This window comes from Streptomyces sp. Je 1-369 (genome assembly GCF_026810505.1).
Classification (GTDB): domain Bacteria; phylum Actinomycetota; class Actinomycetes; order Streptomycetales; family Streptomycetaceae; genus Streptomyces.
In genome coordinates this window covers 6,685,687-7,147,059 of sequence record NZ_CP101750.1, presented here as the reverse complement: position 1 = coordinate 7,147,059, position 461,373 = coordinate 6,685,687, and the positions used below count along the sequence as shown (strand labels likewise).

The 461,373-nt window shown below is 71.7% G+C and carries 357 protein-coding genes, 10 pseudogenes and 1 riboswitch (2 of these 368 cut by a window edge); of the genes and pseudogenes, 182 read left to right on the top strand and 185 right to left on the bottom strand.

Annotation, left to right across the window (positions count from 1 at the left end):
* From NOO62_RS31955 to NOO62_RS31930, 6 genes are all read right to left on the bottom strand, one after another.
* Positions 1 to 1,427, bottom strand: partial view of a nucleobase:cation symporter-2 family protein gene (locus NOO62_RS31955; RefSeq protein WP_268774265.1) — the 5' portion only. The gene continues 1 nt to the left of window position 1, outside the view; only the first 1,427 of its 1,428 coding nucleotides appear in the window; the start codon lies at positions 1,425 to 1,427; its stop codon straddles the left edge of the window (only 2 of its three bases are visible, at positions 1 to 2).
* 68 nt (positions 1,428 to 1,495) lie between these two features.
* Positions 1,496 to 2,428 carry a factor-independent urate hydroxylase gene (gene pucL / locus NOO62_RS31950; RefSeq protein WP_268774264.1) on the bottom strand — a complete coding sequence of 311 codons (933 nt, stop codon included), beginning with the start codon at positions 2,426 to 2,428 and terminating at the stop codon, positions 1,496 to 1,498.
* 5 nt (positions 2,429 to 2,433) lie between these two features.
* Positions 2,434 to 2,841 (bottom strand): hydroxyisourate hydrolase, encoded by a 408-nt coding sequence (uraH, locus tag NOO62_RS31945; RefSeq protein ID WP_268774263.1) that lies wholly within the window; start codon positions 2,839 to 2,841, stop codon positions 2,434 to 2,436.
* 46 nt (positions 2,842 to 2,887) lie between these two features.
* Positions 2,888 to 3,394 (bottom strand): 2-oxo-4-hydroxy-4-carboxy-5-ureidoimidazoline decarboxylase, encoded by a 507-nt coding sequence (uraD, locus tag NOO62_RS31940; RefSeq protein ID WP_268774261.1) that lies wholly within the window; start codon positions 3,392 to 3,394, stop codon positions 2,888 to 2,890.
* Between the two features lie 180 nt (positions 3,395 to 3,574).
* A complete protein-coding gene (locus NOO62_RS31935) occupies positions 3,575 to 3,952 on the bottom strand; it encodes a helix-turn-helix domain-containing protein (RefSeq protein WP_268774260.1) in 378 nt (125 codons plus the stop codon).
* Positions 3,949 to 4,218: a hypothetical protein gene (locus NOO62_RS31930; RefSeq protein WP_268774259.1), complete on the bottom strand. Its 270-nt coding sequence runs from the start codon at positions 4,216 to 4,218 to the stop codon at positions 3,949 to 3,951. The genes NOO62_RS31935 and NOO62_RS31930 overlap by 4 nt, the downstream gene beginning before the upstream one ends.
* A gap of 126 nt (positions 4,219 to 4,344) precedes the next feature.
* Between NOO62_RS31930 and NOO62_RS31925 the strand changes: the two genes are divergently transcribed.
* The 3 genes from NOO62_RS31925 (at position 4,345) to NOO62_RS31915 (ending at position 7,756) form a co-directional block, all read left to right on the top strand.
* Complete coding sequence (locus NOO62_RS31925) at positions 4,345 to 5,172, top strand: TIM barrel protein (RefSeq protein ID WP_268774258.1); 828 nt, start codon at positions 4,345 to 4,347, stop codon at positions 5,170 to 5,172.
* A gap of 51 nt (positions 5,173 to 5,223) precedes the next feature.
* Entirely contained in the window at positions 5,224 to 6,114 is an 891-nt protein-coding gene (locus tag NOO62_RS31920) for a 2-hydroxy-3-oxopropionate reductase (RefSeq protein ID WP_268774257.1), read from the top strand.
* A gap of 184 nt (positions 6,115 to 6,298) precedes the next feature.
* The gene (locus NOO62_RS31915; RefSeq protein ID WP_268774255.1) at positions 6,299 to 7,756 is read left to right on the top strand and encodes a catalase; all 1,458 of its coding nucleotides are present in this window, start codon (positions 6,299 to 6,301) and stop codon (positions 7,754 to 7,756) included.
* Positions 7,757 to 8,096: 340 nt separating this feature from the next.
* Here NOO62_RS31915 and NOO62_RS31910 read toward each other — a convergent pair whose 3' ends face one another.
* Positions 8,097 to 9,356, bottom strand: coding sequence for a Shedu anti-phage system protein SduA domain-containing protein (locus NOO62_RS31910; protein ID WP_268774254.1), 1,260 nt, complete (start codon positions 9,354 to 9,356; stop codon positions 8,097 to 8,099).
* A 101-nt stretch (positions 9,357 to 9,457) separates the two neighbouring features.
* A complete protein-coding gene (gene gcl / locus NOO62_RS31905; RefSeq protein WP_268775877.1) occupies positions 9,458 to 11,245 on the bottom strand; it encodes a glyoxylate carboligase in 1,788 nt (595 codons plus the stop codon).
* A 390-nt stretch (positions 11,246 to 11,635) separates the two neighbouring features.
* On the opposite strand from gcl, the gene NOO62_RS39150 reads away from it, so the two are divergent.
* Complete coding sequence (locus tag NOO62_RS39150) at positions 11,636 to 12,628, top strand: hypothetical protein (RefSeq protein WP_321170629.1); 993 nt, start codon at positions 11,636 to 11,638, stop codon at positions 12,626 to 12,628.
* On the opposite strand, the gene NOO62_RS31895 is transcribed toward NOO62_RS39150, so the two are convergent.
* Positions 12,615 to 13,805 carry an MFS transporter gene (locus NOO62_RS31895; RefSeq protein WP_268775876.1) on the bottom strand — a complete coding sequence of 397 codons (1,191 nt, stop codon included), beginning with the start codon at positions 13,803 to 13,805 and terminating at the stop codon, positions 12,615 to 12,617. The two genes, NOO62_RS39150 and NOO62_RS31895, sit on opposite strands and share 14 nt — an antisense overlap.
* Positions 13,806 to 14,082: 277 nt before the next feature.
* Here NOO62_RS31895 and NOO62_RS31890 point away from each other — a divergent pair, with 277 nt between their 5' ends.
* A complete protein-coding gene (locus NOO62_RS31890; protein WP_268774253.1) occupies positions 14,083 to 14,628 on the top strand; it encodes a GNAT family N-acetyltransferase in 546 nt (181 codons plus the stop codon).
* Here NOO62_RS31890 and NOO62_RS31885 read toward each other — a convergent pair.
* A complete protein-coding gene (locus NOO62_RS31885; RefSeq protein WP_268774252.1) occupies positions 14,606 to 16,228 on the bottom strand; it encodes an AMP-binding protein in 1,623 nt (540 codons plus the stop codon). The two genes, NOO62_RS31890 and NOO62_RS31885, sit on opposite strands and share 23 nt — an antisense overlap.
* Positions 16,225 to 17,952, bottom strand: coding sequence for an AMP-binding protein (locus tag NOO62_RS31880; RefSeq protein WP_268774251.1), 1,728 nt, complete (start codon positions 17,950 to 17,952; stop codon positions 16,225 to 16,227). Before NOO62_RS31880 ends, NOO62_RS31885 begins: the two co-directional genes overlap by 4 nt.
* A 172-nt stretch (positions 17,953 to 18,124) precedes the next feature.
* On the opposite strand from NOO62_RS31880, the gene NOO62_RS31875 reads away from it, so the two are divergent.
* Positions 18,125 to 18,982: a helix-turn-helix transcriptional regulator gene (locus NOO62_RS31875; protein WP_268775875.1), complete on the top strand. Its 858-nt coding sequence runs from the start codon at positions 18,125 to 18,127 to the stop codon at positions 18,980 to 18,982.
* A 157-nt stretch (positions 18,983 to 19,139) separates the two neighbouring features.
* On the opposite strand, the gene NOO62_RS31870 is transcribed toward NOO62_RS31875, so the two are convergent.
* Together NOO62_RS31870 and NOO62_RS31865 are read right to left on the bottom strand one after the other, a co-directional pair.
* Positions 19,140 to 21,767: an FtsX-like permease family protein gene (locus NOO62_RS31870; RefSeq protein WP_268774250.1), complete on the bottom strand. Its 2,628-nt coding sequence runs from the start codon at positions 21,765 to 21,767 to the stop codon at positions 19,140 to 19,142.
* A 281-nt stretch (positions 21,768 to 22,048) separates the two neighbouring features.
* Positions 22,049 to 22,735 (bottom strand): annotated as a pseudogene (locus tag NOO62_RS31865) (ABC transporter ATP-binding protein); the annotation flags it as partial.
* Between the two features lie 259 nt (positions 22,736 to 22,994).
* Between NOO62_RS31865 and NOO62_RS31860 the strand changes: the two are divergent.
* Together NOO62_RS31860 and NOO62_RS31855 are read left to right on the top strand one after the other, a co-directional pair.
* A complete protein-coding gene (locus NOO62_RS31860) occupies positions 22,995 to 24,293 on the top strand; it encodes a sensor histidine kinase (protein WP_268774249.1) in 1,299 nt (432 codons plus the stop codon).
* Complete coding sequence (locus tag NOO62_RS31855; RefSeq protein ID WP_268774248.1) at positions 24,257 to 24,925, top strand: response regulator; 669 nt, start codon at positions 24,257 to 24,259, stop codon at positions 24,923 to 24,925. Before NOO62_RS31860 ends, NOO62_RS31855 begins: the two co-directional genes overlap by 37 nt.
* Before the next feature lie 155 nt (positions 24,926 to 25,080).
* Here NOO62_RS31855 and NOO62_RS31850 read toward each other — a convergent pair whose 3' ends face one another.
* Positions 25,081 to 26,346 (bottom strand): winged helix DNA-binding domain-containing protein, encoded by a 1,266-nt coding sequence (locus tag NOO62_RS31850; protein ID WP_268774247.1) that lies wholly within the window; start codon positions 26,344 to 26,346, stop codon positions 25,081 to 25,083.
* Between the two features lie 152 nt (positions 26,347 to 26,498).
* Between NOO62_RS31850 and NOO62_RS31845 the strand changes: the two genes are divergently transcribed.
* Positions 26,499 to 27,668: a magnesium and cobalt transport protein CorA gene (locus tag NOO62_RS31845; protein WP_268774246.1), complete on the top strand. Its 1,170-nt coding sequence runs from the start codon at positions 26,499 to 26,501 to the stop codon at positions 27,666 to 27,668.
* Between the two features lie 202 nt (positions 27,669 to 27,870).
* On the opposite strand, the gene NOO62_RS31840 is transcribed toward NOO62_RS31845, so the two are convergent.
* The 7 genes from NOO62_RS31840 to NOO62_RS31810 all read right to left on the bottom strand — a co-directional run bounded on the left by NOO62_RS31840 (position 27,871) and on the right by NOO62_RS31810 (position 36,526).
* On the bottom strand, positions 27,871 to 29,007 hold the full coding sequence (locus NOO62_RS31840) for a hypothetical protein (protein WP_268774245.1): 1,137 nt from the start codon (positions 29,005 to 29,007) through the stop codon (positions 27,871 to 27,873).
* Positions 29,004 to 29,312 carry a helix-turn-helix domain-containing protein gene (locus tag NOO62_RS31835; RefSeq protein WP_268774244.1) on the bottom strand — a complete coding sequence of 103 codons (309 nt, stop codon included), beginning with the start codon at positions 29,310 to 29,312 and terminating at the stop codon, positions 29,004 to 29,006. The genes NOO62_RS31840 and NOO62_RS31835 overlap by 4 nt, the downstream gene beginning before the upstream one ends.
* On the bottom strand, positions 29,309 to 29,821 hold the full coding sequence (locus NOO62_RS31830) for a hypothetical protein (protein WP_268774242.1): 513 nt from the start codon (positions 29,819 to 29,821) through the stop codon (positions 29,309 to 29,311). Before NOO62_RS31830 ends, NOO62_RS31835 begins: the two co-directional genes overlap by 4 nt.
* 239 nt (positions 29,822 to 30,060) lie before the next feature.
* Positions 30,061 to 30,351 carry a hypothetical protein gene (locus tag NOO62_RS31825; protein ID WP_268774241.1) on the bottom strand — a complete coding sequence of 97 codons (291 nt, stop codon included), beginning with the start codon at positions 30,349 to 30,351 and terminating at the stop codon, positions 30,061 to 30,063.
* Complete coding sequence (locus NOO62_RS31820; protein WP_268774240.1) at positions 30,348 to 31,070, bottom strand: hypothetical protein; 723 nt, start codon at positions 31,068 to 31,070, stop codon at positions 30,348 to 30,350. The genes NOO62_RS31825 and NOO62_RS31820 overlap by 4 nt, the downstream gene beginning before the upstream one ends.
* 182 nt (positions 31,071 to 31,252) lie before the next feature.
* Positions 31,253 to 31,954, bottom strand: a complete 702-nt coding sequence (locus NOO62_RS31815; RefSeq protein WP_268774239.1) for a Crp/Fnr family transcriptional regulator — start codon at positions 31,952 to 31,954, stop codon at positions 31,253 to 31,255.
* A gap of 129 nt (positions 31,955 to 32,083) precedes the next feature.
* Complete coding sequence (locus tag NOO62_RS31810) at positions 32,084 to 36,526, bottom strand: hypothetical protein (protein WP_268774238.1); 4,443 nt, start codon at positions 36,524 to 36,526, stop codon at positions 32,084 to 32,086.
* 597 nt (positions 36,527 to 37,123) lie between these two features.
* Between NOO62_RS31810 and NOO62_RS31805 the strand changes: the two genes are divergently transcribed.
* The 4 genes and pseudogenes from NOO62_RS31805 to NOO62_RS31790 all read left to right on the top strand — a co-directional run bounded on the left by NOO62_RS31805 (position 37,124) and on the right by NOO62_RS31790 (position 40,345).
* Entirely contained in the window at positions 37,124 to 37,813 is a 690-nt protein-coding gene (locus NOO62_RS31805) for a hypothetical protein (protein ID WP_268774237.1), read from the top strand.
* 914 nt (positions 37,814 to 38,727) lie between these two features.
* A pseudogene (locus NOO62_RS31800) lies at positions 38,728 to 38,915 on the top strand (CorA family divalent cation transporter); the annotation flags it as partial.
* Between the two features lie 160 nt (positions 38,916 to 39,075).
* On the top strand, positions 39,076 to 39,603 hold the full coding sequence (locus tag NOO62_RS31795; protein ID WP_268774236.1) for a Pycsar system effector family protein: 528 nt from the start codon (positions 39,076 to 39,078) through the stop codon (positions 39,601 to 39,603).
* A gap of 25 nt (positions 39,604 to 39,628) precedes the next feature.
* A complete protein-coding gene (locus NOO62_RS31790) occupies positions 39,629 to 40,345 on the top strand; it encodes a Crp/Fnr family transcriptional regulator (RefSeq protein WP_268774235.1) in 717 nt (238 codons plus the stop codon).
* A 176-nt stretch (positions 40,346 to 40,521) separates the two neighbouring features.
* Here the strand turns inward: NOO62_RS31790 and NOO62_RS31785 are convergent, their stop codons facing one another.
* The 11 genes from NOO62_RS31785 to NOO62_RS31735 all read right to left on the bottom strand — a co-directional run bounded on the left by NOO62_RS31785 (position 40,522) and on the right by NOO62_RS31735 (position 60,428).
* A complete protein-coding gene (locus NOO62_RS31785) occupies positions 40,522 to 42,210 on the bottom strand; it encodes a hypothetical protein (RefSeq protein WP_268774234.1) in 1,689 nt (562 codons plus the stop codon).
* A complete protein-coding gene (locus NOO62_RS31780) occupies positions 42,207 to 43,577 on the bottom strand; it encodes a protein phosphatase 2C domain-containing protein (RefSeq protein WP_268774233.1) in 1,371 nt (456 codons plus the stop codon). The genes NOO62_RS31785 and NOO62_RS31780 overlap by 4 nt, the downstream gene beginning before the upstream one ends.
* 14 nt (positions 43,578 to 43,591) lie before the next feature.
* Complete coding sequence (locus tag NOO62_RS31775) at positions 43,592 to 44,272, bottom strand: vWA domain-containing protein (protein ID WP_268774232.1); 681 nt, start codon at positions 44,270 to 44,272, stop codon at positions 43,592 to 43,594.
* A 31-nt stretch (positions 44,273 to 44,303) separates the two neighbouring features.
* Positions 44,304 to 46,058 carry a hypothetical protein gene (locus NOO62_RS31770; protein WP_268774231.1) on the bottom strand — a complete coding sequence of 585 codons (1,755 nt, stop codon included), beginning with the start codon at positions 46,056 to 46,058 and terminating at the stop codon, positions 44,304 to 44,306.
* A 2-nt stretch (positions 46,059 to 46,060) separates the two neighbouring features.
* On the bottom strand, positions 46,061 to 48,325 hold the full coding sequence (locus tag NOO62_RS31765) for a hypothetical protein (protein WP_268774230.1): 2,265 nt from the start codon (positions 48,323 to 48,325) through the stop codon (positions 46,061 to 46,063).
* A complete protein-coding gene (locus NOO62_RS31760; protein ID WP_268774229.1) occupies positions 48,322 to 49,092 on the bottom strand; it encodes a hypothetical protein in 771 nt (256 codons plus the stop codon). The genes NOO62_RS31765 and NOO62_RS31760 overlap by 4 nt, the downstream gene beginning before the upstream one ends.
* 144 nt (positions 49,093 to 49,236) lie before the next feature.
* Positions 49,237 to 49,824 (bottom strand): 1,2-dihydroxy-3-keto-5-methylthiopentene dioxygenase, encoded by a 588-nt coding sequence (locus NOO62_RS31755; protein ID WP_268774228.1) that lies wholly within the window; start codon positions 49,822 to 49,824, stop codon positions 49,237 to 49,239.
* Entirely contained in the window at positions 49,821 to 50,873 is a 1,053-nt protein-coding gene (locus NOO62_RS31750; protein ID WP_268774227.1) for an HAD-IIIC family phosphatase, read from the bottom strand. Before NOO62_RS31750 ends, NOO62_RS31755 begins: the two co-directional genes overlap by 4 nt.
* Before the next feature lies 1 nt (position 50,874).
* Complete coding sequence (locus NOO62_RS31745) at positions 50,875 to 52,044, bottom strand: acyl-CoA dehydrogenase family protein (protein WP_268774226.1); 1,170 nt, start codon at positions 52,042 to 52,044, stop codon at positions 50,875 to 50,877.
* On the bottom strand, positions 52,041 to 52,295 hold the full coding sequence (locus NOO62_RS31740) for an acyl carrier protein (RefSeq protein ID WP_055565149.1): 255 nt from the start codon (positions 52,293 to 52,295) through the stop codon (positions 52,041 to 52,043). Before NOO62_RS31740 ends, NOO62_RS31745 begins: the two co-directional genes overlap by 4 nt.
* A 60-nt stretch (positions 52,296 to 52,355) precedes the next feature.
* Positions 52,356 to 60,428: a non-ribosomal peptide synthetase gene (locus NOO62_RS31735; protein WP_268774225.1), complete on the bottom strand. Its 8,073-nt coding sequence runs from the start codon at positions 60,426 to 60,428 to the stop codon at positions 52,356 to 52,358.
* A gap of 575 nt (positions 60,429 to 61,003) precedes the next feature.
* On the opposite strand from NOO62_RS31735, the gene NOO62_RS31730 reads away from it, so the two are divergent.
* From NOO62_RS31730 to NOO62_RS31700, 7 genes are all read left to right on the top strand, one after another.
* Complete coding sequence (locus tag NOO62_RS31730) at positions 61,004 to 70,765, top strand: non-ribosomal peptide synthetase (RefSeq protein WP_268774224.1); 9,762 nt, start codon at positions 61,004 to 61,006, stop codon at positions 70,763 to 70,765.
* 65 nt (positions 70,766 to 70,830) lie between these two features.
* Positions 70,831 to 71,772 (top strand): TauD/TfdA family dioxygenase, encoded by a 942-nt coding sequence (locus NOO62_RS31725; RefSeq protein ID WP_268774223.1) that lies wholly within the window; start codon positions 70,831 to 70,833, stop codon positions 71,770 to 71,772.
* Positions 71,773 to 71,867: 95 nt separating this feature from the next.
* The gene (locus NOO62_RS31720) at positions 71,868 to 83,885 is read left to right on the top strand and encodes an amino acid adenylation domain-containing protein (protein WP_268774222.1); all 12,018 of its coding nucleotides are present in this window, start codon (positions 71,868 to 71,870) and stop codon (positions 83,883 to 83,885) included.
* A 29-nt stretch (positions 83,886 to 83,914) separates the two neighbouring features.
* The gene (locus tag NOO62_RS31715; protein ID WP_268774221.1) at positions 83,915 to 84,127 is read left to right on the top strand and encodes an MbtH family protein; all 213 of its coding nucleotides are present in this window, start codon (positions 83,915 to 83,917) and stop codon (positions 84,125 to 84,127) included.
* An 86-nt stretch (positions 84,128 to 84,213) separates the two neighbouring features.
* A complete protein-coding gene (locus NOO62_RS31710; protein ID WP_268774219.1) occupies positions 84,214 to 87,504 on the top strand; it encodes an amino acid adenylation domain-containing protein in 3,291 nt (1,096 codons plus the stop codon).
* Positions 87,501 to 88,331: an alpha/beta fold hydrolase gene (locus tag NOO62_RS31705; RefSeq protein WP_268774218.1), complete on the top strand. Its 831-nt coding sequence runs from the start codon at positions 87,501 to 87,503 to the stop codon at positions 88,329 to 88,331. The genes NOO62_RS31710 and NOO62_RS31705 overlap by 4 nt, the downstream gene beginning before the upstream one ends.
* The gene (locus NOO62_RS31700; protein WP_268774217.1) at positions 88,331 to 89,320 is read left to right on the top strand and encodes a methyltransferase; all 990 of its coding nucleotides are present in this window, start codon (positions 88,331 to 88,333) and stop codon (positions 89,318 to 89,320) included. The genes NOO62_RS31705 and NOO62_RS31700 overlap by 1 nt, the downstream gene beginning before the upstream one ends.
* On the opposite strand, the gene NOO62_RS31695 is transcribed toward NOO62_RS31700, so the two are convergent.
* From NOO62_RS31695 to NOO62_RS31680, 4 genes and pseudogenes are all read right to left on the bottom strand, one after another.
* On the bottom strand, positions 89,301 to 90,599 hold the full coding sequence (locus tag NOO62_RS31695) for a sulfate adenylyltransferase subunit 1 (protein WP_268774216.1): 1,299 nt from the start codon (positions 90,597 to 90,599) through the stop codon (positions 89,301 to 89,303). The genes NOO62_RS31700 and NOO62_RS31695 overlap by 20 nt on opposite strands.
* On the bottom strand, positions 90,599 to 91,540 hold the full coding sequence (gene cysD / locus NOO62_RS31690; protein ID WP_268774215.1) for a sulfate adenylyltransferase subunit CysD: 942 nt from the start codon (positions 91,538 to 91,540) through the stop codon (positions 90,599 to 90,601). Before cysD (NOO62_RS31690) ends, NOO62_RS31695 begins: the two co-directional genes overlap by 1 nt.
* Positions 91,537 to 92,103: an adenylyl-sulfate kinase gene (gene cysC / locus NOO62_RS31685; protein ID WP_268775874.1), complete on the bottom strand. Its 567-nt coding sequence runs from the start codon at positions 92,101 to 92,103 to the stop codon at positions 91,537 to 91,539. The genes cysD (NOO62_RS31690) and cysC (NOO62_RS31685) overlap by 4 nt, the downstream gene beginning before the upstream one ends.
* A 735-nt stretch (positions 92,104 to 92,838) precedes the next feature.
* A pseudogene (locus NOO62_RS31680) lies at positions 92,839 to 93,519 on the bottom strand (FAD/NAD(P)-binding protein); the annotation flags it as partial.
* Positions 93,520 to 93,674: 155 nt separating this feature from the next.
* Here NOO62_RS31680 and NOO62_RS31675 point away from each other — a divergent pair.
* On the top strand, positions 93,675 to 94,139 hold the full coding sequence (locus NOO62_RS31675) for an RrF2 family transcriptional regulator (protein WP_268774214.1): 465 nt from the start codon (positions 93,675 to 93,677) through the stop codon (positions 94,137 to 94,139).
* A gap of 11 nt (positions 94,140 to 94,150) precedes the next feature.
* Here the strand turns inward: NOO62_RS31675 and NOO62_RS31670 are convergent, their stop codons facing one another.
* A complete protein-coding gene (locus NOO62_RS31670) occupies positions 94,151 to 94,354 on the bottom strand; it encodes a hypothetical protein (protein ID WP_268774213.1) in 204 nt (67 codons plus the stop codon).
* Positions 94,355 to 94,632: 278 nt separating this feature from the next.
* Between NOO62_RS31670 and NOO62_RS31665 the strand changes: the two genes are divergently transcribed.
* Both NOO62_RS31665 and NOO62_RS31660 read left to right on the top strand, forming a co-directional pair.
* The gene (locus NOO62_RS31665; protein WP_268774212.1) at positions 94,633 to 94,986 is read left to right on the top strand and encodes a PRC-barrel domain-containing protein; all 354 of its coding nucleotides are present in this window, start codon (positions 94,633 to 94,635) and stop codon (positions 94,984 to 94,986) included.
* 70 nt (positions 94,987 to 95,056) lie between these two features.
* Positions 95,057 to 96,430 (top strand): phosphatase PAP2 family protein, encoded by a 1,374-nt coding sequence (locus NOO62_RS31660; RefSeq protein ID WP_268775873.1) that lies wholly within the window; start codon positions 95,057 to 95,059, stop codon positions 96,428 to 96,430.
* A gap of 1 nt (position 96,431) precedes the next feature.
* On the opposite strand, the gene NOO62_RS31655 is transcribed toward NOO62_RS31660, so the two are convergent.
* The 5 genes and pseudogenes from NOO62_RS31655 to NOO62_RS31635 all read right to left on the bottom strand — a co-directional run bounded on the left by NOO62_RS31655 (position 96,432) and on the right by NOO62_RS31635 (position 103,072).
* Positions 96,432 to 97,499: an LCP family protein gene (locus NOO62_RS31655; RefSeq protein ID WP_268774211.1), complete on the bottom strand. Its 1,068-nt coding sequence runs from the start codon at positions 97,497 to 97,499 to the stop codon at positions 96,432 to 96,434.
* Positions 97,496 to 99,622, bottom strand: a complete 2,127-nt coding sequence (locus NOO62_RS31650) for a bifunctional polysaccharide deacetylase/glycosyltransferase family 2 protein (protein WP_268774210.1) — start codon at positions 99,620 to 99,622, stop codon at positions 97,496 to 97,498. Before NOO62_RS31650 ends, NOO62_RS31655 begins: the two co-directional genes overlap by 4 nt.
* Positions 99,619 to 100,035: a hypothetical protein gene (locus NOO62_RS31645; protein WP_268774209.1), complete on the bottom strand. Its 417-nt coding sequence runs from the start codon at positions 100,033 to 100,035 to the stop codon at positions 99,619 to 99,621. Before NOO62_RS31645 ends, NOO62_RS31650 begins: the two co-directional genes overlap by 4 nt.
* 153 nt (positions 100,036 to 100,188) lie before the next feature.
* Positions 100,189 to 102,030 carry an APC family permease gene (locus NOO62_RS31640; protein WP_268774208.1) on the bottom strand — a complete coding sequence of 614 codons (1,842 nt, stop codon included), beginning with the start codon at positions 102,028 to 102,030 and terminating at the stop codon, positions 100,189 to 100,191.
* Between the two features lie 107 nt (positions 102,031 to 102,137).
* Positions 102,138 to 103,072, bottom strand: a pseudogene (locus tag NOO62_RS31635) (anti-sigma factor RsbA family regulatory protein).
* A gap of 214 nt (positions 103,073 to 103,286) precedes the next feature.
* On the opposite strand from NOO62_RS31635, the gene NOO62_RS31630 reads away from it, so the two are divergent.
* Both NOO62_RS31630 and ligD read left to right on the top strand, forming a co-directional pair.
* Positions 103,287 to 103,997, top strand: coding sequence for a DNA polymerase ligase N-terminal domain-containing protein (locus tag NOO62_RS31630; RefSeq protein ID WP_268774207.1), 711 nt, complete (start codon positions 103,287 to 103,289; stop codon positions 103,995 to 103,997).
* A 5-nt stretch (positions 103,998 to 104,002) separates the two neighbouring features.
* A complete protein-coding gene (gene ligD, locus NOO62_RS31625) occupies positions 104,003 to 105,025 on the top strand; it encodes a non-homologous end-joining DNA ligase (protein WP_398972132.1) in 1,023 nt (340 codons plus the stop codon).
* Here ligD and NOO62_RS31620 read toward each other — a convergent pair.
* The 5 genes from NOO62_RS31620 to NOO62_RS31600 are packed head-to-tail and all read right to left on the bottom strand — an operon-like array spanning position 105,003 to position 109,183.
* Positions 105,003 to 105,854, bottom strand: a complete 852-nt coding sequence (locus NOO62_RS31620) for a glycosyltransferase family 2 protein (RefSeq protein ID WP_268774206.1) — start codon at positions 105,852 to 105,854, stop codon at positions 105,003 to 105,005. The two genes, ligD and NOO62_RS31620, sit on opposite strands and share 23 nt — an antisense overlap.
* Entirely contained in the window at positions 105,839 to 105,988 is a 150-nt protein-coding gene (locus NOO62_RS31615; RefSeq protein ID WP_268774205.1) for a hypothetical protein, read from the bottom strand. Before NOO62_RS31615 ends, NOO62_RS31620 begins: the two co-directional genes overlap by 16 nt.
* Positions 105,973 to 107,028 (bottom strand): glycosyltransferase, encoded by a 1,056-nt coding sequence (locus NOO62_RS31610; protein WP_268774204.1) that lies wholly within the window; start codon positions 107,026 to 107,028, stop codon positions 105,973 to 105,975. Before NOO62_RS31610 ends, NOO62_RS31615 begins: the two co-directional genes overlap by 16 nt.
* On the bottom strand, positions 107,025 to 108,092 hold the full coding sequence (locus NOO62_RS31605; protein ID WP_268774203.1) for a glycosyltransferase: 1,068 nt from the start codon (positions 108,090 to 108,092) through the stop codon (positions 107,025 to 107,027). Before NOO62_RS31605 ends, NOO62_RS31610 begins: the two co-directional genes overlap by 4 nt.
* Complete coding sequence (locus NOO62_RS31600; RefSeq protein ID WP_268774202.1) at positions 108,089 to 109,183, bottom strand: glycosyltransferase; 1,095 nt, start codon at positions 109,181 to 109,183, stop codon at positions 108,089 to 108,091. Before NOO62_RS31600 ends, NOO62_RS31605 begins: the two co-directional genes overlap by 4 nt.
* Before the next feature lie 184 nt (positions 109,184 to 109,367).
* Here NOO62_RS31600 and NOO62_RS31595 point away from each other — a divergent pair, with 184 nt between their 5' ends.
* The 4 genes from NOO62_RS31595 (at position 109,368) to NOO62_RS31580 (ending at position 112,449) form a co-directional block, all read left to right on the top strand.
* Entirely contained in the window at positions 109,368 to 110,258 is an 891-nt protein-coding gene (locus tag NOO62_RS31595) for a DUF72 domain-containing protein (RefSeq protein ID WP_268774201.1), read from the top strand.
* A gap of 281 nt (positions 110,259 to 110,539) precedes the next feature.
* Positions 110,540 to 111,424, top strand: a complete 885-nt coding sequence (locus NOO62_RS31590; RefSeq protein WP_268774200.1) for a YihY/virulence factor BrkB family protein — start codon at positions 110,540 to 110,542, stop codon at positions 111,422 to 111,424.
* A 52-nt stretch (positions 111,425 to 111,476) separates the two neighbouring features.
* Entirely contained in the window at positions 111,477 to 111,869 is a 393-nt protein-coding gene (locus tag NOO62_RS31585) for a DUF2267 domain-containing protein (RefSeq protein WP_268774196.1), read from the top strand.
* A gap of 46 nt (positions 111,870 to 111,915) precedes the next feature.
* A complete protein-coding gene (locus tag NOO62_RS31580) occupies positions 111,916 to 112,449 on the top strand; it encodes a VanZ family protein (RefSeq protein ID WP_321170628.1) in 534 nt (177 codons plus the stop codon).
* A 20-nt stretch (positions 112,450 to 112,469) separates the two neighbouring features.
* Here NOO62_RS31580 and NOO62_RS31575 read toward each other — a convergent pair whose 3' ends face one another.
* Positions 112,470 to 112,946 carry an STAS domain-containing protein gene (locus tag NOO62_RS31575; RefSeq protein WP_268774194.1) on the bottom strand — a complete coding sequence of 159 codons (477 nt, stop codon included), beginning with the start codon at positions 112,944 to 112,946 and terminating at the stop codon, positions 112,470 to 112,472.
* Positions 112,947 to 113,070: 124 nt separating this feature from the next.
* Between NOO62_RS31575 and NOO62_RS31570 the strand changes: the two are divergent.
* A pseudogene (locus tag NOO62_RS31570) lies at positions 113,071 to 114,075 on the top strand (agmatine deiminase family protein); the annotation flags it as partial.
* Positions 114,076 to 114,084: 9 nt separating this feature from the next.
* Here NOO62_RS31570 and NOO62_RS31565 read toward each other — a convergent pair.
* Genes NOO62_RS31565 through NOO62_RS31535 form a run of 7 tightly spaced genes read right to left on the bottom strand, consistent with a single transcriptional unit; the run spans position 114,085 to position 123,182 of the window.
* The gene (locus tag NOO62_RS31565; RefSeq protein WP_268774191.1) at positions 114,085 to 115,572 is read right to left on the bottom strand and encodes a SulP family inorganic anion transporter; all 1,488 of its coding nucleotides are present in this window, start codon (positions 115,570 to 115,572) and stop codon (positions 114,085 to 114,087) included.
* 60 nt (positions 115,573 to 115,632) lie between these two features.
* The gene (locus tag NOO62_RS31560; RefSeq protein WP_268774190.1) at positions 115,633 to 117,705 is read right to left on the bottom strand and encodes an iron ABC transporter permease; all 2,073 of its coding nucleotides are present in this window, start codon (positions 117,703 to 117,705) and stop codon (positions 115,633 to 115,635) included.
* Positions 117,706 to 117,709: 4 nt separating this feature from the next.
* Positions 117,710 to 118,690: an iron-siderophore ABC transporter substrate-binding protein gene (locus NOO62_RS31555; RefSeq protein WP_268774189.1), complete on the bottom strand. Its 981-nt coding sequence runs from the start codon at positions 118,688 to 118,690 to the stop codon at positions 117,710 to 117,712.
* Entirely contained in the window at positions 118,687 to 119,547 is an 861-nt protein-coding gene (locus tag NOO62_RS31550) for an ABC transporter ATP-binding protein (RefSeq protein ID WP_268774188.1), read from the bottom strand. The genes NOO62_RS31555 and NOO62_RS31550 overlap by 4 nt, the downstream gene beginning before the upstream one ends.
* A gap of 48 nt (positions 119,548 to 119,595) precedes the next feature.
* Positions 119,596 to 121,482, bottom strand: a complete 1,887-nt coding sequence (locus tag NOO62_RS31545) for a DUF2264 domain-containing protein (protein WP_268774187.1) — start codon at positions 121,480 to 121,482, stop codon at positions 119,596 to 119,598.
* Between the two features lie 50 nt (positions 121,483 to 121,532).
* Positions 121,533 to 122,549, bottom strand: a complete 1,017-nt coding sequence (locus NOO62_RS31540; protein ID WP_268774186.1) for a hydroxyacid dehydrogenase — start codon at positions 122,547 to 122,549, stop codon at positions 121,533 to 121,535.
* 21 nt (positions 122,550 to 122,570) lie between these two features.
* Positions 122,571 to 123,182: a substrate-binding domain-containing protein gene (locus NOO62_RS31535; RefSeq protein ID WP_321170627.1), complete on the bottom strand. Its 612-nt coding sequence runs from the start codon at positions 123,180 to 123,182 to the stop codon at positions 122,571 to 122,573.
* Positions 123,183 to 123,222: 40 nt separating this feature from the next.
* Between NOO62_RS31535 and NOO62_RS31530 the strand changes: the two are divergent.
* The 11 genes and pseudogenes from NOO62_RS31530 to NOO62_RS31480 form a co-directional block, all read left to right on the top strand.
* Positions 123,223 to 123,480: pseudogene (locus NOO62_RS31530) on the top strand (beta-galactosidase); the annotation flags it as partial.
* Positions 123,481 to 123,793: 313 nt separating this feature from the next.
* Positions 123,794 to 127,663, top strand: a complete 3,870-nt coding sequence (locus NOO62_RS31525) for a hypothetical protein (protein WP_268774185.1) — start codon at positions 123,794 to 123,796, stop codon at positions 127,661 to 127,663.
* Between the two features lie 194 nt (positions 127,664 to 127,857).
* A complete protein-coding gene (locus NOO62_RS31520; RefSeq protein ID WP_268774184.1) occupies positions 127,858 to 130,110 on the top strand; it encodes an ArnT family glycosyltransferase in 2,253 nt (750 codons plus the stop codon).
* Positions 130,111 to 130,879: 769 nt separating this feature from the next.
* The gene (locus NOO62_RS31515; RefSeq protein WP_268774183.1) at positions 130,880 to 132,385 is read left to right on the top strand and encodes a pyridoxal phosphate-dependent decarboxylase family protein; all 1,506 of its coding nucleotides are present in this window, start codon (positions 130,880 to 130,882) and stop codon (positions 132,383 to 132,385) included.
* A gap of 12 nt (positions 132,386 to 132,397) precedes the next feature.
* Positions 132,398 to 133,993, top strand: a complete 1,596-nt coding sequence (locus NOO62_RS31510; protein ID WP_268774182.1) for a hypothetical protein — start codon at positions 132,398 to 132,400, stop codon at positions 133,991 to 133,993.
* A gap of 23 nt (positions 133,994 to 134,016) precedes the next feature.
* Positions 134,017 to 134,490: a hypothetical protein gene (locus NOO62_RS31505; RefSeq protein WP_268774181.1), complete on the top strand. Its 474-nt coding sequence runs from the start codon at positions 134,017 to 134,019 to the stop codon at positions 134,488 to 134,490.
* Positions 134,491 to 134,539: 49 nt separating this feature from the next.
* The gene (locus tag NOO62_RS31500) at positions 134,540 to 135,355 is read left to right on the top strand and encodes a hypothetical protein (protein ID WP_268774180.1); all 816 of its coding nucleotides are present in this window, start codon (positions 134,540 to 134,542) and stop codon (positions 135,353 to 135,355) included.
* A 25-nt stretch (positions 135,356 to 135,380) separates the two neighbouring features.
* Positions 135,381 to 135,806, top strand: a complete 426-nt coding sequence (locus tag NOO62_RS31495) for a hypothetical protein (protein WP_268774179.1) — start codon at positions 135,381 to 135,383, stop codon at positions 135,804 to 135,806.
* A 39-nt stretch (positions 135,807 to 135,845) separates the two neighbouring features.
* On the top strand, positions 135,846 to 136,397 hold the full coding sequence (locus NOO62_RS31490; protein ID WP_157869104.1) for a hypothetical protein: 552 nt from the start codon (positions 135,846 to 135,848) through the stop codon (positions 136,395 to 136,397).
* An 86-nt stretch (positions 136,398 to 136,483) separates the two neighbouring features.
* The gene (locus NOO62_RS31485) at positions 136,484 to 137,293 is read left to right on the top strand and encodes a polysaccharide deacetylase family protein (RefSeq protein ID WP_414930917.1); all 810 of its coding nucleotides are present in this window, start codon (positions 136,484 to 136,486) and stop codon (positions 137,291 to 137,293) included.
* A gap of 29 nt (positions 137,294 to 137,322) precedes the next feature.
* On the top strand, positions 137,323 to 137,769 hold the full coding sequence (locus NOO62_RS31480; RefSeq protein ID WP_268774178.1) for an SRPBCC family protein: 447 nt from the start codon (positions 137,323 to 137,325) through the stop codon (positions 137,767 to 137,769).
* Between the two features lie 19 nt (positions 137,770 to 137,788).
* Here the strand turns inward: NOO62_RS31480 and NOO62_RS31475 are convergent, their stop codons facing one another.
* The 5 genes from NOO62_RS31475 to NOO62_RS31455 all read right to left on the bottom strand — a co-directional run bounded on the left by NOO62_RS31475 (position 137,789) and on the right by NOO62_RS31455 (position 144,585).
* Complete coding sequence (locus NOO62_RS31475; protein ID WP_268774177.1) at positions 137,789 to 138,949, bottom strand: XdhC family protein; 1,161 nt, start codon at positions 138,947 to 138,949, stop codon at positions 137,789 to 137,791.
* 46 nt (positions 138,950 to 138,995) lie between these two features.
* Complete coding sequence (locus NOO62_RS31470) at positions 138,996 to 140,453, bottom strand: NCS2 family permease (protein ID WP_268774175.1); 1,458 nt, start codon at positions 140,451 to 140,453, stop codon at positions 138,996 to 138,998.
* A 261-nt stretch (positions 140,454 to 140,714) separates the two neighbouring features.
* A complete protein-coding gene (locus NOO62_RS31465) occupies positions 140,715 to 143,099 on the bottom strand; it encodes a xanthine dehydrogenase family protein molybdopterin-binding subunit (protein WP_268774174.1) in 2,385 nt (794 codons plus the stop codon).
* Positions 143,100 to 143,101: 2 nt separating this feature from the next.
* Complete coding sequence (locus NOO62_RS31460) at positions 143,102 to 143,695, bottom strand: (2Fe-2S)-binding protein (RefSeq protein WP_268774173.1); 594 nt, start codon at positions 143,693 to 143,695, stop codon at positions 143,102 to 143,104.
* The gene (locus tag NOO62_RS31455; RefSeq protein ID WP_150215476.1) at positions 143,695 to 144,585 is read right to left on the bottom strand and encodes an FAD binding domain-containing protein; all 891 of its coding nucleotides are present in this window, start codon (positions 144,583 to 144,585) and stop codon (positions 143,695 to 143,697) included. The genes NOO62_RS31460 and NOO62_RS31455 overlap by 1 nt, the downstream gene beginning before the upstream one ends.
* 341 nt (positions 144,586 to 144,926) lie before the next feature.
* On the opposite strand from NOO62_RS31455, the gene NOO62_RS31450 reads away from it, so the two are divergent.
* Positions 144,927 to 146,603, top strand: a complete 1,677-nt coding sequence (locus tag NOO62_RS31450) for a PucR family transcriptional regulator (RefSeq protein WP_268774172.1) — start codon at positions 144,927 to 144,929, stop codon at positions 146,601 to 146,603.
* A gap of 186 nt (positions 146,604 to 146,789) precedes the next feature.
* Complete coding sequence (locus NOO62_RS31445; RefSeq protein ID WP_268774171.1) at positions 146,790 to 147,551, top strand: hypothetical protein; 762 nt, start codon at positions 146,790 to 146,792, stop codon at positions 147,549 to 147,551.
* Between the two features lie 23 nt (positions 147,552 to 147,574).
* On the opposite strand, the gene NOO62_RS31440 is transcribed toward NOO62_RS31445, so the two are convergent.
* Positions 147,575 to 148,285: a GntR family transcriptional regulator gene (locus tag NOO62_RS31440; protein ID WP_414930916.1), complete on the bottom strand. Its 711-nt coding sequence runs from the start codon at positions 148,283 to 148,285 to the stop codon at positions 147,575 to 147,577.
* A gap of 139 nt (positions 148,286 to 148,424) precedes the next feature.
* Between NOO62_RS31440 and NOO62_RS31435 the strand changes: the two genes are divergently transcribed.
* Positions 148,425 to 149,297: a (2Fe-2S)-binding protein gene (locus NOO62_RS31435; protein WP_268774170.1), complete on the top strand. Its 873-nt coding sequence runs from the start codon at positions 148,425 to 148,427 to the stop codon at positions 149,295 to 149,297.
* Between the two features lie 200 nt (positions 149,298 to 149,497).
* Positions 149,498 to 150,574, top strand: coding sequence for a DUF2637 domain-containing protein (locus tag NOO62_RS31430; protein ID WP_268774169.1), 1,077 nt, complete (start codon positions 149,498 to 149,500; stop codon positions 150,572 to 150,574).
* Between the two features lie 26 nt (positions 150,575 to 150,600).
* Here the strand turns inward: NOO62_RS31430 and NOO62_RS31425 are convergent, their stop codons facing one another.
* Positions 150,601 to 151,083, bottom strand: a complete 483-nt coding sequence (locus NOO62_RS31425) for an ATP-binding protein (RefSeq protein ID WP_268774168.1) — start codon at positions 151,081 to 151,083, stop codon at positions 150,601 to 150,603.
* A 176-nt stretch (positions 151,084 to 151,259) separates the two neighbouring features.
* On the opposite strand from NOO62_RS31425, the gene NOO62_RS31420 reads away from it, so the two are divergent.
* On the top strand, positions 151,260 to 154,304 hold the full coding sequence (locus tag NOO62_RS31420) for an alpha-mannosidase (RefSeq protein WP_268774167.1): 3,045 nt from the start codon (positions 151,260 to 151,262) through the stop codon (positions 154,302 to 154,304).
* A 24-nt stretch (positions 154,305 to 154,328) separates the two neighbouring features.
* On the opposite strand, the gene NOO62_RS31415 is transcribed toward NOO62_RS31420, so the two are convergent.
* The 3 genes from NOO62_RS31415 to NOO62_RS31405 form a co-directional block, all read right to left on the bottom strand.
* A complete protein-coding gene (locus NOO62_RS31415; RefSeq protein ID WP_268774166.1) occupies positions 154,329 to 156,071 on the bottom strand; it encodes a pyruvate dehydrogenase in 1,743 nt (580 codons plus the stop codon).
* Positions 156,072 to 156,199: 128 nt separating this feature from the next.
* Entirely contained in the window at positions 156,200 to 157,513 is a 1,314-nt protein-coding gene (locus NOO62_RS31410) for a protein phosphatase 2C domain-containing protein (protein WP_268774165.1), read from the bottom strand.
* A 131-nt stretch (positions 157,514 to 157,644) separates the two neighbouring features.
* On the bottom strand, positions 157,645 to 161,415 hold the full coding sequence (locus NOO62_RS31405) for a S8 family peptidase (RefSeq protein WP_268774164.1): 3,771 nt from the start codon (positions 161,413 to 161,415) through the stop codon (positions 157,645 to 157,647).
* A 228-nt stretch (positions 161,416 to 161,643) separates the two neighbouring features.
* On the opposite strand from NOO62_RS31405, the gene NOO62_RS31400 reads away from it, so the two are divergent.
* Entirely contained in the window at positions 161,644 to 162,696 is a 1,053-nt protein-coding gene (locus NOO62_RS31400) for a helix-turn-helix transcriptional regulator (protein WP_268774163.1), read from the top strand.
* A gap of 41 nt (positions 162,697 to 162,737) precedes the next feature.
* Positions 162,738 to 163,220: a DUF456 domain-containing protein gene (locus NOO62_RS31395; RefSeq protein ID WP_268774162.1), complete on the top strand. Its 483-nt coding sequence runs from the start codon at positions 162,738 to 162,740 to the stop codon at positions 163,218 to 163,220.
* A gap of 17 nt (positions 163,221 to 163,237) precedes the next feature.
* On the opposite strand, the gene NOO62_RS31390 is transcribed toward NOO62_RS31395, so the two are convergent.
* Positions 163,238 to 164,653: a DNA-3-methyladenine glycosylase 2 family protein gene (locus NOO62_RS31390; protein ID WP_268775868.1), complete on the bottom strand. Its 1,416-nt coding sequence runs from the start codon at positions 164,651 to 164,653 to the stop codon at positions 163,238 to 163,240.
* A gap of 354 nt (positions 164,654 to 165,007) precedes the next feature.
* Positions 165,008 to 166,105, bottom strand: coding sequence for a ribosome small subunit-dependent GTPase A (gene rsgA, locus NOO62_RS31385; protein WP_268775867.1), 1,098 nt, complete (start codon positions 166,103 to 166,105; stop codon positions 165,008 to 165,010).
* 707 nt (positions 166,106 to 166,812) lie between these two features.
* Here rsgA and NOO62_RS31380 point away from each other — a divergent pair.
* From NOO62_RS31380 to NOO62_RS31370, 3 genes are all read left to right on the top strand, one after another.
* The gene (locus NOO62_RS31380) at positions 166,813 to 168,300 is read left to right on the top strand and encodes a hypothetical protein (protein ID WP_268774161.1); all 1,488 of its coding nucleotides are present in this window, start codon (positions 166,813 to 166,815) and stop codon (positions 168,298 to 168,300) included.
* Positions 168,301 to 168,364: 64 nt separating this feature from the next.
* On the top strand, positions 168,365 to 169,288 hold the full coding sequence (locus NOO62_RS31375; RefSeq protein ID WP_268774160.1) for a hypothetical protein: 924 nt from the start codon (positions 168,365 to 168,367) through the stop codon (positions 169,286 to 169,288).
* A 16-nt stretch (positions 169,289 to 169,304) separates the two neighbouring features.
* Positions 169,305 to 169,850 carry a hypothetical protein gene (locus NOO62_RS31370; protein WP_268774159.1) on the top strand — a complete coding sequence of 182 codons (546 nt, stop codon included), beginning with the start codon at positions 169,305 to 169,307 and terminating at the stop codon, positions 169,848 to 169,850.
* Here the strand turns inward: NOO62_RS31370 and NOO62_RS31365 are convergent.
* Positions 169,826 to 170,390, bottom strand: a pseudogene (locus tag NOO62_RS31365) (GNAT family N-acetyltransferase). The gene NOO62_RS31370 and the pseudogene NOO62_RS31365 overlap by 25 nt on opposite strands.
* Positions 170,391 to 170,728: 338 nt before the next feature.
* Here NOO62_RS31365 and NOO62_RS31360 point away from each other — a divergent pair.
* Complete coding sequence (locus NOO62_RS31360; protein ID WP_268774158.1) at positions 170,729 to 171,946, top strand: cytochrome P450; 1,218 nt, start codon at positions 170,729 to 170,731, stop codon at positions 171,944 to 171,946.
* A 26-nt stretch (positions 171,947 to 171,972) separates the two neighbouring features.
* Entirely contained in the window at positions 171,973 to 172,167 is a 195-nt protein-coding gene (locus NOO62_RS31355) for a ferredoxin (RefSeq protein ID WP_268774156.1), read from the top strand.
* Between the two features lie 33 nt (positions 172,168 to 172,200).
* Here the strand turns inward: NOO62_RS31355 and NOO62_RS31350 are convergent, their stop codons facing one another.
* The gene (locus NOO62_RS31350; RefSeq protein WP_268774155.1) at positions 172,201 to 174,753 is read right to left on the bottom strand and encodes a polysaccharide lyase family 8 super-sandwich domain-containing protein; all 2,553 of its coding nucleotides are present in this window, start codon (positions 174,751 to 174,753) and stop codon (positions 172,201 to 172,203) included.
* A 192-nt stretch (positions 174,754 to 174,945) separates the two neighbouring features.
* Here NOO62_RS31350 and NOO62_RS31345 point away from each other — a divergent pair, with 192 nt between their 5' ends.
* Positions 174,946 to 176,208, top strand: a complete 1,263-nt coding sequence (locus NOO62_RS31345) for a hypothetical protein (protein WP_268774154.1) — start codon at positions 174,946 to 174,948, stop codon at positions 176,206 to 176,208.
* Positions 176,190 to 177,482 (top strand): hypothetical protein, encoded by a 1,293-nt coding sequence (locus NOO62_RS31340; RefSeq protein ID WP_268774153.1) that lies wholly within the window; start codon positions 176,190 to 176,192, stop codon positions 177,480 to 177,482. The genes NOO62_RS31345 and NOO62_RS31340 overlap by 19 nt, the downstream gene beginning before the upstream one ends.
* Positions 177,483 to 177,501: 19 nt before the next feature.
* Here NOO62_RS31340 and NOO62_RS31335 read toward each other — a convergent pair whose 3' ends face one another.
* On the bottom strand, positions 177,502 to 178,230 hold the full coding sequence (locus tag NOO62_RS31335) for a pyridoxamine 5'-phosphate oxidase family protein (RefSeq protein WP_268774152.1): 729 nt from the start codon (positions 178,228 to 178,230) through the stop codon (positions 177,502 to 177,504).
* A 185-nt stretch (positions 178,231 to 178,415) separates the two neighbouring features.
* Here NOO62_RS31335 and NOO62_RS31330 point away from each other — a divergent pair, with 185 nt between their 5' ends.
* Positions 178,416 to 181,286 carry a glycoside hydrolase family 2 TIM barrel-domain containing protein gene (locus tag NOO62_RS31330; RefSeq protein WP_268774151.1) on the top strand — a complete coding sequence of 957 codons (2,871 nt, stop codon included), beginning with the start codon at positions 178,416 to 178,418 and terminating at the stop codon, positions 181,284 to 181,286.
* A 122-nt stretch (positions 181,287 to 181,408) separates the two neighbouring features.
* On the top strand, positions 181,409 to 181,849 hold the full coding sequence (locus NOO62_RS31325) for a VOC family protein (protein WP_268774150.1): 441 nt from the start codon (positions 181,409 to 181,411) through the stop codon (positions 181,847 to 181,849).
* Here the strand turns inward: NOO62_RS31325 and NOO62_RS31320 are convergent.
* The gene (locus tag NOO62_RS31320) at positions 181,829 to 182,557 is read right to left on the bottom strand and encodes a DUF6597 domain-containing transcriptional factor (RefSeq protein ID WP_268774149.1); all 729 of its coding nucleotides are present in this window, start codon (positions 182,555 to 182,557) and stop codon (positions 181,829 to 181,831) included. The two genes, NOO62_RS31325 and NOO62_RS31320, sit on opposite strands and share 21 nt — an antisense overlap.
* Before the next feature lie 10 nt (positions 182,558 to 182,567).
* Positions 182,568 to 183,506 carry an AraC family transcriptional regulator gene (locus tag NOO62_RS31315; RefSeq protein ID WP_268774148.1) on the bottom strand — a complete coding sequence of 313 codons (939 nt, stop codon included), beginning with the start codon at positions 183,504 to 183,506 and terminating at the stop codon, positions 182,568 to 182,570.
* Positions 183,507 to 183,587: 81 nt separating this feature from the next.
* On the opposite strand from NOO62_RS31315, the gene NOO62_RS31310 reads away from it, so the two are divergent.
* Complete coding sequence (locus tag NOO62_RS31310; protein WP_414930915.1) at positions 183,588 to 184,469, top strand: NAD(P)H-binding protein; 882 nt, start codon at positions 183,588 to 183,590, stop codon at positions 184,467 to 184,469.
* A 52-nt stretch (positions 184,470 to 184,521) separates the two neighbouring features.
* Here NOO62_RS31310 and NOO62_RS31305 read toward each other — a convergent pair whose 3' ends face one another.
* Positions 184,522 to 185,700 carry a YihY/virulence factor BrkB family protein gene (locus tag NOO62_RS31305; protein ID WP_268774147.1) on the bottom strand — a complete coding sequence of 393 codons (1,179 nt, stop codon included), beginning with the start codon at positions 185,698 to 185,700 and terminating at the stop codon, positions 184,522 to 184,524.
* Positions 185,701 to 185,717: 17 nt separating this feature from the next.
* Here NOO62_RS31305 and NOO62_RS31300 point away from each other — a divergent pair, with 17 nt between their 5' ends.
* The 16 genes from NOO62_RS31300 to NOO62_RS31230 all read left to right on the top strand — a co-directional run bounded on the left by NOO62_RS31300 (position 185,718) and on the right by NOO62_RS31230 (position 200,848).
* The gene (locus tag NOO62_RS31300; protein WP_268774146.1) at positions 185,718 to 187,352 is read left to right on the top strand and encodes an acyl-CoA dehydrogenase family protein; all 1,635 of its coding nucleotides are present in this window, start codon (positions 185,718 to 185,720) and stop codon (positions 187,350 to 187,352) included.
* 298 nt (positions 187,353 to 187,650) lie between these two features.
* Positions 187,651 to 188,949 carry a GAF domain-containing protein gene (locus NOO62_RS31295; RefSeq protein ID WP_268774145.1) on the top strand — a complete coding sequence of 433 codons (1,299 nt, stop codon included), beginning with the start codon at positions 187,651 to 187,653 and terminating at the stop codon, positions 188,947 to 188,949.
* Positions 188,950 to 188,994: 45 nt separating this feature from the next.
* The gene (locus tag NOO62_RS31290) at positions 188,995 to 189,582 is read left to right on the top strand and encodes a GNAT family N-acetyltransferase (protein WP_268774144.1); all 588 of its coding nucleotides are present in this window, start codon (positions 188,995 to 188,997) and stop codon (positions 189,580 to 189,582) included.
* 113 nt (positions 189,583 to 189,695) lie between these two features.
* Complete coding sequence (locus NOO62_RS39145; RefSeq protein WP_317850486.1) at positions 189,696 to 189,779, top strand: putative leader peptide; 84 nt, start codon at positions 189,696 to 189,698, stop codon at positions 189,777 to 189,779.
* Positions 189,780 to 189,982: 203 nt separating this feature from the next.
* Positions 189,983 to 191,680, top strand: a complete 1,698-nt coding sequence (locus tag NOO62_RS31285; protein ID WP_268774143.1) for a nitrite/sulfite reductase — start codon at positions 189,983 to 189,985, stop codon at positions 191,678 to 191,680.
* Positions 191,677 to 191,856: a hypothetical protein gene (locus NOO62_RS31280; protein ID WP_150186830.1), complete on the top strand. Its 180-nt coding sequence runs from the start codon at positions 191,677 to 191,679 to the stop codon at positions 191,854 to 191,856. Before NOO62_RS31285 ends, NOO62_RS31280 begins: the two co-directional genes overlap by 4 nt.
* Positions 191,853 to 192,566: a phosphoadenylyl-sulfate reductase gene (locus NOO62_RS31275; RefSeq protein WP_268774142.1), complete on the top strand. Its 714-nt coding sequence runs from the start codon at positions 191,853 to 191,855 to the stop codon at positions 192,564 to 192,566. Before NOO62_RS31280 ends, NOO62_RS31275 begins: the two co-directional genes overlap by 4 nt.
* Positions 192,566 to 193,189 (top strand): adenylyl-sulfate kinase, encoded by a 624-nt coding sequence (cysC, locus tag NOO62_RS31270; RefSeq protein WP_268774141.1) that lies wholly within the window; start codon positions 192,566 to 192,568, stop codon positions 193,187 to 193,189. The genes NOO62_RS31275 and cysC (NOO62_RS31270) overlap by 1 nt, the downstream gene beginning before the upstream one ends.
* On the top strand, positions 193,186 to 194,124 hold the full coding sequence (gene cysD, locus NOO62_RS31265; protein WP_268774140.1) for a sulfate adenylyltransferase subunit CysD: 939 nt from the start codon (positions 193,186 to 193,188) through the stop codon (positions 194,122 to 194,124). The genes cysC (NOO62_RS31270) and cysD (NOO62_RS31265) overlap by 4 nt, the downstream gene beginning before the upstream one ends.
* A gap of 2 nt (positions 194,125 to 194,126) precedes the next feature.
* On the top strand, positions 194,127 to 195,497 hold the full coding sequence (locus NOO62_RS31260) for a sulfate adenylyltransferase subunit 1 (protein WP_268774139.1): 1,371 nt from the start codon (positions 194,127 to 194,129) through the stop codon (positions 195,495 to 195,497).
* Between the two features lie 279 nt (positions 195,498 to 195,776).
* The gene (locus tag NOO62_RS31255) at positions 195,777 to 196,880 is read left to right on the top strand and encodes an aliphatic sulfonate ABC transporter substrate-binding protein (protein WP_268774138.1); all 1,104 of its coding nucleotides are present in this window, start codon (positions 195,777 to 195,779) and stop codon (positions 196,878 to 196,880) included.
* Between the two features lie 40 nt (positions 196,881 to 196,920).
* Positions 196,921 to 197,712, top strand: a complete 792-nt coding sequence (locus tag NOO62_RS31250; protein ID WP_268774137.1) for an ABC transporter ATP-binding protein — start codon at positions 196,921 to 196,923, stop codon at positions 197,710 to 197,712.
* The gene (locus NOO62_RS31245) at positions 197,699 to 198,610 is read left to right on the top strand and encodes an ABC transporter permease (protein ID WP_268774136.1); all 912 of its coding nucleotides are present in this window, start codon (positions 197,699 to 197,701) and stop codon (positions 198,608 to 198,610) included. Before NOO62_RS31250 ends, NOO62_RS31245 begins: the two co-directional genes overlap by 14 nt.
* A gap of 6 nt (positions 198,611 to 198,616) precedes the next feature.
* Entirely contained in the window at positions 198,617 to 199,381 is a 765-nt protein-coding gene (locus NOO62_RS31240) for a sirohydrochlorin chelatase (protein WP_268774135.1), read from the top strand.
* A gap of 11 nt (positions 199,382 to 199,392) precedes the next feature.
* Positions 199,393 to 200,250 (top strand): SCO6745 family protein, encoded by an 858-nt coding sequence (locus tag NOO62_RS31235; RefSeq protein WP_268774134.1) that lies wholly within the window; start codon positions 199,393 to 199,395, stop codon positions 200,248 to 200,250.
* Between the two features lie 88 nt (positions 200,251 to 200,338).
* Entirely contained in the window at positions 200,339 to 200,848 is a 510-nt protein-coding gene (locus tag NOO62_RS31230; protein ID WP_268774133.1) for a GNAT family N-acetyltransferase, read from the top strand.
* Between the two features lie 15 nt (positions 200,849 to 200,863).
* On the opposite strand, the gene NOO62_RS31225 is transcribed toward NOO62_RS31230, so the two are convergent.
* The 7 genes from NOO62_RS31225 to NOO62_RS31195 form a co-directional block, all read right to left on the bottom strand.
* Positions 200,864 to 201,484 (bottom strand): DsbA family protein, encoded by a 621-nt coding sequence (locus NOO62_RS31225; RefSeq protein WP_268774132.1) that lies wholly within the window; start codon positions 201,482 to 201,484, stop codon positions 200,864 to 200,866.
* A gap of 66 nt (positions 201,485 to 201,550) precedes the next feature.
* Positions 201,551 to 201,928, bottom strand: coding sequence for a DUF4440 domain-containing protein (locus NOO62_RS31220; RefSeq protein WP_414930914.1), 378 nt, complete (start codon positions 201,926 to 201,928; stop codon positions 201,551 to 201,553).
* Entirely contained in the window at positions 201,921 to 202,472 is a 552-nt protein-coding gene (locus NOO62_RS31215) for a DUF1697 domain-containing protein (RefSeq protein WP_268774131.1), read from the bottom strand. The genes NOO62_RS31220 and NOO62_RS31215 overlap by 8 nt, the downstream gene beginning before the upstream one ends.
* A gap of 92 nt (positions 202,473 to 202,564) precedes the next feature.
* A complete protein-coding gene (locus NOO62_RS31210) occupies positions 202,565 to 203,773 on the bottom strand; it encodes a S8 family peptidase (protein ID WP_268774130.1) in 1,209 nt (402 codons plus the stop codon).
* Positions 203,774 to 204,135: 362 nt separating this feature from the next.
* Positions 204,136 to 205,149 carry a CDP-alcohol phosphatidyltransferase family protein gene (locus NOO62_RS31205; RefSeq protein ID WP_268774129.1) on the bottom strand — a complete coding sequence of 338 codons (1,014 nt, stop codon included), beginning with the start codon at positions 205,147 to 205,149 and terminating at the stop codon, positions 204,136 to 204,138.
* A gap of 257 nt (positions 205,150 to 205,406) precedes the next feature.
* Entirely contained in the window at positions 205,407 to 206,618 is a 1,212-nt protein-coding gene (mgt, locus tag NOO62_RS31200) for a macrolide-inactivating glycosyltransferase (RefSeq protein ID WP_268774128.1), read from the bottom strand.
* 95 nt (positions 206,619 to 206,713) lie between these two features.
* On the bottom strand, positions 206,714 to 207,100 hold the full coding sequence (locus NOO62_RS31195; protein WP_268775864.1) for a MarR family winged helix-turn-helix transcriptional regulator: 387 nt from the start codon (positions 207,098 to 207,100) through the stop codon (positions 206,714 to 206,716).
* Positions 207,101 to 207,269: 169 nt separating this feature from the next.
* Here NOO62_RS31195 and NOO62_RS31190 point away from each other — a divergent pair, with 169 nt between their 5' ends.
* A complete protein-coding gene (locus NOO62_RS31190; protein WP_268774127.1) occupies positions 207,270 to 208,331 on the top strand; it encodes a hypothetical protein in 1,062 nt (353 codons plus the stop codon).
* Between the two features lie 181 nt (positions 208,332 to 208,512).
* Here NOO62_RS31190 and NOO62_RS31185 read toward each other — a convergent pair whose 3' ends face one another.
* A complete protein-coding gene (locus tag NOO62_RS31185; RefSeq protein WP_321170624.1) occupies positions 208,513 to 210,714 on the bottom strand; it encodes an MMPL family transporter in 2,202 nt (733 codons plus the stop codon).
* Positions 210,715 to 211,077: 363 nt separating this feature from the next.
* Here NOO62_RS31185 and NOO62_RS31180 point away from each other — a divergent pair, with 363 nt between their 5' ends.
* Positions 211,078 to 212,319, top strand: coding sequence for a sensor histidine kinase (locus NOO62_RS31180; protein ID WP_268774125.1), 1,242 nt, complete (start codon positions 211,078 to 211,080; stop codon positions 212,317 to 212,319).
* The gene (locus tag NOO62_RS31175; RefSeq protein ID WP_268774124.1) at positions 212,316 to 213,119 is read left to right on the top strand and encodes a response regulator; all 804 of its coding nucleotides are present in this window, start codon (positions 212,316 to 212,318) and stop codon (positions 213,117 to 213,119) included. The genes NOO62_RS31180 and NOO62_RS31175 overlap by 4 nt, the downstream gene beginning before the upstream one ends.
* Positions 213,120 to 213,166: 47 nt before the next feature.
* Here NOO62_RS31175 and NOO62_RS31170 read toward each other — a convergent pair whose 3' ends face one another.
* Genes NOO62_RS31170 through NOO62_RS31160 form a run of 3 tightly spaced genes read right to left on the bottom strand, consistent with a single transcriptional unit; the run spans position 213,167 to position 216,263 of the window.
* Complete coding sequence (locus tag NOO62_RS31170) at positions 213,167 to 214,507, bottom strand: ABC transporter substrate-binding protein (protein ID WP_268774123.1); 1,341 nt, start codon at positions 214,505 to 214,507, stop codon at positions 213,167 to 213,169.
* Entirely contained in the window at positions 214,507 to 215,343 is an 837-nt protein-coding gene (locus NOO62_RS31165) for a carbohydrate ABC transporter permease (RefSeq protein WP_398972309.1), read from the bottom strand. The genes NOO62_RS31170 and NOO62_RS31165 overlap by 1 nt, the downstream gene beginning before the upstream one ends.
* Positions 215,340 to 216,263, bottom strand: a complete 924-nt coding sequence (locus NOO62_RS31160) for a carbohydrate ABC transporter permease (RefSeq protein ID WP_414930913.1) — start codon at positions 216,261 to 216,263, stop codon at positions 215,340 to 215,342. Before NOO62_RS31160 ends, NOO62_RS31165 begins: the two co-directional genes overlap by 4 nt.
* 170 nt (positions 216,264 to 216,433) lie before the next feature.
* On the opposite strand from NOO62_RS31160, the gene NOO62_RS31155 reads away from it, so the two are divergent.
* Positions 216,434 to 217,297: a phosphotransferase enzyme family protein gene (locus NOO62_RS31155; RefSeq protein WP_268774122.1), complete on the top strand. Its 864-nt coding sequence runs from the start codon at positions 216,434 to 216,436 to the stop codon at positions 217,295 to 217,297.
* Positions 217,298 to 217,316: 19 nt separating this feature from the next.
* On the opposite strand, the gene NOO62_RS31150 is transcribed toward NOO62_RS31155, so the two are convergent.
* The 4 genes from NOO62_RS31150 to NOO62_RS31135 all read right to left on the bottom strand — a co-directional run bounded on the left by NOO62_RS31150 (position 217,317) and on the right by NOO62_RS31135 (position 221,581).
* Positions 217,317 to 218,027 carry a 3'-5' exonuclease gene (locus NOO62_RS31150; RefSeq protein ID WP_268774121.1) on the bottom strand — a complete coding sequence of 237 codons (711 nt, stop codon included), beginning with the start codon at positions 218,025 to 218,027 and terminating at the stop codon, positions 217,317 to 217,319.
* A gap of 78 nt (positions 218,028 to 218,105) precedes the next feature.
* Entirely contained in the window at positions 218,106 to 219,347 is a 1,242-nt protein-coding gene (locus NOO62_RS31145; protein WP_268774120.1) for an SAV2148 family HEPN domain-containing protein, read from the bottom strand.
* A gap of 103 nt (positions 219,348 to 219,450) precedes the next feature.
* Positions 219,451 to 220,767, bottom strand: a complete 1,317-nt coding sequence (locus NOO62_RS31140) for a copper amine oxidase (RefSeq protein ID WP_268774119.1) — start codon at positions 220,765 to 220,767, stop codon at positions 219,451 to 219,453.
* A gap of 64 nt (positions 220,768 to 220,831) precedes the next feature.
* Positions 220,832 to 221,581 (bottom strand): Tat pathway signal sequence domain protein, encoded by a 750-nt coding sequence (locus tag NOO62_RS31135; protein WP_268774118.1) that lies wholly within the window; start codon positions 221,579 to 221,581, stop codon positions 220,832 to 220,834.
* Positions 221,582 to 221,774: 193 nt separating this feature from the next.
* Between NOO62_RS31135 and glgX the strand changes: the two genes are divergently transcribed.
* Entirely contained in the window at positions 221,775 to 223,883 is a 2,109-nt protein-coding gene (glgX, locus tag NOO62_RS31130) for a glycogen debranching protein GlgX (RefSeq protein ID WP_268774117.1), read from the top strand.
* Here glgX and NOO62_RS31125 read toward each other — a convergent pair.
* The gene (locus NOO62_RS31125; protein ID WP_268774116.1) at positions 223,858 to 225,141 is read right to left on the bottom strand and encodes an MFS transporter; all 1,284 of its coding nucleotides are present in this window, start codon (positions 225,139 to 225,141) and stop codon (positions 223,858 to 223,860) included. The genes glgX and NOO62_RS31125 overlap by 26 nt on opposite strands.
* A gap of 90 nt (positions 225,142 to 225,231) precedes the next feature.
* Here NOO62_RS31125 and treY point away from each other — a divergent pair, with 90 nt between their 5' ends.
* The gene (treY, locus tag NOO62_RS31120; protein ID WP_268775861.1) at positions 225,232 to 227,751 is read left to right on the top strand and encodes a malto-oligosyltrehalose synthase; all 2,520 of its coding nucleotides are present in this window, start codon (positions 225,232 to 225,234) and stop codon (positions 227,749 to 227,751) included.
* Here treY and NOO62_RS31115 read toward each other — a convergent pair.
* A complete protein-coding gene (locus NOO62_RS31115) occupies positions 227,687 to 228,769 on the bottom strand; it encodes a cytochrome P450 (RefSeq protein WP_268774115.1) in 1,083 nt (360 codons plus the stop codon). The two genes, treY and NOO62_RS31115, sit on opposite strands and share 65 nt — an antisense overlap.
* Before the next feature lie 356 nt (positions 228,770 to 229,125).
* On the opposite strand from NOO62_RS31115, the gene NOO62_RS31110 reads away from it, so the two are divergent.
* Positions 229,126 to 230,433, top strand: coding sequence for a M14 family zinc carboxypeptidase (locus NOO62_RS31110; RefSeq protein ID WP_268774114.1), 1,308 nt, complete (start codon positions 229,126 to 229,128; stop codon positions 230,431 to 230,433).
* Positions 230,434 to 230,456: 23 nt separating this feature from the next.
* Here the strand turns inward: NOO62_RS31110 and NOO62_RS31105 are convergent, their stop codons facing one another.
* Complete coding sequence (locus NOO62_RS31105) at positions 230,457 to 231,008, bottom strand: DUF1707 and FHA domain-containing protein (protein WP_268774113.1); 552 nt, start codon at positions 231,006 to 231,008, stop codon at positions 230,457 to 230,459.
* A gap of 155 nt (positions 231,009 to 231,163) precedes the next feature.
* On the opposite strand from NOO62_RS31105, the gene treZ reads away from it, so the two are divergent.
* Positions 231,164 to 232,909: a malto-oligosyltrehalose trehalohydrolase gene (treZ, locus tag NOO62_RS31100; protein ID WP_268774112.1), complete on the top strand. Its 1,746-nt coding sequence runs from the start codon at positions 231,164 to 231,166 to the stop codon at positions 232,907 to 232,909.
* A 52-nt stretch (positions 232,910 to 232,961) separates the two neighbouring features.
* Here treZ and NOO62_RS31095 read toward each other — a convergent pair whose 3' ends face one another.
* From NOO62_RS31095 to NOO62_RS31085, 3 genes are all read right to left on the bottom strand, one after another.
* Complete coding sequence (locus tag NOO62_RS31095; RefSeq protein ID WP_268774111.1) at positions 232,962 to 234,086, bottom strand: aminopeptidase P family protein; 1,125 nt, start codon at positions 234,084 to 234,086, stop codon at positions 232,962 to 232,964.
* Between the two features lie 63 nt (positions 234,087 to 234,149).
* Entirely contained in the window at positions 234,150 to 234,659 is a 510-nt protein-coding gene (locus tag NOO62_RS31090) for a PDZ domain-containing protein (RefSeq protein ID WP_268774110.1), read from the bottom strand.
* 1,087 nt (positions 234,660 to 235,746) lie between these two features.
* Positions 235,747 to 236,613 carry a LysR family transcriptional regulator gene (locus tag NOO62_RS31085; RefSeq protein ID WP_268775860.1) on the bottom strand — a complete coding sequence of 289 codons (867 nt, stop codon included), beginning with the start codon at positions 236,611 to 236,613 and terminating at the stop codon, positions 235,747 to 235,749.
* Between the two features lie 185 nt (positions 236,614 to 236,798).
* Between NOO62_RS31085 and NOO62_RS31080 the strand changes: the two genes are divergently transcribed.
* Complete coding sequence (locus NOO62_RS31080; protein ID WP_268774109.1) at positions 236,799 to 237,551, top strand: glutamine amidotransferase-related protein; 753 nt, start codon at positions 236,799 to 236,801, stop codon at positions 237,549 to 237,551.
* Between the two features lie 28 nt (positions 237,552 to 237,579).
* On the opposite strand, the gene phsA is transcribed toward NOO62_RS31080, so the two are convergent.
* Both phsA and cyc2 read right to left on the bottom strand, forming a co-directional pair.
* Positions 237,580 to 239,463 (bottom strand): O-aminophenol oxidase PhsA, encoded by a 1,884-nt coding sequence (gene phsA / locus NOO62_RS31075; RefSeq protein ID WP_414931027.1) that lies wholly within the window; start codon positions 239,461 to 239,463, stop codon positions 237,580 to 237,582.
* Positions 239,464 to 239,588: 125 nt separating this feature from the next.
* On the bottom strand, positions 239,589 to 241,856 hold the full coding sequence (cyc2, locus tag NOO62_RS31070; protein ID WP_268774107.1) for a germacradienol/geosmin synthase Cyc2: 2,268 nt from the start codon (positions 241,854 to 241,856) through the stop codon (positions 239,589 to 239,591).
* Between the two features lie 231 nt (positions 241,857 to 242,087).
* On the opposite strand from cyc2, the gene NOO62_RS31065 reads away from it, so the two are divergent.
* Genes NOO62_RS31065 through NOO62_RS31020 form a run of 10 tightly spaced genes read left to right on the top strand, consistent with a single transcriptional unit; the run spans position 242,088 to position 260,455 of the window.
* On the top strand, positions 242,088 to 242,612 hold the full coding sequence (locus tag NOO62_RS31065; RefSeq protein WP_268774106.1) for a hypothetical protein: 525 nt from the start codon (positions 242,088 to 242,090) through the stop codon (positions 242,610 to 242,612).
* A gap of 34 nt (positions 242,613 to 242,646) precedes the next feature.
* Complete coding sequence (locus NOO62_RS31060; RefSeq protein WP_268774105.1) at positions 242,647 to 245,307, top strand: tetratricopeptide repeat protein; 2,661 nt, start codon at positions 242,647 to 242,649, stop codon at positions 245,305 to 245,307.
* Positions 245,280 to 251,276 carry a CHAT domain-containing protein gene (locus tag NOO62_RS31055; protein WP_268774104.1) on the top strand — a complete coding sequence of 1,999 codons (5,997 nt, stop codon included), beginning with the start codon at positions 245,280 to 245,282 and terminating at the stop codon, positions 251,274 to 251,276. The genes NOO62_RS31060 and NOO62_RS31055 overlap by 28 nt, the downstream gene beginning before the upstream one ends.
* On the top strand, positions 251,273 to 251,665 hold the full coding sequence (locus NOO62_RS31050; RefSeq protein WP_268774103.1) for a hypothetical protein: 393 nt from the start codon (positions 251,273 to 251,275) through the stop codon (positions 251,663 to 251,665). Before NOO62_RS31055 ends, NOO62_RS31050 begins: the two co-directional genes overlap by 4 nt.
* Positions 251,658 to 252,089: a nucleotide exchange factor GrpE gene (locus tag NOO62_RS31045; protein ID WP_268774102.1), complete on the top strand. Its 432-nt coding sequence runs from the start codon at positions 251,658 to 251,660 to the stop codon at positions 252,087 to 252,089. Before NOO62_RS31050 ends, NOO62_RS31045 begins: the two co-directional genes overlap by 8 nt.
* Positions 252,086 to 254,224 carry an Hsp70 family protein gene (locus NOO62_RS31040; RefSeq protein ID WP_268774101.1) on the top strand — a complete coding sequence of 713 codons (2,139 nt, stop codon included), beginning with the start codon at positions 252,086 to 252,088 and terminating at the stop codon, positions 254,222 to 254,224. The genes NOO62_RS31045 and NOO62_RS31040 overlap by 4 nt, the downstream gene beginning before the upstream one ends.
* A complete protein-coding gene (locus tag NOO62_RS31035; protein WP_268774100.1) occupies positions 254,224 to 256,458 on the top strand; it encodes an Hsp70 family protein in 2,235 nt (744 codons plus the stop codon). The genes NOO62_RS31040 and NOO62_RS31035 overlap by 1 nt, the downstream gene beginning before the upstream one ends.
* A gap of 29 nt (positions 256,459 to 256,487) precedes the next feature.
* Complete coding sequence (locus tag NOO62_RS31030) at positions 256,488 to 257,834, top strand: hypothetical protein (RefSeq protein WP_268774099.1); 1,347 nt, start codon at positions 256,488 to 256,490, stop codon at positions 257,832 to 257,834.
* Positions 257,831 to 258,328, top strand: coding sequence for a hypothetical protein (locus NOO62_RS31025; protein WP_268774098.1), 498 nt, complete (start codon positions 257,831 to 257,833; stop codon positions 258,326 to 258,328). The genes NOO62_RS31030 and NOO62_RS31025 overlap by 4 nt, the downstream gene beginning before the upstream one ends.
* A gap of 3 nt (positions 258,329 to 258,331) precedes the next feature.
* The gene (locus NOO62_RS31020; protein WP_268774097.1) at positions 258,332 to 260,455 is read left to right on the top strand and encodes a hypothetical protein; all 2,124 of its coding nucleotides are present in this window, start codon (positions 258,332 to 258,334) and stop codon (positions 260,453 to 260,455) included.
* Positions 260,456 to 260,498: 43 nt separating this feature from the next.
* Here the strand turns inward: NOO62_RS31020 and NOO62_RS31015 are convergent, their stop codons facing one another.
* The 4 genes from NOO62_RS31015 to NOO62_RS31000 all read right to left on the bottom strand — a co-directional run bounded on the left by NOO62_RS31015 (position 260,499) and on the right by NOO62_RS31000 (position 266,048).
* Complete coding sequence (locus NOO62_RS31015) at positions 260,499 to 261,845, bottom strand: serine/threonine-protein kinase (RefSeq protein ID WP_268775859.1); 1,347 nt, start codon at positions 261,843 to 261,845, stop codon at positions 260,499 to 260,501.
* Positions 261,846 to 261,877: 32 nt separating this feature from the next.
* Positions 261,878 to 262,768 (bottom strand): protein phosphatase 2C domain-containing protein, encoded by an 891-nt coding sequence (locus tag NOO62_RS31010; RefSeq protein ID WP_268774096.1) that lies wholly within the window; start codon positions 262,766 to 262,768, stop codon positions 261,878 to 261,880.
* Positions 262,765 to 263,424, bottom strand: a complete 660-nt coding sequence (locus tag NOO62_RS31005) for a vWA domain-containing protein (protein WP_268775858.1) — start codon at positions 263,422 to 263,424, stop codon at positions 262,765 to 262,767. The genes NOO62_RS31010 and NOO62_RS31005 overlap by 4 nt, the downstream gene beginning before the upstream one ends.
* Positions 263,425 to 263,516: 92 nt before the next feature.
* Positions 263,517 to 266,048 (bottom strand): GTPase-associated protein 1-related protein, encoded by a 2,532-nt coding sequence (locus NOO62_RS31000; RefSeq protein WP_268774095.1) that lies wholly within the window; start codon positions 266,046 to 266,048, stop codon positions 263,517 to 263,519.
* A 203-nt stretch (positions 266,049 to 266,251) separates the two neighbouring features.
* Between NOO62_RS31000 and NOO62_RS30995 the strand changes: the two are divergent.
* The 9 genes and pseudogenes from NOO62_RS30995 to NOO62_RS30955 all read left to right on the top strand — a co-directional run.
* Positions 266,252 to 267,034, top strand: a pseudogene (locus NOO62_RS30995) (alpha/beta fold hydrolase); the annotation flags it as partial.
* Between the two features lie 251 nt (positions 267,035 to 267,285).
* Entirely contained in the window at positions 267,286 to 268,632 is a 1,347-nt protein-coding gene (locus NOO62_RS30990; RefSeq protein ID WP_268774094.1) for a cytochrome P450, read from the top strand.
* Between the two features lie 51 nt (positions 268,633 to 268,683).
* Positions 268,684 to 269,982 carry a DUF1266 domain-containing protein gene (locus NOO62_RS30985; protein WP_268774093.1) on the top strand — a complete coding sequence of 433 codons (1,299 nt, stop codon included), beginning with the start codon at positions 268,684 to 268,686 and terminating at the stop codon, positions 269,980 to 269,982.
* 194 nt (positions 269,983 to 270,176) lie between these two features.
* On the top strand, positions 270,177 to 271,247 hold the full coding sequence (locus tag NOO62_RS30980) for a LacI family DNA-binding transcriptional regulator (protein WP_268774092.1): 1,071 nt from the start codon (positions 270,177 to 270,179) through the stop codon (positions 271,245 to 271,247).
* Positions 271,244 to 272,860, top strand: a complete 1,617-nt coding sequence (locus NOO62_RS30975) for a sugar ABC transporter ATP-binding protein (protein ID WP_268774091.1) — start codon at positions 271,244 to 271,246, stop codon at positions 272,858 to 272,860. The genes NOO62_RS30980 and NOO62_RS30975 overlap by 4 nt, the downstream gene beginning before the upstream one ends.
* Positions 272,850 to 274,796: a substrate-binding domain-containing protein gene (locus NOO62_RS30970; RefSeq protein ID WP_268774090.1), complete on the top strand. Its 1,947-nt coding sequence runs from the start codon at positions 272,850 to 272,852 to the stop codon at positions 274,794 to 274,796. Before NOO62_RS30975 ends, NOO62_RS30970 begins: the two co-directional genes overlap by 11 nt.
* Before the next feature lie 84 nt (positions 274,797 to 274,880).
* Positions 274,881 to 275,816, top strand: coding sequence for a ribokinase (locus NOO62_RS30965; RefSeq protein WP_268774089.1), 936 nt, complete (start codon positions 274,881 to 274,883; stop codon positions 275,814 to 275,816).
* Positions 275,813 to 276,202, top strand: a complete 390-nt coding sequence (gene rbsD / locus NOO62_RS30960) for a D-ribose pyranase (protein ID WP_268774088.1) — start codon at positions 275,813 to 275,815, stop codon at positions 276,200 to 276,202. Before NOO62_RS30965 ends, rbsD begins: the two co-directional genes overlap by 4 nt.
* A gap of 227 nt (positions 276,203 to 276,429) precedes the next feature.
* Positions 276,430 to 277,731: a M28 family metallopeptidase gene (locus NOO62_RS30955; protein WP_268774087.1), complete on the top strand. Its 1,302-nt coding sequence runs from the start codon at positions 276,430 to 276,432 to the stop codon at positions 277,729 to 277,731.
* A gap of 69 nt (positions 277,732 to 277,800) precedes the next feature.
* Here the strand turns inward: NOO62_RS30955 and msrB are convergent, their stop codons facing one another.
* From msrB to NOO62_RS30935, 4 genes are all read right to left on the bottom strand, one after another.
* Positions 277,801 to 278,208 (bottom strand): peptide-methionine (R)-S-oxide reductase MsrB, encoded by a 408-nt coding sequence (gene msrB, locus NOO62_RS30950; protein WP_268774086.1) that lies wholly within the window; start codon positions 278,206 to 278,208, stop codon positions 277,801 to 277,803.
* A 24-nt stretch (positions 278,209 to 278,232) separates the two neighbouring features.
* Positions 278,233 to 279,636: a UDP-N-acetylmuramate--L-alanine ligase gene (gene murC, locus NOO62_RS30945; protein WP_268774085.1), complete on the bottom strand. Its 1,404-nt coding sequence runs from the start codon at positions 279,634 to 279,636 to the stop codon at positions 278,233 to 278,235.
* Positions 279,637 to 279,738: 102 nt separating this feature from the next.
* Entirely contained in the window at positions 279,739 to 280,221 is a 483-nt protein-coding gene (locus NOO62_RS30940; RefSeq protein WP_268774084.1) for an indole-3-glycerol phosphate synthase, read from the bottom strand.
* A 134-nt stretch (positions 280,222 to 280,355) separates the two neighbouring features.
* Entirely contained in the window at positions 280,356 to 281,225 is an 870-nt protein-coding gene (locus NOO62_RS30935; RefSeq protein ID WP_268774083.1) for a pyrimidine reductase family protein, read from the bottom strand.
* Between the two features lie 36 nt (positions 281,226 to 281,261).
* Between NOO62_RS30935 and zapE the strand changes: the two genes are divergently transcribed.
* Positions 281,262 to 282,353, top strand: a complete 1,092-nt coding sequence (zapE, locus tag NOO62_RS30930) for a cell division protein ZapE (RefSeq protein ID WP_268774082.1) — start codon at positions 281,262 to 281,264, stop codon at positions 282,351 to 282,353.
* Positions 282,354 to 282,507: 154 nt separating this feature from the next.
* Entirely contained in the window at positions 282,508 to 283,881 is a 1,374-nt protein-coding gene (locus tag NOO62_RS30925; RefSeq protein WP_268774081.1) for a PhoX family protein, read from the top strand.
* A gap of 128 nt (positions 283,882 to 284,009) precedes the next feature.
* Here the strand turns inward: NOO62_RS30925 and NOO62_RS30920 are convergent, their stop codons facing one another.
* From NOO62_RS30920 to NOO62_RS30895, 7 genes are all read right to left on the bottom strand, one after another.
* A complete protein-coding gene (locus tag NOO62_RS30920; protein ID WP_268774080.1) occupies positions 284,010 to 284,651 on the bottom strand; it encodes a hypothetical protein in 642 nt (213 codons plus the stop codon).
* A gap of 201 nt (positions 284,652 to 284,852) precedes the next feature.
* The gene (gene sph, locus NOO62_RS30915; protein WP_268774079.1) at positions 284,853 to 285,839 is read right to left on the bottom strand and encodes a sphingomyelin phosphodiesterase; all 987 of its coding nucleotides are present in this window, start codon (positions 285,837 to 285,839) and stop codon (positions 284,853 to 284,855) included.
* A 123-nt stretch (positions 285,840 to 285,962) separates the two neighbouring features.
* Complete coding sequence (locus NOO62_RS30910) at positions 285,963 to 286,142, bottom strand: hypothetical protein (protein WP_268774078.1); 180 nt, start codon at positions 286,140 to 286,142, stop codon at positions 285,963 to 285,965.
* A 303-nt stretch (positions 286,143 to 286,445) separates the two neighbouring features.
* Positions 286,446 to 287,501, bottom strand: coding sequence for a cytochrome P450 (locus NOO62_RS30905; RefSeq protein ID WP_268774077.1), 1,056 nt, complete (start codon positions 287,499 to 287,501; stop codon positions 286,446 to 286,448).
* 107 nt (positions 287,502 to 287,608) lie between these two features.
* Positions 287,609 to 287,689 carry a tryptorubin family RiPP precursor gene (locus tag NOO62_RS39330; RefSeq protein WP_223828759.1) on the bottom strand — a complete coding sequence of 27 codons (81 nt, stop codon included), beginning with the start codon at positions 287,687 to 287,689 and terminating at the stop codon, positions 287,609 to 287,611.
* Between the two features lie 146 nt (positions 287,690 to 287,835).
* Positions 287,836 to 288,414: a TetR/AcrR family transcriptional regulator gene (locus NOO62_RS30900; RefSeq protein WP_268774076.1), complete on the bottom strand. Its 579-nt coding sequence runs from the start codon at positions 288,412 to 288,414 to the stop codon at positions 287,836 to 287,838.
* 4 nt (positions 288,415 to 288,418) lie between these two features.
* The gene (locus NOO62_RS30895; protein ID WP_268774075.1) at positions 288,419 to 289,669 is read right to left on the bottom strand and encodes a Cmx/CmrA family chloramphenicol efflux MFS transporter; all 1,251 of its coding nucleotides are present in this window, start codon (positions 289,667 to 289,669) and stop codon (positions 288,419 to 288,421) included.
* Between the two features lie 192 nt (positions 289,670 to 289,861).
* On the opposite strand from NOO62_RS30895, the gene NOO62_RS30890 reads away from it, so the two are divergent.
* From NOO62_RS30890 to NOO62_RS30880, 3 genes are all read left to right on the top strand, one after another.
* A complete protein-coding gene (locus NOO62_RS30890) occupies positions 289,862 to 290,554 on the top strand; it encodes an alpha/beta fold hydrolase (protein ID WP_268774074.1) in 693 nt (230 codons plus the stop codon).
* A gap of 133 nt (positions 290,555 to 290,687) precedes the next feature.
* Positions 290,688 to 291,566 (top strand): polysaccharide deacetylase family protein, encoded by an 879-nt coding sequence (locus NOO62_RS30885; protein ID WP_268774073.1) that lies wholly within the window; start codon positions 290,688 to 290,690, stop codon positions 291,564 to 291,566.
* 9 nt (positions 291,567 to 291,575) lie between these two features.
* Complete coding sequence (locus NOO62_RS30880) at positions 291,576 to 291,809, top strand: hypothetical protein (RefSeq protein ID WP_268774072.1); 234 nt, start codon at positions 291,576 to 291,578, stop codon at positions 291,807 to 291,809.
* A gap of 15 nt (positions 291,810 to 291,824) precedes the next feature.
* Here NOO62_RS30880 and NOO62_RS30875 read toward each other — a convergent pair whose 3' ends face one another.
* Together NOO62_RS30875 and NOO62_RS30870 are read right to left on the bottom strand one after the other, a co-directional pair.
* Positions 291,825 to 292,493: an ABC transporter gene (locus NOO62_RS30875; RefSeq protein WP_268775857.1), complete on the bottom strand. Its 669-nt coding sequence runs from the start codon at positions 292,491 to 292,493 to the stop codon at positions 291,825 to 291,827.
* Positions 292,494 to 292,564: 71 nt separating this feature from the next.
* Positions 292,565 to 293,497 (bottom strand): ATP-binding cassette domain-containing protein, encoded by a 933-nt coding sequence (locus NOO62_RS30870; RefSeq protein ID WP_268774071.1) that lies wholly within the window; start codon positions 293,495 to 293,497, stop codon positions 292,565 to 292,567.
* Positions 293,498 to 293,548: 51 nt separating this feature from the next.
* Here NOO62_RS30870 and NOO62_RS30865 point away from each other — a divergent pair, with 51 nt between their 5' ends.
* The 7 genes from NOO62_RS30865 to NOO62_RS30835 all read left to right on the top strand — a co-directional run bounded on the left by NOO62_RS30865 (position 293,549) and on the right by NOO62_RS30835 (position 301,074).
* Positions 293,549 to 294,265: a peptidyl-tRNA hydrolase gene (locus NOO62_RS30865; protein WP_268774070.1), complete on the top strand. Its 717-nt coding sequence runs from the start codon at positions 293,549 to 293,551 to the stop codon at positions 294,263 to 294,265.
* Positions 294,266 to 294,352: 87 nt separating this feature from the next.
* A complete protein-coding gene (locus NOO62_RS30860) occupies positions 294,353 to 295,120 on the top strand; it encodes a DUF4142 domain-containing protein (RefSeq protein ID WP_268774069.1) in 768 nt (255 codons plus the stop codon).
* An 81-nt stretch (positions 295,121 to 295,201) separates the two neighbouring features.
* Positions 295,202 to 296,506, top strand: coding sequence for a DUF692 domain-containing protein (locus NOO62_RS30855; protein ID WP_268774068.1), 1,305 nt, complete (start codon positions 295,202 to 295,204; stop codon positions 296,504 to 296,506).
* Between the two features lie 4 nt (positions 296,507 to 296,510).
* Positions 296,511 to 297,560, top strand: a complete 1,050-nt coding sequence (locus NOO62_RS30850; RefSeq protein ID WP_268774067.1) for a TIGR04222 domain-containing membrane protein — start codon at positions 296,511 to 296,513, stop codon at positions 297,558 to 297,560.
* Positions 297,561 to 297,757: 197 nt separating this feature from the next.
* Positions 297,758 to 298,513, top strand: a complete 756-nt coding sequence (locus tag NOO62_RS30845) for a DUF4142 domain-containing protein (RefSeq protein ID WP_268774066.1) — start codon at positions 297,758 to 297,760, stop codon at positions 298,511 to 298,513.
* A gap of 93 nt (positions 298,514 to 298,606) precedes the next feature.
* The gene (locus NOO62_RS30840; protein ID WP_268774065.1) at positions 298,607 to 299,383 is read left to right on the top strand and encodes a TIGR04222 domain-containing membrane protein; all 777 of its coding nucleotides are present in this window, start codon (positions 298,607 to 298,609) and stop codon (positions 299,381 to 299,383) included.
* Positions 299,384 to 299,469: 86 nt separating this feature from the next.
* Complete coding sequence (locus NOO62_RS30835) at positions 299,470 to 301,074, top strand: alpha/beta hydrolase (RefSeq protein ID WP_268774064.1); 1,605 nt, start codon at positions 299,470 to 299,472, stop codon at positions 301,072 to 301,074.
* 16 nt (positions 301,075 to 301,090) lie between these two features.
* On the opposite strand, the gene NOO62_RS30830 is transcribed toward NOO62_RS30835, so the two are convergent.
* From NOO62_RS30830 to hemG, 3 genes are all read right to left on the bottom strand, one after another.
* Positions 301,091 to 301,465: an RNHCP domain-containing protein gene (locus NOO62_RS30830; RefSeq protein ID WP_268774063.1), complete on the bottom strand. Its 375-nt coding sequence runs from the start codon at positions 301,463 to 301,465 to the stop codon at positions 301,091 to 301,093.
* 143 nt (positions 301,466 to 301,608) lie between these two features.
* On the bottom strand, positions 301,609 to 302,328 hold the full coding sequence (gene hemQ / locus NOO62_RS30825) for a hydrogen peroxide-dependent heme synthase (protein WP_268774062.1): 720 nt from the start codon (positions 302,326 to 302,328) through the stop codon (positions 301,609 to 301,611).
* A gap of 4 nt (positions 302,329 to 302,332) precedes the next feature.
* Positions 302,333 to 303,796: a protoporphyrinogen oxidase gene (gene hemG / locus NOO62_RS30820; protein WP_268774061.1), complete on the bottom strand. Its 1,464-nt coding sequence runs from the start codon at positions 303,794 to 303,796 to the stop codon at positions 302,333 to 302,335.
* 137 nt (positions 303,797 to 303,933) lie between these two features.
* Here hemG and NOO62_RS30815 point away from each other — a divergent pair, with 137 nt between their 5' ends.
* Both NOO62_RS30815 and NOO62_RS30810 read left to right on the top strand, forming a co-directional pair.
* Positions 303,934 to 304,845 (top strand): DUF4349 domain-containing protein, encoded by a 912-nt coding sequence (locus tag NOO62_RS30815; protein ID WP_268774059.1) that lies wholly within the window; start codon positions 303,934 to 303,936, stop codon positions 304,843 to 304,845.
* A 31-nt stretch (positions 304,846 to 304,876) separates the two neighbouring features.
* Positions 304,877 to 306,268, top strand: a complete 1,392-nt coding sequence (locus tag NOO62_RS30810; protein ID WP_268774058.1) for an FAD-dependent oxidoreductase — start codon at positions 304,877 to 304,879, stop codon at positions 306,266 to 306,268.
* Positions 306,269 to 306,345: 77 nt separating this feature from the next.
* Here NOO62_RS30810 and hemE read toward each other — a convergent pair whose 3' ends face one another.
* Positions 306,346 to 307,419 (bottom strand): uroporphyrinogen decarboxylase, encoded by a 1,074-nt coding sequence (hemE, locus tag NOO62_RS30805; protein WP_268774057.1) that lies wholly within the window; start codon positions 307,417 to 307,419, stop codon positions 306,346 to 306,348.
* Between the two features lie 85 nt (positions 307,420 to 307,504).
* Between hemE and NOO62_RS30800 the strand changes: the two genes are divergently transcribed.
* The 5 genes from NOO62_RS30800 to NOO62_RS30780 all read left to right on the top strand — a co-directional run bounded on the left by NOO62_RS30800 (position 307,505) and on the right by NOO62_RS30780 (position 314,085).
* A complete protein-coding gene (locus NOO62_RS30800; RefSeq protein WP_268774056.1) occupies positions 307,505 to 308,218 on the top strand; it encodes a DUF3000 domain-containing protein in 714 nt (237 codons plus the stop codon).
* 299 nt (positions 308,219 to 308,517) lie between these two features.
* Positions 308,518 to 309,180: a response regulator transcription factor gene (locus tag NOO62_RS30795; protein ID WP_016643199.1), complete on the top strand. Its 663-nt coding sequence runs from the start codon at positions 308,518 to 308,520 to the stop codon at positions 309,178 to 309,180.
* Between the two features lie 78 nt (positions 309,181 to 309,258).
* A complete protein-coding gene (locus tag NOO62_RS30790) occupies positions 309,259 to 310,524 on the top strand; it encodes a ribonuclease D (protein ID WP_268774055.1) in 1,266 nt (421 codons plus the stop codon).
* Positions 310,525 to 310,729: 205 nt separating this feature from the next.
* Complete coding sequence (locus tag NOO62_RS30785; RefSeq protein WP_268774054.1) at positions 310,730 to 311,956, top strand: thiolase family protein; 1,227 nt, start codon at positions 310,730 to 310,732, stop codon at positions 311,954 to 311,956.
* On the top strand, positions 311,953 to 314,085 hold the full coding sequence (locus tag NOO62_RS30780; RefSeq protein ID WP_268774053.1) for a 3-hydroxyacyl-CoA dehydrogenase NAD-binding domain-containing protein: 2,133 nt from the start codon (positions 311,953 to 311,955) through the stop codon (positions 314,083 to 314,085). The genes NOO62_RS30785 and NOO62_RS30780 overlap by 4 nt, the downstream gene beginning before the upstream one ends.
* A gap of 75 nt (positions 314,086 to 314,160) precedes the next feature.
* On the opposite strand, the gene NOO62_RS30775 is transcribed toward NOO62_RS30780, so the two are convergent.
* On the bottom strand, positions 314,161 to 315,231 hold the full coding sequence (locus NOO62_RS30775) for a hypothetical protein (RefSeq protein WP_268774052.1): 1,071 nt from the start codon (positions 315,229 to 315,231) through the stop codon (positions 314,161 to 314,163).
* Between the two features lie 67 nt (positions 315,232 to 315,298).
* Between NOO62_RS30775 and NOO62_RS30770 the strand changes: the two genes are divergently transcribed.
* Positions 315,299 to 315,667 (top strand): NTP pyrophosphohydrolase, encoded by a 369-nt coding sequence (locus NOO62_RS30770; protein ID WP_268774051.1) that lies wholly within the window; start codon positions 315,299 to 315,301, stop codon positions 315,665 to 315,667.
* A 14-nt stretch (positions 315,668 to 315,681) separates the two neighbouring features.
* On the opposite strand, the gene NOO62_RS30765 is transcribed toward NOO62_RS30770, so the two are convergent.
* The 13 genes from NOO62_RS30765 to ngcE all read right to left on the bottom strand — a co-directional run bounded on the left by NOO62_RS30765 (position 315,682) and on the right by ngcE (position 332,777).
* Positions 315,682 to 317,181, bottom strand: a complete 1,500-nt coding sequence (locus NOO62_RS30765) for an ArnT family glycosyltransferase (protein WP_268774050.1) — start codon at positions 317,179 to 317,181, stop codon at positions 315,682 to 315,684.
* A 9-nt stretch (positions 317,182 to 317,190) separates the two neighbouring features.
* Positions 317,191 to 318,717 carry an amino acid permease gene (locus tag NOO62_RS30760; protein WP_321170622.1) on the bottom strand — a complete coding sequence of 509 codons (1,527 nt, stop codon included), beginning with the start codon at positions 318,715 to 318,717 and terminating at the stop codon, positions 317,191 to 317,193.
* A 115-nt stretch (positions 318,718 to 318,832) separates the two neighbouring features.
* The gene (gene dxs / locus NOO62_RS30755; protein WP_268774048.1) at positions 318,833 to 320,773 is read right to left on the bottom strand and encodes a 1-deoxy-D-xylulose-5-phosphate synthase; all 1,941 of its coding nucleotides are present in this window, start codon (positions 320,771 to 320,773) and stop codon (positions 318,833 to 318,835) included.
* A gap of 168 nt (positions 320,774 to 320,941) precedes the next feature.
* Positions 320,942 to 322,243 carry a sugar ABC transporter permease gene (locus tag NOO62_RS30750; RefSeq protein WP_268774047.1) on the bottom strand — a complete coding sequence of 434 codons (1,302 nt, stop codon included), beginning with the start codon at positions 322,241 to 322,243 and terminating at the stop codon, positions 320,942 to 320,944.
* Complete coding sequence (locus NOO62_RS30745; protein WP_268774046.1) at positions 322,240 to 323,040, bottom strand: ATP-binding cassette domain-containing protein; 801 nt, start codon at positions 323,038 to 323,040, stop codon at positions 322,240 to 322,242. The genes NOO62_RS30750 and NOO62_RS30745 overlap by 4 nt, the downstream gene beginning before the upstream one ends.
* Before the next feature lie 194 nt (positions 323,041 to 323,234).
* Positions 323,235 to 324,329: a substrate-binding domain-containing protein gene (locus NOO62_RS30740; protein WP_398972485.1), complete on the bottom strand. Its 1,095-nt coding sequence runs from the start codon at positions 324,327 to 324,329 to the stop codon at positions 323,235 to 323,237.
* A gap of 122 nt (positions 324,330 to 324,451) precedes the next feature.
* The gene (locus NOO62_RS30735; protein ID WP_268774045.1) at positions 324,452 to 325,651 is read right to left on the bottom strand and encodes an ROK family transcriptional regulator; all 1,200 of its coding nucleotides are present in this window, start codon (positions 325,649 to 325,651) and stop codon (positions 324,452 to 324,454) included.
* Between the two features lie 319 nt (positions 325,652 to 325,970).
* On the bottom strand, positions 325,971 to 326,852 hold the full coding sequence (locus tag NOO62_RS30730) for a carbohydrate ABC transporter permease (RefSeq protein ID WP_268774044.1): 882 nt from the start codon (positions 326,850 to 326,852) through the stop codon (positions 325,971 to 325,973).
* A complete protein-coding gene (locus NOO62_RS30725) occupies positions 326,852 to 327,799 on the bottom strand; it encodes a carbohydrate ABC transporter permease (protein ID WP_268774043.1) in 948 nt (315 codons plus the stop codon). The genes NOO62_RS30730 and NOO62_RS30725 overlap by 1 nt, the downstream gene beginning before the upstream one ends.
* Positions 327,800 to 327,826: 27 nt before the next feature.
* The gene (locus tag NOO62_RS30720; protein ID WP_268774042.1) at positions 327,827 to 329,089 is read right to left on the bottom strand and encodes an extracellular solute-binding protein; all 1,263 of its coding nucleotides are present in this window, start codon (positions 329,087 to 329,089) and stop codon (positions 327,827 to 327,829) included.
* 150 nt (positions 329,090 to 329,239) lie between these two features.
* Complete coding sequence (locus NOO62_RS30715; RefSeq protein ID WP_268774041.1) at positions 329,240 to 330,145, bottom strand: carbohydrate ABC transporter permease; 906 nt, start codon at positions 330,143 to 330,145, stop codon at positions 329,240 to 329,242.
* Between the two features lie 33 nt (positions 330,146 to 330,178).
* Positions 330,179 to 331,120, bottom strand: a complete 942-nt coding sequence (locus NOO62_RS30710) for a carbohydrate ABC transporter permease (RefSeq protein WP_268775855.1) — start codon at positions 331,118 to 331,120, stop codon at positions 330,179 to 330,181.
* A gap of 223 nt (positions 331,121 to 331,343) precedes the next feature.
* A complete protein-coding gene (ngcE, locus tag NOO62_RS30705) occupies positions 331,344 to 332,777 on the bottom strand; it encodes an N-acetylglucosamine/diacetylchitobiose ABC transporter substrate-binding protein (protein ID WP_268774040.1) in 1,434 nt (477 codons plus the stop codon).
* A gap of 605 nt (positions 332,778 to 333,382) precedes the next feature.
* Between ngcE and NOO62_RS30700 the strand changes: the two genes are divergently transcribed.
* The 4 genes from NOO62_RS30700 (at position 333,383) to NOO62_RS30685 (ending at position 335,071) form a co-directional block, all read left to right on the top strand.
* Positions 333,383 to 333,643: a hypothetical protein gene (locus tag NOO62_RS30700; RefSeq protein WP_268774039.1), complete on the top strand. Its 261-nt coding sequence runs from the start codon at positions 333,383 to 333,385 to the stop codon at positions 333,641 to 333,643.
* Between the two features lie 10 nt (positions 333,644 to 333,653).
* Positions 333,654 to 334,127, top strand: a complete 474-nt coding sequence (locus NOO62_RS30695; protein ID WP_268774038.1) for a pyridoxamine 5'-phosphate oxidase family protein — start codon at positions 333,654 to 333,656, stop codon at positions 334,125 to 334,127.
* A gap of 33 nt (positions 334,128 to 334,160) precedes the next feature.
* Positions 334,161 to 334,793 (top strand): hypothetical protein, encoded by a 633-nt coding sequence (locus NOO62_RS30690; protein ID WP_268774037.1) that lies wholly within the window; start codon positions 334,161 to 334,163, stop codon positions 334,791 to 334,793.
* A gap of 86 nt (positions 334,794 to 334,879) precedes the next feature.
* Positions 334,880 to 335,071 carry a hypothetical protein gene (locus NOO62_RS30685; protein WP_268774036.1) on the top strand — a complete coding sequence of 64 codons (192 nt, stop codon included), beginning with the start codon at positions 334,880 to 334,882 and terminating at the stop codon, positions 335,069 to 335,071.
* Here the strand turns inward: NOO62_RS30685 and NOO62_RS30680 are convergent.
* Complete coding sequence (locus NOO62_RS30680; protein ID WP_268774035.1) at positions 335,022 to 336,161, bottom strand: hypothetical protein; 1,140 nt, start codon at positions 336,159 to 336,161, stop codon at positions 335,022 to 335,024. The genes NOO62_RS30685 and NOO62_RS30680 overlap by 50 nt on opposite strands.
* 243 nt (positions 336,162 to 336,404) lie before the next feature.
* Between NOO62_RS30680 and NOO62_RS30675 the strand changes: the two genes are divergently transcribed.
* The 4 genes from NOO62_RS30675 (at position 336,405) to NOO62_RS30660 (ending at position 343,482) form a co-directional block, all read left to right on the top strand.
* Positions 336,405 to 340,250 (top strand): GH92 family glycosyl hydrolase, encoded by a 3,846-nt coding sequence (locus tag NOO62_RS30675; RefSeq protein ID WP_268774034.1) that lies wholly within the window; start codon positions 336,405 to 336,407, stop codon positions 340,248 to 340,250.
* A 215-nt stretch (positions 340,251 to 340,465) separates the two neighbouring features.
* On the top strand, positions 340,466 to 341,029 hold the full coding sequence (locus NOO62_RS30670; protein ID WP_268774033.1) for a DUF3291 domain-containing protein: 564 nt from the start codon (positions 340,466 to 340,468) through the stop codon (positions 341,027 to 341,029).
* A gap of 54 nt (positions 341,030 to 341,083) precedes the next feature.
* Entirely contained in the window at positions 341,084 to 342,352 is a 1,269-nt protein-coding gene (locus NOO62_RS30665) for an ATP-binding protein (RefSeq protein WP_268774032.1), read from the top strand.
* Positions 342,349 to 343,482, top strand: a complete 1,134-nt coding sequence (locus NOO62_RS30660) for a tetratricopeptide repeat protein (protein ID WP_268774031.1) — start codon at positions 342,349 to 342,351, stop codon at positions 343,480 to 343,482. Before NOO62_RS30665 ends, NOO62_RS30660 begins: the two co-directional genes overlap by 4 nt.
* Positions 343,483 to 343,488: 6 nt before the next feature.
* Here NOO62_RS30660 and NOO62_RS30655 read toward each other — a convergent pair.
* Positions 343,489 to 343,914: pseudogene (locus tag NOO62_RS30655) on the bottom strand (ATP-binding protein); the annotation flags it as partial.
* A 1-nt stretch (position 343,915) separates the two neighbouring features.
* Here NOO62_RS30655 and NOO62_RS30650 point away from each other — a divergent pair.
* Genes NOO62_RS30650 through NOO62_RS30635 form a run of 4 tightly spaced genes read left to right on the top strand, consistent with a single transcriptional unit; the run spans position 343,916 to position 347,635 of the window.
* A complete protein-coding gene (locus tag NOO62_RS30650; RefSeq protein WP_398973066.1) occupies positions 343,916 to 344,800 on the top strand; it encodes a Scr1 family TA system antitoxin-like transcriptional regulator in 885 nt (294 codons plus the stop codon).
* Positions 344,797 to 345,036, top strand: coding sequence for a DUF397 domain-containing protein (locus NOO62_RS30645; protein ID WP_268774029.1), 240 nt, complete (start codon positions 344,797 to 344,799; stop codon positions 345,034 to 345,036). The genes NOO62_RS30650 and NOO62_RS30645 overlap by 4 nt, the downstream gene beginning before the upstream one ends.
* Positions 345,037 to 345,042: 6 nt before the next feature.
* Positions 345,043 to 345,717: a DUF7019 family protein gene (locus NOO62_RS30640; RefSeq protein ID WP_268774028.1), complete on the top strand. Its 675-nt coding sequence runs from the start codon at positions 345,043 to 345,045 to the stop codon at positions 345,715 to 345,717.
* Position 345,718: 1 nt separating this feature from the next.
* On the top strand, positions 345,719 to 347,635 hold the full coding sequence (locus NOO62_RS30635; RefSeq protein WP_268774027.1) for a HEAT repeat domain-containing protein: 1,917 nt from the start codon (positions 345,719 to 345,721) through the stop codon (positions 347,633 to 347,635).
* A gap of 12 nt (positions 347,636 to 347,647) precedes the next feature.
* Here the strand turns inward: NOO62_RS30635 and NOO62_RS30630 are convergent, their stop codons facing one another.
* Both NOO62_RS30630 and NOO62_RS30625 read right to left on the bottom strand, forming a co-directional pair.
* Entirely contained in the window at positions 347,648 to 348,022 is a 375-nt protein-coding gene (locus NOO62_RS30630) for a hypothetical protein (RefSeq protein WP_268774026.1), read from the bottom strand.
* A complete protein-coding gene (locus tag NOO62_RS30625) occupies positions 348,019 to 352,005 on the bottom strand; it encodes a CHAT domain-containing protein (protein WP_268774025.1) in 3,987 nt (1,328 codons plus the stop codon). Before NOO62_RS30625 ends, NOO62_RS30630 begins: the two co-directional genes overlap by 4 nt.
* Positions 352,006 to 352,415: 410 nt before the next feature.
* Between NOO62_RS30625 and NOO62_RS30620 the strand changes: the two genes are divergently transcribed.
* A complete protein-coding gene (locus NOO62_RS30620; RefSeq protein WP_268774024.1) occupies positions 352,416 to 354,002 on the top strand; it encodes an FAD-dependent oxidoreductase in 1,587 nt (528 codons plus the stop codon).
* Positions 354,003 to 354,050: 48 nt separating this feature from the next.
* Here NOO62_RS30620 and NOO62_RS30615 read toward each other — a convergent pair whose 3' ends face one another.
* Positions 354,051 to 355,202 carry a S1 family peptidase gene (locus tag NOO62_RS30615; RefSeq protein ID WP_268774023.1) on the bottom strand — a complete coding sequence of 384 codons (1,152 nt, stop codon included), beginning with the start codon at positions 355,200 to 355,202 and terminating at the stop codon, positions 354,051 to 354,053.
* A gap of 146 nt (positions 355,203 to 355,348) precedes the next feature.
* Positions 355,349 to 356,143 carry a MerR family transcriptional regulator gene (locus tag NOO62_RS30610; protein WP_414930912.1) on the bottom strand — a complete coding sequence of 265 codons (795 nt, stop codon included), beginning with the start codon at positions 356,141 to 356,143 and terminating at the stop codon, positions 355,349 to 355,351.
* Positions 356,144 to 356,147: 4 nt separating this feature from the next.
* Between NOO62_RS30610 and NOO62_RS30605 the strand changes: the two genes are divergently transcribed.
* From NOO62_RS30605 to NOO62_RS30595, 3 genes are all read left to right on the top strand, one after another.
* Complete coding sequence (locus NOO62_RS30605) at positions 356,148 to 356,615, top strand: DUF6194 family protein (protein WP_268775854.1); 468 nt, start codon at positions 356,148 to 356,150, stop codon at positions 356,613 to 356,615.
* 94 nt (positions 356,616 to 356,709) lie between these two features.
* Positions 356,710 to 357,102, top strand: a complete 393-nt coding sequence (locus NOO62_RS30600; protein WP_268774021.1) for a VOC family protein — start codon at positions 356,710 to 356,712, stop codon at positions 357,100 to 357,102.
* A gap of 129 nt (positions 357,103 to 357,231) precedes the next feature.
* Positions 357,232 to 358,014 carry a hypothetical protein gene (locus tag NOO62_RS30595; RefSeq protein ID WP_268774020.1) on the top strand — a complete coding sequence of 261 codons (783 nt, stop codon included), beginning with the start codon at positions 357,232 to 357,234 and terminating at the stop codon, positions 358,012 to 358,014.
* A 4-nt stretch (positions 358,015 to 358,018) separates the two neighbouring features.
* On the opposite strand, the gene NOO62_RS30590 is transcribed toward NOO62_RS30595, so the two are convergent.
* A complete protein-coding gene (locus NOO62_RS30590; RefSeq protein WP_268774019.1) occupies positions 358,019 to 358,663 on the bottom strand; it encodes a MerR family transcriptional regulator in 645 nt (214 codons plus the stop codon).
* A gap of 78 nt (positions 358,664 to 358,741) precedes the next feature.
* On the opposite strand from NOO62_RS30590, the gene NOO62_RS30585 reads away from it, so the two are divergent.
* Positions 358,742 to 360,043, top strand: coding sequence for a flavin-containing monooxygenase (locus tag NOO62_RS30585; RefSeq protein WP_268774018.1), 1,302 nt, complete (start codon positions 358,742 to 358,744; stop codon positions 360,041 to 360,043).
* 83 nt (positions 360,044 to 360,126) lie between these two features.
* On the opposite strand, the gene acnA is transcribed toward NOO62_RS30585, so the two are convergent.
* Complete coding sequence (gene acnA / locus NOO62_RS30580) at positions 360,127 to 362,841, bottom strand: aconitate hydratase AcnA (RefSeq protein WP_268774017.1); 2,715 nt, start codon at positions 362,839 to 362,841, stop codon at positions 360,127 to 360,129.
* 197 nt (positions 362,842 to 363,038) lie between these two features.
* Positions 363,039 to 363,857 carry a class I SAM-dependent methyltransferase gene (locus NOO62_RS30575; protein ID WP_268774016.1) on the bottom strand — a complete coding sequence of 273 codons (819 nt, stop codon included), beginning with the start codon at positions 363,855 to 363,857 and terminating at the stop codon, positions 363,039 to 363,041.
* A gap of 75 nt (positions 363,858 to 363,932) precedes the next feature.
* Between NOO62_RS30575 and NOO62_RS30570 the strand changes: the two genes are divergently transcribed.
* Positions 363,933 to 364,529, top strand: a complete 597-nt coding sequence (locus NOO62_RS30570; RefSeq protein ID WP_268774015.1) for a TetR/AcrR family transcriptional regulator — start codon at positions 363,933 to 363,935, stop codon at positions 364,527 to 364,529.
* Here NOO62_RS30570 and NOO62_RS30565 read toward each other — a convergent pair.
* Entirely contained in the window at positions 364,517 to 365,521 is a 1,005-nt protein-coding gene (locus tag NOO62_RS30565) for a LacI family DNA-binding transcriptional regulator (RefSeq protein ID WP_268774014.1), read from the bottom strand. The genes NOO62_RS30570 and NOO62_RS30565 overlap by 13 nt on opposite strands.
* 106 nt (positions 365,522 to 365,627) lie before the next feature.
* Between NOO62_RS30565 and NOO62_RS30560 the strand changes: the two genes are divergently transcribed.
* Positions 365,628 to 367,568 carry an amidohydrolase gene (locus tag NOO62_RS30560; protein WP_268774013.1) on the top strand — a complete coding sequence of 647 codons (1,941 nt, stop codon included), beginning with the start codon at positions 365,628 to 365,630 and terminating at the stop codon, positions 367,566 to 367,568.
* 107 nt (positions 367,569 to 367,675) lie between these two features.
* Positions 367,676 to 369,205 (top strand): helix-turn-helix domain-containing protein, encoded by a 1,530-nt coding sequence (locus tag NOO62_RS30555; RefSeq protein ID WP_268774012.1) that lies wholly within the window; start codon positions 367,676 to 367,678, stop codon positions 369,203 to 369,205.
* Between the two features lie 145 nt (positions 369,206 to 369,350).
* Here the strand turns inward: NOO62_RS30555 and NOO62_RS30550 are convergent, their stop codons facing one another.
* Complete coding sequence (locus NOO62_RS30550) at positions 369,351 to 370,097, bottom strand: hypothetical protein (protein WP_268774011.1); 747 nt, start codon at positions 370,095 to 370,097, stop codon at positions 369,351 to 369,353.
* A 230-nt stretch (positions 370,098 to 370,327) separates the two neighbouring features.
* On the opposite strand from NOO62_RS30550, the gene NOO62_RS30545 reads away from it, so the two are divergent.
* Complete coding sequence (locus tag NOO62_RS30545; protein WP_268774010.1) at positions 370,328 to 370,636, top strand: DUF5133 domain-containing protein; 309 nt, start codon at positions 370,328 to 370,330, stop codon at positions 370,634 to 370,636.
* On the opposite strand, the gene NOO62_RS30540 is transcribed toward NOO62_RS30545, so the two are convergent.
* A complete protein-coding gene (locus NOO62_RS30540; RefSeq protein WP_268774009.1) occupies positions 370,549 to 370,956 on the bottom strand; it encodes a RidA family protein in 408 nt (135 codons plus the stop codon). The two genes, NOO62_RS30545 and NOO62_RS30540, sit on opposite strands and share 88 nt — an antisense overlap.
* Positions 370,953 to 372,173, bottom strand: coding sequence for an acyl-CoA dehydrogenase family protein (locus NOO62_RS30535; protein ID WP_268774008.1), 1,221 nt, complete (start codon positions 372,171 to 372,173; stop codon positions 370,953 to 370,955). The genes NOO62_RS30540 and NOO62_RS30535 overlap by 4 nt, the downstream gene beginning before the upstream one ends.
* 109 nt (positions 372,174 to 372,282) lie before the next feature.
* On the opposite strand from NOO62_RS30535, the gene NOO62_RS30530 reads away from it, so the two are divergent.
* The 3 genes from NOO62_RS30530 to NOO62_RS30520 are packed head-to-tail and all read left to right on the top strand — an operon-like array spanning position 372,283 to position 375,340.
* Positions 372,283 to 373,947 carry an AMP-binding protein gene (locus NOO62_RS30530; RefSeq protein ID WP_321170619.1) on the top strand — a complete coding sequence of 555 codons (1,665 nt, stop codon included), beginning with the start codon at positions 372,283 to 372,285 and terminating at the stop codon, positions 373,945 to 373,947.
* A 4-nt stretch (positions 373,948 to 373,951) separates the two neighbouring features.
* Positions 373,952 to 374,761 carry a PaaX family transcriptional regulator C-terminal domain-containing protein gene (locus NOO62_RS30525; RefSeq protein WP_268774007.1) on the top strand — a complete coding sequence of 270 codons (810 nt, stop codon included), beginning with the start codon at positions 373,952 to 373,954 and terminating at the stop codon, positions 374,759 to 374,761.
* A gap of 9 nt (positions 374,762 to 374,770) precedes the next feature.
* The gene (locus NOO62_RS30520) at positions 374,771 to 375,340 is read left to right on the top strand and encodes a HutD family protein (RefSeq protein WP_268774006.1); all 570 of its coding nucleotides are present in this window, start codon (positions 374,771 to 374,773) and stop codon (positions 375,338 to 375,340) included.
* 39 nt (positions 375,341 to 375,379) lie between these two features.
* Here NOO62_RS30520 and NOO62_RS30515 read toward each other — a convergent pair whose 3' ends face one another.
* Both NOO62_RS30515 and NOO62_RS30510 read right to left on the bottom strand, forming a co-directional pair.
* Positions 375,380 to 377,695 carry a bifunctional salicylyl-CoA 5-hydroxylase/oxidoreductase gene (locus NOO62_RS30515; RefSeq protein WP_268774005.1) on the bottom strand — a complete coding sequence of 772 codons (2,316 nt, stop codon included), beginning with the start codon at positions 377,693 to 377,695 and terminating at the stop codon, positions 375,380 to 375,382.
* A gap of 2 nt (positions 377,696 to 377,697) precedes the next feature.
* Positions 377,698 to 378,525: an enoyl-CoA hydratase family protein gene (locus tag NOO62_RS30510; protein WP_268774004.1), complete on the bottom strand. Its 828-nt coding sequence runs from the start codon at positions 378,523 to 378,525 to the stop codon at positions 377,698 to 377,700.
* A gap of 220 nt (positions 378,526 to 378,745) precedes the next feature.
* Here NOO62_RS30510 and NOO62_RS30505 point away from each other — a divergent pair, with 220 nt between their 5' ends.
* Entirely contained in the window at positions 378,746 to 379,192 is a 447-nt protein-coding gene (locus NOO62_RS30505) for an ATP-binding protein (protein ID WP_268775852.1), read from the top strand.
* Here NOO62_RS30505 and NOO62_RS30500 read toward each other — a convergent pair.
* The 5 genes from NOO62_RS30500 to NOO62_RS30480 form a co-directional block, all read right to left on the bottom strand.
* Positions 379,167 to 380,615, bottom strand: coding sequence for an amino acid permease (locus tag NOO62_RS30500; protein WP_268774003.1), 1,449 nt, complete (start codon positions 380,613 to 380,615; stop codon positions 379,167 to 379,169). The two genes, NOO62_RS30505 and NOO62_RS30500, sit on opposite strands and share 26 nt — an antisense overlap.
* A gap of 64 nt (positions 380,616 to 380,679) precedes the next feature.
* Entirely contained in the window at positions 380,680 to 381,678 is a 999-nt protein-coding gene (gene argF / locus NOO62_RS30495; RefSeq protein ID WP_268774002.1) for an ornithine carbamoyltransferase, read from the bottom strand.
* A 136-nt stretch (positions 381,679 to 381,814) separates the two neighbouring features.
* Positions 381,815 to 383,047 (bottom strand): arginine deiminase, encoded by a 1,233-nt coding sequence (locus NOO62_RS30490; protein ID WP_268774001.1) that lies wholly within the window; start codon positions 383,045 to 383,047, stop codon positions 381,815 to 381,817.
* 82 nt (positions 383,048 to 383,129) lie between these two features.
* A complete protein-coding gene (locus NOO62_RS30485) occupies positions 383,130 to 385,715 on the bottom strand; it encodes a polynucleotide kinase-phosphatase (protein WP_268774000.1) in 2,586 nt (861 codons plus the stop codon).
* Positions 385,712 to 387,196 (bottom strand): 3' terminal RNA ribose 2'-O-methyltransferase Hen1, encoded by a 1,485-nt coding sequence (locus NOO62_RS30480; RefSeq protein WP_268773999.1) that lies wholly within the window; start codon positions 387,194 to 387,196, stop codon positions 385,712 to 385,714. Before NOO62_RS30480 ends, NOO62_RS30485 begins: the two co-directional genes overlap by 4 nt.
* 340 nt (positions 387,197 to 387,536) lie before the next feature.
* Here NOO62_RS30480 and NOO62_RS30475 point away from each other — a divergent pair, with 340 nt between their 5' ends.
* The 3 genes from NOO62_RS30475 (at position 387,537) to NOO62_RS30465 (ending at position 391,077) form a co-directional block, all read left to right on the top strand.
* A complete protein-coding gene (locus NOO62_RS30475) occupies positions 387,537 to 388,235 on the top strand; it encodes a helix-turn-helix transcriptional regulator (protein ID WP_268773998.1) in 699 nt (232 codons plus the stop codon).
* A 92-nt stretch (positions 388,236 to 388,327) separates the two neighbouring features.
* Positions 388,328 to 388,972 (top strand): DUF4255 domain-containing protein, encoded by a 645-nt coding sequence (locus NOO62_RS30470; RefSeq protein WP_268773997.1) that lies wholly within the window; start codon positions 388,328 to 388,330, stop codon positions 388,970 to 388,972.
* Positions 388,973 to 388,986: 14 nt separating this feature from the next.
* Positions 388,987 to 391,077 (top strand): AAA family ATPase, encoded by a 2,091-nt coding sequence (locus NOO62_RS30465; protein ID WP_268775851.1) that lies wholly within the window; start codon positions 388,987 to 388,989, stop codon positions 391,075 to 391,077.
* Between the two features lie 59 nt (positions 391,078 to 391,136).
* Here the strand turns inward: NOO62_RS30465 and NOO62_RS30460 are convergent, their stop codons facing one another.
* The 3 genes from NOO62_RS30460 to NOO62_RS30450 form a co-directional block, all read right to left on the bottom strand.
* A complete protein-coding gene (locus NOO62_RS30460) occupies positions 391,137 to 392,513 on the bottom strand; it encodes a hydrogenase expression protein (RefSeq protein WP_268773996.1) in 1,377 nt (458 codons plus the stop codon).
* A gap of 5 nt (positions 392,514 to 392,518) precedes the next feature.
* Complete coding sequence (locus NOO62_RS30455) at positions 392,519 to 394,150, bottom strand: peptidoglycan-binding domain-containing protein (RefSeq protein WP_268773995.1); 1,632 nt, start codon at positions 394,148 to 394,150, stop codon at positions 392,519 to 392,521.
* A gap of 105 nt (positions 394,151 to 394,255) precedes the next feature.
* Positions 394,256 to 398,416: a BTAD domain-containing putative transcriptional regulator gene (locus NOO62_RS30450; protein WP_268773994.1), complete on the bottom strand. Its 4,161-nt coding sequence runs from the start codon at positions 398,414 to 398,416 to the stop codon at positions 394,256 to 394,258.
* A 575-nt stretch (positions 398,417 to 398,991) separates the two neighbouring features.
* Between NOO62_RS30450 and NOO62_RS30445 the strand changes: the two genes are divergently transcribed.
* From NOO62_RS30445 to NOO62_RS30430, 4 genes are all read left to right on the top strand, one after another.
* Positions 398,992 to 400,590, top strand: coding sequence for a phage tail sheath family protein (locus NOO62_RS30445; protein ID WP_268773993.1), 1,599 nt, complete (start codon positions 398,992 to 398,994; stop codon positions 400,588 to 400,590).
* A gap of 86 nt (positions 400,591 to 400,676) precedes the next feature.
* Positions 400,677 to 401,120, top strand: a complete 444-nt coding sequence (locus tag NOO62_RS30440; protein WP_125515614.1) for a phage tail protein — start codon at positions 400,677 to 400,679, stop codon at positions 401,118 to 401,120.
* A complete protein-coding gene (locus tag NOO62_RS30435) occupies positions 401,120 to 401,566 on the top strand; it encodes a hypothetical protein (protein WP_150173269.1) in 447 nt (148 codons plus the stop codon). Before NOO62_RS30440 ends, NOO62_RS30435 begins: the two co-directional genes overlap by 1 nt.
* Entirely contained in the window at positions 401,563 to 401,730 is a 168-nt protein-coding gene (locus NOO62_RS30430; RefSeq protein WP_167355695.1) for a DUF6760 family protein, read from the top strand. The genes NOO62_RS30435 and NOO62_RS30430 overlap by 4 nt, the downstream gene beginning before the upstream one ends.
* A 1,041-nt stretch (positions 401,731 to 402,771) precedes the next feature.
* Here NOO62_RS30430 and NOO62_RS30425 read toward each other — a convergent pair.
* Positions 402,772 to 403,023, bottom strand: a complete 252-nt coding sequence (locus NOO62_RS30425; protein WP_268773992.1) for a hypothetical protein — start codon at positions 403,021 to 403,023, stop codon at positions 402,772 to 402,774.
* Positions 403,024 to 403,107: 84 nt separating this feature from the next.
* Complete coding sequence (locus NOO62_RS30420; protein ID WP_268773991.1) at positions 403,108 to 403,635, bottom strand: hypothetical protein; 528 nt, start codon at positions 403,633 to 403,635, stop codon at positions 403,108 to 403,110.
* A gap of 937 nt (positions 403,636 to 404,572) precedes the next feature.
* On the opposite strand from NOO62_RS30420, the gene NOO62_RS30415 reads away from it, so the two are divergent.
* From NOO62_RS30415 to NOO62_RS30380, 8 genes are all read left to right on the top strand, one after another.
* Positions 404,573 to 405,298 (top strand): hypothetical protein, encoded by a 726-nt coding sequence (locus tag NOO62_RS30415; protein WP_268773990.1) that lies wholly within the window; start codon positions 404,573 to 404,575, stop codon positions 405,296 to 405,298.
* Between the two features lie 86 nt (positions 405,299 to 405,384).
* The gene (locus NOO62_RS30410) at positions 405,385 to 405,822 is read left to right on the top strand and encodes a phage tail protein (RefSeq protein ID WP_150186695.1); all 438 of its coding nucleotides are present in this window, start codon (positions 405,385 to 405,387) and stop codon (positions 405,820 to 405,822) included.
* Position 405,823: 1 nt separating this feature from the next.
* The gene (locus tag NOO62_RS30405) at positions 405,824 to 406,582 is read left to right on the top strand and encodes a LysM peptidoglycan-binding domain-containing protein (RefSeq protein WP_268773989.1); all 759 of its coding nucleotides are present in this window, start codon (positions 405,824 to 405,826) and stop codon (positions 406,580 to 406,582) included.
* A complete protein-coding gene (locus NOO62_RS30400) occupies positions 406,582 to 408,501 on the top strand; it encodes a VgrG-related protein (RefSeq protein ID WP_268773988.1) in 1,920 nt (639 codons plus the stop codon). The genes NOO62_RS30405 and NOO62_RS30400 overlap by 1 nt, the downstream gene beginning before the upstream one ends.
* Before the next feature lie 32 nt (positions 408,502 to 408,533).
* Entirely contained in the window at positions 408,534 to 408,947 is a 414-nt protein-coding gene (locus tag NOO62_RS30395; RefSeq protein WP_268773987.1) for a GPW/gp25 family protein, read from the top strand.
* Between the two features lie 6 nt (positions 408,948 to 408,953).
* Positions 408,954 to 410,915 carry a putative baseplate assembly protein gene (locus tag NOO62_RS30390; protein ID WP_268773986.1) on the top strand — a complete coding sequence of 654 codons (1,962 nt, stop codon included), beginning with the start codon at positions 408,954 to 408,956 and terminating at the stop codon, positions 410,913 to 410,915.
* Between the two features lie 428 nt (positions 410,916 to 411,343).
* Complete coding sequence (locus NOO62_RS30385; RefSeq protein ID WP_268775850.1) at positions 411,344 to 411,889, top strand: phage tail protein; 546 nt, start codon at positions 411,344 to 411,346, stop codon at positions 411,887 to 411,889.
* A 2-nt stretch (positions 411,890 to 411,891) separates the two neighbouring features.
* Complete coding sequence (locus NOO62_RS30380) at positions 411,892 to 413,118, top strand: discoidin domain-containing protein (RefSeq protein WP_268773985.1); 1,227 nt, start codon at positions 411,892 to 411,894, stop codon at positions 413,116 to 413,118.
* Between the two features lie 54 nt (positions 413,119 to 413,172).
* Here NOO62_RS30380 and NOO62_RS30375 read toward each other — a convergent pair whose 3' ends face one another.
* The 4 genes from NOO62_RS30375 to NOO62_RS30360 form a co-directional block, all read right to left on the bottom strand.
* Positions 413,173 to 414,051: a geranyl diphosphate 2-C-methyltransferase gene (locus NOO62_RS30375; protein WP_268773984.1), complete on the bottom strand. Its 879-nt coding sequence runs from the start codon at positions 414,049 to 414,051 to the stop codon at positions 413,173 to 413,175.
* Positions 414,052 to 414,068: 17 nt separating this feature from the next.
* Positions 414,069 to 415,304, bottom strand: coding sequence for a family 2 encapsulin nanocompartment cargo protein terpene cyclase (locus NOO62_RS30370; RefSeq protein ID WP_414930911.1), 1,236 nt, complete (start codon positions 415,302 to 415,304; stop codon positions 414,069 to 414,071).
* Between the two features lie 75 nt (positions 415,305 to 415,379).
* Positions 415,380 to 416,792 carry a family 2B encapsulin nanocompartment shell protein gene (locus NOO62_RS30365; RefSeq protein ID WP_268773982.1) on the bottom strand — a complete coding sequence of 471 codons (1,413 nt, stop codon included), beginning with the start codon at positions 416,790 to 416,792 and terminating at the stop codon, positions 415,380 to 415,382.
* Between the two features lie 317 nt (positions 416,793 to 417,109).
* Positions 417,110 to 418,033 carry an LLM class F420-dependent oxidoreductase gene (locus tag NOO62_RS30360; RefSeq protein WP_268773981.1) on the bottom strand — a complete coding sequence of 308 codons (924 nt, stop codon included), beginning with the start codon at positions 418,031 to 418,033 and terminating at the stop codon, positions 417,110 to 417,112.
* 248 nt (positions 418,034 to 418,281) lie between these two features.
* Here NOO62_RS30360 and NOO62_RS30355 point away from each other — a divergent pair.
* Positions 418,282 to 418,494 (top strand): annotated as a pseudogene (locus NOO62_RS30355) (hypothetical protein); the annotation flags it as partial.
* Between the two features lie 218 nt (positions 418,495 to 418,712).
* Here NOO62_RS30355 and NOO62_RS30350 read toward each other — a convergent pair.
* From NOO62_RS30350 to fes, 5 genes are all read right to left on the bottom strand, one after another.
* Positions 418,713 to 419,195 carry a DUF6099 family protein gene (locus tag NOO62_RS30350; protein WP_268773980.1) on the bottom strand — a complete coding sequence of 161 codons (483 nt, stop codon included), beginning with the start codon at positions 419,193 to 419,195 and terminating at the stop codon, positions 418,713 to 418,715.
* Between the two features lie 202 nt (positions 419,196 to 419,397).
* Entirely contained in the window at positions 419,398 to 419,733 is a 336-nt protein-coding gene (locus NOO62_RS30345; RefSeq protein ID WP_268773979.1) for a nucleotide pyrophosphohydrolase, read from the bottom strand.
* On the bottom strand, positions 419,730 to 420,893 hold the full coding sequence (locus NOO62_RS30340) for an AAA family ATPase (RefSeq protein WP_268773978.1): 1,164 nt from the start codon (positions 420,891 to 420,893) through the stop codon (positions 419,730 to 419,732). Before NOO62_RS30340 ends, NOO62_RS30345 begins: the two co-directional genes overlap by 4 nt.
* Before the next feature lie 171 nt (positions 420,894 to 421,064).
* Complete coding sequence (locus NOO62_RS30335; protein WP_150186684.1) at positions 421,065 to 421,457, bottom strand: cell division protein SepF; 393 nt, start codon at positions 421,455 to 421,457, stop codon at positions 421,065 to 421,067.
* A gap of 116 nt (positions 421,458 to 421,573) precedes the next feature.
* Complete coding sequence (fes, locus tag NOO62_RS30330; RefSeq protein WP_268773977.1) at positions 421,574 to 422,971, bottom strand: enterochelin esterase; 1,398 nt, start codon at positions 422,969 to 422,971, stop codon at positions 421,574 to 421,576.
* Positions 422,972 to 423,116: 145 nt separating this feature from the next.
* Between fes and cbiE the strand changes: the two genes are divergently transcribed.
* Both cbiE and cobM read left to right on the top strand, forming a co-directional pair.
* Entirely contained in the window at positions 423,117 to 424,403 is a 1,287-nt protein-coding gene (gene cbiE, locus NOO62_RS30325) for a precorrin-6y C5,15-methyltransferase (decarboxylating) subunit CbiE (protein ID WP_268773976.1), read from the top strand.
* A gap of 6 nt (positions 424,404 to 424,409) precedes the next feature.
* A complete protein-coding gene (gene cobM, locus NOO62_RS30320) occupies positions 424,410 to 425,159 on the top strand; it encodes a precorrin-4 C(11)-methyltransferase (protein ID WP_268773975.1) in 750 nt (249 codons plus the stop codon).
* A gap of 33 nt (positions 425,160 to 425,192) precedes the next feature.
* Here cobM and NOO62_RS30315 read toward each other — a convergent pair whose 3' ends face one another.
* Positions 425,193 to 426,317: a cobalt-precorrin-5B (C(1))-methyltransferase gene (locus NOO62_RS30315; RefSeq protein ID WP_268773974.1), complete on the bottom strand. Its 1,125-nt coding sequence runs from the start codon at positions 426,315 to 426,317 to the stop codon at positions 425,193 to 425,195.
* Positions 426,318 to 426,334: 17 nt separating this feature from the next.
* Here NOO62_RS30315 and NOO62_RS30310 point away from each other — a divergent pair, with 17 nt between their 5' ends.
* Positions 426,335 to 427,081: a cobalt-precorrin-6A reductase gene (locus NOO62_RS30310; RefSeq protein WP_268773973.1), complete on the top strand. Its 747-nt coding sequence runs from the start codon at positions 426,335 to 426,337 to the stop codon at positions 427,079 to 427,081.
* Positions 427,082 to 427,180: 99 nt separating this feature from the next.
* On the opposite strand, the gene NOO62_RS30305 is transcribed toward NOO62_RS30310, so the two are convergent.
* From NOO62_RS30305 to NOO62_RS30295, 3 genes are read right to left on the bottom strand one after another with little or no spacing between them, the layout of a single operon-like run.
* Positions 427,181 to 428,749, bottom strand: coding sequence for a precorrin-2 C(20)-methyltransferase (locus NOO62_RS30305; RefSeq protein WP_268773972.1), 1,569 nt, complete (start codon positions 428,747 to 428,749; stop codon positions 427,181 to 427,183).
* The gene (locus NOO62_RS30300; RefSeq protein ID WP_268773971.1) at positions 428,746 to 429,387 is read right to left on the bottom strand and encodes a precorrin-8X methylmutase; all 642 of its coding nucleotides are present in this window, start codon (positions 429,385 to 429,387) and stop codon (positions 428,746 to 428,748) included. The genes NOO62_RS30305 and NOO62_RS30300 overlap by 4 nt, the downstream gene beginning before the upstream one ends.
* Positions 429,384 to 430,712, bottom strand: coding sequence for a cobalamin biosynthesis protein CobG (locus NOO62_RS30295; RefSeq protein WP_268775849.1), 1,329 nt, complete (start codon positions 430,710 to 430,712; stop codon positions 429,384 to 429,386). Before NOO62_RS30295 ends, NOO62_RS30300 begins: the two co-directional genes overlap by 4 nt.
* A gap of 105 nt (positions 430,713 to 430,817) precedes the next feature.
* Positions 430,818 to 430,954, top strand: a riboswitch (cobalamin riboswitch).
* A 33-nt stretch (positions 430,955 to 430,987) separates the two neighbouring features.
* Here NOO62_RS30295 and cobN point away from each other — a divergent pair.
* Positions 430,988 to 434,617: a cobaltochelatase subunit CobN gene (gene cobN, locus NOO62_RS30290; RefSeq protein ID WP_268773970.1), complete on the top strand. Its 3,630-nt coding sequence runs from the start codon at positions 430,988 to 430,990 to the stop codon at positions 434,615 to 434,617.
* Between the two features lie 28 nt (positions 434,618 to 434,645).
* Here cobN and NOO62_RS30285 read toward each other — a convergent pair whose 3' ends face one another.
* A complete protein-coding gene (locus NOO62_RS30285) occupies positions 434,646 to 435,902 on the bottom strand; it encodes an amidohydrolase (RefSeq protein ID WP_268773969.1) in 1,257 nt (418 codons plus the stop codon).
* Between the two features lie 104 nt (positions 435,903 to 436,006).
* Between NOO62_RS30285 and NOO62_RS30280 the strand changes: the two genes are divergently transcribed.
* Positions 436,007 to 436,648, top strand: coding sequence for a histidine phosphatase family protein (locus NOO62_RS30280; RefSeq protein WP_268773968.1), 642 nt, complete (start codon positions 436,007 to 436,009; stop codon positions 436,646 to 436,648).
* Positions 436,649 to 436,657: 9 nt separating this feature from the next.
* Here NOO62_RS30280 and NOO62_RS30275 read toward each other — a convergent pair whose 3' ends face one another.
* Positions 436,658 to 436,855 (bottom strand): hypothetical protein, encoded by a 198-nt coding sequence (locus NOO62_RS30275; protein ID WP_268773967.1) that lies wholly within the window; start codon positions 436,853 to 436,855, stop codon positions 436,658 to 436,660.
* 192 nt (positions 436,856 to 437,047) lie between these two features.
* Between NOO62_RS30275 and NOO62_RS30270 the strand changes: the two genes are divergently transcribed.
* A complete protein-coding gene (locus tag NOO62_RS30270) occupies positions 437,048 to 437,251 on the top strand; it encodes a hypothetical protein (RefSeq protein ID WP_268775848.1) in 204 nt (67 codons plus the stop codon).
* Between the two features lie 105 nt (positions 437,252 to 437,356).
* On the opposite strand, the gene NOO62_RS30265 is transcribed toward NOO62_RS30270, so the two are convergent.
* From NOO62_RS30265 to NOO62_RS30245, 5 genes are all read right to left on the bottom strand, one after another.
* Entirely contained in the window at positions 437,357 to 437,554 is a 198-nt protein-coding gene (locus NOO62_RS30265) for a hypothetical protein (RefSeq protein WP_268773966.1), read from the bottom strand.
* Between the two features lie 152 nt (positions 437,555 to 437,706).
* Positions 437,707 to 438,891: a spore photoproduct lyase family protein gene (locus NOO62_RS30260; protein WP_268773964.1), complete on the bottom strand. Its 1,185-nt coding sequence runs from the start codon at positions 438,889 to 438,891 to the stop codon at positions 437,707 to 437,709.
* 51 nt (positions 438,892 to 438,942) lie between these two features.
* On the bottom strand, positions 438,943 to 439,290 hold the full coding sequence (locus tag NOO62_RS30255) for a DUF3140 domain-containing protein (protein ID WP_268773962.1): 348 nt from the start codon (positions 439,288 to 439,290) through the stop codon (positions 438,943 to 438,945).
* Entirely contained in the window at positions 439,287 to 439,514 is a 228-nt protein-coding gene (locus tag NOO62_RS30250) for a DUF2945 domain-containing protein (protein WP_268773961.1), read from the bottom strand. The genes NOO62_RS30255 and NOO62_RS30250 overlap by 4 nt, the downstream gene beginning before the upstream one ends.
* Before the next feature lie 105 nt (positions 439,515 to 439,619).
* Positions 439,620 to 440,624 carry a LacI family DNA-binding transcriptional regulator gene (locus NOO62_RS30245; protein ID WP_268773960.1) on the bottom strand — a complete coding sequence of 335 codons (1,005 nt, stop codon included), beginning with the start codon at positions 440,622 to 440,624 and terminating at the stop codon, positions 439,620 to 439,622.
* Between the two features lie 156 nt (positions 440,625 to 440,780).
* On the opposite strand from NOO62_RS30245, the gene NOO62_RS30240 reads away from it, so the two are divergent.
* Positions 440,781 to 441,725 carry a carbon-nitrogen hydrolase gene (locus NOO62_RS30240; RefSeq protein WP_268773959.1) on the top strand — a complete coding sequence of 315 codons (945 nt, stop codon included), beginning with the start codon at positions 440,781 to 440,783 and terminating at the stop codon, positions 441,723 to 441,725.
* A 19-nt stretch (positions 441,726 to 441,744) separates the two neighbouring features.
* On the opposite strand, the gene NOO62_RS30235 is transcribed toward NOO62_RS30240, so the two are convergent.
* The 3 genes from NOO62_RS30235 to NOO62_RS30225 form a co-directional block, all read right to left on the bottom strand.
* Positions 441,745 to 442,329, bottom strand: a complete 585-nt coding sequence (locus tag NOO62_RS30235) for a GNAT family N-acetyltransferase (RefSeq protein ID WP_268773958.1) — start codon at positions 442,327 to 442,329, stop codon at positions 441,745 to 441,747.
* Complete coding sequence (gene tsaD, locus NOO62_RS30230) at positions 442,329 to 443,399, bottom strand: tRNA (adenosine(37)-N6)-threonylcarbamoyltransferase complex transferase subunit TsaD (RefSeq protein ID WP_268773957.1); 1,071 nt, start codon at positions 443,397 to 443,399, stop codon at positions 442,329 to 442,331. The genes NOO62_RS30235 and tsaD overlap by 1 nt, the downstream gene beginning before the upstream one ends.
* Positions 443,400 to 443,463: 64 nt before the next feature.
* Positions 443,464 to 444,375, bottom strand: coding sequence for an alpha/beta fold hydrolase (locus NOO62_RS30225; protein WP_268773956.1), 912 nt, complete (start codon positions 444,373 to 444,375; stop codon positions 443,464 to 443,466).
* Between the two features lie 253 nt (positions 444,376 to 444,628).
* Between NOO62_RS30225 and NOO62_RS30220 the strand changes: the two genes are divergently transcribed.
* Positions 444,629 to 446,917 carry a PIG-L family deacetylase gene (locus NOO62_RS30220; RefSeq protein WP_268773955.1) on the top strand — a complete coding sequence of 763 codons (2,289 nt, stop codon included), beginning with the start codon at positions 444,629 to 444,631 and terminating at the stop codon, positions 446,915 to 446,917.
* Positions 446,872 to 447,984 (top strand): acyltransferase family protein, encoded by a 1,113-nt coding sequence (locus NOO62_RS30215; RefSeq protein WP_268773954.1) that lies wholly within the window; start codon positions 446,872 to 446,874, stop codon positions 447,982 to 447,984. Before NOO62_RS30220 ends, NOO62_RS30215 begins: the two co-directional genes overlap by 46 nt.
* Here the strand turns inward: NOO62_RS30215 and NOO62_RS30210 are convergent.
* Complete coding sequence (locus NOO62_RS30210) at positions 447,866 to 448,378, bottom strand: DUF5994 family protein (RefSeq protein WP_268773953.1); 513 nt, start codon at positions 448,376 to 448,378, stop codon at positions 447,866 to 447,868. The genes NOO62_RS30215 and NOO62_RS30210 overlap by 119 nt on opposite strands.
* A gap of 624 nt (positions 448,379 to 449,002) precedes the next feature.
* Between NOO62_RS30210 and NOO62_RS30205 the strand changes: the two genes are divergently transcribed.
* Positions 449,003 to 449,188, top strand: a complete 186-nt coding sequence (locus NOO62_RS30205) for a hypothetical protein (RefSeq protein WP_268773952.1) — start codon at positions 449,003 to 449,005, stop codon at positions 449,186 to 449,188.
* A 32-nt stretch (positions 449,189 to 449,220) separates the two neighbouring features.
* Here the strand turns inward: NOO62_RS30205 and NOO62_RS30200 are convergent, their stop codons facing one another.
* The 3 genes from NOO62_RS30200 to NOO62_RS30190 all read right to left on the bottom strand — a co-directional run bounded on the left by NOO62_RS30200 (position 449,221) and on the right by NOO62_RS30190 (position 451,897).
* Positions 449,221 to 449,646 carry a DUF5994 family protein gene (locus NOO62_RS30200; protein WP_268773951.1) on the bottom strand — a complete coding sequence of 142 codons (426 nt, stop codon included), beginning with the start codon at positions 449,644 to 449,646 and terminating at the stop codon, positions 449,221 to 449,223.
* A 104-nt stretch (positions 449,647 to 449,750) separates the two neighbouring features.
* Positions 449,751 to 450,791: a fatty acid desaturase family protein gene (locus NOO62_RS30195; RefSeq protein WP_268773950.1), complete on the bottom strand. Its 1,041-nt coding sequence runs from the start codon at positions 450,789 to 450,791 to the stop codon at positions 449,751 to 449,753.
* A gap of 17 nt (positions 450,792 to 450,808) precedes the next feature.
* Entirely contained in the window at positions 450,809 to 451,897 is a 1,089-nt protein-coding gene (locus NOO62_RS30190) for a ferredoxin reductase (RefSeq protein ID WP_268773949.1), read from the bottom strand.
* Between the two features lie 324 nt (positions 451,898 to 452,221).
* On the opposite strand from NOO62_RS30190, the gene NOO62_RS30185 reads away from it, so the two are divergent.
* The 4 genes from NOO62_RS30185 (at position 452,222) to NOO62_RS30170 (ending at position 454,811) form a co-directional block, all read left to right on the top strand.
* On the top strand, positions 452,222 to 452,902 hold the full coding sequence (locus NOO62_RS30185; protein ID WP_268773948.1) for a DUF5994 family protein: 681 nt from the start codon (positions 452,222 to 452,224) through the stop codon (positions 452,900 to 452,902).
* Between the two features lie 69 nt (positions 452,903 to 452,971).
* Positions 452,972 to 453,547, top strand: a complete 576-nt coding sequence (locus tag NOO62_RS30180) for a DUF6328 family protein (protein ID WP_268773947.1) — start codon at positions 452,972 to 452,974, stop codon at positions 453,545 to 453,547.
* A 25-nt stretch (positions 453,548 to 453,572) separates the two neighbouring features.
* On the top strand, positions 453,573 to 453,710 hold the full coding sequence (locus tag NOO62_RS30175; protein WP_268773946.1) for a hypothetical protein: 138 nt from the start codon (positions 453,573 to 453,575) through the stop codon (positions 453,708 to 453,710).
* A gap of 120 nt (positions 453,711 to 453,830) precedes the next feature.
* Entirely contained in the window at positions 453,831 to 454,811 is a 981-nt protein-coding gene (locus tag NOO62_RS30170) for a TIGR03557 family F420-dependent LLM class oxidoreductase (protein ID WP_268775847.1), read from the top strand.
* A gap of 106 nt (positions 454,812 to 454,917) precedes the next feature.
* On the opposite strand, the gene NOO62_RS30165 is transcribed toward NOO62_RS30170, so the two are convergent.
* A complete protein-coding gene (locus tag NOO62_RS30165) occupies positions 454,918 to 455,331 on the bottom strand; it encodes an SRPBCC family protein (RefSeq protein WP_268773945.1) in 414 nt (137 codons plus the stop codon).
* A gap of 119 nt (positions 455,332 to 455,450) precedes the next feature.
* Here NOO62_RS30165 and NOO62_RS30160 point away from each other — a divergent pair, with 119 nt between their 5' ends.
* The 4 genes from NOO62_RS30160 to NOO62_RS39325 all read left to right on the top strand — a co-directional run bounded on the left by NOO62_RS30160 (position 455,451) and on the right by NOO62_RS39325 (position 459,282).
* Positions 455,451 to 456,569, top strand: a complete 1,119-nt coding sequence (locus NOO62_RS30160; RefSeq protein ID WP_268773944.1) for an acetate/propionate family kinase — start codon at positions 455,451 to 455,453, stop codon at positions 456,567 to 456,569.
* 468 nt (positions 456,570 to 457,037) lie between these two features.
* Positions 457,038 to 457,448 (top strand): four-helix bundle copper-binding protein, encoded by a 411-nt coding sequence (locus NOO62_RS30155; protein ID WP_268773943.1) that lies wholly within the window; start codon positions 457,038 to 457,040, stop codon positions 457,446 to 457,448.
* 534 nt (positions 457,449 to 457,982) lie between these two features.
* Entirely contained in the window at positions 457,983 to 458,198 is a 216-nt protein-coding gene (locus NOO62_RS30150) for a glycoside hydrolase family 15 protein (protein ID WP_268773942.1), read from the top strand.
* Positions 458,199 to 458,337: 139 nt separating this feature from the next.
* Positions 458,338 to 459,282: a glycoside hydrolase family 15 protein gene (locus NOO62_RS39325; RefSeq protein WP_414930910.1), complete on the top strand. Its 945-nt coding sequence runs from the start codon at positions 458,338 to 458,340 to the stop codon at positions 459,280 to 459,282.
* A 34-nt stretch (positions 459,283 to 459,316) separates the two neighbouring features.
* Here the strand turns inward: NOO62_RS39325 and NOO62_RS30140 are convergent, their stop codons facing one another.
* Positions 459,317 to 460,240 carry a hypothetical protein gene (locus NOO62_RS30140; protein WP_268773940.1) on the bottom strand — a complete coding sequence of 308 codons (924 nt, stop codon included), beginning with the start codon at positions 460,238 to 460,240 and terminating at the stop codon, positions 459,317 to 459,319.
* A gap of 1,031 nt (positions 460,241 to 461,271) precedes the next feature.
* Between NOO62_RS30140 and NOO62_RS30135 the strand changes: the two genes are divergently transcribed.
* Positions 461,272 to 461,373 carry the beginning of a protein kinase domain-containing protein gene (locus tag NOO62_RS30135; RefSeq protein ID WP_268773939.1) on the top strand. It continues 6,201 nt past the right edge of the window, so only the first 102 of its 6,303 coding nucleotides appear in the window; its start codon is at positions 461,272 to 461,274; the stop codon falls past the right edge of the window.

The following is a 461,373-nucleotide window of genomic DNA, read 5'->3' as shown; positions in this document are numbered from 1 at the left end:
TAGGAAGATTTGAGTGCCGCGGCCGTGGAGCCACGGGTGCCGAGATGGTGAAAGAACAGGTTGAGCGTGACCGCGACGAGCGCGCCCGCGCTGATGCCGGAGCCGAGTACGGTCTGCGCCCAGGCGGGGAACTCCGCGTAGAAGGTGGGGGCGGCGAGCGGGATGATGCCCGCCCCGAGCGCCACGGCCACCAGAATGATGTTGGAGCTGTCGTCGAGGCCCGCCTCGGAGAGCGTGCGGATGCCGCTGACCGCGATGGAGCCGAAGAGGACGATGCCCGCACCGCCGAGGACCGGCATGGGGACGACGTTCACGACGGCGCCGAGCACCGGGAAGGCGCCGAGCACGATGAGCGCGCCGCCCGCGACCGCGACGACGTAGCGGCTGCGTACGCGGGTCAGTGAGACCACGCCGACGTTCTGCGCGAAGGCCGAGGTGGGGAAGCCGCCGAAGACGGGACCCACCAGGGTGGCGATGCCGTCGGTGCGCAGGCCGCGGGTGATGGTCCTCCCGTCGGTCTTGCGCTCGCAGATCTCGCCGAGGGCGAGCATGCCGGCCGCGGACTCGGTCATCAGGACCAGCATCACGATGCAGAGCGAGAGGATCGCGGCGGGCTGAAAGATGGGGGCGCCGGCGGCGAACGGCGTGGGCAGGGCGGCGAGCGGGGCCGTCTGCACCGATGTGAAGTCGGCCATGCCGAACGGGATCGCGGCGAGCGTTCCGATGAACATGCCCGCGAGCAGGGCGACTTGCTTGAGGAAGCCGCGTCCGAATCGCTGGAAGAGCAGGATCACGACGAGCGTGAAGGCGGCGAGCGCCAGGTACTTCATGTCGCCGAAGGTCGGGTCGGTGTCGTCGCCGCCCTGCGCCCACTTCACGGGCACGGGCATCAGCGTGACGCCGATGAGGGTGATGACGACGCCGGTGACGAGCGGCGGGAAGAAGCGGAGCAGCTTGCCGAAGAAGGGTCCGACGGCGAGGCAGAAGACGCCCGCGACCATCACCGCGCCGTATATCGCGGGGAGTTGGTCGCCCTTGGCGTTGGTCTCGGCGATGGCGAGGATGGGCGCGATGCCCGCCGAGGACGCGGCGTTCACGAACGGCAGGCGGTTGCCGACGAAGCCCTTGACGCCGAGGGTCTGCAGGATGGTGGCGAGACCGGCGATCAGCAGTCCGGCGGCGATGAGCCGGGTCTGGGCCACGGTGTCCAGGCCGCAGGCCTGGCCGATGATGAGCGGAGGGGTGACCACACCCGCGTACATGGCGGCGATGTGCTGGAGTGCGGCGGGGACGAGCCGCGAGGGGTGGAGCTTCTCATCCACCGGATGACAGTCGGCAGTTGACTGCTCGTCAGCTGTTTCGGCTGTGTCCGATGGGGCGGAACCCGGGCCTTCGGCTGCTGCCGGCCCCGTTGCAGGCTGTGCCATTGCGGATGTTCCCTCCGGTGTGGCGCGCCCCCGCCCACTGCGGGCGGGACGGGGGCGCGCATCCCGCGTCAGAGGTTGGTCATGTCGACCGGGATCTTCGGCTCGACGCCGTCCCGCAGAATCGTGGCCTCGATCAGGCCGTACGGGCGGTCGGCGGCGTAGTAGACGGCTCCGTCCTTGGCTTCGTTGTCGAGGCCGAAGGGCGAGAGGTCCTGACGGAAGTGGTGCTTGTTGGGCGCGGAGAAGCGGATCTCGTCGATCTCGCTGCGGTTGTTGATGACCCGCGAGCCCATCTGGTAGAGCGTCTGCTGCAGGGAGAGGGAGTAGGTCTCCACGAAGGCGTGCAGGATGTGCTTCTTCGCCTGCTCGTACGACCGCTCCCAACTCGGCATGCGCTGCTCGTCGTTGGTCCAGTTGTGCCGCCACCAGGTGGACAGGGAGGTGGCGAGGATGCGGTCGTAGTCTTCCTTGAGGGTCGTGTACTTGTCCTTGATGAAGCCCCAGAACTCGGAGTTCGTGGAGTTCATCACGGTCAGGTCCTTCAGACCCGAGAGGACCTCGAAGTTCTGGCCGTCGTACGTGATCTGGGCGAGCCGCGTCTCCTGGCCCTTGCGGACGAAGGAGTGGTTGACCTCGTCGGCGCCGATGAACTTGGCGTTGCTGTCGGAGCCGCCGATGCGCTCCCAGGAGTACTCCTCGATCCGGATCCGCGCGCGGTGGATCGAGGGCTGGCTGTCCACGAAGTGCCGGGCGAGGTGGATGCCGTACTGCTCGGCGGACTCGATGCCGTACTCCTTGGCGAACGCGAAGCAGGTGTTCTTCGTCGTGTCCGTCGGCAGGCAGTTGGCGTTCGAGCCGTTGTAGTGGACGTCGTCCAGGTCGCCGGAGAGGGCGACGGAGACGTTCAGGTCCTTGATGTGGTGGGTGTCGCCGTCCCGCGTGATCTTTACGACCCGGTTCTCAGCCTTGCCGTACTGGTTCTGTCCCAGAATGGTGGGCATGTCTGCTAGCTCCCTCGGTAAACGGAGTAGCCGAACGGGTTGAGCAGCAGCGGTACGTGGTAGTGCTCGCCCGGCTTGACGGCGAATGTGATCGCCACCTCCGGGAAGAACGCTCCGGTCGCATCGCTGTCCCGATTCGCGGGGGCGTCCTGCTGCGCCTCGGCTTGCTGATTGTTCTTGGTCAGGAAGTACGCCTCGGTCTCGAAGTCGAGGCGTACGTGCGAGGTGCCTTCCGGCAGGGCCGGCAGGTCCTTGCAGCGCCCGTCCGCGTCGGTCGCGCTGCCGCCGAGCGCCTTCCACTCCTCACCTGCACCACTGCGGGCGGACAGGGAGATGGTGACGCCCTCGGCGGGGCGGCCGATGCTGGTGTCCAGGATGTGCGTGGACACCGAAGCGGTCGTTTCCGTGCTCATGCGTCGTTTCCTTCTTCTACGGGCTTCAACGAGCTTCTACGAGCTGCTACGAAGCTTCCACGAGGCGGGTCAGGCGGATGCGGTTGATCTTGCCCAGTTCGCTGCGGACGATCTCGCGCTCTCCCTCCGCCTCGTTCTCGATCCGGATCTTGAGCTGGCCGAGCATGAACTCGGCGGTCGCGCCGGTCGCGCAGATCAGGAAGACGTGACCGAACTTCTCCTGGTAGGCCAGGTTCAGTTCGAGCAGTTCGGCCTTGAGCTCCTCGGAGGCCCCGGCCATGCCGCGCTGTTCGCGGGCGGAGGTCGGGTCCCCCGGCTTCGGGCGGCCGATCGGCGGGTGCCCCGCCATCGCCTCGGCCAGATCCTCGGCGGTGAGCTCGGCCATGGCGGCGTCGCTCGCGACGAAGAGGGCTTCGACGGTGGGGTAGGGGCGCTGGGCAAGCAGTTTGCTTCCCCAAGCCGAAGAGGCGCAGGCCTCGTGGAGGGCGGCGGTGGCCGCGGCCTCCTCCAAAGCGTTGAACCGGGTGAGACCCGGTGTCGGACTCGAAGTCACGGGGAGCCTCCGTGGCCTTGTGCTGGACGGGCTGCGGAACAGCTAAGACCTTCAACAACAGCGCGTCAACAGTTTGTTGAAATAACTTGAACAAAGAAGCCGCCACCCGGCAATTCGGGTGACGGCTCGGCCGCACAGCGTGACCACGGGCGTGGGCCAAGGGGTGGCCCACGGGGTGAATTACTCGCTCTTGGCGGCGTTCTCCCTGTTCAGGTAGTTGTAAACGGTGAAGCGGCTGACGCCGAGCGCGCCCGCCACCGTCTCGACGCCATGCCGGACGGAGAACGCGCCGCGCGCCTCCAGTATCCGCACGACCTCCTGTTTCGCCTTGCGGTCCAGCTCGGACAGGGGTCGGCCCTGCTTCCGCTCCAGGGCGAGCAGAATGTGGTCCAGCGAGTCGGCGAGCTGCGGCAGGCGTACGGCCACCACGTCCTCGCCCTCCCAGGCGAGCACGACGTCGTCGACCCCCGCCTGATCGGGCGGCACCATCTCGCCGCCCATGGCGTACACCAGCGGTTTCACCGCGGTGACGAAGGGGTCGTCCCCGAAGCTGGTCACTTATCCGCCTCCCCCGGGTCCACCGGCTCGCCGATCACGTTGACCTGGAGCGAGACGCGGGTCGCGCCCGCCCCCAGGGACCGACGCAGCATCGCATCGACGGCAGTCAGCACCGCGTCGACGTCGCCCTCGGCCGTATTGCCGAACGGACCTACGTCCACGGTGTCCAGCGGGGCCCCCTGAATGACCTCACGAGCCACCACCGCATGCGCGGGGGCCTCGTCGAGATCGAAGGGTTCGGTCGTGAACTCCACTCTCAATCGCACGCTCAACAACCTAATGCCGCCGTCGGAATTTTCGGCAGCTCCCTCTTGACAGCTTCCGCAGATCGGAGGCAGTCTTCCACCAGACAGAAATGAACTTCCGCAATACGGAAGGAGCGCGGAAGCCCCATGGGATACTCCGACCAGCGCTTCAATGTGAACCTGTCGATCCTCTTCACCGAGCTCCCGCTCCTTGAGCGCCCCGCGGCCGCCGCGAAGGCGGGCTTCGGCGCGGTCGAGCTGTGGTGGCCCTGGGTCGACGCCCCCACCCCCGAGCAGTCCGAGCTCGACGCCCTGAAGAAGGCGATCGAGGACGCGGGCGTGCAGCTGGTGGGCCTGAACTTCTACGCCGGTCAGCTGCCGGGCCCGGACCGCGGCGCCCTGTCGATCCCGGGCGAGGAGAGCGCGAAGTTCCGCGCCAACCTCGCGGTGGCGGCGGACTTCGCGAAGTCGCTCGGCTGCACGGCGCTGAACGCGCTGTACGGCAACCGCGTCGACGGCGTGGACCCGGCCGTCCAGGACGAACTCGCCCTGGAGAACCTGGTGCTAGCGGCCCGCGAGGCCGACCGCGTCGGCGCGATCCTGCTGATCGAGGCGCTGAACAAGCCCGAGTCGCCGCTCTGCCCGATCGTGAGCGCCCCCAAGGCGATTGAGATCGTGGACAAGGTGAACGCGGCCACGGGGCTCGGCAACGCCAAGTTCCTCATGGACCTGTACCACCTGTCCATGAACGGCGAGGACCTCCCGTCGGTCATCGAGCAGTACGTGGCCAAGACCGGCCACGTGCAGATCGCGGACAACCCCGGGCGCGGCGCCCCCGGCACCGGCTCGCTCCCCCTCGAAGGCCTTCTCGACCAGCTCAAGAAGGCGGGTTACGAGGGCTGGGTCGGCCTGGAGTACAAGCCGGGCGACGCCCCGAGCGCCGAGGCCTTCGGCTGGCTGCCCGCCGAGCGCTGAGCGCCCACTCATCGACGTACGACACGCTTGAGCAGTAGGAGAGACACCCTCATGAGCAACCTTCCCAAGATCGCGTGGATCGGCCTCGGCATCATGGGCTCGCCCATGTCCGAGAACCTGATCAAGGCGGGTTACTCCGTCACCGGCTTCACCCTCGAGCAGGACAAGCTGGACCGGCTGGCCGCGGCCGGCGGCACGGTCGCCGAGTCCATCGCCGAGGCCGTCAAGGACGCCGACGTCGTCGTGACGATGGTGCCCGCCTCCCCGCAGGTCGAGGCCATCGCGTACGGTCCTGACGGCATCCTGGAGAACGCGAAGTCCGGTGCGCTGATCGTCGACATGTCGTCGATCACCCCGCAGACCTCCGTGGACCTGGCCAAGGCCGCCAAGGAGAAGGGGCTGCGCGTCCTGGACGCCCCCGTCTCCGGTGGCGAGGCCGGCGCGATCGAGGCCGTGCTCTCCATCATGGTCGGCGGCGAGCAGGCCGACTTCGACGAGGCCAAGCCGCTCCTCGACGCTCTGGGCAAGACCATCGTGCTGTGCGGTCCGCACGGCTCGGGCCAGACCGTGAAGGCCGCCAACCAGCTCATCGTCGCCGTCAACATCCAGGCGTGCGCCGAGGCCGTGGTCTTCCTGGAGAAGTCCGGTGTGGACCTGAAGGCCGCGCTCGACGTCCTGAACGGGGGGCTTGCGGGCTCGACCGTGCTGACCCGCAAGAAGGACAACTTCCTGAACCGGGACTTCAAGCCCGGCTTCCGGATCGACCTGCACCACAAGGACATGGGCATCGTCACCGACGCCGCCCGCAACGTCGGTGCGGCCCTGCCCGTCGGCGCGGTCGTCGCCCAGCTCGTCGCCTCGCTGCGCACGCAGGGTGACGGCGGCCTCGACCACTCCGCCCTGCTGCGCTCCGTCGAGCGCCTCTCGGGCGCCGAGCTCTAAGCCGCACCTGCGGCAAGAGCTCCTCTCGAACTTCCGGGCCGTGGCGGCGCTGACACCTGTCCTGTCGCGCCCAGGCGTCGCCGCGGCCCGGAACTCCATCATCAACTTCAACAAACTGTTGACGTAGCAGTTCAGGGGTCCTTACGCTCCGAACACCTCAGCAGTCACAGCACGGAAGGTCACGATGTCGAAGCGCGTGCTTACGACCGAGTCCGGCGCCCCCGTCGCCGACAACCAGAACTCCGCCACCGCCGGCGTCGGTGGCCCGATCCTCCTCCAGGACCAGCACCTGCTGGAGAAGCTCGCCCGCTTCAACCGTGAGCGCATCCCGGAGCGGGTCGTGCACGCACGCGGCTCCGGTGCGTACGGCTACTTCGAGGTGACCGACGACGTCACCGGTTTCACCCACGCCGACTTCCTCAGCGAGCTCGGCAAGCGCACCGAGGTCTTCCTGCGCTTCTCGACCGTGGCCGACAACCTCGGTGGCGCGGACGCCGTCCGTGACCCCCGTGGCTTCGCGCTGAAGTTCTACACCGAAGAGGGCAACTACGACCTCGTCGGCAACAACACGCCGGTCTTCTTCATCAAGGACCCGCTGAAGTTCCCCGACTTCATCCACTCCCAGAAGCGCGACCCGTTCACGGGCAAGCAGGAGCCGGACAACGTCTGGGACTTCTGGGCGCACGCCCCCGAGGCGACGCACCAGATCACCTGGCTCATGGGCGACCGCGGCATCCCCGCCTCGTACCGCCACATGAACGGCTACGGCTCGCACACCTACCAGTGGACGAACGCCAAGGGCGAGGCCTTCTTCGTCAAGTACCACTTCAAGACCAACCAGGGCATCCGCAGCCTCTCCGCCGAGCAGGGCGCCGAGACCGCGGGCAAGGACCCCAACTCGCACCAGACGGACCTGCTCCAGGCCATCGAGCGCGGCGTGAACCCGTCCTGGACGCTGCACGTGCAGATCATGCCTGCGGCGGAGGCGGCCGACTACCGCTTCAACCCGTTCGACCTCACCAAGGTGTGGCCGCACAAGGACTACCCTCTGCAGCGTGTGGGCCGCCTGGTCCTGGACCGCAACCCGGACAACGTGTTCGCCGAGGTGGAGCAGGCAGCCTTCTCCCCGAACAACTTCGTTCCCGGCATCGGTCCGTCCCCCGACAAGATGCTCCAGGGCCGCCTGTTCGCCTACGCGGACGCGCACCGCTACCGCCTGGGCGTCAACCACACGCAGCTCGCGGTGAACGCGCCCAAGGCGACGAAGGCCGACAACTACGGCCGCGACGGCCTGATGGCGTCCAACGCGTACGGCCGTGACCGCAAGAACTACGAGCCCAACTCGTACGACGGCCCCGTCGAGACGGGTCAGCCGCTGGCGGCGCCGCTCGCGATCGCGGGCTACACCGGCACGCACGAGGCCGCGACCCACACCAAGGACGACGACTTCTTCCAGGCCGGTGAGCTCTACCGCCTGATGTCCGAGGACGAGAAGTCCCGTCTGGTGGCGAACATCGCCGGTGGCCTCTCGCAGGTCTCCCGCGACGACGTCATCGAGAAGAACCTGGCCCACTTCCACGCCGCCGACGCCGATTACGGCAAGCGCGTCGAGGAAGCGGTCCGCGCGCTGCGCGAGGACTAGTTCCGCAGCAACTCCGAGGCTGCGCCGGTGGGTTGACGGGAGGTCGACCCACCGGTGCTGAGCCCGCACCGCCACGGACCCGGATGAGGGGTGGTCCCGTGCGCACCGCGGGCAGTCCGCTCCGGCGGACAGGCACGGGTCCGCGGCGGCTCTGCGAGCCAGTGCGGTGGTAAAGGTCCGACGGGCTCCCTTCTCGACCTGAGGGAGGGGAACCCCCGGTCCATCGCAACCGCCGCGGTCCCCGCCGACGCCCCCTCGCAGGGGGCCCACAGACTCCGTCCGGCAGCGCGTATGCATGTTCCGCCAGTCGCGCGCGGTCGGACGGCTACAACTCCACGTCTCAAGGCCAGAGAGCCGAGCACGGACGGTCCCGTGCTCGGCTCTCTTCCGCTTGCGCGGGGTCGGCGAGGGAACGGTGCGCGTTGTCGACGAGCTCTTTGTAGGTGAGCACCTCGACACGGCTGACATACGAATTGAAGGTCCGCAGCGCTTCATTGATCTCCTCTTCCGGCACGCCCGGCTGTACGTCCGGGTGTCCTATGAGAACCAGCGCGCTCGCCCTGCGCGTCTCCATGCCGAACTCCTCGCGGATACGGGCACGGTGCTCGTCGAGGCCGACGAGGTAGTTGACGGATTGGCCAACCGCCTCGTGCACCTGCGCCGCAGGCACCCAGGCCGCCCGGTGCCGCTTCACCAGCGGCCCCTGCAGCGCCATCGACCGCTTCAACTCCACGATGTGCAGCGCTCCGTCCCCTCGCACCAGCGGGATGTCCAGCTCGCCGCCCGGCACAAGCCTGCGGTGGGCCGCCTCGCCGACGAATCGGCCGCCGAAGATCCAGTGCTGGCCCTCCAAAGCGCGCTGAAGGTCCCGTTCGAGGGCGGTAGGGCACTTGATGACCTTGCGTAGCACTTCCAGGCCCGCCGCCCTACGCTGCAACTCGGCTGCCTGCAGCAGTAGCTGACCCTTGTCGTCGGCCGCCAGCAACGCCAGCGCCTGAGGCGAGGCCGCGACCTTCCGTGCGGCCTCGGTGGGATCCTCGATGTCGATGCGGCCGTCACGCAGGACGCGCTCCAGCCAAACCGAGATCTCAGCCCGCCCGCGCGGGATGACGTAACGCCCAGGACGGTCGTCGGGGGCCTCGAGGCACAGGGCATCCTCGCCCTGTGCCCGGAAATGCTCCACCAGCTCCGCCGCGGTGACCTCGGGGCGGTCCTTCATGAACTCCCGGGCGGCGGAGACCATCCAGTGGTGCGTCGCCCACATGGTCCGTCCGAGGAAGTCCCGGCTCGACTCGTCACGTACCCCGTCCTGGAACAGCCGGTAGCGCTCTTCGAAGTCCTGCCGGAGGATGCGCCCTTCCGCATAGGCGAGAGAGTCATGGAGCTGCCGTACGGCCTCCCACTCCCCCGCACGGGCAGCCGTCTCGCGCGCCAGGGCGAGCAGGCGCACGAGCTCCCTGCCTCCCCGGCGCTTGCGGCTGCTGCCGCCGTGCATGTGCGCTACGACGGCGGCGATCGCCGTGCGCACCTCTTCGTCGGACGTCTGCCCGCTCATCTCGTGGAGCTGCCACTCCAGCGACATGTCGACTCGGATCTGCATGCGGCCCATTGTTCCGCGCGCCACTGACAACGCCCCGCGCACGCCGAAGGGGCGGCCCACCCCCCACGGGTGGACCGCCCCAGTCAGTGGGTCGTCCGGTGTCAGACCTTCAGCGGGCGGATGGCCGTGGGCGCGTGGCCCGGCTCCGTCGCGATCTCCTCGAACTCCTTGACCGCGCTGATGTCGGCCGTGGGGCTCATCGAGATGTTGGTGATGCGCTCCAGGATCGCCTCGACGACGACCGGGACCCGGTACTCCTGGGCCAGCTTCTTCGCCTGCTCCAGCGCCGTGCCCAGCTCGTTGGGGTCGGTCACGCGGATCGCCTTGCAGCCGAGGCCCTCGGCGACCTTCACGTGGTCGACTCCGTAGACGCCGAGCTCGGGGCTGTTCTGGTTCTCGAACTCCAGGTTGACCTGGAAGTTGATGTCCAGACCGATCTGCGCCTGACGGATCAGGCCCAGGTACGCGTTGTTCACGAGCACGTGGACGTACGGGATGCGGTGCTGCGCGCCGACCGCCAGCTCCTCGATCATGAACTGGAAGTCGTAGTCACCGGAGAGGGCCACGACCTGCGTGTCCGGGTCCGCCTTCGCGACGCCGAGCGCGGCCGGGATGGTCCAGCCCAGCGGGCCCGCCTGGCCGCAGTTGATCCAGTGGCGCGGCTTGTAGACGTGCAGCATCTGGGCGCCGGCGATCTGCGAGAGACCGATCGTCGTGACGTACCGCGTGTCCTTGCCGAACGCCTTGTTCATCTCCTCGTAGACGCGCTGCGGCTTCATGGGGATGTTGTCGAAGTGCGTACGGCGCTGGAGGGTCTCCTTGCGCTCCAGGTGGGACGCGACCCACGCGGAGCGGTCCGGCAGCTTGCCCGCGGCCTTGAGCTCCTTCGCCACCTCGACGAACAGCTCCAGGGCGGCCTTGGCGTCCGACGCGATGCCGTAGTCCGGGGCGAAGATCTTGCCCAGCTGCGTCGGCTCGATGTCGACGTGCACGAACTTGCGGTCCTTGGTGTACACGTCGAGGTTGTAGCCGGTGTGACGGTTGGCCCAGCGGTTGCCGATGCCGAGGACGAAGTCCGACTCCAGGAACGTCGCGTTGCCGTAGCGGTGGCCGGTCTGCTGGCCGACCATGCCCGCGTTCAGGTCGTGGTCGTCGGGGATCGTGCCCCAGCCCATCAGCGTCGGCACGACCGGCGTGTTGGTGATCTCGGCGAACTCGACCAGGAGGTCGGAGGCGTCGGCGTTGATGATGCCGCCGCCCGCGATGATCAGCGGACGCTCGGACTCGACCAGGAAGGTGATCGCCTTCTCGATCTGGGCGCGGGTCGCGGACGGCTTGTAGACCGGCAGCGGCTCGTACGTCTCCGGGTCGAACTCGATCTCCGTCATCTGGACGTCGATCGGCAGGTCGATGAGGACCGGGCCCGGACGGCCGGAGCGCATCAGGTGGAACGCCTGCTGGAAGATGCCGGGGACCTGCGCGGCCTCCAGGACGGTGACGGCCATCTTCGTGACCGGCTTGGCGATCGTCGCGATGTCGACGGCCTGGAAGTCCTCCTTGTGGAGCAGGTGCGTCGGCGCCTGGCCCGTGATGCAGAGGATCGGGATCGAGTCGCCGGTCGCGGAGTACAGGCCGGTGATCATGTCGGTGCCTGCCGGTCCTGACGTACCGATGCAGACACCGATGTTGCCCGGGTTGGTCCGGGTGTAGCCCTCGGCCATGTGCGAGGCGCCCTCGACGTGGCGGGCGAGGGTGTGGTCGATGCCACCGCCCTCCTTGAGCGCCTTGTAGAAGGGGTTGATCGCGGCGCCCGGCACACCGAACGCGTTGACGACGCCTTCGCACTTGAGGATCTCAACTGCCGCGCGGGCAGCGGTCATACGAGCCATGGGGTTCTCCTGCTTCGACAGCTTCGACAGCTTTTCGGCTGCCGGATTCGGCTGGCGGATCCGGCTCCCGTCGCGCCCCGCGGTGAGCTCCTGTTTCCGCATTGTGGAAATTTAGTTCTGCTATATGGAAGCAATGTAAGCGGGTGCGTCGGACAGCGTCAAGAGAGATCGGGCAACTGACAGCCGCCGGGCATCGCTTGGGTGGAGGATGGGGAGCGACCGGGGGTGGTGACGGTTGCGGCGACGGAGAGTGGCGTGTCGATGATCCCGACAGTGCCGATACGGTGCCCGGAGTGCGGGCGCGAACATCTGTACGCCCCGCCGTCCTACCCCTGCGCGTGCGGCGCCCCCGTGACCCCGCGGGTGTCACGGGACGCGGCGGCGGAGCCCGTGACGGACCGGACTTGGGCGGCGGAGTGGATCACGGCACGCTGCGAGGCGTGCGGTGAAGGAGGCCACTGGCCGCAGCCGGAGCTGGACTGCCCGTGCGGGGCGGTGCTGAGGGTTCCGGTCGCTGGGGCGGAATCGGGGGCGGAGGCCGGGGCGGGGACAGAGGTGGGGATAGAGGTGGCGCCCGGTGAGCGGCTCGGCGGCACGGAAGCGGCGCCCGGTGAACGGCCCGGCGGCGCGGAAACGGCTCCCGGCTCCGGCGAGGTGCCGACACCGCCGCCCGGTGAACGGCCCGGCGGCACGGAAACGGCTCCCGGTGAACGGCCCGGCGGCACGGAGACGACGGCCGGTGAACGGCCCGGCGGCGCGGAAACGGCTCCCGGCTCCGGCGAGGTGCCGACACCGCCGCCCGGTGAACGGCCCGGCGGCACGGAAACGGCTCCCGGTGAACGGCCCGGCGGCACGGAGACGACGCCCGGTGAGCGGCCCGGCGGCGCGGAAACGGCTCCCGGCTCCGGCGAGGCGCCGACACCGCCGCCCGGTCACCCCCACCCCTCCCATCCCTCCCACATCCCCCTGCCGCGCACCGCCCCGCGCCCCCGCCCCGCCTTCCGCCCCGTCACGATCCGCGACGCGCGCGATGCCGTGACCGTGGCCGCGCTCTACCTGCGCTGGCTCGGCTATCTGAACACCCGCAGCGCCGCCCGGCGCCCGCCCTCCGGGTCCCGGATCGCCGCGCGCGGCATGCTGGCGCAGGTCGAGCCCGCCCTGCGGCCCACCACCCTGCGGGACATCGAGTGCCTGTGGCTGACCGCGATGACGGAGGCGGTCGACACCCCCGTGGCGTGCGCGTTCTTCTCGCTGGCCGGGTACACGTCCGGGGCCCGCACGCGCGCGGACTCCCTGGGCGTCCCCCTCTTCACGATGGACGCGACGGGCACGCCGCAGCCGGTGAACGGAGCGGCGGACGAGCTGGTGGCTACGGGCGCGTAACGAACTTCGCCGCGTCGCCGGAGCGTGCGGCTCCGCGCAGGTGGGCGACATGGCGGAGCAGGGCGAGCGTCGTCATCAGGGCCACCAGAGCGCACACGCCCGACCAGCCGAAGGCCCCGTACGCGTGCACCGAAAGCCAAGAGCCGACGCTTCCGCCCAGGTACGCGCAGGTCATGTACGCCGTGTTGAGGCGCCCCCGCGCCTCGTCGCTGAGTCCGAATATCCGTACCTGATTGGCGACCGTGCCGGACTGCATCGCGACGTCGAGCAGCAGCGACCCCACCGCGAGGGCCGCGAGCCCCGCCGCCCCGCCGAGGCCGCCCGCGAACAGGACGGCGGCGGCCACCAGGACCCCGACCATGCAGACCAGGTTGACCGCGTCGGACCCCCGGCGGTCCACCTGCCGCCCCGCGACCGGCGTACAGAGCATGGTCGCCGCGTTGACCAGCGCGAGCACGCCGACCGCCGACGCGCCGAGTCCGTACTCGGGCCCCGTCAGGAGCAGCGCCACGCCGGTCCACAGAGCGGAGAAGCCGCCGAAGACCATCGCCTGGTAGAAGCCGGAGCGGCGCAGGTCGGGCTCGGTGCGCAGGAGGCGGAGGGAGTGGGCGAGGAGGGCGGGGTACCGCTGCCGGGAGGGCGCCGTCGACCGCGGCAGCGCGCGTGCCAGTACGCATGCGATGACCAGCGCGATCACCGACGTCATCAGATACGGCGCACGCCAGCCCAGCCACTCCCCCACCGTGCCGCCGAAGACCCTGGACAGCAGCATCCCGCCGATCGACCCGCTCAGGAGCGTGCCCGCGACGGCGCCGCGCCGTTCCTCGGGGACGAGCCCCGCCGCCGTCGGCGCGATGACCTGCGCCACGACCGTGGTGACGCCGACGAGGACGCTCGCGGCGATCAGCGGCGAGATCCCCGGCGCGGCGGACGCGCCGAGCAGGCCGAGCCCGGCGAGGGAGAGGAGCGTGACGATGAGCGTCCGGTACGGGACGCGGTCGGCGAGCGGTACGAGGAGGAAGATGCCGCCCGCGTACCCGAACTGCGTGGCGGTGACGACGAGCGCCGCGGTGTCGGCCGAGACGTTCAGCCCGTCGGCGACCAGCGGACTGACGGCCTGCGGGAAGTACACGTTCCCGACGGCCACGCCACAGGTGACGGCGAGCAGCAGCACCATGCCCCGACTCAGACCGGCCGCCCGCACCTCGGCAGCCCCACCCGCAACGGTCCCGACCTCCTCGGGATCACCGGCCTTGGACAGACGCACGCACACACCCCATGGGTTCGACGGAAAGGAAAAGGACCAAGAACCAAGAACCAAGAACCAAGGAGCAAGGAGCAAGGAGCAAGGATCGGAAGGATCAGCGGACCCGAAGCGTCTCCGCCGGACCGGCCCACGATCCCCGCTCCACCCACCGCCGCACAACACATTTTGACCGGGCCATACTCACCCCATGCTCATCCGACCCGTCGCCGCCGCCGAACTGCCCACGCTCCAGGACATCGAGCGCGCCGCGGGCGAACCGTTCCGTTCCCTCGGCATGGCTGAGATCGCGGACGACGAACCACCCACGGTCGAGGAGCTGGACCGCTACCGGCGGGCCGGCCACGCCTGGGTAGCGGTCGACGACAAGGACTCCCCCATCGCGTACCTCATCGCCGACCCCCTGCCCGACGCCCACGCGCTCCACATCGAGCAGGTCACCGTGCACCCGCGCGCCGCCCGCCGCGGCGTCGGGCGCGCGCTGATCGCGTACGCCGCGGACCGCGCCCGCGAGGAGGGTGCGACCGCGCTGACCCTGACGACGTTCGCCGACGTCCCGTGGAACGCCCCGTACTACGCCCGCATCGGCTTCCGCCCGCTCGCGGACGCCGAACTCACCCCGGCCCTGCGGGACATCCGCGCGCACGAGGCGGAGCTCGACCTCGACCGCTGGCCCCGCCTGTGCATGCGCCGCGATCTCACCGGGGCCGCCGTCACTCCCCGTACCGCTCCCTGAGCTCGATCTTGCGCACCTTTCCGGAGACCGTCATGGGGAACGCCTCCAGGATGCGCAGGGCGGCCGGGATCTTGTAGTGGGCCAGCTGCCCCTTGCAGTAGTCCTGGAGTTCGTCCAGCGTGAGGACGTCGTCGGGGTCCCGCACGATCACGCAGGCCAGCGGCACCTCCCCGTACCGCTCGTCGGGTACGCCCACCACCTGTACGTCCGCGATCTTCGGGTGGGCGTACAGGAACTCCTCGATCTCCCGGGGGTAGATGTTCTCGCCGCCCTTGATGATCATGTCCTTGATGCGGCCGACGATCTGGACGTACCCGTCCTCACGCATGACCGCGAGGTCACCCGTGTGCATCCAGCGCCCGGAGTCGATGACTTCGGAGGTCCGCTCGGGCTCGTCCCAGTAGCCGAGCATGACGCTGTACCCGCGCGTGCACAGCTCGCCGGAGGCGCCGCGCGGCAGCGTCACGCCGGTCGCGGGGTCGACGACCTTGACCTCGATGTGGGGCAGGACCCGGCCGACCGTGCCGGTGCGGCGCTCCAGGTCGTCGTCGCGGCGCGTCTGTGTGGAGACGGGCGAGGTCTCGGTCATGCCGTAGCAGATGGAGACCTCCTCCATGTGCATCTCGGCGACGACGCGCTTCATCACCTCGACCGGGCAGGGCGACCCCGCCATGATGCCGGTGCGCAGTGAACTCAGGTCGTACGTGGCGAAGTCGGCGAGGTTCAGCTCGGCGATGAACATCGTCGGTACGCCGTACAGCGAGGTGCAGCGCTCCCGCTCGACGGCGTGCAGCGTGGCGACCGGGTCGAAGGACGGGGCGGGGATGACGATGCACGCGCCGTGCGAGGTGGCCCCGAGGTTGCCCATCACCATGCCGAAGCAGTGGTAGAAGGGCACGGGCAGACAGACCCGGTCCTGCTCGGTGTAGCCGACCGTACGGCCCACCCAGTAGCCGTTGTTGAGGATGTTGTGGTGGGAGAGCGTGGCTCCCTTGGCGAAGCCGGTGGTGCCGGAGGTGTACTGGATGTTGACGGGGTCGTCGCAGCTCAACTCGGCTTCGCGGGCGGCCGGTTCGCCGTCGCGCACCGTACCGGCCGCGTCCAGCAGCGCGCCCCACGACCGCTCGTCCCCGATGTAGTGGACGGCGCGCAGGTCGGGGCAGCGGGGGCGTACCTCGTCGACGAGCGCGCGGTAGTCGCTGCTCTTGTGGGCCTGCGTGGCGATCAGGACGGAGACGCCGGACTGGTTGAGCACGTACTCCAACTCGTGCGCCCGGTACGCCGGGTTGATGTTGACCATGATGGCGCCGATGCGGGCGGTGGCGTACTGCACGAGGACCCACTCGGCACAGTTCACCGCCCAGATCCCGACGCGGTCGCCCTTGGCCACCCCGGCCCCGAGGAACCCGCGCGCCAGCCGCTCGACCGCCGACCCGAATTCGGCGTACGTCCAGCGGGTGCCGGCGGCGACGTCCACGAGCGCGTCCCGGTCGGGCCAGGCCGCGACGGCCCGGTCGAGGTTCTGCCCGATGGTGTCGCCGAGGAGCGGCGTGCCGCTCGTGCCGTGGGCGTAGGAAAGTGTGCTGGACCGCTCACTCACCGGAAGTCCTCCTCGCGGTACTCCGCGTCCGAACCCGCGGCCGTCGCCTCGCGCAGCTCGATGCGGCGGATCTTGCCCGACACGGTCTTGGGGAGGGCGCCGAACTCGATGCGGCGCAGGCGCTTGTACGGGGCGAGCACCGCGCGCGAGTGCTCGAACAGCAGCTTCGCCGTGTCCGGGCCCGGTTCGAACCCTTCGGCGAGCACGACGTACGCCTTCGGCACGGCGAGCCGCACCGCGTCCGGCGCGGGCACGACCGCGGCCTCGGCGACCGCCTCGTGCTCCAGGAGTGCGCTCTCCAGCTCGAACGGGGAGATCTTGTAGTCGGAGGCCTTGAAGACGTCGTCGGCGCGTCCGACGTAGGTGATGTAGCCGTCGGCGTCGCGTGAGCCGATGTCGCCGGTGCGGTAGTAGCCGCCGGCCATCGCCTGTGCCGTGCGCTCGGGGTCGCCGTGGTAGCCGGCCATCAGGCCCACCGGGTCCGAACCCAGGTCGAGGGAGATCTCGCCCTCCGCGGCGCCGGGCGCGCCGGTCACCGGGTCGAGGAGCTCGACGGTGAAGCCGGGGGTGGGGCGGCCCATCGAGCCGGGCTTCAGCTGCTGTCCCGGCGAGTTGGCGACCTGCACGGCCGTCTCGGTCTGCCCGAAGCCGTCGCGGATGGTGACGCCCCAGTCGCGCCGCACCTGCTCGATGACCTCGGGGTTGAGCGGCTCCCCGGCCGCGACGACCTCGCGGGGCGGGGTGCGCAGCTGGGTCAGGTCGGCCTGGATGAGCATGCGCCATACGGTGGGCGGCGCGCAGAACGACGTGACGCCCGCCCGGTCCATCTCCGCCATGAGCCGTCCGGCGTCGAAGCGCGCGTAATTGTGGATGAAGACCGTCGCCTCGGCGTTCCACGGGGCGAAGAGGTTCGACCAGGCGTGCTTGGCCCAGCCGGGCGAGGAGATGTTCAGGTGGACGTCGCCGGGCTTGAGGCCGATCCAGTACATCGTGGCGAGGTGGCCCACGGGGTACGAGACGTGGGTGTGCTCGACGAGCTTGGGCTGGGCGGTGGTGCCCGAGGTGAAGTAGAGCATCAGGGGGTCGTCGGCGAGGGTGATGCCGTCGGGCTCGAAGAGGTCAGGGGTGACGGTGGTGTGGGAGGTGACGGTGGCGTGGGGGGTGGCGGTGGCGTCGTCGACTCCCTCGTAGGAGACCCACCCGTCGCGTGCGCCCCCTACGGTGATCCGTGTGTAGTCGCCGGGTACGTCGTCGAACTTCCCGGTGTCCTCGGGGCGTACGACCACGTGCCGGGCGCGGCCGCGGTCGATGCGGTCGCGCAGGTCGACGGGGCCGAGGAGCGGCGTCGCCGGGATGACGACGGCGCGCAGCTTCATCGCGGCGAGCGCGATCTCCCAGAGCTCGGCCTGGTTGCCGAGCATGACGACGATGCGGTCTCCGGCGCGGACGCCCCGCGCGCGCAGCCAGTTGGCGACGCGGTTCGAGCGGGCGGACAGGTGCGCGAAGGAGAACCGTGACTCCGTGCCGTCCTCCTCGACGATGTGCAGGGCCGTGCGGTCGTTGTTCTCCGCGATGACGTCGAACCAGTCGAGCGCCCAGTTGAACCGTTCGGGCCGCGGCCAGGCGAAGCCTTCGTACGCGGCGGCGTAGTCCTCTCGATGCCGCAGGAGGAAGTCCCGTGCGGTACGGAACTGGTCCGTGGCGCTCGTGCCGTCAGTCGTCATGTGCACCCCTAGTCGCCGCGCTCGCGGCGTATCACTCTGCTGCTGCCGTACTCATTGCCGGACGCTACGGAACATCGTGTAATTCGTGAGGCGGATCCCACTACCCCCGGACGGGGGTGTCGCGAGGCGAAAGGGCGGGCGCGTGTCGGCTGACGGCGGCGAGACGGTGGAGATGCGGGCCGCTCTGCTGCGGCTGCGCCGCGGCACGGGGCTCCCGGTGGCCTACGGCGGTCTGCTCGACGGGCCGCGTCAGGTCCGCATCGGCGAACTGGTCGGCACGGGTACGCGTGCGCTGCACGGCCTCGCCATCTCGTCCGGGAACGGCCTCGGCGGCAAGGCCGTCGCCCTGTCGCGGCCCTGCGCGGTCACCGACTACCACGTGTCGCGGCACATCAGCCACGAGTACGACGCGGCGGTCGCGGCGGAGGGCCTGCGGTCGGTGCTCGCGGTGCCCGTGGTGGTACGTCGCCGGGTGCGCGGAGTCCTGTACGGCGCGCTGCGCGCGGCCCAGCCGCTCGGCGACCGGACGCTGTCGGCGGCGGTGGCCGCGGCGCGCGACGTGGAACAGGCGCTGGTCGTACGGGACGAGGTGCGGTCGCTGCTGGCGGCGGTGGCGGAGTCGGGCGGGGGCGGTGACAGTGCGGGCGCGGGTGCGGGTGCGGGATCGGCCCCGGGCCCGGGGCCGGGGGCGTGGGAGCAGGTCCGTGAGGCGCACGGCGCGCTGCGGGCGCTGGCTCCGCGCGTCACCGACGCGTCCCTGCGGGCCGAACTCCTCGCGGTGTGCGGCCGCCTGGCATCGGCGACGCTGGTCCCGGACCACCCACGGGACCGCCCGGTCGCCCTGGCCCCCCGCGAGGTCGACGTGCTGTCCTGCGTGGCGGGCGGCGTGACGAACGCGGCGGCCGCCGAACGGCTCGGCCTGCGCCCCGAGACCGTGAAGGGCTATCTCCGCTCGGCCATGCGGAAACTGGGGGCGCACACGCGCTTGGAGGCGGTGGTGGCGGCGCGCCGGGCGGGCCTGCTTCCGTAGCGACAGGGGGCGACCGGTGGCGACAGGGGGCGACAGGTGGCCACTCGTAGCGACTGGTAGCGACTGGTAGCGACCGCGACCGGCGGGGGGCTTTGATTACGGCGCCCAGTGCGGCAGTTGAGCGCATGCCCCCCCCGCGCCCACCCACGACGTCGCCTCACTCCCGTACGCCCGCCACCGACATCCCCCCACGTCGCAGCGCGAGACCGGCCGGTGCGACCGCCGAGATCACGGCCAGCACCGCGCAGGCGCCCAGGACCGCCCCGAGCGTCGCCCACGGGATCTCGATGGACGTCCACACCGAGAGCAGGCCCAGCGCGCTCCACATCCCCACCAGGTTGAGCGCGGCGACCAGTGCTCCCAGCAGACCGCCGACCATGACCACCATCAGGGCCTCCGCGCCCACCAGCCGCAGCACCTGCGGCCCGGTGGCTCCTGCCAGCCGCAGGACCGCCAGTTCACGGACCCGGTCGGAGGTCGCCATGACCATCGTGTTGGCCACGGAGATGCCCGTGTAGAGGAGGGCGATCCCGAGGACCATGAAGAGGCCCGTCCGGGTCGTCCGGTTGGTCTCGGGTGACATCGCCCGCACCCAGGCGTCCCGGGTGAGCACCTCGCCGCCCGACGCCCGCACCGCCGCACGCAGACCCGAGGCCACGGTGGCCGGGTCGGCACCCGGCGCGAGGCGTACGTCGACCCGGTCGACGGGAGCCGTGGGTGCGTTGCGCGGGGTGACGTAGACGCCGTTGTTGCCGGTGCCCGTGGTCATGACGGCGGCGACCTCCAGGGACTTCCGCGTGCCGTCGCCGAGCCACACGTCCACCCGCTCGCCCACGGTGTGCCGCGCCCACTCCTCGTTGACGATGATCGAGTCGTCGTCCAGGTCCCGCACCTTCCCCGCGGTCAGCGGGAGACGCGCCGTCGCCGCGAACGGTCCCGGTTCGACGGCTCTGGCATCTGACTTGATGAGCGCCACGCCGTCCTCCAGGACGTACACGGCGCTCGACGAGCTCGCCGCGGCCGCGGTGCCGCCGGGCACGGCACGGAGCCGTTTCAGCGTCGCCGCGTCGAAGCCCGCGTCGCCCGCCGGAGTGACCACGAAATCCGCGGCCGTCCGCTCCCGTATCTCCGTCGCCTTCGCCCCGCCGAGCGTCGCCGTGGCGCCCAGCAGCGATCCCGCCAGTGCGACCGTGACCAGCACGGGGGCCGCGACGGCGGCGGTACGGCGTACTCCGGCGGCGGCGTTCTCCCGTACGAGCATCCCACCGGCGCCCGGCAGCCGCGCGGGCAGCCAGGCCAGCAGCCGGGCCAGGGGCCGCACGAGTACCGGCGCCAGCAGCGCGACCGCGGTGATCAGCAGCATGGGCCTGCTGATGTAGGTCTTGCGCTGCAACAGGTCACCCGGACTCGTCACCAGGGCCAGGACCAGGGTCACGGCGGCCGTGGCCAGGAGCACCGAGCCGACCAGCCAACGGCCCCACGTCATCGCCCGGGCGTCCACGGACGCCTCGCGCAACGCTTCGGTGGGCCCTGTGCGACCCGCACGCCATGACGCGGCCACCGCACCGCACAGGGCGACGAACAGGCCGGTCCAGAACGCCAAGTGGTAGGGCCAGGTGTAGTCGCCGATGGTGAACCAGCGCGGCGCGAGGCTCTCGTGGACCGCCCACGCGGCGAGCTTCGGCGCGCCGTAGGAGCCGAGCGCGCAGCCCGCGGCCGAGGCGAGCACGCCGACCACGAGCGCCTCGGTGGCGACCATGCGGCGGATCTGCCCCGGGGTGGCGCCCGCGGTGCGCAGCAGCCCGAACTCGCGGCGCCGCTGGGCCACGGCGAACGCGAAGGTGGACGCCACGACGAACACCGACACGAAGCCGGTGACGCCGCCCGCCGTGCCGAACATGGCGTTCATCGCGGTGAGCGCCTCGCTGTCCCGGTCGGGGTCGGCGTCGGCGTACCGGCGCGCGTCACCGGTGAGGACCTGGGCTCCGTTACCGGGGAGGACTGCGGCTCCCTTACGGGTGAGGACTGCGGCCCCCTTACCGGTGAGGGCTGTGGCTCCCTTACCGGTGAGGACTTGGGCTTCCTTACCGGTGAGGACTTGGGCTCCCTTACCGGTGAGGACTTGACCTCCGTCACCATCGTCGCCGCTGCCGCGTACCGCCTCCCGCACGGCCGACGCGTCGGCGTCGACCACGAGTTGGAGGCTGCGCGGCGACAGCTGGGCGGCGCGGGCGTCGGTGTAGAACACGGCGCTCTCGAAGCCGAGTCCCGCCACGGTGCCGACGACACGCACCGTCCCGTCGCCGGTCCGCAGCCGGGTGCCGGGACGGGCCCAGTCCCCGCTGACGACGACCTCGTCCGCGGCGCGGGGCGCGCGTCCCGCGTCGAGCTCGTACGGTGCGAAGGCCGCGGTGGACCAGGGGTGGCCGACCAGGTCGGCGGGGCCGCGCTCGGCCCGGACGGTGAACGACCGGTCCTGGACGACGGTTCCGAGGCGGCGCAGCTTCGCGACGACGCCGTCCGGGACGGGGCGCGGCTGCGCGAGCTTCTGCGTGCGGTCGTCGAGCGAGGTGGGCACCGTGAGGGTGTCCTGTCCCTTGACGACGACCGGCGCGACGGCGAACCGCTCCGGGCCGCGGGGCGGTGCGTCCTGCGAGGAGGCCAGGGCCAGTCCCATGACGGCGATCAGGGCGACGCCCAGGGAGAGGGCGACGAAGCTGCCGACGAAGGTGGGCCAGCGGTGGCGGAGGGTCTGGAGGGTGGTGTTCAACGTGGCGCTCAGCACGGTGCCGCCTCCAGGTTGGTCATGCGTGCGGCGATGTCCTCGGCGAAGGCGGCGCGACGCGACGGTTCGTAGGCACCTGGCAGTCGCCCGTCGGCACCGCGCAACGATCCGTCGCCGCCACCCAACCGTTCATCGGCACCTCGCGATCGCCCATCGGCACCGCGCAACGATCCGTCGCCGCCACCCAACCGTTCATCGGCACCTCGCGATCGTCCATCAGCACCGCACAGCGGCCCGTCGCCGCCACCCAACCGTTCATCGGCACCGCTGCACCGTCCGTCGGCACCGCTCAACTCGCCGTTGACCCGCCCGTCGACGAGGAAGACGACGCGGTCCGCGTGGGCCGCGGCGACGGGGTCGTGCGTGACCATGACGACCGTCTGGCCGTCCCGGTCGACCATGCCCCGGAGCAGGGCCAGCACCTCGCGGCCGGTCCGCGAGTCGAGCGCGCCGGTCGGCTCGTCGCCGAACAGCACGTCGGGGCGGGTGATCAGCGCGCGGGCGAGGGCGACCCGCTGCTGCTGGCCGCCGGACATCTCCGTCGGCCGGTGCCGCGCCCGGTCGCCGAGCCCGACCTGCGCGAGCGCCTCGCGCACCTGCGCCTTCTTCGGGCGGCGCCCGGCCAGCCGCAGGGGCAGTGCCACGTTCTGCTCGGCGGTCAGCGAGGGCAGCAGGTTGAACGCCTGGAAGACGAAGCCGATGCGTCGGCGCCGCAGCAGGGTCAACCCGGTCTCGCTCAGCCCGGTCAGCTCCGTGCCGCCCACGGTGACCGAGCCGGACGTGGGCCGGTCCAGGCCCGCGGCGCACTGCAGCAGGGTCGACTTGCCGGACCCGGACGGCCCCATGACGGCGGTGAACGTCCCCTTGGGGAACGCGAGCGACACGTCGTCGAGGGCGGTGACGGACGTACCGCCCGACCCGAACCGCCGCGACACGCCCCGCAGTTGAATCGCGTCGACGTCAACCATGGTTCTCTCCACCAGCATTCGCTCCTCGTCATCTGGGCCCGTCGGCTCATCGACTCATCGGCCGGTCGCCCGGTCGGCCCATCGGCGGGTCGACCCATCGGCGGGTCGGCACGTCAACTCTTGATGCCTCAACGAAACCGTGGGAGCCCCTCTTGGCGCAGTACGGCGGGACCGAGACCTGGGGTAGGGCCAGGCATACCCCGGATACGGACTCCGCCCCGATGGCACAGGCCCACCGACGCCGCTTACGGTCATGCGCATGCATCCTCGGAACGTGTGGCAGGCCATGTCCCGGCCCGGCTTCCTCCTGTCGGCCTGGCCCTGGCGCTCCGCCGCGTATCTGCTCACCGGCGCGGTGAGCGGCGCCGCCACCCTGGTGGTGGTCGTGGTGGTGGCGGCGGTGTGCGGCGCGCTCACCCTCGTCCTGGTGGGACTGCCGCTGCTCGTCGTGGCCGCTCTCGGCGGGATTCCGGTGGCCGGGATGGAGCGGCGCAGGCTCCGCCTGATCGACCGCGCCCCCGCCCCCGGCCGCCACCAGGTGCCACCCGATCCGGGGCTCCGCCCCTGGCTGCTCACGCGGCTGCGCGAACCCATGACATGGCGGGAGCTCGGGTACGCCCTGCTGTTCGCAGGGCTCCTCTGGCCGGTCGACGCCGTGGCGATCATCGTCGCCCTGTTCCTGCCGCTGTCGGTGGTCGCCACGCCTCTGCTGATGGCCACGGTCGGCGACGGCGACGAGGCGAAGGTGCTCAAGCAGTGGACGGTCACCACGTGGCCGACCGCGTTCGGCGTCGCGGTCCTGGGCCTGCTCCTGCTGGCCCTCGGCGTGTACGTGCTCGGCACCACGGCGGGCGCCCGCGCCGGCCTGACCCGGCTCCTGATCTCCCCGCCGGAGGGGGAGCTCGGCGCCAAGGTCGTCGAACTGGCGCGCTCCCGCGCCCGGTTGGTGGATGCCTTCGAGTCCGAGCGGCGCCGTATCGAGCGCGATCTGCACGACGGAGCCCAACAGCGCCTCGTAGCCCTGTCGATGGCGCTGGGACTGGCCCGGCTCGACGCCCCGCCGGGCCCGCTCGCCGATCAGCTGACGAAGGCGCACGGGGAGGCGGGCGCGGCGCTGGCGGAGCTGCGCGAGCTCATCCACGGCATCTACCCGAAGGTCCTCACGGACTACGGCCTCGAGGAGGCGGTAGCCGATGCCGCCGACCGCAGCGCGATCCCCGTAGACGTAGAACTCCAACTGCCGGGCAGGGCACCGCAGGCAGTCGAATCAGCGGCGTACTTCGTGGTCTGTGAGGCGCTCGCCAACATCACGAAACACAGCGGGGCGCGGCGCGCGCGGATAACGAGCGGGCACCGCGGCGGACGCCTGTACCTGGAGCTGCGCGACGACGGCTGCGGCGGCGCGGATCCGGCGGCGGGGAGCGGCATCCTGGGGCTCGCGGACCGGGTGTCGGTGCTGGATGGCAGACTGGCTCTGACCAGTCCGCCGGGTGGGCCGACCCTGTTGCGTGTGGAGTTTCCTTGCGAGTTGACGAGGGCGGCAGACCGCTCCGCGTAGTACTGGCCGAGGACAGTGTGCTGTTGCGGGAGGGGCTCATCGGCCTGCTCGCCCGCTGCGGCCACGAGGTGGTGTCGGCCGTCGGGGACGCGCGGGCACTGGTCGCCGCGGTCGAGGAGCACGCCCCCGACATCGTGGTCACGGACGTACGCATGCCGCCCGACTTCCAGGACGAGGGCCTGCACGCGGCGGTACGGCTGCGCGAGAAGCGCCCCGCACTCCCGGTCCTGGTCCTCAGTCAGTACGTGCAGCGGTCGTACGCAGCCGAACTCCTGGACTCCGGCGACGGATCGGGCGTCGGCTACCTCCTCAAGGACCGGGTCGGACAGGTCGAGGAGTTCGTGGAGGCGCTGCGCAAGGTGGCGGACGGCGGGACGGTGGTCGACCCCGAGGTGGTACGCCAGCTGCTGCGCCGCCGCCGCGACCCCCTGGACCAGCTCACCCCGCGCGAACGCGAGGTGCTCGCACTGATCGCCGAGGGCAAGTCGAACGGGGCGATAGCCAGGGAGCTGGTGGTGTCCGACGCGGCGGTCGGCAAGCACATCGGCAACATCCTGACGAAGCTGGACCTGCCGCAGACGGACGAGACACACCGAAGAGTCCTGGCGGTGCTGACGTACTTGCGGACATGACGTACGCGCGCGGCCCAGCCGTACATGAGTGCCCCCGCCAGACATGATTACCCCCGCCGCACACGCGCGGCCCCGCCGCACACGCGCGCCCCTGACATTCACGCCAGCACGCAGCACACAGCGCTCACCACACAGCCCTACCACTGACCACCCGGTCAGCCGTCGACGACGCTCCCGAAACGAATGTCGTACGACGATGACGTCTCCGCGACACGCGTCAGCATCCACTCCGCCTCCCGCACCAACTCTTCCCGCTGCGCCCGGCCGGGCCGCCGCCCGAACGGCTCGATGGTGAGCACGGCGGCCCCGCTCTTCACGTCCTCCGCCAACCGCCACACTCCAGCGAGGAACCCGTCGAGCAGGAAGACGCAGTACGACACGTTCCCCTTCCACGTACGCCCCTTGTAGTCGGCGGGGACGACGCGGGTCCGGTCGGCGTGCGAGAGGAGGAGGTTGTCGTACTCGGGAAGGAAGCGGGGCGGGGCCGGGGTGTCGGGGTCGGGACGCGGCGCGTCGGGCAGGTCGAAGAGCTCGACACCGTTCTCGTCCCGGAACGTACGCAGCCGGGGCCGAAGCCGCTCGAACACCACGCGGAGCCGGGTGAGACGGGCCCAGGTCTGCATGTCCTTGACGGAGGCGGGACCGAAGGCGGCGAGGTAGCGCAGAACGGCATCGTCGAGGGAGCGAACACGGGACACCCCAGCGGAACCGTCGAGAGACGCGACACCGGAACCCCCACCGGAATCGTCGAGAGACGCGACACCGGAATCCCCACCGGAGTCACCACGGGACACAGCACCGGACGCCCCCACGGAACCGTCGTCGTCACCGACCCACTGCCCGACCGTGGTGAGCGCGACCTGACCGCTGCGCCGCCACAGCCCGCGCGGGGTGACCTGGACGAGCGGCAGCAGGCAGCGTGCGGCGACGGCGAGGGACTGCGGGTCGGCGTCGGGCCACCGCACGAGCAGCACCTCGCGCAGCTGCTTCATCGTGCGGGGTTCCGCCTCGACGGCCGCACGCGCGATGTCCGCGAGCTCGACCAGATCGACACCGACCAGCCCTTTCCCGAACCCCGCCAGCTCCCCGTCACGCGCACTCTGGACGAGCGGCCGCAGGCTGCGCGCGTCGGCGGCGGTATGCAGATGGATGGTGGAGCGCAGAGTCACGATACGCACGAGCTCGCGCGCGTCGAGGAGCGCGGACAGCTCGGCGGGATCGAAGTCCGCGAGGCGCGCGGCGAGAGCGTAGTAGGGCGGCTTGACGTTCTGCGCCTGGAGGCCGACGAGATGGGTCACGGCATCCTTGACCGACAGATCAGAGGACCGGCGCAGGAGGAGCTGCCGGTCGAGGGTGGCGCGATTGAGAGCACGGGCTCCCAGGACGGGGCTCGTCCGGCCCGAGGCCGACGTGTTCTTCATGAACGGAACGCTAGCGGGCCTTGCGGACACATACGGTCCTGAATTCCGCACCCACTGGGGCGCCGCCGCTCCCACTCCCCACCCCACCGGCCGCATATCCTGCCGGGGTCCGCGGAACGCGGGACCGCGCCGATCGAAGGTGGCCGCCCGCCATGCCGGAACGCCGAGCCCGCCCGGAGCCGACCGCGAACGGCAAGAAGCACACATGGCGCCGAGGAACGCGCCCCGCGGACCCCCCGCCCATCAAGACCACCTCGCGTCCCGTGGTGGACGCGCCCCCAACCGCAGCACACTCCCCCGCGGCCGGAATCGTCGAGGCGGCCCTGTACCGCGACGGGGTCCGCGTGGCGACGCCCACCTCCCTGGCGGACACGTTCCGCGAACTGCGAGAGCAGCCGGACGGCATGGCGTGGATCGGTCTCGCCCGCCCGACGGAGGCGGAGCTCCTCACCCTGGCCGCCGAGTTCGACCTCCACGAGCTGGCCCTGGAGGACGCGATGGAGGCCCACCAGCGCCCGAAGCTGGAGCGCTACGGCGACACGCTCTTCGTCGTCCTCCGCGCGGCCCGCTACCTCGACGCCCCCGAAGAGGTCGACTTCGGCGAACTGCACGTATTCGTGGGCCCAGACTTCGTCATCACGGTCCGCCACAGCGCAGCCCCCGACCTGTCCGGAGTCCGCCGCCGCATGGAGGAGAGCCCCGACCTCCTCAAGCTGGGCCCGGAGGCGGTGCTCTACGCGATCCTCGACGCGGTGGTGGACGGCTACGTCCCGGTCGTCGCGGGCGTCCAGAACGACATCGACGAGATCGAGACGGAGGTCTTCCGCGGCGAGCCGGAGGTCTCCCGCCGCATCTACGAACTCTCCCGCGAAATGGTCGAGTTCCAACGCGCGACACGCCCCCTGGTCGGCATGCTGCACTCCTTGATGGCAGGCTTCGCGAAGTACGGCACGGACGAGGAACTCCAGCGCTACCTACGGGACGTAGCCGACCACGTCACTCACACCAGCGAACGCGCCGACGGCTTCCGCCAGGCCCTGGCCGACATCCTCACGGTCAACGCGACGCTGGTGACCCAGCAGCAGAACGCAGAGATGCGAGCGCTGGCGGAGGCAGGCTTCGAACAGAATGAGGAGATCAAGAAGATCTCGTCGTGGGCGGCGATCCTGTTCGCGCCGACGCTGGTCGGCACGATCTACGGGATGAACTTCGAGACCATGCCGGAGCTGAAGTGGGCGGCGGGGTATCCGTTCGCGATTCTGCTGATGGCGGTGGTGTGCGTGAGTCTGTACTTCATTTTCAAGCGGCGGGATTGGCTCTAGGTCTGTCGACGGCACTCAAGCAGTGTCGGTCGTTTGCTCTTGCATCTCCCAACGAAAGGGGCCATGGCGAGCCATGGCCAGTCCGGGGGAGTCTTCACTCTCGCATCAATCACGGCCAGTGTCCGTGGTGACGCGCGGCCAGACAGCGCCGTAGCATCACAGAACCCGGACCTCAGAGGTCCGGGTTCCCGCCGGGGCAGCTTCACTCGGTGGTGCCCTGCGCCAGAGCGCGGGCTTTGCCCGCCCACTCCCCCATGCACGTGATGGCGGACGTCAACCGCTTCACCGCGGCAGAGATGTCCTTCACCGGATTGCGGAGGTACCGACTCACACGGACCATGCCGCTCGCGGACGTACCCAAGAAGGCGACCTGCGACAGCCCGGCTTGAGCGGACTCGTCCAAGGACATGAGTTGCTCCAGGAAATCCTCCGTTCCCTCGCCACGCTCGTCGGGCGGAGTTACCTCGATGAGACCGAGAGCGGCCCTCACCCCGCTGTCCAAGGTCGCCATCCGCTCTGAAAAGGCCGCAGTGACAGTGTTCAGCTCCCCAGCCGGCACACTGAGCGACTCCGCGTACCGGGTCACAGCCGCGAGCCGTGCGCTCGCGGGCGCCTTCGCCTGAGTGAGATCGAGCATCTCAATGTTGCTCTGTTCGGTCAGCGCTCCGATGGTCTCCATCGTCTTCGTGATCGCCGCCATGTCCGCGGTCATCTCGCCCAGCCCGTCTTCGATCGCGACGAAGTCATCGAGCAGCCCGGGCGCATTGTCGTCGTCCGCGTCCCCCTCGTTCGCGCTCTGCGCGGTGGACGAGGTTCCGTCGACGGTCTGGAGTCCACGCAGCACCCGCGCCGGGGTGAGGAGCTCGAAGCCGTCCTGGAGCCCGGCTTCCAGGGCGCATTCGATCTCCCTGCGCGCGCCGGCCAGGTGGCTGCGCGCGCGCTGATACCGGATCGTCCTAATCGAGGCGATGTCGAAGGGCAGCTGGCCGACCTCCCCGATATGGATCGTCGGCTTGCCCGTGATGTGGCGCAATCCCAGCTCATACATCACGTTGGAATTGCCGCCGCTGACGTCCGCGATGACCAGATCGGACTCGATGACATGCCGACAGATCTGCTCGTTGATATCACCGGCGTGCGCAATACCGTCCGCGCGCACAGCGGTGATCTCGTACTTCTCACAGGCAGGGGCGATCACCTGCTCGAAGATGCCGAGGTGGTGCTCGTACGCCTCACGCTCGGGGCTGCTGTGCGTAGCGTACGGATCGCCGATGGGACCGACGACGAAACACGTGCGGGGCCGGTCGGGGTCCTGCCGAAGAGTCTGTGACGCAATCATGCCGGGTGCTCCGTTTCACGAGGGTGGGTGTCGTCGAGCCGGGCGGCGTGTGTGGCCCCGGCTTCCAAGTCGAGGGCGTACAGCGGCTTCTCCTCAATACCGAGGGAGCGCAACAGGTGCGCGGTCGGGATGCGGTAGCGCCCGCCGATACGCAGCACAGGGCACGGGAAGGTGTCTAGGCGGACCAGTTTGTACGCCGTACCAGGACAGACTCCGAAAGCACGGGCAGCCGTGCGCAGGTCGACACTCAAAGGCAGGTCGAAGGCCTCCGCGAAGCCCAGGGGCGGCCCGGAACGCGCGCTCACCGCCGGGGTCCCGTAGGGCGCAGAACCAGGGTGCCGATGAGCTCGGCCTCCTCGTGACGGCGGGCTCGGAACACCAGATCAGGTAAGCCCGCGCACTGCGCGAGTGCTCCGATCCGTTCCCCTTCTTGCTGGGTCCGCGAGTCGGCGAAGCGCAGCGTCGCGGCCAGCCCGTCGCGGCCAGGCGGGGGCGTGAGGTGCACCTCCCACCCGTCGGTCGGTCGCGATCGTTCTTCCAGCGTATCCGTGGCGTTGCGTGCATCGGCGAAGGCAGCGATGTCCACTACGGGAACCTCTCGTGTGACGCGGTTCGCGTAGGCCCACATCCGGTTCACCGCCTCCTTGATCATGCGGCCCCCCGTCTCCGGGCCGTCCGGATCCGCCGCGTCAAGGGCGGCGAGTACTGCGAGGACGGCTTCCGACTCAAGGTCGGACCGCTCAACCCTCAACTGGCGCAGGATCCGGTGCAGATTCCGGTACGCGCCGGGAATCGCCAGCCAGACGGCGGTCATCCGTCCCTTACCGTCGCCACCTCGAGGCTCCCGCTGTGCCTCCGTGACCGCCTGCCGCCAGATCGCAGTCCGCAGCGCCTCGTCACGTAGTGGCCCGTAGAGGGCGTTCCTGCACTCCTCCAGGGAAAGCCGTACCGGGTGGTGGTCCACAGTCACCGTGAGGGACCGCTGTACACCGCCGGGCACCGCACGAAGGCGATTGCCGATCAGGGCGAACGCGCCCGCGGGGTCAGTCCACGTCATTGCTTCTCCTTTCCGGTCATGTCCGGCCGACTGACGACGGCGAGCGCCTCAGCAGTTCGCTCGCAGGCACGCACCAGGGCGATCAGCCCCGATCGCGCGGCCGCGTGGCGCGTCGCCGAGATCGCGCTCGCCACCTGGGGTCGGAACCGGGACGGCCCGTCCGCAGGAAGAGCGGGTGGGTGGATGTGAATATCGCCGTACATGGCGTGACCGACGTTCACCCCGTAGTCCGCCCACTGGGCGTTGTCCCCTTCGAGGCGCGTCTCGACCTTGTGCGGGGCTGTCACCAGGCACACCCGGGACCGGCCGCCGGAGGGACCACGGGCAGGCCGACGTTGAGGCCACCGCCGACGTCCCGGCCGACAGCGACGCCCTGGCGGACGTGCTGAAACAGCGTTGTCTGGCCCGCACCGGGCGCGTCCGGCGACGGCTGCGGTTCATGTGCGTCCTCCACCGACGGCCGCACGTCGTCGGGCCCGTGCCCCGGCACGCGGATCCAGCCGTAACCAACAAACTCCTTCACCCGCACGTGGGCCCGGACGTATTGCGCCGGGTCGAGGCCGGGGTGCCCGGACCGCACAACGTCCTGGTACAACCGGTCTGACACGATGACGGCGAGGTCCGCCGAAGTAAGTGCAGCCAGCACACCCTTCAGCTGGGGCGCGTTCACATAGCGGGCCACAGCGACCGGCGCAGGTCCGGCGTGACCGAGAGCGGCGTTCGCAGCGACACCGGTGTCGACGGCCAGCCGTAGCCTGACACGCGGGGCGGCCGGACGGGCATTGAGGGCGCCGAGGCAAGTCGCCAAGTGACGCACGAACGGCCCCAGCACGGCGGCTTCCGGTGTGGTCTCGGGGAGAACGGCGAACTCCTGGTCGCCCTGCGGCTGACGAGCCCAGGCGGTTCGGTCCAGTCCGATGTGCGTCGCCGCCTCATCCAATAGCCGGACCAGGTTGGCCTGGGCAGCCGACTGGGTCTGGGTATCGAGGCGGCTGTACTGGTCCATATCCGCCGCCAGACACAGCCGACGGTCCGGGATGGCGTTCGGAGACCGAGGAGAGAAGGGTTCTGTCACGACAACTCGCCACCTTCCAGGTGTAGTTGGGTGCGCTGAACGCCAACTCTGCAGGGAAGGACGCAAGGCGTCGAACTATCCGCATTAATGCGGCTCTCTTGACAGCCGCGACCCTAGACGCTCGGCGCGCTCAGCTGGGCTACCTCCCGCAGACGATCCAAGTCCCTCACATAGGTGTACTTTTCACCGGTTCTGACAAGTCCTCCCCTTCCCAGTTGGGCGAGCATCTTTTGCACGGTGTTCCTTTTGGACCCGGTGAGCGCGGCCAACTCGGACTGGGACAGGCTCACGTTGATGCGCACCCCACCCCATTCCGGCCGCCCGTACGACACCGCAAGTTCGACCAACACGCGAGCCAGCCGGACCAGAACCGGGTAGCCGCGGAACTCCAGACGCCAGCGCACAGCTCTGCGCAACCGACCGCAGAGCACGGTGTCGAGGGCTGACCACACCTCGGGATTGCCGATGAGGAAGGGCTTGAGTTCACGCTCCGGAATGACGGTGGCGATGACTTCACCGCAGGCGACCACCGTGGCCGATCTCGATCCACGACTCATCGCCGCCATCTCGCCCACGACATCCCCGGCTATTCCAATGTCCACCAGTGATTCGTTGCCGCCGTCCAGGCGGGCGATGACCTTGACGAGCCCTTCGTGAAGCAACACCAGGTCATGTACACAGTCACCCTCACTGATCAATATGTCCCCTACGGCATAGCTACGCCGATAGCCGAGCAGTTCGAGGTCTGCGCGCACCCCCTCGGGCAGGGTGTCGAGAAACGGCACGCGATCGTTTACGTTCGAGCCGTGCATCATGTGCACAGCAGAGCACTTCACCCACGCGACGGTGCGCGATTCCGCTCGGCCTCTTGGTGCGCCGAACGCACTCCAGGGCGCACAGCGGCGCACAGCTGGAGCACCCCGCCGTTCTCCAGGCTGAGGAACTCAGCTCCGGTCGACACCTCTGATCGCCTCGGCCACGCCATAAGCTCCCAGAAGCAACAGTTGGTCCAATAGGTCGAGGCTCTCGGACCGGCATTCCGCCGAAGCGGCCTGGGCATTGGCACGGACCAGCAGCTCACCGATGTGGTGGGCGTCAGCCGCAGCGCCGGTCGCCAAGTCGGCCGAGGCTGCGCCGAACACCGTGAGGAATCGCCGCACACACGTCAGTACCAGCTCGTCGATACGGTCAGGGGCGTGCTCAAGAGTGATCAGCAATTGGGGCAGGGCGGGCTCGAAGGCGCGAGATTCCATCAGCGCGATCACAGTCCGGCGGACGGGCCCCAGGCGCTGGCCCCTCAACGAGACGGCGACAGCGGCGGCGGCCTTCCGCACGTCCTCCGCCGGGTCGTGTAAGAACCGGACCAGTGCGTGATGGGCCAGGGCCGCGTCCCCGGTGTTCACGAGGCGCTGGGCACACACGTGTGCGGCGCCCTGCCGCTGTGCTCCGTCGTCCCCGGCGAGCACCTGCGCCAGCAGATCCGTCATCTCCCACTCCATCGCCGCCAACGCGGCGACCTGCCCACCGACTCGACGGAGCTCTGCCACCGAGGAGCGCAGCATCCGTTCCATCATCGGTCTGCCCGCACCCGGGTCCCCGTGACACAGCGCCACAAACAGACGGGCCACATGCCGTGAGGCCAGGATTTGGTCGGGGGCCTCGGTGAGCACCGTGAAGGCACTGACCACCGCAGGGCGGTCGTGACGCATGGCGGCATGCAGCAAGTGCGCCACACACGCCCGGACCGGCAAGGAAGGAGCGGCGGCCAGTCGGCACAGGTGAGGTACGACCAGAGCGGCCCGGGAGCCGTCCGCGTCGTGGGTGAGCAGGTCACCCAGGCTTTCGGCCGCGCTGCCGCGCACAGTGTTGATTCCGGCGGCGAACAGGCTGCGGTCTGCTTCTCCTATGTCCTCAACGAGGCCGTCACCATCGACGTCGGAGGCGAGAGCGTGGTTCAAGAGCGTCCCCACCAGGTCGAGAGGCACATGGCTGAGGTACTTCCGCAGCGACCATCCGAGCCAGCGATCGTGCTCCGACCTGCCTTGGCTCGCGAAATGGCGAACCGCCGCGAAAACGGTTTCCGGTTCGGTGTACGGCTCCGCTTCACCAAGACCCTGGAGCAGCAAGGCTCCGTAGGCGGCATGCATGCTTGCTTCCATCCGCAAGGCGAGCCGCGCGAACCGGCCAGGGTCCGCCGCAGTCATGCCCTTCAGCACCTGGGACAATTCCCGGGCTCCGCCTGTGAAGGTCTCCCAGTCGGTGCGGTCCTGGCAGTGCCTCCTCATGGCGCCCAGCCACTGGTCGTCACTCATGTGCTGGGCCGATTCCGATGAGATCGGCGACCCGATGAACCCAGCCGTCATCCCTTGCGGCTCATCCGGCTCCCGCATGTCGCCGTGACGCCTGCGCAGTTCACCGAGTCGACGCGTTGCCCGCGTGGAAAGACGGCCCTCGGGGAACGCCGTCAGAAGCGTGAACTCGTGCCAGGGTGAGAGCCCTTCGTCCGGGGGAAGCCGCAAATAAAGGAGCACGTCCTCCAGTCGCACAAGAGTGTCATCGGGGAGAGCGTCACCGACAGCGCAGATCACCTGGCGGGCACCCCACACGACATTGGCCCCGTAGCCGGACAAGAGACGGTGTCTGCCCTCCAGCAGGATTTCGGCAGACCAAGGAGCCAGGTCGGGGCCCGCCCCGGCGAGTGCCTGGTAGAGGAGCCACTGTGCGGCCTCATACGGAACGTTTGCGAACCCTTCCACAAGCTCTCGCACGCGAGCGGCGTCCCTGCCCGCCACGATCTGCAGGGCCTTTTCCGCGCCCTGGAACAAGGCGCTGCCCAGATCACTGGGGTCGTCGTCAGGGTAGCGAAACGCAAAGTGCTTGTCGTAAGTCGGGCCGCCCGATCGTGGTGGATAGGACGTCGCCGTCATGACGTCCAGAAGCACGGGCAGAAGCCGGACGCAGAACTCCTCGGGAGCGCCCAGCGCGGCGGCCGCCACCACACGGAGTGCCCAGTGGTCCCTGGTCAGCAGGACGGCGACCCTGCCGTCATCGTCCAGTCGGAGGGAATCGGGACGACCTGCCACCAGCGCGCCGATCAACTCAACTGCCCAGGCGGGCTGTTCGTTGGCCAGGTCACCCGCCGCGGCCCAGAGGGCATGCTCATGGCCGGAGGAGATGCCTGCTCGTACGCCGTCAAGCAGGAGGTCGAAGAGCTTCCGGCTGCCCGCGAGGCGAGCGAAGCGAACGATCCAGGTCCACCACGAACCGTATCTAGGATCCGAGGTGTGCGGTTCCAGGAGGCGAGCCACCCGGTCGGGGAAGGTGCCCGCGGCTGCGGCCATCATCCGCACCGCCCAGTCGCGCTCCCTTTCATCAGCGCTGGTCAGCCAGTCATCGAGCAGTGCTTCGTCATCCGCGCGACAGAACCATGACTCATTGCAGACCGCGTTAACGAGCTGGGCGTGGAACGGAGGGCGGGTGCGCAACACGCGCGCCACAACGCCCCACTCACCGGTGGTTGGGGCTTCCAGGCCGCGCAACACGGCCAGAGTGACGTCTTTGAGGTGGTAACGAATCTCCGGACTGGTCAGCAGCGCCTCAACCTCTTCGACGAACCGCTCCGGGTCCTGATCGCGTAGGTGATCGAGGACCTGCCGCACCTGTCCCCGGCGGAAGAGTTCCTGCTCCCCACCTGTGAGGAACGTGACCAGGCTCTCGTCACGCCGGAGCCATTCGCGTGCGAAGGCGTAGTCGAAGAAGCTTTCGTGGAAGAAAGCCAGTTGCCTACCGTCGCGCACACAGACGTGCTCCGACACCAGCACATCCCTGCTCACGGAGAGATGGTCCGTATCGAGCACGCTCAGGGGCACGGACAGCCGTTGCCGCGCGCTCATGGCTGTCACGACTGCCGATACCGCCTCGTGGAAGCGAACGGAGGGCCGGCCACGCATGCACTCCTTCCGCTTGGTTTCCCAAAAGGCGTCGAAAAGCTGCCTGTTGGTATGGAAGGAGAGCGCATCCTCCTGCTCAGCAACCTCGGCGAGAAGGACGAGATGCACCGGTGACGTCAGCAGCGCACGCTGCTGCGAGGCCAGGCGGGAGGGGTCCAGGTCCATGTGGGTGACTGCGGCATCGATCTGGGCGTCGGACAGTGGCCCGACCGTGACGCGTGCGCAGTGGTCCGATGCGGTGAGGTGGCGGATGCGAGGGTCGACCTGGGCGTCGAAAGCTCGGCACACGAGGACGACGCGCATGGCCGGGTGCGCCACCGCCTCGCCTATCAAGTCGGCCACCGCGTCGAAGGTGTCCGGAATGCGTCCCGATGCCAGGCTGACCGCATCGAGCTGGTCCACGAGTAGTACACAGGGACGCCCATCCGCTACGGCTCCGAGGGCGCTCACCGGCGACATGGTCAGGTCGATACGCCGGCCCAGCTCATGGGTCGAGGTGAAGGGATCCAGCCGGTCGAGACGGAATGCGAGCACCGGAGTGGCACGCTCCTTGAGGACGGTGAAGGCCTGGTGCAGCACCGCGCTCTTGCCGCCGCCCGCGGCACCGGTCAGGAGGGTGAGCTGTCGGGCCCCTCCCATGACCTGCTCCACCAGTTGGTCGGCCTCTTCTCGGGGAATCATCGGCCGGAGCAACGCACGTCGGATGCTCGCCTCCCACCGACGCGTCGCCTGACTCACCGCGCCGGTCACCTCCACGCCGTCCACTCGGCTGACCTGCCGCAGGCCGTACTGTCCCAGCCGGGCCACGATGGCAGGGGCGTCGAGCGTGGTTCCCAGACTGTTCAGCAGGAGGTCACCGAGCCCGAGAGCCGCAAGGCGGCCTGGGGCCCCGGCAAGGACCTGCTCGGCCAGGACCGCGTTGGTGTTCACGATGTCACGCTCGTTGTGCCACTCCACCCACAGCCCTCTCAGCATGCGCCAGGCCGTCGCGGCTGAGCCGTAGACGTCAGCCGCGGCGAGAGCGTCGAAGGGGCCTTGGAGTTCGTCCGTCAGCCACTCGGTTTCGAAGGTGGCGACGTCGTCGGAACGGCGGGCACGGTCGGCGAGCTCGTCGAGCGCGCGGGCGGGGATCAGGGAGACGAAGTGGAACGCGCGGCCCGCGTCGACGTGGGAACGCAGGTTCCTCCAGATGTCCTTGTCACCAAGGGAGGCTACGTTCCAACTGTTCGCGTTCCGGTTCTGCCGCTTGACCTGGTGCACCTGCGTCCCACCGTCATGGCGGTAGACGAACTCGACGCCGTCACCCAAGGCGGCACCCGGCTCCAAGGCGATCGACGTCCCCATGCCCAGCAGCACGTACAGCGCATGTCTGATCGTCCAGGCCCCCTCGTAGCGGTTGCCGAACTTGTCCGTCTCGCCTCCCGGTCGCGGTGCCACAGATCCCCCTAGCGTCGGTCAGACGGACTCGTCAGCCGCCCAGGTGCGCGGACGCTACCGCACAGGCCAGGCGTACTCTCGCGCAATCCCGCTTTGACGCCTCGAAAGCGGTCCAGACAGGGCGGATCCTGAGTGGTGCCCCCGAGGAGGACCGGACCTAATCTCGTAGGTACGGATGGTCTCGTTCCCCAAATTCAGCCTGATCCATGGACACTCAAAGCGAATTGCGCGACCGAGGTGGGGCACATGAGTGGCTCAGACCGCAGCAACAAGTACGCGAAACCGTGCGCCCGATGTGGCGAAACCGTGGCCGCCGAGACCGGTGTACTGCTCCAGAGCCGATCGAGGAACTGGGTGGTCTACCACCCAGACCACGAACCACCTTCTGCACCCGGCGGAATCACCTCTGACATCTCCGCGTTACTACCGAACCGACAGGATGGCCAGTGCGTCACCTGTGGCTTGCTGGTCCCGGCTGGGCTCGGGTCCCTACTCTTCCCCGAGTATGGAGGCTGGGAGGTATGCCACCCAGAACACGTCCCGGCCCTCACCCCACCGTCCCGTGGCGGTCACCCAGGCTGGCACCGTAAGCCCCTCATGGCCGTGGACATCGCAACCACAGGCAACCGGTACACCATCGACCGAATCCTGGGCGCCGCCGTGCACACCAACGCCGGAACGAGCCAGGACTGGCTGATTGCCCCTGGACCCGCGCCACTGTCCGTGGCCCCGAACAAGCACCACGGCATCACGTTGAAACGGGCTCGAGCCGACGGAACGGATGCAGCACGGGCCCTGGACGAACTGGCAACCATCCTCGCCTCCCATATGGCCACTCCGGCCCCGCTTGTTGCATGGCACGCCCCCTACGTGCTGACAACCTTGGAGACAGAACTACTGCGGCACGAGCTCAGGCCCCTCTCTGATCGGGTACCCAACGGCTTGAAGCCGATCTGCGACCCTCTCGTCCTTGACCGGCAAGCCGCCCCCTTCCGCTTCGGCCGACGTTCGCTAGAAGCCGTTGCCAAGTGGTACGGCGTGACGCACGATTGCCCCGGTCATCCGAGCCACGACGCCAAAGCCTCGCTCATCGTGGCGTACATCATCGGGGCTTGTTACGCGTCTATCGGACGACTCTCCTCGTTTTCCCTGCACCAAAAGCAAGTTCATTGGCACGAGGAGCAGATGCAGGAAGCCAAGATTCGCTATCCGAGTGGGGACTGGAACCACCAGTGGCCGACCACGGCCGTCCAGGTGCAGTCATGGCAGGGCCACCTGGCCGAGTGACGTGCACTCGACCTTGATTAGCACCGATGATGTGCGGCCCAGGAGCAGCAATCACCCGCCTCATGTACGGCAGCTGCGGGGAATGGAGTCGCCTGGATCGCCGTCCCCGGCTAGGAGAAGCTGTACCGAGTCGGATGGCACCGGGAAAACGTCACCCGATACCAGGTCCCACAAAGTCACCTCGCCGTCGACGACTCCGAACCTGCCATACGCCTGCTGAACTGTCACCGGAGACAGCCCAAGGGAAGCAACCGCGCTCTCAGCGGTTTTGGTCACGGCCAGGAGCTTCGCCGCGTGCTCATCGCGCGGCTCGCCCCCGGCACGTAGCTTGCCACCTAGAGCCTCTGCAGCAGACGCCCAGTTCTTGGCGTCGACGACAAAGACCCGCCGGGCCCACCAGCAGCATGTCCACATTGGCGGAACGCGATCCCGGCCACCGACGTTCCACGAGCAGTTGCCAGCCACGTTCAGTGAGCACCAACAGCTGGGCAGCAAAACGGTGTTCGCTCTCAGTCGCGGCTTCCCACTGACGCGCCTGTCGGCGGGCAGCCTGCCACTGTCACGCAGCTGCCGTTCCTGCCGTCATGCCTCCTGCGCCCGTCGCGACGCCGACCCGCCTGCGGCCATGCCCAGCCCCCTCATACGCGGAGTAGCGATCTAAGGACGGTCCGCGACTTGAGCGGCAGGGCACGCAATCGCCAAGCCGGAGTTCGCCGTCCCTCAACGACACGTAGGCAACTGTTCAGGGTGTGACACCGCGACAAACCAGGACCACTGGACACCACCCTCTTCTACTGCACGGGCCCCCAATGCTGGGGAGTTCCCGGGGAGAACGGAGCACCGTTGGGGAGGCCGTCACCACAGGTCAAAGCAGATCACCCATAACTTCCGCAGGTCAGCACCATGTGGAGAACAACTCCAAGAAGATCTCCTCATCGGCAGCCATACTGTTGCGCCCACGGTGGTGGGAACGATCTGCGGCATGAACTTCGAACCACATGCCGGAGCTGGGTGCCGGTTTCGGGTGTTCCCAATTGCGGTCGGCTTGATGGGGGTTGTCTGCGTCGGCTTGTGCGTGATTCTTATGCGGCGTGACTGGCTTCAAGGGCGCCGGTGGCCGCCTTCAGGGGCACTCGCCCTAGCGGGCGCACCCACCGCGTTCCGGCGTCGTCAGGCCGGAGGTTGCGTGTGGGGGTGGGCGGGTAGCGTCCTCGTGTGCCGGTTCGGTGCAGATGTCCGCCGATCGCGAGGGGGTGCGCCCCGTGTCCGACGGTGTCCCCGGTGTGCCGGTCACCCGTGAGGAAGCGACCAGAACCGCCTGGCAGGTGCACTGCGTGCTGGCCGAGTGGACCCGGACCGTGGACGGCAAGGCTTCCTTCGCGTTGGCGATGGAGTCCGCGGCTCTCGCGGGCGCGGCCGCTCTGTCCGGCTCCGGGCACCGGCTCGGCAGCGTCTCGGGGGTGCCGATGAGGACGGTCCTGTGGACGGGGCTGGCCCTGCTCGCTCTCTCCGCCGTGCTCGCGATACTCGCCGTTCTGCCTCGCCACAACCGTGCGGGCCGCGTACGCTCGGAGCACGCCGACGACTTCATCTTCTACGGCCACCTGCGGCACTGGAGCCCGGACGAACTCGCCGACCGCCTCGGTCGGCACGCCCCGCTGCCCGCGCTGACCCGGCAGTTGGTCGAGATGAGCCGCATCGTGTGGATCAAGCAACGGCTCGTACGGCAGTCGCTGCTCACCGCGGTGGGCGGCTGCGCGCTGATAACGGTCGCGGGGCTGTTCGGCTGAGGGGAGGGAGGCGGGAAGGGTGGGGATGACCACGGACTTCCGGGAGAGCGGTTCGCTCGGACACCGGCCCGGACGCACTCCGTTCTGGAACCAGCTGGACGCCATGGCCCGGCGGACACTCCGCGAGGCGGGCCGGGTGGCCGAGTTCACGCCCCGCGAACACCTGCTGCGGCAGGACGAGTTGAGCGACCATCTCCTCGTCCTGGGCCGCGGCTGCGTCAAGGTCACCACCATTGCCGCCGCCGGCTATCAGGCGGTCCTGGCCCTGCGCGGCCCCGGCGACCTCCTCGGCGAGCAGGCCTGGCTGGACGGAGGACCGCGATCGGCCACGCTCACCGCTCTCATAGCGGTCCAGGCCCTGGTCGTACCCGGCGAGGCGTTCCGGGCGGCGGCCCTCGACCATCCCGCCATCACCGGCGCCGTCCATCAGGTGCTCTCCGCGCGGTTGCGGGACGCCGACCGGCAGCGCACCTCCGTCGGCGCCGATCCCCTCGCCACGCGTCTGGCCGCCCTGCTGCTCGACCTCGCCGCGGGCCACGGCCGCCGCAACGCCTCCGGAGCCGTGGACATCGGTCTGCCGCTGTCCCAGGACGACTTCGCCGGCCTGGTGCTCGGCTCCCGCAGAACCGTCAGCCGCGTGCTGGAGCAATGGCGGGCAGAGGGATGGGTGACAACCGGGCGCACCCATGTGACCGTCCACAACGCGGACGCGTTGAAACGGGTGCGGGAGGGCGTCCACTGAGGGGCCGGGTGGGTTGGCGGTTCACAGGCCGAGCAGCGGTTCACGGGTCGGGCGGTTGTTCGCAGGTCCGGCCGTGGTTCACGGGTCGGGCGGCTGCTCGTAAGTCCGGCGGTGGTTCACGGGGCGGGCGGCTGTTCGCAGGTCCGGCGGTGGTTCATGGGTCGGACCAGGTGTGGTCACAGGTCGGACCAGGCGAACGTGTCCAGACCGTACTCCCGCGCGACCGGGTTCCACGCGGCGACGACGTCCTTCTTCGCCGCCGTCGCGTCGTTGTTCGCCGATGCCGCGTCCCGCCAGGCACGCGATCCGGTCACGGCGGGGGTCGAGCAGTTGCCCGACACCGTGTCGACCACCCGGACGTAGGCCCGGTCGGCGTCCTCCGAGCTCTGCCAGGCCTTCCGCAGGTCCGACGCCAGGCCGTCGGCGAGTCGGCCGAGGGAGAGGGCATCCACTTTGCCCACCAGGTCGGCCCGTGCGTCGGCCGCTCTCTCGAAGACTCGCCGGTTCTCCTGGAGGCCCCGGCAGTTCATCGTCGACTGCACGGCGTCGGCGACCCCGCTGCGGCGTCCGGCGTTCTGCGCCAGGACCGTGTGCAGCGCTGTCGCCTGCTCCTCGCGCGTGTCCATGGCCTCGCTTCCGCCGCTCCCGAGGTCCATGCGCGTCGCCACCTGCCAGACGGCCAGCACGATGATGCCGATCATGACGGCCCAGCCCATCACGGATCCCGTCCCGCCCGACGAGGATGAGCCTCCGGGAGAGGTGTAGGGCGCGGCGGGGGGCTGGGGCGCCGTGCCGCCGACCGTGGTCCTTCGTGCACCGGCGGGAGCGCTGGGCTGTCGTGGAGCGGTGGTGGGACGTGCGGTTGTGGGGCGTGCGGCTGCGGGGCGTGTGCTGCCGGTGGCCGTACCGGCGGGGGCCGGGCCCGCTGTCGGCGCGCCCGGCGTCGGCATGGTCACCGTCGGCATCGTCGCCGTCCGCGGACCTGCCTGCGCGGCGGTCGGCCAGGTCAGGGGGGCGCTGTCGAAGGCGCGGCGCAGAGGGTCGAGCCAGGCGGCGAGGGCGGGCCGGTCGGTGGGCCGTCGGCTCAGGCCGCGCTCGGCCAGGTCGGCCACGGCGCCGTCCATCCGGCGCAGCGCGGCGGAGTCCTTCCCGTGCTGCTCGTGCAGGAAGAGCCGCACCGCGAGCAGCGCGAACTTGTAGCGGTCGCCCTCCGGTGTCTCCGGGGCCTCGCCGTCGGGCAGCTGCCAGCCGGGCGTCTGTACGGGCTTGAGCACCCAGTCGCCGCTCAGCCCCATGGCGTCGCAGTCGATGAGGAAGCAGTCGGGCCGCGGGCCGGAGAGCGAGAACAGCAGGTTCTTCGGGGAGAGGTCGCCGGCCACGACGCCGAGGCGGTGCAGCCGTTCCAGGGTGTCGGCGAAGGAGAGCAGCAGACCGAAGACCTGGCGGGGCGTCACGTGGCCCACCATTCTGTTGACGTAGGTCAGCGAGTTGAGCAGGAACTCGAAACCCGCCGTCTTCCTGCCGCCCGTCGGCATGGTGAGGAAGAACTCGTCCGGGATCTGTCGCATCAGGAAGCCGCTGACCTGTGGCCCGTCGGACACCAGAACGGCGGGCCAGGCCGTGTGCCCGGCCAGCCACTGCCCGACGGCGGGCGGCTGGCCGGGCAGGAAGGCGACCATCCGCTCCAGCGCGTCGACCCGCAACTGCCCCTGGACATCCGGCTTGTACTCCTTGTAGACCACCGGCCAGCTCTTGTTGACCATCCGCTTCTCGACGGCGCGGACCTTGCCCTGTCCGCCGCCGCCCAGCTCCGCGCCGAGCACCAGGTCCGAAAGGGCGATCCGCGCCGCCCCGGCCCCGGTCACGTGACACCGCCGGGGAGCTGGTGCCGGGGCCAGACGGCGAGCAGCGTGCGGTCGTCGTCGAAGGTCTCCCGGGAGAAGTCCAGCAGATGGGCCAGGCCGCGCGGCTCGGGCGGGCGCACCGCCAGCTCCGCGAACAGTTCGCCGACCAGGCCGGAGCCGTCGCCGAGCGGATCGCCGAAACCGTCGGTGCCGACCAGCAGGACGCTGTCCGCGGGCAGGACGTACGACAGCGCGTGGGCGCGGCTCGACAGACGCGGCAGCGCGGCCACCGCGTTGCTGGTGATGTCACCGGGCCCGCTGTTCTTGTCACTCAGCAGCGGGGCGAACGCTCCCTCGTGCAGACACCATGCCGAGGAGTCCCCGGCGTGCACCAGCGTGACGTGCATGCCGCCGTTCTCGGCCAGTGCGACCGTGCCCACCACCAGGGTCGTCGCCAGGGTGCGGATGGCCTCCGCCAGGTCTTCGTCGTCCGGTTCGCGGCCGCGGCCGCGGGCCACCCGCATGAGCAGCTGGTACCGGGCCGCTTGCAGCACCCGGGTCCAGTCGGGGTCCGTCCTTTCCTCGCCCAGCTGCACCAGCAGGTCGTTGACCGCCGTACGACAGACCAGCGCGGCGCCCACGTGCGACTGCTCGGCCGCGGAGACACCGTCGGCCACGGCGAAGACGATCGTGGCCGACCCTTCGTGCCAGGCGACGACGACGTCGTCCTGCCGTGGCCGCCCGTCGAAACGGTGCTGGTCCCCTCGTACGGATGCCAGCCGTACGGTCAGTTCCGGGCTCGACCACCCGTCGGCGAGGGTGTCGGGACGGTAGGGATCGCCGGGCGGCGGCTTGGGCTCCACGTGCGCGGCGGGCGTCCCCAGCACGACCCGCTCCGTCGCCGTGGGGGACGAAGGCGCCGCGTGCCGCGGTGCTGAGCCGTGCCGCGGCGCCGACGGGTGCCGGGACGGCGGCTGGGCGTGACGGGGTGGCGGGGCGTGCTGGAGTGGCGGGGCGTGTTGGGGCGGTGGGGCATGCCTCGGGGGCGGGGCCGATGGCTGTGCGGGGTCCAGGGACGGTCCGGGGTCGCGTGACGGTCCCGAGTCGAGTGACGGTCCCGAGTCGAGGGGCCTCGGGGGGTCCATGGGCGGGACTTCGTAGTCGGGTACGTCGTAGCCCTCGACCGGGTAGTCGGGCACCACGTACGCGTCGACGTGACCGGCGGGCGGTGACGTACTGTCGTCCTCACGCGGCGCGGGCGTGTCCGGGTCCCCGGCCCGGCGCGGGTCGGGGGGCGGCCGGTCGGTGGCGCCCGCCGTGTCGGCGTCCGGGGCTTCGGGCTCGGCCCGTCGCTCGTCTTCCCGGCTCTTGTTCCGCCGGCGGGGCATCCACCTGTCCACCATCAGACCTCGTCGATCGCGAGCCGGAAGCCTTCGGGTTTCTCCACCGCGAGTTCGGCCTGCTGGCCGGCGGCAAGGGCGTTGGCCGACTCGACCACGCTCCTGGTGAGCGCGGTGAAGAACTTGGCGATCGCGTCGCCGAGTTGGGCACCGGGGATCGAGATGAACGCGAACTTCGGCTCGGTCGCCACGGCCAGGATCGTCTCGGCCTGGGCCCCGCCGATCCCGAAGGCGATGACGTTGGGCGCCGCTCCGGTCACCGCGCGGTCGACGAGCCGGCCGTGCGTCCGGCGCCACTCCTCTCCGCAGTTCGGCTGGCCGTCGCTGAGGAAGAAGACCGCGGGGCGCAGCACCTTGTACCCCTGCGACTTGAGCGTCTGCACGTCCTGCGGGATGCGCTGCTGCAGTGCCGCGAACGCCGCGTCGTAGTTCGTGCCGCCGCCCGCCGACAGCCGGGGCAGTTCGTTCTCGCTTCTCAGGTCGGCGAGCACCAGGTGTTCCACGACGCCGCTCGCGAAGCCGAGGACGGTGAAGCGTACTTTCGCGGCGGCCATCGGCTCCCCCAGGAGCGCGACGTGCAGCGACTTCATTCCTTCGTTGAGGTCACCGACGTAGCTCGCCATGGAGCCCGATTCGTCGGCGAGGACGTACACCGGCAGCAAATGTCCGAGCGTCTCAGCCATCCCAGTTCTCCCCTCTTACTGTGCAACCGCACTACTGCTCCCGCGTGACGGGCCGGAGGCCCTGCGGGCAGTCGAGCCTCAACTCCATGCCGCCCGCGATCGCGCTCCGGCCGAGGTGCAGCAGCGTCTGTTGCAGCAGGACGGAGAACTGCACCGCCGACTGCGCGAGAGCCGCGCCCTCGACGGCAACGACACCCAGCTCGGGCCGGGAGGCGAGGCGTCGTACGACCCGGTCCCTGTCGGCTCCGATGCCGCATGCCACGATGTGCGGGAAGTACTTGTGCGCCATCAACTCGTCGTGTGCCGCGGGCCATTCCTGGTCGTCCTCGGGCTGGCCCACGGTCAGGAAGAAGACGACCGGGCGCAGCACCCTGGGCACCTGTTCCTTCAGCCGTTCCGTCTCCAGCGGCACCAGGTCGAGCAGCCGCCGCAGCACCGGCCGGTACCGGCAGCCCGGTGCCGTGTTCAGTCCCGGGACGCCGGTGCGCCAGGAGACCTCGGTGAGCGGCAGGACCACGTCGGCGCCGTCGGCGTAGGTGATCACCGAGAGCCGGACGGCGGCGGCCACGTCGGGGCTGTTGGCCAGCAACGACTGGACGGAGCGCAGCGCGTTGCCCAGGTCGGCGACGCAGCCCGCCGCGGCCTGCGAGGTGTCCAGGACGACGTACACGGGGACGAGACCGCTCGGCGGCGCCGCGGCGGGCGTCGGAGTGCTGCCGCCCCACTGCACCGAGCCGCCCTGCACCGAGCCGCCCTGCACCGGCCCGCCCTGTACCGCGGCCGGAGCGGACGCCGAGTAGTCCGGGCTGCCCGGGGTCGCACCGGAGGTGAAGGAGGCGGGGCGCCCGGCGTCGGGCCGCTCGAGCACGCCCGCGACTCCGGTGCCCGACGTACTCGAACCGAGCACTCCCTGACGCAGGCCGGGCAGGTCGACCTCGCGTACGACGCCCTGGTCGATGAGGTACTTGACCATCTCGGCATGCCGCTGATCGCGTATCTCGTGCTGGGTGGCCTCGGCCTCCCGGACCCGCGCCAGCAGTTCGAGGGCGTGCGTGGTCTCCTCGGGGTGGCGGACCAGGTGCTCGCGGATCAGGTTGTCGAAGTCGAGTCGTGTGCTCGCCAGCACGGCCCGCTCCTCCGCCTGCCTGCGCCTGCGGCCGGCCGCCCTGATGTCCTCGATGTCCTCGTCGGAGTAGGCCTCCGAGCGCCGGGCCTCGTGAACGTGCGCGCCGAGTTTCGCCCGGCGCCGCGACTCCTCCAGCTCCTGGACGTACCGGGCCGCGGCCTCGTCGGGCTCCATCTGGACCTTGCAGTGGTAGATGGTGATGCCCTCGGGCAGCGGGATCTCCCGGTCCAGCTCCTGGTTGACGGCCAGCTGCGCGGCCCTGGCCTGGGTGATCTCGAACTGCGCGACCTGCAGCAGGATGCGGTGGGTGAGGTATCCGTAGACCACCGGCAGCGCGTCCCGTACGTTTCTGCGCACCACTGACGCCGGGTCGTGCACCCGGAAGCCGATGTCGATCGTGGCCCTGAAGCGATGTCCGCCGTCCTTGCAGGTCAGCGGGGTTTTGGTGATGGCCGCCTGGCGTCGGTGGTCACTGAGGTCGACGACGTAGCAGGACCGGTTCTTGCCGAACCAGCGCTGCCCGAAGGTGCGGACGGTCTCGACCTCGAAGGGGCCGCCCTCCACCGGGTAGACGATCGCCACCGCGGGCGGCAGGTCGGGCAGCTCGCCCACCCGGTTGCGGGAGATCATCTGTTCGTTGAGAAGCAGGGAGACGGTCATCGTCACGCCCCTTCCAAGTCGAGTTGCGCGTGCACCATGGCCGCCGTGCGGGGCAGCGTGACGATCCGGTCCGGGTGTGCCCAGTCGTCGGCGCAGGAGCGCAGGATCCGGCCCGAGCGCTGGTCGCCGTGGGCGATGGCGCCGATCAGCAGCCGTAACATCTCGCGGAGTTCGGAGTCCCGTTCGGCCAGCTTCGCCCAGTCGCCGACGACCTGTTCCGCCTCGTCGTGGAAGAAGGACTCGTTCAGCGCGGCACGCCACAACCACACGAAGGCGTCGCGCAGTTCGGGCCGCCGGTGCGCGAGGAACAGCAGCGTCGGCCACTCGGGCACCGCGGCTCCCGGCTCGACGTCCTTCGTTTCGACGACCACCTGTGCCGCGACGATCAGGAAGGCGAGCACCGCCGCCCGGCCCGAGCGGTGGTCGCCGGTCCTGTCGCGCAGCATGGGCAGCACCTGGCCCGCCGCGTCGGGATCGTCGGCGACCAGGTCGGCCAGCGCGCACCCCACGGCCACGGCCACCGTCACGCTGTCCACGACGAACAGCCGGGCGAGTTCCTCCACGGGACGCCCCCGCACCGCGCCGAGCCCGTGCACGCGGGCCGCGGCCGCCCGCACCTGGACCCGCTCGTCGGCGTACCAGCCGCCCACCAGAGTGGTCGCCTGCTCCCGCACCCAGGGGTTCTGGCAGGCCACGGAGAGCGCGTAGGCGACGGCGGTGCGGCGCAGCGCGCTGTCGCTGCGCGCCCAGGGCCCGAGGACACGGCGCTCGATGTGGCGGTAGGCCTCGGCGGCCAGCACGCCGAGCCCGGAGGCCGCCGCGTAGACGCGCACCTGCTCCGCCGGGTGGACCACCAACTCGCTGAGCCAGTCGAGGAGTTCACCCTGGATCTCGTACTGGGTCCAGGCGTGCAGGATCATCCGGCGCGCGTATCCGGGGTCCTTGTATTCGAGGGTTGTTCCGGGCTCGCCGCCCGGCTTGGGCTGCTCGTGGGCGCGCAGGTGTTGCAGCTGCCGCCGCCGTGGCGTGTCGAAGAGGTCCTTGGACCGGACGGGGCGCCCGTCGGGACCGGGCGCGCGGAGGTAGGGTCCGTCGTCCTCGAGTCGCTCGCGCAGCGAACGGGCGGCCTGGGCGACGTCCTCCTGCGGCAGCCCGTTGAGCACCGCGAGGGCGAGCGCGAAGCTGCGCGCGCCGGCGTCCGGCAGGCTCTCGGCCCAGATCTCGAAGTCCTCCGCCTCCAGCCGGGCCCGGTGTTCCCGCAGCTTCTTCACGTCGACGCCGCCGAGCAGGTCGTACTGCTCGATCATGGCGGCGGCGAGGTCCCCCGCCTGCCGGCAGGCGGGCAGCCCGCCCACCAGCTCGGTGATCACTTCGTGCAGTTCCTCGCGCGCCAGCAGCCGGTCGGCGTCGCGCTCCCCAAGCCGCCAGCGCAGATGCGAGCGTACGACTTCCATGGGCTGCGGAGCGTCCGTCAGATCCCGCACGCCGGACAGGAGTTCACCGTCGGCCAGCTCACCGGCCGCCACTGTGACGACCATCCACGCGTCCGCCTGTGACAGTGCGCCCTGCACCTTCTCGTACGTCTCACGGCCCAGCTTTCCGATGTCCTCGGGCCGCTCCAGGAGGAAGCCGACGCCGCGCTCGATCGTCCCGCTGTCGTTCTCCAACTGCTCGGCCAGCGAGGCGAAGTCGACGCCGCTGTCCAGGTGGTAGACCGCGCCTCGGCACGCGCCGAGCAGTAGCCGTACGGCCATCGCGGACTTGCCGTAACCGGCCGCCGAGCGCAGGATGAGCAGCCGCTGCCGGGTCAGCGCGTCGCGGGCGTCGGGCAGGTCGGCGGGTGTGCAGTAGGCGAACCGGATCCGTTCCGCGACGAGTGGGGACAGTTTCCGCAGTCTGCGTCTCTGGCCGCCGAGCACCAGCACGTACTTGTCGCCGCCGACCATGTCGCCCTCGACGTTGGCGACGGCGTTCTGGAGCAGTCCGCGGCGTTGCGAACCCTGGCCCAGCTGACCGGTCGCCTCGTACGACTCCGCGCCCGGGCCGGACTGCGGAGGCGGCGGAGTCTCGGCTCCGCCCTCGCCCGCCTCGGCGGTCCGGGCCTGGGGCGAGCCGTCCTGCCCGTCCTTCTTCGGCTCCTGCCCCGCTCCCGGGGCGGGCGGCTTGGGCGCTCCGCCCGCCCCGGGTCCCCCGGCCCCGGCCGCCGGTTGGCTCCCCCCTGGATCACCGGCGGCCGGGGGTCCTCCTCCCGCCGCTGCCGCCGTCACAGCCGTACCTTCCCCGTGGTGTGGACGGTGACGTGCTTGGGTCCTGCGACCTGGTCGCCCCGCACGGTCTGTGCGTTCTGCACGACGGCGGGCTGCCTGGCGGCGGAGCCGGGCTGTCCGCCCGCGGTGGCGGGCGGCTCCTGGTCAACGGGGGGCTCGGCGGCCGGCCGGGGAAGTCCCGGTGGCGCCGCGTAGCCGGGGACGGTGGCCCAGGTGCTGATCGTCTCCCCGTGCTTGGTGGTGAGGTCGAACGGCAGGTAGGCCGCGGGGTCGATGCCCCGGTGGCCGTGCCGGATCACCGCTCGGTGGACCTCGTCCGACACGGCGAACGCCATCCGTGCCGACGGGGCGGCGGCGAGGACGTCGCGCAGCGGCTGGGCGTCGACGATCCGGCAGGTCGTGTTGACGGCGTCGCCCGACCAGCCGCGCTCGTCGCGCGTGGCCATGCCTTGGTGCAGTGCCATCCGGAGCCGGACGGCGTGGTCCTCGTTGGCCTCCTGCGCGTACTCACCGAGCCCTTCGTCGAGCTCGCGCACGAACGGTCCGGCGATCATCACGGGTGACACGGACGACCGGATCAACATGAGCACGCCGTCGCCGCGGTCCTCGGAGACGGCGTCCGCCGCCGCGATTCCCGCACGCTCCATCGCGCCGTCGAGAACCCGGTACATCGCGGCCCGAACTCGTCGCTGCACAGGGTCCCGGCGCGGACTGAAATTCTCGACGTCCAGCGTGATGATCCAGTGATGCTGGGTTTCCTCAGGCATGTGCGGACCTCCCCCGTGCTCCCCGCCCAGGTGCTGCCGACCAATCGGCTCAACCAGTAGACGGCATCGCGAGAGAGCAGGTCCACGCCATGTGACGTACTCGTGAGATTGGCCGTAAACGCTTTGCGACAGGAGTTCGGAGAATCATTTATCCTTGCGTGCCGCCACCATTCCGTCGAAGTCGGGGAACTTCGAGGCGATGTCGCTGCCGGTGAAGTTGCCGATCCACCCGTCCTCGTCGTGGAAGAAGCGAATGACGGTGTACGACGGTGTCGCCCCCATGTCGAACCAGTGCCTGGTCCCCCGCGGCACCCCCAACAGGTCCCCCGCCTCGCACAGCACGCCATGCACCGCACCGTCGACGTGCAGGTAGAAGGCTCCGGCGCCCGCGACGAAGAAGCGCACCTCATCGTCGTCGTCGTGGGTGTGCTCGCTGAGGAACTTCTTCCGCTCGGCCTTGGCGGTCAGCCGCCACCCCAGTTCCTTCCGCGGACGCAGCCCCACGACGTCGATGGTGGTGAAGCCCTCGGCGGCGGCAAGGCCGTCCACGTCGTCCCGGTAGGCACTCAGGACCGTTTCGGGGTCCGGGTCCTCGGGGAGGCCGGCGCGGAGTGCCCACTGTTCGTAGCGCACGCCCGCGGGTGCCAGTGCGGCGGCGATCTCGGCGGGGTCGACGATTCGGTGTACGACGGTGTCGGGGCCGGAATCCGGCCACGTGATCAGCAGGGTCACGGCGCACTCCTCAACGCGTTCTCATCGGGCAGTGACAGGGCGAGGTAGTCGGGGTAGGTGTGCGGAAGGCCGGGGGCCATCTCCAGCACCCGCACGGGGCTGTCGACGGCGGTCTTCTTGAAGCCCGCCAGGCGGTAGACCGTGTACATCGCCTTGTTGACGTCCGTGGGCCTGAAGTCCGCCGTCAGGCGCACCTGTTCGGCTTCCGCCGTCTGTGCCAGGTAGCGCAGGATGGCGCCCCCGACGTTGCGGCCCATCACGCGGCAGGACATCAGGAACAGGCGGATCCGCCACTCCTCCGCGGTCCTGCCGACGAGGGTGAGACCGATGGTGCCGTACGTGCCGAAGCGGTCCGTGAGCCGCGCGACCAGGAGCGTCTGGTCGGGCCGCGCCATCAGTTCGCGCAGCTCCGCCTTGGAGAAGGTCAGGCCGGTCGTGTTGAGCTGGTGGGTGCGCTCGGTGAGTTCGGCGGCGCGTTCCAGGTCCTCGGGGGTGGCCACCGCGACGGTGAGCCGCATGTCCAGCGACCTGAGGAACTCGACCTGCGGTCCCGCGAACGACTGCTCGTAGGCGGTGCGCTCCTCCGCCTGCAGATACAGCGTGCGGCGGGCGCGCCCGTCCTCGGTCACGGGCCGGGTCAGCTCCGGGCGGTCGAGCAGGTCCGGGGTGTCCACGGAGTCCACGCACCGCACCTGCGGGTGTACGAACTCGACCTCCGCCCGCTCGAAGGCGGAGTCGTCCACGAACATCAGGGTGTCGACGCCGATGTTGAGCCGCTCCGCGATGCTCTGGACGAGCGCCGACTTCGGCTGCCACGAGACGTGCGGGACGAGGAAGTACTGGCGGATGCCCAGCCGTTCGAGTTCGTCGAGTGCGGCCTTCTCGTCGTTCTTGCTGGCGATCGACTGCAGGATGCCGCGCTCGTCGAGCGTCTCGATCAGTTCACGGACACCGGGGCGCAGCTTCACCCCGGGGCCTTCGGAGAGTATGCCCTCCCACACGGTGTCATCGAGGTCCCAGACGACACACTTGACCAGCTCACTCGGCATGTCAGCTCCTGCTTGCTTCGAACGGATGGTGCGGGTGGCGCCTGCGTACCCGGAAGCGTTGCAGGCTCTCCTCGGCGAGTAGGTCTTGCAGCAGCTGCGTGCTGCCTTCGATGATCTGCATCACGCGCGCGTCCCGCACCCAGCGGTCCACGGGGCCGCCCTCCACCATGCCCGCGGCGCCGTGCAGTTGGGCGGCGGCGGCCGACGCCCGGTCCGCGGCGCGGGACGCCGCGAGTTTGGCGGTGAGCACGTGCTGGATCAGCCAGTCGTCCTGGGTGTCCATGGCCCGTGCCGCCTGCTCGCACAGGAGCCGTGCCGCCTCGGTGTCGAGGACGGCGTCGCTGATCAGGCCGCGGACGAGCTGCAGGTCGATCAGCCGCCCGCCGAACTGCTTGCGGCTGCTGGTGTGGGCGAGGATCGCGTCGCAGCACGCCTCGGCGAGGCCGAGTGAGCCGTACGCGACACAGAGCCGCCCCAACGACAGGGCGCTGCCCGCCACTTGGGACACGCCGAAGCCGGGGCGGCCCACCATGCGGTCGGCGGGGACGCGGCAGCCCTCCAGGTGCAGGTCGGCGAGCATGGCGCTGCGGAAGCCGCTGGTGGGCCGGCTGGGGACCACCGTGACGCCCGGGTCGTCCCGCTGGACGAGGAAGGCCACGCTGCGGTCGCCGTGCTTGGCGAAGACGAGGAAGCAGTGGGCGAGCTGTCCGAAGGACAGCCAGCGCTTCGTGCCGTCGAGACGCCACATGGTTTCCGCGGCACCGGCCTCCTCCGGTGTCGCCGTCGTCCCGACCGCCTGCGCGTCGCTGCCCGCGCCGTCCTCCGTGAGGCCGAACGCGCCGATCAGTTCGCCGGAGGCGAGGCGCGGCAGCAGCCGCTGCCTGACGGTCTCCGACCCCCAGCGGCTCAGGCTCGCGCACACCATTCCGTGCACGGTGAGCAGGCTCTGCAGCGACGCCGACGTGTGGGCCACCGCCCGGTTCAGCTCGCCGTACTCAAGGTGGCCGACCGGGCGTCCCCCGTACTCCGCGGGCACCATCGCGGCCAGCGCGCCGGACCGGGCGATCGCCTCGACGACGTGCGCGGGCACCGTCTTCGCCGCCTCGATCTCGTCGGCCAGCGGCAGCAGCAGGCGCCCCAGCTCGCCCGCGGCCGTCGGCGGCCCGCTCATGCCTGTTTCCCCTGCACGAACCGCACGATGCTGTCCAGTGTGTCGAAGTTCTCGATCTCCAGGTCGTCGTCATCGATGCCGATGCCGAACTCCTTCTCGAGGTGGCTGACGAGCGCGACGGTCGCCAGCGAGCTGAGCACTCCGCCGGTGATCAGCTGGATGCCCTCCAGTTCGGCGGGGTCGTCCACGTACCGCGACAGGAAGTCGAGCACACGGGATCGGACGGCTGCGTCCTCGTAGACGGCAGTCACTGCAACATCACACTCCAACTCACATGGTCGAACGGGGCGGTGGCGTCGACGCGCGCGGCGTCACCGCCTGCCGCGCCACTTCTTCTCAAGGCGGCTGATCTGGCTCTGGCTGAGGTTGACGAGGGAGAGGTCCGAGGGCGTACGGCCGACCGCGTCGGGCCCTTCGGCGTGCGCGGCCAGCGCCTTGAGATGCGCGACCCAGGCCTCGCCGAGCCGTTCCACGTCCCCGCGCGTCAGCACGTCGCGCGGCCACGACCACGTCGCGGACAGCTCCGGCCCGGACGGGCCGTCCGTTGCCGCCGCGTTCACCATCAGTGCGTGCGTCAGACGCATCCGGGGGTCGAGGCCGCCCGTGGGGGTGCTGCCTCCCACTTGCTGCCAGTCGCCGTCGGGGTGGGAACGGCCCGGACCGACCCGCCCGAAGTAGTTGAACGCCACCTGCGCTCCTGGGAGCGCGGCGAGTCCAGGGGCGGTCTCGGGGTTGAGGTAGCGCAGCAGGCCGTACGCGATCCGCTGCTCCGACGCCGCACGAAGCTGTTCCTTGACGCGCTGCAGGACCCGCCCGGCGGCCGGTCCGCCGCGCCGGACCTCGCCCCAGGACACCCGGCCCGGATCGAGCCGCACCGGTGCCACCGCCGTGAACCAGCCCACCGTCCGCGAGGTGTCGGCGCCCGGGAACAGGTCCTCCCGCCCGTGCCCTTCGACATCGACCAGCAGGGACGTCGCGCCGAAGGCGCCACCGGAGGCCGGGGGTGTGCCGGTCGCCCCGGACGCGCCCCCGGGAGGACCGGATGTGCCCCCGAGAGGACCGGATGCGCCTCCGGGGCCGAAGAATGCCTCGCCCGGCGCATCGCGTGTGGCACGCCACTGGTTGACCGCCAGCACGAACGCCGTCACGAGTACGTCCTCGACACCTGCGTGCAGGGTGCTCGGCACCCGCGTGAGCAGCGCCTCCGACAACTCCACCGGAACCGTCACGCGCAGCGTTTCGAGCCGCGCCGCCGTGTCGTCGTCCGGACTCGGCCGACGACGGCCGATGACGGGTTCGGCGCCGGACAGGGCCTCGGTCCAGTACCGCAGGGCGCCCGTGGTCCGCGGTTCGCCCGCCAGCGCGTGCAGCCGCTCCGCCCAGCGCTTGAAGGAGGTGGGGACGGCGGCCGGCTCCGGCGTACGGCCGTCGAGTACGGCCGCTCCCGCCGCGGCGAGATCGGGCAGCAGGATGCGCCAGGAGACACCGTCGACGACCAGGTGGTGGACCGTCAGGAGCAGGCGGCCCGATTCCTGCGGGCCCTGGTCGAACCAGACGGCCTGGAGCATCACACCGTCGCGTGGCGCCAGGCGGCCCTGCGCGAGCGTGGCGTGTTCGGCGAGCAGCTGTTCACGCTCGGCCGCCGTCGCGCCGGTGCAGTCCACCCGGGTCAGGGCCGCGTCGGCCGTGAGCGCCTCCGGGCTCCGCGCCGGAGGGACGGCCAGCGACCAGTCGCCCTGGGCGCCCTCCCGTGTCAGACGGGCCCGCAGGAGGTCGTGCCGGTCGATGAGGGATTGCAGAACATCGACCATCCCCTCGCGCCCCACACCTGCCGGGACCCGGACGAGCCGCGCCTGGAAGAACGCCTCATAGGCGTGCTCGGGTTCGACGAGCCACCGCATGATGGGCGTCAGCGGTACGGAGCCGGTCCCGTCGTCGGTGTCCGGCGCGCCTCCGCCGCCCTCCAACTTGGCTGTCGTATGGGCGAGTTGTCGTGCCGTTTGGTGCCGGAAGACGTCACGCGGCGACAGGTCGAGGCCGTGTTCGCGGGCGCGGCTGACCAGCACGATGGAGCTGATGCTGTCGCCGCCGATGGCGAAGAAGCTGTCGTCGACGCCGACCCGGTCGGCGTCGAGGCCGAGGACGTCGGCGAAGAGGCCGGTGAGGGCTTTCTCCTGCGGGGTGCTGGGGGCTCGGGTGCGGGTGGTGGGCGCGTAGTCGGGGGCGGGCAGGGCCTTGCGGTCCACCTTGCCGCTCGGTGCGAGGGGCAGCTCGTCGATGGTGATGACGGCTGCGGGGACCATGTGGTCGGGCAGCCGCGCGGCGACGGTCTTCTTCACCTGGTCGACGTCGATAACGGTATCGACGGTGCCCGCGGTGTCGTCGGCGACGACGTAGCCGACGAGGCGCCGGTCACCGGGGCGGTCCTCCCGGATGACGGCCGCAGCGGCCCGGACACCGGGGGAAGCCGCCAACGCCGCCTCCACCTCGCCGAGCTCGATACGGAAACCACGCAGTTTGACCTGGTCATCGGTGCGCCCCAGGAAGCGCAAAGTGCCATCGGTGTCCCAGGACGCCAGGTCACCCGTGCGGTACATACGCGACCCGACGGGCCCGTAGGGGTCGGCGACGAACCGCCCCGCGGTCAGCCCCGGACGATTCAGATAGCCACGCGCGACACCCGCCCCGGCCACGTACAACTCCCCCGGCACCCCGGGCGGCACCGGCGACAACCCCGCATCCAGCACGTACGTCCGTACGTTCGCGATCGGACCACCGATCGACGGCACCACCACCCCCGACAACGGCGCACTCACCGTCGCACACACCGTCGCCTCCGACGGCCCGTACGCGTTGAACATCCGCCGCCCGACAGACCAACGCCCCACCGTCCCCGGATCACAGGCCTCACCCGCCACAACCAGCGTCATCCCCGCCGGCACCCGCCCCGCATCCAAAACGCTTAGCGCGGACGGCGGCAGAGTGCAGTGGGTGACGCCCGCCCCCACCAGCACGGACGTCAACGCCTCCCCCGGCATGAGCCGATCCGCATCGGCCACCACCAGCGCACCACCCGTCAACAGAGCCGTGAAAACCTCCGACGCGGCAGCATCGAAACTCGGCGACGCGAACTGCAACACACGACTACCCGCACCGATCCCCCACCGATCGCTCTGAGCGAGGGCGAGGTTCACCAGCCCCGCGTGCTGGACCACCACACCCTTAGGGGTGCCGGTCGAACCCGACGTATAGACGACATACGCGGGGTGAGCGGGGTCCAGTGGCGTCAGGCGGTCGGCGTCGGTCGGGTCGGTGCCCGGCCGGGTGGCCAGCCTGTTCCGGAGGGTGGGGTCGTCGAGGAGGACCGTACGGGTGTCCTCGGGCCGGAGCGCGCTGGTTGTGGTGCGGGTCAGGACGAGGGTGGGACGGGAGTCCTCCAGCATGAAACGGATGCGGTCGGCCGGGTAGGCCGTGTCGACGGGCAGGTAGGCGGCGCCTGTCTTCAGGACCGCGAGCATGGCCGTGATCAGGTCCGGCGAGCGGGGCAGGGCGAGGGCGACGATGTGTTCGGGGCCGACGCCCTGCTCGATCAGGTGGTGCGCCAGCCGGTTGGCGCGGGTGTTGAGTTCGCCGTACGTGAGGTCGGGGCCGTCGGGCGAGCCGCTGGGGCCGCAGGCGATCAGGGCGGTCGCGTCCGGTGTGGCCCGCGCCCTGGCCTGGACGAGCTCCGGCACGGTGGTGCGGGGAACCGGCACCACCGTGTCGTTCCGCTCCTCCAGGATGCGGTGCCGCTCGTCGCCGGACAGCACCTCGATCGAGCCGACGCGCCGCTCCGCGTCGGTGGCGACGCTGTGCAGTACGCGGACGAGCCGCGCGGCCATCGCGGTGGCCGTGCCGTGGTCGAACAGGTCGGTGCGGTACGAGATGACGCCGCTGATCCCGTCGGCCGCACCCTCGGCGTCGTGCTGCTCGGCGAGGCTGACGGAGAGGTCCATCCGTGCGGCCTGGACGCGCACGGTCCGGGACGTGGCCTTCACCCCGGCGAAGTCCGGCGTGGTGCGCGGCACGTTGTTGAAGGCCAGCATCACCTGGAAGAGGGGGTGGTGGGCCAGGGAGCGGGTCGGGTTGAGCGCCTCGACCAGGCTCTCGAAAGGGATGTCCTGGTGGGAGTAGGCGCTCAGGTTCCTCGTGCGGACCCGGTCGAGGAGTTCGGCGAAGGTGGGGTCGCCGGAGAGGTCGGTGCGGAGCACGAGGGTGTTGACGAAGAAGCCGACCAGATCGTCGAGTTCCTCCTCGCCCCGGCCCGCGACCGGCGTGCCCAGGGGAATGTCCGTGCCCGCGCCGAGCCGGTGCAGCAGCACGGCCAGGGCGGACTGCAGCACCATGAACACGGTCGTCTGCCGTGACCGCGCGAGCTCGACGAGGGCCCGGTGCACCTCGGCGTCCACGGACACCGGCACGGTCGCACCCTCGTATCCGGCCTGCTCCGGATACGGATGGTCGGTCGGCAGTTCCAGGCGTTCCGGCAGCCCGGCCAGCGCCTGCTTCCAGTAGTCCAGCTGGGTGGTCAGCACACTGCCCGGGTCGTTCTCGTCCCCAAGGACCTGGCGCTGCCACAGGGTGTAGTCGGCGTACTGCACCGGCAGCGGCGTCCACGCCGGTGCCCGTCCCGCGCACCGGGCGGCGTAGGCCGCACCGAGGTCAGCGGCGAGGGGGCCCATCGACCAGCCGTCGCCCGCGATGTGGTGCAGCACCAGAACCAGTACGTGCTCGTCGGCGGTGTCCGTGAGGTGGAACAGGGTTGCGCGCACCGGGAGTTCCGTTGCCAGGTCGAACGCGTACCGCACCGCGCGGTCCACCGCGCCGGTCAGTTCCGCCTCGGTGGCCTTCTCGACGTCCACCACCGGTCGTGCCTCGGCGGCCGGGCGAATGTCCTGGTACGGCTGACCGTCCACGTCGGGGAAGACCGTGCGCAGCGCCTCGTGCCGCGCCACGACATCGTGCAGCGCGGCACGCAGCGCGTCGGCGTCCAGAGCGCCGGAGAGTCGCAGCACCACCGGAACGTTGTACGTCGCGCTGGGCCCCTCCATCCGGTACAGGAACCACAGCCTGCGCTGCGCGGACGACAACGGCATGCGGTCGGGGCGCGTGGCGGGCGCCAGGGCCGGGCGGTCGACCTGGTGCGTCGCCGCCTCGACGGTGCGGGCCAGGGCGGCGATCGTCGGGGCCGCGAACAAATCACGGATGCCGAGGTCCACACCCATGACGGCGCGCACGCGGCCGATCAGGCGCATGGCCAGCAGGGAGTGTCCGCCGAGGTCGAAGAAGTTGTCCTCGACGCCGACTTGGTCGACACCGAGGACGTCCGCGAAGAGCGGGACCAGGATCTCCTCGCGCGCGTCGCGGGGAGCCCGCGACGACGTCGCCGTACCGCTGTAGTCGGGGGCGGGCAGCGCCTTGCGGTCCACCTTGCCGCTCGGTGTGAGGGGGAGTTCGTCGATGGTGACGACGGCTGCGGGGACCATGTGGTCGGGCAGCCGCGCGGCGACGGTCTTCTTGACCAGGTCGACGTCCATAGCGGTATCGACGGTGTCGTCGGTGACGACGTAGCCGACGAGGCGCCGGTCACCGGGGCGGTCCTCCCGGATGACGGCCGCAGCGGCCCGGACACCGGGGGAAGCCGCCAACGCCGCCTCCACCTCGCCGAGTTCGATACGGAAACCGCGCAGTTTGACCTGGTCATCGGTGCGCCCCAGGAAGCGCAAAGTGCCATCGGTGTCCCAGGACGCCAGGTCACCGGTGCGGTACATACGCGACCCGGCGGGCCCGTAGGGGTCGGCGACGAACCGCCCCGCGGTCAGCCCCGGACGGTTCAGATAGCCGCGCGCGACACCCGCCCCGGCCACGTACAACTCACCCGGCACCCCGGGCGGCACCGGCGACAACCCCGCATCCAGCACGTACGTCCGTACGTTCGCGATCGGACCACCGATCGACGGCACCACCACCCCCGACAACGGCGCACTCACCGTCGCGCACACCGTCGCCTCCGACGGCCCGTACGCGTTGAACATCCGCCGCCCGACAGACCAGCGCCCCACCGTCCCCGGATCACAGGCCTCACCCGCCACAACCAGCGTCATCCCCGCCGGCACCCGCCCCGCATCCAAAACGCTTAGCGCGGACGGCGGCAGAGTGCAGTGGGTGACGCCCGCCCCCACCAGCACGGACGTCAACGCCTCCCCCGGCATGAGCCGATCCGCATCGGCCACCACCAGCGCACCACCCGTCAACAGAGCCGTGAAAACCTCCGACGCGGCAGCATCGAAACTCGGCGACGCGAACTGCAACACACGACTACCCGCACCGATCCCCCACCGATCGCTCTGAGCCAGAGCAAGATTCACCAACCCCGCATGCTGGACCACCACACCCTTAGGGGTGCCGGTCGAACCCGACGTATAGACGACATACGCGGGATGCTCCGCCGCTGTCACGCCCAGCCGTTCCGCGTGGCCCGCGTGGCCCGCGTGGTCCCCGTGGTCCGCGTCCGTCAGGTCCGCAGCCGACAGGCCGGCCAGGCGGTCCGCGACGGCCGGGTCGCTCAACGAAACGACGGAGCAGCCACCCGTCAACCCCGCAGGGAAGGCCGCGGAGTCCACCAGCAGCACGCTCGGGCGGGCGTCCTCGACCATGAAGCGAAGCCGCTCCACCGGATACTCGACGTCCAGCGGCAGGTAGGCCGCGCCCGCCTTGAGCACAGCCAGCGCGGCCACGATCAGTTCCGGTGACCGCGGCAGCGCGAGCGCCACCAACTGCTCAGGTCCCACGCCGTGTTGCGTCAGCAGTCGCGCCACACGGTTCGCCCGGGCGTTCAGCTCGGCGTACGAGTACACGGTGCTGCCGTCCGCCGCCACCAGTGCCGCGGCATCCGGAGTCCGCGCGACCTGTGCCTCGAACGCGGCCGGCGCCGTCACCTCCGGCACCTCCACCGTCGGACCGCTGCCCCACACGTCCAGGAGACGTTCGCGCTCATCGGCGCCGAGCAGGCCGACCGAGCCGACGGGCCGGTCCGGGGGCGTTTCCGCCATGCGTTCCAGGAAGAGCAGGAATCGCTCGACGTGGGCGTCCATTTCCGCCCGGCTGTACATACGGTCGTTCGCGTCGAAGTACAGCTCGATGCGGCCGCCGTCTTCACCTCCGTGCTCGCCCTCGCCGCCTGCATGGAAGGCGCCTTCGCCTTCATAGAACGCGAAGGAGAAGTCTTCGGTGTGACGCTGCGAGAGGCTGCTCGCTTTTGCCGGGTGACCGTCGAAGCGTATGTCGTAGTCGAAAGCCATGACATTGACCACGGGTCCGTAGGGGAGCTCTCCCCCGGTCATGCGCATACGTTCGCCGCGCAGATCCTCCATACGGAAACGACTGTGCCGCGAAGCGCGAGTCGTCTGCGCCCAGACTTTTCTGGCAAGCTTTTTCAGAGGCATTTCCGGGCGCACCGCGATGTGCAACGGGACGACATTGACCGTCATTCCCGGGGTATTGCGTTCGGCCTCGTCCAGGCGCCCCGAGAGGGGAAGTCCGACGGATATGACACTCTCTCCGGTGACACCACTGACATAAGCGGCGGTCGCCGTCACGGCCCATACCGAAAGGCTGACGCCGAGCCCGGCGGCGGCGGAACGCAATTGTTGCGACAGGCCTGCGCCGAGCGTGGTCCGCCTGCGGAGAATGTCCTGGGGCGCGCGGTAGGGGCGGCCGGAGAGCGTGACCGGGCCGGGTGCGTCATGCAGCCGTTTCAGCCAATAGCGGCGGTCGTCCTCGCCCTCTTCCGAGCCGCGATAGGACGCCTCACGTTCCACCAGATCACGGAACGGGGAGAGCGGGATGCCGCTGTCGGGGCGATCCGCCACCCTGTCCGAGTAGAGCTGGGCGGTACGCCGGGTGATCAGCGCGGAACTCCAGGCATCCATGATGACGTGGTGATAACGGCTGTACAGGATATGGAAGTTCGGCCCGACCGTGAGCAGAGCCGGCGCGTACAACGGGCCCCGTTCGAGATCGAAGGCGGAGTGCACGTCCGCCGCCATCCACGCTTCGGCCGCCGCGACCGGATCCTCGCGACCGGCGAATTCGAGCCGCCGCACGGCCACCGGATCGGCACGGTCGAATATCTGAACCGGCCCTTCCGGACCCTCCAGCACGGCGAGCCGCAGTGCATCGGCCTCCGCGAGCGCCGCCTCGTACGCCGCACCGAGAATTTCCGTATCGATCGGCCCGTGGATTTCTACGCGCTCACCGACGTTGTAGACCGAGGAATCGGGCCCGAGGGAAGCGGAAAACCACACCCCTGACTGGGCTGCCGTTAAGGGCCATTGCTCATCCATCGGACCAGTCATCCAAGTCCCCCGCAGTGACGTGCATGCACCCCGGCACTCGCCGGGCGGTCCACATAATCACACATCACGTCGACCGGCCCCGGTTGCATTGATTACACTGCGACCGGGCTCCGACCTGCTTCGGACGCTCTTGTGACGGGGGTCACATGTACAGCCCGCAGTGCCGGTTGTAGTGTCCCTTCAACTCATGGCTCCGATACGGGGGGAGCACTATGAACGGAGGCGGGGGCTGTGCAGACATTCCTCAGTGGGGCGCGGCAGGCACATCTGGCCCATCGGCGGGTCATTCCCTGGCGAATCGGGTGACCAAGCCGAGCTGACGTCCTTTCCCAACTCTTGGGCCATCTTGACGACACGCACTGTTTCCTATCCGTGCGCCATTGCCCAGGACATTCTTGACCGGTGTGTGCGGCACGCCCACGCCCTGTTTCCCCTCGCCCCTGGACCCGGCGCGGGCGTCAACGGGCGGACGGTCGCATTCCGGTTCCGGTGAAGTGGTCGCGCGCACTGTCAATGGGCTTCCTCGGCACGTTGCAGCGCCTGGTACGGAGAGTGGATCAACCTTGTCGCATGAGCTCGAGGACATCTGGCCGCTGTCGCCGCTCCAGGAGGGGCTGGTCTACCACGCCCTCGCCGACCGCGAGGGGCCGGATGCCTATGTCGTGCAGCTGATCCTGGACTTCGAGGGTGTCCTGGACGCCGGCTCCATGCGCGCGGCCGGACAGGCCCTGCTCGACCGGCACGCGAACCTGCGGGCCGCGTTCTGGGTGGACGACCTCGACGAGCCCGTCCAAGTGGTCGCCGCCGACGTCGAGTTGCCGTGGGCCGAGGTCGACCTCAGTCAGCTGTCGCCCGCGGAGACCGAGGCCGAACTGCGCACGTTCGCGGACACCGAGCGGGCCCGCCGGTTCGAGCTCGACCGTCCGCCGCTGATGCGCATGGCGCTCATCAGGCACAGGCACTCCGACGGATCCAATCCCGCTGCTGCTGACCGCAGTCGACTCGTCCTCACCCAGCATCACGTGCTCGTCGACGGCTGGTCGTCGTCCCTGATGGTGCGCGAACTGCTCGCCCTGTACGACTCCAAGGGCGACGACAGCGTCCTGCCTCCTGTCACGCCCTACCGCGAGTACCTGGTCTGGCTCTCCGAGCAGGACCGCGAGGGCGCGCGCGAGGCGTGGACGCGTGCGCTGGCCGGTGCGGAGCCGACGCTGCTCGCCACGCCCGTAGCCGGAACGGCGACTGACGGGACGACAACCTCCTTCCCCGAGAGCTTCGTCGCGCATCTCCCCCAAGAGATCACCGCGTCGCTTCAGGCCCAGGCGCGCCGTCTCGGAGTCACGCTGAGCACGCTCGTCCAGTCCGTGTGGGGTGTGCTCCTCGGCCGGATGACCGGGCAGGACGACGTGGTCTTCGGCGCCGTGGTGTCGGGGCGGTCGCCGGAGATCCCGGGCGTCGAGAGCATGATCGGCCTGTTCATCAACACGGTGCCGGTCCGCGTGCGGCTGGACTCCGATGACACCTGGGCCGACCTGGCCGTGCGCGTGCAGGGCGAGCAGGCCGCGCTGCTGCCGCACCAGCACCTGTCCCTGACGGACGTTCAGGGGGCGGCCGGCCTCGGGGACGCCTTCGACACGGTCATGGTCGTGGAGAACTTCCCCGCCGACCGGAACGGTTCCGCTGCCCGGAACACCTCTGCCGACCGCGACACTCCTGCTGGTCACCGGGCGCGCCTCACGGCCACGGCCACGCAAGGCCGTGACGCCACCCACTACCCGTTGAGCCTCGCCGTGTCACCGGGTGAAGTGCTCAAGCTGCGGCTGGACTTCCGTACCGACCGGTTCGACCGCGCGACGGTCGCCGTCATCGCCGAGCGCCTGATGCGGCTGCTGAGTTCCGTGGCCGGGGACGCGGGGCAGCGGGTCGGGGCGGTGGAGCTGCTGTCCGCCGGTGAGCGTGAGCGCGTGGTGGGCGCGTGGGGTTCCGGTCCGGTGGTGGAGGTGCCGGAGGGGACGGCACCGGCCGCGTTCGCGGCGCGGGTCGCCGAGACGCCGGATGCTGCGGCGCTGGTGGCGGCGGACGGCGGTACGGTCTGCTCGTACGCCGAGTTGGATGCCCGCGCCGACCGGGTCGCACGGCTGCTGGTGCGGCGTGGCGTGGGGCCTGAGCAGGTGGTGGCGCTCGCGCTGCCTCGGTCCCTGGAGCTCGTGGTCGCGGTTCTCGCGGTGTGGAAGGCGGGGGCGGCGTATCTGCCGATCGACACCGCGTATCCGCTGGACCGGATCCGCTTCATGGTCGAGGACGCCCGCCCCACGCTCGTACTGACGGACACGGCGTCCAAGGGACTGTGGGCACAGGGCACGCCGGTCGTGCACCTCGACGACCCCGCTGTGCAGGACGAGTTGGCGTCCCGCGCCCCGGCCGTCCTCGCCGCACCCGAGCCCGCGCACCCCGCCTACGTCATCTACACCTCCGGCTCGACCGGCACTCCCAAGGGAGTCGTCGTCACGCACGAGGGACTGGTGAGCCTGGTCGCGTCGTCCGGACCCCACCTCGGCCTCGGCCCCGGCAGCCGCGTGCTCCAGTTCGCCTCACCCAGCTTCGACGCCGCGACCTGGGACTGGAGCCTGGCCCTGCTGTCGGGCGCGGCCCTCGTCGTCGCCGACGCTCAGCAGATCGCCCCCGGCGACGCACTCGCACGTGTCGTGTCCCAGGCAGGCGTCACGTACTGCATGGTGCCGCCCTCGGCCCTCGGCGTACTGGACGTGGCGCAGGTACCGGAGACGATGACCGTCGTCGTAGGCGGCGAAGCCTGCGGACCCGACACCGTCGAACGCTGGTCCCCCGGCAGGCGCATGGTCAACGCCTACGGACCTACCGAAACCACCGTGTGCGCGACACTGAGCGACCCGCTGTCGGGGGCCGCGGTACCGCCGATCGGACGGCCCATCGGCAACGTACGGACATACGTCCTGGACGATAGCCTGCGTCCGGTGGCGCCCGGGATGCCCGGCGAGCTGTACGTCGCCGGGGCCGGTGTCGCACGCGGCTACCTGAACCGGCCGGGGCTGACCGCGGAACGGTTCGTCGCCGACCCCTACGGGCCCCCCGGTTCCCGCATGTACCGCACCGGCGACCTCGCGTCCTGGAACAACGACGGCACCCTGCGCTACCTCGGACGCACCGACGACCAGGTCAAGCTGCGCGGCTACCGCATCGAACTCGGGGAAGTCGAGGCCGCGTTGGCCGCCTGCCCCGGCATCGCGAGCGCCACTGCCGTCCTCCGCGAGGACCGCCCCGGCGACCGACGCCTCGTCGGCTACGTCGTCGCCGATGATTCCGCCGACAGCGTCGACATCGACCAGGTGAAGAAGACCGTCGCCGCGCGGCTGCCCGACCACATGGTCCCTTCAGCCGTCGTCACCGTCGACGGACTCCCCCTCCTGCCGAACGGCAAGCTCGACCGCAAGGCGCTGCCCGCACCCGACTACAGCGGCACGGCCGCGTCGTCCCGCGCCCCGCGCGACGCACGCGAGGAGATCCTCGCCGGACTCTTCACCGAAGTACTCGGCCTCGACCGCATCGGCGTCGACGACAACTTCTTCGACCTCGGCGGCCACTCCCTCCTCGCCATGCGCCTGATCGGCCGCGTACGCGCCGTCATGGGCGTGGACCTCGTCATCCGCGACCTGTTCGCGGCGCCGACGATCGCCGGTCTCGCCCGCACGGTGGAAGCGACGACGAACCCCGCCGACCGCCCGGCCCTGGCGCCCGCCACGCGCCCCGACCGTTTGCCGTTGTCGTTCGCGCAGCGCAGGCTGTGGTTCCTGTACCGGATGGAGGGGCCCAGCGCGACGTACAACGTGCCGGTCGTGCTGCGACTCTCCGGCGAGCTGGACACGAAGGCTTTACTGGTCGCCCTGAACGACGTGGTCGGGCGGCACGAGGCGCTGCGCACCGTGTTCCCGGACGTCGACGGCCAGCCGTACCAGGACATCCGCCCGGCCGCCGACGCGCGACCGGTGGTGGACGTCGGGACGGTCACCGAGGCGGAACTGCCCGGTGCCGTGGACATCGCCGTCCGCCACCCCTTCGACCTCGCCCACGAACTCCCCCTCCGTGGCGCCCTGTTCACGGTGCGGGACGCCGCGCAGGACACGGCTCAGCACACCGTGCAGGACACCTCCGACGAGCACGTCCTCGTCCTCGTCATCCACCACATCGCAGGCGACGGCTGGTCCATGGGACCCCTCGCCCGCGACCTGAGCACCGCCTACGCCGCACGATGCGCGGGGAACCCGCCCACGTGGGAGCCGCTGCCGGTCCAGTACGCCGACTACACCCTGTGGCAGCACGAACTCCTCGGCGACGCCGACGACCCCGACAGCCTGCTCGCCCGCCAACTCGACCACTGGAAGGGCGCGCTGGCAGAGCTCCCCGACCGCATCGACCTTCCCACCGACCTCGCCGAGCGGACGTCGGACGACCGGCGGGGCGAGGTGGCGGAACTGTCCTTGCCCGCCGATCTGCACGAGGACCTCGTCCGCGTCGCGAAGGGGCAGCGCAGCACCGTCTTCATGGTGCTGCAGTCCGCCCTTGCCGTGCTCCTGCACCGCCTCGGCGCCGGGACGGACATCCCCATCGGCACGCCGACGGCGGGCCGGGCCCAGCAGGAGCTCGACACCCTCGTCGGCAACTTCGTCAACACCCTCGTCCTGCGCACCGACCTGTCCGGCGACCCCACCTTCACCGAACTCCTCGACCGCGTCCGCGAGAGCGACCTCAACGCCTACGCCCACCAGGACCTGCCCTTCGAAAGCCTGGTGGAAGCCCTCAACCCGACCCGTTCCACGGACCACCAGCCGCTGTACCAGGTGATGCTCACGCTGCAGAACCACGAGGCGCAGCAGCTCGACATCCCCGGCCTGAGCCTCACGGCGTCCTCCTGGAACACACGGGCCGCGCGCCGGGACCTGACGCTGACCCTGCGGGAGCGGTTCGGCCCGGACGGTGCGCCGCAGGGGATCGACGGTGCCCTGCAGTTCGACGCGGGCCGGTTCTCCCGGGAGCGCGTCGAGGCCATCGGCCGCTGGTTCCGGCAGGCCCTCGCGAGCCTCGTCGACGATCCCGAGCAGCGCGTCGGGTCGGTGGACCTGCTGTCGGCCGCGGAGCGGCACGAGATGCTGCGGGCGTGGAACGACACCGCCGTGCCCGCCCCGCCCGGTACGCTCCCCGAGCTGTTCCAGGCGCAGGCCGCCGCCACTCCTGACGCGGTCGCGCTCGTCGCCGACGGTACGCACCTCACGTACGGCGAGCTCAACGCCCGCGCCAACCGGCTGGCCCGGGTCCTGACCGAGCGCGGTGCGGGCTCCGAGCAGATCGTCGCCCTCGCTCTGCCCAGGTCCCCGGAGATGGTCACCGCCCTCCTCGCGGTGCTGAAGGCGGGGGCGGCCTACCTGCCCATCGACACGACCTACCCGGCGGAACGCATCCGCTACATGGTCCGGGACGCCCGCCCCACCCTCGTCCTGACCGACACCGGCACCACCGGTCTCTGGTCCGACGACACCCCGACCGTCCTCCTCGACGACCCCGCCCTCCAGAGCCGGGCCTCGGCCCTCGACACCGCCGACCCCACCACCGCGCCCGACCCCTCCCACCCCGCCTACGTCATCTACACCTCCGGCTCCACCGGCGCCCCCAAGGGCGTCGTCGTGCCGCACGCGGCGGTGGCCGACTACCTGCGGGACACGAGCCGGCGCTATGCGGGGGCCAAGGGCGTGGCGCTGCTGCACACGTCCCTCTCCTTCGACCTCTCGATCACCGCGCTCTTCACGCCCCTCGTCTCGGGCGGCCGTGTGGTCCTGGCGGAGCTGCACGAGAGCGTCGCGGACGATGCGGGCGGCGCGGAGACACGTGCGCTCGGCTGCGACTTCCTCAAGGCCACGCCCAGCCATCTGGCGCTGCTCGAAGGCCTCCCCGAGGAGGTGTCCCCGCGCAAGGAGCTGCTGCTCGGCGGTGAGGCGCTGCTCGGCGAGGCGCTGCGCAAGTGGCGCGACGGGCACCCGGACGTGACCGTCATGAACGTGTACGGGCCGACCGAGGCCTCGGTGAACTGCACCGAGTTCCGGATCGAGCCCGGCGACGAACTGCCTGACGGGCCGGTGCCGATCGGCCGCCCGATGGCCAACACGCAGGTGTACGTGCTGGACGCGGGCCTGCGTCCGGTGCCGCCCGGCGTGCCCGGCGAGCTGTACGTGGCGGGCGCGGGCCTCGCGCGGGGCTACCTGCGGCGGCCCGGCCTGACCGGACAGCGCTTCGTCGCCGATCCGTACGGGCCCGCGGGGTCCCGCATGTACCGCACAGGCGACCTGGCGCGATGGAACAACGACGGCACTCTCGTCTTCCTCGGCCGCGCGGACGACCAGGTCAAGCTGCGCGGTTACCGCATCGAACTCGGCGAGATCGAGGCCGAGTTGACGCGTTGCGACGGAGTCGCGCGGGCGGCCGTGGTGGTGCGTGAGGAGCAGGAGGGCGACCGGCGCCTGGTCGGCTACGTCGTCCCGGCCGCCGTCGGGAGCGTCGACCCCGCCGAGGTGCGGGAGCGGCTCGCGGCGCGGCTGCCGGAGTACATGGTGCCGGCCGCGGTCGTCGTCCTCGACGCCCTGCCCCTGACCGCGCACGGGAAGCTGGACCGCAAGGCGCTGCCCGACCCCGACTACACCGCCGAGCTGGACAGTGACGGCGGTGGCGGCTCCGAAGGGCGGCCGGAGAGGCAGCCGCGCAGCCCGCACGAGGAGATCCTCACGGCCCTGTTCGCGGAGGTACTCGGCATCGATCCCGAGCGGGTCGGCGTCGACGACAGCTTCTTCGACCTGGGCGGGCACTCGCTGCTGGCCGCACGCGTGATCGGACGGATCCGCCGTGCCATGGGCGCGCAACTCGGCATCAAGGCGTTCTTCGACTCCCCGACGGTGGCGGGCCTGACCCGGCAGCTCAGTGGCAGCCCCGAGGCGCGGCCGCCGATCGTGCCGGTGGCGCGTCCGGAGCGCATGCCGCTGTCGTACGCGCAGCGCCGGTTGTGGTTCCTGTACCGGATGGAGGGTCCCAGCGCGACGTACAACGGCGCGGCGGTGCTCCGGATCTCCGGTGCGATGGACGCGGCGGCGCTGCGGGCGGCGCTGGGTGACGTGGTGGCGCGGCACGAGGCGCTGCGGACCGTTTTCCCGGACGTCGACGGTCAGCCGTACCAGGACGTACGTCCGGTCGCCGAGGCGCGGCCTGTGCTTGACGTCGCGTCGGTGCCCGAGGCGGAGCTGACGGGTGCGGTGGAGCGTGCGGTGCGGCACGCTTTCGACCTCGCGACGGAACTTCCCTTCCGGGCCGCTCTGTTCACCGTCGACGGCAGCGTCGACGACGCCGTCGCCGACACTGTGGACGATGCTGAGGACGAGCACGTGCTCGTCCTCGTGATCCATCACATCGCCGGGGACGGCTGGTCGGTGGGTCCGCTCTCCCGCGACCTGAGCACGGCATACGCGGCTCGGCGCTCCGGCCGCGCCCCGGCATGGACGCCGCTGCCGGTGCAGTACGCGGACTACACCCTGTGGCAGCGCGATCTCCTCGGCGACGAGAACGACCCGGAGAGCCTGCTCGCCGCGCAGGTCGGCCACTGGCGTGACGCGCTGGCAGGGCTGCCGGAGCGCATCGCCCTGCCGACGGACCACCCGTATCCGGAGCAGGCGGGGTCCGAGGGCGGTGTCGTTCCGGTGCGGATCGACGCCGAACTGCACCGGGCGCTCGTCGAGCTCGCGCGGTCGCGGCAGACGACCGTGTTCATGGTGCTCCAGGCCGCCCTCGGCGTGCTCCTGCACCGCCACGGCGCGGGCACGGACATCCCCATCGGGACACCCGTCGCGGGCCGTGGCGAGGAGGAACTGGACGACCTGGTCGGCTTCTTCGTCAATACCCTCGTCCTGCGCACCGACCTGACCGGCGACCCCACCTTCACCGAACTCCTCGACCGCGTCCGCGAGGCCGACCTCAACGCCTACGCCCACCAGGACCTGCCCTTCGAAGGCCTCGTGGAGGCGCTGAACCCGACCCGGTCCCTCGCCCACCACCCGCTCTTCCAGGTCATGCTCGGGCTCAACAGCAACCCGCGGGGCGAGCTCACCTTCGCCGGGGCGCTGGCGACCCCGCAGGAGGCGCGTACACGGGCCGCGCGGATGGACCTGACGGTGCATCTGGCCGAGCGCCAGGGTGGCGGTGAGGAGGCTCAGGGCGGGATCGACGGGTCGGTCTCGTACCGTACGGATCTCTTCGAGCACGCCACGGTGACCGCCCTGGTGGAACGGCTGCTGCGGGTGCTGCGCGCCGTCGCGGACGACCCCGGTCAGCGCGTCGGCACCGTCGACGTCCTGTCCGAGGACGAGCGGCACCGGGTGCTGGAAGAGTGGAATGACACGGCCGCACCCCTGCCCTCGGGCACGGTTCCCGAGCTGTTCCGGGCGCAGGCCGCGGCCACGCCGGACGCGATCGCCGTGATCGCCGACGCCAACGCCGACGCCAACACCAACGGCACCCGTCTCACGTACGGCGAACTCGACGCTCGCGCCGACGCGCTGGCGCGGCTCCTGACCGAGCGGGGCGTGGGCCCCGAACACATCGTCGCCATCGCCCTGCCCCGGTCACCGGAGCTGGTCACCGCCCTGCTCGCGGTGCTGAAGGCGGGCGCCGCGTATCTGCCCCTCGACACGTCCTACCCGGCGGAACGCATCCGCTACATGGTCGAGGACGCCCGCCCCACCCTCGTCCTCACCCACACCGGCACGTCCGGCCTCTGGGCGGAGGGCACCCCGACCGTCCTCCTCGATGACCCCGCCGCCCTCCGGAGCAGGACGGCAACACCGGACACCGCCACCCCGGCCCCCGACCCCTCCCACCCCGCCTACGTCATCTACACCTCCGGCTCCACCGGCGCCCCCAAGGGCGTCGCCGTGCAGCACTCCGGAGTGGTGAACCGGCTGGCGTGGATGCAGTCGGAGTACGGGCTCACGGCCGACGACCGGGTGCTGCAGAAGACTCCGGCCGGGTTCGACGTGTCGGTGTGGGAGTTCTTCTGGCCGCTGCTGCACGGCGCGTCCATGGTCCTGGCGAAGCCCGACGGGCAGAACGACGCCAAGTACCTGGCCGGACTCGTGGAGCGCGAGGGCGTCACCACGGTGCACTTCGTGCCGTCGATGCTCGACGCGTTCCTGAACGAGCCGTCGGCCGTGCGCTGCGGGTCGCTGCGGCGGGTGTTCAGCAGCGGCGAGGCGCTGCACGCCGGTACGGTGACGCGCTGCCGCGCCGTACTGCCCGCCGCGCGGCTCCACAACCTGTACGGGCCGACGGAGGCGACGGTCGACGTCACGTACCACCCGTGCGCCGCGGACGGCGATCCCCGGGTCGCGCCGCCGATCGGCCGTCCGATCTCCAACACGCGGGTGTACGTCCTGGACGCCGCCCTGCGCCCGGTCGCCCCTGGTGTCGCGGGCGAGCTGTACCTCGCGGGGGCGGGACTCGCACGGGGCTACCTGAACCGGCCCGGACTCACCGCGGAGCGCTTCGTCGCCGATCCGCACGGGCCCGCCGGAACGCGCATGTACCGCACCGGCGACCTCGCGGCCTGGAACGACGACGGCACCCTCCGCTATCTCGGACGCACCGACGACCAGGTCAAGCTGCGCGGCTTCCGGATCGAACTCGGCGAGATCGCGGCCGTGTTGTCCGACTGTCCCTCGGTGGCTGCCACCGCCGTGGTGATCCGGGAGGACCGGCCCGCCGACCACCGCCTGGTGGGTTACGTCGTGGCGGAGGACGGGACGCCGCTGGACCAGCACGACCTTCAGGACCGGTTGCGGCGTGCCCTCCCCGAGCACATGGTCCCCACCGCCCTGGTCCCCCTCGACGCCCTCCCCCTGACCCCCAACGGAAAGCTGGACCGCAAGGCACTCCCGGCGCCCGACTACACAGGCGCCACCGCCCCCGCCCGGCCTCCGCGCAACAGCCGGGAGGAGACGCTCGCCGGGCTCTTCGCCGAAGTCCTCGGCCTGGAGAAGCCGGTCGGCATCGACGACAACTTCTTCGGCCTCGGCGGGCACTCCCTGCTCGCCACACGCCTCATCGGCCGCATCCGCACCGTCCTCGGCGCCGAGGTCGACCTGCGGACGGTCTTCACCAAGCCGACGGTGGCGGAACTGGCCGAGAACCTGGGCGGTCCGGGCACACCCGCCGCCAGGCCGAGGCCCAAGCTGCGGCCGCGGTCACGCGGGACGACGTGAGTCCGGCCCACCGAAGAAGAGCGACCGAGCACAGAAGCCGTCAGAGGGATCAGAGGAGAAGTGACGTGAGCAAGTCGAGCGACTGGACGCCCCACGTGGTGACGCCGGAGACGGCTGGGGTGCCCGCGAACCACGAGGGCCTGCTGGCGGCGATCAGCGACACGGCGAGGACGGCCGACCTGCTCCTCGCGGAGAAGGCCCTGGTGTTCCGCGGCTTCGGCACGTCCAAGGAGCAGGTCGACTCGGCGCTCGACCTGCTCCTGCCCAACCGCCTCGCCTACGTGCACGGCAACTCGCCCCGCACCAAGGTCGGCAGCAACGTCTACACCTCGACCGAGTACCCGTCCGAGTTCACCATCTCCATGCACAACGAGCTGTCCTACGCCCGCAAGTGGCCGTCCCGGCTCGCCTTCTACTGCGAGCGCCGACCGGTGACCGGGGGCGCGACCCCCGTGGTCGACGGCACGTTGTGGCTCAGCTCGCTCGACGACGACGTCAGGGCCGCCTTCGGCAAGGGCATCCGTTACACGCAGAACCTGCAGAGCGGGGCCGGCTTCGGCAAGAGCTGGCAGGACACGTTCGAGACCTCCGACAAGGACGAGGTGGAGGCGCACCTCGCGGACGCCGACGTCTCGTGGGAGTGGAGGGCGGACGACGGGCTCCGTGTCACGCAGGTCCGCCCGGCCACCGTGCGGCATCCGGTGACCGGCGACGAGGTCTGGTTCAACCAGTTCGACCAGTGGCACCTCGCCGGTCTCGACGCCGACACCGCGATGATGCTCTCCGAGCTGATGCCGGAGGACGAGCTGCCGCAGTCGGTGACGTTCGCCGACGGCAGCCCCATTCCCGACGAGTACGTGGCGCACGTGCGCGACCACGGTCTCGACGCGGCCGTGGACGTGGACTGGTACGAGGGCGATCTGCTGCTGATCGACAACGTGGCCGTGGCGCACGGTCGCCGCCCGTACACCGGACCGCGCCGCGTCCTGGTGGCCATGTCCGGGTGACCTGAACCCCTGGACCTTCCCGGTCCGGGTGCACATCGCGCGGGACGAACCGGCGCTCGAGCTGCCGCTATGACACGAGGGGAACGCAAGAACACATGGTGCCGTTGTCGTATGCGCAGCGTCGGTTGTGGTTCCTGTACCGGTACGAGGGTCCGAGTGCGACCTACAACGTGCCGGTGGTGCTGCGCCTGTCCGGCGCCCTGGACACCGACGCGCTGCGTGCCGCGCTGCACGATGTCGTGGCGCGGCACGAGGCGCTGCGGACCGTGTTCCCGGACGTCGACGGCCAGCCGTACCAGGACGTACGCCCGGCCGCCGAGGCACGTCCGGTGGTGGACGTGGAGACGGTCACCGAGGCGGAGCTGACCGGCGCGGTGGACCGTGTGATGCGGTACGCGTTCGACCTCGCCACTGAATTGCCGCTCCGAGCGGCGTTGTTGGCCATCGACGACGCCGTGGACGAGCACGTGCTCGCCCTCGTGATCCACCACATCGCAGGGGATGGCTGGTCCATGGGACCGCTGATCCGCGACCTGAGCACCGCCTACGCCGCACGATGCGCGGGGAGCCCGCCGTCGTGGGAGCCGCTGCCGGTCCAGTACGCCGACTACACCCTGTGGCAGCACGAACTCCTCGGCGACGCCGACGACCCCGACAGCCTCCTGTCCGCCCAACTCGACCACTGGACATCCGCGTTGGCCGGGCTGCCCGACCGCATCGAGCTGCCCACCGACCACCCCTACCCGGACCAGGCAGGGACCGAGGGCGGTGCGGTCCCGGTACGCATCGACGCCGAACTGCACCAGGCCCTGGCGGACCTCGCGCGGTCGCACCAGACCACCATGTTCATGGTGCTTCAGGCCGCTCTCGGCGTGCTCCTGCACCGCCACGGCGCGGGCACGGACATCCCCATCGGGACACCCGTCGCGGGCCGCGGCGAGGAGGAACTCGACGACCTGGTCGGCTTCTTCGTCAACACCCTCGTCCTGCGCACCGACCTGTCCGACGACCCCACCTTCACCGAACTCCTCGACCGCGTCCGCGAAAGCGACCTCAACGCCTACGCCCACCAGGACCTGCCCTTCGAAAGCCTGGTGGAAGCCCTCAACCCGACCCGGTCCCTCGCCCACCACCCGCTCTTCCAGGTCATGCTGGCCTTCAACAACACCCCGCGCGCGGCCGTGGAGTTCGGCGGGCTCGCGGCGTCCCCGCAGGCCGTCCGTCTCCAGTCCGCCCGGATGGAGTTGTCCTTCAGCTTCGCCGAGCAGCACGACGGCGACGGCGCCGCCGACGGGCTCGGCGGCGTCATCTCGTACCGCACCGACCTGTTCGACCTCGATACGGTCACCGCCCTCGCCGAGCGGCTCGTCCGCGTGCTGGAGTGCGGCGTCGCCGCCCCGGAGCGGCGCGTGTCGTCGTACGACGTGCTGTCGGACGACGAGCGGCGCCGCGTCCTCGACGAATGGAACGACACAGCCACGCCGGAACTCGCAGGTACCGCCGCCGAACTGTTCCAGGAGCGTGCGCTCGCCGTGCCCGAGGTGAGCGCGCTCCTCGCCGACGGCGTCCCCGTCCCGTACGCGGACCTCAACGCCCGCGCCAACCGTGTGGCCCGGCTCCTGGTCGAGCGGGGGGTCGGCCCCGAGGACATCGTGGCGCTGGCGATCCCCCGCTCCCCCGAGCTGATCACGGCCCTGCTCGCGGTGCTGAAGGCGGGCGCCGCCTATCTGCCGCTGGACACCACCTACCCGGTCGACCGCATCCGCTTCATGCTGCGGGACGCCCGCCCGGGTCTCGTCCTGGCCCACGCCGGTGCCGGTGACCTCCTGGCGGAGCAGGACGGCACCGACGTCGTCGTCCTCGACGATCCCGCGGTCCAGGAGCATCTGGCGGGCCTGGACGCGTCCGACCTCACCGACGCCGACCGGGTCACCGCCCTGGACGCGGCGCACCCGGCGTACGTCATCTACACCTCGGGCTCGTCCGGCACGCCCAAGGGCGTCACCGTGCCGCACCGGGGCCTCGCCAACTTCGCGCTCGCGCAGGCCGAGCAGTGGGGCATCGGTGTCGGCTCCCGTGTGCTGCAGTTCCTGTCGCCGAGCTTCGACGCCGCCGCGTCCGAGTTCTTCACGGCGCTGCTGACGGGCGGCACGCTGGTGCTCGCCGACGCGGACCGGCTCACGCCAGGACCCGACCTCATCGAACTGCTCCGTACCGAGGAGATCACGCACTGCACGCTGGTGCCCTCGGTGCTGCGGGTGCTGTCCGAGGAGACGCTGCCGGGCACGCTGACGCTGATCGTCGGCGGTGAGGCCTGCGGCCCGGAGATCGTGGAGCGCTGGTCCGCGGGCCGGAAGATGTTCAACGCGTACGGGCCGACGGAGATCACGGTCTGCGCGACGCTGAGCGAGGCGCTGTCGGGTGCGGTGGTGCCGCCGATCGGGCGGCCCATCGCCAACGTGCGGACGTACGTCCTGGACGGGGGCCTCTCCCCCGTACCGCCCGGTGTGCCCGGTGAGTTGTACGTGGCCGGGGCCGGTGTCGCACGCGGCTACCTGGACCGGCCGGGGATGACCGCGGAACGGTTCGTCGCCGATCCGTACGGGCCCGCCGGGTCGCGCATGTACCGCACCGGGGACCTGGTGCGGTGGAACCGTGACGGCACGCTGCAGTTCCTGGGCCGCGCGGACGACCAGGTGAAACTGCGCGGCTTCCGCATCGAACTGGGCGAGGTCGACGCGGCGTTGACCGCCTGTCCCGGTGTCCGGGCCGCCGCTGCCGTCATACGTGAGGACCGGCCGGGCGACCGCCGTCTGGTCGGCTACCTGGTGGCCGACGACGTGGCGGGTGCCGCCGTCGACGTCGATATCGAGCAGGTGAGGAAGGCGGTGGGCGCGCGGCTGCCGGAGTACATGGTGCCGACGGCCCTGGTGCTCCTGGACACGCTGCCCCTGAGCGCGCACGGGAAGCTGGACCACCGGGCGCTCCCCGTGCCCGACTACACCCGCGCCACCACCCCCACCCGGGCCCCCGGCACCCCGCGGGAGCGGATCGTCGCCGGGCTCTTCGCCGACGTCCTCGGCCTCGACCCGGACCATGTCGGCGTCGACGACGGCTTCTTCGCCCTCGGCGGGGACAGCATCAGCTCCATCGTCCTGGTCACCCGCGCCCGTGAGCGCGGCCTCGACCTGTCACCCCGTGACGTCTTCAAGGACCAGACGCCTGGCGCGCTGGCCCGCAGGGCGCGGCCGGTCGAGGGGAACGGCGGGTCCGGTGCCGGTACCGGACCCGGCACCGGCACCGGCACCGATCGCGTGGGGGTGGGCGAGGTGCCGCTGACGCCCGTCATGCACTGGCTCCTCGAACCCGGCCATCCCTTCGACGAGTTCAATCAGTCCGTGTTCGTACAGGTGCCCGGCGGCATCGACCGCGGGCAGCTCGGCGACGTACTGCGGGCGCTCGTCGATCACCACGACGTGCTGCGGGCGCGGCTCGTGCGGCGGGACGGGACGTACGCCGACGCAGAGGCCGACTCCGGCGCCGACTCCGGCGCCGACTGGGTGCTCGACGTCCCGCCGGCCGGTACGGTGCCGGTCGAGCCGCGTCTCGTCCAGGTGGTGACCGCCGGTCTCGACGACGAGCGGCGGCGTGAACTCCTCGTACGCCACGCGGAAGAGGCGCGCGCACGGCTCGCCCCGCACGACGGCGTGATGGTGCAGGCCGTCTGGTTCGACAACGGGTCCGATGAACCGGGTCGACTGCTCCTGACGCTTCATCACCTGGTGGTGGACGGCGTCTCGTGGCGGATCCTGCTGCCCGACCTCGCCGTCGCGGGCGCCGCCGTACTGGCAGGCCGTACCCCTGAGCTGGCGCCGGTCGGCACGTCGTTCCGGCAGTGGGCGCACCGGCTCACGGAGCTGGCCCGCGAGCCTCGGACCACCGTGACGCTGCCGCGGTGGACGGAGATGCTGTCCCGGCCCGAACCACGCCTCGGAGCGGACGCGAACACCTACGAGGACGATGCGGACGGCGGGGACACGGGAAGCAGGCGCAGGGACGCGGGCCGTTCCACGCACGGCACCGCCGACACGCTGGCCTCACTGCGCGTGCGCGTACCGGCCGAGCTGACCGACGCGCTCCTGACCAGCGCGCCCGCCACCCTCCACGCCACCACCAACGAAGTGCTCCTCACCGGGCTCGCGGTCGCCCTCGCCGCCTGGCGCGACGACCCCCGGCACACCGGCACGCTCATCGACCTGGAGGGACACGGCCGCCAGGACGACCTCGCCGGGGCCGACACCACCCGCACCGTCGGCTGGTTCACGAGCATGGCGCCGGTACGGCTCGACCCGGGTGCCGTACCGGCCGCCGAGCTGCACACCGGCGGGCCGACGGTCGGCCGTGCGCTGCAACTCGTCAAGGAGCAACTGCGCGCCGTCCCCGACCACGGATTCGCGTACGGACTGCTGCGCCACCTCAACCCCGAGACGGCCCCCGCCCTCGCCCGCCTCTCCGGCCCGCAGGTCTCCTTCAACTATCTCGGCAGGTTCGCGGTACCGTCCCCCGGCGCCGACACCACAGCCGCGGACTGGCAGCAGGTCCCCGGCAGCCCGTCGCTGGGCGGCCTGGACCCCCGAATGCGGGCCCCGCACCCGCTGATGATCAACGCGGTCACCGTGGACTCCGCCGACGGCTCCGAGCTGAGCGCGACGTTCAAGTGGCCCGAGGCGTTGTTCCCCCGCCACCGTGTCCAGGAGCTCGCCGACACCTGGCTGACCTCGCTCGCCGCGCTCGGCGCCCACGCCGAAGGAACCGCGCCCGCGGGCCGCACCCCCAGCGACCTCGACCTCGTCGACCTCACCCACCAGCAGATCGCCCGACTTGAGGAGCGGTACCCGGAGCTGGCCGACGTCTGGCCGCTTTCCCCGCTCCAGGAGGGCATGCTGTTCCACGCCCTGGCCGACGGTGCGGAACCCGACGCCCGCGACGTCTACACGGTCCAGATGGCGCTCCGTCTCGACGGCGTCGTGGACGCCAAGGCCCTGCGCGCGGCGGCACAACGCATGCTGGAACGCCACCCGAACCTGCGCGCGGCCTTCCACCACGAGGGCCTGGACCGACCGGTGCAGATCATCGAGGACGGCACGCAACTCCCGTGGTACGACATGGACTTGTGTGGCCGTACGGACGCCGAAGCGGCCCTGGACGCGTTCCTGGGCGAGGAGCGGGCGCGGCGCTTCGATCCGGCACGGCCGCCGCTGATGCGGTTCGCGCTGGTCCGCCTGGGCGAGGACCGGCACTGCCTGGTCATCACCCAGCACCACATCCTCACCGACGGCTGGTCGTCGAGCCTCCACATCAATGAACTCCTCGCCCTGTACCGGCAGTACGCGGTTGGTGGCGACGACTCCGCCCTGCCCAGGACGACGCCCTACCGCGACTACCTGACGTGGCTCGTGGAGCGCGACAGGACCGCGGCGCACGACGCCTGGGCAGAAGCGCTGGCGGGGGCCGAACCAACGTACGCGGCGGCGTCCGCGCCCTCGGCCACCCCGGGATCCGCGTCCCTGCCCGAGCGGCTGGTGTCCCACCTGGACGCGGCCACCACGACGGCACTCGAAGCCCGGGCACGCCGCGCCGGCGTGACCCTCAACACCCTGGTGCAGTGCGCGTGGGCTGTGCTCCTCGGCCGGATGACCGGGCAGGACGACGTGGTCTTCGGCGCCGTGGTGTCGGGGCGGTCGCCGGAGATCCCGGGGATCGAGAACATGATCGGCCTGTTCATCAACACGGTGCCGGTGCGGGTGCGCCTGGAGTCCACGGACACGTGGGCCGATCTGGCGGGGCGCGTACAGGCCGAGCAGGGCGCGCTGCTGCCGCACCAGCACGTGTCTCTCACGGAGATCCAACGGGTGGCCGGTGCGGGTGGGCTCTTCGACACCGTCGTCGCCTTCGAGAACTACCTGGCACCCCGCACCGCGCACTCCACCGACGAGGACGGCGGCCTGCGCGTCACCGGAGCCACGGGTTACGACGGCGCCCATTACCCCCTGAACCTCGTCGTCGTCCCCGGCCCCGAACTGCGGCTGCGCCTCGACCACCGCACCGACAGCTACGCCACCCACGACGCGGACGCGCTCCTCGGCCGACTCGTACGGATCCTGACGGCGGTGGCCGAGGACGCGGAGCAGCGGGTCGGGGCGGTGGAGCTGCTGTCCGCCGACGAGCGTGAGCGCGTGGTGGGCGCGTGGGGTTCCGGCCCGGTGGTGGAGGTGCCGGAGGCGACGGCACCGGCCATGTTCGCGGCACGGGTCTCCGAGACGCCGGATGCTCCGGCCCTGGTGGCGGCGGACGGCGGTACGGTCTGTTCGTACGCCGAGTTGGACGCCCGCGCCGACCGGGTCGCGCGGCTGTTGACGGAACGCGGCGTGGGTCCGGAGCAGGTGGTGGCGCTCGCGCTGCCTCGGTCCCCGGAGCTCGTGGTCGCGGTTCTCGCGGTGTGGAAGGCGGGGGCGGCCTATCTGCCGATCGACACCGCGTATCCGCTGGACCGGATCCGCTTCATGATCGAGGACGCCCGTCCCGCACTCGTACTGACGGACACGGCGTCCAAGGGACTGTGGGCACAGGGCACCCCGGTCTTGCACCTCGACGATGCGGCCGTCGAGGCGGAGTTGGCTGAGTTGGCCGCTCCGGACACCGTCGGCCTGGCCGCGACCGCACCGGTGCCCGCGCACCCTGCCTACGTCATCTACACCTCCGGCTCGACGGGCACTCCCAAGGGTGTCGTCGTCACACACGAGGGCCTGGTGAGCCTGGTCGCGTCGTCCGGACCCCACCTCGGCCTCGGTCCCGGCAGCCGCGTACTCCAGTTCGCCTCACCCAGCTTCGACGCGGCGACCTGGGACTGGAGCCTGGCCCTGCTGTCGGGCGCGGCCCTCGTCGTCGCCGACGCTCAGCAGATCACCCCCGGCGACGCGCTCGCACGTGTCGTGTCCCAGGCAGGCGTCACGTACTGCATGCTGCCGCCCTCGGCCCTCGGCGTACTGGACGTGGCGCAGGTCCCGAAGACGATGACCGTCGTGGTGGGCGGCGAGGCCTGCGGCCCCGACACCGTCGAACACTGGTCCCCCGGCAGACGCATGATCAACGCCTACGGACCCACCGAAACCACCGTATGCGCGACACTGAGCGACCCGCTCTCAGGTGCCGCGGTGCCGCCGATCGGACGGCCCATCGGCAACGTACGGACATACGTCCTGGACGAGGGCATGCGTCCGGTGCCGCCCGGGATGCCCGGCGAGCTGTACGTCGCCGGGGCCGGACTCGCACGCGGCTACCTGAACCGGCCAGGGCTGACCGCGGAACGGTTCGTCGCCGACCCCTACGGGCCCCCCGGATCACGCATGTACCGCACGGGTGACCTCGCGGCCTGGAACAACGACGGTACCCTCCGCTACCTCGGACGCACCGACGACCAGGTGAAACTGCGCGGCTTCCGCATCGAACTCGGAGAAGTCGAGGCCGCGTTGGCCGCCTGCCCCGGCATCGCGAGTGCCACTGCCGTCCTCCGCGAGGACCGCCCCGGCGACCGACGCCTCATCGGCTACGTCGTGAGGGGCGGTGACAGCGGCGGTGGGAGTGCCGGTGGAAGTGACCGTGGGAGTGTCCCCGTACCGGCCGCCGTGCGCGCCCAGGTGGCCGACCGTCTGCCTGAGCACATGGTGCCGTCCGCCGTCATGGTCCTGGACGCCCTGCCGCTGATGCCGAACGGCAAGCTCGACCGCAAGGCGCTGCCCGCCCCCGACTACAGCGGCACGGCCACGTCGTCCCGCGCCCCGCGCGACGCACGCGAGGAGATCCTCGCCGGACTCTTCACCGAAGTACTCGGCCTCGACCGCGTCGGCGTCGACGACAACTTCTTCGACCTGGGCGGGCACTCCCTCCTGGCCATGCGCCTCGTCGGCCGCGTACGCGCCGTGATGGGCGTGGAGTTGGCGATCCGGGACCTGTTCGCGGCGCCGACGGTCGCCACTCTCGCCCGCACGGTGGAGGTGCCGACGAGCTCGGCCGCGCGCCCCGCGCTGGAGCCCACCACGCGCCCGGAGCGGACACCGCTGTCGTTCGCACAGCGCAGGCTGTGGTTCCTGTACCGGCTGGACGGGCCCAGTCCGACGTACAACGTGCCGGTGGTGCTGCGCCTGTCCGGCGCCCTGGACACCGACGCGCTGCGTACCGCGCTGCACGATGTCGTGGCGCGGCACGAGGCGCTGCGGACCGTGTTCCCGGACGTCGACGGCCAGCCGTACCAGGACGTACGCCCGGCCGCCGACGCGCGACCGGTGGTGGACGTCGGGACGGTCACCGAGGCGGAGCTGCCCGGTGCCGTGGACGACGCCGTCCGCCACTCCTTCGACCTGGCCACCGAACAGCCGCTGCGCGCGGCGCTGTTCACCGTTCGGGACGCCGTGGACGAGCACGTGCTCGCCCTCGTGATCCACCACATCGCAGGGGATGGCTGGTCCATGGGACCGCTGATCCGCGACCTGAGCACCGCCTACGCCGCACGATGCGCGGGGAGCCCGCCGTCGTGGGAGCCGCTGCCGGTCCAGTACGCCGACTACACCCTGTGGCAGCACGAACTCCTCGGCGACGCCGACGACCCCGACAGCCTCCTGTCCGCCCAACTCGACCACTGGACAACCGCGTTGGCCGGGCTGCCCGACCGCATCGAGCTGCCCACCGACCACCCCTACCCGGACCAGGCAGGGACCGAGGGCGGTGCGGTCCCGGTACGCATCGACGCCGGGCTGCACCAGGCCCTGGCGGACCTCGCGCGGTCGCACCAGACCACCATGTTCATGGTGCTCCAGGCCGCCCTCGGCGTGCTCCTGCACCGCCACGGCGCGGGCACGGACATCCCCATCGGGACACCCGTCGCGGGCCGCGGCGAGGAGGAACTCGACGACCTGGTCGGCTTCTTCGTCAACACCCTCGTCCTGCGCACCGACCTGTCCGACGACCCCACCTTCACCGAACTCCTCGACCGCGTCCGCGAGAGCGACCTCAACGCCTACGCCCACCAGGACCTGCCCTTCGAAGGCCTCGTGGAGGCGCTGAACCCGACCCGGTCCCTCGCCCACCACCCGCTCTTCCAGGTCATGCTGGCGTTCAACAACACCCCGCGCGCCGAGTTGAAGTTCGGCGGGCTCGACGCCTCGGTGCGGCCCGCGGGCTTCCACGCGGCACGCACCGATCTGGCCCTGAGCCTCGCCGAACGGCACGGCGATGACGGTTCCCCCGACGGGATCCTCGGCTCCCTCACCTACCGCGTCGACCTCTTCGAGCAGCGCACGACGACCGCGCTGGTGGAGCGGCTGCTGCGCGTGCTGCGTACGGTCGCCGCCGATCCCGGCCGGAGCATCGCCTCCGTCGATGTCCTGTCCGAGGGCGAACGGCACCGGGTGCTCGACGAGTGGAACGACACGGTCACGGCGGTGCCCGACGCCACCGTGCCCGAGCTGTTCCAGGCACAGGCCGCCGCCACGCCCGACGCCATCGCGCTCGTCGCCGACGGCACGCAGCTCACGTACGACGAGCTCAACGCCCGCGCCAACCGCCTCGCGCACCTCCTCACCGAGCACGGCGTCGGCCCCGAGCACATCGTCGGCCTCGCCCTGCCCCGGTCGCCGGAACTCGTCACCGCCCTGCTCGCGGTACTCAAGGCGGGCGCCGCCTACCTGCCCATCGACACGGCCTACCCCGCCGAACGCATCCGCCACATGGTCCAGGACGCCCGCCCCACCCTCGTCCTCACCGACAGCACCACCACCGGCCTGTGGCCCGAGGACACCCCGACCGTCCTCCTCGACGACCCCACCCCCCTCCAGAGCCGCACCACCACCCTCAACACCAACCCCACCATCACACCCGACCCCTCCCACCCCGCCTACGTCATCTACACCTCCGGCTCCACCGGCACCCCCAAGGGCGTCGTCGTCCCCCACCGCGGCCTCGCCAACTTCCTGGCCGACATGAGGGGCCGGGTCGGTGTCCGGGAGGGCGACCGGTTCCTGTCGGTGACGACGGTCGCGTTCGACATCGCCGGTCTTGAGGTCTACCTGCCGCTCCTGTGCGGTGCCGGGGTCGTACTGCCCGGCGCCACGGTGGCGAACGATCCGGCGGCCATGGTCCGGCTGATCGCCGACGCCGGGGTCACCGTCGTACAGGCGACGCCGTCGCTGTGGCGGGAGCTGGCGGCAACGCCAGGCGCCTCGGACCTCGGTCTGCGCCGTGTGCTGGTGGGCGGCGAGGCGGTCTCCGCGGCGCTGGCGGAGACTCTCCGCGGGCTCGGCCGGGCGGTGACGAACGTGTACGGGCCCACCGAGACGACCATCTGGTCGACGGCCGCCGAGCTGAGCCGTGGCGACGGTGGGGCCGCTCCGTCCATCGGCCGTCCGATCTCCAACACGCGGGTGTACGTCCTGGACGCCGCCCTGCGCCCGGTCCCGACCGGCGTCGCGGGCGAGCTGTACATCGCGGGGACCGGGCTCGCACGGGGCTATCTGAACCGGCCGGGGCTGACCGCGGGGCGGTTCGTCGCCGACCCCCACGGGCCCGCCGGGTCGCGCATGTACCGCACCGGCGACCTCGCCTCCTGGAACGACGACGGCACCCTCCGCTACCTCGGGCGCACCGACGACCAGGTCAAACTGCGCGGCCACCGCGTCGAACTCGGAGAAGTCGAGGCCGCGTTGACCGGCTGCCCCGCGGTCGCTGCCGCCACCGCAGTGATCCGGGAGGACCGGCCCGGCGACCACCGCCTCGTGGGATACGTCGTACCCGAGGACGGCGCACCGCTCGACCGGCAGGACCTCGACGACCGGCTCCGCCGCGCCCTCCCCGCGTACATGGTCCCCACCGCCCTGGTCCCCCTCGACGCCCTCCCTCTGACCCCCAACGGAAAACTGGACCGCAAAGCACTCCCCGTCCCCGACTACACAGGCGCCACCGCCACCTCCGCCGCCACAACCACCTCCACCCGCGCTCCCGGCACTCCGCACGAACGGATCATCGCCGGGCTCTTCGCCGAGGTGCTGGGCGTGGATGTCGACCGGGTCGGCGGCGACGCGAGCTTCTTCGCCCTCGGCGGGCACTCCCTGCTCGCCATGCGCCTCATCGGGCGGATCCGTGCCGCCCTCGGCGCGCAGCTGCGGCCCAGGGACTTCTTCGAGGCGCCCACCGTCACCGGGCTCGCCGAACGGGTGCACGGGGCGGAGAAGGCGCAGGGCGACGTCCTGCTGCCGCTGCACGTGGAAGGGGATCGCGCGCCGGTCTTCTGCGTCCACCCCGCGGGCGGGCACAGCTGGGGCTACTACCACCTCAAGGACCACCTGCCGCCCGGCCACCCGCTGTACGGCCTCCAGGCCCGCACGCTGCTGCAAGGCGCCGAACCTCCGGCCTCGCTCCCGGCCATGGCCGCGGACTATGTGGAGCAGCTGCGTTCGGTTCAGCCCAGTGGGCCGTACCACCTCGTCGGCTGGTCGTTCGGCGGTCTCGTCGCCTTCGAGATGGCCGCGCAACTCCAGGCGCGGGGCGAGGAGATCGCGCTGCTCGCGCTCCTGGACGCCTTCCCCGCGGCGGCGGAGGACGGTGTCGAGCCGGTGCCCGCGGACGAGGACAGCATGCTGCGCATGATCGCCGCGAACGCCGGATACGACCCGGCCGCCATCACCACCGTCGGTCCCGACGAGCCGCTGACACCGGCCGCTTTGAGCGCGTTCTTCCAGCAGGTCGGCGCGGTGATGGCCAACCTGACGGCGGAGGATCTGCGTACCTTCGCGCACACGCTGCGGCACAACGCCGGCATCGGTGCGGCGTTCACCCCCGGCGTGTTCCGCGGCGACCTGCTCGTACTGACCGCGGGGAGGGGTCGGGACGGCTCCCCGACCGCCCCCGGCAAGGGACGGGACGCCTGGGCGGCGTACGTCACCGGACGGGTCGACGAGCACCAAGTCCCGTGCAGTCACGACGGCATGTTGCTGCCGGACGTCCTGAAGCCCGTCGGCGAGATCCTCTCCCGCACCCTCCACAGCCAGCACCCCACTCCCTGACACACCCCGACCAAACCCCAGGAGCTGACATGACGAACCCCTTCGAGAACCCGGACGGCACGTACGTGGTGCTCGTCAACGACGAGAACCAGCACTCGCTCTGGCCGGTCACCGTGGACGTGCCCGCGGGCTGGACCACCGCGCACCCGAGCGACACGCGGGAGGCCTGCCTGCGCTTCATCGAGGAGAACTGGACCGACATGCGCCCGCGCAGCCTCGCGCAGCGCATGGCCGAGAAGTAGCCGAGAGCAGCGACAAGCAGCCACGGGCAGCCACTGGCTGCGACAGGCAACGCCAAGCAACACCTAGCAAGGAGAGAGGGAAGCGCGTGGGGTCCCCGACCGCCCGTCCCGCCGCCGGCCACGACCGTGCGCGTGCCGGTTACGACCGTGCGCGGCACGGCATCCACAATCTGCGCCGTGCCGAGGTCATAGCCGACCCCGGGCTCTACTGGAGGGCGATATCCGAGCTCCCGCCCGTCTTCTACGACGAGGTGGGAGGCGTCTGGGTCTGTGCCGGGTACGCCGAGTCGGTAGAGATCCTCGCCAACCACCGGGCGTTCTCGTCCGCGCGCCACCACTCCCCCGACGACCTGGCGGCGCGCGGCATGAGCGGCATCGTGCCGACCGCCGAGATGCTGTCCGCGCAGTTCCTGTTCAACGATCCGCCGGACCACACCCGGATCAGGAACGCCCTGCGCGCCGAGTTCTCGCCCGCCGGTCTGCAACGGCACGACCCGGACCTGCGGGCCATCGCCGACCGGGCCCTGGACGCGCTGCCCGACGCCGGGACCATCGACCTGGTGCGGGACTTCGCGGAGCGGCTGCCCGAGCACCTGATGACCCATCTGCTCGGCATGAGGGGGCGCGGCGCGGAGCTCACCGAGTGGGCCGACGCCTACGAGCGTCTGCTCAGCAGCGTCTCCACCTTCCCCAGCCGGGCCGACCTGGAGACGGTCCCGCTGCTCGACAAGGCGCTCGCCGGGCTGCGCGAGCTGGCCGCCGAACGCCTCGCCGCGCCCGGTGACGACCTCGTCTCCGTCCTGGCGACGGCGTTGCGGGACGACTTCGCCGCCGATCCCGCGAAGGGTCCTGAGGAAGGATCGGAGGAGGGTTCGGGGGAGCGATCGGGGGAGCCCTGTGAGCCGTCCGCCGAGCTGCTCCAGCTCGTCGCCGCCAACGCGCTGGTCCTGGTCGCCGGTGGCTATCAGACCCTGACGCATCTCGTCTCCAGCGGGCTGCTGCTGCTCGCCGAGCACCCGGAGCAGCTGCGGCGGCTGCGGGACGACCCTTCGCTCGCCGATTCCGCCGTGGCGGAGGTGCTGCGGATCGACGGGTCGAGCCAGTACGTGGGGCGGCACGCCGTGCGGGACATCGAGGTCGGCGGGGCGCGGATGAAGGCCGGGGACGGAGTCCTCGTCCTGCTCGCCGCGGCCAACCTCGACCCGCGCAAGTTCACCGACCCCACCGCCTTCGACATCACCCGCAGCGAGGGCCGCCACCTCGGCTTCGGCTCCGGTCCGCACTACTGCCTGGGCGCGCCGTTCGCCGAACGTCTGGCGCGCTGGGCGATCCTCGGCTTCGTCGAGCGCTACCGGCGGTTCGGGCTCTCGCCGGTGGAGGCGGACCCGGTGGAGTGGGGGCCGCACTGCAACACCCGCTCACGGCGCCGGGCGGCGCTGCTCGTGGGCCGTACGGCCGAGACCGCGCCCCGGGAGCCGCACCAGCCCGATGCGGTGCCCGCGGCGAAGACGGTCACCGACCTCGAACGGCACCAGATCGTCGCCGAGTGGAACGACACCGGCGCCGACGACGGTGCCGCGCAGATCTGCTGGCAGCTGCTCTTCGAGGAGCGGGCGCGCCTGGCGCCGGACAGCACGGCGGTCGAGGACGAGGGCGTCGTGTACTCGTACGCGGACATCGACGCGCTGGCCAACGGCGCCGCGCACCGGCTGCGCGAGCTGGGCGTCGAGCCCGAGACGGTCGTCGCGATCAGCATGGAACGCTCCGTGCGGCTGGTGGTCGCCATCCTCGCCGTCGCCAAGGCCGGGGGCGCCTTCCTGCTCGCCGCCTCCGACTGCCCCGGCGAGCGGCTGCGGACCATGCTGGAGCAGACGTCCGCGCGGCTCGTCGTCGCCGACGACGCCACCGGGGACCGGATCGCGGCGCTGGGCCTCCCGGCCGACGTCGTACGGCTCGATCCGGCCGCACGCGCCGCCGCCCCGCCGATCACCGGTGTCGCGCCGGGCAACACCGCCTACGTCGTGTTCACCAGTGGCACCACGGGACGGCCGAAAGCCATCGCCAACAGCCACGAGTCGCTGACGAACCTGCACCTCGCGCAGCGCGCGGTGTTCCGGATCCGGCCGCAGGACCGGGTGCTGCAGTTCCTGTCGCTGAACTTCGACGGCTTCATCTCCGAGGCCGTGCTCGCGCTGCTGTGCGGGGCGACGCTCGTCGTCGCGCGGACCGCGCAGCTGACCCCCGGCCCGCCGCTGTCGCGGCTGCTGCGCGAGCGGCGGGTGAGCGTCGCCATCATGACGCCGTCGGTGTGGTCGGTGCTCGCGCACGATCCGCTGCCCAACCTGCGCATCGCGGCGTTCGCGGGCGAGCGGCTGCCCGGTGCGCTCGTCCGCCGCTGGACGGCGCCGGGCCGCAGGCTCCTCAACCTCTACGGTCCCGCCGAGGCTGCGGTCTGGTCGACCTGGCACGAGTGCGCCGGTGAGGACGACCCGCCGATCGGGCGCCCGGTCGCGGGCAAACGGGTCTACGTCCTGGACGAGGAGCGGCAGTTGCTGCCCGCGGGAACTCAGGGCGAGCTGTACATCGCGGGGATCGGTGTGGGCCGCTATCTGGGGCGCCCCGACCTCATGGCCGAGTCGTTCATGCCGGACCCCTTCGCGGGGCGGCCGGGGCGGTTGATGTACCGGAGCGGTGACCTGTGCGTCTGGCGGGAGGACGGCTCCCTGGAGTACGTCGGCCGCCGCGACCGGCAGGTCAAGATCCGGGGTCAGCGCGTCGAACTGTACGAGGTCGAGCGCGTGTTGGAGAAGGCGCCCGGGGTGTCCTCCTGCCACGCGGTCGAGCGCGACGGCCGGCTGCACGCGTTCGTCGTGCCCGAGGGGCCGGGGTCCTGGGACGAGACGGCGGTACGTCGCCATCTCGCCGAGCGGCTGCACGGAGGCATGATCCCGGCGGCGTTCACCGTCACGGAACAGCTGCCGCTGACCTCGAACGGGAAGGTGGGACAGCGGGAGGAGACGGCGGGGACCGACACCGGCACCGTCGCTTCCGAGCCCGCGCCGATCGCGACAGCGCCCGCTCCGGTTCCAGTGGCACCCGCTCCGGCCCCCGCGGCACCCGCCCCCGTCACCGCGGGGTCCACCCGCGTCACATGGGAGCTGGCCCGGCTGTTCTCGTCGTGTCTGCGCGTGCCGCAGGTCCAGGTGAAGCTGGACACCGACTTCTTCTCCGCGGGCGGTGACTCGCTGGCCATGGCGGAGTTCATGGCGGCCGCCGAGGACCGCTTCGGCATGGAGATCGACATACAGCGACTGCTCGACGAGCCGACCCTGGCCGGACTGGTGCAGCTGGTGAGCGAGGGGCGTACGGCTCAGTGAACGACGGAACTATACAGACCGCCACGGAGCGGGCGCGGCCGGTAATCCATGAGTGGGGGGACGGGACGGACACGGCTGCCCGGCCCGTCGTGATCGTGCACGGCTCGGTGGACCGGAGTGACACCTTCCGCCGCGTGGTCGACGATCTGCCGGGCCGCCCGGTGCTCGGCTACGACCGGCGCGGCTGGGGCGCGTCCCGCCCGCTCGGGGACGCGGACGTCGACTTCGCGGTGCACGTGCGCGACCTTCGTACGGTCCTGGCGGAGCAGCCCGTGCCGCCGGTCGTGCTCGGCCACAGTTACGGCGCCCTCGTGGCGCTTGCCGCCGCGGCCGCGGACCCGTCGCGTGTCGCCGGGATCGTCGCCGTCGAACCGCCGGTGCGCTGGCTGCCGTGGTGGCCCGTCGACGACCCTTGGGAGCGGACCGTGCGCGGCGCGGCCGCCGAGGGAGGGCCGGAGCAGGCGACGCGGGCGATGCTGGCCGAACTGCTCGGCCCCGCGAGCCGGTTGCACCTGGCGCGCGCCCGGCCGTCCGACCTCGCGGCGGACGGGGCGGCCCTGATCTCCGAGATGACGGACCCGACGGTCGACGTGCCGTCCTTCGACCCGCTGACGTTTCCTCTCCCCACCGCGGTGGCGGCCGGATCGCGGTCGGCGCCGCATCACGCGGAAGTGGCACGGCGGCTCGCCGAGCTGCTGCCGCACGGCCGGTTCGCGGAGATCTCCGGCGCCGGGCACGCCGCGCACGTCAGCCACCCGCAGGAACTCGCCCGACTGGTACACGAGATCGACACGGTCATCGACACGTCCGAGGAGCAACACCGATGATGCCCAACGCACTTGAGAACGCCGTCTACGGACTGCTCTCCACTCCGGTGCTCCACACCGCCCTGGAACACGGGGTGTTCACCTCCCTCATCGAGGGCGGGCCGGGCACCGTCGCGCACCTCGCCGCGCGGCTCGACGTCGACGAGGACACGTTGGAGCGCATGCTGCTCGTCCTGACGTCCCTCGGTGTCGTGACCCGCGCGACGGGCGGCGAGTACGCGCTGGCCGCCGACGCCGAGCCGTTCCTCGACCCGGGCAACAGCCGCTACCTGGGCGGCTTCATCAAGCACCTCACGGAGGAGACCCAGGGCCGCCTCGGCCGCCTCGACACCTACCTCGCCGAGGGGAAGCCGACCACGGAGGCGTCACCGTTCGACGACGTGTACCGGGACGCCGAGTCGCTGCGGGCGTTCATGCGCGCCATGTGGGACCTGAGCTTCGGCGTCTCGCGTGAGCTGGCGCCCCTCGCCGGGATGGCGGGGACGAAGCACCTCGTGGACGTCGGCGGGGCCACCGGACCGTTCGCCGTGGCGGCGCTGCTCACCGACCCCGCGCTGCGCGCCACCGTCTTCGACATGCCCGCGGTCGGCCCGCTGGTCGGCGAGGACGCCGAGGCACGGCCGGTCGCCGACCGTCTGGACTTCATCGGCGGTGACTTCTTCGCGGACGAACTCCCGCAGGGCGACTGCCTCGCCTTCGGCTACATCCTCTCCGACTGGGACGACCACACCAGCGTCAAGCTCCTGGAGAAGGCCTACCGGGCGTGCCAGGCACCCGGCCGGGTCCTCATCATGGACCGCCTCTTCGAGGACGACCGCACCGGCCCGCTGGCCACCGCCGCGATGAACCTCGTGATGCACATCGAGATGGCCGGAAGGCACCGCACGGCTGCCGAGTTCATCGCCCTGCTGGAGCGGGCCGGGTTCGAGGACTGCGAGGTGCGGCGGTCCGGCGGCGAGAAGCACGTGGTCATCGGGCACAAGCGGTAGCCGCGGGCTCGGAGCCGTCCACCATGCCCGCGGTCAGCGTGGTGCCGTCGCGCGGGTCGATGAGGATGAACGAACCGGTGCGGCGCGAGTCGGCGTAGGCGTCGAGGGGCAGCGGCTCGGCGGTACGCAGTCGCACCCGGCCGATGTCGTTGGCGGCGAGTCGGCCGGGGTGCGGGTGCTGGGAGAGGTCGTCGAGGGTGAGCCGGGACGGGATGTCCTTGACGATCGCCTTGACCGTGCGGGTGCCGTGTTTGAGCAGTACCCGGTGCCCGACGGTCAGCGGCGTGTCGGCCACGTGGCAGACGGTCGCCGTCACGTCCTGCGTGAGGGTCGGCGCGGCCGCGCTCGGCACGATCAGGTCGCCGCGCGAGACGTCGACGTCGTCCTGGAGCAGGACCGTCACCGACTGCGTCGTCCATGCCGTGCCGACCGGTTCGCCCAGCACGTCGATGCCGGAGATCTTCGTGGTCCGGCCGGACGGCAGGACGGTGACCTGCTCGCCGACGCGGAACGTACCGGCGACGATCCTGCCCGCGTAGCCGCGGTAGTCGGGGTGTTCGGCGGTCCGCGGGCGGATCACGTACTGCACGGGCAGCCGGGCGGCGCAGGGCTCCGGGTCGTGGCCGACGGGCACGGTCTCCAGGTGTTCCAGGACGGTCGGGCCGCCGTACCAGTCCATGTGCGCGGACGGCTCCACCACGTTGTCCCCGGCGAGCGCCGAGATCGGGACGGCGGTGACCTCGGGGACGCCGAGCCCGGTCGCGTACGCCGTGAACTCCTCGGCGATCGCGGCGAACACGGACTCCTCGTACCCGACGAGGTCCATCTTGTTGACCGCGAGGACGACGTGCGGGACGCGCAACAGGGCCGCGATGGCGGTGTGGCGGCGGGTCTGCTCGACGACGCCGTTGCGGGCGTCGACCAGGATGATCGTCAGCTCCGCCGTGGAGGCGCCGGTGACCATGTTGCGGGTGTACTGCACGTGGCCGGGGGTGTCGGCGAGGATGAACCGGCGCCGGGCCGTCGCGAAGTAGCGGTAGGCGACGTCGATGGTGATGCCCTGCTCGCGTTCGGCGCGCAGGCCGTCGGTGAGCAGCGCCAGGTCGGGGGCGTCGGCGCCGCGGCTGGCCGAGGCGCGCTCGACGGCCTCCAGCTGGTCGGTGAGGACCGACTTGGAGTCGTGCAACAGCCGTCCCACGAGCGTGGACTTGCCGTCGTCGACGGAGCCCGCGGTGGCGAAGTTCAGCGTGTCGACGGTCGTACCGGCCAGAACACCCATCAGAAGTACCCCTCGCGCTTGCGGTCTTCCATCGCGGCCTCGGACATCTTGTCGTCGGCGCGGGTCGCGCCGCGCTCGGTGAGGCGGGACCCGGCGATCTCGGTGATGACGGCGTCCAGCGTGGTCGCGTCGGAGTCGACGGCGCCGGTGCAGGACATGTCGCCGACCGTGCGGTACCGCACGAGCCGCTTCTCGACCGTCTCGCCCTCCTTCGGACCGCCCCACTCGCCCGCGGTCAGCCACATCCCCGCCCGCTGGAACACCTCACGCTCGTGCGCGAAGTAGATCCCGGGCAGTTCGATGTCCTCGCGGGCGATGTACTGCCACACGTCCAGCTCGGTCCAGTTGGACAGCGGGAACACCCGGACGTGCTCGCCCGGCGCGTGGCGGCCGTTGTACAGGTTCCACAGCTCGGGGCGCTGGCGGCGCGGATCCCACTGCGAGAACTCGTCCCGCAGGGAGAACACGCGCTCCTTCGCCCGCGCCTTCTCCTCGTCGCGGCGCCCGCCGCCGAAGACCGCGTCGAACCGTTCCTGAGCGATCTTCTCCGTCAGCGGCACCGTCTGGAGCGGGTTGCGGGTGCCGTCAGGACGCTCCTTCAGCACACCGCGGTCGATGTAGTCCTGCACCGAGGCGACGTGCAGGCGCAGGCCGTGCTCCGCCACGACACGGTCGCGGAAGGCAAGCACCTCGGGGAAGTTGTGGCCGGTGTCCACGTGCAGCAGCGCGAAGGGCACCGGCGCCGGGGTGAACGCCTTCAGCGCCAGGTGCAGCATGACGATGGAGTCCTTGCCACCGGAGAAAAGCACCACCGGGTTCTCGAACTCGCCCGCCACCTCGCGCAGGATGTGCACCGCCTCCGACTCCAGCACGTCCAGGTGCGAGAGGTGGGGTGCGCCGCCGGTCGGCAGCCCCGCGGCGGATGACGCGACCGTGGTCATATCAGTCCCCGTTCGGTGAGCATGAGGTGGACGCCGTCCGCCGAGACCGAGACCGGCTCGCGGTGCGTGTGCAGGCGCAGGTCCGGGCGCTCGGGCGCCTCGTACGGGTCGTCCACCCCGGTCACGCCCTGGATCGCGCCGGCGGCCTGCTTCGCGTACAGGCCCTTGACGTCCCGCACCGAGCACACCTCCACGGGCGCCGCGACATGGATCTCCAGATACGGGATGCGCGCGAGGTCGTGGCGGAGCCGGACGCTCTCGCGGTTGGCGCGGTAGGGCGCGATGACCGGGACCAGGACGATGACGCCGTTGCGGGCGAGCACCTCGGCGACCATGCCGATCCGCCGTACGTGGGTGTCGCGGTCCTCGCGGGAGAAGCCGAGTCCCGCCGAGAGGTTCCCGCGGATCTCGTCCCCGTCGAGGACCTCCACCCGGTGTCCCTCCGCGCGCAGCCGGGTGGCCAGTTCCTGGGCGACGCTGCTCTTTCCGGCGCTGGGCAGGCCGGTGAGCCAGACCGTGCAGCCGGTGCGGTGGCGGACCCGGGACGACGGAGGGGAGGCCACGACGACCGGCGTCTCCTCCGCCACCCGCGGGTCGCCGCCGGTCCGTACGGCGCCGAGGATCGACCGTGCGAGACGCGCGGCCTGCTGCCGGATCTCCGGGACCGCGGTGGTCTCCCACAGTTCGCCGCGCCGGTGCGCGCCGAGCGTCCACAGCGAGCGGTATCCGTCGCGGGACCGCAGCTGTCCCACGGGGGTGCCCGCGAGTCCGATGCCCAGCGGCCCGGGCTCGGCGAGCCCGGACGACAGCAGGCACGACAGCAGGGGGTCGGCGGATTCGGCCGGGCGGAGGCCCGGCCCGGAACAGTCCACCACCCAGCCGACCCGCACGGGCGCCGAGCCCGTCGGTGTGACGGTCAGCGCGTCCGGGTCCATCCGGGTCCCGGCGGCCTCTCCCACGTGCAGGCGCAGCCGCCGGGCGGTCCTGAGCCGGGTGACCGCCTCCGCCGTCTCCGGGGCCATCCGGTGCCGGAGCACGTTCCAGCGGGGCCGGTCGGTGCGCAGGAACTCCGCTCGCTGCTCGTCGTCCAGGGCGCTCCACAGGCCGGCGGTCAGCGGCCGCAGGCCGTCGACGGCCGGACGCCAGTCGCCGTGTGCGCGCGTCACCTGCCGGACGTGCCGCAGGACCGCGGCACGCAGCGGGCGCAGCGGCAGGCCCTCCAGGGGTTCTGCCGGTGCCACGGGCGGCAGCGGCGCGACGGCGTGGGCCTCGGGCAGCAGGCCGTGGCGGGACAGGACGTGAACGGTGCGGCCGGGGCGGGCGAGTGTCAGAGCGACGTCCACGGCGGTGAGTCCGCTGCCGACGAGGAGTACGTCCGCGTCGTCGGCGAGCGGTCCCGCGAGCGCGTCGGGGGCCCAGGGGTCGGCCACGAACCGCTTGGACGCGCGGAGTTCGGGTGACGCCCACGGGGAGCGGCCTGCCAGCGGGCCGGTCGCGAGCACCACGCTGTCGGCGGTGACGCGGGTGCCGTCGGCGAGGGTCACCCGGGCGCGGTCGCCGCGCCAGGCGCAGGCCGTCGCGCGGGTGTGCAGGCGCCGGTAGGTGACCAGGCCGCCCGCCCGTTCGACGGAGGCCGCCGAGGTGGCGGCGAGGTAGTCGCCGTAGTGGCGCCGGGAGACGAAGGAGCGGGCGGTCGCGGCGGGTTCGCGGTGCCGCACGAGCCAGTCGACGAAGTGGCCGGGCCGGTCCGGGAGGCAACTCATGCCCCCGGCGGGGACGTTGAGGAGGTGCCGTGGGTCGTCCGTGGCGAAGGCGACGCCCGCGCCGGTCCGCGGGCTCGGGTCGACCAGCGTGATCTCCACGGGTGTGCGGCGCCGGACCGCCTCGTCGGCGACGTGGATGACGACCGTGGTTCCGGCGGCTCCGGCGCCCACCACCACGATTCTGTGCGGGACATGTGCGCGTGTGCCGGGGAGCATCTGCACCTCCGCTGGGATTGTCCACCAATTCGATAGGTTATATGTCAGGGGGTGGACCCAGCGCTCCCAACGGTTCGTCAAATGTCGGGAAGCAGCGGCAGGTTGACCGAAAGTGACCTGGCGTGGCCCCGACCGACCCACGGAGGCTGATGCGTATGCGGATCACGGCCCGGACGGACTACGCGATACGGGCGATGGCCGAACTCGCGCGCAGTCCGCAGTCACCGCAGAAGGCCGAGCAACTGTCCGACTCGCAGGGCATACCGGTGCGTTTCCTGCTCTCGATCCTGCGCGAGCTGCGCCAGCACCGTCTCGTGCTCAGCAGCCGCGGGCCCGACGGGGGGTACCGGCTCGCCAGGCCGCCGGAGGAGATCTCCATCGCCGACATCATCCGGGCCATCGACGGTTCGCTGGCGAACTTCCGCGATCTCAAGCTCAGCGACCTCAGCTACCCGGGTCCGGCGGCCGCACTGCCGGACGTGTGGCGTGCGGTGCGGGTGAGCCTGCGCCAGGTCCTGGAACGGGTGACGCTCGCCGACCTGGCGGTCGGCGAGCTGCCACCCTCGGTCCGACAGCAGGCGCGGGAGTACCGGGAGGACGTCCGGTACCCGCCCTCCTGACCCACGCCCTCTCAGGCCGCCTCGTCCTCGCGGCGTGCCCCCGCCACCGCCTCCCGGCGTCCCCCGCGGTGCTGGCCGGACGGTCCGGACTGCCGGGCGCGTCCGGCGTGCCCGGGGATCAGGCGCAGGTGGCGTCGGTGGCGGCCGGAGGGTGGTGGGGTCTCTGCTTCCATACGGCTCTCGATCCGGTCCATACCGACCAGCAGCAGTCCCATGACCGGCAACAACAAGAGAGCGACAATTAACATCTGCGGCAACCTCCCCGCGGCGTCCCTTCCCGGTTGCCCCTCGCGGGCGCCTTCACCGGTCCCGAGATGTGAAGGTCCCGCAACGCCGCCCGGGCGGCCCCACCCGACGGGGGTGAGGGCGCGGGAACCACGTTTCATCCGCGCCGACGCGAGCATGCGGCTACCACGCGTTACACAGAGCAGTTGCACACAGCAGTTGCGCAGCACTGACACCGATGCCGCTTGCGGCGGAGAGGAACCGCGCGATGACCGACAGAGTCCCGGCTCCCGGGAACCCGAACAGCCACATCTCCGTCGCCCGCCTCCTGGACTGCGCGGTGGAGGGCAGCGACGGATCGATCGGCAAGGTGGACCCGGCCTCGGAGGAGGTGGCGCCCGACCATGTCGTCGTCGACACCGGCGGGACGCTCCTGAGCAGGAAGGTCCTGCTGCCCCTCTGGGTCGTCTCGCACGTCGACGAGGCGACCCGCACCGTCCACGTGCCCCACACGAAGGACCACGTCAGGGACGCCCCGCGCTTCGACAGGGACCTGCGGGTCACCGACCCCGGTTACCGGGCGCGGATAGACGCGCACTACGCCGGGTCTCCCGGGAGCTGACTCCCCCGCCGCACCGGGACGTCCGAAGGAAACCTATAGTTTCCGGGTGTATTCGCGAATAGACCGCAGCATGGAGCGCGCCGCGTGGCGTCGGCCACGGGTGCTCCTGTGGGCCGGGGCGGGTGTGGTGGCCCTCGGGATGCTCGTCGCCCTGGAGGTCGCGGCCCGGCACTACGGCGGCGTGCCGGGACCCCTCACCAACCAGGCGCGCGAAGTGCTGTTCCCGCCCAAACCGGGGCCGCTCTACGGCGGCCTCGCGTTGATGATGGTGGTGCTCACCTGGCGGCAGAGATGCATCGCCGCCGGTGCCGCGATCGGCATCGACGCCGTCTTCGTGCTGGTGCGGTGGCTGGTCGACGCCGACGTGCCCGAGGGGCAGTTCTTCGGCAACGGCGCCCTCTGGGCCATGCTGGGCTGCGCGGTCTTCGCGATCACCCGCCGCACCGGCGAGCAGCGCGTCCTGCTCCTGAAAGGCGTCGGTCTCGGTCTGCTCCTCGTGGCGGGCCGCAAGACCGGTGACACATGGCTGCTCATCACGGCCAAGACCCACCCCACCGTCCTCGACCCGTACGTGGCCGTCGCCGACCACGCCCTGGGCAACCCGTCGTGGCTCGCGGGCCGCCTCCTCGATGCCGGCGGCCCGGTCGTGACGCACGTGACGGACCTCGTGTACGCGCAGCTGGCGGTCGCCGCGGTCGTCGTCGCCCTCTACCAGCTGCGCAACGTGGCCGCCGATGGCCGCTTCCCGCGCCACCACCTGGTGCGCACCTTCCTGCTGATCGGCGTCCTCGGGCCCGCCTTCTACATGATCTTCCCGGTGGTCGGCCCGATCTTCGCCTACGGCCCCGGCACCTCCGGCACCGGCGGTCTCCAGTGGGCGGTGGCCGACCTGTGGCCGCACACCCCGCCGCCGATCACGGCCCCGCACCCGGTGCCGTACGACGGGATCACCCCGCGCAACTGCATGCCCAGCCTGCACACCGCGTGGGCCACCGCGATCTTCATCCACTCCCGGAAGGGACCGCGCTGGCTCCGGTACGCGGGCACCTTCTGGCTCGCCGCGACCCTCACCGCGACGCTGGGCTTCGGCTACCACTACGGCGTGGACCTCCTCGCGGGCGTGGTGTTCTCGCTCACCGTCGAGGCGGGTCTCCGCACGTTCGACCGCGGCTGGGACCGGTCGGGGGTCCGCCTCGTCGCCTACGGCACCGCCGTGTTCGCCGCGCTCCTCGCCTCGTACCGCTTCCTGCCGGTGGAGATGGCCGAACACCCGTGGATGTCCGGCCCGCTCATCGTGCTCGCGATGCTCTCGGTGATCTACGTGTACGTGCGGACGACCCGCGCGTGGGACGCGCGGCCCGAGCCGGTGCGGCTGCCCCGGCAGGCGGACGCGGACCCCGTGCCGGAGACCCGGAAGCAGCCGCCCGCGCCCGAGCTCGTGTGAGTCATGCGGCGGGCGGCCTGTCGTGCCGCAGGTCGGCGAAGAGCCGGGGCGCCTTCTCCGGGTCCCACTTCAGTACGTTGCCCTTGGACGTGGGGATGCCGATGCCGGACACGGGCACGTTGAGCCGCCTGCCGTGGCCGCCCGAGACGCTCCGCACGGCGCGGAACATCCGGCTGAGATCGGGCAGGCTCATGTCCTCGTCGACGATGAGCGTGTCGAGCCCGGCCCGCGCGGCCGGGCCGATCTCCGTGGGGTCGAAGAGCGTGTCGGGGCGGGCGGCCTGGTGGGCGAGGGTCGACAGGAGCTTCTGCTGGTTCTTCGACCGGCCCAGGTCGCCCTCGCGCTCCTGGTGGCGCTGGCGTACGTAGGCGAGCGCCTGTTTGCCGTTCAGGGTGTGGCAGCCCTTGCGCAGGTCGGCGCCCGACTTCTCGTCCTTGATGTCCCGGTCCAGGCACATCCGTACGCCGCCGATCGCGTCGACGATGTTCACGAACCCGGCGAAGCCGATCTCCGCGTAGTGGTCGATGCGCAGGCCGGTGTTCCGCTCGACGGTGTGCGCGAGGAGCTCGGGGCCGCCGTAGGAGAAGGCTGCGTTCAGTTTGTCTCCTTCCGGGCGTTTCGTCTTGCCCGTCGTCGTGTCGAGGCGGCCGGGCAGGGTGACCCATGAGTCGCGCGGCAGGCTGACCATCGTGGCGCCGTTGGCCCCGGTGTGCAGCAGCATCATCGAGTCCGTGCGCCGCCCGCCGCCCCCGCCCGCGTGCAGGTCCTTCACGTCGCCCTCGGAGAGCCCGTCGCGGCTGTCCGAGCCCACGATGAGGTAGTTGGTGCCCTCGCCGGGCGGCGGGCGGTCCCCGTACGCGCCGAGGTCGACGTCGCGTCGCAGCCGGGTCTCCGCCCAGCCGTACGTGCCGCCCGCCGCGACGACCGCCGCGGCGAGCAGGACGAGCACCGTCCGCCGCAGCCTCCTGCGCTTCTTCGGCCGGCGGGCGTGGGCGCGCCGTGGCCCGTAGCGGGAGCTGGGACGCTCGGCGAACCGTTCGCGCGTGACCGTGGGGTCCGTCTCTGTCATGTCCGGCTCCCTTGCAGGCTCGGCCGCTCCTCCTCGGGCGGCGACGGGGATGGCGACGGGGACGGTGCCTCGACCAGATAGGGGTCGGCCGTGCCCGCCCGTTTCATGCTGTGCCACTTCAGGCGGGTGCCGAGCAGTGCCGTGATCACGGAGTGGATGACCACCAGGTACATCAGCTGCCGGTAGATGAGCTGCTGCAGCGGCAGCGCCCACAGGACCCGCAGCCGTTCGCGGTCGAGCCGCAGCGCGTACGCGGCGGTGACCAGCTGCACGGAGAGGAACCCGAACCAGACGAGGGCGGCCTCCACGGGGTCGCGGAACACCGCGCCGAACAGGGCGAACAGGTCGACGACCGGCGCGCACAGCGGCAGCACGATCTGGAACAGCGTGACGTAGACCGCCACGCGGCGGCCGAAGCGTCCGGCGGGTCCGAGCTCCGTCACCGCGCGGCGGTGCTTCCACATCGACTGGAGGGTGCCGTAGCACCAGCGGTAGCGCTGGCGCCACAGCTGCCGGATCGTGGTCGGCACCTCGGTCCAGGCGACCGCCGACTCCTCGTACACGACGCGCCAGCCGGCCCGCCAGAGCGCCATCGTGAGGTCGGTGTCCTCGGCGAGCGTCTCGTCGCTGACACCGCCGACGCCCATCAGCGCGTCCCTGCGGAAGGCGCCGATCGCCCCCGGCACGGTCGGCATGCACTCCAGGACCTCGAACATCCGCCGGTCCAGATTGAAGCCGAGTACGTACTCCAGGTGCTGCCACTTGCCGAGGAGGCGGCGCCGGTTGCCGACCTTGGTGTTGCCGCTGACCGCGCCGACCGCCGGGTGGGCGAGCGGCTGGACGAGGCGGGCCAGCGCCTCGGGCTCGAAGATGGTGTCCGCGTCGACCATCACGACGATGTCGTGCCTGGCGTACGCCAGGCCGGTGTTGAGGGCGCTGGGCTTGCCGCCGTTGGGCTGCCGGATCACCGTCACGCGCGGGTCGGCGTCGGCGATGGACTCGGCGATGTCGGCGGTGGCGTCCGTCGAGCCGTCGTCGATGACGATGATCTGGAAGTGCGGGTAGGTCGAGGCGAGCAGCGAGTACACGGTGGAGGCGATGCCCGCCTCCTCGTTGTACGCGGGCACCAGGACCGTCACCGGCTCCCGCACCTCGCGCAGCCTGGGCGCCCCCGGCCGGAACCGGCGCAGCCTGCGCACGTGCAGGCGGGCGAACACGGCGAACAGGAGCATCCGCAGGACGCCCAGCACGCCGGTGAGGGTCAGCGCCCACACCATGACGGTGAGGAAGGCGTGCCCGAGCTGCTGCGTCCGGACCAGGCCCTCGCCCTTGATCTCCTGTGCCACCGGGACCTCGTCGGTGAAGGAGGGCCTGCCCAGGCCGCCGCTGATGGTGGTGAACCGCTTCACGCGGTGGTCCCGCAGCAGGTCCTGGGCCTCGTGGTAGCCGAGGTCGGTCTGGCTGTGCTGCGTCACCACGCCCCGCCACGGCTTGCGGTCCTTGTGGTCGGAGGCGACCACCAGGTACCCCTGGTCCGCGGCCCGCTTCGCGGCGGGCCACTGCGGGCCGCAGAGGGTGTCCGCGGCCGTGGTGTGCGGCAGCCGCAGCAGGGTGGTGTTGATGCCCGCCGTGCCCGCGAGAGCGCTCTGCGTGAGGGACAGTTCGAGACGGGCGCGCAGCGGCGACGCGACACCGAGGTCACCGCCGCTGTACGTGTACGAGCCGATCTCGTGGCCCTCGTACAGGATCCGCCGCATCAGCTCCGGATGCTCGGCGGCGTCCTTTCCGTACACGAAGAACGTCGCCTGGGCGTGGTGTCGGCGCAGCAGGTCGAGCAGGCGCGGCGTCCACACCGGGTCGGGTCCGCCGTCGAAGGTGAGCGCGGCGGTGCCGGGCGGCATGGCGGCGGTGGTGACTCCCTTCGGGCCGAACCGCAGGAGCGGCTTTCCGTCGTCGTCGCCGCGCGGGATGGGGCGGGTGCACGGCGGTTTGGCGCGCGCGGCGTCGACCTGGTGGGTCGTCCAGCCCTCGAAGAGGAGGGCGACGGCGACCACGAGGAGGACGAGCAGGAGCACGAGCCAGTGTCCGCGTGGGGGGCGGCGGACAGCGGCGCGCCGGCTCACTGCTCCGCGCCTCCGGCCGGCGGCCTGCCGGATCTGCCGGTGGGCGGGCGGTGGCGGTCGCCGCCGTCACCGTCACTGCCGTGTGCGCTGGTACGCGTAGTCGTGTCCGTACCCGTACCCGTACCCGTACCCATACCCGTATTCGTACCCGTGGTCGTGCTGGTTCCGTTCGTGCTCGGTGGGTGTGTGCCGACGGGGTCACGCAGGCCGCTCGCCAGCGCGCCGACGAACAGCAGGTAGCCGAGGCAGGCGCAGCCGACGAGCAGCGCCATGCCTTGCAGCGCGCGTCTGCGCCAGCCCGACTCGTCGATGAAGACGGGGAGTTGTGGCGCGGCGGCGGCTTCGGGACGTCGCGTCACCGGCGCCGCGCGCGCCGTGTGCGGTGTGCCGGCTATGTGGGGGGTGCCTCGCACTGGTGCTCCTGATCTGCGGCCGCGCGACGCGCGACTCTTTGTATGTGGGGGTCCCCGACCCTACTCGGGCACCCACGGCCCGGGGCAACAGGCCTTTCCGGGAGGCCAGTCGGGGCGAAAAGGCGCAGATCGGCCCAGACAGGTCCGGTCAGATCAGGTCAGACGGAACCGGAGGCGACAGATCGCCGCGTCCGTGTTTCTGCGCACAGCGCGGGCGACGACCGCCCCGCGCCGGTTCTGCAGGATCCGCTGCCACAGGCGCGCCGGTTCGGTCTCGGGGATCAGGACCGTGACCCGCGTGCCCGGGTGGGTCTCGTGGACCTTCGTGACATACGCCGCCACGGGGCCGCCGACCGTGCGGTGCGCGGAGGGGAGTTCGACGAGGTCGACGCCCGGGTTCCACAGCTCCCAGTCTCGGCGCAGCGCGGCCGCGCTCTCGCGGTCCGCGGGTTCGTCGTACGTCACGGTCACCGCGCGCACCTCGTCGCCGAGCGAGACCGCCGTGTTCAGCGCCTCGCAGGTCAGCTTCGACAGGCCGACGACCGGGACGACCACCAACGAGCGTGCGCGGCAAGGGGGTTCGGGCACGCGGCCGATGCCGAGCCGTTCACCGATGCGCGTGTAGGCGCGGTGGACGGTCTCGAAGGCGAGCACGAGCAGCGGCAGCGCGATCACGATCAGCCAGGCGCCGTCGTGGAACTTGGTGGCGGTCACGACGACCGCGCCGACGCCGGTGAGCAGCGCGCCCGCGCCGTTCAGGAGTGCTTTGCCGCGCCGGTTCGCGCCGCGCTCGCGCCGCCAGTGCAGCACCATGCCGGTCTGGGCGACGGTGAAGCCGACGAAGACGCCGATCGCGAACAGCGGCACGAGGGTGTTGGTGTCGCCGCCGGAGAACAGCAGCAGCGCGGCCGAGACGGCGGCGAGCGCGAGCACACCGTGCCGGTGCACCTGGCGGTCGGCCTTCAGGGCGAAGACGTGCGGTACGAAGTTGTCGCGGGCGAGCAGTTCGAGCAGGACGGGCAGGCCGCCGAAGGAGGTGTTGGCGGAGAGCGCGAGCAGCACCATCGTCGCGAACTGGACGACGTAGAAAGCCCAGTTGTGGCCGAGGGAGGCGTCCGCGAGCTGGGCGAGGACGGTGACGCCGTCGGCGGGCCGCAGCTCGAAGCGGGAGATGAGCACGGCGAGCCCGATCAGCATCGCGCCGAGCAGCCCGCCGAGGACGACCTCCGCGTGCTGGGCGCGCCTGGCCCTCGGCTCACGGAACGACGGCACCGCGTTCGCGATGGCCTCGACGCCGGTCAGCGCCGAGCAGCCGGACGCGAAGGCCTTGAGCAGGAGCAGGGCGCCGACCGTCGTGGCGTTGTCGGCGACGACGGAGGCGTGCCCGTCGGCGGCCGCGGTCGAGACCGGGCCGTTCCGGAACAGACCGACGGCGATGAGGGTGAAGATCGCGACGACGAACACGGCGGTGGGGGCGATGAACACCTTCGCGGACTCGACGATGCCGCGCAGGTTCACGGCTGTGATCAGGGCGAGCACCGCCAGGCAGATCGGCAGCCGGTCGCCGTACAGCTCCGGGAAGGCGGAGGTCAGCGCGGCGACACCGGCGGTAACGGCGACGGCGACGTTCAGCACGTAGTCGAGGACGAGGGAGGCCGCGGCGACCAGGCTCGTGCGGCGCCCCAGGTGCCGCTTGGCCACGGCGTAGGAGCCGCCGCCGTCCGGGAACGCGGCGATCACCTGGCGGTACGAGGCGACGAGGACGGCGAGCAGGCCCGCGATGGCGAGGGTGACGGGGAGGGTGAACCCGAGGCCGTGGCCGCCGGCCGCGGCGAGCACGAGGACGATCGCCTCCGGCCCGTACGCCACGGACGCCATCGCGTCGAGGGAGAGCGCGGCGAGCCCGGTCAGGGCGGTGAGCCGGTGCTTGTCGCCGGGGTCCGGGCCCGCCGCCGCGCTCTCGGCGGGGGCGGACCGTGCAGTCAGGATGGACATGCGCTCAGGTTCCGTCCACCGGCGGCGCCCGAAGTACGTCCCTTACGGACCCTTCATGCCGCGGGGACGATTCCTGACGGGGTTCTGACGGTCAGGAGCACTGTCGGTCAGGAGCTCTGGAAGTAGCAGTGGGTGGTCGTGCCCAGGGCGGGGTCCGTGTGGACGCGGACGAGGTCGGTGAGCACGTGCACCATGAGGAGGCCCCGCCCCCGTACTGGTCCTTGGCCGGAGAGTGGCGGCCGGCGAGCGGATCGGTGAGGACGCCCGCGTCACGGACCTCGCAGACGATGTGACCGTCCTCGGCCCAGACCCGCAGCGCGCCCGTGCCCCCGCCGTGCACCACGCTGTTGGTCGTCAGCTCGGAGACGACCAGGGCGAAGTCCTGCAAGCGCGCCTCGGGCATGCCGAGTTCGGTCGCCCGGAGGATGGCGAGATGCCGCACGTCGGACAGCGACTGTTTCGCGTACGCCGCCTGCGGCACGTCGTCGGGGGCCATCAGGGGCTGGTTGTAGCGGGAGACCACCGCTTCGGGCGCGTAGGCGGCGCTCAGCTCCGTCCGGCCCGCGCGGATGACCGTGGGGTGGGTGGCGTGCGCGTCCGCCAGGACCGTTTCTGCCAGGCCCGCCTCGTCGTAGGGGCAGAGAATCGTTGCTTCGCGTCCTTCGAACGCCAGGTTGATCAGGGCCTCGTGCTGCGCGCAGGCCGGGTACTCCGTCGGGGTGCGCCCGGCCCAGATGGGTTCGCCGATGATGCGCGCCCGTCGGCCGGGGTGGGCGTCGGCGAAGGCCCGCAGCACGCGCGGGATGATCCGGCCGGGGTTGCGTCCGGCCTGCGACATGTCGAGCAGCCGCACCTGTCCGGCCCGCTCGCCCAGCGCGTCCCTGATGAGTTCCAGGTTGGCCGCGGGCACCGCCACGGCCACCGCCTCACCCGCGTCGAGCCCCTCGCGTACGAACGGCACGGTTCCCGCCACGTACTCCTCCGTACCCCGGTAGAACAACGCCGGGTGGACGAAGGGCTCGGTCTGGGTCGGCGCGCTCATTTGACGGACACCTCGATTGCCGGCGGATCGGGCCGGAGCGGCTCCGGCGGGCGGGTGGCCCATTATCCCCCACGTGGCTCGAAGCGACGGTGAGTTGAAGTGGAACAAGTTCACCCGTGGCCTCGTCACAGCGGCGGGCGCCTGCCGTGCGGGCGGAGGCGGACGTGCATAACCTGGCCGAAACCGAGCACAGAGGGCGCGGAAGGGAGTCGAGGTGAGCGAGAAGAGCGAGCGGAACGGGAACGGGAAGAGCGGGAACGGGAAGAGCGGGAAGGACGCTCTGCGGACCTACCGCGGCAAGCGGCACTTCGGCAGGACCGCCGAGCCCAGCGGTGAGCACGCGGCCCTGGACGGAGACGAGCGCGCGGCCCGGGACGGAGCAGGAGAGGCCGCCGACGACGAGCCCTCGTTCGTCGTGCAGATCCATGACGCGAGCACGATGCACTTCGACTTCCGCCTCGAGGTCGACGGCGTGCTCAAGTCGTGGTCGGTCCCCAAGGGCCCCTCCACCGACCCGCAGGACAAGCGGCTCGCCATCCCCACCGAGGACCACCCCCTGGACTACCGGGACTACGAGGGCGTGATCCCCGAGGGTGAGTACGGCGGCGGGACCGTCATGGTCTGGGACCGCGGCACGTACCGGCCCACGAGCCACGACAAGCAGCACCGTCCCGTGCCGTTCGCGCAGGCCCTGGAGAAGGGCCATGCCACGTTCGACCTGCACGGCGAGAAGCTGCGCGGACAGTACGCGCTGACCCGCTTCCACGGCCGCGAGGAGCAGGACGCCTCGTCCGGCGGGAGCGCGAAGCCGACCTGGCTGCTCGTACGGACCGGGCACCACTCGGGCGGCGGCACCCCGGATCCCCGGCGCGCCCGCTCGGCCCGCAGCGGCCGTACGCTGCGCCAGATCGCCGAGCAGGGCTGATCGCCTTGCCCCGGAGCGCGCTGGAGACGCTGCCGCCCGACCTGTCGAGCCGTACCCGCGAGGCGTCGCCGGGCGTCGAGCTCGCGGCGTCGCCGATGCTTGCGACGCTCAGCGACCGGCGTGAGTTCCCGCGGGGCTGGGTCTTCGAGAGGAAGCTGGACGGCATCCGCGTCCTCGCCGTCCGCGAGAACGGGCGGGTGACGCTCCGGTCCCGGTCCGGGCGGCGGCTCGACGCCACGTACCCGGAGATCGTCGACGCGCTCGCCGCGCAGGAGTGCGCGGACTTCACCGTCGACGGTGAGATCGTCGCCTACGCGCACGGCCGCACCGACTTCGCGCGGCTCCAGCAGCGCATGGGCCTCACCCGGCCCGCGGACGTCGCGGCCAGCAAGGTCGCCGTGACCTACTACGTCTTCGACCTGCTGCGCCTGGACGGCACGGACGTGCGGCGGCTGCCGCTGCGCACCCGCAAGTCCCTGCTGCGCCGCTCGGTCACCTTCGCCGCGCCGCTGCGCTTCAGCGCCCACCGCAACGCGGGCGGCCCCGAACTCCTCGCGGAGGCGTGCCGGCGCGGCTGGGAGGGACTGATCGCCAAGCGGGCCGACAGCACGTATCAGGGGCGCCGCTCGGACGACTGGCTCAAGCTGAAGTGCTCCCGCGGGCAGGAGTTCGTGGTGGGCGGCTTCACGGAGCCCGCGGGCAGCCGGGTCGGCATCGGCGCGCTGCTGCTCGGCCACTACGACGAGGCCGCCGCCGGGCGGCTGCGGTACGCGGGCAAGGTCGGCACGGGCTTCGACCACAAGACGCTGCTCGCCCTGCGCCGCGAACTCGACGGGCTGCGGGTGGACGCGTCGCCGTTCGACGGGCCGGTCGCGGAACGGTCCGCCCGGTGGGTGCGGCCGCGGCTCGTGGCGCAGATCGCCTTCTCGGAGTGGACACGCGACGGCATGCTCCGCCATCCCCGCTTTCAGGGGCTCCGCGACGACAAGGACCCCGCCGACGTCGTCAGGGAGCGTACGGAGCCCTGAGCAGCGGTTCCGGCTCGGTCTTGCGCCACGCGTCGGCCGCGTGGTCGTACACGGCGAGGCCCCGCGCCTCGAACGCGCGCAGCCAGCCCTCCATCGGCCAGCTGCCCCAACGGCGCTTGTAGGTCGCCCCGTTGCGCAGGATGTCGTCGATGTGCTGGACGGGAGGCTGCTGGGTCGGGTGGTGCTGGTGGTAGGCGGGGGCGCCGCCCACCCACCACAGGTCGACGCCCCGGTGGGCCGCGGTGGCGGCGAAGTCGGTGTCCTCGCCGCCGTATCCGGTGTAGGCCTCGCAGAAGCCGCCGATGTGTTTCCAGGTGCGGGCGGTCAGGGCGAACGACAGGGACCAGAACAGGTGCGGGTCTCCCCCGCGCAGCACTTGGCCGTGGGCCGGGACGGGCCGTGCGGGGTGGGGTTCGGCCAGGTGGTGCAGCTCGTCGAGCGGGTAGCCGCCGCGCGGCGGGGGCGGCAGGTAGGCGACGGTTCCGCACAGCAGCGCCCAGTCGTGGGCGGCGTTGACGTAGCTGTCCAGGAGGGTCGGCCCCGGCACGCAGTCCACGTCGAGGAACACCAGCAAGTCCGCGCCGAGCGCCATGGCCCGGGCCGCGCCCTCGTTGCGTGCGGCGGCGAGCGGCAGCCGTCCGTCGGCCAGCGGCAGCGTGACCACTTCGGCGGCGGGTTCCCTGCCGGTGGCGAGGGGCGCGATGGCCGGGTCGTCCATGGAGACGACCACGTAATGGTCGGGTCCGCGCTCACCATGGGCAAGACCGTCCTGCTGAAGCAACAGGTGCCGGTGGCGACCCGCCGCGAGGGTGATCACCGCGGTACGCATACGACTCCCTCGCTCGACAGGACCGCCGCCTCGACCGGCAGCGCGGGCCGCACCCGGGGACCGGACCGGCCCTCCCCCACCGCCCGCGGCGCCCGGGCCGCGGCGCGCGCGAGAGTGCTCACTGGGATACGCATACGGTCCTCCTCATCGGCCGGGCCGCCAGGTCGCCGAGAAGCCGCGCGGCGCGCCCGGCACCGTCGCCGGGGGACCACTGCTCCCACCGGTCCGGCAGGGCGGCCGCCTCGGCCAGCAGGTCGGGCCACTCCTCGGGGTCGGGCCAGCTCTCCCGGACGGTCGCGAGGCCGGCCGACCGCAGGGCCCGCGCGGTGGCATGCTGCTCGCCGTGGGGACGTTCCTCGGGGATGACCACGGTGGGTACGCGGGCGGCGGCACACTCGGCGACGGCGTTCTGGCCACCGTGCGTGACCACGACCCGGGCCCGGCAGAGCACGGGCCAGGGGTCTTCGAGCCAGGTTGAGGGGTGGCCGTCGTCGGGAATGGGACCACCCTCGCTCCCTGCCGGGCTTCCCAGGACCGTCCACGACCATCCGGGCGTGGCCCGCCGCGCCTCCCGCAGGCGCTCCGCGGTGAGTGCCGTGCCGCCGGCGCCGAGCATCACGACGACCTCGTCGCTCTCCGGGGCGGCGCCGTCGGAGGCGGGCCGGGGTCGTCCGTCGTAGCGGGAGATGCTGCCCGTGTGGACCGTCTTGGCGTGCCAGTGCGCGGGCCAGCCCGGTTCCGGGACGGTGTGCGGCCAGGGGGCGATGAGCGCGTCCGCGAGGTCGTAGCCGAGGCGGTGGGCGGGGTCCTTGCGGTCACCGCGCATGGCCATGACCACGACGGGGACGCCCATGAGCCGGGCCAGCGCCGCCGCCTCCACGGACACGTCGCTCACGAACAGGGACGGGCTTGCCCGGCGTATCCACTGGGCGATGATCCCCATGCGTTCGCGGTGTCCCGCGTGGTGCAGCGGCACCCAGTGCAGGCGTCCGCCGGCCGTGGGGTCGAGCGGGTCGTCGGCGGTGTCCGTCGGCAGGGAGATCCACGGGCCCGCCCATGCGGCGGGGCGGGGAAGGGAGGAGAGGAGGGTGACGCGGTCCGTCGTGCGGGACGCGACGCACATCGCGCGGTGCAGGTGTCCCCGCCCCTGGTGGTGGACGTAGTAGCCGATCACCGCGCCACCTCCTCGTACAGGCGCGTGTACGCGTCGGCGGTGCGGCCCAGCGAGCAGAACCGTTCCGCGCGGCGCCGCGCCTCCCCCCGGTCGAGTTCCATGACGCGCGGTATGAGTGCGGCGAGCGCCGCCACGTCCCCGGGTGGCGCGAGCAGCCCGCAGGCCGGGGTGAGGATCTCCGCGAGGGCGCCGCGGTCGAAGCCGCAGACCGGCGTGCCGCAGGCCAGCGCCTCCGCCACGACCAGGCCGTACGGTTCGTCCCAGCTGGGGGTGACCAGCGCGGCGGCCGACGTGGCGAGGAGCGCGGCGAGCCCCTGCCGGTCGAGGTGGCCGACGTACTCCGCGCCGTCGCCGAGCAGCGGCGCGACCTCCTCCTCGTAGTACCGCTCGTCGGATATCGGCCCCGCGAGCTTCAACGGCACTCCGGCCGCGCGGGCGGCCCGGATCGCCAAATGGGGGCCCTTCTCCGGGACGATCCGGCCCGACCAGGCCACATCGGTGCCGCCGGGGCCCGGTTGCCAGAAGTCGGTATCGATGCCGTTGCGGACGACGCGCGCCGCGGGGACGACGGAGTGCCAGGCCGACGCCGTGTACTGGCTGACGGCGGTGAAGACCACCGGGCACACGTCGTGACTCTGGATGGCGGACTCGAGCCAGGGGGTCGGGGGCGTGTGGAGCGTGGTGATGACCGGGACCCGCAGGGCCGAGGCCATCGCGACGGGCAGGTAGTGCAGGCTGTTGTTGTGCACGACGTCGAACCGGCGCTCGCCGTCCCGCGCCAGGTCGAGCATCAGGCTCAGATACGCGTGGTGCTCCTCTATCCATGCGGTGCTCGGCATGGAGGCGTCGGAGCGGGCCGCCGCGCTCAGCACGACGTGCCGCACGGGGAGTTCGCACGCTCCGAGCGCCGGATCGGAGCCGGGCGCGGCGAACAGGTCCACCTCGTGTCCGCGCCGGGTCAGCGCATGGGCCAGGCCCCACGTGTGCGCTTCGAGGCCGCCCGCGAACGGTTCGGTGATGGGGTGGCGCGCGGACGCGATGAGCGCCACTCGCACGCCGCTCATCGGAGTACGTCGGTGTAGAGGGCGTGGTGTGCCGCCGCGATGTCGGCGCGCTCCCGCGTCCTGTGCCGGACCGCGGCCCGTGGGGCGGGCCTCTGCGCGTGGGCGGCGAGCACCGCCTTGTGCAGGGACTCCTCGTCGAGGCCGTCGTCCTGGGTGTGGCCGTAGGAGTGGCAGGGACGCTGTTGGGCGTAGAAGCCGCAGTCCGGCGCGGCGACGGCGGTGCCCAGGTCGTGGCACGCCTCCAGCCATCCGGAGTGCGTGCCGAACCGGTAGGGCAGCACGGAGAGGTCGAGCGAGGTGAGGTAGTCCCAGAGCTGTTCGTCGTCGAAGTAGTCGTGGACGACGAGCGTGAGGCGGTCCCGTTCGGCGAGGTCGTGGAGCTCGCGCAGAAGCTGCGGGGAGTGGGCCGGGGAGGCCGGGTCCGTCACCTCGCGGTGGAGGTTGACCTGGAGCTCCGCGTCGGGGAGCCCTGCGACGGTGTCGGCGAGGACGCGTACGACGGGCAGCACGTCCATGTTCGGCCGCAGGCTCTTGGCGTGTACGCCCACTCGGAACCGGTCGCGGGACGGTCTGGCCCGGTCCAGGAGCGGCAGGTCCACCACGTGGGGGTGGGGCAGCACGGTCGCCGCCCGGCCCCAGCGCCTGTGGATGGTGCCGGCCGCGCCGTGGGTGAGGGTGATGAGGCGGTCGGCGGCCGGGATGACGACGTTCAGGGCCGCGTCGTGGGCGGAGGGGCCGGGCTGGTGGGGGTTGCGCAGGTCGTGGACGGTATAGACCAGTGGCTTCCGGTGCTCGCGCAGGGCGTCCACGAGGGCCGTCAGCTGGGCGGGGCTCTGCGCGTCGAACCCGAAGTGCAGGTGGAAGACGTCGAAGTCCCGGTGGTGGGCGTCGACCCACTCCGGTTGCAGCATCACCGGCGGCCACCAGCGCGCGGAGGTGCTGGGCGCGCCGTTGGGGCGGGGATCGGCGAGGCGCCGGACGCCGTCCGGTTCCGCTGAGGAGCAGTGCCGTACGTAGACGTGGCCCGCGGGCACCGATGCGACCCGGATCTCACAGGCGGGCGTGGGCGGCGGCGACGTTTTTTCGAGCACGGCGACTCCTCAGTGCGAGGGCTGGGCACTTCCCTCCAGTTTGTAGAGGGCCGCCGCATCGCGCATTCGGAGCGCGACGGAGCGTAAGGACGCAAGCATGTAAAGGCTGTCCCGGTGTACGCGGCTGTCACAGTGATCACGGCCGCGGACTTGTCACCGCGCGGGATCCGGGTACCGGGCCCCCATGGGCGACATCCTGGTGGGCACGTGTTCGTGGACCGATCCGGCGCTGGTCCGCAGCGGCTGGTACCCGCGCGGGCGGCGGGACGCGGCGGGGCGGCTGCGGTACTACGCCGAGCGGTTCCCGGTCGTGGAGGTGGACTCGTCGTATTACGCGCTGCCCGGCGAGCGCAACAGCCGGCTCTGGGTGGAGCGGACGCCGGACCGCTTCACGTTCGACGTGAAGGCGTTCTCGATGCTCACCGGGCACCCCACACGCCCCGCCGCGCTCCCCGCCGACCTGCGCGACAAGCTGCGTGACGGCCCCCGGGACGCGGCCGCCCTGGACGAGGTGTGGACACGGTTCACCGCCGGGATCGCGCCGCTGCGTGACGCAGGACGGCTCGGGAGCGTGCTGTTCCAGTTCCCGCCGTGGCTACGGCCCGGCGAGCGCGCCGCCGAGCTGCTCGCGCACACCGCGCGGCGCACCCGGGGCTGGCCCGTCGCGGTGGAGTTCCGCCACCCCGACTGGTGGCGCGACGGGAACGCCGAGGCCACGCGCGCACTCCTCGCCGGTCACGGCATGACGGCGGTCGCCGTCGACATGAACCAGTCGGTGCCGTCCGCGATGCCGCCGGTCGCGCCGGTCACCGTGCCGGGGCTCTCCGTCGTACGGTTCCACGGCCGCAGCACGTCGTGGGGGCGGGGAAGCAAGGAGGACCGTTTCCGGTACGCGTACGACGAGGACGAACTCCGCTCCTGGCTGCCCCGGTTGCACGCCCTCGCCGAACGGACCGAGGAGGTGCACGTCCTGTTCAACAACTGCTGTGCGGACGCGGCCGTCCGGGCCGCCGAGGCGATGACGCGTCTGCTCGACCGTGCCGCCGCCCGGGACGGTACGGAGCACCTCCGCTGATGGGATAAGATCAATATCGCCTCCTCAAGCCGGACTTCCGGTCGGGGGACAGGCGTTGGTCGTCCAAGGAAAGACGCCCCGCTTCCTGCGGGGAAATGCAGGTGCAAGGCCTGCCCAGCGCTCAAAACGAAGCCCTGGACTCCGCATGTCGGAGTCCAGGGCTTCTGTCGTCTCCGGGCACGAAACCGCTCAGGCAGGGCAACAGAACAAGGAAACACCTGGCGGCACCCGCGCTGCGTCGTGCGTAACGCCTCATGCCTCATGCAGGAAAGAGCAGCCCTATGGACAGTTCACCGTCCGCCGTCCACGGAACGTGGGCCCTGCGCCGCACCGCCCTGCGCCGCACCCCCGTGTCGATGTGGGACGACGACGTGTCGGACTGGGCGGCGGCCCTGACGTACTACGCCATCCTCGCCCTGCTCCCCGCGCTGCTCGTCACCGTCAGCCTCATCAGCCTCGTCAGCCCCGCCACGACCCAGGCGCTCATCGCCGAGGTCACGGACTGGGCTCCCGCCGAATCGGGGCGCTCCCTGCACCAGGCCCTCAGCGACATGGCGGACGCGCGCTCCGCCGCGCTCACCGTGGTGATCGCCGGCGCCGTCAGCGCGGTGTGGTCCGCGTCGAGCTACGCGGCCGTGTTCCGGCGTGCGCTGCACGCGATGCACGGGGTCAAGGACTGCCGTCCCCTGTGGCGGAAGGGCCACCGCGTGGTGATGACCGCGGTCACGCTGCTCGGCCTGCTGGTCGCCAGCGCCCTGCTTCTCGTGCTGAGCGGTTCGGTCGCCGAGAGCATCGGGCACCGCGTCGGCTTCGGCGACGCGGGCCAGAACGCCTGGGCCGTCCTGAAGTGGCCGGCGCTGGTCTGCCTGGTGGCGCTGCTCGTCCTCGTCCTCTTCCGCAACGCGCCGCCCGAGGCCCGCGGCTGGCGCCACATCCTGCCCGGCGGACTGCTGTCCGCGCTGCTCTGGCTGCTCTCCTCGGGCCTGTTCACGCTGTACGCGACGGTGTTCGGCACCTACGGCAAGCTGTACGGCTCCCTCGCGGGCATCGTCGTCTTCCTGATGTGGCTGTGGGTGTCCAACCTGGCGCTGCTCGCGGGGGCGCAGTTCACGGTCGAGGTGGAGAAGGCCCGGGGCATCACATCGCCATCTCCGGGTACCGGATGAAGAGTTGATGCCACCAGAGGGACTGCCACAACAGGGACTCGGGGACTCCAGCATGGACACATCCTTGGAAACGCTTCTCGACCGGGTGCGGCAGCGGGGAAGTTACGCCGGGCGCCAGCAGGCGGCGGGCGCCCTCGAGAAGGTGCTCGACGTCCTTGGCGCGCATCTGGTGGGCGACGACCGCACCGACCTGGCCCGGCTGCTGCCCGCCGGGTGCGGGGCCCTGCTGACCGACGCGGAACCCGCCGCCGAACCCCTGTCCGCCGCGGAGTTCGTCGACGCGGTGGCCGCGCGGACGGGCGAGGACACGGCCGGGGCCCGCCGTGCCGTCACCTCAGTGCTCGGCACGCTCGCGGACGTGGCGGACGACGCGCTGCTTCGCCGCATCCTCACCCAGCTCCCACCGGGGCACGCGGGACTGTTCGGCCGCACCGAACCGGCTTGAGGCTCGAAGGACCTGGAAGGGACCTGAGAGGGACCAGGAGGCGCTGATGGCACGGACAGGACGTTACGAGGAAGGCCGCCGCGCGGCGCCCATGTCGACGCCGGCCCGGGCGGTGATCATGCTGGTGGCCTTCGCCTTCATGGTCGGCTTCGCCGTGGTGCTTGCCCGTCTGACGCTGGAGCCGTCCGCGAGCTCGGAGGCGCTGACGCACAGCAACTTCACGCCGGGCGACTCCATCGACGCGTATCTCGCGCAGCCCGCCTTCCGCGACACCGTCAAGCAGCTCGGCGGGAACATCCTGCTGGGCGTGCCGTTCGGTGTGCTGTTGCCCGTGGTGCTCCCCCGCACGCGCGGGTTCGTGCGGGTCGGGCTCGCCACGGCGGTGACGATGGTGCTCGTCGAGCTGGCGCAGGGCGCGTTCGTGACGGGCCGCACCTTCGACATCGACGACGTCATCCTCAACACGGCGGGCGCACTGCTCGGCTACCTCGTACTGGGGCGGCGCCTCGGCCGGGCCATCCATCCGCGCCGACGGCACTGGTGGCACCGTTTCACGCGGCGGAACGCGGTCGACGCCTGATCGTCCCGCGCCCCACCCGCCTACTCGGCCAGTCGGCCCATGCCCAGGCAGTGCAGCGTGGCGGCGGACCGGGGGCAGGCGCCCCGCACGGCGAGGGTGCCGCCCACGGCTCTGAGGGCCCGCAGCGTGCCGAAGAAGACGCCGGCGCCTTCCCGTGCGAGGTAGGTGACCTCGGACAGGTCGACGATCAGATGGCGGCAGCCGTCCTGGACCAGGCCGCGCAGCTGCGCGGCGAGCGATTCGGCCTCGCGGGCGGTGATCTCGCCGCGCAGGCTCACGCGGACCAGACAGCCGGTGACGAGCACCCGGGCGATGCCCGCGCGGCGCAGCCTGCGGGCCGTGCCCGGGCTGGGCAGCCACGGCGTCTTGTGCGTCTGGTCGGGAAGAGGCTTGTGCGTGTGGTCAGGAAGAGGAACGGGATCAGAAGCTTGCACGGTACGGACCTTCCGGCGGTGCGCCGCCTGTCGGCCGAGACGGGCCGAAAGGTACTTCTTCATACTTCTTCCATACGTCTATACCATGAGCCCCAGGCTTCCCGCCAGAGGTCTAGTCCACTACTGAAGACCGGAGTCCGCCGTGCCCCCTCCCCCACCCGCCCGACGCCCCGCGACGCGGGCACCGCGCATGAGTGCCGAGTGGGAGAGCCACGCGCGGACCTTCATGGCGTGGCCCGCGCTGGATTCCGTGTGGGGCGAGGACCTCCCTTACGTGCGCGAGGACATCGCCCGGGTCGCGCGGGCGGTCGCCGCGTACGAGTACGTCGTCATGCTGGCCCGGCCCGACCAGTACGCGGCCGCCCAGAAGGCGTGCGGGAGCGACGTGGAGGTCGTGCCGCTGGCGGTCGACGACCTGTGGGCGCGCGACACGGTGCCGGTGTTCGTGGAGGACGCGGGCACGGTCACCGGCGTCGACCTCAACTTCAACGGCTGGGGCGACAAGCAGGTCCACACCCATGACGCCCGGGTGGGCCGCGCCCTGCTGTCCGAGTACCGCGTCCCCCGCAGGGAGGCGCCCCTCGTCGCGGAGGGCGGGTCCCTGGAGACCGACGGCGAGGGCACGCTCCTCGTCACCGAGAGCTCGGTCGTCAACGACAACCGCAACCCCGGGAAGAGCCGGGACGACATCGAGGCCGAACTCGCACGGACGCTGGGCGTCGAGAGGGTCGTGTGGCTCGCCGGTGTGCGCGGTCAGGACATCACCGACGCGCACGTGGACAGCCTCGTACGGTTCACCGGGCCGGGCGTCGTGCTCCTCGACCGGCCGCACCCGGACACCCCCGCCGACGTCTGGTCACGCGCCGCCGACCAGGCGAGGGCCGTGCTGAGCAGGGCCGAGGACGCCAAGGGGCGCCGCTTCGAGATCGTCGACCTGCCGCAGCCCGATCTGTCGAGGATCACGGGCGAGGGCGACGACTTCGTGGCGACGTACGCGAACTTCTACGTCGCCAACGGCTCCGTCTTCATGCCCCGGTTCGGGGACCGGAAGGCCGACAGCCGGGCGCGGAGCATTCTGCGGGAGCACTTCCCCGGGCGCGATGTCGTCCAGGTCCGGATCGACACCATCGCGTCCGGCGGCGGTGGCATCCACTGCGCCACGCACGACCAGCCGGGCGAGCCGGTCGGCTGAGCCCGCCCGTCAGCCGTTCGAGGTGAGTTCGCCGCTGAGCCTCTCGTACCTCTCGGCGCTCGGCCGGTTGAGGCCGATGATCTCGACGGTCTTGCCGCGCTGCTCGTACTTGGTGGTGATGGCGTCGAGCGCGGCGACCGTGGAGGCGTCCCAGATGTGCGCGGCCGACAGGTCGATGACGACCCGGTCCGGGTCCCCGGCGTAGTCGAACTGCGTGACCAGGTCGTTCGACGAGGCGAAGAACAGCTCGCCGGTCACGGAGTGCACCACGCTGCCGCCGTCGGGGGCGGTGAGGGAGGTGACGTCGGTGAAATGGGCGACGCGCTGCGCGAAGATGACCATCGCCGTGATCGTGCCGACGACGACACCGATGGCGAGGTTGTGCGTGGCGACCACGCAGACCACGGTGACGACCATGACGACGATCTCGCCTGCGGGCATCCGCTTGAGCGTCTTCGGGGCGATGGAGTGCCAGTCGAACGTCGCGAAGCACACCATCACCATCACGGCGACGAGCGCCGCCATCGGGATGTCGGAGACCACGGGTCCGAAGACGACGCACAGCACCAGTAGGAACGCGCCCGCGAGGAACGTCGAGAGGCGGGTGCGGGCCCCCGACACCCGTACGTTGATCATCGTCTGGCCGATCATGGCGCAGCCGCCCATGCCGCCGAAGAACCCGGTGACGATGTTGGCGATGCCCTGGCCCACGGACTCGCGGGTCTTGGAGGAGTGCGTGTCGGTGATCTCGTCGACGAGCTTGGCCGTCATCAGGGACTCCATCAGGCCGACCAGCGCCATGGCGAGCGCGTAGGGGGCGATGGTGGTCAGGGTGGCCCACGTGAACGGCACGTCGGGCAGGCCCGGCACCGGCAGGGACGAGGGCAGCTCGCCCTTGTCGCCGACGGTCGGCACGGCGATGCCCGCGGCGACCGTGATCGTGGTCAGGACGACGATGGAGACGAGCGGCGCCGGGACCACCTTGGTGACCTTCGGGAAGAACACCATGAGCGCGAGCCCGCCGACGATGAGCGGGTAGACCGCCCACGGCACGTCGTGCATCTCCGGCACCTGCGCCATGAAGACGAGGATGGCGAGGGCGTTGACGAACCCGACCATCACGCTGCGCGGCACGAACCGCATCAGCTTCGCGACACCCAGCACGCCGAGGACGATCTGGAAGACACCGGCGAGGACGACGGCGGCCACCAGGTAGCCGAAGCCGTGTTCGCGGTTGAGCGGGGCGATCACCAGGGCCACGGCGCCGGTCGCCGCGGAGATCATCGCGCGGCGGCCGCCGACGACGGAGATCGTGACGGCCATGGTGAACGACGCGAACAGGCCGATCGCGGGGTCCACCCCGGCGATGATCGAGAACGAGATCGCCTCGGGGATCAGGGCGAGTCCGACGACGAGACCGGCGAGGATCTCGGTGCGCCAGACCTTCGGATCGGACAGCCAGTCGGGGCGCAGTGCGGAGAATGTGGGCGTGGGCAAGTAGGGCTACCTGAGGAGTGTGGGAGAGAACCGCCCACTCTATAGGGCGACACACAGGCCCTAGTTCCTGTGTCGGCTGCGTACCAGTAGATACAGGAAGTACGGCGTGCCGATCACCGCGGTCATCAGCCCCGCGCCGAGCTGCGCCGGTGCGATCACCGTCCGCCCCACCAGGTCCGCGGCGCACACCAGGATGGCGCCGAGGAGCACGGCGACCGGCACCACGCGCACGTGCTGCTTGCCGACGAGTGCCCGGGCCGCGTGCGGGGCGACGAGTCCGACGAAGCCGATCGTGCCCGCGGCGGCCACGGCGGTGGCGCTCAGGAGCACGCTGAGGACGAGGAAGCCGAGGCGGCCGCGGCCCAGGTTCAGACCGAGCAGCCGTGGGGTGTCCTCGTCGAGGGAGACGAGGTCGAGTTCGGTGCGGCGTACGACCGCGACGGTCAGGCCCACGGCGAGGACGAGCGCGAGGGGCACCACGTCGGGCAGGGTCCGGCCGTAGGTGGAGCCGCCGAGCCAGGTGAGCGCCTTCGTCGCGTTGAACGGGTCGGTGAGGATGATCAGCATGCTGATGACGGCCGTCGCGCCGGTGGCGACGCCGAAGCCGACGAGGACGAGCCGGTTCTGCCGGAACCCGCCCTTCGCCGCGAGGCCGAAGACGATGACGGCGCTGACCGCGGCGCCCGCGAACGCGCCGCCCGCGATGGTCCACGATCCGGCGGCGGGCACCGTCGTCACGAGCAGCACGGCGCCCAGCGCGGCGCCGTTCGTGACGCCGAGGACGCCCGGTTCGGCGAGGGGGTTGCGCGTGACGGCCTGTACGAGGGTGCCTGCCAGAGCGAGCGCCGCCCCCGCGAACAGCGCGGCGAGGACGCGCGGCACCCGGGTGTCGAGGACGAAGGAGACGGTCTGGCCCGCCCTGCCCTGCGCCCAGTTGACGACGTCGCCCAACAGCAGCTTGCTGTCGCCGATGAGGACCGCGGCGACGACCAGGCCGACGAGGGCGGCCACGAGGACGACGGTCGTACCGATGAAGACGCCGCGGCTGCGGATGCGCAGCCGGTCGGGCGGGGCGGCGCCCGCCGTGTCCCGCACCCGTGCGGCCATGACGACCAGGAAGAGGGCGCCGACCAGGCTGGTGACGACGCCCGTCGGCACGGCGACCGCCACGTCGGACGGCACGACGGCGCGGAGCAGCACGTCGGAGCCGAGGACGAGGGCCGCGCCGGTGAGCCCGGCGGCCGGGAGGCTCGCGCGGGAGCGGGTGAACGCGCGGAGTTTGCGGGCGAGGGGGCGTACGAGGGCGGGGGCGCACAGGCCGACGAACCCGATGGGGCCCGCGAGGGTGACGGCGGAGGTGGAGAGGAGCGCGGCGAGGACGACGGCGGTGAGGCGGGTGGAGCGGACGGGTACGCCGACACCGCGCGCCGCGTCGTCGCCGAGGGCCAGGGCGTCGACCTTGCGGGCGAGCAGCAGCAGTCCGACGAGGCCGACGGCGGCGACGGGTGCCATCTGCAGCACGCCGTCGAAGCCGTTCTGCGCCACGCTGCCCTGGTTCCACTTGTAGAGGCCCTCGGTCTCCTGCGGGAACAGCTGGAGCAGCCCTTCGGTGACGGCGGTGAGGCCGAGGGTGAGGGCGCTGCCCGCGAGGACGAGCCGGACCGTGCCCGCGCCGAGGCCGGAGAGGCCGAGGACGACGGCGGCGGCCAGGAGCCCGCCCGCGAACGCGATGCCGGAGGAGGCGAGGAAGGGCAGGGAGATGCCGGTGGCCGCGGCGAGGCCGAGCGCCATGTAGGAGCCGGCGTTGACGGCGAGGGTGTCGGGTGAGGCGAGGACGTTGCGGCTGACGGCCTGGAGGGCGGCGCCCGCCATGCCGAGCACGGAGCCGACGAGGAGCGCGGCGGTCATGCGGGGCAGCCGGGAGGCGATGACGACGGAGCTGTCGGTCGTGTCGGCGCGGCCGGTGAGGGCCTTCCACACCTCGGGGGCTCCGACGGCGGCGGTGCCCTGGGTGACGTCGACGACGGCGAGCGCGGCGACGAGGAGGAGCAGTGCGGCCGTCACCGCGACCGCGCCGGTCCGGGACGCGGCCGCCGACGGACGGGTGGCGGGGGCGGTTGCGGTGACGGCCATGGTGTTACTTCTTCAGCGCCTCGACGACGGAGTCGACGTACTGGTTCATCGACTCGGTGCCGCCGAACATCCAGATGCCGTCGGGCAGCCGGTGCACGTTGCCCTTCTTGACGAACGGCAGGGACGTCCACACCTTGTCCTTCTTCAGGACGCCGGTGAACGGGTTGCTGCCCTTGTCGTCGTCGTTGCCGATGTAGGCGAAGTGCACGTCCTCGTCGAGCTCGGTGAGGCCCTCGACGTCGGTGGCGCCCAGGCCGTACGCCTTGTCGCCCTTGACCTTCCAGTCGTTCTTCAGGCCGAGCTTCTTGTTGACGGCGCCGATGAGCGAGCCGTCGGTGTACGGCCGGATGGAGGTCTGGTTGCCGGTGACGTAGCCGTCGGCGAAGGCGTACTTCGCGCCGTCCTCGCCGGCGGCCGCGAGCGCCTTCCTGCCCTCGGCGAGCTTCGCCTCGAAGTCCTTCTTGAGCTTCGTGGCCTGCTCGGTGGTGCCGGTGGCCTCGGCGAGGAGGTCGAGGTTCTCGGTCATCTGCCCGATGGGGTCCGCGGCGTCGGCGGGGCGCAGGTTGAGGACCGGGGCGATCTTCCGCAGCTGCTTGACGGCGGCGGCAGGCAGGTCGGTGGTCGCGATGATGAGGTCGGGCTTCAGGGAGGCGATGGTGTCCATGCTCGGCTCGCCGCGCGTGCCGATGTCCTTCGCGTCGTTCTTCAGCGGTACGGCGCTGTCCCAGGCCTTGTAGCCCTTGACGTCGGCGACGCCGGTCGGGGCGACGCCCAGCGATATCAGGCTCTCGACGGCGTTCCACTCGGTGCCGACGACCTTCTTGGCGGGGCCGTTCTTCAGCGTCACCTTGGCGCCGGTGCCGTCGGTGAGGGTGATGGAGTCGGCGCTCTTCGCGTCGTCGGCGGCGGGCTCGGTGGTGCCGCAGGACGACAGGGCGAGGGCCGCGGCGGTGGCGGCCGCCGCGGTGATCAGGTGGCGTCTCATGAGGTGGTGCTGAGCCTTTCGCTTCGCGAGTGGTGGCGGCCGATGGCGCGGGTGCGCAGGCGGCCGGTGAGGGGGTCGGAGTCGACTTCGATGCGGATGCCGTACGTGTCGCTGAGGCGTTCCGGTGTCAGTACGTCCGCGGGGTCGCCGTCCGCGACGACCCGCCCCTCGTCGAGCAGGAGGATCCGGTCGGCGATGGCCGCCGCCTGATCGAGGTCGTGCAGGACGGCGCCGACGGCGATGCCGTGGTCGTCCGCCAGGTCCCGCATGAGGTCGAGGAGTTCGACCTGGTAGCGGAGGTCGAGGTGGTTCGTGGGCTCGTCGAGCAGGAGCACGCCGGTCTCCTGGGCGAGGCAGCCGGCGAGCCAGACGCGCTGGAGCTGGCCGCCGGACAGGTGCTCGGCGCCGCGCTCGGCGAGGTCGGTCACGCCGGTCATGGCGAGCGCGCGGTCCACCGCGGCACGTCCGCCGGGGTCGGCCTTGCCCCAGCGGCCCCGGTGCGGATAGCGGCCGAACTCGACGACGTCGCGCACGGTCAGGCCACTGGGTGTGGGGCGGCCCTGGGTGAGCAGGGCGACGTGGCGGGAGAACGCGCGGGGGCTCAGGGCGAGCCCGTCGGTGTCGCCGTCGATGACGAGCTTCGCGGTGCGCGGGCGCTGGAGCCGCGCGAGGGTGCGCAGCAGGGTCGACTTGCCGCTGCCGTTCGGGCCGATCAGGACGGTCACTCGGCCGGGCAGCAGCGTCATCGAGGCGTCGTGGACGACGTCGACGCCTTCGTACGCCACGGTGACGCCCGTGGCGATGAGTTCATGACCTGGGGGGCGCGGGGCCGCGGCGGTCTCTTCACCTACATGCACGCCGCAGAGGTTAGCCTAACCTAAGCAGGGATAGAAACAGGCCCCCAATCAGTGGACGCAAGCGGGTATTCGGCCAGACCTGGGCGGTCGGCCGAGCTGTTCGACGGTCAGCGGGGCGAATCCGATGCGCGTGCCGGTGCCGTCGGACCAGCGGACCTCGATGCGGGTGTCGTCCGCCGCCACGACTTCCGCCGCCTCCGCGAGCGGCGTCGGGTCCGGTTCCGGGACCGGTTCCGCGCTGAGAACAGCCAGGCAGGCATGGAGTGTCGTGCCCGAAATCTCCGACGACAGGCGGGGGATGCGGGCCGCGCGGGTGTAGGCCGTGCCCTGCGGGGCGCGGATCTCGTCCTGGTGTGTCCAGCCGTGCAGGGGGTGGAGGGCGCTGTACGGCGGGGCGTCGAGCGGTGTCGCCCAGCCGGTCTGGGTGGCGCGGGCTCCTCCGGGGGCGCCTGTGATGCGGTGGACCCGTAGTTCGTGGCGGCCTTTCGCCACCGACACGCTCTCCACGCGGAGGCCCGGGATCATCGGCGGGCCCCCGGTGAAGACCGGGCGGTGCCAGGACGCCGCCCAGTCGGGACCGCTGCCCAGGGGGTGGATGCGGCGACGGACGCTGGGGACGCCTGCGACCTCGACGGCGAGGTGGTTGTCCGGGGGGTTGCCGGGGGCCGTGGGGCCCGTGTGCGTCGAGTACGCCTGGTGGCCGTAGAGCGGGTCCTGTTGCGCCGCCGACTCCCCCTCGTGCGGGCGGACGTCGTCGCTGCCGTGGTTGTGGAGGCGGACTATTCCGTCGGCGCGCGTCGACTGCACGAGCAGGCCGGGTTCGGGGAGCGCCAGGACGTGGTCCGCGGTCTCGACGGGCGCGTGCTCCTCGGTGGCCGTCCAGAGTGCGTGGTCGGCGGGGGCGAGCAGGGCGACGAACGCCTTCGACGCCCAGTACGGCGACGCCGGGCCGGAGTAGCTCTGCACGGTCGCCCCGTGCGGGCCGTGCCAGCCGCGGGTCAGCAGGCCGTCGCCGTCGACCGCGCCCCGGTCCAGGAAGTGCCGCAGGGCGCCGCTGATCAGGCGCCGCGAGACACCCGGGCGCAGGGGCGTGTGGCCGGTGAGGGCGCCGAGGGCCACGCTCGCCCCGGCCGCGAAGCGGTACGTCAGGGAGCGGCCGAAGTGGATCGGGGCGCCGTCGGCGCCGAAGAGGTGGCTGTGACCCTCCAAGTGCGCGGCGAGTCGGGGCCCGAGGCGGTCCAACAGGGGTGCGTCGCGGGCCAGGTGTGCTTCCAGGACCGGATACAGGTGCAGGGCCCAGCCGTTGTAGTGGTCGAAGGCGCGGCCGTCGCCGTCCGTGTACCAGCCGCCGCCGACGTACCAGCTCTCCAGGAGCTCAAGGGCCCGCTGCCGGGCGCGGCGCGTCTCGTCGTCGCCGCGGCCGACCGCTTCCAGGAACGCGGCGACGGTATAGGGGAACAGGTACCAGTTGTTGGGTGCGGGTACGTGGCGCAGGGCGCCGCGCAGCCAGGACTCCGCCCTGTCCTGGACCTCGTCGTCCAGGGTGTCCCACAGCCACGGCCGGGTGAGGCGCAGGCCGAGCGCCACCGACGCGGACTCCACCATGGGCTGGCCCTGGACGTGGTGGTCGAGGACGAGCGGCCAGGACTCGGCGTCGGCGCGGCCCGGGGTGCGGGTGCCCGAGGCGAGGCCCTGCGCGTACCGGGGCAGCCAGCCGTGCGGGTCCTCGCCGCCGGCGCCCGCCACGCGGAACGCGGCCGCCAGGAACGTACGGGCGTACCCTTCGAGACCGTCGGAACGCACGCCCGATACGGAGGGCCTGCCCGGGAGGTCGAGCAGGGCGCGCCCCGGCGTGGCCCACTTCCAGGCCGCGTGGAGCAGGGCGTCGGCGGCGGCCTCCCAGTGAACGCGGGTGTAGCCGGTACGTGGGCTCAAGTCGTGTTTGTAGGGCGGAAGTTGCCACGCCGGTCGACTCGTCCTCGCCTTCACGCCAGGTACGCCAGCCTGTCGAAGGGCACGGGGTGCGCGAAGCCGTCCCCCGCTGCCCAGCGGCGCACCTCGTCGACGGCGGCGCACGCGAGCCGCCGCCACTCGTTGCCCTGGGAGCCCGCGAGGTGCGGGGTGAGCAGGGCGTTGTCCGCGGACCACAACGGGTGGTCCGGGGGCAGGACTTCGGGGTCGGTCACGTCGAGCACGGCGCGGATGCGGCCGGAGGTGACGGCATCGGTGAGCGCGTCCTGGTCGACGACGGCGCCGCGTGCGGTGTTGATGAGTACGGCGTCGGGGCGCATGGCGTCGATGAGCCGCCGGTCGACGAGTCCGCGGGTGGCGGGCAGCAGCGGGGTGTGGACGCTCACCGTGTCGCTCTGCGCGAAGAGTTGGTGCAGCGGCACCGGCTCCGTACCGAGTGCGGTGGCCTCGTCCGCCGACACGTACGGGTCGTACAGCAGCACCCGCAGGTCGTGGGGGCGCAGCAGCTCGATGACGCGGCGGCCGATGAGGGAGGCGGAGAGGATGCCCACCGTGCGGCGGTAGTTGCCGGTGCCGCGCGGCGTGCGCAGCCAGTCCACCTCCGCGCGTGCGGCACGGAAGTCGCGGGCGCCCTCCAGGACGCGTTTGCCGGTGAGCAGGATCATCGCGACCGTGTACTCGGCGACGGGCAGCGCGTTGGCCGCGGCGGCCGATGACACCTCGATGCCGCGCTCCCAGCACGCGTCGGTGATGTGCGCGCGGATGGACCCCGCCGTGTGGACGACGGCACGCAACCGCGGGGCGATCGCGAGGACTTCGGGGGTGAGCGGCGGGCAGCCCCATCCCGTGACGAGCAGTTCGGCTTCGGACAGTACGGTTCGTGCGCGGCCGGTGGTGAAGTCGTCAAGTACGGGCGGCGGTTCCAGGGTCACGGCGTCGGCGAGGGCTTCGAGGGTCGGCGGTTCCAGTATGGCCTGGGCCGCCTTCCGCGACATGGCGAGGGCGGCCGTGGGCCGGGGGGACAGTGACATGTTCCTCCTCGTAGGAGCCACTCAGCGACGGGACGTGGGTGCGGAGGTAGACGCGGGGGCAGAAGCGGGGTCGGACGTGCGTGCGGTCGCAGGTGCAGACGCGGGCGCGGGCCCGGTGCTTCTGCGCACCACGAGTCGCGTCGGCACCAGATCCGTCCCGGGGGTCGCGGGCGTACGCTCCCGGATCTGGCGCAGCGCCTCCACCGCGCTCCTGCGGCCCACCTCCGTGAAGTCCTGGTGGACCGTGGTCAGGGGCGGGATGAAGTGCGCGGAGTCGGGAACGTCGACGAAGCCGACCACGCTGACGTCCTCCGGAACGGAGTCGTTGGTCGCGAACACAGCGGTGCAGTCCGGGAGTTCGGCCAGGGCGAGGCCCGCGGCGTAGCCCGAGTCGGCGGACCAGTCGCCCCGCACCGGTTCGGGGACGTGGCGTCCCGCCTCCTCCAGAGTGGCGCGCCAGGCCTGTGTGCGGCGCTCGCCGACGAACGACTCCTCGGGCCCCGTCACGTGCCAGACCGTCTCGTGGCCGAGGTCGAGGAGGTGTTGCACGGCGAGGCGGGCGCCGCCCACCTGGTCGGTGTCGACCACGCGGTAGCGGTCGCCGGTGTCGGTGTCCACGATCAGCACGCGCACACGCCTGCCCTCACCAGGTGATGTTTACGTAACCACGCGCCGAGCCTACTCCCCCGTCGTCACCTCCTACGACTACGACGCCCCGCTCTCCGAGTCCGGCGACCCGGGCCCGAAGTACCACGCCTTCCGCGAGGTCATCGCCCGCCACGCGCCGGTACCGGACCAGCCGTCGCCGCCCCCGGCCCCCAAACTCCGGCGCACCGAGGCCGAGTTCACACGTCGCACCCCGCTCCTCCCCTACGCGCACGCCCTGTCGGGGATCGTGCGGACGGAGCTGCCCGCGACGATGGACGAGCTCGACGTCGCCGACGAGTCCAAGGCCGACGGCGCCACCGTGGTCCAGTACCGCTGCGGCGCCAAGGCCCACCAGCAGTGGCGGTTCCCTGACCGCGAAGAGCGGCTACGTCTCCGGCGGGTCCGGAGAAGCGGGACCCCGTCCAGGTCGCGGACGGCCGGGCCACGTTCACGGTCCCGGCGCAGTCGGTCACCAGCTTCGTGGTCGACGGCGTGTCCTGACGCGCCGACACCCACGCTGATCCGGTGGATTGTCCGGTTCCGGCGGCCCGGCGACGGGTCGCCGGGCCGGACAATGGGCGGCGGGGGTGATTGCGGTGCCACGGGGTGAGCGGCCGCTGGAGGACGACGGTGGCGAGCTCACCGAATTCGCCGCCGAGTTACGGCGGTTGAGGGAGAAGGCGGGCAGTCCGCCGTACCGTCGGCTGGCCCGCGACGCCCATTACTCCTCGACGACGCTGGCCGACGCGGCCGCCGGCCGCAGGCTCCCGAGCCTGCCGGTCACGCTCGCCTACGTGCGGGCCTGCGGTGGGGACACGGCGGCGTGGGAGGCGAGGTGGCGTGCGCTGGGTGCCCGGCTCGCGGCGGCGGACGCCCGGACGGATACGGCGCCCGACCCGGGGGGCGGTCCGGACCAGCGGGGGCCGTACGTGGGTCTCGCCGCGTTCCAGCCCGAGGACGCCGACTGGTACTTCGGCCGGGAGCACCTCACCGAGGACCTGGTCGCACGGGTGCGCTCCCGCCGCTTCCTCGCCGTCTTCGGCGCCTCCGGCTCGGGCAAGTCCTCACTGCTGCGGGCGGGACTGCTGCCCCGGGTAGGGGGAGGGGACGCGCTCGGGTGGCGCGTCGTTCTGCTCGCGCCCGGCGCCCACCCCCTGGAAGAGTGCGCCGCACAACTCGCCCGCGTCACCGGGGACTCCGCGACCACCCTGCGCACGGACCTCGCCACGGACCCGCGCGCCCTGCACCTGACCGCGCTCAAGGCGCTGGCCGACCGTCCCGACGACGTCGAACTCCTCGTGATCGTCGACCAGTTCGAGGAGGTCTTCACCCTCTGCTCCGATCACCGGGAGCGTACGCGGTTCATCGCCGCCTTGCTCACCGCGGCCCGAGCGCCCAACAGCCGCACGCGCGTCGTCCTGGGTGTGCGCGCCGACTTCTACGCCCGCTGCGCACGGCACCCCGAGCTCGTCGAAGCCCTGCGCGACGCCCAGTTGCTCGTGGGCCCGATGAACACCGACGAGCTGCGCCGGGCGATCAGCAGGCCCGCCGCACGCGCCGGATGCACCGTCGAGGGGGCGCTGCTCGCCCGGGTGATCGCCGATGCCACCGGCCGCGCCACCGTGCTGCCGCTGGTCTCCCACGCCCTGCGCGAAACGTGGCGGCGACGCCGCGGCAACACGCTCACCCTCTCCGGTTACGAGGCCGCGGGCGGCATCCGGCACGCCCTCGGCCAGACCGCGGAGACCGTGCACGCCGGTTTCGACGACCGTCAGCGCCAGCTGGCCCGCGCGCTTCTGCTGCGCCTCGTCGCCGTCGGCGAGGGCACCGACGCCACGCGGCGCCGCCCGGCCCGCGCCGACCTCGACTCCCTCGGCGGGCCCGGCACCGGTCCCGGCGACGTACGGACGGTCCTCGACGCGCTGGCCGGGGCCCGCCTGATCACCCTCGACACGGACACGGTCGAGCTCACCCACGAGGCCCTGCTCCAGGCCTGGCCGCGGCTTCGGCACTGGATCGACGAGGACCGGGCCGGACTCCTGCTCCGTCAGCGGCTGAGCGACGCGGCGACCGCGTGGGACCGCGAGCACCGCGACCCGGGGGCGCTGTACCGCGGCACGCGCCTCGACGCGGCGGAGGACACCTTCCCCGCCCAAGGGCCGCCCTCCGCGGGAAGCGCCGTGGGCAGCTCCGCGGGAAGCGCCGTGGGAAGCTCCGTGGGCAGTGAACTCACCGAGCTGGAGCGCGACTTCCTCGCGGCCAGCACCGCCGCCCGCGAGCGCGAGCGGCTCGCCGAGGCGCGCACCACGCGACGGCTGCGCCGCTTCACGCTCGCCCTGTCCGTCCTGCTGCTGCTCGCACTGCTCTCGGGCCTGCTCGCCTGGGACCAGTACAGGACCAGCGAGGGCCATCGACGCGAGGCCGTCGCCGAGCAGCGCAGCGCCCTGTCCCGGCAGCTCGCCGCCCAGTCGGCGGCCCTCCTCACCGCCGACTCCGACCTCGCCTCGCTCCTCGCCGTGTACGCGTACCGCATCCACCCCACCCCCGAGGCGACCGCCGGTCTCTTCGCGGCGGCCTCGGGCCCCCTGCAACAGCGTCTGACCGGACACCGGGGCGAGGTGCGGGCGGTGGCCTTCAGCCCCGACGCCCGGACCGTCGTCAGCGGCGGCAAGGACGGAACCGTACGCCTGTGGAACACCGCGAACGGTCGGCAGGAGCGGCCTCTGACGGAACATCACGGGCCGGTCCACTCCGTCGCTTTCAGTCCTGACGGGCACACCGTGGCCGCGGGCGGGGACGACGGAACCGTACGGCTGTGGAACACGGCCACCGGGTCCTCGCGGGCCATGAAGACCCGCCTCCGGGGCGACGTGCGGGCGGTGGCGTTCAGTCCGGACGGGAACACCGTGGCCGGTGGGGGCCGTGACGGCGCCGTGCGCCTGTGGGACGCGGCGACGGGCAAGGCGCGGCGGGCGCTGCGGGGGCAGCAGGGAGCCGTCCGCTCGCTGGCGTTCAGCCCCGACGGGCGCTCGGCGGCCGGCGGTGGCGTCGACGGAACGGTACGGCTGTGGGATGTGGCGACTGGCGGTGCGCGTGTCCTGCGGGCCGGGCGGAGCAGCGCCGTGGCCTCGGTGGCGTTCAGTCCCGACGGCCGTGCGGTGACCGGCGGCGCCCTCGACGGCACGGTACGGGTGTGGGACGTCGCCACCGGCAAGGAGCGCGGCGCGCTCGCCGAGCGCCGCAGGGACGCGGAGTCGGTGGCCTTCAGCCCGGACCGCCGTACGGTGCTCAGCGGCCAGCACGACGGCACCGTACGCCTCTGGGACGCGGCGACCGGGACGCTGCGCGCCGTGCTCGCCGGGCACCGGGGCTCGGTGCCCGCCGCGGCCTTCAGCCCGGACGGGAGCACGGTGGCCAGCGGCGGGCGTGACGGCACGGTACGGCTGTGGGCCGTGTCGACCGGCAAGGAGCGTGTCACGGTGCCCGGGCGGCAGGGCGCCGTGCGTTCGGTGGCGTTCAGCCCGGACGGGCGCACGGTGGCCGGGGGCGCCCGCGACGGGACCGTACGGCTGTGGGACGCGGCCGACGGCAGGACACGACGGGTGTTGACGGGGCATCAGGGCGGTCTGTACTCCGTGGCGTTCAGACCGGATGGACGTACGGTCGCGGGCGGGGGTGATGACGGGAAGGTAAGGCTGTGGGACGTGGCGACGGGTAGGGCGCGCGAAGTGCTGACCGGGTTGCGGGGAGCCGTACGTTCCGTCGCGTTCAGCCGTGACGGGCGCACCGTCGCGGCCGGCGGTGGTACCGACGTACGGCTGTGGAACGCGGAGACCGGTGCGCCGCGAGGGGTGTCGGGACGGCAGCGCGAGGGCGTCCGGTCCGTGACGTTCGGGGCCGACGGCCACACCCTCGCCGTCGGCGGTGACGGAGGGACCCTGCGCCTGTGGGACGCCGCCACCGGGAAGTCCCGCGACGTGCGTACCGGCACCAAGTCGCCCGTGCGGACCGTGGCGTTCAGTCCGGACGGCCGTACGCTCGCCGGGGGCGCGGACGACGGCACGCTGCGGCTCTGGGACACGGCGACGGGTGCGGCCCGCGTCACGCTGGCCGGCACCCGCCGCGACGCTCAGTCGGTGGCGTTCAGCCCGGACGGCCGGACGGTGGCCGGTGGGGACCGGGACGGGACCGTCCGGCTGTGGGACGCCACCACCGGGCTCCAGCACTCCGTCCTGGCCGGGTACGAGGGGGCCGTGTGGTCCGTGGCGTTCAGTCCGGACGGCCGTACCGTCGCCAGCGGCGGCGAGGACGGCACGCTGCGGCTCTGGGGCGTGCTCCGCGGCACCGGTGAGGCGGTCGACCGGATCTGCCGCTCGCTGCGCAGGGATCTCAGCGCGGAGGAACGCGCCCGGTACCTGAACGTGCCGGACGAGGGCGAGTGGCCCCGGCGGGCCTGCGTGCGCTGAGAGAGGGCGGAGCTGCCTCCGCCCGGCACCCGACGCTTGCTGTCCGACGCCCGGTCGTCCGGCGCTCGTTGCCCCGCGCTCGTTGTCCGGCGCTTGTTGTCCGGCGCTCGTTGCCCCGCGCTCATTGTCCGGCGCTTGTTGTCCGGTACGTCGCGTCCGACCCCGGACAACCCCGTACCGGTAGAAGCAAGGGCATGACGTCCCTGACCAGCGCGCAGCCCGCGAGCCGGACCTCGCCGGACCGGACGCCCCGGAGCCGGCTGCGGTTCTGGCGCTCCCCCGCCGGCCAGCCCCGGTGGGCCAGGCCCGCGCTCCTCGGCATCGCCGCCCTCGCCGCCCTGCTCTACACGTGGAACATCACGAGCAGCGGCTACGCCCCCTACTACTCCGTGGCCGCGCGCAGTATGTCGGTGAGCTGGGAGGCGTTCCTCTTCACCAGCCTCGATCCGTCCGCCACCCTCACCCTGGACAAGATCGGCGGCTTCCTGTGGCCGCAGGCGCTGTCGGCGCGGATCTTCGGCTTCCACGACTGGGCACTGACCCTGCCCCAGTGCGTCATGGGCGTGATCTCCGTACTGGTGATGTACCGGCTGGTGCGCCGCTGGCAGGGGCCTGCCGCCGGGCTGCTCGCCGCGGGGCTGCTCACGGTGACGCCCGTGGCGGCCTCCATGTTCGGCCACGCGATGCTCGACGGCTCGGTCACCATGTGCCTCGTACTCGCGGCCGACCAGTATCAGAGGGCGGTGCGGAGCGCCCGGCTGCGGTCGCTGCTGCTCTGCGCGCTGTGGATCGGGCTCGGCTTCCAGGCGAAGATGATGGAGGCGTGGGTCATCGTGCCCGCGCTGTTCGTCGGCTATCTCGTGGCGGCGCCGGTCCGGCTGCGGCGTCGGCTCGGCCAACTGGCCCTGGCGGGCGCGTTGATGTTCACCGTGTCGCTGTCGTGGGTGGCGCTGATGACGTTCACCCCGGAGCGCGACCGCCCGTACGTGGACGGCTCCACCGACAACAGCGCGGCGGCGATGGTCTTCGGCTACAACGGCTTCAACCGGCTGCACGCGGGGCTGATCGACGGGGCGGCGCTGGCCGCGGGCGCGGCGAGGACGTCCCCGGGCCCGGACAGCGGCCGGGACCAGGCTCCTCCGAAGGACCGCGGCACGGCGAACGACCAGGACGGGCGCGCCCGCGGCACCGGCTCCCCCGGGCCGGACGGCACCGGCGCACCCGGCCCCGGCCCCGACGGCGCACCCGGACCCGACGGCGCACCCGAACCCGACGGCACCGGCGGCACGACCGGCAAGCAGCCCCGACCCGACGCCGACTCCACCAGCGCGCTCAAGCTCTTCGAGAGCTCCCGCTACGCGCCGCAGATCGGCTGGCTGTACCCGCTGGCGCTGTGCTCCCTGGTCTACGGTCTGCTGCGGCACCGCAAGGCCCCCCGCACCGACCGGGCCCGCGCCGGGTACCTGATGTGGGGCGTCTGGCTGATCGGGACCGGCGCGCTGCTCAGCTCGTTCGACTTCCCCCACACCGCCTACCTGGCGCCGCTCGCCCCGCCCCTCGCCGCGCTGGCCGCCGCCGGAACCGTCGCCCTCCGGCGCGCGCACGGCAAGGCCGAGAGCGGGGTACGGGTATGGGTGCTGCCCGCCGTCATCGTCGCCGAGACCGCCTGGACCGTCCGTCTCGCCTCCGACTACACCGACTTCGCGCCGTGGCTGATCCCCCTGACCGTCGCGGCCGCGCTCGGCGCCGTCCTCGCGCTGACGCTCCGTCGGACCACCGCACGCCGCCGCTTCGCCGCCGCGGGGTTGCTGGCCGGCTGCGTGGCCATGTTCGCCGCGCCCGCCGCCTGGTCGCTCTCGGTGCTGAACGAGCGGCACGCGGGCTCGGCGTTCGACGCCGCGGCGGGCCCGCTGCCCGCCGGGCTGCCGACGGGGAAGCCCTCCATCAGCCACCGGCCCGGCGCGGGCGGCGGACCCGGCGGTCCCGCCGGCGGAGGCGCCGGCCCGACGGGTGGCGTGGGCGCCGTCGGCCGGGACCTGCGCACCTCCCTGACGCCCGCCCAGAGCAAGCTTCTCGGCTACGTCCAGCAGCACGACGGGGATACCGAGTACACCTTCTCCGCGGAGAACTGGGAGGCCGCGGCGCCGTACATCTACGCCGAGGGCACACCCGTCCTGCCGCTCGCCGGGATGCACTCGACATCCGTGACCCTCACCGAGTACCGGCACCTCGTCGCCTCGGGAGACCTCCGCTTCGCCCTGGTCACCGACGCGGGCTCGAAGGCCTCGGAAATCGGCTCCTGGGTCGCGTCCGCCTGCGCCGAGGTCGACCCGCGGGCGTACGGAGGAGCGACCGCCGACGCCGAGCCGGCACCCGCGAACGACGCCCCCGAGGCGCCCGCGCCATCCCTGTACCGCTGCGAGCCGTCCGACGCCACCAGCCACTGAACCGGCGCGGACCGGCGCGCCCACCGACCGGGGGAGGAGCGGTGGCCGTCCCGACGACATCTGTCGGCACGGTCACCGCACCCGCGGTCACACCCCTCCGCCCTGTTCGAACATCCCGCCGTCAGCTCGTTCGCGTGGCCGGATCGTCGTGACGGAGCGGGAGATATCCGCCTCGATCACGGCGCCGGGCAGGGCCAGTACGAAGCCCTCCGCAACCGACGCCCGGATTGGCAGAAAACGCCTTGCGCCGCCCCGTGCCCGTCCCCGGTCCTGCCGCTTTGCCTATCCGCCGCGCACATGCCGACGGCATGGTGTCCGAAAAGCGGGGAGCCGCCCTGAAGCTCCGGAACGCTCCGGTTGCGGGTGTGGCAACTGTTGAGTGACGAACCATCAGGTGGTCCGCGCTCCCTTTCGGACAGAACTCGGAGTTTCGATTTCTCGTTTTATCGACGACGCCTACGGTGGTCGCTGTGGGGCAGGCACTGACCATGCCGGGAGATGACAGCTGCGCAGAACTCTTCGAGGGGGGAGTCCGTGCGGCCTGCGCTGAAACGCGCGCCGTCGGAAAAGGATGCGCCGTCCGGTTTGATCAGCCGGACGGCAAGCCTTTGCCGCGACGCCGGTGGAAAAGCCTGCCGCCGCCCGGTCGTGCGCACCGGAACAACCATGTCGGGTACACGGGGGCTTTCCAAGGGGGACCCTAGTGAAGGAATCTCGCTCGAGTGATCCCGGATCGGAACGGAGTGACTTAACATCGGATCGGAGCGGATTGCTGCTGGAGGCCTTTGATCCGCAGCAGTTCAGGGAGAACTCGGAAACAGCTCTCGCCAAGCTGGAGAAACACCTGTCGGACATCTCGATCAGGGGTCTCGAACTGATCGAACCGGCCAGGCTCTCCCAGGCCGCGAGAGAGCTCATGACGACCGAGCACGACAAGATCGCCGCGTTCGACGAGGAGCGTCTGGCGGGCATCATCGACCTGTACGTCCGTACGGGAATCCAGGTCCACTCCCCCGGTTACATGGGGCGGCAGTTCTCCGGAGTCGTGCCGCTCGCCGGCGTCATCGACTTCGTCAGCTCCGTGGTCAACCAGCCGTCCTCGTTCTACGAGGCGGGCCAGTTGCCCAACGCCGTGGAGCGGATCATGGCCGACGAGCTGAACCGCTTCATCGGGTGGGACCCGGAGCGCTTCACCATGCTCACCACGTCGGGCGGCTCGCTCGCCAACCTGACCGCGCTGCTCGCGGCCAGGAACGAGAAGCTGCCGGGGTACTGGTCACAGGGCGGTTCGGCGGTCCGCGGCCAGCCGAGGCCCGCCATCGCGGTCGGCGCGGACGTGCACTACAGCGTGGCGCGGGCGGCCGGCGTGCTCGGCATCGGCGACGCGCAGCTCGTCCGGCTGCCGCTCAACCGGCAGCAGCAGATCTGCCCCGGCGAGGTGCGCGCCACCCTGGAGGCGGCCGAGCGGCAGAACCTCAAGGTGTTCTGCATGGTCGCCTCGGCCGGCAGCACCTCGGTGGGTGCCTTCGACCCGATCGACGAACTCGCCGAGGTGGCCCGCGAGAAGGACATCTGGCTGCACATCGACGGCGCGCACGGCGCGAGCCTGCTGGTGTCGGACGCGCTCCGCGCCAAGCTGCGGGGCATCGAGAAGGCTGACTCCCTGACCTGGGACGCGCACAAGATGATGTTCGTGCCCGCGCCCTGCACGATGCTCTTCTACCGGAACAAGGAGACCGCGCTCTCGGCATTCCGGCAGAAGGCGAGCTACGTCTTCGACGAGGAGCAGGACGTCTATACCGCCTACGACAGCGGCGGAAAGAACTTCGAGTGCACGAAGCGTCCGATGATCATGACGCTGTGGGCACTGTGGGCCATTTACGGGCGGGCCCTCTTCGCGGAGAAAATCGAGTATCTCTGTCAGTTGACGGAGGAAGCCTATGGCGTCGTACGGGCCGATCCGGACTTCGAGACCCTGCACCGTCCGGAAGCGAACATTCTGTGCTTCCGCTACCATCCGGCCGACCTCGAAAACAAACTCGGCAGGCGACTCGAGAAGAAAGACGTGCACCATTTGCAGATCGCCCTCAGGAACCGCATCAAATTCGAGGGGAACTTCTTCATCTCGAAGGTGAACATCGACGGGGTGGCGGCACTGCGCGTGGTCATGATGAACCACCAGATCACCGGCGAGCACTTCCGGATGCTGCTGTCCGAAATCAAGAGGACGGCTCAGGACCTGCTCGGCGGAGAAGAGGGAACAGGAAAAGCGTAGAGGGGACGGATGTTGAGTACATCTCACGCTCCACAGGCACCTCATGTTCCACCGCAGACACCGCACATTCCATCGCCCGCACCGGCTCCCGGCGGCGCCCTCGAACTGGCCAACTGGCTCATCCCCGACTGGGAGCTGCAGCCGGAATCCGTCGAAGCCGTCACCGTGCTCCCCTCGTTCGCGAGCAAGATGCGCGAGTGCGAGCGGGTCTGCCAGACGCTGTACAGCGAGATCCCCCACGAGATCCAGGACGCGGTCGTGCTCCGCCGCCTCCAGCAGTTGGTGAACACCGTGCTGCTCAACCCGCTGTGGCGCGAACGGCTGCGCGGCGCCGGCATCGGGCACGCCCCGGCGACGTACGAGGAGTGGCAGCGCATTCCGCTGTCGGACAAGGACGTCCAGCGCGACTTCTTCATGGACACCCGGCCCGGCATGGTGGTGCCCCTCACCCGCGGCGAATTCGAGATCGTCGCGAGCGGCGGCACCAGCGGCGGCCGTCCGCTCGAAGTCGTTTACTCCTTGCGGGAGTTGAAGGACACCTATGAGATCGCGGGCCGCTTCATGGGGGCCTATCAGCTGGCCGGTCACCTCGCGGGCAGCGACCCGAAGTGGCTGTTCACCACGTTGGCCGACTACCAGATGTGGAGCAGCGGCACCATGGTCGGCGGCGTGCTGCAACACGTGCCCGGCGTCAACTACGTCGGCGCGGGACCCGTCACGGCCCCCGTGCTCGAGCACATGTTCTCCTACCGGGGCCCCAAGGCCCTGATGGGGATCTCGGCGGGCATCGCGATCCTCGCGGACCTCGGCGCGGGCATGCGCCAGGAGTACCGCGACAGTTTCCGTGTCGCCCTGTACGGCAGCGGGGTACTGCCGCAGCGCAAGCGGGTGGAGCTCCAGGCGCTGTATCCGAACCTGTCGATCCTCAGCTACTTCGCCGCCACCCAGGCGGAGACGATCGGCCTGCAGCTGGACGCCGCGTCGCCCTATCTGTCGGCGGTGCCGGGCCTGCACTTCATCGAGATCGTCGACGAGGAGGGGCGCCAGGTCCCGGAGGGCGAGGAGGGTGAGCTGGTCGTCACGCGGCTGCACGCGCACGAGACGCCGCTGCTGCGCCTGAAGCTGGGCGACCGGATGATCCACCGGCCCCATACGGACGGCCCCGGTCTGAAGACCCGGCAGTTCGAGTTCGCGGGCCGCACCGGGGACGTGCTGCACATCAACGACAGCCAGTACTCGGGGGCGCGGGCCTACGCGGCGCTGCGCGACGAGCTGAAGGCGGCGGAGGTGGTGGACCTGGACGCGGTGGCGCACGACGTCCAGTTCGTCAACCACCGCGAAGGCAAGACGATCACGCTGTACGCGGCGGTCGACGACGTGATGGGGCTGAGCTACCGCGCCGACACCGTACTCGGCCCGTGCGGGCTCCAGCAGGTGTTCGTGAACGCGCTGCCGCGCGCGCTCTCGCTGTTCAACCACGGCGAGGCCAACGCCGCGTCCATCGAGAGGACCGGATACACCCTCCAGCTCAAATTCGTGCCCAGGCTGTCCGCGGAGATCGAGCGGACAGCCGTCGGAAAGGTCCCGCTGGTCCGGGACCGCGGCTAGGGAGTGGAATGAACAGGAGCGGTATGAAAACGCAGGTGAACATCATCGCCGTCGTCGACGTCATCGGTGCGCTGTCCGTCAAGACGCTGCTCGACGGCAACCTCTGCATGGTCGACGACAGTGCGTTCGACAGCACCCACCAGGGCACGGCGGACCTCGTGACCGTGGTCAAGCCCGGCCAGGTCGTGTCCTGGACCGCGCTCGCCCTCGACCTGCAGACGCCGGTCGAGATCAAGAACATCTCGTTCGCGCCGTCCAACGGGCACAACGGCGCGACCGCGTCGGGGCCCGCCACGAGCCGGCCCGGCACCACGAACGGCGAGGCCCGCGGTCAGGACGAGTCCGATGGCGACAAGCTCGACCTCGACGTGTGGACCGGCGTGGTGCCGCACTGGATGACGCCGGGCGTGCCGTACCAGTACCGCCTCGAACTCCAGATGTACGAGGGTTCCAACAGCGTCATGTCCATCGAGTCACCCGCGTTGATGTGTCAGTAACGGCCCCCACGACGACGGCAAAGCCGGGAACGACGACGAAGGCGGAATCATGCCCCAACAGTTGGCGATCATCGTGCTCGTGGACGTGGGCAACGCGCTCGCGTCCAGCACGCTCGAAGGCAACACCTATCTGTTCGACAACATGAAGCTGCACGGCTCCGAGAACCAGGGGACCGCCGAGCTGGTGACCGCGATCAACGGCTCCTACTGGCGTGACGGCTCCCAGGCCAGCGAGCAGGTGCTCAACTGGCTGCCGTACAGCCTCGGTTCCATCCCGCCGACCGTGCCCCGCGGCTACGAGGTCGAGCGGGCCCGGCAGACCGACGAGCAGGCACTCGCCGAACTGCAGGAGCTCGCGGCCAAGTCGACGGTGCCGAGCGCCGACGCGGAGGTCGAACTCAACCGCATCCGGCGGAGTGTGGGCACCCGGGTCAAGACGACGCGGCGCACCCGGGGCCGGATGTCCGGACAGAAGATCGTGGACGTCATGGGTCAGGTCGTCACCGAGGACGCGACGGCCGCGGCGAGCTACCCGGCGCCGGTGATCACCGACATCTACGGCGAGGCCGTGGACTCGAAGATCATGTATCCGGCGGAGTACGGCTCGCCGGACATGGTCACCGACGGCTGGTACTGGTCGGCGACGGTCGACACGTCCCGTCCCGGGACGTACTCGTACATGATGCGCGTCCAGCTGCACAAGCTGGTGCAGACGAACGGCGAACTCCGGTGGGACCCGGTGAACCTGACGTGCGCGTCGGCGCTGAAGATCACCAACGAGCCGCGGCGCAACGCCTTCACCAAGGCGGGCATCGGCCAGCTGCCCATCCCGTCGTCGACCGCACGCCCCGGCCAGGGCGCCTGATCCACCCCCGGACGAGGAGGAACGGATGACCACCAAACCGAGGCGGGAAGCCGCCGTGAAGCGGCCGATCTCCATCACCGCCGTCGTGGACGCCGTCGGCGCGCTCGCGGCCGGCAACATGCACGGCCACCTGTACATGTACGACACGAACAAGGCGGGCGGCTCCACCGGGTTCGGCACCGAGGAGCTGCAGACGAAGGCGCGGCGCGGGGACCAGATCCTGTGGAACTGTCTCGCGCTGGAGTGCGAGGCGTTCGTCGCGATCGACGACATCGTCATCGACAGCGACATCTGCGAGCCGGTGCGCAAGGTGTATCCCGGCACCGACGTCGCGTACTGGACGGGGACGGTGAAGAAGGACGCCGGTCCGATCACGTACCAGATCAAGTTCAGGCTCGGCACGCGGGACGAACCGATCACCACCACCCTGTCGTCGTCCCTCGTCGGCTAGGGACCGGGCAGTCATGACGGTGTACGCGAAGGAGGCACGGTGAGCACCACTACGCGCAGCGGCGTGGAGAAGCAGAACCCCGGTCAGCTGAACTCGGTCCAGCTCAACATCGTGACGCTCATCAACATGGAGCGGGCGACGGCGACGGGTTCGCTGAGCGACGCGATGTACATGATGGACAACAGCATCGGCGGCAAGGGGCAGGGCACGTCGTCGCTGGAGACGGTGTGCAAGCAGGGTCAGGTCATCAACTGGATCGTGCGCCCGATCGACATGGAGAAGCGCCTGGACGGCACCTGGCCGCCCATGCCGAAGATCAACAACATCGTCTTCCTCGACACCGAGCTGGGTGACGAGGAGGACGTGGCGGAGCGGCGGATCTTCAACGAGCTGAAGATCTACGGGATGCCCGACCGGATGCGGGACAAGTACACGCCCGTCTACTACTACTGGGCGGGCACGGTGATGAGCACGGCGAAGCCCGGCCTGTACCGGTACCGGCTCGTGATGGAGCTGGAGCAGGAGAACAAGAAGGAGCGGCTGTACCTGAACACGGCCATCCACCCTTCGATCCGCGTGATCCCGGTCTGATCCTGTCCGACCTGCGCTTTTCCGGCAGTATCTGACATCGGAAGGCAGTATGAACGCGGTGTATACGCCCTGTGTATAGTGGGCGCATGCCCCCCATGAACAAGCCATCTGCCTGCAAGACGACGCACTCGGCCAAGAGGTTGCGTCGCACCGCCCCCGTCCTCGCGGCGGGGGCGGCCCTCGCCCTCGCGCTGACCGGCTGCACCAAGCTCGACACCACCTCGCCGAGCACCGTGCGCAAGGCGGGCGCGGAGGCGAAGGCCGCGGAGCAGGGGAAGTTCGGCACCGTCGACTGCCGCAAGGCCAAGTGCGTGGCCCTGACGTTCGACGCGGGGCCCAGCGAGAACACGCCCGGACTCCTGAAGATCCTCAAGGAGGAGAAGGTCCCGGCCACGTTCTTCACGCTCGGCAAGAACCACATGGAGAAGTACCCCGAGCTCGTGAAGCAGATGGACGCCGAGGGCCACGAGGTCGCGAGCCACACCTGGTCGCACAAGATCCTGACGAAGATCGACGCGGACGAGGCGCGCCGCGAGCTGGAGCGCCCCAACAAGGCGATAGAGAAGCTCATAGGCAAGAAGCCGACGCTGATGCGCCCGCCGCAGGGCCGCACCAACGACGACGTCAACAAGCTCTCCAAGGAGCTCGGGCTCTCGGAGGTCCTGTGGACCGTCACCGCCAAGGACTACACGACCAATGACTCCAAGCTGATCCAGAAGCGCGTCCTCGACCAGACGGAGCGGGACGGCATCATCCTGCTGCACGACATCTACAAGGGCACCGTGCCGGCCGTCCCCGGAGTCATCGACGGACTGAAGAAGCGCGGCTACGTCTTCGTGACCGTGCCCCAGCTCCTCGCCCCCGGCAAGGCCGAACCCGGCAAGGTGTACCGCTAGCCGCGAATCCCTCTGGCAGGCTCGGAGACGTGGCCATCTTCCAGATCACCCGCGACACCCCCCTGCCCGCCGCCGAGGCGTGGCGCCGGCTCACCACGTGGGAGCGGCACGGCGACGTCGCCCCGCTCACCCGCATCACCGTCGGCACTCCCGCGCCCACCCAGGTGGGCACCGTCTTCGTCGCCCGCAGCGCGCTGGGTCCCGTCGGCTTCGACGACGTGATGGAGGTCGTCGAGTGGTGTCCGCCGGACGGCTCCGCGCCGGGGCGGTGCCGACTGGAGAAGCGCGGGTCGTTCGTGACGGGCTGGGCGGAGATCGAGGTCTATCCCACCGCGGGCGCGGGCTCCGCGGTCGTGTGGCGTGAGGATCTGCGCGTACGGGGGCTGCCCGCGCTCTGCGACGGGATGCTGTCGTCCGTGGCGCGGCGGATGTTCAGGCGTGCCGCGGACCGGCTGCTGGCGGCCGGACCGGTATGAGTCCGGTGCCGTAGGGCCGTCAGGCGACCGACCCGATCCGCCCCGACGGTGCGTGCGAGCCGTCGTGGTGGATGGGGGTGTGCGCTCCGGTGAGGGAGACCCCGCTGCCGCCCCTGCGGTGGGCGACGATCTCCGCGGCGATCGACAGGGCGGTCTCCTCGGGCGTACGGGCCCCCAGGTCGAGGCCGATGGGCGAGCGCAGGCGCGCGAGCTCGAGCTCGGTGACGCCGACCTCGCGCAGGCGCTCGTTGCGGTCCACGTGTGTGCGGCGCGAGCCCATCGCGCCGACGTAGGCGACGGGGAGCCGCAGTGCCAGCTCGAGGAGCGGTACGTCGAACTTGGCGTCGTGGGTGAGGACGCAGAGCACAGTGCGGCCGTCGGTCTCCGTGCGCTCCAGGTAGCGGTGCGGCCAGTCGACGACGATGTCGTCGGCGTCGGGGAAGCGGGTGGGGGTGGCGAAGACGGGCCTGGCGTCGCACACGGTGACGTGGTAGCCGAGGAACTTGCCCATGCGGACCAGGGCCGACGCGAAGTCGATGGCGCCGAACACGATCATGCGGGGCGGCGGGACGCTGGACTCGACGAGGATCACCAGCGGCTGACCGCACCGCGAGCCGTCCGCGCCGATCTCCACGGTCGCGGTGCGTCCCGCGTCGAGCAGGGCGCGGGCCTCCCCCGCCACCGTGCGGTCCAGCTCGGGGTGTCCGCCGAGGCCGCCCTCGTACGCGCCTGCCCCGTCCGACGTACGGACGAGGAGGGCACGGCCGAGGAGTTCGGCGGGCCCGGACGTGACCCGGGCGACGGCGGCCGCCTCCCCCGCGGAGGCCGCGGCGAGGGCCGCGGCGAACACCGGCCTGGACGCGGAACCGGCGCGGACCGGGGTCACGAGGATGTCGATGATGCCGCCGCAGGTCAGACCCACGGCGAAGGCGTCGTCGTCGCTGTAGCCGAACCGTTCGAGGACGCTCTCGCCGTCCTCCAGGGACTGCCGGCACAGTTCGTAGACAGCGCCCTCCACACATCCGCCGGAGACCGAGCCGATCGCCGTGCCCTCGCTGTCGACGGCGAGCGCGGCACCGGGCTGCCGGGGCGCGCTCCCGCCGACCGCCACCACGGTGGCGACGGCGAAGTCACGTCCCTGCTCGACCCACCGGCTCAGCTCGTCGGCGATGTCCAGCATGTCGGCCTCCTCAAGGCTTCTACGGGTGTGCGGAGGGCTCAGCGCCTCAGTGGACGCCCAGCCATCCTTCGATGGGGTTGAGGGCGAAGTAGACGATGAAGATCACCGTCAGGCCCCACATGAAGGCCCCGATCTCACGGGCCTTGCCCTGGGCGATCTTGATGGCGACCCAGGAGACGACGCCCGCCGCGACACCGGTGGTGATGGTGTACGTGAAGGGCATGAGCACCACGGTCAGGAAGACCGGGATGGCGGTGGCGCGGTCGGCCCAGTCGACGTGCCGGGCGTTCATCATCATCATCGCGCCGATGACGACGAGCGCGGCGGAGGCGACCTCCTGCGGCACGATCGCGGTGAGCGGCGTGAAGAAGAGGCAGCCCGCGAAGAACAGGCCGGTGACGACGGAGGCGAGACCCGTGCGGGCACCCTCGCCGACTCCGGTGGCGGACTCGACGAAGACGGTCTGTCCCGAGCCGCCCGCCACGCCGCCGATGGCGCCGCCTGCGCCGTCGATGAAAAGCGCCTTGGAGAGGCCCGGCATGCGGCCCTTCTCGTCGGCGAGGTTGGCCTCGGTGCCGACGCCGATGATGGTGGCCATCGCGTCGAAGAACCCGGCGAGCACGAGGGTGAAGACGATCATGCCGACGGTCATCGCGCCGACCTCGCCCCAGCCGCCGAACTCGACCTCGCCGATGAGCGAGAAGTCGGGTGACGAGACCGCGCTGCCGTGCAGTTCGGGGGCGCCGTTCGCCCACTGCTTGGGGTTGATCACGTCGAGGGCGTTGAGGATGACGGCCACGACGGTGCCGGTGACGATGCCGATCAGGATCGCGCCGGGGGTGTTGCGCGCCTGGAGCATGAAGATCAGGAGCAGGGTGCACGCGAAGAGCAGGACGGGCCAGCCGGAGAGCTCACCGGCGGGGCCGAGGGAGAGCGGGGTGGCCTTGCCGGGGTGCACGAAGCCGCCCTTGACCAGGCCGATGATGGCGATGAACAGGCCGATGCCCATGGTGATGCCGTGCTTGAGGGCGAGCGGGATCGCGTTCATGATCATCTCGCGGAGCCCGGTGACCACCAGGAGCATGATCACCACGCCGTACATCACGCACATGCCCATGGCCTGCGGCCAGGTCATCTCGGGCGCGACCTGCGAGGAGATCACACCGGACACGGAGAGTCCGGCGGCCAGGGCCAGCGGCACCTTGCCGACGAAGCCCATGAGGAGCGTGGTGACCGCCGCGGCGAGCGCCGTCGCGGTGATCAGGGCCTTCTGGCCCATGGTGTCCCCCGCCGCGTCCTTGCCGGACAGGATCAGGGGGTTGAGCAGGACGATGTACGCCATCGCCATGAACGTGGTGATACCGCCGCGCACCTCACGCGCGACCGTGGATCCCCGCCGGGATATGTGAAAGTACCGATCGAGCCAAGACCTGCCGGCCGGGACGCGCGAGCCGGAGCCCGCGTCCTCTGCGGTGGTCTTCGGCTCCACTGACGACTGGGTCATGGTGCCTACTCCCAAGGTTCACAGGGGCACCCGCGGAGTCGCGGGATTTGGGATGGTGCATTGGCTGCACGACCCGGGGGACGGCCCGAGACGAACGACATCTCCCTCGAAGGAGAGGGGAGTTGAGATCCGAGCGGTGCGGGCGGCGGAAGTGTGACGTTCCTGGCAGCCGCGCACCGCTCGGAGAACCTTGCTGATCCCCGAGCGGGGGGATCATTTCCCTCACTGAGGAGCCCTCGACGAGGGACCCTCAGTGAGGGCTCACGTGCCGGTGAGGTGTTCGGGACGCACCGGCGTCTTGTTGAGTTCGAGCCCCGTCGCGCTCCTGATGGCCGCGAGGACCGCCGGGGTGGACGACAGGGTCGGTGCCTCGCCGATGCCACGCACGCCGTACGGCGCGTTCGGGTCGGCCAGTTCGAGGTAGTCGACCGGGATGGTCGGCGTGTCGAGGATGGTCGGGAGCAGGTAGTCCGTGAAGGAGGGGTTGCGCACCTTCGCGGTCTTCGGGTCGACGATGATCTCTTCCATCACCGCGACGCCGAGGCCCTGCGTGGTGCCGCCCTGGATCTGCCCGATGACGGAGAGCGGGTTGACCGCCTTGCCGACGTCCTGGGCGCAGGCCAGCTCGATCACCTTGACGAGGCCGAGCTCGGTGTCGACCTCGACCACCGCGCGGTGCGCGGCGAAGGCGTACTGGACGTGGCCGTTGCCCTGTCCCGTGCGCAGGTCGAAGGCCTCGGTGGGGCGGTGCCTGAACTCCTCCTCCACCTCCACCGCCTCGTCCTCGAGGACCTCCACGAGGGTGGTGAGGACCTCGCCGCCGTCGGTGACGACCTTGCCGCCCTCCAGGAGGAGTTCGGCGTTGGCCCACGCCGGGTGGTAGGAGCCGAACTTGCGCCGGCCGATCTCCAGGACCTTCTCGCGGACGATCTCGCAGGAGTTCTTGATGGCGCCGCCGGTCATATACGTCTGGCGGCCCGCGGAGGTCGATCCCGCCGAGCCCACCTGCGTGTCGGCGGGGGCGATGGTGACCTGCTGGACACCGAGCTCGGTGCGGGCGATCTGCGCGTGGATGGTCACGCCGCCCTGGCCGACCTCGGCCGCGGCGGTGTGGACGGTGGCCACGGCCTCGCCGTTGATGACCTCGATGCGGATCTTCGCGGTCGAGTAGTCGTCGAAGCCCTCGGAGAAGCCGACGTTCTTGATGCCGACCGCGTAGCCGACGCCGCGGACGACGCCCTCGCCGTGCGTGGTGTTCGACAGACCGCCGGGCAGCGCGCGGACGTCGGCGCCCTCGCTGGACTCCCACTGGCGCACGGGCGGCAGCGGGCGGGCCTTGACGCGGCGCAGCAGCTCGGCGACGGGGGCGGGCGAGTCGACCGGCTGCCCGGTCGGCATGACCGTGCCCTGTTCCATCGCGTTCTTCTGCCGGAACGCCACCGGGTCCATGCCCAGCTTGGCGGCGACCTTGTCCATCTGCGCCTCGTAGGCGAAGCACGCCTGGACCGCGCCGAAGCCACGCATGGCGCCGCAGGGCGGGTTGTTGGTGTAGAGGCCGATCGCCTCGATCTCCACGTCGTCGATGACGTACGGGCCGACCGAGAGGGACGAGGCGTTGCCGACGACCGAGGGCGTCGACGACATGTAGGCGCCGCCGTCCAGGACGATCTTGCACTTCATGTGCGTGATCTTGCCGTCCTTGGTGGCGCCGTGCTCGTAGTAGAGCTTCGCCGGGTGCCGGTGGACGTGGCCGAAGAACGACTCGTACCGGTTGTAGACCATCTTGACGGGCTTGGAGGTGCGCAGGGCGAGGACCGAGGCGAGGATCTGCATCGAGATGTCCTCGCGGCCGCCGAACGCGCCGCCGATGCCCGCCATCGTCATGCGGACCTTCTCCTCGGGCAGGCCGAGGCAGGGGGCGATCTGCTTGAGGTCCGAGTGCAGCCACTGAGTGGCCACGTACAGGTCGACGCCACCGTCCTCGGAGGGCACGGCGAGGCCGGACTCCGGGCCGAGGAAGGCCTGGTCCTGCATGCCGAAGGTGTACTCGCCCTTGACGATCACGTCGGCCTTCTTGGCGGCCTCGGCGGCGTTGCCGCGGATGATCGGCTGGCGGTGCACGATGTTCGGGTGCGGGACGTGCCCGGCGTGGTGGTCGCCGCGGTTCTCGTGGACCAGGATCGCGTCGGGAGCGGTCGCGGACGCCTCGTCCGTGATGACCGGCAGTTCCCGGTACTCGATCTTGATCTTGGCGGCGGCGCGGCGCGCGGTCTCCGGGTGGTCGGCGGCCACGAGGGCGACCGGCTCGCCGTGGTGGCGGACCTTGCCGTACGCGAGGACGGGGGTGTCCTGGTACTCCATGCCGTAGTTCTTCGCGGCGGGCAGGTCGTCGGCCGTCAGGACGGCGTAGACGCCCGACAGGGCCACGGCCTCGGAGGTGTCGATGGAGACGATCTCGGCGTGCGCGACCGTGGAGCGCAGGACCTGTCCCCAGATCATCTCCTCGTGCCACATGTCCGAGGAGTAGGCGAACTCGCCGGTGACCTTCAGGGTGCCGTCGGGGCGCAGCATCGACTCGCCGACGCCGCCCTTCGTCCGCGCACCCTGGGTGACGTTGGCGGGGATACCGGTAGTGGTACCAGCCATGATCAGACCACCTCTCCCTGGCGGGCCGCGGCGAGGCGGACCGCGTCGAGGATCTTCTCGTAACCGGTGCAACGGCAGAGGTTGCCGGAGAGCGCCTCGCGGATGTCCGCGTCGGACGGCATGTCGTTGCGCTCCAGGAGCTCGTCGGCGGCGACGAGCAGACCGGGGGTGCAGAAGCCGCACTGGACGGCGCCCGCGTCGATGAACGCCTGCTGGATGGGGGAGAGTTCGGCGCCCTCGCCCGTCTGGGAGTCCTGTCCCTTGGCCTTCCACTGCTGGGCGTCCTGGAGGGACGTGCCGCAGGCGCCGGTGGCGCAGCCGCCGCCCGGGTGGGCGTCCTGACGGTGCTTGGCGTAGTCGGCGAGGCCCTCGACGGTGGTGACCTCGCGGCCCTCCACCTGTCCGGCCGCGACCAGACACGAACAGACCGGTACGCCGTCGAGACGGACGGTGCAGGAGCCGCACTCGCCCTGCTCGCAGGCGTTCTTGGAGCCCGGGAGCCCCATGCGCTCACGCAGCACGTACAGGAGGGACTCGCCCTCCCACACGTCGTCGGCTTCCTGCTTTCGGCCGTTGACCGTGAAGTTCACGCGCATTATGCGACTCCCTCAGTGCTGCGGCCCTCGCCGCGGTACGACTCCCAGGTCCAGCCGAGCGTGCGGCGGGCCATGATCCCGACGGCGTGCCGGCGGTAGTTCGCCGTTCCGCGCACGTCGTCGATCGGGTTGGCGGCTCCGGAGGCGAGCTCCGCGAACTGCTTGGCGATCGAGGGGGTGATGATCTTCTTGCTGTCCCAGAAGCCGCCCTCTTCGAGCGCCGCGTTCAGGAACTCCTCGGCCGCCTTCGCCCGGATGGGCGTGGGGGCGGCGGAGCCGATGCCGGTCCGCACGGTCCGGGTCTCGGGGTGCAGCGCGATGCCGAAGGCGCACACGGCGATGACCATCGCGTTGCGGGTGCCGACCTTCGAGTACTGCTGCGGGCCGTCCGCCTTCTTGATGTGGACGGTCTTGATGAGCTCGTCCGGGGCGAGTGCGTTGCGCTTCACGCCGGTGTAGAACTCGTCGATCGGGATGAGGCGGGAGCCCCGCACAGACTCCACCTCGACCTCGCAGTCGGCGGCCAGCAGGGCCGGGTGGGCGTCACCGGCCGGGGAGGCGGTGCCCAGGTTGCCGCCGACGCCGCCGCGGTTGCGGATCTGCGGGGAGGCGACCGTGTGCGAGGCGAGCGCCAGACCGGGCAGCTCCGTGCGGAGCTCCTCCATGATCTGGGTGTACGGGACGGAGGCACCGAGCCGGACGGTCTCCTCGCCCACCTCCCACTCGCGCAGGTCGCCGACGCGGTTGAGGTCAAGCAGGTACTCGGGACGGCGGTGGTCGAAGTTGATCTCGACCATCACGTCGGTGCCACCCGCAATCGGCACAGCCGTGGGGTGCTCGGCCTTGGCGGCGAGCGCCTCCTCCCAGCTGGCGGGGCGAAGGAAGTCCATGAGGCTCTCTTCTTGTTCGTATCGAGGGTCTTTCGCTTCGAGGGACGGGAGCATTCCGTTCCGGCCACTCGGGCCGTTGGTCCCTCGACTGCTCGTTCATGTGCTGTTAACGCGGAGTGGGCCAAGTACACCGCTCGCTCGTCCGATGGGGTCAGTCACCGAAACCATGAAGGAGTTGGCTGGCCAAGCCGTGCGTCTTGTAGATTCGTATGAAGAACGGGCCCCAGTAACCTCGCGGGATCCCCCCGGAAACCCCGGACTCACGGCGGCACAGGGCCCCGGCGCTACAGAGCGCACATGTTTGTACACACCATTCGAGACAGATCGGCGGCGACGACACCATGCGGCTGCGCGCACTCCTTGACACCGACGCGCTGGGCCTGCGGCTGCTCGGCGGCGAGGACGAGCTGGACCGCACCGTGCGCGGTGTGATGACCACGGACCTGCGGGACCCCAGCCGCTATCTGGCGGGCGGCGAGCTGGTCCTGACCGGCCTCGCCTGGCGCCGCGACGCCTCCGACACGGAACCCTTCGTGCGGATCCTGGCGAGCGCCGGTGTCGCCGCCCTGGCGGCCGGTGAGGCCGAACTGGGCGACATCCCTGACGACATCGTGCAGGCCTGCGCCCGGCACCGGCTGCCGCTCTTCGCCGTCAACGAGTCCGTGGCGTTCGCGACGATCACCGAGCACGTCGTGCGCCAGGTCTCCGGCGAGCGTGCCGGGGACCTGGCCGCCGTCGTCGACCGGCACCGCCGCCTGATGACCTCGGGTCCCGCGGGCGGCGGCCCCGACGTCGTACTCGACCTGCTCGGCACCGACCTGGACCTGCGGGCCTGGGTCCTGTCGCCCGCGGGGCGCGTCATCGCCGGGTCGGGCGCGGCCGGGAACACCCTGCCCGCGCCGCTGTGCGCGCGGCTCGCCGGGGAGCACCTGGCGGCCGTCAGGACGGGGCGGCGCGGCCCGCACCGCGTCACGGTGGACTCGGTCACGTACTCGCTGTTCCCCATTCGGACCAGTGGGCGCGGAACGGCCGGCGCCTCGCGTGACGTGCGCGAGTCCGTGCTCTCCGACTGGGTGCTCGCGGTGGAGGCCGACGCGGGCGACTGGCCCGAGGAGCGGCTCGACCTGCTCCAGGGCGTCACCCAGCTGATCGCGGTGGAGCGCGACCGGCGCGACGCGGCCCGCACGGTGCGCCGCAGGCTGGCCCAGGAGGTCCTGGAACTGGTGCAGACGGGCGCCGCCCCCGCGGAGATCGCGGCCCGGTTGCGCGTCGCCGCCCCGGTGCTGCTGCCCGGTCTCGGCACGGCTCCGCACTGGCAGGTCGTGGTGGCCCGGGTGGAGTGGGAGGGCGGGGAGATCGACGGCGGTTCCGTCGCCCAGTCGCTCCTGGAGGAGATCCTCGTCGACCCGGCGGCGTCGGGCCCCGAGCCGTCCGACCGGATCGCCGTCGCGCACACCGGCGACGAGGCGATCGCCCTCGTGCCGCTGCCCGCGGTCTCCGGCGAGCACGAGGGCCCGGAGACGGGTCTGCTCGCGGACGCGCTCCTCGCCTCCGTCCACGACCCGCTGTCGGCGGGCCTGGACGGCGACGGCCGCCTCACGCTCGGCGTCAGCGCGTCCGTGCACTCGGCGGAGGGGCTGCGCGGCGCCCTGGAGGAGGCGCGGCACGCCCGCCGGGTCGCCGCGGCGCGCCCCGGCCGGGTGTGCGCGGCCGGGCACCAGGAGCTGGCCTCGCACGTGCTGCTGCTGCCGTTCGTGCCGGACGACGTGCGTCGGGCGTTCACGGCACGGCTCCTCGACCCGCTGCGCGAGTACGACAAGCGCCACCGCGCGGAGCTCATCCCGACGCTTGAGGCGTTCCTGGACTGCGACGGTTCGTGGACGCGGTGCGCGGCGCGGCTGCACCTCCACGTCAACACGTTGCGCTACCGGGTGGGCCGTATCGAGCAGTTGACGGGCCGTGACCTGTCGCGCCTGGAGGACAAGCTCGATTTCTTCCTCGCGCTGCGCATGAGCTGAGGTCATCCGGTACGGGCCCGGTCCGCGGCGACGAGCCGCCGGCCGGGCCCGAGCCGTTTCCCGGCTCGCAGTTTGTGAAATCTTTCACCCAGCCCCTTGGCCCGGTGCCGCGATCCATGCTGAGATTCGCCCACGACTCAACAGCTCAATGGTGTGCTCGGGGAGGGCAACGTGGCGCATACCGCCATGTCTGGTACCGGAACGACTGCAGAGCACGATCCACTCCAGACCGCGGTATGGCGGCTGCGCTCACGCGGCTGCTGGACCGACGCTGCGGCGCTGCTCGCCTCACGGGCGGGGGCCGCGGCGGCACTCCAGAGGACGGCGCTCCTCGTCGAGCGGTGCCTGTTCACCGGGGAAGGCTGGGGCGAGGCGGAGGACGGGCTGCGGACCGCGGAGGCGCTCGCCGAGGATGACGACGACCGGGGCGCGGCGGCCTGCGAGCGGGGTCAACTGGCGTATGCGTCCACCGTCTTGAACGTCCGCGACCGGGCCGACGAAGCGCGTACGGCGCTCGGCAGGGCGGCCGCGCTGCTCGCCCCGAACGCACCGGGACGCCCGCTGCTCGACTTCCGGCGCGGTCTGATCGCGGAGCACATCGCGGACTCGCCGCAGTCGGCGAAGGCGGCGTACCGCAGGGCGCACGCGGGCGCCACCGCGCACTCGGACCCCCTGCTCCTCTCCTTCACCTGGCGCCATCTGGCCGGACTCGCCCTGCGCGACGGGGAGTTGGCGGAGGCGCGGCACGGTTTCGCGGAGTCCCTGCGCATCCGCGAGGAGCTCGGCTACCTGGTCGGCACGGCGCCGGCGCTCGCCGCGCTCGCGGACGCGGAACCGGAACCGGAGGCCACCCGCCTGCGCGCCGAGGCCACCCGCCTCTTCCGCCTGCTCGGCGGCGTACCGTCCTGGCTGGCCCAGCACCTGCAGCCCCCGGCGGCGGCGGTCTGACACGACCTTCACGGGCGCACCGCTCAGCCCGACGCGCCCGTGAAGTGTTCGCGGACCAGGGACGAGACCACCGGGAGGTCCTGCGCGGCCAGGGCGTCGAGCAGGGCCATGTGTTCGGCCGCGTCGGCCACCAGGTCGGCGCGGCGGCCCGCGACGGGGCCGCTCGCCAGGGGCCACTGCGAGCGGCGGTGCAGGTCCTCCGCGACCTGGACCAGCTGCTGGTTGCCGGAGAGGGAGAGCACCGCGCCGTGGAAGGCGCGGTCGGACTCGGCATAGTGGGCCAGGTCGCCGCCCGCCGCCGCCGTCGCGGTCGCCTCGGCCAGCGGCCGCAGCTCGGCCCAGCGCACCGCGGGCACCGTACGGGCCAGGCGCAGCATCACCGGGACCTCGATCAGCGCCCGCACCTCGGCGAGCTCCGCGAGTTCACGGGCGCCGCGCTCGACGACCCGGAAGCCGCGGTTGGGGACGACCTCGACGGCGCCCTCGGTGGCCAGCTGCTGCATGGCCTCACGGACAGGTGTCGCGGAGACGCCGAAGCGTTCGGCGAGGGCGGGCGCCGAGTAGACCTCGCCGGGCGAGAGCTCGCCGCCGACGAGGGCGGCCCGCAGTGCGGCCAGGATCTGTCCGCGTACGGAGCTGCGCCGGACCGCATGACGCCTCCCGGCCTGTTCGGGCACCCGGACGCGCGGCGCCCCGGTGAGGGGACCCCCCTCGCGTGCTCCGGCCTGCTCCACTACGTGACCCCGCCCTGCCTCTGATCGCTGTGAAAGGTACGAGAGGCACCATAGGCGGACACGACCGGAGTTGAAACCTCGATCATGTCGGGTAAGGTAAGGCTAACCTGCTATCGATCGCGATTCGGTGGTCCCCCGCATGTCCGTCCCCACCTTGGCCGCACCCGCCCAGGGCGCCCCCAGTGCCGTAGCGGACTCCTACGCCCGCCTGGGCGAGGTGTACTCCGGACTGCGCATCACCGAACTCGGTCACGAGGAACAGGCCCCACAGGGCGGCGGCTGGGTCACCGCCGCCCGGCTCGCGGAGGGCGGGGCCGACCTCGACGCGTTCCTGGCATGGGACAACGCACAGGTCCTCAAGGACTACGGCACCCAGGCCCGCCCCGACGTGGTGGCGAGCTTCGGCCTGCACCGCTACGCCTGGCCGGCCACCCTGCTCATCACGGTCCCCTGGTTCCTGCAGCGCCGCGTCCCCCGCTTCCCGGTCGCCGACGTCTCCTTCCATCGCACGCTGGGCCGGATGGCCGTACGGTCGGCCGGTTTCGCCTGTCTGCCGGACGACCCGGCGGCGGCGCGGCCCGACGCCCACGTCGTACCGGACGAGGAGGCCCTGCGCGCGGAGGTGCGGGCCTCGGTCGCCGACCATCTGGGACCGCTCCTTGACGGCTTCGGACCGCGGATGCGGCGCCGCTCGCGCGCCTTGTGGAGCCTCGCCACGGACGAGATCGTCGAGGGTCTCTGGTACGTGGCGCACCTCTTCGGCGAGGAGCAGCGGGCGATGACGGAGTTGGAGCGGCTGCTGCCCGGCGCCACCAAGCCGTACGTCGGCACGGCGGGCTTCCGGGAGCTGACGGGCCCGAACGGCGAGTCGCTGCCGACCCGCGACCGGGCGAGCTGCTGCATGTTCTACACGCTGCGCCCCGACGACGCCTGCGTCACCTGCCCGCGCACCTGCGACGCGGAGCGCATCGCGCGGCTGAGCGCGGACGCCCAGGCCACCGCTTCCGCCTGAACCTCTCCCTGAACCACCGTCTTGCGCGCGTTTATTCGAACGCAACTTCCGGCACTGAGCCGCGAGTTCGAGCGAAAGTACGCCCTGTGTGCTCCCTTGCACCCCCATGGCGTCCTCTTGCCCCGAAACCCCATGGGGTCCCTTCGGGTTGGGTCAATATGGCGCCCGATACGCCCTACCGCAATGCAAGGGACCCCCAGATGAGACTGACCGACATATCGCTGGACTGGCTGCTCCCGGGTGGCGTCCTGCTCCTGGGCCTGCTGGTGGCGGTTGCGGTGCTCACGCGCGGCAAGCGAGGCCACGCCAAAGCAGCCAAGGGAAGCGCGAACGACGAGTCGTGGGAGCGCAGCGAGGAACGCCGCAGACGCAAGGAAGCCATCTACGGAACCGCGTCCTACGTGCTCCTGTTCTGCTGCGCGGCCGTCGCCGCGGCGCTCTCCTTCCACGGCCTGGTCGGCTTCGGCCGGCAGAACCTCAGCCTCTCCGGCGGCTGGGAGTATCTGGTGCCGTTCGGCCTCGACGGCGCGGCGATGTTCTGTTCCGTCCTCGCCGTGCGCGAGGCGAGCCACGGCGACGCGGCCCTCGGTTCGCGCCTGCTCGTGTGGACGTTCGCGGGCGCCGCCGCCTGGTTCAACTGGGTCCACGCGCCACGGGGCATGGGACATGCGGGCGCTCCGCAGTTCTTCTCGGGAATGTCGCTCTCGGCGGCGGTCCTCTTCGACCGCGCGCTGAAGCAGACCCGCAGAGCCGCGCTGCGCGAGCAGGGGCTGGTGCCGCGGCCGCTGCCGCAGATCCGCATCGTGCGGTGGCTGCGGGCACCCCGCGAGACCTTCGCCGCCTGGTCGCTGATGCTCCTCGAAGGCGTACGCACCCTGGACGAGGCGGTCGAGGAGGTCCGGGAGGACCGCCGCGAGAAGGAACAGACCCGGCTGCGCAGGCGCGATCAGGAGAAGCTGGAGCGCGCACAGCTCAAGGCGCTCAGCCGGGGCCACCGGAACTGGCAGGGCCGTGGCGGCGGCCGTCAGGTGGACGTACAGGCCGTCGGACCGGCCGCGGGGTCCGCGCAGATCAGCGCGGACCCTGCCATAGCGGCGCAGGAACAGCTGCCGGTACGCTCCCGTCCCTCCCTCCAGGCCGTCAGGAACGGCCCTGACGGTGCCGCTCCCGTCCCTCCTGTCACCGTCGACCTCACGGCCGAGGACGACACGCAGGCCCTGCCCCGGCTCGACTCGCTGGAGCGGAAACTGAAGGACCTGGAGCAGCAGTTCGGCTGACCGGGCCGTTCGGCGGCGGTGCAGGCTCAGGCCCCGCCGCCGTCCAGCTCGAACCAGACCGCCTTCCCCACGCCGTGCGCCCGTACTCCCCAGGCGTCGGCGAGGGACTGCACCAGGATCAGGCCCCTGCCGCTCGTACCGTCGTCGGCGATCGGTACCCGCGGTTCGGGCCGGTGACCCACGAAGTCCCGCACCTCCACGCGCAGGCCGTGCGGGCCCACGGTCGCCGTGACGACCGCCTCGTGATCGGTGTGCACCAGTGCGTTCGTGACCAGTTCACTGGTGAGAAGTTCGGCTATCTCGCTCTTTCCCGGTTTTCCCCAGTGCCGCAGAAGCTCCCTCAGGGACTTCCTGACCTCGGACACCGCGCGCAGATCCGCTCTCCCCAGCCGCCACGTGAGCTGACCCCGGTCGGGCCCGCCCCGCGTTTCACCGGTCCTCTCGTCCTCTGTATCCGATGAAGAGGTCCCGAGATTGCCGGGACCGCCCCCTCGTGAGTGCCTCGTCATGACCCCCGCCCACAAAGCGATGTCTCTGCCTCCCTTTCGAACAGCCTCACGGGATGCATGCCCCGGGCCGGTCACGGCACGCTTGTCGAATCATCAACCAATAGCGGGGGGTGCATCCCCGGGTTGGGGGGAAGTGAAGCGGTGGACCCCACCGTCGAGCGTCCCGAGGAGCACGAGTGCACGACGACAGACTGCTGGTGGAAGGCCGCCTGGAGCGGGCGCTGCGCCAGTTCATCCGGCCCGCCCAGTACACACGGCGCACGCCGCTGACCCTCTCCGTGTGGCACGCGCCGGGCGAACCGGTGCCCGTCGGGGCCGCACTCGAAGCGGAGTACGAGCCCTTCGAGACCGGCACGGAGTGGGGAAATCCCTGGTCGACCAGTTGGTTCCGGATTCAAGGGCAGGTGCCTGACGAGTGGCGGGGGCGCCGCGTCGAGGTCGTGATCGACCCCGGGTTCACCGGCGAGGGACCCGGCTTCCAGGCGGAGGGGCTCGTCTACGACGCGACGGGCGTCCCCCTCAAGGGCGTTCACCCGCGCAATCGGCATATTCCGGTGGCCTCCCCTGCTCAGGGCGGCGAACCGGTGCACCTACTTCTCGAAGCGGCGGCCAATCCGGCTGTTCTGCACGACTTCGTGCCGACACCCCTGGGCGACGTACTGACCGCAGGCAATACCCCGATCTACCGATTCACGTCTGCCGACCTCGCCGTACTGAACGAGGACGTATGGCAGCTGATCCTCGACATCGAGGTCCTCTCCGAGCTCATGCGGGAACTGGACGCCGACCGTCCGCGTCGGCACGAGACCCTGCGCGCCCTGGAGGACATGCTCGACGCCCTCGATCTGCACGACGTACCGGGCACGGCGGCCGCCGCGCGGGCGGAACTCGCCGATGTCCTCGCGCGGCCCGCGCACGCCAGCGCCCACCGCGTATCGGCAACCGGGCACGCGCATATCGACTCGGCGTGGCTGTGGCCCCTGCGCGAGACGGTGCGCAAGGCCTCGCGGACCTTTGCCAACGTGACGGCGCTGGCCGAGGAGTACCCGGAGCTGGTCTTCGCCTGCTCGCAGGCCCAGCAGTACGCGTGGGTCAAGGAGCACCAGCCGCACATCTGGGAGCGCATCAAGAAGGCGGTCGCGGACGGCACCTGGGCACCGGTGGGTTCGATGTGGGTCGAGTCGGACGCCAACATGCCGGGCGGCGAGGCGCTCGCCCGGCAGATCACGCACGGCATGCGGTTCTTCCGCGAGGAGCTCGGCGTCGAGACGGAGGAGATCTGGCTGCCGGACTCCTTCGGCTACACGGCCGCCTTCCCGCAGCTGGCGAAGCTCGCGGGCGTCCGCTGGTTCCTCACGCAGAAGCTGAGCTGGAACCAGTCCAACAAGATGCCGCACCACACCTTCTGGTGGGAGGGCATCGACGGGACCCGCGTCTTCACCCACTTCCCGCCCGTGGACACCTACAACTCGCAGTTCCACGGAGCCGAACTCGCGCACGCCGAGCGGAACTTCGCCGACAAGGGGCGCGCCTCCCGTTCGCTGGTGCCCTTCGGCTGGGGCGACGGCGGGGGCGGGCCCACCCGCGAGATGATGGAGCGGGCACGGCGCCTGCGCTCCCTGGAGGGCTCGCCGCGCGTCGAGATCGAGAAGCCGTCGGCGTTCTTCGCGGCGGCCCAGGAGGAGTACGGCGCACAGGCCCCCGTCTGGTCCGGTGAGCTGTACCTGGAGCTGCACCGCGCCACGTACACCACGCAGGCCGCCACCAAGCGCGGCAACCGGCGCAGCGAACACGCCCTGCGCGAGGCCGAGTTGTGGTGCACGGCGGCCGCGGTGCGCGATCCCGCGTACGTCTATCCGTACGACACGCTCGACCGGCTGTGGAAGACGGTGCTGCTGCACCAGTTCCACGACATCCTGCCCGGCTCGTCGATCGCCTGGGTGCACCGGGAGGCCCGCGACACCTACGAACGGGTCCTGGCCGAGCTGGACGGGATCACGGCGTCGGCCGTGCGCTCCCTGGGCGCGGGCGGGCCCGCGGTGCTCAACGCCTCGCCGTACGCCCGCAGTGAGGTCGTCGACCCCGGTGACGGCATGCTGGTGCGGATCGACGTGCCCGCGCACGGCACGCAGAGCGTCGACGCGGCACGGGACGCCGGGGCGGGCGCGGTGGCGCACACGACCGGTGACACGATCCTGCTCACCAACGAGCACCTGAGCGTCACCGTCGACGCCGCCGGGCTGCTCGCCTCCGTCAAGGACCTGGACGCGGGCCGCGAGGTGCTCGCCGCCCCCGGCAACCTCCTCCAGCTGCACCCCGACCACCCCACGCACTACGACGCGTGGGACCTCGACAAGCACTACCGGCGCCGGCACACCGACCTCACCGACGCCGACTCCGTCGAGCTCGTCGAGGACGGGCCGCTGCGGGTCGCGGTGCGGGTCGTGCGGACCTTCGGGGCGTCGCGGATCACGCAGGAGATCCGGCTCGCGGCGGGCAGCAGGCGCCTGGACGTCGTCACGGACGTCGACTGGCGCGAGTCGGAGAAGGTCCTCAAGGCCGCGTTCCCCCTCGACGTGCACGCCGAACGATCTGCCGCCGAGATCCAGTTCGGCCATGTGCACCGGCCCACGCACGCCAACACGGGCTGGGACGCGGCGCGTTACGAGATCTGTGCGCACCGCTGGCTGCGGGTGGCGGAGGAGGGGTACGGCGTCGCGGTGCTCAACGACGCGACGTACGGCCACGACGTGACGCGCACCGAGCACGCCGACGCGCTCGGCACCACGGTCCGGCTCACGCTCCTTCGGGCCCCGCACAGCCCGGACCCGGAGACGGACCAGGGCAGGCACCGCTTCACGTACGCGCTGCTGCCCGGGGCCGCGACCGGCGACGCGGTGGCGGAGGGCCTCGCGCTCAACCTGCCCCTGCGAGTGGCGGACTCCCCCGTCCTGCCGTCCCTGGTGGACGTCGACCACCCGGCGGTCACGGTCGAGTCGGTGAAACTCGCCGACGACCGCAGCGGCGACGTGATCGTACGTCTCTACGAGTCGCGCGGCGGCCGGGCTGCGGCCACGCTCCGCACCTCCTTCCCGGTGGCCCGGGCGGAGGTGACGGACCTGCTGGAACGTCCGCTGCACGAGGCGGGCACGGGCGAGGCGGGCCTCGCGCTCGCGCTGCGTCCGTTCCAGATCGTCACGCTGCGGCTGCGACCCGCCTGACGGGTTCCGGTGCCGGGGCCGCGGTCACGGCCTCGGCACGTTCCGCAGATTGGAGCGGGCCATCTGCAGCATGCGGCCCACGCCGCCGTCCAGGACGATCTTGCTGGCGGAGAGGGCGAAGCCGGTCACCATGTCCGAGCTGATCTTGGGCGGGATGGAGAGGGCGTTCGGGTCGGTCACGATGTCGACCAGGGCGGGGCCCTTGTGCGCGAAGGCGTCCTTGAGGGCGCCGGCGAGCTGCTTGGGCTTCTCCACCCGTACGCCGTAGGCACCCGCGGCGCGGGCGACGGCGGCGAAGTCCGGGTTGTGGTTGGCCGTGCCGTAGTTCGGCAGTCCGGCCACCAGCATCTCCAGCTCCACCATGCCCAGCGAGGAGTTGTTGAACAGCACGACCTTCACGGGCAGGTCGTGCTGGACGAGGGTGAGGAAATCACCCATCAGCATCGAGAAACCGCCGTCGCCCGACATGGACACGACCTGCCGCTTCCGGTCGACGAACTGGGCGCCGATCGCCTGCGGCAGGGCGTTCGCCATCGAGCCGTGGCTGAAGGAGCCGATGATGCGGCGCCTGCCGTTCGGGGTGAGATAGCGGGCCGCCCACACGTTGCACATGCCGGTGTCGACGGTGAACACCGCGTCGTCGGCGGCGAGGTCGTCGAGGACCGATGCGACGTACTCGGGATGGATCGGGACGTGCTTCTCGACCTTGCGCGTGTACGCCTTCACCACGCCTTCCAACGCGTCGGCGTGCTTCTTGAGCATCTTGTCGAGGAACTTGCGGTTCGACTTCGGCGAGATGCGCGGGGTCAGACAGCGCAGCGTCTCGCGCACGTCGCCCCAGACGGCGAGATCCAGCTTCGAGCGGCGCCCGAGGCGCTCGGGACGGACATCGACCTGGACGATCTTGACATCGTCCGGCAGGAAGGCGTTGTACGGGAAGTCCGTGCCGAGCAGGATCAGCAGGTCGCACTCGTGCGTGGCCTCGTAGGCGGCGCCGTAGCCCAGCAGGCCGCTCATGCCCACGTCGTACGGGTTGTCGTACTGGATCCACTCCTTGCCGCGCAGGGCGTGGCCCACGGGGGACTTCACCTTCTCGGCGAACTCCATCACCTCGGCGTGCGCGCCCGCGGTGCCGCTGCCGCAGAACAGGGTGATCTTGTCGGCTTCGTCGATCATCGCGGCGAGCTGCTCGATCTCGGTGTCACCGGGCCGCACGGTGGGACGCGACGTGACCAGCGCGGTCTCGGCGCCCTGCTCCGGCGCGGGCTCGGCCGCGATGTCCCCGGGCAGGGACACCACACTCACACCACCTTGCCCGACGGCGTTCTGGATGGCGGTCTGCAGCAGCCGCGGCATCTGCTTCGGCGTCGAGATCAGCTCGCTGTAGTGACTGCATTCGCGGAACAGCTGGTCCGGATGGGTCTCCTGGAAGTACCCGAGCCCGATCTCGCTCGACGGGATCTGCGCGGCGAGCGCGAGGACCGGCGCCATGGAGCGGTGCGCGTCGTACAGGCCGTTGATCAGGTGGAGGTTGCCGGGGCCGCAGGAGCCCGCGCAGGCGGCGAGGTTCCCGGTGATCTGGGCCTCGGCACCGGCCGCGAAGGCGGCGGTCTCCTCGTGCCGCACCTGGACCCAGTCGATGTCCTTGGTGCGTCGGATGGCGTCCACGACCGGGTTGAGGCTGTCGCCGACGACTCCGTACAGGCGCTTGACGCCCGCCCGGACGAGGATGTCGACGAACTGCTCGGCGACGTTCTGCTTGGCCATGCTGTACGCACCTTCCGACGCTGGTGAACCGTGCTTCACCCGTGTGACCCGTGGACCGGGACTTCACTCGTACGACGCGCGACCATTCCTCTGATCGCCTCTGGTCCATGAATTCACAGGTGCGGCGGTCATGCCTCCCAGACCGCGGCGGCCGTGCGGTCGTCGGCGTACCCCTTGACCCTGACCTGGATGTCGGCCAGGAACGCGGCGAGCCCCGGTGGGCCGCCCTTCTCCCATCTGCGGGTGAGGTGTTCGGCGAGCTCGGGTTCGCCGCGCAGCGGCTCGGCGAGGCCTTCGCTGCACAGGACGAGCGTGTCACCCGGGCGGGCGATGGAGGCGCGGAAACGGAAGGGGTCGCGGGGCGGCTCGGGGGCGGGTTCGTACGGGCTGGGGGGCGTGGTGATCCCCAGGGCCATGGTGAGCCGATCGCTCTCCTGCGTCGCGTCCGGCGGGGGCGAGGGCGGGGGCGGCGATCCGAAGCCGACGACGGCCTCGCCGGTGGCGTCGGCGACCCTCGGTTCGATGTCCTGCCACGCGCCGTCGCGCAGCCGGAAGAGACCGCCCGCGCCGACGCCGAAGAACACGCGCGTACGGCATTGGGGGTCGGCGGGCAGGAGGAGGCACCGCAGGGACGCGGCGTACTCGTCGGGCTCCAGCCCCAGGTCGACGGCGTGCGCGCGGAGCTTGCCGAGGCTACGGTCCGTGAGGCGGTGCAGCCCCGACTTCAGGTCACCGCGCCGGGCGGCTCGAATGTCCTCCGCGAGCCGCGAATGACTGCGCCCGACGGCCCGCCCGATCCAGTCGCACGCCTCGGCGGCGGCACGGTGCGCGCCGGGGGTGGCGCGGGCGCCGGTGGCCATGGCGACAAGGACGAGAGCGTCCTCCCCGCTGCCGAAGCGAGCGGTGAGCAGCGCGTCGCGGCGCGGCTCGCCCCGGTACCGGGCGGAGTCCCCGCGCACGGAGGCGGCACGCACCGTACTGACCCCGTACCGGGCACCCTCCAGCACGGTGTCGGCGACGAGGTCCCCGAGGTCGTCGGGATCCGCGACGGGCAGCACGGTGGGCTCCGCCTCATAGGTGGGCGGCCCGTCCCCGACGTAAGGGGGCCCGTCCCCCACGCCGTAGCCCCTGCGCGGGGCCTCCCCGCCCGGGAACGTCACGGGCCCATGGGGGGTGGTGGGCGGGGCCCAGGGAGCGGGGGCGGTGAAGGTGGGAGGGGTACGGGGGGCACGGGGCCCCGCAGCCCCGGGGTCGGCCCCGGAGAGGTCCGCGGGAGCACGCGGGGGCGGCAGAGGGTTCTGGAGTGCGTTCGATGCCGAGGCGTATCTGTCGTCCAGGGTGTCCGGCGCGGGAGCGGGGCCCGTGTCCGGCGCGGCGTCGTCGTACAGCTGTCCCCACCAGTCGTCGTCGCGACCGCTGGGCCTGTCCCCCTGCTGGCTCATGCCCCTAATTTTCCACCGCGGAGGCCGTACGAAAACGGTGCTTCCGGAAATTCCGGCCATCTCGGCGACAACAAGGGACCGCCGGGCGGGCCCACCCCCCACAGGAGGACCGCCCGGCGGAACCGGTGTGACTAGCGCACGTCGTAGGCGCGAGCCACGGTTTGTGAGACGGAGTTGCCATGGGCGTCCGTCAGTTGCGTACTGAGCCGGACCGGCTTGCCGGAAGCGCCCGCGTGGTTCACGGTCGCGCTCCACTTTCCGCCGTGTCGGGCGGTCGTCGCCGCCGTCCACGTCCGGCCCTCGTCGTACGAGTACGACAGCCGCGCTGTGGTGAGCGCGCCGGGCTCGTAGCCCGCGTGCCCCGTCACGCCGAGTTCAATCCGCTGTCCGTCCTTCGCGGGGAGAGTTTTGAGTCCGTCCTCGGCGATCCCGTACCGCGGGAAGAGCATCGGGATGCCCTGCGAGGCCGCGTTCTCGTCGAGGTGCGAGCGGAACGACCAGGTCGTCTCCGTCGACGTCGACCGGTGCCACACCCGCGAGCCCATCTTCATGGTGGTGAGGGTGAGTTCGTACGCGGAGTCCTCCGCCGGGACGGTGAACACCCCGGACGGCCAGCCGGACTCCCCCACGACCTCGCCGTCCCGCTTGAGCCGTACGGACCCGATGTCACCGAAGCTGCCCTGGATCCCGCCGTGCTCCGCGTCGGCCCAGAAGCCCGGGGCCACACCGATCAGATTTCCCTGACGCTCACCGGCGAGTGCGGGCCTGCCCGCGGCGTCGCGGGGCGCGCCGGGCGTGAGGACACCGTCGTACCAGGTCTCCCTGCGCCGCTCCCCCTTCTCGTACGTGCGCACCGGGTCGATCATGAACTCGCCGTACGGGAAGCTGCTGGACACCTGGTGGCCCCAGCCGGTCGTGCCCGCCGAGTAGTACTCGGTGCGCTTGCCGGGGGCGGGGACCGACGCGAGGTTGCCGAAGTAGATCTCCAGGCCGGTGGGGCGGACCGCGGAGGGCAGGTCCACGTAGTCCGTGGCCTGGCCCATCGCACGGTACGTCGCCTCGTTCGCGGCGAGATCCTTGTCCCGTACGCGGTAGGTGCGGTCGTCGCGGATCTGCCCGGTCTCGGGGAACGCGAGGTTGTAGATGTACGGGCTGCTCGCCGTGGCCTTCCACGTCAACTCGGCGGTGCCCGCGCCCAGTCGGGACAGTACGTACGCCGCCTCGGCCGGCTCGATGCCGAGCACCGGCAGCGGGGAGCCGGTGAACCCGGCGGACGGGTACCAGCGGCCGGGTGCCGCGCGGTGGGCGAGGACGGCGACCGCGCCGGCCTTCTTCGCCTCGGCGGCCACGGTCACCACGTCACCGCTGTCGGGCGCCTCGACCAGCGCGATCCTGCCCTTGACTCCCGCGGCTTCGAGCTCCTGCGCGGTGCCGGACTTCGCGTCGACGACTGAGGCCCTGCCCGTGCCGTCGAGGTTGGCGGAGCCGAGGGAGGCGGTCAGGGGGTGCAGCTTCCTGCCGCCCACGACGGCGAGTTCGGAGATCTGGGGTGCCGCGGTGCGCCAGTAGCTGCCGGACTCGAAGGTGCCGTCGGCCGGCTTGCCCTCGACGGACTGGTAGTAGGAGCGGATGGTGCGCGGTCCCGCGGCGGTGCCCGCGTGCAGCCAGTTGTCCTTGCCCCAGGTGCGGGCGAACGCGAGGGTGGCGCCGCGCACTTCGGACGCCTTGTCCGTCCGGACGGTGAGGCGGTGCGCCTTGCGGGCGTCGAGCGTGATCGTGGTGTCCTTCTTCACCTCGACCTGGGGGCGGGCGAGATGGGTGAGGGAGTCGGTGAGTCCTGCGTTGCCGTCGGCGGCGTCCCGGGTGTCGATGAACCCCGTCAGGAAGTAGGCACCGGGGCGGACTTGGTACGTCTGGTCGTTCGCGCCCTCGTTGAAGCGCCGCTCACCGGAGGCGGTGTCGGTGCCGATGAGGTCCACGGACGACGTGCCGGCGGCGGGCTTGCCGTGGCGGTCGATCAGCTTCACGCGGAGGCTGACGGTCTCCGGCTGGACGTGGAGGGAGAAGGGCGTGGAGACGCGGATGCCGCCGTTCGCGGTGGCGAGGACGCGTCCCGTGACGTCGCCGTACTGGGCGCGCTTCAGGTCCGCGTCGGGGGTGATCTTCAACGGCACCTGCGCGGTGGCCCCGGCCGGGACGGTCACGGAGCGCTTGCCGAGCCGGGCGACGCCGGAGCGGACGGAGGAGCCGTCGTTGCCGGTGACCCGGGCCACCGACAGCGTCAACTCGACTGCTTTGTCCGTGGTGTTGGTGTAGGGCACGTCGACCGTGGTGCGGTCGGAGGAGTCCTGCGGCCAGCCGAAGCTGCCGCCCTGCACGGCGGGCGAGCCGAGCACCTTCTGGTCGATGGCGGCCTTGGCGTCGAGCCGTCCACCGCCGGTCTCGCGCGCGTCACCGGGCACCCGGCTGTCGGCGGACGCCACGAGGGCCGCCTTGACCTCCTGGGCGCTCCAGTCGGGGTGGCGCTGCTTGACCAGGGCGGCGGCGCCCGCGACGTGCGGGGTCGCCATCGACGTACCGCTCATGGACTGGTACGCGTGGACGCCCCTGCCGCCCGCGGCCGCCGCGGAGATGCCGACGCCCGGCGCGGCGATCTCCGGCTTGAGGGTGTGCGAGCCGTACGCGGGCCCGCGGCTGGAGAAGGGCGCGGTGGTGTCGTCGCGGTCGACGGCGCCGACAGTCAGGACGCCGGGCACGCAGCCGGGCGAGGAGACGGAGTTGAGGGACGGCCCGGTGTTGCCCGCGGCGATGACGAAGAGGGTGTCCTTCGCGGACCCCGCGAGCTCCTCGGTCGCCGTGCTCATCGGGTCGGTGCAGTCGGTCCGCGCCGGGTTGCCGAGGCTCATCGAGACGACGTCGGCCTTCTGGTCGACGGCCCACTGCATGCCCTCGATGATCCAGGACGTGGCGCCGGACCCGCTGTCGTTGAGGACCTTGCCGTGCAGCAGCTCGGTGCCGGGCGCGACGCCCTTCTTCTTGCCGCCGCTCGCCGCGCCGGAGCCGCCGACGGTGGAGGTGGTGTGGGTGCCGTGGCCCTGCCGGTCCTCGTTGTCCGGGGAGTCGGTGAAGTTCTTCGTCGCGCCGATGCGGCCCTTGAGGTCAGGGTGCTCGGCGTCGGCGCCGGTGTCGAGGACGGCGACCTTGGTGCCCTTGCCGTCGTATCCGGCGGCCCAGGCCTCGGGGGCGTGCACCTGCTTGGTGGACCGTTCCAGAGTGGCTTCGACCTTGGCGTCGAGCCACAGCTTCTTCAGATCGCCCGCGGCACGGGACTTGGAGTTGGTGATCTCCGCCCAGAAGGCACCGGCCTTCTTCTTGTCGGCCTTCAGGGCGACGCCGTCGACGGGTTCGAGGACGGCGCCGCGCTCGGCGCCGCGCGGGGTGGCGGGCACCGTGCGGGCGACGTCGACGGACTTGTCGTACACGGCGATGAGCGGCAGCTTCTTGGAGTGCGCGTCGTCGTAGCCCTGACGGACGAGCCCGGTGACGTTGAAGAGCTCCTCGTCGACGAGGCCGTCGGCGATGGCGTGGACGGCGCCTTCGGGATAGACGTACAGGTCCTTGCCGGACTGCCGGGTCTGGATCAGCGGCGCCGTGCCGTCCTCACCGTCCTTGCCGGGCAGCGCGGTCGCCCCCGCTCTCCCCTTGCCGTCGGACGTCACCAGGATCCGGTCGCCGGTGACGAGGGTGACGACGGAGCCGCCGTCGCGCTGGGGGGCGCTGCCCACCAGTGGCCTCTTGTCCGCCGTGTCCGCGCGTGGCTCGGCCACGGACGGGACGGCCGCGGTGACGGCGAGGGCGACGGCGGACGCCGCCCCCAAGGCCGTACGCGATATCGGGCGCATCGCTCTCCCCAAGGTTGGTGGGCATACAGGCGGACATGCGGGCGGACGTGCAGGACCAAGACCGAAGCGGCCCAAAGGCCGCAAACACGGCTGCTGTTGGTGCTGCGGTGGCGTCACCTTGTCATCGGGGCGGGCGGTGCGGGGATGATGTCCTCGGGCGGGTTTACGCCGTGGCTGTTTCCCGCCACGACGCCGCCGGTACGGAGCACTGGGGAGGGACGTCGCCGCATGCTGGCTGCGATAGGTCTGGACGAGACGCACGAGTCGGCGTACCGCGCGCTGGTGTCGGTGGGCGCCGCCGACGTGGCGGACCTCGCGCGCAGGCTCACTCTCGGCGAGCCGGAGACCGAGCGGACGCTGCGCCGCCTGGAGCGGCACGGTCTCGCCGCGCAGGCGTCCGGCAGGGCGGGCCGCTGGGTGGCCGCGCCGCCCGGCGTGGCGCTCGGCGCGCTCCTCACCCAGCAGCGGCACGAACTGGAGAAGGCCGAGCTCGCGGCGACGCTGCTCGCCGAGGAGTACCGCGCGCAGGCCACCGAGACCACCGTCCACGACCTGGTCGAGGTGGTGACTGGCGCGGCAGCCGTCTCCCAGCGCTTCCTCCAGCTCCAGCTCGGCGCGAGCGACGAGGTGTGCGCCCTGGTCACCGGCAGCCCCGTCGCCATCACCGGCACGGAGAACAGCGCCGAGGAGCAGGCGACGGGCCGGGGGGTGCGCTACCGCGTCGTGGTCGAGCGCGCGGTCCTCGACCTCCCCACGGGCCTCGTGGAACTGTCGACGGCGATCGGCCGCGACGAGCAGGTGCGGGTGGTGGACCGCGTCCCCACCAAGCTGGTGATCGCCGACGGCACGCTCGCGATGGTGCCGCTGACCTCGCGCACGGCGGAGCCCGCCGCGCTCGTCGTGCACGCCAGCGGCCTGCTGGAGTCGCTGACGGGCCTCTTCGAGGCGGTGTGGCGGGAGGCGCTGCCGCTGCGCATCGGCGAGGACAGCGGCACGCTCACCGAGGACGCGCCGGAGGCTCCCGACGGCACGGACCTGGAGATCCTCTCCCTCCTCCTCGCCGGCCTGACGGACGCGAGCGTCGCGAAACAGCTGGACCTGGGCCTGCGCACCGTCCAGCGCCGGGTAAAGCGTCTGATGGAGCTCACGGGCGTGACGACGCGACTCCAGCTGGGCTGGCACGCGTACGAACGGAACTGGGTGGCACGCCATGCGCGGCCCCGCGCCACCGCACGGCAGGACAGCCCGCACCACCCGGCGGGCAGCCCGCACCAGGACTAACCTGACCTGCGGTTTCACCCGATCTGCGGCACTCTGGGCAGATGGGAGCGTGGGAACTCCTGCTGGTCGGCGTGGTCATGCTGCTCGGCCTGTGCGGAGTCTTGGTGCCCGGCGTGCCGGGGGCGTGGCTGGTGTGGGCCGCGGTCCTCTGGTGGACGCTGCAGGACCCGAACGGCCTCGCCTGGGGCATCCTCGTCGGCGCGACGGTCGTACTTCTCGCGGCACAGGCCGTGCGCTGGCAGCTGCCGCCGCGACGGCTGCGGGCGAGCGGAGCGACGCGCCGGATGGCGGTCTTCGCCGGGGCGGGCGCGCTGCTCGGCTTCTGCGTCCTGCCGGTGATCGGGGCGATCCCGGGCTTCGTCGCCGGCATCTACACCGGGGAACGCCTGCGACTCGGCGGCCACGGCGAGGCGGTGACGGCGACACGGACGGCCATGCGGATGGGCGGAAGCAGCGTGCTGACGGAACTGTTCGCTTGCCTGCTGGTTCTGGGGGCGTGGGTGGGAGCGCTGATGTGGGGGTGAGGCGGTGGTAGGGGCCATCAGGCGCCGGTGAGGGCGAGGTCGAGGTGGTGCTGGGCGTAGGACCGCCAGGGGCGCCACGCGTCGAGGACCGGCTCCGGCCCGCCGGGCAGCGCCACGTCCGGGTCGCCGAGCGCCCGCATCCGGATGACCGCGGCCGTCCGCGCGTCGACCCCGGGCAGGGCCGTCAGCGCCACCTCCGCGTCGTCCCGGTCCGCGCCCGCGTCCAGGCGCAGGGTGCCGTCGGCGAGCGCCGTGGCCAGCGCGCCGAGTGTGCCCGGTGCGGCGGCGAGCGCGGCCGGGGCGGGAAAGGTGTGGGTGAGCCCGCCGCACGCGGCGTCGAGCACGGCGCCGTACTCCCGCACGAGGCGTCCCGCCCCCTCCCGCCCCACCAGTGCACGCACCGCGAACTCCTCGGGGTCGGCGGTGCCGGGCGACCGCAGCCCGGGCCTGGCGGCGACGAGCGGGGCGAGCCGGGGGTCGGCGCCGAGCCGCTCGTCCACGGCGTACGGGTCGGCGTCCAGGTCGAAGAGGCGGCGCAGGCGCTGCACGGCGGTGGTGAGGTCGCGCAGGTCCGTGAGGTGCAGCCGGGCATCGAGCCACCCGCCGCGGTGCACGGCCTCACTGGCGGACCCCGTGCCGGTGCCGTGGCCGCTCGTGGCGCCGTGGTGGGTCTCCTCGACGGCGACGATGCCCGTGCCGTGGGGCAGCCGGAGCGTACGCCGATAGGTACGGGCACCTCGTTCGCCGATGACCTCCTCGATGCCGGTGACGGTCTCCTCGGCGAGCAGGTCGAAGACGGTGTCGGCGTGATAGGGCCCGCGGTGGGCGAGGCGGAGCGGGATGCCTGCGGCGGGGGTGGCCCGGGCGGCGCCCGTACGGGGGGCCGCGGCGCGCAGGGCGGTCGGCGTCAGCGCGTATACGGTCCTGATCGTGTCGTTGAACTGCCGCACGCTGGCGAACCCTGCGGCGAAGGCGATCTCGGTGACGGGCAGGTCCGTGGTCTGCAGCAGCACGCGGGCGGTGTGCGCGCGCTGCGCCCGCGCGAGGGCGACGGGGCCTGCGCCCAGCTCGGCGGTGAGCTGCCGCTGCACCTGCCGGGCGCTGTACCCCAGCCGCACGGCGAGCCCCGGTACGCCTTCCCGGTCGACGACCCCGTCACCGATCATGCGCATGGCCCGCCCTACGACGTCCGCACGCACGTTCCAGTCGGCGGACCCGGGAACAGCATCCGGCCTGCACCGCCGACAGGCACGGAAGCCGGAGGTCTGGGCGGCGGCAGCGGTGGTGTAGAAGCGGACGTTCTGACGCTTAGGGGTGACGGCGGGGCAGCTGGGCCGACAGTAGATGCCGGTGGTCCGAACGGCGAAGAAGAACGCACCGTCAAACCGAGCATCCCGGCTCCGCACGGCCTCATACCTGGTCTCTTCATCGATCACACCTCCATTGTGGGCCGGAGGGGAGGGTGGCGACTGGCGGGATTCGGACGTGGAGGTGGGGGTGGGGGTGGGGGTGGGGGGTGTACGGATCCCCGGAGGCGGGGGGCGGCCGGGGGCGAGGGGCGCAGCCCCAGAGGCGCGGGGGGGGCGAGGGGCGGAGCCCCAGGGGCGCGGGGAACTGCGCGCTCAGCCACGAATAACCCGCAGCCGCCCGCGAACCCAGAGGCGCATCCCCAGAGGCGCAGGGGGCGAGGGGCGGAGCCCCAGGGGCGCGGGGAACTGCGCGCTCAGCCACGAACAACCCGCAGCGACCCCCAAACCCCAGCCCCCACACACACCCACCGCCCAAGCTCAGCGCAAGCGCCCCCGCTTGACGTCGAGCGCCGCACGGCCCTCCGCCCCCCGCAACCGCCACTGCCGCCGCATCTCCGCGCGGGCCCGCGCGTCCGTCTTGGCGACGATGCGCTGGTTCTCGCGGATCAGCTTGCGGTAGCTGTCGAGGCGGCGCTGGGGAAGGCCACCGGAGTCGACCGCGTCGAGCACGGCGCACCCCGGCTCCGCATCGTGGGCGCAGTCGTGGAACCGGCACCGCGTCGCCAGTTCCTCGATCTCGGAGAACACCTGCCCGACGCCGCTCTCGGCGTCCCACAGCCCCACGCCACGCAGTCCGGGCGTGTCGATGAGGACCCCGCCGCCGGGCAGCGGAATGAGGTTGCGCGTGGTCGTCGTGTGCCGCCCCTTGCCGTCGACGTCACGGATCGCCTGGACCTCCATGACGTCGGCCCCGGCCAACGCGTTGGCGAGCGTCGACTTGCCCGCGCCGGACTGCCCGAGCAGCACCGACGTACCGCCGGAGACGACCGCGGCGAGGACGTCGACGCCGTCTCCGGACGTGGCGCTGACGGCGAGCACCTGCACGCCGGGCGCGGCGGTCTCCACGTCCTCGACGAGGTGCCCGAGCGTCGCGGCGTCCGGCACGAGGTCGGCCTTGCTGAGCACGACGACGGGCTGCCCGCCGGACTCCCAGCCGAGCGCGAGGAACCGCTCGATCCGCGCGAGGTCGAGCTCCGCGGCGAGTGACACCGCGATGATCGAGTGGTCGACGTTGGCCGCGAGGATCTGCCCCTCGGACCGCTTGGACGAGGTGGACCGCACGAAGGAGGTGCGCCGCGGCAGATACGTCTGTACGTAGCGGGGGTCGGCGCCGTCCGCGTCCACGGCGACCCAGTCGCCGGTGCACACGACCTTCAGCGGGTCGCGCGGGGTGACGAACTCGGTGTCGGCGCGCACGCTGCCGTCGGCGGTGATGACGTCGCACTGCCCGCGGTCCACCCGGACGACGCGCCCGGGTACGAGACCTTGCGCCGCGTAGGGCGCGAACTCGGCTTCCCAGCCCGCGTCCCAGCCGTACGGGGCAAGGGGATGCGACGAGGTACCCGAGGAGAACAGAGAAGAGAAAGACGACGAAGAAGAGGGAGAAGACGTCGAGGAAGACGAGGAAGACAAGGGAAACCCTTCACAGGGGAGGCCCCGGCACCCGCACCCGCGCACGCCGGTCGGCGCGCGGCACAGCGAGATCTCGGATCAGCCGGTGACCACGGAGGTGGACTTGATGAACTTCCGGATGCGGGCAGCGCCCATCTCAACGACAGCCATCGGTCAACACCTCCAGATCTCGATCCTGCTCAGCGACCCGTTCGGCGATCCTGCTCAGCCGAACCTGACGGCCGAACGACCGCCTGGGAACACCCAGAGCCTAGCCACACCCTCACCGAACCACCACCAATTAATTCCCCCGCCCCCGCACGCCCCCGCTCCCGCACCCCGCACCCCATATCGAGCCAAGATCACCCACCGGCACAGACCCACCCCACCGAACCCACCAACCCGAACCGGCGCACCCGCGCCCGGCCCGAACCCGCCCGAACCCGCCCGCACCACACGGCCCGCCGCCGAGGCCCCCCACACCGACAGCCCGCTCCCCCGTACGACGCCCATTCGTCCGGCAATGAGCTGTCGCCGCGAAAACGCCGTCGCTACGCTCCCTGCCACGTTCCCGGCCGGGGGCTCAGCGGGGGCACAATGGGGGAAAGATGGCCATACCCGAGACGCCCGTGGGGGCATTGGGTAAGCAGGACCGAGCCGCTACGCGGCGCATGTGCGCAGGCGTGTACCTGGACGCCCCGTACCGCACCGCCGTCATCCAGCAGGTCTACAACGCGCGCAAACGCCGCGTCGCACCCTCCTACGGCTACGACCTCGTCCCCGTCCTCGCGCACGCCTGGCGCGCCTGGTGGCTTGCCGCGATCGCGGACGCGCTGATCCTCGCGGTCCTCTGCGCGGCGTACGTCGCCCGGCCCGCCGCCGCGTTCTTCGCCACGGCGGTGCTCGTCGACCTCACGCTCCTCGTCTCGTTCGCCGCGCGCTCCTCCGGACGGGCCGGTGTCCCGCCGTCAACAGGTGAGAAACACACACTCGTTGCCGCGGCGCTTGCCACCGTCGTGGCCCTCGCTGTCCTGGTCGCGAACGACGGGTCGCGGGGTTTCGCGGCGGCCGCCGTGATCGCCGTGACCCCCTGTCTCATCCTCGCGACGGCGTCGGTCCTGCGCCAGCTCGCCCTGAACGGGTTGCGGGCGGGGCTGGAGGCGGACCGGCCCCTGCGGACGAACCGGCGGCTCTCCGTCATCGACGGTCAGCAGCGGCATCCGATAGTCGTCTACACCGCGAAGGAGCCGTTCATCGGCAGCGGTCGGCGTCTGGGGACCTGGTCCTTCGCCCAGCGGCTCGTCGAGACGAAGGGGATCGGCGGCGAGAAGGACGTGGAGTTCACGAAGAAGCCGTTCCCCACCTGGGATCTCGTGGAGGAACTGCGCCGGGCCATCACCGCGTTGGGCACGGAGGACGATCCCGAGACGAGACTGCCGGGGCTCATGGTGGCCGACTCCCTCTTCGTGGAGGGCCGTTACGCGATGGGCTACGCACACGAGTTGGCAGGAGCTCCGGGTGCCGACCTGGTGCGGCACATGCTCGACAGTCCCTCCGAGACCGCCCGCCACTATCTGACCTGCCGGGTCGAGTCGTGGGGCGGCGACCTGGTGACGTCCATATTCGTCCACGTATCGCTCCAAGGGCGCACCCTCTACATCGAGTTCACCACGTGCGGGCTCGCGCCGACGCGGCTGGAGTACCACGCGGTCGACGTCGTCGGCAGGACGGGGCGCATGGCGGTGGTCCGGGCCGCCTTCGTCGGCCTGCTGCACCTTCCCGTGGCCGCCCGCGCCCCCTTACGGCTGCTGGGCGACGTCTCGCTGCTCCTCGGCTCCCTGGGTGCGGCGCCCGACGCGACGGCGGCGAGCCTCAAGCGCGGCAACAACATCGGGGCCCTGATCAGCGCACGCGAGCTGGCGTCCATCGAGGCCGACGAGAGCTACTTCCAGACCTTCGACGTCGCCAAGCACTCGAAGGTCATCGAACGTCGACTGCTCGCCACGGTCGGGGAGTTCCTCAAGGAACACGGCGTCGACACCACGGAGTTCCTGCAGCGGGCCACCGCCATCCTCAACAACGGGGTCATCAACACCGGCTCCGGCAATGTCGAGTTGGGGGACACGGCGATGGGCGAGAACACGAGCGTATCCAAGTGACACCGGGGGGTTCCCGATGAGCAACAAAACGGGCAGGAGCACGGGCACGAGCACGAGTCCGAGCATGAGCAATTACGGGATCGAGAACAGCGGCAGCGGGAACGTCACCGTCAACGGCGCGGTCGCCATGGGCAAGGGCACGAGAGTGACGCAGCACGGCGTCACAGCCTCGCCCGCACCTGCGCCCACCCCCGCGACCGCCACCCCGCAGGACACCTCGCAAGCCGCACCCGCCTGGGACGTGGGCATCGTCACCGTGCTCAGCGTGGAGACCCGCGCCGTACTCGACGAGCTCTCGAAGTGGGGCTCTCACGCCGAGGCCCGCACCCGACAGGGCACCGTCTTCCACGAGTTCACCCGCGAGCACCCCGGGCCGACAGTGCGCGTAGCGGTCACCCAGTCCCTGCTCCCCGGCCAGCACTCCGCCGGCAGCACGGTCGACGAGCTGCGCAGGGAGTACGCCCCACGCCTGACCGCCCTCGTGGGCATCGCCGGTTCCATCCACCCGGACGCGCGCCTGGGCGATGTCGTCGTCGCGCAGGAGGTCATCCACTACGAGCCGCGCAAGGTGACCCAGGACGGCGTGCTGCGCAGGGGCCGCGGCCACACCGTGACGGCGGGCGTCCAGCACGCCGTCAACGGTTTCTTCACGGCCCACGGCGAGCCCTGGCCGCTGCCCCACTCCCCCGGCCACCGTGCGCTGCGCGGTCCGATCGGGTCCGGGGAGGCCGTCCTCGCGGACGTACGGGCCGACGAGCGACGCTATCTGCGCGAGTACAACGAGAAGATCCTCGCCGTGGAGACGGAGGGCGCGGGCCTCGCGACGGCCGTCCACGCGTCCCTCGGCGGTTCCGGCGCCGCGCAGGCGTGGCTCGTCGTCCGCGGGATCTCCGACGCGGCGGACTCGTACAAGGACGACAGCCATCACGAGATCGCCGCCAGGAACGCCGCGGTCGTGTTCGTCTCCCTGCTCCCCCACCTCACGTAAAGCACGGGGGGGAGGGATGACGGAAGAGCCGGAAGAAGTGACGCTGGGGCGCGTGCTGCTCGTGGAGTACGAGCAGCTGAAGGCCGAGCAGAAGAGCCGCATCACCCTCCGGGACAACCTCATCTACGCCATGCTCGCCGCCACCGCCGCGGTGATCGCCGCGACGATCCCGGCCACCGGCCGTACGGCACTGCTCCTGCTCCTGCCGCCCCTCTCCGTCCTGCTCGGCTGGACCTACCTGGTCAACGACGAGAAGATCTCCGCCATCGGGCAGTACATCCGGACCGAGCTGACCCCCGGCCTCGCCGCCGTGGTGGAGGGTGCCGGCGTGTTCGGCTGGGAGGCGGCGCACCGTCGGGACCAGCGGCGCGGCACCCGCAAAAGACTCCAGCTCGCCGTGGACCTGTTGGCCTTCTGCGTCAGCCCCGCGGCCGCCCTGACCGTCTTCTGGATCCACGGCCATCTGACGTGGCCGCTGCTCACGCTCTCCGTCGTCGAGAGCGCCGCGCTCGTCGGTCTCGGCATCCAGATAGCGCTCTACGCCGACATGGGCCGCGGCTGAACACCGCGCCACTCCGACGCCGGCACCGACCAGATCTCGGTGTCCTGCCGTACGCCCCGGTAGGGGTCGTCCTCGCGCAGGCGGCCTTCGCGGCTCATGCCGAGGCGCTTGGCGACGTTGATGCTCGGCGTGTTCTCCGGGGCCACCCGCCACTCCACGCGGTGCATGCCGCGCACCTCGATCGCCCAGTCGACGACGACGCGTACCGCACGTGTCACCAGACCCTGACCGGAGGCGTCCGGTTCCAGCCAGCAGCCCGCCTCGCACGTGCCCGACGCCGCGTCGAAGGCCCGCAGGAGAACGCCGCCGACGAGTCGTCCTTCGAGCCGGATGCCGTACAGCCGGCCGGTGTCCGCGGCGGCCTTGTCGGCGAAGACCTGGAGCCAGGCGCGCGGAGGGCAGGTCGGCGGTGATGTCGGGGAGTCCGACGTAGCGTCCGATGTAGTCGCGGCCGCGGTCCATGTGCGCGAGGAACTCCTCGGCCTGCCACGGTTCCAGCGGGCGCAGTTCGGCGCCGTCTCCCAGGGGTATCGCGAACATCCTCGTCCTCCACAGTGGCCGCGCGGTCGCTCCGGATCCTCGCACGGCGGTACGCGTACTCGGCCGGAATTCTTCCTTCAGCGGCCACCCGAGGGCACCCGCGGGGTGACCGTCGACCCGCCGCACCGCGCCGCGCACTCGTGCGGCCGCCGCCGAGCACCGCGAAGCCGCCGCCGAGCCGCCACGCATCCACAGACGCAGGCAGGTTGAGCGGAGGGTGCTGTTCCGGACAACTCCCCGACCCCGGCGATCTGGCCGGTCTTGTCGTGGACGAATTAGTTGCCTCAGCCATCCAATGGGAGTGGATCAGGGACGAACTGCGCTTGTGAGGTACTTCCATGACGGAGACAACGAACCCCACCGATTCCATCGCCTTCCCGCAGGACCGCACGTGTCCGTACCACCCGCCCACCGCGTACGCACCGCTGCGCGAGGACCCGCCCTTCTCCCGCGTCAGACTGTTCGACGGCCGCTCCGTGTGGCTGGTCACCGGGCGGGCGGCGGCGCGTGAGCTGCTCGTCGACCCGCGCCTCTCCGCCGACCGCGAGAACGAGGCCTTCCCCGTCCCCACCGAACGGTTCGCCCGGCTCCGTGACCGCCGCATCGCCCTGCTCGGCGTCGACGACCCGGAGCACAAAGCACAGCGCCGCATGCTGATCCCCAGCTTCTCCGTCAAGCGCATCGCGGCCCTGCGCCCGCAGATCCAGGCGACGGTCGACCTGCTCCTGGACGCCATGGCCGAGCAGGGGCCGCCCGCCGAGCTGGTGAGCGCCTTCGCGCTGCCCGTGCCCTCGATGGTGATCTGTGCCCTGCTGGGCGTGCCCTACGGCGACCACGAGTTCTTCGAGGAGCAGTCGAGGCGGCTGCTGCGCGGCCCCACCGCCGCGGACACGCAGGCGGCGCGGGACTCGATGGACGCCTATTTCTACGAGCTGATCGACAAGAAGCGCAAGGAGCCGGGCGACGGCCTGCTCGACGAGCTGATCGCGGAGCAGCTCGCGTCGGGCGCGGTGGACCCGGAGGAGCTCGTCAGGCTGGCCAGCATCCTGCTGATCGCCGGGCACGAGACCACCGCGAACATGATCTCGCTCGGTACGTTCACGCTCCTCCAGCACCCCGGCCGGCTGGCCGAACTGCGGGCGGGGCTGCGCGCGGACCCGCCGCTGCTGCCGGGCGCCGTCGAGGAGCTGCTGCGCTTCCTGTCCATCGCGGACGGGCTGCTGCGGGTGGCGACGGAGGAGATCGACACCCCGGCGGGCACCATCCGCGTCGACGACGGCGTCGTCTTCGCCACGTCCCTCATCAACCGCGACGGCACGGTCTTCGAAGGCCCCGAGGACCTGGACTGGCACCGCCAGGACCGTCACCACCTGGCCTTCGGCTTCGGCATCCACCAGTGCCTGGGCCAGAACCTGGCACGCGCCGAGCTGGAGATCGCGCTCGGCACCCTCTTCGAGCGCCTGCCGGGGCTGCGGCTCGCGGCGCCCCCGCAGGACATCCCGTTCAAGCCGGGCGACACGATCCAGGGGATGCTCGAACTCCCCGTCACCTGGTGAGGAGCGGAGAAGCGCGAGTGGAACACATGGCGATCCATGTCGAGAAGGACAGGTGCGTGGGCGCGGGGATGTGCGCGCTCACCGCGCCGGGCGTCTTCACCCAGGACGACGACGGCCTCAGCGAAGTGCTGCCCGGCCGTTCGGACGGCGGCGGCGACCCCCTGGTGCGGGAGGCCGCGCGGGCGTGCCCGGTGCAGGCGATCAGCGTGGAACAGAGCTGATGATCATTCGGTTGCTCCACTGCGTGAGGGGGTTCACTCGCTCGGCGTCAACGTGACCGTGAAGCTCCTGCCGTACGCGTGGTACGTGTCGACCTCGATGCGGGTGCCACCGGGCGCCCTGCTCACCCGCACCTCCGGGTCCCCGCCGGTCCTTCGCAGGGGTCGGCCGCGGAGCAGGAGCGTCACGGTGTCCCGGTCCATCGTCGGGTCGGACACCGCGACGCGGACGGCGCGGCGACGGCGGTCCCCGCGCTGGACGAGGACCGAGGCCGGGCCGTGCAGGCGCAGGCCACCGGTCTCGTGCCGCCCTTCGGTGAAGGCGTTGGCGGACGTCAGGCCGAGCCCCGCGTGCGTGACGGCTTGCAGGTGGCGGGTGTTGGCGAGGACCTTGAGCGGCCCGTGGCGGTGGGCGCGCAGGCGGGCCTCGCCGGCGTTCGGCACCAGCGCGTAGGCGAGGCGGGCGGGCCGGGCGCCCGCCGTCCCGTCGACGGTGACGCCGAGGACCGAACGGGTCACCTGAGTGTCGGGGTTGGCGGTGCGGACGACGCGGCGGCTGCGGGTGACCTCGTCCAGGGTGACGCGCACCTTCGGCGTGTCGAGGAAGACATAGCCGACGGCGGTGCCCTCCGTGGTGTTGGCGTAGCGCAGCCAGTGCAGGTCGGCGGTGCCGGGGCCGGTCCAGGGGCGGCCGTCGCGGAGCACACCGGTGAGGGAGATCCGGTCGTCGGCTGCGGCGGTGCGGGCGTCGACGGTCGTGGTGACGGCGCGCCCGGCCGCGTCGCCGACGTCGGCTGCCAGCACCACGATCTCGTCGTCGAGCAGGAACCACGACTTGGTGGCCGTCGGCGCCCGGTACACCACGAAGTCGTCGGGCAGCAGCGCACGGTCGCGGTACGCCACGTCGCCGGACTGCACCATCCCCGCCGCGCCGTACTGCCCCAGGACGGCGCCGCCCGAGAAGCGGTTGGTGCCGCGCGGGAAGTAGACGTACTTGTTCTGCGACTCGGAGGACGACGTGAAGCGGAGGGGGTGGCCGGGGTTGTCGTAGTACGGCTTGCCGTACGACTCCGGTACGGTGCGCCGCTGTTCGACCGGTGCGGTGACGCCCGCGAGGCCGTACGGCGGGACCGTCGTGAAGTAGTCGACCCCGTACGCCCGGCTCTGGTCCTGTCCCGACAGGTAGAGGTAGTACGCGCCGTCGCCCTGGAACCACGGCATGAGGTTCTCGCCGCTCATGTACTCGTACTTGCTGATGCGCTCGGAGCTCCGCGCGAGCGCGAAGGCGTAGCCCGGCCTGCGGTGCACCGTCTTGTCCATGGCGTTGAACGCGACGCTCCGCGCGGCGGGGTTGAGGTCGGCGGGTGGCACGGAGGCGTCGTCGAGGATGTCGGCGTACCGCACGACGCTGACGGGCGACACGAAGCGGGCCGGGTCGAGGGGGGCGCGCGAGGTGGCCCTGACGTGTTTGACGTAGCTCTTCAGGGCGGTGGCCACGGCGCCGGACGCGAGGGAGGAGAGGTCGACGACGGCTTCGACGACCACGGCCACGTCGGTGTAGCCGGAGTCGGGGCGCGAGACGGCGCGGCCCTTGACGATCTCCATCATCCAGCCCTCGAATATCAGCGGGGCGAAACCATTCCGCACCCACCCGTACACGGTCGGCACGAGCTCCTCGCCGTGGGCGAAGCCCGTGCCGTCGAGGATCTTGAGGGTCTGTACGACGCGGGTGAGCAGGCCCTTGCCGTACGAGCCGGTGTAGGCGACGGACGAGTGCTGGATGAAGGAGCCGTCGGCGTAATGCCCGTCCGTGACCTGGTGGTTGAGGTGGTACGGGTCGATGGTGGCGAAGACCGTGAGCTGGTCGGTGAGCGCCTTGCGGATCCGCGCCTCGCCCGCCTCGCCCAGGAGGGCGCCCTGGAGGATCCGGTTGGTGGTGATGTCGGCGAGGTTGGCGCCGGTGTGGAAGCGCGAGTCGAGGTCGACGTCGCCGCCGGTGCCGTTGCGCAGGTAGGCGTCCATGGAGGCGACGTAGGCGGGCAGCAGGTCGGGGCGGTGGGCGGGGAGGGCGTCGGCGAGCAGGACGAGGGTCTTGCTGACGTGCTGGGAGATCCCGATCTCCCAGTGGAACCAGTTGCCGTAGTACCCCTTGGACTGGTCGCCGTAGTAGCGCTCGTGCAGCCGGGCGAGGCCGTCGAGCACCCGGTGCTGCACAGGCGTACTGCCGTACAGGTCGGCGGGGAGGCCCGGGGTGCGGGTGGCGAGGGCGATCTCGTACAGCTTGCGGTAGGCGGTGTTGAGGTTGGCCTCGTCGGTGCCGAGCACGAGCCCGGCGAAGAGCTCGCCCTCCCGCGCGTCGTCCATCGCCTTCAGGTCGGCCCGCGCGGTCCTCTCCATGGCGGCGAGCTTCGCGGCGTTCTCCGGGCGTGCGTTGGCCTCGGCGGTTCCGGCGAACACCGCGACGGTATTGGCGAGGAGCCGGGCACGCCCTGCCGCGGCCGCGGCGGCGGTCGCCGGGCCCGTGGGGATCACCGCCATCAGGCCGGCGGCCGACAGGACGGACAACGCGCGTCTACGGGTGATCTCCATGGCAGCCTCCAACAGTGGCGCGTGCAGGCGTGCGTTCGGGGGCGTGCGGAGTCAAGCAGACGGTCCGACCGGCGACAAGGGTCCCCGCCCCCCGCGTGTCCCGCCCGCGAGGGTCCCCGCCCCCTGCGTGTCCCGGCCGGTTGATAGCGTCCCTCTCGATCTTGGTGCCGTGTACGGGGGAGGGGGAGCGCCATGCCCGAGAAGGGCGCGCCGCGTATCCGACGGCGCACCTGGCTGGTGGCCGCGCTGGCGGCGACGCTGCTGACCGCGTCGTCGGTGACCTGGTTCGCCGTGGCGCGGGCCGAGGAGCGGGAGGACCGGCTCGACGCCAACCGCGAGCTGGTGACGCGCGGCTGCGCGGGCCTGCTCCGCGAGGAGATGTACGCCTCCGTGCCGGACGACACGCGGGGCGTCCTCGACGCGTACGGGACGCTGCTGCGGCCCGGGCAGGAGAGCCGTGCCCTGCTGAACTGCACGCTGGCCTGGGGCGACGGCGGCGGAGCCACGGAAGCGGACGTACGCGCACGGGTGCGGGCCGAGGCGGTCCCCGACCGCACGTCCCCCGCCTCCGTGACGGGCGACTTCGGCCTGCCCCTGCCGCCGGGCGCGACGGGCGGTGTGGGCACCGCGGAACGGTTCGGCGGCGCGGTGGCGGAGGCGGCGCTGCTCCTCGACTGCCCGAAGGGACTGCGCGGGCGGGGCCGCGCGGCGCGGGACCTGCTCGTGTCGGTGGACCTGCCGTCCGACACGGAGGGGGCGGACGTGAACGGCGTCCCGGAGGCCGAGCGGCTCGCCGTCGCCCGGACGGCCGCGAAGGTCGGCAACTGGGTGGCGCGCAAGGAGGGCTGCGGCAGCGAGCCGTTGCGCACCGAGCCCGGCGCCGCCCCGGCGAAGGCGCCCGAGCTCTGCGCCTGGCTCTCCCCGAAGGGGCTCGGGTCGACCCCGGGCGGCTGGACCTTCGACGGGAACGACAAGGTGTACAACCGGCGGGTCGGCGCGTGCGGCGGCCGGTGGGACGACACGGCGGGCTCCCCGAGCCACCTCACGGTCAAGGCGGCGGGCGCGGAGAGCTGGTCGGGCGTGCTCGCGGCCGGCGCGTACGAGGACTACGCCGATGAACTCCAGGTGCCCGACCCCAAGGCCCCGGCGGCGCACGACAAGCCCCTCACGGTCGAACAGTTGGGCGATGACCCGCAACTCGCCCTGTGGGCCCGCTCCGAGTGCGTGGCGGGACCGACGTACCACCGCGTGTCGGTGACTCCCGCGTTCGACTTCGACTACGGCGTCGAGGACGGGAAGGTCGTCCTCGAACCGAAGGACCAGCGGCGCCTCTCGCGGCACGTGCGCACGGTCCTCGACCGCTACCTGTCGGCGCCCGACGGCTGGCCCAAGCGTTCGCACTGCCGCGGGACGAAGATCGTGGGAGAGGTGGCGGAGTGGCGCGAGCGCGACTGACGTGGCGTACGAGGACGGGGCGCGCCGTCCTGTCGTCCTGCGGGGCGCTCGTCGCCCTGGCCCTGATCGCGGGGGGCTACTACTGGTGGGGCGGCCCGCGCGAGCACCGCGCCGCACAGCAAGTCCTGGACGAGGCGTGCGACGGCGTACTGCCCTCGCGCGAGGTGCGGGACGTGCTCGGGGACGGGCCGTTCGAGAAGGGGCCCGGCCGGGTGGACGTGCTGCTGGCCGCGGAGGACTCGGACCGTGCCCGCGACGAGGGCCGCACGGTCACCTGCACCGTGACCGGCGACGGCGTGCCCGTCGCGGGCGACAACACGAACGAGGCCGAGGTCCAGGTCACCGTGCAGAGCGTGCCGCGACGGCGCGACGCCGACTTCGGAGTGGACCGCGCCTCCGTACGCGAGGGCGGCAGGGACCGGCGGTATCCGCGCCCCGCGGCCGAGCTTCCGCCCGCCGGGCTCGGCGGTGGCTGGCGCGGCTTGTTCACGACCGCCGAGTCCGAGGGCGACACGGACCGGTCCGACCGCCACGGCGCCACCGTGGTGACGCTCCTGGAGTGCGCCCGCGACCGCGGCGGTCTCCTCGTCACCGTCGACGCGAAGGACGAGGACGTCACGCTGGACGACCCGCGCCGCCGCGCCGCCTTCGCGCGGGTTGCCACGGGGACGGCGGCGAAGGCGTCCGGGAAGTGGGGCTGCGACGCCCGGCTGGGCGAGCCCCCGCGCACGGTCGCGCTCCCGGTGAACGCCGACGAAAGCGTGCGGCTCGCCGACGCGTCCGGGACGTGCCGAGGCGTCCCCGGCCGGGGCGGGCAGCTCTCGCGGGCCTGGGAGAGCGCGAGCTCCGGCAGCCCCGTCGAGGTGTGCGTCGTAGCGGGCGAGCGGCCGGAACTGCCGGGCCCCCGGTCGTCGGACGAGGCGCCCCGCTACCACCTCGTCGCGTCCTACGGCCCGTACGCGGACTCCGAACGCCTCGACTACGAGCGACGCCACGGGGAGTACTCGGAGAAGCCCGGCCCCGGGGACGCTGCGGCCGGACGGCTGGTGGGCGGCGGGCGCTGGGCGAGCGCGGTCTGCCGGGACGGGAGCGGCCCGGCGCTGTTCACGGTCCGGGACGAGGGGGCGTGGCGCGAGGACAGGTCGCCTACGTACGACAAGCACCGCGCGAAGCCGTCGGCGGCCGACCTGGCGTACGAACGCACGGCGCTGGAGGAGTTCGCCCGGCGCTCGGCACGGGCCCACGGCTGCGAGGCGCCGAAGCTGCGTCCGTAGCGCCGGGGCGGGGCGGGACTCACCCCAGCCGCGTCCCGCCCCGCTCCGCGATGTGCCGCGGCGCTTCGATGCCCGCGGGCAGCAGCGGGTCCGGCACCGGCGCTCCCCACGTCGCCGTCAGCGGCAGGTTGCCCGCCCAGATGCCGAGCTCCGCGTCGGGACCCGTGCCGTCGTCCGGCGGGCCCGCCGCGGCCTTGACCGAGGCCTCCGCCAGGGAGAGGGCCAGCAGTGTCGTCGCGGCGAGCTCCTTGCGGCTCGGGCGGCGTGCGTACTCCCACTGGCCCGGTGTCGCGTGCTCGGTGAGCAGGCGCAGGCCGCGCAGCTTCTCCTCCGGGTCGGTCACCACGCGCGGGACGCCGTGGATCATCGCGCTGCGGTAGCTGACCCCGTGCTCGAACACCGAGCGGGCGAGGATCAGCCCGTCGATGTGGGTGACGGTGACGCAGACCGGCGCCTCGGGGTCGGCGGCGAGGCTGCGGCTGGCGACGGAGCCGTGCAGGTAGAGGTGGGTGTCGTCGCGGCCGTAGACGGTGGGCACGACCATCGGGTGGCCGTCGACGACGACGCCCAGGTGGCAGACGAAGCCCGCGTCGAGGACCGCTTCCAGATCGGCGCGGTCCAGGCTGCCCTGCTCGCGCAGGCGGCGGTGGCGGGTGCGGTCGGTGACGGGCAGGGTCGCGGGGAGTACCGCGGACGGGGCAGGCGGGACGGGAGGGGCGTCCCCGTGCTGCTCAGGATGATTGTTCATGCCGTGAGAAGTTACCGATATCGCGCACAGGTGACCACACTTTGACGATATCCGTTGTTCCAAGTCCCTCTTCCGACGATATACGCAATGCCCGCACCACCCGTCCAAGCCCGCCCCCAAGAATCCAACGACTCCCACCCCTGGAGGATGGCGGGCCCCCGCCCCCGCACGGTCTGATGGAACCCATGGAGCTTCCCCACCACGAGGACGTGTCCCCCGGCAACGGCTGTCTGCCGCCCCGCGCGTGGTACGCGACGTCGGACGCCACCGCCCTCTCCCTCAACGGCCCCTGGCGCTTCCGCCTCTCCCCCACCGCTCACACCGAGGACGACACCTTCGCCACCGACGGGTACGACAGTGCGGCCTGGGACGAGATCGCGGTGCCCGGCCATTGGGTGCTGCAGGGCCACGGCGCGCCCCGCTACACCAACATGCTCTACCCGTTCCCGCTCGACCCGCCGCGCGTCCCCACCGAGAACCCCACCGGCGACCACCTGCGCACCTTCGACCTGCCCGACGGCTGGCCGACGGACGGCACCGCCGTCCTCCGCTTCGACGGCGTGGAGTCCTGCGTCCGGGTCTGGCTGAACGGCACGGAGCTCGGCGACTTCAAGGGCTCCCGGCTCCCCCACGAGTTTGCCGTCGGCGAGCTGCTGCGCCGGGCGGGCAACGTCCTCGCGGTCCGCGTCCACCAGTGGTCCGCCGGTTCGTACCTGGAGGACCAGGACCAGTGGTGGCTGCCGGGCATCTTCCGCGACGTGACGCTCCTGCACCGGCCCGAGGGCTGCGCCCGCGACTTCTTCGTCCACGCCGCGTACGACCACAGCACGGGCACCGGCACGCTGCGGGTCGACTCGGACGTCCAAGGGCGCGTCACCGTACCCGAGTTGGGCATCGACGCGGCGACCGGCGAGGAGGTCGCCGCCGCCGTGGAGCCGTGGACGGCCGAGACGCCACGCCTGTACGACGCGACGCTGGCCACACCCGGCGAAAGCATCCCGCTGCGCGTCGGCTTCCGCACGGTCACCGTCGAGGACGGCACCATCAGGGTCAACGGCAGCCCCGTCCTCTTCCGGGGCGTGAACCGTCACGAGTTCCACCCGGAGACGGGCCGGACCGTCGACCTCGAAACGATGCGCGCCGACGTGCTCCTGATGAAGCGTCACAACATCAACGCCGTCCGAACCAGCCACTATCCGCCCCACCCCGCCTTCCTCGACCTCTGCGACGAGCTCGGCCTGTGGGTCGTCGACGAGTGCGACCTGGAGACCCACGGCTTCGGCGCCGTCGGCTGGCGCGCCAACCCGGCCGACGACGACCGGTGGACGCCCGCGCTCCTGGACCGCGCGGCCCGCATGGTCGAGCGCGACAAGAACCACCCCTCGGTCGTCCTGTGGTCGCTCGGCAACGAGTGCGGCACCGGACGCGGCCTGACCGCGATGGCCGACTGGATCCGCTCGCGCGACGACAGCCGCCTCCTCCACTACGAGGGCGACCGGTCCTGCGCGGACACGGACGTCTACTCACGGATGTACGCCGACCACGCCGAGGTCGAACGCATCGGCCGGGGCGAGGACGAGGGCCCCGAGCGGCGCCGACGCCTCCCCTTCATCCTCTGCGAGTACGCGCACGCCATGGGCAACGGCCCCGGCGGACTCAGCGAGTACCAGCAGCTGTTCGAGACGTACGACCGGCTGCAGGGCGGCTTCGTCTGGGAGTGGATCGACCACGGCATCGCGCACCCCGCGTACGAGTACGCGTACGGCGGCGACTTCGGCGAGGAGCTGCACGACGGGAACTTCGTCTGCGACGGCCTCGTCTTCCCCGACCGTACGCCGTCCCCCGGACTCGTCGAGTACAAGAAGGTGATCGAACCGGTCCGCATCGAGGGCGACGGCCCCTCCGGCACGGTCACCGTCACCAACCTCCACGACTTCGCCGACCTCTCCCACCTCGCCTTCACCTGGTCGTACGAGAAGGACGGCACGACCGTCGCCGAAGGCACCCTGGCGGTCCCGCAGGCCGGTCCGGGCGAGCGCACCGAGGTCGCGCTGCCGCCCCCGCCGCGCCGGGACCCCGACGCCGAGACGCAGTGGACGGTACGCGCCTCGCTTGCCGAGGACACGGCGTGGGCGGCGAAGGGGCATGTGGTGGCATGGGGCCAACTGCCCGTCGAGTACGGCATGATCCTGCCCGTGCCCGGCGGCGCGACGCCCACCGCGGACGCGGACGGACGGCACATCACGCTCGGCGCCGCCACCTTCGACGCCCGCACCGGCACGCTCCTCGCCTTCCACGACCGGGAGATCACCGGCCCGCGCCTCGACGTGTGGCGGGCCCCCACCGACAACGACAACGGCATGCCCTGGCTCCCCGAACCGTCCCTCGCCGACCGCTGGCGCACGCTGGGCCTGCACCGCGTGCAACACCGCGTCGACGCGGTCGAGTCGACCGGCCAGGGCCTCACCGTGCGCACCCGGGTGGCGCCGGCGGCGGGCGACCTGGCGCTGCGCACGGAGTACCACTGGGCGTCGAACGGCCCCAAGCTGCTGCTGCGGATGTCGGTGACGCCGGAGGGCGAGTGGCCCGTGCCGCTGCCGCGCCTCGGCATCCGCTTCGGGCTGCCGGAGGCGTGGGCGGCGGGCCGGGTGCGGTGGTTCGGCGGCGGGCCCGGCGAGGCCTACCCCGACACCGCGGCCGCCTCGCTGATCGGCGTCTGGGATTCGGACGTCGACGCCCTGCAGACGCCGTACGTGCGCCCGCAGGAGAACGGGGCACGTCCGGCCGTCCGCTGGGCCGAGGTCGGCGGCCTCCGCGTGGAGAGCGACGGCGCGCCCGCGTTCACCGCCCGCCGCTGGACCACCGAACAGCTCGACGCCGCCCGCCACCGCACCGACCTCGTCCCCGGGGACACGGTCTGGGTCAACCTCGACATCGACCGGCACGGCATCGGCACACAGTCGTGCGGGCCGGGCGTCCTGCCGCAGTACGAGCTCCGCGCCACACCTCGGCCGTCGTCCCTGAGCTGCGTGTTCTCGGCGGTGGTGGACGGCTGAGGTGGACGGCTGAGGTGAACGGCTGGCTGCGTACGCACGCCCCTCGGCAGTGACCGCGGAAGGGCAGCACCGTGTCCGTTTCCTTCAAGACCCCTCGCCCGGCCCCTGCCTACGCTGCGGACATGACCAGCACACCGAAGTCACCCACTGCGACAGCACCCACGCCCCGCTTCGACCTGATCGGCCTCGTCGTCTCCGACCTGGCCGCCTCGCTCGCCTTCTACCGCCGTCTCGGCCTGGAGTTCCCCGCTGGAGCCGAGAGCCTGCCGCACGTGGAGGCGGCGCTCCCCGGTGGGCTGCGCGTCGCCTTCGACACGGAGGCGACGGTGCGGTCCTTCCACCCGGACTGGCAGCCGCCCGCGGGCGCGGGCCGGATCGGCCTCGCGTTCCACTGCGGGACGCCGGACGGGGTCGACGCGGTGTACGAGGGCATGACGGGCGCCGGGTACGGGAGCGAGCTCAAGCCGTTCGACGCGCCCTGGGGCCAGCGGTACGCCGTCGTGCTCGACCCGGACGGCAACGGTGTCGACCTGTTCGCGCCGCTAGGGTCCGCCGCGGAGTAGCGTACCGAGCGGCTTCCCCGTCAACTCCCGCACATCACGCGCCAGATGGGCCTGGTCGGCGAACCCGGCCACGGCCGCGGTGTCCGCGTACGCCATACCGTCGCGGGCCAGCGCGAGCGCCCGTTGCAGCCGAAGCACCCGGGCCAGCGTCTTGGGTCCGTAGCCGAAGGCGGGCAGGGAACGTCGGTGCAGCTGGCGGGCGTTGACGCCCGCGTCCGCCGCGGTGCGCGCGACCGAGTGGCCCGCGTCCAGGGAGGCGACGATGTGGGCGAGCAGTGGATCGGGCGGTTCGGCGCGGGCGGCACGCTCCATGGCGACGGCCTCCAGGGCGGCCGTCGGATCCGCCGCGTCGTCCACCCGCTCGGTGAGCCGTCGCGCCGCACCGGCGCCCCACAGCCCCGCCAACTCCTCCCGCTGGTCCCGCAGTTCGTGGGCGGGTACGCCGAAGAAGGCGGGCGCGGTCCCGGGACGGAAGCGAATGCCGACGAACCGCCGACCGGCTTCCAGGACCTGTGGGACGTACGCCCGGGTGTCGGGCCCGGCGACGAACAGCCTGCCCTCGGTCCACAGCAGGTCCATGCACCCGTCGGGCAGCACGGGCCGGGCGTCACCGGCCCCGCCCGAGGCGACCCGGGTCCAGACGACCGCACCGGCCAGCCGGGACGGTCGCTCCCGGTAGTCGCGGGACGCCACGTTTACTGGGGCCACGGGACCCAGATTACGCCGCGCTCCCCCGGTGCTCCTGCGGACTGACCCCGTACACCCGCTTGAACGCGCCGGACAGGGCGAACGCGCTGCCGTAGCCGATGCGGCGGGCTATGGAGCCGATCGTCAGCTCCGTGTCGCGCAGCAGGTCCGCGGCGAGCGCGAGGCGCCAGTTCGTCAGGTACGTCATCGGGGGCTCGCCCACGAGCTCCGCGAACCGCCGGGCCAGCGCGGCCCGTGAGACGCCCGTCTTCGCCGCGAGATCCGCGATCGTCCAGGGGTGGGCCGGGTCGTCCTGGAGCAGGCGCAGGGCCCGGCCGACGACCGGGTCGCCCATCGCGCGGTACCAGGCGGGCGCCGCAGCCTCCGGGCGGGAGAACCAGGCACGCAGGGCGGCGATCAGGAGCAGGTCGAGGAGCCGGTCGAGGACGACCGCCTGGCCCGGCTCGTCCTTGCCGATCTCGTCCGCGACGAGCGGGGTGAGCGGGCACTCCCACACCTCGCCGGGCAGCACGAGCAGCGGCGGCAGCGCGTCGAGGAGCCGGCCGGTGATCTCGCCCCGCATCTGGTAGGTGCCGATCAGCATCTCCACGGAGCCGTCGCGGCGCTCGCCCCAGGCGCGCGGGCCGAGGTCGCGGTAGCGGGCTACGGGGGCGCCGTCGAGGGGTACGCAGCGCTGTCCCGGCTGGATCTCGGCGAACGGCGCGGTGGCGGGCTCCCCGGCGCACGTGTAGTAGTCGGGGCCGCGGGCGATCGCGAGGTCGCCGGGGCGGATGAGCTGTGCGGGCGAGCCGTCCGCGGGGGTGATCCAGGCGTCGCCGCGCACCATGACCATGACGGACAGGGGCGCCTCGTCCGCGATGCGGACGGACCAGGGCGGGTCGAAGAGCGCGCGGATCATGAAGGCCCCTCGGGCGCGCGGTCCTTCGAGCAGTCCGGCGAGTACGTCCATGCCGGAAGCGTAGACGTACGCGTATGGCCGTGAGCTCCTCGGCGATGGTTCCCCCGCAGGCCCGGCGGTTGACTGATGCGCATGACGACGAACACGACGAACACGACGAACGCAATGAACACGACGGACACGACGGACACGGGCATGACGGTTCTGGTGACCGGGGCCACCGGGCGCGTGGGGCGCCGGGTCGTGGAGTCCGCCGAAGCCGCCGGGCTCACCGTGCGGGCCGCCTCGCGGTCCGGCGCGGTGCGGTTCGACTGGACGGACCGGTCGACGTGGGCGGACGCCCTGCGCGGCGCGGACGCCGCGCACCTCGCGTACCTGCCGGACGTGGGCGCGCCCGGCGCCGCCGAGACGGTCGGCGCGTTCGCCCGCGAGGCGGTGGCGGCGGGCGTACGGCGGCTGACGCTGCTGTCGGCGCGGGGCGAGGACCAGGCGCACGCGACCGAGCGGGCGGTACGGGACTCGGGGGCCGAGTGGACCGTCGTACGGGCCAGTTGGTTCGCGCAGAACCTCAGCGAGGGCCCGCTGCTCGACGGGCTGCGGGGCGGCGAGCTGGTGTTCCCCGCCGGTGAGGTGCTCGAACCGTTCATCGACGCACGGGACATCGGGGACGTGGTGGTGGCCGCGCTGACCGGCGGCGACCGGTTCACGGGCCGCATCCTCGACCTCACCGGGCCCCGGCTCCTGTCGTTCCGGCAGGCGGTGGCGGAGGTCGCGGCGGCGGCCGGGCGCGAGCTGACGTACGTACCGGTGTCCGCCCGCGAGTACGGGGCGGCGCTCGCCGGGTTCGGGGTGCCCGCCGAGGAAGTGGAGTTCCTGGTCGAGCTGTTCGAGACGAACCTCGACGGGCGCAACGCGAGGCTCTCCGAGGGGGTGCGGGAGGTGCTGGACCGGGACCCGAGGGATTTCGCCGACTTCGCCAGGGAGCAGGCGGAGGCGGGCACCTGGAAGTGCTGACCTCACGTCCTCCGGGGCGGGAGTCCCGGGGCGCTGCCCCGGGCCCCGCTCCTCAATCGCCGGAGGGGCTGTTGTCCTCGGACCCGGTCCCGTTCCGTTTCGCGTGCTTCGGCTGCTTCGCGGGCGTCCGCAGCCGCGACGACACGTCGTCCGGCGGCAGGAAACGCGACCAGCGCTCGGGGAACTCGGACGGCATCTCGGGGTCGTCCGGGTCGTCGGGGTCCGTCATCGCCTCCCGCGCCGCGGCCGCCCGCGCCACGACCTCGGCGGCCTGCGCCTCCCTTATGCGGTCGTTGGCGGCGCGTGCCGCGGCCGTGGCGACGGACGGCCAGACCCGGTCGATCGCCGCGTTGACCGCGGCGCCGACCAGGACCGCGAACGCCGAGACGCCGATCCACAGCAGCACGGCGACGGGCGCGGCGAGGGAGCCGTAGATGGTGGGGCCCTCCACCGTGCTGGTGAGGTAGATGCGGAGCAGGAAGCTGCCGAGGACCCACATGGCGAGGGCGATCAGCGCGCCCGGCATGTCCTCCACCCACGGCGAACGCACCGGCACTGACACGTGATACAGCGTCGTGAGGAAGACGACGGAGAGGATGACGACGACCGGCCAGTAGAGGATCTGGACGACCGTCGTCGAGCCCGGCAACAGTTTCACCACCGCGTCCGGGCCCGCCACCATCAGCGGCAGCGCCACCGACCCGATGAGCAACGCCACGATGAACAGGCCGAACGCGAGCATCCGGGTCTTGACGATGCCGCGCGCACCGTCGAGGCCGTACATCACCGTGATCGTGTCGATGAAGACGTTCACGGCGCGCGATCCCGACCACAGGGCGAAGAGGAAGCCGATGGAGATGACGTCGGGGCGGCTGACCCGCATCACGTCGTCCAGTATCGGTTCCGCGATCTGGTGGACGCCCCGGTCGGAGAGGACCGTGCGGGACGCCTCCAGGATGTTGTTCTGCACGCTGGCGATCGTGTCCGCGCCGGTCCACCGGTCCACGTACGCGAGCAGGCCGATGAGGCTCAGCAGCAGCGGCGGGACGGAGAGCAGCGTGAAGAAGGCCGCCTCGGCCGCGAGCCCCAGGATGCGGTACTCGATGCACGAGTTGACGGTGTCCTTGAGCAGCAGCCAGGCGGTCCTGCGCATGGAGACGTTCCGGTAGAGAGCGCGGGCCCGGTTCCAGCGGCCCGACGGCCGCCCGGGTGTTTCTTTTGCCTGGTGCACCTCCTTACCGTAGCGGCATGGCAGCCAGCACCCACACAGTGACCAACCAGGCTCCGCCCCTGGTCGGATATGACCTGTTCACGTCCGACCGGGCCCTCGTGGAGGGCGTCGAGCGGCACCTCGATCCGGCGCTCCTCGATTCCGTCCGCGACGAGCTCTCGTTGCTCGGCCGGGCCGCGGGTTCCGCCCAGGCACAGAAGTGGGGAGACCAGGCGAACGCGAATCCTCCGGTTCTGCACACCCATGACCGGTACGGCCACCGGGTCGACGAGGTGGAGTTCCATCCGGCGTGGCACCGGCTGCTCGGCAAGGCGGTCTCCTCGGGCCTGACCGCGGCCTGGACGCGGCCGGGCGGGCATCTGCGCCGGGCCGCCGGGTTCCTGGTGTGGACGCAGGTCGAGGGGGGCCACGGCTGCCCGGTCTCGATGACGCACGCCGCGGTGCCCGCGCTCCGCGCCGACCCGGCGCTGGCCGCCGAGTGGGAGCCGCGGCTCACCTCGACCGTGTACGACCACGGGCTGCGTCCGGCGTCCCAGAAGGCCGGTGCGATCTTCGGGATGGGGATGACGGAGAAGCAGGGCGGCAGCGACGTACGGGCCAACACGACGCGCGCGCAGGCCCTCGCCGAGGACGGGACGTACACGCTCACGGGGCACAAATGGTTCTGCTCGGCGCCCATGTCGGACGGGTTCCTGGTGCTCGCGCAGGCCGAGCAGGGACTGACGTGCTTCCTGGTGCCACGGGTCCTCGAGGACGGCGCACGGAACGTTTTCGCCATCCAGCGGCTCAAGGACAAGCTGGGCAACAAGTCCAACGCGTCGAGCGAGGTCGAGTTCGACGGGACGTGGGCGCGGCGGGTCGGGGACGAGGGGCGCGGGGTGCGCACCATCATCGAGATGGTGGCGGCGACGCGCCTCGACTGTGTGATCGGCTCCGCGGCGCTGATGCGGCAGGCCGTCGCGCAGGCGGTGCACCACGCCACGTACCGGGAGGCGTTCGGCGGCAAGCTCGTCGACAAGCCGCTCATGCGCAACGTACTGGCCGATCTGGCGCTGGAGTCGGAGGCGGCCACGACGCTGGCCATGCGGCTCGCGGCGGCCTACGACGACGGGAGCGAGCAGGAGCAGGCGTTCCTGCGGCTCGCGGTGCCGGCGGCGAAGTACTGGGTGACCAAGCGCTGCACGCCGCTGGCGGGCGAGGCCCTCGAATGCCTGGGCGGCAACGGCTACGTGGAGGAGTCCGGCATGCCGCGGCTGCTGCGCGAGGCGCCGCTCAACTCCATCTGGGAGGGGTCGGGGAACGTCCAGGCGCTGGACGTGCTGCGGGCGCTGCAGCGCGAGCCGCTGGCCCTCAACGCGTTCCTCCAGGAGGTCGGCACGGCGCGCGGCGCGGACCACCGTCTGGACGCCGCCATCAAGGATCTGCTGACCGAGCTGGCCGATCTGGAGGGCATCGAGGGGCGCGGGCGACGGCTCGTGGAGCGGATGGCGCTGGTGCTCCAGGGATCGCTGCTGGTGCGGTACGCGCCGCCCGAGGTCGCCGACGCGTTCTGCGCCTCGCGGCTCGGCGGGGACTGGGGCGCGGCGTTCGGCACGCTGCCGCACAGTCTCGATCTGGCGGCGGTGGTGGAGCGGGCCGCTCCCGGCGTCTAGGAGGTCACTCCCGGCATCTGGAGAGCCGGAAGTCCTCAGCTGGTACGGGGGTGGTGCTGCGCCGACACGGCACCACCCCCGTCACTCAGGCCCCTTGAGGAGCATGAACACCGCACGGGCGGCGTTGTTGTCCAGATTCGGGCCCCGTCCGGCCGTTGGCCAGGGTTGCAGGAGGTTGCAACTCGACGAGTCGCCCTCCCGGTTCATCGACGATGCGGCACCCGGGGAGGCCGCGCAGGGGGCACGATAAAGGGATGCTTCCGCATGCACTGGTCTGGCCGGAAAGGACCCAGTGGTCATGAAAGCCCCGTCGACGATCGACCTCGCGCACATCTCCGCCATGGACCTCGCGCACGCCGCGCACGTTCTGAAGGGGGTCCGGGACGCCACGCTGTCCGGGCAGCGGCCGAGGATTCTGCCGCGTCCGGTGATCGGCGACTCCTGGGGGCGGATGCTGCTCGGCGGGGTCGACCCGGACCGCGACGTCCGGGCCCGGCTGCTGAGCGAGGAGGAGCTCGAGGAGCGCCGCCGCGCCTCGCCGCTCCTGGAGATCCTGCCCGTGCTGCGCGACGCGCTGGTCTCCGTGGCGGACGCGGCGCAGCACATCATGGTCGTGAGCGACGCGGACGGGCGCGTGCTGTGGCGCGAGGGCAGCGCGGCGGTGCTGCGCAAGGCGGACTCGCTCGGGTTCGAGCCGGGGGCGGACTGGGGCGAGAGCGTCGTGGGCACGAACGGCATCGGGACGCCGCTGGTGGTGCGCCGCCCCGTGCAGGTGTTCTCCGCCGAGCACTTCGTGCGGACCCACCACCCGTGGACGTGTACGGGCGCCCCGCTGACCGATCCGCGCGACGGCAGGCTCCTCGGTGTGGTCGACGTCAGCGGCCCGTTGCAGACCCTCCATCCGGCGACGCTCGCCCTGGTCGAGGCGGTCGCCAAGCTCGGCGAGGCGCGGCTGCGGGACCGGCACGTGACGTCGCTGGACCGGCTGCGCGCGGTGGCGGCGCCGGTGCTCGCGCGGCTCGAAGGGCGGGCGGTCGCGGTGGACGTGCACGGCTGGACGGCCGCGGTGACGGGCATGCCCCCGGCGGACCGCCTCACGCTCCCCAAGTCCTTCGGCGCGGGCCGCGCCTGGCTGCCGTCGCTGGGCTCGTGTCTGGTGGAGCCGCTGCCCGGCGGGTGGCTGCTGCGGGTGGAGAACCCGGGTGACGTGCCGCGGCCGGTCGCCGCGACCCGCCTCGTCCTGGACGTGAGCAGTCCGCGCCGCTGGACGCTTTCGGTGCTGGGCGGCGCCCACGACTGGACGCACGACCTGAGCCCGCGCCACGCCGAGCTCCTCTTCCTCCTCTGTACGTACCGCACGGGACGCACCGCCTCGGGGCTCGCCGAGGACATGTTCGGCGATCCGGCGCGCACGGTGACGGTGCGCGCCGAGCTCTCCCGGGTGCGGCGCTATCTGGGCGGGCTGCTCGCCCACCGCCCGTACCGCTTCCACGAGGACGTGGACGTCGACGTGATCATGCCGGAGCGTCCCGCGGACCTCCTGCCGTACTCGATGGCGCCCGCGGTCCGGGCGGCGCGGCGGCTCACGGAGCCCTGAGGCCGACGTGGACCCTCGGACGCGGCACATGATTCTCTGAGCCCCATGAGCATCACTGTCACCACCTGGTCCCTCGAACAGACGTCGCCGGCCGACCTGCGCCCGGCCGCCGCGCCCGACGGGGACGTCCGGATCGTGCGCGCCGAGGTTCCCTCGCCCGAGTTCAGCCGGTTCCTGTACGCGTCCGTCGGCGGGGACATCCGCTGGTCCGACCGGCTCTCCCTCACGTACGCGGAGTGGCAGAAGCTCCTTGACCGGCCGGGTGTGGAGACGTGGGTCGCGTACGAGAAGGGGACGCCGGCCGGGTACGTGGAGCTGGCGGCGCGCGGCGAGAACGGGGACGCGGCGGAGGGCGTCGTCGAGATCGTCTACTTCGGGCTGATCCCCGCCTTCCGGGGGCGCCGCATCGGCGGCCACCTCCTGTCGTACGCCGTCGCGCGCGCCTGGGACCTGGCCGAGCGGTGGCCGGGGCTCGCGCCGACCGAGCGGGTCTGGCTGCACACGTGCTCCAAGGACGGGGAGCACGCCATGGACAACTACCGGCGGCGCGGGTTCCGGCTCTTCGACACGAAGATCGAGGACGAGGCGGACGTGCCGACGCCGGGGCCGTGGCCGGGGGCCGACCGCGACTGAATCCAGCGCGGGCCGCTGTGACCGACGACACCCTTGTCCACGATACGGGACAAGGGTGTCCGCATTTTGGATAATGCTGGACTGGGCCGAAAGTCCCGTGACACGCTTCCGGCATGGATCGCACTGGAAACGCCTTGGTGAGTCGACGTCACGTCGACCTCGGCCGCATGTCCAGCGCCATGTGTCCGGCTTGCTGATCGCCTCAGCACAGCCGCTCCCCATCCACTGAACCCCCTCCCTGCGCAGCGCCGCGCGCACGTCCCCGCATGTGCCCCAACATCTGCGGACGTGTGCCATACCCGCAGGTCAGAGCCTCCCTCCCGTCACCCGACCGCCACCCCTCAACGACGGCGCTACGCGCCGACCCCTTCTGAATCGCCGCCCCGAAGGACGTACCGCCATGGCCGCCACGCCAGAGAAGCCTGCCCCAGCAACGCCCCGCCGCAAGGTGAGCCGTCACCGCGGCGAGGGTCAGTGGGCCGTCGGTCACTTCACGCCGCTCAACGGGAACGAGCAGTTCAAGAAGGACGACGACGGTCTCAATGTGCGGACACGTATTGAGACGATCTACTCGAAGCGTGGCTTCGACTCCATCGACCCGAACGACCTCCGCGGCCGTATGCGCTGGTGGGGCCTTTACACCCAGCGCAAGCCCGGGATCGACGGCGGCAAGACCGCGGTCCTTGCGCCGGAGGAGCTGGACGACGAGTACTTCATGCTCCGCGTCCGCGTCGACGGCGGGCGGCTGACCACCGAGCAGCTGCGCGTGATCGGCGAGGTGTCCCAGGAGTTCGCCCGCGGCACCGCCGACCTCACCGACCGCCAGAACATCCAGTACCACTGGATCCGCATCGAGGACGTGCCCGAGATCTGGCGCAGGCTCGAAGCCGTCGGCCTCTCGACCACCGAGGCGTGCGGTGACACGCCCCGCGTCATCCTCGGCTCCCCCGTGGCGGGCGTCGCCGAGAACGAGATCATCGACGGCTCCCCCGCCATCGACGAGATCCAGCGCCGCTTCATCGGCAACCCCGAGTTCTCGAACCTGCCGCGAAAGTTCAAGACGGCGATCTCCGGATCGCCGCAGCTCGACGTCGCCCACGAGATCAACGACGTCGCCTTCGTCGGCGTGCACCACCCCGAGCACGGCCCCGGCTTCGACCTCTGGGTCGGCGGCGGCCTCTCCACCAACCCCAAGCTCGGCGTGCGCCTGGGCGCCTGGGTCCCGCTCGACGACGTGCCGGACGTGTTCGGCGGCGTCATCGGCATCTTCCGCGACTACGGCTACCGGCGTCTGCGCAACCGCGCCCGCCTGAAGTTCCTCGTCGCCGACTGGGGCCCGGAGAAGTTCCGGCAGGTCCTGGAGGACGAGTACCTGCGGCGGAAGCTGGCCGACGGGCCCGCCCCCGAGCAGCCCGCCGGAACCTGGCGCGACCACCTCGGCGTCCACCGCCAGCAGGACGGACGCTTCTACGTCGGCTTCGCCCCGCGCGTCGGCCGCGTCGACGGCACCACCCTCACGAAGATCGCCGAGGTCGCCGAGGCGCACGGTTCGGGCCGGCTGCGCACCACCGCCGAGCAGAAGATGATCGTGCTCGACGTCGAGCAGGACCAGGTCGACTCGCTCGTCTCCGCACTCGAAGCGCTCGACCTGCGGGTCAACGCCTCGCCGTTCCGGCGCGGCACGATGGCCTGCACCGGCATCGAGTTCTGCAAGCTCGCCATCGTCGAGACCAAGGCGCGCGGCGCCTCGCTCATCGACGAACTGGAGCGCCGCATCCCGGAGTTCGACGAGCCGATCACCATCAACATCAACGGCTGCCCCAACGCCTGCGCCCGCATCCAGGTCGCCGACATCGGCCTCAAGGGCCAGCTCATGCTCGACGACGCGGGCAACCAGGTCGAGGGCTACCAGGTGCACCTGGGCGGCGCCCTCGGGCTCGACGCCGGCTTCGGCCGCAAGGTCCGCGGCCTGAAGGTCACCGCCACCGAGCTCCCCGACTACATCGAGCGGGTCCTCAAGCGCTTCCAGGAGCAGCGCGAGGACGGCGAGCGCTTCGCCACGTGGACCACCCGCGCCCCCGAGGAGGCCCTCAAGTGAGCGAGCGTGCCGCCCCGTTCCACTGCCCCTACTGCGGCGACGAGGACCTGCGCCCCCACGAGGCCGGACACGGCGCGTGGGAATGCGGAGCCTGCAACCGGGCCTTTCAGCTGAAGTTCCTCGGGCTGCTCGCCCGGGGCGTTCAGCACACCAGCAGTGGAGAGAACCAGATATGACGACTGCTCAGGACCAGAAGGCGCGTACGGACGACGAGTTGAAGGCACTCGCCGAGCAGGCCGGGCGCGACCTGGAGGACGCCTCCGCCCTGGAGATCCTCCAGTGGGCCGCCGACACCTTCGGGGCACGCTTCTGCGTGACCTCCTCGATGGAGGACGCGGTCGTCGCCCACCTCGCCTCGCGCGCCAGGCCCGGCGTCGACGTGGTGTTCCTGGACACCGGCTACCACTTCCCGGAGACCATCGGCACCCGCGACGCCGTCGAGGCCGTCATGGACGTCAACGTCATTACCTTGACGCCCCGTCAGTCCGTGGCCGAACAGGACTCGGTGTACGGCGCGAAGCTCCACGACCGCAACCCCGACCTGTGCTGCAAGCTGCGCAAGGTGCAGCCCCTGGAGGAGGGCCTCGCCGGGTACGTCGCGTGGGCCACCGGGCTGCGCCGCGACGACGCGCCGAACCGCGCGAACACCCCGGTCGTCGGCTGGGACGAGAAGCGCGGCAAGGTCAAGATCTCGCCGATCGCCCGCTGGACCCAGGACGACGTCGACGCGTACGTCACCGAGCACGGCGTCCTCACCAACCCGCTCCTGATGGACGGCTACGGCTCGGTGGGCTGCGCCCCCTGCACCCGCCGCCTCCTGGAGGGCGAGGACGCCCGCGCAGGCCGCTGGGCGGGCAACGCCAAGACCGAGTGCGGGATCCACTGATGACCGCGCCGCAGACGCAGCAGCGGACGCGGACGCGGACACAGTCGCAGACGCAGACGCAGACGCAACAGACCCGGGAGAACCACGTGACGACCGGAGCCACCGTCTGGCTCACCGGCCTGCCCAGCGCCGGAAAGACCACCATCGCGTACGAACTGGCGGGCCGGCTGCGCGCCGACGGCCGCCGCGTGGAGGTCCTCGACGGCGACGAGATCCGCGAGTTCCTCTCGGCGGGCCTCGGCTTCAGCCGCGAGGACCGGCACACCAACGTGCAGCGCATCGGCTTCGTCGCCGAACTCCTCGCCCGCAACGGCGTGCTGGCCCTGGTGCCGGTGATCGCGCCGTTCGCCGACAGCCGCGAGGCCGTGCGCAAGCGCCACCAGGCCGGGGGCACCGCGTACCTGGAGGTGCACGTCGCCACGCCGGTCGAGGTCTGCTCCGTACGCGATGTGAAGGGCCTGTACGCGAAGCAGGCCGCGGGCGAGATCTCCGGGCTCACCGGGGTCGACGACCCCTACGAGGCGCCGGAGTCGCCCGATCTGCGCATCGAGTCGCAGGACCAGACCGTGCAGGAGTCAGCGGCGGCGGTTCACGCGCTGCTCAGCGAAAGGGGTCTCGCATGACGACCGTCGCCACAGTGACCGACGAGGGCACCGACAGCCCGTACGCGCTCAGCCACCTGGACGCCCTGGAGTCCGAGGCCGTCCACATCTTCCGCGAGGTGGCGGGCGAGTTCGAGAACCCGGTGATCCTGTTCTCCGGCGGCAAGGACTCCATCCTGATGCTGCACCTGGCGCTGAAGGCGTTCGCCCCCGCGGCGATCCCCTTCTCGCTGCTGCACGTCGACACCGGGCACAATTTCCCGGAGGTCCTCGAGTACCGCGACCGCGTCGTCGCCGAGCACGGCCTGCGCCTGCACGTCGCCTCGGTGCAGGACTACATCGACCGCGGTGTGCTGAAGGAGCGTCCTGACGGGACGCGTAACCCGCTCCAGACGGTCCCGCTGACGGAGAAGATCGCTCAGGAACGGTTCGACGCGGTCTTCGGCGGCGGGCGCCGCGACGAGGAGAAGGCGCGGGCGAAGGAGCGCGTGTTCTCCCTGCGGGACGAGTTCTCGCAGTGGGACCCGCGCCGCCAGCGCCCCGAGCTGTGGCAGCTCTACAACGGCCGCCACGCGCCGGGCGAGCACGTCCGGGTGTTCCCGCTCTCCAACTGGACCGAGCTGGACGTGTGGCAGTACATCGCCCGCGAGCACATCGAACTGCCCGGGATCTACTTCGCGCACGAGCGTGAGGTGTTCCAGCGGGCGGGGATGTGGCTGACCGCGGGCGAGTGGGGCGGCCCCAAGGAGAGCGAGACGGTCGAGAAGCGGCTCGTGCGGTACCGCACGGTCGGCGACATGTCCTGCACCGGCGCCGTCGACTCCGACGCGACCACGCTGGACGCCGTCATCACCGAGATCGCCGCGTCCCGCCTCACCGAGCGCGGCGCGACCCGCGCCGACGACAAGATGTCCGAGGCCGCGATGGAAGACCGCAAGCGCGAGGGGTACTTCTAACCATGAGCAACAGCACCACCGAGCCGGTCAAGCCGCTCTCCACCGAGCAGTTGTCGGCCACCACCCTGCTGCGGTTCGCCACCGCCGGTTCCGTCGACGACGGCAAGTCCACCCTGGTGGGCCGCCTCCTCCACGACTCCAAGTCGGTCCTCACCGACCAGCTGGAGGCCGTCGAGCGCGCCTCGGCCAGCCGCGGCGCCGACGCCCCCGACCTGGCGCTGCTCACCGACGGCCTGCGCGCCGAACGCGAGCAGGGCATCACCATCGACGTCGCCTACCGCTACTTCGCGACGGCCCGGCGCCGGTTCATCCTCGCCGACACCCCCGGCCACGTGCAGTACACCCGCAACATGGTCACCGGCGCCTCCACGGCCGACCTCGCCGTGGTCCTCGTCGACGCCCGCAACGGCGTCATCGAGCAGACCCGCAGGCACGCCGCGGTGGCCGCGCTGCTCCGCGTGCCGCACGTCGTCCTCGCCGTGAACAAGATGGACCTCGTCGCGTACGAGGAGACGGTCTTCGCGAAGATCGCCGAGGAGTTCACCGCGTACGCCGGCGAACTGGGCGTACCGGAGATCACCGCCATCCCGATCTCGGCGCTCGCCGGGGACAACGTCGTGGAACCGTCCTCCAACATGGACTGGTACGGCGGCCCCACCGTCCTGGAGCACCTGGAGACGGTCCCGGTCAGCCACGACCTCGCCACCTGCCACGCGCGGCTGCCCGTGCAGTACGTGATCCGTCCGCAGACCGCCGAGCACCCCGACTACCGCGGCTACGCGGGCCAGATCGCGGCCGGTGCCTTCCGGGTCGGCGAGTCCGTGACGGTGCTGCCGTCCGGGCGGACCTCGAAGGTCACCGGGATCGACCTGCTGGGGCAGCCGGTGGACGTGGCGTGGACGCCGCAGTCCGTCACGCTGCTCCTCGAGGACGACATCGACATCTCGCGCGGCGATCTGATCGTGCCGAGCGGCGACGCCCCCGCGACCACGCAGGACGTCGAGGCGACCGTCTGCCACGTCGCGGACGCCGCGCTCTCGGTCGGCCAGCGGGTGCTGCTCAAGCACACCACCCGCACGGTCAAGGCGATCGTCAAGGAGATCCCGTCGCGGCTCACCCTCGACGACCTCTCCCAGCACCCGGAGCCCGGCCGCCTCGTCGCCAACGACATCGGCCGGGTCAAGATCCGCACGGCTGAGCCGCTCGCGCTCGACTCGTACGCGGACTCGCGCCGCACCGGGTCCTTCCTCCTCATCGACCCGTCGGACGGCACGACGCTCGCGGCGGGCATGGCGGGCGACGCGTTCGCCACGCCCGCCGACGAGGCCGCGCAGGCCGGTGCCGCCGCGGACGAAGAGGGCTGGGACTTCTGACATGACCTACGTCGACGTATACGCGACGTTCGCGAAGGAGGGCGGCCGCATCGGCAGCGGCGCCCTCGGCAGCGGGCAGGGCGGAGTCGCGCGATGTGCGGCGTGACGCCTCCGGCGGGCACGGGGCGCGCGCACCGCGTGTGCGCCCCCGTCCTCCCCGTATCCGCAGCACCCGCAACACCCGCGCTCCGTGCGCGGCCACCCCACAGACGAAGACCTGCCGATCTCCCGGCCACGACCTGACGGCGTGCGCCCGGGCCGACGAGGGGAACACCTCCCGTGCCTGCTCCACGTACCCGACTCGCCGCCCTCGCGGCGCTGCCCCTCCTCGCCCTGGCGCTCGGCGCCTGCGGCTACGGCTCCGAGGCCTCCGACGAGAGCGGCGAGTCGAAGGTCGCCGAGGGTGCGAAGAAGATCGATGACCTGGACAGCGTGAAGATCGGGTACTTCCCGAACCTCACCCACGCCACCGCCCTGGTCGGCAACCAGGAGGGCCTGTTCCAGAAGGAGCTCGGCGGCACCGAGGCCAAGTACGCGCAGTTCAACGCGGGCCCCTCGGAGATCGAGGCGCTGAACGCGGGCTCGATCGACATCGGCTGGATCGGCCCGTCTCCCGCCATCAACGGCTACACCAAGTCGCAGGGCAAGAACCTGCGCATCATCGGCGGCTCGGCGTCCGGCGGCGTGAAGCTCGTCGTGAACCCGAAGAAGATCAAGTCCCTGGACGACGTCAAGGGCAAGAAGATCGCGACGCCGCAGCTCGGCAACACCCAGGACGTGGCCTTCCTCAACTGGATCGCCGAGCAGGGCTGGAAGGTCGACGCGCAGAGCGGCAAGGGCGACGTTTCGGTGGTCCGCAGTGACAACAAGGTCACCCCGGACGCCTACAAGTCCGGCTCCCTGGACGGCGCGTGGGTACCGGAGCCGACCGCGTCCAAGCTGGTCGCCGAGGGCGGCAAGGTGCTGCTCGACGAGTCCGACCTGTGGCCGGACAAGAAGTTCGTGATCACCAACATCATCGTGCGGCAGGAGTTCCTCAAGGAGCACCCGAAGGTCGTCGAGGCCGTGCTGCGCGGTGCCGTGAAGACCAACGCGTGGATCGCGAAGAACCCGGAGAAGGCCAAGGCCGCCGCGAACGCGCGGCTCAAGGCGGACGCCGGGAAGCCGCTGCCCGCCGAGGTGCTCGACCCGGCGTGGAAGTCGATCCGGACGACCGACGACCCGCTGGCCGCGACCCTCGAAGCCGAGGCGGACCACGCGGTCAAGGCCGGTCTCCTGGAGAAGCCCGACCTCAAGGGCATCTACGACCTCCGCCCGCTGAACAAGGTCCTCAAGGCCGCGGGCGAGTCCCCGGTCGACGACGCCGGGCTCGGCGTCAAGTAACCCGGCAGACGACGTTCCCAGTTCCCAGGAGGTGACGATCATGGCCACGACCCTCGCCAAGGCCGCGGAGGACACCCGCACCACGGCCGAGCACGCCGCACGGATCGAGCACGTCTCGAAGTCGTTCGGCGGCCCCGCCGGACCCCAGCTGGTCCTGGACGACATCACGCTCGATGTCGCGCCGGGCGAGTTCGTCACTCTCCTGGGAGCCTCGGGCTGCGGCAAGTCGACGCTGCTCAACCTGGTCGCCGGGCTCGACGAGCCGTCCGCGGGCACCATCGCGACGGACGGCCGCCCCGCCCTGATGTTCCAGGAGCACGCGCTGTTCCCGTGGCTGACCGCGGGCAAGAACATCGAACTCGCCCTGAAGCTGCGCGGCGTGCCGAAGGCGGACCGCCGCCCGAAGGCGGAGGAGCTCCTCGGGCTCGTCCGGCTGCAGGGCGCGTACGGCAAGCGGGTGCACGAGCTGTCCGGCGGCATGCGCCAGCGCGTCGCGCTGGCCCGCGCGCTCGCCCAGGACAGCAGGCTCCTGCTGATGGACGAGCCGTTCGCGGCGCTCGACGCGATCACTCGGGACGTCCTGCACGACGAGCTGACCCGCATCTGGCGCGAGACGAACGTCTCCGTCCTCTTCGTCACGCACAACGTGCGCGAGGCCGTGCGCCTCGCCCAGCGTGTCGTGCTCCTCTCGTCGCGCCCCGGCCGGGTGGCGCACGAGTGGCGGGTCGACATCCCGCACCCGCGCCGCATCGAGGACACCGCCGTGGCGGAACTGTCCGTCGAGATCACCGAACAACTGCGTGGGGAGATCCGCCGCCATGGCCAGCACTGACACTTCGACCGGCCCGGTCAAGGAGTCCGGCGACAGCCAGGACCTCGCCGGTCTGGAGGCGGGCCTCGACGCGCTGGAGTCGCACGCGGGCCCCACCCGCACGCCCGTGCGCCAGGTCCTGGTGCAGAAGGTGGTGCCGCCGCTCACCGCGGTGCTGCTGGTGCTGCTCGTGTGGCAGGCGCTCGTCTCCTTCGACATCGTCGACGACCCCACCAAGCTGCCCCCGCCGTCCGCGGTGTGGGACGAGGTGCGCGAGGCGTGGCTCCAGGGCACCCTGCTCGACTACATCTGGACGTCCGTCTCGCGCGGTCTGCTCGGCTTCCTGTTCGCCCTGGTCATCGGCACACCGCTGGGCCTGATCGTGGCGCGGGTCCGGTTCATCCGGGCGGCGATCGGCCCGATCCTGTCCGGCCTGCAGTCGCTGCCCTCGGTGGCGTGGGTGCCGCCGGCGGTGATCTGGCTGGGCCTCGACAACTCGATGATGTACGCGGTGATCCTGCTCGGCGCCGTGCCGTCCATCGCCAACGGGCTCGTGTCGGGCGTCGACCAGGTGCCGCCGCTGTTCCTGCGCGCGGGCCGCACCCTCGGCGCGACGGGCCTGCGGCACACCTGGCACATCGTGCTCCCCGCGGCCCTTCCCGGCTATCTCGCGGGCCTCAAGCAGGGCTGGGCGTTCTCCTGGCGGTCGCTGATGGCCGCCGAGATCATCGCGTCCTCGCCCGACCTCGGCGTCGGCCTCGGCGTCCTCCTGGAGAACGGCCGCAACGCCAGCTCCATGTCCATGGTCTTCCTCGCCATCTTCCTCATCCTCGTCGTCGGCATCGCCATCGACCTGCTGATCTTCAGCCCGCTGGAGCGGCGCGTCCTGCGCAGCCGCGGCCTTCTCGCGAGGAGCTGAACCACCGTGCACCGTCCCGTCCTTCTCGTCGTCGCCCACGGCAGCCGTGACCCGCGGCACGCCGCGACCGTGCGCGCGCTGATGCGCCGGGTACGGTCGCTGCGCCCGGGGCTGCGGGTGGAAACAGGCTTTCTCGACTTCGACACCCCGACCGTCTCCGGCGTCCTGGAGCGGCTCGCGGCGGAGGGCGTGCGGGACGTGGTGGCCCAGCCACTGCTCCTGACCCGCGCGTTCCACGCGAAGACGGACATCCCGGCGGTGCTGCGGGAGGCGCCCGCCGCGCTGCGCATCCGGCAGGCGGCGGTTCTCGGCCCTTCGCCGCTGCTCGTCTCGGCTCTGGAGCGGCGGCTGTACGAGGCGGGGCTCGACCCCGCCGACAAGTCCTCGACCGGGGTCGTGCTGGCCTCGGCGGGGTCGTCCGACCCGGAGGCGATCGCAGTGATCGCTGAAATCGCGCGGGAGTGGCGGCGTACCGGTTGGTGCGCCGTGCGGCCTGCGTTCGCCTCCGCCTCCCTGCCGCGCACGGAGGACGCCGTGCGCGCGCTGCGGGACGTGGCGGGGGTGCGGCGGGTCGCCGTCGCGCCCTACGTCCTGGCGCCCGGCTTCCTGCCGGACCGGATCGCGCGGGGCGCCGCCGACGCCGACGTGCTGGCCGACGTCCTCGGTCCGGCTCCGGAAGTGGCGCGTCTGCTGGTGCGGCGCTACGACGAGGCGTATGCGCCCGGCACGTGCCCTGTTGCTCCCCTGGCGCGGATTCCCGCTCTGGCCTAGCTTGTGGGTTCATGACCCCGAGCCGATCCCACACGCTGTGGCTGCGCACCGAACCCCTGCACGCGGTGGTCTACTTCGAGGAACGCTGCCGCGGCCTCGGCAGGGCCGTGGGCCTCAAGGGCTTCTGGATGGGGTACTTCGCGGCCCGTACCGCGCCGATGGGGCGGGTCGGCCCCGGGGTGGCCACGGCGGCACTCGGTGTCTTCGCGCCGAACATGGTGGCGCGGGCCCTGCCGTCGGCGTGGGAGTACGCGTCGCCGGACCGGGTCGTCGAGGAGCGCGCCCGCGTCACGGCCGCCGCGCTGCGCCAACTGGTGCCGACCATCGAGGCCTTGGCCGCCAAGGTCAACGAGCCGCTGATGGCGATGGTGGAGGACGCGCCGTCGCTGGCCCGCCCATTGTTCGCCGCCAACCGTGACCTGGCGCACCGCTCGGATCCGGTCGAGCGACTCTGGCAACTGGCCACCTGCGTACGCGAGTTCCGGGGCGACGCACACGTCGCGGTCCTCGCCGACCACGGCCTCGACGCCCGCGAGAGCCTGGTCCTCGCGGCGGCGACGGACCGGGTGGAGACGGCCGGCATCCGGCAGGACCGGGGCTGGACGGAGGAGGAGTGGGCGGTCTCGGTGGACCGGATGCGAGTTCTGGGCCTGCTCGACACGACCGGCCGCGCCACCGAACACGGGGTGACGAAACGGGAGTTGATAGAGGAGGACACGGACCGCCTCGCGTCCCGTCTGCTCCGCCCCCTGGCGAGGGGCGAGGCGGACGCACTCCTCGCCGCACTGGAACCGGCATCCCGCCGCATCCTGGACTCGGACGTCCTGCCGTTCCCGAACCCGATCGGACTGCCACGGGTGGCGGGCTGAGGCCCCACCGGGCCGCCGCGGGCGGCTGGTGGCGGGCCGGGCCCGAATTCGCTTGCCGCGTCGGACCGGCGCCCATAACCTCACGCGGATGACGCCCGAACTGCGCTCCGAACGGCTCTCCCTCTCCCCCTACGTCGCCACCGACGAGGCGGACTTCGTCGCGCTCTTTCAGGACGAGGCCGTGGGGCGCTGGTTCGGGGACGGTGTGCAGAGCGCGGCGGAGGACCACGCCCTGTTCGGCCGGATCCTGACCCTCATCTACGCGGAGGACCGTTTCCCCGTCTGGGCGGTCCGGTACGAAGGGCGTTACGTCGGCCACGCCGAGGTCAAGCCGTCGCCGGAGACCTGGCTCGACGGCACCGAGATCGTCTACGGCCTGGCCAGGGACGCCTGGGGCGACGGACTCGGCACGGAACTGGCCCGGCTCCTCACCTCGTACGGGCACGAGACGCTGGGCCTGGCCGAGGTCCACGCGACGGTCGACGCCGGAAACGCCCCCTCCCTCTCCGTCCTCGCCCGCCTCGGCTACGTACAGGCCCGCGAGATCCCCGAGGAGGACGGCCGGGTCACCCTGCACCTCGTCTCCCGGCGCGGCTGAGGCTTCCGACGACCCTCAGGAGAAGTCGAGGCCCCCGGTGCGGGTGCGCTTCAGTTCGAACAGGTCCGGGTGGCCCGCGAGGACGCGGAAGCTGTCGAAGAGCCGCGCGGCCTCCTCACCGCGCGGAATCGCGCGCAGCACGGGCCCGAACCAGACCGTGCCGTCGACGTGGATCGTCGGCGTACCGACGTAGCCGTCGGCCTCCGGGTCCTTGCCGGCGTCGTGGCTGCGGCGCAGCACCGCGTCGTACGAGGCGTCGCGCGCCGCGTCCGCGAGGGCGGCCGGGAGCCCAAGCTCGGCGAGGGCCTGCCCGGCGACCTCGTCGAAGTCCTCGTTCTTCTCCTGGTGGACCCGGGTGCCGAAGGCGGTGTAGAGGTCGCGGAGGACCTCCTCGCCGTGCTGTTCGGCGGCGGCCGCGGCGATCCGGGTGAGGGTGAGGGAGCGGTCGACCAGGTCGCGGTACCAGTCGGGGAGTTCGTTGCCCTCGTTGTGGAAGTAGAGGCTCATCACGTGGAAGCGGACGTCGAGGTCGCGGTGGCGTTCGACCTCCAGGATCCAGCGTGAGGTGATCCAGGCGAACGGGCAGGCAGGGTCGAAGTAGAAGTCGACGCGGTTCGGGGCGTGGGGCTTCGTCATGTCCCGACACTATCCAGCCAGTGGCCCCCGCTCGTGGGCCATTCGCGTGCCGCCCGGGCGGGCCATTCAGTCGCTGAACGGGGTGGCCTGGTGGAACCAGAGCTGCCAGCCGCTGTCCGTGCGCCGCCACAGGGAGCTGCGGTGGGCCCGGCGGCCGCCGCTGTTCGTGTCGAAGGTCAGGTGCACGAGGTCGTCGGCGAGCTGGACGCCCCGCATGCGGGAGGTCGTGACGGCTGCGGCGCCGGGATCCTTGGCCACCGTGAGGACCCGGACGATCGACGTACGGTCCCAGCGCGTGCCCGAGGCGCCGAACTCGGTGAACTCCGGGTGCAGCAGCGCCCCGAAGAGCTCGGGCGAGACGCGCACATCGGGGTCGAGGAGCCGCAGTTCGCCCTCGATGGCGGCCTCGACGGCGGGGGTGCGGCCGGACACGGAGTCAGGCACGGGTCATCTCCTCCAGGCGGGTGACCGTGTTCCAGTTGCGGGAGGTGGCGATGAGGCCCTTGGTCAGGCGGGGCCGCGAAAGCACCTCTCCGAGCTTGGAGCGGCCGAGGCCGTCGGGGGCGTAGAGATAAAGGGCGCGGTCGCCGAGCCTGAACTCCTCCGGCAGGTACGCCGGTTGATCGAGGGAAGCGAAACGGTCCGGGTCCACCGGGCCGGAGAAGTACGTGACGTGCAGCTGCTTCGCTTCGAGGTCGGCCGCGGGGAACGGACAGGCGTCCACCACCGCCTTCAGGTAGGCGTGGTCGCGGACGAGGACGTCGACGGCGAAGCCGAAGTGCTCCTCGATCGCGGCGCGCAGGGCGGCGGCCAGTGACTCCTCGTCGCCGTGTTCCGCCGTGAAGACCGCGTTGCCGCTCTGCAGGTGTGTCCGTACGCCGCCGTGTCCGAGCCCTGCGAGGAGCGTGCGGAGTTCGGCCATCGGCACCTTCTTGTGGCCGCTCACGTTGATGCCGCGCAGCAGCGCCGCGTAGGTCCTGGTCGCCATGCGCACACGATATGCCGAACGTGCACGGTGAAGCGGCCGCCGTGCCCCGTGGGGGTGGGCACGACGGCCGCGGCTCAGCGGGGCGGCGAGATCTACTCGACGACCTTCAGGAGCTTGTTGGGCGTGCCCTCGCTCGGGTTGGAGATCTTGTCCGGGGTGGCGCCGTCGGTCAGTGCCTTGGCGACGTCCGCGGGCTTGGCGTCCGGGTGGGCGGCGACGTAGACGGCGGCGGCGCCGACGACGTGCGGGGTGGCCATGGACGTACCGGAGATCGTGTTGGTGGCGTCGTCACCGGTGTTCCAGGCGGACGTGATGTCCGAGCCCGGGGCGTAGATGTCCACGACGGAGCCGTAGTTGGAGAAGTCCGACTGCTCGTCGTCCTTGGTGGAGGAGGCCACTGTGATGGCGTCCTTCACGCGGGACGGGGAGCCCTGCGAGGCGTCGGTCGACTCGTTGCCGGCGGCTACCGCGAACGTGACACCGGCGTCGATCGCCTTCTGGACGGCCGCGTCGAGCGCTTCATCCGCGCCGCCGCCGAGGCTCATGTTGGCGACCGAGGGCCCCTTGTGGTTCTTGGTGACCCAGTCGATGCCGGCGACGACCTGCTCGGTGGTGCCGGAGCCCTGGTCGTCCAGGACGCGGACGGCGACGATCTTCGCCTTCTTGGCGACGCCGTGGGCGTCACCGGCGATGGTGCCGGCGACGTGCGTGCCGTGGCCGTTGCCGTCGTCGGCGTTGTCGTCGTTGTCGATGGCGTCGAAGCCGGAGGTGGCACGGCCGCCGAAGTCCTTGTGGCTGACGCGGACGCCGGTGTCGATGACGTACGCGGTCGCGCCCTCACCTGCGGCGTCGGGGTAGGTGTACTTCTTGTCCGCGGCGGTGTCCGCCTGGTCGATGCGGTCCAGGCCCCACGACGGCGGGTTGTCCTGGGTGGCGTCGATGGTGAACTTCTTCGACTGGACGACCTTGCCGACGGTCGGGTCGGCGGCGAGGCGCTTGGCCTCGGTCTCGGTCAGGCCCTTGGCGGAGAAGCCGTTGATCGCGGAGGAGTAGTTGCGCTTCAGCTCGCCGCCGTACTCCTCGGCGAGGTCGGACTTGGCGCCCTTGTCGGCCTTCTCGTCGAGCATCACGATGTAGCTGCCGGCGACGGCGCCCTTGGCGTCGAGGCCGTACACCTTGCCCTCGGCGGGGGTGGCCGCGCCGGCGAAGGAGGTCGCGAAGACGGTGACACCGACCGCGGTGGCGGCGGTGGCTATCGCGGCGGTGAGCTTCATCGTGCGGGCACGCTTGTGAGTTGCCATGAAGAGGCGTCTCCTCAGTGCTGTGTGGGGGGATGTGGGGGGTTTTATTCAGCTGTCGCCCAAGGCACTGCCGTGACAACAAGTTCGTTGCGACAGCCCTTGCGGCCCGGAAGATCTCCGGGTGTTGGGACGAAACACTGTCCGATTGACGCGCGCAGATCAATACCTTCATACAGCTGTGACTTGTTCAACAAGGTTCTGTAATAACAAACCGGCTTTGTAGCGGCGGAACGGACATCCCGGTCCACAATGCCCCCAACTCGCGGTAACAGAAGGCACTTTGCGCCACATGAGCAACGCCGGGCGGGCTGGAGAGTCCAGCCCGCCCGGCGTCGGTTGTCGCGCTGTCGCGCTGTCGAGAATTAAGCCGCGGTGACGACTTTCTGCTCCTCGAACGAGTCGATGGTCCGCGTGAAGTCACGCGTCGACAGGAGCAGCTTGTAGATGATGGCGAGTTCGAAGACCAGCAGCAGCGCGCCGGAGACGATCGTCACCGGCATCACCGCGTCGAAGAGCGGGCCGATCATGAAGACGCCCATCTGGAATTCGATTCCGCTCACCAGGTGCGCGCGAATCCGGTGGCGCAACAGGAAGGAGCGCACCCGCAGATAGGCGGGGAACTTCTGCCGGAACTCCTGGTGCAGGTCGATCACCTGGGCCTTGGGCTTCGGCGTCGCCTCCGCGTCCGCGTCCGCGTCCACCTCGGCACCAGTGGTCCCGTCCGACGGCTGCGGCGCGTAGCCCACCGCCTCGCCCGCGGCCCGCTGTAGGTCCTGCTCGATGTCCGCCGAGGGGTTCTCCCGCAGCAGGTCCTCCATGAAGGCGAGCTCCGCCTCGTTCTGCGCGCGCCGCGCGGCCCGCACGCGCGCCTTGATCTGCTTGCGCATGGTGTGCCGGATCTTGAAGATCTCCAGCGAGTTGATGTAGCGCAGGGTGTCGAGGGCGACGACGGCGAGGGCGAGCCAGATGTAGAAGGTGTCGCCGGTGCGGTCGTACTGGCCCCACATGAGCGCCACACCGCAGACCATCACGCGGATGCGGTCGAAGACGAAGTCCAGCCAGGCGCCGAAGACGGAGCCCTGCCCGGTGAGCCGGGCGAGCTTGCCGTCCATGCAGTCGAAGATGAAGCTGAAGTGGTAGATGACCGCGCCGAGAGCGAGCCACTTCCAGTCGCCGAACGCGAAGCACGCCGCCGACCCGAGGCCGAGGATGAACGCCCCCCAGGTGATCTGGTTGGGCGTGACGCGCGTCCGCATCGCGGTGAACCGCACGAGCGGCGTGGCGACCGGATCGACCAGCATCACGGTCCACCACGCGTCGCGCTTCTTCTCGGTGATGCGGCGCACCTCGGCGAGGGGCGGTATGTCTCGACGCATGGGGGTTCAACTTCCTGGCGTTCGGCGAAAGTTCATCTCACGCTAGGAAGTGGTTCGGGTAAGAGACAAGATCTGACGTGTACAACCTTTGGCCGGGGGTAACGGTCAACCTTTCAGGGTGAGTCAATGGCCCTTCCAGCATGGTGGCGCGTTACCTGAGCGTTACCCAATGACCGCTCTGTTACCCAATCGCGTCACGGAGCGTTACGTATGCCCTCGTGGACAGCCCCTTCACTGCCCGAAGAGGCAACTCACGGCTACGACCGGAGGCTCTTCGGCAGTTCCGCCTCGATGAGGTCCGCCGCCTGCTTCGTACCGCCCTCGGCGGCCATCCCGCCCTGGATCTCCCCGAGCCTACGGGCCACCTCGGGGTCCTCCACCAGCGCGAGGACGGCCTCGCGCAGCGCCTCGGCGGTGGCCTCCTCCATCGGGAGGTGCCGGGCGACGCCGAGCCCCTGGAGCATGTCGGCGTTGCCGAACTGGTCGACGGCCTGCGGCACGGCCACCATCGGCGTCGCGGTGGCGAGGCCTTCCTGGCTGCCGCCCGCCCCGGCGTGCGTGATGAAAGCGTCGGCCTTCTTGAGGATCGCGAGCTGCGGCACCCACGCGTGCACCTCCACGTTCCCGGGCAGCTCACCGAGCTCGCCCGGGTCGACGTGCCGGCCGACCTGGAGCACCACGTGCCACCCGGGCAGGTCCCCGAAGGCCTCGACGCACGCGCGGTAGAAGCCGGGCTGCTTGGTGAAGGCCGAGCCGAGCGAGACGAGCAGCACCTTCTCGGCGCCGTCGGGCCGCTCCCACTCCCCCTGCGCCGCCCGGTCGCCCTGGCAGGCGCCGACGAACGTGTGCACGCTCTCGTCGACCCGGTCGGCGTGCGGCTGGAGCGCCTTCGGGATCAGTACGAGTGAGCGCGGCGGGCGTCCGACGAAGGGGTCGGGGTCCTGGGCGATGCCGTTCTCCGCCAGCCAGGCATGGAAGCGCTCGTAGTACGCCTTGCCCCGCGCGGTCTCCTTCAGTTCCGCGTACATCGGCTCGGCGACCTCCTCCTCGTAACCGTCCCAGGCGACGAGGTTCGGCGAGAGCGAGATCTCGGGGACGCCCCAGCGGCGGGCGAGGACGCGAGCCGGATAGGAGGTGATGTCGTACAGGACGAGGTCGGGCTCGTCGCCCTCATAGGCGCGGGCCAGCTCGGGCAGGACGGTGATCGCGTCGGCGAGGAACGGTTCGATGTTGTCGATGAGCTCGGTGCCCCATGCCTCGGGGTCGGCGTCCGGGGAGGGCAGCGTCGAGGTGTAGGGCCGGGGCTCGGCGCCGGTCTCGGCGACCTTCTCCGCGAAGGCGTGCGGAATGGCATACGTGACGCGGTGGCCGCGCGCGACCAGCTCACGGATCACTTCGAGGCTCGGGTTGACGTGCCCGTGGGCGGCGATCGAGAACATGGCGATGTGGGCGGGCCGGGATGAGGTCATGCCGGAACATTAAACGAGACGAGACGTCTCGTGCAACCTTTCGCCGGGGACTTCCTCGTCATTCGGGGTCTCCCTCGCGGTTCGGGGCCCCCTCGTCACTCAGGGTCTTCCTCGTTGTAACGGAGCAGATAGTCGGCGAACCGCGCCAGATCCGCCCCGCTCCACCCCGCGAGCCGCCCCCGGAAGGCGACCCGCCGCGCCTCACCGACCTGCGCGAGCACCTCGTCGCCCTGCTCGGTGAGGTGCAGCACGTGCACCCGCTGGTCGGCCGGATCGGGCCGCCGCTCGACGAGTCCGGCCTTCTCCAGCGCCCCCACCTGCCTGCTGATGGTCGACTTGTCGAGCGTGTAGTACGCGGCGAGGTCCGTGGCTCGGCAGCCGCCCTGGTGCTCCAGGTGGCTCAGCAACGTGAAGGACACGAGCGAGAGTTCGGGGTGCATGCGTGCGGCGGTGGCGCGCGCCCGCCGGGCGAACGCGGTCATCTCCCGCTGGATGACCTCGATGGACGCGTCCCGGACTCCGGGCTCGTCCCCGTCTCGATCGCTCACGATTTCTCCCTCTCCACGAATGGTTGTAGAGTACAACATCGTAGAGAGTTGTATATACCAACTAACTCGGCGCCAGCTGCCCAACTACCCCCGGAGCCCTCCCATGTCCGCCACCGCGGAACCCGCCCCCCGACTGCGCGACGCCCTGCGCCACGTCCTCCTCCACCTGGTCACGCCCCTGTTGATGTGCCTCGGCATGGGCCTGGCGTACATGGGCGCGTTCGTGACGCCCGAGCCGAACGACATGCCGGTCGCCGTCGTCGGCTCCGGCCAGCAGACGCAGGCCCTCGCGCGGCACATCGGGGACAAGGCGGGCGACGCCCTGGACGTACGCACGTTCGCCGACCGCGAGCAGGCGGTCGACGCGCTCAAGTCCCTCGACATCGCAGGCGCCTACGTTCCCGACGCGAAGTCGCCCGAGCTGATCGTGGCCACCGCCGGATCCGACATGAGCGCCACGGCGGCCCAGAAGCTCTTCACGCCCGTCGCCGCGCAGCAGGGTCTGCCGCTGAAGGTCACCGACGTGGCACCGCCCGTCGAGGACGACCCCACGGGCCAGGGCCTCTTCTTCCTGCTCGTCGCCGTGAGCATCGGCTCGTACGCGTCGGTCGCCGTTCTCGGCGCGGCGGGCGCGGGCCTGCGGATGCGGGCCCGCGCGGGGCTCGTCGTGGGTGTCTCCTTCGCCGTCAGTCTGATCGGCGCGGCGCTCGCGGGCCCGATCTTCCACCTGGTGCACCAGGGCCTGTGGGGCGTGTGGGCCATGGCCTGGCTGTACGCGGCGGGCATCCTCTTCATCGGCATCGGCCTGCACACGTTCCTGAAGCGCTGGACGACGCTGGCGATGATGGTGCTCTTCGTGATGCTCAACTTCACGACGTCCGGCGGGCTCTTCAGGCCCGAGCTGCAGAACGGCTTCTTCGGCTCCCTGCACGCGTTCTGGAACGGCGCGGGCTTCGTCGAGGGCATCCGCAGCCACCTCTACTTCGGCGGCCACGGCCTTGGTCAACACGTGTGGACGCTGGCCGGATGGCTCGTGCTCGGCCTGCTGACCGTCGGCGTCGCCGCCCTGTGGGAGCGAAGCCGACGGCCGGCGGCGACCCCTGCCGCCGCCGAGGCCCGGGAAGAGGAGCAGGAAGAGGAGATGGAGGAGTCGGTCGCGGTCTGACTCAACGGCGGCCCTGCCGCTGACCGCGCGGGCAGGTGTAGTCCTCGGGCGGCAGCTCGCCGGTCAGCAGGCGTTGGAGATCCTGGTGCTCGGCTCGCTCGGCTTCGCCTTCCACCAGCCGCACGGTCCAGTCCGTTGAGGGTGGCGGCGACGGCGGACAGGGCGGCGCGGGGTGCGGCGTTCATATGCGTCTTTGCTGGGCTTGCTGGGCTTGCTGGGCGAAACGCGTCGGGGCGGCCGCGTACTGCTGCTGGTTTACGTAGGGGTGGTGGTGCTGCGGCTGGTGCGCGTGTTCCGGCGTCCGGCGCGACCTGCGGGGCCACCACAGTCCGCGGCCGAGGACCGCGGCGAGCGCGGGCACCAGGACGAGGGAGAGCACGAGCGAGGAGAGGATGATGCCGAGGCCCGTGGCGAAGCCGATCTCCTGCGTGGCGGGGCTCGCGGCGAGGCTGGCGAAGGACCCGGCGAGCACGATTCCGGCCGTGGCGATGGCGGGCGCGGTGTGCCGCACCGCCTCCGCCACCGCGTGCCGGGCCGGAACCGGCTTCTCCATTTCCTCCCTGATCCGGTCGGTGATCAGGATGTTGTAGTCGGTGCCGAGGGCGACGACGAAGAGGAACAGCACGAGGGGCAGGGTGAACGAGACCCCGGGCCGGTCGAGTCCGTGCTGGAAGAGCAGCGTGCTGGCGCCGAGCGTCGCCACGAAGCCGAGTCCCACGGCGATCATCAGGACGACCGGCGCGAGCAGGGAGCGCAGCAGCAGGAAGAGGATGACGGCGATCAGCAGGGCCGCGACCGGGAACACCAGGCGCAGGTCCTTCTCCACGGCCGTCGCGATGTCGGAGAAGACGGCCGCCGTCCCCGTGACGTACGCCTCGGTGCCCTCGGGAGCCGTACGCGCCGCCGTCTCCCTGACCGGCCCGGAGACCAGGTCGCGGGCCTTCTGCGTGTCGGACTCGACGCTGAGGAACAGGTCGACCCGCGCGGCCGTGCGGTCCTTGTTCAGGACCGGCTCGCCGACCTCGCCGACGCCCTCCGCCTTGGCGAGGGAGCGGGTCATGCCGGTGAGTGAACGCGCCTCGATGGCGGTGCCGTTCGTGCTGCGTACGTAGACGCTGTGCGGGTCGGAGACTCCGGCGGGGAGGCTGCGGGAGATCTGTTCGGCGGTCCGCACGGCTGCGGTCTCGTGCAGTCCCTGCTGGTCGTAGCTCATCTTGATGCCGACCGCCCCGGCACCGAGCACGCCGAGCAGCACCAGGCTGCCGAGGGCGTACCGCAGCGGGCGGCTGCTCACGGCGATGCCGAGGCGGGCGGCGATCCCGCCGGTGCGCTCCTTCTTCCAGGCGCGTGCGGGCCAGAACATGCGGCGCCCGAACAGGGCGAGGAGGGCGGGCATGAGGGTGAGGCTCGCGAGGAGCATCACGAGTACGGAGATCGCGATCGCGGGCCCGAGGACCCGGAACTGGCCGAAGCTCGCGAGGCCCAGCGTCGCGAAGGCCGCCACGATCGTCAGGGCCGCGGACGTGATCGCGCCGCCCACCCGCCCGGTCGTCTCGGCCGCGGCCTCCCGGGCGTCCTGGCCGGGCCGGTTCCGCAGCTGCTCCCGGAACCGGAACAGCAGGAAGAGGAAGTAGTCGATGCCGATTCCGAGGAGTACGACACCGATCAGGGAGGGAGTGGACGCGTCGAGGTCGATGCCGAAGAGCTTCGCCGCGCCGACGACGGCACCCGAGGCGACACCACCGATCAGCGCCACCGCGATCAGCGGCACGATCGCGGCCGCCACACTGCGGAACACCAGCACGTTCAGGAGGACGATGAGGCCCATCGTCAGACCGGAGACGACTTTCCCGGTGGTTTCCTCGGCGTCCGTGTTGTCCACCGTCGAGGCGATTCCGCCGGTGAATCCGACGCGCAGGTCCGCCTTCGCGAAAGCGTTCTCCGCGTGGTCGCGGAATTCCTTGTAGACGGACTGCAGCCCGGGATCATTCGGATTCCCGTCGAGGGACACCGTGAGGAGCCGGAAACTCCTGTCCGGTGCCATGGCGCCCGGCGACACGCGCGGTGTCTGGGAGTGGTCCTTCATCAGCGGCTCGGGCTTCGGCCCGACGACCCGCTCCCGCCCCAGATCGGCCGCCGTGCCGACGATCCGCCGCTGGTCGGCGGGGGTGAGCTTCCCGGCGTCGTCCCTTGCGACCAGCACGGTCAGCGCGTTGGGGTCGGGCTTGGTGCCGAAATCCTCCTCCGCGATGCGCAGCGCCACCGCCGAGTCGTACTTCTTGGGCAGGAAGTCCCCGGCCTGCGAGTCGGTGACGTCGTACATCATCGCGCCGCCCACGAACGAGAGCGCCGTCCCGAGAACGGTCCATAGGACGACCGTCATCCATCGATGTCGGGTGGAGAAAGAGGTCAGCTTCCGGATCATGCCAAAAGGTCATCACGCGGGGCCACTTGAAGACGTCGGCCGCCGGAAGGGTACGCACCCGGGACCCGGGTCCGGCGTCCCGTCCCACCCAGTACTCCGGTACTGGGTGCAAGAACCGACCCCGCCCCGATTCACCGCCCGGCGGGCCGGGATGTAATGGAGCGGAAAAGAGATGCCCCGGACCGGCCGTTTCGGTCGGCTCAAGGCGGCTCGGCTCGGTTCATTCGGTTCATTCGGTTCGTTCGGTTCGTTCGGTTCGTTCGGTTCGTTCGGTTCGTTCGGTTCGTTCGGTTCGACGAGTTCATCAGTGGAGGCGCCCGGATGGGACGCGACTTCTTCCCTCCGGTACCGCCCGCGGAGAGCGCGCGCCCGGCCGTGGGCGACGTGGTCGTCGCCGTCCTCGCGGTGACGCTCGACGTACTGGCCTACCTGGCCCCCGGCGAGGAGGGGACCGGCGCGCGCGTCACCGTCGTGGGCGTCCTGCTGATCTGCGTCTCCGTGGTCCCGCTGCTCTTCCGGCGCCATCACCCCGTGCCCGTGCTCGGCGCGGTCCTCGCCGTGCAGCTGGCCGTCAACCTGGGCCTCGTCGTGGACTTCGGCGAGGCGATGTCGAACAGCTACGGCGCCGCCGTGGCGGTGGCCCTCTACACCGTGGCCCGATACAGCGACCGGCGCGCCGTGGCGCTCTCCGTCGTCGCCGCCGCGCCCGTGCAGATCATGCGGTACGTCAACAACGACCAGGCCTTCCTGGGGGTGGGCATCGTCGACGTACTGGTCACGCCCTGCCTCCTCGTCGCCATAGGCCTGGCCGTGCGGCAGTGGAAGCAGCAGCTGGACATCAACCGCCGGCTGCTCGCCGACCGTGCGGTGACCGAGGAACGGCGCCGCATCGCGCGGGAGCTCCACGACATCGTCGCCCACCACATCACCACCATGTACCTGATGTCCGGCGGGGCCAGGTCGACCCTGGACCGCGATCCGGAGACGGCGCGCGAGGCGCTGGTCACCCTGGAGGAGTCGGGCCGCACGGCCCTGCACGAGATGCGGCAGCTCCTCGGCGTCCTGCGCAGCACCGAGACCCCGGAGGAGACGCCGTCGGAACCGCAGCCCGGGGTGAACGACATCGAGCGGCTGGTCGCCGACTCGGTCGGGGCGGGCCTGCCGACCGAACTCCACGTCACCGGACGGCCGAGGCCCCTGCCGATGACCGTCGGCCTCACGCTCTACCGCATCGTCCAGGAGGCGTTGACCAACGCCCGCAAACACGCGGGGCCCGCCCGCGCGACGGTGCGGCTCGGCTACCGCCCGGACCGGGTCACGGTCGAGGTGACCGACGACGGCGCCGGAGGCGGGGACCCGGGCACGAGCCGCACCGGCGGCGGATACGGTCTGCTCGGCATGCGGGAACGCATCGCCCTGCACGACGGTTCCCTGCACGTGGGCAACCGCGCGGAAGGCGGGTTCGCGGTGACCGCGGAAGTGCCGCTGCCCGCCGACACGTACGACATGAACTCGAAAGACGAGAAAGACGAGAAAGACGAGAAGGACGGGACGCCCCGATGACCTCTGCCACCCCGCCCGAGCCCACGCCCGAGCCCACGCCCACGCCCGAGCCCGAGCCCGAGCCCACGCCCGAGCCCACGCCCACGCCCGAGCCCGAGCCCACGCCCGAGCCCGAGCCCGCGCCCGCGCGGATCACCGTACTCATCGCGGACGACCAGCCCCTCGTACGCCGCGGTCTGTCCCTGATTCTGCGCTCCGACCCCGCCATCGAGGTCATCGGCGAGGTGGACGACGGCGAGCAGGCCGTCGCGGCGGCCCACGAACTCCGCCCGGACGTCGTCCTGATGGACATCCGCATGCCGGTGCTCGACGGGGTGCGGGCCACCGAGCGCCTGAGCGCCGAGCTGCCCCGCTGCCGGGTCCTCGCGCTCAGCACGTTCGACATGGACGAGCACGTGGTCGGCGCCCTGCGGGCGGGCGCGTCGGGGTTCCTGCCCAAGGACGTCTCCCCCGAGGAGCTCGTGGCCGCGCTGCGCACCGTCCACCGCGGCGAGGCCGTCGTCGCCCCGCGGCTCCTGACCCGGCTGCTCGCCACGTTCGTCGCCCCGGCCCCGGTGCCTGCCCCGCCCGGCGCCGACATCTCCGGGCTCACGCCGCGCGAGGTGGAGGTGCTGCGGCTGATCGCCGCGGGGCTCGACAACGCCGAGATCGCGCAGCAGATGGCCATCGGCGTGCAGACCGTGAAGAACCACGCCACCGGCATCTTCGCCAAGCTCGGCGTCCGCGACCGCGCGCAGGCGGTCATCGCGGCGTACGAGTCGGGCCTCGTACGGGCAGGGCAGCCGGGCGCGGGGCGCTAGGCCTGTGTCGCACGTCCCGCCTGCCCCGGCGCGCGCCCTCGCGTCCGCTAGCGCTGGTACCGCGCCAGCACCAGGTTCCCGTCCTTCACCAGCCGCTTCTCCAGTTCGTCGAGGTCGATCGCCCCGCTGTAGTACTCCTGGAGCGCCGGGGTCGCGACCTTGTCCTTCCACTCGGGGTAGCCGCGCACGGACTGGGCGGGCGCCGGGCGCAACTCCTTGGAAAGGGCCGTGCCCGAGGACCAGCCGTTCTTCTCCGTGCGCAGGGCCGGGTCCTTCAGCGCTTCCTCGCCGGTCGGCAGCATCCAGTCGCCGCGCGCGAGCTTCACCATGTTGTCGGGCTGGAGGAAGAAGTCGATGAATTCGGCCGCCTCCTTCTTGTGCGCGCTGTCCTCGGAGACGGACAGGGTCTGCGGACTGACGCCCTGCGCGAGCCCTCCCTCGCCCGCCGGGGCGGGCAGCACCTGCCATTCGAAGCCCTTCGGGGCCTGCTGGACGATCTGCTGCCGGTACGAGAAGCCGAGCGGGACCATCGCGTACTTGCCGCCGAAGAAGCCGGGCAGGGTGTCGGAGCCGCCCATGCCGAGGGTCGTACCGGACGCGCTCTTGTCGACGTTGACCTGGTCGTGGACCGTGCGGGGCATGACCTGGTCGGGCGCGTCGAAGCGGACGTCGACCTTGCCGTCCGCGCCCCGGTGGAACATCTGTCCGCCGGTCGACAGGGAAAGGTTGAGCGTGGCGGAGACCGGCTCCTTCAGCGGCCAGGCGACGCCGTACTTCCCGTCGGTGCCGTCGCCGAGCTCCTTGGTGATCTTCCGGAACTCCGGCCAGCTCCACGGCTTCTCGGGCGTCGGGATGCGCACGCCGGACTTCTTCAGCCACTTCGCGTTGGCGATCAGGACGCGCGGCTCCTGGAGGAACGGCACTCCGTAGACCTTCCCGTCGAAGGTCGCCGTCTCCCAGCTGCGCTGCGGGATGTCCGCCTTGAGGCGCTCGGGCAGGAGGTCGCCGATGTCGGCGAGATACCCGCCGTACGCGAAGTCGGCGAGGTCGTCCGACGCGTCGTGGATGATGTCCGGCGCCTCACCGCCTTCGAAGGACGTGAGCAGCTGGTCGTGGACGCTGTCCCAACTGCCCTGGATGTACTCGACCTTGACGTCGGGGTGGGTGGCGTTCCACTCCTCGACGAGCGCCTTGTTGGCGTCGACGGACTCCTTCTGCCAGGCGAGGGACTGGAACTGGAGGGTGATCTTCCCGTCGTCGTCCCCGGAGTCGCCGCTGCATCCTGCGAGCAGCAGCGTGAGGGCGGCGACGGCGGCGGCCAGGCGGGGTGCCGTGCGGAACGCCGTACGTGGTGCCGTGCGGAACGCCGTACGCGGTGCCTTGCGCATCAGGCCTTCACCGCCCCCGCCAGCATGCCGCCCGTGATCCGCTTCTGGATGATCGCGAAGATGACGAGCGAGGGGATGGTCGCGAGGAACGCCGCCGCCGCGAGCGGGCCGAGGTCGGCGACGCCCTCCGTGCCGATGAAGCGGTTGAGGATGACCGGCAACGTCTGCTTCTCCGGGGTCTTGAGCAGGACGAGCGCGAAGAAGAACTCGTTCCATGCGGTGATGAAGGCGAACATCGCGGTGGCGACGATGCCGGGCGCGAGCAGCGGCGCGACGACCGAGACGAAGGTGCGCACCTTGCTCGCGCCGTCCACGGCGGCGGCCTCCTCCAGCTCGGTGGGGACCGCGCGGACGTACCCGACGAGCATCCACAGCGCGAACGGCAGCGACCACACCACGTAGACCATGATCAGGCCGAGGAGCGAGTTGATCAGGTGCAGGTTCTTCAGGATCAGGAAGAGCGGGATGATGATCAGGACGAACGGGAACGCCTGGCTGATCACCACCCAGCCGGTGGCCGCCTTCGCGACACGGTTGCGGTGCCTGGCCATGACGTACGCCATCGGTGTCGCGATGACGACCGCGATCAGGGCCGCGCTGAGCGCCGCGATGAGGGAGTTGCCCGCGGCCCTGAGCAGCGGCTGCTCGTCGAAAGCCTGCCGGAAGTTGTCGAGCGTCGGGTCCTTGGGGATCCAGGTGGGGTGCAGGCTGCCCAGTTCCTGTGCGGGCTTGAAGGCCGTGGAGATCAGCCAGAGGAACGGGAAGGCGAGGAAGACCAGGTAGGCGGCGAGTGCCACGTACTGTGCGGCGCGCGCCGACTTGTTCGTACGCATCATGCTTCGTCGCCTCCCTTCAGACGACCCACGAGGTAGACGGCGAGGATGACGGAGATCACCGCGACCATCACGCATCCCATGGCCGCCGCGTAGCCGAACTGGCCGTAGCGGAAGGCTTCTTCGTAGGCGAAGAGCATGGGGAGGCGGGTGCGGCCGCCGGGGCCGCCCTGCGTGAGGACGTAGACCAGGGCGAACGAGTTGAAGTTCCAGATGAAGTTCAGCGCGGTGATGGCGAGGGCGATCGGTTTGATCGCCGGCCAGGTGACCGTGCGGAAGCGGCGCCAGGCGCCCGCGCCGTCCATCGCGGCGGCCTCGTGCAGTTCGCGCGGGGTGTTCTGCAGTCCGGCGAGCAGCGCGACGGTGGTCTGCGGCATGCCGGCCCAGATGCCGACGACGATGACGGCGAAGAGCGCGGTGGCCGTGCCCGTCAGCCAGTCCTTGCCGTCCCCGAGGCCGAGGTTGGAGAGCGTCTGGTTGAGCACGCCCGCGTCCGGGTGGTAGACGAGCCGCCACATGATGCCGACGACCACCTCGGGCATCGCCCACGGGATGATCGCCAGCGCCCGCGCGAGCCAGCGCATCCGCAGCGGCTGGTTGAGCAGGAGGGCGAGGCCGAGCGCGAGGAAGAACTGCGGCACGGTGACGCCGAACGCCCAGAGCAGGCCGATCCGGAACGAGTCCCAGAACAGCGTGTCGTGCAGCAGGTCCTGGAAGTTGAGGGCGCCGACCCACTGGGTGGGTTCGGTGCGGCCCGACTGGGAGTCGGTGAAGGCCAGCGCGATGCCGTAGAGAAGAGGGCCGACGCTGAGGACGAGGATCGGGATGAGCGCGGGCAGCACGAGGAACCACGCGCCGTGGTCCGCGACTCCGCGTCCCGGCTTGCCTCTCGCTGACCGCTTCGTTGCGGTCGCCAATGTCACGGGATCGGCTCCTTCGGGCGGCTTGTGCGGGTCCGGCCGCCCCGGCGGCCTCCGTCATCGTGCTGATGTGATCTTGATACGTCAAGCAGCTGCGCGCCCTCGCACGCCGGTTGGCCTGTGCGAATGCGAGACTGTCGGGCGAACGGGGCAACAGGTGCGGGAGGCACGGGATGGACGAAGCGCGGGCGCGGGACGTACTGGACGCGGCGGATCTGCCGGTTCCGGCGGGCGGGGCCCGGCTGCTCGCCCTCGGCGAGAACGCGGTGTTCGCCGTGGGCGAGCTGGTCGTCAAGGTGGGTCGCGCGGCTCCCGAGCTGCTCGCCAGGGCGCGGCGCGAGTCGGCGGTCGCCCGCTGGCTGGAGCAGGCGGGTGTGCCGGCCGTCCGGGCCGCCGAGCCCGAGGCGCGGCTGGTGGACGGCCATCCGGTGACGCTCTGGCACCGGCTGCCGGAGGCGGTGCGCCCCGCGGAGCCGCGCGATCTCGCCGCGCTGATCCGTCGCGTGCACGATCTGGAATCCCCCTCCTTCGAACTCCCCCGCCGTGAACTGCTCGGTGGTGTGGAGCGGTGGCTGCGGCTCGCGGGTGACGCGGTCGATCCGTCCGACGCGGACTATCTGCGCGAGCGCAGGGACGGCTTCGCGGCGGCCGCCGCGTCACTGACGCCCCGGCTCGCGCCGGGGCCCATCCACGGGGACGCGCTGCCCCGCAATGTCCTGGTCGGTCCGGACGGTCCGGTCCTCGTGGACCTGGAGACCTTCTCCTTCGATCTGCGGGAGCACGATCTGGTCGTCATGGCGCTCTCCCGCGACCGGTACGGGCTCGCGCCTGAGGCGTACGACGGGTTCGTGTCCACGTACGGCTGGGACGTGCGGGAGTGGGAGGGGTGCGCCGTGCTGCGCGGCGCCCGGGAGACGGCCAGCTGCGCGTGGGTCGCGCAGCACGCGCCGTCCAACCCGAAGGCGCTCGCCGAGTTCCGCAGGCGGGTGGCGTCGCTCAGGGACGGGGACGCGGAAGTCCGCTGGTACCCCTTCTGAACGGTCGCCTTCCGAGCGGTCAGCTCTCCGCGCGGAGAGGCCACACCCCGTCCACGACCGCGTCCGCGTTGCCCTTCTTGCGCAGGAAGTTCTGGAAGTCCGCCGCCCATTCCGCGTACCACCCGATCTGGCTGCGGTGCAGGTCCGCGGGGCCGAGGGACGCGACCTTCGGGTGGCGGTCGGCTATCGCGCAGGCGAGGCGGGCGGCCGCCTGGGCGTCGGCCGCGGCGTCGTGGGCGGACTCGAGCCGCACCCCGTACTCCGTGCAGACCGCCTCCAGGTTCCGCTTGCCCCTGCGGTAGCGATCGACGGAGCGGTCGATCGTGTACGGGTCGATCACCGGGCCGGGGGCGATACCGCCGAGCCGCTCGCGCAGGGACCGAAGGCCGTGCCTGCGAAGCTCCGCGGAGAGCAGGCTCAGATCGAAGACCGCGTTGTACGCGACGACCGGGACGCCCGAAAGCCAGTACGACGTGAGGACGTCGGCGAGCGCTTCCGCGACCTCGGCTGCGGGCCTGCCCTCGGCAGCCGCCCGCTCATTCGTGATGCCGTGCACGGCCACCGCGTCCGCCGGGATCGGAACCCCCGGGTCCGCGAGCCAGGTGCGGCGCCCCAGCGTCTCGCCCGCCTTGACCTCGATCACCGCGCCGGTGACGATGCGCGCCTCGTCCGGATCCGTCCCTGTCGTCTCCAGGTCGAAACCGATCAGCAGCTCCTGGTGCCAGCCCATGGCCGCCCCCTTCTTCGTGGTGCTTTCCCCCAGTGACCACCACGATCCCATGCGCCACTGACAATCCGCGGGGCGGAGTCAGGAGACCGGACGCGAGTCCGCCCAGGCCACCTCGAACTCCTCGCGGTATGTAGCGAAAAGACCGCCCTCGCCCGGATCGCCCGACTTGACCACCCTGCTGCCGCCCCGCAGCACGAGCACCGGCGCCTCCATCCCGCGGGTCCTGCGCAGATACGACTGGACGACCCCGATGCCGTCCGCACCGTCCCCGTCGACCAGATAGGCGGTGAAGCGCGGCGTCTCGTCGAAGACCTGGATCTCGAAGGCGCCGGGGTCCTTGAGCCGCGCCCTGACCCGGCGCATGTGCAGGATGTTCATCTCGACGGACCGGCTCAACTCGCCCTTCTTTATCCCGAGTTCGCGCTCCCGGCGCTTGACGGCGCTGCTGGCGGGGTTGAGGAAGAGCAGACGCGTCCGGCAGCCGGACTCGGCGAGCCCGACCAGGCGCCGCCCGGAGAAGTTCTGCACGAGGATGTTGAGCCCGATCCCGATCGCGTCGAGCCGGCGGGCGCCGCCGAACATGTCCTCGGCGGGGAATCTGCGCATGAGCCGCACCCGGTCCGAGTGCACGGCCACCACGTCCGCGTACCGGTCGCCGACCAGGTCCTCGACGGCGTCGACGGGCAGGCGGCGCGCGGAGGGCGTGTCGGTGCCCGAGCCGAGTATGTCCAGGAGGCGGGCGGAGGCGCGCTCGGCCTGGGCGAGGACCGTCTCGGAGAGAGCGCGGTTGCGGGAGACGACGTTCCGCGTGACCTCCAGCTCGTCGAGGGCCAGCTCGACGTCGCGCCGGTCGTCGAAGTAGGGCTCGAAGCACGGCCAGTGCTGCACCATCAGCTCGCGCAGCTGCGGCAGCGTCAGGAAGCTGAGGACGTTGTCGTCGGCGGGGTCGAGCAGATAGCCCTTGCGGCGGCTCACCTCGCGCACGGCGACGGCCCGCTGCACCCACTCCTGCCCGGCCGGGCCCGCCGCGGCGACGACCCAGTCGTCGGCGTGGACGGGTTCGTAGACGGGACGCAGAACAGCGGCCACGACCGCGCGCAGCCGCTGCTCCACCAGGTTCAGCCAGATGTAGGCCCGTCCCGCGCGCTGCGCGCGCGTACGGACCTCGCGCCAGGCGTCGGCGTCCCAGTCCAGTTCCGGTCCGATCTGAGATCCCATCTCCATCGGCCGGGCCAGGGACACCGCTCCAGGGGGTACGTCCGCGGAGCTCCCCTCGTGACTGTCGTCACCAGGGGGCAGCTCCCGCCCGCCCGAGCTCACCCGCGCACCGCCTTCCGCTCCCGCGAACACTCCCCCGGTCAACGATCAAGGAAGGGTACTCCGGGAGCGGCGGGCGGTGCAGCCCGATCGCCCGGGCAGTTTCTCAACGGCCGACCGGCGGCTGACCGTTCTGGTTGGCGAGGTCCTGCGGAGTGAGCGGGCTCATGGCGGTGACGTCGCGCGCGGCCAGCGAGAAGCCCTGCCAGTGGACCGGCATCGGCTGCTGGTCCTCGTCACGCGCGATGTGGTGGAAGCCGACGTGGACCCAGGTGACGGGGTGGTCCATGGCCTGGCCGTTCACCCACTTGTCGACGCTGTCCGGGGTGCCGTTGGGGCAGCCCGGGTTGTTGCTCGCGTACTGCTCGCACTTCTTGTACTGGGTGAAGTACACGTCGTGCTTGGTGAACTCGCGGCCCGCGTGCTTGGTGCTGGGGCCGGGCACGATCTCGTACGAGCGCGGGTGGCCGTCCTTGTTCTTGCCGGTGTTGCTGACCACACGCCACCAGCGCATGTCCGCGCGGTCACCGGCGAGCTCCTTGGTGACCTTGGTGCGGGTGGTCTTCGTGGTGGGGCTGCCGTCGCCGGTGGGCGGGGTGACCTTGGAGTCGTACTGCTCGACCTTGGCCTTCGGGGAGCCGTCCAGGCCGAAGTTGAGGCGCCAGAAGACGTTGTGGGCGTGGCTCTCGGCCTTGGCCTGGTCGCCCTTGCCGATGGGCCAGCCGCGGCTGTCGCCGCCGTCGTAGTCGTACGGCGAGAGGCTGCCGGTGGCGCCGACGTTGGAGGTGATGGTGCCGTCCGAGGAGAACCGCCACTCGGTTATGTACTCGTACCAGGAGGCCTTGTTCACGGTGTACACGAGCAGGTCCTTGCCCTGGCTCGTGTAGGTCTTGCCGGTGCCGCCGGTGCTCGCGTCGTCGTTGAGGCGGTACGCGTGCCCACGCGCGCGCGTGGTGGTGCACAGCCCCTTCACGTTGCCCCGGTGCGGGACCTTGACGGTCTTGATGGTGCCGCCGGGGCACTCGCCGGGGTTGAGGTTCTGCAGGGCCTGGCCGAAGTCGGTGCCGGTGACGTCGTCGTACTCGGCCTGGCCGTCGTCGTAGGGGACGTGGACCTGGGCGAGGCGGGCGCTGGTGAGGACCGGGATGGGCTTCGCCTCGCCCTTCGGCTGGTAGCTGATCTTGTCGAGGATCAGGCCGGAGAGCGTGTTGTAGTGCCAGCACATGCGCCAGGTCGTGCCGCCGTCGACGGTCTGCTCGATCTTGTAGGCGTCGCTGCAGTCGGCCGCGGCGGTCGGCGCCTGAGGGGCCCGCGGAGCCGCGGTCGCGGGTCCGGCGACGGTGACGGCGCCGCCGACGAGCGCGGAGACCGCGAGGGCCATCGTGGCCCTCTTTCGGGCGCGCGAAAGTCTGTTGACGTGCATGGTGAAGTGGACTCCCTCGTCCGAGGAGAAGGTGGCGTGTGGTGTCGTGAGCGGGTGGCCGGGATCAGCCGAGGCGGCCCACCGTGCGGGTGCTCAGGTCGACGACGAGGGCCCTGGTGTCGATCCACGGGCCGCTCTTGACCTTGGTGACGACCTGGAGGCACCGGTTCTTGCCGCACTCGCCGAGGCTGGACGGCACGCGCTTCACCGTCTCCTTGCGGAAGACCATGCCGCTCAGCTGCAGCTGGTCGGGGCTGGTGAGCGCCTTGCCCGTGGCGTGCTTGAAGTCCTTCTTCAGGCCCTTGCCGAGCGGGTCGGCGATCAGGAGCCTGGCGCCCTCGGCCAGCTCTTCCTGGCTGGGCGGCGGCTGCACGTTCTTGGTGGTGACCGTGTCGGCCACCTTGCCGGTCTCCAGGTCGACCGTCTTGGTGATGACGGTGTCCTTCTTGTAGTCGTAGTACACGACTTCCGCGCTGCGCGGGGCGTCGCCGCCGTTCGGGTCCGGCTCGCTGAGGTTGGTGGACAGCAGCTGCGGTCCGCGGTCTCCCTCGACGTCCCGGGCGCTGGAGCGCATCTGCCCCGACACCGAGGCCTTCTCGGCCCGCTCGATCTCCTCGTCGGTCAGCGGGTCGCTGCCGACTCCCTTCGCGCCCTCCTCGGGCGCCGCCTCCACGACGCCGTCCTTCGCCACGGCGTCCTGCTTCGCCGCCGCCGCGTTGGCCTGGCGGTCCCCCGACCCGCCCGCCTCGGACCCCGACAGATTGACGCCCACCAGCACGGCTGCCGCGGCGACCGCGACCGTCGTGCCGGCCACCACCTTCCCCAGGTGGCGTCTGACTATCTCTCGCACTACTCCCCCTACTCCCCTGGCGCCCCATTCATGGGCATGCCGAGTATGTGGTCAGACGGTTAGACGGGTACAACTCCAGGGTGGTTGCCCCACTTTCGGGCACACTCTGGCCGAAGTGGCCCCGTCTTGAGGGGGCGTGAGTGGAAGAGTCGCATACATGCAGGTCTGGCCTGGGCAGGCGTATCCCTTAGGTGCCACGTACGACGGAGCGGGCACGAATTTCGCGGTCTTCTCCGAGGCCGCAGAGCGAGTGGAGCTGTGTCTGCTGCACGACGACGGTTCGGAGACCGCCGTCGAGCTGCGCGAGTCCGACGCGTTCGTGCGGCACGCGTACCTGCCCGGCATCATGCCGGGCCAGCGGTACGGCTTCCGGGTGCACGGACCGTACGCACCGGAGCAGGGGCACCGGTGCAACTCCGCCAAGCTGCTCCTCGATCCGTACGCGCGCGCGGTGAGCGGGCGCATCGACTGGGGGGAGGAGGTGTACGGCTACCACTTCGAAGAGCCCGACGAGCGCAACGACATGGACTCGGCGCCGCACATGATGACGTCGGTCGTGGTCAACCCCTACTTCGACTGGGGCGACGACCGGCCCCCGCGTACCCCGTACCACGAAACGGTGCTCTACGAAGCGCACGTCAAGGGCCTCACCATGCTGCACCCGGACCTCCCGGAGGAGTTCCGCGGCTCGTACGCGGCGCTGGGGCACCCGGCGATCATCGAGCACCTCACCGGACTCGGCGTCACCGCCCTGGAGCTGATGCCGGTCCACCAGTTCGTGAACGACCACCGCCTGGTGGACATGGGCCTCAACAACTACTGGGGCTACAACACCATCGGCTTCTTCGCCCCGCACAACGCGTACGCCTCCTGGGGCGACCGCGGCGAGCAGGTCCTGGAGTTCAAGCAGGCCGTGAAGGCCCTCCACGAGGCGGACATCGAGGTGATCCTCGACGTCGTCTACAACCACACCGCCGAGGGCAACCACCTGGGCCCGACGCTCTCCTACAAGGGCCTCGACAACGCCTCGTACTACCGCCTCACGGACGACTCCCGGTACTACATGGACACCACGGGGACCGGCAACTCACTCCTGATGCGCTCACCGCACGTCCTCCAGATGATCATGGATTCGCTGCGGCACTGGGTCACGGACATGCACGTGGACGGCTTCCGCTTCGACCTCGCGGCGACGCTGGCACGCCAGTTCCACGAGGTGGACCGGCTGTCGTCCTTCTTCGACCTCGTACAGCAGGACCCTGTGGTCAGCCAGGTCAAGCTGATCGCCGAACCCTGGGACGTCGGCGAGGGCGGCTATCAGGTGGGCAACTTCCCGCCCCTGTGGACCGAGTGGAACGGCATGTACCGGGACACGGTGCGCGATCTGTGGCGCGGCGAGCAGCGCACCCTCGCGGAGTTCGCGTCCCGGCTCACCGGCTCGTCCGACCTCTACCAGGACGACGGGCGGCGCCCCCTCGCGTCCATCAACTTCACCACCTGCCACGACGGTTTCACCCTGCACGACCTCGTCTCGTACAACGAGAAGCACAACCACGCCAACGGCGAGGACAACCAGGACGGCGAGAGTCACAACCGCTCCTGGAACTGCGGCGCCGAGGGCGGGACGGACGATCCGGACATCCTGGCGCTGCGCGCGCGGCAGATGCGGAACTTCACCGCCACGCTGATGCTGTCCCAGGGCGTGCCGATGCTCAGCCACGGCGACGAGTTCGCGCGCACGCAGGACGGCAACAACAACGCGTACTGCCAGGACAACGAGCTGGCGTGGGTGCGCTGGCCGGACGGCGAGAACTCGCTCCTCACCTTCACCCGCACGATGGCGATGCTCCGGCGCGACCATCCGGTCTTCCGCAGGCGCCGGTTCTTCCACGGCAGGCCGGTCCAGGGCACGCACGACGAACTGTCCGACATCGCCTGGTTCACCCCGGAGGGGGACGAGATGGAGCAGCCGGACTGGGACTCGTCGCAGGCCCGGGCGCTCAGCGTGTTCCTGAACGGCAACGCCATCTCGGAGCCGGGGCCGCGCGGGGAGCGGATCGCCGACGACTCGTTCCTGCTCCTGTTCAACGCGTCCCCCGAGGCGATCGAATTCGTGGTGCCGGTCAACCACGGCCGCCAGTGGCAGCTGGTGATCGACACGGCGCACGCGGACGGGGTGCCGCCGGAACCGGGGCCGAAGGTGCGGGCGGGCGACCGGCTCACGCTGGCCGACCGGAGCCTTACGGTGCTGCAGCGTCCGGCGTGACGGTGGCGGTGGCCGTGCGGGGCGCCTCATAGGGGTGGCGCGACGGGTCGGGGCGGTGCGGTTCGTGGCGGGCGATCAGGGCGATCACGAACGCGACCGCCGCGGCCCCGCTGCCGAGGGCGAACGCCGCCCCCGCGCCGTGCGACTCCGCGAGGCGTCCGGCCACCGCGAGTGTCACCGCCTGGCCCCCGACGAACGCGCTCGCCGCGAACGTCATGCCTTCGGCGAGCCGCTGCTGCGGCACGGCCCGCTCGGTCAGCGCGAAGCCGGTGATGAGGTTCGGGGCGTAGATCGCGCCGAACAGAGTGACCACTACGTAGAGGCCCGCCAGGCTGTCCGTCCACACCAGGGGCAGGGAAAGGAGCGCCGCGGCGGCCGTCGCGACGCGCCAGCGTGCGACCAGCCCGAAGCGCTCGGGCAGCGCGGCCATGGAGAGGCCGACCACCGCGCTCATGACTCCCATCGCCGCGTACACGAGACCCGCCTGCCCGGGGCGGCCCAGCTCGTCGGTGAGCGCGGTGATGCCCGCACCGCAGGCGCCGAGCAGCACCCCCAGGAACAGCAGCCCCACCCGCACCACGTACACGGAACGTGGAAGGCGCGGGCGTCCGCCACGCGCGCGTGTGGGGCTTTCGGGGGCCGCTCCGGGCGTACGTCCCGTCGGGTGCAGGGCGAAGGCCGTGCCGCAGCCTGCGACCAGGAGCGAGGCGAGGCCGAAGGCGTACGCCGGGTGGCCCGCGACGGACGCGAGGCCCACCAGGGCGGGGCCCAGGACGAAGGACAGCTCGTCCATGGTGCTCTCCAGGGACAGCACCGTCCCGGCGAGCCGGTCGTCGCCGCCCTTGGCGCGGACCAGCGGGACGACGCGGGCCCTCGCCAGCGGGCCGATCCCCGGGATCGTCGCGCCCGCCAGTGCGCCGAGGGCGGCGAGGACCGGTGTGGGCAGGTCGGCGACGGCGCCCAGGGTGTACGCCGCGATGGCCACGGCGTTGACGAGGGAGAAGGCGAGGACCACGGAGCGCTGGCCGCGCCGGTCCGCGAGGCGCCCGACGAACGGGCCCAGGGTCACCTGGCCGAGCGCGAGCGCGCAGGCGACGATCCCGCCGGTGGCCAGCGATCCGCTGGTCTCGGTCACCAGCAGCACACTGCCGAACTGGATCATCGCCACGGGAAGTCTGCCGAGGAACGAGACGACGGGGAGCAGTGCCCCGGTCATCCCGAGCACTGTGCGGTACGCGTCCCGTGTGTTCTCAGCCATCGTCCGACGCTAACGACGCCGTGGTCCCGACACGCATGAGTCGATGACACGAAAGCCTTCCGAGCGGGTACGTACGTTCGCATGACGCGCATGACGCCGGAGCGCCCCGGCCCCGCGGTACCGCCGCCGCCCACCGCCACGTACCGGTTGCAGCTGCAGCCCGACTTCCCCTTCGCGGCCGCCGAGGCGGCCGTCCCCCATCTGGCCTCGCTCGGTGTCTCGCATCTGCACCTGTCACCGGTCCTGGAGGCGGTGCCCGGGTCCACGCACGGCTATGACGTCGTGGACCACGCGCGCGTGCGGGACGAGCTGGGCGGCGAGGACGGGCTGCGGTCCCTGTCCCGCACGGCCCGGCAGTCCGGACTCGGTCTGGTCGTGGACATCGTGCCGAACCACATGGCGGCGGTGCCGCGGCACAACCACGCCCTGTGGGAGGTGCTGCGCGAGGGCCCCCGCTCGCCCTACGCGCACTGGTTCGACATCGACTGGGACGCGGGCGGCGGGCGCGTCCTGCTGCCGTTCCTCGGCGGCAGGCTCGGCGAGGAGCTCGGACAGCTGCGGGTCGACGGCGACGTACTGCGCTATCACGAACACGCGTTCCCCCTCAGGGAGGGCACGGCGGCGCTGCCGCTCCCGCAGCTCCTGGACGCGCAGTGGTATCGCCTGTCCTGGTGGCGGCTGGCCCGTACCGAGCTCAACTACCGGCGGTTCTTCACCATTTCCGATCTCATCGGGGTGCGCGTCGAGGACCCGGGCGTCTTCGATGCGACGCACGGGAAGATCCTGCGGCTGCTGCGCGAGGGGGTCGTCGACGGGCTGCGGATCGACCATCCGGACGGCCTCGCGGACCCCGGGGCGTACCTCCAGAGGCTGCACGAGGCGACCGGCGGGCGGTGGACCGTCGTAGAGAAGATCCTCGCCGACGGCGAGCGCCTGCCCGCCGCCTGGCCCGTGGCGGGCACCACCGGTTACGACGCGCTGCGGCACATCGACGGCGTCCTCGCCGACCCCGCGGGCGCCGGTGAACTCCTCGGCCAGTACCGGCGCTTCGCGGCGGCGCCCGCCGACCGGGGCGGCGACTGGGACGCGACGGTCCGCAGGGCCGCGTACAAGGTCGTCACGCGCGAACTGGCGGCCGAGGTGGACCGCCTCACGCGCGCGGCAGGGGCGATCTGCGCAGCCGTCCCCGCGCTGCGCGACCACGCGCCGTGGACGCTGCGCACCGCCCTCAGAGAGCTGCTCGTACGGCTTCCCGTCTACCGGCCGTACGTCTCCGGGGGCGACACACCCGAATCCGTCCTCACCGAGCGTGCCGCCGAAGAGGCCAGGGCGGCCTTCGGCGTGCCCGAGGAGGCCCGGGCGGTCGATGTCGTGCGGGACTTGGCGCTGGGGCGCGTCCGGGCGGTCGGAGAGGCCGTGGAGGCCGCCGGCGCCATGGAGGAGTTCCGTGCCCGGTTCGCGCAGACCGCGTCCGCGCTGCGCGCCAAGGCCGTCGAGGACACCGCGTTCTACCGGCACGCGCCGCTGCTCTCGGCGGCGGAGGTGGGCGGCGCCCCCGAGCGGCCCGCGGTGCCCGTGGAGGAGTTCCACGCGTACTGCGCGCGCGTGCAGCGCGACTGGCCCTACTCGGGCACGGTCCTGACGACCCACGACACCAAGCGCAGCGCGGACGTACGGGCGGGCATCTCGGTCCTGACGCAGTGCCCGGACCGGTGGGCCGACCTCCTCGCCGAGGTCACCGAGCAGACCTCGCGGATGGGCGGCACGGGCGCGCCCGACCCCCAACTGGCCTGGGCCGCTTGGCAGACGGCCGTCGGCTTCGGGTTCCCGTACGACCAGCGGCTGCAGAACGCCCTCCTGAAGCATGTGCGCGAGGCGGGCCTGCACACGAGCTGGACCGAGCAGAACGAGGCGTACGAGAAGGCGGTGGCCGCGTTCGTGGAGGCGGGTCCTTGCGGGCCGCCGCTGTACGCGGTGGCGTCCTTCGCGCGCGAGATGGACTCCCATGTGCGGGCGAACGTCCTGGGGGCGGCGCTGCTGCACCTGACGATGCCCGGGGTGCCCGACGTCTACCAGGGCACGGAGGGCGAGTACCGCGCGCTGGTCGATCCGGACAACCGGCGGCCCGCCCGCTTCCAGCCGCACGTCCTTGAGCGGCTCGACTCGCAGCGGGACCGCTGGGACCTCTCGGAGGAGAAGCTGGCGCTCACCGCGACGGCGCTGCGGCTGCGGGGGCGGCGGCCCGAGCTGTGCGGGGGCGCGGCGACGTACGAGCCGCTGGCCGCCGAGGGGCCTGGCGCCGCGCACTGTGTGGCGTTCGTCCGCTCCGGGGAGATCGTGACCGCCGTGACGCGGCTGTCGCTGCGGCTCGCGGACGCGGGCGGCTGGCGCGGGACGGAGCTCGCGCTCCCGGCGGGCCGGTGGACCGATCTGCTGGCTCCGGGGCGGGAGTTCGAGGGGCACGCGCGCGTGGACGAGCTCTTCGCCGCGTCGCCGGTGGCGCTCCTCGTGCGTGCCTCCGAAGCCTGTGAGGCCGGTGAGGCTCCTACCGTGGACGTACGAGGAGAGTCCGCGGACCGCGGGTCAGCAGCCCCCGGGGAGCCGGTCTGAACCCGGGCGCCCAGCGCAGTCCCGGCAGGGCGTCGAGCAGGGCGCGCAGCCCGTACTCGGCGGTGCGGGCGGCGAGTTCGGTGCCGGGGCAGGCGTGGCGGCCGGTGCCGAAGGCGAGGCGGCCGGGGTCCGCGCGGAGGATGTCGTAGCGGTCCGGGCGGGCGAACCGGGCGGGGTCCCGGTTCGCCGCGCCGACCAGGCACGCGACGACCGCGCCCGTCGGCAGGGGTGCGCCGGCCACGGTGACCGGGCGGACCGCGCGGCGCAGCACGACGGGGGCGGGCGGGTCGCGGCGCAGGGACTCGGCCCAGGCGGCGGGGATGAGTGCGCGCCGTTCGCGGACCAGGGCGAGCTGGTCCGGGTCGTCGAGGAGGTTGGCGAGGCACGAGGCGAACGCGAGCGCGGTGGCCTCTCCGCCCCCGCCGAGCAGCGAGCCGACGAGTCCGCACACCGCGTCGTCGGACAGCGGCCTGCCGTCGACCTCGGCGCGGCACAGCACGGAGAGCAGGTCGGCGCCGGGGCGGGCCCTGCGCCCGGCCAGGTGCGGGCGCAGACAGGCGTCCAGTTCGTGGTGGTGGCCGCCGAGGTGGGTGAGGCCGCCGCGGCACCACTGCTGTACGCGGGCGGTGTCTTCGTAGGGCAGCCCCAGGGCCGCCATGACGGCGGCGGTCGGCAGCCACTGGCAGAACTCGGCGAAGAGGTCGGCCTCCTCGCGGGCGGCGATGCGGCGGGCCAGGACGTAGGCGGTGCGCGAGGCGCCCGCGGCCAGGGCGGCGACGGCGCGGCCCCGCAGCGCGGGTTCGACCAGGGCGCGGTGGGCGCGGTGCGTGTCGCCCTCCATGTGCGTGAGGGTCCGCCCCGGCGGCACCGCGACGAGCCCCTCCTGCCCGAGCGCCCCGCACACGTCCCCGTACCGGCTCACGACCCACGCCCCGAGCAGCTCGTCCCGCACCAGCGGAAAACTCTCCCGCAGCACCCGGAACACGGGGTACGGGTCGCTCGCGACACCGGGCGACACGAGACTGGGCGGCGCCGCACGAGGCGGCCGCGGCCTGGCCTCCGTAGGAGCACACGACACATACGGCAGGGGGCGGACGGCGGCCGGGGCGGAGCCGGCGCTCACCACGGACGGCACGCGCAGGGCGGAACGTGTGTCCGGTGGGGTTATCGGGCCGTCCGGCGGGACGGGAGGGCAGCGCACCGCGGGGCTCCCACCTGTGCGTCGGCGCGGCGAGCGGCCGCGCGGGTGTGTTCCAGAGGATCACTTCGCGGCCTCCGCCGCAGTCCGCGTACGCCCGTTCGAGTGAGCTCCGCCGTCTCGCCGACCCGGTGGACGCGTCCTTGACACGTCTCCTGGGGGCATGGGGTACTGCGATGGCCTCAGGGGTGAACCGGACAGGGGGCCAACTGGCGGTGCAGCACTACCCGAACGTTCCTGAACTCGTCTTTTCCGCGCGTCAGTTGGCAGCTCACCGGCCCGAACTGGCCTCCCTGCGCGAAGTGGGGGCCTCGCGGGCGGGACGGCCGCTGTACCTGCTCTCCGTAGGACACCGCCCACGTGCCGTCCTCGTCGTCGCGGGCGCGCACGCCAACGAGCCGACCGGCGGTGCCACGCTGCTGCACCTCGCCGAACGGGCCCTGCGCGACCCGCACCTGCGCGGCGACACCTCATGGCACTTCCTGCTCTGCGCGGACCCGGACGGCGCGAGCCTGCACCGCACGCCCGCCCCGCGCACCCTCCTCGACTACCACCGGCACTTCTACCGCCCGGCGGGCCCCGAGCAGCCGGAGTGGTCACCCTCCGTCCTGTCGCCCGACCGGCTGCCACCGGAGACCCGCGCCCTGACCGCCGTCATCGACGAACTGCGCCCCTACTTACAAGTGTCCCTGCACTGCACCGACCTGGGCGGCAGCTGGATACAGCTCACGAAGGACATCCCCGGCCTCGCGGAGCCGTTCGCCAAGTCGGCCGCGGAGCTGCACATTCCGGTGGAGACGGGGGCGTCGGACGCCGCGGGCTGGCCGGTGTCCGGTCCGGGGGTCCACGTGCTGCCGGGCCCCGGCACGGACGCGGCGTATCCGAGCCTGCCGGAGGACGCCCGGCGCACCACCTGGCACCGCACCCACCGCTACGGCGGGCGGACCGCGATCATCGAGGTCCCGATGTGGGCCGGCGACCTCGTCGACGAGGTGGAGGCGCATCCGGCGCCCGCCCGGGCGATGCGGGCGCTCGCGGGCCGACTGCGACGGGACGCGCGGCTGGTCGAGGACATCCTTGCCGACGCCCTGCCGCGGCTGTCCCAAGACGGTGGCGGCGGCCTCGACGGGCCGCTGCTGCGGGCCGCGCGGTGGGCGCTCGCCCTGGTGCCCGGGCTCGCCGACGACTGGCGGCGGCTGCCGCCCGCGGCCACCTCCAGGGCGTACATCGGGAGTGTCGACGCCTTCGGCAGGCGCCTGCCGCTGCGGGCCGCGGCGATGCTGCTGCGGGTCCTAGACGAGGCGGGCGACCGGGCGGCGCCGCGCCTGGAGCTGCTCGTGACGCAGTGGAGCGAGGCGTTCGCCGACCGGTTCAGAGCGCGCTGGGTGCCGCTGGAGCACCAGGTGGAGCACCAGGCGCGCGCCACGGTCGCGGCCGCGTGGCACGCGCGCGTGCAGGCCGACGGCGACCGCGCGCCGGACTGACCGCGTACGCCCGCGAGCGGTCCTCAGCTCGTCGAGAGGCGGAACGCCATCCGGCCGAAGCTCACCGAGTCGCCGTCCTGGACGATCGCCGCACCGGTCACCCTGCGGCCGTTCACGGACGTGCCGTTGGTCGAGCCGAGGTCGCGCAGCACCCACACGCCGCCCTGCCGCCGCAGCTCGGCGTGGACCCGGGACACCGTGTCGTGGCTCAGCCGCAGGCCGTTGGCGGGGTCGCGGCCGATCCGCAGCGGAAAGGCGCTGTCGGGCGAGGGCAGCAGCAGCTTCGGCAGGCGCTCGGCCTGCCAGGCCCTGCGCAGCTTCATCGTGAACCCGGAGACCGCGCCCACGCCGCCGAGCACCATGCGCGACCAGCGGCCCTCGGTCCGCAGGTCGTCGGTGAGGGCGGCCAGTTCGTCGGGCCGCCTCGCGGCGAGCACGAGCTCCATGCGCCGCAGGAACGTGTCGTGCGAGAGCCTGCCGACGGCCGCACCCTCCTTGAGTGCGTCCAGCGCCCGGTCGCGCTCCGCGTCCGTCACCCGCGCGGGGTACGTGGAGAACTCGAAAGAGGATGTCACCAGGGAATTGTCCGTCACTCGCGGCCCGGGTGTCCAGAACGGGGGAATCGAGCGCCCTTCGGTCGCGTCCCGGGCGGATCCCCCTACGGACCGCGGGTTTCTGACGCACCATGGGACACACGGTGTGACGGACAGCGGACGAGGGAGAACCGTCGGTGAGGTTCGAAGTGTGGGCGCCGGAGGCCGAGCAGGTCGTACTGGAATGCGCGGGCACCACGCGCGCGCTGGAGCGCGACGGGGACCGCGCGGGGTGGTGGACGGGGGAAGCGGCGGCCGAGGACGGCACCCGTTACGGCTTCTCGGTGGACGGTGGCCCTGTCCTGCCCGACCCGCGCTCGCGCCGCCAGCCGGAGGGACCCGACGGGCTCAGCGCGGTCGTCGACCACGACCGGTACGCGTGGCGCACGCCCTGGGCGGGGCGCGGCGTGCGGGACGCGGTCCTGTACGAGCTGCACGTGGGGACGTACACGCGCGAGGGGACGCTCGACGCGGCGACGGACCGGCTCGGGCACCTCGCGGAGCTCGGCATCACGCACGTGGAGCTGATGCCGCTGTGCCCCTTCCCCGGGCAGTACGGCTGGGGGTACGACGGGGTGTCGCTCTGGGCGGTGCACGAGCCGTACGGCGGACCCGAGGCGCTGAAACGATTTGTCGACGCGGCGCACGCGCACGGCCTCGGCGTCGTCCTGGACGTCGTCCACAACCACCTCGGCCCGTCCGGCAACTACCTGCCCGCGTTCGGGCCGTACTTCACCGACACGCACCAGACGCCGTGGGGCGCCGCCGTCAACCTGGACGCCCCCGGCTCGGACGAGGTGCGCGCGTACCTGACCAGCAGCGCCCTGGCCTGGCTGCGCGACTACCGCATCGACGGCCTCCGCCTCGACGCGGTGCACGCGCTGGTGGACACGCGCGCGTGCCACTTCCTGGAGGAACTCTCCGTCGCCGTGGACTCCTTGGCCGCCGAGCTCGACCGGCCGCTGTCCCTGATCGCCGAGTCGGACCTGGGCGACCCGCGGATCGTCACCCCGCGCGCGCGGGGCGGGCTCGGCCTCCAGGCGCAGTGGAACGATGACTTCCACCACGCGCTGCACACCACGCTCACGGGTGAGGCGCAGGGTTACTACGAAGACTTCGCGCGCGCCCCGCTGGCCGCGCTCGCCAAGACGCTGACGCACGGGTTCTTCCACGACGGGACGTACTCGACGTTCCGCGGCCGCGCGCACGGACGCCCCGTGGACCGCGCGCGGACTCCCGCGTACCGCTTCCTCGCCTACGCGCAGACCCACGACCAGATCGGCAACCGCGCCCAGGGGGACCGTCTTTCGGCTTCCCTCTCCCCCGGCCTCCTCGCCTGCGCGGCCGCGCTCACCCTGACGAGCCCTTTCACGCCGATGCTGTTCATGGGCGAGGAGTGGGGCGCCACGACACCCTGGCAGTTCTTCACCGACCACCCGGACCCCGAGCTCGCCGAGGCCGTGCGCCGGGGCAGGCGCAGGGAGTTCGCGGCGCACGGGTGGGCCGCGGAGGACATCCCCGACCCCCAGGACCACGGGACCCGCGACCGCTCGTGCCTGGACTGGTCCGAGCCCGCGGCGGGCCACCACGCGCGGCTCCTCGCCTGGCACCGCGAGCTGATCGCCCTGCGGCGCGCCCGCGGCGACCTGACGGACCCCGACCTGGCGGCGGTGCGGGTCGTGTACGACGAGGCGGCCCGCTGGTTCGCGTTCCGCCGCGGGGATCTGCGGATCGCCGTGAACTTCGGCAGGGAGCCCGTCACCGTGCCGCTGGACGGGCGCCACGCGCGCGTGGTCGCCGCGTGGGAGCCGATCGAGGCGCCCGACGCGGACGGGGTGGTGCGGCTGCCCGCGGAATCATGCGTGATCCTGGCGACCGCGTGACGTCGCGCCCCCTTCGGGCGGCTGTGCGTCCTGCGCGTCGGCCGAGCGGGCGTCAGTCGACGATGGCCATCTCGCGGGCGGTGGTGTTGAGCCGCCGCCCGCCGTCCTCGGTGACCGTCACGATGTCCTCGATGCGCACTCCGAAGCGGCCGGGCAGGTAGATACCGGGCTCCACGGAGAAGCACATGCCGGGCACGAGCGGCCGCTCCTCGCCCTCGATCATGTAGGGCGGTTCGTGGGTGGTGACGCCGATGCCGTGTCCGGTGCGATGGATGAAGTACTCGCCGTAGCCGAACTCGGTGATCACGTCGCGGGCCGCGCGGTCGATGTCCTGGCAGGCCGCGCCGGGCCGCACCGCCGCGCAGCCGACCGCCTGCGCCTCGCGCACCACGTCGTGGACGCGCTGCTCCTCGGCGGTCGGCTCCCCGACGTGGACGGTACGGGAGGTGTCCGAGCCGTAGCCGTGCAGCAGCCCGCCGAAGTCGAGGACGACCATGTCGCCCCGCTCGATGACGCGGTCGCCCGCCTCGTGGTGCGGGTTGGCGCCGTTCGGGCCCGATCCGACGACGGTGAAGTCCACCTGGGAGTGCCCGAACCGCCGCAGCAGGTCCGCGAGGTCGGCGGCGACGTCCGTCTCCCTGCGGCCCGCGAAGGACACCTTCTGGATCTCCTCGTACGCCGCGTCGGCCGCCGCGCCCGCCGCCGCCAGGCGCTCGAGCTCGGCCTCGTCCTTGACCGCGCGGAGCATCGGCAGCGCCTGGGTGAGCGATACGTAGGAGGTGTCGGGCAGCGTCTGCTGGAAGCCGAGCAGGTGCATCGCCCAGGCGTTGTCGCTCACTCCGAAGCGGCCCGATACGTCCAAGAGGGGCGCGGTGACGGCGTACGGGTCCTTGCCGTCGGTCCAGTCCCGCAGGGTGAGCGCGGAGACGCCGACGGCGCGCGCGGCGTCCGGGGCTTCCAGCGTCGGCACGACGAGGACGGGGTCCTGTCCTGCCGCGAGCACGAGGAGCGTCAGGCGCTCGGTGTCCGCGGTCGGCCGGTAGCCGGTGAGCCACACGAGGTCGGGTCCCGGGGCGACGAGCAGCCCCGCCAGGCCCGCGTCCGCGGCCGTGGCGGCGGCCCGCTCCATACGTGCGCGGTAGTCGTCGGCGGTGAAGGGCGCGGGCGCGCTGCTCATGTGGACCTCCTGTTGTCTACGCCAGAGATCCTGCCCCTCGCCGCGCGCGACCGCGAACCCGGGTCAGGTCACGACGCCGGGTCGCGCCGCCAGGACCTGGCGCGCGCCGCCCGCGTGGCGCACCGTCAGAGTCACGGTCCTGCCGGGCCGCGCCGCCCCGACCACGGCCGCGAGCTCGGTGGCCGAGTCGATCCGGGTCCCGCCGACCACGAGCACGGTGTCGCCGCGCACGAGGCCTGCGGCATGCCCGGGCCCTGACACGTGCACGCCGACGAGCAGGGCGCCCGCGCGCTGGGGGGCGTCGACGGCTTCGATGCCGAGGGCGGTGGCGGGAGGGTGTGGGGGGAGGTGGCCGCCGGGGCTGGGGGCGTGCTGTTCCGGGCCGGTCAGCGGTGCGACGGAACCGGGGGCGGCGGCCCCCGGCCCGGCGGGCCCCGCGGACCCGCCGGGTGCCGCCTTCCGCATCCCGGCGAGCTTGCTCATACCGATGACAGTGGCGCCCACGGTTCCGATGCCGATGCCCGAGAGTACGAGGGCGGCCGCGCAGACCACCCCGGACAGCAGCGTCGTCAACCGCCTGCCGCGACGCCGGGCGGCGTGCGGGCGGCGGGCCTTTCGGGGCGTGGGCAGCCAACGGAGACGTCTGGCGCGGGCCGGACGCCCCCGCCCCGGCTCCGAACCCTGGCCCCGGCCCCGGCTGGTACGTGGCCCCGTGCCGGGGGCCTCACCAGGACCCCTGGCGGCGTGCCGACCGGGGCTCTGCCCCGCATCTTGCACAGGACCCCGCCGTGAATCCGGGCCGACACCACGCCCGGAACTCGCGCCCGGACTCCGCCCGGCATCCCGCCCAGTCCCACGCCCCCGGCCCTGACCCCGGCTCCCGCTCCCGCCCCCGCTTCCGCCAAGACGCCCGCCCGGACTCCAACCGGCGTCCATGCCGGGGCTCTGGCCCGGGTCCTGGTCAGGGCCCTGGCCGGGGCTCTGGCCGGGGCTCTCGCCCCAACTCCCGTCGGTCTCATGCCCGCGGCCACGCCCCTGGCCCTGATTCCGGATCCCGCTCCCACTCCCGCTCCCGCCAAGACGCCCGCCCGGACTCCAACCGGCGTCAATGCCAGGGCTCTGGTCAGGGCCCTGGCCGGGGCTCTGACCGGGGCTCCCGCCCCAACTCCCGTCGGCCTCATGCCCGCGGCCACCCCCGTGGCCCTGATTCCAGATCCCGCTCCCGCCCCCGCCAAGACGCCCGCCCGGACTCCGACCGGCGTCAATGCCAGGGCTCTGGTCCGGGCCCTGGCCCTGGTTACGGTTCCCGCCGAGACGTTCGCCCGAGCCCGCATGCCAACCAGGCTCCGGGCCAGGATTCTCGTCCGGACTCCAGCCCGCAGCCTCGCCCTGGCCAAGCCCCCGATCCCGGCCACGGGTCCCAGTGAGATCCTCGCCCGGGCCCCAGGCAGCGTCTCGGCCCGTGCCTCGGTCCGGGTCCTGGCCGGAGCTCCGGTCCGAGTCCCGACCGGCACCAGCCCCAGCACCAGAGCCGTCGTCGGGACTCTCGTCGGGGCCTTGGCCGGAGTTCCGGCCCGGCATCGGCTTGGGACGCAACGTGGTCTGATCCATGGCTCGCCTCCGGCCACAGCTCTACCCGGAGTGAGGCCGCATCGACGCTTCACGAACGGGTGATGTCCAGCTGTGCGGTCAGCGTGCGCGCGGGGCCGCTCGGCGTGCCGGTGTGGAGGAGTTCCGTGCGGTGGACTACGCGAGGTGTCGTCAGGGGTACGGCGACGGTGCCCCGCGCCTCCGCCGCCCACTGCGGCAACAGGGCGAGGCCGTGTCCCGCGGCGACGAGCGCGGTGAGGGTACGCAGGTCCGTGCCGTCGTAGCGCAGGGCGGGGCGGAAGCCCGACGTGCCGGACGCGGCGCGGAGTTGGGCCAGCGGCAACCCCGTGTCCGGCGCGTCGATCCAGCGGGCGTCCACGAGGTCGCCGAGGCGCAGGCCTCTGCGGCGGGCCAGCGGGTGGTCCTCGGCGAGGAGTACGGCGACGGGTTCCTCCGCGAGGCCGCGTACGCCCAGCGGGGCGACATCCGGCAGGCGCAGCGGGTCACTGGGCGCGGCGAGACCGTCGACGAGCCCGAGGTCGGCGGCGCCGGTCGCGACCGCCGCGGGGACCTCGTCGCGCGGCAGCACCGCGAGGGTGACGCCCGCCGCGGGGAGCGCCCGGACCGTACGTGGCGTCAGTGCGGTCGACGTGGCCGCGAGCGTCAGCCCCTGCTCGGGCGCGGCCGCCATGCGGACGACTTCCGCGCGGGCCGCGTCCAGCCGGAGCAGCAGCGGGCCCGCGTGCTCCAGGAGGCGGGCGCCCGCCGGGGTGGGGGTCACCGGCCGGCGCGTGAGCAGGACCGCGCCGAGGTCCTGCTCTAGGGCGGCGATGTGCTGGGAGACGGCGGACTGGGTGTAGCCGAGCTCGCGGGCCGCCTCGGAGAAGGAGGCGAGGCGGGCCACCGTCACGTACGTGCGCAGGAGGTGCGGGTCCATGCCCGCAAGGATCCTCCAGCTCACCGGGGCCCCGGCCATCAGGGTTGCTTCCCTGCCCGGCGCCAGGGGGCTCTTCCTGCCGTCGTCGCCGTCGTCAGGGGGCTCTTCCTGCATCAGGGACGCTTATGGAGCGTGCAGATTTCGTCGTTGGACGTGAACCGAGGACCCCACCCAGGATGGGCCGCATGACCGCAGCCACCACGGGCTCCGCGCCCTTGACCGCCCCCACCGCCCGCACCGCCCGCCTCGCCCTCGTCGGCGACCGCTCCCCCAACGTCACCTCCCACACCCGGATCCCGCTCCTCCTGGACGCCCTCGCCGCCGAGGACCGCCTCGTCCTCGACGCGTACTGGATCCCGACCGAGGACGCCGAGGAGCCGGACGCCGTGCGCGGCTTCGACGCCGTGTGGATGGTGCCCGGCAGCCCCTACCGCAGCGAGGCCGGCGCGCTCGCCGCGATCCGCACGGCGCGCGAGGACGGCGTGCCCTTCCTCGGCACGTGCGGCGGCTTCCAGCACACGCTCCTGGAGTACGCGCGGAACGTCTGCGGGCTCACCCACGTCGCGCACGCCGAGAACGATCCCGACGCCGACGACCTGCTCCTCACCCCGCTGGCCTGCTCGCTGGTCGGCCACGAGGGCACGGTGACCATCGCGGAGGGCTCGCTCGCCGAGTCCGTCGTCGGCGCCCGCAAGTCGATCGAGCGCTACCACTGCTCGTACGGCCCCACCGCCCACCTCGACACACTGCGGGCCCACGGGCTGCGCTTCTCCGGCGAGGACGAGGACGGCCAGGTACGGATGGCCGAACTCCCCGGCCACCCCTTCTTCCTGGCCTCCCTCTTCCAGCCCGAGCTGGCCGGCGACGGCTCGCGGCCGCACCCGATCGTGCGGGCCCTGGCGCGAGCCGCTGCCCTGCACGCGGGCGTGACCGCCTGATCGTTACGGGCCGCCCGCCGACGCAGGCCTAGCCGTCGTGGTCTCCGTGACCACCCCCGTGCCCCGCGCCGTGGTCGAACTTCAACGCCTCCTTGGGCATCACCACGAAGGGCCGCATCATGCCCATGTCCTCGTGCTCCAGGAAGTGGCAGTGGTACATGAAGCGGCCGTACGCCCCGTCGAACTTGCCCATGACGCGCAGCATCTGCCCGCCGGGCACCCGGAAGACGTCCTTCCAGCCGCGCTCGTTCGGGGCCGGCGGGACAGGGCGCTGCGGGTCGACGGCTATGGGCGCGAGGGTGCCGCCGATGGTGACGTCAAAGCCCGAGACGTCGCAGGCGTCCCTGCCGAGGAGCTGGAAGTCCGCCAGGTGGATGTGCATCGGGTGGAGCACCGGCGGGTTCGCGGCGAGGTTCAGGAACGTCCACTGTTCGTGGCTGCCCTCGGCGATGGTGATGCCGAGGCCGTCGTTGAACGTGCGGGCGGTCCTCCGGTACGTCTTGACCTTGCCGTCGCCCCCGCGCAGCTGGATGACCCCCTCGGTCGGCACCTGGATGTCACCGGGCTTCTCGACCTCGGCCATCTCCCAGATCTCCGGGTGGCCGCCGCCTCCCTTGGTGGCGGGCGGGGTCAGCACGATCAGCCGGTGGCCGTGCGCGATGTCGTGCGTGAGCGGGCGGAAGGAGCCCGAGAGGACCTCCGGCAGTTCGAACGTATCCGGTTCGGCGCACTCGCCCACCCGGAACTCCATGACCTGCGGATAGCGCACGTCGTTCGCCACGTCGGGCACGCCGGGCGCCTGCGCCCGCCCCTTGTTGACCAGCCGCAGCCGCTGCCCGGCGAGCTCCCTGAAGTCGATGAGCAGGTCCATGCGCTCGGCCGGGGCGACGGTGAGCGTGGGCAGCGCCCCTTCGAAGTCGACCGGCACGGGGCGCGGCAGGAGCCCGCCGTCGCTGCCGATCTGGTGCAGTACGCCCCGCACAGGGTTGTTGTCCTCGTCGACGAGCACCAGGTCGTAGATACGCGCGTTCGACGCGTTGACCAGGCGGAACCGGTACCAGGCCGCGTCCACGTCCGCGTACGGCCAGATGCGGCCGTTGACCGTCGTGTAGGGACCCGAGAAGGGCAGGGTGACCGGCTTGCCCGTCTCCGCGTTCTTCGGGTCGACGATGGTGGTCTTGTGCAGGAGGCGGCCGTTCAGCCGCCCGTCGCCCTCGTCCGTGTCCAGGTTCCTGTCGGCGATGAGCAGCGGTATCTCCCGCTCGCCGCAGGGCAGTTGCAGCGCGTCCTCCTCGTCGTCCCGGACCAGGTACGTGCCGTACAGCCCCGCCATGACGTTCCAGCGCGTGATGTTCATGGCGTGGTCGTGATACCACCACTGCACTGCCTGGTGGTCGTTCGGATACTCGGAGAGCTGGGCGTCTCCGAACCCCACCGCGTTGTCCGCCCAGCCGTCGTTGCCGCCGCCCGTCTGCGCGCCGTGCAGGTGCGTCACCGACCAGGCGGGCAGTGCCGCCACGTCCTTGTTCGGCTCGATGCCCCCGCGGCCCGGCTGGGTGCTGGGCAGCGGGTCCTTCTGCGGGTCTCCGCGCGGGGCCTCGACGGCCGTGACGGGATACTCGCCCTCCGGAATGCGGTTGGTCCAGGCGATACGGATCCGCTGCCCGCGCCGCACCTCGATGGTGGGTCCCGGCACCGAGCCGTCATACCCCCACATCAGGGTCGGCGGAAGCTGTGGGTGCAGGCGCACCCACGTCGGCCGCAACGCGATCTCGGTCTCCTCCCGCACGTCGGCGGAGCCGGGCCGCAGGACCGGCGGGACGGTCAACGGCGCCACGAACGGCGCCAGTTCACCGTTGGCAAGGGCCTGAACCCTCCCCGCAAGCCCCTCACCGACGACTTCCGCGCCGATGCTTTCCGCACCAACGGCTTCCGCGCCCGCCGACTGTTCCGTGCTGCGTTCAATGATGTCGGTCAAGATCGAACACCCCCCGTGTCCATCCCCCGTTTCGCGGCCGCTCGGCGGCCGCCTTCACTTCAGAAGACTCCCGGCGCACCACCGAAGTTCCACGAATCCTGCATTCCGGATGAAACCATCCGAAGGGGGCTTGTCGGTGCGCCGCGGGGCGCACGATCGGGCAGGAAGCCGTGCGCGCGCCCTGCCAGGTCCTGCGCGCCGTAGCGGTGGCAGCGGTGGTGCCAGTTGAGGATGCCCGCCATCCAGTTCTTCAGGTCGGCGACGTAGCCGTCCATGGCCGCGCGGCCCTCGCGGGACAGCCCGAAGTCCTCGTACAGAGTGGGGAATTCGTGGGTGCTGACATGCTCGAACTGGCGCAGCCGCTGTGTCGTCAGGTCGTGGATAACGCGCAGTGCCGACGGGTAGTCGCAGCCGAAGAAGTTCTGCACGACGAGGATGCCGTTGTGGAACTCGCCCTCGTACTCGATCTCCTTCTGGTACGAGAAGATGTCGTTCACGAGCATGGCGTAGTCGACGGCGGCGTTCTCCAGGGAGCGGACGGGACCGCTGCGGTAGAGCGCGGGCGGTACGGCGGGGCCGTGGCCCATCCGGCACAGGCCCATCGTCAGGTCGGCGCCGAACGTGGCGCGGCGCATCTCCAGGTAGTCGACCGGGTCGGGGACGCGGTGGTGCAGCTGGTTGAAGATCTCCCACACCCAGCTCTCCGTCATGACGTCGACGGCGTCGCGCAGCACCCTGCGCTGCCGGTCGGTCATGTCGCGGGTCGTGCGCGCCCACAGGTCGACGAGGCCACGCTCCATGGCGTTCACGGGCACCGGAGCGGGCTCGCCGGCGAGCGTCATGCAGGCGGAGAGGCGTTCGGTGCAGAGCTTCGCGGCGGCGAGGTCGCGGCGGTTGCCGTAGACGAGGGGGTAGTAGTCGTCGCCGTAGGTGCCCCACACGAGCCACTGTGTGCTGAGGTCGAGTGCCTGCTGCGTGCCGTCCGGGTCGAGTCCCGCGGCGCACAGCGGAAGGTCGTACGCGGCGAGCTTGTCCTCGTCCCAGACACCCTCCTCCAGGAGGCCCATTTCGTGCGACCACCCGGTGATGCGCTGCCGCGCGGTGTCGAGTCCGGGGTTGAGCCGCAGCGGGAACGGCATGTACAGGTCGGGGATGCGGGAGGGGCCCACCTTCTGGAAGGGCACGTGGGTGAAGGACCGCGTCCGTTCCGCGCCCGCGGCGGATAGCAGCGCCGCGACGTGGGTCCCCGAGGTCCCGAGACCGGTGGGACCGGCGAGACTGGCGACTCCGGTGGGATCGGTGGGGCTCGTGCGACCGCCGAGCGGTGAGCTGCCGACCGCACCTTCGTTCATGTACCGGCTGGAGCGCAGATGCCACTCGTGGCCGCCCGACTGCCAGTCCTGTAGCCCTCTCGTGTACGCGGCGACGGCCGCCACCTCGGACGAGGAGAGACCTTTCGCCACAGCGACGGCGGGCACTTCGGTGACCGCCGTGTGCTCGAACTGGTGCAGCCGCGAGGTCAACACGTCGTTGACCGTGTCGGCCGCCTCCTGGGTGGTGCAGTCGAAGAAGGTCTCCAGAACGAGCACTCCATTGCTGAGCTCGCCCTCGTCCTGGACCTCGCGCTGGTACGAGAAGAGGTCGTTCCGCAAGTGGACGGCGTCGGCGAACGTCTCCATGAGGACGCGCAGCGGCCTCGTCCCCGCGACCGACGCGGGCACCTCCGCCGTCGCGTACTCGATGAGGCCCGCGGACCAGGGGGCACCGCCTACCTTGCGGCGCATTTCGATGTACTCGACGGGGTTCGCGATCCGCCCCTCGTTGATGTTGGAAAGCTCCCACATCGACTCGTCGAGCAGGTGCTCCGTCGACTCCGCGAAGCGGCGCCGCCAGTCCTTGGACATGGCGGGCACGGTGCGCGCCCACAGGTCGGCGAGGCCCGCCTCGACCGGGTTGCGCGGCTCGGGCACGGCGGCCGACAGGTCCATGGGCATGAAGAGGGGCAGGCGGTCCAGGTGCGCCTTGCCCGCGGACCTGTCCTGGGTGCGTTTGTACATGTCCAGGAAGTGGTCGTCGAAGAAGAACACCCACACGTACCAGTCCGTGATCAGCGACAGGGCGGGGCCGTCGCAGTCGGGGTGGGTGTACGCGCACAACAGGCCGTAGTCGTGCGCGTCGAGGTCGCTCTGCTCCCAGACGCCGCTGCCCTCCAGCATGCCCATGTCCCGCGCCCAGCGCGTGGAGTGCGCGCGGGCCTCCTCCAGGTGTGGGTTGAGCCTCGCGGCGTACGGCATGTAGAAGTGCGGCAGTTCGAACGGTTGCGTCATGTGCCCGGCCCTACCCGGGGCCCCCTGGCGGCATCCGTGCGGCGCCCGATGATCGCACCATCGCGTGAACCGGGGCCACTTCGCCTTCGAAAGTGGAAAGGACATGCGAAGGGCGGGCCCGGCCGCTCGCACCGTGCCACAGGTTCCGTGCCTGCGAATCACGGGTTTCCCCGCGTGCGCACCGTTCACGCCTCTAGGCTGCCGACGACGCCGTCGGAAGGAAGCACGTCCATGACCGATGCGCCGCTGCGAGCGGAGCTGCTCCTGGACCGCGAGGTCCCCGACGAACTCCGCCGCGAGCTGGTCGCCGCCTTCGAAGGACTCGGCGCGCCACCGGTCCGTGTCCGGCACACCGTCGACCACCGCGGCGCCGTCGACGTCCCCTGGATCGTCCTCGCCTCGCTGCCCCTCCAGGCGTTCCTCACCGGCCTCGGGGCGGAGGCGGTCAAGGACGCGTACGACGCGTTCAGGGGTGTCGTACGGAGGACTGCGCGCCCCGCGTCGCCTCGTGACTCCGCCCTGCCGGGGCAACGGGACGCACGGCTCTCCCGGGAGGCCCGTGAGGAGGGTGCCGCGCGGCCGATCGTGCTGCAGGACGCGACCACCGGCCTCGACATCGTGCTGGAGCCGGACCTCCCCGCCGAGGCGTACGAGCAGCTCACCGCGCTCGACCTCACGGAGTTCTCGGTGGGACCGCTGCACTACGACCGCGACCGGGCCCGCTGGCGTTCGGTCCTCGACGAGGCCACCGGCTGACCCGGCCGCCACGGACCGGAATCGGGGGCCGACTGTGACGACGCACACCACGAAAGCGGACCTTTCCCAGGCATCCCAGGCTGCCCGGGCCGCCCGGGTCGCCCGCGCCGAACAGGCCTGCGCCGAGGGCGAATCGGCCCTGGAGCGGGGCGATACGGGCACGGCCGAGGCCTGCTTCAGGCAGGCGCTGCGGCTCGCGGGAGTGGTGGACGGCGGGGCGGGGGGTGATGCGGGCGGCCTGGACATCGGGGGCGATGGGGGTGGCCTCGATGTCGGGGGCGCGGGGGTCTCGGACGCTGGGGGCGACGCGGGTGGCCCGGACGCCGGGAACGTGGGATTCTGTGACGCCTCAGCCCACACGGCTGGCCTCGATGCCGGGGGCATGCGGGTCCTGGACGCCGCGGCCCCCACGGGTAGCCCGGACGCCGGGAGCACGCGGGTCCTGGACGCCGTGGCCCCCACGGGTAGCCCGGACGCCGGGAGCACGGGGGCCTCGGACACCTCAGCCCACACGGCTGGCCCCGACGCCGGGGGCACGGGGGCCCTGGACGCCGCGGCCCTCACGGGTGGCCTGGGCACCGGGGGCCAGGCGGCCGATGTCCTTCCCGAAGGCGTCGCGCGCCTCGCTGCGCGGGCGTGGACCGGGGCAGGGCGAGCGCGGCTCGCCCGGGGGGAAAGCGAGGGCGCCGAGGTCGAGTTCGAGCGGGCGCACGCGTTGCGCCCCTCGGCGGCGGGACCGTTGCACTGGCTGGGCTGCGCGGCCGCGCACCGCGGCGACTTCGCGGCGGCGGAGCGCCACCTCACCGCCTCCCTCGCCTGCGCGGTCCCGCACGGCCGCAGCCTCGTCCAGCGCGCCTACGTGCACGCCCGCGCGGGCCACGCGGACGCCGCTCTCGACGACCTGCGGGCCGCAGCGCTCGCCGGGTCCCTCGACGACGAGGCCCGCTGGCTGTTCGCCGTACTCTCGGGCCGTACCGCACGCGAAGTGGCGCTGCGGCTCCGCAGGGCGGCCCTCGCCGCGCTCGCTCCCCTCGCCCCGCACGGAGGCTTCGCGGCGCGGGGCGACGAAGGGTGGCGGCGGGCCGGGGAGCTGCTCGCCGCCGCGCGGTGGCTCGGGCCAGGGCCCTGGCCTTCCTCCCCGCTGTACGCCGTCGCCCTGATGCGCGGTGGGCGCCGGGCGGCCGCCGTCGCTCTGTTGGACGACGCCGTCCGGGACGACCCGGCCGACCACCGGGTCACCCACACTCTCGCGATCTGCCTCCTCAACTCGCCGACCGATCACCGTGGTTCACGGTGGGAGCGGTGCATCGCCGCATGGGCCGCGCTGCTGCACGACGCCGGGTTCTGGGCGCACGTCCTGAGCTCCGCTTCCCGGCGGTACGGCGTCACCGTCGAGCCCTCCCTCGTGCCCGTGCTCCGCGCCGGGCTGCGCGAGGTGCTCGAACGGCGCATGCCCGACGACGCGGGCACCCGTGTCGCGCCCGGACCGCTGCTCCAGCGTGAGGCCGACGCGGCGAAGCTGCTCGCGGCCGTCGGCGGCTTTCCGTCGTCGGGGGGTGGCGGGGCGGCGCTGTTCTGCGGGCCGCTGCGCATCGCGGACCTCGGCAGGTCGGCGGAGTTCGGCGCGTTCGCGGCCGCGTGGGAGCGGTCGTTCGCCGACGCGCGGGAGCAGTCCAACGCCGACGCACGGGATCGGTCCTTCGCCGACACGCGGGAGCAGTCGTTCGCCGACGCGCGGGACCAGTCCAACGCCGACGCACGGGATCGGACCCTCGCCGACACGCGGGAGCAGTCGTTCACCGGCGCGCGGGCCCAGTCCAATGGCGGCGTGCAGGCCCTGTCCTCCGCGTACGCCTCCCTCACCTACGCCTTCTCCGAGCTCGGCTTCGCACAGCTCCTCCTGGGGCAGGACAAAGCCGCCGACGCCCTCGCCGCCCTCTCCGAGCTGCGCTGTCCCGGCTGCCGGGCCCGCGGCGGGCCAGGAGCCGCGGCCGTGTGCGAACCGGCTTGCGGGCGCTTCGACGAGCTGAATCCCGGGTACGCCGGGGTGCCGGACAAGCACCTCCGCCTCTCCCTCGACGCGCGCGGACTCGCCCTGGAGGCGCGGCTCAGCATGGGCCGGTCCGAAATGACGTCCGCCCGGCCCGACTTCGGCGCGGCCGCCGCGTACTGGCGCCGGGCCCTGGTGCACAGCAGGGAGATCGACCGGTACCGCGAGACGCAGACCGCCATCGTCGACATGGCGCTCGGCGCGGCCCGCGCGGCGCACCGCGACGGGCGGCTGAGCCTCGCCGTGTCCACGCTCGACGCCACACGTTCGGTGATCGGCGCGAACGAACGTGGGCGGCTGGAGGGGCAGTTGGCGCGTGTGCTCGCCGATCGCGGGATCTCCGTCGCCAATGACGAGGAGGCGCTGCTCGACCGGCCCGCCGCCGACCTGCGCCGCTCCGTGGCGTTCAACCCGCATCTGCTGCGGGCGCAGGTCAGCCTCGGCATCGTGCTGCGCGGGCTCGCCGCGGCCCGCTGGAGCTCCGGCAGTCTGTCGGGCGCGCGGGACACGCTGCACGAAGCCGTCGATCAACTCACCGCCGCTCTCATGCACTTCCCGGACGACCCGGACCTCGAGGAACAGCGGGAAGCCGCGGTCGCCGACCTCAACCACGTCATGTGGCAGCCCGACGAGAGCGAGCAGTGACGCCCGTGCTCGGCTACGAGGAACTGCGCATCCGGGTCCGCCGCGTCGGCGGCCCCCGCTACCTGGTGACCGCGGGCGGGCCCGCGTGCGCGGCCGAGGTGATGGCGGTCGACGGGGAGCCCGAGGCTTTCCGGGAGCAGTGGGACCGGCTGATCGCGGCGGAGCTCGGGTACGCGCCGATGGGCGAGCAGCACACCGTCGCGCAGCTGCGCGCGCTCGGGCGCGGCGTGTTCCGGTTGCTGTTCGGGGACCCGGCGCCGGTGGAGGAGGGCGAGCGCGCGGACGTGTCCGGTGAGGACGCGGTGGGCGGTCGCGTGGGGGCGTGCGTCGACACCGCGCTCGACCGTGCCCAGGGGATGCGTCCCGCGCGCGGGCTGCGGCTCCGCTTCGACCTGCCGCCCGAGCTGCGCGACCTCCCCCTGGAGTCGCTCTGCGCGCCGCCCGGCAGCCCGCAGCAGTCGCTCGCCCTCAACCACGGGTATTCGCTGGTGCGTTCGCTCGCGGGCGGGCCCTTGGGGCAACGGCTGCCCGAACCGGCGGACGAGCCGAGCGTGATCCGGCTCCTGGTGGTGTGCGCGTCTCCTCGCGGACTGCAGCCGCTGCGGACCGCCGCGGAGGTCGCCGCGATCCGCAACGACCTGCCCGAAGTGGCCGTCCATACCGCGGTGGTGGAGCACGCGACGCGCGCGAGCGTGGAGTACGCGCTGGGCGTCCACTCCGAACTGCCCATGGCCGTCCTGGTGATCGCGCACGGAGCGTACGACCGGGAGATCGGCAAGGGTGTGGTGGCCCTGGAGACGGAGAACGGGGACATCGACCGCGTCCCGGCGGACCTGCTCGCCGCGATCCTCCTGAAGGCGCAGCGGCTCAGATTCGTGGCTCTCAACCTCTGCGCCGGTGCGGACAGTTCGCACCTCGAACCCTTCTCCGGGATCGCGCAGGCGCTGATCGGCGGGGGTGTGCCCGCCGTGGTGGCGATGCGGGGGCGGGTGAGCGATGTGTCGGCGGGCGCGTTCGGGCCCGAGCTCCTGAAGGGCATCGCGGCGAACAGGACCGTCGACGAGGCGGTGGCCGCCGCGCGGCTGCGGATCTCGCACCAGCCGGAGCACACGGCGGTGGAGTGGGCGACCCCCGCGCTGTTCCTGCACGAGGGGTGCCGTCAGGGCTGGCTGTTCAAGGCGCGTGAGGTGCGGGACGACGAGTTCGGGGCGGGCGGGGAGGCCGTCGCGGATCCGCTGCGCGAGGGCGAGGACGCGCTGCGGACCTTCCAGAGCTTCGTCGGGCATGTCGGCTCCGCGGCGCTCATCGGCGCGGCGCGTTTCCAGCGCGACCTGGGAAACTGGGCGCAGGTGCAGCGCATTCTGCGTACGCCGACGCAGAGTTACGCCGATGAGCGGCGCCGGATGCGGGCGGAGGCGGCGTTCGAACTGGCCTGGCCCGGGCTGGAGAAGCTGTGCGCGTTGCTCGCCGGTGAGCGGGACGCGGCGGGCGCGGAAGCGCAGCTCGACGTGGTGCGCGAGCTGCTGCCCGGCCCGTTGCCCGGCGCTCTGGTGGCGGAGGTCGCCGGGCTGCGCGGGCTCGTCTCGCTCGTCGACGAGGCGCGCGCGGCGGAGGCGGGGGCGGACTGGGCCACGGCCATCGACCGGTACGAGGAAGTGCTCGCCGTGCGGCCCGGCGGGCTGCGGGACGTCACGGAACGGCTCGCGGCGGCGCGGGACGAGCTGCATGTGGCCCGCGTCTGCGAGGCGGCGGAGCGGGCCCGGGAAGCGGGCGACTGGACCGCGGCGGCCGACGGCTACGCAGCGGTCCTCGCGCTCCGCCCCGGCCACGGCACGGCCCTTGCCCGGTCCTCGTACGTGGCCGGCAGGGCCGCCGAGGCACGGGAGGACTGGCCGGCGGCCGAGGCGGCGTACGCGGTGTGCGCGGACCTCGACGACGCGGCGGGGCGGGCGGCGTACGCGCGGGGGCGCGCGGCGGCGGAGGACGGGGCGTGGGCGGTGGCGCGGGACGCCTTCGCGCAGGCCGGGCCCGACTGCCGCGCCTGGCAGGTGTACTGCTCCGGCCGCGCCGCGGACGCGGCGGGCGACTGGGACACGGCGGCGGAGGCCTACGCGGCGGCGAACGGCTTCCTCGACAGTGCGGTACGCCTCCTGTTCGCGCGGGGCCGCGGCGCGGCGGACGCGGGCCGCACCGTCGAGGCCCTGACGGCACTGTCCGCGGCTGCCGCGCGGGGATGGGACACGGAACCGTGGCTGGGCGACCTGCGCCGTGAGGTGTACGAGGCGGCCTTGGCGGCCACGGCAGCAGGCGACTGGCCGACCGTACTCACCCATCTGTCCCCACTCCCACCCGACTTCCACGCCACGCACGCGCTCAGGCGCTACGCGGAGGGCCGCCTGGCGGCTGCGGCGGGCGAGTGGGCGTCGGCTGCGGAGGCGTTCGGGGAGTGTGAGGGGGGTGGGAGTGGGGGCGTGGGTGGGGGCTTGGCTGGGAGTGCTGGCGGCGTTCCCGCCGACTCCGGTGACCTCTGTGCGTACGCTCAGGGGCGGCTCTGCGAGGCACGCGGGCTGTGGGACGACGCGCTCGCGGTGTTCGTCGGGCTGCCCGCCGGGCTCGGGGACGTGAGTGAGCGGGTGCTGTACGCGCGGGGGCGCGCGGCCGACGTGCGGGGCGAGTGGGACGGCGTCATCGACGGGTTCGGGCGGCTGCCCGACGGCTACGCGGACGGGGAGGTCGGCGTCCGGCGCCTCTACGCGCGCGCACGCGTGGCCGCGGATTCGCGCGGCGACTGGGCGGCGGTCCTCAGCCTCCTCACCGGCGTACCGGACGCGGCGCGCGAGGGTGCGGTGGCCGCGCTCCGCCGCAAGGCCGAGGGCCGCCGCGCGGAGGAGAACGGCGACTGGGCCGCGGCCTGCGCGGTCTACGGCCGGGCGTTCCCCGACGGCACTCCGCCGCCCGAAAAGGCGACAGGGCCCGACCCCGACGCCGCTCCCCTCTACCACTACGCCCTCGCCCGCACCCACGAGCAGCACGAGCGGTGGCAGGAGGCCGCCGACGTCTATCGGCTGCTCGGGAGCGGGACCGACGCGTGGGCCGACGTCGATGTCCGGCTGCGTTATGTGCGGGCCCGGGTCGACGAGGGCGCGGCTGAGGGGGGCGAGGACTGGCGTCGCGTCGTCGAGGCGTACGAGGGGCTGGAGGACGTGCCGGGTCTTGACGACGTCGCCGTGCGTGGGCGGTACGCGCGCGTGCGGGCCGCCGAGGCCGAGGGGGACTGGGCGTGCGCGGCCGCCGAGGCCGACGCGCTCGGGGCGCACCGTGACGCGCCCGCCGTCGCCGCGTACGCCCGCGGCCGCCTCGCCGACGCGCACCAGGAGTGGCAACGCGCCGCCGACGCGTTCCGGCAGTGCGGGGGCCACCGGGACGCCGACGCGCATCTCGCATACGCGGAGGGCAGGTTGCTGGAGGCGTCGGGGAGGTGGAGCGCCGCTGTCGCCGCGTACGAGAGGGCGGGCAGCGCGCTGGACCGAGCCGACGTTCGACCCGCCACGCCACACGAGAAGTCGGGCGGCGCGCTCGACCCCGCCGACGTACCGCCCGCCACCCCGCACACAAAGGCACCCGGCGCGCTCGACCCGGCCGACAACCATCCCGCCACCCCGCACGAGAAGGCGGGCGGGCCACTGGACCGGGCCGACGTGCAGCCCGCCACGCCACACGAGAAGGCCTGCGGCGCGCTCGACCCCGCCGACGTACAGCCCACCACCCCGCACGAAAAACCCGGCGGTGTGCTGGACCGGGCCGATGTGCGGTGTCGTCGGCTGCGGCGGCTCATCGGGCTGCTTCCCTGGGCGGACGGGCTGACCGGTGCTCCGTTGGTCGCCGATCCCTTCGCCGTGCGCGACCAGGCGTTTCCGTACCTCGCTCTGCGCGACGCCGGTGTCGATCCCGGCGCCTCCATGGACGTCGTCAAGAACGCCTCGTACGCCCTCCTCGAACGCGGCACCATGTCCTGGCACGAGCGTGTCGCCCTGGAGCGGCTGCGGTTGCCGGGGCGGCGGCTCCAGTTGGACGCGCTGCTCTACCGCTGGTACTCCCCCGACGCCCTGCGCGACGCCCTCTCCGCGCTCTCGCCGGACGAGGGCCCGGGGCTTCTGGACGCCCTGTGCGCGCGTTCCCCGCAGGACGCCCCGCTGCTGCTGCTCCTCGCGCGGGACCGGGAAGCCGCCGCCGCTGAGTGGGAACGGCGCCTGAAGGAGGCGCCCGGCGACATGGCGGTGGTGCACGGGCTGGCCGTGGCGCGGCTGTGGCAGGCGCAGGAGCTGGAGCAGAGCGGGGCGTGGGAACACGCGGTGCACGCCTGGGAGTCGGCGCTCGCGTACTGGGCGACGCTGCTCAGCGACGACGAGTACTGGGACGGCTGGCGGGCCGAGCGCGCGACCGCCTATGAACGCGACCTGACGCACGACGACATGGCGTCGCTGCGGTGGGAGCTCAGCCAGCATCTGTTCGCGCAGCTGTCGGCCTACGAACAGCGGCACACCGAGCAGGATCGGCCTCAACAGGCCGCTGCCTATCAGGCCTTGGCCGCCCTGCTCGAATCCGAGCTCGGTGGCGCGCGCGTCCTGAAGGACGTGGGCGGGTTGCCCTCCGTGCCCGGCTCAGGCGCCACGCTGGCGTGCGGGCCGCGGTATCTGCGGCTGCTGTGCCTGCAAGAGCCGCTCGCCGAGCTCGCCGCCACGCTCGACGCCGCCGCCCAGCAGGGCAAGGACCCAGGCGAGTACCCCGTACGGGAACTGCGCTGGGCCTTCTCGGAGTTGGCACGGAGCTTCACCCTCTCGGAAGTGCGGAAGTTCGAGGCGGCCTTGCGCGCGCTCCCGGTCCTTCCCACCCTGACCACGCTGCCGGACGACTGCACCGGGCCCGCCGAGCAGGCCGCGCACACCCGGGAGTGCGGCCACTGCCAGGACTTCCTGCGCCGCAACCCCGCCTACGTACGCCTCCCCAGGCGGCACGCCCGGCTCCTCCAGGACGGCGCCGAGCTCGCCGTGCACGTCCGTCTCGCGCTCGCCAGGACGGCTTTGACGCGCGGCGACGGCGGACTCGACGAGGCGCTGGCCCACTGGGGCGAGCTGGTGAAGGTGTCCCGGAACGCCGGGATGCAGGCCCGCTCCAAGAAGGCCGTCATCCGTACCGTCCTCGGCCGCGTCGAGGCGCTGACCGATGAGGAGGGCGTACAGCTCGGCGGCTGCCTCGACGAGGCCGTCACGCTCGTCGAGTCCGTGATCGCCGCGCTGCACCCGCTCGACCGCGAGCTGCTCAGTCAACTGAACGCGAAGCTTTCGGCGTTGCTGTCCATGCGCGGCGTGTGGCGCGGCTACACCCGCACCAAGCACGGCATGCGCTCCGACATGCACGGCGCCGAGACCGATCTGCGCCGGGCCCTGGCCCTCAACCCGGAGTCGAGCCACGCCCGCGACAACCTCGCCCGCGCCTTCGTGTTCACGCTCGACGAGCGGACGTACGACGTGCCCGCGCGCCTGAAGCTGCTCCACGACGCGCTCGGCCTGCTGGACGTGGGCCTGGGCCAGGCGCTGACGCACCGGTACCGCGAGACGCTCGCCGAGGCGCTCGACGAGATGGAGAAGCTGCTCACCCGGCACCTCGGCGTCGAGGGCATGGGCGCCCTGATCCGCAGCGACGGCCGGGAGCCCCCGCCCGACGAGGGCGATCTCGCTTCCTGGGCAGCCGAGTTGACGCTCCGGGCGGAACGCGCGCTGCGCGACGGCGACATCCTGTGGGCGCTGCACCACCTGATCCGCGCCACCCGCGCGGAACCCACCGACAGCCGCATCAGACAGGCCCTGCTCGGTGCGGTGAACCACTGGCTCGCCGAACTCACCCCCGGAGCCGAGCCCCGCGAGAACGAACTCGACGAAGAGAACCGAGCAGGAGGCAGCGTCGCGTGATCAAGGACTCTTCCGCGAACGGGGCAGACCCCTCCCACCCTTCCCCCTACGAGCCCTCCAAGCCCTCCGAGCCCTCCGAGCCCTACGAGTTGCTCGCCCCGGCCGGCGTCACCCCCTGGACGTCCCACAAGGACATGCAGGACGTGTCCTTCGAACTCCTCGCCCGGCACCTGATGACGCCGGTCACCCAGCAGGCGTGGGACGAGCTGCGCAGCGTACGCCGCAGGCTCCTCGTCGATCTGCTGCTCTACGACGTCGACCTCGCCGCCGAACTCCCCGTGGCCGTCGAGGACATCGACCGCGCGCTCGCCGCCGAGCCGGACCCGCCCCGGGGGAACCCGACGGCCCACCCGGAGGACCTCGTCGACCTGATCCGGTTCGATGTCTGACGCGGCCGCCCGGCTCGCCTACGAGCACGCCCGCGACCTGGCCGCCCGCGACTCCGTCCACCGCGCGCTCACCGAGCGGCTGCTGCTGCGCTGCGCCGACGCCCTCGACTCCTTCGACCGGCTCCTCGCCGACGGTGCGGCGAGCGACGTGGACACGTACCGCGGGAGCCTGGCGCTGATCGCCGGGCAGCTGGAGAGGGACCTCGCCGAGGAGGGGCTCGAACGGGTGGGGCGCGTCGGCGAGCGCGCCGAACCGGCCACGCACCACGTGGAGGCCGTCCGCGCCGCGCCGCCCGGAGCGGACGGCGACGAGGTCCTTGAGATCGTGCAGCGCGGGTATCGATACCGGGGGCAAGTGCTGCGCGCCGCCCGGGTGGTCGTCGCCGTCGACGGCGGCACTGAGCAAGGGACGGTACGGGAATGAAGGCGATCGGCATCGACCTCGGCACCACGAACAGCGCGGTGGCCGCCCACGATCCGCATCGCGCGGACATCGCCGTGCTCACCAACAGCAAGGGCGAGCGGCTCACGCCGTCCGTCGTCGGGGTCGTGCGCCGCGACGGCACGGACCAGCCGCTGGTCGGTGAGGACGCGCTGAACTGGGCGATCAGGCAGCCCAAGGAGACCATCGTCTCCGTGAAGCGCCTGATGGGGCGCGACTTCGCCGACGGGTCGGTGGTGCGGGCGCGCAAACGGATGAGCTACGAGATCGTGGCGGGGCCCGACGAGGACCCGCGCGCGCACGTGCTGCTCGGCGGGCGGGCCCGCACCCCGGCGGAGATCTCGAGCGTCATCCTGGACAAGCTGGTCAGGGACGCCTCGCGCGTCCTCGGCGAGCCCGTGACGCACGCCGTGATCACCGTGCCCGCGTACTTCCGCGACGCCCAGCGGGCCGCCACGCGTGAGGCCGCCGAGCAGGCGGGACTCGTCGTCAAGAAGATCGTCGACGAGCCGACGGCGGCCGCGGTCGCCTTCGGTCTGCACAAGCCGGGCGGCGCCCGCAGCCGGGTGCTCGTCTACGACCTGGGCGGCGGCACCTTCGACATCTCGATCCTCAACGCGGTCAAGGACCAGGAGGGCAGGAGCCAGTTCCAGGTCCTGCGGTCGGCGGGCGACATCTGGCTGGGCGGGGACGACTTCGACCTGGCGATCGTGGAGCGGATCATCACGTGGATGCGCGAGCAGCACCACGTGGACCCGGCGGACGACAAGGCGTTCCTGTTCCAGGCTAGGAAGGCCGCCGAGCGCGCCAAGCGGGAGCTGAACGACCTGCCGGAGACGTACATCGTGATCCCGGCCGCGTACAGCAGCGAGAACGGCGTCCTCGACGTCGAGATGAAGCTGACGCGCGGCGAGTTCCAGGGGATGATCGCGCCGCTGGTCGCCCGGACCATGAACCTCGTCCAGGAGTCCCTGGGCCGCTACGAACTCTCCACCGACGACATCTCCGACGTCCTGCTGGTGGGCGGCGGCACCCTCACCCGTCCCGTGTACGAGGCCGTCGAGGCGTTCTTCGGCGCCGACAAGGTCCGCAGGAACATCAACCCCATGGAGTGCGTCGCGTTCGGTGCGGGCGTGCTCGCCGAGACGCTGCGCGGCGTGGAGTGCTCGGACCCGGAGTGCGCGAAGGTCAACGAGTACGGGGCGGACGCCTGTGCGCAGTGCGGCCGCGGCCTCGCCGACGGGCGCTCCAAGGGCGACACGGGGCTGTACGAGTCGACGCCGATGGCGATGGGCATCGCGGCGATCAAGGGCAGCCAGCGCGACGTGTTCGTCGAGATCATCGAGGCGGGCTCGCCCTACCCGCTCTCCGAGCCGCGTCAGCGCACCTTCCACGCCACCGACAGCCGCCGCATCCGCGTGCCGGTCTACGAGGGCGACAGCAAGGTGGCGAGCGAGAACCACGAGCAGGGCGTCGTCGAGTTCGAGCTGCCGCAGGAGATCGAGATCAACCGCCAGGTGGACGTCTCCTTCAACTACTCGGCGGACCGCATCATCACCGTGAAGATCTCCGTGCGCGGCACGGACATGGTCCTGGAGGCGACCCCGAACCGGGAGAAGCCGCGCACGCCGCCCCCCGAGCCCGTCGAGGTCCTCGACAGCGCGGCGCTGCGCGAACAGCTGGGGTACGCGGAGCGGGAGGCCGACCACTTCCTGAAGCGGTACGGGCCCTACATCGAGCCCGTGCAGGCGATGAAGGTGCGCCGCGACATCGAGCAGGCGCAGCGGGCGGCCGCGATGGGCGACAGCGGCGAGTACAAGCGGCTCACCGAACTGCTGCTCGACGACATGTACCGGCAGTGCGGCCTCGCCAGCCAGTTCCGGCAGGCCGAGCTGGCCTCGGAGGGCGCGCCGCCGGAGACCGTCCGGCGGATCAACGAAGCGGTCGAGTACGTGAAGCAGGCGCACCGGCAGGGCAACAGCGTCGGCACCGCCCAGCAGGCGCGCAACCTCGTGAACCTGGTGGCGGTCGCCCAGTCCGAGCGGGCCGTGCCGACGCTCCCCGACCGCCCCGACTACGAGGGCATCCTCCGCTTCGCCGAAGAGACGGCGGGCTGATGACACAGGCACGGCCCGTACGGGAGGCTCCTGCTCCCGTCAGCCTCGGCATCGACTTCGGCGCCACGGGCATCCGCGCGCTCTACGCGCCGCCGGACGGGCCGGGGCGTCGCCTCGACGCGGAGTGGGGCGACGGGCCGTGGCTGCTGTGCGAGCAGGCCGACACGGGCGAACTCCCGGTGACGTTCCCGAGCCTCAAGAGCAGGCTCGGCAGCGGACGTCCGGTGCACGTCGGCGGCAAACCGGTCGACGCGGACCGCGTCGTCGTACAACTGCTGCGGTCCGTACGCGAACGCGTGGAGGCGGCGGCGCGGGGCCGGGTGGCGCAGACGGTGATCAGCGTGCCCGCGCGCTTCGGGTCGGCCCAGCGGGCGGCGCTGCGCGACGCGGCACGCGAGGCGGGGCTCGACCCGACACGGCTCGTCAGCGACTCCATGGCCGCGGTCATCGGCCACATGACGGAGCGGGACAGCGGCACGTGCCTGATCTACGGCATGGGGTACGAAGGGTTCGAGATCGGCCTGGTCCGCAGCGTCCGCGGGCACTTCCGGTCGCTCGGCTACGAGGGCGGGGCGACGTCGGGAGGGCGTGCGTTCGACGCGGAGGCGCTGTCGTCGGCGGTCCGGCTGCTGCGCAGACACCGTGGCGCGGGATCGGTCCACGGGGTCGACGCGGCCGTGTGGCAGGGGCTTCGCGCGCGGGGGCAGGAGGCGCGGGAGGCGCTCGGGGTGCCGGACGGCCCCGAGGCGGCGGTGCTCGATCTGGAGCTGGGGGCCGGGCCCGCGCTGTGGGTGCGGTTCGCGCGGCCCGACCTTGACGCGTATCTGGAGCGGCACGTGGGGCGCACGCTCGACCGGGCGCGGGCGCTGCTCGACCAGTCGGGCATGACGCCGACGGACGTCGACACGCTGCTTCTCGTGGGCGGCAACACCCGTATGGAGCAGGTGCGTTCGCGGGTCTCCGCGCTCATCGGCGGGGAGACCGTGCAGGCGCCGCCCGAGCTGCTCGCGCTCGGCGCGCTGAAGCACGCGGTGCGGCTTGCGGGCGGGGCGGCGTCCTCGGGCCCCGCCGCCTTGGAGGAGGGCCCGCTGGAACCGGCCGCCGCGACCCACGACACCCTCTCCGACGCGCCTCCGCTCACGGCGACGCTGGTGGGGGCGGAGGGGCAGGGGGCCGGGGCGCGGGACGTGGAAGGGGCGCGGCGGCTCGTGCGGGAGGGCCGGGAGGAAGAGGCGGCCGCGGTGCTGCGCGGGATCATCGCGGAGGCACGGGAGCTGCTCGACGGGTTGACGCGGCGGGGGACGCCGGAACGGCCTGTGCCTTCGGGGCCGGTCGCGGGTCCGGGGCGGGGGCCGGGGCGGGGGCCGGGGCCGGTCGCGGGTTCGGGTCCGGGTCCGGGTTCGTTTCCGGCTCCGGGTTCGGCTCCGGGTCCGGGTTCGTTTCCGGCTCCGGGTTCGGGTTCGGGTTCGTTTCCGGGTCCGGGTCCGGGTTCGGGTTCGGGTTCGTTTCCGGGTTCGGGTCCGGGTTCGGCTCCGGGTTCGGGTTCGGGTTCGGGTTCGGGTCCGACTCCGGCTTCGGGTCCGGGCCCGGGCCCGGGTTCGGGTTCGGGTCCGACTCCGGCTTCGGGTCCGGCTTCGGGTCCGGGTCCGGGTCCGGCTTCGGCTTCGGCTTCGGGGCAGCGGTTGTCGTCGTCCGCGCCCGGACCCTCGACCGGCCACGCGCCTCCCCCCGCGACGAGCCCGGCCCGCGCCCCCGCCCCCGTGTTCGACTACACGTCGCAGCGCCAGATCGCCCGCGCCCGGGCCCTGCTCTCGCTCGGCCGGTACGACCACGCCGTGCAGGCCTCACACATCGCCTGGCAGGACGCGGCGACCCGGCCGGCCGGCGCCGACATGCTGGACGCGATGATCGACGTGCACTGCGCGGCCGCGATGGCGGACATGGCGCCCGAGCACTTCGCGGACGCGGAGCAGTGGCTCAACTGTGCGTACAACCACGATCCGACGAACGTCCGCGTACGCGGACTGCTCGCCGAGCGCACGTTCCGGCACGCCGTCGAGCTGGACCGGCGCGGGGAACGGGATGAGGCGATTGAGGCCCTCGGGAAGTGCCTCACGTGGGACCCTGAACACGCCGAGGCGGATGCGCTGTTACGGCGATTGAACCGTGGCGGGAGGAACCGGCGCGGCAGGGGCGACGTCCTCGGACAGAGGTCACTCGAACCGCCCCCGTGAAGCATCCCGCAAGTCAGGGAGGGACCCGTTTGACGCCCGCACAACTGCTCGACAAAGCCTTGATCGTCAAGGAGTTGCGGCGGCTGGCGGCCCTGCCCGCGCTCGCGCCGCGCTCGGCCGAACTGACCGTGCTGCACCAGGATTTGGGCGCGTCGAACCAGCTCGACCGGTGGGCGGAGATCGACCTCGTCCAGGCCTACGTACGACCCGAGAGCGTCCGTGCGACCGTCGACCGGACGTCGGGCCGGCACGACCGCCTGCTGGAGGCCGCGCTCGGCATCCTGGTCTTCATCCCCCTGCTGATCACCTGGTTCGGCCTGCGGGAGGCGGTGCGGGCGTACGGAGAGCTGGCCGACGACAATCCCGAGCAGGCCACGCGCCCCTTCCTCCAGCTCTGGCAGTCCGGGTTCGGCGGGCACCTGTCGTCGTTCGGGCGCTTCGAGAACGTGGCCCTGATGGCGGTCATCCTGATCGCCCTGCTCGTGGGGCTCTCCGTGTGGCACGCGCGCGTGCGGGTGCGCACGGAGCGCGCGGAGGACGCACGGGAGGTGGAGCAGGACCGGCTCCTCGCCGAGCTGGCGGCGGTCCTCACGCGCACGCAGATGCTGCTCGCGTCGTACCGCAGCGCGTCGCCGCAGCAGTTCACGGCGGAGCTGACGAAGGCCGCGCTGAAGATGCAGCAGCTGACGACCAAGGCGGAGCGCAGCCACAACGCGCTGACCGGCGCGACGGCGTCGGTGAACCAGGCCACGGACGCGCTCAGGCTGGCGGCGCAGTCCCTCACGAAGGAGGTGCCGAAGCTCGGCGACGCGGCGGACCGCATCAACACGACGCTGCGCACCGGCACGGAGGAGACCGCGAAGGCGGGCCGCGCCAACGCGCAGGCGGCGCGCGGCATCGTCGATCACGTCAAGACGGCGGGCGACACGGTCGAGGCGTCCCTGAAGGCGCTGGTCGCGGCCCAGCAGTCACTCGTGACGAAGTCCGAGTCGGTGGCGAAGGCGACGGAACTGGCGTCGCAGGCCCTGGTGACGAGCGCGGGCCGCACGGGCGACGCGGTGGACGGCATGCGCGAGGCCACGGAACGCTGGGACGCGGCAGCGGCCCACTGGCAGGACGCGGCGGCCCGCCTGGACGCGAGGATGGCCGCCCTGACGGGGACACTTCCGGTACCGACTCCGGCACCGGCACCGGCACCGGCACCGGCACCGGCAAGTGCTGGGTACGGCTCCGTGAACGGGGCGAACGGCGCGGGACCCGCCCCGCACACCCCCGCCGTCACTCCCCCGGGAAGCGCCCCTGGACAGGACGCCCCCCTCGACGCGCCGACCACGCGGTTGCCGCCGCCCCGGCCGCGGAGTGGAGGGGGTGCGTGAGTCGCGGGCGGGAGCAGCGGAGGCGGCGCGGAGGGCGGCCCGGGGTCGTCGTGCTCGCGGGGTGGCTCTTCGCCGATCTGCTCCTCGTACTCGCCCTCGTGTCGATGGCCGACCGGCCCGACCCCAAGGCGGACGACCGGCCCGCCCCCGTGCCGTCGAAGACCGGGGCCACCGAGCCGCCCACTCCCACGGGGCCGCGCGCCGTGGACCGTCACCCTCAGGAGTTCGAGGTGGCGGGGCGGAAGAAGGGTGACCTCGTGAAGCAGATCGCGAAGGACACCCGCAAGTGGTCGGGCCGCGAGGCCGCGCTCGTCCTCACCTTCGGCGGAAGCTCGAACGGCACGGTCTACGCCCACCGCGTCAACGGTCTGCTCGGCAAGGCCCGCCCGGAGATGTTCACCAAGAAGACGGCGACCGACGACTACCACGCCCTCGGCAAGCGCGCGGAGACCGCCGTGGTCCGCGTCTACTTCTACACCGCGCCGGGCGGCTGAGCGATGGCCGTCCTGCGCCCCGGCGAGCACCCGAAGGCAACCGGCGCCCGGCCGCCGCTCCCGGCTCTGCCGCGCTGCCCCGGCATGCGGGGGTACCTCCAACTACGGGACGGGGTGACCGGGTTGGGGTTCCGGCACGCGGCCGACGCCCTGCGCGCACCCGAACCCGCCCCCGCACACGACGCCGTCTTCGGCACCCTCCCCAGGGCCGCCACGGACGACGGCTTCCGTGTCCTCGACGGGCTCTGGTTCCCGGGCCGCGGCGGCATCTGGCACCGCGTCGACCTGCCGTACGTCCAACAGGCGCGCGGCAGGTGGCTGTCCTCGTCCGATCCGCGCGCCGACTCCGCGGCCGCCGTCGTGGACACCCTGGAGACCCTGATCCGGGACGATGCGCAGGGGCTGCGGCGGCTGGTCCTGTGGGAGGTGTGCTGTCTGCTGCGGGACGGCGGCGAGCGCCCCGGTGAGGCCGAGGCCGTCGCGCTGGGCGTGCACCGCGGCGAGGCGGGGCTGCTCGCCTCCGCCGTCGCGGCAGGCTTCCCCCCGACCGGCCCGGCACGGCACGCCGCCGAGACCCTCAACGACGTCTGGCCGGACGTGCGGTTGCGCGAGGCGGAGCGGCTCGCGGCCCAACTCCCGCGTGCTTCCGCGTACGCCGACGGCCCCGACGACCACCGCCTCGCCGCGCTCGTCGACGGCATCCGCGACCGGTCCGCCGAGGTCGGCCGCCTGACCGCCGAGGGTGCCGACGCCGAGGCCACCGGCGCGCTGCGCACCGCGGCCGACGCCTGGCTGGGCGCGCTCCGCCTCGCCAGGGACGACCCGGCGGCGCAGACGGGCCTGCTGCGCGTCGCCGCGCTCATCGCCGACGACCCCGCCACCCCGGTGGACTCCGCGGTGACGGCCGTCCCCGACGACCGTGCCGTACGCCTGTCCTGGTGCGCCCCCGAGCGTCGGGCCGGAATCGCGTACCGCGTCCTTCGCTTCCCGGACGGCGCCCCCGACCTGGCCGCGGAGACCGCTCCCGGCGAGCCCCACCCCGCGTCCGTCGACCCGGACGCCCCCGTCGGCCGCCCGCTGCGGTACGCCGTCGTCCCCATGCAGCGGGACCGGGGCCGGAACCAGGGCCGGGACCGCATCGCGGGAGTGCCGCGCGTCACCGCTCCGGTGCTGCTCACACCGGTGGTGACGGAGCTGCGCTGCACCGCCGTGCCGGGCGGGCTGCGGCTGCGGTGGCGGTCCGATCCGGCGGCGGCCGAGGTGCGGGTGACGCGGTCCGGTACGGGGGCGGAGACCGGCGGCTGGGGCGAGTCGTCGCTGGTCCGGGTCCCCTGCGAGCACGACGGGGTACTGGACGCACCACTCGCCCCGGGGACGTACACGTACGAAGTCCGCTGCGGCTACCGCGATCCGGACGGCGACCTCGTGTGGTCCCGCGGCGTGACCGTCACGGCCCGCGCCGAGCAGTGGCCGTCGCCGGTGGAGGAGCTCAGCGTGCGGCGGCACGCGGACGGCTGGCGCGTGACGATCGCGTGGCGGCCGCCCGAGCTCGGCGACGGCCTGCTGCTGCCGTGGACGACGGCCCCGGTCGCGCCGGGCACGGACGTCTCCCATGTCGTGCGCGGCGTGGACCGGATCCCGGCGACGGCGGTCGGCGCCGAGTCCCACGTCGAGCTGACACCGGAACCCGAGCGGCGGATGCGCGTCACCGCGGTGAGCGTGCTGGACGGGCGGGCCGTTTCAGGACCGAGCGTCGTCATCGAACACCCCGCCGCCATAAGGGAGTTGCGTGTACGGCGCGTCGGCGCGGACCGCGCCGAGCTGCGCTTCGACTGGCCCGAGCCCGCGGTCCTGGTGTGCGCCGCGTGGACCGACGGGCGGCGCGGCGGCGAGCGGCGCGTCGCGCGCAGCGCGCACCGGGCGGGGCACCCCGTCGACCTGCCCGTGTCGTCGCGGGAGTGCGCCATCACCGTGACGCCGCTCCCCCGCCCCGACGCCGTGTCGATCGACCCGAGCCCGGCCCGCGCGACCCTGCCCGCCGCACCCCTGCCCCCGCTTCCCCCGCCGCCGCCCCCACCGACCCGCTGGGGCACGCTGTTGCGGCGCTGGCGCCGATGGTGGGCCTGAACGAGTCCGGCCGGGCGCCCGGTCGGGCCCCGGCCGGGCCCCGCTACTCCTTGACCACCGCCTCCGTCCCCCCGCCGAACTCGATCAGCAGTCCCGACCGGAGCGCGATCGTCTTGCCCGGCTCCACATCACGCACCGTCCCGTCGTCCTTCCGGGCCGTCCACACCGACTTGGTGCGGTTGGTGAGGCCGAAACGGCCGCGTTGCTGCGGGTGTTCGGTGACCTCGCCGACCACGGCGGAGAAGTCGTGGCGTTCGGGATCGTCCCGCAGGTGGTGGGCGTAGACGCGGGCGCTCGGGGCGAGCCGGATGCCGCGCCTGGTGCGCAGGGTCCCTGTGCCGGTGACGAGTTCGAGGCGGGGCGGCAGCGTGAGGACGGTGCGGCACTTCCAGCAGGTGGGGGGCGCGCCGTCGGGCTGCGTGAGGTTCTGCTTGCCGCACGCGCCGCACTGCGTGATGGCGTCGAGGACCTGGCTGAGCGCGTCGCGCCACTGCGACTCGCGCACCCGCAGCGCGGGGTTGCGCAGGCCGTCCGTGAACGTCTGGACGAACAGGTCCCGCAGGATCTGCGGCAGTGCTCCCCACGTCGCCTCGACGGTCGGCTGCTCGCCGGGCACGGGGCGGTTGCGGAGGTCGGTGGGGTCGTACACGAAGACCGGGTCGGTGCCGTAGAGGCGGCGCTTGGCGGCCTCGTCCATGCAGCGGATGCTGAGGGCGAGGGCGCCGTTGAACGGGTGGTCGTTCATGAGGAGCAGGAAGAGCAGCACGGCCAGGGAGTGCAGGTCGCTCTGGGTGCCGGGTTCCTTGCCCTTGTCGCCGCGGACCAGTTCGGGCGCCATGAAGTCCATGGTGCCCGCGACGGCGGCCTCGGCGCCCTCGACGACGGCGTTGTCGTTGTCGCAGACGAGGACGTCGCCGGTGCGCGGGTCGAAGAAGATGTTGCCCCAGTTGATGTCGCGGTAGGCGATGCCGCGGGAGTGCAGGGCGCGGTAGGCCTCGACGGTGTGCAGGGCCACGGTGACGAGGGTCCGCATCGTCGCGGACGCCACCGACGGGTCGCGGCGGAAGAGGGCGGGCAGGTCGCAGAAGCGCGCGGGGCGTACGTCCATGAGGTAGCCGAAGCCGGGCTGCTTGCCCTCGGGGTCCATCACGATGGAGCAGGGCCACAGGAAGCGGGGGTCGTCCCAGCCCTTGGCGATGAGCCCTTCGAGGATCTCCCGCTGCCGGGCGTCGGCGAGCTGGGGGTAGTACCACTTGACCGCGCGGTCCCCGGTGGGCGTCTGGACGCGGTAGACCTCGCCCTGGCCGCCGGAGCCGAAGAGCTCGGCGACCTTGAGCTTCTCCCCCGACTCGGCCACCAGGGTCTTTCCGGCGGCGAGCATGCCGTTCACCATTCTGTTCCTCTCTGCCCGTGCGTCTGGTTCTACGTGTGTGCGGGTGCCGCTATGGCGCCCACGAGCGTCGTGTCGTCGCCGGAGTACTTGGCGGCCCGCGCCAGCCAGTCCGGCAGTTGCGCCTGGACCGCCGCCACGCCCTGGTCGGCGGCGCGCTCGCCGAGACCGGTGGCGAAGTCGAGGAAGCCCTGGTGGTCGGCGAAGCTTTTGGAGAGCCCGTCGGTGGACAGCAGTACGCACGGCGGCGCACCGCCGGTGAACGGCTGCCAGTGCGCCCGCATCTTGCGCCAGGGCTCGGGCTCGCAGAGCGAGTCCGTCTCGTCGCCCATGTCGGGGCCGGTGGAGAGCGGGGTGTGCGGGGTGCCTCCGGCGTCGACGAGCACGATGTCGCCGTCACCCAACTGCCAGCAAAACAGGGTGTGTTCGGTCAGTACGGCGCCGATGAGGGTGCTTCCGTAGGCGGCGAGGTCCGGTACGTCGACGCGTTCACCGTGCCCCTTGCGGTCGGCGGGCGGGTGTGGACGTACGCCGTGTGCGGGCGAGTTGGCGTCGTGGAACAGGGCGCGCTCGTGCCACAGGTGGGCCACCCGCTGCGGCAGGCGGCGCGCCTCCTCGCGCAGGGCGGGCCAGCCCGCCGCGTCGTCGCCGACCCGTGCGGCCTCGCGTGCGAACGCCGCCGCGCACGCCGTGAACTCCTCGACCGCCCAGTACGCCCCGAGGTCGCTGCGGAAGTGCGCGGCACTGCCGTGCCCGTCGGCCACCGCGAGGACGACCGCACGGCCGTCCGCGACGGGCAGGGCCGCGCTGCGGTCCTGGCTGTACTTCTTGGCCACTCCCTTGACCGCGCCGTTGAGCAGCGTCCACGGACCGGGGGGCGCGGTGGGGCGGTCGAGCCCGGTCGTCGTCTCCGGCCCGGTCACCAGATGTCGTCTTCGCCCTTGGTCATCGACGGTACATCGATCGGCGTCGCGGGCTTCGCGCCGTCGTCGACCTTCGGGGTGGAGGCGTCCTTGACGACGGCGGTGGACATCCAGCGGATGGCGGCGGCGAGCTGGCGCGGGTTCTTCGCCTGCAAGGGCTCCAGTTCGGGGTTGCCGAGGAACTCCTTGAGCATGCTCTTGTCCGCGTCGTCACCGATGGCCACCGCGACGCGCACGGCACGCTTGCCCCACGGGGTGCTGTCGATGGCGCGCAGCCCGGCCCGCCAGTCGTCGGTGGGCTGCCCGTCGGAGGCGAGGGCGAGGACGGGGGGCAGGGCGCGCTGCGGCATCGGCGGGGTCTGCAGCGCGCCGGCCGCCAGCTTGAACGCGGCGCCCATGTCCGTGCCGCCGTAGATGTGCACGTCCTCCCAGGAGAACCGGTCGACGGGGGTGGGCTCGCCGACGTGCCAGCTGGCTCCGCTGGCGAAGGTGATGGCGCGCACCAGCAGGGACGCGGCGGGGTTGGACTGGGCGGCCTGCTGCATCTCCGGGATGGCTTCACGGATGGCGAAGTTCAGCTCGCCGATCTTGCCGTTCACGCCCATGGAGCCCGAGCAGTCGAGCATCCAGATGAAGTGCACGGGGCGGCTCGCCATACTGCCGCCGGGGAAGTTGTCGACGACGACGGTCTCGCTGGTGTCGCTCACGCTGGTCCTTTCGTGGGAACGGTCGGGGAAGTGGTCATCGGTCAGCTCTGCTCCTGGGCGACCCGGTGCCGCCACGCCGTCCATTCCTGTACGCCCTGGCCCTCCCGTTGCAGGACGGTGGCGATCTGGCCGAGGCGGTGGTCGTCCAGATGCGCGAGGACGGGCGCGAGGACCTGGTCGAGCAGTTCGGCGGCGACGTCCCGCCAGTCGGTGGTGACGCCGTGCCGTCGGCGGGGCCGCCAGACGTGGAAGTAGGCCGCCAGTTCGGCGGGGTTGCCGGGCAGCTCACGGTCGAGTCGGTCGCGCGTCCCCTCCTCGAGGAGGTGGGCACGGTAGGCGCCGAGGAGGTCGGGGCCCGCGGCGACGAGGATCTGCAGGCAGTGGGACTCGCACACGTCGAGCGGGTTGGTCCCGGCGAGGGCCCGGCCCACCCGTTCGTCGATGCCCTTCCGCAGGACCATGCCGAGCGGCGACACCTTGCGCCCGAGCTCCCTGAGCCGCGCGACGGAGGCCCGGCTGACGGCGATCCGCCCGTCGGCGAGATCCTGGGCGATGACGAGGAGTTCCGCGGCGTCACGGTCCTGGGCGCCGAGCTTGGGATCCCTGTACATCTCCCGCGCGAAGTCGACGAGTTCGCGGTCGCAGTGGTCCGGCTCCTTGAGCCACCCCATGATGCGGCGGCCGAGGTCCGCCTCGATGATGAGGCGCGGGGTGCAGGCGCGGGCCACCCGGGGCTGTTCGGCGCGGTCCGGCGGGTCGTTGCGCCACACCATGCGCCACAGCAGGTTGAGCGTCTTCACGTCCTCGACTCGCCGGTTGGAGAGGAGTCCGGTGAGCCGCTCGAAGAGCTCGACGCCGCGCAGCCGGTCCGGTGGGCCGCTCCACTGCGCGGCGGCCGCGGCGAGGCGGACGGTGAGCGGCGCGTCGTCGATGTTGCGCCGCAGCCAGTCGCCCTGGGGCGAGTCGGCGAGGGCGCGCAGGCGGTCCAGTTTCCGCTCGGTGAACCCCACGAGGAGGAGCCGGAGCACGCGACGGGTGAAGGCGAGGTGGTCGAGCTCGGACAGCACCTGGACGGCCTGCGCGCAGTCGCGCCGCTCCGGGTGGAGCAGGGCGTCCGCGAGGCGGTCCATGGCCTCGGCGAGCCCGGGCCCGCCGTCGGCGCCCACGGCGAGGGCGAGGCGCAGCGGCTCCGTCCAGGTGGTGACGGGGCCGTGGAGCCGGGCGCGCAGGGCGTCGTCGGCGCGGTCGCCGTACTCCTCACGCAGCTCCCGCCAGGCCTCCTGCCCGAGCGGCAGCCCTTCGAAGGCGGCGAGATCGGGGAGCGTGCCACTCCCCCGTGAGGCGTCGAGCCGCTGCTTGACGAGGGCGAGGGCGAGGGGTCGCGCCGCGAGGGCCTGCTCCCCGTCGAGCCCCCGACAGAGCCGGTCGAGCTCCCCGAGGGTACGGGCGTCGGCTTCCCCCCGGGCCACGGACTGGGCGAAGGCGTCGAGAACGGAGCGCAGGGTGTCGCCGGTGATGCCGTGCAGCCCGGCGAGCTCGGCATGGTGGGCAGTAGCGGGGGCTCCGGCGTTTGCGGGGTTTCCGGCGCTTGCGGGGGCCTCAGCGCCCCCGGCACCCCCAGACACCTCAACGCACCCAGCACTGCCCGCACCCCCAGCACGGCGCGCACCCCCAACAGCGCCCTCACCCCCACCACCTGCGGCCCCCGTCAGCACCCCCGCGACCAGCGGGATGAGGGCGAAGGGGCCCTCGGGCCCCGTCACCGTCCCGCGCGGGGGCCGCGGTGGGTTCCCGGTGAGCCAGCGCTCGGCCGTCAGCCGGGCCCAGGCGTCCGGTTCCGTGGGCGGGCTCTCGGGGCCGCCGCCCGTGCCGTCGTGGACGCGGTACAGGTACTCCACCACCGCGTCGTCGGACCGGTCGAACTCCGCGTCGGGGCCGATGCCGATGATCCGGTGCGGGGCGCGACGCGGGTCGCCGGTCCAGGTGGTGAACGTCAGCGCCGAAACGTACGCCTCGGGGAGCGAGGCGCAGGCGAGGGCGATCCAGTGGGCCACGGTCCCGGAGTCGTCCTCGACCAGGACGATCTGCCGCCCGGCGGGGTCCTCGAAGAGGCGGCGCACGTCGGCGAGGAAGGGCGCGACACGGTCGGCGCGCGCCCGGGCGAACGCGACGAGGAGTCCACCGTCGAAGTGGGCCTCGGGAACCGGGAGTTCGGACTCGACGAAGCCCGGGCCCAAGGACTCGCCTCCCTCCCCCGCCCACGACGCGGAGCGCCACGTGTCGATGGGCCACACGGGCCCGGGCCCGGGCGTGTCCGCGCTCAGATGCAGCGCTTCGACCCGCTGCCCCGGGAGGGCCGCACACAGGAGCCGCCCCCCGTCCGGAAGCAGGCTGTAGCTCAGCTCGGACCCCGCATCCCCGGCGGGCGGCACGCCGATGACGCGCGTAACGGCGCCACGCAACTTCCCTTCGTGCGCGCAGAGTTGAGCGGAGTCCATGTCAGACGGGACAAGGCTGACGGCTCCGGTGTCCGGCTCCTGGCCGAGCCGGTAGCTGAGGCGACGGATGGCCATGCCACATTCTGACCAACCGCGGCACCGCACCGCAGGCCGTCCGCCAAGTTCACCCCCGCCTCGGCACGCACACCCCCGCACCTGGTCGAACACGGGAACGGACGACGCGCGCACCCTTGCGCGACACCGCGGCGCGGGGACACCGTGGTCACGTCCCGCACCGCCCGGTGCCGCCCCGGACCCCGTCGGCGATCGGAGTCGTTGTGAACCCATTCCTGCTCCCCCACACCCTGCTCGGCGAAGGCCCGCACAAGGTGATCGCGGTCCACGGCTGGTTCGCGGACCGGTCGGCGTACGATCCGGTGCTCGCGGACCTCGACGCCGCCGCGTTCACGTACGCGGCGGTGGACCTGCGCGGGTACGGCGAGGCCAAGGACACGGCCGGCGCGTACACCACCGGCGAGGCCGCCACCGACATCCTCGACCTGGCCGACCACCTCGGCTGGGAGCGGTTCTCGCTGATCGGTCACTCCATGGGCGGCAGCGTCGCCCAACGCGTGCTCGCCGTGGCGCCGCACCGGGTGCGCCGCCTGGTGGGCGTGTCCCCCGTACCCGCTTCGGGTCTCCAACTTCCACCCGACCAATGGGAGTTGTTCGCCTCGGCCGCACATGCCCCGGAGAGCCGCCGCACCATCATCGACATCACCACGGGTGGCGTACGCCCCCGGGCCTGGCTCGACCGGATGGTGCGCCGGTCCCTCGCGGTCAGCGACGCGAAGGCGTTCCGCGCCTGGCTGGACTCCTGGGCGGGCGACGACTTCCACACGGAGGTCGAGGGTTCGCCCGTGGCGGCGCTCGCGGTCACCGGGGCGCTCGACCCCGCGCTCTCCGCGGACCTCATGCGCCGCACCTGGCTGCGCTCGTACCCCCAGGGCGAACTGGCGGAGCTGCCGGGGGCCGGGCACTACGCGATGGACGAGGTGCCCCTCGAACTCATCCGCACGGTCGAGGACTTCCTGCGCGCGGAGGGCGACGTGAGCGACGCAGCGGAGGGCTTCACCGGCGAGGACGAGTTCACGAGCGAGGAAGGGTACGCGGGCGAGGGAGGGTACGCGGGCGAGGACGGCCTCACGGGCGACCACGAGCACCGTGGCCACCGAGGCCCCGGCAGCCACGGAGGTCACGGCGGCAACACCGGTCAAGGCAGCCACGGCAACCACGGCGGCCTCGGCAGTCACGAAAGCCACGAGGGCCACGACGGTCCAGACGTCCACGGCAACCACGGCCACGGCACCGCATGAGCCCGCACGGCAGCGCCCCACCCCGCACGACCCCGCCCCTCACGCCCCCACCCCCCGTCCCCGACGTCTTCGACCCCCGCCTCTACGCGGACGGCGTCCCCCACGACCGCTACCGGATCCTGCGCGACCACCATCCCGTCGCATGGCAGGACGAGCCCGCGGTGCTCGGGTGGCCCGCGGGCCCGGGGTTCTGGGCCGTCACCCGGCACGCGGACGTCGTGCGCGTACTCAAGGACGCGGCGACGTACTCCTCATACCTGGGCGCCACCCAGATCCGTGACCCCGCCCCGGACGACCTGCCGTTCATCCGGCGCATGATGCTCAACCAGGACCCCGCGAGCGCCACCGCCGCCCACGCCGGGGCGGGCGCGCGCGGGCCCACCGACCACGGCAGGCTGCGCGGACTGGTCAGCCGCGCCTTCACCCCGCGCCTCGTCGAACGCTTCGAGGCGAGGGTGCGCGACCGGGCCCGTACGCTCATCGCCGCCGCCCTGGAGCAGGCCCGCGCCGGTGATGGCACCTTCGACGTCGTCACCGCCGTCACCGACGACTACGCCCTGCTCAACCTCGCCGACCTGCTCGGCGTACCCGCCACCGACCGCGACCTCCTCCTGCACTGGACGCAGCGCGTCATCGGCTACCAGGACCCGGACGAAGCACCCCCACCCGTGCTCTGCCCCGACGGTGAGCCGGTCAACCCGCGCTCCCCGGCGATGCTGCGCGACATGTTCGCGTACGCGCGCACGCTGGCCGCGCACAAACGCGAGCACCCCGGCGACGACGTCCTCACGACACTCGCCCACGACCCCGAACTCACCGCGCCCGAACTGGAGATGTTCTTCTTCCTCCTCACCGTCGCGGGCAACGACACCGTGCGCAGCGCCGCACCCGGCGGGCTGCTCGCGCTCGCGGAGAGCCCCGGCGAGTACGAGCGGCTGCGCGCCGGGACGTTCGGCGTCGGGCCCGCCGTCGACGAACTCCTGCGCCGCCACCCGCCGGTGCTCAGTTTCCGGCGTACGGCGGCCCGTGACACCGAGCTGGCGGGGACACGCATCGCGGCCGGGGACAAGGTCGTCGTGTTCCACGCCTCCGCCCACCACGACGAGCGCGTCTTCACCGACCCGCACCGCCTCGACCTCACCCGTTCCCCCAACCCGCACGTGGCGTTCGGCGACGGCCCGCACGTCTGCCTCGGCGCCCACTTCGCCCGGCTGCAACTGCGCGTGTTCCACGAGGAGGTGACCCGCGCCCTGCCTACCCTGCGCCTCGCCGCTCCGCCGCGTCGGCTGGTCTCGCACTTCATCAACGGCCTGAAGTCGGTACGGGTCGAGGCGCCCACGTAGGGTGCGAGATCGCGAGAACCAGCGCAGCGCCCGAGCGGAGAAACAAGACCCATGCACGACGACCACGCCGCCCCCGACAGCGCGTACACCCTCGACGCCGAGCTCCACGACGAGGTCTTCCCCGACTTCCCGGCCCCCGAGGACGGCAGCCCCTGGCAGGCGCCCGCCGACCTGGAGGAGCACCTGTACGAGCTGTGCCAGGCGGACGACGCGTACGGCTATCTGCGGGCGATAGCCGTCGAGGGCCTGTACCGCCCGGTGTCGGTCACCGGGACGCAACGCGGGGACACCGAGAGCGAGTTGCTCACCGTCGACCTGCCGGACGGCAGGAAGGTCGCGCAGGTCTACACGGCGGGCGTGCTGCCCCGCCCGCACCCCGCCGTCGTCTACGAGTACGTCACGCTGGACTCGCTCGCCCACGGCTGCCCCGACGACGTCGACCTGCTCGTGGTGAACGCGGCCACGCCGTGCCAGCAGTTCTACCTGACCACCGACGACGAGCGTGAGGTCTGGTCGGAGCTGCACGACACGTACCACCGCGCCGACAGCCTCGGGAACCGCATCGACACCCGGCGCACGGGCGCACCCGAGCCCGGCAGCCCGCTCCTGCACGGCCTGGCGTGCGGGGCACACCTGTGCTTCACCAACGGTGACGCCTGGAACACCGTCGACTGGCACGGCGCGGGACACCACAACGAGACCGGCCGCCTGGAGGAGTGGTGGGGCGTGCACGACCGCGACGACTGGCTGTCCCTCCAGGAGCGGCTGCTCACTGGTGACGTCAGCCCCTGGTACTGGGACTTCGTCCTCGACGCCCGCACCGTACTGGCCCGGCGGCACGGCCCCCGGGTCGACCCGGAGCTCTGGCGCGACCAGGTCGAGGCGGCGCTCCGGCACCGCGTGGTGGAGTCCGGCGGCCCCGGCGAGCCGCACCGGCCCGGCGAGGACCCCGAACTCGACCAGTTCGTGGCGCATCTGCGGGGCCTGGTCGGCAAGGTGCTCCGCTACGAGGCGCGGTTCCGCGCGGACGAACTCCTGCCGCCCGACGGCCACGTGGGCACGGTCGCGGCGTGGGACATCGGGCGCGCCTCGAAGATGGCCCGCTGGGGCAGGGGCGCGCGGTACGCCACGCACGCGGAAATGATCAAGTCCCTGGAACGTGCCTCCGAGGCCGCCCGCTCCTCGTACACCTCCTGGGAGACGTTCTCCGCGGGCTACGTCCTGGGCCGCTGCCTGCACTTCGACGAGGAGTCGTTCGGCTCCTGGTACACGGACGTACTCCGCGCGCACCGCGCCCTGACCACGGACCCGGACAGCCCTTGGCTGACGGTCCCGTTCCGGCAGGACTGACCCGGCCTCCCGCCACCGGACGGCACACCCGAGCCGGCACACCCCGAGTCGAGACACCCGAGCCGACACCCGAACCCCCGATCATCACGATCGGATCTCACTCGCCCATCCCGCCCCGCCCACCCCTTGTCACGCCCCCGTGTAATCGTTTCCAATCCTCCGTGTAATCGATTCCACAAGGAGGTGGACCGACGATGAGTCCGAGCTCGGTGGGCATCAAGGACGTCGCGGCCGAGGCCGGCGTGTCCGTCGCCACCGTGTCGCGCGTGCTGAACGGCCACCCTTCCGTCAGCCCCGCGTCCCGCACCCGGGTCCTCGCCGCCGTCGAGGCGCTCGGTTACCGGCCCAACGCCGTCGCCCGGTCCCTGCGCACCGACCAGACCCGCACCCTCGGCCTGGTCATCAGCGACGTCCTGAACCCGTACTTCACGGAGCTGGCCCGGTCCGTCGAGGAGGCCGCCCGCGCCCTCGGCTACAGCGTGATCATCGGCAACGCCGACGAACGCCCCGAGCTCCAGGACCACCACGTACGGACCCTGCTCGACCGGCGGATCGACGGGCTGCTCGTCTCCCCCACCGACGGCGGCTCCCCGCTGATGCTCGACGCCGTGCGCGCCGGCACCCCGATGGTCTTCGTGGACCGGTGGATCCCCGGCGTGGACGTCCCCGTCGTCCGCTCCGACGGGCGGCAGGCCGTCCGTGACCTCGTCGCCCACCTGCACGGACTCGGTCACCGCAGGCTCGCCATCATCGCGGGCCCGGCGGCCACCACCACCGGCAGCGAGCGCGTCGAGGCCTTCCGCGAGGCGCTGCGCGAGCACGGCATCGCGCTGCCCGACGCCTACATCGGCCAGGGCGACTTCCAGGCGGACAGCGGCCGCCGCGCCACCGAACGCTTCCTCGCCCTGCCCGAGCCGCCCGAGGTCGTCTTCGCCGCCGACAACCTGATGGCCCTCGGCGCCCTCGACGCCCTCCGCGCCCACGGCCTGCGCGTCCCGGACGACATCGGGCTCGCCGCGTTCGACGACATCCCGTGGTTCGTGCACACCGATCCGCCGATCACCGCGATCGCCCAGCCGACCGCCGACCTCGGCCGGGCCGCCGTGCACGCGCTGATCGACCGGATCGAGGGCAGGAGCCCGCGGTCCGTGACCCTGCCCGCCCGTCTCGTCGTCCGCCGTTCCTGCGGCGAGGACATCGCAGGTCGCGGAGACGCCCCCGGCGACCGCGGCGAGAACACCCCCGCACGAAGGAGCAATCCGTGAGCGACCAGGACGAGTTGCTGCGCATCGAGTCGATACGCAAGACGTTCCCCGGCGTCGTCGCGCTCGACTCCGTCGACTTCGACCTGCGCCGCGGCGAGGTGCACGTCCTGCTCGGCGAGAACGGCGCGGGCAAGAGCACCCTCATCAAGATGCTCTCCGGCGCCTACCGCCCCGACAGCGGGCGGATCTTCGCCGAGGGGCGCGAGGTCCGCATCAACGGCGCGCAGGACGCCGAGCGGCTCGGCATCGCCACGATCTACCAGGAGTTCAACCTCGTTCCCGACCTGACCGTCGCCGAGAACATCTTCCTGGGACGGCAGCCGCGCCGCTTCGGCCTGGTCGACCGGAAGAAGATGGAGGCCGACGCGGAGGAGCTGCTCCAGCGGGTCGGCGTCAGCGTCTCGCCGCGCGCCAAGGTGCGCGAACTGGGCATCGCCCGGCTCCAGATGGTCGAGATCGCCAAGGCGCTGAGCCTGGACGCGCGGGTGCTCATCATGGACGAGCCGACCGCCGTCCTCACCTCCGATGAGGTCGACAAGCTCTTCGCCATCGTGCGCTCCCTGCGCGAGGACGGCGTCGGCATCGTCTTCATCACCCACCACCTGGAGGAGATCGCCGCCCTCGGTGACCGCGTCACCGTCCTGCGCGACGGCCGCAGCGTCGACCAGGTGCCCGCGTCGACCGACGAGGACGAGCTCGTACGCCTCATGGTGGGCCGCAACATCGAGCAGCAGTACCCGCGCGAACGCCCCGACACCGACACCGACTCCGACTCCGAGTCTGGGACCCGGCCGCCGTTGCTCCGCGTGGACGGCCTGACCCGCGACGGCGTCTTCCACGACGTCAGCTTCGAGGTGCGGGCCGGCGAGGTCGTCGGCCTCGCGGGTCTCGTCGGCGCGGGCCGCACCGAGGTGGCGCGCGCGGTCTTCGGCGCCGATCCGTACGACGGCGGCTCCGTCGACGTACGCGGCGAGCGGCTGCCCCGGCACGACGTGAACGCGGCGATGGTCGCGGGCATCGGCCTGGTCCCCGAGGACCGCAAGGGGCAGGGGCTCGTCCTCGACGCCTCCGTGCGGGAGAACCTCGGCCTGGTGACGCTGCGTTCGGCGACGCGCGCCGGGCTCGTGGACCTCAAGGGCCAGGAGCGGGCGGCCGCGCGGATCGCCGAGCAGCTGGGCGTGCGCATGGCCGGGCTCGGCCAGCACGTCCGCACGCTGTCCGGCGGCAACCAGCAGAAGGTCGTCATCGGCAAGTGGCTGCTCGCCGACATCCGGGTCCTCATCCTCGACGAGCCGACGCGCGGCATCGACGTGGGCGCGAAGGTCGAGATCTACCAGCTCATCAACGAGCTGACGGCCTCCGGGCACGCGGTCCTGATGATCTCCAGCGACCTGCCCGAGGTGCTCGGCATGAGCGACCGGGTCCTCGTCATGGCGCAGGGCCGGATCGCCGGTGAACTCACGGCCGAAGAGGCCACGCAGGACGCCGTCATGGCACTCGCCGTCAGCACCGCGGCGACACAACACGAAGCAGCAGTACAGAACGACGAGACAGAACAGAACGACGAAGCGGTACGGAACAAGGAAGAGGCGGAGGGCTCCCGTGGCCACTGAAACCCTGAAGCGCGACGCGGGTGGCACGGCCTCGCTCCGCCGCGTCCTGCTCGACAACGGCGCGCTGAGCGCCCTGATCGTCCTCCTCGTGGCGATGTCGCTGCTCTCCGGCGACTTCCTCACCACGCAGAATCTGCTCAACGTAGGCGTGCAGGCCGCGGTCACCGCGATCCTCGCGTTCGGTGTCACCTTCGTCATCGTCTCGGCGGGCATCGACCTGTCGGTAGGCTCGGTGGCCGCGCTGTCGGCCACCGTCCTCGCCTGGACCGCGACCTCACAGGGCCTCCCGGTGTGGCTGGCGGTCGTTCTCGCCGTCGCCACCGGCATGGCCTGCGGATTCGTCAACGGCCTGCTCGTCTCGTACGGGAAGCTCCCGCCGTTCATCGCGACGCTCGCGATGCTGTCGGTGGCCCGCGGCCTCTCCCTGGTGATCTCGCAGGGCAGCCCGATCGCGTTCCCCGACTCCGTCTCGCACCTCGGTGACACCATCGGCGGCCGGCTGCCGGTCCCGGTGATCGTGATGGTCGCGATGGGCCTGGTCACGGCGCTGGTCCTCGGACGTACGTTCATCGGCCGCTCCATGTACGCGATCGGCGGCAACGAAGAGGCCGCCCGCCTCTCCGGGCTGCGCGTCAAGCGGCAGAAGCTCGTCATCTACGCGCTCTCCGGCCTCTTCGCGGCCGTCGCGGGCGTCGTGCTCGCGTCCCGCCTCGTCTCCGCGCAGCCGCAGGCCGCGCAGGGCTACGAGCTCGACGCCATCGCCGCGGTCGTCATCGGCGGCGCCAGCCTCGCGGGCGGCGTCGGCAAGGCGTCCGGCACGCTCATCGGCGCGCTGATCCTCGCCGTGCTGCGCAACGGCCTCAACCTCCTCTCCGTCTCCGCGTTCTGGCAGCAGGTCGTCATCGGCGTCGTCATCGCGCTCGCGGTCCTCCTGGACACGCTGCGGCGGCGGGCCGGGGCGACGCCGGGAGCGTCGTCGGGTGCCTCGGGAGGGATACGAGGAAAGGGGCCGCAGGCGGTGAAGTACGCGGTCGCCGCCGTGGTCGTGGCCGCCGTCGTCGGCGCCGTCTCGTTCTTCAACTCGGGCTCGTCCGGCACGAGCACGAAGATCGGCATGTCGCTCTCCACCCTCAACAACCCCTTCTTCGTGCAGATGAAGGAGGGCGCGCAGGCCGAGGCCGACAAGGCGGGCGTCGACCTGACGGTCACCGACGCGCAGAACGACGCGTCGCAGCAGACCAACCAGCTGCAGAACTTCACCGGCGAGGGCGTGGAGTCGATCATCCTCAACCCGGTGGACTCCGACGCGGCGGGACCCGCCGTGCGGGGCGCCAACAAGCAGGACATCCCGGTGGTCGCGGCCGACCGGGGCGTGAACAAGGCGGAGACCGCGGCGCTCGTCGCCTCCGACAACGTCGCGGGCGGCAGGCTGGCGGCGAAGACGCTCGCCGAGAAGCTGGGCGGCAAGGGCAAGGTCGTCGTCCTCCAGGGCACGCCCGGCACCTCCGCCAGTCGCGAGCGCGGCCAGGGCTTCGCCGAGGGCATCAAGGCGTACCCGGGCATCGACGTCGTCGCCGAGCAGCCCGCGGACTTCGACCGCACGAAGGGCCTGGACGTCATGACGAACCTCATGCAGTCCAACAAGGGCGTGACCGGCGTCTTCGCCGAGAACGACGAGATGGCGCTCGGCGCGGTCAAGGCACTCGGCGACAAGGCGGGCAAGTCCGTCCCCGTCGTCGGCTTCGACGGCACCCCGGACGGGCTGAAGGCGGTCGAGGCGGGCACGCTGTACGCGTCCGTGGCGCAGCAGCCCAGGGAGCTCGGGAAGATCGCCGTGCGCAACGCGGTGCGGGCCTCGCAGGGCAAGAAGGTCCAGGGGACGGTGAAGGTGCCGGTGAAGGTCGTCACGTCGAAGAACGTGAAGGACTTCTCCTGACGGACGGCCGCTGACCAACGACCGGCGACAATCCGAGTACCGTCACATCGGCACCTCATCGTACGAAAGCAGGAACAAGCACCCATGAACGACGACTACGAGCTGCTGGTCGTGGGCTCCGCCAACGCCGATCTGGTGGTCGGCGTGGAGCGCCGCCCCGCGCCCGGCGAGACGGTCCTCGGTTCCGACCTGGCCGTCCACCCCGGCGGCAAGGGCGGCAACCAGGCGGTCGCCGCGGCCCGCCTCGGCGCCCGCACCGCGCTGCTCGCCCGGGTCGGCGACGACGCCCACGGCAGGCTTCTGCTGGACGCGCAGCGGGCGGCAGGCGTGGACACCGTCGGCGTCCTGGTGGGCGGCGCGCCCACCGGTGTCGCGCTGATCACGGTCGACCCGTCGGGCGACAACAGCATCGTGGTCTCCCCCGGCGCCAACGGGCGCCTCACCCCCGAGGACATCCGCGCGGCGGGCAGCCTCCTCGCCGCGTCGCGGGTGGTCTCCAGCCAGCTGGAGATCCCGCTGGAGACGGTCGCCGAGGTGGTACGCACCCTGCGCCCCGGCTCCCGTTTCGTCCTCAACCCGTCGCCGCCCGCCCCGCTGCCCGACGAGGTCCTCGCGGCGTGCGACCCGCTGGTGGTGAACGAGCACGAGGCCCGCGTCATCCTCGGCGACGACGCGGGTGACTCCCCCGAGGAGTGGGCGCGCGGGCTGCTCGCCCTTGGCCCGCGCTCGGTCGTGATCACGCTGGGCGCCGAGGGTGCGCTCACTGCGGAGGGCTCGGCGGAGAGCGCCGTACGGGTCCCGAGCCCGAAGGTCGACGCGGTGGACACGACCGGCGCGGGCGACGCCTTCACCGCCGCGCTCGGCTGGCGTCTCGGCCTCGGCGAGGACCTGCCGACGGCGGCCGCGTACGCGGTGCGGGTGGGTTCGGCCGCGGTCACCCGCAAGGGCGCGCAGGACTCCTACCCGACCGCGGCGGAGCTCGCCGAGGCCGTTCCGGAGGAGGAGGGCCCGTCCCGGTGAAGAGGTCGGGCATCCTGAACCGTCATCTCGCGGGCGCGCTGGCCGAGTTGGGCCATGGTGACACCGTGCTCGTCTGCGACGCGGGCATGCCGGTCCCGGCGGGCCCGCGCGTGGTGGACCTGGCGTTCCGCGCCGGGGTCCCGTCCTTCGCGGAGGTACTCGACGGGCTCCTCGACGAGCTGGTGGTGGAGGGCGGGACGGCGGCGCTGGAAGTACGCGAGGCGAATGCGCCGACCGCTCGACTCCTGCGCGAGAGCCTCCCGTCCCTCGCCCTCGTCCCGCACGAGGAGCTCAAGGGGCTCTCGGCGGGCGCCCGTCTGGTGGTCAGGACCGGTGAGGCGCGGCCGTACGCGAACGTGCTGCTGAGGTGCGGCGTCTTCTTCTGACGGCTGTCGACGGAGCCGCGCCGCCGGAGAGTCGTCCGGTATACGGACGTGGCTGACCGTCATGTGACCGGTTTCCGCCCTTGACCGTCGGTCGTCCGCCCCTCAACATCAGGCAACGCACAGCACGCACAGCACGCTCAGCTCCAAAAGGCGCCCCGCGGCACCCGCGTCGCAGGGCGCCTCGCACGTTCCGTCCCTCACGCTGTTCGGAATACGGAGCCCCACACATGAACCTGTTCAGACGTGCGGCCGTCGGTGCCGCCACCCTGGCCATCGGCGGCCTGCTCGCCACCGCCACCCCCTCGGCCGCCGCCCCCACGCCCACCCTCGCGGCGCCCGACATCCCGCTCGCCAACGTCAAGGCGCACCTCTCCCAGCTCCAGTCCATAGCCTCGGCCAACGGCGGCAACCGAGCCCACGGGCGCGCCGGTTACAAGGCCTCACTCGACTATGTGAAGGGCAAGCTGGACGCGGCCGGATTCACCACCCGCATCCAGCAGTTCACGTCCAGCGGCGCCACCGGGTACAACCTGATCGCCGACTGGCCGGGCGGGGACGCCAACCAGGTCCTGATGGCGGGCGCGCACCTCGACAGCGTCTCGTCGGGTGCGGGCATCAACGACAACGGCTCGGGGTCGGCCGGCATCCTGGAGACCGCGCTCGCCGTGTCGCGCGCGCAGCTCCAGCCGACGAAGCACCTGCGGTTCGCCTGGTGGGGCGCCGAGGAGCTGGGCATGGTCGGCTCGCGGTACTACGTCAACAACCTGCCCGCCGCGGACCGTTCAAAGGTCAGCGGCTATCTGAACTTCGACATGATCGGCTCGCCGAACCCGGGCTACTTCGTCTACGACGACGACCCGACGATCGAGAAGACGTTCAAGGACTACTACGCGGGTCTCGGCGTCCCGACGGAGATCGAGACCGAGGGCGACGGACGCTCCGACCACGCGCCGTTCGCCAACGTCGGCATCCCGGTCGGCGGTCTGTTCACCGGCGCCGAGCGCTCCAAGTCCAGTGCGCAGGCCCAGAAGTGGGGCGGCACGGCGGGCCAGGCCTTCGACCGCTGCTACCACTCGTCCTGCGACTCCACGTCGAACATCAACGACACGGCGCTCGACCGCAACAGCGACGCCATCGCGCACGCGATCTGGACCCTCGGCGCGGGCACCACGGTGCCGCCCGGCGACGTGTACGAGAACACGACCGACGTCACCATCCCGGACAACGGCGCCGCGGTGACCTCCACGGTCAACGTCGCGGGACGCACCGGCAACGCCCCCGCCACCCTCAAGGTGGACGTCGACGTGCGGCACACCTGGCGCGGTGACGTGGTCCTCGACCTGGTGGCGCCGGACGGCACGGCGTACCGCCTGAAGAACTCGAGCAGCAACGACTCGGCGGACAACATCATCGCCACGTACACGGTGAACGCGTCGAGCGAGACGGCCAACGGCGCATGGAAGCTCCGCGCCCAGGACGTCGCGTCCCAGGACACGGGGTACATCAACAGCTGGAAGCTGACGTTCTAAGACGCCGAGGGGGCGGCGCGCCCCTGGAGCGCGCCGCCCCCTTCGCCCTTCCTCAGCCCTCTCCCCGCCTCAGCCCTCGCTCGGCGTCAGCCGCAGCGAGATGCTGTTGATGCAGTACCGCTGGTCCGTCGGGGTGGCGTAGCCCTCGCCCTCGAAGACGTGGCCCAGGTGCGAGCCGCAGCGGGCGCAGCGGACCTCGGTGCGGACCATTCCGTGCGAGGTGTCCTGGAGCAGCTCGACCGCGTCGGTGTCCTTGGGGTCGAAGAAGCTCGGCCAGCCGCAGTGCGACTCGAACTTCTCCGTCGAGGTGAACAGCTCCGCGCCGCAGGCACGGCAGGAGTAGACGCCCTCGGTCTTGGTGTCCGTGTACTCACCGACGAAGGCGGGTTCCGTGCCGGCCCGGCGCAGTACCGCGTACTCCGAAGGGGTCAGCTCCGCCCGCCACTGCTCGTCGGGCTTCTCGACGTCGTACGACATGGGTGCCTTCCCCTCAACTTCGACTTACTTCGACAGCTCGGCCAGGATCTGCGGGCCGAGGTCCGTGACGTCGCCCGCTCCCATGGTGAGAACGAGATCGCCGGGCTTCGCCATTCCCGCGATCGCGCGGACGGCCTCCGCCTTGTCGTGGACGGCCGCGACCTCGGCGCCCGCCTCACGCGCGGCGTCGACGATCAGGGCGCTGGTGATGCCGGGGATCGGGTCCTCGCGGGCCGGGTAGATGTCGAGGACCACGGAGGAGTCGGCGAGGGCGAGGGCCTGGCCCATCTCGGTGCCCAGTTCCTGGGTGCGCGAGAAGAGGTGGGGCTGGAAGAGGACGAGGATGCGGGAGTCGTCAGCGGCGGAGCGCATCGCCTCCAGGTCGGCCGTCATCTCGGTGGGGTGGTGGGCGTAGGAGTCGATGACCTGGACGCCCGCGGCCTCGCCCTTGAGCTGGAGGCGGCGCTTGACGCCGGTGTACGACTTCAGGGCGCCGGCCAAGTTGCGGGACGGGATGCCGAGGGCGATGCCCGCGGCGAGGGCCGCGACGGCGTTGTTCGCGTAGTGGCGGCCGGGCACGGAGACCGTGAAGGTCAGCAGCTTGCCGTCCAGGAGGACGGTGACCTCGCTGGTCAGACCGCGGGCCGTGATCTTGTGGATGCGCAGGTCGGCGTCTTCGGACTCGCCGTACGTGACGACCTTGAGCTCGCCGAGGTCGCGGACGCGCTGGGTCAGCTCGACGGCGCCCTGCTGGTCCGCCGAGATGACGAGGGTGCCGCCGGGGACGACCTTGCCCGCGAAGATCTCGAAGGATTCGTAGATCTCGTCCATCGACGCGTAGTTGGCGTGGTGGTCGAGCTCCACGTTGAGGACGATGGCGACCTCGGGGGCGTACTTGTGGAAGCTGCGGTCGCTTTCATCCGCCTCGGCGACGAAGATGTCGCCCTTGCCGTGCAGCGCGTTGGAGCCCGGCACGTCGAGGTCGCCGCCGATCGCGTACGACGGGTCGAGGCCGAGGGTGGCGAGGGTGACGGCGAGCATCGACGTCGTCGTGGTCTTGCCGTGGGTGCCCGCGACGGCGATGGGGCGCAGGCCCTCCATGAGGCCGGCCAGGGCGTCCGAGCGGTGCACGACGGGGATGCCGAGCTCGGCGGCGCGGGCCAGCTCGGGGTTGTCCTCACGGATGGCGGAGGAGACGACGACGCAGGTCGCGTCGGGTGCGAGGTGCGCGGCGTCGTGGCCGATGTGGACCGTGGCGCCGAGCGCGCGCAGCGCCTCGGCGGTGGCGGACTCCCGGGCGTCACTGCCCGCGACCCGGGAGCCGCGCTGGGCGAGGATCTTCGCGATGCCCGACATCCCGGCGCCGCCGATGCCGATGAAGTGCGGTCGGTCCATGTCGGCCATGGACTGGGGCAGGCCGGGTGCCATGCGTGTGTCTCCCCTGGTGGTACGACGACTGAGAAGGCCCCAGCCTATTGCCTCCCGTGACACACGACGCCCGAGGCACCCGGGCCCCTCGCCGGTCTCGCGCTAGTTGTCGTCCGCCAGGCTGTGCGAGAACAGCTTCAGGACGGGGACGCCCACCTTGTGGCGGGCCCGGGAGGCCCAGTCGCGGTGGAAGAACTCCTCCACGTAGTGCGGGTCGGTCAGGACGATCACCTCGTCGGCCCCGGCCTCGGCGACCAGTGCCTTGAGTGCGTCCAGCGGATGGTTCTCGATGAGCTGCCCCTGTGCCGCGCAGCCCGCCGCCCGCAGTGCCGTCAGCGAGACCTGCAACGCCCGCTCGCCGAAGCCCGCCGCCTCCTGCCCCTCCGGGGTGTCGCCCTCGCGCGCCGCCTCGTCGAGTTCGCCGAGGGCGACGTCGTCGATGGCGCGCAGCAGCCGGTCCGCCTGGTCGCCCCGGGGCTGGAGCAGCACGTGGAAGGTGATGGGCTCGTCCCCGTGCAGCGTGGTGACGAACTCCACGTCGGCGGACGTCAGGGCCTTCTCGATCATCAATACGCTTGTGAACACGCCAGGCGCCCTTCTCATCCGTGGGCCCTCCTGAGAGGCCCTTGCGGAAACCATCCTGCCCCGTGGCCGCACGGGGTCTGCGAGATCTAGTGTGCCCAGCCGAAGCCAAACGGAACGGCTGATTCCGCTGATTGTCAGCTTCGACGGTATCGGGTGAAGAGGAACCCGGCCTCCTCCAATACGGACGTCAGTACGAATCGGTCGGGGACCGTCAGGGCGGACCCGCCCGCGATCCGCTGCGCGTCCCCCGCGGTGAGCATCGGCGACACCGTCAGACAGAGCTCGTCCAGCGCCTCCGCGGCCACGAACTGGCCGAGCAGCCGGGGCCCGCCCTCCGTGAGCAGCCGGGTGAGGCCGCGCTCGGCCAGGGCGGGCGCCACCCGCTCCGGCTCCACGGACGCGCCCTCACCGGCGACCACCACGACGGCGCCCGCACGCTCCGCCGCCGCGACGCGGTCGGCCGGTGCGGAGGCCCCGGTCACGAGGAGCGTGGGCGTCACGGGCGAGGTGAAGAGCGGAACCGAGAAGTCCAGGTCGAGCGACGCGCTGACCACCGCGATGGCGGGCGCCTCCGTCTGTCCGGCGGCGGCCCGGTGCCGCGCGAAGACCTCACGCGCCTTCGCCGGGCGGTAGCCCTCCTTGCGGACGGTCTCGGCGCCGACGATCACGGCGTCCGCGAGGCCGCGCAAGGTGCCGAAGATCCGCATGTCGGTGTCGCCGGAGATCGGGTGGGAGCGGCCGTCGTGGTGGGCCGCGCCGTCGAGGGTGGACACCATGTTGGCGCGCAGCCAGGTCGCCTCCCCCGCCGGGTAGGCGTAGGCCTCGGCCAGCTCGTCGAGGCTCCACTCCCGGTCGGCCGTGTCACCCGTGCGATGGGGCGTCCGGTCGTGTGTCCGGTCGGCCTGCTGGTCGGCCTTCTCGTCGGCCTGCTCGTCGGCTTGCCGCTCGGCTTTCTGGTCGGTCACGTCGGCTGTCTGGTCGGTCACAGGGAACAGGCGTCGCATGTCCGCAGTCTTGCACGCCCCCTAAACTGAATAACCGTGTCGTCCTCCACCGCCGCCTCCGGGCGCCACCCCATAGCCGAAGTGGCTCCGCTGTCGCTGTGCGCCCGCGAGCCGCACGTCCCCGCCGACCGTCTGGTCGCCGAGATGGTGCCGCCGCCGCGCTTCGAAGCCGCCCGCTTCGACACGTACATCCCGGACCCGAACCAGCCGAGCCAGACCGAGGCGGTCCGCGTCCTGAGCGGCTTCGCGGCGGGACTCGGCGGGGCGCACGCGAGCGGGGCGGGCAAGCGCCGCTGGTTCCAGAAGAAGGCGGCCGCCCCCGCGGGCCCCCGCGGCGTCTACCTCGACGGTGGCTACGGCGTCGGCAAGACCCACCTCCTCGCCTCCCTCTGGCACGCGACGCCCGCGGCGCCCGAGCAGAAGGCGTTCGGCACGTTCGTCGAGCTCACGAACCTGGTCGGCGCGCTCGGCTTCCAGCAGACCGTGCGCACCCTCGGCGGGCACCGGCTGCTCTGCATCGACGAATTCGAGCTCGACGACCCGGGCGACACGGTCCTGGTCTCCTCGCTGCTCTCCAAGCTCGTCGGGGAGGGCGTGGCGCTCGCCGCGACCTCGAACACGCTGCCGGGCAAGCTCGGCGAGGGCCGGTTCGCGGCGACGGACTTCATGCGCGAGATCCAGGGCCTGTCGTCCCACTTCAAGGCGTTGCGGATCGACGGCGAGGACTACCGCCACCGGGGGCTTCCGGAAGCGCCCTCACCGTACTCGGAGGAGCAGGTCACCAAGGCGGCGTACGCGACCGACCGCGCCTCGCTCGACGACTTCCCGCACCTGCTCGAACACCTCTCCAAGGTCCACCCGAGCCGGTACGGCGCGCTGACCGACGAGCTGGGCGCCGTCTGCCTGACCGACGTGACGCCGGTGCCGGACCAGTCGACCGCTCTGCGCCTTGTGGTGCTCGCCGACCGGCTGTACGACCGAGAGGTGCCGGTGCTCGCCTCCGGTGTGCCCTTCGACCGGCTCTTCAGCGAGGACATGCTCAACGGCGGGTACCGGAAGAAGTACTTCCGTGCCATCTCGCGGCTCACGGCGCTCGCTCGGGACGCCAAGGGACTCGTGGACGCGTAGCTCCCTACGCGTAGCCCCCCACGGGCAGTCCCCGTTTTCACGGGGACACGGGACGGCACGCGAAACGGAAGCTACGCGCGTGGTTCCCGTGCACCAGAGCGCGTGGTACACACATCCGGTCACATTCCTGTCCGCCAGCAGGAGGTTGCCCATCATGTCTGCCACTCGACGTCAGGTGCTCGCCCGTTCCGGTGCCGTGGGTGCCGGAATCGCCTTCACCGGCGCGCTCTCCGAACTCTTCGCGGGCACCGCCGCCGCACACGGGAAGGCCGGTTACGGCCCTCTCGTCCCCGATCCCAAGGGTCTGCTCGACCTGCCCAGAGGTTTCCGCTACAAGGTTCTCTCCCGCGAGGGCGACGAACTGCGGTCCGGCGAGGGCAAGGTGCCCAGCAACCACGACGGCATGGCCGCTTTTGCCCGGGGTTCTCGGGGCAAGAACGGCGGGGTCCATCTCGTGCGCAACCACGAGAACCGCGTCACCGGCAAGATCGGCGTGCCGACCGTCAAAGGCCTGACCTACGACCCGATGGCCAAGGGCGGCTGTACGACGCTCTCGCTCGACCGCGGGAACAACGTCCTCGGCGAGCGTGTCGCGATCGCCGGGACGGCCGTCAACTGCGCGGGCGGGCCGACCCCGTGGGGCACCTGGCTGACCTGCGAGGAGACCGAGGACAGGGCCGGCACGAACGGCTACACCAAGGACCACGGTTACATCTTCGAGGTCGACCCGGTGGATCCGCACCGCACCGGCGCGGTGCCGCTGACCGCGATGGGCCGTTTCCAGCACGAGGCCATCGCCGTCGACCCGAAGCGCGGCGTCGTCTACGAGACCGAGGACGCCTTCCAGAAGCCCTTCGGCCTGTTCTACCGCTTCCTGCCCAAGAAGCCCGAGGGCGGCCGCGGTTCGCTGCGCGCGGGCGGCAGACTCCAGGCCATGCGGGTGCCCGGTGTGCCCGACCTGTCCGCCGTCCAGGAGACGGGCGCCCGCTTCGACGGGGTCGAGTGGGTCGACGTCCCTGACCCGCTGGCCACCGAAACCCCCATCCGCCTCCAGGACTTCGGCAAGAAGGGCATCACCCATGCCCAGAAGCTGGAGGGCTGCTACTGGGGCGGCTCGTCCGTCTACTTCGTCTCGTCGTTCGCCCACAGCGCGGAGGGCTCGGCGGGCGACCACTTCGGCCAGATCTGGCGGTACGACCCGTCGCGGCGCCGCCTCACCCTCGTCATCGTCTTCGGCCCGAGCACCGACATCCAGCTGCCCGGCGAGTCCCCCGACAACATCTGCCTCGCGCCGAGCGGCGGCCTGATGGTGTGCGAGGACGGCAACGGCGCCCAGCACGTGTACGGCCTCACCCGCGGCGGCGAGGTCTACGCGATGGCCCGCAACCGCCAGAACACTGGCACCCCGGAGGAGCCCGAGTGGGGCGAGTTCGCGGGCGTCACGTTCTCCCCCGACCACGACACGATGTACGTGAACTGCTACACACCCGGCACGACGTTCGCGGTGACGGGCCCCTGGCACAGGTAACGCGCACGGCGACACATCACCGACGGCCCCGGCTCCGTACGGGCGGCCATGGAAACATGATCGCCCCGCGCGATGGAGCCGGGCCACCACCTACCGTGGCATGGGCGCAACTCGTGAGCCCTGACAGGCTATCGGTCGGCAGGAGGCGAAGACGTTTCACGCAAGGCTTTCCAGGCCGGGCTCTGTTGGTAGTGATTGAGCCACCGCACCATTGCTCGGCAGCTGTCGACGTAGCTGGCCGCGGCTTCAGGACTGGGCAGGCGGCGTTGGTCGGTGGTATGGCTCACCTTATTACGCACGCTCTTCAACCGGAGCAGTGCTGTGGCGATGTCGCCGGGGAGCAAATGATTTCCCGTGGTCAGCAGAGCGAAGAGACTCTCACGCTGATCAAGATCTCCGTGTTCGGGCATCATCTCGGAGAGTTTGCGCTCCACCAGGCGCCAGGCCGCCAACACTGCGGCGTCCGGGTTTTCGTAAGCCATGCCAGTTACCCAGGCAAATTGACTGATGGTCGCATCCGGCGGCGCGTCCGCGTCCGACACCGCGGGCCCCTCAACCGCGGGGGCACTCTGACGCACCACAGCCTCTGCTGCCGCGCTGGCTTGCTCAACGGCCTCTGAGAACTCTGCATCAACTCCGACAGCACTGAGGGTCTTCAGGCGACGTAGCAGCCCCTTCACTTCGCGGCGGAAGATGTACGTCACCACCAGGAAAGCCACAGGCCAAGCGAGTGCCTTGCAGTAGGCAAGAACTAATCGGGCTTCTTCCATGGCTCATCGTGACCCCCGGGCACGCCACTGCAGGAGTCCCGAACAGGCCGCGGCCACGGAAATTGCCTCGCGCTCGATGCTCGTCGGAAGCTCGCGGATCAGCAGATCAGCGGATCAGCGGATCAGCGTGCATGCGCTTGCGACCTCAGGCCGCGCAGCCTGGTCACGTCCTCCACCCTTGATCACCTCTGGAGACGGCCCCTAGGAACCAATCACGGGGTAGTGGTCCGACAGGTTCGTGTACGTGTACTTCTTGCCCCAGCTGGAAACCGTCCAGGGCGTGCTCTGCTCCTTGATCACGTGGTTGTGCCACGTGGCGGGGCGGGCGTGGCCCTTGCGGTGCAGGATGTGGTCCAGGTCCTCGCGGGGGTCGTCCGGGTAGCGCTCGGCGGCGATCGAGTTGTCCCGGGTGTCGAAGGAGTACGGGTGGCCGGTGCGGCTCTCGGCGGGGGCGAGGGCCGCGTCGGTGAGCATCGAGGTGTACTCGGCGCTGCGCGAGTCGACGTTGAAGTCGCCCGCCACGATGACCTGTTCGGCGGCGGGGATGTTCTTGGCGTCCAAGAAGGCGTCCATCTCCTTGAACTGCTTCGCGCGGGTCGCCGCGGCCTCCCCGCTGCCGCAGCCGGGGTCGGTGGACTGGGCGTGGGTGCCGACGACATGCGTCTTCGTGCCGTCCACGTCCAGCACGGCGTAGACGAAGCCCTTGTTGGAGTACGCGTCGGACCCGCAGGCGTCCTTGTAGACGTACTGCTCCTTGCGCACGATCGGCCACTTGCTCAGCACCGTCACGCCCCCGTCCTCCGGCGTCACGGAGGAGTACGCGCCGCCGGTGGCGTCCCACCCGCTCTTCCCGCGCCCCATCACGGGGGTCTGGTGCGGATAGCGGCCCACCGCGTTCGCCTTCAGCGCGTCGGACGACGTGTTGTCGAACGCCTCCTGGAGCACGACGACATCCTGCCCTTGGAAGAAGTCCGCAGCCGGTATCGCCTTCGCCCGGTGGTCCTGGCCCCAGTTCGGGTAGAGCGTCTTGCTGAACAGGAAGGTGTTGTACGTGAGCACCTTGAGCGGGGCCGGAGCGGCGGACGCGGCGGACGCGCTCGCGGCGGGGGCGACGCCGACGAGCGTGGCGCCGGCGAGCACGGAGGCGATGGCGGCGGCACGGGTCCTGCGCAGCACTGCGTACGACACGGAGACTCCTTGGGGGCGGGGATGATTGCTGCGGGCCCGCACATCCAAGCAGCTGCGATTACGCCTGGGGATACGTCGCGTGAACGCAGTTCTCGTCGGCCGGCCCGCACGTTCACCCGGCCCCTATCTTCGTCGTATCGGCAGGATCTGGGCGAAGGCACGCAGGACGGCCTCGCGTTCCTCGGGGGCCGTGCCCCGGACCGCGATGGCGAGGGCGGCCAGGAACGTCACGGCGATCACGACGACAGCGGCGAGCAGGAACTCAGGGGTTCCCGCGGCGAGTTCGATGAGGATGGTGGTCATGGCGGTTCCTCCGTCGGCAGGCCGGAGCGGGTGAAGGTCGGGATCCGATGATCCGGTCAGGGGATCCGGGATCCGGGATGCCGAGTGGCCGACGGAGACGCGTCCGACGTGGGTCAGTGGCAGGGCTGCGTCCGGGGCCGGCCCCGGCGACCGGGGTCACTTCCCGTGAGAACGGGCGCTCATGCGCCGGTAGTTCGCAGCCATGCTCATCACTCCCTGCGTCCGAACTCCCACCATGCCCTGTCACGCCGGTCGGGCGCCAGTGCACAACTGGCGCCCCGGAGTGCGGTGTTGCTCACACTCCTACGCTCGGCCCGCCCGCACGAGCCGCACCTTGTCGACACCGAGCAGACCCGCGAGCGGAACCTTCGCCGTGGTCTGGCGGGGGTCGACCGTCGCGCCCTCGGCGCGCAGGACGTCGAGGAGCATGCCGGCCAGGGGCATCACCATGTGACGGCCCCAGCAGCGTTCGGAGACGTGGCCGAACGGGAGGTAGCCGGGGTGGTCGTCGGGGTCCAGGGTGGCCCACCGGTCGGCGCGGAACACGTCGGGATCGTCCCAGAGTTCCGGATCGCGGTGGCTGAGCAGGGGCAGGAGCAGGACGTCGTCGCCGGTGCCGATGCGGTCGTCGAGGGCGGTGTACTCGGGGGACGCGTTGCGCAGGATGTTCCAGGACGGCGGGAGCAGCCGCATGGACTCGTACAGGATGTGCTCGTTGGGTGTCGCGTCGTCGAAGGGCGCCCCGAGCCAGTACGCGTTGGCGACGAGCGTGGAGACCGTGAAGCAGACGGGGGCGGCCGCGCGCCGGTACAGGCCCATGGCGTAGCGGCGGTCGCTGTAGGTCGTGGCGTTCGCGGTGAGGCTCGCGATGCTGGTGACGGGCGCGCCGGGGCGGAGCCTGCCGGGCAGGGCGGCGCCGGTCGCGATGACCGTCCACGTCAGCTTGGGCGTCAGCTCCAGCGTGCGGTCCATGAGGATGCGCAGCCGGTACGGGTCGGCGCCGAGGATCAGATCGCGCAGGTACACGTGGCCGACGTGCGGCCACTCCCCGGAGAGGTCGAGCCGGCCGGGCACGGGTTTCTTCAGCGCCGCCCGCACGTCACGGCCGATGGCCTGCATGACCGTGGCGGCCTCGGTGCGCGGGATGGAACGCCCGTGCAGCGGCTTGAAGGTGGGGCGTTCACGCTCGGTGGCGGGCCGTGCGGCGAGGATCTGGTCGGTGATCGCGGGCCCGGCGACGCCGACGGTGTCGTCGTCCAGGCGGAACACGTCCTGGCCGCGGTGGTCGCGCAGCAGGGCGTCGAGTCGCGGCGTGAAGACGGTGGTCCGCGCGAGCCGGTCGGTGCCGGAAATGGACATCGGGGGTCTCCCAGAGCGGGAGGCCCGGGCCCGGCGGCCGGTTCGCGGCACGCCGGGCGCGGACCTCAACGGCGCATTACGTCCCTACGGTCGAGAGCAGGGTCGGCCTAGTACCAGTGGTACCAGGCGTACGCCTTGAGGCTCTTCTCGCCGGTGATCTTCTTCTTGAGGGAGCGGACAACCTTCATGTGCATACCTCCGGTCGTTTCCGTCGGTCCATGCCGGACATGAACCTGCGAAGAAGCATCGACCCGCCCGATCAACGTCCGATAAACGGCAACGCGAAGCGCGTGAGCGGAGCGTCAGCGGGCCGCATGCGCGCGCACGCACGCAGTCACAGGTCGGCGAGCGCGCCGTCCACCGTGGCGAGGAGCACCTCGCGGTCGTCCTGTACGCGGCTGAGGACACGGAGGCCGTAGTACGTGCTCTGGACCCGGCGGGCCACGACCCTGGCGTCACCCGTGGCGCGGATCTCCCCCGCGCCGCGCCCCGCCTCGACGACCGCGCACAGCTCGTCCTCGACCCGGTCGAAGCTGCGCCGCACCGCTTCCCTGACCTCCGGGTCGAACCCGGCGGCCTCCATGGCGGCGTTGACGGCGAAGCAGCCGCGCGTCCCCGTCTCGTCGAGGTCGGCGTCGACGGCGTGCATCATCATGGCGCGCAGCCGCTCCTTGGCGGGCCCGTCGCCGCGCAGGATCTCGACCTGTTCCGCGGTGGCGGTGTCGTGGTAGCGCCGCAGGGCACGGAGGTAGAGCTGCCGCTTCCCACCGAAGGTGTTGTAGAGGCTGGAGGGGCCGAGCCCCGTGCTGTCGCACAGATCGCGCGTCGAGGTCGCTTCGTACCCGTGGCGCCAGAACGTCTCCATGGCCGCGGTGACGACGCGGTCCTCATCGAACTCTCGGGGTCTCGCCATGGGCCTACGGTAGACGTTTTGGAACACACATACAAAACGGGTCCTCCGCCTGCTCCCGCTCCACCCGTTCCCGCTCCGCCCGCTGCAGAGTCGCCGCCCACAGCACGCCCGCCGCACCCACGGCGGCCAGCACCGCACCGACCCAGGCCACGGAGGCGTAACCGTGCCCGGCGTCGATGGCCAGGCCGCCGAGGAGCGGGGCGACCGTGTTGCCGACGTTGAACGCGGCCGTGTTGGTCGCGCCGACCAGCGTGGGCGCGCCCGGCGCGAGGGCGAACACCCGTGACTGCAGGGCGGGGTTGGTGACGTAGCCGACGAAGCCGAGCAGGAGGACCAGGGCGATCACCACGGCCGTGACGTGTGCCGTCAGCGCGAGCAGCGCGGAGAAGACGGCGAGGGCGCCGAGCCCCGCGCCGAGCGTGCCGAGGGGCCGCGTCTGGCCGGTGCGTCCACCGATCACGATGCCCGCCATCCCGCCGACGCCGAACAGCGCGAGGACGGCGGGCACCCACCCTTCGGGGACCCCGGTCACCTCGGTGAGCAGGGCCGCCAGATAGCTGAAGGTGACGATGACGGCGCCGAAGGCGAAGGCGGTCACAGCGTACGAGAGCCACAGTTGCGGTCGCGCCATGGCGCGCAGCTCGGCCCCGACGGAGGGCTGCTCGCCCGCACCCCGGCCGTCCCGGTCCCCCCTGCTGACTCTGCCGCCCCTGCCGCCCGGGACGAAGAGCAGCGTGCAGACGGCGCTGACCGCCGTGGCCGCCGCCACCGCCCAGAACGCGGCGCGCCAGTCGGAGACCTGGCTGAGCAGCGTGCCCGCGGGGACGCCGACGATGGTGGCGAGCGTCAGCCCGCCCGCGACCACGGCGACCGCCCGTGCCTTGGCGTCCGCGGGGACGAGCGCCACCGCGGTGGCGACGGCGACGCCCCAGTACCCGGCGTACGCGAGGGCGCCGATCACGCGGGTCACGAACAGGACGGCGTAGCCGGGCGCGAGCGCGCCGACGACGTGCGCCGCGACGAAGGCCGCCTGCAACGAGACGAGCGCCGTGCGCCGCGGCCACCGGAGGGTGGCTACGGCGAGCAGCGGGGCGCCGACGACCATGCCGATCGCGAACGCCGAGATGAGCAGCCCGGCGTCGGGGATGGAGACCCCCAGGTCGTCGGCCATGCCCGGCAGGAGGCCGGACAGCATGAACTCCGAGGTTCCTTGGGTGAAGATGCCCAGCCCGATTATGTACACCGCGAGCGGCATGGAGGCGGCCCCCTTTTTTGAAGCAAGTGCTCCAGAACGAACGAACAAGGCCGGACGCTAGCACATTCTGAATCAGTCGCTTCAAAACATCCGTCGCGGGGGCCGGACACGGGAGCGGAACAGCCCACGTACAAGATCTGTAGAGGATCCGGGAACAACTGCCCGGCCGCGCACGAGAGAGGCACCGCCACCATGAAGCTGCACACCCACGAGTGGGGATCCGGCGACCGCGTCGCCGTCCTGGTCCACGGGATCATGTCGGACCACCGCACCTGGCGGCGCGTGGGTCCCGCCCTCGCCGACAAGGGGTACCGGGTGATCGGCGTCGACCTGCGCGGTCACGGCGCGAGCGGACGCGGCGAGTACGGGGCGGAGATCTTCGCGGACGACCTCGTCGACACGCTGCCTGTCGGCGCGGAGCTGGCGATCGGGCACTCGCTCGGCGGGCTCGCCCTGTCCCTCGCGGCGGAGCGGCTCGCGCCCGCGCGGACCGTGTACTCCGATCCGGCGTGGGCGCTCGGCGGCGAGGGCGTGATCGACCCCGCGCTGTTCGTGGAGTTCCGGCACATACCGCGCGACGTCCTCGCGAAGTTCAACCCGCGCTGGGGGGCGGCCGACGTGGACGTCGAGATGGCCACGCTGGCCGTCTGGGACCCGGACACCGCGCTCTCGATATCCGGCGCGGGCGCGGTCGACCACACCCCGGCCGCGCCGGCCGTGCCCTCGCTCGTACAGGTGGCGGACCCGAGCGCCGTCGTCTCCGACGCACTCAAGGAGGAGCTGGCGCGGCGCGGGTTCGAGGTGCGCACGGTGCGGGGGGCGGGGCACACGATTCACCGGGACGACTTCGAGGGGTTCATGGGATCGCTGGACGGCTGGCTGTAAACGCCACGCACGACGGCGGGGACGTGCGGCCGGGACGTGCCGGGACGTGCGACGAGCCCGGACGGGTGGCGATACCCGCCCCCGGGCCACCCCTTAGTCCGATTTACTACATTCATACATATATGTTCAACGGGTGATCACTCTCGTACGGAGATGCGCCGCGCTCTGCGCCCTCGGCACCCTGACCGCCGCCCTCGCCGGATGCGCCGGTGACACCGCCACGTCGCCCGGTGACGCGGACCGTCCCGCCCGCCCCCCGGCGAGCGCCGCCGCCCCCCTGCCGTCCGCCCCGCCCACGCTGGCGCCCGGCCCGTCCGGCCTGACGCCCGTGTTCGAGAACGGGCCCCGGGCCCGCGGCCGCACCGTCGCCCTCACCTTCGACGCCGACATGACCGCGGACCAGGGGCCGCGCGCGGCGGCCGGTGAACGGTTCGACAACCCCGCGCTGGTCGCCACGTTGCGGCGGCTCAAGGTGCCCGCGACGTTCTTCATGACGGGGCGGTGGGCCGAGGAGTACCCGGCGCAGGCCAAGGCCATCGGACGCGACCCGCTCTTCGAGGTCGCCAACCACTCGTACAGCCACCATGCCTTCACCGGCCGCTGCTACGGACTGCCGACCGTTCCAGCGGCCCGCATGCGTGCCGACATGGAGCGCGCGTTCACCGCGTTCCGCGCGGCGGGGGTCGAGCACCCCGTCCCGTACTTCCGCTTCCCCGGCGGCTGCTACGACCGGCGGGCCCTGCGCGCCCTCGCCCCCGGCGGCGTCACCGCCGTCCAGTGGGACGTGGTCAGCGGCGACGCCTTCGCGACGGACCCCTCGGCGGTGGCGCGGCAGGTGCTGGACGGGGTGCGGCCCGGCTCGGTCGTCGTCATGCACTGCACCCGCAGCGCGGCCCCCGCGACGGAACGCGCCCTGCGCACGGTCATCCCGAAGCTACGGGAACGCGGCTACCGCTTCGTCCGGGTGTCGGAGCAGATCAGGGCGGCGGGAGGTGCTGGGACGCGTGGCTAGGGTGGCGGCATGACGGATGAGGCCGAGAGCGAGGACAGCGGCACGGAGACCGGGAGGCCCGAGACCGGGAGGCCCGAGACCAGCACGCCCGAGACCGGTACGCCCGCGACCGGCACGGCGGAAGCCCTCGCTGAATGCGTGTTGTGCCGGGCGCCGACGGAGTACCCCGAGTCCCACAAGGGCATCACCCTCTGCCCCGTGTGCGAGTGGCGGGAGGCGGAGCGGGCGGCCTGCTCGGGGTGACGGCACCACCCCGACTCACCCCCGCCGCGAACTGAGCGCGCACGCCCCCCACATCGCGGCCGCCGCGACGGCGAGCGCCCCCGCGAGCGCACCCAGTGGCAGCGGCACCGTGCCCTCCCGCGAACCCGTGGTCAGGTCGGTGAGGACCGACTTCGCCGGGGAACCCGTGGTGACGAGCAGGAGCAGCGCGCCGAGCAGCATCGCGGGCACGGCCCGCCCCGCGGAACGCAGCAGCGGCCAGTTGGCCAGCGCCCCGAGCGCCGTGCCGAGCGACGCGCTGACCAGCATCGCCAGCAGCCCCGTCACCCCGGCGGAGAGCCGCGGCACCGGCACCCGCGAGTTCGTGCTCGCCGCGTCACTGATGACCGTCACGACGAGTGCCGCCGCACCGCCGAGCGCGGACGACGCGAGGAACCCGGCGAGCAGCGAGGCGAGATGCGCGCGCCCGGGCCCCGCGGCCGCGGCGGAACAACTCCGGGCGGCGGGCGGCTCGTTGGACACGCAGATCCGCACCAGCCAGGCGGCCACGGGCAACAGGGCCCCGGCGGCGTACGCGAGCGAGTCCAGGATCGGCTGGCCGCCCTGTACGCCGATGCCGAGGAAGACGGCGTAGAGGATCACCGGGGGAAGCCAGCGCTGGGAGCGGACGAGCAGGGCGGTCTGGTACCGCAGCAGAGCAGGCAGAGGGGAGAGGGAGGACAGAGGGGACCGAGGGGACCGAGGGGACCGAGGGGACCGAGAGGGCATCGCAGTCGTCACAGCTCCTCACCGCGCCCTTCGCCACGACCTGCGCCCCGCGCTTCCCCCTGGCCCACTTCGGACACCGCGCTCACCGCCACCACATGCCAGGGCGGCCGCGCCACCAGCAGCTCCCGCAGGACACGATCCGAGTGCGGCTGGGCCACACGCAACCGCAACGTGCCGTCGGCCGTATCAGCGAGGGTCTGCACAGCCGCGGCCCCCACCGACTCCGGCAGCTCCGCACCGGGCGGCCCTTGAACCTCGACCAGAACGAGAGGCCCGTCCCAGTCATCCGGGTCCGAAGCGGAAGTGTCCTCCGCCGTACGGCGATCCAGCGCCGTGCCGACCACCGCGTACGTCTCGTCCGCCACCCCCCGGAGCCGGCGCGGGTCGTGGTCGACGAAGACCACGGAACCGCCCGCCGCCGTACGGTCGGCCACCGCGCGGTCGAGGGCGGAGCGGGCGGGCGCGTCCAGGCCCGTCCACGCCTCGTCGAGGACCAGCAGATCGGGCTCGGCCAGCAGCGCCTGCGCCACGGCGACCTTCTGGCTGCTGCCCTTGGAGAGCTCCGACAACGGCGTACGCCCGTATGCGGCGGCGCCGAACAGCTCCAGCCACTCGGTCGCGCGCCGCCGCGCCGCCCCGGCCCCGAGGCCGTGCACGCGGCCCATGTGCGTGAGGTAGCCGAGGGCGGTGAACGGCAGGGCGGCGGGGAATCTCTCGGGGACGAACGCCGTGCGCGGGCGCCCGGACACCCGCCCCTCGGAGGGCGCGTCGATGCCGGCGAGCAGCCGCAACAGGGTTGACTTCCCCGTGCCGTTGGCCCCATCGACGCGTATCAGGGAGCCCGTCCGTATGCCGAGGTCGACACCGCGCAGCACCCACGTGCCGCCCACGCCGTAGCGGCGGCCCACCCCGTCGAGCCGCACCGCAAGATCACGTTCCATGGGGTCATCCTCGCGCACGGGCCGCGGCACCCGGCTGGCAGACTGGCGGACGTGAGCAGCGAAGAACCGACGACCCCCGCACCACAGGACGCCCGCGACGAGGCCCCGCAGTTCGTGCTGCCGCTGGTCGCCCACATCGAGCGCGCCGCTCCCCCGGCCCGCACGGACGCCCTGGAGACCGCGGCCCGCGCCGTCCTGACCATCCTGAGCGACGAGCGGTCCCTCGGTGAAGGCCCGTGGGCGCAGGCGATGCACGACTGGCAGGACGCCCGGATCCGCAAGGTGGTGCGCAGGGCGCGCGGCGCGGAGTGGCGCAGGGCCGAGGCGCTGCCGGGCATCACGGTCACCGGCAAGTCGGCGGAGGTGCGGGTCTACCCGCCGGTGCCCCTCGACGGCTGGCCCAAGGACCTGGCACGCCTCCAGGTGTCGGGCACGGAGCTCGACGACCCGGAGCCCCCGGCCGGGGCCGATCCGGCGTACCCCGTCCTGTGGATGAGCCCCGAGGTCGACATGTCGGCGGGCAAGTCCATGGCGCAGGCCGGGCACGGCGCGCAGCTGGCCTGGTGGGAACTGTCCCCCGAGGACCGCGCGGCCTGGCGCGACGCGGGCTTCCCCCTCTCGGTCCGCACCGCCGACGCGTCCCGCTGGCGCGCCCTCACGACGAGCGGCCTCCCGGTGGTCCGCGACGCGGGCTTCACCGAGATCACCCCGGGTTCATGCACGGTGGTGGCCGACCACCCGGCCCTGCGTCGCGGGCACCAGTCCTGACCGACATCTCGCGCGATTGAACACCCCACCCGTATCTTCCGTACTCCCCGGTACCACCGGCGACACGGGAGCACCACGGGAGGCACCTTGCGGCGCGTCAACGGCACGGCTCTGATCATCGCGGCACTCGTCGCCACACTGGGGGCCATCGCGTTCCCCGTGTGGTCCTACGCCGACCGGTCCGGCACCGGGCCCGCCAATCTGGCCGCCGGGTCCGTGGCCACGCAGTGGGGGCCGCTCTCCGCGGCCGACCGGGACCTGCTCGTGAAGGTGCGGCTCGCCGGGCTGTGGGAGATACCCGCGGGGCAGCAGGCCGTCGAGCGTGCGCCGACCGAGGCCGTCAAGGAGGCGGGCGACCACCTCATCGTCGGGCACACCGACCTCGACAAGCGGACGCGCGCCGTGGCCGCGCAGCTGAGCGTCGAGCTGCCCAACCAGCCCACCGATCAGCAGCAGGGGTGGCTGGACGAACTGTCGGCGGCGAGCGGCGAAACGTACCAGCGGAAGTTCGCCAACCTGCTGCGCGTCTCGCACGGGAAGGTCTTCAGCGTCATCGCGCAGGTCCGCGACAGCACCCGCAACTCCCTGATCCGGCAGCTCGCCACGGACTCCAACCAGACCGTCCTCGACCACATCACGATGCTGGAGGCCACCGGGCTCGTCGACTTCGACGGGATCGCGAACGGTGCCGCGGCGACCGCGACCGCCAGCCCCACCGGCCCTCCCCCACCCTCCGGAGCCGTTCCCCCGGCGCCCGCGCCCGCCGGGCCGAGCGGCGATGTCTCCACCACGTCGAGGCCCTCGCCGGGGCCGCCCGGGGAGGTCGACACCGGTCGGCCGGAACCTCAAATGTAGCTCTGAACGTCTCCTCCCGAGGGTTCGATCCACCCGGCCGGGGCCATGGTCCTGGCAACGGGGGACGAAGGGGGAGCTGATATGGGGCAGCTGGGGAAGCGGCTGGGAACGGGGATCGGCTGGCGGCCCGAGATCGCGGGCGCCGTGGAGGACATGCCCGGCATCGACTGGGTCGAGGTCGTCGCGGAGAACGTGTGTCCCGGGCATCTGCCCGACTCTCTGCTGCGGCTGCGCGAGCGCGGTGTGACCGTCGTGCCGCACGGTGTCTCGCTGGGTCTCGGTGGCGCGGAACGTCCCGACGAGGGGCGGCTCACGGCGCTGGCCGAGCGGGTCGAGGCTCTCGGGGCGCCGCTGGTGACCGAGCACATCGCGTACGTACGGGCGGGCGGCGCCCTCACCGCGACGCAACCGCTCGAAGCCGGGCACCTGCTGCCGGTGCCGCGCACGCGCGACGCGCTGGATGTCCTCTGCGAGAACGTTCGGATCGCGCAGGACGCGCTGCCCGTGCCGCTCGCCGTGGAGAACATCGCGGCGCTGGTCTCCTGGCCGGGCGAGGAGATGACGGAGGGGCAGTTCCTGTACGAGCTGGTCGAGCGCACCGGCGTACGGCTCCTCATCGATGTCGCCAACCTCCACACCAATCACGTCAACCGCGGTGAGGACCCGGGCAAGGCACTCGATGAACTGCCGGTCGAGGCCATCGCGTACGTCCATGTGGCGGGCGGTTTCGAGCGGGACGGCGTCTGGCACGACAGTCACGCGCACCCCGTGCCGGAGCCGGTGCTCGCGGTCCTCGCCGACCTCGCGTCGCGTGTTTCCCCGCCCGGGGTCCTGCTGGAACGGGATGAGAACTTTCCTGAACCGGGCGGGCTGGAGCGGGAGTTGGATGCCATTCGTACGACGGTGAAGACGTCCGGCGATGCCGTCGTGGACGTCCTCGGCGAGCGCCGTGACGTTCCTGCCGCCTCCGACGCCGCCCGTCAGCGCACCGCCGTCGCCGAGGCCGCCCTCCTCTCCGCGCTCGTCGCGGGCACCCCGGCGCCCGAGGGCTTCGACCACGCGCGGCTGAAGGTGCAGAGCCACGCCCTGGCCGCCAAGCGGGCCGACGTCGTCGCGAAGGTCGCGCCGGAGCTGCCGGAGATCCTCGGCGCGGCGTACCGCGGCGAGTTCCTCGCGTACGCGAGGACGCGGCCCATGACCGGCGGCTACCGGCACGACGCGCTGGACTTCGCCTGGCACCTGATGCTCGCGGGACGCCCCGAGGACGCGGACGCCCGGCGGAGGTTGCGCGACTGGTGGCTGGAGCGTTCGGGGCCCGCCCCGCTGTCGCGGCGCCCCGCGGCGCGACTGCTGCGGGCCACCCGCCGGGCCCTGTTGAGGCGGTGACGCCATGACCATCGTGGCGATGGTGTACACGGTCGTGGTCTCGCTCGCCGCCGTCGAGCTGATCCGGGGTGTGGCGGCGGCCCGCCGCACCGGTTCCCCGTACCGGGGGAGGCGGCCGCTCGACGCCGAGCACGGTGTCCACGTACGCGGAACGCTGGAGGCCGCCTTCCTCGCCGGCGGTCCCGCCCGCGCCGCGGACGCGCTGATCGCGGGTCTGCACGAGGACGGCCGCCTGGTCGTCGCGGGCCCCGGCGTCGTCGGGATCACCGGGTCCGTCGGCAGGAACGCCGCCGAGCAGGCGGTCATCGACGCCCACGCCGCGGCGCCGAGCGGTGCGCTGCACCGGCTGCGGATGGCCGTGATGCGCAGCCTGCCGGTGCAGGAGACGGGTGAGGGGCTGGCCCGCCGGGGTCTTCTGGTGCGGCCGGGACGCCGGCGGAAGTGGCGCGTCCGGGCCGGGAGGCAGATCGTCCTGACCTTCTTCGGGTTCGTGGGTTGCGCTGTCGCGGCTCTGCTGTTGTCCGCCGACAGCCTCGCGCTGCCGGGCGGTTCGGGGTCACCCCTCGTCGACATCCTGGTCCTGCTGCCCGGCGCCCTGTTCGGCATCGTGAGCGGCGTGATCTGTCGCGGGGTCACTTCGAAGCAGCTCACGGTGGCGGGACGGTACGCGCTGCGGCAGTACGTCGCCTCGACGCGCCATCTGCCCGGCGCCGCGCACCAGGTGGCGACGCGCGGCCTCTCGCGGGCCCACCCGGACATCCGCTCCCAGCTGATCGCGGCGGCCCGGCTCCCCGTCCCGCCCGCCGTCCCCGCCGACCCCGGCAGGTCCGGGCACCGGAACGCGCCCGCGTGGAACGCACAGGGTGGCGGCACACCGGCCTGGTGCGGTTTGGACGCGGGCGACGACAGCGGTGGCTTCGCCTGCTCGGGCAGTGGCGGCCCCTCCTGCTCGGGCGGCGGCTCGTCGTGCGGCGGGGGCGGGGGCGGTGGATCCTCCTGCGGCGGGGGCGGTGGGGGCTCGTCCTGCGGGGGCGGCGGAGGCGGGTCGTCCTGAACGGGCCGCCCGCGTGACCACCCTCCATGTCAGCACCGCCCGCCTCACCACCGTCCGCCCAGTCCTGACTCCTTCCGGGGGCGCACGCCGCGCTCAACGGCTCATGGGGCCGGTACGGCAGGTGACGTACTCCCGGCCGTATCGGGCCGCGCCCCTCCCCCGGCGCACTAACGTGCGGTGCCGCACCAGGAGGCACCATGCGATTACGAACCATCAACGGCACCGGCCTCATCGTCGCGGGACTCGTCGCGACCGTGGCCGCCCTGCTCTTCCCCCTCTGGTCCTACGAGGACCGCTCGGGCACCCCGCTCGACCTGCTCGACACCGACACCGTGTCCACCGACTTCGGGCCGCTCTCCGCCCTGGACCGGGACTTCATCACCAAAGTCCGCCTCGCGGGCCTGTGGGAGCTGCCCGCCGGGCAGCAGGCCGAGGAGCGCGGCACCACGAAGGCCGTGCGGACCGCGGGCAAGCACCTCGTGGACGGCCACACGTTCCTCGACGCGCGCGTACGCGAGGTCGCCACCCGGCTCGACCTGGAACTGCCGAGCCAGCCGAACGCGCAACAGCGCGACTGGCTGGCGGAGTTGAGCGGTGCCCGCGGGGAGACGTACAACGAGGAGTTCGCGAACATCCTGCGCCGCGCGCACGGCAAGGTGTTCTCCGTCGTCGCCGACGTGCGCGCGAACACCCGCAACTCGCTGGTGCGCACGCTGGCCGACGACACGAACACGACCGTCCTCGACCACATCACGGTCCTGGAGGAGACCGGCCTCGTCGACTTCGAGGGCCTCGCCCGGGACGCGGCGAGCACCGGCCCCGACGCCCCCGCGACCCGCTCACCGGCCCCGCCGGGCCCCACGGACGCCCCCGGCTCCGCGAATCCGGTCACCCCGTCGCCCACGTTCCCACTGCCGCCCGCGGCGTCCCGGCCCAAGCCCGGGACCGACTGACCGACGGAAACGGAACGTTACCCACCCGTCACCCCGTGTCCACATACTGGAAACGCCATGGCGTATCGCGGCGCCTTCGCATAGAAAACCGCCATGTTCTGGGTCCCTCTGCTCCTCCTCGCCTGCGCCGCGGCCGGTCTGTCCTGTGGTCGGCTCTGTCTCGCCACGAGCCGCGCCGCCGCCCAGGAGCGGTCCGCGAGCCGCGGGCACGAACTCACCCTGTACGAGACGGCGTTCCTCTCCGGAGGCCCGTCCCGCGTCGCCGACGTGACGCTCGTCGCGATGGCCAGGGCGCGTCGGCTGCTGATCGCGCACACCGGCTGGGCGACCGTCGTCGACCCTGTCGGCCGCGACGACATGGAGCGTTCGGTGCTCGGCGCGATCGGTCCTGCCGGGCAGTCGCCGATAGCGCCGATACGGCTTGGTGCCGCGGCCGCCCACCCGGTGCGGGCGCTCGCGGACCGGCTCGTCGCGGCGGGGCTGGCCGTCCCGGACGGCCTGGGGGCGGGGGTCGCGGCGGCCGTGCGGCAGGTGTGGGCGGCGACGGGCGTCGTACTCGCCCTGGGCACCGTGGCGGTGCTGATGCCCGCGCAGGGCCCGGTGCCGTCCGGTCCGGCGTCGAACGGTCAGGTGCCGGTCGCGGTCTGGTTCGCGCTGCCGCTGCTGCTCTGCACGGCCTGCCTGGTCATCGCGCGCGTCGAGGTGCATCCGTACACGCGGTGGGCGTCCCCCGCGGGCCAGCGGCTCCTCGGGGCGGTGCCCGCGGGCGGCGAGGAGCTCACGGCCGTCGCCGTGCGCGGGGTCCGCGCCACGGGGGACCCGGGGCTGCGGGCGGCGTTCTCGCACCGGCCGCACCGGCCGCGCAAGTGAGCGGTCCGGGCCCAACAGGGGCCATTGCCACGACACCTGCGCACAGGTGCTTTACATAGCCAAATACCACAAGATAGACAAGCGCGATGAGAGCAGCCGCCGCCCGGTACGGAACCGCCGGGTCCCTGGTCCTGACCGCCCTCGTCGCCGCCCCCGCGGGCAGCGCGACCGGCACCCCTCCCTCCCCCGAGGCGCACGGCGTCGCCGTCGCCGCCCAGCGCGCCGAGGCCGCCGGGATCCACTGGGGCACCTGTGCCAAGGCTGAGGGCCTCCCCCCGTCCGTCCGGTGCGGCACCGTCACCGTGCCGCTCGACTACGCCCACCCCGACGGCAAGCGCATCAAGCTGACCGTCAGCCGCACGAAGGCCACGAAGAAGAGAGCGGGCAAGGCGGTCGCACGCCAGGGCGCGCTGGTCTACAACCCGGGCGGCCCCGGCGCGTCGGGCACGTACTTCCCGCTGGTGGGCGTCATGCCCGAGTGGAAGCGCATCGCGGCGGCGTACGACCTGGTCGGCTACGCGCCGCGCGGGGTCGACAGGTCCGCGCCCCTCTCCTGCCAGGACCCGAAGGACTTCTCGCACGCGCCCTCCCAGGCGCCCACGCACCCCGACCACGCGTACAAGCAGGAGCGGATCGCGCGCGCCAAGGCGTACGCGCGGGGGTGTGTGCAACGCAACCCCGGCGTACGCCACTTCACCACGCTGAACAACGCACGCGACCTGGACGTGCTGCGGGCGGCGCTCGGCGAGAAGAAGCTGACGTTCATGGGGGCGTCGTACGGCACGTACTTCGGGGCGGTCTACGCGACGCTGTACCCGTCGCACGTGCGCCGCATGGTCTTCGACTCGGCGGTCAACCCCGACCCCGAGCAGGTCTGGTACCGCAACAACCTCGACCAGTCGCTGGCGTTCGAGCGGCGGTGGGCGGACTTCCGCACCTGGGTGGCCAAGCACGACAAGACGTACCACCTGGGCAGGACGGCCGACGACGTCCTGCGCAGCTACGAGAAGGCGGACGCCGCGCTGGCCCGCAAGCCCGCGGGCGGCAAGGTCGGCCCCGGGCAGCTGCAATCCGCGTTCCTCCAGGCCGGGTACTACGACGACTACTGGCCGATGCGTGCGGCGGCCCTCTCCGCGTACCTGAAGGGCGACCCGAAGCCGCTCATCGAGCAGGCCGCGCCCGAGCCTCGCGGCGCCGCCCAGAGCGAGAACGGCAACGCGGTCTATACGGCTGTCGAGTGCAACGACGCGCCCTGGCCCACGGACTTCGCGACCTGGGACCGCGACAACTCGGAGCTCGCGCGCGTGGCGCCCTTCGAGACGTGGGACAACGCGTGGATGAACCTGCCGTGCGCCTACTGGGAGGCGCCCCGGCAGCAGCCCCTCGACGTGGGCACGCCCGCGGGCGCGCTGCCGCCGACGCTGATCCTGGCCGCCGAACGCGACGCGGCGACGCCGTACGAGGGCGCCCAGGAGCTGAACCGCAGACTGTCGGGCTCGGCCCTGGTCACCGAACGCGCCGCCGGCACGCACGGCATCGCGGGCGGCCCCAACAAGTGCGTCAACGACCACCTGAACGCCTACCTCCTGGAGGGCAGGCTCCCCGTACGGCGCGCGGCGTCGTGCGCACCGCACAAGGAGCCCCGTCCGTCGACCGCTGTGCGGGCGGCGGAACTTCCCAGGGAACGCTAGGGCCTGCCCCAGCCGTTCACAGCGCGGCCAGGCGCTCCAACGGGAACGGCGGCTGGGCGAGCGGACGCACCGCGAGCCGCGTCAGCGGCAGCGCGTTGTCGTCACCGGCCGTGCGGTTGGCGTGCAGGACGCCGCAGTGGGTGCAGCGGTGGACGAGGACCCATTCGCCGTCTCCGCGGACGGAGATGGCGAGGGGTTCCATCCGGGCACCGCAGTCGGCGGCCCGGTCGCCCGGGGTGTCGTCGAGGTGACGGCTCCACAGGCAGTTCGGGCAGTGATTGCGGTGGTCGGTGCCCGGTGCGGTCATCGGGACGTCGAGACCGCACTGAAGGCAGCGGAAGGACTGGGCGCGCGCTTCAGTGCGGGCCCGCCGAGAGGTGTTGCGGGACATGGTGAGGATGACTCCTGAGCGTTGCGGAAGGGGATGACTCCGAGCTGTTCCGCAGGGCCCTGGGCATACACTCACCGTCTTTCTGTCCGTGGCTTCGACCTCTCGATGAAACCCGCACCGGACAGGCGCGGCAACCGAATTACCTAGGCGAGACCCGCCACGAGCTCCGCCACCGACTTGCGGCGGCCCGTGTAGAACGGGACCTCTTCGCGTACGTGCATGCGGGCCTCGGAGGCGCGCAGGTGACGCATGAGGTCGACGATGCGGTACAGCTCGTCGGCCTCGAAGGCGAGGAGCCACTCGTAGTCGCCCAGGGAGAACGAGGCGACCGTGTTGGCGCGCACGTCGGGGTAGCCGCGGGCCATCATGCCGTGGTCCTTGAGCATGCGGCGACGGTCCTCGTCGGGCAGCAGGTACCAGTCGTAGGAGCGCACGAAGGGGTAGACGCTGATGTAGTTGCGCGGCGTCTCGTCGGCGAGGAAGGCCGGGATGTGCGACTTGTTGAACTCGGCGGGGCGGTGCAGCGCCATGTTCGACCAGACCGGTTCGAGGGCGCGGCCGAGCTTGGTGCGGCGGAAGAGGTTGTAGGCCTCCTGCAGCTCGTCGGCGGTCTCGGCGTGCCACCAGATCATCAGGTCGGCGTCGGCGCGCAGACCGGAGACGTCGTAGGTGCCGCGGACGGTGACGTCCTTGGCGGCGAGCTGGTCGAACAGGTCCTGGACCTCTTCGGCGTAGCCCGCGCGCTGCTCGGGCAGCACGTCGCGCAGCTTGAAGACGGACCACAGGGTGTAGCGGATGACCTCGTTGAGGTCCTTGGCCTTCTTGCCCGCGTTGGGCGTCTTGGCGGGGGCGTCGTCACTCATGACCCTATTCTCCTCCGCCGCCGTGCAGACTCTGCACCGGGTTGCGGGTGAGCTCCTCCACACCGGCCCGGTCGCCGCCCAGCTGGTCGACGGCGGCATGGGCGCTCGCGATGCAGGCGGGGATGCCGACGCCGTCGTACGCCGCTCCGCACACGGCGAGTCCCGGCAGCTTGGCCACGTGCTCGCGGATACGGGCCACGCGCGCGTGGTGCCCGACGGGATACTGCGGCAGGCCGTCGTGCCAGCGGGTGACGCGAGTGGCGACGGGCTCGGCGTCCAGGCCGGTGGCGGCGCGCAGGTCACGCCGGGAGAGTTCGATGAGCTCGGCGTCGTCGCGCCGCAGGATCTCCGTCTCGCCGTACCGCCCCACCGACGTCCGAAGGACGAGCAGGTCGGGGTCCTCGTCGTCGATCCAGCCCCACTTGCGCGACGCGAACGTGGACGCCTTGATGGTGTGCCCGTCGACCGGCGGGACGAGAAAACCGCTCCCTTCAGGGAGGTCGGTTTCGCTGCGCCGGTACGCGAGGGTCATCAGCGCCATGGAGGCGTACTCGACCGTGGCGAGCTCGGCAGCGGCGGCGGGGGCCTCGACGCCGAGGAGCGCGGCGGCGGAGTGCGCGGGCACGGCGACGACCACGGCGTCCGCGTCGATGACCTGCTCCTCGGTGCCGACCTGCCAGCCCGTCGGGGTGCGCCGCAGCTCGGTGACCGGTGTGCCCGTGCGGATCTCGCCGCCCCGCGCGCGCACCGCGTCGGCGACGGCGAGCGGCAGCTGTCCGACGCCGCCCTCGATGCCCATGAAGACGGGCCCTGTCTGCTGGTTCTTCGCCGCGCGCGCCTGGATGGCGCGGACGCCCTCCGTGAGGGAGGTGTGCGTGCGGGCGGCCTCGAAGAGCTGGGGGACGGCCGAGCGCATCGAGATGCGGTACGCGTCGCCCGCGTAGACCCCGCCGAGCAGCGGTTCCACGAGCCGGTCGACGACTTCCCTGCCGAGGCGCGCGGCGACGTACTCGCCGACGGCGACGTCGTCGCCGACTTCGGTGGGCGGCAGTTCGCCGTCCCGTGCGATGCGGCGCAGGCCCTCTTCGGAGAGGACACCCGCGAGGGCGGACGCGTCGCCGGGTACGCCCATGACGTGGCCCTTGGGCATGGGGCGCAGGGCGCCGCGGGTCCAGATCGCGGCGGTCGCGGTGGCGGGCGGCTGGAGGCGGTCGGCGAGGCCCACCTCGCGGGCGAGGGCGACGGCCTCGGGGCGGCGGGCGAGCAGCGACTCGGCGCCGAGGTCGACGCGGACCCCGGCGATCTCCCCGGCGTGGAGCTTGCCGCCGAGCCGGTCGGAGGCCTCCAGGACGGTCACCCTGCGGTCCGGGTCGGCGGTGAGCAGCCGGTGCGCGGCGGCCAGTCCGGCGATCCCGCCTCCGATGACGACGGCGTGACCGTTACCCGTACCTGTGTCCGTTGCGCGCATGCCTCCACTCTCTCAGACCCCGTCCTCGCGACCGGCGAGTCCCCACCGTGACCTCATCGGGACCGCACGGCAACCATCGTTGTGCCCCGCTCCTCCGTCGTAGGAGCATCAGTCACCGTTCCTCGGGGGGTACGCCGATGCGCGCGTCCAGCAAGTCCGCTCAGCACCGCACGATCCAGGTCTTCGCCGGTCTCCTGCTGGCGATCGCGCTCGCGCTCACGGGGTGCACGAACGCGGGGGACGACAGCAGCGACTCCGGTGCCGGGGGCAGCGACAAGGCCGCGGGTCTCCAGGCCGAGGGCAACGGGAAGGGCGCCGCGGGCAGCAAGGCCGACCGCGAGCAGCCCAAGCTCACCGACACCCACATCATCCGCACCGCGAAGCTCACCGTCCGCGTCGACGATGTGCCCGAGGCGCTGGACGAGGCCCGCGAGGCGGCCGAGGACGCCGGGGGCATCGTGGGGAACGAGAGCACCTCGCGCGACGGCGAGGGACGCGAGCGCTCCCGTGTCGTGCTGCGCGTGCCGCAGGACAAGTACGAGGACGTCCTCACCGCCCTCGAAGGCACCGGCAAGCTCCTCGGCAAGGACGCGAAGGCCCAGGACGTCACCGATCAGGTCGTCGACGTGGAGAGCCGCGTCAAGTCGCAGCGGGCGAGCGTGGCGCGCGTGCGGGAGCTGATGGACAGGGCGACCAAGCTCAGCGATGTGGTCACCCTGGAGGGGGAGTTGAGCACCCGCCAGGCCGACCTGGAGGCGCTGCTCGCCCAGCAGGCGTCGCTGAAGGACCGGACGAGCCTGGCCACGATCACCCTCTCGCTCACCGAGAACGGGGCGACGGCGGACGCGCAGGACGACGACCCGTCGTTCGGGGACGCGCTCGGGGGCGGCTGGGACGCGTTCGTGACCGCGCTGCGCTGGGTCGCGATCGTCCTCGCGGCGGTCCTGCCGTTCGCGGCGGTCGTGGCGCTGCTCGCGCTGCTGTGGCTGCGCGTCGTACGTCCCCGGTGGATGCGCCGGGCCGCGGGCGACGGACAGGGCGAGGACTGAGCGCGCGGCGACCCCGCCGTAGCGTGTGCCCATGAGCGGCACGAGCAGTACACGAGAGCGACTGGTGATCATCGGGGGCGACGCGGCGGGCATGTCCGCCGCGTCGCAGGCGCGCAGGCTCAAGGGCCCCGACGAACTGGAGATCGTCGCGTTCGAACGCGGCCACTTCACGTCGTACTCCGCCTGCGGCATCCCCTACTGGGTGGGCGGCGACGTCGGCGAGCGGGACGATCTGATCGCGCGGACGCCCGAGCAGCACCGTGAGCGGGAGATCGATCTGCGGATGCGCACGGAGGTGGTGCGGATCGACGTCCCGGGCCGCCGCGTCCTGGCCCGGGATCCGGAGGCGGGCGAGGAGTACTGGACGGCGTACGACAAGCTCGTCATCGCCACCGGCGCGCGCCCCCTGCGCCCGGCGCTCCCCGGCATCGACGCGCCCAACGTGCACGGTGTGCAGACCTTGGACGACGGCCAGGCCCTGCTCGACACGCTGGCCCGGACGCCGGGCCGCCGCGCCGTGGTGATCGGCGCGGGCTACATCGGCGTCGAGATGGCGGAGGCCCTCGTCAACCGCGGCTACGAGGTGACGGTCGTCAACCGCGGCAAGGAGCCGATGGCGACGCTCGACCCGGACATGGGCTGCCTCGTGCACGACGCGATGACGGGCATGGGCATCGCCATGGTGAACGGCGCCGAGGTCACCGAGATCCTGACGGACGACGACGGGCGGGCCGGGGCGGTGGTGACGGCGGACGCCGAGTACCCGGCGGACGTGGTGGTGCTCGGCATCGGCGTACGTCCGGAGACGAAGCTCGCGCGTGAGGCGGGTCTGCCGCTCGGCGCGTACGGCGGACTCCTGACCGACCTGGCGATGCGGGTGCGCGGCCATGACGACATCTGGGCGGGCGGCGACTGCGTGGAGGTCCTCGACCTGGTGTCGGGGCGCGAGCGGCACATCGCGCTCGGCACGCACGCCAACAAGCACGGGCAGGTCATCGGCTCCAACGCGGGCGGGGGCTACGCGACGTTCCCCGGCGTCGTCGGCACGGCGGTCAGCAAGGTCTGCGACCTGGAGATCGCCCGTACCGGTCTGCGCGAGAAGGACGCGCTGGCCGCGGGCTTCCGCTTCGTGACGGTGACCATCGAGTCGACGAGCCGGGCCGGTTACTACCCGGGGGCCGCGCCGATGAAGGTGAAGATGATCGCCGAGCGGCGCACGGGGCGGCTCCTCGGCGTCCAGATCGTCGGCCGCGAGGGCGCGGGCAAGCGCGTCGACGTGGCGGCCGTCGCGCTGACGGCGCAGATGACGGTGGAGCAGATGACGGCGCTCGACCTCGGGTACGCGCCGCCGTTCTCCCCGGTGTGGGACCCGGTCCTGGTGGCGGCGCGCAAGGCGGTGGCGGCGGTGCGGTCGGAGAGTTAGGACCCCCGGGACCGCGAGAAGGGTCCCTGCCCGATCGGACAGGGACCCTTTTCAGACATCTTTCAGACGTCCGCCGTTCAGACGGCCGTGCGCGTGTGCACGTACTCCACGAGGCGGGTCAGCGCCTCAGGGTCGGTCGTGGGCAGGACGCCGTGCCCGAGGTTGAAGATGTGCCCCTCCAGACCGCTCGCAGCGGCGAGGACCTCGTCCGCCTTCCGCTCGACGGCCTCCCGCGTGGAGAAGAGGACGGCCGGGTCCAGGTTGCCCTGGATCGCCTTGCCGGGCCCGACGCGGCGCGCGGCTTCGTCCACCGGCACCCGCCAGTCCGCGCCCACGACATCGGCGCCCGCCTCACCCATGAGACCGAGGAGCTCGCCGGTGCCGACACCGAAGTGGATGCGCGGCACGCCGTACGAGGCGACCGCGTCGAAGACCTTCGCCGAGGCGGGCATCACCGAGCGGCGGTAGTCGGCGGGCGCCAGCGCGCCCACCCACGAGTCGAAGAGCTGCACGGCGCTCGCACCCGCCTCGATCTGCACCTTCAGGAAGGCGGCGGTGATCTCCGCGAGGCGGTCGAGCAGGTCGGCCCAGAGCTGCGGGTCGCCGTACATCAGCGCCTTGGTGTGCTCGTGGTTACGGCTCGGACCGCCCTCCACGAGGTAGCTCGCGAGAGTGAAAGGCGCACCGGCGAACCCGATGAGCGGCGTCGAGCCGAGCTCGGCCGTCAGCATCCCCATCGCCTCGGTGACGTAGTGGACGTCGTCGGGCGTGAGGTCCCGCAGCTGAGCGAGGTCGGCGCGCGTACGGATCGGCTTCTCGACGACGGGACCGACGCCCGGCTTGATGTCGAGGTCGATGCCGATGGCCTTGAGCGGGACGACGATGTCGCTGAAGTAGATGGCGGCGTCGACGTTGTGGCGGCGCACGGGCTGCAGCGTGATCTCGGTGACGAGGTCGGGGCGCATGCAGGACTCCAGCATGGCCGTGCCCTCGCGGACCTTGCGGTACTCGGGAAGTGAGCGCCCCGCCTGCCGCATGAACCAGACCGGCGTGTGCGGCACTGCCTCGCGCCTGCACGCCTTCATGAAGGGGGAGTCGTACGTCGCTGTGTTCTGCCGGCCCTCGGGGCCACGGCTGTCATTGGCACTCACGCGGAAAGTCTCGCACGTTGACCGGGAACCCCCCGACGGGTGTCTCTCCCTGCGCGAAGGCGCCGTTCCCCTTAACCTTCCCCGCATGGCTGCGGCTCAGGGACAACGGTCGGACGGCGCTGGCGAGATGGACGGTTCGGAGGGAAAGGTGGCGGATTCGACTCCGTTGCCCTTCCGCGCGGCGGTCGACGCGCTGCGGGGGGCACGGCTGCGGCCGGAGATCGAGATCGATCCGACGCGGCCGCCGCAACGGCTCGCGCCGCACGCGTACGCGCTGGAGGCGGCGGTCGTGGACGGTGAGGAGGACCTCGCCGACGGCAGACTCGTACTGCTCCACGATCCGGCGGGGCACGACGCGTGGCAGGGCACTTTCCGGCTCGTCACGCTCGTACGGGCGGAGCTCGAACCGGAGATGGCGGCGGATCCGCTGCTGCCGGAGGTCTGCTGGTCGTGGCTGACCGGGGCGCTGAGTGCGCGGGGGCTCTCGGCGGGCGAGGCGAGCGGCACGGTGACGCGCGCCGGCTCGCACTACTTCGGAGGGCTCTCGGAGCGGCCGCCCGCCTCGCAGATCGAGATCCGGGCGTCGTGGACGCCGCGGGAGGGCGGTGGCGGGGTGCCGGACACGGGGGCGCATCTGGCGGCGTGGTGCGATCTGCTCTGCCAGGTCGCGGGGCTGCCGCCGGTGGGGGCGGACGGGTCCGGCGGATCGGCGGGGCCGGGCGGGTCGTCCGGTCCGGGCGGGTCGGGCGACGGCTCCGTTGTGTCACTGCCGCAACGGCGGGGCCCCCTGCCTCGCTGACGAACACCCGCTCGATCCTTCCTCGAACATTCACTCCCCTACCCCGCGGCCCGCGCCGCGGGGTTCGTCTTGTACCGGGGTTTGCCTCGCGAGGGGTCACTCGAACGTGGGCGTGTTCGGTTTGATCTTCGGATGATCGAGTGCGTGTCCGAATTGCCCGAATTATTGCTCACCAAATCGTGATCATTCCCTAAAGGCGACAAGGATTGCTGCCGAAGAGGTTTGTGACCTTGAAAGCACGGTTCGTCCCGGCTTCATCCCCGAGCCGGCCCCTCCCGTCCCCCCATCCAGGAGGCCTGGTGTCCGTTCTCCTCGAGCAGCCCGCAAGCCTGGTCGCCTACCGCCCGAACAAGCCGACCGCCATGGTCGTCGTGGCCGACCCCCGCGTCCGTTCCACCGTCACCCGCCACCTGTGGGCACTCGGTGTACGCGACGTCATCGAGGCCTCGTCCATCGCGGAGGCTCGTCCCCGCATCGGCAACCCCCGGGACATCTGCGTCGCTGATGTCCACCTCCCCGACGGCTCCGGCCTGACGCTCCTCTCCGAAACCCGTGCCGCGGGCTGGCCCAACGGCCTCGCCCTCTCCGCCGCCGACGACATCGGTGCCGTGCGCAACGCCCTCGCGGGCGGCGTCAAGGGCTACGTCGTCACCGGCACCCGTACGAACGTCGGACTCCCCACCCGCCCCGGCGCGGCCCCCATCGGTTCGGCCGCCGCCCGCATGCACCGTCGCCCTCCGGGCACCCCGAGCCACCCCGGCGGCTACCGAGAGCTGTCCGGCCGTGAGGTCGAGGTGCTGCGCCTGGTCGCGGAGGGCCAGTCCAACAAGGCCATCGGCGTCTCGATGGGCCTGTCCGCCCTGACCGTGAAGAGCCACCTCGCCCGGATCGCGCGCAAGCTCGGCACGGGTGACCGGGCCGGGATGGTGGCGGTCGCGCTGCGCACCGGCATCATCCACTGACTGATTTACACCCCCCGAGCGCCCGTCGACGGAACGTTCCGTCGACGGGCGCTGTCCATACACAGATACCCTTGACAGGTGACCGACGCCCAAGAGACCGCAGCAGACAACTCACTGCGAACCACCGGAGGCGCTCCTCCGGACGACGTCGAAACGGCGCCGACCCCGTTGCTCGAGCCCCGCGACGGCATTCCGGCGGTGATCGCCGACGAGGACGCCCTCGCGGAGATGATCGCCGCGTACGCCGGTGGCACCGGCCCCGTCGCCGTCGACGCCGAGCGCGCGTCCGGCTACCGGTACGGACAGCGGGCCTATCTCGTCCAGCTCCGCCGCGAGGGCGCGGGCACCGCGCTCATCGACCCCGTCGCCTGCCCCGACCTGTCCGGGCTCGGCGAGGCCATCGGCGACGCGGAGTGGGTCCTGCACGCGGCCACGCAGGACCTGCCGTGCCTGCGCGAAATAGGCATGGTCCCGTCCCGCATCTTCGACACGGAGCTCGCGGGACGCCTCGCCGGTTTCCCGCGCGTGGGTCTCGGCGCGATGGTGGAGAGCGTGCTCGGCTACGTCCTGGAGAAGGGGCACTCCGCGGTCGACTGGTCGACCCGGCCGCTCCCCGAGCCCTGGCTGCGGTACGCGGCACTCGACGTGGAGCTCCTCGTCGACCTGCGCGACGCGCTGGAGAAGGAACTCGACCGACAGGGCAAGCTGGAGTGGGCCCGCGAGGAGTTCGACGCGATCGCGTCCGCGCCGCCCGCGCCGCCCCGCAAGGACCCCTGGCGCCGTACGTCCGGCATGCACAAGGTCCGCCGACGCCGTCAGATGGCGGTCGTACGGGAACTCTGGACCGCCCGCGACAAGGTGGCCCAGCGGCGTGACGTGTCGCCGGGCAAGGTGCTCAGCGACGGGGCGATCGTGGAGGCGGCGCTCGGGCTGCCGCCGAACGCGCACGCGCTGGCGGGCCTGACCGGGTTCGGGCACCGGATGGGGCGGCGGCAGCTGGAGCAGTGGCAGGCGGCGGTGGACCGCGCGAAGGCGCTCCCCGACGCGGACCTCCCCCAGCCCGGCCAGACGGTGAGCGGCCCGCCGCCTCCCCGCTCCTGGGCGGACCGCGACCCGGCGGCGGCGGCGCGCCTCTCCGCCGCTCGCGCGGCGATCTCCTCCCTCGCCGAGCAACTCAACATGCCCCAGGAGAACCTGATCACCCCGGACACGGTGCGGCGGGTGTGCTGGGAGCCGCCGACGCAGGTCGACGAGACGTCGGTTGCGGCGGCACTCGCGTCACACGGGGCGCGAGCCTGGCAGATCACGCAGGTGACCCCACCGCTGGTGGCGGCCCTCTCCTGACTCCACGCCGGACGCCGCCTCACACCGCCCTCCGGCACGTACGCCCCCGCACGAGCGGGCGGCGAGGGCGTGCGGGGGAGCCCCGCCGCGAGTGTGACCTTTGCCTCGCCGAGGTCGCCCTTGGCCACGTAGTTACCGACAAGTAGGGTGGACGGAGGAAGCGCGCCGCAGGTGTGGCGCAACCGCACCCTGGAGGAGAGCCATCGTGCCTCGTACCGTCAGGGACGTCGTCTTCGTGGACGGCGTCCGCACCCCGTTCGGCAAGGCGGGCCCGAAGGGCATCTACCACGAGACCCGTGCCGATGACCTCGTCGTGAAGGCCATCCGGGAGCTGCTGCGCCGCAACCCGGACCTCGACCCCGCCAAGATCGACGAGGTCGCCATCGCCGCGACCACGCAGATCGGCGACCAGGGTCTGACGATCGGCCGCACCGCCGGCATCCTCGCCGGGCTCCCGCAGTCCGTGCCCGGTTACTCCATCGACCGCATGTGCGCCGGCGCGCTGACCGCCGTGACGTCCGTCGCGGGCAGCGTGGCCTTCGGTGCGTACGACATCGCCGTCGCCGGTGGTGTCGAGCACATGGGCCGCCACCCCATGGGCGAGGGCGTCGACCCCAACCCGCGGTTCGTGAGCGAGAAGCTCGTCGACGAGTCCGCCCTGTTCATGGGCATGACCGCCGAGAACCTGCACGACCGCTACCCGAGCATCACCAAGCAGCGCGCCGACGAATACGCCGTGCGCTCGCAGGAGAAGGCCGCCAAGGCGTACGCCGACGGCAAGATCCAGGCCGACCTCGTGCCGATCTCCGTACGGCGCACGAACGAGGAGGCCGGTGAGACCGGCTGGGGCCTCGCCACCGCCGACGAGCCGATGCGTCCGGGGACGACCCTGGAGAGCCTCGCGAGCCTCAAGACGCCGTTCCGTACGCACGGACGCGTCACCGCGGGCAACGCCGCCGGTCTCAACGACGGTGCCACCGCCTCCCTCATCGCCTCCGAGGAGTTCGCTCGGGAGAACGGCCTGCCGGTCAAGATGCGGCTGGTCTCGTACTCCTTCGCGGGCGTCGAGCCCGAGGTCATGGGCTACGGCCCGATCCCGGCGACCGAGAAGGCCCTCGCCCAGGCGGGGCTGACGATCGGCGACATCGGTCTCTTCGAGGTCAACGAGGCCTTCGCCGTGCAGGTGCTCGCCTTCCTGGAGCACTACGGCATCGCGGACGACGACGCGCGCGTGAACCAGTACGGCGGCGCCATCGCGTTCGGCCACCCCCTCGCCTCCTCCGGCGTACGTCTGATGACGCAGCTGGCGCGGCAGTTCGAGGAGCAGCCGGAGGTCCGCTACGGCCTCACGACCATGTGCGTCGGCTTCGGCATGGGCGCGACGGTCATCTGGGAGAACCCCCACCACAAGGACGCCGGAGGCGAAGCATGAGCACCACGACCACCGAGCTCCTGAAGGGTGCGGCCGAGCTGTTCCCCGACGAGGTCGTCACGCAGGCGCACGTACGCCACCTCGACCTCCCCCACGGTGCCGGGCGCTTCGCGCTGATCACCCTCGACAACGGCTTCGACCACACCAAGCCGACCACCTTCGGGCCGCAGTCCCTCGCCAACCTGAACACGGCGATCGACCAGGTCGAGAAGGAGGCCTCCGAGGGCACGATCGTCGGCGTCGGCATCACCGGCAAGCCGTTCATCTTCGCCGTCGGCGCCGACCTCAAGGGCGTCGAGCTGCTGAAGAAGCACGACGACGCGCTCGCCATCGGCAAGGGCGGGCACGAGGTCTTCAAGCGGCTCTCCGGGCTCGCCGTGCCGACCTTCGCGTACTACAACGGTGCCGCGATGGGCGGTGGCGTCGAGGTCGGTCTGCACTGCTCGTACCGCACCGTCTCCAAGGCGCTGCCCGCGTTCTCGCTGCCCGAGGTCTTCCTCGGCCTGGTCCCGGGCTGGGGCGGCTGCGCGCTGCTCCCGAACCTGATCGGCGCCGACAAGGCCGTCTCGGTCATCATCGAGAACTCGCTGAACCAGAACCGTCAGCTCAAGGGCAAGCAGGTCTTCGAGCTCGGCATCGCCGACGCGCTCTTCGAGGGCGCGGACTTCCTGGAGCAGTCGCTGATCTGGACGGCGTCCGTCCTCAACGGCAAGACCGAGGTCGTCCGCCCCGAGATCGACCGCGGCGAGGGCTGGGACGCCGCCGTCGCGCGCGGCCGTGCCATCGCCGACTCCAAGGTGCACGGCGCCGCTCCGGCCGCCTACCGCGCCCTGGAGATCATCGAGGCCGCCAAGAACGGCGACCTGCAGGCGGGCTTCGACGCCGAGGACACCGCGCTCGCCGACCTCATCATGGGCGGTGAACTGCGCGCGGGCATCTACTCGTTCAACCTCGTGCAGAAGCGCGGCAAGCGGCCTGCGGGCGCCCCGGACAAGAACCTCGCGCGTCCGGTCACCAAGGTCGGCGTCGTCGGCGCCGGTCTGATGGCCTCGCAGCTCGCGCTGCTCTTCCTGCGCCGCCTCGAGGTGCCGGTCGTGCTGACCGACATCGACCAGGAGCGCATCGACAAGGGCGTGGGCTATGTCCACGAGGAGATCGACAAGCTGCTCCTCAAGGGCCGTATCAACCAGGACAAGGCCAACCGCCTGAAGGCGCTCGTCTCCGGTGTCCTGGACAAGGCCGAGGGCTTCTCGGACGCCGACTTCGTCATCGAGGCCGTCTTCGAGGAGATCGGCGTCAAGCAGCAGGTGTTCGCCGAGGTCGAGGCCGTCGCTCCGGCGCACGCCATCCTCGCCACCAACACCTCCTCGCTCTCGGTCTCCGAGATGGCGTCGAAGCTGAAGCACCCCGAGCGGGTCGTCGGCTTCCACTTCTTCAACCCGGTCGCGATCCTGCCGCTCCTCGAGATCGTGCGCGGCGAGCGGACGGACGACGCGTCGCTGGCCACGGCCTTCGGTGTCGCCAAGAAGCTGAAGAAGACCGCGGTGCTCGTGAAGGACGCCCCGGCGTTCGTCGTGAACCGCATCCTCACGCGCTTCATGGGCGAGATCCAGAACGTCATCGACGAGGGCACCCCGGTCGCCGTCGCCGAGAAGGGCGTCGAGCCGCTCGGTCTGCCGATGTCGCCGCTGGTGCTCCTGGAGCTCGTCGGTCCGGCCATCGGTCTGCACGTGTCCGAGACCCTGAACCGCGCCTTCCCGGAGCGCTTCACGGTCTCCCCGAACCTCGCGGCCGTCGTCAAGGCGGGCAAGCGCGGCTTCTACGTGTACGACTCCGGTAGGCCGGAGCTCGACCCCGAGGTCGCCGCGCTCCTGAAGCAGGGCGACTCCGTCCTGACCGAGGAGCAGGTGCGGGACCGCGTGCTCGACGCGGTGGCGCAGGAGATCGGGCTCATGCTCGACGAGGGCGTCGTCGCCGAGGCCCAGGACATCGACCTCTGCCTGATCACCGGCGCGGGCTGGCCCTTCCACCTGGGCGGCATCACGCCGTACCTGGACCGTGAGGGCGTCAGCGAGCGGGTGAACGGGAAGCGGTTCCTGGCGCAGGGCGTGGCGAGCGTACCGGCGTAACACCGCACAGCGACGGCAGTGGGCCGTACGGGACAACTCCCGTACGGCCCACTGCCGTTTGCGCACCTACGCCGCTCACACCCGCCCCCACGCCCCCAGCGCGAGACCCGCCTCCGCCTTCTGCCGGGCGATCCGCAACGTCCCGTCGAGCCCGATCGCCGCCATGACCACGCGGCCCCGCGCGTCGAGCGCGAGCGCGGGTGCACCCAGGCACGGTTCGCCGGTCTCCGCCCACCACAGGCCCGCCCCCTCGTCCTCCGTGGGGAACGCGGCGAGCGCGGGGCGGCCGGTGCTCGCGCGGTGGGCGATGACCGTGCAGTCGTAGCCGTCTATGGTCGTGCGGACGGCGGCCGTGGGGCCGGTGCCGGGGTTGCCGCCGAGGGGCAGCGCGGGGCCGCCGTCGGCCGGGCGGTGGGCGAGGACGCCGTCGCCGAGGGAGTCGGCCGCGTAGTACGTGAGGCGGTCGGGGCCGGTTTCCAGGGCCGTACCGGAGCCGGGGGCCGGGACGAGCGGGATGTCGTCGACACGCACCGGCTCACCGCCCTGCTGCTCCTGGGCCCAGCGCAGCGTGGCCTTGCCCGAGGGCGCGAGGACCTCGACGCGGCCCGTCGACGTGGCGACCGCGGTCATGCCGTCCAGGGTGTCGCGGACCTTGAAGTCCTTCCACCCCTCCCACTTGCCGCCCTTGCCCTCGCGGCGCATCCGGACGCTGCCCACCGCGTCCCGCACGAAGACGTGGACGGTGCCCGCGGCGTCGACCGCGGCGGCGGGCACCCCGAGGTGCGGGGCGCGCTCGACGAGCTTGGTGTGCGGGTTGCCGAGCGAGCGCCAGTCCATGAGGGGCCGCCCCGACTGGTACTGGATGGAGTGCACGACCTCGACGAGCGGCTTCCCCTCGGCGTCGCGCCGCTCGCGGCGGCCGACGAAGTGCACGTATCCGTCGGCGCCCTGGGCGAGCGTGAGGTACGTCAGGTCGGGCGCCTCGAAGAAGTCGGGGCCCTCCCAGTCGGGTCCGCAGGGCCTGGCCTCCGTCCAGCGCAGGAGGCCTCCCTCGGCGCGGGCGTAGGCGGTGAGACGGCCGTCACGGCCGCGCAGCAGCCAGCGGGCGGTCTCCGGCGCACCGGTGCTGCTTGACCTCGACGGCATGACTCGGCGCCAACCCTTCCACGTTCACGGACGCACGGTGTTCTGCCCATTAGTTTACGTTTGCCGCATGAATACTCTCGTCGTCGTCGATGCCGCGAACGTCGTCGGATCCGTGCCCGACGGGTGGTGGCACGACCGCCGGGGGGCCGCCGAGCGGCTGCGGGACTCCCTCGTCCGGTACGCTGAGGAGGGCCTGCCCGGGCATCCGGGGCCGCTGGAGGTCGTCCTGGTCGTGGAGGGCGCCGCGCGCGGCGTGGAGTCCGTGCCGGGCGTACGTGTGGAGAGCGCGTCCGGCAGCGGCGACGACCGGATCGTGGAGGTGGCCGCGAGCGCCGCGGGCCGCCCGTGTCTGGTCGTCACGGCCGACCGTGAGCTGCGCCGCAGGGTGGGCGAGACGGGCGCCGAGTGCGCGGGCCCCCGGACCGTACGCCCCTGAGCCCCGCCGGGCGACTAGCCCGCCACCCGTACGTACACCACCGCTCCCCCCGTCCGCAGCACCGGCTCGTACCCGACCGCGAGGAACCGGCGCAGTGCCGGGACGCGGTCCGGGGAGAACCGCTTGCCCTGTGAGTCGTCGACGACGACGGCCGGGGGGTGGCTGCGCAGCTCCTCGCGGAAGACCGGCCAGGCGCCGTCGACCGCGTACTTCTCGCCCACCTGGGGCCCGTTCCTGCCGCCGCTGTAGTTGGTGAGCAGTCCGGCCGTGAGGTAGCGGCTCGCGGGGGCGCGGTCGGCGAGCCAGTACGCCTCGGGGTGTATGCCCCAGAACAGCACGCGGTCGTCCGGCGCGGTGTGCGCCCTGACGGTCTCCGCGAGACGTGTGGCGTGGGCCAGTTCGGGGCGCGGCGCGAGCAGGCCCCACCCCAGGAACACGGCGCACGCGCACGCGGAGACGACGATGGCGCGGACCGTGCGCTCGCGCGGCAGGATCTGCAGCGCTGCCGTGCCCAAGAGGGCGAGCGGCGGCATGAGTTGCAGGTAGTAGTGGCCGAAGAAGTGGAAGCCGAGCAGTACGGCGGCCACGGACGAGGCGAGCCAGAGCCAGAGTTCGGGGGCGCCGGTGCGGGCGATGCGCAGGACGCGTACGACGGGCGCGACGATCCCCGCGCAGGCCGACGTGAGGATCGCCGCGTTGACCAATCCCCGCCCCAGTACGTGGAGTTCGGAGCCGGTGAAGGAGGCGTAGGCCCCCGAGCCCGTCACCGTCCAGAAGACGAAGCCCGTGGGGGTCGTCAGGAGGGCCGCGGCGAGGACGGGCACGCCGAGTCCGGCTGTCAGGCGCACCGTGTCGCGGCGGTGCGCCCCGGCCCGCCACAGCAGCCAGCAGACCGGGAGCAGCACCGCTCCCCCGGTCTGCTTGGCGAGGAACGCGCAGGCCACCGCGGCGCCTGCGGCTCCCCAGCGGCGCCGGTCGGCGCACCACATGGCGGCGGCCGTGCACGGCAGCATGAAGACTTCGAAGGCGGCGGCCTGGGTGTCCTCGGGGTTGAGGCCGATGGAGATCAGGAGGTACAGCACGCCGGCCGTGCGCCCCGCTCCGTCCCCCCAGCGGCGCCTGGCCAACGAGACCAGAAGCACCGCCGTCAGGAGCTGCGCGGCGACCGCGAGCACCTTGAGCGGGAGGAGCGAGCCGTCGCCGAAGAGCGCGAAGGCGCCCGCGTACAGCCAGGGGACGAGCGGCGGCTTGCGGTCGACGACGGTTTCGTAGAGCGCACCGCCGTGCGCCAGTATCTGCGCCTGCACGGCGAGGTACCCCTCGTCGGGGTTCCACAGCGGCCACCGGAAGGAGGGCAGCCGCGTCACGCACGCGAGGGCGGCGAGCGGCGGCAGCAGGCGGGCCCAGTAGGGGCCGGGGCGCCGGACACCGCCTTCGGCGACGTACTCCTCTCGCGGGCCCGGCACCCGGAGGTGGCGTACGGAGCGCGGTGACGCCGAGGGCGGCGCGACCATACGGGGTGTCTACCGTGCGTCGTTCGCGTGCGGGTCACGCTGGTGGAGACGGCTGTGCGAGCGCCCGTACACGAAGTAGACGACGACGCCGAGGACCATCCAGACGCCGAACCGCAGCCAGGTCTCCGCCGGCAGGTTCAGCATCAGCCAGAACGACGCGAGGACCGACAGGATCGGCACGAGCGGGACCAGCGGGGTGCGGAAGGCGCGCGGCAGGTCGGGGCGCTGCTTGCGGAGCAGGATGACGCCGAGGGCGACCACGACGAAGGCGAACAGGGTGCCGATGTTGACCAGTTCGGCGAGCTCGTCGATGGAGGTGAACCCGGCGACGACGGCGACGATCGCGCCGAGCAGGATCGTCGAGCGGTAGGGGGTGCCGAACTTCGGGTGGACCTTGGAGAACGACTGCGGGAGCAGGCCGTCGCGGCTCATGGCGAAGAACACGCGGGTCTGGCCGAGCAGCAGGATCATGCAGACGGAGGTGAGTCCGACGGCCGCGCCGAAGCTGATCACGCCGGACCAGAAGGGGTGCCCGACGGCCTTGAAGGCGTCCGCGAGCGGTGCGTCGGTGGAGAGGTCGGTGTACTTCTGCATACCGGTGACGACGACGGAGACGGCGACGTACAGGATCGTGCAGATGAGCAGCGAGCCGAGGATGCCGCGGGGCACGTCGCGCTGCGGGTTGCGGGTCTCCTCGGCGGCGGTCGCGACGATGTCGAAGCCGATGAACGCGAAGAAGACCACGGCGGCCGCGGTGAAGATGCCCATGACGCCGAAGTGCGAGGGCGTGAAGCCGAAGAGCAGCTGGACCAGCGGCGCGGTGATGCCGCCGCCGCCCTCGACGTGCTCGGTGGGCGGGACGAACGGGTCGTAGTTGGCGCCCGTGACGAGGAACGCGCCGACGACGATGACCAGGAGCACCACGGTGACCTTGACGGCGACGATGACGTTGGTGACCCGTGAGGAAAGCTTCATTCCGGCGACCAGGATGCCCGTGAGGACGAGCACGAGGACGGCGGCGAGCAGGTCGAAGCCGAACTGTCCCTCGTGTGTCCCGCTCAGTGCCTGCGGCAGGTGCATGCCCGCGGTGTCGAGGAGCGAGCGCAGATATCCGGACCAGCCGACCGCGACCACCGCGCAGCCGAGCGCGAGCTCCAGGATCAGGTCCCAGCCGATGATCCAGGCCGGGAATTCGCCGAGTGAGGCGTACGAGAAGGTGTACGCGGATCCTGCGACCGGCACGGTCGACGCGAACTCGGCGTAGCAGAGCGCCGCGAGGGCGCAGACGAGCCCGGCGACGACGAAGGCGAGTGCGACCGAGGGCCCCGCCGTCTCCTTGGCGATCTTTCCGGTCAGTACGAAGATGCCGGTGCCGATGATGACGCCGACGCCGAAGACCGTGAGGTCGAGGGCGGACAGCGACTTCTTGAGCGCGTGCTCCGGTTCCTCGGTGTCCTTGATGGACTGCTCGACGCTCTTCGTCCTGAAGAGGGTGCTGCTCACGGGCGTACCTCCCACGCTTGTCGTCCCCGACATGATCGAGAGGCCGGGTACCCCATAAGCGCCGGGACGGGCCCATTCACGCGAATGGGCCGGTTCCACCACCCGTACAGGGTGGTGTGACCGGCCCTTCGGCGGTGCGTGTCGACACTCAGTCGCGGGCGGGCTCCACGGAATCCACGGAGTCCACCGCGGCCGCGGTGTGCCGCTCGTACCGTCCGTCGAGCTTGGCGACCAGGCCCGTCACCTGACGGGAGATGTCCGGGGCGGTCAGGCCGATCTCCGCCATGATCTCCTTGCGGGACGCGTGGTCGAGGAAGCGCGGCGGGATGCCGAAGTCGCGCAGCGGCACGTCGACGCCCGCGTCGCGCAGGGACTGCGCGATGGCCGAGCCGACACCGCCCGCGCGGGAGTTGTCCTCGACCGTGACGACGACGCGGTGCTGCTCGGCGAGCGGCGCCATGGCCTCGTCGACCGGCTTGACCCAGCGCGGGTCGACCACGGTCGTGGTGATGCCCTGCTTGTTCAGGAGGTCGGCGATCTCCAGGCACATGGGTGCGAGCGCGCCGACGGAGACGAGCAGGACGTCCGGCTTCTTCGTGCCCGCCTTGCGCAGTACGTCCATGCCGCCGACCGTGTCGACGGCCTTGACCGCGGGGCCGACGGCGCCCTTCGAGTACCGCACGACGGTCGGGGCGTCGTCGACCTCGACGGCCTCGCGCAGCTGGAGGCGGACCTGGTCGGCGTCGCGCGGCGCGGCGATCCGCAGCGTCGGCACGCACTGGAGGATCGACATGTCCCACATGCCGTTGTGCGAGGCGCCGTCCGTGCCGGTGACTCCGGCCCGGTCCAGGACGAAGGTGACGCCGCACTTGTGCAGCGCCACGTCCATGAGGAGCTGGTCGAAGGCGCGGTTGAGGAAGGTCGCGTACACCGCGAAGACGGGGTGCAGGCCGCCGCTGGCCAGGCCCGCGGCGGAGACGGCGGCGTGCTGCTCGGCGATGCCCACGTCGTAGACCCGGTCGGGGAACTCGTCGGCGAACCGCTTCAGGCCGACCGGCTGCAGCATGGCCGCGGTGATCGCGACGATGTCCTCGCGCTCCCGGCCGAGCTTGACCATCTCCTCGCCGAAGACGGAGGTCCAGTCCATGCCGGAGGCGGCGATGGGCAGGCCCGTGTCGGGGTGGATGGGGCCGATGCCGTGGAAGTGGTCGGCCTCGTCCTGCTCGGCGGGCTGGTAGCCGCGGCCCTTCTCGGTGAGGCAGTGCACGATGACCGGGCCGCCGAAGCGCTTGGCGCGCTGCAGGGCGGACTCCAGGGCCTCGATGTCGTGGCCGTCGATCGGGCCGACGTACTTCAGGCCGAGGTCCTCGAACATGCCCTGCGGGGCGATGAAGTCCTTCAGGCCCTTCTTGGCGCCGTGCAGGGTTTCGTAGAGCGGCTTGCCGACGACGGGCGTGCGCTCCAGGAAGTCCTTGCCGCGGGCCAGGAACCGCTCGTAGCCGTCGGTGGTGCGCAGCGTCGCCAGATGGTTGGCGAGGCCACCGATCGTCGGCGCGTAGGACCGCTCGTTGTCGTTGACGACGATGACCAGGGGGCGGTCCTTGGCGGCGGCGATGTTGTTCAGCGCCTCCCAGGCCATGCCGCCGGTCAGCGCGCCGTCACCGATGACGGCGACGACGTGGTCGTCCTTGCCGCGGACCTCGTTGGCCTTGGCGAGGCCGTCGGCCCAGCCGAGGACGGTGGAGGCGTGGCTGTTCTCGATCACGTCGTGGTCGGACTCGGCGCGCGAGGGGTAGCCGGAGAGGCCGCCCTTGCTGCGCAGCTTGGCGAAGTCCTGGCGGCCGGTGAGCAGCTTGTGCACGTAGCTCTGGTGGCCGGTGTCGAAGAGGACCTTGTCCTGCGGGGACTCGAAGACGCGGTGCAGGGCGATGGTGAGCTCGACCACGCCGAGGTTCGGCCCGAGGTGGCCGCCGGTCTTGGCGACGGCATCGACGAGGAAGCTGCGGATCTCTCCGGCCAGCTGGTTCAGCTCCTCCGGGCTGAGACGGTCCAGATCGCGCGGTCCCGTGATGCGGGTCAGCAGCGGCACCCGTGCCTCCTTGCAGTAGAGCTGAGATGTGCTGTTCGAGCGTTGCCGGGTCTGTCGAGTCTAATGTTCCGCGGCTGGCGCACGCGTCCGGGAGGCGTTTTACCCGTCACACAAACAGACGCACCACTACGGGACAAACGTTCCCGTAGTGGTGCGTCCGGTGAGTGACTAGGCGCGACCCGCGCTCTTCTGCGTGCGGCGCGAGACGGAGTCGATGACCACCGCGGCCAGGAGGACCGCACCGGTGATCATGTACTGGATCTCGCTGGCCATGCCGAGCATGTTCAGGCCCTGCTGGATCGACTGGATCACCAGCATGCCGAGCAGCGCGGACCACACCTTGCCGCGGCCGCCGAAGAGGCTCGTGCCGCCGATGACCGCCGCCGCGATCACCATCATCAGCGTGTTGCCGCCGCCCAGGCTCTTCGTGGCGCCGCCCGAGAGGCTGGCGATGAAGAGGCCGCCGAAGGCGGCGAGCATGCCGGAGATGCCGAAGACGATGATCCGGACGCGGTCCACGTTGATGCCCGCGCGCCGCGCGGCCTCCGCGTTGCCGCCGACCGCGAAGACCTGGCGGCCGAAGGTGGTGCGCCGGGCCACGAAGTCCGCGATCACCAGGACGGCGAGGAAGAGCACCAGGGCCAGCGGCAGGCCGCGGGCGCCCTCCGGCTCGTTCAGCTCGTACGCCGCGCCGCCCGCGAGGACGGCCACGACGACCGTGCGCAGGACGATCTCGCTGACCGGCCGGGACGGGAGCCCGGCGGTCTTGCGGCGCTTGCTGTCGAGGAGCAGGGAACCGGCGTACGCGATGATCGCGACGGCCGCGAGACCGTACGCCGCGCCCTTCTCGGCGAAGAAGTGCCCGGTCAGGTCCTCGACGACACTGCCTTCGGGCGTGTTGATGCTGCCCTCGCCGCCCATCAGCCAGATCTGCAGACCGCTCCAGCCGAGGAAGCCCGCGAGGGTGACCACGAAGGCGGGCACGCCGATCTTGGCGAAAAAGAACCCGTGCAGACAGCCGATGACCAGCCCGGACAGAATGGCGATGAGGACCGAGAGCCAGTCGTTCAGCTCGTGCGTGACGCTCAGCACGGCCCATACGGCCGCGCCCATGCCGGCCACCGAGCCGACCGACAGGTCGATCTCGCCGAGCAGCAGGACGAAGACGATGCCGACGGCCATGATGCCGAGGCCGGAGGTGAAGACGGCGATGTTCGCGAGGCTGCTCGCGTCCAGGAAGTGCTCGTTCTTCAGCTGGAAGATGATCGCGATGACGATCAGGCCGATGACGACGGGCAGCGAGCCGAGCTCGCCGCCGCGCATCTTGCGCTTGAACTCGGTCCAGTAGCCTGCCAGGCCCTCCTCGCGGACGAGGAGGCGCGGGTCGACCGCGGGGGACGGCGCGGCCGAGGGCTGGGCCTCGGGCGGCGCGTCGGCGGGGGCCTTGGGGGTCTTGGCGAGGTCGCTCACTTTGCGTCCTCCTTGGTCGCCGTGGCCGTACGCGCCCTGCGGCGGGTCACGGCGTTGTCCGTGGCGCCGGTGATGGCGGCGATGATCTCTTCGTTGGTGGTGTCGGCGACGGTGAAGGTGCCGTTGTTGCGGCCGAGCCGCAGCACCGCGACACGGTCGGCGACGGCCTTCACGTCGGCCATGTTGTGGCTGATGAGGATGACTCCGTGGCCGCGCTCGCGCAGCCGCTCGACCAGGTCGAGGACCTGGGCGGTCTGCTCGACGCCGAGCGCCGCGGTCGGCTCGTCGAGGATGACGACCTTGGGGTCGCCGACCAGCGCGCGGGCGATGGCGACGACCTGGCGCTGGCCGCCGGAGAGCGCCGCGACCGGGATGCGGACGCTGGGGATGCGGATGGAGAGGGTGTCGAGGAGCTGCTTGGCCCGCTTCTCCATCTTGATCTCATCGAGGACGGAGGCCGTCTTCAGTTCGCTGCCGAGGAACAGGTTGGCGACGACGTCGAGGTTGTCGCAGAGGGCCAGGTCCTGGTAGACGGTGGCCACGCCGAGGTTCTGGGCGTCGTGCGGGCGTCCGATGCGGACCGCCCTGCCCTCCCACTCGATGGTCCCGTCGTCGATCGGGTGAACGCCCGAGATCGTCTTGACGAGAGTGGACTTGCCGGCGCCGTTGTCGCCGACGAGGGCGACCACCTCACCGGTGTGGATCTCGAGGTCTACGTCCGTGAGCGCCTGGACGGCGCCGAACCGCTTGGAGACCCCGCGCAACGCCAGCACGGGCGTAGCGGACACGTGAATCATCTCCTTCGCCGCCTGACCGGCGGGGAATGGTGGTGCAGCAAGGGCAGGTCGGGTGCCCGCCCCCCGTTTGCGGGGCGGTGTGATGGGGCGGGCACCTGACCGGTACTGGAAGCCGTTCCGTACGGGGGCCGGGAAGCGCTCTCACGCCGCCCGTGGGCCTCGTCTCGCAGGAACGGATTTACCGCAAGCGGGAGTTACTTGATACCCGCGGCGTCGCACGCCTTCTTGTACTGGGCGGTGCAGATCTCGCTGACCTTGTAGACCTTGTCCTTGACGATCGTGTCCGCGACCTCGTTCTTGGTGATCGCCTGCGCGTCGTAGAGCTTGGCCGGGATGCCCTTGAAGTCACCGCTGAGCGAGTCGACCTTGCGGTCGGTGATCGCGTCGATGTCCTTGCCCTGGAGCAGGCGGACGGCGATCTCGGCGGTGGTCTCGGCCTCCGGCTTGATCTGCTTGTAGATCGTGTAGTCCTGGTCGCCGCTCAGCATGCGCTGCACGCCCGCGAGTTCGGCGTCCTGGCCGCCGACGGGGACCTTGATGCCGCGCTGCTTGAGGGCGGTGATCACGCCGCCCGCCATGCCGTCGTTGGCGGCGTAGACGCCCTGGATGCCGTCCTTGCCGAGCTTGTCGATCGCGGAGGCCATCTTGCGGTTCGCCTCGTCCGGCGACCAGTCCGGGATGTCCTGCTCGTAGACGATCTTCTTGACCTTCTTGTCGAGCACCGAGTGGGCGCCCTTCTTGAAGAAGGGGGCGTTCGGGTCGGTCGGCGAGCCGTTGATCATGACGACGTTGGCGTCCTTGGCGTCGGAGCCGAGCGCCTTGACCATGGCCCCGCCCTGGAGGCGGCCGATCTTCTCGTTGTCGTACGAGACGTAGGCGGCGAGCGGACCCTCGGCGAGGCGGTCGTACGCGACGACCTTCACGCCCTGCTTGTCGGCCTGCTTGACCCAGGACTTGGTCGACTTGTAGTCCACCGCGTCCAGGATGATGACCTTGACGCCCTGGGTGATGAGGGCGTCGAACTGCTTCTTCTGGGTCTCGATGTCCTGGGCCGCGTTGTTGTACTTGACCTTGCAGTCCGAGCAGAGCTCTTCGATCTTGTCCTCCATGAAAGGACGGTCGAAGGTCTCGTAGCGCGTGGTCTTGTTCTCGGGGAGCAGCAGACCGATGGTCTTGTTGTCGCCGCTGCCCTTGTCGTCGCCGTCGCCTGCCTTGCCGCACGCGGTCATGGCGAGTGCCATCGAAACCGCGGCCGTGCCTATGACGACGCGACGCGTCATTGCGTTCATGGTGGGGTGCCTCCCTGACGAGGCCGCGTCGTTGCGGCCGAGGTGGCTCGAAGTCAACTCGGCCGCCACACCAGCGTCAAGGAGTAAATCCTTAACGAGATGACAACGGTGCCATGCGTTATCTAAGTGAAGGCAGGTGCACCCGCGGACAGCGACCCGTCCAAAAGGGTTGAATCGCCCATCTCGCTGAGTGCGAGGGCCAGCGCGCCGAGCACTTCGGCGCGACCGCCGAGCGCACCGGGCAGCACGGACAGCTGACGCGCGGCGCTCGGGATCGCATACCGTCCGACCGACTCCCTGATCGGTCCGAGCACCAGCTCGCCCGCCTCCGCGAGGTCGCCGCCGAGCACGACACGGGAGGGGTTGAGGAGGTTGCAGAGGTTCGCGACGCCGCTGCCGATGTGCCGCCCGACGTCGGCGATCACGCGCCGGCACCCCGGGTCGCCCTCGCGCGCCAGGCCGACCACGCGCTCCATGGTCAGGTCGGTGCCGTGGCTGGAGGTGAGCAGCGGCAGGACGTAGCGGGCGGCGGTGAAGGTCTCCAGACAGCCGCGGTTGCCGCAGCGGCAGACGGGGCCCGACTCGTCGAGCGTGATGTGCCCGATCTCCCCCGCGGTGCCGCCGGGGCCGCGGTAGATGCGGCCGCTGATCACGAGGCCCGCGCCGACGCCGCTCGCGACCTTGATGTACGCGAGGTCCTTGACGCCGCGGCCGCTGCCCCAGACCAGCTCGCCGAGCGCGCCCAGGTTGGCGTCGTTGTCGACGTGCACGGGCACACCGAGGCGGCCGCCCAGCTCCTCGGCGGGCTTGGTGCCGGTCCAGCCCGGCAGGATCGACGTCGAGCCGAGGGTGCCGGACTCCACGTCGATGGGTCCCGGCACGCCGAGCCCGACGCCCGCGATCTTCGTACGGTCCACTCCGGTGGCCTCGATCAGCCTGCTGACGAGCTGCTCGGCCCGGTCGAAGCCCTGCGCGGCGGACGCGTCGACGTCCAGCGGCTCGGACTCTTCGGCGAGGACCTGGTGGGCGAGGTTGCCGACCGCGACGCGCAGGTGCGTGTGGCCGAAGTCGACGCCGATGACGATGCCCGCGTCACCGCTGAGCGAGACGCTGCGGGCCCGCCTGCCCCCCGCCGAGGTGGGCGTGACCTCGACCGTTCCGCCGTCCTTGAGCTCGCGGACGATGTTGGAGACCGTCGCGGCCGACAGACCCGTCGTCCTCGCGATCTCGGCCTGCGTGAGCGACCCGGCGAGGCGCACGGCGCGCACGACCCGCTCCAGATTGGCCCGGTGCAGAGACGACTGCGACCCCGGAGTCTCCATTGACTCTCACCCTTTGCCCTCATTCGGGCGGCACGTGGCCCCCCGTGACGCCGGTCTCGGAAACGGGTACCGGGCCATGTACAAGTTGTGAACTCCAAACTCCGCTGAAGGAGCTGTCGCAGTCAAGTCGTTGACGGAAATCGGGACCCTGGCGTGTGGGCTTGCCCATACGTGGTCGAACCCGTCTTTCCCGCAGTGCTGTGGGAGACGGCGTACGCCCAAGTACTGAACGCGAGGGCCGTCGGGAGCACGCCCGGATGCGCCAAACGAAGAACGGCCGTCCAGGAGCAGCTGGGCGGCCGTTCCGCGTATGCCTCGACTACTTCACGGACCCCGCCGTGAGCCCCGACACCACATGCCGTTCGATGATCGCGAACAGCACGATGACCGGCACGATGGCGACCACGGACGCCGCGAACAGGTAGTTCCACTGCACCGTGTAGTTGCCGATGAAGTTGTTGATGCCGACCGTCAGGGGCTGCTTGTCCGGCTCGGTGGTGAGGGTCAGGCCCATCACGAACTCGTTCCAGGACGTGATGAACGTGAAGATCACGGCCGTCACGACGCCGGGCAGCGCCAGCGGCAGCGTCACCTTGATCATGGCGCCGAAGCGGCTGGTGCCGTCCACCATGGCGGCCTCTTCGAGCTCCGCGGGGATGGAGCTGATGTAGGCCGTCAGGATCCACACCGCGAAGGCGAGGTTGAACGCCGCGTTGGTGAGGATCAGCGTCCAGACGGAGTTGAGCATGTCGAGCTGGTGGAACTCGCGGTACAGGCCGACCAGGAGCGCCGTGGGCTGGAACATCTGGGTGACAAGGACCAGGAGCAGGAAGACCTTGCGGCCGCGGTAGCGCATGCGGGCCGTGTAGTACGCGGCGGGCAGCGAGACGAGCAGGACGAGCAGGGTGGCGCCGCCCGCGACGAGCAGGGTGACCTGGAGGTTCTGGCCGAGCTCGGACTCCTTCCAGACGTCGATGAAGTTGGCCCACTCCAGGTCCTGGGGCAGGTACGTGCGGTCCCGCAGCTCGTCCTTGGGGCGGAGCGCGGTGACGATCATCTCCAGGTACGGCGCGAGGAAGATCGCGGCCAGGAGCCACGCGCAGGCCGTGATGACCAGGGTGCGGGGCCGGAAGGTGCGCTTCGCCTTCTTCGGCGCGTCGTCCTTCCGGGGCGCGGGGCGGGTCGCCGTCGCGGTGGCCATCAGTCCTCCTCGTTCCACCGGCTGACCTTCAGGAAGATCAGCACGAGCACCACGACCATCAGGAAGTTGACGACCGACATGGCCGCGGACTCACCGATGTCGGTCTCCTTCAGCTTGTACATGAACACCATCGACGTGGAGGTGTCGTAGCCCGGCCCGCCCTGGGTCATGGCCCAGATGATCGGGAAGGAGTTGAAGACGTTGATGAGGTTGATGACGACGCCGACGAGGAAGGCGGGCCGCAGCATCGGCAGGGTGATGTGCCGGTAGGTCTGCCAGGGGCTCGCGCCGTCGATGCGCGACGCTTCGTAGACGTCCTGCGGGATGGTCTGCAGTCCGGCCAGGAGCGTGTACGTGGTGAAGGGCAGCGACACGAAGACCGCGACGCCCATCATCCACGGCCAGGCGGTCTCCGGCCTGCCCAGCCAGTCCTTGGAGCTGTCGATGAGCCCCAGGTCGAGCATGAGGGTGTTGAGGACGCCCGCGGTCTGGTTGAGCATCCACTTGAAGCCGATGGCGGTCATCAGGACGGACGCGGCCCACGGGGCGATGAGGGCCCAGCGGGCATAGCGGCGGCCGGGGAACTTCTGGTTGAACAGCTGGGCGAGGGCGAGCGAGAACAGCATCGTGACGGTGACGACGACGACCGTCCACAGCACCGTCCAGAGGAGGACGGCACTGAAGTCGCTCTCCTCGAAGAGCTTCTTGAACTTGTCGGTCCCGGCGCTGCCGCGCACCTTGCCGGAGATGGAGATGTTGAGGAACGAGGTGCGGACCAGCTCGACGACGGGCCAGACGACCACGGCGAGGATCAGCAGGATGACGGGCGCTATCCAGGGCAGCGGACCGAGCCGGGCCAGGCCGCTGCGGCGGCTCACCGGCCTGGGTGCGCGCCCGCCCCGCCCCCGGCCGGTGTCGGCCGGGGGCGAAGGGGCTTTGAGCGACACGGAAACTCCTTTACTCGGCGTCGGCCGCTACTTGGCGTCGGCCGCCGCCGACTCCGCCTTCTTCTGCAGGTCGCTGAGGATCTGCTTCGGGTCGTCGGAGACGGCCTTGCCGCCGGTCTTCTTCATCTCGGCGGAGACGACGTCCCAGCTGGTGTCGCCGAGCGGGTAGAACTTGGCGTTCGGCAGCACCTGGAAGAAGGGCTCCAGGTCCTTGTGCTTGCCGCTGTCGGTCATCTGCTTGAGGGCGTCCTTGGTGACCGGCATGAGGTTGTACATCTCGTCGAACGCCAGCATCTTCTTGGAGTACGTGAAGTCCAGGAACTTCTTCACGCCCTCCTTCTCCGCGCCGCCGTCCTTGAACGCCATCATCCAGTCGGCGACGCCGAGGGTGCCGTTCAGCGGTCCCGTCTTGCCGGGGATGGGCACGACTCCGTAGTCGATCTTGCCCTCCTTGGCCATCTGGATCAGGCTCGGGTGGCCGTTGAGCATGCCGACCTTGCCCGCCGCGAAGTCCGCGAAGGCGGTCTTGCGGTCGGTGGAGGCCGGGTTGGGGTAGGTCAGGCCGGGCTTGACCAGCTTGGTCTTGAGCCACTCGAAGGTCTCGACGTTCTTGGCGCTGTCGAGGGTGTACTTGCCGTCGGCGTCGGTGTAGCCGCCGCCGTTGCCGAGCTCCCACATCATCGACTCGCCCTGGGTCTCCTCGGGGCCGAGCGGCAGGGCGTAGGGGGTGTCGGCGGCCTTCTTGTCCTTGATCTTCTTTGCGGCGGCGGCGAGTTCGTCCCACGTCTTGGGCGGGTTCTTGACGCCGGCCTTCTTGAAGACGGCCTTGTTGTAGAACATCACGCGGCTGGAGGAGACCCACGGGATGCCGTACTGGGTGCCGTCGACCTCGCCGGCCTTGGCGAAGGACGGGATGAGGTTGTCACGGGTCTCGCGCGAGAGGACGTCGTCCGCCTTGTAGAGCAGGTCGTCGGCGACCTTGTCCGCGTAACCGCCGGTCTGCAGCAGGTCGGGCTCGTCGCCCGCCTGGATCATGTTCTTGACGGTCTTGTCGATCTCGTTCCAGTTGATGACCTGGACATCGACCTTGTAGCCGTCGTTGGCCTTCTCGAATTCCTTCTTGACCTCGGCCCAGTACACCTTGGAGGCGTTGGAGGCCTTGTCGCCGTAGTCGGCGGCGACGAGCTTGATCGTCTTGCTGTCCCCACTGTCGCTGTCACCGCTGCAGGCGGTAAGTCCCAGAGCCATGGCGAGCGTTGCCGCACCGGTGGCGACTATTCGGTTCCTCATGCTGTTTTCAACCCTTCGACATCGGTGTCGACTTGAGCGCGTCCAGTCGCCCCCCGCGGCGCCGTCGCGCCGACACTACTCAGGCTCGGATTCGCCTCGACAGGCCTAGACCACTTTCGTGGCCAACCTGAAATCACCCGCCCTACCAGGTCACTTGATGGCCCCCGCGGTCAGACCGGCCTGTACCTGTCGCTGGAAGACGGCGTAGACGACGAGCACCGGGACCATGGCGATGGTCAGGCCCGCGAAGAGGGCGCCCCAGTCGCCCCGGTAGCCCTGCGAGACGGCCAGTGAGGCGAGTCCCTGCGGCAGTACGTAGCTCTGCTCGTCCTCGTTGTTGAGCAGCAGCGGAAGCAGGTACTGGTTCCACTGGCCGAGGAAGTTGAAGATCCCGATGCTGACGAGGCCGGGCTTGGCCATGGGCAGCATGATCTGGAAGAACGTACGGGTGTGGGAGGCCCCGTCGACCATCGCCGCCTCCTGCACGCCGGTGGGCAGCGTACGGAAGAAGGAGGTCAGGAAGAAGATGGTGAAGGGCAGCGAGTACGCGATGTACGCGATCATCAGCCCGGGCCGGGTGTCGAGGAGGCCGAAGTTCTCCATCACGGCGAAGAGCGGCACCAGGGCGAGGATGACCGGGAACATCATGCCGCCCGCGAACAGCATGAAGATGACGCGGTTGCCGGGGAAGGTGAAGCGGGCGATGACGTAGGCCGCCATCGAGCCGAGGAGCATCGTGCCGGTCAGCGAACCGGCGAGGATGATCAGCGAGTTGATGGTGTACTGCCCGATGTTGGCCTTGCTCCACGCGTTGGAGAAGTTCTCCCAGTGGAAGGAGGCGGGCCAGCCCATCGGGTCGCTGAGGATCTCGGCGGAGGGCCGGAACGCGGTGAGGGCGACCCAGATCAGCGGTCCGGCGGCGAGGACGACCCACAGGATCAGGAAGGCGTGCGAGAAGACGTTGAGGGCGCCGCCCGTCTCCTTCTCGCGGCGGACCGCGGAGGACGGCACCTTCTGGGGCTGCGGCTGAGCGGCGGTGGTGGTGGTCGTGGTCATGATGCAGTGACTCCCGCGGTCTCAGTGGCGGTCTCAGTATTCGATCCGGTCGCGGTTCCCGACCCGCATGACGATCAGGGAGAACGCCATGCTGAGGAAGAGAAGGACGACGCCGATGGCGGTGGCGTAGCCGTACTGGCCGTCCCTGAACCGTTCGTAGAGGAAGACCGGGGTCACCTTCAGGACGTGCGGCGGCACCATGACCAGGCAGATCGCGAAGGTGTCGAGCGCCTGGATGCCCATGTAGATCCAGCCGGTGCGCACCGTGTCCCGGATCAGCGGAAGCGTGACGTTGAAGAAGGTGCGGGCGCGGCCGGCGCCGTCGAGGAGCGCGGCCTCGTAGACGTCCTTGGGGATGGCGCCCATCGCCGCGGAGAACAGCACGACGTAGAAGCCGATGAAACTCCAGCTGATCACGGTGAGCAGGGAGATCAGGCCGAGGGTCTCGTCGCCGCCGAGCCAGGCGGGTCCGTCGACGCCGGCCTTGTCGAGGCCGCCGTTGATCAGGCCGCTGTTGGTGTTGAAGACGCGCCCCCACACCACGGCGATGATGGCGACGGACAGGACCTGCGGGAAGAAGTAGACGACCTTGTAGACCGACGAGCCCGCGACGCCCGCGATGGCCCGTCCCCTGCGGTGCCGCCCGCCCGAGGTGATCATGTAGGCGAAGAACATGCCGAGGACGAGGGTCACGACGGGCGCGATGACCAGCAGCAGGACGCTCACCTGCAGCGAGTCCCAGAACCGCTCGTCGTTCCACATCTTCTCGTAGTTGTCGAACCCGACGAAGTGCGCGACGGGCCCGCCGGACCAGTCGGTGAACGAGTAGTAGATCGCCTGGAGGAACGGCGAGATCACGAACAGCGCGTAGAACGCGAGTGGCACGGCCAGGAAGCCCACGACGAAGCGGTACTTGTCGAGGGTGCGGTAGCGCCGGTCGTAGCGGACGCGTTCGGGGGTGAAGCGGGGTGGCAGCAGTGCCGCCACGACGAACAGCAGCAGATTCGGTGGGCCCGGTGGGGGCTTGCGGTCGGCCTGCTTCTTCGGAGGTGGCGTCTGGTCCACCCGGGTATCGGTCTTCACGCTGATCAGCCCCGCCCGCTCTTTCCCATGCCTACACGTGCTCGGTTACGTGCCGGGGCCCGGGGCCGGCGAGGACCCCGGGCCGTCTGGACGTCGACGTCCGTCAGGCCACGGCTCAGGCCTTCTTGACCTTGGTGATGTCGGGGTCCTGCATGATCCGGTCGGAGGCCTTCTGCATGGTGTCCATCGCCTGCTTGGGCCCGATCTGGCCCTGCATGAACTTGTGGATCATGTTGTTGAAGTCCTCGCGGAACAGCTCGTTGTACCAGTCCATGAACTGGGGGATGACGATGTTCTCGCCGGCCGCCTTGATCGCCGCCTGGGCGCTCGCCGTGCCCGAGGGCAGCTTCTGCCCGTCGATGGCGCCCTTGACGACGGGCATGGAGCCGATCTCGTTGAAGAGGTTGAGCGCGGCTTCCTTGCTGTACATCATCCGCAGCCACTCCAGGCCGCCCTGCCGGTTCTTGGCCTTGGCCGGGACGATGTACGGCTCACCGGCCGGGGAGTAGAGCGTGCCGAACGGCATCTTGTCGCCGGAGTCGAGCGACGGGGTCGCGCCGACCGTCATCGCGAAGTCCTTCGGCGTGGTGTCCCTGGCCTCGTTCTCCACCCAGGAGCCGTTGGGCACGAAGACGCACTTGCCTTCCTTCGTCCACGCGGTCTGCATCTCGGTGTGGGCCTCGTTGCCGTCGAAGCCGGTGAGCACGTACTTCTTGGCGACGAGCTCCTCCCAGGCCTCGAAGACCTCCTTGACCGCCTCGTGTTTCCAGGCGTTCGGCTCCAGATAGTCCATGGCCGTGGTGACGTCGCGGCCGCCGCGCTGGGCGAACATGGCGTACATGCTGAAGAACATGTAGCGCGGGTGGCCGCCCGGGTAGCTCCAGCCGTGGATGCCCTTGGCCTTGGCCTTCTTGCAGACGGCGAGCATCTCGTCCCAGGTCTTGGGATACGAGGAGTCGAGCCCGTCCTCCAACAGCTTCTTCGAGTACCAGTTGCCGTACACGGTCAGCGAGATGTTGAGCTGATAGCACTCGCGGCCGCCGAAGCGGCCCATCTGCTCGACGACCGGTACGAGGGTCTCGCGCACGGTGACGTCCGGGTCGTCCCACGACGGCGCGTCGAGCACCTCGCTGAGGTCGGCGACCTGCTTGTTGTGGACGAGTTTGCCGGGGTTCATCTGGTCGGCGCCGGAGTTGTTGACGACGTCGGCGGTGGGCTTGCCGCGGACGATCTTCGGTTGGACCTGGGTGGCGATCTTCTCGGTGGGCTTCTGGTTCGGATCGGACTCGGGGTACTTCTTGGCGTACATGTCCGTGACGAACTGGGCGTACTTGTCCCCGTACCCCCCGTTGAAGACGTAGACGGTGAGTCCGGCGTCCTCCTTCACGCCGAGCGGGTTCTTCTTGCTCTTGTCGCCCTTTTCGGCCTTGTTCTCCTCGCCGCCTCCGCTGGCGCACGAGCTGAGCGCCCCCACGGCCGGCACCGCGAGCAGCCCGGCGGCCGCTGCCCTCTTCATGACATCACGACGGTTGACGCTGGTGGATCCCATGCTCAAGTCCTCGCCTTCTCCAGGACTCAGGCGGTGAACCGGACCCTCCCCGGCACCGCGTTGGTGTGAAGCTGGGCTCGTGCGCCGGGTTCTCGGACGGGGAAAGGCAGTTGACGTTCGACGCGCCCCCGCCCCCACACCCCCGGGCCTGCGGCCGGGTCGGACGGCCGGGCAGACGCGGACAGGTATAGTCCACTCGCAGCCGGGTGGGCAAGATCGAATACGTCTTTGGGCTGCAGCCTTTTCCGAGTTGAGACCTGCGACGATCCCTGGTTGGGACCTGTGACGACCCCGGGTCGGGGCCGGTGATGATCCCCGTCCGAACCTCTCGCACATCACCGCCGGAACCCGTGGACTTTCGCGCCGGTTTCCATGGACTTTCCCTCGGGTCACCCGAGTGGCAGGGGTGAGGGGGCCCGCGTGGGCCGGGAGCCGGTCGTCCGCCCGTGTCCGGGTGAACGGGTGACAGGAGCGGCCGGGAGGAGAAGCCGCAGCCAGTGACCGTACCGTGGTGGCCCACAGACCCGTTTGCACCACCGCGGCCCGGGGAGACGCAGAGCACCGCAGGCGCCTGCGCGGCCCGCCTCTTTGACGTTGGAGCGACGATGATCGGTTGGCCCAGCCACGAGAACCAAGCGAGCAGGGCCCTGCACGCGCAGGACGTTCGCCTGTCGGCCCGCGCCGCGGTCATCCGGTCCCGGGAGATGCGGCAGTTGGCCGAGGACATGCGCGACCGGGCCGACCGCATGGCGGTCCAGGCACGCATCGATCTTGCGTCGGCCACCGCCCGGAGAAAAGCCTTCGTCGCCGAGCTCGCTGTGGAACAGGTCCTGCGCCGCGGGCGTGCCGCGGGGCCGCCTGACTAGGGTCGACGTCATGGAGACCACAGAGATCGCTGACCGCCGCCCGACGGCGGCGCGTACGCGCGACACGCTGGACCGGCTCGCCGCCGAGCGGGACGTATGGGTGTCGACGGCACACCCGGATCACGGGCCGCACCAAGTGCCGCTGTGGTTCCTGTGGGACGGGCGGGCGGTGTGGATGTGCACCGGCTCCACGTCCGCGACGGCACGGAACGTCCGCGCGGAGCCGCGCGTGCGTCTGTCGCTGCCGGACACCGTCGACGTGGTGCTCCTCCAGGGGGAGGCGGAGTGCTTCCCCGACCAGAGGGTGCCCGAGGCCGCGGCGCAGGCGTTCGCCGACAAGTTCGGGTGGGACCCGCGGGGTGAGGAGGGCCCCTTCCTCTACATACGTGTGGCCCCGCGGACCGTACGGGCCTGGCGCGGCGAGCCGGAGCTGCGCGGGAGGGTCATCATGCGCGAGGGGAAGTGGCTCACGCAGATCCCGTGAGGCCGACCCGCACACGCGTTCTACAGTGGGCCGATGCGACAGGCCCCGCCCCCGCCACCACCCCTCATACCGGCGAACGAACTCCGCCCCGGCCGTCACTGGTACGTCACCGCGGCCGCGACGGCCGTCGCGCTGATCATGCTGGGCGTGGCCATCGGCGTGTACCGCTTCACCGGCGCGCTCGACGCCGTGGACGAGGGCCGCCGGTTCTCCGACGGCGACACGGTCACGCTGCGGCTCGACCCGGGCAGCGACCAAGCGATCTGGATCGCGGAGCGGGGCCCGTCCCCCGCCCAGAAGTGCGGCATCTCCGGTCCGGGCGACCCCCGTCTGACCGACCCGGACATCGACGTGTTCCTCACCCGCCACGAGACGTGGAACCCGCTCCACACGATCGAGGTGTCGCAGCCGGGCGATTACGAGATCACCTGCTCGTCCGAGGGGCCGTCCCGGTACGCCATCGGGGACCGCGGAGGCTACGTCACGATGGTGGTCGGCCTGATCGCGGCCGTCGCACTCCCGGCCCTCGGCATCCTCATCGGCACGGCCATCGCCGCCGTCACCGCGGTCCGCCGCCGCGCCCACCGCGGGCGGCTGCTCGCCGAACGCCACGTCAGCACCACGACGGATCACGCGGCGGGCGCGGGCGCGAGCACGTCCGCGTAAGCGGGCAGCTTCCAGTCGCCCCCGCGGTCCTCCTTGGCGAACCGCGCGACCAGTTCGGGGATGCCGAGCAGGACGCGCGGCTGGCGATGCCGGCCGCCGGCCGGTACACGGTCGGCTGCGTACTGGAGGAACAGGCGGACGCGGCCCCGGGCCTCGGCCCGGGGGAAGACCTGCCGCCCGGCGTTCCCGTCATCGACCCCGACGCGGCGTTCGAGGCGGGCCTCGCCCTCATCCTCGACGGCCTCGCGCGGCGCACGACCGGAGCGTCCGCCGGATGATCCGGGCCACCTGACGCGCGCCTCCGTGCCCGAGTTCCCGGAGTCGGGGTGAGAGGCCGTCCGGAACGGCGGCGGTGGGGAGCTCCACGAGGGCACGGAACCGCTCCACCAGCAGGGCCCGCACCGCCGGATCGCCGCACCGTTCGCCGATCCGCCGGTAGACGTATCCCAGTACGGCGTCCTCACCCTCCGGCCGCAACGCGTCGACCAGATCGCGGTCGATCACCGACTCCGGCCAGGGAATGACACCGCGTCCCGGCGCCCCGAAGATCTCCGCGTTGAGGATCTGGCTGAGGTTCTGCGGCGGCAGCAGTACCGTCGGCAGCCCCAGTGAGGCCGCCTGGAGGATCGTCGTACTGCCGGGTGACGTGAACAGCGCGTCCGCCCGCAGCAGCGCCGCCTCGAACTCGTAGGCACGCAGAGGCCCGACGTGAACCCCCCGCGGCAGTACGGCGGCCAGTTCCGTACGCACCCACGGGGGCAGGTTGCCGCACACCGCCGCGATCCGACGTCCGCCCCGCCGCAGCGCACCGACCAGTGGCACCACGACCGCGCGCAGGTAGGCGTCGGACGCGCCACCCACCAGGTGACTGTGCAGTCCGCCTACGTTGATCACTGCCCCGGCACCGCCGGTTCGGCGCCGGGGTGGCGGCACGATCGGCTCCACCCACCGCACGTCCGCCCTCCCCCGCAGCGGGCTGGTCGGCGGCAACTCCCGCGCGAGGCTGCGCTGGGCGCAGTACACCGTGGCCGCGACGGGGACCTCCGCGTCAACCGTCCACAGGTACGGCAGGCTGTCGACGTAGACCACCGGCGTGCCGGAGCGGGCGATCCTGTCTGCGGAGGCGGGGTCGTTGACGACCAGCGCGGCGCCCGGCGAGGCACCGCCCGCACCGTGAACGAACCGATGGCGCCCGCCGATGACCTGCGCGGCGAGCCGGGCCGTGTCGGACGCGTCGTCCACCACGAGGTCGACGCCGTCGAGTTCATCCAGGATCAGCCGCAGCTTCCCCACACTTCCCCACCCGAAATCAGTGGTCGCCACGAGCAGCCCACCGGCCGGACGCGCGTTCAACTCGACACCGTTCACCCCTACACCATCGGGGTCCCCACCAACAGCCTTGACACCACGAACCACTTGCCGCCCTACTAGACCTTGCGCAGCGACCGTGACAACGTTGTCCAACTCGCAAGGAGGGGCCCGGGGATGCCGCACTCGGCACGTAGTACGACAAGCAACTCGGCACGCAGACCTCGTTTCAGACACGTCACGCACCTCAGACACCTGAGACACCACCGTCCGACCGCGCCCGGCCAAGGGCCCCGCTCGGCCGTGGCCGCCGGCACGCTCGCGATCGCGCTCGTCGTGGCGGCACAGGGGGCCGCCGTCGCCGAGCCCGAGCGGCCGCCCCGGACCGACCGGGAGTTCTCCTCGTCCTTCGAGGAGGGCCAGGCCCTGCCGGACTGGCTGAGCACCGTCGAGACGGATTCGGGCGGGAAGAAGAAGTCCGCCGGGGTGAACGGCGAGTTCAGTTCCGGGCTGCCCGGCAGCGTGAACGACCATGTCACCGAGGTGCGGGCCAGCGGCGAGAACGCCGGGTCCGGCGAGGTCGCCGCGAACCTCGTCGACGGCGAGGCGACCAGCAAATGGCTGACGTTCGCGAAGGACGGCTGGGCCGAGTTCGACCTGGACGAGCCCGCGAAGGTCGTGACGTACGCGCTGACGTCCGCCAACGACCACGCCGAGCGCGACCCCAAGGACTGGACCCTGAAGGGGTCCACCGACGGCAGGACGTGGACGGTCCTCGACGAGCGGAAGGGGGAGGCGTTCGACGGGCGGCACAAGACGAAGAAGTACGACTTCGCCAAGCCCGACGACGCGAAGGCCTACTCCCACTTCCGCCTCGACGTCACCGCCAACAACGGCGCCTCCGACGCCCTGCAACTCGCCGACGTGCAGCTGTCCGTCGGCGGTACGCAGTCGCCCGGCCCCGAGGACATGCTGAGCCTGGTGGACCGCGGCCCCAGCGGCTCCCCCACCGCCAAGTCCCGCGCCGGATTCACCGGAAAGCACGCGCTGCGCTACGCGGGCAGCCACAAGGCGGACGGCCGCGGCTACTCGTACAACAAGGTCTTCGACGTCAACGTGAAGGTCGAGCGCGACACCGAGCTCGGGTACCGCGTCTTTCCCTCCATGGCCGAGGGCGACCTCGACTACGCCGCCACCAACGTCTCCGTCGACCTCGCCTTCACGGACGGGACGTATCTGAGCGAGCTCAAGGCCGTCGACCAGCACGGGTTCCCGTTGACTCCGCAGGGGCAGGGCAACTCCAAGGTCCTCTACGTCAATCAGTGGAACAACGTCGCCTCGCGCATCGGGCAGGTCGCGCGCGGCAAGACCGTCGACCGCGTGCTCGTCGCGTACGACTCCCCGAAGGGGCCCGCGAAGTTCCGCGGCTGGGTCGATGACGTGTCCCTGAAGGAGAAGGCCCCGGCGAAGCCGAAGGCGCACCTCTCGGACTACGCCGACACGCGGCGCGGCACCAACTCCAGCGGCGGCTTCTCGCGCGGCAACAACTTCCCCGCCACCGCGGTCCCGCACGGCTTCAACTTCTGGACGCCGGTGACCAACGCGGGCTCCCTGAGCTGGCTGTACGACTACGCACGCGGCAACAACGACGACAACCTGCCGACCATGCAGGCGTTCAGCGCGAGCCACGAGCCGAGCCCGTGGATGGGCGACCGGCAGACGTTCCAGATGATGCCGTCCGTCGACAAGGACACCCCGAGCGCGTCCCGCACCAAGCGCGCGCTGCCCTTCCGGCACGAGAAGGAGACGGCGCGCCCGCACTACTACGGCGTGACGTTCGAGAACGGCCTGAAGGCCGAGATGGCGCCGACGGACCACGCGGCGATGATGCGGTTCACCTATCCCGGTGACGACGCGAGCGTCGTCTTCGACAACGTCTCGGAGAAGGGCGGTCTCACCCTCGACAAGGAGAAGGGCATCGTCTCCGGCTTCTCGGACGTCAAGTCCGGGCTCTCCGCCGGTGCCACCCGCCTCTTCGTCTACGGCACCTTCGACGCCCCCGCCACCGCCGGCGGCAAGCTGGAGGGCGGTGGTGGCGGCGACGTCACGGGCTATCTGCGCTTCAAGCCCGGCAAGGACCGCACGGTCAACCTGCGGCTCGCGACGTCCCTCATCAGCCTGGACCAGGCGAAGGCGAACCTCGCCGACGAGATACCGGCGGGCACGTCCTTCGACCGCGTCAGGAACCGCGCGCAGAAGCAGTGGGACGACATCCTCGGCAAGGTGGAGGTCGAGGGCGCGAGCGAGGGCCAGCGCACGAGCCTCTACTCCTCCCTGTACCGCCTCTACCTGTACCCCAACTCCGGCTTCGAGAAGGTCGGGGAGAAGGGCGGCAAGCCCACGTACAAGTACGCCTCCCCCTTCTCGCCCCAGACCGGGCCCGACACGCCCACCCACACCGGCGCGAAGATCGTAGAGGGCAAGCCGTACGTGAACAACGGCTTCTGGGACACGTACCGCACGACGTGGCCCGCTTACTCCCTCCTCACCCCGAAGAAGGCGGGTGAGCTGGTCGACGGCTTCGTGCAGCACTACAAGGACGGTGGCTGGACCTCGCGCTGGTCGTCGCCCGGTGCCGCCGACCTGATGACCGGCACGTCGTCCGACGTGGCGTTCGCCGACGCGTACACCAAGGGCGTGAAGTTCGACGCGGAGGCCGCGTACGACGCCGCGCTGAAGAACGCGTCCGTGGTCCCGCCGACGTCGGGCGTCGGCCGCAAGGGCATGAAGACGTCGCCGTTCCTCGGTTACACGCCCAGTGAGACCCACGAGGGCCTGTCGTGGGCTCTGGAGGGCTACCTCAATGACTACGGGATCTCCCGGATGGGAGCGGCCCTCTACAAGAAGACGGGTAAGAAGCACTACAAGGAGGAGTCGGAGTACTTCCTCAACCGTGCCCGTGACTACGTGAACCTCTTCGACGGCAAGGCCGCGGGTGCGGGCACCGACCCCGGCTTCTTCCAGGGCAAGGACACCAAGGGCGTCTGGCGCGTGCCTTCGGAGAAGTTCGACCCACGCGTGTGGGGCCACGATTACACGGAGACCAACGCCTGGGGGTATGCCTTCACCGCGCCGCAGGACTCGCGCGGTCTCGCGAACCTGTACGGCGGCCGCAAGGGTCTCGGCGAGAAGCTCGACACGTATTTCGCCACTCCGGAGACGGGATCCGCCGAGTTCGCGGGCTCCTACGGAGGCGTCATCCACGAGATGACGGAGGCGCGTGACGTACGCATGGGGATGTACGGCCACTCCAACCAGGTCGCGCACCACGCCGCGTACATGTACGACGCGGCCGGGCAGCCGTGGAAGACGCAGGAGAAGGTCCGCGAGGTCCTCTCCCGCCTCTACACGGGCAGCGAGATCGGGCAGGGCTACCACGGGGACGAGGACAACGGCGAGCAGTCCGGCTGGTACCTCTTCTCGTCGCTCGGCTTCTACCCCCTGGTCATGGGCAGCGGAGAGTACGCCATCGGGTCGCCGCAGTTCACGAAGATGACCCTGCACCTCGACAACGGCCGCGACCTGGTCGTCAAGGCGCCGAGGAACAGCGCGAAGAACGTCTACGTGCAGGGCCTGAAGGTCAACGGCAAGACGTGGAAGTCGACCGCGCTCCCGCACGACGTCGTCGCCCGTGGCGGGGTCCTGGAGTTCGACATGGGCCCGAAGCCGTCGGCGTGGGGCAGCGGCAAGAACGCGCAGCCCGCGTCGATCACGAAGGACGACAAGGTGCCGTCGCCGAGGAAGGACGCCATCGAGGGTGAGGGCGCGCTCTTCGACGACTCGTCGGCGACGGAGGCGACCTCGGATGCGGCGGTGCCCCTGCCGGTGTCCGCGAAGACGAAGGCGGTCCAGTACACGCTGACGTCCCCCGCCGACAAGGCGAAGGCGCCGCGCGGCTGGGTGCTTCAGGGCTCCGCCGACGGTGAGAAGTGGCGGGACCTGGACAAGCGCACGTCCGAGTCCTTCGCGTGGGCCCAGCAGACCCGGGCGTTCACGATCGCCCACCCGGGCGCGTACGGGCACTACCGCCTGGTCCCGAAGGGCGGTGACGGTGCGGTGACGCTCGCGGAGGTGGAACTGCTCGGCTGAGCCGGTCCGAACCTGCGCCGCAGTAAGCCCGCCCGCTGCTCCTGACGCACGTCAGGAGCAGCGGGCGGACCCGCAGGATCCGCAAATTCCGGTGCGGGGAAGCCACTTGGACAGCGAAAACGCAACTTCGACAAGACTCACGGCGGCGGCTACCTTCACCTGGTCCTCGGCGACCGCCCACGGCCGCACGGGACATCACTCAGAGGGAGATCCGCATGCCCCAGCTTGCTCTGTACACATTCGGCGCCCTGAAGTCGCCTCTCGCCGACACCGGACCTCTCACGCGCGACTTCTACGACATCGGCGCGGGTGTCTACGAGAAGATCAGTAAGCACCCCGGATACCTCGCGCACGCCGAGCCGGCGGGCACCGACCGGGGCATGCTCTTCGGGGCGGACTGGGGTGTGTGGGGAGAGTTCGCCGTACCGGCCTGGTACGACAAGGGCCGTACGCCGGAGACCACCGCCCTGGCCACGACCCTCTCCCTCTGGACCGACCTGCGCCCCGTCGTCGACGCCATCTACACCGGCCTGCACCGGGAGGCGCTCAACAGGCGTTACGACTGGTTCGAGAGGACAGGGCACGCGAATTACGTGTTCTGGTGGGTCCCCGACGGCGAGATACCCACCTGGCAGGACGGCGTCACCAGGCTGGAACACCTCAACGAGCACGGCTCAGCGCCGCACGCCTTCACCTTCCACCAGTCGTTCGCTCCGGACGGAACCCCGACCAAGGCGAAGGGCATGGGACCGCGACCACAGGTTGACAAGGTGCGCTGACGGCGAATTCCGCGCACTCGAACACCACTCGTACACCCCCCGTATCCTCGTCCCATGCCCGATCACTCCCCCTTGATCCAGAGCCTGCGCACAGCCGTCGCGGGTGCGCCCGACGACGTGCCGTTGCGGCTCCACTTGGCGGAACTCCTCATCGCGGGCGGGCAGCACGACGAGGCGGTCGCCGAGGCCGCCGTAGCCCTTCAGCACGCGCCGGGTGACGCGCGGGCGCGGGAGTTGATGGTCCGGGCGATGGGGGCGCCGCAGACACCGCAACCGCCTGCCGAGTCACCGGCACCCCCGGCCGGGTTCAACTGGAAGGCCGCCGAGGACCAGGTCGGCGACGTCGTCCCGCCCCGCTTCGTCGAGACTCCGCAGACCCCGAAGGCGGCTGAGGCGCCGCAGACCGCCGACGGCAGCGGCGACCCCGGTGACGCCTCCGCCTGGGAGGTCGAGGCGCCCGACGGCGTGCGGCTCGCCGACGTCGGCGGCATGCAGGACGTCAAGGACCGCCTGGAGGCCGCGTTCCTCGCGCCCCTGCGCAACCCGGAGCTGCGCAAGCTGTACGGCAAGAGCCTGCGCGGCGGCCTCCTCCTGTACGGCCCGCCCGGCTGCGGCAAGACCTTCATCGCCCGTGCCGTCGCGGGCGAACTCGGCGCCAACTTCCTCTCCATCTCCATCAACGACGTGCTCGACATGTGGATGGGCAACTCCGAGCGCAACATGCACGAGGTCTTCGAGACGGCCCGCCGCCAGGCCCCCTGCGTCCTCTTCCTCGACGAGCTCGACGCCCTCGGCGCCAAGCGCAGCCGCACCGCGCACAGCGGCATGCGCAACACCGTCAACCAGCTCCTCACCGAGCTCGACGGCATCGACGCGGACGCCAACGAAGGCGTGTTCGTACTGGCCGCCACCAACGTCCCCTGGGACGTGGACAACGCGCTGCGCCGCCCCGGCCGCCTCGACCGTACGATCCTCGTCCTGCCGCCCGACGCCCCCGCCCGCGAGGCCATCCTCCGCTACCACCTCCGCGACCGCCCCGTCGCCAACATCGACCTGCGCAAGCTCGCGAAGGCCACCGACGGCCTCTCCGGCGCCGACCTCGCCCACCTCTGCGAGGCCGCCGCCGAGCGCGCCCTGCTCGACTCCGCGCGCACCGGCACCGTCCGCATGATCGGCATGCAGGACCTGACGGCGGCGGCCGCCGCCGTCCCGCCCTCCAGCGACCCGTGGTTCGCCTCCGCCCGCAACGTGGCGATGTTCGCCAACGAGGGCGGCATGTACGACGACCTGGTCACCTACCTCAAGAAGAAGCGGAAGCTGTGAGCACCGGCACTGTGCACCCCGCCGTGGAGCGGGCCGACGGGCTCATCGAGCTCAAGCGGTACGACGAGGCGGAGGCCCTGCTCGGGCAGCGCCTCGTCGAGGACCCCGACGACATCCGGGCCTGGGCCAAACTCGCCCTCTGCTTCGTACGTTCCGAGCAGCACGAGAAGGCCCTGACGGCCACCGACCGCGCCCTCGCCATCGACCCCGAGGACGTCGGCGGCCTCATCATGCGTGCCCACGCGCTGCGCGGCGTCGGCGGCACCCGCTGGCAGGAGTCCGAGGGCGTACTGCGTGAGGCGATACGCCTCGCCCCCGACTACTGGTATTCGTACGCCCTCCTCGCCGACGTCGTCTGGCGCATCCGTCTCGTCCGCATCAGCCGGGCGGGCGGCGGCACGATCACGGCGGCGCAGATGCAGGACCCTCTCAGGGAGGCGGGCGACATCGCCATGGAGGCGCTGCGCCTCGGTCCCGAAGAGGTCTACGCGCACGAAGTCGCCTGGCAGATAGCCGACCTGGCCGGCAACGGCACGGTCGCCGATCAGCTGGACCACGCGATCCTCCGCCTCGACCCGAACCATCCGTACGCGCTCGCCCGCCAGACCCAGAAGGCGGCCGCCGCGCCGGGCGTCAAGCCCGCCGAAGCCGCCACCCTCTACGCGGACGCGCTGGCCGCCGCCCCGGACTCCCGTCCGATGCGGGACGGCCTCGACGACGCGTCGTACCGCATGCTGCGCGGCATCCGCTGGATCGCCCTGCTCTGCCTCGGCGTCATCGCGGCCGCCGGCCTCGACCTCTTCGTCACCGAGGGCGAGACCCCCCGCGACCTACCGGTGTCGCTCGGCCAGCGCCTCTGGTTCCTCGTCCCGATGTCCGCGCTCTGGGCGGTGGGCGCCCTCCTCCGGTACCGGCGGCTGCGCGCGGGCGTCCGCATCAACATCCGCTCCCTGATCCGCCGCCGCGTGTGGCCCCGCATCGTCCTCGCCCAGGCCGCGTGGGCCATGCTCTGCACGCTCCTCATCGCGGAGATCCCGTGGACCGAACGGACCGTGCCGCAGGCCCTGTTCTGGGCGGGCCTCGTCCCCACCGTCGCCACGATCTGGTTCGACCGCAACAAGAAGGGCTGACGCGAGGGGCATCCCGAACTCGCACCACACCTCCTTGCCGGGGTCCTGTTCCTCGACCCCCCACTTGTCCGCCAGCGCGGCGACGAGCAGGAGCCCCCGCCCGGACTCGTCGTCGTCCCGGTCGTCCCGGTCGTCTTCGAGGTCGAGCCGGGGGCGGCCGGTGCCGCTGTCGTGTACGGCGGCTCGGACCACGCCGTCCTGCGGGCAGAAGGTCAATCTCAGCCGGAATCCCCGCCCCGGCGGGACGCCGTGCAGCAACGCGTTCGTCGCCAGCTCGCTCACACAGAGCGTGATGTCGTCCGCGCGCTCTCCGCGCACTCCCCAGTCCGCGAGGGCGGCGGCAGCGAAGGCACGGGCTGCGGGGACGGACCAGCCTTGTCGCCGGTAGAAACTTTCTCGGTTCACGTGACGACAGTCACACTCCGTGGCCATGATGAAGCAGTGCGTGAATGCGTACGCCTGGGATGTACGAGCTGGGGAGTTGGTCCGCATGAGCCGACCGAATCGACGTCCACGCAGGAATGCGTCGGCCATGCGGTTGGTGGGGGCGCTGCTCGCCGTTCACAGGGAGGCGGCGGGGTACACCCAGCGGTCGCTGGCCGAGCAGTTGGCCATCAGCGAGGAACTGATCGCCTCCGTCGAGCAGGGGCGGCGTCCGCTGAAGATGGACCTGGCGGTGCGGTTGGATGACTTCCTCGGCACGAATCGGACGTTGCAGACGGCCGTGGAGAACATGCCGGAGGTGGATCTGGTTCCGAGGTGGGCGGAGGAGTATCTGGACTGTGAGCGGGAGGCGATCGCCATCTCCGTGTACGAGAGCCTGCTCGTGCCTGGGCAATTGCAGACTGAAGGTTACGCGCGGGCGGTGTTCCGCAGTCGTGTCCCAGTGCACGACGAGGACGAGATCGAGCAGTTCGTCACGACGCGCATCGAGCGCCAGACCATCCTGCATCGCAGGGTGCCGCCGACCACCAGCTTCGTGATCTGGGAAGCGGCTCTTCGAGATCAGTTGGGCGGTAACAACGTGTACGCCGAGCAGCTCAGGCACTTGTGTGAGAACGCCAGGCTCCCAGGCTTGGCTCTGCAAATCCTGCCGCTGGGGCGCACCACACACGCTGGCCTCGAAGGACCATTCGTCCTGCTGGAGACTCCTGAACATCAGCGGCTCGCCTACACCGAGACACAGCGTGGAAGCCAACTGATCGCTGATCCGCACGAGGTGGCGATCCTCACCCAGAAATATGCGATGCTGCGAACACAGGCTCTCAACTCCGAGGACTCCACGAGCCTGTTGGAGCGACTGCTAGGAGAGCAATGAGCGGCAGCACCGCGCTTGAGTGGTTCAAGTCCAGTTACAGCAGCGGCGAGGGCGGCCAGTGCCTCGAAGTCGCCTACGACTGGCAGAAGTCGAGCTACAGCAGCGATGAAGGCGGCCAATGCGTCGAGGTCGCCACCCACCCCACCGCCACCCACATCCGCGACTCCAAGAACCCCGACGGCCCGCACTTCACCGTCGCCCCGGAGACCTGGACCGCCTTCCTGCAACTCCCCTGACGCCACGTGAGGTACTACCTCTACGTCTCCGGCACCAAGCTGGACATGCTGTACGAGCAGATCCCGCCGAAGCTCCTGAAACGCCTCGCCGTCGAGGCGAAGGTCGACCTCAAGGTGTTGAGCGTCGCCGTTCAGTCGCCGCGCGCCGACGTGACCGCGTACGACCGGCTGGACATCGTCGAGGCGTACCTGGAGCGGGAGTTCGACGTCAGTTGGATGACGGAGCCGAGGCCCTGGTTCCGGGGCGACCTGGAGCTACGGATCGCCGGATACGGGTCCCCCGAAGGACCAACCTTCATGACGGGCCGCGACGGCGACACCGTCGTCGCGCTGATCGGTTCGGCGCACCACCTGCTCGGCCAGCGCACCGCTCCGGACACGATCCGGGCCTCCCACTCGATGCTGCCGTCACTGTTCCGGCTACTGCGGGACACGCCGGAGGACTGGCCACGTCACCACCGTGCGGCGAGGTCGGACGTCCCGGCCCACGAGGAGCAGGCGGCGCGTCAAGTCCTGGAATTCGCCGAGGCGTTGAGCGTGCCGCCGGTCTACGGCGAGTTCCTCGCGCGGCGACTGCTGCACGGCACGGCCACCGGCCGGGACGGCCGGGAGGTCGAGATCGTCGTGGGCACGCCGTTGTACGTGGCGATGGCGGACGAGGACCCGCGCCGGGAGGTATGACGTGGCGCCGGACATAGTCGGAATGCGGCTGGCCCGCGACATCGCGGGCCTGGTCGAGGTCATGCGCTCCGGCCCTTCCCCGTACTACGTGTGGGCCGTCGATCTGCTGAGGGACATCGGCGGACGGGACGCGGCCGACGCCCTCTTCGACTGCGTGGACCGGCCGGACGAATACCCTCGCTGGCTGCACCTGCACGCCTTGTCCGCCCTCGCGGAACTGCGGGACCGCCGCGCCCTGCCGGTGATCCTCGGGCAGGTGCGGCGCGGTGCGCCGGGCGATGGGGCGCGGGCGATCCGGATGTACGAGGACCTGGGCGCGATCGGCGGACCCGAGGCGGTCCGCGAACTCGTCCACCGGCTCGGTGATCCGAAACCTCCCCGCGTGGTCGTCGAAGTGGTGGCCCGGCTGCGCCCGCCCGAGGCCGTGCCCGCGCTGATGGCCGCGCTCTGGGCGCTGCTGCCCGGCGCCGAGCAGCACACTGTGGAGGCCCTGGGGGCGATGCGCGACCCTCGTACCGGACCGGCCCTGCTGTACCTGGTGCATTCGAGAGGCACCTCACCGCGGCTGCGCAGGGCGGCGGTCCTGGCGCTCGCCGAGATCCCCGAGGACTCCTGGCCGCCACCGGCCGGTCTGTCCGCCGAGGTCATGCTGCGGCGCGCGCTGCGCGATCCGGACGCGTCGACCGCGCGCCCCGCGGCCGCGCTCCTGGCCAGGACGCGAAACGGCCGGGACGAACTGCGGGCCGACCTCATGAACACCACACCGCGGCACGCGGCCGCCCGTCGCGCCCCGGACTGCTCCGCCGTCACGGTCTGCGCGCTCATCCAGGAACGGCCCGACCTCTTCGGCCCGGCGCAGGACTACCGGGACCTGCCGACGCTGATCGAGCTGCTCGGCGAGGAGTCGGTACCGGCGGTGCGCAGGGCGGCGGCCTCCGCGCTCGGCGCCCTCGGGGGCGAGGAGGCGGCCGACGCGCTCCTCGCCGCACTCGGCGACGCGCGGATCGGTGACGCGGTCGCGCGGGCCCTGTCCACCCTCCCCACGCCGCCGCCCGTACGGGAGTTGCTCGCGGCGCTGGCCGACGGGTCGCCCGGGGGCCGGGACCGGCGCCGGAGCGCGGCTGTGGCGCTGGGTCTCCTTGAGTGCGCCGACGCGGCACCGCTGCTCCTCGCCGCGCTCGACGCGGAGGACCCCAGGGACATACGGTCGGCCGCCGCCGACGCGCTCGGCGCCCTGCGGCACGGGCCCGCCGCCGACCGCCTCGCTTCTCTCGCGGGCGACGGCGAGGAGCCCGGCACGCTCCGGGCCCGCGCCGTGCACGCGCTCGGGCTGATCGGCGCGCGCGAGTCGCTGCCGGTGCTGCTGGCCGCCGCCCGCGACCCGCTGGAGCCGGTGCGGGTGCAGGCGGCGCAGGCCTTGGGCCGGTTCCCCGTGGCCGAGGCCGCCGACATGCTCGGGGAGCTCGCGGCGGGGGACGCCAGCCGTGATGTGGCGCGGGGCGCCGTGCGGGCCCTGGGGCGGATCGGCGCCCCAGGAACGCACGTTCTGGCCTCGCTCGCGGAGCCGTCGCGGTTCCGGCGGAATGTCGGACACGAACTGGTCGCGGCGCTCGCCGGGTGCCCGGGGGCTGTGGCGGTGGCGGCACTGGCCGGTCTTGCGGTCTCACCGGAGACCGCAGACGTCCGCCCGCCAGCAACTGAAGCCCTGGCCGCCCGCCGCTCCCCCGACTGCGTCGCGCCCTTGGCGTCGGTGCTCGCCACGGCCCGCCCCGGCCACGACGGCATCGCCCTGCGCGGTCTCGCGGCGCTGGGCACGGCGGAGGCCGACGCGCACGTCCTCACGTACTGCCGGACGAAGGGCCTCGCGAGCGAGGCAGCACGTGAGGCACTCCGCACCATCGCGGACCGCAGGCGCTGAGCCGGGCTGGGTTCAGGTCGCAGAATCCTCGTCGGCGATGAGGTCCAGAAGCTGGTCGGGAGTGAGAGTGGCGAGGTCGACGGTGCGGTCTTCGCGCACCAGTCGTGCCGTCGCCTGCTGAGCCCTGAGTTGCTGGGCGCGTTCGATGAGATCGCCGGCGCGACGCCGTTTGTGGATACGGTCGGCGATGTCCGCGACCGCGAGCATGGCTGAGGGGATGGACATGACCAGGGCCGCCACCGCAACAGGGTCGACGACCTTGTTGTCCGGATCGGTCGCCGGTTCCGCTGCCGAAGCGGGTACGGCTGGGTAGCCCCACCTGGCGGTCAACTCGGCGACGCTCTTCCCGGCGGCTTCGGCGTCCGCTCCGACAAACTCGATGATCACGATTCCTCGTTTCCGTCGTCGGTGGCATCCAGTAACTCATCGAGCTCGTCGACTACATCCGACATACCGATCTTGGCGGCAGCGGCCCGGCTTGTCTGGAACACCTGTCGGGCCTGTCCGCGTTCACCCGCGGCCAGAAGAAGTTGCCCCCAGGTGGACCCAACGACCGCGATGGCATCCGGCCGTTGAAGCTGCAGGCAGAGCTGAAACGAGGTGGACAGCCTCGGCGCCGCCGCGCTGAGATCCTGACGACTCAGATCGATTCGCGCAAGGTCCCAATTGGCTGCCGCGATGCCGTCCATGTCCCCGAGCTGCTCATTGACTTCCAGACGCTTGAGCTGCAGTTCGAGTGCTTCGTCAGCCTCGCCCCGCTGCTCAAGGACGTCGGCGATCCTTCCCCAGGTGACCGCGGCCAACCGGGTGTCACCAATCTGCTCGTACACCGGCAGGGTGACCTCGCGGCGGATCCGCAGTGCTTCGTCGACCTCACCCCACTGCTCAAGGATGTCCGCGATCCTCCCCCAGGTGACCGCAGCCGAGCGGGTGTCGCCGATCCGCTCATACACCGGCAGTTCCACCTCGCGGAGGATCCGCAGTGCTTCGTCGACCTCACCCCGCTGCTCAAGGATGTCGGAGATTCGGCCCCAGGTGACCGCGACCTCACGGGTGTCGCCGATCTGGTCGTACACCGGCAGTTCCACCTCGTGGCGGATCCGCAGTGCTTCGTCGACCTCACCCCGCCGTAGGAGGATGTCCGCGATCTGGCCCCAGGTGACCGCGACCGACCGAGTGTCACCGATTCGCTCATACACCGGCAGTTCCACCTCGCGGTGGATCCGCAGTGCTTCGTCGACCTCACCCCGCCGTAGGAGGATGTCCGCGATCCTTCCCCAGGCGACCGCGACCCCACGGGTGTCGCCGATCCGCTCATACACCGGCAGTTCCACCTCGCGGAGGATCCGCAGTCCTTCGTCGACCTCACCCCGCCGCTCAAGGATGTCCGCGATCCTTCCCCAGGCGACCGCGACCCCACGGGTGTCGCCGATCCGCTCATACACCGGCAGTTCCACCTCGCGGCGGATCCGCAGTGCTTCGTCGACCTCACCCCGCCGCTCAAGGATGTCGGAGATGCGGCCCCAGGTGACCGCGACCCCACGGGTGTCGCCGATCCGCTCGTATACCGGCAGGGTGACCTCGTGGCGGATCCGCAATGCTTCGTCGACCTCACCCCGCCGCAGGAGGATGTCCGCGATCCCTCCCCAAACGACCGCGACCTCGCGGGAGTCACCGGCGTCTGCGAACAGCTGGCGGGCCTGGTGGAGCAGGTCCTCGGCCTGGGCGACCTCACCGCGGGTGAGCAGGCGGTCGGCCTGGTCGTAGAGGAGTGCGCCGTGGGCGGCCGGGTTGGTCTGCACGTCGCTGGTCCCGGTCTGCTGGACGGCACGGTGGAGCAGGGTGTCGGCTTGGTCGCCGTCGCCGCTGGTCACGGCCGCGTCGGCGACGGTCCGTAGAAGGGTGACGGGAACCTCGTGGTTATGGCGGTCGAGGAGGGTGATCGCGTGGCGGCCGAGTTCGGCGGCGATGGACGCGGGCCCCTGCCGCAGCGCGGATACGGCCTCGGCGGCGCAGTCGGCGGTGATGGCCGGGTTGTCGGCGACCAAAGCCAGTTGAGTCAGCTGCAGGTCCAGGTCGCGGCTGCGGGTGGGTTGGGGTGTGGCGCCGCCCCACTGGGCGTACAGCGGTTCGGCGGCCACGGTGGCGAGGGCCGCCTGCTCCTCGGAGGTGAGGGGGCTCAGGCGTCCCGCCGCGAGGGTGTTGACGGCCAGGGCCGGGAGGTCGGGGCGGTGCTGGTCGGGGAAGGCGTCGAGGAGCCCGAGGCCGCACAGGCGGGTCGCCGATCCGCCGACAGCGGCGGCGAGGACGTCGATGACGGGGTGCGGGACCGGGATGGTGAAAAGGGTGCAGGCCCGTAACAGGTCGCGGTGGGCGGGACCGGCCTGGTCGAGGAGAGCGTCGAGGGCCAGGTTCGCCAGGAAATCGCCGATGTCGGCGTTGTCGGTCGGGGGGTCGCCCTGGTTGAGGTAGGCCTCCATGTCGGCGACGGCCGACTCGGCGCGGGCCTCGTCGACCTGGTCGCTGTAGACCAGGCGCAGCCCGATGAGGTCCTGCAGCCCGGGGTTGCCGCAACTGACGTCCAAGGCCCGCTGGGCCAGGTCGGCACGCTGCGTCCGGTACTCGACCGGAGCGAGGTCCTGCTGACGGCGTTGGAGCTTGCGCTGGGCCGCCGGTGACAGTGGCTGCAACTGGACCGGTTCCAGCCTCGCCTCCAGCCCGCCGAGCGCGAACGTGTAGCGGCTGGTGACCAGCACACGGCTGTCGGTCATGGACGGGTCGAAGGCGGAGAGTACGTCGGCGAGCACGGTGGCGTGCTCGGGGTCCAGCCGGTGCGGGCCGTCAGGGTTGGCGGTCAGGATCTGTTCGAGATCGTCGATGATCAGCAGGAGAGGCTTGCGGACGTCGTCGAGTTCCTGGGCCAACGGTCGGGCCATCAGATCGATCAGCAGCGGTTTGAGGCGGTCCGGCTGATCGCGGACCTCGGCGCGTCGCGCCTCGATGAGGGTGCGGGCATCGGGGTTGGCGGCGACGGCGTCGGCGATGGCATCGAGGATCGCCGTCGGGGTGTAGTCACCGAACACGACGGCGACGGCCCGGCTGGGGTGACGGTCGGCGATCCGCGCGGCCAGGCTCGACTTGCCCAACCGGCCCTGCCCGTGGAGCAGTACCCCGGCCTTCCGCCCGCCGCGCAGGGCACGCAGCGTCTGCTGGATCTCCGGGCGGCGGCCGACGAACATCTCCGCGGCGGCGACCCGTAGTTGGTGCTTGCGGTCGAGGAATGTCTTGGTCCCATGGTGTGCGGGCACCATCTGGCGTTTACGGGTTCCCCCGACCACCGGGCCGCCGCCAGTCGGCCCCAGCCACAGCCGCGCCAGGTGCCAGTCGGCGCGCTGACGCTCATCGGGACAGGACAGCAGATGGCGGCGGGCGTCGGCGACGGCCTCTGTCACCTCGACACGGCGGCTGAGCTGCCGGTACAGGCGTCCGGCAAAACGAGTGGCGGCCCGGTCGCTGACCGAGCCGTCCCAGCCGATGACCGCGGGAATCCCGGCGGCCACCAGACCCGTGGCCATCGAGTGCGCCACCGGCACGCCCGGGTCGGCCGCCGGACCACCGCGGTGACCGGCGCCGGCGGGAACATGCCCCGCCACGTCGGCACCGGTGGCGGTCAGGCACGCCGACACGAACGCCAGCCGTGGTCGAGGGGTCAGCAGGCCCACCAGCGCGTCCGCGCTCGTCGGAGACCCGTCCCCGAGATCGTCCTCCATCAGCAGGACCGGGGTGGCGGGCCCGGCGGGCCCCGGGCGCCAGTTGTGCAACCCGTGACACGACAGATGTACCACCGGCATCCCACCGAGCTCGGACAGACGCAGGCCGAGATGCTCGGGATTGCCGGAGTCCTCGACGACGAGATCGAGATTCGTCCCTCCGGCGGCGGCGAGGATGGCCATCTCCTCGGCCTCGTAATCCAGTTCGTGCTGCCCCCTGGGCGCCGAGGCCATGAACGCCACCCCGAGCCGGTACCCGTCCAGGGGCTGCGCCGGGCTCGGGTGACCGAGCCGACGCGCCACGGCGAACAGCTTCGGTGCCTCGGCCAGGAACCCGCCCTCGGGACCGGCCAGCAACTCGTACGGGGCCCGCAGCAGCGCCCACGCGGCTGCGGATGGCCTCGCGGGCGCGCGTATCTCGAACACCAGCGGCGCCGACGCCTCGTCGAGCAGGCGCGTCAGCTGGCCGAGGTCGCCATCCAGCCACCGATACAACTCGCGTCCCACCGCCAACAGCGCCTGGTCCTTGGAGCCGTTGCGCACGGCATCCACATAGTGGCCCGCGACCGCATCGAGCAGATCGACGTCAGAAGTCTGCAACAACCGACGGGGACCGACCCGTTGGCCATCGACGACCAGCTCGAACCCGTTGGCGTCCACAATCAGACCGGCGACCATAAGCCATCGTAACGCTACGTAGTGGCGTCGTTCTAGGCCACTGCGTGACGGGTCGGGGCTGCGCGACGTGCTCTGACCGAAAACGGCTCCATCCACAGGCCCACCCCTAAGGGGTACGTCTGCACCCTGGAGAGCACGTGCCCCTTGGACGAACGGTGGATGACGGGGGTCACACCCGCCGTGATGGTGGAGCTATCGACCGCGCCTCGCGCGCCTCACACCACTCACCCGACGGGGGACAACGCATGGCGGAGCCGGAGAACCCAGTAAGAAGCACGGCCGCTCCCAGTCGCAGACACGTGCTCGCGGCCACCGCGGCCGGGAGCGCGGCCATGGCTGTGGGGGCCGCCGGGACGGCCGGAGCCGTCGACGGGAGGCCGACCTCGGGGACCGGGGCCGGGGCACCCACCGCCCCCACCACCCCCACCGCCCCCATCGGCCCCGACGATCCCCGCTACCTCTCCCTCACCCAGCGCGGCTGCAACGCCCGCTTCATCGGCAAGCCCGACTACTTCCGCGTCGTCCACTCCACCGCCGAGGTCGTCGACGCCGTCCAGCGCGCCGTACGCGAGGGCAAGCGCATCGCCGTACGCAGCGGCGGTCACTGCTTCGAGGACTTCGTCGACCACCCGGACATCAAGGCCGTCATCGACATGTCGCCGATGCGCGAGATCTCCTACGACGCCGAGCGGCGGGCCTTCTGCGTGGAGCCCGGCGCGCAGCTCGCCGAGGTGTACCGGGAGCTGTTCATCGGCTGGGGCGTGACGATCCCGGCGGGCGCGACCGCCGAGGTCGGCATCGGCGGGCACGTCGTCGGTGGCGGCTACGGCGTGATGTCGCGGCGCGACGGTGTCTCCGTGGACCACCTGCACGCTCTCGAAGTCGTGGTCGTCGACAAGGACGGCACCGCGCGAGCCGTCATCGCGGGACGCGACCCGGACGACCCGCACCACGACCTGTGGTGGGCGCACACCGGCGCGGGCGGCGGCAACTTCGGCATCGTGACGCGGTACTGGTTCCGCACCCCGGGTGCCCACGGCGACGACCCGACCGAGCTGCTGCCCAAGGCCCCCGCCGCCTTCCTCGCCTTCCGGGCCGGGTGGAGCTGGAAGGACCTCGACGCGCGGGACTTCAAGACCCTCATGCGCAACCACGGGCAGTGGTGCGAACGGAACAGCGACCCCGGCTCGCCGTACGCGAACCTCTTCAGCGTGCTGATGGTCAACACCACCCAGGCGGCGGGCTCCGGCGCCGTCCTGGCCGGTGTGATCGACGCGGCCGTGCCGGGCGCGCAGCGGCTCGTGGACGACTACATCGCCGCCGTCGGACGTGGCGTGGGCGCCGAGCCCGCGATCCGCAGGCCTCCGCTGTCGTGGCTGAACGCGCTGACGTCCATCACCGACACGAGGTCCTCGCCGTTCAAGGTCAAGAGCGCGTACCTGCGAAAGACGTACACGGACCGGCAACTCGACGTACTGCACGAACACCTCAGACCGTCCGACGATCCCGCCGCGCGCATCAGCGGCACGCTGTGGCTCGTCGCGTACGGGGGCGCCGCCCGCAAGGTCGCGCCCGACGCCACGGCCGTCGCGCAGCGCGACTCGATCCTGAAGGCCGTGTACATGGCGGGCTGGGACGCGGAGACGCAGGACGGGGCGCGGGAGACGGAGTGGGTGCGCTCGCTGTACCGGGGGGTGTACGCCGACAGCGGCGGAGTCCCCGTGCCGGGGGCGGTCAGCGACGGCGCGTTCATCAACTACCCGGACGCCGACCTGGCGGACCCGGAGCAGAACACGTCGGGCGTGCCTTGGTACACGCTCTACTACAAGGACAACTACCCGCGACTGCAACGGGTGAAGGCGAAGTACGACCCGCGCGACGAGTTCCGCCACCGGTTGTCGATCCGGCCCGCACGGTAACGGGGCCGGTGCGCCCGGCGGTTTCTCCCGCGCCGGGCGCACCTCGGGTCACGCGGTGTGCAGCCGCAGCCCGTACCGCTGAAGGATCTCGTTCACCGGCTGGAACCACGTCTCGCCACCGCTGCCGCAGTTGCCCCAGCCGCCGGACGTCACGCCCTGGGCCTGGTCGCCGCTGATGAACGAGCCGCCCGAGTCACCGCCCTCGGCACAGACGCTGGTCTTGGTCAGCTGGTGGACGACGGCACCGCCCGAGTAGTTGACGGTCTCGTTCTTGGCGAGGAGATTCCCGCAGTGCCATTTCGTGGTGGAACCGGAACGGCAGATCGACGACCCGACCGGCGCCTCCGCCGACCCCTTGACGAGCCGGTCGGGGATGGCACCCCAGCCGAGCACGACGGGCACGGTCCACCACCCGTTGCCGACGGACACCCACGCGTAGTCGTTGTCGGGGAACGAGGACCCCTGGAAGGACCCGATGTTGGACCCGTCCCAGCCGCGCACGCCCGCGCCCGCCTTGCCGCAGTGCCCCGCGGTGACGAAGCCGCCGTGCACGGAGAAGCCGATGGAACAGCGGACGTTGCCGGTGTAGTACGGGTCACCGCCGACGGTTCCGGCGGCGAAGGTGCTCGGGGCCTCCTGGACGGTGTCCACGCGCAGGGGGGCGGTGGCGCGGGCACGGCGGAGGAAGTCGGTGACATCGTTGTCGGCACGGTGGCCTTCGACGACGTCGACGACGACACGGTTGGTCTTGGCGTCGACCCGCCAACTGGCCACGCCAACCGGCGCCTTGAACTTGTCGACTCGCGCCTTGGCGGCGTCGAGCGCGGCGGCACTGTGCTCGACGACGCGGACGTCGGCGCCGGTGTCACGTACCTCCGCGACGGCGGAACGCTCGGTCACGGCAACGGTCAGCCGCCCCCGCCCGGCATCGAACCAGGCCCCGCCGTACGCGCCCCCGGCCGCCTTCTTCGCCGCGCGCTCGACCTTGACGGCGCGCTTCTCGTCGACGAGCCGCTCGCGGGCTTCGGCGGGCGACAGTCCGAGGTCGCGCTGCATGGCTTTGAGGAGGCCGTCGGAGGCGAGGGGTGTGTCGGGGGAATCGGCGGTCGCGGTGGCAGTGGGGGCGAGCCCGGTACCGGCACAGGCGGCCGCGAGGAGGAAGGCGGACAGGCCGAGGCGTGCGCTGGTCTTGCGTCTCACGGGGGTGTCCTCTCATGGTTCCAACGAGGGTGCGGTGTACCAGAGTTGAACTATTGAGAGCGCTCTCAGTGCGTGGTGCGGCTGAGCGTAGAGAGACTGCGCGGACAAGTCCAGACCTGGGGGGCTCGCTCGCGGGGCGGTCCGGCCTACCGGGTGCTCGGCGGTTCCTGGTCGGACGTCACGACGGCTGCCAGGTCCGCGCCCGCTCGGAGCAGCGCCACGGTCCGCGTGGCGATCCGGTCGAGACGTTGTTGCAGGATGCGCCGGGTCTCTCCCGGGCCGTCGAGCCGGTGCAGGGAGCCCATGATGTCGCGCACCGCGGGAATGCCGTATCCGCTGGCGCGGAGAGCGGCGACGATCCGGGCCTCCCTGATCGCCGGAAGCCCGTATCGACGTGCTCGCAGTGATGTCACTCGCTCGGGGCTGACGAGTCCTTCCTGCTCCCAGAACCGCAGGGACGAGGGGCGTACGTCGAGCGCCGCGGCCAGCTGCGTGATCGTCATCGTGTCGCTCTCCCCCTCGAACCCGGGCGTGTTCGTCTCACCCTGGATCGCGCGCAACGCCTGTTGGGCACGGAGAGCTTCGTCCCGTTCGCGCGCGAGCCGCACGTGCACCGCGCTGATCGCCGCGGCCGCCACGGCGATCGTCTCCGTCCGCAGCTCCGCGAGCATCTGCCGGGCCTCGACGGGCCCGACCGCACCCGCGAGTCCGCGATAGGCGTGCAGAGCGTGCACGTGGGCTGCCGTGTACGAGCGATAGCCGTTGCTCGACCGAGCGGCCGGCGGGATGACTCCCAGCCGCTCCAGGTCGCGAACCTGCTGCACCGAGTAACCCGACTCGCGGGCGACATCGACTGTCCTCAGCCGCTCCGCTCGCCGACCGCTCGCGGTCCCGTCCACGGCCAACCCCACATAAGCACTTGAAGGTGATGCTTGAACCATGAGTATGGAACAGATCATCGCGGCCGTGCGGGACGAACTCGACGGCGCGCTCGTGCTCGTCCCGGGGCCGGGAGGCGACTTCCCCGAGCTCGCGTGGGGAGACGCGTTCTTCTACTACTCCCCCGGCGGCCGCATGCCCGAGAACGTGCAGCCCTACGGGACAGTCGTCACCAAGAACTACCCGGACGACACCGCCTCCGACCTGGACCCTCCGGGCCGTTGGCGCGTGAACGTCCGTGTCGACCGCGCGACGTTCCGTGAGCTCACCGGAGAGGAGCCGCGCAGCATCACCCGCCCTCGTGACCACGCGGCCGTCGACCGTGTGATGCCGCATCCGGTGTACGGCGCGCTCGGCTGGATCTGCGTCGTGAATCCCGGCGAGAGGACGACGGACACGGTGGTGCGGCTGCTGCGCGTCGCTCACGAGGCCGCTCGTGCACGGTTCGTGCGGCGAGACGAATCGACAGCGTGAGGGCGTCGTGTCTATGATCCACGGCGACATCGCGTGTCGGTCACCGGCTGGGTGAGGCATGGAGGTGTCGGGAGATGCCTTGTGGAGGCATTCCTTGTCAGTTCAGTTGAATCACACGATCGTCCATGCCCGGGACAACCGGGAGTCCGCCGAGTTCTTCGCGGAGCTGTTGGGCCTCGAAATCGGTGCGGAATGGGGACCGTTCATCGCGGTCGTCCTCAGCAATTCGGTCACCCTCGACTTCGCCACCGTTCCCGCCGGGTCGATCACCCCGCAGCACTACGCCTTCCTCGTCTCCGAGGCGGAGTTCGACGCGGCTTACGACAAGATCGGTGCGCGCGGCATCGAGCACTGGGCCGACCCGCAGCAGAAGCAGCCGGGCGAGTTCAACCGTAACGACGGCGGTCGTGGCGTGTACTTCCTGGACCCCGCGGGGCACGCGATGGAGCTCATCACCGTGCCGTACGGCGGGTGGCCGCAACCGTAGGCACAGTCCTCGCGGGCCGGGTATCCCCAGATCTGGGGGTACCCGGCCCCGCGTTCCTCCTGGGACCTTCGTGGTCCGAGGTGCGGGGCGCGCCCTGAGCGCTCCGCGCAGGGAGAGGAGAACCACGACATGAAGCGACGGACCAGCCGCCGCCTGTGGCGCCCGGTGCTCGCCGTGGCGGTGGGCATGGTGGCCGCCATGGGCACGGGGAACACGGGCGCGCAGGCAGCGGGGGCGACGCCGGGCGGGGAGACAGCAGGGGCGACACGGGGCGCCTCCGGCTATCTCAACCTGCACCAGTGCGCGTACTACGCGAGCAGCCTCGACGACCACTTCAACACCTTCGTGACGCCGAGCGGCGACGGACGCTACTCCACCGGCACGAAGCACTCCGCCACCGCCGACACCACGGCGGCCTGCGGCGCGGGGAACGGCAATCACGTACCCGTGCCGATCCTGCACGGCGTCGAGGCGCTGAACCTCGGCGCCGGGCGCTACCTCAACCTCCAGCAGTGCGACTACTACCGGAGCGCGAGCACCGACCGCTTCACCACCCTGGTGACGCCGAGCGGCGACGGGCGCTACTCCACCGGCACCAAGGTCTCGAACAGTAAGGAGACCTCTCCGACCTGCGGTCCTGGCAACGGCAACCACGTGCCCAACCCCGGCCTCTCGGGCTCCCTGCCCCTGGACCTGACCACGGGCAGCCGCCTCAACCTGCACCAGTGCGTGTACTACTCAGAGCGGCTCAAGAGTCACATGACGAGCGTCGTACCGGCCCCGGACAAGCGCTACACGACGGGCACGAACATCTCCGACACCGTCGACACACGGCCGGTCTGCGGTGCGGGCAACGGCGACTACGTCCTCATCCCGCTGCTGTCCGCCGTGAAGAGCATTCCGCTGAGTTGACCCTTCACGCGCGGCGACGTGAGCGGTAGGCGCGTTGTCGGCAGGCGGGTGAGCAGTACGTCGGGGGGCGGCCGCGCGAGGGTAGTGCGACCGGCCCCTGACAGACGGGGCAGCTCCCCGGATTTTCGTCACCCTCAGCGCGGTCCGCCGCCTTTTCGTCACGCGGAGCGTAGGACGCGTCGAGCGCGTCGGGCGCGTGGGCCTCGCGGGCCGCCGTGACGAGGTCGGCGTCCGGGTAGCGGCCGCGCGGCGTGTGCGCGGCCAACTCCGCGTCCAGGACCGGGCACTCCCCCGCGATGTCGTCGTCCGTGCAGCCCAGCGCGTGGCGGAGGTACCCCCGGGCCGCCTCCAGTTGGGCGATCTGCCGCTCGACTCGCGCCAACTGACCTTCGACCGCGGACTGCCAGGCGTCGCGCGTGGCCTCCCCCGAAGTCACCACCGCGGCCTGGTTCAGCGGCATTCGCCCGACCACGCAGCACAGATACGCGAGGCCGATGCGGCGCAGTCCTGTGTCGTCGTAGAGCCGCTTGCCGCCCTCGCGCGCGGGCGGATCGAGCACCCCTTCCCGCTCCCACCACCGCACCGTCGACGGCGCCAGTCCGTACAGAGCCGCCGCTTCACCGATGAGGACCTTGCCGCGTCGCGCCATGAACCCAGTTGACATCAAGGCGACTTGAGGAGGCAAGGTCTCACTTAGGTAAACCTAAGTGAAGGGAAGGGCCGGTTCATGGCAGCAGTAGCAGTGGAGTACGTGGAGACCGTCGTCGTCGGTGCCGGGCAGCAAGGGTGCGGAGTGGCCGGGGCCCTCCAGGAGCGGGGGCGGGACGCGCTCGTCCTGGAGCGGGGCGAGATCGGTCAGGCCTGGGCCCACGAACGGTGGGACAGCCTGCTCGTGGGCAGCGGAAACCGGTCGGTCCGGTTCCCCGGTCTGGAGTACGAGGGTGACGACCCCTACGGCTGCCCGTCCGGCCCCGAACTGGCCCGCGTCCTGCGCCGTTACGTGGCGGAACGGCAGCTCCAAGTGCGGGAGCACACGGCTGTCCAACGAGTCGAGTGCCTGCCGGACGTTTCCGAGCACGACGACGTACGGTTCAGGACACACCTGGCCTCCGGTGACATCGTCGAATCCCGCAACCTCGTCGCCGCGGTGGGCGGTTACGCGGCTCCCCGCACCCCCGCCCTGGCCGCCGACGTCGACCCGGCCGTGCACCGGATCCACTCCCGCGACTACCGCAACCCCCGGTCCCTGCCGGACGGTGCCGTCCTGGTGGTCGGCGCGGGCATCAGCGGCCAGCAGATCGCCGACGAACTGGTGGACTCCGGGCGGCGCACGTTCCTCGCGGTCGGCCGTCATCGCGCGTGGCCCCGCCGGCACCGCGGCCGGGGCATTCAGGAGTGGCTGGGCGCGATCCCCTCCCTGTACGCGGAGTTCGGCGCGGCGAGCGGCGACGGCGGGCCGGTCCTGCCCGGCCTGCCGGTCACCGCGGTGCAGGACAAGAGCGACGACCTGAACCTCGGCACGCTGGCCGCGAAGGGCGTGACCCTGGTCGGCTCGGTACGCGCGGCGGACGGCGGTCGGCTCCTGCTCAAGGAGAACGTCGTCGCCACGGCGGAGGAGTCCGCGCGGTCGTTCCGGCGGGCCATCGACCTCATCGACACGGAGATCCGGGAGCGGGGCTTCGCGGCACCGGAGGAGCATCCGGCGCCCGCGATGCCGCTGGACGCCGTGACCGCCTTCGGGGAGACCCTCGACCTGGCGCACCACGCCATCGGCACCATCATCTGGTGCACCGGCTTCGGGCCGGACTACGGCATCCTGCCGCGCCGCGTCCTCGACGCCGACGGCGCCCCCGTCCAGCGGAAGGGCCTCCTCGGCGCGCTCCCCGGCCTGTACTACGCCGGGCTCCCGGACGGGAACTCGCTCGCGCCCGTGGGCGTCGAGGCGAACGTGGAGAACGGCCGGTTCCTCGCCCGCCTGATCCACGTCGACCACGTCATGCGCTCGGGCTCGTCGGCACCGCTGACGTAAGAACGTGGCGAGGGCCGTACCCCCGGAACGCGTCCGGGGGTACGGCCCTCAACTGCCTGCCGTGCCCTGTCCTGCCCGCCGGACTACTTGCGGATCAGGCTGCGCAGCACGTACTGCATGATGCCGCCGTTGCGGTAGTAGTCCGCCTCACCGGGGGTGTCGATGCGGACGACCGCGTCGAACTCGACACCCGTGTCGGTGGTGACCTTGACCGTGCGGGGGGTCGTGCCGTTGTTCAGCTCGGTCACGCCGGTGAAGGAGAAGGTCTCCTCGCCGGTCAGGCCGAGGGACGAGGCGGTCTGGCCCTCCGGGAACTGGAGCGGCAGGACGCCCATGCCGATGAGGTTCGAGCGGTGGATGCGCTCGTACGACTCGGTGATGACGGCCTTGACGCCGAGGAGCGCGGTGCCCTTGGCGGCCCAGTCACGGGACGAGCCGGAGCCGTACTCCTTGCCGCCCAGGATGACGAGCGGGGTGCCCTGCTCGATGTAGTTGCGCGAGGCGTCGTAGATGAACGAGACCGGGCCGTCGGCCTGCGTGAAGTCACGCGTGAAGCCGCCCTCGGTGCCCGGCGCGAGCTGGTTGCGCAGGCGGATGTTCGCGAACGTGCCGCGAATCATGACCTCGTGGTTGCCTCGGCGCGAGCCGTACGAGTTGAAGTCGCGGCGCTGCACGCCGTGCTCCGTCAGGTACTTGCCGGCCGGGGTGTCGGCCTTGATCGCACCGGCGGGCGAGATGTGGTCCGTCGTCACCGAGTCGCCGAGCTTGGCGAGGACGCGGGCGCCCGTGATGTCCTCGACGGGGGACGGCTCGTGCGCCATGCCCTCGAAGTACGGGGGCTTGCGGACGTAGGTGGACTCGCTGTCCCACTCGAAGGTGTTGCCGGTCGGGATCGACAGCGCCTGCCACTGGGCGTCGCCCGCGAAGACGTCCTGGTAGGACTTGTTGAACATGTCCTCGCCGATGGCGTTCGCCACGACGTCGTTGACCTCGGCCTCGGTGGGCCAGACGTCCTTGAGGAAGACCGGGTTGCCGTCCTGGTCGGCACCCAGGGCCTCGGTGGTGATGTCGATCTTCATCGAGCCGGCGAGGGCGTACGCGACGACCAGCGGCGGGGACGCCAGGTAGTTCATCTTGACGTCGGGGTTGATGCGGCCCTCGAAGTTCCGGTTGCCGGAGAGGACGGACGTCACGGCCAGGTCGTGGTCGTTGACGGCCTTCGAGACCTCGTCGGGGAGCGGGCCCGAGTTGCCGATGCAGGTGGTGCAGCCGTAGCCGACGAGGTTGAAGCCGACCTTGTCGAGGTAGGGGGTGAGCCCCGCCTTGTCGAAGTAGTCGGTGACGACCTTGGAGCCCGGGGCGAGGGTGGTCTTGACCCAGGGCTTGCGGGTCAGGCCCTTCTCGACGGCCTTCTTCGCGACGAGCGCGGCGGCGACCATCACGTACGGGTTCGAGGTGTTGGTGCAGGAGGTGATGGCCGCGACCGTCACCGCGCCGTGGTCCAGCTCGTACGTCGAGCCGTCGGGGGCGGTCACCAGGACCGGGTTCGACGGGACGCCGTTCGTGGTGGCCGGGGCGTCGGAGGCCGGGAAGGACTCCTTGCCCGCCTCGTCGACCGAGTCGACGTAGTTACGGACGTCGATCTTGAACTGCTCCGAGGCATTGGCGAGGACGATGCGGTCCTGCGGACGCTTCGGACCGGCGATCGACGGCACGACCGTGGAGAGGTCGAGCTCGAGCTTCTCGGAGAAGTCGGGCTCGGCGGCCGGGTCGAGCCAGAGACCCTGCTCCTTGGCGTACGCCTCGACGAGCGCGACCTGCTGCTCGTCACGGCCGGTCAGACGCAGGTACTTCAGCGTCTCGTCGTCGATCGGGAAGATCGCGGCGGTGGAGCCGAACTCCGGCGACATGTTGCCGATGGTGGCGCGGTTGGCGAGGCTCGTGGCCGCCACACCCTCGCCGTAGAACTCGACGAACTTGCCGACGACGCCGTGCTTGCGCAGCATCTCGGTGATCGTGAGGACGAGGTCCGTGGCGGTCGTGCCCGCCTTCAGCTCGCCGGTCAGCTTGAAGCCGACGACGCGCGGGATCAGCATGGAGACCGGCTGGCCCAGCATCGCGGCCTCGGCCTCGATGCCGCCGACGCCCCAGCCCAGGACGCCCAGGCCGTTGACCATCGTGGTGTGCGAGTCGGTGCCGACGAGGGTGTCGGGGTACGCCTGGCCGTTGCGGACCATGACCGTGCGGGCCAGGTGCTCGATGTTGACCTGGTGGACGATGCCGGTGCCCGGCGGGACGACCTTGAACTCGTCGAACGCGGTCTGGCCCCAGCGCAGGAACTGGTAGCGCTCCTTGTTGCGGCCGTACTCCAGCTCGACGTTCTGGCCGAAGGCGTCCGCCGTACCGAACTTGTCGGCGATGACGGAGTGATCGATGACCAGCTCGGCCGGGGCCAGCGGGTTGATCTTCGCCGGGTCGCCGCCGAGCTCCTTCACGGCCTCACGCATGGTGGCGAGGTCCACGACGCAGGGGACGCCGGTGAAGTCCTGCATGATCACGCGGGCGGGCGTGAACTGGATCTCCTGCGCGGGCTGGGCCTGCGAGTCCCAGTCGCCGAGCGCGCGGATGTGGTCGGCGGTGATGTTCGCGCCGTCCTCGGTACGGAGCAGGTTCTCCAGCAGCACCTTCAGGCTGTAGGGAAGGCGTGCGGAGCCCTCGACCTTGTCCAGCTTGAAGATCTCGTACGACTCGTCGCCCACGCGCAGCGTGCTGCGGGCGTCGAAGCTGTTCGCCGACACGACAGTCTCCTTCAGATTTTTTCGCGCGTTCCGTACATCCTGCCGCCACGACTCCTCGTCGGTCCGCTAAGGTAAGGCTTAGTTAGGTAACCCTTACCGAGTGGCGGCTTCTGGTGCGCCTCGGCAGATATCTCGATGTCGAGATAACTCTAGTACATGACCCCTCGGTCCGACGAGGCGCGCCCGCATGCCCTGTGTCACGGGGCGCCCGCAGTCCGGGCGGTGGCGATGAGTGCCACCGTCGTATAGCGCATGGTGAAGCTGCCGCCCAGCGTGTCGACGGCGGCGCCGACCGCCCCGAGCACCTCGGACCGCGCCTCCGCGGGGAGCCGGGTGAGCGCGCCCTGAGTCGGGAGCTGGTCCAGCCAGGCATCGCGGGTGTACGTCCACTGCCACGCGCAGGTCCAGCGCTCGGGGTCGTCGAAGGCGTGCGCGGCGCGAATGCCGTCGGCCGCCGTGTCGAGCAGCGGGGCCGGACTCGGCTTCGCGCGGACGTCGAACGGCGCGTCGGGCGCCACCCTGTGGAACGCGTCGGCGAACGCGTCCGCCACGACGGGCGGCGGCTCGTGCACGTTCCAGAACGCCGCGAGGACGCCGCCGGGACGCAGGACCCGTGCCGCCTTCGCCGCCCCCGCGACCGGGTCGACCCAGTGCCAGGCCTGCCCCGCGACCACCGCGTCGAACGTCCGGCCCGCCGGGTCCCAGCCCTCGAAGGTCCCGGGCTCGACCTCCGTGCCGAGCCGCCGCGCCAGGTCCGCCATCCGCTCGTCGGGCTCGACGCCAAGCACCGCGCACCCTGCCGCGTGCAGCTGCCGGGCGACGATGCCGGTACCGCAGCCGACATCGAGGACGTCTCGCACGTCTTGGCGCGCGGGGCCCGGGGCGGTCGCGACGATGCGGCGGATGAGCGCGTCGGGGTAGCGGGGGCGGGCCCGGTCGTAGCGTTCGGCGTCCGTGCCGAAGGATTCTGCCGTCCGACGGTGCCGGTGCGGCTCACTCTCGGGGATAGTGGGCATGCGCCCACCTTGAGTGGGCACGCGCCCACTCGTCAAGGGTCGGGTGGGGCGGTACGGCAGAGAGGCGGAACCGACGTGCCCACAGGGGTGGCCATCCGCGACGTGCGCGAGCAGCTGTTCGCCGCCGCCGAACGCGTCCTGGTCCGGGACGGGCCGAACGCGCTGACCAGCCGTGCGGTCACCACGGAGGCGGGCTGCGCGAAGGGGGTCCTGCACCGGCACTTCGACGACTTCGACGACTTCCTCGCCGAGCTGGTGCGCGACCGTATCGCCGCGGTGGAGGCGCGAGGCGCGGCGCTGCGCGGGGTCGCGGGGACGGGCACCGTCAGCGGAAACGTCGCCGCCGCGCTGACGGACCTGTTCGGGCCGCTTGCGCTGGGCGTTCTCGGCCTGGTCACCTCGCGGGACGCGCTGCGGGCGCGGTTGCGGCGGACCACGCCGGTCGGCATCCCCCTCCTGACGGAGGCCGGTTCCGTGCTCGCCGGCTACCTCGCGGCGGAGCGCGGCCTCGGCAGGCTCGTCGCGGACTGCGACACCGACGCGCTCGCGTTCACCGTCATCGGGAGCGGGCATCTGCTGTTCGCGGGGCGTGATGGTGTCGCGCCCCCGGCTGCGGAGGTCGGGCGGGTCGTCGGCACGGTCCTGGCGGGGGCCACGCCTCAGGCCGGTTGAGCCGGGCGCGTGGCCGATGACGCGCGCACGATCAGACCGGCCGGGATCGACACCGGGCCCCGAGGTGCCGTGCCGTCGTCCTCGATCAGGGCGACGAGGACCGCGACGGCGGCGTGGGCCATCTGGTCCGGGGCGAGGGTCACCGTCGTCACGGGTGGGGTCGTCTCCGCGTAGGCCGGGTCCTCGCTCGCGCAGACCACGCGCAGGTCGTCGGGGACGCGCAGGCCGTGGCGGGCCGCGGCGGCGAGGAGCTGGCGGCCGCCGGGGTCGTACGCGGCGTAGACGGCGTCGACGCGGCCTTCGCCGTCCTCGCCGTCCTGTAGCAGGGGGTCGAACGCGTGGCCTTCGTCGTCGGTCTCGTCGAAGGGGATGACCAGAGGGGGCGTGGAGTGGTCCGCGCACCAGCGTTCGTACGCCGCCGTCACCGCGCGCGCGTAGTGCTCGTCGCCGCTGCCGGACTGGAGCGCTACGCGGCGGGCGCCGGACGCCGAGAGGTGGTCGAGCACCTCGCGGACGGTCGACTCGTGGTCGTTGTCGACCCAGTGGTCGCCGGGGCGCGGGTCGCCGGGGGCGCCGTCGAAGACGAGCGGGATGCCGCGGGCGCGCAACGCGCGGACCATCGGGTCACCCCGCGGGCTGTCCATGATCAGCATGCCGTCGACGGCGAGGTGGTGCCAGGCGTCGTCGGCGGCGCGGTCGGCGGGGAGGGTGATCAGGGCGTAGCCGCGGGCGTGGGCGGCGGAGGTGGCCGCGGTGACGGCGCGGGAGAAGTAGGCGATGTCCGTGTAGTTCCAGGCTGCGGGGAACGTGGTGACCGCGATGCCGAGCGTGCGGGTGCGGGGCGGGCCCGGCGTGCCGTAGCCGAGGCGGGTGGCCGTCTCGCGGACCCTGCGGCGGGTGGCGTCGCCGACCCTGCCGGTGCCGTTGAGGGCGTGCGAGACCTCCGCGGCGCGGGCTATGTCGGCGAGTGTCGGCCCTGGCACGCGGCACATCGTACGGAATCCGTCGTCCGGGGCGGGTTCTGGTTAACGGATTACTCGTCGAGGGTTCCGTCCACCTTCCTCATCGGTCTCGCTACGCCTTGGAGTGTGTGTGGTCGTGTCCCAGTCGTACGAAGCTTCCGCCCAGCAGACTTCCTTCCTCTCGCGAAGGGGTCTCCTCGCCGCCGCGGGAGCCGCGGGAGCCGCAGGAGCCGCCGGGCTCGTCACCGCGGCCGGCCCCGCCGCCGCGGCCTCCCCCGCCTCCCCCGCCTCCCGTCGCCGCTCCGCCGCCCTCGTCGTCCACAACGCCCGGGTCTTCACCGGCACCTCCGTCCACGCCGCCACCACCCGGCACGAAGCCGTGGCCGTCGGCCGGGACGGGCGGATACTCGCCGTCGGTTCGGACACCGACGTCAAGCGGTACGTCGGGCGGGACACCGACGTCGTGGACGCGGCGGGCGGCACCGTCATGAGCGGCATCCACGACGGGCACGCCCACCCGATGGACGCCGCGAGCCGGTCGCTGCGGCCCTCGCTCGCGGGCGCCGAGCAGACCGTCGCGGAGCTGCGGAAGACGCTGACGGGGTTCCTCAAGGACTCGGCGGAGCAAGAGCCCGACGGGTGGCTCGTCGTGGAGGACTGGAATCCGGTCGGGCTGCTGCCCCACGGCACCGCCCCGCACCACACGATGCTCGACGCGCTGCCGACGCGCCGCCCGATCGCGCTGCGCGGCGGCGACGGCCACAACCTGTGGGCCAATCAGCGCGCCCTGGACATCGCGAAGATCACCGCGTCCACGCCCGACCCGGTCGGCGGCAGAATCGTGAAGGGTACGGACGGCAAGCCGACCGGCGTGCTCAAGGACGACGCCCAGCCGCTCGTCTCCCGGCACATCCCCGAGCCCGACGAGACCCGGTTGGCGGATGCCGCCGCGAAAACCCTCGCCGAGGCCGCCGCGTCCGGGGTCACCACGTTCATGGAAGCCGTCGTGGGGCGTGGTGAGCTGAAGCTGTATCAGCGGCTCGCCGAGTCGGACCGGCTGCTCCAGCGCATCGTGCCCGCCGTGCGCATCGAGACCGACATGACGAAGGATCCGGCCGCTGCGGTCTCGTACGCGAAGAAGCTGCGGGCGGAGTTCGCGGACGTACGCGGACTGCGCTTCGGGACGGTCAAGGTGTTCCTCGACGGCGTCATCGAGTACCCGGCGCAGACCGCCGCGCTCCTGGAGCCGTACCTCGACAAGGACGGCAGGCCCACCGACCACCGCGGCGATCTGTACGTGTCGTCGGCGGAGTACGGACGCCTCAGCGCCGCTTTCAACGCCGAGGGCTGGCAGATGCACGCGCACGCCATCGGAGACCGCGCCGTGCGCACGTCCCTCGACGGGTACGCGTACGCCCTGCGGAAGACCGGCCGCCGTGATCTCCGCAACACCACGGCCCACCTCCAACTGGTCGACCCCGCCGATCTGCCGCGGTTCGCCGCGCTCGGCGTCGTCGCCTGCATGCAGCTCCAGTGGGCGGCCCGCAACACCTGGACGATGGACGCGCTGCTGCCCTACATCGGCGCCCGGCGCCACCGTTGGCAGTACCCGGCGCGCAGCCTCCAGGACCGGCGCGCGGCGCTCGCGGGTGGCTCGGACTGGCCGGTCGACCCTCTGCAGGTCTGGAACCAGATCCGCACCGCGATCGACCGCGAGGGCATGGACGGTGAGGGCGACCTGTACCGCGCGGAGGAAGGTCTCGGCCGTACGTCGTCCCTGCTCATGCACACCTTGGGCACCGCACGTCAACTCCGCTCGGACCGCCTCACGGGCACCGTGGAGAGGGGAAAAGCGGCCGATCTGGTGCTGCTCGACCGCGATGTGACGCGGAGTCCGGTGGCCGATATCAGTTCGTCCGAGGTGCGCATGACGCTGGTCGGAGGCACAGTGGTGCACGACGCACAGTCGTCGGCAGGACGCGCGGCCGCCGCCCGAGTGACGCGGGCGGCGGCGGGGCCCCGGCCCACGGCGTACGCGTCGGTGCACGGTCGGCACGCCTCGTGCGGCTGCGGCTGAGCTCCCGGGTGCACCCGTGCACCGGGAAAAGGCCCCTCTTACGGCCGAACCTCAGATGGCCTACCCCAGCGCGTGCGTCATCTCATATCTGAGATAACGTACAACTCATGGCAGACGACTACCTCGTACGCATCGGCAAGCTCATCCGCGACGCCCGCCAGCACCGGGGCTGGACGCAGACGCAACTCGCCGAGGCGCTCAGCACCAGCCAGAGCGCCGTGAACCGCATCGAGCGCGGCAACCAGAACATCAGCCTTGAGATGATCGCCCGAATCGGCGAGGCACTCGACAGTGAAATCGTCTCCCTCGGGTACGCGGGCCCCATGCATCTGCGAGTTGTCGGCGGCCGTCGGCTCTCCGGCGCCATCGACGTCAAGACGAGCAAGAACGCGTGCGTGGCGCTGCTCTGTGCGTCCCTCCTGAACAAGGGACGTACGGTGCTGCGCCGCGTGGCCCGCATCGAGGAGGTCTACCGCCTCCTGGAGGTCCTCAACTCCATCGGCGTACGCACCCGTTGGATCAACGACGGCGTCGACCTGGAGATCGTGCCGCCCGCCAAGCTGGAGATGGACGCCATCGACGCGGAGGCGGCCCGCCGCACCCGCTCGATCATCATGTTCCTCGGCCCGCTGCTGCACCGCATGGACCACTTCAAGCTGCCGTACGCGGGCGGCTGCGACCTGGGCACCCGTACGATCGAGCCACACATGATCGCGCTGCGCAGGTTCGGTCTGGAGATCGCGGCGACCGAGGGGCTGTACCACGCGACGGTCGCCCGCGACGTCTCCCCCGACCGCCCCATCGTCCTCACCGAGCGCGGGGACACGGTCACCGAGAACGCGCTGCTCGCCGCGGCACGCGGCGCGGGCACGACCGTCATCCGCAACGCGTCCTCGAACTACATGGTCCAGGACCTGTGCTTCTTCCTGGAGGCGCTCGGCGTCGAGGTGGAGGGCATCGGCACGACCACACTGACCGTGCACGGCGTCCCCACCATCGACGTCGACGTCGACTACTCCCCCTCCGAGGACCCGGTCGAGGCGATGAGCCTGCTGGCCGCCGCGGTCGTCACGGAGTCGGAGCTGACGGTGCGCCGGGTGCCGATCGAGTTCCTGGAGATCGAGCTCGCGGTCCTGGAGGAGATGGGCCTCGACCACGACCGCAGCGCGGAGTACCCGGCCGACAACGGCCGGACGCGCCTCATCGACCTCACGGTCCGCCCCTCCAAGCTGGAGGCGCCGATCGACAAGATCCACCCGATGCCGTTCCCCGGCCTGAACATCGACAACGTTCCCTTCTTCGCGGCCATCGCGGCGGCGGCGCAGGGCAAGACGCTGATCCACGACTGGGTCTACGACAACCGCGCGATCTACCTCACGGACCTCAACCGCCTCGGCGGCCGCCTCCAGCTCCTGGACCCGCACCGCGTCCTGGTCGAGGGCCCGACGCGCTGGCGCGCCGCGGAGATGATGTGCCCGCCCGCCCTGCGCCCCGCCGTCGTCGTCCTGCTCGCGATGATGGCGGCCGAGGGCACGTCGGTGCTGCGCAACGTGTACGTGATCAACCGCGGCTACGAGGACCTGGCGGAGCGCCTGAACTCGGTGGGCGCGCAGATCGAGACGTTCCGGGACATCTGACCCGCGGACGCGGCTCCTCCGGGCCGAGGTCCCGGAGGAGCCGCGATCGCGCGTGGCGGCGACGGCACGCCGACGGGGGCGCCACGGCGCTGGGCCGTCACGCCCCCGCTCGGGCAACAAGGGCCACTGGGCCCGGATACTTCAACTAACCGCCGGACGCGGCGAGTTCCTTCATATCGACCGTCTCGCCCTTGTCCGGGACCTTCGGGCTCACCGGCTTGCCGTAGTCGCCGAACGTGGCGTCGTTGGGGGCGTCGCCGCCCTTCGTGGAGACCCGGAGGATGTACGGCTTGCCCTCCGTGGCGACGTACATCGTGTTCGTCTCGCCGCCGGAGCCCTTCTTCGTCAGGGCGATCGCGTCCTTGCCGTCGACGGACGTCGTCCCGCCCTTCTTCATGCCCTTGCGCTCGGACTTGTTCTCGTCCATCGACGCGACCAGGCCCTGCTTGTCGCACATGCCGGCGGTGGACGCGTCGTCGGCGGGCATCTTGACCCACTTGTCGGCGACCTTGGAGATCGCCTTCTCCGCACCCGGCTGGCCCTTCAGCGCCGTCTTCCAGTACTGCTCGTTGCCGCGCATGTACAGCGTGCCGTTCGTGTGGCGCACCTCGGCCTTCGAGCCGCCGGTGCCGATCGTGCCCTCGCAGTTCTTCTCCTGGTCGACCGCGATGTCCAGGCTCACCGGCTTGCCGTCCTGCCGCATGTCGCCCTTGATGCGCATGGAGTCCGCGTCCTTGGTGGCCGCCACCGCCTTGGAAGCGATCTGATCGGCGCTGTCCTTGGCGAACGGCTTGTCGGAGCCTCCTCCGTCGTCGCTGTCGCCGCAGCTCGACAGCAGCGCCGCCGCGAGCACCGTAACCCCGATGACACCCGAAACCCTTCGCGTACGCACGTGGTAACCCCTCCTGCGGAACTCTCGGACGTTCCGTCGTCCACGACCCCGGTGGCCGCGGTCGTCGCCGGGTACCCCGTGATCCGCCCGTTGCACCCGGTAGCAGGCATTCCGCCTTTCAGGAAAGGGACCGGTGCATGACGCCGGAAACCGGGGGTAACAGGGGCATCAGATCCCCCCACCAGTACCCCCACGAATACCCCCACCGACATCTGTCCAGGAGTACGTTCATGCTGCAGGCACACCCCTCCGTCCTCGCTGACCTCGTCGAGCGCTACGAATCCCTCCACGCCAAGGCCGACAGCGCGGCTGTCGACCCCGCGCTGCGCCGACAGCTCGACGACGTCACGTACACGCTGTGCGTGATCACCGGCACCCGCTCCCTGGAGCAGGCCCTCGCCTCGGCCCGCCGACGTGCCAGAAAGGTGCGGGAGGTGCGGAACGTGCGCGGTCAGGCGAGCACGGCCGTTCCGTCGAGTTCCACCAAGGCCTCCTCGTCCCACAGCCGTACGACGCCCACCACCGCCATGGCCGGATAGTCGCGGCCCGCCAACCGCTTCCAGATGTGGCCCAGTTCGCGGGCGCGGGCGCGGTAGTCGGCGACGTCCGTGGCGTAGACCGTGACGCGCGCGAGGTCGGCCGGGGTGCCGCCCGCGTGGCGCAGGGCGGTCAGGAGGTTGGCGAGGGCCCGCTCGAACTGCTCGGGCAGGGTCGAGCCGGTGACCTCGCCCTCGCTGTCCAGCGCGGTCTGCCCGGCGAGGAAGACCAGGCGGGAGCCTGTCGCGGTGACGGCGTGCGAGAAGCCCGTGGCCGGGGCGAGTTCGGCGGGGTTGACGCGGTGCAGGTCGCTGTCGCTCATGCGGGCGGTTCCTCCTCGTGGACATCCATGCGGGTGTGCGGCTGCTGAGTGTGCGGCTCCTTGGCGTACAGCTCCTTGGCGATGATCGTGCGCTGGACCTCGCTCGCGCCCTCGTAGATGCGGGGCGCGCGCACCTCGCGGTAGAGGTGTTCGAGGAGGTGGCCGCGGCGCAGCGCACGGGCGCCGTGCAGCTGGACCGCCGCGTCGACCACGTACTGCGCGGTCTCGGTGGCGATGAGCTTCGCCATCGCGGCGCGCCGGGCGATGCCGGGGCTTCGCGGTCCCTCGCTGTCGTACGCCGCCGCTGCCGCGTAGACCATCAGACGGGCCGCCTCCGTGCGCGTCGCCATCTCGGCGACCTGGTGGCCGACCGACTGCAGATCCTTCAACGGACCGCCGAACGCGGTCCGTTCCGCCGTGTGGGCCAGCGTCGCGTCGAGCGCGGACTGCGCCATGCCGACCGCGAACGCGCCGACGCTCGGCCGGAACCGGTTGAGCGTCGTCATGGCGACCCGGAAGCCGCGGTCGACCTCCCCGAGCACGTCCTCCGTGCCGACCCGTACGCCGTCGAAGGCGAGGGCGCCGATGGGGTGCGGCGAGAGCATCTCCAGGGGGGTGCCGGTAAGGCCCGCGCGGTCGGCGGGGACCAGGAACGCGGTGACGCCGCGGGACCCCGCCCCGGGCGACGTACGGGCGAAGACGCTGTAGAAGTCGGCCTCGGGCGCGTTGGAGATCCAGCACTTCTCGCCGGTGAGGCGCCAGCCGCCCGAGCCGTCGGGTTCCGCCGCGAGGCTGAGGGCCGCCGCGTCCGAGCCCGCGCCCGGCTCGGAGAGCGCGAAGGCGGCGACGGCGTGCCCGGCGCGGACGGGCGGCAGCCACCGTTCCCGCTGCTCGGGCGAGCCGTGGGCGTGCACGGGGTGGGCGCCGAGGCCCTGGAGGGCGAGGGCGGTCTCGGCCTCCGTGCAGGCGTAGGCGAGGGACTCCCGCATGAGGCAGAGGCCGAGGGCGCCGGTCTCCTTGCCGGGAGGAGTCGCACCGGCACCTCGCCCCTCGAACAGGCAGCCAAGCAGGCCCAGTTCGCCGAGCGCCGCGACCAGTGGCCGGTTCACGTGGCCGGGCTCACCCTTCTCCGCCAGGGGGCGCAGGCGCTCGGCGGCCAGCGTCCGCAGCTCCGCGCAACGGGCGGTTTGTTCAGGATCGAGCGAGAATGCCGTCATCCCGGTCCCCTCCTTTATCGCGCACCGTTGACTGTCGTCACCATCACGATACGCTCATGGAGCGAGCCCACCACAGCGCCCGTCCGGCAGGCAAGGGGGCAGAGCCGCCATGGAACCGACCGGCAATCCAGCCAACCCGGGGCCGACACCGTCCGGCCACGTCGACACGTTCGCCCGGGACCACCTCCCGCCGCGCGCGCAGTGGCCCGCACTGGTCCACGACCGCCCCGAACTCCACTACCCCGACCGCCTCAACTGCGGCGCGGAGCTCCTGGACCGGTCGGCCGAGCGGTTCGGCGCGGACCGTCCCGCCTTCCACGCCGCGTCCGGCGACACCTGGACGTACGGCGCGCTGCGGCGGCACGTCGACCGGATCGCGCACGCGCTGACCGCCGACCTCGACGTCCGGCCCGGGCAGCGCGTCCTGCTGCGCGGGCCCACCACGCCGTGGCTCGCCGCCTGCTGGCTCGCGGTGATGAAGGCGGGCGCGATCGCCGTGACCGTCCTCGCCCAGCAGCGCGCGCAGGAGCTCGCCACCATGTGCGAGATCGCCGAGGTGCGGCACGCGCTCTGCGACGTACGGGCGGTCGACGACCTGATCAAGGCCGGTGTGCCGGGCCTGAACGTCACCACGTACGGCGGCGAGGGCCCCGACGACCTCCTCGCGCGCGCCGCCCGGCAACCCGACCGCTACGAAGCGGTGGACACGGCGGCCGACGACGTCGCGCTCATCGCGTTCACCTCCGGCACGACGGGCCGCCCCAAGGGCTGCATGCACTTCCACCGCGACGTGCTCGCCATCGCGGACACGTTCGCGCGGCACGTCCTGAGGCCGACGCCGGACGACGTGTTCGCGGGCAGCCCGCCACTGGGCTTCACCTTCGGCCTCGGCGGACTCGTCATCTTCCCGCTGCGCTTCGGCGCGTCGTCCGTACTGCTCGAACAGGCGGGTCCCAAGCAGCTGTTGCCCGCGATCGGGCGGCACGGGATCAGCGTGCTCTTCACCGCCCCGACCGCGTACCGCACGATGCTGGACGAGCTCGACGCGCACGACGTACACGATGTCTCCTCGCTGCGGCGCTGCGTGTCCGCGGGTGAGAACCTGCCCGCGGCGACCTGGCAGAGCTGGCAACAACGCACCGGGCACCGCATCATCAACGGCATCGGCGCGACCGAGCTGCTGCACATCTTCATCTCCGCCGCCGACGACGCGATACGTCCCGGCACGACCGGGCTCCCCGTCCCCGGGTGGCACGCGCGCGTGGTCGACGATTCCGGGGCACCGCTGCCGGACGGCGAGCCCGGACTGCTCGCGGTCCGCGGCCCGGTCGGCTGCCGCTACCTCTCCGACGAGCGGCAGCTCCAGTACGTGCGGCACGGCTGGAACATCACCGGCGACACCTACGTCAGGGACGCCGACGGCTACTTCCGGTACGTCGCCCGCGCGGACGACATGATCATCTCCGCCGGGTACAACATCGCGGGCCCCGAGGTCGAGGATGCCCTGCTCCGCCACCCCGACGTGGCGGAGACGGCGGTGGTGGGCCGCCCCGACGAGCTGCGCGGGCAGGTCGCCGTGGCGTACGTGGTGCTCCGCGCGGGCGCGGCGGCCGACGCGGACCGGCTGCGGGAGTTCGTGAAGGGGGAACTCGTGCCCTACAAATGCCCGCGGGAGATCATCTTCCTGGAGGCGCTCCCGCGCACCGCGACGGGCAAGCTCCAGCGCTTCCGGCTGCGCGGCCGGATACCGGGCGGTCCCGGGCCCGTAGAGTGATCACGTGTCCGAGCAGCACACTCCACGGTCCCTGATCGTCACGTTCTACGGCGCCCACGGCCGGGCCGCGCCCGGCCCCGTCCCGGTCGCCGATCTGGTGCGCCTCCTCGCGCCGGTCGGCGTCGACGCGCCGTCGGTGCGGTCGTCGGTGTCCCGGCTGAAGCGGCGCGGCCTGCTCGTGCCCGGACGCACGGAGGGGGGCGCGGCCGGGTACGCGCTCTCGCCCGACGCCCGTCAGCTCCTGGAGGACGGCGACCGCCGCATCTACGGCGCGGGGGCCGACCGCGGGACGGGCTGGGTCCTCGCGGTCTTCTCCGTCCCCGAGGCGGAACGCGCCAAGCGCCACGTGCTGCGCTCGCACCTCGCGGGCCTCGGCTTCGGCACGGCGGCGCCGGGCGTCTGGATCGCCCCGGCCCACCTCTACCCGGAGACCAGGCACACCCTGACCCGCCTCGGACTCGCCCCGTACGTCGACCTGTTCCGCGGCGAACACCTGGGCTTCACGCCGACACCGGAGGCGGTCGCACGCTGGTGGGACCTGGCGGCCCTGGCCAAGCAGCACGAGGCGTTCCTGGACCGCCACGAGCCGGTACTCCGCGCGTGGGAGTCCCGTGACGCCCCTGGCTCCCCCGAGGAGGCGTACCGGGACCACCTCCTCGCCCTGGACTCCTGGCGCCAACTCCCCTACGCCGACCCGGGCCTCCCCGCCGGCCTCCTGCCCTCGGACTGGCCGGGCGCCCGCTCGGCGGCGGTGTTCGCGGCCCTGGACGAACGCCTGAGGGAGGCCGGCGCCCGGTTCGTGCACCCCGCATAGACTGGGCCGGTGGACGAACAAGTGCTGCGCCGGAGCGAGTACCGCAGCGTGCCGTGGAAGAACGGCGGCGGTACGACCAGGGAGGTCGCGGAGGGCGCGGCCTGGCGGGTGAGCGTGGCGGACGTGGCCGGAGACGGCCCCTTCTCCCTCTTCCCCGACACCGACCGCGTGATCACCCCGGTCGAGGCGGACGGCACGCACGCCATGACTTTGACGGTGCAGGGCACCCCGCACCACGTCACCCCCCTGACTCCCTTCGCCTTCCCGGGCGACGCGCCGACGGACTGCCACCTCCCGGCGGGCGCGGTACGCAACTTGAACGTGATGACGCGAAGGGGCCGAGCGACGGCACGGGTACGCATCGTCGACGTCACCGCGGCGGGTGGGGCGGAGCCGGTCTGCGGGACGGACGAGACCCTCCTGCTCATGCCGGTCACGGAGGGGCTCACCCTGGCCGCCCCGGACAGCAGGGACACCCCACTCGCCCGCCTGGACTGCGTACGCCGGACGGGCCCGGGCACGCTGAGGCTGCGAGGCGAGGGCACGGCGGCCGAGATCAGAATCACGACGGCACGCTGAGCCCCCCCCCCCCCCGGCATCCGAGGGACGGCGGGGGCCTCACACGGGCAGCTGGAGTCTCTGCTTGGGGGCGTCCGCGCGGCCTGTCCGAGGGCGGCGGCTCCCCGCACCGTACTGGAGCGGCCATGCCGCCCCCGCGCCCGCGTAACCCTGCTCCGCCGCCGCGTGCAGCGTCCAGTGGGGGTCGTAGAGGTGCGGGCGGGCCAACGCACACAGGTCCGCGCGGCCCGCCAGGAGCAGGGAATTCACGTCGTCCCAGGAGGACACCGCGCCCACGGTGATCACCGGGACGCCCGTCACACTCCGGATGCGGTCCGCGTACGGAGTCTGGTACGAGCGGCCGAACTCCGGGCGTTCGTCCGCCACGACCTGCCCCGTGGAGACGTCGACCGCATCGGCCCCGTGCGCCGCGAACGCCCGCGCGATCTCGACCGCGTCCTCGGCCGTCGTGCCGCCGTCCGCCCAGTCCGTCGCGGAGATCCGGACCGTCATCGGCCTGGCGGCGGGCCACACCGCACGCACCGTGTCGAAGACCTCCAGGGGGTAGCGGAGACGGCCCGGCAGGTCGCCCCCGTACGCGTCCGTGCGGAGGTTCGTGAGCGGGGAGAGGAAGCCCGACAGCAAGTAGCCGTGCGCGGCGTGGAGTTCGAGGAGGTCGAAGCCCGCGCGGTCGGCCCGGCGGGCCGCCGCCACGAACTGTTCGCGGATCTCCGTCAGACCCGCCCGCGAGAGTTCGCGAGGAACCTGGCTGCCCCGCTTGTACGGCAGCGGCGACGCCGCGTCGAGCGGCCAGTTGCCGTCGGGCAGCGGATCGTCGATGCCCTCCCACATCCGCTTGGTTGAGCCCTTGCGGCCGGAGTGGCCGAGCTGCAGGCCGATCGCCGCGCCGGGCGCCTGCGCGTGGACGAAGTCCGTGACGCGGCGCCACGCGTCCGCCTGCTCGTCGGTGTACAGCCCCGCGCAGCCCGGCGTGATGCGGCCGCGCTCGCTGACGCACACCATCTCGGTCATGACCAGGCCCGCGCCGCCGAGCGCCCGCGCGCCCAGGTGGACCAGGTGGAAGTCGCCGGGCACGCCGTCCACGGCGGAGTACATGTCCATCGGGGAGACGACGACACGGTTGCGCAGGGTCAGGTCGCGGAGCCGGAAGGGCGTGAACATCGGCGGCGTACCGTCCGGGCAGCCGAAGTCACGCTCGACGGCGCGGGTGAAGTCCGCGTCGCGCAGGCGCAGGTTGTCGTGGGTGACGCGGCGGCTGCGGGTGAGGAGGTTGAACGCGAACTGGCGCGGGGGCTGGTCCAGGTAGTCGGAGAGCCGCTCGAACCACTGGAGGCTGGCGCGGGCCGCTCGCTGCGTGGAGGCGACGACGGGACGGCGCTCCTCCTCGTACGCCCGGAGCGCGGCCGGGACGTCGGGCTGCTCCTCCAGGCACGCGGCGAGCGCGAGCGCGTCCTCGACGGCGAGCTTCGTGCCGGAGCCGATGGAGAAGTGCGCGGTGTGCGCGGCGTCGCCGAGCAGGACTGTGTTGCCGTACGACCAGCGGGTGTTGGTGACCGTGCGGAAGTTGATCCAGGAGGAGTTGTTGCCGCGCAGCGGGCGGCCGCCGAGCGCCTCCGTGAAGATCTTGGCGCAGCGTTCCGTGGACTCGTGCTCGTCGAGTTCCGCGAACCCGGCGGCCTCCCACACCTCTTCGCGCATCTCGACGATGACGGTGGAGGCACCCGTTCCCGAAGCGGAGTACGGGTATCCGTGCAGCTGCATCACGCCGTGTTCCGTCTCGGCGATCTCGAAGCGGAACGCGTCGAGGGCGAAGTCCGCGGCGAGCCAGATGTAGCGGCAGTGGTGGCTGGTCAGGGTCGGTTCGAAGACGTCGGCGTGCGCCTCGCGGGTGAGGCTGTGGACACCGTCGGCGGCGACGACCAGGTCGTACTGGGAGGAGAGTGCGGAGGCGGGCGGGGCCTCCGTACGGAAGCGCAGCTCGATGCCGAGGTCCCGGCAGCGGTCGTGCAGGATCTCCAGGAGCCTGCGCCTGCCGAGCGCCGCGAATCCGTGGCCGCCGGACGTGTGCCGCCGGTCGCGGTGCACGATGTCGATGTCGTCCCAGCGTACGAACTCCGCCTGAAGGGCTGCGTAGACGGCGGGGTCGGCGTGTTCGATGCCGCCGAGCGTCTCGTCGGAGAGGACGACGCCGAAGCCGAAGGTGTCGTCGGGCGCGTTGCGCTCCCAGACGGTGACCTCGCGGCCGGGGTCGAGGCGCTTGAGCAGCGCGGCGGCGTAGAGCCCGCCGGGGCCGCCGCCGATGACGGCGATGCGGCGGGCCCGCCCCGCGGCGGAGGGTGCGGCAGGGATTCCCATGGTCACCGTCCCTGCCACTTCGGCGGGCGCTTCTCCGTGAACGCCGCGTGGAACTCCGCGTAGTCCTCGCCGTTCATCAGGAGCGCCTGGGTCGACGCGTCCAGTTCGATGGACGCGGCAAGCGGCATGTCGAGCTCCGAGGTGAGGAGCGCCTTCGTCTGCGCGTACGCGAGGGCCGGTCCTTCGGCGAGGCGGCGGGCCAGGGACCGCGCGGCCTCCGCCGCCCCGCCCTCGTCCGTCAGCTCGCTGATGAGGCCGATCCGTTCGGCCTCGGGGGCGCGCACCGGCTCACCCAGCATGAGCAGCCGTGTGGCGTGGCCGAGTCCGACGACGCGCGGCAGGAGGTAGGCCGCGCCCATGTCGCCGCCGGAGAGGCCGACCCGGGTGAAGAGGAAGGAGAAGCGCGCGGAGGGGTCGGCGACGCGGAAGTCCGAGGCGAGGGCGAGCACCGCGCCGGCGCCCGCCGCCACCCCGTGCACGGCGGCGACCACGGGGAAGGGGCACTCCCTGATGGCGCGGACGACCTGGCCCGTCATGCGGTTGAAGTCGAGGAGCTGGGCCGTGTCCATGGCGAGCGTGGCGCCGATGATCTCGTCGACGTCGCCGCCCGAGCAGAAGCCGCGGCCCTCGCCGCCGAGCACGAGAGCGCGCACGGACTTGTCGCGGGAGAGCTCGGCGAGGAGGTCGCGCAGGTCGGCGTAGGCACCGAAGGTGAGCGCGTTGAGCTTGTCGGGGCGGGCGAGGGTGACCGTGGCGACGCCCTCGTCGACGGCGAGGCGCAGGTGCCGCCAGTCGGGGGTGCGGGTCGCGGAGCCGGTGAAGGGACTCATCAGGTGCGGCCTCCTCGGCCTGGGGCTGGAGTGCACGGGCAGGGGCTACCTCTCGAAGCTATCACCGTTCCGTGACTGTCGTCACGAGTGCGCGATATGCGACCTCCCGGACACCACGGGACCCCACAGGGTCGGACGTCCCGGGAATGCCCGACGGTCGCCCCTGTCGACTTGGCGCTTAAGATTCGTACGGTTGAAAGCAGGACCGCCACCTGCTGCCCTGAACGGACCCGCCTTGCACGAGCCTTCCTCCCCCGCCTCCTGGCGCATCGCCCTGCCGCACACGACGGCAGCCGTGCCGGTCGCGCGTGCCCTGGTCCGCACCGCCCTCACCGACATCGAGTCGTCCCCCGACACCGACACCGCCGAGCTCCTCACCGCGGAGCTGGTCGCCAACGCCGTCGAGCACACCGGCGGACAGGACCCCATAGAGCTGGTGATCGAGCTGCTGCCGTCGGGCTGTCAGGTCGAGGTGCACGACTCGAACCCGCTGCCGCCCGGCGACCTCACCGCCCCCGGCCCGCACGTCGAGCCCGACCCCTGGCAGGAGCACGGGCGCGGCCTGCTCCTGATCCGCACCCTCAGCTCGTCCTGCGGCCACCGCTCCACCGCGTCGGGGAAGGCGGTCTGGTTCACGCTTCCTACGAGGCCCCCGCACGCGTGCTGACGGTCGGCACCTCGCCCCGCCCGAGCCGCGAGTGCCCGCGCCCGTACAGCGCGTAGACCACCGCGCCCACCGCGACGAACACGGCGAACTGAACCCACGTCGTCCAGCCCGTGCCCCAGATCAGATAGAGGCAGAAGCCGACGCCGAGGACCGGGCTGACCGGGTGGAACGGCACCCGGAAGGTGCGCCGGAGGTCCGGTGCGGAACGGCGCAGCGCGATCACTGCGACGTTCACCACGACCATGATGGCCAGCGTGCCGATGGTGGTCAGGTTGACGACGACGTCGAGCGAGGAGAAAGCGGCGGGCACGGCGACGACCGCCGCGACGATCCACGTGTTGGCGACGGGGGTCCCGGTCCGCGGCGAGACGCGTTCGAAGACGCGCGGCATGAGGCCGTCGCGGGACATCGACATCAGGATGCGGGTCTGGCCGTACATCACGGCGAGCACCACGGAGGCGATGGCGACGACCGCGCCGAAGGCGATGATGCCGCCGCCGAGGGCCGAGTCGGTGACCTGGTTGACGATGAGCGAGAGCGCGGCGGGCCTGTCGGCAACGGCGTCCGAGCCGAGGGCACCGATGGCCGCGAGCGCCACGGCGACGTAGAGCAGGGTGACGACGCCGATGCAGATCAGGATGGCGAGCGGAATGTTCCGCCGCGGGTTCCTGACCTCCTCGCCCGCCGTCGTGACCGCGTCGAAGCCGATGAAGGAGAAGAAGGCGAGCGAGGCGCCCGCGGTGATGCCGGAGGCGCCCGCGCCCGCGAAGGGGGTGAGGTTGCCGTCCTCGAACGCACTGAACGCGATCGCCAGGAAGAGCAGCAGGATGCCGATCTTCAGGACCGCCATGGCGGCCGTGGCCCCGGCGCTCTCGCGGATGCCTCGCACCAGGAGCACGGCGGCGAGCAGGATGACGACGACGGCGGGCAGGTTCACCGCGCCGCCCTCGCCGGGCCCCGCGGACAGCGCGGCGGGCAGCTCCCAGCCGGTGAGGCTGTGCAGCAGCTCGTTCAGGTACTGGCTCCAGCCGACCGCGACGGCGGAGACCGACACGCCGTACTCCAGGAGCAGACACCAGCCCACGAGGAATGCGGTGCGCTCGCCCAGTGAGGCGTACGCGAAGGAGTACGAGCTGCCCGACACCGGGATCGCACCCCCCAGCTCGGCGAACGAGAACGCGGTGAAGATGCAGGTCACGGCCGCGAGCACGTAGGAGATCGCGACGGCGGGGCCCGCCTCGGCGACGGAGTCCGAAAGGCCGACGAAGATGCCGGTGCCGACGATCGCGCCGACGCCGAAGCACACGAGCTGGAAGAGCCCCATGGTGCGCCGCAGGCCGTGGCCCTCCAGGTCCGCTCCCGATTCGGCGACGAGCTGATCGGGGGACTTGATGCGAAGCCCGTTGGTGCGAGTGGGGCTCATGGGGTGGTTCTCGATTCTGGTGGTGCGTGGTGCGTGGTGCCGGTGTTGCTCAAGCCGTGGGGGCTCAGGTGAGCGTCGCCACCAGGACCGCCTTGATCGTGTGCATGCGGTTCTCCGCCTCGTCGAAGACCACGGAGTGCTCCGACTCGAAGACCTCGTCCGTGACCTCCAGGGACTCCAGGCCGTACGTCTCGTGGACCTCGCGTCCGACCTTCGTGCCGAGGTCGTGGAAGGCGGGCAGGCAGTGCAAGAACTTTACGTCCGGATTGTCCGTGGCGCGCAGGACGTCCATCGTCACCGCGTAGGGCACGAGGGCGGCTATGCGCTCGGCCCACACCTCCTGCGGCTCCCCCATCGACACCCAGACGTCGGTGCCGACGAAGTCCGCCCCCCGTACGCCCTCCACGACATCCTCGGTGAGCGTCAGACGGGCCCCGCTGGCCCTCGCCAGCTCCTGGGCCCGCGCGCGGATCTCCGGGGCGGGCCAGTACGCCTCGGGGGCGACGATGCGTACGTCCATGCCGAGCAGGGCGCCGGTGATCAGGTACGAGTTGCCCATGTTGAAGCGGGCGTCGCCGAGGTAGGCGAAGGCGATGCCGGTGAGGGGCTTGGCGCTGTGCTCGGTCATCGTGAGCACGTCGGCGAGCATCTGAGTGGGGTGCCAGTCGTCGGTCAGGCCGTTGTAGACGGGCACGCCCGCGTGGGCGGCGAGCGTCTCGACCGTGTCCTGCGCGTCCCCGCGGAACTCGATGGCATCGAACATGCGGCCCAGCACCCGCGCGGTGTCCTTGGAGGACTCCTTCTTGCCGATGTGCGAGCCCGCGGGGTCGATGTACACCGTCGAGGCGCCCTGGTCGGCGGCGGCCACCTCGAAGGCGCAGCGCGTCCGCGTCGAGTTCTTCTCGAAGATCAGCGCGATGTTCCTGCCCCGCAGCCGCTGCGTCTCGGCCCCGGCCTTCTTGGCCGCCTTCAGCTCGGCGGCCAGCTCGAGCAGGCCGCGGAACTCGTCGGCGGTGAAGTCCAGCTCCTTGAGGAAGTGGCGGCCGGTGAGGTCTGTGGCCATGAGGCGCTCCAGGAATGCGGATGGGCGTACGAAAGACGGTGACTGTTGAAACTATATACGACGCTCCACATTTATATACAGACCCTCGGCCGGGGGTCGGTCAGGCCCTGGTGACCGGCGAGGCCCTCTGCAGGAGCTACAGCCCCGGCACCGGATCCCGCTGCACCGGACAGCTCATGCAGCGCGGCCCGCCCCGGCCGCGCCCCAGCTCGCTCCCCAGGATCTCGATCACCTCGATGCCCTGCTTGCGCAGGTGCGTGTTGGTCGTCGAGTTCCTCTCGTACGCCACCACGACGCCCGGCTCCACCGCGAGGACGTTGCAGCCGTCGTCCCACTGCTCGCGCTCGGCCGCGTGCACGTCCTGCGTGGCCGTGAGGACCCGGATGCCGTCGAGCCCGAGCGCGGCGGCGATGGCGCGGTGCATGTGCTCCGGCGGATGGTCGGTGACCTTCAACTCCCGCTCCCCCACGCCCGGCTCGATCGTGTACGAGCGGAGCATGCCGAGGCCCGCGTACTGCGTGAACGTGTCGCCGTCGACCATCGTCATCACCGTGTCGAGGTGCATGAACGCGCGCCGCTTCGGCATGTCGAGGGCCACGATGGTCTGCGCCGAGCCCGCCGCGAACAGCTTGTGCGCGAGCATCTCGACGGCCTGCGGCGTGGTGCGCTCGCTCATGCCGATCAGCACCGCACCCTTGCCGATGACCAGGACGTCGCCGCCCTCGATGGTCGAGGGGTAGTCGGCCTGGCCGCGCGACCAGACGTTGAAGTCCTCGCCGCGGAACAGCGGATGGTGCCGGTAGATCGCCTCGAAGTGCACGGTCTCGCGCTGCCGCGCGGGCCAGCGCATCGCGTTGATGGAGACGCCGTCGTAGATCCAGGCGGAGGTGTCGCGGGTGAAGAGGTGGTTGGGCAGCGGGCCGAGGAGGAAGTCGTCCAGGTCCATGCAGTGGAAGCGGACGGACGTCGGCTCGGCGTGGCGCTCCAGGAACTCCCGCTTCGTCATCCCGCCGACCAGCGCCTCGGCGAGCTCGGTCGAGGGCAGGGTCTCGAACGCCGCCCGCAAGTGGTCGGTGGCGAGCGGACCGTACTCCTTCTCGTCGAAGACGCGGTCCAGGACGAGGAGGCGGGCCGCGGGCACGTCCAGGGTCTCGGTCAGCAGGTCGCCGAAGAGATGGACCGCCACCCCCCGGTCGCGCAGCACGTCCGCGAACCCGTCGTGCTCCTGACGGGCCCTGCGCACCCACAGGACGTCGTCGAAGAGCAGGGCGTCCTTGTTGCTCGGAGTCAGCCGCTTGAGCTCCAGATCGGGGCGGTGCAGTATGACGCGGCGCAGCCGCCCGGCCTCGGAGTCGACATGGAATCCCATGGGGTCCATCTTTCCCCGGCCGGACGGCCGACGCGCGTCGTTGGCCAAAGCAGCGGGGCCCGCGACGCCCCCCGCCCCGGCTCTAGAGCCGGGGGTCCACCGGCTCCGACTCCAGCGCCAGGACCGCGAACACCGCCTCGTGCACCCGCCACAGCGGCTCGCCGTCCGCGAGCCGGTCCAGCGCCTCGAGGCCGAGCGCGTACTCGCGGACGGCGAGCGACCGCTTGTGGCCGAGGAAGCGGTCGCGCAGCTTCGCCAGGTTCTCCGGACGTGTGTACTCCGGGCCGTAGACGATCCGCAGGTACTCGCGGCCGCGGCACTTGATGCCGGGCTGGACGAGGCGGCCCTGCGCGTTCCTGACCAGCGCCTCGACCGGCTTGACGACCATGCCTTCGCCGCCGCGACTGGTCATCTCCAGCCACCAGTCGACGCCCGCCCGCACCGACTCCGGGTCGCCCGTGTCGACGTACAGGCGGCGGGTCGTCTGCAGCAGGTCGGAGCCCTGGCTGCCGTCGTGCTCCACCATGCGGTCGATCAGGGCCAGCTGTTCGTCGTGCGGGAGCCCGGCGAGGCTGCGGCCCTGGACGGCGAGGATCTGGAACGGCGCGAGGCGCACGCCCTCCAGGCCCTCGGTCGACCAGCAGTAGCGGCGGTAGGCGTCGGTGAACGCGGCGGCGTCCGCGGCGCGTTCCCGCTGCCGCGTCAGGAGTTCGCCCGCGTCGACGCCGCGCGCCGTCGCCGCTTCCAGAGCGGCGATCGCGCCGGGGAAGACGGCTCCGGAGGCGGCGCCCACGGCGGCGTACTGCGTGCGGAGCAGCCCCGACGCCTTCAGCGACCACGGCATCAGCTCCGCGTCGAACAGCAGCCAGTCCGTCGCGAGCTCCTCCCACAGCCCTGCCTCGGTGACGGCGTCGCGCACGCGGCCGAGGATCTCCTCGGTGACGGCGGGGTCGTCGAAGAAGGGGCGGCCGGTGCGGGTGCAGAGGGAACCGGTGGGCCCTCCACCAGTGGCGCTGTCGCCCACCCCGAACCGCTCGCGGGCCACGTCCGCGTCGCGGCAGACCAGGACCACCGCGCGCGACCCCATGTGCTTCTCCTCGCACACGACGCGGGCGACGCCGTCGTCGGCGTACGCGGCGAACGCCTCCTCCGGGTGTTCCAGGTAGCCCTCACGGCGGGACGTGGCCGTCGGTGCCATCGTCGGCGGCAGGTACGGGAGGAGGCGCGGGTCGGCGGCGAAGCGGCTCATGACCTCCAGGGCGGCGGCGGCGTTCTCCTCGCGTACGGCGACGCGGCCCACGTGCCGGGTCTCGACCACGCGGCGGCCGTGCACGTCGTTCAGGTCGAGCGGCCGCCCGTCGTGGCCGCCGGGCGCCTCGGTGCGCAGCGGCTTGGACGGCTCGTACCAGACCCGCTCCGCCGGTACGTCGACGAGTTCGCGCTCCGGCCAGCGCAGCGCGGTCAGCCTGCCGCCGAAGACGGCGCCGGTGTCCAGGCAGATGGTGTTGTTGAGCCAGGTAGCGGTGGGTACGGGGGTGTGGCCGTAGACCACCGCGGCCTTGCCCCGGTACTCCTCGGCCCACGGGTAGCGCACCGGCAGGCCGAACTCGTCGGTCTCGCCGGTCGTGTCGCCGTACAGGGCGTGGGAGCGGACCCGGCCGGAGGTGCGGCCGTGGTACTTCTCGGGCAGACCGGCGTGGCAGACGACGAGCCGGCCGCCGTCCAGGACGTAGTGCGAGACGAGGCCGTCGATGAACTCCCGCACCCGCGTGCGGAACTCCTCGCTCTCGGCCGACAGCTGCTCGACGGTCTCGGCGAGTCCGTGGGTGTGCTGGACGCCGCGGCCCTTGAGGTGGCGGCCGAGCTTGTTCTCGTGGTTGCCGGGCACGCAGAGAGCGGTGCCCGCCTCGACCATCGACATGACGCGCCGCAGCACGCCCGGCGTGTCCGGGCCGCGGTCGACGAGGTCGCCGACGAACACGGCGGTACGGCCCTCGGGGTGCACGCCGTCCACGTATCCGAGCTTGCCGAGCAGGGTCTCCAGCTCGGCGGCGCAGCCGTGGATGTCGCCGACGATGTCGAAGGGGCCCGTGAGGTGGGTGAGGTCGTTGTACCGCTTCTCGGTGACGACGGTGGCGGCCTCGATCTCCGCCGTCCCGCGCAGGACGTGCACCTTCCGGAAGCCCTCGCGCTCCAGGTGGCGCAGGGAGCGCCGCAGTTCGCGCTGGTGACGCTGGATGACGCGGCGCGGCAGGTCCGCCCGGTCGGCGCGGGCGGCGTTGCGGGCGGCGCAGACGTCCTCGGGCACGTCGAGCACGATGGCGATGGGCAGCACGTCGTACTGCCTGGCCAGCTCGATCAGCTGCTTGCGGCTGTCGCTCTGCACGCTGGTCGCGTCGATGACGGTACGGCGGCCCGCGGCCAGGCGCTTGCCCGCGATGTAGTGCAGCACGTCGAAGGCGTCGCGGCTCGCGCTCTGGTCGTTCTCGTCGTCGGCGACGAGCCCGCGGCAGAAGTCGCTGGATATGACCTCGGTTTCCTTGAAGTGCGTGCGCGCGAAGGTGGACTTGCCGGAGCCGGTGGCGCCGATCAGGACGACGAGGGAGAGGTCGGTGACGGCGAGAGCGCGTGTGGCGTCGGCGACGGTGGTGCGGTTGTCGTTCGTCATGCGACCTGGTCCTTCTCGGCTGCGTCGGCCACCTTGGCCGCCTGGCTGAACACGGCCATCTGCGTGGGCGGACCCACCTCGGGGTCGTCGTCGCCGACGGGCACGAACCGGACGTCGTAGCCGTGGCGTTCGGCGACTCGGTGGGCCCACCCCGCGAACTCCTCCCGCGTCCACTCGAAGCGGTGGTCGCCGTGGCGGACGTGGCCGGCGGGGAGCGACTCCCAGCGGACGTTGTACTCGACGTTCGGCGTCGTCACGAGGACGGTGCGGGGACGTGCGGAGCCGAACACGGCGTACTCCAGGGCGGGAAGCCGCGCCTCGTCGAGGTGCTCGATGACCTCGCTGAGCACGGCCGCGTCGTACCCCTTGAGCCGCTTGTCGGTGTACGCGAGGGAGCCCTGCATGAGCTGGACGCGGCCGGCCTGGCGCTCCCCGAGGCGGTCGAGCTTGAGCCGCCGGGAGGCGACGGTCAGCGCACGCACGGACACGTCGACCCCGACGATCTCGCTGAACCGGACATCCTTGAGCAGGGCCTGCACCAACTGCCCCTGCCCGCAACCGAGATCGAGCACCCGCCCGGCACCGGCGTCGGCGAGCTCCGCGAGGATGGCCTCGCGGCGCCGCACGGCGAGCGGCACCGGCTGCTCCTCGGTGTCGGTGCCTTCGTCGACGGCGTTGTCGATGTCGTCGACGTCCGAGTCGTCGGCGTCGGCGAGCCGCACGAGTTCGAGCCGCTCCTTGGCGTCCCGTGTCAGGGACCACCGCCGCGCCAGATAGCGATCGGTGATGACGTCCCGCTCCGGATGCCCGGCGAGCCACCCCTCCCCGGCCCGCAACAGCTTGTCGACCTCGTCGGGCGAGACCCAGTAGTGCTTGGCGTCGTCGAGGACGGGCAGCAGCACGTACAGGTGCCGCAGCGCCTCGCCCAGCGTCAACGTCCCGTCGGCCGCTTCGAGTACGAGCCCCACGTACCGCGAGTCCCCCCACTCGGGAAACCGCACGTCCAACGGCACGGGCGTCACGGTCACGGCCCACCCGAGCGGTGCGAAGAGCGCCCGCACCAGCTCGGCACCGCCACGGGCGGGCAGGGCGGGCACCTCCACGCGGAGCGGCAACGGCTGCGCGACCCGCTCGGGCCGCGCGGCGCACACGCCACGCATGGCACTGGAGAACACGGCACTCAGCGCCACGGCGAGCAACGACGAGGCGGCATAGGGCCGATCGTTCACATACTGCCCAAGAGCCGCGTCAGGAGCCCCGCCCCGCCCCTTCCCCTTCCCCCGCCGCACGAGCGCGACGGGGTCGACCTCGAGAAGCAGCGCGGCGCTGCACCGCTCGACGGTCGCCTCGGGAAAGAGGACGTGCGCGGTCCCGTGGGACACGCTGCGCGTATGCCGTTTGTCGGGATGCTTGTGCAGCAGGAAGCCGAGGTCGGTGGCGGGGGTCTGCTCGGTGCCGGTGGTGGAGATCGTCAAGAACACAACACGAGTATCGTCGCGCGGCCACGCTGTGGCCACGGAGTTTGCGCTGCCCGGCAGGTGACCGGGCGTGGTCGGGTTCTCGGGTGCGTGGTGAACGGCCGCGCGCCGCGCCGCCCGGGGCCGGGCTCGGTTTCCCTGGCTCATGGCCGAACCAGGGAAACCTGGGCCGGCGCGGTCCCCCGGGGGACGCCGCCGTACCGGCCCTGCACACCAAGTCCCCAGTCCCGCAGCGTTCACTCACGCGCTCGTAAACAACCCCGTTGATTCAACGGCAATCATTTGTTGATCGGTTCCGGCCACCCTGTGCCCGTCGCTATTCGGGGGAAGACAGGGAATTTCAGTGTCGGATACACGTATCTCGGTGGCCGTGCATGCCACCGACCCCCTCAGCCGGGCCGGGGTCATCAGCCATCTGAGGCACCAGCCCACCGTGGAGCTGGTGGACCGGTCCCCGGACGGCTCCACCCCCGCCTCCGCCCCCGCATCCCCCGGCGGATCGACGGCCACCACGACCGAACGCGTCGCGGTCATGCTCGTCGACCGCCTCGACGACCCGGCGGGCAGCGAGCTGCGCCGCCTCGCCAGGTCCACGGAACAGCGGGTCGTCCTCATCGCCAGCGAGCTGCGCGAGCCGGAGCTCCTCGCGGTCGTCGAGTACGGCGTGCGGGCCATCCTCTGGCGCCACCAGGCCACCCCGCAGAAGCTGCTGCGGGCCGTGCACAGCGCGGCGCGCGGCGAGGGCGAGCTGCCGCCCGACCTCATCAACCGGCTCATGGCCCAGCTGGGCCGCCTCCGGCTCTCCGCGCTCGACGGCACCCCGTCCGCCGCCGGCACCCTCGTACCGACGCTGGGCATGGCACCCCGCGAGGTGGACGTGGTACGGCTGATCGCGGAGGGGCTCGACACCAAGCAGATATCGGAGAAGCTCGCCTACTCCGAACGCACCGTCAAGAACGTCCTGCACGCGCTGATGACGCGCCTGCAGCTGCAGAACCGCGCGCATGCCGTCGCGTACGCGCTGCGGGAGGGGTACATCTAAATGCGGCGACATCTCATGCGTCGACAGTCAGCGCGGCGGCAGCCGACGCGGCGACCGGTCCGGGTCCTCACATCCATACGGGGAGCGCGACCGTGATCCACGAAGTCGACGAGGCCCTCCGCGCGCTGCTGCGCGAGGCGCTTCCGGAGGGGACCGGCGAGGTCGTCTTCGAGGCGCCGACCCGCGACTGGGCGGCGCGGCGCAACGCGCCCACGCTCAACTCGTACCTGTACGACATCCGCGAGGACGTCGCCCGCCGCGAGCGCGGCGCCTACGCCGAACGCGGTCCTGACGGCATCGTGCTGCGCAGGCGGCAGCCGCCCCGCTGGTTCCGGCTCTCCTACCTGCTCACCGCCTGGACCAACCGCCCCGAGGACGAGCACCGGCTGCTCTCCGCGGCCCTCGGCACGCTCCTCCGGCACGAGCTGCTGCCGCCGGACCGGCTGCCCGACGCGCTCGCCGCGCTGGGCGCCACGCTGCCGCTGTCCGTCGCCGTGCCGCCGCCGGAGGCGCGCTCCATCGCCGACATCTGGTCCGCGCTCGGCGGTGAGCTCAAGCCGTCCCTGGACGTGGTGATCACCGTGCCGTTCCCGGTCTCGCCCACGTACGACGTGGCGCCGCCGGTCACCGAGGGCGCGGTCGTGGGTGTCCGCGGTCTCGACGGGGAGCCGGGCGACTCCCGGCCCCGGATGATGCGGAAGCGTCGCGACGACCACGCTCCGGAGGCGGGCGAGTGAGCGCGCGGAACGTCATGGTCGCGCGGCTCGAAGCCCTGCGCGGGCGAGTCGCCGAGCTGGTCGAGCGGCGCTCCGCCGACGACCCCACGGCCGCGGATCCGCTCCGCGGGATGTACGTGACGCCCGAGACGGCCTTCCGGCTGGCCACCACTCCCCTGCCCGCGGCGGGCGGCATGGCGGCCGTGGCAGGTGCGGCGGATGGTGGTGCGGAGGGTGGTGTGGAGGGCGGGGCCGGAGACGCTGGGTCCGACCCGTTGGAGGAAGTGGCCCGGGAGTTCGGGCTCAGCGTGCTCGACCAGCACATCCTGCTCGCCGCCCTCGCCCCCGACGTCGACCGCCGCTTCGAGCCGCTGTACGGGTACCTCAACGACGACGTCGGTCGCCGCCGCGCCACCGTCACGCTCGCGCTGGACCTCTCCGGCACGGGACCGCACGACCCGCTCGCCCGGCGCCGCTTCCACCCCCGGTCACCGCTGCGTGCCGGGGGCCTGATCGTCGTGGAGGAGGAGGACCGGCCGCTGCCCGGGCGGGCCCTGCGCGTGCCGGAGCGGGTGGTGGCGCAGCTGCTCGGCGACGACGCGCTCGACCCCGATCTCGTCGACCACGACGTCGAGTTGCTGGCAGCGGAGGACGACGGGGGCACCGCCGACGCCGGCTCCGCGCATCCGCTCGCCCTCCGCGTCGCCGCCCTCGCCGCCGAGCGGCCGCTCCGCGTGCATCTGCGCGAGCGCAGGGAGGGCACCGCTGCCGAACCGGTGGCGGAGGCACTGCGGGCGGCCGGACGGACGGTGCTGCGGTACCGGCCGTCGGGCACGTCGGGCACGGCGAGTGATGCCGCGGCGGTCGCGCTGGTCCGTGAGGCGCGGCTGCGGCGGGCCGCGCTCGTCGTCGGGCCACTGCCCGACGGACCCGGCCCCCTCGTGCGGTCCCTGGTGACCAGTGACGTGCCGGTCGTGTTCTTCGGGAGCGAGCCGTACGACCCGGGGTGGGCGCCCGACGCCGGGCTGCTCGTACTCGACGCGCCGCAGGACGCCGTCGACGCGGCCCGTACGTGGCACACCGAACTCGCCAGGTACTCCCCCGCGTACGAGCCTGACGTCGAGCCGGACGTCGAGTCGGGCTTCGAGCCGGACTTCGACCTCGGCGAGGCCGTCGCGCCGTACCGCCTCAGCGTGACGCAGATCCGGCGCGCCGCCCGCGACGCCGCCGAACTGGCCGCGTTCGACGGGACCGCGCCGACCGTGGCGCACCTGCAGCGCAGTGCCCGGCTCCAGTCCGCGCCGCTGCTCGACAAGCATGCCCGGCGGATCAGGCCCGAGGTCGGCTTCGCGGACCTCGTGCTCCCGGACGAGCCCCTCGCCATGCTCAACGAGCTGACGCTGCGCGCCCGGCACCGCGACAAGGTGCTCGGTGAGTGGCGGCTGCGCACGGGCGGCGGGCGCGGGCGCGGTGTCATCGCGCTGTTCGCCGGGGACTCCGGCACGGGCAAGACGCTGTCGGCGGAGGTCGTCGCCGGGGAACTCGGCCTGGACCTGTACGTGGTGGACCTGTCGGCAGTCGTCGACAAGTACATCGGCGAGACGGAGAAGAACCTGGAGCGGATCTTCGTGGAGGCCGACCGTACGGACGCGGTGCTGCTCTTCGACGAGGCCGACGCGGTCTTCGGCAAGCGCTCGGAGGTCAAGAGTTCGCACGACCGGTACGCGAACCTGGAGAGCGCGTATCTGTTGCAGCGCCTCGAGGCGTTCGACGGGATCGCGGTGCTGACCACGAACCTGCGGGCCAACATCGACGACGCGTTCACGCGCCGCCTCGACCTGGTGGTCGACTTTCCGTTCCCCGACGTCGAGCAGCGGCTCGCCCTGTGGCGTACGTGCCTGACGGGAACGCCCTGCGCCGACGACCTGGACGACGAGCTCGCGGCCTGCGCCAAGGAGTTCGAGCTGTCCGGCGGCGCGATCCGGTCGGCCGCCGTGACCGCCGCGTATCAGGCGGCGGGCCACGGCGGCCCGGTGTCCGGTGCGGACGTCCGGGCCGGTGCCCGCCGCGAGTACCGCAAGATGGGCCGTCTGGAACCGGGTACGTCCCTGCCCTGGCAACGCTGACCGACGACGATCCCGGACTGGCCCAGGGGGGACTTCGGCCAGGGTTACTCCGGCCAGTGTTACTCCGGCCAGTCCGAGATCGTCCAGCCCATGCTCTTGCGGTCGTCGCACTTCCAGGTGATCGCGCTCGTGTCGTTCTGCATGTCGACCACGCACTCGCCGTTGCCGACCCCGACGATGTGGGTGAGGCCGTCGGGCTGGCTCTCCAGCTTCCACTTCTGGTTGTCGGGGAGCTGACCGCTCTTGATGTTCTCCGGGGGCGCGTGGAAGATCTGCACGATGTTCGTGCCGACCTTCAGGTCCATGATCGCGCCGGGGGCGTTCGCCGCCTCCAGGGAGTACGTGTCGGTCTCCGGATAGTGGTGCAGGATCCACTTCTGGTTCTTGCCGAACTCGTCCGTCAGCTCCGGGCTCTGGCCGACGTACGTGCCGTCCGCCTTCGCGCCCCGCTTGGTCTCCAGGTACCAGCCGCTGCCCTCCGCGCTGCGGATCGTGCGCAGCTTGGGGCCCTTCGGCTTGTCGTCCTTCGGTCCGCCGCCACCACCGCCACCGCCGGACTCCGGCGGCTTGGCCTCGTTCGCGGGCGCCTTCGGCTCCTCCTTCTCCTTGGAGGGGCTCGGCGACGGGCTCGGCGCCTTCTTCATGCCGTCGCTCTGCGGCAGCTCCCGCTGCTCGCCGGCCTTCTCCTTGGCCTGCGTCGACATGGCCGGCTTGTGGTTGAACCACATCACGGCGAACGCGAGTCCCAGCGCGAAGAGCACCGAGAGCACGGCCATCGCCCAGCGCGGGATGAACGACGGCTGGACGTACGTGCCGCGCAGTTCCACCGGCTCCGGCACCCCGGCCCGCAGCACGGACACCGTGAACGGGCGCTTGACGGTGCCGCCGACCCAGCTCACCGAGCCGGGCTTGATGCTGAGGTCGGCGAACGCGGCGCGGCCCGGCGCGACCTGGACCGATCCGGGCTCCGACTCGACCTCGACCTCCTCGCCGTTCTCACGGCCCGAGAAGGACGCCGTGAGCTGCTGGTTGCCGAGGTTGTCGACGGCCACGGACGCCTTGGCGCGCAGTCGGCCGCGTACGACCAACGGGAGCAGTTCCGTACGGAGTTCGGCGAACGGGCCGACCGTGATCCGGCCCTCCGCGACGTCCACGGTGTGCGGGGTCTCGCGGGGCTGCACCCGGACGCCGAACGGGGTCGGGCCCGCCTGCGCGTCGGAGGTGCGGGGCGGGGCGAACTCCACCTGGGCAGTGCCCTCCGCGCCCGGGTACAGCCGCAGGACGTCGGGCTGCACGCGGGCCCAGCCCGCCGTCGCGCCGACCACCTGGAGGCGGTACTCCTCGACGGTGTCGCCGGTGTTGCGCACGCGCAGCCGCACGCTCGCGGTGGAGCCGGGCTCGACTGAGGTCGCCGCGGGTTCGAGAGAGGTCCACATGCCGCTCACCGCCCCGTCACGCCGGGGTGGTGGACGCTGCCGCCGACCAGGGCCCGCAGGGTCGCGCTGTCGGCCTTGCCGGTCGCCGGGAGGCCGACAGAGGCCTGGTATTCCTTGATGTGAGCCGCCGTGTTGGTGTTGTACCTGGCCGTGGTGGGTGCGCTACGGCCGTTCTTGAAGTAGGCGACGCCGTGCTCGGCGTACGCCCGGTCGCGGTCCAGGTCCTTGTCGCTGATGCCGGCCTGCGAGGCCCACCAGAACGCCGCCTGGAGCTGTACGACCTCCCAGCTGTCGGCGCCGGAGCGCACGGCGTCGGGCCGGATGCCCTGCGCCCACAGCGAGGTGAGGGTGGCACGGCCCAGCGTGCCCACGTCGTCCGTCTCGAAGATCTGAGCGGTGTTGTTCCCGGAGTTCTGGCCGGTGCGGACCACGGCCTTCTGGTAACAGATGAGTTTTGCCTCTGTGTTGGAGTCGATGACGCCGGGCGTCCAGTGGCCGGTCAGCGTGCAGGGATTCTTCGAACCGAGGGCGGCGAGGCGGCGCTGTGCGTACTCGACGACGACGTCCGGCGCGTAGCCGCGGCGCCAGGGTGGTCCGGTGCGTGCCTTGCGGCTGCCGCCGTCCGACACCGTCTCCTCGCCACCGCCACCACCGCCGCCACCACCGTCTTCCTTCTTACTGCTGCCGCCGCCCGAAGAGCCGCCGTCGCCGGAGCCGCCACCGCTTGCTCCGCCACCGCCACCGGCGCCGCCCGAACCCGAGTCCGTGCCGCCCCGGCCGCCGCCGTCCGCCTTCTCCTTCGGAGGCGGCGGAGCGTCGTCGAGTCTGTCCTTCTCGCCGCCCTGCGGGACGGCGGCGGGCGCGGCGGCCGCCTGGTTCTCGCGCGCCGAGCCGTCGAAGTCGGGCGCGTAGGTCAGCCACGCCACGACGGACGCGACGGCGAGCGCCGCGAGCACGCCGCCGACTGCGAGCAGCCTGCGGGGCAGGACCGGCCGCTGATCGAAGCTGCCCGGCAGTTCGTGCCCCTGCTCGTCGCCCGAACGGCGCACGGAGACGGTGAGCGGATGCGCCTGTCCGGTCCCCGTCCACAGCACCTGCTGCGGCCGGATGGTCAGGTTCGCGAACGCGGCACGCCCCGGCGCCACTTGTACGGCGGTGGGGTCGACCTCGAAGGCGAGGCGCCCCGCGTCGTCGCGGAGGGTGAGGGCCGCCGTCAGCGGGGTGTTGCCGAGGTTGTCCACGGCGACGGAGGCGCGGCCGCGGAAGCGTCCGGCGATGGTGGGCGGCAGGAGTTCGGCGCGGATCTCCGTGAAGGGCGCGACGGTGACCTGCCCCTCGACCACGTCCCGGGCCTCGGGGTTCTCCCGGGGCTCGACGCGGATGCCGAACGGCGTGGGTCCCGCGGCCGCGTCGGGCGAGCGGGGCGGCGCGAAGGAGATCTCGGCGGTGCCCTCGCTGCCGGGGTAGAGCCGCAGCACGTCGGGCTCGACACGGGACCAGCCGGCGGCGGCGCCGACGACCCCGAGGCGGTACTCCTCGACGGTGTCTCCCGTATTGCGTACGCGAAGCCGCACGGTCGCCCGGCCACCGGGGTCAACGGTCACCGCGGCCGGGTCAAGGGAGTTCCACCACGTCATACGGGCACGGTAGAGCCCGCCTCCGGCTCTCTCCTTGTACGAAAGGGCGACGTCAAGGGCAGGCCCGGCTGCCCTCGCGGACGGGAGCCGCGCGGCCCTGTGCTCTCAGCCGTGCGCGGAGAGCACCGGGCCGTGGATCGCCGCGCGTGGGCGCCACTTGGACAGCAGGGCGGCGATCTCGTCGGCCTCCAGAGCGCCGCGCCGTTCCATGACGCGGTGTGCGATCCGCAGGGCGGCTCTGGCCCGTTCGAGGTCGCCGAGGGCGAGCAGCGCCCGCCCGCGCGCGGCCATCGCCAGCGCGTGGCAGAACGCGTCGCCGAGTTCGCCCTCGACGGCGAGCGCCGCGTCCGCGCAGCGGATGGCCTCGCCGGGTCTGCCCTGCGCCAGCTCGCAGTAGGCGAGACGGGCCCAGCACAGCGCCTCCCAGCGCGGGTTGCGGGCCCTGCCGTGCAGCCGCTGCGCCTCGCGCAACTGCTCCGCCCCCGCGTCCGCCCTGCCGTCCGCGAGCAGCGCGCAGCCCGCCTGGTAGAGGACGTGCGCGAGCGTGTGCGTGCTGCCCGAGCGCCGGGCCTGCCGCACCGCCTCGTCGATCGCGGTGTCCGCCGCCGGGCGGCGGCCCAGCGCGACGTACGCGCGGGCCATGTGCGACAGGATGCGGATCCGGTCGTCGTGCCCGCCGAGCGCGCCGAATCTCGCGTACGCCAGGCGCAGTTGCTCAAGGGCCATCGCGAACCGGCCCGTGCCCATGAGGACGATGGCCAGCTCGTGGCTGCCCTCGGCACCGACGAGGAGGTCGCCGCAGCCCGCGGCCAGGTGCAGGCTCTCGCGGAGCGCGTGCTCGGCGCGGCCGTATGTCTCGGTGCCGTAGTGCGGGGCACCGAGCAGCCGCAGCGCGCGGGCGGCCGACCGGTCGTCGCCGTGCCGACGGGCCGTGCGCAGGGCGAGTTCGGCGAGCGGCTCCAGGTCGCGGTGGCGAGCGGTGCCCGCGACGAGGTGGGACCAGGCGGTGAGGAGGTCGACGACGGGGCGGAGGCCGGGTGGGGTGGGGGTGTTGGCCGGGTGGGGCGCGTGGGGCGCATTGGACCCGCCCTCACCAGGGGCTTCCTCCGGCTCCTCCGACTCCTCCGCCTCGTCCGGTACGTGTCGCAGCGCGTTCTCCGCCGCGTCGCACAGCCGGGAGTGTGCGACGACCAGCCAGTCGTGCGCGGCGGCCTCGTCGGGCAGCGCCTTGCCCGCGGACGCGGGCCGGTGCAGCAGCTCGGGGAGCACGCTGTGCGGCTTCGTACGGCGGATCGCGGTGATGACGGTGGCCAGGACGTAGTCGAGGAAGCGCAGGCGGGCGGCGGCGCGTTCCGCCGCGCTCTCGCGCAGCTCGCACTGGCGGCGCGCGAAGAGCCGCACCAGGTCGTGGAAGCGGTAGCGGTCCTCGCCGTGCAGCTCCATGAGACCCGCGTCGACCAGCCGTTCCACCGCGCGCTCCGCCTCCTCCTCGTCGACGCCGAGCAGGGCGCCCGCGGCACCGCGGCAGAAGGACGGCATGTAGCAGAGCGAGACCATGCGGAAGGCACGGGCGAGGCCAGGCTCCAAGGCCTCGTACCCGAGCCGGAAGGTGGCCTCGACGCCCAGGTCGTCCACCCGCAGCTCGTCCAGCCTGCGTCGCTCGTCGCGCAGCCGTGCCACCAGGTCGGCCATGGGGCGTCCCGGCCGTGCGGCCAGGCGGGCGGCGGCGATACGGACGGCGAGGGGCAGCCCGCCGCAGACGGCGACGAGTTCGCGTGCGGCGTCCCGTTCCGCGGCCACGCGCTCCGCGCCGAGCATGGCGTTGAGCAGGCCGAGCGCCTGTCGCTCGTCCATCGCCTCGACGTCGACGAGGCGCGCGCCGGGCAGGGTGATGGTCCGCGAGCGGCTGGTCACCAGGACGGCGCAGCCGGGCGCGCCGGGCAGCAGCGGGCGCACCTGCGCGGTGTCGCGCGCGTTGTCGAGGAACACGAGAACGCGGCGTCCCGCGAGGAGCGAGCGGTAGAGGGCGGTCTGCTGGTCGAGCCCGTCGGGGACGGCGCTCTCGGGGATGCCGAGCGCGCGCAGGAACCCGGTGAGCGCGCTGCCGCTGTCGACGCCGGGCGCGGCGTCGGCGCCGCGCAGGTCGACGTAGAGCTGCCCGTCGGGGAACTCGTCCCGTAAGGCGTGGGCGACGTGCACGGCGAGCGCGGTCTTGCCGACGCCGCCGAGCCCGGTGAGCGTGGCCACGGCCATCGTGCTGCCGGAGGCGGCGGACCGCAGCGTCTCGGCCAACAACCGCGCCTCGACCTCCCGCCCCGCGAAGTCGGGCACGTCGGGGAGGAGCTGCGCGGGGGTGAGGCGATCGGCGACGGTACGGACGGGGCTGGGGACGGCTCCGTGCAGGGGGGTGGGGGTGTTCAGGGGGAGGGGGCGGGCGGTCAGGTCTGCGGGGTCGGTCAGGGGTGGGGGTGATGGGGGTGTGGGTGTGGGTGATGGGGATGTGGGTGATGGGGATGTGGGTGATGAGGATGTGGGTGATGAGGATGTGGGCGGGGTGACGGGTATGGGGGTGAGGGCTTCGAGACGGGGTTCTGCGCCGGGGGGCGTGGGGGGCGGCGTGACGGGTGCCGTGTGGGGAAGCGCGGCGGGTGCCGGGCCGGACACCGGACCCGGCGCCATGCCGGACACCGCCCCGCCTGCCGAGCCGGACACCGCACCCGGTGCCATGCCGGGCAACGCCCCGGTGGCCGGGCCGGGCATCGCACCCGGCGCCACGCCGGGCAACGCGCCGGTCGCCGAGCCGGACACCACACCCGGCGCCACACCGGACACCGCCTCGGTGGCCGAGCCGGACACCGCCCCGCCTCCCCAGCCGGGCACCGCACCCGGTGCCATGCCGGGCAACGCCCCGGTGGCCGAGCCGGACACCGCACCCGGCGCCACACCGGACACCGCCCCGCCTGCCCAGCCGGACACCGCACCCGGCGCCATGCCGGACACCGCCCCGGTGGCCGGGCCGGGCATCGCACCCGGCGCCACGCCGGACACCGCCCCGGTGGCCGAGCCGGACACCGCACCCGGCGCCACACCGGACACCGCACCGCCTGCCCAGCCGGACACCGCACCCAGCGCCATGCCGGACACCGCACCCGGTGCCACACCGGATACCCCTCCGGCCCCCGGGCCGGTTGCCCTGCCCCGGGCCCCGTCGGTCTGCCCGTCGGGCACGGCGCCGGTTGCCGTGCCGAGCGCCCCACCAGGTACCCCACCAGGCGCCCCGCCAGACACCGCCTCACCAGGCGCCCCGCCAGAAACCGCCCCGCCAGACACCGCCCCGGATGCCACGCCCGACGCCGCGCCGATCGCCGTACCGGGCCGCGCCATATGCGCGGAGGGCCCGGCGCCGGGCCACGGGAGGGCCGCGGGGGGCAGGGGTGTGCCCTGGAGGAGCGCGGTGTGGAGCGTGGCGAGTTCCTTGCCCGGGTCGACGCCGAGTTCCCTCGCGAGCGTGCGGCGCGTCGTGTCGTACGCCGCGAGCGCGTCCGCACGGCGGCCGCCCCGGTGCAGGGCGAGCATGAGCAGGGCCTGGGCGCGCTCGCGCAGTGGGTGTTCGGCGGCGAAGACGCTGAGGGGAGCGATCGTCTCGCCGTGGCAGCCGAGTTCGAGCGCGCAGGCGAAGAACTCCTCCTGCGCGGTGACGGAGAGCTCGGTGAGCCGGTCCCGCTGACGCCGCGCGTACGGCCCAGGCAGTCCGGCCAGCGGCGCCCCGTCGGAGAGCGCGAGCGCAGCCGTCAACTCGGCGTAGGCGTCCGCGAGTTCACCCGCACCGCGCAGCGAACGCGCCGCGGCGACGTGGTCCTCCAGCTCGCTCGCGTCGAGCGCGCCGCGCGGCACGCGCAGGGCGTAGCCGTCGCCCGCCGACACCAGGATCCGCGCGGGCTCGCGAGCACGCCGGTCCGGTTCGAGGAGGCCGCGCAGCCGGGACACGTACGTACGCAGCGTGCCGATCGCGCGCGGCGGCGGCGACTCGTCCCACAGCGCGTCCACCAGCTCCGCAGCCGACACCGGCCGGCCACCGCGCAGCAGCAGCGCGGCCAGCGTCGCACGCTGCTGCGGCGATCCGAGCGTCAGGGCCTGCCCGTCGCGCCAGGCCCGCACCGGCCCGAGGACCTGGAACCACAACGGCCCGCCCAGGTCACCCCGGTCGGCCCGGTCGGCCCCGCTCCCGCCGTCCCGGCCCGTGCGGCCGCCCGCGTCGCCCCGCATTGTCAGCCCGTACCCCTTGCCCTGTGACGCACCGCGAAGTGCCCGTTCGTACGCGCCACGGATGGCCGTACGCACCAAACGTTACGTCAGCCCCGAGAGTCCCCCGACTCGTGCGGGTCACTTGCGACACCTTGTTGACCAGGTGTTGACGTGCCGGGCACCCGGGGCGGGGCATATGCGCCACCGACCATTCACATTCGGCCTTACCCCGCACGGAACGCCCCCACACCCCTCCCGCCAACCCTGCCCTCGACCGCCCCGGACTGCCCTCCGCCCCCGGGCCGATGATCGGACGGGCAACGCGCCCCGCACCGGCCGGGTAGCTCCGGCCGCCACCGCGAACACTCAGGTCGGCCGCGTCCGCCCGACGGCTGAACGGGCAGCGGCATCTGCCCTCACTGACGTCCTTCCGTCTCTACGCACCGGCCCGCGCGTGAGGCACCGTCGACAAGGTACGAACCAGCGGGGACCGGCACACGGCCGGCACACAGGGGGAACGAGCGGCAGCCGCACCGGCGCATCGCCGGTCCGCCCGCCACACCCTCGCCACCCCTCGAGCCTTGGAGCACAGCAGCATGCCCAACTACCTGTCCCCCGGCGTCTACATCGAGGAAGTCGCCAGCGGTTCGCGTCCCATCGAAGGCGTCGGCACCTCCGTCGCGGCCTTCGTCGGCCTTGCACCGCGGGGACCGCTCAACGAGCCGACGCTGGTGACCAACTGGTCGCAGTATGTGGCCGCGTTCGGCGAGTTCACGGACGGGTACTACCTGGCGCACTCCGTGTACGGGTTCTTCAACAACGGCGGCAGCGCCGCGTACGTCGTGCGCGTCGGCGGCACTGACGCGACCGAGCCGCAGCAGCAGGCCCCCGCGCAGCAGACGCAGGCGCAGGCCCCCAAGGAGCTCACCGCGGGCGAGCCCGTGGCGCTCGGCGCGTTCACGGTGTCGGCGATCACGGCGGGCACCACGGACGGCGGCGCGCTGACCGTCGAGGTGCAGGACGGCGAGGGCGAGGGCGCCGCCGACCGCTTCAAGCTGATCGTCAAGGACGGCGACAAGGTCGTCGAGAACTTCGACGTCAGCGCGAAGAAGACCGCCCGCAACTACGTGGTCACGCAGGTCAGGCAGCGGTCCAAGACGATCGCCCTGGAGGAGGCCTCCACGGCCGGCGGGCAGCTCGCCAAGCCCGACGCGCAGACCGTGACGCTGGCCCCGCCGACGCCCGCCACCCCCGCCGTGCCCGCCTCGAACGGCCAGGTGTCGCGCATCGAGACCGCCCAGTTCATCGGCGACTCCTCGGACCGCACCGGCTTCGGCGGCCTGGAGGCCCTCGACGAGATCAACATGGTCGCGGTGCCCGACCTGATGGCCGCCTACCAGCAGGGCATCATCGACGAGGAGCAGGTCAAGGCGGTCCAGCTCGGCCTCATCTCGCACTGTGAGCTGATGGGCGACCGGATGGCCATCATCGACCCGCCGCCGTCGCTGAACGCCCGCCAGGTCCGGCAGTGGCGCCAGGAGCTGGCCGGCTACGACTCGCGCTACGCCGCCCTCTACTACCCCTGGATCAAGTCCTTCGACCCGGCGTCCGGTCAGTCGGTGGTCGTGCCGCCGTCCGGCCACATGGCGGGCATCTGGGCGCGCAACGACGCCGAGCGCGGTGTGCACAAGGCGCCGGCCAACGAGATCGTGCGCGGCGCGGTCGACCTGGAGCTGCAGATCACCCGCGGTGAGCAGGACCTGCTCAACCCGATCGGTGTGAACTGCATCCGCGCGTTCCCGGGCCGCGGCATCCGCGTGTGGGGCGCGCGCACGATGGCGTCCGACCCGGCGTGGCGCTACCTGAACGTGCGCCGCTACTTCAACTACCTCGAAGAGTCGATCCTCATCGGCACCCAGTGGGTGGTGTTCGAGCCGAACGACCACGCCCTGTGGGCGCGTATCCGCCGCAACGTCTCGGCGTTCCTCGTCAACGAGTGGCGTTCGGGTGCCCTCTTCGGCGCGCGTCCCGAGGACGCCTTCTACGTGAAGTGCGACGCGGAGACCAACCCTCCGGAGTCGGTCGACCTCGGCCGGGTCGTCTGCGAGATCGGCATCGCGCCGGTCAAGCCCGCCGAGTTCGTGGTGTTCCGGCTCGCGCAGTTCTCCGGCGGGGGCGGCGAGCTGGAGGAGTAGTCCGAGCCGAGCAGTAAGCCGGTACGCCGGTACGCCAGTACGCCACCTAAGAACGATCAATCCAGGCACTTCAGGAGTGAACCCCCTTGTCCCTTCAGCCCGGTGACGCCCTCACCACCCACAATTTCGGCCTGCAGATCGACGGTGTCATGGTCGAATACCTCCAGGAGGTCAGCGGCCTCTCGATGGAGCAGGACGTCATCGAGTACCAGCAGGTCTCGGCCGACGGCAAGCCCGTCGTGAAGAAGATGCCCGGCGTGAAGAAGGCCGGCGAGTGCACGGTCACCCGCGGCATGACGCAGAGCCCCGTCTTCAGCGAGTGGATCAACAAGTCCATCGCGGGCGACATGGGCTCGGCGCGCAAGAACGCGACGATCATGATGATGGATTACCAGAACAACCCGGTGAAGCGGTACAACCTGCGCAACGCCTGGTGCAGCAAGGTGGAGACCAGCGGGGTCAAGGCCGGCGACGCCGCCGCGCTGACCGAGCAGGTCACCATCGTCTTCGAAGAGCTGGTCATCGAATAATGCGGCGCGAGGGTCCGGCGGGGACGGCTGCGGGCGCGGGCACGGTGCCCGGCGCGGTGACGGGCGTCCGCGAACCACTGCGTACGGAATTCGAGTTCGAGTTGCCGCGCGGTTTCGTGGACGAGTCCGGCACCGTGCACCGCAACGGCGCGATGCGGCTCGCGACGGCACGTGACGAACTGGTGCCGCTGCGGGACGTGCGGGTGCGCGAGAACCCCGCCTACCTGTCCGTCGTACTGCTGGGCCGGGTCATCACCCGGCTCGGCACGCTCGGCTCGGTCCACGACGGCACGGTGGAGAACATGTTCGCCTCCGACCTCGCCTTCCTCCAGGACTTCTACCGGCAGATCAACGCGGAGGGCCACACCCGCGCGGCGGTGGCCTGCCCGCACTGCTCGGAGTCCTTCGAGGTGGAGCTGGCCGGGAGCCGCCTGGGGGAATCGTGACGTACGCGGCCGACCGCATCGAGGAGGAAGTCGCGTACCTCGCCTACCACTTCCACTGGGGCATGGACGACATCCTCGACCTCGAACACGCGGACCGGCGCGCGTACGTGGGGCGGACCGCCACATTGGTGGAGCAGGCGGAGGCGAAGGCGACCGGTCGGTGAGTCGAGGTAAGTGATGGGCTTGTTCAAGTGGCGGCGGGGTTCGCGGGGCGAGGGTACGCCGGGCGGCTCCGAGGGCGCTTCGGCCGAGGTCGCTTCGGGTGTTGGAGTCGCTTCGAGTGCTGAGGCCGGTGTCGGTCCCGAAAGCGGCTCCGGTGCCGAGGTCCGCGGCAGTGGTGGCGGGTGGGCCTCCGTGCCGCCCGTCCAGCGTGTTCTCGCGACGCCGCGGACCGTCGCCGAGCAGGGTTTCGGCGCGATGCTCGCCACCCACCAGAACCCGTCCTTCGGCGGCGAGCTGGGGCATGCGGTACGTGCCTCCGCGCCCGGCGGTGTGCTGCACGACGTCCTGACGCCGGTGGCGGGCCGACCGGGCGACCTCGACCTGCCTTCGCTCCGTCTGCCGGTACGGGGGATGAGTGATCCGAGTACTGCCGGTACGGAGGAGCAGGCCGCGCCCCTCGGTGCGGGCGGGGCCGCGACTTCCTCCGCCACGGCGCCGGTGCAGCGGTCCGCCGCCGCGCGGGCGCTGCCTGCTCCGGCGGCGAGCAGCTCGCCGGGTGGCCCTGCCGTACCGGTGGTGCAGCCGTCGCGTACGACCCGACGCTCTCCGCTGGTGTCGGCGGCGCCGGGCGTGGTGCCACAGCGGCAGTTGTTCCCTGTCGGGGCGGCACGTACGGCGCCGCCGAGCTCCACCGCGCCGCCCACCGATGCCCCCGGGCCGGTTCCCCCTGCCGACCCGGGATCGCATGCCGCGTCAGCGGCCACGGACCCCGTCGCTGTACGGGCGAATTCCCCCGTTGAGCCCGTACAGCGACGGCCTCGCATACGCCGGGTCCAGCGCGCGCAGGCCGGTCCGGGCACGCCTTCCGGTGCCCCCGCACCGGCGGCACCGCAGAGTGCCCCGCCTGAGCCCCCGGCCCAACGCACGGCGCCCGTCACCCCGGCACCCGCCCCCGCAGCGAACGCCCCGACGCCGAAGAACCGTGCGCAGGACGCCGCACCGGACGCGCCCGCGTCGCGGCCCGCCCCGCACGAGATTCCCGGTCACCGCACGGCCGACAACGTGCCCACTCCCAAGGCGAGCACCCCGACGCCGAAGAGCCGCGCGCACGAGGCCGCGACGAACGCGCCCGCACCGCAGAGCACCCCGCACCAGCCCCCGGTCCAGCGGACGGCCACCAACGGCCCCGAGCGCACGGCAGCCCCCGCGGCGAGCACCCCGGCGCCCAAGGACCACCCGTCCGAGGCCCCCGCCCAGCGGACGCCGAACAACGGCCCCGCACCCGCGACGAGCACCCCGGCACCAAAGGCCCGCCCGCACGAGACCCCCGCCCAGCGGACGACACCCGCGCCCACGGCAGGCGACCCGGCACCGAAGAGTCACCCGTCCGTGCCCCCTGCCCAGCAGACGCCGAACAACAGCCCCGCACCCGCGACGAGCAGCTCGGCACCGAAGGGCCGCCCACCCGAGGCCGCTGTCCAGCGGACAGCGACCAACGGCGCCGCACCCGCAGCCAGCAGCCCGGCGCCCACGGCCCACCCGCACGAGACCCCCGCCCAGCGGACGGCACCCAAGTCCACGCCCGCCGCCGCGGCAAGCACCCCGGCCCCGGCCCCGAAGAGCCCTCCGCACGAGACCACGGCCAACGCGCCCGCACCGCAGAACGCCCCCGTCCAGCGGACAGCGACCAACGGCCCCGCACCCACAGCCAGCAGCCCGGCGCCCAAGGCCCACCCGCACGAGACCCCCGCCCAGCGGACGGCACCCAAGTCCACGCCCGCCGCCGCGGCAAGCACCCCGGCCCCGGCCCCGAAGAGCCCTCCGCACGACACCACGACCAACGCGCCCGCACCGCAGAACGCCCCCGTCCAGCGGACAGCGACCAACGGCCCCGCACCCAAGTCCACGCCCGCCCCCACGGCGAGCAACCGCAGTCCGGTCGACGGACCGCTCCCCCCTGCCCAGAGGTCAACGAGCTCCAGCCCCACCCCGGCCCAGGGCCCAACGGCCCCTGCGCAAAAGCCGACGAGCGCGGGAACCACCCCCACGGCACCCGTCCAGAAGCGCCCCCGCACCACACCGGCGACGGACGCGCCGACGCCTCCGGCCCAGCGGCCGACGACCGCCGCACCCACCCCCACCACACCGGGTCAGAGCCACCCCGACCCCGCCCCGGTCAACGGCCCGACGGCCCCTGCCCAGAGGTCGACGTCCCCCGGCCCCGCACCGAGGCCGACGCCGACGTCCACCCCCGCGGCACCCGCCCACAAGCCGACGAACGCCGGCGCCGCACCTGAACCCACGCGCACGGCGAGTGGTCAGCCCCGCCCGCGCCGCACCGCAATCGGCGCACCCGTGCCCCCCGTGCAACGGTCAGCGAACGCCGCACCCACACCACCCACCACTCCCACGCCCACCGTCGGCCCCCAGAACCACCCCCACCCCACCAGCACCGGCACACCTGTGCCCCCTGTCCAACGGTCAGCCGGGTCCGCACCCACTCCGCCCACGGCAAGCGGCCGCCCCCGCCGCACCGCAATCGGCGCACCCGTGCCCCCCGCCCAACGGCAAGCGAACGCCGCGCCCACACCGGCCCCCGCTCCTGCCCCGGCATCCCAGAACCACCCGCGCCCTCTCAGCGGACCGCCGACGACCGACACCCCCTCCCCCACCCATAGCGACCAGCCCCACCCCCGCCGCACCGCGATAGGCGCACCCGTGCCCCCGGTCCAGACGTCGGCGAGCAGCGGGACCGCACCACTCGCGGGCCCCGCCCGTTCGCCCCAGACCCACTCGCAGCAGACTCCGACGAGCAGCGCACCGACGACGCCTGCCCCGAAGCCGATGACAAGTGGTCCCGCCCCCGCGGCAAGCAGCGACCCCGCACCGGTACCGAAGCACGCCCAGCCACAACCCCGCCCCCTCCCCGTCGTCCCGATCAACCGTCGCGTCGCCCCCGGCAGTTACCGGCCCGCAGCGGCTCAGTACCCCCTCTCCCCCGCCCGGGGCCTGACGCCGCACACCACCACCAGCACGCCGCACACCCCCGCAACGGGGGCCGCCCCCAAGGCGGCACCCACCCCCGTGCCCCTGCAAAAGTCGACAAGCCCCGCACCCCACGCCGCCACGCACCCGCACCCGCACCCGCCCAACAGCGGCGTCGCCCCCGTCGTCGTACCCCTCGCAAAACCGGCCGCCCCTACGCCGCCCCGTCCCACCCCCACCCCCGCCCCACCCCTCGTACGTACCGCGCCCATCCCGGCGCCCTCCGTCCAACGACGTGCCGCGCCCACCCAGCCCGAGCCGCAACCCCAACGACCCCAGCCCCAACAGCAGGTTTCCGTCCCCCTGCAACCCGCCCCGGCCCCCCGCCCAGCCCCGGCGGAGACCAAACCGGCCACCCCGGCCCAGGCCGAGCACACCAACCCCGGCCCCGACTCCGAAGCCGCAGCCCCCGCCGACCTCGACGACCTCGCGCGGCGGCTCCTCGCTCCGTTGTCGCGGCTGCTCCGCGCGGAGTTGCGCAGCGACCGCGAGCGCGTGGGCAGGCTCCGCGACCACGGCCGCTAGCCGACAACAACAGACCACACCAGCCCTAAGCCCTAAGCCCTAAGCCCTCCGCCACCCGCCACCCGCCACCACAGCAAAGAGAACCCATGCCCTCGCCCAAGGACCCCGGCTCCACCGTCTTCTTCAAGCTCACCATCGACGGCCAGGACCTCGGCCTGTTCAACGGGTGCGACGGGCTCTCCTCCGAGGTGGAGGTGGAGCAGCGGCAGGAGGGCGGCAACAACGGGTTCGTCTGGCAGCTGCCGACCCGCGTGACCTTCTCCACCATCCGGCTCACCCGGCCCCTGACCGCCGACACGGCCCGCGTGGCCGCCTGGATCTCGTCCATCGCGACCGGGATCTCGCGGCCCACCGCGCAGATCGCGGCGCTGCGCGCGGACGGTTCGATCGTCGCGCAGTGGGGGCTCGTCGAGGTGCTGCCCGTGCGCTGGCAGGGGCCGAGCCTGAGTCCGGACAGCCCCGCCGTGGCGACGGAGACGCTGGAGATCGCGCACCACGGGTTCACCGACGCGGGAGGTGCCTGAGATGGCCGCGCCCACCGGCGGCAAGGCAGGCGCGAGCCTGGTCCGCGCCGCGCTCGCCATCCACCAGCCGCCCACCGACCTCGGCGGGTCGATGGGCGGGCGGATCGGTGAGGTGGAGTTCCAGTTCAACCCGACGCAGCTCCAGATGGCGCGGTCCGCCGAGTGGCGTACGCAGCGTGCCGTCGCGTACACCCGGGGCGCCCCGCCGAAGTTCACCGGCGCCGCCCCGGCCACCCTCCAGCTGGAGGTCTTCCTCGACTCCTCCGGCACCCCCAACTCCGGGAAGGTGCAGAAGCAGGTCGAGATGCTCCTCTCGTGCTGCGAGGTGACCCCGCAGAGCGTCACCTCCAAGCGGCCGTCGCCGCCGTGGGTACGGTTCTCGTGGGGGTCGTTCAACACCGTGCAGTTCGTGGCGTACGTGACGAACGTCAGCGCCTCCTACACCCTCTTCAATCCGACCGGTGAACCCATCCGCGCCACGTGTTCGCTCGCGCTGACCGAGGTGTCGATGCCCACCAAGGGGCAGAACCCGACGTCCGGCGCGCTCTCCGCGCGCCGTGTGCACCGCACGGTGGCCGGTGATTCGCTGGCGTCGCTGGCGTGGCGGGAGTACGGGGACGCCACCCGCTGGCGGCTGATCGCCGAGGCCAACGACATCGACGACCCGATGCGGCTGCGGCCCGGCACCGAGCTACTGCTGCCCGCCGCCGACGAGGCCCGGCCCGGCCCCGTCACCGTCCCCGCGCACGTGGAGTCCTGATGAGTGAGAAGACGTACACGAGCGTCCTGCACGCCGAGATCGGCGGGTCCGTCCTGCCCGACAAGCTCGCCGTGCTGCTCGTCGAGGGCTGGGTGGACGCCAGTGTGAACGTGCCGTCCGCCTTCCAGCTGACCTTCGCCGACGAGGGCGGGGACATCCTGGAGAAGTTCCCGCAGATCAAGGTGGGCGCCAAGGCGGTGCTGTGCCCGTTCACGGACGGTGTGCGCGGCAAGCCGATGCTGACCGGTGAGGTCACCGCCCTGGAGGTCGACTCGGACGGCGGCGGCAAGCAGCTCGTCGTGCGCGGCTACGACCCGGGGCACCGGCTGCTGCGCAACCGCCGTGTGCATGGCTTCCCGAACATGACGGCGTCCGACATCGTGCGCCGCGTCGCCGCCGCCAACAAGGTGAAGCTCGGGAAGATCGAGTCGACGCCGACGGTGTACGAACTGGCGACCCAGCCGAACATCACCGACTGGGACTTCCTCTCCCGGCTCGCGCAGGAGAACGACACCCATCTGTCCTTCGACGAGGACGGGAAGCTGTGCTTCGCCAAGCTCGCGCCGGCGGCCGGGGCGCCGTCCGACTCGACACCGGCCGCGCAGAGCCCGTACGTCCTCGAATTCGGGCACAACGCGCTGCACAGCCGGGTCGCGGTGACCGCGGCGGGGCAGGTCGCCACGGCCGGGGTGCGGGGGTGGGACATGCGGGCGAAGCGGGCCCTGTCCGCGCAGTCCCCGGCGGTCCGCAGCAAGGACATCGTCGCCGACATCACGCCCGCGCAGCTTTCGCAGCCGTTCGGGAAGGCGGAGCTGACGGAGACGGGGTGGCCGTACACGACGCAGGCCCAGGTCACGCACGCCGCCCGGGCGCTCGCGGACGACGTGGCGGGGTCGTTCGCCGAGATCGAGGTCGCCGTCACCGGCAACCCCGACCTGCGGCCGGGGCGGCCCGTGGCGCTGAAGGGAGCCGGGTTCCCCTTCGAGGGGAAGTACACGGCGACCGGGGTGCGGCATCTCTTCGAGTCCGGGCGGCCGTTCACGACGTGGCTGACGGTCTCGGGGCGCCAGTTCCGTTCGCTGTACGGTCTCGCCTCGGGCGGCGCGGACGCCGCGCCGCCGATGCCGGGCGTCGCGATGGCGCTGGTCAGCAATGCGAAGGACCCGCTGAAGATGCACCGGGTCAAGCTGCGTTTCCCGTGGCTTTCGGAGACGTACGAAAGCGACTGGTGCCGCGTCGCGCAGCTGGGCGGGGTCCGGGGCGGTGGTCTGATGCTGCCCGAGGTGGGCGACGAGGTGCTGGTCGCCTTCGACCGGGGGTCCTTGGAACACCCGTACGTTCTCGCCGGGTTGTACAACGGCCGGGACAAGCCGACGCCCAACACGGACGGGCTGCAGCCGATCGACCCGACGAGCGGCCGGGTCAACTGGCGGTCCGTCTCCTCGCGCAGCGGCCACATCATGGAGCTCGTGGACGCCAAGTCCCGCATGAAGAGCGGCATCCGGCTCCAGACCGGCAACGGCCGCCTCACCGTCCACATGGACGAGGCGCGGACCAGCGTGACCATCCGCAGCGACGGCACGGTGTCGATCTCGGGGACCCGCAACGTGAGCATCAGGGCGGGCGGCAACCTGTCGTTGACCGCGGGCGGCTCGCTGACGATGAGCGCGGGCGGCGCGGTCGACATCAAGGCCGGTGCGAAGTTCGGCGTCAACGCGGGCGGCATGGCGGACATCAACGCGACCGGCGTCGTCAGCCTCAAGTCGGCGGGCGCCGTCGCCGTGAACGCGGTCGGCGCGGTCTCCGTGACCGCCGCGGGCGCGGTGGCCGTCAACGCGGGCGCTGCAGCGGCCATCACGTCGCCTGCGACCGTCGCGCTGACCGCTCCCGCCGTGCTGCGCAATGGCATTCCTTTCTAGGGTCGAGTCCAGGGTCGAGGGGGCCACTGATCATGAGTGAGCAGTTCGTCGGTGCGGGCTGGACGTTTCCGCTGCGCATCAACGCGGGCGGCGGCATCGCGCTGGCCCGGCGCGAGCGCGAGATCGAGGAGTCGATCCGTCTCGTGCTCGCCACCGCGCCGGGCGAGCGCCCGATGCGGCCGGAGTTCGGCTGCGCCGTGCACGACATGGTGTTCGCGCCGGTCAACGAGGCGACGGCGGGGCGGATCCGGTACGAGGTGCGGTCCTCGCTCGACCGCTGGGAGCCGCGCATCGACGTCCTGGACGTCGAGGTCAGTCCGGCGCCCGACGAGCCTTCCGTCCTGTTCATCGACGTGAGCTACACCGTGCGCGGCACCAACAATCCGCGCAGTCTCGTCTTTCCCTTCTACGTGATCCCGTCCACGGAATCAGAGAGCGGAGTCTGAAGTCCGATGGCCCTGCCCGCACCCCACCTCGACGACCGGCGCTTCCAGCAGTTCGTCGACGACGCCAAGCGCTACATCCAGCAGCGCTGCCCGGAGTGGACCGATCACAACGTCTCCGACCCGGGCGTCACCCTCGTCGAGGCCGTCGCGCACATGGCCGACCAGATCGTGTACCGGCTCAACCGCGTGCCGGAGAAGAACCACCTGGCCTTCCTCGACCTGCTCGGCGTCACCCTCTTCCCGCCCTCCGCGGCCCGCGCGGACGTCACGTTCTGGCTGTCCGCGCCCCAGGCCGAGCCGGTGGTCCTGCCCGCCGGTACGGAGGTGGCGACCAGCCGCACCGAGACCGAGGAAGCGGTGGCCTTCGCCACCGAGGCGGATCTGACCGTGGTGCCCTGCGAGCTGTCGGCCGTGCTGCGCCAGGAGGACGGCAGCACGCCGCAGGACTGCGGGCAGGACATCTTCGGCGGCCGTGACGTGGCGGTCTTCGCGGAGTCGCCGCGGCCCGGCGACACGCTGCTCTTCGGGCTCAGCGCCGCGGTGCCGCGGTGTGCGGCGGTGCTGCAGCTCGACAGCCGGGTGGACGGCGTGGGCGTCGACCCGCGGCAGCCGCCGCTGGTGTGGGAGGCGTGGACCGCGGACGGCTGGACCGAGTGCGAGGTGGACGAGGACTCCACCGGTGGCCTCAACCGGCCCGGCGACGTCGTGCTGCACATCCCGGCCGGGCACATCGTCTCCCGCATCGGGCGGCAGGACGCGGGCTGGCTGCGCTGCCGGGTGACCGAGGCGGCGAAGGGCCAGCCGTTCTACAGCGCGTCGCCGACCGTGCGGTCCGCGACCGCGTTCACCATCGGCGGCACGACGGGCGTCGCGCACGCGGACGTCATACGCGACGAGCTCCTCGGCGACTCCACGGGCGTGCCCGGACAGCGCGTCCGGCTTGCCCAGGCCCCGGTCGTCGCCGACCGGCCGCCGCTGGTCCTCGAGGTCTCCGACGGCGAGGGGTCGGGCTGGGCCGAGTGGCAGGTCGTCGACGACTTCGCCTCTTCGGGCCCGTACGACCCGCACGTCACGCTGGACGCGGGGACGGGCGAGATCGCGTTCGGCCCCGCGGTACGCGAACCGGACGGCTCCCTGCGGCAGTTCGGCGCCGTCCCCCAGAAGGGTGCCGCGATCCGCGCCACCCGCTACCGCACGGGCGGGGGCCGGACCGGCAACGTGGCCCGCGGCGCCATCCAGGTCCTGCGCAGCTCCATTCCGTACGTCGCCCGCGTGGAGAACCGCGAGGCGGCGCGCGGCGGAGTCGACGGCGAGACGGTCGAGGAGGCGAAGGTCCGCGCGCCGATCGCGCTGCGCGCGCAGGAGCGGGCGGTGACGGCGCGCGACTACGAGGAGCTGGCCCGGCGGGCCGCGCCCGAGACGGCGCGCATCCACTGCCTGGCCGCGGACTCCGCGGAGGCCGGGGAGAACGCGGTGCGGGTCCTCGTCGTACCGCAGGCGGTGCCGGACCGCGGCGGGCGGCTCCGCTTCGAGCAGCTGGTGCCCGGTGAGGAACTCCTCTCCCGCGTCACTTCGTTCCTCGACGACCGCCGCCCGCTCGGCACCCGCCTCTCGGTCGGCCCGCCCTACTACCAGGGCGTCACCGTGGTCGCCACGCTCCACTCCTTCCGTGCGGCGCAGGCCGAACGCGTCCGCTCCGAGGCGCTCGACGCGCTCTACGCCTACCTCGACCCGCTGACCGGCGGCGCCCACCGCGAGGGCTGGCCGTTCGGGCGCCCGCTGCGCGCCGGCGAGATCTTCGCCGCGCTCCAGCGGGTACCGGGCGTGGAACTCGTCGACGAGGTCTTGCTCCACCCCGCCGACCCCCTGACGGGCCGCAGGGGCGACGCCACGGACCGCATCGAACTGGCGCCCTCCGCCCTCCTGTTCCCCTTCGACCACCGAGTCCGCGTCATCGAGGCACGATGACGAACGACGAGAACCACGCGCACACCACCCCGGAGCCCGAGGGCACCCCCGAAGCGGCTCCCGCCCCCACCCCCGGTTTCGGCCCGGCGAACCCCTACTCCGACCCGGGCCACGCTTCCGCACCCAACCCGTACGCCACCCCGATCCACACCTCCGAGCCGAACCCGTACGCCACCCCGAGCCCCAGCAGCGGTACCGGTCACGCGGCGAAGAGCGCGCCGGGCGCCTCCGTCACCTCGGGCGGCATGCGTGCCTCCTGGGTGAAGTCCGGGGTCACCAACGCCCCTGCCTCGCAGGCGGGGCACGCGGCGGGAGCGGCCGGTGGGGCAGGCGGGACCGGAGGCGGTGGCGACGGTTCCGGGCCCGGTGACGGAGGCGACGGAAACGGTGACGATGACGGTGATGGCTACGAGTCCAGGCGGGGGTCCCTGCCGGGGCTCGGGTCCGCGCATCCCATCGGGGACCAGCTGCCCGCCGTCTTCGCCGACGACGACTTCATCCTGCGCTTCGTCTCCGGCCTCGACGTCGTCCTCGCGCCCGTCTTCGCCGTCCTGGACAGCCTGGAGGCGTACTTCACGCCGTCCCTGACGCCGTCGGACTTCCTCGACTGGCTGACGGACTGGGTCGGTACGGAGCTCGACGGCACCGAGCCGCTGGCCACGCGCCGCCACGCCGTCGCCTCCGCCGTCGACCTGCACCGTGTCCGCGGCACCCGCCGCGGCCTCGCCGCCGCCGTGGAACTCGCCTTCGGCGTACGCCCGGAGATCGCCGAGAGCGGCGGCGCGGCCTGGTCCGCACGCCCACTGGGCCCGTTCCCCGGCGCCCCGCGTCCCGCCCTGCACGTCACCTTGCGCGTCCACGATCCCGCATCCGTGGACGCGCACCGCCTGCGGGCCGTCGTCGCGGCGGCCCGCCCAGCACACCTCCCCTTCACGGCCGAGGTGACAGCCACGCCTTTCCCTGAAGGGACCTAGACATGCCCGACCAGCCCGAGACGGACGACATGCAGAACTCCCCCGCCAACACGACCCCGTGCCCCGAGTGCGGCACCCCGGCCCGCCAGCACGGCCAGTCCTTCTGCGACTCGTGCGGGGCCTTCCTGCGCTGGGACACCCCGGCGGGCGCCCCGGGCCCCGCCCGCCCCGGCACCGCTCCCGCCGCGGGCGGCTCCCCCGCGCCGCAGACCCCGGCCGACCCCCGCGTCGATCCCCGTGTCGCTCCCCCCGCCGGGTCCGGCGCGGGCGCGGGCGCCGGTGCCGGTGCCGGTGCCGGATCGACCGACACCACCGTCCCGCTCCCCTCCACCGGCGCCTCCAACGGCCCCGCGGAGCCGTCGGCCGGGCCGTCCCGGCCCTCCGACACCGCCATCCGGTCCCTGCTCGTGCCCGTGCCCGAGGGCTCCGAGCCCGTGGCCCCGGAGACGCCGGGCAGCGTGCTGCCGGGCAGGCCCGAGGCGGCGCGGCCGCGCGTACGGCAGGCCGCCGTGCCCGTCGAGCCCGAGTCGGGGGCGCCGTGCCCGAGCTGCGGGACGCCCAACGCCCCCCGCCGCCACTTCTGCCGCAGCTGCGCGAACCCGCTCAAGGACCACGCCGCCCCGATCGCCGAGGGCCCGTACGCGGGACAGCGCCCCCGCCTCCACCGCGACCGCACCCGCTGGATCGCGCGGGCCGTGGGCATCGCGGTGGTCGTCGGCCTGGTGGCGGGCGGTATCTTCGGCGGGCCACCGGCCGCGCGGGCCGTGCAGGACCACTTCGCCAAGCGGGTCCCCGTCCACCCCACCGCCTCCAGCGCCTCGCACGCCGCCCCCAAGCAGGCCGCGAAGCTCGCCTTCGACGGCTACAGCAACACCTGGTGGGGCACCGGCTACTCGGGCGACTCGGCGGGCCAGTGGCTGCAGGCCGACTTCGGCCAGCCCACCGACCTGCTCAACCTCCTGATCACGCCGGGCACGTCGCCGCGGAGCGCGCAGGCCGCCGAGCAGGCGCGGCCGATGGAGTTCGACATCGTGGTCAACGACTCGGCGGGCAAGGAGCACGTGATGCACCGCCGGATCAACGACGGCGGCGTGCAGAAGCTCGACGTACGCGTACGGGACGCGGTGAAGGCACGGCTGATCCTGCGCTCCGCGTACGGCACGGGCGAGAAGCGCCAGGTGGCCATCGCCGAGCTGGAGTTCTTCGGCCGCTCCACGGGCGGACAGTAGAAGGCCCGGGGTCGTCCTGGACGGACGGCCCCGGACCTCGCATCGCCCCCCGGGTCAGACGCGGTCGGCCGCGATCAGCACGTACTGGAACGAGCCGTCCCTGTACGAGTTGATGAACGCTTCCTCGATGCCGGTGACCAGCGACGACGTCGCCCGCAGCTCCCAGTAGGGCAGCGTCGCGTCCGTCAGGTCGACGATGGCCTGCGGTACGAGGCGGTTGTCGGCCATCGCCTTCAGGTACTCCCTACGGGAGTGGATGTTGCACTCGAAGTGCGCGTTGATCTGGGAGACCCACTTCGAGGGCTGCCCGTACCGCGGGTTCCAGCAGCCGGTGATGGTCACATAGCGACCGCCGGGCGCGAGAACGCGGGAGTGCTCGGCGAAGAGGTCGTTCAGATCGACGTACATGCTGGACTCGTTGTTCCACGACGCCTTGGCCTGGCCCGTCTCGAACGGCGTGTCGAGCATGTTGCAGACGCGGGCGTGGACGTAGTCCTCCATGCCGAGTTCGCGGGCGCGCCGGTTGGCGAAGTCGGCCTGCTTGGCGGAGAGCGTGACCCCCTCGGCCCGGCAGCCGAACCGCTGGTGGGCCATGACCAACGAGCCGCCGCGCCCGCACCCGGCGTCCACGACCGTGTCGTCACGCCCGACGGGCCCGAGCTGGTCCAGGAGCACGTCGGTCTGCGCCGACTCCAGGCGGTGCAGCTCGGCGATCAGCCGCTTCTCGTACCCGCTGTCGGCGGTGTCCCCCAGCGCTTGCTGGTCGACGTCCCCGACGCCGTAGTGGTGGTGGTAGAGCCCGTCGACGTCGCCCAGGCGCAGATTCACCGGCCTGGCCTCCCCGTCCCAGTAGCGGGCGATGTCCCCTTGGTAGGGGGACGCCGGAGCGGGGATGGACAGGGACGTGCCGTTGGCGAGTTCAGTGCTGGTCACAGTGGTGTCGGCTCCTCTTACCAGAAGTCGGGCAGGCGGTATCGGTAGGTGTTGGTGCGGTGCCAGTAGTGGTTGCCGTCGACCCACACGGCCACTCCCCGCAGGAAGCGCAGCACGCTCGGGACGGGGCAGGCCGCGGCCAGGGCGGCGGCTTCCGCCTCGAAGGCGTGCATCAGGTCGTTGTGGACCTCGACCCCCTTCAGGTAGGCGTCCCGGTCGGAGAGGCCTTCCCGTTCGGCGATCACTACGGGCAGGTTCAGATGACGGCCGGGGCTGTCGAGTTCTTTGGTGTACGAGTACAGGTCGTTCACCACGGTGGTGGCGTTGCCCGCGAGGGCGATGACCCGCTGCATGGCCGCCAACGCGTGGAGGTCGGCCGGCAGTTCATAGCCACCGACGGTGTCGGTGATGGTGGGGCAAGGGCGGAAGTTGTTGAACTGGCGCATCGCCAGGTACTCCCACACCTCGGGCACGTGGTCCGTCTCGGACCAGGCGGCCTCGGCGAGATAGCCCAGGTGCAGACGGGCCATGTCGTGCCGGAAGCGGTCGGCCTGGGAGGGCGAGGCGTGCTGGAGGAAGTACGCCATGGCGGAGCGGTAGGCGCGGCGCGGCGCGTCCGCCGTGAGCGACTCCCGCCACGCCGGTTCGTACTCCTGGGTGGTGTGCAGGTCGTCGAGGGCCGTGTGGGCCAGCAGCAGGCGGCTGCCGAGCCCGACGGGCGAGCCGCCGTGGTCCTCGCAGTAGCAGTCGTCGACCGCGTTCTCGGCGACCATCAGCCGGGTGGCGAGCATCAGGTGGTCGATGGAGGGGGCGTCGGGGTGGCAGGCGACCATGTAGCGCCCGACGGAGAACCCGTCGAACTGGTCCTCCCACTCCGGCGGGAACGCCTGCACCTCGTCCACGGCCCATGCCTTGATCCGCCGGCTGACCTCGGCCACCCGCGCCGGATCGGGCTCCGGCACGGCATGGTGATAGAGCCCCGGAATGGGCGTCCCCTCGGCCGGTTCAGGCAGTTCGGCCGCTTCGACCGGGCCGGGCAGTTCGACCGCGTCCGCCGACGCGACCGATTCCGCCGACGCGACCGATTCCGCCAGGTCGACCGGTTCCACCAAGGCAGCCGGTCCCACCGAGCTCACGGCCTCGACCGGTTTCTCGCCCAGGTACAGCCCCGCCGTACCCAGGCCGCTCGGGCCGCGCAGAATCCTTTCGAGGGCGGGGTTCGGGTGCAGGGTGGGCAGCCCGGGATCGGGCATCCGTAGCTCCTTCATGTGATGACGTGCGAACCGGGCGAACCACCGGGAGGGCAGGCGGGACTTCCGACACCGGCCCTAGTCGCGCCTGCGGCCGATCTGCACGTTCTCCAGGACGCCCAGCGCGTCGGGCAGCAGGACGGCGGCCGAGTAGTACGCCGTGACCAGGTACGAGATGATCGCCTGCTCGCTCATGCCCATGAAGCGCACCGACAGGCCCGGCTCGTACTCCTCCGGCAGCCCGGTCTGGTGCAGGCCGATCACGCCCTGGTTGTCCTCGCCCGTACGCATCGCGAGGATCGAGCTGGTGTTGTCCTCGGTGATGGGGATCTTGTTGCAGGGCAGAATCGGTACCCCACGCCAGGCGGGAACCTGTTGGCCGCCCAGGTCGACGTTGTCCGGATAGACCCCGTAGGCGTTGAAGCCCCAGCCGATGGCCGCGATGGTCCTGGGGTGGGCCAGGAAGAACTTGGTGCCGCGCCGACGGCAGAGCAGATCGTCGAGGTCGTCCGGCGTGGGCGCGCCGGAGTGGGGCTGGATCCTCTGCTTGAAGGCCGCGTTGTGGAGCAGACCGAACTCACGGTTGTTGATCAGCTCGTGCTCCTGGCGCTCGCGCAGCGCCTCGATGGTGAGCCTCAGCTGTTCCTCGGTCTGGTTCATCGGTCCGTTGTAGAGGTCGGCGACCCTCGTGTGGACCCGCAGAACGGTCTGCGCGACGGAGAGTTCGTACTCCCTGGGATGCGCTTCGTAGTCGACGAAGGCGCCCGGCAGCTTCGCCTCGCCGACGTGCCCCGACGACATCGCGATCTCGGCCTCGCCGTGCCGCGTCTGCCGCGGCACGGACCGCGACGCGAACTCCGCCACGTGCGCACGGAGGCTCGGCGCGGACGACGTGAGGGCGGCGAAGTCGGAGCGGGACAGGGTCAGCAGCGTGCCGGAGGTCGCGGCCGTGGCGGTGAAGCCCCACCGCGCACCGTCGTCGAGGAGTGCGTCCTCACCGAACCGGCCGCCGTCCGCGAGGACGGCGACGGCCACCTCGTCGCCGTACTTGCCGATGGACGTCTGGTTGATCCGCCCGTGGGCGATCAGGTGGATGTGCTCGGCGGGGGCGCCACGCTCGACCAGCACCTCACCCGCGCGGAAGTCGCGCTGCTCGAACCGGTCGGCGATCGCCGACAGCACGTCGACGTCGTCGAAGCCGCGCAGCAGGGCCAGCTCGCCGAGCTCCCGTGGCACCACCCGTACGTCGGCACCGTCCTGCAGGAACTCGATGCACCCATCGCCGACGGTGTAGGTCAGCCGCCGGTTCACCCGGTAGGTGCCGCCCTTGGTCTCCACCCACGGCAGCATCCGCAGCAGCCACCGTGAGGTGATCTCCTGCATCTGGGGGGCGGACTTGGTCGTGGTGGTGAGGTTGCGGGCGGCCTCGGTGCTCAGGCTGGTCCGCGGAGCAGGCTCCAGCCGCTCATCCGGGCTGGTCTCAACGGTCATCGGGGCGAGCTCTCCTTTACGACGTGAGGAGGCATGCGGAGACATGCGGAGAACATGGGCGAATCCGGGAGGTGCCCGGTTCCGTTGGGAACGCTAACCGCCGGTTCGCCCAACTCGCCTGGATCTGTTGCTCAGTTACCCCTTTGTAGCGATCTTGGCCCCCAATAGGTTTATCCGGCCCGCCTCCGGTGCACAGACCTCGCACGCCCTGCCGAACCCGCTCCTCGCACCTGTCCGCACCTGTCCGCACCACGCAAAGTGGCCGCCGGGCACCGGAGGGGTGAGCCCGGCGGCCACGTCCAGGGCCGACCTGTCGCCTATGACAGCTGCGACTGCACCTGCGAGGAAATGATCTCCAGGTGGTCCAGGTCGGCCAGGTCCAGGCACTGGAGGTAGATGCGGCTCGCGCCGATCGCCTCGTACCGCCCGATCTTGTCGACGACCTCCGCGGGAGAACCCGCGAGGCCATTCGCCTTCAGCTCGTCCACGTCGCGGCCGATCACCGCCGCACGCCGGGCGACCTCCGCGTCGTCCTTGCCGACACACACCACCAGCGCGCTGGAGTACACCAGGTCGCTGCCCTTGCGCCCGGCCTGCTCGGCGGCCGCGCGGACCCGGCCGAACTGCCGCTCACTGTCCTCGACCGAGGCGAAGGGGATGTTGAACTCGTCGGCGAACTGCGCGGCGAGCCGCGGCGTGCGGGTCGCGCCGTGGCCGCCGATCAGGACCGGCACCTTGGTCTGCGCGGGCTTGGGCAGGGCCGGGGAATCAGTGAGCTGATAGTGCTTGCCGTCGTGGCTGAAGGTCTGGCCGACCTCCGTGCCCCACAGGCCCGTGACGATCTCCAGCTGCTCCTCGAGGCGGGCGAACTTCTCCTTGGGGAACGGAATGCCGTACGCCTTGTGCTCGTCCTCGAACCAGCCCGCACCGAGCCCCAGTTCGACCCGGCCGCCCGACATCTGGTCCACCTGCGCCACCTGGATCGCGAGCACGCCGGGCAGCCGGAACGTGCCGGCCGTCATCAGCGTGCCCAGCCTGATCCGCTTGGTCTCCCTGGCGAGCCCGGCGAGCGTGATCCATGCGTCCGTGGGGCCCGGCAGGCCGTCGGAGGAACCCATGCGAAGGTAATGGTCCGAGCGGAAGAAGGCGTCAAAACCGAGGTCCTCGGTGGCCTTGGCGACGGTGAGCAGGGTGTCGTAGGTGGCCCCTTGCTGGGGCTCGGTGAAGATTCGAAGATCCATGCCCCCATCCTGCACGCCCGAACGCCGGGCAACCCCGCCGGTCCCGCCGGTCCCCCACCGACCCGGTCGGGTGAAAAACCGTCAACTCGGCGGCGGCGCGGGCCCGCGCCCAGTGACCACGTCCGACGGATCATCGTTGGCTCGGGCGGAGCCGGACCGCCCGGCCCCCGCGCCGGTGCCCGCTGCCGGGGCACCGTCCGCGTCAACTGCCCGTCCCCTTCGGGAGGGCGAGGGCCGAGGAGGCCGCCATGTCCCAGGAAGCCGTGCCCGACCAGGAGGCCGCGCCCGCCCCCGCGCCCGCCCGAGAGGCCGCACACGGTGCGTCCGTGCCGGGCCGGCAGCAGCCACCCAAGGGCCTGTTGCAGCAGATGGAGGAGCTGATGGCCGCACTCAACGCGGATCTGACCCAGCTCGATGCCGAACTGCAGCAGTCCGCGACGCCTGCCGGGTCCGCGACGCCCACCGGCTCCACCACCTCCGCATCCGCCACCTCCGCCGGGTCCGCCACCTCCGCCGGTTCCGCTGCGCCCTCCGAGTCGCCCACCCCTGGCACCCCTCCCCTGGGCATCCGCTGGCCGGGCGACCACGAACGCGGCCGCTCCTGACCACACCGGGTCTCCCCCGCGATCTCTGCCGCCTCCGCGGCCCCGCCCCTCTGCGGGGTCGGCCGGGGGCCTTCTCACGCCGGGCCCGCCGCCGAGTCCGGCTCGGGCAGGCACTGTTCCCGCACCGCGAGTCTGCGCAGCATCTCCAGCACGCGGTCCCTGGACTCGTCGGCCGCGTCGATCGCCTCCATGCACTGCCAGTACACCCCCTCGTCCTCGGCCCCCATGGCCACACCCACCAGCGCGATGCCGACCTCCCCGAGGAGCCTGCCGAGCCCGAGCAGGACCTCGTGCGCGTCTCCTGTCCCCGTCAGCCGTGCCGCCCGTATGTCCTCCATGCCGAGCCTTGGGGCGTCGAGCACCCCGCAGGCTCTGCCGCCGACTTCGCTCAGGCCCAGCGCCTCGCCCCGTAACTCGGGAGGTCCCGCGACCGCGAGGTGGTTGCCGATCGCCTGTGCGAGTGCCTGTGACTGCCAGACCTCCACGACGATGTCCCCGGGCTCCTGACTGCACGCCAGAGCGCGGCGGTTCGCCTCGATGAGCCGCATCGCGTTCATCCCGGCCCCTCCATCCCGCGCGCACCCACCGCACGATTGCCCGAACTCCCCTGTCCACTACCCAGAGTGAGGCCCATCCGGGTGAAAAGCCAGGGCAGGACGGAAATCTGTGGACACACAGTCGAGTTTGGACAAGCCATCCACTCCGGAGAGTGACGAAATTGTCGGGCCGGGGAATCCCGGGGGCGGCCACCGGTGGGATTCAGGGACCTTCCGGCACCGGAAAGCGCTCTTCGTTCCGTTCGATCTTCGCCGCGAGCGCGGCCAGCGCGTCGATCCCCAGCACCTCGCAGAACTGCAGCAGATACGCGAGGACGTCGGCCACCTCGTCCGCCACGCGGGGCGCCGTGTCCGGGTCCCGCATCACCCGGGCCGACTCCTCGGGGGTCAACCACTGGAAGATCTCGACCAGTTCGGAGGCCTCCACGCTCAGCGCCGCGGCCAGGTTCTTAGGGGTGTGGTACTGCTCCCAGTCGCGCGCCGCCGCGAACTCGGCCAGCCTGCGCTGCAGTACCGCCACGTCAAGTCGTTCCTTCACGGCACCAGGTCTACCACCGAGGCGCCCGCCTCCGCCGCCCAGGACGCGTCCCCCACCGCTCCCACCAGCCGGATGTGCCCGCGCCCGCAGGTGCGCGCCGCCAGATTCCCGAGGGTCCGCGCCTGTCGTGCGTCGAGGCGCCGGTCGAGGCCGTCGGCGAGGATCGTCAGGCTCTGGTACGCCTGCGGCACCTCCGCGACCGGGTCGACGGCGAGCACGCCGGTACCGGTCAGCAGGACCAGCGCCAGGGCCACGTACCTCAACTCGCCGTCGCCGAGCCGCCCGAGCGGCGTGCGCACACCGCCGCCCCGGTCGATGTAGGCGTGCACCGCGCCGTCCTCCACCTCTTCGGCGACGACGTCCGCGACCGGCCCCGCGCACCCGGACCGTACGGCCGAGACCAGCAGCGCGTGGCGTGCCGCGCACTCGGCGCGGGTGCGCCACAGGACTTCGGCGAGGTTGTCGCAGCCTCCCAGGAGGCGGCCGGAGCCGAGGAGTCCGGCGGGGACGGGGGCGCGCATGCGGCTGGGCCGCGGGTCGCACACGTACGCCGAGCGCAGCGCGACCACGACCTGCTCCGCCGCCGCGAGCACGAGGCGCTGCCCGTCGGTCTTGCCCGCGACGCGCAGCGGCACGAGCGCCGTACCGAGCCGGTCGTCCGGCATGGGGGCGCGTGTCACGGGGGTCGCGCCCGCTGTGTGCCAGGCGGCCTGCACCACGCGGCGGCCCGGGTCGCGCAGCGCGGTCTCCAGTAGGACGAGGTCGCCGCGGGTCAGCCGCTCGCCCACGACGCGCAGTTCGGGCTCGGCCTGCACGGCGAGGTCGAGCCGGACGGACCCCGCGGGCCCGTCGACCGTGCAGCCGATGCGGAAGCCGCGCCGCCGCTGACCGTCGGCGCGGGCGCGCTCGGGCACGCACGCCACGGGGTCGGCGAAGACGTCGGGCAGTTCCGCCCCCGCGCAGAGCCGTGCCAGCGCCTCGTAGGCGATCAGTGCGCTGGACTTTCCGCTGCCGCTCGGGCCCGTGAGCAGCGTCATCGGGCCGAGGGGGAGCACCGCGGCGCGGTGCCCTGCGAAGGCGTACAGGCGCAGTTGGGTGACCTGCGGCCGGTCCTGGGCCGCCGATGGCTCGGCGGCCGGCTTTCGGGAATGCACCGTCATGACCGGAAGGTAGGCGGCCGTGCGCACGGCGAACCGTTACGCCCGACCGACCTTCCTACGATCGGGGGATTCCCGTGGAAGAGTCCCCGGGTTGCCCACCGAGCGGCTACCGCCCGCCCTTTGGGAGCCGCGTACGGCCGTGCTGGTGCTCCGCACGGCCGTACCCGGGCCTCAAGGCTGCGAGACCGCGTCCACCAGGCCCTGGACCTCCGTGCCGGGCGGCGCCAGGAGGAAGACGTTCTTGTCGACCCGGTGCATCCCGCAGTTCAGTCCGAGGACGACGCCGCTGCTGAAGTCCAGGACGCGCTTGGCGACGTCCGTCTCGGCGCCGGTCAGGTCCAGCAGGACCGGGATCTGCGCCATCACGGTCTCGGCGACCTCTCGGGCGTCCGCGAAGACGTTGACCCGCATGACCACGAAGCGGCGGCGCGTCTCTGTCTCCGCGTCGGGCAGCGCGCGGTGCCCCGGCCAGGAAGGCCATTCGTTGCGGCTGCGCAGCGGTACGACCTGGGCGAGCCCTTCCCACTGTTCATCGGTGACGTCGTGGCGCTGACTGCTGCTCACTTTTCCACCCCGTCCTGGCTCGCACTTGTTCTCTGCACCGGCCAATTCTTACGCCAAGTCACCCGTTCAGCCCAACAGCGACACGGATGGCCGCCTCAGTAGCGGGCATTGCGGGGCTACGACGGCGGTCGGGCTGTGCCCGCGCGGCCGAGCAGGTTGACCAGGCCTTCCGCGATTCCGCCGCGCCAACAGGCGTAGTCATGGCCGCCGTTGTACTCCCTGAGGGAAACGAGGTTGCCGCGGGCGGCCAGCGTCTCGTACATGCACCGACTGTGATCAACCATCGCGCCCTCGTGCAGTCCGACGTCGAGATGGACGCGGAGGGGCGGGCGCGGCGGCGTGTCGGTGGCGAAGCGCTCGGCGAGCCAGGGCGTCTCGTCGGCGGGCGACAGTTTCGGTACGCCGTGCGGCAGCCCGGGCCGCCACCACAGTGACGGGGACTGGGCGAGGACGGCGCCGAACCGTTCGGGCCTGCGCAGCGCCGCGTACAGGGAGGTGAGTCCGCCGAGGCTCTGGCCCGCGACGGCGGTGCGGGCCGGTTTCAGGGTGAGGGACAGGCGTTCGGCCGCCCGGGGCAGTACCTCGTCGGCGAGGAATGTGACGTAGTCGTCGCGTGCGGTGAGGTCGTGCCAGCGGGTGAGCCGGTCGACGGCGTCGGGGGCGAGGACGACGGGTGGCGGTACGGCGCGGTCGGCGGCCAGGGCGTCCAGGGTGTCCTCGAGCGCGAGCCGTCCGAACCACATGTCGCCGTCGCACAGGACGACGACGGGGCTGTCGGGCTTCGGGCCGCCCGGTGGCAGGTACGTCCAGACGTCGCGTTCGGTGCCGAGCGCGCCCGCGGGCAGCCGGTGGCGTTCGACACGGCCTCGTGGGATGCCGTCGCGCCGCGCGGTCCAGGGCTGGGCGGGTGCGTCGGGCAGGGCGAACACGGAGCTGTCCGGCTGCCCCCAGCGGTCGCCGATGCGGTGCGGGTTGCGGGGGTCGTGGGCCGCGTGCGGCGCCAGGGCGCGGAGCCGGAGCTGACGGGTCCCGGGGTCGGCGGGGAGGTCGCCGGGCGAGAGGTCGGCGGCGAGGCGGTACGAGCCGCGGTGGTCGGCGCGCAGGCGGAGGGTGCGGTGCCAGACGTCCGTGCCGGTCAGCGGGGTCAGCAGGGCGTCGGCGAGGTGCTCGCGGTCGACGAGCCGGTTGGCGAGCAGCAGGACCTGGCGGGTGGCCCGGTGCCCGCGCCACAGGAACGTGACGGCGCGGTACAGGGGGTCGCCTTCGACGGGTTCGACCAGCGGGGTGCCGCCACGCGCCTCGACGTCCCTCCAGAACGCGTCGAGGAGAGCGGGGAGCTCGTCATCGGTGGCGGCCGAGACGCGGCGGGCCAGGTCCTGGAGGATGGGGCTCAGGGCCTGGAAGGTAGGGCTCAGGGCCTGGAAGGTGGGGCTGGGCGCGCCGGAGTCGGTGGTCGGCCCGGTGCGCGCGCCCGTCGCCGTCCCCTTCGTGTCGGGTTCTCTGGCAAGATCCATAAGGTAGTTAGCTTAGCCTAAGCTAACTACCAGGGCGCGGCGGTAGGAAGCGCCATGAGCGGCCGCCGATAAGGGGACGGCCCCGGGTCCCCAGTAGAGTGCGGCTGCGCAGTCCCTTCCCAAACCCCGAGGTCAGGTACCAGCAGTGACCCCCGCACCCCCCACAGGCATACCGGCCGTCGCCGTCGTCGGGATCGGGGCCGACGGCTGGGACGGGCTCCCCGCCGCGTCACGCGCGGCCCTCACGGAAGCCGACGTCGTCATCGGCGGCCCCCGCCAGCTGGAGCTGCTGCCCGCCGAGGAGTGCCCCGGCGAGCGCGTGCCCTGGCCCTCCCCGCTACGGCCCGCCGTACCCGGCCTGCTCGCCGCCCACGCCGGGCGCCGCACCGCCGTCCTCGCCAGCGGCGACCCCATGTTCTACGGCATAGGACGCGCCCTCGCCGAGGAGCTCGGCGCCGCCGCCCTGCACGTGCTCCCGCACCCGTCCTCCGTCTCCCTCGCCTGCGCGCGCCTCGGCTGGCCCGTCGAGGACACCGAGGTCGTCACGCTCGTCGGCCGCCCCGCCGCACGGCTCGCCGCCGCGCTGCACGACGGGCGCCGCGTCCTCGTGCTCAGCGCGAACGCCGACACGCCCGCCGAGGTCGCCGCCCTGCTGCGGGAGCGCGGCTTCGGCCCGAGCCGGCTGCGCGTCCTCGAACAGCTCGGCGCCGAGGGCGAGTCCTCGTACGACGGTGTCGCCGACACCTGGTCGCACGCGCCCGGCGCCGCGCTGAACGTCGTCGCCGTCGAGTGCCGCCGCTCCCCCGACGCGCTGCGGCTCGGTGTCGTGCCGGGCCTGCCGGACGCCGCGTACGACAGCGACGGGCAGCTCACCAAGCGGTACGTACGCGCCGCCACGCTCGCCGCGCTCGCGCCCGCACCCGGCGAACTGCTCTGGGACGTCGGCGGCGGCTCCGGTTCCATCGCCGTGGAGTGGCTGCGGGCGCACCCCTCGTGCCGTGCCGTCACCATCGAGAAGAACTCCGTGCGCGCGGAGCGGATCACCCGCAACGCCGAGCGGCTCGGCGTACCGGGTCTGCGCGTCGTCACCGGCGCCGCACCGGTCGCGCTCGCCGGACTCCCCACGCCCGACGCCGTGTTCATCGGCGGCGGCCTCACCGCGCCCGGCCTCCTCGACGCGGGGTGGGCGGCGCTGCCGCCCGGCGGCCGCCTCGTCGCCAACACCGTCACGCTGGAGTCGGAGGCGCTGCTCACCGAGTGGTACCGGCGCCACGGCGGCGAGCTCGTACGGCTCGCGGTCGCGCAGGCCGTCCCCGTGGGCGGCTTCACAGGGTGGCGGCAGGCCATGCCGGTCACCCAGTGGTCCGTCACCAAACCGCTCACGACCACCACCGCCGCGGTCCCCGCCCAGGCACAGAACAGCAGGAGTTGACGAGAGATGACCGTGTACTTCATCGGCGCGGGACCCGGCGCCGCCGACCTCATCACGGTCCGCGGCGCGCGGCGGATCGCCGCCTGCCAGGTCTGCCTGTACGCGGGCAGCCTGGTGCCGCGCGAACTGCTCGCGGAGTGCCCGGACGGCGCGCAGCTCGTGGACACCGCGCAGCTCAACCTCGACGAGATCACCGCCGAGCTGGTGCGCGCGCACGAGCAGGGGCTCGACGTGGCGCGGCTGCACTCGGGCGACCCGTCCGTGTTCAGCGCGGTCGCCGAGCAGATGCGGCGGCTCGACGCGGCCGGAGTGCCGTACGAAGTGGTGCCGGGCGTCCCCGCGTTCGCCGCGGCGGCGGCCGCGCTGAAGCGGGAGCTGACCGTGCCGACCGTCGGCCAGACCGTCATCCTCACGCGCATCGCCCAGCGGGCGACGGCCATGCCGGAGGGCGAGGACCTGGCCACGCTCGGCCGCAGCGGCGCGCTGATCGTCCTGCACCTGGCCGCCGGATACGTCGACCGCGTGGTGGAGGAACTCCTGCCCCACTACGGCGCCGACTGCCCCACCGCCGTGGTCGCCCTCGCCAGCCGCCCCGACGAGGTGATCCTGCGCGGCACGCTGGAGTCCATCGCCGGGCAGGTGAAGGAGGCGGGCATCGTGCGGACCGCCGTCATCATGGTGGGGCGGACGCTCGGGGCCTCGCAGTTCCGCGACAGTCACCTGTACTCGGCGGACCGCGACCGTCACACCTGCTGACGGCTTCCTCCGTCCCAAGAGGCACGGACGCCCTCACTTGAGGGCGCTGCGCCCCACCACGGTCCCCGCCCGGTCGATGCAGATGACGTCCACCATGACCGGGGCACCCCGCAGCACCCCGAGCGCCTCGTCGCGTGCCGTCTCCGCGACCAGGTCGCCGAGCGGTACGCCGGCCGCCGCGCACAACTGAAGTGCGGCCAGGCCCGTGTTGGCGTCCGCGACCTGCGCGGCGAGCTCCTCGGAGGCGCCGCCACGGCGGGCGAGGCGGGCCAGGAAGCCCTTGTCGACCTGGGAGCGGGCCGAGTGCAGGTCCAGGTGGCCCGCCGCGAGTTTGGAGAGTTTGGCGAAGCCGCCGCAGATGGTGAGGCGGTCGACGGGATGCCTGCGTACGTACTTGAGGACCGCGCCCGCGAAGTCCCCCATGTCGAGCAGCGCGTCCTCCGGCAGCCCGTACTCGGCGACGACCGTCTTCTCCGACGTCGACCCCGTGCACCCGGCGACGTGCGTGCGCCCCGCCGCCCGCGCCACGTCCACGCCCCGCCGGATCGAGTCGATCCACGCCGAGCAGGAGTAGGGCACGACGATGCCGGTCGTCCCGAGGATGGACAGGCCGCCGAGGATGCCGAGGCGCGGGTTCCAGGTGGAGCGGGCGATCTCCTCGCCGTGGTCCACGGAGAGGATGATCTCCACGTCGGGCGTGGTCCCGGCGCGGGCCGCGACCTCCGCCACGTGGTCCCGCATCATCTGCCGCGGTACGGGGTTCACCGCCGGCTCGCCGACGTCCAGAGGCAGCCCGGGCCGCGTGACGGTACCGACACCCGGGCCCGCCTTGAAGACGACGCCCGCACCGGCGTGCAGCCGCCGCACCGTGGACCGCACCAGGGCGCCGTGGGTGACGTCCGGGTCGTCGCCCGCGTCCTTCACGATGCCAACCATGGCATGGGAGGTGCCGAGTTCCTCGGCGGCGAGGGCGAACGCGGGCGTCTGGCCCTTGGGCAGCGTGATGGTCACCGGGTCCGGGAAGTCGCCGGTGAGCAGCGCCGTGTACGCGGCCGTCGTGGCGGCCGTCGCACAGGCGCCGGTCGTCCAGCCGGACCGCAGACCGGTGTGCTTGAGTTGGGCGCTGCGCCCGCCCGTGGCCTTAGCTGCCTCACTCATGAAGGAAACCGAACTCCGTGCACGTACTGATTCTGGGGGGAACGACCGAGGGCCGCCGTCTGGCGGAGCTCCTCGCGGACGAGGCGGGGGTGCGGGTGACCAGTTCCCTGGCGGGGCGGGTCGCGGCGCCCAGGCTGCCGCCGGGCGAGGTGCGCGTCGGCGGCTTCGGCGGGGCAGAGGGTCTTGCGGCGTGGCTGCGGCAGCACCACGTGGACGCGCTCATCGACGCCACCCATCCTTTCGCCGGGACGATCTCGTTCAACGCGGCGGAGGCTGCCGCCGGTGCCCATGTTCCCCTGCTCGCTCTGCGCCGGCCCGGCTGGGTCGCGGAAGAGGGCGACGACTGGCACCCGGTCGGCTCCCTCGACGAGGCGGCGCGGGCGCTGCCTGCCCTCGGCGAGCGAGTGTTCCTGACCACGGGCCGGATGGGACTCGCCGCCTTCGCGGGCCCCGGCCTGGACGCTCACTGGTTCCTCGTACGTTCCGTCGACGCGCCCGAGCCGCCGTTCCCGGCGCGCATGGAGGTGCTCCTCGACCGGGGCCCGTTCACGCTCGACGGGGAGCGGGAGATCCTGCGCGCCCACCGCGTCGACGTCGTGGTGACGAAGGACAGCGGGGGCGCGGCGACGTCGCCGAAGCTGGTCGCTGCGCGCGAGGCGGGGGTTCCTGTCGTAGTGGTCCGGCGGCCCTCCGGGCCGGAGCGGGTCGCCGACGTCGCCACGCCGGAGGAAGCGGTTGCCTGGGTGCGTACGCTGCGCGGCTAGGGGCGGGGCCTGTGTGGCTGGTCGCGCCTACGCGGCGGAGCCGCACATGTCACAGCCCCGCACCCCTGACGGGGCGCGGGTCCCGCGCGCACACGAGGGTCACCCCTCGGGATATCTCCGCGGCGTCCAGACGATCTGGTCCTTGCCCCCGCGCCGCCTCACCCACTGGGTCTGGGAGGAGCCGACGATCAGGAGCGTACGCATGTCGACATCCGCCGGGTCGAGGTCACCGAGGCGTACGATCCGCACGCTCTCCTCGGGACCTCCGATGTCCCGGCCGAGGACGACCGGCGTATCGGGCGTCCGGTGCTCCAGGAGCAGCTCCCGCGCCTTGCCCACCTGCCACGTGCGGCTGCGCGAGCCCGGGTTGTAGAGCGCGAGGACGAGGTCCGCCGCGGCCGCCGCGGCCAGCCGCTCCGCGATGACCTCCCACGGCTTGAGGCGGTCCGACAGGGAGATCGTCGCGTAGTCGTGGCCGAGCGGCGCGCCCGCACGGGCCGCCGCGGCGTTGGCGGCGGTCACCCCGGGGAGCACACGGACGGGTACGTCGGCGAAGTGGTCCTGCGAGGCGACCTCAAGGACGGCCGTGGCCATCGCGAAGACGCCGGGGTCGCCGCCCGAGACGACGGCGACGCGCCTCCCGCGCCGTGCGAGTTCCAGGGCGAACTCGGCGCGTTCGGACTCCACGCGGTTGTCGGAGCCGTGGCGGCGCTGCCCGGGGCGGTGCGGTACGCGGTCGACGTACGTGGTGTAGCCGACCAGGTCGTCGGCGGCGGCGAGCGCGCCGCGCGTCTCGGGGGTCAGCCAGAGCGGGCCCGCGGGACCCGTGCCGACGACGACGACCTCGCCGCGCTCGGGGGTCTCCTCGGCGGGCCGGGGCGCGGGGCCGCCGGTGAGCGGCGCGACGCGGCTCGGCAGCACCGCCACGGAGAAGTACGGCACCGATTCCGGGTCCACCTCGGCGAGGCTGCCGGTGCGCTCGCCCTTCATGGTGGCCCGCTCCACGTAGCGCGCCTCGTCGAGGCGGCCCGCGTGCTCCAGGGCGCCGCGCACCTTCCCGAACGTTCGGCCGAGCTTCATGACGACCGCCGAGTCCGTCGCCGCGAGGCGTGCCGCCAGCTCCTCCTCGGGGAGCGTGCCGGGCAGGATCGTCAGGACCTCCTCGGCCTCGACGAGCGGCTCGCCGAGCCGGGCGGCCGCGGCGCTCACCGAGGTGACGCCGGGGATGACCTCGGTCGGGTAGCGGTGCGCGAGGCGCTTGTGCATGTGCTGGTAGGAGCCGTAGAAGAGCGGGTCGCCCTCGGCGAGCACGGCGACGGTGCGGCCCGCGTCGAGGTGTACGGCGAGCCGGGCGGCGGCTTCCTCGTAGAAGTCGTCGAGGGCGCCGCGGTAGCCGCCGGGGTGGTCGGTGCTCTCCGTGGTGACGGGGTAGACCAGCGCTTCCTCGATGTGGTCGGCGCGGAGGTGCGCGGCCGCGATCGAGCGGGCGATGGAACGGCCGTGCCGTGCGGAGTGGTACGCGATCACGTCGGCGGACGCGATGACCTCCACGGCGCGCACGGTCATCAGCGACGGATCGCCGGGGCCCAGCCCGACGCCGTAGAGCTGCCCCTTCGAACTCTGTTCGGTGGGCACGGGCAGGTCGGTGGAGATGGGCACGCCGCTCATTCCGCTTCGCTCGCAATCGCGTTGATCGCCGCCGCGGCCATCGCGCTGCCACCGCGACGTCCCCGTACGACCAGGTACTCCACGCCGGAGGTGTGCGCGGCGAGCGCGTCCTTCGACTCGGCCGCGCCGACGAAGCCGACCGGGATGCCGAGGATCGCGGCCGGTCGGGGCGCGCCCTCCTCGATCATCTCCAGGAGGCGGAAGAGGGCGGTGGGCGCGTTGCCGATGGCGACGACGGCGCCTTCGAGGCGGTCGCGCCAGAGTTCGAGCGCGGCGGCACTGCGGGTGGTGCCGAGCCGCGCGGCGAGGTCCGGCACGGACGGGTCGGCGAGGGTGCAGACCACGTCGTTGTCGGCGGGCAGCCGCTTGCGCGTGACGCCGCTCGCGACCATGTTCGCGTCGCAGAGGATCGGCGCGCCGTCGCGCAGCGCCTTGCGGGCGTCGGCGATCACGCGCGGGCTGTACGAGAGGTCGCGCACGAGGTCGACCATTCCGCAGGCGTGGATCATCCGGACCGCGACCTGGCTGACGTCGGCGGGCAGGCCTTGGAGGTCCGCCTCCGCGCGGATGGTGGCAAAGGACTCGCGGTAGATCGCCGCGCCGTCCTTCTCGTAGTCGAACACTGTGCTCTCGCTCATCTCGTGGCCGTTGGTTTCGTGGTGGTACGTGCGGTGGTGACCGCTTCGGTCAGGGTTCCGCCCGTGACGGGGACGGTGGAGCCTCCGGTGTGCAGCGTCACTTCGTAGTCGCCGTCCCCGGTGGCGAGGACGTCGACCCAGTCGCCGTGCGGGTGCCCGCACCGCCGTGCGCAGCCGGACCAGTGGACGGGCAGGGACCCGTGGCCCGGCACCGCGTCCGCACGGACGTCGGCGAGGGACTTGGCGCACCCGGGGCGGCCGGTGCAGGCGCCGACGCCGAGCCAGGGCGAGCCGGGGTCGGTGAGGTACCCGGCCTCGGTCAGCGAGCCCAGCCGCTTCCGGGCGCTCCCCTCGTCAGCAAAGCCGGGAAGCACGAAGCCGCGCCACGGGGTGACGCGGAGCTCGTCCGCGGGCAGCGGCAGCAGGGCCCGCCACTGCCCGACGCTGACGCGCCCGAGCGGGGCGTGCACGGAGACGGCACGCCCGATGACACCGGGCGGCGGCGGACCACCCGGGCCCGCCGAACCACCCGAGCCCACAGCCCCCGGCCCCGCCGAACCACCCGAGCCCACAGCCCCCGGCCCGACCCGCACCGCCCCGATCCCCGCCCCCTCCAGTGCCCCAGCCAGGTCGATGGCCCGGCCGACGGGCAGCTCCCCCACCCGCCAAGCCCCGTTCCCCGCATCGGCCGCCGCGGCGAGAAACGCTCCCGCCCCGGCGAGCGCCGCACGCGGGGCGTCGGCTCCGGCGACCCGGAAGGCGAGGTCCCCCACTCCGACCACCACCGTCCCGCCCGATTCTGCGATCAAGGTCACATCGCCGCCGAGTCCGGCCACGTCCCCCCGACCGTCGTCGAGGACGAAGAGGAAACGGCCGGAGAGGGCCGTCGTCCACTGCTCCGCGCAGAGGAGTCCGTCCAGCTCGCGGGCCCACAACTGGACGTCGGCGCGGCCGAATCCGTCGGTTCCCGCGAGGGGGGACGCCAGCACGTTCCGGACGCGTTCGTGCCGTTCGGAGGGGAGCAGGCCCGCGTCCGCGAGCAGCGCGGAGAGTTCGCCGCCGCACGCGTCGCCGAGGCCGCGCAGCTCGACGTTGCCGCGTGAGGTGATGCTGAGATTCCCGTCGGCCAAACGCTCCGCGGCGGCCCCCAGAACCGCCACCTGACGCCCCGTCAGAAGCCCGCCGGGCAGCCGGAGTCGAGCCAGGAGGCCGTCGTCGGCGCGGTGCAGGCGCAGAGCTCCGGGGCAGGCGTCGCCCCGGTCACGTATGGGGGATTCGCCCTGGTCTGAGGAGGGTGCTGGGGTGGGCGGCATGGCGGCGAGCATACCCACGCGGATCCGGCCGGTCGCCTCCCGAGCCGGACCGTCCTGGCAGGTGGCCGCACCGCGGAGCGCGGGCAGGACTTACTATGCAGGCGGCGGGCTACGAAGTCCGTCGACGCCAGCGACGGCGTGGGTCCACCAGGACCCGAGGGAGGAAGCCCGGTGTGAATCCGGCGCGGTCCCGCCACTGTGAGCCCCACCCGTGGGGCGAGCCAGGAACTCCTGCCGTCCATACGACCACCCGGGGCGCGGACACCCCGAGGAAGGCCTGCGCCCGCATGCTTCTGCTGTTGTCGACCTCCGACACCGACCTGCTCAGCGCCCGCGCGGCGGGAGGCCCGGTCGACTACCGGTTCGCCAACCCGTCCCGCCTCGACCTCGGGGAGCTCCCCGCGCTGCTCGACGGCATCGACCTCGTCGTCGTACGCCTCCTCGGCGGCGTCCGCGCCTGGCAGGACGGCCTTGACCAGCTCATCGCCACCGGCCTCCCCGTGGTCGTGCTCACCGGCGAACAGGCACCCGACGCCCAGCTCATGGCCTCCTCGACCGTGCCCGTCGGCATCGCCGCGGAGTCGCACGCCTACCTGGCGCACGGCGGTCCCGCGAACCTGGAGCAGCTGGCCCGCTTCCTCTCCGACACCGTGCTGCTCACCGGCCACGGCTTCGAGCCGCCGGCCCCCGCCCCGTCGTGGGGCCCGCTGGAGCGCACCGCCCGCGTCGGCGTCGAGGGTCCGACCGTCGCGGTGCTCTACTACCGCGCCCACCACATGAGCGGCAACACCGCGTTCGTGGACGCGCTGTGCGGCGCGATCGAGGACGCGGGCGCCCGGGCGCTGCCGCTGTACGTGGCGTCGCTGCGCGCCCCCGAGCCCGAGCTCATCGAGGAGCTGCGCGCCGCCGACGCCATCGTGACCACCGTCCTCGCGGCCGGCGGCACCAAGCCCGCCGAGGCCTCCGCGGGCGGTGACGACGAGTCGTGGGACGCGGGCGCGCTGACCGGCCTCGACGTGCCGATCCTCCAGGCGCTCTGCCTGACCGGGTCGCGCTCGGCCTGGGAGGAGAACGACGAGGGCGTCTCGCCGCTCGACGCCGCGAGCCAGATCGCGGTGCCGGAGTTCGACGGCCGCCTCATCACCGTCCCCTTCTCCTTCAAGGAGATCGACGAGGACGGCCTTCCCGCGTACGTCGCCGACGCCGAGCGCGCGGCCCGCGTCGCCGGTATCGCCGTACGCCACGCACGCCTCAAGCACATCCCGGCCGCCGACAAGCGCCTCGCCCTGGTGCTTTCCGCGTACCCGACGAAGCACTCCCGCATCGGCAACGCGGTCGGCCTTGACACCCCGGCGTCCGCCGTCGAGCTGCTGCGCCGACTCCGCGCCGAGGGGTACGACTTCGGCCCCGAGGCCGACATCCCCGGTCTGGTCTCCGGCGACGGCGACGAGCTGATCCGCGCGCTCATCGACGCGGGCGGCCACGACCAGGACTGGCTCACCGAGGAGCAGCTCGCCGCCAACCCGGTGCGCATCCCCGCCGCCGACTACAAACGGTGGTACGCGACGCTGCCGCAGGAGCTGCGCGACTCCGTCGAGCAGCACTGGGGCCCGCCGCCCGGCGAGATGTTCCTCGACCGGTCCCGCGTGGGCCAGGGCGGCGACCCGGAGGGCGACATCGTCCTCGCGGCGCTGCGCCGCGAGAACCTGCTCATCCTCATCCAGCCGCCGCGCGGCTTCGGCGAGAACCCCATCGCGATCTACCACGACCCCGATCTGCCGCCGTCGCACCACTACTTGGCGGCGTACCGGTGGATCGCGGCGCCCGCCGCCGACAACGGCTTCGGCGCGGACGCGATGATCCACCTCGGCAAGCACGGCAACCTGGAGTGGCTGCCCGGCAAGAACGCGGGCCTCTCGGCGGCCTGCGGTCCCGACGCCGCGCTCGGGGACCTGCCGCTGGTCTACCCCTTCCTGGTCAACGACCCGGGCGAGGGCACGCAGGCCAAGCGCCGCGTCCACGCCACGCTCATCGACCACCTGGTGCCGCCGATGGCGCGCGCCGACTCCTACGGCGACATCGCGCGCCTGGAGCAGCTCCTCGACGAGTACGCGCAGATCAGCTCCATGGACCCGGCGAAGCTCCCGGCGATCCGCGCGCAGATCTGGACGCTCATCCAGGCTGCGAAGCTCGACCACGACCTGGGCCTCGAACAGCGCCCGGACGACGACGGCTTCGACGACTTCCTGCTCCACGTCGACGGCTGGCTCTGCGAGATCAAGGACATGCAGATCCGCGACGGTCTGCACGTCCTCGGCAACCCGCCGGCCGGCGCCGACCGCGTCAACCTCGTCCTCGCGGTGCTGCGCGCCCGCCAGATCTGGGGCGGCACGACCGCGCTGCCGGGTCTGCGGGAGGCCCTCGGCCTCGACGAGTCGGCAGCGACGCGTGTGACGGCCGACGAGGCCGAGGCCACGGCGCGCGCGCTGGTCCAGGCGATGGACGACGCGGACTGGGACCCGGCGGCCGTGGCCTCCGTGGCCGCGGACCACGGCGAGCAGGTCGCCGCGATCCTGGAGTTCGCGGCCCGCGAGGTCGTGCCGCGCCTCGCGGCGACCACCGCCGAGCTCGACCACGCCGTGCACGCCCTGAACGGCGGCTTCGTCCCCGCGGGCCCGTCCGGATCGCCGCTGCGCGGCCTGGTCAACGTCCTGCCGACCGGCCGCAACTTCTACTCGGTCGACCCGAAGGCCGTCCCCTCCCGCCTGGCGTGGGAGACGGGCCAGGCGCTCGCCGACTCTCTCGTGGAGCGGTACACGCAGGACAACGACGGCACGTACCCGACCTCCGTGGGCCTGTCCCTGTGGGGCACGAGCGCGATGCGCACCGCGGGCGACGACGTCGCCGAAGCGATGGCGCTGCTCGGCATCCGCCCGGTCTGGGACGACGCGTCCCGCCGTGTGACGGGCCTCGAGGCCATCCCGTACGAGGAGCTGGGCCGCCCGCGCATCGACGTGACGCTGCGCATCTCGGGCTTCTTCCGCGACGCGTTCCCGCACACGATCGGCCTGCTCGACGACGCGGTGCGGCTCGCCGCCTCCCTGGACGAGCCCGCCGACCGCAACTACGTGCGCGCCCACGCCCAGGCCGACCTCGCCGAGCACGGCGACGAGCGCCGGGCCACCACCCGCATCTTCGGTTCGCGCCCCGGCACGTACGGCGCGGGTCTGCTCCAGCTCATCGACTCCCGCGACTGGCGCACCGACGCGGACCTCGCCGAGGTCTACACGGTGTGGGGCGGTTACGCGTACGGCCGCGGTCTCGAAGGCCGCCCGGCGCGCGCCGAGATGGAGACGGCCTACAAGCGCATCGCGGTGGCCGCGAAGAACACGGACACCCGCGAGCACGACATCGCGGACTCGGACGACTACTTCCAGTACCACGGCGGCATGGTGGCGACCGTGCGCGCGCTGCGGGGCACGGCCCCGGAGGCGTACATCGGCGACTCGACCCGCCCCGAGACGGTCCGCACCCGCACGCTCGTCGAGGAGACCAGCCGCGTCTTCCGTGCGCGTGTGGTCAACCCGAAGTGGATCGAGGCGATGCGCCGCCACGGCTACAAGGGTGCCTTCGAACTCGCCGCGACCGTGGACTACTTGTTCGGGTACGACGCCACGACGGGCGTCGTCGCCGACTGGATGTACGACAAGCTCACCGAGACGTACGTCCTGGACCCGACCAACCGCGAGTTCCTCCAGAAGGCCAACCCGTGGGCCCTGCACGGCATCGCGGAGCGCCTCCTGGAGGCGGAGTCGCGCGGCATGTGGGCGAAGCCGGACCCGGCGGTGCTGGAAGCGCTGCGGCAGGCGTACCTGGAGACCGAGGGCAACCTGGAGGACGGCGGCGACGAGGGCTGAGCCCCCGTCGGCCCCCTGAGGCCGGCCGTCACCGCGACGGTCGGCCGCCCAGCCACGCCAGCGCGCCCGCCGTCAGCGCCGTGACCCCGGTGGTGAGGGTCGGCTCGATCACCGGGGCGAAGAACGGCGAGTGGTTGGAGGGGATGTCCCGCTCGAAGGTCCCCGCCTGCTGGGCCACGGCGACCTCCGCGGGATCGGCGCCGCCGAACAGCCAGTAGCAGAGGGGCACTTCGCGGTCGGCGGAGGTCGCGAAGTACCCGACGTCCTCGCTGCCGGTGACCGGTCCGGGATCGAAGACACGGTTCTCGCCGATCACCGCGCCGACTGCGGCCATCGTCCTCGCCACCGCGTCGGCGTCGTTGTCGAGCACGGGGAACGAGTCGATCTCCGTGATCTCGGGCTCCCGCTCCGCGCCCGCCGTGGCCGCCTCGCCCTTGACGATGCGTTCGACGGCGGCGAGGACCTTCGTACGGACCTCGGGCGTGTACGACCGGATGTTGATCTTCAGCTCGGCCTCGTCGGGAATGATGTTGTCCTTCGTGCCCGCCTGGAGCGAGCCGACGGTCACCACGGCCGTCTCGGCGCCCGAGATCTCCCGGGACACGATCGTCTGCAGCCGCAGCACCGTCGCGGCGGCCATCACCACGGGGTCGATCGACGCCTCGGGCCGCGAACCGTGCGCGCCCTTGCCGAACATCCGCACGCGCAGGGAGTCGGTCGCCGCGAAGGCGGGCCCCGGGTGCGCGCCGATCATCCCCGCGGGCAGCGGCGCGACGTGCTGCCCGAGCACGACGTCCGGCACACCGAACCGCGCGTAGAAGTCGTCCCCGACCATCGCCTGCGCGCCCTTCGCGACCTCCTCCGCGGGCTGGAAGACGCCGACGATCCGGCCCGCCCAGTCGGCGCGGGCGTCCGCCAGCAGCCTCAGCGCGCCCAGCAGACACGTGACGTGCATGTCGTGCCCGCACGCGTGCATCACGCCCTCGTTCACGGAGGCGTACGGCAGCCCGGTGCGCTCGGTCACCGGCAGCCCGTCGAAGTCCGCGCGCAGCAGGACGGTCGGCCCCGCACCGTTCTCCAGGACGGCGACCACGCCGGTGCGCCCGACGCCGGTCGTGACCTCGTACCCGTACGACTCCACGCGGCGGGCGACTTCGGCCGCGGTGCGGTGCTCGGCGAAGGACAGTTCGGGGTGGGCGTGCAGGTCGCGGTAGAGAGCGGCGAGGTCACCCTTGATGGCGTCGAGGCCCAGCAGGGCGGAAGAACTCCGTGCGGCGGCGGACATGTCACGCTCCTCTTCTGTGGTGTCCCGCCACCTTACGTACGGTTTCGCAAGGTCCGTGCAGCACGAACGGAACCGGCAGGGAACGCGGGGGCGTCCCTGCCCTCATGATCACTCCGACGACCGACGAGACGTCCACTCGCCACCTCTACGTCACCCGGCACGGCGAGGCCACGCCCGACGAGAGCGGACTGACGCCGGGAGGCCGCCGACAGGCGGCCCTGCTCGGCGAGCGACTCCGCGGCATCCCGTTCGCGGCGATCCACCACGGCCCGCTCCCCCGGGCCGAACAGACCGCGACCCTGATATCCGAAGCGCTCGACAGCAACCCCCCGCTGATCCGCTCGGCCCCGGCGGGCGACTACATCCCCTACATCCCGCACAAGGAGGAGCTGCCCCGCGAGACGGCCGACGCGACGCTGGAGCGCCTGGCACAGTTCCCCGAGGCGGAACGCGAGAACGGCCCCGCGCTCGCCGCCGAGGCGCTGTCCCGCTTCACCGGCCCCCTCCCCGGCGACGAGCCGCGCCACGAACTCCTCGTCACGCACAACTTCCTGACGGCATGGCTGGTCCGCGCCGCACTCGACGCCCCGCCGGCACGCTGGCTCGGCCTGAACCACTGCAACGCGGCCCTGACGGTCATCCGCTACACCCCGGGCCGCCCGGCCTCGCTGGTGTTCTACAACGACATGCGGCACCTGCCCGAGGAGCTGCGCTGGACCGGCATCCCGCCGGAGCTCCGCGCCTGACCGCCTGATTCACCGTCCCAGCAGGGTCGGCAGGCCGACGTTGTTGATCAGCGGCCCCTCGACCGAGACCCCCTCGTTGACGACGGTGTCGGTGACGGGGAGCGGCAGGGGCAGCGGGCCGGGATTGGCCGGGCCGGTGGCCGCCAGGGCCGGTCCTGTACCAGCGGCGAGGGCGACGAGAGCGAGAGCCAGAGCGTGACGGAACATACAGAAGCCTTACGGGTTAAGGGGATTGGGTCATTCGGGCGACGGACGGCGACAACCCGTTCGTATGATCGTCGGTGACGATCGGTGACCTCCCGAGCGTGCCCGGGTTACACCCGGCGAGCGGGCCGCGATCGACGGCCCGTAAGCACACGCTCCAAGGAGGCCGCAGTGAACGGCAATTGGGTGCAGAAGATGTCCCGCTGGACTCTGGTCGCGGCCGTGGCGGCCGCACCGGCCGTCCTGTGCTCCGGCACGGCGCACGCCGACGAGACGCACGAGAACTCGCACAACGCACCCGTGGTCGCGCTGATCAACACGGGCCAGATCGACGACCCGATGGAGGACGTCCTGGAGCACACCCTCCTCTTCGGCGACGGTTACCGGTGGGGCGGCTGAGAACCTGAACCGCCGTTCAGGGGGTTGGGAGGGAGGCACCCCGTCCGGGCCGCCTCCCTCCCACACCATCTCCCCCGCCCCCCGGGTGGCCTCGGCTTCAGATCGTCACGGAGCGAGGCACGCCGCGCCCGGCACCTCCGCGGGGACACCGGGGCTCGCCGGGTCGACGAGGGACGTGACGTCACCCGCCGCCTGGGTCAGGCAGTCGATGGTCGTGACGGGGTCCGGCACGGCACTGGCGGGCACCGCGAGGACCCCCAGCAGCGTGAAGGCACCGAGGATGACGGCGGCGGAGCGGCGCATGTGAACTCTCTTTCCTGTGAGCTGAGTTGCCTGCGGCTCGACGAGCAACGCGAGCCGCCCAGTGACTCCCCAACCCTCCGTCCCGATACGCCCCATTTCACCCGTACGTGAGAGACGTAACGATCCTCCTCTCCCGATCAGTTTCGACGTGGTCAGAAGGCGTACCGGATCCGCAGCCAGGGCGCGTGTGCCTCCACGAGCTGCTGGAGGCGGGCCAGGGCCTGCCGCTTGATGTCCTGGGAGTAGCGGACGTTGAGGGCCCCGTTCTGCGACCGCTTGGTCTCCTGCGCGTCCGGCTGCCAGAGCACCTCTTCGGCCTTGGGGTGCCAGCCCAGGTTGACCTCGTGCAGCCCTTCGTTGTGGGTCAGCATGATGATCTCGGCGGCAGCCTGCTCCTTCACGCGGGCGGGCAGGACGTCGTCGAGGTGGATGAGCAGCTCGGCCCAGTCCCGCTGCCATCCTGGGCGCAGTACGACGGGCGACAGGTTGAAGTGGACCTCGTACCCCGCGTCGAGGAAGTCGGCGGCCGCGGCGATCCGCTCGGCGACCGGGCTGGTGCGGATGTCGAGGAGCCGCGCGTCGTCGGCTGGCATGACGGAGAACCGCACCCGCGTACGCCCCCGCGGGTCGAGTGCGAGCAGATCCGGATTGACGAACTTGGTCGCGAAGGAGGCCTTGGCGGTCGGCATGGACCGGAACGCGGCGACGAGGTCGGCTGTGTTGTCGCTGACCAGGGCGTCGACGGAACAGTCACCGTTCTCGCCGATGTCGTAGACCCACGCGTGCGGGTCGCACTGGTTGGGCTCGGTCTTCGGACCCTGGGTCCGTACGTGGCGCTGGACGTGGGCGACGATCGCCTCGATGTTGGTGAACAGCGTGATGGGGTTGGCGAAGCCCTTGCGGCGCGGCACGTAGCAGTAGGCGCAGGCCATCGCGCAGCCGTTGGAGGCGCCCGGGGCGATCCAGTCGGCGGAGCGGCCGTTGGGGCGGGTGGCGAGCGTGTGCTTGACGCCGAGGACGAGCGTCTCCGTCTTGATCCGCACCCACCGGCCGATGTTGCCGTCGTTGCCGTGCAGGGAGGGGATGCGCCAGTGCCCTTCGACCTCGGTCACCCGTACGTCCGGCGATAGCCGGCTCATGATCTGCTGACCGCGCGGGGAGTCGAGGGCGGCGGGCTCCGCGTAGACCTCGCGCACGTCGAGCATGCGGCGGGCCTCGGGGCTGTCCCGGAAGGCGGGGCCCGGCGTGGGCTCGGCGGCCTCGGGGACGGTGTCCGACCATTCGAAAAGGGTTTGCTGTCCGGGCTCCGTGGGGCCAGGACCGGGGCCGGTGCTCATGCTCTTTCCTGCTCGCTCCGCACCTCTACGCCTTACCTCTGTGCCGCACCTCTACGCCACCGGGTCGTGCCCCCAATTCATGAGGGAGTATCTCCACCGTGTTTCGGTGACGTCGCCGCTGGGCCGCTGCTTCAGGTGCCGATGTACGTATCCGACGACTTTACGCATGTGGGCGATGTCGCTGTCCGTGAGATCGGCCTTCTTCTTCTCCAGCAGCTCGATGATGCGGCGCCCGGACGCGTGCCCCACGCTCTCGCCGCCGCCGTCCGACTGCCCCACGCTCTTCGACTCGTCCGTGGCCAGCCAGTCCTTGAGCGCGCGAGGCGTCATGTTGACGGCGTCCTTGAACTCCTTGCAGGTGTCGTCCCGCTGCCCGTCGCTGCCGCCCTCGCCGCTCAAGAGCCGCCGCCCTTCCTGCGCAGGGCCCCGGGCTTGTGGACGGCGTCGCGGCCGGACCTGTCGCTGGTGACTTCGTACTGCGGTTCATCCTTGGAGGCGTTGACGTGCCGCCCCGCGGCCTCCGTACTCTCCGTGATCTTCTTCTTCACCTTGCCCGGAACGGTCTGCCCATGGCTTTTCCAGGAGACCTGATCGCCCTTTCTCAGCTTCTTTTCCTTGGCCACGTCAACTCGCTCCCTCGGCGACACGTTCTCTCGGCGTCGCCCCTCGTCGGGCGACGTACCCACTGTCCCGCCGTTCGCGTAAGGGTGCATTCCGGGCGGCTCGCGTCAGTCGGCCGGGCCGAGCGTGGAGGCGCGGGCCTCCAGAGCCCACTCGTGGGTGCGGACCGTCGCCGGGTCCGTGCGGCCCGCGAGGATGTCGCAGAGGAGTTCCGCGCAGGCGTGGCCGTACGCCGAGGGGCGCAGGTCCACGGCGGTGACGGGTGGGGCCGCGCTACGGATGGCGGTTCCGTCCACGCATGCGGCCACGGAGAAGTCGCGGCCCACGGCGCGGCCCTGGGCGACTGCCGCTTGGAGGACTCCCGGCGCCGCGCCGTCCGGGGCGCAGATCACGGCGTCGATCTCCGGCGCCGCGGCGAGGAGCGCGAGCGTCGCCTCCTCCGCCTCGCGGGGCGTCGCGGCGAAGGAGACCGTACGGACCTCCACCGGCACGTCGTGCGTACGCCCCCACACGTCGGCCGTGCTGTGCAGTGCCGCCGCCCACGCGGAGGTGTCGGCGGGCGCCAGCAGGGCGGGGCGACGGGCGCCGCGGGCGTGCACGTGGTCCAGGAGGGCGGTCAGGGAGGCGGAGTTGTCGCAGATGACCGCGCCGCTGGGAGCGGGGGCCGACCCCAGGTAGCGCTCGCCGGTGACGACGGGGATGCCCGCGCCGAGAAGTCCCGGCACGGCGGGGTCGCCGATCTCGGGGTCGATGACGAGGAGCCCGTCGACGCGGGACGCGAGGGGTTCGTGCGCACCGGTGGCGGGCGCGAGCAGGACGACGTCGAACCCTTCCTCCTGGGCGCGGGCGACGGCCCCGAAGGCGAGGTTCATGTAGTAGTCGAGCCGCGTCGCCGTCTGGGGCAGGTGCAGCCCGATGGCGCCGGTGCTGGCGCGTCGGAGCCTGCGCGCAGCGCTGTTGGGCCGGTAGCCGAGGCGGGCGGCGACCTCCCGGACGTGCTCGCGGGTGGCCTCCGCGACCCGGCCCGCGCCTTGCAGGGCGTCGGAGGCGGTGCTCTTGGAGACTCCGGCGGCGTGGGCGACGTCGAGGAGGGTGACGGTACGGGCATTCACGTGGCCGAAGTGTAGACGTAGGCGATCAGTGGGGGGCGACTCTTGCCGGAACGTTCCGGCACGGTTTACATTCGGGCGATGCCGGAACGTTCCGGCTCCTCTTCACCCCGTGCTACGCCACCCCGTACCCTCCCCTTTACTCCCCTGGAAGTCGTCATGCGTCTGATCACCGCGTACAACCCGCCCGCGTCCCCCACCAGGACCCGGCCCGCCGAACGGTCTCCCCTCCGGGTGGCCGCCGTGCAGCAGCGCTGGCACCGCGACCCGGACGAGCACCGCGCTGCCCTCCGCGAGGGCATCCGTCTCGCGGCGGCGGAGGGCGCGCGGGTCGTGTGCCTCCAGGAGCTGACGCTGTCGCCGTACTTCGCGGTCGTCCGCAAGGCCGACCACCCCGCCCCGGCCGACCCCGAGGACCTGCTCACCGGCCCGACGTTCACCTTCGCGGCGGAAGCGGCACGCGAGTACGGGGTGTACGTGCACGCCTCGCTGTACGAGCGGGCTCCGTCGCCGGCCGGCGACGACGACGGGCTCGGCTACAACACGGCGATCCTCGTGGCCCCCGACGGCAACCTCGCCCAGCGCACCCGCAAGACGCACATCCCGGTCTCGGAGGGTTACTACGAGGACCACTGGTTCCGCCAGGGCCCGGCGGGCGACGACGCGTTCCCGCTGGTACGGGTCGACGACGCCAACCTCGGCCTGCCGACCTGCTGGGACCAGTGGTTCCCGGAGCTGGCCCGCGCCTACTCACTCGCGGGGGCCGACGTCCTCGTCTACCCGACCGCCATCGGCTCCGAGCCCGGCCACCCCGGCTTCGACACGCAGCCGATCTGGCAGAAGGTCATCACCGGCAACGCGATCGCCAACGCGACGTTCATGGTGGTGCCGAACCGGATCGGGTCGGAGAACGGCCTCACGTTCTACGGGAGTTCGTTCATCGTCGACCCCTACGGCCGGGTCCTGGCGCAGGCCCCGCGCGACGAGCCCGCCGTGCTGGTGGCCGACCTCGACCTCGACGCGCGCCGCGACTGGCTGGAACTCTTCCCGTTCCTGGCGACGCGCCGTCCCGACGCGTACGGGCCCCTCACGGCCACGAACTGAACGCCCGTTCCTGAGATGCTCAGCCAGTGCTCGGCCGGTGCTCAGCGAGGACGGGGGCGGCCGGGTGCCGGGGGCCGAGGTGGACCGCGACGCCCGTGCCCGCCGCCGCGGGGTGAGTGACCGGCGTCCAGCCCGCCCGTACGTAGAACGCGCGGGCCTGCGCGGCGGCCACGGAGGTCAGCAGCCAGCAGCGGCCGTCGGCCCGGTCCTCGGTCACCGCGGCCAGCAGCCCGGCGCCCACTCCAGTACCCCTCGCGCGCGAGGAAACCGCCAGTTCGTCCACCTCGCGCCCCCCGCACAGCCACGCGGCCGTGCGTTCCGCGCCGAGGGCGGCCGAGATCTGCGGGTAGCTCCGGCTCGCGGGGAACGGCGTCGGCGTCGTCCAGGCGGTGGCCCAGCCGAGTACGGCCTCCCCGTCGAGCGCCAGCGCGGCGGTGAACCCGGCCCGGGTGACGTCGTACGCGAGCCGCCGCAGGTAGTGGTCGGCGTGCTCGGGCCCTTCCCCCCAGGGCGCACCTCCGAAGGCGTCCACGTACACGCTCCGGATGCCTTCCGCGTACGACAGCAGACGGCTCGCGGAGACGGCCCCGACGGTGACGGCCATCAGGCGGCCCGGTCCGATGCGCTCGGCAGCGGGGTGAGCGAGGCGTACCGAAGGGGTGCCGACGGGTCGATCGACACGTTCAGCGGCGCGGGCCCGGCGCCGGAGCGGACCAGCAGGTCACCGACGGCGGCGATCATCGCGCCGTTGTCGGTGCACAACGTCATGGGCGGCACGCGCAGCTCGATCCCGGCGGCCGCGCACCGCTCCGCCGCGAGCCCGCGGACCCGGAGGTTCGCCGCCACGCCACCGACGACGACCAGCGTCCTCACGTCGTACGCGCGACAGGCCGCCAGCGCCTTGCGGGTCAGTACGTCCGCGACGGCCTCCTGCAACGCGGCGGCCCCGTCGGCCACCGGCAGTTCCTCGCCCCTGAGGCGGTGCCGCTCGACCCAGCGGGCCGCGGCGGTCTTGAGCCCGGAGAAGGAGAAGGCGTACGGATCGTCGCCGGGCCGGGTCAGCGGTCGCGGGAACGTCACGGCCAGCGGGTCGCCGTCCCGCGCCGCGCGGTCGATGGCGGGCCCGCCCGGGTAGGGCAGGCCCAGGATCCGGGCGACCTTGTCGAAGCACTCCCCCGCCGCGTCGTCGAGCGTGTCGCCGAGGTGCAGGATCGGCTCGCGCACCAGGTCACGGACCAGCAGCAGCGAGGTGTGCCCGCCGGAGACGATGAGCACGACGCACGGTTCGGGCAGCGGGCCGTGCTCCAGGGTGTCGGCGGCGACGTGTCCGGCCAAGTGGTGCACGCCGTACAGCGGTACTCCGGCCGAGTAGGCGAGGGCCTTGGCGCCGGCGAGTCCCACCTGGAGGGCGCCGGACAGGCCGGGTCCTGTGGTGACGGCGACCGCGTCGAGTTGGCTCAGCCGCAGACCTGCCTGGTCGAGGGCCTGCCGGACGACCGGGTTGAACGCGTGCAGGTGCGCGCGGGCCGCGATCTCGGGCACGACGCCGCCGTACCGCGCGTGCTCGTCCATGCTCGACGCCACCACGTGCGCCAGCAGCTCTCCGTCCCGGACGATCCCCGCACCGGTCTCGTCGCACGACGACTCGATGCCCAGCACCACTGGCTTGCCCACTGCACGCTCCTTCTGCGCAACTCACGCACCTGCAATATATGTGCAATAGAGCTGCGGGGTGAGCTCACGGGAGTGAGTTCCTCTCTCCGGGAGCAGCGCGCACGAAGCGCCGCAGGCAAGCCCGCACGGCGTCGGGCCGCTCCAGCCAGGGCTCGTGACCGGCACCTTCGATCCGGGCCAGCGGAAGACCGAGGGAGCGCGCGAGAGCGTCGAGCGCCGACAGGGGCCTGGGGTCGTCGCACCCCCCGAGCAGCTCCGTCCGCGCGGGCAGCCGTTCCCGCAGCCCGTCCAGGTGCCCGTCGAGGGGATCCGCGCGCCCCGCCGCCCCGAGCTCGCGGTTCATGCACCAGTTGACGGGCCGCCGCCGACGGGCCCCTTGCTCGGCCCACCGCCAACCGCGCTCCGCGTCGGAATGGTCGGTGAACCACGCCAGAGTGAGCAGCTCGACCTCCTGTTCCTCGGTGCGGTGCGGCGCCTCCTCCAGCACGCGGAGCCGCTCCCGCCGCGCTTCGGTCATGCGGCGGTTCCGCTCGGCCCGGTACCCGGCACGCCAGTCGCCGAGGAACGGCCCGCACATCAGTAGCGCCGCGGCCGCCCGGTCCGGGTGCGCGAGACAGAACCGGGCGGCGAGATCGGCACCGTAGGAGTGGCCGACCAGCACGGCCCGGGGTGCGTCCCACGCGTCGAGGAGCTCGGCGAGATCGCCTACGTGCCGGGTGAGGGTGTGGCGCCCCTGCCAGGGGGACCGGCCCGTCCCGCGCTGGTCGTACCGGTACACGGGCACGAGGTCCGCGACCATGGCGGCGACGTCGCCCAGATAGCCGGGCAGCCCGGGACCCCCGTGGAGCAGCACCACGGGCGCCCGCCGCCCACCGCCCCCGCCCGCGTCCGGCGGCCCGCTGTCCTCCAGCGCCGTCCAGTGCACCCGCGCCCCGTCGGAGATCGACGCCAGGCCCTGCTTCTCGGTGAAGCTCACCGCGGCGAAGCTACCTGGCCGGAGGCGCGGGGCGCGGGCGCGCGCACTCGCGAGAACACCCGTAGACCAGGCACGGGCCCCCGCAGGACACCCGCAGGACGAGCGGAGGACACCCGCGGGACACCCGTGAGGAAGATCACTGAGGACAACCCCCCGCTTCCGCGCGTCATCCTCCCCAGTGATCAAGGAGTTCACGGCGGCAGCTCACGAGCCGAGTGGCCGGTACGTCAGACGCAGATAGGCAAGACCACCCATGCCCCCCGAGAAGCGCATTCTCCCGCGCCCGCGCGCCACCCGTCGCACCGTCCTCACGGCCACCGTGCTGGGTGCCGTGGCGCCCGTAGGGGTCGGCATCGGCCTGGCCGTCCGCTCGAAGGGTGACGGCGGCGAAGCACCCGTCACGCCGCATCAGGCACCGGACATGAGCAAGGCGGCCCCGACGGGCACGTGGGCGGCCTCCGGACCGCAGCCGCGGACGACGGAGGCGATCGTGCAGATCGTCGCGCACCCCGACGACGACCTGTTCTTCATCAACCCGGAGGTCGGGCAGTCGCTGCGCAGCGGCAGGCCGCTGACCACGATCTACCTGACGTCCGGTGAGTCCAACGGGGTCAACGGTCCTCGGGCGGGCACGGGCACGGGTGCGGGCAAAGGCATGGGCATAGGCGCGAGCCAGGGCCGGCCCCGCCCGACGCGCGACAAGCGCAAGTACGCCAAGGCGCGGCAGAACGGCATCCGCGCCGCCTACGCGGAGATGGTCACCGGACGCCCCGGCCACCCCTGGCAGCGGACCATGATTACGACGGCGGGCGGCGGGCAGGCGGAGCTCGACACGTTGCAGGGCTACCCCCACATCCACCTGGTGTGGACGCTGCTGCACGAGGCGGGCAGCATCACCGGCGACCGCCCGCACAGCCTGCACGGACTGTGGGAGGGCCGCATCGACGCGCTCGGCTCGCAGTTGGCGCACGGCGGTCCGGTCACCCGCGACTTCTCGTACACGAAGGAACAGCTCATCCAGACCCTGACCGGCTACCTCAAGCGGTTCCGGCCGACTCAGGTCCGGATGCAGAACCCGACGCCGGGCCGCCTCGACCGCAACCTCAAGTGCTCCGACCACCAGGACCACCGCTTCGGCGCCCGCTTCGTGCAGCAGGCCCTCGCCCGGTACGCCGCCTCCGCTTCGCGCCCCCACTTCACCGTGCAGACGTACATGGGCTACTTCAACGGCGGCCTGCCCCAGGCACTGGACCCCGCTTCCGGCGCGTCGAAGGCCCGCACCCTCGCCACGTACTCCTGGAGCGACGACGCCACCCAGGACTCCTGCGAGGACCCGGCGGGCTGCGGTGACCTCAAGGTCGCGGCGAGCCCCAAGCCCCGCTGGTCGCACAGCATCCACCACGCAGGCGACAGCGGCGCCGACTGGCTGCTGACGGGCAAGGACGACAGCCTGTGGGCCTTCGCCGTACTCGACGGCCGGATCGCGCACTGGCACCGCCCGGGCGGCAAGGGCGCGCAGTGGACCGCGCGCGGTTGGCGGGGCCCCGTGTTCCAGCCGGAGACCGGCATGGACACGGGCGTACGCCCGACGACTCTCCCCGACGGACGGATGGCCGTTTTCGGCACCCGCACGCTGTTCGGCGACGGAACGGCGGCCGGATACGGCAAGGAAGTGGGGTACGTCGTCCAGCAGGCCCCGGGGAAGCCCTTCGGCCCCTGGCAGTCGCTCGGCACCCCGGAGCTGTCCGACGAGGTCGGCACGAACGACATCAGCTCCCCCGCGGTCGTGGTGGACCGCGACGGCGCGATGTCGGTCTTCCTGCGCGACAGCACCCACCAGCTGACCGCACGCACCCAGCAGCCGGACGGTACGTGGACGCCTTGGCGCGCCCTGGGCGGCAAGGCGGTGCACAGCGACCCGGTCGCGGCGACGGACCGCGCCGGACGGGCGTACGTCCTCGCCGCCACTCCGCACACCGTCCTGGCCTGGCTCCAGGACGGGCCGGGAGCAGAGGTGCGCGGCCCGCTGGCCACCGGCCTCCCGGCCACCACCTTGCCGTTGACGGTCCGCCGGGACGACGACGGCGTCCGGGTCTTCTACCGCGCCCCGAACTCCGGGAACGTGTGCTCGGCCCGCCTGCACGCGGACGCCCTCACCGACTCGGCGGCGGAGCCGGGCCGCGTGCGCAGGTCGTCCACCGCGCACACGTCGACGTCCGTCACCGACCTGGGCGGAGCGGGCGGTTACGGTCCCGTGAGCGCCACGTCCGACGACTGGGGCGACGTCCTGCTCTCGGCCAGGACCGCCACGGGCGACGTCGCCACGGCGTGGGGCACCGCGAGGAACCGGCCGCAGTGGAACCACACCGGCGTGCTCCTGGCTGGCGCGCCGTCGAGCGCTCCGCTGTCGTCGGGCGGCGTCGTCCTCACCATGCTCGGTCTCGACAGCCGCCTGTACTGGACCCATGCGAGGCGTGGCGGAGGTCGCCTGGCGCCTTGGCAGCCGGTGGGGTCCCCGACGGAGGGGAGGTCGAGGGCGTGATGCGCCTGCGGATGCCGACCCCCGCGCCACTGCTGACGGCCCGAAGCGCGCAGGACACCCGCGACCCGTTCTTCGACAACGCGAAGTTCCTGCTGATCGTGCTGGTGGCGCTCGGCCACTCCTGGGAACAGATCGTCTACGGCACGCACGCGCTCCAAGCGGTCCACACCGTGGTGTACACGTTCCACATGCCGGCGTTCATCCTGCTGTGCGGCTACTTCTCACAGCGCTTCACCGGCCGCCCGGACCAGGTGCGCCGCCTGATCGAGGGCGTGCTGATCCCCTACCTGCTGTTCGAGCTGGCCTACTCGGCCACGAACAGCGCGGTACGGGGCGAGCCCTACGTCTTCACCCCCACCGAACCCACCTACCTCTGCTGGTTCCTCGTAGCCCTGTTCCTCTGGCGGCTGAGCACACCCCTGTGGCGGGCGATCAGTCATCCCGTGCCGATCGCCGTGCTGGTCTCCCTCGCGGCGGGCCTCACCACGATGGGCTACGACCTTGCGCTGCCGCGCGTGCTGATGTTCCTGCCCTGGTTCGTCCTCGGCCTGAACCTGCGCCCGGAGCACTTCGCCCTCCTGCGGACGCGGCCGGCCCGCCGCTGCGCCGTGGTGGCATTCGTCTGCGCCGGAGCGGCGGCGTACTTGTGGGTCCCCGCGCCCGACGAACACTGGCTGTCCATGGACACCGGGTACACGGACCTCGATGTGAGCCGGCCGCAGTACCTGGCCGTGCGCATCGGCATCTTCGCGCTCAGCGCGGTGCTGGTGGCCGCGTTCTTCGCCTGCGTGCCCCGGCGCCGTACCCCCTTCACCGCTCTCGGCGCCGCCACCATGTACCCCTACCTCCTGCACGGCCTCCTGATCCGCGCGGGCGAGGCAGCGGGCCTGTACCCGCTCCTCAAGGACCTGGGCGTGACCGGTCAGGTCCTCCTCACCGTCGGCGTCGTCACGCTGGTGTTCCTGCTGTCGACTCCGCCGGTGCGCAGACTGTTCCGCCCACTGGTGGAGCCTCGACTGCCGCGGAGAGCCGTACCGGCGGGGGAACGTTCGAAGCAGGGGCGGTGAGGTCGCCGGCCGCGGCACTCGACATGATCAGTGCCGCCGCTTTCGCCGGTGTGTCCGGGGGCACGACCAGCAGGTCCCAGCGTCCCCGGCCGGGGCTGAGCAGGACGATCATGTGCTGGGCCGACGCCGTCGGACTCCGGTGCAGCCGTACGACCTGGTTGGCCACGAGCATCCGGCCCGGCATCGCGTGCCACATCGACCCCTTCACCGTGACGCTGCGGATGTCGCGCCAGGCGGCGGGCAGACCGACGAACAGCTGGGGCAGTTCGGAGACGACGTCGAACGACCGCGGCCACCACGCCCCGTCGATGGCCCGGGGCAGGCCGCCTTCGGGCGCCAGGCAGAGACGGAGAAGGGGGTAGGAGGGAAGCGGACGTTCCTGAACGGTAGCCATGAGGCTCCTGTCAACGGGGGTGACGCAAGGACAGCGGGTGGTGCCTGGGACCGGCGGGTGGCGAGCCGGTCCGGCGTCGGCCGGCGCACGCCGAGTGCCGCGACCGGCAGCACGACGTTCACCGCGGTCGCGGGCCTGCCGGAAACTGGCGTCATGATGGGGGACCTCAGCCCTCGAACCTCGGTACGACTGGTGCGGCCGGGGTCCCGGGCTGCCCCTCTGGCGGGAACCGCGAGGACTTGAACGGTCGGATGCATCGGCATACGGAAGGCCCTCGCTTCTTTCAACGTACTCCGGTCTTCTTCGGAAAGAGCCGATTCGAAGCGAATTGGCGCTGGTGTGGGCGCCGTTCACCGGGCGTAGGGCGAACTTGACATCTGGTCGACTCCTGCGCCTGCGGCTAGCGTGCACCGTGCCGCCCCGGCCCCCGGCAGCGCCACACAGCCCCCGCGCCCTTCAAGGGCGCACCGTGCGCATCTCCGCGGGAACCACCGCGTCATGAGCGTGACCGTCGCTCCCGCACCCGCGCCGTGCCGGACGATCCCGGCGCGGCCTCGATGCGCTCCCTGCCGGGCAGCGATCCCCTGCCCGCCGTGTCGCACACGTCGACCACAGGCGGTACTCATGTACGCGCTGATCGTTCCGGCCTCGACCCCCTTCGTCCTGCTCGCGACCATCATGGGTCTGGCCTGGTGGGAGGACCACGTCCTGCCACCGGCCGAGGCCGACCCGGCCGAGACTCCCGTCGGGGCTCCGCCGCCGGAGGTGCCTGCCGCGCTCCCCCGACCAGGCGCCCGCAGGGCCCGTTGACGGGGCAGGTCGCCGGGCGTTGAGCTCCGGAACTAACGGCCCTCCGAACGGTCCTCCAAAGGGCAGGCCATGCTCTCCATCAGTCGCCCGACCTCCGCGTCCGCGGCGGCGGGTGGCACCACCAGCAGGTCCCACCGGCCACGGCCGGGGGCCAGGAGGCAGACGGTGGACGGGGCGCGCTGAGCGGTCGTCCGGCGCAGGCGCACCACTTGGTCGGCGACGCGCACCCGGCCTGGGAACGGCGACCATACGGTCTCGTCCACGAGGACACTGGTGATCTGCCCCCAGGCGGACGGAAGTTCGGCGAACAGCCCGGGGAGTTCGGAGACCAGATCGGGCGAGTGGGGCCACCAGACGCCGTTGATGCGCCGGAGCGCGCCGCCCTGCGCCGACTCGGGCGCCAGGCGCAGTCGTACGGCGGGAGGTGAGAAGAGCGGGGGCCGGGGAGTGAGCGTCACGGGAGCTCCTGAAGGAGATGCGGGCGCCCGGGCTCACACGCGGCGGGCCGGGACCCGAGCGGGCCGACGACGCCCGACGTGCCCTCGGCTCTTGCAGCGTACTCCTACGGAATCGAGAACCGCAGGATGCGTCCCCAGGTGGAGCCGTACTGCCGCAACAGCGGTCCGGTGACGTACGGGATGCCGTACTTCTCGCAGAGTTCCCGCACGCGCGGGACGATCTCGGCGTAGCGGTTGCTGGGCAGGTCGGGGAAGGCGTGGTGCTCGATCTGGTGGCTCAGGTTCCCGCTGAGCACGTGGAAGAGCGGGCTTCCCTCGATGTTGGCCGAGCCCTGGATCTGCCGCAGGTACCACTCTCCGCGCGTCTCGCCCTCGACGGACTCCTCGGTGAAGGTCCGCACGTCACCGGGGAAGTGGCCGCAGAAGATGATGGTGTGCGACCAGAGGTTGCGCACGGTGTTGGCGGTGAGGTTGCCCAGCAGGCAGGGCAGGGCCGAGGGGCCCGCGAGCAGCGGGAAGAGCACGTAGTCCTTGGTGAGCTGGCGGGTGGCCTTGCCGAGGAACCCGGTCAGGTCGCCGGCGAGGGAGCGCCACGTCTTGCGGCCGGCGGCGACGGCGTCGGGCTCCAGGTCGTAGAGCGCGATGCCCCACTCGAAGAGCGGCGCGAGCACGAAGTTGTAGAGCGGCTGGGCGGCGTGGTGCGGGAGCCAGCGTTGGTCGCCGCTCATCCGGAAGATCACGTATCCGAGGTCCCGGTCGCGGTCGACGACGTTGGTCCAGGTGTGGTGCAGGTGGTTGTGGGTGTGCTTCCACGCCTCGGCGGGGGCGAGGAAGTCCCACTCCCAGGTGGCCGAGTGGATCGCGGGGTCGCCCATCCAGTCCCACTGGCCGTGCAGGATGTTGTGGCCGAGCTCCATGTTCTCCAGGATCTTGGCGGCGGAGAGCATGACGGTGCCCGCCACCCAGGCGGGCGGGAGGAGCGAGACGGCCAGGGCGATCCGGCCGCCCGCCTCCAGGCCGCGCTGGGTGGCGATGACCGTACGGATGTAGTGGGCCTCTTCGGCACCGCGCGCGGCGATGACCTCGGAGCGGATCCGGTCGAGCTCGGCACCGAACTCCTCGCCGAACTCCGGGGTCTCTGTCATGGGGACTCCTTGGATGGCTAGGCGTCGAGGGCCAGCGGTCCGGCTGCCGCCGACACGCAGGTCTGGATCAACTGGCCGTGGGGTTCGCGGAGTTCGCCGGTACGCAGGTCCCGCACCCGGCCGTACGTCAGTGGCGTGAGACAGCCGAAGCAGATGCCGCGTCGGCATCCGTACCGCATCTCCACACCCGCCGACTCGCCGACGGCAAGAAGCGGGGTGGCCGCGTCCGCGGTGACCTCCTTGCCGGTCCGGGCGAAGACCACCGGGTTGTGGGAGGCGGCTTCGAGGTCCCGTGGCAGGACCGGGGTGAGCCGGAAGCGCTCCACATGGAGTTGTCCGTCGAGCTTCTCCCTGTGCCAGTGGCTCTCCACCGTGTCGAGCAGGGCGGCCGGCCCGCAGGCCCAGGCCTCACGCCGCCGCCAGTCGGGGCAGAGCCGTTCCAGATCCTCCGGTGCGAGCCTGCCGTCGCGCGTGGTGTGCCGCTCGTGGTACGCCAGCCAGGGCAACGCCCGCCGCAACGCGTGCAGTTCGGAACGGAAGATGCTGTCACGGGCCGTGGGCGCGCTGTGCACGAGCACCACATCGGGGTGCGGGGGCCGTCGGAGCACGAGCGTGCGCAGCATGCCCATGACCGGGGTGATGCCGCTGCCCGCGGTGACCCACAGGATGCGGGGCGGAAGTCGCTCCGGGAGGACGAAATCGCCCTGCGCCGGGCCGAGACGAAGGACCGTTCCCGGAGACGTCCGGTGAACCAGGTGCGGGGAGACCGTCCCGCCGGGCGCCGCCTTGACGGTGATCGTCAGGACTCCGTCCTTCCGCCCCGGCACCGACGTGAGGGAGTACGTCCGCCAGTGCCGTACGCCGTCCATCTCCACGCCGACCGGAAGGTACTGCCCTGCGACGTGCCCCGACCGGCCCCGGCCGGGCCGGAGCGTGAGCGTGGCGGCATCCGAGGTCTCCGGACGCACAGCCGTCACCCGCGCCACCGGAAAGCGGGCGCCGAGGAGGGGATCGATCAATCCGAGGTAGTCGTCCGGGGTGCGCGGGCTGGTCAGCCAGGAGGCGGCGGTCAGCAGCTTGCTCGCGAGAGCCGGTAACGCCGGCATGCGCCAATTCCTTTCGTCTCGCGGCACGATGGTTCACGTACGTCGAGTCGTCCCGGGCCCGGCCGGATCCACGTAACCACGACCGTGCGGACGGGCGCGCGGCGGAGGGGCGCATCCTGCCATTTCAGGACCGGCCCAGGTTCTGCCGTGACCGGCGGGCACGTTTCCGACGGGTGCGCTTCTGCCCAGGTCGGTGGTGTGTGCGGACAGGCAGGGGCGGGCCCGGGGGAATGACCGGAAGGCGTCGCCGATCCGCCCCCACCCGGTCACCGCCCATGCCGCCCGCCGACCGCTGCTCCGCCTCGCGGCGGAGCACGGAGTACTGTGGGCGCTACCGAGGGCATTTCGCACATCGACTTCCACGTCGTGTCGTTCTCGGCGAGAGATGAGCCCCGGACCGCCGCACGAGCGGGCCGGAGACGGGTCCGCGTCATGTCGGCGACCTTGTACCCCTCCTTGCCGCACTCCGAGCCCGTCGCAGCCCCGGCCGCGCGCGTCGCCCTGAAGGACGACGGCGCCTCCCGCGGACTCCTGGACGGCGCCTGGTGGCCACGCTCCCGGGACCTGCTGAGCGAACTGGCCGCGCTGATCGACGTGTTGGACCCCTTGTGGGGCCGCATCACCCGCGTCGCCGTCAATCCGAAGTACTGGCCGATCATTCCGCGCAGGGTCCCCGTGGACGGCCACATCGTCAGGGTCGGCTGGTTCACCTCGGAGATCGACCCCCACAAGCTGCTGCTGCTCTCCTACGGCGCCGGGCGCTGGGACCTGCTGATCATCCCTCCGGAGACCGAGCCGGACGCCGCGGCCCGGCTCATGGCCGCCGCGTCCGGGCACGACGGCCCGCTTCTGACGGCGAGCGCGCTCATCGCCGCTGACGCCCGTCACGGCGCCGCCGCGACGGGCGACGAGCCACTGGGCCCGGACGAGGCGTGGGAGTACGAAGGCGGCGCGTCCACCCTGTCCGCCGCCGTTCCGCCTGACGATCGGCGCGGCAGGGCCTGACGATCGGCGCGGGCTCTGCATGGTACGACCGGCTCGGGGCATCCGGTTCCTCTGGAACAGGAGGAAACCATGTCCACGACGGAGCAGTCGGTCGAGTTCGCCGGAGAAGCGTCGGCCTGCCGCGGGTGCCAGGACACCGGCGGTGCGGAACTCGGCGGTGAACCCCCGGAGAACGCACGTCAACGGGTCAACCGGCGTTGGAACGAGATCCTTCAGGAGACCCGGGTCGCCCAGACCGGCGTGCAGATCCTCTTCGGATTCCTGCTCAGTGTGGCCTTCACCCCCCTGTTCCGGGAGTTGGACACGTTCGACCGGGTCGTCTACGTGCTCACCGTCGTCCTCGGCGCGTCAGCGACAGGCTCGCTGATAGCGCCCGTCTCCATCCACCGCTTCCTGTCAGGCCAGCGCATGAAGGACGAGGTGGTCGAGGCGGCGAGCCGCCTGATGATCTTCGGCATGGTGCTCCTCGCGCTGACCATCGGCTGCACGCTCCTGCTGATCCTGCGGCTCGTGGTCCCCGGTGTGCTGGCCGAGGTGCTCGTCGGCACGGTCATGCTCTGGTTCGGCTTCTGCTGGTACGTGCTGCCGATGCGCCTGCGCCGCCGCGCCGCCGCACGCCGAACCGGTGAGCTCGACGACGCCTGACGTACTCCGGAGAAAGGCCCGTCCCGTGTCCTCGAAAGTCTCCGACCACGTCCTGCGGCGCCCCGCCGACGTGCAGGAGCTGAAGGCCAAGGTGCAGGAAACGCTGCCGGGGCGCGGGCCGGGTGGCGACGCCCGGACCGGTAGGGGTTCGGACGACACATGAGTGCCGCTGTCCCTCCATCGCCTGTTCCGGCATGCGTGGAACGGGACGGCTGAAAAGAATGGGAGGACAGGTCGTGACCACCTTCTGCATCGCGCTGACGTGCGACGAGACGAGGAGCACATGAAGATCGGCTACAAACTGGCAGCCGAGGCGTTCGGCCCCTCGGAACTGGTGCGGCAGGCGGTTCTCGCCGAGCGAGCGGGTTTTGACTTCGTGGAGATCAGCGATCACTACCACCCCTGGCTGGACAATCAGGGGCACTCGCCGTTCGCCTGGACGGTACTCGGCAGCATCGCGGCCAAGACGGAGCGGATCGAGCTGGCGACCGGCGTGACGTGCCCGACGGTGCGCTACCACCCGGCGATCATCGCTCAGGCCGCCGCCACCCTGGCCCTGCTGTCGGAGGGCCGCTTCGTGCTCGGCCTCGGCTCGGGCGAACGTCTCAACGAGCACGTCACCGGCGTCGGCTTCCCGGACACCGTCGCCATCCGGCACGAGATGCTCAGGGAAGCGCTGGAGATCATCCGGTTGCTGTGGAGCGGTGGATACCGGTCCTACGAGGGAAAGCATCTGCGCCTCGCGGACGCCCGGGTGTTCGACCTGCCGGAGAAGCTGCCCCTGATCGCGGTGGCCGCGAGCGGCAAGCCCTCGACGCGGCTCGCCGCGGAGCTGGGCGACGGCCTGTTCGCGACCGAGGAGAAGCCGGAGATCGTCCAGCAGTACCGGGACGCCGGCGGTGACGGCCCGCGGTACGCGGAGGTGCCGATGGCGTGGGCTCCCGACGAGCACGCCGGCGCGAAGGCCGCCCTGGAGACGTCGCGCTGGGCGCTGACCGGGTGGAAGGTCATGAGTGAGCTGCCCAACCCGGTCAACTTCGACGCCGCGACGACGACCGTCAGGGAGGAAGACATCCTGGAGAAGTTCGCCTGCGGTACCGATCCCGCACGGTTCGTCGAGGTGGCGCAGAAGTTCGTGGACGCGGGCTTCGACCGGCTGGTCATGCAGAACGCCGGGCCCGATCCCGACGGGTTCATCGACTTCTACGAGCGCGAGCTCGACGGACGCATGCGGCAGCTGCGCCCGAACGGCGGCAAAGGCTGAGGACGGGGCAGGGCTCCGGTCGGGGTCAGGGCCCAGGACGGGGTCAGGGCCCAGGTCGGGGTCAGGGCTGAGAGTGGGGCAGGTCAGGTCAGGTCAGGTCCGGCCGTCAGCCCGCCGCGTTGTCGACACGCAGCCGTACCTGCTCCTCCAGCCGCTGGAGGCTCTGGTCCAGGGCGGTGTGAACGGCCTCCTCGCCGGGGTCGTGCGACGCCTCGAAGAACGACAGGTGCACCGTGACCTCGCTGGTGCCCTCGTCCAGGCCGGCGACCTGGAGCCAGCCCGCGTAGTCGCCCTGCTCGCGGGTGCCCCACTCCAGCCGCAGCTGTTCGGGCCGGGAGCGCAGCAGGGCGGAGACGTCCTGGCCGCCGCGGTCCTCGTGCACGCTCACGGCGGGCGGTTCCCCGGCATCCATGTGCAGGTTCCGCGGCAGCCAGGCATCCATCTGATCGACTTCGGCAGCCTGGTCGAAGACGTGCTCCGGCAGGGCGGGCATCGTGCGCGAACGTTCGTACTCGGTCATCGGTCGCCTTTCATCGGGCACTCGTGAATTTACGAGAGAACGCATGCCCGGCCCGCCACACGTGAATCCGTGACGTCACAAGTCAACCCGTTCGCCGAGCGATGCGGAAAGGGAGCGATATGTGCGCCCAGAGCGACAGTCCGGTCCTGGTGGCCGACGCGGGGTCGTCGAGCCTGCGTCTGACCGTCTTCGGCGAGGACGGCACAGTCCTGGCGGAACACCACAGCGACTCTCCGCCCGGAGACGACGTTTCGGGCCCGCTGCGGCACGTACTGGACGACGCGCCGGCCCCCACCGCCGTCGGACATCGCATCGTCCACGGCGGGCCGCGACGGCGCGGCCACACCTTGGTCGACGACGAGGTCCGCGCCGACCTCGACGAGGCGGCCGATCTCGCGCCGCTGCACGTGCCGCCCGCCCTCACGGTGCTGGACGCGGCGCGCGAGCTCTTGCCGGACGTCCCGCACGTCGCGTGCTTCGACACCGTCTTCCACGCCGACATGCCTGCCGCCGCCCGCACATACGCGGTGCCCGCCGCCTGGCGCGAGGAGTACGGGCTGCGCCGCTACGGCTTCCACGGGCTCTCCTACGCCTGGGCACTCGATCGGGCCGCCGCTCTCCTGGGCCGCCGCCCCGAACAGCTGCACCTCGTGATCGTCCACCTCGGCGGCGGCTGCTCCGCGTGTGCGGTGCGCGAGGGGCACAGCGTCGACACGACGATGGGATTCACTCCGCTGGAGGGTCTGGTGATGAGCCGTCGCAGCGGCAGCGTCGACCCAGGTGCCCTGACGTGGCTGCAGACCCGGCACCACGTGCCCGCCCGCGACATCGAGCACGCCCTGAACCGCGAGTCCGGTCTGCTCGGCCTCTCCGGCACCTCCGGCGATACGCGCGACCTGGTCCGCGGCCGAGCGGCAGGAGACGAGCGGGCCGCTCTCGCCCTGGAGGTCTTCACCCACCACTGCCGCCGCGGCATCGCCGGGATGGCCGCCTCCCTGGACCGCCTCGACGCCCTGGTCTTCACCGGCGAAATCGGCGAGGACCAGCCAGAAGTACGCGAAGAGGTCTGCGCCCGACTCCCCGCGCTCGGCCTCACGGGTGACCTACGGCCGCTGGTCGCCGAACGCCCCGAAGTCGTCAGCAAGCCCGGTTCGCGGGTCCCCGTCATCGTCGTACCGACCGGAGAGGCCCAACAGGTCGCCAGAGAGACCCGCACGCTGGTGGCGCCCCGTGATTGAGGCCCGCCTCCCGGCACGGCGAGGCCGCGCGCCCGAGGCATAGCGACCTTACGGTGGAAAACACGGGCAAGAGGGGCGCGGGCCCGCTCCGAGGAAGAGAGGCCCCGCTCCGAGCAAGAGAGGCATGCACCAGGTCACCGGTGGCGGCCGGAGTCGCCCGTGCCCTCGGCGCCACGCTCGACGTGCGGACCCACCCGACAGCCGGACTCACCCCACAGCCGGACCCACCCTCCAGGAGGAACCCACCATGACCGTCCCTCAGCCGCCCGGCAGGCCCGACCCCACGCACCCCGACCCGGTACCGCCGGCCCCCACGCCCCCTTCACCGCCTCCCGGCCCCCAACCGGGCCCGGCCCCGACCCCAGTGCCTCCCACGGAACCGGATCCCGTACCCCCGAAGCCGCCAGGCCCGGGCCCCGTGCCAACGCCGCCCCACATCCGTCACTTTCGTCACCTCCGGAGGTCGGCATGAGCACCGCGGTCAAGGACATGCTCGCCGCCTACCCCGCCGACCTGGGCGGCGTGGACCGCGCCAAGCTCGCCCGGTGCATCGAGGAGTGCGTCGCCTGCGCCCAGGTGTGCACCGCGTGCGCGGACGCCTGTCTGTCGGAGGAGATGGTGGCGGAGCTGACCAAGTGCATCCGCACCGACGCCGACTGCGCCGACGTCTGCGCCGCGACCGCCGCGGTGCTCTCCCGCCACACGGGTTACGACGCGAACGTCACGCGCGCCCTCCTCAAGGCGTGCGCCACCGTCTGCAAGGCCTGCGCCGACGAATGCGCGAGCCACTCCGAGCAGCACGAGCACTGCCGCATCTGTGCCGAAGCGTGCCGCCGCTGCGAGCAGGCGTGCAACGACCTGCTCGGCTCTCTGGGCTGACGTCCAGGGGCAGCCGTCCTTCCAATGGCACATCACCGACGGGATCAGAGACGGAAGGTCCGGTACTACGAGGACGGCACTCTCATCCGGGTCAGCCGGTGGGTCACGGCCGACGGCATCGTCTCGTGCCGAGAGGCGCTGGCCGTTCCCGCACGGGCCGATCGCGTCGTGCTGTCGCGTCAGGTCCGTGCGGTGCGGGGTGGCGCCCAGGTCGACGTAGATCTCGACGTACGCGGCGATTACGGCCGGAACGCCATGAGCGGGCTCCGCCGCGACGGTGGCGTGTGGCGAGGACGGAGCGACCCCCTGCACGTGCGGTTCGCAGGAGCGGACGACGCACGCCCCGGCCCCGGCGGCGGGCTGCACGCACGGCTGGCGGCTGCCCGAGAACGGCGTCCACGACCTCGTCCTCTGCATCGGCACCGAGCCGGGTGACGACCCGCTCGACCCCGCGCCCTGTGGGGCGCCACCGAGGGGTGGTGGAAGGAAGCCGTACCGGACTGCGTCGACACGGCGGCGCCCCGCGACACCCGCATGGCGTACGCCGTCCTGCACGGCCTGACCAGCGCCGCCGGCGGCATGGTGGCAGCGGCGACCACGTCGCTGCCCGAGCGCGCCGACACGGGGCGTGACTACGACTACCGCTACGCCTGGATCCGCGACCAGTGCTACGCCGGCATCGCGGTCGCCGCGCACGGGCCCACCCTCTTCTCGAACGGGCGGTGCGCTTCGTGTCCGAGCGACTCCTGAAGGACGGTCCGGAACTGCGTCCCGCCTACCCGGTGGGTGGCCGTCCCCTGCCCCCCCCGAACGTCGCCTGCCTCTCGTCGGCTACCCCGGCGGCGGCGACCGGACCGGCAACCTCGCCGGTCGGCAGTTCCAGCTGGACGTGTTCGGGGAGGCCCTCCAACCTGTTCGCCGCTGCCGAGCGCCACGGTGTCCTGGACTCGCGGGGCGTCACGGCGGCCGGGATCCCGCCCAAGCGGTCGCGGAACGCTGCCGGGAGCCGGACGCGGGACTGTGGGAGCTGGAGCGTCGTCATTGGACGCACTCGCGGCTGCGTCCTGCGTCGTGGGCCTGCGACATGGCCCGTGCCCTGAACACCTCCAAGTACGCCGACGACTGGGCACGGTCGGCGGACCGCATCCTGAGCGACACCCGCTCGCGCTGCCTGCACCGTGCCGGCTGCTGGCAGCGCGCAGCGGACGATCCGAGCCCGGAAGCGGCGCTGTTGCTCCCCCTGGCCCGGGGGGTGCCCTCTCACGACCCCAGCCTCACGCTCACCGGCTCGGAAGTGACGCGTCAACCAGCGGACGACGGCTACGTCCACCGCTTCCGGCGTCAGGAGCAGCCGCTGGGCGACGCCGAAGCGGCGTTCCTGCTCTGCGGGTTCACCACGGCGATGGCCGCGCACGCGGAGGGCCGGGAGACCGAAGCCATGCGGTGGTCCGAACGCACCCGCTCGGCGTGCGGACCTCCCGGGCTCTTCGCCGAGAGTACGACGTCACACAGCGCCAGTTGCTCGGCAATCTGCCGCAAGGGTTCGTCCACGCACTACTGCTGTTCTCGGCAGCGCTCCCCAACGACTGGCCGCGGCCACGCTGTCGGCAAGACTGGCCGACTTCGACGGCACACTCGCCGCTCTGGCAGAACCCAAGCGATTTTGGAACACCGAATAACCTTGGGGTCCAGTTCCCTGTCAGCGCACCAGACGAAGCTCCACGGTTTCCGCCACCTGCTCATCCACAGAGAACGGCTCGACAACATCCACGCATCATTCCTCGGGCCAGCTGTGTGCGTGCTCACCCGCCACCACGTCCAGCGGCTCTGTTGAGGAACTGGCGGCCATGCGGCGACGACAGTGCGGATCACGGCCCAGGTTTGAACATATCGGCAACCGGGAGGTACCGGTGCCAATGCCGCCCGAACAGGATGAGCAGCACCAATATCGCCACCGCGACGATCACAGCCCCTGAAGCCACATCGGGCAGATTCAGCAAGGAGACTGCAACGGCACCCCCAGCGACCATCACGACGGTCACGCCCACGAGTATCGGCTCACGGTCGCGCACGGGTACGAGGCCCGCTACCGACTCGACTGGCAGTAGGGTTCCGACCCTGTTGCTCGTGTATTGCTCTGCGATCGTTGCGACGAGCCCCGCCAACTCCTCCAACGCCTGCTGCGGATGGTTGCCATGCACCTGCGCTTCAACCAGGCGGAGTTTGGCCACAACCTTCCCCGCATGGCGGCGCAGCTCCGCGTTCGGAGGAGAGAAGCACGACACCGACCCACACCTGCGATACGCCGCTAGTACCTCGCCCTCCAACCTCCGGAGGGTCGCTGACGCTTCGATCAAGGCCGCCCTCCGACGCTCTCCACCTCGCTTGTGCGCTTCAGCGCAACTCTCGATCGCACAGGCACAGAGCCAGGCCAGACGATTGCGTCGTGTCGCACGTGCCGAGCCCATCGTCAGGCCGGCGACAACGACCAGAACCATCTCTCCGGCATAGAAGGCCAGGGTGGCTCGACCATGGAGGAGCTCTCCCTTCCAGTTGGCCACTGCCTCAAAGCTCAAGAACAGCCACGCAAGCAGCACGAAAGCTTGCAGGTTGATGAACCATCCCCACCCTGCGGCATCGTGTTTGCGCAGGGCTACGCGAAAGCCAAGGGGTATCGGCCACCAGTCGTATCCGAGGCGATCGAGTGCCGTACGCAGATCAGTTAGTTGCCTGTCCGTCCGGCGTCGCGCGCGAGCACCGCGCACTCGACGAATCCCATTGACCACGATCATGGGAGGGGAGGATGTCACACGACACTGACAACCGGCGGGCACCGAACTCGCCCAAAGACTCCGAGGCCGATCCGCCATCCGGGCCGCCAAAGACCGTGCCGCTCATGACGGTAGGTCAGCGCCCCTTCTCAACAGGCTCCAAGATCACCACGCACTCAACATGATGCGTCATCGGAAAGGTGTCACCCTGGGCCGCTCATATAAAGCCCCTGGTCAGAGGCCATTCCTCGCCTCACCACCATGGGGGCAGGAACCCAGAGCGTCGAATGAGCGTCACGCCCAAGAGCCCGCCTGCTTCCTACTCGGAGGGAAAACCGTCACGCCCAAATCTGCTTGCGTCGTCCGCCCCCACGCGTTCCAGACACAAAGGGCCTCAACTCCTGATCTTGAACACAGTTATGGGGCTTCGGTCGGCGGAGTTGAGGTTGCTTGGAGCGCTTACTCGCAGGCGATCTAGCTGCGGTGACCAAAGCAGGAGTGGCGCCGGGCGGTGTTCTATCGGCGCAGCCAGCGGAAGAGGCCCGGGTGGGTTCGCGCTCGGCGTCCCACGTCCGGAGGCCCTGCAGGGCCTCCGGTGCTGCGGGTTGCGTTGAACGACTCGGCGACGCCGCCGGGGCGAGCACATCCCTGTACCTGACCAGCGGAGGCATCTGCTTCTACGCCGAGTTCGGGTGCTTCGACCATGGTCATAGGCCGCCTTGTCCAGCGGCACCCCAAGAACACCGACGCCGCCTCCGCGCCCCTACTGCGTACACAAAGGCGACAGGGGCCATGCTGCTCACCGCCACGAACCCGCTCTGCCGAGCAACTAACCTCCGGCCATTGCGTGTGATCAAGACATCGCGGACATGTCGCACATATCGGATTTTCAGTTCCGCATTGACTCAGTTAACACGCAGGTATTGTGAGTGAGTGTTACTTGCGCACGGCAGACAGATCCCATCCCCCGTTCTGACACGATGAAAAGCGCAACAGTTCAAGCAGGCCGGAGTGCCCTCCGAGGGGCAGCGGAGCAGGATGGAGAAGCGGCAGTGAGCCACGGTCTGATCGATGGCAGATTCCGCGTCGGGCACGTCATCGGCAAGGGCAGCATGGGCGAGGTACACCGAGCCGAAGACCTCCAGGGACCGGAG

What these genes read in the sequence shown, in the direction of transcription:
- pucL (WP_268774264.1), bottom strand. Translation starts at nt 2,428, where the DNA reads ATGCCCACCATTCTGGGACAGAACCAGTACGGCAAGGCTGAGAACCGG.
- uraH (WP_268774263.1), bottom strand. Translation starts at nt 2,841, where the DNA reads ATGAGCACGGAAACGACCGCTTCGGTGTCCACGCACATCCTGGACACC.
- NOO62_RS31925 (WP_268774258.1), top strand. Translation starts at nt 4,345, where the DNA reads ATGGGATACTCCGACCAGCGCTTCAATGTGAACCTGTCGATCCTCTTC.
- NOO62_RS31920 (WP_268774257.1), top strand. Translation starts at nt 5,224, where the DNA reads ATGAGCAACCTTCCCAAGATCGCGTGGATCGGCCTCGGCATCATGGGC.
- NOO62_RS31915 (WP_268774255.1), top strand. Translation starts at nt 6,299, where the DNA reads ATGTCGAAGCGCGTGCTTACGACCGAGTCCGGCGCCCCCGTCGCCGAC.
- NOO62_RS31910 (WP_268774254.1), bottom strand. Translation starts at nt 9,356, where the DNA reads ATGCAGATCCGAGTCGACATGTCGCTGGAGTGGCAGCTCCACGAGATG.
- gcl (WP_268775877.1), bottom strand. Translation starts at nt 11,245, where the DNA reads ATGGCTCGTATGACCGCTGCCCGCGCGGCAGTTGAGATCCTCAAGTGC.
- NOO62_RS31895 (WP_268775876.1), bottom strand. Translation starts at nt 13,805, where the DNA reads ATGGTGCTGCTGCTCGCCGTCACCTGTGGCGTGGCCGTCGGGAACGTG.
- NOO62_RS31890 (WP_268774253.1), top strand. Translation starts at nt 14,083, where the DNA reads ATGCTCATCCGACCCGTCGCCGCCGCCGAACTGCCCACGCTCCAGGAC.
- NOO62_RS31880 (WP_268774251.1), bottom strand. Translation starts at nt 17,952, where the DNA reads ATGACGACTGACGGCACGAGCGCCACGGACCAGTTCCGTACCGCACGG.
- NOO62_RS31875 (WP_268775875.1), top strand. Translation starts at nt 18,125, where the DNA reads ATGCGGGCCGCTCTGCTGCGGCTGCGCCGCGGCACGGGGCTCCCGGTG.
- NOO62_RS31860 (WP_268774249.1), top strand. Translation starts at nt 22,995, where the DNA reads ATGCATCCTCGGAACGTGTGGCAGGCCATGTCCCGGCCCGGCTTCCTC.
- NOO62_RS31850 (WP_268774247.1), bottom strand. Translation starts at nt 26,346, where the DNA reads ATGAAGAACACGTCGGCCTCGGGCCGGACGAGCCCCGTCCTGGGAGCC.
- NOO62_RS31845 (WP_268774246.1), top strand. Translation starts at nt 26,499, where the DNA reads ATGCCGGAACGCCGAGCCCGCCCGGAGCCGACCGCGAACGGCAAGAAG.
- NOO62_RS31840 (WP_268774245.1), bottom strand. Translation starts at nt 29,007, where the DNA reads ATGATTGCGTCACAGACTCTTCGGCAGGACCCCGACCGGCCCCGCACG.
- NOO62_RS31830 (WP_268774242.1), bottom strand. Translation starts at nt 29,821, where the DNA reads ATGACCGCCGTCTGGCTGGCGATTCCCGGCGCGTACCGGAATCTGCAC.
- NOO62_RS31820 (WP_268774240.1), bottom strand. Translation starts at nt 31,070, where the DNA reads ATGGACCAGTACAGCCGCCTCGATACCCAGACCCAGTCGGCTGCCCAG.
- NOO62_RS31815 (WP_268774239.1), bottom strand. Translation starts at nt 31,954, where the DNA reads ATGATGCACGGCTCGAACGTAAACGATCGCGTGCCGTTTCTCGACACC.
- NOO62_RS31805 (WP_268774237.1), top strand. Translation starts at nt 37,124, where the DNA reads ATGGCCGTGGACATCGCAACCACAGGCAACCGGTACACCATCGACCGA.
- NOO62_RS31790 (WP_268774235.1), top strand. Translation starts at nt 39,629, where the DNA reads ATGACCACGGACTTCCGGGAGAGCGGTTCGCTCGGACACCGGCCCGGA.
- NOO62_RS31780 (WP_268774233.1), bottom strand. Translation starts at nt 43,577, where the DNA reads ATGCCCCGCCGGCGGAACAAGAGCCGGGAAGACGAGCGACGGGCCGAG.
- NOO62_RS31775 (WP_268774232.1), bottom strand. Translation starts at nt 44,272, where the DNA reads ATGGCTGAGACGCTCGGACATTTGCTGCCGGTGTACGTCCTCGCCGAC.
- NOO62_RS31770 (WP_268774231.1), bottom strand. Translation starts at nt 46,058, where the DNA reads ATGACCGTCTCCCTGCTTCTCAACGAACAGATGATCTCCCGCAACCGG.
- NOO62_RS31760 (WP_268774229.1), bottom strand. Translation starts at nt 49,092, where the DNA reads ATGCCTGAGGAAACCCAGCATCACTGGATCATCACGCTGGACGTCGAG.
- NOO62_RS31750 (WP_268774227.1), bottom strand. Translation starts at nt 50,873, where the DNA reads ATGCCGAGTGAGCTGGTCAAGTGTGTCGTCTGGGACCTCGATGACACC.
- NOO62_RS31745 (WP_268774226.1), bottom strand. Translation starts at nt 52,044, where the DNA reads ATGAGCGGGCCGCCGACGGCCGCGGGCGAGCTGGGGCGCCTGCTGCTG.
- NOO62_RS31735 (WP_268774225.1), bottom strand. Translation starts at nt 60,428, where the DNA reads ATGGATGAGCAATGGCCCTTAACGGCAGCCCAGTCAGGGGTGTGGTTT.
- NOO62_RS31720 (WP_268774222.1), top strand. Translation starts at nt 71,868, where the DNA reads ATGGTGCCGTTGTCGTATGCGCAGCGTCGGTTGTGGTTCCTGTACCGG.
- NOO62_RS31715 (WP_268774221.1), top strand. Translation starts at nt 83,915, where the DNA reads ATGACGAACCCCTTCGAGAACCCGGACGGCACGTACGTGGTGCTCGTC.
- NOO62_RS31700 (WP_268774217.1), top strand. Translation starts at nt 88,331, where the DNA reads ATGCCCAACGCACTTGAGAACGCCGTCTACGGACTGCTCTCCACTCCG.
- NOO62_RS31695 (WP_268774216.1), bottom strand. Translation starts at nt 90,599, where the DNA reads ATGGGTGTTCTGGCCGGTACGACCGTCGACACGCTGAACTTCGCCACC.
- cysD (WP_268774215.1), bottom strand. Translation starts at nt 91,540, where the DNA reads ATGACCACGGTCGCGTCATCCGCCGCGGGGCTGCCGACCGGCGGCGCA.
- NOO62_RS31675 (WP_268774214.1), top strand. Translation starts at nt 93,675, where the DNA reads ATGCGGATCACGGCCCGGACGGACTACGCGATACGGGCGATGGCCGAA.
- NOO62_RS31670 (WP_268774213.1), bottom strand. Translation starts at nt 94,354, where the DNA reads ATGGGACTGCTGCTGGTCGGTATGGACCGGATCGAGAGCCGTATGGAA.
- NOO62_RS31665 (WP_268774212.1), top strand. Translation starts at nt 94,633, where the DNA reads ATGACCGACAGAGTCCCGGCTCCCGGGAACCCGAACAGCCACATCTCC.
- NOO62_RS31660 (WP_268775873.1), top strand. Translation starts at nt 95,057, where the DNA reads ATGGAGCGCGCCGCGTGGCGTCGGCCACGGGTGCTCCTGTGGGCCGGG.
- NOO62_RS31655 (WP_268774211.1), bottom strand. Translation starts at nt 97,499, where the DNA reads ATGACAGAGACGGACCCCACGGTCACGCGCGAACGGTTCGCCGAGCGT.
- NOO62_RS31640 (WP_268774208.1), bottom strand. Translation starts at nt 102,030, where the DNA reads ATGTCCATCCTGACTGCACGGTCCGCCCCCGCCGAGAGCGCGGCGGCG.
- NOO62_RS31620 (WP_268774206.1), bottom strand. Translation starts at nt 105,854, where the DNA reads ATGCGTACCGCGGTGATCACCCTCGCGGCGGGTCGCCACCGGCACCTG.
- NOO62_RS31615 (WP_268774205.1), bottom strand. Translation starts at nt 105,988, where the DNA reads ATGCGTATCCCAGTGAGCACTCTCGCGCGCGCCGCGGCCCGGGCGCCG.
- NOO62_RS31605 (WP_268774203.1), bottom strand. Translation starts at nt 108,092, where the DNA reads ATGAGCGGCGTGCGAGTGGCGCTCATCGCGTCCGCGCGCCACCCCATC.
- NOO62_RS31595 (WP_268774201.1), top strand. Translation starts at nt 109,368, where the DNA reads ATGGGCGACATCCTGGTGGGCACGTGTTCGTGGACCGATCCGGCGCTG.
- NOO62_RS31590 (WP_268774200.1), top strand. Translation starts at nt 110,540, where the DNA reads ATGGACAGTTCACCGTCCGCCGTCCACGGAACGTGGGCCCTGCGCCGC.
- NOO62_RS31585 (WP_268774196.1), top strand. Translation starts at nt 111,477, where the DNA reads ATGGACACATCCTTGGAAACGCTTCTCGACCGGGTGCGGCAGCGGGGA.
- NOO62_RS31580 (WP_321170628.1), top strand. Translation starts at nt 111,916, where the DNA reads ATGGCACGGACAGGACGTTACGAGGAAGGCCGCCGCGCGGCGCCCATG.
- NOO62_RS31575 (WP_268774194.1), bottom strand. Translation starts at nt 112,946, where the DNA reads ATGAAGAAGTACCTTTCGGCCCGTCTCGGCCGACAGGCGGCGCACCGC.
- NOO62_RS31560 (WP_268774190.1), bottom strand. Translation starts at nt 117,705, where the DNA reads ATGGCCGTCACCGCAACCGCCCCCGCCACCCGTCCGTCGGCGGCCGCG.
- NOO62_RS31555 (WP_268774189.1), bottom strand. Translation starts at nt 118,690, where the DNA reads ATGAGACGCCACCTGATCACCGCGGCGGCCGCCACCGCCGCGGCCCTC.
- NOO62_RS31540 (WP_268774186.1), bottom strand. Translation starts at nt 122,549, where the DNA reads ATGTCACTGTCCCCCCGGCCCACGGCCGCCCTCGCCATGTCGCGGAAG.
- NOO62_RS31520 (WP_268774184.1), top strand. Translation starts at nt 127,858, where the DNA reads ATGACGTCCCTGACCAGCGCGCAGCCCGCGAGCCGGACCTCGCCGGAC.
- NOO62_RS31505 (WP_268774181.1), top strand. Translation starts at nt 134,017, where the DNA reads ATGAAAACGCAGGTGAACATCATCGCCGTCGTCGACGTCATCGGTGCG.
- NOO62_RS31500 (WP_268774180.1), top strand. Translation starts at nt 134,540, where the DNA reads ATGCCCCAACAGTTGGCGATCATCGTGCTCGTGGACGTGGGCAACGCG.
- NOO62_RS31495 (WP_268774179.1), top strand. Translation starts at nt 135,381, where the DNA reads ATGACCACCAAACCGAGGCGGGAAGCCGCCGTGAAGCGGCCGATCTCC.
- NOO62_RS31485 (WP_414930917.1), top strand. Translation starts at nt 136,484, where the DNA reads ATGCCCCCCATGAACAAGCCATCTGCCTGCAAGACGACGCACTCGGCC.
- NOO62_RS31475 (WP_268774177.1), bottom strand. Translation starts at nt 138,949, where the DNA reads ATGCTGGACATCGCCGACGAGCTGAGCCGGTGGGTCGAGCAGGGACGT.
- NOO62_RS31470 (WP_268774175.1), bottom strand. Translation starts at nt 140,453, where the DNA reads ATGACCCAGTCGTCAGTGGAGCCGAAGACCACCGCAGAGGACGCGGGC.
- NOO62_RS31465 (WP_268774174.1), bottom strand. Translation starts at nt 143,099, where the DNA reads ATGGCTGGTACCACTACCGGTATCCCCGCCAACGTCACCCAGGGTGCG.
- NOO62_RS31460 (WP_268774173.1), bottom strand. Translation starts at nt 143,695, where the DNA reads ATGCGCGTGAACTTCACGGTCAACGGCCGAAAGCAGGAAGCCGACGAC.
- NOO62_RS31455 (WP_150215476.1), bottom strand. Translation starts at nt 144,585, where the DNA reads ATGGACTTCCTTCGCCCCGCCAGCTGGGAGGAGGCGCTCGCCGCCAAG.
- NOO62_RS31450 (WP_268774172.1), top strand. Translation starts at nt 144,927, where the DNA reads ATGCGGCTGCGCGCACTCCTTGACACCGACGCGCTGGGCCTGCGGCTG.
- NOO62_RS31445 (WP_268774171.1), top strand. Translation starts at nt 146,790, where the DNA reads ATGTCTGGTACCGGAACGACTGCAGAGCACGATCCACTCCAGACCGCG.
- NOO62_RS31435 (WP_268774170.1), top strand. Translation starts at nt 148,425, where the DNA reads ATGTCCGTCCCCACCTTGGCCGCACCCGCCCAGGGCGCCCCCAGTGCC.
- NOO62_RS31430 (WP_268774169.1), top strand. Translation starts at nt 149,498, where the DNA reads ATGAGACTGACCGACATATCGCTGGACTGGCTGCTCCCGGGTGGCGTC.
- NOO62_RS31425 (WP_268774168.1), bottom strand. Translation starts at nt 151,083, where the DNA reads ATGACGAGGCACTCACGAGGGGGCGGTCCCGGCAATCTCGGGACCTCT.
- NOO62_RS31415 (WP_268774166.1), bottom strand. Translation starts at nt 156,071, where the DNA reads ATGGCCAAGCAGAACGTCGCCGAGCAGTTCGTCGACATCCTCGTCCGG.
- NOO62_RS31410 (WP_268774165.1), bottom strand. Translation starts at nt 157,513, where the DNA reads ATGAGCCAGCAGGGGGACAGGCCCAGCGGTCGCGACGACGACTGGTGG.
- NOO62_RS31405 (WP_268774164.1), bottom strand. Translation starts at nt 161,415, where the DNA reads ATGCGCCCGATATCGCGTACGGCCTTGGGGGCGGCGTCCGCCGTCGCC.
- NOO62_RS31400 (WP_268774163.1), top strand. Translation starts at nt 161,644, where the DNA reads ATGCTGGCTGCGATAGGTCTGGACGAGACGCACGAGTCGGCGTACCGC.
- NOO62_RS31395 (WP_268774162.1), top strand. Translation starts at nt 162,738, where the DNA reads ATGGGAGCGTGGGAACTCCTGCTGGTCGGCGTGGTCATGCTGCTCGGC.
- NOO62_RS31380 (WP_268774161.1), top strand. Translation starts at nt 166,813, where the DNA reads ATGTGCGCAGGCGTGTACCTGGACGCCCCGTACCGCACCGCCGTCATC.
- NOO62_RS31375 (WP_268774160.1), top strand. Translation starts at nt 168,365, where the DNA reads ATGAGCAATTACGGGATCGAGAACAGCGGCAGCGGGAACGTCACCGTC.
- NOO62_RS31370 (WP_268774159.1), top strand. Translation starts at nt 169,305, where the DNA reads ATGACGGAAGAGCCGGAAGAAGTGACGCTGGGGCGCGTGCTGCTCGTG.
- NOO62_RS31360 (WP_268774158.1), top strand. Translation starts at nt 170,729, where the DNA reads ATGACGGAGACAACGAACCCCACCGATTCCATCGCCTTCCCGCAGGAC.
- NOO62_RS31355 (WP_268774156.1), top strand. Translation starts at nt 171,973, where the DNA reads ATGGCGATCCATGTCGAGAAGGACAGGTGCGTGGGCGCGGGGATGTGC.
- NOO62_RS31350 (WP_268774155.1), bottom strand. Translation starts at nt 174,753, where the DNA reads ATGGAGATCACCCGTAGACGCGCGTTGTCCGTCCTGTCGGCCGCCGGC.
- NOO62_RS31345 (WP_268774154.1), top strand. Translation starts at nt 174,946, where the DNA reads ATGCCCGAGAAGGGCGCGCCGCGTATCCGACGGCGCACCTGGCTGGTG.
- NOO62_RS31335 (WP_268774152.1), bottom strand. Translation starts at nt 178,230, where the DNA reads ATGAACAATCATCCTGAGCAGCACGGGGACGCCCCTCCCGTCCCGCCT.
- NOO62_RS31330 (WP_268774151.1), top strand. Translation starts at nt 178,416, where the DNA reads ATGGAGCTTCCCCACCACGAGGACGTGTCCCCCGGCAACGGCTGTCTG.
- NOO62_RS31325 (WP_268774150.1), top strand. Translation starts at nt 181,409, where the DNA reads ATGACCAGCACACCGAAGTCACCCACTGCGACAGCACCCACGCCCCGC.
- NOO62_RS31315 (WP_268774148.1), bottom strand. Translation starts at nt 183,506, where the DNA reads ATGGACGTACTCGCCGGACTGCTCGAAGGACCGCGCGCCCGAGGGGCC.
- NOO62_RS31310 (WP_414930915.1), top strand. Translation starts at nt 183,588, where the DNA reads ATGACGACGAACACGACGAACACGACGAACGCAATGAACACGACGGAC.
- NOO62_RS31300 (WP_268774146.1), top strand. Translation starts at nt 185,718, where the DNA reads ATGGCAGCCAGCACCCACACAGTGACCAACCAGGCTCCGCCCCTGGTC.
- NOO62_RS31295 (WP_268774145.1), top strand. Translation starts at nt 187,651, where the DNA reads ATGAAAGCCCCGTCGACGATCGACCTCGCGCACATCTCCGCCATGGAC.
- NOO62_RS31290 (WP_268774144.1), top strand. Translation starts at nt 188,995, where the DNA reads ATGAGCATCACTGTCACCACCTGGTCCCTCGAACAGACGTCGCCGGCC.
- NOO62_RS39145 (WP_317850486.1), top strand. Translation starts at nt 189,696, where the DNA reads ATGGATCGCACTGGAAACGCCTTGGTGAGTCGACGTCACGTCGACCTC.
- NOO62_RS31285 (WP_268774143.1), top strand. Translation starts at nt 189,983, where the DNA reads ATGGCCGCCACGCCAGAGAAGCCTGCCCCAGCAACGCCCCGCCGCAAG.
- NOO62_RS31275 (WP_268774142.1), top strand. Translation starts at nt 191,853, where the DNA reads ATGACGACTGCTCAGGACCAGAAGGCGCGTACGGACGACGAGTTGAAG.
- cysC (WP_268774141.1), top strand. Translation starts at nt 192,566, where the DNA reads ATGACCGCGCCGCAGACGCAGCAGCGGACGCGGACGCGGACACAGTCG.
- cysD (WP_268774140.1), top strand. Translation starts at nt 193,186, where the DNA reads ATGACGACCGTCGCCACAGTGACCGACGAGGGCACCGACAGCCCGTAC.
- NOO62_RS31260 (WP_268774139.1), top strand. Translation starts at nt 194,127, where the DNA reads ATGAGCAACAGCACCACCGAGCCGGTCAAGCCGCTCTCCACCGAGCAG.
- NOO62_RS31250 (WP_268774137.1), top strand. Translation starts at nt 196,921, where the DNA reads ATGGCCACGACCCTCGCCAAGGCCGCGGAGGACACCCGCACCACGGCC.
- NOO62_RS31245 (WP_268774136.1), top strand. Translation starts at nt 197,699, where the DNA reads ATGGCCAGCACTGACACTTCGACCGGCCCGGTCAAGGAGTCCGGCGAC.
- NOO62_RS31235 (WP_268774134.1), top strand. Translation starts at nt 199,393, where the DNA reads ATGACCCCGAGCCGATCCCACACGCTGTGGCTGCGCACCGAACCCCTG.
- NOO62_RS31230 (WP_268774133.1), top strand. Translation starts at nt 200,339, where the DNA reads ATGACGCCCGAACTGCGCTCCGAACGGCTCTCCCTCTCCCCCTACGTC.
- NOO62_RS31225 (WP_268774132.1), bottom strand. Translation starts at nt 201,484, where the DNA reads ATGACGAAGCCCCACGCCCCGAACCGCGTCGACTTCTACTTCGACCCT.
- NOO62_RS31215 (WP_268774131.1), bottom strand. Translation starts at nt 202,472, where the DNA reads ATGGCGACCAGGACCTACGCGGCGCTGCTGCGCGGCATCAACGTGAGC.
- NOO62_RS31210 (WP_268774130.1), bottom strand. Translation starts at nt 203,773, where the DNA reads ATGGCAACTCACAAGCGTGCCCGCACGATGAAGCTCACCGCCGCGATA.
- NOO62_RS31205 (WP_268774129.1), bottom strand. Translation starts at nt 205,149, where the DNA reads ATGCGTCGAGACATACCGCCCCTCGCCGAGGTGCGCCGCATCACCGAG.
- mgt (WP_268774128.1), bottom strand. Translation starts at nt 206,618, where the DNA reads ATGACCTCATCCCGGCCCGCCCACATCGCCATGTTCTCGATCGCCGCC.
- NOO62_RS31195 (WP_268775864.1), bottom strand. Translation starts at nt 207,100, where the DNA reads ATGACCGCGTTCGCCCGGCGGGCGCGCGCCACCGCCGCACGCATGCAC.
- NOO62_RS31190 (WP_268774127.1), top strand. Translation starts at nt 207,270, where the DNA reads ATGTCCGCCACCGCGGAACCCGCCCCCCGACTGCGCGACGCCCTGCGC.
- NOO62_RS31185 (WP_321170624.1), bottom strand. Translation starts at nt 210,714, where the DNA reads ATGACGGTCGTCCTATGGACCGTTCTCGGGACGGCGCTCTCGTTCGTG.
- NOO62_RS31180 (WP_268774125.1), top strand. Translation starts at nt 211,078, where the DNA reads ATGGGACGCGACTTCTTCCCTCCGGTACCGCCCGCGGAGAGCGCGCGC.
- NOO62_RS31175 (WP_268774124.1), top strand. Translation starts at nt 212,316, where the DNA reads ATGACCTCTGCCACCCCGCCCGAGCCCACGCCCGAGCCCACGCCCACG.
- NOO62_RS31170 (WP_268774123.1), bottom strand. Translation starts at nt 214,507, where the DNA reads ATGCGCAAGGCACCGCGTACGGCGTTCCGCACGGCACCACGTACGGCG.
- NOO62_RS31165 (WP_398972309.1), bottom strand. Translation starts at nt 215,343, where the DNA reads ATGATGCGTACGAACAAGTCGGCGCGCGCCGCACAGTACGTGGCACTC.
- NOO62_RS31155 (WP_268774122.1), top strand. Translation starts at nt 216,434, where the DNA reads ATGGACGAAGCGCGGGCGCGGGACGTACTGGACGCGGCGGATCTGCCG.
- NOO62_RS31150 (WP_268774121.1), bottom strand. Translation starts at nt 218,027, where the DNA reads ATGGGCTGGCACCAGGAGCTGCTGATCGGTTTCGACCTGGAGACGACA.
- NOO62_RS31140 (WP_268774119.1), bottom strand. Translation starts at nt 220,767, where the DNA reads ATGCACGTCAACAGACTTTCGCGCGCCCGAAAGAGGGCCACGATGGCC.
- glgX (WP_268774117.1), top strand. Translation starts at nt 221,775, where the DNA reads ATGCAGGTCTGGCCTGGGCAGGCGTATCCCTTAGGTGCCACGTACGAC.
- NOO62_RS31125 (WP_268774116.1), bottom strand. Translation starts at nt 225,141, where the DNA reads ATGGCTGAGAACACACGGGACGCGTACCGCACAGTGCTCGGGATGACC.
- treY (WP_268775861.1), top strand. Translation starts at nt 225,232, where the DNA reads ATGACGCCGGAGCGCCCCGGCCCCGCGGTACCGCCGCCGCCCACCGCC.
- NOO62_RS31110 (WP_268774114.1), top strand. Translation starts at nt 229,126, where the DNA reads ATGGCCTCAGGGGTGAACCGGACAGGGGGCCAACTGGCGGTGCAGCAC.
- NOO62_RS31095 (WP_268774111.1), bottom strand. Translation starts at nt 234,086, where the DNA reads ATGAGCAGCGCGCCCGCGCCCTTCACCGCCGACGACTACCGCGCACGT.
- NOO62_RS31085 (WP_268775860.1), bottom strand. Translation starts at nt 236,613, where the DNA reads ATGGACCCGCACCTCCTGCGCACGTACGTGACGGTGGCCCGCCTCGCC.
- NOO62_RS31080 (WP_268774109.1), top strand. Translation starts at nt 236,799, where the DNA reads ATGACCGCAGCCACCACGGGCTCCGCGCCCTTGACCGCCCCCACCGCC.
- cyc2 (WP_268774107.1), bottom strand. Translation starts at nt 241,856, where the DNA reads ATGACGCAACCGTTCGAACTGCCGCACTTCTACATGCCGTACGCCGCG.
- NOO62_RS31065 (WP_268774106.1), top strand. Translation starts at nt 242,088, where the DNA reads ATGACCGATGCGCCGCTGCGAGCGGAGCTGCTCCTGGACCGCGAGGTC.
- NOO62_RS31045 (WP_268774102.1), top strand. Translation starts at nt 251,658, where the DNA reads ATGTCTGACGCGGCCGCCCGGCTCGCCTACGAGCACGCCCGCGACCTG.
- NOO62_RS31040 (WP_268774101.1), top strand. Translation starts at nt 252,086, where the DNA reads ATGAAGGCGATCGGCATCGACCTCGGCACCACGAACAGCGCGGTGGCC.
- NOO62_RS31035 (WP_268774100.1), top strand. Translation starts at nt 254,224, where the DNA reads ATGACACAGGCACGGCCCGTACGGGAGGCTCCTGCTCCCGTCAGCCTC.
- NOO62_RS31020 (WP_268774097.1), top strand. Translation starts at nt 258,332, where the DNA reads ATGGCCGTCCTGCGCCCCGGCGAGCACCCGAAGGCAACCGGCGCCCGG.
- NOO62_RS31005 (WP_268775858.1), bottom strand. Translation starts at nt 263,424, where the DNA reads ATGGCGAGCCGCCCCGTGCACTTCATCTGGATGCTCGACTGCTCGGGC.
- NOO62_RS31000 (WP_268774095.1), bottom strand. Translation starts at nt 266,048, where the DNA reads ATGGCCATCCGTCGCCTCAGCTACCGGCTCGGCCAGGAGCCGGACACC.
- NOO62_RS30990 (WP_268774094.1), top strand. Translation starts at nt 267,286, where the DNA reads ATGAGCCCGCACGGCAGCGCCCCACCCCGCACGACCCCGCCCCTCACG.
- NOO62_RS30985 (WP_268774093.1), top strand. Translation starts at nt 268,684, where the DNA reads ATGCACGACGACCACGCCGCCCCCGACAGCGCGTACACCCTCGACGCC.
- NOO62_RS30980 (WP_268774092.1), top strand. Translation starts at nt 270,177, where the DNA reads ATGAGTCCGAGCTCGGTGGGCATCAAGGACGTCGCGGCCGAGGCCGGC.
- NOO62_RS30965 (WP_268774089.1), top strand. Translation starts at nt 274,881, where the DNA reads ATGAACGACGACTACGAGCTGCTGGTCGTGGGCTCCGCCAACGCCGAT.
- NOO62_RS30955 (WP_268774087.1), top strand. Translation starts at nt 276,430, where the DNA reads ATGAACCTGTTCAGACGTGCGGCCGTCGGTGCCGCCACCCTGGCCATC.
- msrB (WP_268774086.1), bottom strand. Translation starts at nt 278,208, where the DNA reads ATGTCGTACGACGTCGAGAAGCCCGACGAGCAGTGGCGGGCGGAGCTG.
- murC (WP_268774085.1), bottom strand. Translation starts at nt 279,636, where the DNA reads ATGGCACCCGGCCTGCCCCAGTCCATGGCCGACATGGACCGACCGCAC.
- NOO62_RS30935 (WP_268774083.1), bottom strand. Translation starts at nt 281,225, where the DNA reads ATGCGACGCCTGTTCCCTGTGACCGACCAGACAGCCGACGTGACCGAC.
- NOO62_RS30925 (WP_268774081.1), top strand. Translation starts at nt 282,508, where the DNA reads ATGTCTGCCACTCGACGTCAGGTGCTCGCCCGTTCCGGTGCCGTGGGT.
- NOO62_RS30920 (WP_268774080.1), bottom strand. Translation starts at nt 284,651, where the DNA reads ATGGAAGAAGCCCGATTAGTTCTTGCCTACTGCAAGGCACTCGCTTGG.
- NOO62_RS30910 (WP_268774078.1), bottom strand. Translation starts at nt 286,142, where the DNA reads ATGACCACCATCCTCATCGAACTCGCCGCGGGAACCCCTGAGTTCCTG.
- NOO62_RS30905 (WP_268774077.1), bottom strand. Translation starts at nt 287,501, where the DNA reads ATGTCCATTTCCGGCACCGACCGGCTCGCGCGGACCACCGTCTTCACG.
- NOO62_RS39330 (WP_223828759.1), bottom strand. Translation starts at nt 287,689, where the DNA reads ATGAAGGTTGTCCGCTCCCTCAAGAAGAAGATCACCGGCGAGAAGAGC.
- NOO62_RS30900 (WP_268774076.1), bottom strand. Translation starts at nt 288,414, where the DNA reads ATGGCGAGACCCCGAGAGTTCGATGAGGACCGCGTCGTCACCGCGGCC.
- NOO62_RS30895 (WP_268774075.1), bottom strand. Translation starts at nt 289,669, where the DNA reads ATGCCGCTCGCGGTGTACATAATCGGGCTGGGCATCTTCACCCAAGGA.
- NOO62_RS30890 (WP_268774074.1), top strand. Translation starts at nt 289,862, where the DNA reads ATGAAGCTGCACACCCACGAGTGGGGATCCGGCGACCGCGTCGCCGTC.
- NOO62_RS30880 (WP_268774072.1), top strand. Translation starts at nt 291,576, where the DNA reads ATGACGGATGAGGCCGAGAGCGAGGACAGCGGCACGGAGACCGGGAGG.
- NOO62_RS30870 (WP_268774071.1), bottom strand. Translation starts at nt 293,497, where the DNA reads ATGGAACGTGATCTTGCGGTGCGGCTCGACGGGGTGGGCCGCCGCTAC.
- NOO62_RS30855 (WP_268774068.1), top strand. Translation starts at nt 295,202, where the DNA reads ATGGGGCAGCTGGGGAAGCGGCTGGGAACGGGGATCGGCTGGCGGCCC.
- NOO62_RS30850 (WP_268774067.1), top strand. Translation starts at nt 296,511, where the DNA reads ATGACCATCGTGGCGATGGTGTACACGGTCGTGGTCTCGCTCGCCGCC.
- NOO62_RS30845 (WP_268774066.1), top strand. Translation starts at nt 297,758, where the DNA reads ATGCGATTACGAACCATCAACGGCACCGGCCTCATCGTCGCGGGACTC.
- NOO62_RS30840 (WP_268774065.1), top strand. Translation starts at nt 298,607, where the DNA reads ATGTTCTGGGTCCCTCTGCTCCTCCTCGCCTGCGCCGCGGCCGGTCTG.
- NOO62_RS30835 (WP_268774064.1), top strand. Translation starts at nt 299,470, where the DNA reads ATGAGAGCAGCCGCCGCCCGGTACGGAACCGCCGGGTCCCTGGTCCTG.
- NOO62_RS30830 (WP_268774063.1), bottom strand. Translation starts at nt 301,465, where the DNA reads ATGTCCCGCAACACCTCTCGGCGGGCCCGCACTGAAGCGCGCGCCCAG.
- hemQ (WP_268774062.1), bottom strand. Translation starts at nt 302,328, where the DNA reads ATGAGTGACGACGCCCCCGCCAAGACGCCCAACGCGGGCAAGAAGGCC.
- hemG (WP_268774061.1), bottom strand. Translation starts at nt 303,796, where the DNA reads ATGCGCGCAACGGACACAGGTACGGGTAACGGTCACGCCGTCGTCATC.
- NOO62_RS30815 (WP_268774059.1), top strand. Translation starts at nt 303,934, where the DNA reads ATGCGCGCGTCCAGCAAGTCCGCTCAGCACCGCACGATCCAGGTCTTC.
- NOO62_RS30810 (WP_268774058.1), top strand. Translation starts at nt 304,877, where the DNA reads ATGAGCGGCACGAGCAGTACACGAGAGCGACTGGTGATCATCGGGGGC.
- NOO62_RS30800 (WP_268774056.1), top strand. Translation starts at nt 307,505, where the DNA reads ATGGCTGCGGCTCAGGGACAACGGTCGGACGGCGCTGGCGAGATGGAC.
- NOO62_RS30780 (WP_268774053.1), top strand. Translation starts at nt 311,953, where the DNA reads ATGAGCACCACGACCACCGAGCTCCTGAAGGGTGCGGCCGAGCTGTTC.
- NOO62_RS30775 (WP_268774052.1), bottom strand. Translation starts at nt 315,231, where the DNA reads ATGCCGTCGAGGTCAAGCAGCACCGGTGCGCCGGAGACCGCCCGCTGG.
- NOO62_RS30770 (WP_268774051.1), top strand. Translation starts at nt 315,299, where the DNA reads ATGAATACTCTCGTCGTCGTCGATGCCGCGAACGTCGTCGGATCCGTG.
- NOO62_RS30765 (WP_268774050.1), bottom strand. Translation starts at nt 317,181, where the DNA reads ATGGTCGCGCCGCCCTCGGCGTCACCGCGCTCCGTACGCCACCTCCGG.
- NOO62_RS30760 (WP_321170622.1), bottom strand. Translation starts at nt 318,717, where the DNA reads ATGTCGGGGACGACAAGCGTGGGAGGTACGCCCGTGAGCAGCACCCTC.
- NOO62_RS30745 (WP_268774046.1), bottom strand. Translation starts at nt 323,040, where the DNA reads ATGATTCACGTGTCCGCTACGCCCGTGCTGGCGTTGCGCGGGGTCTCC.
- NOO62_RS30740 (WP_398972485.1), bottom strand. Translation starts at nt 324,329, where the DNA reads ATGAACGCAATGACGCGTCGCGTCGTCATAGGCACGGCCGCGGTTTCG.
- NOO62_RS30735 (WP_268774045.1), bottom strand. Translation starts at nt 325,651, where the DNA reads ATGGAGACTCCGGGGTCGCAGTCGTCTCTGCACCGGGCCAATCTGGAG.
- NOO62_RS30730 (WP_268774044.1), bottom strand. Translation starts at nt 326,852, where the DNA reads ATGGCCACCGCGACGGCGACCCGCCCCGCGCCCCGGAAGGACGACGCG.
- NOO62_RS30720 (WP_268774042.1), bottom strand. Translation starts at nt 329,089, where the DNA reads ATGAGGAACCGAATAGTCGCCACCGGTGCGGCAACGCTCGCCATGGCT.
- NOO62_RS30715 (WP_268774041.1), bottom strand. Translation starts at nt 330,145, where the DNA reads ATGACCACGACCACCACCACCGCCGCTCAGCCGCAGCCCCAGAAGGTG.
- ngcE (WP_268774040.1), bottom strand. Translation starts at nt 332,777, where the DNA reads ATGGGATCCACCAGCGTCAACCGTCGTGATGTCATGAAGAGGGCAGCG.
- NOO62_RS30700 (WP_268774039.1), top strand. Translation starts at nt 333,383, where the DNA reads ATGATCGGTTGGCCCAGCCACGAGAACCAAGCGAGCAGGGCCCTGCAC.
- NOO62_RS30695 (WP_268774038.1), top strand. Translation starts at nt 333,654, where the DNA reads ATGGAGACCACAGAGATCGCTGACCGCCGCCCGACGGCGGCGCGTACG.
- NOO62_RS30690 (WP_268774037.1), top strand. Translation starts at nt 334,161, where the DNA reads ATGCGACAGGCCCCGCCCCCGCCACCACCCCTCATACCGGCGAACGAA.
- NOO62_RS30685 (WP_268774036.1), top strand. Translation starts at nt 334,880, where the DNA reads ATGCCGGCCGCCGGCCGGTACACGGTCGGCTGCGTACTGGAGGAACAG.
- NOO62_RS30670 (WP_268774033.1), top strand. Translation starts at nt 340,466, where the DNA reads ATGCCCCAGCTTGCTCTGTACACATTCGGCGCCCTGAAGTCGCCTCTC.
- NOO62_RS30665 (WP_268774032.1), top strand. Translation starts at nt 341,084, where the DNA reads ATGCCCGATCACTCCCCCTTGATCCAGAGCCTGCGCACAGCCGTCGCG.
- NOO62_RS30650 (WP_398973066.1), top strand. Translation starts at nt 343,916, where the DNA reads ATGAAGCAGTGCGTGAATGCGTACGCCTGGGATGTACGAGCTGGGGAG.
- NOO62_RS30645 (WP_268774029.1), top strand. Translation starts at nt 344,797, where the DNA reads ATGAGCGGCAGCACCGCGCTTGAGTGGTTCAAGTCCAGTTACAGCAGC.
- NOO62_RS30620 (WP_268774024.1), top strand. Translation starts at nt 352,416, where the DNA reads ATGGCTGTGGGGGCCGCCGGGACGGCCGGAGCCGTCGACGGGAGGCCG.
- NOO62_RS30610 (WP_414930912.1), bottom strand. Translation starts at nt 356,143, where the DNA reads ATGGTTCAAGCATCACCTTCAAGTGCTTATGTGGGGTTGGCCGTGGAC.
- NOO62_RS30605 (WP_268775854.1), top strand. Translation starts at nt 356,148, where the DNA reads ATGGAACAGATCATCGCGGCCGTGCGGGACGAACTCGACGGCGCGCTC.
- NOO62_RS30595 (WP_268774020.1), top strand. Translation starts at nt 357,232, where the DNA reads ATGAAGCGACGGACCAGCCGCCGCCTGTGGCGCCCGGTGCTCGCCGTG.
- NOO62_RS30590 (WP_268774019.1), bottom strand. Translation starts at nt 358,663, where the DNA reads ATGGCGCGACGCGGCAAGGTCCTCATCGGTGAAGCGGCGGCTCTGTAC.
- NOO62_RS30585 (WP_268774018.1), top strand. Translation starts at nt 358,742, where the DNA reads ATGGCAGCAGTAGCAGTGGAGTACGTGGAGACCGTCGTCGTCGGTGCC.
- NOO62_RS30575 (WP_268774016.1), bottom strand. Translation starts at nt 363,857, where the DNA reads ATGCCCACTATCCCCGAGAGTGAGCCGCACCGGCACCGTCGGACGGCA.
- NOO62_RS30565 (WP_268774014.1), bottom strand. Translation starts at nt 365,521, where the DNA reads ATGTGCCGCGTGCCAGGGCCGACACTCGCCGACATAGCCCGCGCCGCG.
- NOO62_RS30555 (WP_268774012.1), top strand. Translation starts at nt 367,676, where the DNA reads ATGGCAGACGACTACCTCGTACGCATCGGCAAGCTCATCCGCGACGCC.
- NOO62_RS30545 (WP_268774010.1), top strand. Translation starts at nt 370,328, where the DNA reads ATGCTGCAGGCACACCCCTCCGTCCTCGCTGACCTCGTCGAGCGCTAC.
- NOO62_RS30540 (WP_268774009.1), bottom strand. Translation starts at nt 370,956, where the DNA reads ATGAGCGACAGCGACCTGCACCGCGTCAACCCCGCCGAACTCGCCCCG.
- NOO62_RS30535 (WP_268774008.1), bottom strand. Translation starts at nt 372,173, where the DNA reads ATGACGGCATTCTCGCTCGATCCTGAACAAACCGCCCGTTGCGCGGAG.
- NOO62_RS30530 (WP_321170619.1), top strand. Translation starts at nt 372,283, where the DNA reads ATGGAACCGACCGGCAATCCAGCCAACCCGGGGCCGACACCGTCCGGC.
- NOO62_RS30515 (WP_268774005.1), bottom strand. Translation starts at nt 377,695, where the DNA reads ATGGGAATCCCTGCCGCACCCTCCGCCGCGGGGCGGGCCCGCCGCATC.
- NOO62_RS30510 (WP_268774004.1), bottom strand. Translation starts at nt 378,525, where the DNA reads ATGAGTCCCTTCACCGGCTCCGCGACCCGCACCCCCGACTGGCGGCAC.
- NOO62_RS30500 (WP_268774003.1), bottom strand. Translation starts at nt 380,615, where the DNA reads ATGAGCCCCACTCGCACCAACGGGCTTCGCATCAAGTCCCCCGATCAG.
- argF (WP_268774002.1), bottom strand. Translation starts at nt 381,678, where the DNA reads ATGGCCACAGACCTCACCGGCCGCCACTTCCTCAAGGAGCTGGACTTC.
- NOO62_RS30490 (WP_268774001.1), bottom strand. Translation starts at nt 383,047, where the DNA reads ATGGGATTCCATGTCGACTCCGAGGCCGGGCGGCTGCGCCGCGTCATA.
- NOO62_RS30485 (WP_268774000.1), bottom strand. Translation starts at nt 385,715, where the DNA reads ATGACGAACGACAACCGCACCACCGTCGCCGACGCCACACGCGCTCTC.
- NOO62_RS30465 (WP_268775851.1), top strand. Translation starts at nt 388,987, where the DNA reads ATGGTCGCGCGGCTCGAAGCCCTGCGCGGGCGAGTCGCCGAGCTGGTC.
- NOO62_RS30460 (WP_268773996.1), bottom strand. Translation starts at nt 392,513, where the DNA reads ATGTGGACCTCTCTCGAACCCGCGGCGACCTCAGTCGAGCCCGGCTCC.
- NOO62_RS30455 (WP_268773995.1), bottom strand. Translation starts at nt 394,150, where the DNA reads ATGACGTGGTGGAACTCCCTTGACCCGGCCGCGGTGACCGTTGACCCC.
- NOO62_RS30450 (WP_268773994.1), bottom strand. Translation starts at nt 398,416, where the DNA reads ATGCGGGGCGACGCGGGCGGCCGCACGGGCCGGGACGGCGGGAGCGGG.
- NOO62_RS30445 (WP_268773993.1), top strand. Translation starts at nt 398,992, where the DNA reads ATGCCCAACTACCTGTCCCCCGGCGTCTACATCGAGGAAGTCGCCAGC.
- NOO62_RS30435 (WP_150173269.1), top strand. Translation starts at nt 401,120, where the DNA reads ATGCGGCGCGAGGGTCCGGCGGGGACGGCTGCGGGCGCGGGCACGGTG.
- NOO62_RS30415 (WP_268773990.1), top strand. Translation starts at nt 404,573, where the DNA reads ATGACAAGTGGTCCCGCCCCCGCGGCAAGCAGCGACCCCGCACCGGTA.
- NOO62_RS30410 (WP_150186695.1), top strand. Translation starts at nt 405,385, where the DNA reads ATGCCCTCGCCCAAGGACCCCGGCTCCACCGTCTTCTTCAAGCTCACC.
- NOO62_RS30405 (WP_268773989.1), top strand. Translation starts at nt 405,824, where the DNA reads ATGGCCGCGCCCACCGGCGGCAAGGCAGGCGCGAGCCTGGTCCGCGCC.
- NOO62_RS30400 (WP_268773988.1), top strand. Translation starts at nt 406,582, where the DNA reads ATGAGTGAGAAGACGTACACGAGCGTCCTGCACGCCGAGATCGGCGGG.
- NOO62_RS30395 (WP_268773987.1), top strand. Translation starts at nt 408,534, where the DNA reads ATGAGTGAGCAGTTCGTCGGTGCGGGCTGGACGTTTCCGCTGCGCATC.
- NOO62_RS30390 (WP_268773986.1), top strand. Translation starts at nt 408,954, where the DNA reads ATGGCCCTGCCCGCACCCCACCTCGACGACCGGCGCTTCCAGCAGTTC.
- NOO62_RS30380 (WP_268773985.1), top strand. Translation starts at nt 411,892, where the DNA reads ATGCCCGACCAGCCCGAGACGGACGACATGCAGAACTCCCCCGCCAAC.
- NOO62_RS30370 (WP_414930911.1), bottom strand. Translation starts at nt 415,304, where the DNA reads ATGCCCGATCCCGGGCTGCCCACCCTGCACCCGAACCCCGCCCTCGAA.
- NOO62_RS30365 (WP_268773982.1), bottom strand. Translation starts at nt 416,792, where the DNA reads ATGACCGTTGAGACCAGCCCGGATGAGCGGCTGGAGCCTGCTCCGCGG.
- NOO62_RS30360 (WP_268773981.1), bottom strand. Translation starts at nt 418,033, where the DNA reads ATGGATCTTCGAATCTTCACCGAGCCCCAGCAAGGGGCCACCTACGAC.
- NOO62_RS30350 (WP_268773980.1), bottom strand. Translation starts at nt 419,195, where the DNA reads ATGAACGCGATGCGGCTCATCGAGGCGAACCGCCGCGCTCTGGCGTGC.
- NOO62_RS30340 (WP_268773978.1), bottom strand. Translation starts at nt 420,893, where the DNA reads ATGACGGTGCATTCCCGAAAGCCGGCCGCCGAGCCATCGGCGGCCCAG.
- fes (WP_268773977.1), bottom strand. Translation starts at nt 422,971, where the DNA reads ATGGATCTTGCCAGAGAACCCGACACGAAGGGGACGGCGACGGGCGCG.
- cobM (WP_268773975.1), top strand. Translation starts at nt 424,410, where the DNA reads ATGACCGTGTACTTCATCGGCGCGGGACCCGGCGCCGCCGACCTCATC.
- NOO62_RS30315 (WP_268773974.1), bottom strand. Translation starts at nt 426,317, where the DNA reads ATGAGTGAGGCAGCTAAGGCCACGGGCGGGCGCAGCGCCCAACTCAAG.
- NOO62_RS30305 (WP_268773972.1), bottom strand. Translation starts at nt 428,749, where the DNA reads ATGAGCGGCGTGCCCATCTCCACCGACCTGCCCGTGCCCACCGAACAG.
- NOO62_RS30300 (WP_268773971.1), bottom strand. Translation starts at nt 429,387, where the DNA reads ATGAGCGAGAGCACAGTGTTCGACTACGAGAAGGACGGCGCGGCGATC.
- NOO62_RS30295 (WP_268775849.1), bottom strand. Translation starts at nt 430,712, where the DNA reads ATGCTCGCCGCCATGCCGCCCACCCCAGCACCCTCCTCAGACCAGGGC.
- cobN (WP_268773970.1), top strand. Translation starts at nt 430,988, where the DNA reads ATGCTTCTGCTGTTGTCGACCTCCGACACCGACCTGCTCAGCGCCCGC.
- NOO62_RS30285 (WP_268773969.1), bottom strand. Translation starts at nt 435,902, where the DNA reads ATGTCCGCCGCCGCACGGAGTTCTTCCGCCCTGCTGGGCCTCGACGCC.
- NOO62_RS30280 (WP_268773968.1), top strand. Translation starts at nt 436,007, where the DNA reads ATGATCACTCCGACGACCGACGAGACGTCCACTCGCCACCTCTACGTC.
- NOO62_RS30275 (WP_268773967.1), bottom strand. Translation starts at nt 436,855, where the DNA reads ATGTTCCGTCACGCTCTGGCTCTCGCTCTCGTCGCCCTCGCCGCTGGT.
- NOO62_RS30270 (WP_268775848.1), top strand. Translation starts at nt 437,048, where the DNA reads ATGTCCCGCTGGACTCTGGTCGCGGCCGTGGCGGCCGCACCGGCCGTC.
- NOO62_RS30265 (WP_268773966.1), bottom strand. Translation starts at nt 437,554, where the DNA reads ATGCGCCGCTCCGCCGCCGTCATCCTCGGTGCCTTCACGCTGCTGGGG.
- NOO62_RS30260 (WP_268773964.1), bottom strand. Translation starts at nt 438,891, where the DNA reads ATGAGCACCGGCCCCGGTCCTGGCCCCACGGAGCCCGGACAGCAAACC.
- NOO62_RS30240 (WP_268773959.1), top strand. Translation starts at nt 440,781, where the DNA reads ATGCGTCTGATCACCGCGTACAACCCGCCCGCGTCCCCCACCAGGACC.
- NOO62_RS30235 (WP_268773958.1), bottom strand. Translation starts at nt 442,329, where the DNA reads ATGGCCGTCACCGTCGGGGCCGTCTCCGCGAGCCGTCTGCTGTCGTAC.
- NOO62_RS30220 (WP_268773955.1), top strand. Translation starts at nt 444,629, where the DNA reads ATGCCCCCCGAGAAGCGCATTCTCCCGCGCCCGCGCGCCACCCGTCGC.
- NOO62_RS30210 (WP_268773953.1), bottom strand. Translation starts at nt 448,378, where the DNA reads ATGGCTACCGTTCAGGAACGTCCGCTTCCCTCCTACCCCCTTCTCCGT.
- NOO62_RS30205 (WP_268773952.1), top strand. Translation starts at nt 449,003, where the DNA reads ATGTACGCGCTGATCGTTCCGGCCTCGACCCCCTTCGTCCTGCTCGCG.
- NOO62_RS30195 (WP_268773950.1), bottom strand. Translation starts at nt 450,791, where the DNA reads ATGACAGAGACCCCGGAGTTCGGCGAGGAGTTCGGTGCCGAGCTCGAC.
- NOO62_RS30190 (WP_268773949.1), bottom strand. Translation starts at nt 451,897, where the DNA reads ATGCCGGCGTTACCGGCTCTCGCGAGCAAGCTGCTGACCGCCGCCTCC.
- NOO62_RS30180 (WP_268773947.1), top strand. Translation starts at nt 452,972, where the DNA reads ATGTCCACGACGGAGCAGTCGGTCGAGTTCGCCGGAGAAGCGTCGGCC.
- NOO62_RS30170 (WP_268775847.1), top strand. Translation starts at nt 453,831, where the DNA reads ATGAAGATCGGCTACAAACTGGCAGCCGAGGCGTTCGGCCCCTCGGAA.
- NOO62_RS30165 (WP_268773945.1), bottom strand. Translation starts at nt 455,331, where the DNA reads ATGACCGAGTACGAACGTTCGCGCACGATGCCCGCCCTGCCGGAGCAC.
- NOO62_RS30160 (WP_268773944.1), top strand. Translation starts at nt 455,451, where the DNA reads ATGTGCGCCCAGAGCGACAGTCCGGTCCTGGTGGCCGACGCGGGGTCG.
- NOO62_RS30155 (WP_268773943.1), top strand. Translation starts at nt 457,038, where the DNA reads ATGAGCACCGCGGTCAAGGACATGCTCGCCGCCTACCCCGCCGACCTG.
- NOO62_RS30150 (WP_268773942.1), top strand. Translation starts at nt 457,983, where the DNA reads ATGGCGTACGCCGTCCTGCACGGCCTGACCAGCGCCGCCGGCGGCATG.
- NOO62_RS30140 (WP_268773940.1), bottom strand. Translation starts at nt 460,240, where the DNA reads ATGATCGTGGTCAATGGGATTCGTCGAGTGCGCGGTGCTCGCGCGCGA.